Genomic DNA, 461,373 nt, shown 5'->3' with positions numbered 1-461,373 from the left:
GCGCCACACCCCGACGCCATTAAACTAAACATAATAAATGGTGCGTCATCAGGGACTCGAACCCTGGGCACCCTGATTAAGAGTCAGGTGCTCTACCAACTGAGCTAATAACGCACATAAAACAAATATATTTTTAAAAGGTTGGTGCGTTTTAAGGGATTCGAACCCCCGGCCCACGGCTTAGAAGGCCGTTGCTCTATCCAACTGAGCTAAAAACGCACGCTTGGAGCGGGTAGAGGGAATCGAACCCTCGTAACTAGCTTGGAAGGCTAGCACTCTACCATTGAGTTACACCCGCATATGGAGCGGAAGACGAGATTCGAACTCGCGACGTTCACCTTGGCAAGGTGACGCTCTACCACTGAGCCACTCCCGCATATTTTTTTATTGGTGCAGGTAGAGGGAGTCGAACCCACACACCGAAGTACTAGATCCTAAGTCTAGCGCGTCTGCCAATTCCGCCATACCTGCATTGGTGGCTTATCGGGGAATCGAACCCCGGACACCATGATTAAAAGTCATGTGCTCTACCAACTGAGCTAATAAACCTCATTTATTTTTATATGTATTGGCTGGGATGGCAGGATTCGAACCTACGGAATGCAGGAGTCAAAGTCCTGTGCCTTACCACTTGGCTACATCCCAACAATGGGGTGAGTATAGGGACTCGAACCCTAGACATCCAGAACCACAATCTGGCGCTCTACCAACTGAACTATACTCACCGTAATATGGTGCGCCATCAGGGACTCGAACCCTGGGCACCCTGATTAAGAGTCAGGTGCTCTACCAACTGAGCTAATAGCGCATATATGGAGCGGGTAGAGGGAATCGAACCCTCGTAACTAGCTTGGAAGGCTAGCACTCTACCATTGAGTTACACCCGCATTATGGTGCGTTTTAAGGGATTCGAACCCCCGGCCCACGGCTTAGAAGGCCGTTGCTCTATCCAACTGAGCTAAAAACGCACGTTTGGAGCGGAAGACGAGATTCGAACTCGCGACGTTCACCTTGGCAAGGTGACGCTCTACCACTGAGCCACTCCCGCATATTTTTTTATTGGTGCAGGTAGAGGGAGTCGAACCCACACACCGAAGTACTAGATCCTAAGTCTAGCGCGTCTGCCAATTCCGCCATACCTGCATTGGTGGCTTATCGGGGAATCGAACCCCGGACACCATGATTAAAAGTCATGTGCTCTACCAACTGAGCTAATAAACCTTATTTATTTTTATATGTATTGGCTGGGATGGCAGGATTCGAACCTACGGAATGCAGGAGTCAAAGTCCTGTGCCTTACCACTTGGCTACATCCCAACAATGGGGTGAGTATAGGGACTCGAACCCTAGACATCCAGAACCACAATCTGGCGCTCTACCAACTGAACTATACTCACCATATATTTTTTAAAGTGGTGCGTTTTAAGGGATTCGAACCCCCGGCCCACGGCTTAGAAGGCCGTTGCTCTATCCAACTGAGCTAAAAACGCACGCTTGGAGCGGGTAGAGGGAATCGAACCCTCGTAACTAGCTTGGAAGGCTAGCACTCTACCATTGAGTTACACCCGCATATTATTTATTGGTCGGGGTGACAGGGATTGAACCTGCGACCTCATGGTCCCAAACCACGCGCGCTCCCATCTGCGCCACACCCCGATATGTTAAAACTTTTTACCTGCTGTTTGACGACAAAAATTATTCTACACTATACAGCCAGTTTCGTCAACCCTTTTTTTCATTTTTTTATAAATTATTTATTATAGGGTGTATCGTTTCACTATTTATTTCCACATATGCAAAACTATTACTTCCACTTCTGGAGTAAGATACACTACCAGGATTTACGTACCATACACCATCTTCTAGAGAAACATAAGGTACATGTGTATGCCCAAAAAGCACAATATCCGCACCTACTTCTTTAGCTTTATATTCTAATTTAAATGTGTCATATTTCACACCATATTTATGTCCATGAGTTATAAAAAATTTTTTACCACCAAGAATAAAAGTTTTTTCAGATGGTATTTTGCAAAAATCACAATTTCCGCTAATATATATTATTTGCCCGTCATAATATTTTTTAATCTCATCCACATCTTGCACATTATCTCCTAAATGTATAATTGTATCCACATTTTTTAGAGAGTCACATGCTTTTTTTATATTACCTTTAGACATATGTGTATCACTCATAACTGCTATAAGCACTTTAATCCCTCCAATTTAGTTTTTTTATCTCTGCACATAAATTTTTAAGTGCAACTGCTCTATGACTTATTGAGTTTTTTTCATCACTTACTAATTCTGCAAATGTTTTGTTGAATTTAGGAATATAAAAAAGAGGGTCATATCCAAATCCACTATCTCCCTTTTCCTTATCAGTGATATAGCCAGTTACTTCTCCTGATACTTTTATAATATTTTCCCCATTCACTATAAAAACAATAGCGCATACAAACTTTGCAGTTCTTTTCTCAAATGGAATGCCTTTTAGGAGAGAAAGCAATTTTTCATTATTTTTCTCAGAATCTCCATGTACACCTGCAAATCTCGCTGAATATATACCAGGTTTACCATCAAGAACATCTACCATAAGCCCCGAATCATCTGCCATAACCATACAATCTTTTTTTAGTTTATATATTTCATATGCTTTTTTATATGCATTTTCCATAAAAGTACTTCCATTTTCCTCTACTTCAATATCAATTTTTTCTTCTTTAAGAGATACTACTTCCAGTGGAAAATCACTTAATATTTCTTTTATTTCTTTTATTTTATTCTGATTATTACTTGCAATTATAACTTTTTTCATTTTTGAATCACCATTCTTTCCATCTACTCCAAATATTTTCACATTTAATCTATCACAGATTCCAAAGCAATCTCATATTATATAATAGATTAATTATACTAGGACGGTGTAGACCTTGAAATATATAGGACCATTTTTTAGACTTAATTCATTTAATAAAAGTTCTATAAAAAATCAATTATTTTACTTATCAAAAGAATCCCTAAAAGATATAATTTTTAATTCAAAATGTGGAATTAAAATGTCTTCGAAAGATCTAAAATCAAAACAATGTCCTTTAAATGATATTAACACATTTAAGTCGTTTTCTCCACTAATAAGTCTATATAGAAAATCCAGTTGTAAGCTTGAAACTGTAAATAATAAATCAAATTGGAAAAATTCTAACATAAAAAAAGAGATTTTAGTTTCTTCTAATGCTTATATGAATTTAAGCCTTCTAGAATTATCCTCTTATTATGCAAAACTTAAGGATGCTTATCCTAAAAAAAATAATATGGATAACTTATATTTATTTATCGCAAAAAAGCAATTAGATTTTTGCAATTCATACTTAAGAAATTTTGAAGGAGTATTCATTGATAAATCAGATATTTCAAATGAACTACTATCAAAAATAGAGCTTGAAGACAAAAAGAAAAACAAAGGCTTCAAATTTTCAAATCAAGCACTTTTAATGTGCGCTTATTATAAATACTCAACTATTTCACAAGATAAATTTGCTGCAGATTACCAAAAATTCTCTTTTGATATTTTAGATATGTTTATTAGATTTAGAAATGAGCTATATTCTTTGTCTTTTGCTGAATTAAATAAATTATCACTTGCACTTAACATATTCTATAACTACAGTAAGCATGAAAAATCTTATGAATTACTAATTGATATATTTGAATATTTAACTGAAACCTATGAAGATACAGCTTTTAATGACAATATAGAAAATCAATGTTTATTATGCCTAAATGCTTTTCTTCTGTACAAAAATTCTGGAATATTAAAATTTAAAGAAAATGCCATAAAAATATATTCTTTTCTAGCAGATTTATATGATCCATCATTAGGCATCTTTCTTAAAAAAAGCAATAAAAAAGATATAAGTTTTTCCTGCAACGAAATATTACTTTATGTTATGAATTCAATATTAATATCTGATTTTTGTGAAAATGACAATTCCTATGAAAACATACTTATAAACACCTTCAAGCATCAAGTTCTAGACTCTGGCCTAATACCTTCATGGCCTGAAGCTCCAAACATTGATGATCCTGAAAGATACAAAAATTTTTCATTAAAATCAGAAGATTTACTTGAAGAAAATAATTTTAAAATGCCTATTATACCAACTCCCAAAAGTGCTGAAATGGCTTCCATATTCTTTAAAAAAGTAACTTATAACAAACGAAAAAATACTTTTTCAATATCTAAAAAATCATTTTACAGCGACAACAATATGTTTCTATTTTTCCTAATTATTCATCTTTTTAAAAGAAAGTAAAGCCAATAATTTCCTAAGACATAAAAAGAAATAATTTGCCTATGTGCCCCTAAATTCTAAAGGCTAATAAGCTATCAGTTGTACCATTCACTAGATACAATTTAAGTTATACGTGTTCCAAAATGATAGTACAAAAACATTATGGTGCATGTATAACTTAATAGTTAAACAATGTATTTACTATTAGTTCACCATATTTATTTTCTTTTAAATTTTTAAATTTTTCTTTTCTACATACAACGTTATTTTTAAGTGCTATTGGAACGACAGGTAAATCATTTACTAGCTGCTTTTCCATATTTTTTAATGTATTATCATTATCTCCGTTCAAATTGTGAAGGTAATACACATAATCATCATAATTTAAATTTTTATAATTTAAATTTTGAGGTGAATTTGAATCCCACATTTCAAAGAAGCTAACTGCGCTATCATACCATATATTGTAATCACCAAAATAAACATCATACTTTCCTTGCTTTATAATTTCATTTAACTCCTTATAATCATATCCCTCTATATCAAAATTTATTTCAGACTTATTTTGACTTTTTAATTCTTCATTTATGCTGTGTACCATCTCTTCACATACTTCTCTGTTTAAGTTATTTTCTCTATAAACGATTTTAATCTTTTGACTTTCGGAGTATCCACTTTTATCTAAATTGTCCATACTAGATTTTATATCTAAATTTTTAAATAAATTTTCGCAATCTCCCGCTTTAAAAAGCTCATATGGAACAAACGTGTTTTCGCTAGTAACAATATTACCTGGTACGGAATTTACTATCTTATCTCTATCTAAGAGGCATGTTACAGCTTTTCTAAAATTAATATTGCTGCAAATACTAGGCTTATTCAAATTAAAATAAATAGCTAAGGTATCCCATGTCCTAAATATTCCTACCTCACCCTTATCTTTTAATTTAGATATTTCACTTAAAGGAGGATTTAAAAATATATCTACATCTTTTGAATTTTCAAAATCAGTAACAGCATATGCACTTACATTTCTTTCATCATGGTGATATTTCATCTTAAATTCATTTAATTTAATACTATCTTTTAAAAAATAGTTATCATTTTTCTTAAGTAAAACAGTATTACCGGAAATTTTTGAAATTGAATATGGCCCAGAATAACTTATCTTAGAATAATATTTAGTCCAATTTTTTAAATTTGCATCTATTTTACGCACATTGTATATTGGTTGGGCTAACTTTTTTAAAAAATAGCTGCACGGAGAATTAAGCCTTATTCTGATGGTGCTATCATCAATAACATTTATAGCTACTTTATCAAAGGATGTTTTTCCTTTAATGTAATCATCAACACCATATATACAGTTCAAATCATACCCATATAATTTTTTATTTTCGCAAGATAGTATTTGCTTAAAAAAATCATATATATCATGCGCTGTCATATTATCCGAATTACTCCATTTTAAACCGTTCCTAATATGAAAGGTATATTCCATACCATCTTGTGATATAGTCCATTTATCAGCTAGCCCTGGCCTTATTTGCATAGTATTATAGTCTTCATATACAAGTCCTGAAAATAACATATTTAATATCTCATTATTTTTTACATTTTTAGAATCAATCGAGTATAAATCTTGAGAAACTTCTCCAATGTCATAGACTAAGTATTTTTCTTTTTTCCCTGCACTAACACTTTTTTCTTTTTTTTCTACACAGCCTACTAATATAGAACTAATAATTAAAAATACACTTAATACTTTAATAAAATTCTTCATATATATATCTACCTTTATACATAATTTATTACCTACATATAATTATTTCCACTTAAAAGTTAAATAAACATTTTTAATGAATATTATGGTATAATATACGTGTAAAATTGTATTATAAAAGCAATACTAGTTGAGATAATTTATAACTTTGGAGGTACTAAAATGCAACTTGCTTTAGAAATAGCTGGCTTGTCAGCAATACTTATATTTGTTTTTATTGGAATATGGAGCTTTATATTATTTAACAAAACTTTAGGGCAGCTAAAATATCAAAACTATCTATTAGAAAAATTAATACAAAGTTTTATTATTTCTAAAAGCAACGATACAGCAAAAGATGATACTGAGGAAGATTAACTATTGGTTTTATATTCTTAGATGCATTTTAAGTATCAAATTAATTTACATAATTATAAATTGCAAGAAATGCACTTTACTAAAATCCAGTTTTATTTCTTACAAAATCACTAAAAAATACAGCAGATTTAATATGTACAAAATTATTAAATCTGCTGTATTTTATTTATCAATATTCTTTTAAATATAGTCTATTTATTAAGCTCTTGGGTCATAAGTTTATTTACCATTTTAGGATTTGCTTTTCCTCTTGTCTTTTTCATAACAAGACCTATTAGGAATCCTATAACTCTATTTTTTCCATTTTTATAATCCTCAATTGAATTAGGGTTTTCGCTTAAAACTTCTTTTATAACCTTTAAAATATCATCCTCATTACTATTTTGAACAAGACCTTCTTCTTCAATTATAACCTTAGGCGATTTACCAGTTTCAAACATCTTTACAATAACTTTTTTACCTATAGCATTAGATATAGTTCCCTTATTGATAAGAGATATAAGCTCCGCTAATTGATCTGGTGTGAATTTCAAATCTTCAACCCATACATAATTTTCTTTCATTATCTTCGAAATATCACCCATGAGCCAATTTGATGCGCTTTTAGCATCCTTGCTTAACTTAGCTGTCTTTTCAAAAAAGTCAGCCATAGACATAGTAAGTGTTAAAACTGATGCATCATACTTAGGTATATCAAATTCTTTTATAAACCTTTCCTTCTTCTGATGTGGAAGTTCAGGTATAGTCTTTCTTATACTTTCAATCCATTCATCACCTATATTTAAAGTTACAAGATCACCTTCTGGAAAATATCTATAATCATTTGCCTCTTCCTTACTTCTCATTGGGGCAGTTTCATTTTTATCATTATCCCATCTTCTAGTTTCTTGAACTAATTTCTCTCCGCTTTCTATTGCTTTTACATGTCTCTCATATTCATAATTAAGTGCTTTTTCTACTTCTTTAAAGGAGTTTATATTCTTTATTTCAGTTCTGACTCCAAATTTATTTGATCCTTTTTCCATTACTGAAACATTTGTATCACATCTAAGTGATCCTTCCTCCATTTTACAATCAGATACACCTATACATGAAAGTATGCTTTTAAGCTGTTCAAGACATGCAACAGCTTCTTTAGGGCTTCTCATATCTGGCTTTAAAACTATTTCTGCAAGTGGAACTCCACATCGATTAAAATCTACTAAACTTCCTGCATTAGTATGTAAAAGCTTAGCTGCATCCTCTTCTATGTGTATTCTTTCTATACCAATTCTCTTCTTTACTCCATCTTCAAGTTCTATTTCAACATATCCATTTGTGCATAGTGGCAACTCATCCTGAGTTATCTGATAGTTTTTAGAGTTATCTGGATAAAAAATATGTTTTCTATCCATCCTGCTAATGTGTGTTATTGAACAATTTAAAGCCAAACCAGCTTTAATACCATATTCAACTGCCTTTTTATTTATATGAGGAAGCGAACCTGGAAGTCCCATGCATACAGGACAAACGTGCGTATTAGGCTGACCACCAAATTCTGCAGTACATCCACAGTACATTTTTGTCTTTGTAGCAAGTTCAGTATGTATTTCAAGACCTATAACAATTTCATATTCCATTACTTTTCACCATCCTTACCTATATACTAGCTATCTTTTCGTGCCATTTAGTAGATTGCTCATAACTATAAGCTAAATTAAAGAGTGTGTCCTCTCTAAAATAGTTTCCCATTATTTGAAGACCAACAGGAAGACCTGAAACAAATCCACATGGTACAGATATTGATGGAATCCCTGCTATATTTACAGGTACAGTATATATATCAGACATATACATTGAAAGTACATCTTTAGTCTTTTCACCTATCTTAAATGCTGGTGTAGGTGTTGTAGGTGTAATAATAGCATCAAACTCATTAAATACTTTTGTAAAATCCTGTTTTATTAAATTTCTTACCTTTAATGCTTTTTTATAATATGCATCATAATACCCTGCTGAAAGAACATATGTACCAAGCATAATTCTTCTCTTTGCTTCTTTTCCAAACCCCTTGCTTCTAGATTTAACATACAAATCAATTGGATCTTTGGCTTCCATGTCCCTATAGCCATATCTTACTCCATCAAATCTAGCAAGGTTAGAAGAAGCTTCTGCTGATGAAATTATGTAATATGCAGCAAGTGCATAATCAGATAAAGGAAGTGAACATGCTTTAACTTCTGCACCATTTTCTTCAAATACCTTAATTGCCTCTTCAACAGCTTTTCTTACTGAATCATCTAAACCTTTTTCGAAGAATTCCTTAGGAATACCTATCTTTTTGCCTTTAATATCCTTATTAAGATTCTTTGAATAATCTTGAACTGGCGTATCTACCGTTGTAAAATCCATGTTATCAAGACCAGCAATACTTTGAGTTAAAAGGGCACAGTCCTCTACATCTCTTCCAAACATTCCAACTTGATCAAGTGTTGAACCAAAAGCAACAACTCCGTATCTTGATATTCTTCCATAAGTAGGCTTTAATCCAACAAGACCGCAAAAAGAAGCTGGCTGCCTTACAGAACCTCCTGTTTCAGTACCAAGTGCTAAAGGAGCCTCAAGTGAAGCTACAGCAACAGCAGATCCTCCCGAAGAGCCTCCTGGAACTCTCTTAATATCCCATGGGTTTTTAGATATTTTATAAGCACTATTTTCTGTAGAAGATCCCATAGCAAACTCATCCATGTTTGCCTTTCCAATTATAATTCCATTATTTTTTCTTAAATTCTTTGTTACTGTAGCATCATATGGAGACACGTATCCTTCAAGTATCTTAGATGCACACGTATTTTGCATATTTTTTACGCTTATATTATCTTTAATTATAACAGGCACTCCTGAAAGTCCACTTAAGGTTTCACCCTTTTCAATTTTTTCATCAAGTACCTTAGCACTATTAATTGCCTCATCTTTGGCAACATAAAGCAGTGCATCTACCTTTTTATCCACTGCTTCAATTCTATTAATAAAAGCATTAGTAACTTCTTCAGCCTTAACTTCTTTTTTAGAAATCATGTCTTTAAGTTCATGTGCTTTCAATTTATAAAGCTCCATACTTATCCCTCCTTGAAAATTATTCTATTATCTTAGGTACTACTATATATTCCTCAAGATTTTTAGGTGAATTTTTAATGACATCCTGTAAATTCATAGATTCTTCAACTTCATCTTCCCTAAATTTATTTTCAATATAATATGGGTTTACAATTATATCCACATTATCTGTATTAAGTTCATTTAATTTATCCACATACCCAAGTACACTGTTAAGGTCATTTATTAATCCTTTCTTCTCATCTTCATTAAATTCAAGCCTTGCAAGTTCAGCCACGTATTCAACATCTTTTTTAGAAACAGACATAATATACCTCACTTTCTTTATTATCCATAATAAAATATATCAAATTAAATTATACAATTATTATCATATAATCTCAAATTTTTTTAAAATTATTTAAATACAAAATAGCCAAATATAAAAAACCTTAATAAATGACATACTTAAATCGATAAATACTAAATCAAGAACTCCGCACATTCCCCTATTATATTTATCATCTGCCATTCATTAAGATTTTCACGTTAAAAAAATTCATATATGTATAAAACATAATATTCAATTTTACACATTAACTTTTAGAATACTCCAACATACATAAAAAAAGCAGTTCCAAGCGCTATGGCCGTGCAGCATAAAGAATAAATTAAACTCTTTATCTTGTCAGTTTTGTCATAAATCTTCACAGCCCAGATAAGCATTGTAAATATCATAAAACTTTGAAACATTTTGTAATTGTTAAAATATTGTATAGTAAATAACTGATATGTAGTTAAAACAGTAAAGATTAGAGCTAATGTAGTTAAAGAGACAGACAACCATCCTAAACATTCTATTGTTTTTTTAACCATATTATTTCCCCCTAACACAACCTCTTCATATATTATAACAATTTTTATTATTTGTAAACAGTTTATTGTTCAATTTACATATTATTTAAAATTTCTTCAAACTCTTCTTCTGTTAATATTTTAATACCTAGTTTAACAGCTTTATCATATTTAGAGCCAGGATTTTCTCCAGCAATAACATAGTCAGTTTTTTTGCTTACACTTCCCGCAACATTTGCGCCAAGCTTTTCAAGTTTATCTTTTATTTCTGTTCTACTATAATTTTGAAGGCTTCCTGTTGGAACTACCGTTTTACCAGTAAAAGCATTTTCATTAACATCATTCTCTTCATAAAATGGTGTTACACCAAGCTCAAATAATTCATTTATACTCTTTTCTATACTTTCCTGTTTAAAGAACTCAACAATGCTTTGAGCAACAATATCTCCTATATCAGGTATTGAAACAAGCTCTTCCAAGGATGAATTCTTTATATTTTCAAATCTTTTAAAGTGCTTTGCAAGATCTAAAGCTGTTTTTTTGCCAACGTTAGGAATTCCAAGCGCAAACACAAAAGATGCAAGATCACATTTTTTGCTCTTTTCTATTGAATTTATAAGATTATTAGCTTTTTTATCCTTGAATTTATCAAGTCCCATTAAATCTTCTTTTTTTATTCTGTACAAATCAGATATACTTTTTATATTTAATTTTTCAAATAATTGTTCAGCCGTTTTTTCACTAAAACCTTCTATATTCATAGCCTCTCTGCATGCAAAATGAACTATACTCTTAACCATTTGTGGTTTGCAGGATAAGGTATTTTCGCAAAAAAGATGCACACCTTCTTTTACAATCTCGCTACCACAATAAGGACACTTTGTTGGTGCTTCTATTTCCTGTACATTCTCATCAATGGAATCCTCTACTACTCCCATTATTTCAGGTATTACATCATTAGATCTTCTTATAAAAACTCTTGCACCTATTTTAACTTTTTTTCTTTTTATATCATCCATATTGTTAAGAGTAGCCCTTTTGACTATTACTCCAGCTAATTCAACAGGCTCCAAAATAGCTACAGGACTAACTCTTCCACTTCTTCCTACATTCCATTCAACTCCTAAAAGTTTGGTTGTAGCTTCTTCTGCTTCAAATTTATAAGCTATTGCCCATTTAGGAAACTTTATAGTATATCCAAGGTAATCTCTTGTTTTGTAGTCATTAATTACAATTACAACACCATCAATGTCATAATTCAATTCACTTCTTATTTTACCAATATACTGGATTTCATTTTTTATCTCTTCAAGAGTTGTGCACTCTTTCATATAACCATCTTCCGGGAAACCCATTTCATTTATGAAATTCATCATCTCTATATAAGTTTTAAAAGGCTTCCCCTCGTTATATCCCACATCATAAAAAAATGCAGATAAATTCCTTCGTGCAGTTTCACGAACATTAAGGTTTCTTAAAGCTCCAGCAGCACCGTTTCTCAAATTTTTAAGAGGCGTTTCAGCCATTTTGTTGTACTCCTCAAAAGCTTCTTTAGTCATTATTGCTTCACCATGTACTTCAACTACCGAACTATTATTTATCTTAAGAGGCAGTGACTTAATAGTTTTAGCCTGATTTGTTATATCCTCACCAATGACTCCAGTTCCTCTTGTAGCTGCTTTTACCATAACACCGTTTTCGTCATATGTACAATTAATAGTTAATCCATCAAACTTTTTAGTAAGTACATACTTTAATGGAGGAAGTTTGTCCTCATGGTTAAGATTATATTCATCTACCGCTTTTTTATTCCTATTATGCCAGTCAATAATCTCCTCAAAACTCTGTGCCTTGCCAAGGCTCCAGAGTTTATTTTTATGTGTATATTTTTCAAATTGCTTAAGAACAACATCTCCAACCCTAACCGTAGGAGAATATGGATATGTAATTCCAGTATCCTTTTCTAATTTTACAAGTTCATCATACTTTTTATCATATTCTTTATCAGCAACAACAGGATCATCAAGCACATAATAGCTATATGAATATTTGTTTAATTCCTCTATAAGCTGCTTCATTTTTAGAATTTTTTCATCTTTTTCACTCATATTCATTACCTCATTCCAATATTTTATAAATGTGCTATAGAAGCTGCAGCGGTGCCATATCAAGTCTCAAATTCTTTATGCCCATGTTTTCAAAAGCAATAGTCAAATTTATATGTCCATCTATCTTATTTGTAGTTATTATTGTTCCCTTACCGAATTTCAAATGAACAACTTTAGCTCCTTTTACAGCATCCTTCTCACTTAAAGCCTTGGATTTATTATTTTTAGCTTCAATTGACTTTTTAATCATATCATTTTTTGAAGTCTTGTGTTGCTTAAAACCAGAAAATAATAAATTTTTAGGTGGAATATCATGGGTATTAGAAAATAATCCTGTAGTATCTCTCTTAGTATGCTCACCATCGTCTAAATTTACGTATTGTTTTAAATTTTCATCTATTTCATTTACAAAATCTGATTCCTCAAATGCTTGAATTCTACCAAATACTCTTCTTGTTTTTGCTGAAGTCATATATAATTTTTCTTTAGCACGTGTTATTCCAACATACGCAAGTCTTCTTGATTCTTCCATTTCGTATTCATTATTAAATGAGGCCATTCCAGGGAATATTCCATTTTCCATACCTGCCATGAAAACAACAGGGAACTCCAATCCCTTTGCACTGTGAACTGTCATCATAACAACAGTATCAGCATCCTCATTATAATTATCAACATCAGCCACAAGTGCCGTTTTCTCTAAAAATGCTGCTAATGTTTTATCTGCTGAAGTTTCTTCAAAATCAACTGCTGCACTTACTAATTCTTGTAGGTTTTCTATTCTTGCCTTATCCTGAACATCCTCTGATTCTTTAAGTTCTTTTAAATAACCTGTTTGATCAAGTATTTCTCTTATTAGAACCGATACACCTATTTCGTCTTTTCTTCTAATAAAGCTATTTATCATTCCTGCAAATTCTTTAATTGATGAAATTGCCCTTTTGGATATACCAGGTACATTTTCCACATCCAAAAGTGTATCATATAAACATTCATCAACCTCATCTGAAAATTGTTCAAGCTTTGATACTGTAGTCTGTCCTATACTTCTCTTTGGTACATTAATTACTCTCCTAAGACTTACATTATCAAGAGGATTGCATATAAGTTTTAAATACGACATTATATCTCGTATTTCCTTTCTGTCATAAAACTTAAGTCCTCCTATAATTCTATAAGGTATATTTCTTTTTATGAATACATCTTCAAAAATACGCGATTGAGCATTAGTTCTATATAAAATTGCAAAATCCTTATATTTTCTTTTCTCTTCTTTTATACCTTTAGCTATAACAAAAGATACAAAACTTGCCTCATCAATATCGGTTTCTCCCCTATATATCCTTATCTTATCACCATCTTCACTTCTTGTCCTAAGGCTTTTTAAATGCTCATGGGGATTATTTTTAATAACTACATTTGCAGCTTTAAGGATGTTTCCTTTAGATCTATAGTTCTCCTCTAGCTTTATTATAAATGCATTTTTATAATCTTTTTCAAAATTTAATATATTCCTTATATCTGCACCTCTCCAGCCATATATACACTGATCATCATCGCCAACTACACATAAATTTTTGTGTGCTGAGGCCAAAAGCCTTGCAAACTCATATTGAGATTTATTAGTATCTTGATACTCATCTATCATTATGTACTTGAATTTTCTTTGATAAAAAGCTAAAACTTCTGGACACTTATTAAATAATTCTACTGTTTTAAATATCAAATCATCGAAATCCAGAGCATTATTTTCCTTAAGTTTTTTCTGATACATTAAATATACATCAGCTATTTTATTTAGCTTAAAATTATCACTGTTTTGATTTTTATACTGATTTGCAGTTATCAATTTATCCTTTGCAGATCCTATTTTAGATGTTATTTCTTTTGCTGTTATATCCTTTTCATTTATTCCTATTTGTTTAATACATTCCCTAATTAAAATTTTCTGATCATCACTGTCATATATAGTAAAGTTTTTATTGTATCCTATCTTATCAATTTCTCGTCTTAATATTCTTACACATGAAGAATGGAATGTAGATATCCACATATTATCAACTTCATTTCCACCTACAAGTGCTCTAACCCTGTCCTTCATTTCCTTAGCTGCCTTATTAGTAAACGTTATTGCTAAAATTTGAGATGGATAAATTCCAATATCCTCAATCATATGCGCTATTCTATATGTAAGTACTCTCGTTTTTCCACTTCCAGCGCCTGCTAATATGAGAATAGGTCCATCTATATGAGTTGCCGCTTTATATTGTTCATCATTAAGCAGTTTTTTTAAATCCATAAATTACTCCACTCCTTAATATACTATCTTATTTTATATTATAACATTTAAAAAAATATTTAATCACCACAAACAAAAATCAGTATAAGTTAATCTGCTCATACTGATTTTTTACTTATATATCATTTATTTTTTAATCTTTTTAAAACTATATTATATCCATCACTGCCATAATTAATGCACCGATTTACCCTACTTATAGTTGCCGTACTTGCTCCTGTTTTATCTGAAATATCAGAATATGTATGTTTTCCCTTCAGCATCTTAGCTACCTGAAGTCTTTGTTCTATAGTTTTAATTTCATTTATAGTAAAAATATCATCAAAAAATCTATAACATTCTTCTCTGTTTTTTAGAGTTAATATTGCATCACATAAAAAATCTACAGTTTCACTTTGTAATTTTGATTCAAATTGGGACATGGTACACACCTCTTTCAAAACTATAGCATAATTTTATCATTATTTATTTAAAAATTCCACAAAAGTTTTTTACCATTTTCACCTTAAATCTTAATATAATGCAGCTTTATTTAAATAATAATAAGCAAAATAAAAGACAGCCCTTGGGGCTGGGCTGTCATAATAAATAAAAAGGGGGCTATTCATTCTTTTTATTTATCTTACATTCCTATTATAGTAAACAGTTTTAAAAAAATCAATAGTAGATTTAAACTTTATTATAAATAAATTGTTAACGTAAAAATTCAAATCACATTTTGACCTTTTCTCTTATTTTTTTTAATTCGTCTTCTGTAAGTTCTCTGTACTCTCCCTCTTCAAGGTTTTCATCAAGCTTTATACCTCCAAAACTTGTTCTCTTAAGATAAGTAACCTTTTTGCCTAAAGCCTCAAACATTCTTTTAACCTGATGATATTTTCCTTCTTTTATGGTAACCTTAACTTCTGCTTCGTTTTCTAAGTTATTTAAAATTTCAAGTCCAGCACTCATGCACTTATATCCATCGTCAAGAACTATACCATCCTTAAAAGCATCAATGTCACCTTGATCAACAGCGGAATTTATTTTCGCATAATATACTTTGTTAACATGCCACTTAGGTGATATCAATCTATGATTTAAGTTCCCATCATTAGTTAAAAAAAGAAGTCCCACAGTGTCCTTATCTAATCTACCTATGGGAAATGGATTAAAGGATTGATGCTGAACCTCTAGAATGTCTATTACTGTTTCATCATGGTCATCAAAAGTTGCAGAAATTACTCCATCTGGTTTATTCATCATTAAATATATGTATTTCTTATATGCTACTTCTTCACCATTTATTTTTATAATGGAATTTTCAGGATCTATTTGCTCATTATTATTTTTTATAACGATGCCATTTATTTGAACTCTTCCACTCTTTATTATCTTTTTAACATCTTTTCTAGATCCGTACCCCATATTTGATATAACTTTATCCAATCTCTCCATATTTTTTCCTTTCCTTTGATATATTAAAAATCCCATAGAAAACTAATATATTTTTCTATGGGAAATTATTTTACGAATTATAATATCCTAAAACTTTAGAAACATAATTTCTAGTCTCAGACGGAAGTTTACTTATGTTACCACCACTATTTTGAACTGCTCCCGGACCAGCATTATAAGCTGCAACCGCAAGCTTCATATCCGAGAACTTATTTAAAAGTTCTTTAAGATATTTAGTTCCACCATCTACATTTTGACTAACATCATAAGGATTAGATACTCCTAGTTCACTTGCTGTACCAGGCATAAGCTGCATTAATCCCTCTGCTCCCGCACCAGAAGTTGAGTTAGGATCAAAATCAGACTCCTGCCTTATTACAGACATTATAAGTTTCTTATCTACGCCATATTTTTTCGATGCTGCATCTACTGCCTGATCTATAGAAACATTTCCCGAATTAATAGTATTTTTAGCATACTCAATTGATTTATTCGTATTCATATTATAGCCCTTATTATACCCAAGATTACTTAAATCACTATCACCAAATATACTATCCAATTTACTTGAATCAAATGTACCATCAGGTTGCTCTATGGAACTCATAAGACTGCTCATTACCATTTCAAATGGATTAATATTATATCCACCGCTACTACTATCACCTGACATACTGGATGTCGAACTTTGAAACATCTGATACATCATCTGAAGCTCCAATAATCTTTGAGCATTTTGGACATTAGAATCATTGCTTACAGCCACAATATCACCTCTCAAATGAATTTTATACTTTATTAGTTATCGTTTTAATCATATAATTCTTTATATAGATAAACCTGTTAAATTTATTTACATAAAGCATATATCATACGTATAATTCTATTATATCATAATCTTCATAGGAACATTTACTAAATTGACTTTTGCATAAAACTAAAACTCTATATCTTCCACTATTAAATATCATAAAAGAGTAAAAATTTTTTCTACTGTATTTTTGCATAAGTTTCCATTCGCCATTTTCCATAAGATAAAACTCATATAAATTTTCTTTTCCACCATTACATTTAACCCTAAAAGTCACAGTTTCATTAACCTCTGGATTTGACTTATCACATAAAATTTTAGTATCTGTTATAGGAAGAAATTCATGTACAAAAAAGCTTAATGTCTTTTTACTATCGTATTTTTCACTGCTTCTCTTACTCCTTGCAAACACATCAATTGTATATTTTCCAGGACTTTTAGGTATAAACATAAATTGCTTGGAATCTTTATATTTTGTATCTTGAATCATTCTGCCATCTACCTTAAGTACAAATCTTATAAGTGAATTTTTAGTATTTTTTAATATTGTATTAATATCTACTCTATTTCCTACCATATAATAATTACTATTATTAATAAGCACATAATCTATAAATGCCGGCATGTATTCTAGTACCTTTAGATAAATTTCATCGTGCACATCATAATCCTTGTCGGAGTATTTATCCTTTACATATACATCCACTTTATATATACCAGGAGTATTTGACTTGAACTTTATTACATTTGATTCTGCATAATCTAATTTTCCTACTCTTTTACCATCTCTTTCTATAGAGAATCCATACTTTAATTTAAATCCGCCTTCTGCATTAACCTTTATTCTTGCAGTCTTTCCAATTAAAATCTCATTTTCAGTATCAATATCAACTCCATTTATTTTAACAGGTTCACGCTTTATTTTGTCAATTACAAAACTTATTTTTTTAGTATCCTCATAACTATCATTACATGATTCATCCTTTACAAAAAGAGTAAGAGTATATTTTCCTGGTTCACTGCCTTTCCATACATATGTATTATCATATATGTACCCACTATCCTCATTACCTTGCCCTTCAATAACATACCTATAAAGAAGCTTTTTTCCACCAGATACCACTGCCTTCAAATTCACATTGGTTTTTATAAGCTGTGGTGAACTTAAATCAGTAGTAAAACTCTCAATTTTTACTTCTCTATATTTTTTCACATTATAACTTATAAGTGCTCTATCATCAAATTCATTTTGAGAATACATGTCTTTTGCAAAACATAATATCTTAAAATCTCCAAAACCATTTTCGGTATAGGTTAGTATTTTTTTTGTAGAATAATCCTGAAGACATTTTACACTTCCATCCTCATCCATCTTCATGAATTTATATAAAATCATTCTATTATCTTCATGAACTGCCTCAATTTCAAATGTAATTTCACTGCCAGAAAAAAGCTCTTCATTAAGGCACACAAAATTCCTTATCTGAACTTTGTTTGTCCCCTTGACTTCATATTCTACTTCTTTCTCTGAGTCAAATTCCCTAACAGAGTCTGCTTTCTTACACTGAGCTACAAGAGTATATTTTCCCGCTCTAGAAGGTGTCCATGATATGTCATTCTTGCATCCATAATCCCTTAAAATTTTCATGTCTGAATCATGCTTTATAAAATACCTATAAAGTATGTCTTTATCTAATACAGTGTCAATTCTAGCATTTAATTTTTCGCCCAAAATCAAATTCTTTTTATCAACAATAAGAGCCTTAATAATATTTTTATACATATCACCTATTATATAATCCTCTTTCAGCACAAATTCAAATGACTTCCCACCATCCTGTGATATCTGCACCATTATTGTATAAACTCCATCTTCTTCTGGAGTCCATATAATTTCAGTATCTTCTGAAAAATCTTTAAGTATGTTCCACTTACCATGAGAACCCTCAATGAACTTATATAAGAATTGGTTTTCCTCTGTTCCTTTTACAGATATTTTTACCTCTTCATGTTTTTTTTGTGGGCTTTCTTTATCAAATTCAATAAAAAAATTGCTCATAAAATCATCCCCTGAAATTTGAGTATAAGCACGTTAAACCCCAAAACATATATGTAAATTTTTTAGTACTCATTTACACATAATGCACAAGTCAAACTACTTCCTCTTATATTATACTACATTCCCATAATTTGTCATATAATTATTTACTTTTCACACTATTTTTTATATTATATATATATGTAGCTAATTAATCAACAAATAATTTTAATACGGAGGAAATAATGAATATTTATAATGCATTAATCACCAAATTTAATGAAATCCAATTTAAATTTGATGATTTTAACTCATTTCTTTTATCCAAGATTACACTTAAAAGCAATGGTACTTTTGTTAAAATAAATGAATATAAAATATCAGGTAACACAGTATGTCTTTGTGTAGACAATATTAACATAAAAGAGAATTATTATGTATGTTATGATTCTATGACAATAAAATGCAGTTACTTCAAACTATTTAGTACTAAAGAATTTAATGATAAATATGCCTATCACGGAAAACTAGGCGCTATTTACTCAAAGGAGAAAACTACCTTTAGGGTTTGGTCTCCTGGTGCATCTAACATAAATCTCCTACTATATAAAACTGAAGATTCAAAATCAAGTGAAGCACCTACTTCTATAAAACTAAATGAAACTAGAGGTTTATGGGAAATAACTTTAAAAGGTGATTTTAATATGTTTTATTACACCTATGAAGTTACAATCTATAACGAAACTAAAGAAGTAGTAGACCCTTACGCAAAAGCAGTTGGCATAAATGGATTAAAGGGTGCCATAATTGATCTTTCCGTAACAAATCCTCCTAACTGGAATGAAGATACTTCACCACGTAACATTAAATCTTTTACGGATGCCATACTATATGAGATGAATATTTATGACATTTCAATAAATCCGAACAGTGGTATTAGTCATGCTGGAAAATACTTAGGCCTTTGTGAGGAAAATTCAAAAACTGCAAATAATGTTCCAACAGGAATTACTTATTTGAAGGACTTAGGAGTAACTCACGTTCAAATAATGCCTATATTTGATTTTTCCTACAGAAGCGTAGATGAAGAAAATCCATCAACCTATAATTGGGGGTATGATCCGCAAAATTACAATGTTCCAGAGGGAATTTATGCAACAAATCCTTATGATCCTAAATGTAGAATTTTTGAACTTAAAACTTTAATAAAAACGCTCCACAAAAACGGCATATGTGTAAATATGGATGTAGTTTTTAATCACCTATGGAACTCAAAAGAAAATAGCTTTGAAAAATTATTTCCTGAATACTATTTAAGACGAAATGATGATAATGGTTTTTCCAATGGAAGCGGCTGTGGAAATGATACTGCTTCTGAAAATTACATGTTTCAAAAATTCATAATGGATTCCATTAGATATTGGATTAAAGAATACCATATCGATGGATTCAGATTTGATCTTATGGGACTTCATGATACAGATACAATGAATAAAATAAGAGAGGAACTAAGTAAAATAGATAAAACCATAATGCTTTATGGTGAAGGCTGGGACTTAAATACTAGCCTTCCACAAGATAAAAAAGCAATAATATCAAATTCGTCTAAAATGCCTAAAATAGGATATTTCAATGATGTTATACGTGATGCTTTAAAGGGAAGTGTCTTCAATATATCAGATACAGGTTTTATAAGCGGTAAGCCTAATTTAGAAGAAAAAATATTATATACATCTTTAGGTGGTACATTTAATACCTTCTCATTTAGTAAAATGTTTTTATCTCCTAATCAATCTATAAATTATATTTCCTGTCATGATGGCAATACTTTATACGATAAGTTATGCGCGTCGAATCCTCAAGATAATGAAGTCATCCGTACAGATAGAATTAAATTTGCTCTTGGAATAATTTTAACCTCACAGGGCATCCCTTTCCTTCAATGCGGTGTTGAATTTGCAAGAACTAAAAACGGTATTGGCAATAGTTTTAACGCACCAAAAGAAATCAACTGGATAGATTGGGAAAGACGTGATAAATACGAAAGTTTAGTAAATTATGTGAAAGGACTTATAGCTTTTAGAAAATCACACCCCGCACTTAGATTTACTTCTACCTATCAATTAAAAGAACATATACAGGTTTTAAACAATATGCCTCCAAATTCTGTAGGCTATGTACTTAAAAATCATGCTAATAATGACAATCTAAATGATATAATGATAATCTATAATGCAAACATTAACCCCATTGAAATACCACTTAAAAGTAGCTGGGATGTATGTATTAATAAGTATACCGCTGGAAATTCAAATCTTGGAAAAGTATCTGAAAAATATACTGCTGAAGGCTTGAGTGTAAATATTTTATATAGAGATAAAAGTTTTAACCTTAAATCTATATTTTAAATCAAAGTAATATATTAGAAACAGTTAAAATAAAAGTGATGAAATTAACAAGCTTGTTAATTTCATCACTTTTACAATTATATTATTTTATCTTTGCTTTAAGTTCTTCAGTCATATTTTCATATCCAGGTTTTCCAAGTAAAGCAAACATATTTTTCTTATATTTTTCAACACCTGGTTGATTAAATGGATTAACTCCTAAAATATATCCGCTTATGCTGCATGCCTTTTCAAAGAAATAAACCATATATCCAAAGTAATATGGAGTAAGTTCTGGAACATTTACAACCATTACTGGAATTCCGCCATCATGGTGTGCCAAAACAGTTCCCAAAAATGCCTGTTTATTAACAAAATCCATAGTCTTATCTGCTACGAAATTTAATCCATCAAGATTTTCAGCATCTTTCTTTATTGATATTTCTCTTCTAGGCTTTACTACATTTATGAAAGTTTCAATTATATGTCTTCTACCCTGCTGTATGTATTGTCCCATTGAATGTAAATCAGTTGAGAAATCTCCTGCTGCAGGGAATAATCCTTTATTATCTTTTCCTTCACTTTCACCAAATAATTGCTTCCACCATTCTCCAAAATAATGAAGACAAGGTTCAAAATTTACAACCATTTCTATGGCTTTGCCCTTATTATAAAGTGCATTTCTAGCTGCTGCATACTGATATGCTTCATTTTTATCAAGATCAGGTTCTGAATACACTTCTCTAGCTTTAGCAGCACCTTCCATCATTTCATCTATATTTACACCTGCAACTGCTATAGGTAAAAGTCCAACTGCTGTTAAAACAGAATATCTTCCTCCTACATCATCAGGTACTACAAAAGTTTCATAGCCTTCATTATCTGCTAAAGTTTTTAAAGCACCTTTTTTAGCATCTGTTGTAGCAAATATTCTTTTTTTAGCTTCCTCTTTTCCATATTTCTTTTCAAGTAATTCTTTAAATATTCTAAAAGCTATTGCTGGTTCAGTTGTAGTTCCAGACTTAGATATTACATTTACAGATATATCTTTGCCCTCTACTGCATCAAGTAAATCAGCCATATAAGTTGAACTTATATTGTTTCCACAGAAAAATATTTCAGGGCTCTTTCTTTTTTCTTTAGAAACGCTTGCACTAAATGAATGTGAAAACATTTCTATAGCTGCTCTTGCCCCTAAATATGATCCACCTATACCTATTACAACAAATACATCTGAATCATTTCTTATTTTATCAGCTGATTTTTTTATTCTTTGGAATTCCTTTTTATCATAATTTACGGGAAGATCTACCCATCCTAAAAAGTCATTTCCTGCACCAGTTCCTTCATGAACTTTTTTGTGGGCTGCTGCAACCGTAGATTTTAAATTTTCTAGTTCTGAATCCATGAGATAAGGTTTTGTATTTTTTAATTCTAAATTAAAACACTCTGACATATATTTCAACCCTCCATATTTTTTCATATAGTGTCCCCGTCTTACAGCTTAATATACATATATTACAACTTTTCTGCTTCTAATTATTATGTATAAATTAAACTTTAATACAGTTACTCTATATTTACTTTCTAATAGCAATTTTAGACTATATAATAAAATAAATCAAGATATTACTTTAATGCAAAAAATTTATTTGTTAAAAGTTTGACAAGTGGTTTTAACTGTTATATAATAGTTTTATAAAGAAGATAAAATTATTTTAATCTTTGATTGGGGGTCAAAGCCATGGAAAAAGTAATTAATGTAAAGAGTATAATAGGAACTAATTTTTCGTGTCAGGATGCTGTTTTGCTTAAGAAGGACATTTTAGACGGTAGAAATGATAATATAACTTTGGATTTCTCTGGATTAGGAAATGTTCCCACAACATTTTTCTATAATTTGTTTTCCGAACTGTTATATATCAATAATAGAAAATATATATCAGATCACATCAAAGTTAAAAATTTAGCAAATATAAATGATTACTATAGAGTAATAAACGGAACTACCATAGCATCTTAATTTTTTCTGCTGCTGTCTTATTTTAAGACGGCTTTTTTTATTTTGGCTATGTTTTAAATAAGTGTTGTTTTTTACACTTATTTAAAACATAGCTTCCTTTAGTCTTCTTAGCTATTTTTAAAAAAATGTTGATATAATGTGTTGTCATTTATGGACTCTTAGGAGTGTTCATTTATAGTTTGCGTAATTTTGACTAGGACAGTCAAAGCCATTTAGGCATCAGGATGATGCATCTAAATGGGTATCAAATTATAAATAAACAATTCTTAGAGTCCATTAATGGCATAAACCTATATAAGCATTCTTTTAAAACATAGCTTTTATTTTTTGTCTTAACATAATTTATACATAATTTAATTTGTCTATGTTAATAATAATTGTCGTAGGATTATTAAAAAATTAGGAGGATTGTTATTATGTTAAGTACTCAAAACAAACAAATAGAAAGCAACAATCTAAAAATAATAAAAGATAATTTAACTCACGAAGCACTTCTAAATAAGAAGTTCAATCAATTTTCAAGTATGTGTTCAGATTCAAGTTTAAAAACACTTTTTGATGAAGGCTGTCAGGTGCATAAGCAAAATTTTAATTCTTTAAAATCGTATCTTGATTCACATCAATAATAATTAATAATACGGAGGTATTTAGAATGAATAGTACAATGATGTCAACAATGACTGAAAAAGATTTCGCAGAAGATGCATTAACTTCTGAAAAACAACTAATATCATCTTACAGCACAGGAATCACTGAATCTTCATGTATGAATTTAAGAAATGTTTTAGCTAATAATTTTAAAAGCAGCGAAGAAATGCAATATAAAATTTTCGATACTATGAAACAAAAAGGCTGGTATCAAACTAAAGATGCCCCTGACAATGAGGTTCAACAAGTTAAAAATGATGCCTGCAATTTATCAAAGGATATAAGGTAATCATCACCACCAATAAAAGGTCATATTATCTATTAAATTTAAAATTGCTCAAAACACCAATTATAGAGCCATACTATATAAAGTATGGCTCTATTGTATTAAGAAGTTTTTTCTTTCCAGTTAATTTCTAAAATTAATAAAAATATATATTTATTGATAACAAAGTATGTAAACCGGTTAACAAAATATATTGAATTTTATAATCATTTAATATATAATCAAATTGCAGTATAAAGTTTTTACTACATTATTTGCAAAAATGTTTTTTTATAATATTAGAAGGAGTGACTTTAATGGGTAAAATAGTAACTTTGGGAGAAATAATGCTTAGGCTTTCACCAGCAGGTTATGATAGATTTGTCCAAGCTAAACAGTTTAATGCATTTTATGGTGGAAGTGAAGCAAACGTAGCAGTCTCACTTGCCAATTTCGGTAAGGAAGTTAGCTATGTAACTAAGCTTCCAGAAAACGCAATAGCACAGTGTGCAATAAATGAACTAAGAAAATACGGTGTTAATACAAATGATATAGTAAAAGGCGGAAACAGAATTGGCCTTTATTTCTGTGAAAATGGAGAATCACAAAGACCAGCAAAACTTGTTTATGACAGAAAAGATTCTGCAATAGCACAGGCTAAAAGAGAAGATTTTGATTGGGATAAAATATTTGATGGAGCAGATTGGTTCCACTTCTCTGGAATAACTCCAGCACTTTCAGAGGAATGTGCAAAAATAACTTTAGATGCAGTAAAAGCAGCTAAGAAAAAAGGATTAACTATAAGTGTAGATTTAAATTACAGAGAAACTCTATGGGATGCTGCTACTTTCAGCAAAGCAATAAGGGAACTTTTAGAATACTGTGATGTAGCTCTTGGAAGCATAGAAGAAGCTCAAATGGCAATAGGTGAAAATAGTAATGCAAACTGCAATGATTTACTAAAAAAACTTGTAGAAAAATTTAATCTTAAATATGCTACAATTATATTACGAAACCGATTTACAGCAGAAGATGTAGATTGGACAGCTGTACTTTATGATGGAAAAGATTTTTATAATTCAAAGAAATATGATATACATGTTGTTGACAATATAGGAGGCGGCGATGCTTTTGCTGCATCACTTATATATGCAATAACATCAAAACTTTCAAATCAAGAAATAATAGAATTTGCAACAGCAGGATCATGTTTAAAATACAGTATGAATGGTGATGTTAACCTTTCAACAGCAGATGAAGTTATAAATCTTATGAACAGCGATGGCTCAGGAAAAGTAAGTAGATAATAGACACTACCATACAAAACTCTTTAATATATAAAAAACTGTTTCAAAATTAAATTTTTGAAACAGTTTTTTATATTATTATGCCAAATAAACTTTTAAAATAATTTTTTACATTACATGGATAATCAACTTGAATACATACTATACAATATTATATTCAATTATCATATGGTAATACTTTTTAAAGCATGTATATCATATATTTTATCATTAACTAATATTTTCATTTCAGTTTTACTTTCATTATCTATTTTTATTCCATCACTATCTACAGTTACTTTAATTAATGTATCTCTAAACCTGACTTTAAATGAAAAGAGTTTCCATGTGCTTGGTAAAAATGGATTAAGTGAAAGCATATCATTCTTTACTTGGAGTCCTCCAAAACCCTGTACCACAGACATCCAGGTTCCAGCCATACTTGTAATGTGGCAGCCATCATCTGTGTCATTATTATAATTGTCTAAATCCAGCCTAGCAGTTCTTAGATATAGTTCATATGCCTTATCCTTCTTATCAAGTTTAGCCGCCAAAATGGAATGTATACATGGAGAAAGTGAGGATTCATGTACAGTTCTAGGCTCATAGAAATCAAAATTTCTCCTTATCGTATCCTTATCATAAAGGTGCTGAAAGAAATACAAACCTTGAAGTACATCTGCTTGTTTTATAAAACACGATCTTAAAATTCTATCCCATGACCAATGCTGATTAATAGGCAGCTCTTTTGGATCTATATCCTTTACTAACAGCTGTTCTTTATCCATATATCCATCTTGCTGCAAAAATATATTTAATTTTTTATCAAATGGATAATACATATTATTTATAATATCATTCCATTTGTTTATTTCTTTGTCCTCAATTTTTAATCTTTTAACCACTTTTTTATATTCTGAGGTTGCTTCACTTTTCAAAGCTTCTAATACTTTTAAAGTATATTCTAAAGTCCATACTGCAAGCCTATTTGTGTACCAATTATTATTCACATTATTCTCATACTCATTAGGTCCTGTTACTCCTAAAATTACATACTTATTTTTATCCTGAGAAAAGTTAACTCGTTCCTCCCAAAATCTAGATATTTCAACTAATACATCTAATCCATACTCACTTAAATAACTTTTATCTCCTGTATAATTCACATAATTATATATTGCATATGCTATAGCACCATTTCTATGGATTTCTTCAAAAGTGATCTCCCATTCATTGTGGCATTCCTCACCGTTCATTGTTACCATTGGATAAAGAGCACCTTTTTTTAATCCAAGTTTTCTAGCATTTTCCTTGGCCTTTTCAAGATGTTTATACCTATAAATCAAGAGATTTCTTGCAATTTTCTTGTCTGCTGTGGCCAAGTAAAAAGGTAAGCAATATGCCTCTGTATCCCAATAAGTACTTCCACCATATTTTTCACCTGTAAAACCTTTAGGTCCAATATTTAATCTATCATCTTCTCCTGTATACGTTTGATTTAGCTGAAATATATTAAACCTAATGGCCTGCTGAGCAGCTACATCACCTTCTATTATTATGTCACTTTCTCTCCATTTCTCATGCCAGGCTGCAGCTTGCTCATCAGCCATTACTTCAAAACCTTTTGCATAAGCCTCTTCAAGAACCTTTTCTCCTGCACTTATTAAATCATCTACTTTAAAATCTCTCGATGTAACATTAGAAACATATTTCACTAAAGTTACTGTTTCATTTTTCTCTAATTCTAATTTCACTGTACTCCCAATAAACTTTTCTCTTCCAAAATTCTCAGCAGCTACAGTGTCCCTTTTACCCTGCCTCATAATATCATATCTCATAGAAGAACAAAGATAAAAATTTGACTTTTTCGTTTTTATCAAAAGGTATCCTCTATCACTATCTATCTTCTTTGAAACTTCATCCCAAAACTTTTCATCATAATTGGCATCCGTATTTTTTATATCTCCATCAAGATAAGGCTCAAAAATAACTTCACCACTAAAATTAACTGGGGTTATGGAATATTTTAATGCTCCTATTTCTTTATTAACAATACTTACAAACCTCTTAGTTTCAATTTTTATTATCTTACCATTTTGAAATTCAGCAGTTACTATCCTATAAAGATATCCATCATGCATATTAAGCACTCTTTTAAATTCTTTAACTTTACACTTTGAAAGATCAAAATTTTCTCCGTCAATTTTAACTTTTATTCCAATCCAGTTTGTAGAATTTAGTACTTTTGCAAAATATTTAGGATATCCATTTTTCCACCATCCAACTTTCGTCTTATCAGGATAATATATTCCCGCCATATAGCTACCTTGCAGAGTATTTCCACTATAATCTTCTTCAAAGTTCGCTCGCTGACCCATATATCCATTTCCAATACTAAATATACTCTCAGCAATTCTATTATCTTCATCATTAAAATTATCCTGTATAATATTCCATGGATCTAACTTAAAATATTTTTTCAATTTAATTCACCTACTTTCACTAAATTTTATAACCATTATAAGTAGTTAAACGTTTCAAGAGATACATCAAGTAAAGATTTAACAACAATATTAGCTTTACCTAATATCTTTTTATCTCCTATACCAATCGAATACATTCCAGCATTAGTTGCAGCTTCAATTCCAGATTTAGCATCCTCAAAAACAACGCAATTCTTTGGATTAATATTGAGTTCACCTGCCCCAAGCAAAAATACCTCTGGATTGGGTTTGGCATTTTTGACCTTATTACCATCAATTATGGCATCAAAATATTCTGTTAGTTTAAGTCCATTTAGTATTGTCATGGAATTTTTACTAACGGAACCAAGTGCTGTCTTTATTCCATTATTCCTAACAAGCTCTAAAATTTCCTTAGCACCAGGAAGAATTTCATCACTTTTCATATTTGAAATATATTCCCTGTACCAATTATTCTTTTTCTCTGCCAATTTGATTTTTTCATCATCAGTAGCTTTAATTTTGCCAATATCCAAAAGTATATCTAAAGACTTCATTCTACTTATACCTTTTAATCTTTCATTTTGTTCCTTAGTGAACTCAAATCCTAATTCCTTAGCCAGCTTTTTCCATGCCATGTAATGATATTTAGCAGTATCAACAATAACACCATCTAAATCAAATATACACGCTTTTATTTTATCCATCAACCATCCTCCTAATATCATAATTTAAATAGCCATACTTTAATAAACACTAATCTTTACATTTTTCATAGCATAATCTTCAAAGTAAATATAATTAGTATTACAATATTTTATGCTTTTTATTGTGCAACCGATTGCATATTTTGTTCATTATAAAACACTTTTTTAAGCTAGTCAACAATTTCACATATGATTTTTTTCAAATTCAACTATTAATACACATTATGGGAAATATACTGTAATTACTATATATGTAGTATATTATAACCTTAGCTTTACTACACTTTTTAACCTAAAACATTTTATATACCACCTTAATTCTATTATCAAGTTCATTGCACTTAAAAATCAATTGTTATTTTTTATGAAATTTCTTCATATTAAGGATTTATATAGTCATTCTCTTGTAATCCATTACATTATATTAATTTTCCTATTCAAGGATATATTTGACATCAATAAATAAATAAAATATAATATACACAAATGCAAGCGATTGCACTATTTATTATTATTGGAGGGATATCTATGAAAAGAATCAAAAGCCTAATGGCACTTGCGTGTGCATTTACATTAACTACAGGATTACTTACAGGCTGTGGGGGCAGCAGTAGTTCTTCAAGTGATGTAAACTTCACTATATTCCAATTTAAAGTTGAATCTAAAACTGCTCTTGAGAAGGCTGTAAAGGATTACGAATCAACACATAAAAATGTTTCCATAACTGTACAAACTGTTGGAGGCGGTCAGGATTACGGTGCAGCCTTAAAATCAAAGTTTTCTTCTGGTGATGAACCTGCAATATATAATATTGGTGGTCCACAGGACGTAAAAGATTGGAAAAACAAGCTAGAGGATTTATCCAAAGAGCCTTGGGTTTCTAAAGCATATGATGGAACTTTAGATGCAGTTAAATCGGAAAATAAAATTTATGGCTTACCATTTGATATGGAAGGTTACGGATTTATATATAATAAAGCTATCTTTAAAAAGGCTGGTATTGATACTTCCACTATAAAGACATACTCAGATCTTGAAAAAGCAGTTCAGACATTAGATTCCAAGAAAAAGGAATTAGGACTTGATGCCGTATTTGGAACCGCTGGAAAAGAATCTTGGATTGGCGGACTTCACGATTCAAATGTTCCACTTGCATTAGAATTAAAGGATAGTGTTTCAGCTTATAATGCAAAAACAATAAACTTTACTTACGCTAATGGATTCAAAAAAATAGTAGATATACAAAATAAATACGCTTACAAACCAGATGGGACAGATAAATCCATTAATAGTGTTGATTACTCAACTCAAGTTGAAAAATTATTCTCTTTAAATAAAGTTGCCATAATAGAGCAAGGTAACTGGATTTATTCTACAGTTTCAGGAATAGATAAAAATGTAGCTAACAATATGGGATTACTTCCATTGCCAATAGATGGCTCTGATAAACAAGACTGTGTACCTGTTGGTGTTCCTATGTACTGGGCTGTAAACTCTAGCAAAGATGCTGCAACTAAAAAGGCGGCAAAAGACTTCTTAAATTGGCTCTATACTTCTGATAAGGGTAAAAATTTAATAATAAACGATTTTAAATTCATACCTGCATTAAAAGGTTATGATGCTGCAAACTTACAACCCGTTGATCCAATATCTAAAGAAATAAATAACTACTCTAAAGAAGGCAAAACAATACCTTGGGTATTTATGGGATATCCTACTGGTTGGGGTCAAAACAAACTTGGTTCTGACTTACAAAAATACACAGCTGGAGAAATGACTTGGGATAACTTAGTTAAAAACGCAAAAGATACTTGGGCTGCTTCAAGAAAATAATTTTAAAAGTAATAACATTTTGAAACATTAAATAAAAATCATAAGTCTAAGCTCCGAATTATAAAAATACCAAGAAATTTTAATAACTCGCTAAAAAAAAGCTCAAACAAATTAAAATTTCTAAGTCTTTTTATAATTTGGAACAAGACCTATTGAATTTTATTTAAATCGTTTCCAAAATATTATTACTTTCATTGGAATAAGTGCAATGTAAATTTTTCTCCACTTCCCTACGAAAAATACTATAATATGTTTGTATTTGTATATAATTCCATGGATAATTTGATTAATAATAATTAATACATTAGCTTATTTAAATGTCAAACATTATAGATCTAAAAGTAAATCTATGCAATTAATGCCTAAAATTCTGTGGGAGTAGATGAATCTTCCCCTTGTTTGTGTCAAAAATCAATGTTAGTTAGCAATATCTTTAATCTACAAATTGCAACACCACATTTTACAAATAAAAAATCGAGGAGGTTTTTTTATGCTAAGGAAATCAAAAAAGAACTTATCATTTTGGGCATTTCTAGCTCCTATTTTAATTGCCTATGTTATAGTTCAATTAGTACCTCTTGTAACCGGAATATATTATTCTTTTACCGACTGGAATGGAATTGAATCAAAAACAAAATTCGTGGGACTTAAAAATTATTTTGATATTTTCAAAGACTCTACTTTCACTCACTCATTTTTCTTCACTTTAAAATTCACTATACTATCTCTTATTGTACTAAACTGCATTGCTTTTGGTCTTGCTCTTTTAGTTACAAGAAAGTCAAAACTAAATAATTTGCTTAGAACAATATTTTTTATGCCAAATCTTATAGGCGGACTTATATTAGGTTTTATATGGCAATTCATATTTGTACAAGTGTTTGCATCCCTTGGTTCTCTATTTAATCAAAAATGGCTTCTCGGATGGTTGTCAAATAGTACAACAGGTTTAATTGGTCTTGTAATAATAATGGCATGGCAAATGTCTGGATACTTAATGATAATTTATATAACTTCGCTTGAAAATATACCTGCTGAAGTTCTTGAGGCTGCAGAAATTGATGGCGCTAATGGCTGGCAGAAAATCAAAAATATTATAATACCTCTAATAAGGCCAGCATTTACTGTAAGTATTTTCCTCACTCTATCAAATTCGTTTAAATTATACGATCAAAACTTGTCCCTAACAGCAGGTGGACCTGCAAATTCTACAGAAATGCTAGCAATGAATATATATAATACTGCTTTCCAATTTAACCATATGGGAGTAGCCCAGGCAAAAGCAGTAATATTCTTCCTTATAGTAGGATGCATTTCATTAACTCAAGTATATTTCTCAAAGAAAGGTGAGGTGGAAGCATAATGGTTAAACAAAAAAAGTTTCATATATCTAATCTTCCTACAACTATAATTGGAATACTTGCAGCTTTATTATTTTTATCCCCTTTTTATATAATTATAGTAAATGCTTTTAAAACTAAGTCTGAACTCTTTTCAAGTACCTTAGCACTGCCAAAATCATTAATTTTAGACAATTTTAAAGACGCTTATAAAGAACTAGATTTCTTTACTTCTCTGTCACACTCATTATTTATAACTATAGTAAGTGTTGCATTAATAATAATCTTTGGATCTATGGCTGCCTGGATGCTTGAAAGAACAAAAAGCAAGCTTAGCAATTTTATTTTGATGCTTTTTATAGCTTCAATGATTATACCGTTTCAATCTGTAATGCTTCCTCTTATAAGATTTATGGGAAAATTACATCTTCTAAATGTAGGTGGCATAATATTTATGTACCTAGGCTTCGGTGCCGCTTTATCAATTTTTCTATATCATGGTTTCTTGAAAAGCATTCCAAAAGAACTAGACGAAGCTGCTATGCTTGATGGCTGTAGCAAATTTCAAACTTTTTGGTATATAATTTTTCCACTTCTAAAACCTATGTCAGTCACTGTTGCAATACTTAACACTGTGTGGATATGGAACGATTATCTACTTCCATCTCTCGTAATTAATAAACCTAGTACACTTACAATTCCGCTAAAAACATTCTTCTTCTTTGGTGAGTACACTAAGCAGTGGAATTTAGCCTTAGCCGGATTAATACTTGATATAATACCTGTTATAATCTTCTATTTCGTTGCACAAAAACACATTATAAAGTCCGTAACAGCCGGAAGTATAAAATAAATATTGTAGGTTCTTTAAACTAATATAAAGAGGTGCTGCTTATGTTTGGTAAAATACAAAATTACTTGCAAAAAGAAAATAAAATAGAATTAATATTTGAAAATAAAAAAGCTCTAATTGAAATAGTATCGCCATCAATTATTAATTTCTTTGTTCCTTTTAAAACAGACAAACGAGTTTCAAAATCTATTGAAAACCTAAAAACCAAAAAGTCTACCTTTAAAATTGAAAGATATTCTTCAAAAATAACAATATGTACAGGAAATTTAAAAATAAACATATATGATGAATTTAAAGTAGATATATACGATTCACATGGAAATTTACTATGTGAAGATTATAGAGGTAAAAGAGCTCCCTTCGTAAGAAATGGCTTAAATGCCGGAGCCTGTGAGCTTGCTAATAAGGAAGGACATAAAATAAAAGCTGAAGCGAACATATGTAAATTCAATGTTCTAAAAAAACTTGAAGACAACACTTTCTTTTATGGTTTTGGTGAAAAAACAGGCCACTTAAATAAAAAAGGATATCACTATAAAATGTGGAACTCTGACATTGCAAGTCCTCATGTTGAAAGCTTTGAAGCACTTTATGAATCCATACCCTTTTTTATAGCTTTAAAAGATAAAAAAGCTTTTGGTATATTTTTAGATAATACCTTTGAAACTCATTTTGATATGGGAAAAGAAAATAGCAGTTACTATTCATTTGGCGCTGCTGACGGAAATTTAAATTACTATTTTATATATGGTCCTTCCGTAAAGGATGTAGTTAAAAATTATACTTATTTAACAGGAAGAACACCTTTACCTGCCCTTTGGACTTTAGGATATCATCAATGCAGATGGTCTTATGTTCCAGAATCAAAATTAGTTGAACTAGCAGATGCCTTTAGAAATAAGGATATTCCATGCGATGCACTGTATTTGGATATAGATTATATGGATGGATATAGAGTTTTTACCTGGGACAAAAATAAGTTTAAAGATCCTAAAAAAACACTTCATGAATTGAAGCAAAAGGGCTTCAAAGTAGTGACAATTATCGATCCTGGTGTAAAAAAAGATAAAGACTATAAAATATATGATGAAGGTATAAAAGGTAACTACTTTGCAACAGATAAGGACGGCATTCCCTACGTAAATGAGGTATGGCCTGGAAAAGCCTTATACCCTGATTTTTCAAATAGTAAGGTTAGAAACTGGTGGGCAAACAATCAAAAGATCATGCTGGACTGCGGCGTATCTGGAATATGGAACGACATGAATGAACCTGCAAGCTTTAACGGTCCTCTTCCAGATGATGTTATGTTTAATAATGATGGCATAAAAACATCACATAGGGAAATCCACAACGTTTACGGACATTACATGGCTAAAGCAACCTATGAAGGCATTAAAAAATATTCAAATAAAAGACCTTTTGTAATAACGAGAGCTTGTTTTGCTGGCACTCAAAAATACTCCACTGTATGGACAGGAGATAACCAAAGCCTTTGGGAACACTTAAGAATGTCTCTGCCAATGCTTATGAATTTAGGGCTAAGCGGCATGGTTTTCTGCGGCACAGATGTTGGAGGATTTGGCTTTGATTGTACAAGCGAACTTTTATCAAGATGGACACAAGTTGGATGTTTTACTCCCCTATTTAGAAATCATTCATCAATTTTCACAAGAGAACAGGAGCCTTGGGCTTTTGATGAAAAAACAGAGGATATTGTGAGAAAATATATTAAATTGAGATACAAATTAATTCCCTATCTATATGATTTTTTCTTTAAGGAGGAAAATGATGGACTTCCAATAATAAGACCACTACTTTTAAATTATCAAAATGATAAAGAAACTTATGAATTAAATGACGAATTTTTATGTGGTGATAACATATTAGTTGCACCAATTGTAGAACAGGGTAAATCTCATAGAATGGTTTATCTCCCTAATGGTGATAATTGGATTGATTACTGGACACATGAACATTTTTCAGGTGGTCAGTATATAATAAAATATGCACCTATTGATACATGTCCTATATATATAAAATCAGGCAGTATAATACCTAATTATCCTGTTCAAAATTATATAGGAGAAAAAGAAATCACTAATCCTATTTTTAATATTTATTTGCCTTATGAAAATGGAAATTTCAGCTGCACTCATTATCAAGATGATGGTGAAAGCTTTGATTATAGAAATGGCATTTACAATATCTACAAATGTACAGTTACTAAAACTTCAAGTACATGTACAATTAAAATTGATAATACCAAAAATGACTATAGAGAATCATACAAGGGTTTTAACTTTAATCTACTTACTAAATTTAAACCTTTAAAAATTTTAGCAGATGAAAAACCTATTAAATTTGCATATAATGACGAAATATTGAAATTTAGTACTCAAAAAGTTCATGAAATTGTAATATCACAATAATTTACCTTTTAAAATGCCTGTTGATTTTCTTTTTAACATTATATTAGTCTTTCTATATGTGTTATATTATATATGGAAAGACTATATTTATACAGGGAGGTTACTATTATGAATAATTCATGGTATTATAAATCTATTTTTTATCATATATATCCATTGGGATTCTGCGGTGCTCCTTTAAATAATGACTTTAACTCCAAACCAGTTGCGCGCCTTAAAAAAATCGAAGAATGGATACCTTATCTGAAATCTCTTGGAATAAATACCCTATATTTAGGACCTATTTTTGAATCTTCGACACATGGCTACGATACGGCCGACTATTTTTCGATTGATAGGCGACTTGGCACAAATTCCACCCTCAAGCACCTTGTAGACAAACTTCATAAAAATGGCATTAGAATTGTACTTGATGGTGTATTTAATCATGTCGGCAGGAATTTTCCGAATTTTCTCGATTTAATTAAAAATAAAGCCTCCTCACCTTTTGTATCATGGTTTGCAGGAATAAACTTTAATAATAAAAGTCCATACAATGATGATTTTTCGTACGAGACCTGGCATGGATGTTATGATCTTGTAAAACTAAATGTACAAAATCAAGATGTTAAAAACTTTATCTTCAATGTAATAAAGTTTTGGATGGATGAATTTAAGATTGATGGGATACGTTTTGATGCAGCTGACTGCATAGACATAAATTTTCTCAAAGAAATTTCATCCTTTTGTAAAAATATAAATCCAGATTTCTTTTTACTTGGAGAGGTTATCTTTGGCGATTATGCAAGATTTGCAAATAAGGATACCTTAGATTCAGTTACAAACTATGAGTGTTATAAAGGACTTCATTCTAGTCACAATTCTCTTAACTACTTTGAAATAGCTTACTCACTGAACAGACAATTTGGAGACGGCGGTATATACAAAAACTTGCCTCTATATAATTTTGTAGACAACCATGATGTTAACCGTATTGCAAGTACCTTAACGGACAAAGATAATTTATATCCTATATATACTCTTCTGTTTACAATGCCAGGCATTCCGTCAATTTATTACGGAAGTGACTTTGGAGTAACTGGAGTAAAGGAAAATAATTCAGATAAAGCTTTAAGGCCAGAACTTAACTTATCTGAACTTATGTCATCAGGAAACCTTAAACTAAATAATCTCATAAAATCTCTCTCTAAAATACGCAGTAAATCAGAAGCTCTAACCTTAGGCAATTATAAACAGCTCTTTATTTCTAACAAACAATTTGCATTTTTGCGCTATACTGATAATGAAAAAATAGTAACAGCTTTAAATTGTTCCAAAGAATCTGTTGAAATTAATTTTTCTACTGACTTTTCCTCTTCTATAACAGATCTCATAAATGAAGAATATATAAAAGTAACTAATAATAGATTAAATATCCCTCTACCCCCAAATGGTGCAAGAATATTTAAAGTAAACTAGTTTATTTATTTAAATTTTTGTTTATAATTATATTAGGACTGTTGCAAAGTAATAGTATTTTGAAACATTAAATAAAAATCATAAGTCTAAGCTCCAAATTGTAAAAATACTAAGAAATTTTAATAACTCGCTGAAAAAAGTGCTCAGACAAATTAAAATTTCTAAGTCTTTTTATAATTTGGAGCAAGGCTTATTGAATTTTATTTAAATCGTTCCCAAAATACTATTACTTTGCTTGGAATAAAGGCAAGGTTAATTTTTCTCCGCTTCTCTACGAAAAATACTATAATATATTATAGGCAGATAATGTGTTACAGCCTAAAATTCCGTAGGCACGGAAGGATTTTTCCTTGTTTAACCTCAAAATCGAATTAACATTGATTTATAACAATTTAAGGAGCTTTGTATGGATAAAAACATATTTAATATATTAAAAAAATACTTTGGATATTCATCATTTAGAAGTGGTCAGGAAGACATAATAAAAAGCATATTAGATAGTAGAGACACCTTCGCTATAATGCCAACAGGAGGTGGAAAATCCATATGCTATCAAGTACCTGCGTTATATATGGACGGACTTACTTTAGTTGTAACTCCACTAATCTCTCTTATGAAAGATCAAGTTGATACTTTAAAAGAAAATGGAGTTAACGCAGCTTTTATAAACAGTACTCTATCTATTAAAAAGACAAATGAAATCATGATGGCAGCCATTTCTGGGCATTTAAAAATATTATATGTTGCACCAGAAAGACTAGAACAGGACTATTTTAAAAATGTAGTTAAGAGCTTAAATATATCAATGATTGCCATAGATGAAGCTCACTGTGTATCTCAATGGGGACATGACTTTAGAGTAAGTTATAAGCACATTGCACCATTTATTAGTTCCTTAGAAAAAAGACCTATAGTCTCCGCTTTCACGGCAACAGCAACAGATGAAGTTAAAAAGGACATAATGAATCTGCTTGAACTTAGAAACCCTAATTACTTTATCACAGGCTTTGATAGAGATAATCTATTCTATTCTATAGTAAAAAATGAAAACAAATTTGATTTTCTAATAAAATATCTAGCAAAGCACAAAGGTATTTCAGGAATAATATATGCCGCAACCAGGAAAGAGGTAGATTCTCTTCAGGAAAAGCTCTATAATCTTGGCTACTCTGTTGGAAAATATCATGCAGGTATGTCAGACAAAGATAGAAGTGAAAACCAAGAGTCTTTTTTATTTGATGAAACCAAAATAATAGTTGCAACAAATGCCTTTGGAATGGGTATAGATAAATCAAATGTACGTTTTGTAATTCACTATAATATGCCTAAAAATATAGAATCATATTATCAAGAAGCCGGACGTGCAGGAAGAGACGGTGAAAAAAGTGAATGTATACTTTTATTTAGCGGTCAGGATATACAAATTCAAAAATTTTTGATAAAGCTTAGCATTCCGTCTTTTGACAGACAAAGAATAGAAATGAAGAAACTAAATGACATGATAAATTACTGCATGACCACAACCTGTCTTAGAAAATATATTCTAAACTATTTCGGTGAAGATTATGAAGCCGACAACTGTGATAACTGCATAAATTGCACTGGAAATGTTGAGACAATTGATATTACCTTAGATGCTCAAAAAATTATTTCCTGTGTGTACAGAATGAGACAAAATTTTGGAGTAACCTTGATATCAGAAGTACTTAAAGGCTCTAAAAATGCTAAAGTAGAAAGATTTCACTTTGAATCATTATCTACATATGGAATCATGAAAGATTATACTTTAAAGCAAATTACTAATTTAATAAATACTCTTATAGCTGATGGTTACTTATATTTATCTGATGATCAATATCCTGTTGTAAAAATGAGTCAAAAAAGCATTGATGTTTTAAAGGGTAATAAAAAGGTAGTTCAAAAAATCCACATTGTTGAAGAGCACACTATAAATGCCGATAATAGTTTATTTGAAATCTTAAAAGGTATAAGAACGAATTTAGCAAAGAGCGAAAATGTACCTCCGTACATAATTTTTTCAGATGCTGTTTTGATTGAAATGTGCAAGTACTATCCTAAAGATAAAGATTCTATGCTTCAAATTAAAGGTGTAGGTGAGATAAAATATAATAAGTACGGAAAAATCTTTGAAGACAGCATAAAAAAATATGTAGAAGAAACAAATTTAACTGTAGATGACAATAAAACCACTACAATTTCCGCGCCAGAAGTTTTATCGAAAAAAACTCCTACTCACATTGAAACTTATAATCTATATAAAAAAGGTATGTCTATATCCGAAATTGCTAAAACAAGAGATCTAACCATACCAACCATACAGCAGCATATTATAAAATGTGCTAAGGAAGGGCTTAATGTAAATTTAGATTCATATATACCTGAAGAATACAGAGATTTAATATATGAAAAAATCAGAATGTTAGGCACAGCTAAGTTAAGACCAATAAAAGAAGCTCTTCCAGATGACGTTGATTACATGGCAATTAAATCTGCTATATTTAAATATAATTCAAAAAACAAAGCTATATAGTTTTGTTTACAATAATACTTAAATATTTGCAAAGTAAAAGGTTAAATTATTATACATGTACTAAAATACTAGCAGGAAAGCATTTTGGTACATATATAATTTAATTATTAAAATATTTCCTCATGCCTATATTTAAAACTAATGCTAATGAAATAAAATTAGCTAAATTAGAACTTCCTCCATAACTCACAAGTGGAAGAGTTATCCCTGAAATAGGCATAATTCCGATAGTCATCCCTATATTTTGAAATACAGAAAAAATAAAAGAAGCTGCTACACCAATACATATAAATCTTCCTAGAAAATCTTTTGATTCTTTTGCTGACTTTATAATTCTGCATATCAATATTACATATGCTAATAAAAGTACTATAGCACCAATAAGTCCCCATTCTTCTCCAATTACAGAAAATATAAAATCAGTATGTATTTCAGGAATATATCCACCGGATACTTGTAAACCCTTTAAAAATCCTGATCCCATAAGTCCTCCAGAACCTATTCCTATTATAGACTGTGTAAGCTGAAAACTAGTATTTTGCTGGTACATTCCAGGATTTAAGAAAGAAGTTATTCTTTGTTTTTGATACGGTTTTAAAATTCCACTAAACCAAATAATAAGACCTAACGGTATAGAAGACATCAGACCTATTACCATAGCCTTTATATTTAAATCAGCAATAAAAAAAATACAAATAACTATAAATATATATATTAACGCCATACCCAAATTAGGTTGTACTACTATTAATAAAATTGGTATAAATGCATATACACATAGTATCAAGAAGTTCCTTGAATTATTTATATTGCAATCCATTTCTTCTAACTTTTTTGCAATAATTAGTATCAGCCCTATTTTTACAAACTCTGCTGGTTCTAAAGCTCTATCCCCTATTCTTATCCATGAAGATGCACCTTTTATCGCCTTACTAGTTATATCATTAAATAGTAAAACTCCAACACCACTCCAATATATTAAGTCAGCATATTGAATTATGGTTCTATAGTCAATATGTATAATCAAAAAAATTGATACTATTCCTAATACAACCCATAACAACTGCAACCTAGCATAATAATTGCCAAATTGGTTATGTGTAGCACTATAAATATTGATTATACCAAAACACGATATGGCTATTGCCGTTATTAACATACCTATATCTAGATTCCTATACATTTTTCTATTCATTAAAAACTTGTGCATTTTTGCCTCCACTTATAAACTTTTATCATGGATAACAATGGAAGTATATCTTATCCATGTTTTTATTATAATTGAGTTTTTGTGCATGTCAAGAAAGTTTCTTCTCAACTAACTCCTTATGACAAAAATAATTTATATATTTAATATGATTTTCACTACAACTTTTTTCTATTTCGCCCCACTATATTACAAATAAATTTTATACTAAATAAAAAATAGCCGCTGAGCAATCACGTCACAGCTGCTATTTAATATTTTATTTTGCAATTATCTCTATACCGTCTTCAGTTACAAGAATTGTGTGTTCCCATTGAGCTGAAAGAGAACCATCAGCTGTACGAACAATCCAACCATTGCCTTTATCTATAGTTATTTCAGGACCTCCAGCATTTATCATAGGTTCAACAGTAAGCATCATTCCTGGAACCAACAGCATGCCTGTCCCTTTCTCCCCCGTATGAGAAACAAATGGATCTTCATGCATATCTAATCCAACTCCATGTCCTCCAAATTCCCTAACTACCGAATATCCATTACTTTCCGCATATTCTTGAACTGCTGCTCCTATGTCTCCTAAGAATCCCCAAGGTTTAACTGCCTCTACACCTCGCTTTAAACATTCTCTAGTTACTTCAACCAATCTTTTGGCTTCTTCACTTACCTCACCAATCATAAACATCCTTGATGCATCTGAATAATAACCATTAAGTATAGTTGTTGCATCAACATTTACAATATCTCCACTTTTAAGCACTACATTTTCACTTGGTATTCCATGGCATACTTCATTATTTACAGATGTGCAGATACTTTTAGGAAATCCTTCATAATTAAGAGTTGCTGGAATTCCTCCATTATCTACTGTATAGTCGTATGTCATCTTATCTATTTCCTCTGTTGTCATTCCCTCTTTTATATTTTCACCAATTAAATCTAAAAGTCCATTATTAATTTTGGCACTTTTTCTTACTCCTTCAATCTGTCTTTCATTTTTTATAAGTCTTCTTGGCGGAACCATATATCCTTTGCTTTTCATTTCTCTCATTTTTTCATCAAACTCTAAGTGGCACCTCTTATATTTTTTTCCACTATTACACCAACATAAATCATTTCTACCTATTTTCATACTATTATCTCCATTTTTTAATTTAATTTAAATCATACATATTATATTATAAACTTTATTTAAAGTAAATGTTCACTTTACTTTAAATTTAAGCACAAATTATATATATTTCCCACTAATAGAAATGTTATTTTATATGTTGTTAGATTTTCCAGAGCAAAGTAACCGAGAGCCATCCATAACTTTTAACTGCTTTAAATTAATTTATAAGAAAATTTACAGAGTAAGAAAGAATTAAAATAGTTGAATAAGTTTTTAAATGTAGCCAAAATCCAATAGTATCGGAAAAATACACTATAAGCATTTATTTAACTGACTCATTTAAATAATACAGCTTCTGCCAATCCATCTTCATACTATTTTAATTCTGCCAGAACTTGTTATATACTGAATAATTTTTTATCTATAAAACTTAACCCTATCTTCTAGTGGTAGAAAATCCTTATCTTGAGGACCAGAAGTAGGTTTACCAAATGGCATTTCGCCTCTTAATCTCCAATTTCGTGGTATATTCCACTGCTCTCTAACCTTATTATCAATTAAAGGATTATAGTGCTGAAGAGATGCTCCCAATCCCTCTCCTGAAAGAGCATTCCATATATTTATCTGAAGCATTCCAGAAGCTTGTTCCGACCATACAGGAAAGTTATCTTTGTATAGTGCATATTGTTGTTGGAGTGATTTAACAATATTTTCATCTTCAAAAAACAATATAGTGCCATAACCATTTTTAAAAGAATCTATCTTTTTCTCTGTACCTTGAAAATTTTCTGCAGGCACTATTTTCCTAAGCTCCTCTTTAGTAATGTTCCATACCTTATCATGCTCTTTACCAAGTAATACAACAACTCTAGAACTTTGAGAATTAAAGGCCGAAGGAGTATTTTTAACTGCAAATTCAATTATCTCCTTCAATCTCTCATCTGAAATTGTGCTTTCCTTGCTTATACCATATATCGTCCTTCTATTTTCTATTACATCATAAAAATCTTTTGACATTTTACTTCACCTCTATTTAATTTTATAATAACATTTTATACTTTTTAATAATAAATATCAATAGATAATTATTATTAAAATCTAAGAATTAAATTGCACATGAAAATAGTTTATGCAAAATTCATTATATTTATTTTCACGAAATAAATATAAGCTATTTTTTCCTTGCACTGCCGTGGAAGCAAAAGAATAATGCTGAAGGAACAGTTTAAAAAATCTCTAATAAATCTTGGTGAAAAAATCGTAAAATGATTAGAAATTTCAATCTGTCTGAGATTCCAGCGAGTTATTGAAATTCCTTAGCATTTTACGGCTTTTTCACCTTCGATTTATAGAAATTTTTTAATGTGACGAAGCATTGTTCTTTCGCAGCTTCTTAGATAAAATGTGAAATCAAAATTAAGCCTCAAACTATCCCGCAATAATAAGAAAATGGGCGCATAGCATTAACTTCTTTTTTATTAGACCAACGCATCAATATGTTAACACTTATAAGTGCACATATGCCCGCTGCAATTCCACCTTCATTGTCCTCTATACTTTACTTCAAATTTATCAGTACAATATATAAATTAACGATGTTGTATAAAAAATCTATGTACGCTAAAGCTAACAATCAAAATGCTTTAATGTACATAGATTTTAATTTTTCACATAAAACTTTCTATATTAATCTTCTAAAAATTTAACTGCTTCTTTAATTCCATCTTCTGCTTGAGGGAAATCTCCTATTTTATCCATAAAAGCATGAATTGTACCGTTGTATCTTAAATAAGTAATATCACCTTTAGCTTCTTTAACACGTCTAAAAAAAGCTTCACCTTGTAATCGAAGTGGATCAAATTCACCTATCACTAATAATGTAGCTGGCAAACTGCTAAGTATTTTATCATCTGCAAATATAGGTGAAATAAATGGATTTGACATATTAATCTTGCCTGCATACCAGCCGTCAATTAAATTATTTCCTGATCCAAACCCAGAAACATACTTTGAAACTAATTCAACTGCTTCTGAATTTGCACCTAATTTTGAGTAATCCCAATACTCACCTCTACCATTAGTCCCCGCTGCAATTGCTGGATAAAATGCAACAATCTTTTTAATGTAATTTGTCCCCAGAGTTATATCTATCATAGATGTTGTTATAGATAAGTTTCCACCTGCTGAATCTCCTGATATAAATATTTTATCTGCATCAATATTTAACACTTCAGCATTATCATAAGCCCATTTTACAGCACGGTAGCAATCTAATAATCCAGCTGGGAAAGGCTTTTCTGGTGATAAACTGTAATCAACAGAAAAAACAGTATATCCAGATTTGTCTGCATAAGCACGGCAAATATTTTCTACGTTGTCTATTGATCCCCCAAAGTAACCTCCTCCATGAATGTAGAAAAGAGCTGGTGCTTTGGCTGTGACTTTCGCTTGTTTATAAATTCTAACATTAATTGATCCTTCAATTATTTTATTTATTATGGTTAATTTATTATTTGAAATATCAACTGCTGGCCAGCCCATAGCATCTCGCATTTTAACAATGTCTATTTCATTGCTTGGCTCTCCGCTGCCTTGTCCCATGGAAAGAATTTCCTGTCTTGCATTTTTGGCAAGTACTCCATCTTTACTTTCTCCTGGAACATATTTTACAAAATAACCATCTCTTTTTTCTACCTTTGATAATTCCTTTAATTCATCGTTATAATCCATAATTAAAACCTCCAATTTAATTGCTTTTTACTGTTTCATGAACTCTACCTTTTACACTCGTAACTAATATGTTGATAACACCTAACACAAGGATAAAAACGCCAGCAAATTTTACTGAAAAAGTAACACTTGTAGTACCAAATAATTTATTTACAAATGCAAGAATATAAGGATTAAGAAAACATCCTAAATTGATTCCAATAATCATAATTGAAGATGACAATGTCTGCGATACAGCATTACTATAAAGAGTTGCTCTATAAAAGAAATAAGGCGTAACAAAAGCAAAGAACAATCCTAAAATCAATGCTCCAATAACAGTTGTCATCATGCTAGTAGATGTTCCAATTATATAAATACTAATGCCCATAAATATTACTGAAATAGGTAATGTAAACATCTTAAATCTTTCATGAACTTTGCCAAACATTGAACTAGCTATAAAGCCAACAATTGTTATACCAGCAAGAACAGTACTTGCTTCCGCTGCAGTTCCATAATGCATTGAAATCATAATTGTAGCTACTTTATAAATAATTGTCATAAATCCAATATAAATAAGAAATAAATATCCTGTATAAAAAGCAACCATAGGACTTATCTTAGTTTTTTCAGCACTAGCATTTGAATTATCTTTTTTCAATTCAGCTTCATGCTTAGTATCTGGAACAACTATTCCAAATAACACTATTGATACTATAGTAATTGCATATACTCCATAACTTGCATGCCAACCATATTTTACAAGCATACCAACTAATAGTGACATTACAGTACTACCTATTGATGATGTAGCTGCTTGATACCCCATCATCTTAGCTCTTTCGTCTCCTTCAAAATAATAACTAATTAAACTGTAAGCAAATGAATTAAATAAACCTACACCGCATCCAAGTATAAATCTAGAAATTAAAATAGCTGTATAATTATCACTGAACATAGGGAAAATACCAGCAACTAAGGTTAAAATCAAACCTAATAATGTTGTTTTTTTATCACCAATAAGTTTAGCAATAAACGGAGATAAAAAAACAAATATTATGATGCCAAAATTAGGAATTGAAGTTATCATTTCTATAGATGCTAATGAAACATTAGACAGTGTCTTTGCCATTAAAGGAATAGTAGCCGAAACTGAAGCAGCTCCCATACATAATAAAGAAACAGACAATACCGAAATCTTAAATAATAAACTCTTTTTTTCTATCGTTTTTTCCATTATTGACACTCCTTTGTATTTATTGAAATCGATTTCCTTTTATATTTAATATAATAAACCGTTTTCAATAACCCAAAGGGTAAAATTGTGCCTAAAAAAAGGTCTTTTTATGACTTTTTCTATATTGATAAGGTGTTTCTTTGTAAACCTTTTTAAAAGCCGTAGTAAATGCTTTATCATTAGGGAACCCCGTTTGCTCTGAAATATAATGAATTGGTGCAGAACCATTTAGCAGCAACTCGTGTGCATAATTTAATCTAACTAAAGTTATATAATCATATATAGATAAACCTGTATATCTTTTAAAAAATCTAGATAAATAACCAACTGATAAATGAAATTCATTTGCCAAATCTGGAACCGTTAGTTCCTCAGCATGATTATTGTCAATATACTCTGCAATAACTGATAATCTATCAATATATTTGTCACTGTCTATCTTCGCTGATTTTCTCTCTATGGAAAAGTTCCTAATTAAAATGTAAAAAATCTTATAAGTAATAGCTTTTAACTGAATAAAATTAAGATCATTTGCTTTCATAATTGCAATATTAAAAAACTTATTCATAAGACCCTGTAATTCTTTATAGGCATTTTTTTGTTCAGATGTAAATTTTTCTTTTTCATTCAAAGTAAAATATATAGAACCAGCTTGAGTAAATTCACTTTTCATAAAGTCAAATGGGAAAATTAGTGTTAAAGCAAGATTATTATGTGATTCCATTACAGAAACCGAATGAATTTCATTTGAATTAATTACTAATATATCTCTTTCTTCTGTTTTATATGTTTTTCCTGAAATATAAAACAGATCTATACTCCCTTTGATTGTAAAACTAATTTCCATTGCTCTATGCCAATGGCGAAGAATACTTGCCTTAGCATCATCATGAATAACATATTTAATAGGGAATTTTTTTGATGTTGTTATAATCTCATGCCTATACTCCATTTTATTTTCCTCCTACAAATGTTTACACTTGTTTTTATTTAAAGTTTCAAATCACTATTACGAAATATCTCTAAAATATCGTTCTTATTGCATTTTTCACATTGAAATATCATTTTTAAATACTTTTTCATAAATCCAGCTCTTTATTTCTGAAAAATATACAGAAATCCATTTTTAGCCTTAGCAAACCTTGGACCAGTAAACCCATTAATTAAAAGTTCTTTTCTTATGTAATACATAATAGCACCATGACTTACTATTAAAATATTTTCTTGGTGCTTATTTAAAATATCAGAAACAATTTTATGTGCTCTCCTTTTAGTCTCTATATGCTTCTCACTTTGTGATTTGTGCGAAAAGTACCATGCACATCTTCCCATAACAGTCCAAAACATAAATGGCAACTTAACTTTTGTATTAAATGCGGGACCAATTTCTATTTCTCTTAATAAATTTGTCTGTATTATTTGTCCATTATAAACCGTTTTTGCAGTCTTAATAGCCCTTGGTAAAGTACTGCAATAACATACCTTCCAATCCTCACTTTTAATATTGGCAGGCTTTACTTTTACATCAGCCGTATCATAACCATCCTGCCATGCTTTAAACTCAGCTGAAGTCATGCCTCCATTAATCTCAGGCTCAATTACCTCAAAATGCCTAACAAGTCCAATTTTCATTATTTTTCCTTCTTCCCATACATTCATCATAAAAATTTTCAGATACTTATATACTATATTATATTTATATATAATATACTGCCACTCTATAATTTATAGGCTTAATCGCCCAAGCTCATAATAGTGTTTCAATAATGATTTATGCATTTTATTTAACATTTTGAAACACTATTATGAGCTCACTTCTACTTTTTAGCTGAAGTTTTTCAAGTACTTTAGAAACATAATTTTTAACAGTACCTTCTGTAACAAATAAATCCTTTGCAATTTCCCTATTACTTTTACCTTCTAAAATATGCTTTGCAACTTCAAGTTCCCTTGGTGTAAGTGTCTCCAATAACTTTTTCTTTTCACTGTCTTCATTTTTAGTCTCTGAAACAGGTTTTATTGAATTTAAAGCATTTACAACCTTAGCTGTCACCTTAGGATTTAAAAGCATCTCTCCCTGAGTAACACTTTTAATTGCTGTTAATATTTCATTAGAGCCAGAATCCTTAAGAATATAACTATCTGCCCCATTTTTAAGTCCTTCAAATATATATTCATCCTCATTAAAAGTAGTTAATATTATAATTTTTACATTAGGATACTTCTCTTTCATAACTTTCGTAGTTTCAATACCATTCATAACAGGCATCCTTATATCCATCAAAATAACTTCTGGATTTTTAGTTTCCATGAGTTTTAAAAGCTCCTCACCATTTGAAGCTTCCCCGATAATTTCAAGTTCTTCATGAAGGCTAAGTATCATCTTAAGCCCTTCCCTTACAATTTCCTGATCATCAACTATTATAACCTTTATCATAATTCCTTCCCCCCCATAGGTATAATTGCATCAATCATAAATCCAGTTTCATTCTCAGAATAAAATTTAACAGAACCCCCAAGGTCAGTTATTCTCTTCTCTATACCAAGAGTTCCATTAGATTTTTTAATATTGCTGCATCCTAAACCATTATTGCTAACTTTAAGTGCTATGTTACCACAAGACTTCTCTATTTCCACATTAAATTCTTCCGCTTTTCCATGCTTAATTCCATTAGTTATGCCTTCCATTATAGTCTTATAAATGCAGCTTTTTATATTACCTGCTTCCTCTTCAATTCCATTGTACATCCTCAAATTAAACTTATATTTTTCATTACTTTTAAAATTCATAAAAAGTTTATTAATTGCTTCACGTAAGTTACTTACTGAAGAATCCTCCTTCATTACACTTACCACTTCTCTAAGTTTTATTATACAATTCTTTGACATATCATGTGCTTTATTTATAACTTCTTTTGCTTTCTCCGGCTTTATATCTACCACATTTTCGGCATACTCCAAATTCATACTTAAGGCTATAAGAGAATGTCCAATTGAATCATGAAGCTCCTGTGCTATCCTGGTCCTTTCCTTTGAAACAGTAAGTTCCTCTATTTTATCCGAATACTCCTTAAGCTTTAAATTAACACTCGTAAGCTCTTCATTTAATTTAATTGCCTTAACTTTCTCAACAAAAAAGCTTCTCATTATTAAAATGACTATAAATATCCCCATATAATTCAGAAATATTTGTTCTAAGCTAAGATTAATTTGTGGATCAGAATTAATCTTATATGGAATACAATATGCTATGAAATTAACAATCAAAAGAGAAACAGGAATTTTATCGGTACCCATAAGTATATCAATTATCAAAACAATACTATATATTGATGTTCCTTCGCCTGCAATTCTATAAGTAAAATAAGCATTTATTGCACTACTTAAAGCAAATGACAAACAATACCAAACTGACTTATAATCTCTAAAAATTTCCTCTCTTATAAAATCATTAACTGCAACACTTATAATCAAACCACTTACAATTATAGCTAAATGTAAATTTCCATGTACTTGAGTAAAAGCATTATAAAATATCAATAATAATGCTCCAAATCTCATAATTCTCTTTATTAGTGATCTGCCTTTGGGAGATAAATAATCTATCATAAACATTCTCCTCCATTCTATTTCTTAAATTATATCATCATATGCCTGCGTTCTCTATATGACTAAAGTAATACATAAATTGCTATCCAAAGTACTATACAAATTGAGTACTTTGGTGAATATTAAAAATTACCAATAAAACGTACAATTAGACCATAGAAAACAAGGAGGCGCTTAAAATGCTTGAATTAATAAATCTTACAAAAAAATTTGGTGATTACACTGCTGTTGATAATATAAATTTAAAGGTAGAGGATGGTGAAATTTTCGGACTGCTTGGACCAAATGGTGCTGGAAAATCCACAACAGTATCTATGATAAGTACAGTTAAAGCACCTACCAGCGGCGAAATAAAAGTCAATGGTAAATCCCTTAGTAAAAACCCTATTGCTGCAAAAAAGATAATGGGAATAGTTCCACAGGATATAGCATTATATGAGTCATTAAGTGCAAAGGACAACTTAGAATTCTTTGGCAGTCTTTACGGACTTTCAAATAAGGAAATAAAAAAAAGATGTGACGAGGTTCTTGAAATAATTGAATTAAAAGATAAAAAGAATCAAGCCATCGGTGAATTTTCTGGTGGTATGAAAAGAAGAGTAAATATAGGCGTTGCACTAATGAACAATCCTAAACTATTAATACTCGATGAACCTACTGTTGGCATAGATCCACAATCTAGAAACCATATACTTGAAACGGTAAAAAAGTTAAATAAAGAAAGAGGAATAACTGTAATTTATACAAGCCACTATATGGATGAGGTTGAATTTCTCTGCAAGAGAGTTGCAATAGTTGACCATGGAAAGCTAATAGCTCTTGGAACAAAAGAGGAACTTAAAGAAAAAATAGACGCTTGCGACACTCTAACTTTAAACTACAGTGTGGCAAGCGAAAAAGCACTTCAAACTATAAAAACTATAGACGGCATAGAAAAAGTTACTATTGATAAAAATGAAATATATATGCTTGTATCTCATAATAAAACAAATGTCATGGATGTCATTGATAAGGTTAGAGCCCTTGGAATAAAACTTAAAAGCTTCAAATATGAAGAAGTAAACTTAGAAAGTATATTCCTTCAAGTAACAGGCAAATCCTTAAGGGAATAGAGAGGAGGAATTATCGTGATTAGATTATTGAAACTAATTTCACTAGATTTAAAGTTACTTTCAAAAACTAAAGTATTTTATATAAAATTAATACTCTTTCCAATTGCTATAGTCCTAATTTTAGGTACTGCTTTTGGAAGTCAAGATTCCACTAAACCTGTTTCAAAATTTCAGGTCGGCATATGCAGCGAAGATTCTACTGTTACAGAGAACAATCAAAACTTCTCTCTTGGAGAAACTCTTAAAAATGATGTTTTAGACTCCAAGGATGCAAAAACTTATTTTTCTATCATAAAAGTAAATAGCTACAGCGAGGGTGAAAAAATGGTTAAAGATAAAAAAATAGCAGCCTTCGTGTATGTTCCAAAGAACTTTACTAAAGCTTATTTAGACAATACAGAAACCAATATTTCATTAATTGCTGACAATAGCAGCATCATAGACAAAATGATTGTAAAAAATATTTTAAATGAATTCAATCAAAGTATAAACACCATAAGAATTGAAGAAAATGAAGTGCTTTCAAATGCTCCCCTTAAAACTCATAATTTGCAATCTATTATTAGTAAAATTCAAAATACAGATTATTCCTCTGATATTTCTACTACATCAACAAATAAAGATATTAAACCTACTAGCGTAATGACCTACTGTACAATTGGCATCGCTGTAATGTTCTCAATATTAACCGCTCTTGAACTTGCTCACGGCATAGTTGAAGATAAATTAAACAATACACAATTTAGAATAAAAACAACTCCTACTAAGGATATTCAATATGCTCTTGGTAAAATATTTGGAATGATTTTAGCCATTACTGTACAAATGTTTATAATATTAACCGCCTGTCATTTAATATTTGGCGCAAGTTTAGGGAACCCACTGTATCTTTTTATAATAACTATCTGTTACGGTTTTACTGTAGGTTCTATAGTGTTTTGTGCTAGCACAGTCTCCAAAAATCAAACATCTATATCAAGTTATGCTTCTCTTATTCTTTGGGGCTTAAGTGTTTTGGGCGGAAGTATTATTCAAAAAACTGCTCTTCCAGGAGCTATGCAAAAAATTCAGCAAATAGTTCCTAATGGTAAGGCAATAAATTGTTATTTAAGAGTATGTGAAGGCAGTAATTTTAGCTCTAACTATGTAGATCTTATAGAACTTTTAGGTTTAGGCTTAATATTTCTCATAATTGCACTGCACTTTTATAGTGCAAAAAACTCAACAAAATTAATAGAAAAAGGAGATAACGAAAATGTTAAGAATGATAAAAAAACAATTAAAGCTGCTGTTTAATAATAGAATTGCTATGTTCTTCGTTATTTTAGTACCTATTGCATTAACTTACGTTTTTTCAAGTGCCAGTACTAATAATAAAATAAATCTATATTATGCCGATTTAGATAAAACTCCTTATTCTAGTGAACTTATAAGCATGCTAAAAAACAACAATGACCTAAACCTTATTTCAGCCTCAGAAGCCACTGTAAGTGAAAAGGTTGATACCAATAGTGTCCCTGAAGCTTTAATAATAGATAAAAATTTTCAAAATGATCTTTTTAATGATAAAAGACTAAATGTAAAAATGGTTGAAAATTATCCAAGCTCAGAAAGTGCCATAGTTAAAGAAGCCGTGCTCGGTGAAACGAACACACTAAAAAAAGCAGCCATAGATTCTAAAAATATTTCTGGTGCCCTAAATATATCTAAAGATACCGTATCAAAGGATTTACTAAAGAAACTAAAAGTTAATTCGAATATTTCCATAAATGATAAGGGTAATTCCATGAATCAAAACACAGCAACTACAAGTCTAATAGGTTTTCTTGCAATGTTTCTTTGGTTCGTTATAATTCAAGGCTTTAGAACTTTAATTGAAGAAAAAGAAAATGATACCTTTAGCAGAATACTAAGTACCCCTATTAGTTACTCTAAATACCTGATATCAAAAATAGCTTCAACTTATATATTCAGTCTCATCTTACTCATAGTGACTTTAACAATAGGAAAATACGCTTTTAATATAACCTTTGCACAAAATTTAAGCGCAGAAGCTGCTATATTTGCAATTTATCTATTTGCCATAACTGGAATCGTAATGATATTCGTTCCTTTTATAAAAAAGCAGCAAACACTAACAATACTAGGCTCAATACTAATGGCCTTAACCGGAATGCTAGGCGGCTCCTTTTTTCCACTGGATGAAGTTTCCTCTAAGGTTATCCTTACACTTTCAAAATTCACTCCAGAGTCCTGGGTCCTAAATTCAATTTCAGATATTATCTTTAATAACGCAGCACTAAGCTCTGAGATAACTTCAATAATTGTTCTCGCTTCTATAGGAATTGTAGGTCTTTCAATCTCTTATACCTTATTAAATATTAAAATAAAAACAGAAAGAGCATAGGAGGGATTTAAAATGAATTTAACGACTACTTTATATGTAATCATGTTAATCGTAGGAATTCTTTTGAATATTTTTATAGGAAAACTTGCTGTATTAATCTTTAAAAAGGATGGCACTCTTCCAAGAACCCCCATTAGATTTTTAGGCATAGTACTTGTACTAAATGCTGTAGGATATTTGTTTCATATATAATCCTATAGGGGGTTGGGCTGTTAGCCCATGTGATTCTTGAACTAAATACTAGTCCTCTTTATGATACCATATTGTCTTAATTTTAAAAAAGTTATTCACATTTTCTACACTTTGCCTGTTCACTCCTAGTTGAACAGGCTTTATTCTATTTTGTTTTCCACTTTTATATAGCCTTACTGATGCTGTCATTTTAGAATATGTTATTTGTATCACTGCAACTATATGTGCTATTGAAGAGCGTATAATATAAGTAACATCAAAGAAATTATCAAGGGATACTAAAGGATTATTTTTTTAATAATACACTAAAAAGGTTCACGCCAAAATTCCGTAGGTACGGAGGAATTTTTCCCTTGCACTACCGTAGAAAGTTAAGGAACAATGCTGAAGGAACGATTTAAAAAAATCCTATAAATGTTATCATATAAGAGGCTTGGGCAAAGCCCATTTATGATAAGATTTATAGGATTTTTTTAACGCGACGAAGCATTGTTCCTTCACTTCCTTCTACTCCCATCCTTGTTAAAAATTTTATGTAGATATTTTTCATCAATAACAAACATAGCTACAACACCTATTAATAAAAATATCATTTGCCCAACTATGTCATTAACAATTATTGGCTGAATAATTGCCCATACCCCAAAAATACCGTTGGCAATTCCAGTTATTATCATGCTAAATCCACCATACTTTTGTGCCGTATCCCAGGTATCCTGACTTTTCATCGAAAAAGATGTCCTATATCCATATATACCATTTATATCTTTAGGCGGAAACCTCATTAAAATAAAGCCACAAACAATAAAAACCGCTGCTACTATCAAAGAAACCATACGCATTCACCTCTCTAAATTATTACAATAATACCTTGGCAAAACAAACTGCCTCAGGTCTATTAGCATATTTACCATAATTAGATATACGCTTATAGCCTCGCTTCTCATAAAATGCTACTGCCTTTTCATTTATCAATCGAGTTTCAAGACAAAGTCTTGAATAACCTAGTTTTTGTGCTTGCTCCTCTAGGTAACACAAAATTTTAGTTCCAATACCCTTAGTCTTATTCTTGGCATACATCCTTTTAACTTCAGCAGTATTTTCATCAATAGGACGTATAGCTCCGCAGCCAATAGGCTCTTTATCATCGCTATATGCTAGTACAAATATAGCTCGAGGATCAGAAATATCATCGACATTAAAAGAACCTTTTCCACTATTACCTGTTATTTTTTCTAAGGCTTCTGATAATTCCTCCATCATTTTTAACGCATCTTCTGTATGTGGATTAATTTGTACAATCTTCATTTTTTGCCCTCCTTATAAACTTCTGCTCAGGGTATTCAAATTCGACTACAAGCTCAGCTTCCTCAAATCCATATTTCTTGTATAATGCTCTAGGCGCAGTTCCTTTCACATCATTTTCCCTATATGTTATAACAGATATATCTACATCTCTAGGAAATAATTCTAGCATTTTCTCTATCATTGCGGAAGCTACACCTTTTCTTCTATGGTCCGGATGTACCGCCATACAAGAAAGACACCTATAATTATAAGAAAACAGCATAATGCCAACAATTTCATTACTGAACTTCACACAAAGTGCTGTTTTTTTTTCTATATTTTTAATAACAGTTTTTTTATACTCATTCATTTTTTTAGTTGTTTCAAGTCCTGGAAAATTGTCTTTAACAACTTCAATCATCTTAATCCAGTTATCTATATCTTGCATTTCTGCATAACATAATGAATACTCTTTATCTAACATAGTACTTTGCCTCCATTGGTAAATTTTCAAAATATTTATATACTACATTATACCAGAAATAATTTTACTTAATATTCCAAAACACTATTACTGAGCAATTGCAAATTCAACAGCAGAAACCCCGTGTATTGTCGTCGTATCAAAAACAGGAATTGAAACATCCTTTTGCTTTATTAATAATGGTATTTCTGTACATCCAAGCACTACTCCTTCAGCGCCCTTGTCTTTTAATTTATCTATTATTTCTTTATATTTCTCTCTTGAAGTATCCTTTAAAATACCTTTGCAAAGCTCTTCATAAATAATTTTATGAACAACTTTTCTATCATCTTCCTCTGGAATGATTACATCAATATTGAACTTGTCCTTTAGCACCTTCTTATAAAAATCCTGCTCCATAGTAAATTTAGTTCCAAGAAGTCCAACCTTTTTAAGTCCCTTTTCAATTATTTTTTCTCCAGTAACTTCTGCTATATGTAAGACCTTTATTCCGGCTTTCTTTTCTATATCTTCTGCCATTTTATGCATAGTATTAGTACATATTACAATAAAATCAGCCCCTGCGCTTTTAAGTGCTTTAGCCGCAGCAACCATAATACCCGTTAATTCCTTCCACTTTTCCTGATGCTGTAAAAGCTCTATTTCTTCAAAATCCACAGAATACATTATACACTTTGCAGAATGAAGATCTCCTAGTTTTGACTTAACAGTTTCATTTATGATTTTATAATATTCCAGTGATGATTCCCAGCTCATTCCTCCAATTAGTCCAATTGTTTTCAATTAAAACATCCCCCTTGAACTATCTCTTAATCGCTTTATGCCTATAATTATGTCCTCATTTTGTAGAATGGTTTATGTTTATAATATATCAATTTTAAAAACATATTTACCTTTTTAGGCCTAGCATTCTTATCTTTCTGCAAATGCCCATCTTTTCCGTACAAAAGTGAATTTCCTTTATTCTATTTTTTTTCATTTCAGTAGATATATTTTTTATATATTCATCTAGTTTTTCCTCCTTTGGATTCCGTTTCTTTAATGCCTTAATATAATGTAATGCTTCAGCTAATGCACCTTTATCATAAAGCATTCTTGCATAATTAATATGTTCATCTACAGCATGCGGCATTATTCTTAAATATCTCTTAAGCACCCTTAATGCATCAAAATATTTTTCCTTCATAATATAAATTTCCACTAATATAACAAAAGCTTTTGAACTATTTTCATACTTTGAATCTCTTTCAAAAAATCTTTGTTCTAGAAAGTCATAATATTTTTGTGAATCTTTTATGTAGTCATTTACCACATCTATACTTTGTAGTGCTTGTTTATCATTAGGGTTCAATTTAAGAGCTATATGTAAATGCTCTAAACTTTCATTCAGATATCCCAAATATATTAATGCAAGTCCATAATTTAGATGTGCTCTAGAGGAATTAGGATTTATCTGAAGGGCTTTTTCTCCCTCCTCCTTAGCTTTGTGATACTCACCTATATGTACATAAATTCCACATGAATGCAAATGAAACTCCGCATCATCGGGTTCAATTTCTAAAGCTTTATTTATTAATTCGGCAGCCTTACATAAATTTGTTCTTCCACCAACTTTTTTAAAAGCAAAAGACATCATATAGTAAATAAATGCATCATAAGGATCTAATTCTATAGATTTTCTGCAATAACCAATAGATTTTCTATACTCACCCTTATCAAAAAAAACACGGCCACATACTCCATATGCCACTGAACTTTCAGGATAAGCTCTCAAAAGTTCTAATGCTGCACTTTGGGCTCTATCATATTTTTCCATATTGCTATAGCATGAGGCAATATACACCAATGCATTATAATTATCAGGTTCATATTCAAGCAATTTTTCTGATTCCTTTATTGCAAGCTCATATTTTTTAGCCTCAAATAAAAAAGCTATTCTTTTTTTGATATTTTCCATTTGTTTATTATTATCATTTATATTTTTCATACTTTTATTATCCACCACATTTCAAAAATACAACTACATTTCATTAGATATATTTTTTATATATTCATCTAATTTTTCTTCTTTTGGATTTATTTTCTTTAATTCCTTAATATAATCCAGCACTTCAACTAATGCACCTTCATCATAAAGCATTTTTGCATATTTAATATGTTCATCCACAGCATTTGGCTTTATTTTTAGGTATCTCTTAAGCACCTTTAATGCATTAAGATATTTTTTATCTCTAATAAAAATTCCCACTAACAAAGCAAAACATTCGGAACTATTTTCATACTTAGAATCTCTATCAAAAAATATTTTTTCTAAGTAATCATAATATTTTTGCGGTTCTTGTAGAAAGCCTTTTGCCGCATCTATATTTTTTTGTGCTCGTTCATGTTTTTCATCAGGATCCAATTGAAGAGACATATAAGAATGCTCTAAACTTTCATTGAGATATCCGAAATATACTAATAAAGATCCATAATTTAGATGTGCTTTAGCGGAATTTGGATTTATCTGAAGGGCTTTTTCTCCCTCCTCCTTAGCTTTGTGATACTCACCTATATCCATATAAATTCCACATGCAGCCACATGAAATTCTACATTATCCGGTTCAATTTCTAAAGCTTTATCTATTAAATTTGCAGCCTCGCATAAATTTGCTCTTCCGCCAATTTCCGACAAAGCAAAAGACATAGTATAGTAACCAAAGAACGCATCATAAGGATCTAATTCCATGGACTTTTTACAATAATCAATAGTTTTTTTATACTCGCCCTTATTTAAAAAAATATGACCACATATTCCATATGCAAGTGAACTTTCAGGATAAACCCTCAGCAATTCTAGTGCCGCACTTGCTGCTCTATCATATTGTCTCATATATTCATAGCTTATAGCAATAATCATCAATGCCTTATAATTATTAGGTTTATATTCAAGCAATTTTTCTGCTTCCTTTATTGCAAGCTCATCTTTATCAGCATCGTATAAAAAAATCATTCTTTTCTCTATATTTTTCGCTTGTTTATTATTATCATTTATATTTTCCATACTTCTATTATCCACCACATTTCAAAAATACAACTACATTTTATCATTCAAATATTCATTTTATGATTACTTCTCATCTGCTGTTTTTAAATATTCTAATATCTCATCATATATCCCACTTTGATTACTGTAGGTTGCATAATTTTTAGCAGTATTAAGCCATTCTATTGTTGATGGTTTTACTTGATCTGCAGCCTTATTTAAATCTCTTGTTGTAATAGGCACAATTTTTCCTTTCTTCATTGCTACTTTAATTACAGCTTCACTTGCAACATCACAAATAGCTTTTATATCAGCACCAGAATACTTTACTAATTTTTTAGCTACAACCTCATAATTTATATCGTTACATGGCTTGTCCTTTAAATAAAGCTTCAATATTTCAACTCTAGCCTTAAAATCTGGCGGCTGAATAAATATAATTCTATCAAATCTTCCTGGACGCCTTAAAGCAGAATCAACCTGCCATGGTGTATTTGTTGCTCCTATTACAAGCAAATCTTTATTACTACTTTGAGTGCTATCCATTTCAACAAGTAATTGATTTGTAAGTGAGCGGCCAGTATTGCTGCTAGAATATTGACGTTTACCACCTATGGCATCTATTTCATCTATAAAAATAACCGCAGGCTTATTTCTTCTAGCATTTTCAAAAATATTGTGTAAGTTTCTCTCACTTTCTCCAATATACATATCCAATATATCAGTTATTGATATGTTAGTGAAATTAGCATTACACTCCCCTGCTGTAGCTTGCGCCATAAAAGTTTTTCCACATCCCGGAGGACCATATAAAAGTATTCCACCACCCGCAGTTTTTCCATAAGCCTTAAAAAATTCAGGGTTATTTAATGGCAATATTATGTTTATATTTATGCTTTCTTTAGCCTTTTCCATACCACCTACATCTTCAAATGTAACTCTATTCTCATTAGAAATGCTTGTATAATTCTGAAAATCTTCATATATCTCTTGAGATGGTTCTTCTGATAATTTTAATTTTTCTTTAGGCATAAATTCTTTAATTTTATCATAAAATTCATCTTCAGCTAATTCAGAATCAATAGAAATTGCTTTTTCATAACTTTGAGCAGCGTATTTATATTGCTGATCATAAAACAAACATTTTGAAAGCAGCACATATCCATTTGCCCAATCTGGTCTATTCTGCAATTCTTCCTCTACTAGCTCCTTTGCCTCACTAAATCTCTTAAGTTCAACTAAGCATTTAATTTGTCCTTCTATAACTTCACAATCTCTATATGCAGTTTTAATTAGTATGCAAAAATTTTCATATGAATCTTCAAACAAATTATTTTCAAACTGTAACTGTGCTACATGCTTCCTCAAAACAGAATTTTCTGGACTCATTTCCAGAGCACTAATTAATATCTCTATTTCATTCATAACCAAACCACCTCTATAATGTATATATCATATTATCATTAAAATACATTTTTTTACATTTTACATGTTTTATTATCCATTATACTCCAAGAATACAACTATATTTTATCATTTAAATGTTTATCTTACAATATAATGAATATTTTTTAATTTTATAATAAATAAAATAATACATATAATTAAATCATATTGTTGTGATGAATTAAAGGAGTAGAGTTTTATTCGCTCTACCCCTCACAAAAATTATTTTAACTACATGGTGTAGGAATATTTTCACTTGTAGAAACTTTAAATACTCCTAGGATACCTGTTCTTTCTTTTATATCACGCCTAATAGCTACTCCATTACCACTTGCACCTATAATCCAATGCTCATATACAACGCTAACCGACTTATCATTACTGTAAAGTTTACAATATCTATTAACTCCATTTGTCCAGTATAGAAAAACTCCATTTTTAATATCACGTCCCGATCCCTCGTTAAATAAAACTCCTACCGGGGTACCAGTTGAGGCAATAAGTGAACCCGAAGTTGCAGGATGTGAAATACACTTTAACTGATATGGACTTGGTATAGGCTGAGTTCTTCTTATTTCTGCAATCATACCAATTGCAAGGTTTTCAAGGCAAGGTGTGGTTGTTCCCGCTTTAAATCTCCAATGTCTTAAAATCACCTGAACAAGAGTACCATGTGTTGGATTTATGCTTCTACGATAGTGGTATACTCCATCTTTTCTATACAAAGCAGCATAAAAAACTCCATTATGAACACAATAGCACGCACCTTGATTATTTGAATATAAACATCTATCACTTTGGTTACATGCGCTATGACCTAAGTTAGGATTTCTATATAAAACCCCAACAGGATTTCCTCTATGAATTATAGAAGGAACAATTTTAGCCATGGTAAACTACTCCTTTACACTTTTGTAAATAGCAAATTTAAAATTTTATATTAACAATTTCAATCTTTCAGGTAGTTTGTCCCTAAAATTAAAATTATCTCTACACTTTATATATATGACGTTTCACTACTCATTTGTGAATCATATTGTTATCCCAATTCCATAAATTTAGCACATATAAATTTGAAACTTAAGTTATAATTATTATAAAAACATAGCAATTATTATCAAAAAAAGTTTTTTTCAAAAATATATAATTAGGAGGACATGAAATTGTCTTACCATTTTGAAAGTGTTTTAAAAGGAATAAATTTCATTGAAAACAACCTTAATGAAGAAATAAGCACCTCAGATATTGCCAGTAAAACTGGATTTTCTAAATTTCATTTTATACGAATTTTTAAAGTGATAAGCAAAGATACAATTTTTGAATATATTCGTAAAAGAAGACTTACAGATGCAGCTATTGACCTCATTGAAACAGATATGCCAATTATAGATATTGCTTTTAAATATGCATATAACTCACAAGAAGCATTCACAAGAGCATTTGAAAATTATTATAGTATAACTCCAAAAAAATATAAAAAACTTGGAGTGCATCTGTCTAATTTGTATAAAGTAAAACTAACAAAAGAAGATTTAAAATTTAAAAATGAACCTTTGAAATTACAGTATAAAATTGTAGAAAGAAAAGAATTTTATATTGTTGGCATGGAATACACAGGTAAAAACAGTAAAAAAGAAGTCCCAAAGCTTTTCAATGAATTTATTCCAAATATATACAAAATAAAAGGCAATATTGTTTATGACGGCTTATATGGACTTGATACTTGTAATGAAAATTTTGATAAAACAGAAGAATTTACTTATTTAGTAGGAGTCGCGGTATCAAACATTGATGTTATACCAGAAGATATGGTTATGAGAAAAGTAAATAGCAATAAATATGCTGTATTTACTCTTCCGAACACAATTGAAGATATACCATGTACTATAAATAGCATTTACACAAGATTATTTGCAGAAGAAAATCTTATGCCTATAGATAATTATGCCTTTGAGTTTTATGGTAAAGATTTTAGACCAAATAAGGAAGGTGAAAATGCATACTTGTATATTCCCATTAAATAAGGCAGCTTTTAAAATATAAATAAGGAGAAAAACTATGAACATATTAATATTTGGTGCAGGCGTTATTGGAACAACCTATGCCTGGCAATTAAGTGAAGCTGGAAATAATGTTACTCTTTTAGTTCGTGAAAAAAAATTATCATTAATTAAAGAAAAAGGAATACGCATTCGCTGCTCTGATTACAGAAAAGGCAATAAAAATTCAAAAGATATAATATACAAGCCTTCTGCTGTAACTGACTTTTCAAAAGATGATGGCTATGAACTTATCATTGTTTCCGTAAAATCAAATCAATTAGATACAGTGCTTGAGCAAATTAAAAGTAAAGTAGGAACCTCTACTGTTCTAATTTTTGAAAGTTTCTTTGAGGACACAAATAAAATTGAAAAATATTTATCTCCTTCTCAGTACATTTTTGGTTTTCCTCACATTATGGGTGGAGGCATGGACAAGAATGGTATTTACTGTACAATATTCGGAAGCAAAAAAGCACCTACCATGCTTGGGGAAAAAGACGGAAGAATAACAGAGCGTATAAAACATATATCAAGAGTAATGAAAGAAGCTAATTTGAATCCTGAAGTTTCAACTGAAATTTTATCCTGGATATTGACCCATTATGCTGAAGCAGCTGGACTTCTAGGCGGTGTAATGAAAGCAGGCTCTGGAAAAGCTTTTGCAGAAAGCACTGATATAATGAAACATACAGTTCTTTCAATTAGAGAAGGGCTAAACGTTTGTAAAGCTCGGGGGATAGATGTAAGTAAAATAAGTCCTCAAAATAAATATTACTGGCCTCTATTTATTTTAGTTCCATTTTTCAAAAAAATGTATAGTTCTGATGGGGCGCAATTAATGATTAGAGGACATATTTCTCATGCTACTGATGAAATGAAAGCAATGTTTTATGATGTACTTAAGAGTGGAAAAAAGTATGATGTTGATATGCCATACTTCAATGAATTAAAAGAATATGTTGATAAATTTACCATCTTAAAATAAATAAAGTACCTTAAAACTCAAAATTATAAACACCAAATGTACACTGTAAAAATGAGCAAGTAGCTTTACACCAAAACTACTTGCTCGCCTAAATTTTAATCCATATTTTTACAACTGAGTGTCAGTAACATGTTTCTATTTGTGTGGAATCTCCCACCAATTATTTAATATTTAAAAATTCTATTCTTCTTTCAAAACCATCCCTTCTACGTGATGCTTGCTCATAAGCTTATTCTTTTTTCTATATTCTTTACTTTTAAATACAATATCATAATCATAGTCCTCTGGGTATAATTTCTTTTTATCAATATAAAGTGATAGCCTTTTTCTATTTACTTTAATCTTTCTATTCATTACCATAACTCCATACTCACCCCTGCTGTTTTCTTCCTCACAAATTATACCTGTTCGTTTCATAAAAGAAATATATACTGAGTCACCTATTTTAAAATCAGGTTCTTTTTTAGAAAGTTTCCTTCCTTCCTCTTTTTTTATTGATGCTTTAAATTCACGAACCTGCCTTTTATGAGCTTCTTTTTCTTCTACATTGATTCGCTTTTCATGAGTTTTTACATCAACATAACTTTTCTTCTCCTTATAGGTTACAAAATGTGCCCTTTCAATTATTTTTTTATCCATTCCAAGCCTTAAAGCTATAAGAAAAGCATTGCTTTCCCCTGCTCTTCCTATGGTTAATTTATAAAGTGGTTTTAAAGTATTTATATCAAAGCCCATTGAACCATTTATAAACCCTTCATGCTTCTCTGCAAAACCTTTTATTTCGCTATAATGAGTTGTAGCACATATAGTTGCTCCCTTATCATATAGTTCTTCAAGCACTGCAACTGCTATTCCCATACCTTCTCCTGGATCTGTTCCCGAACCAAGCTCATCTATAATAACCAGATCATTTTTGCCTGCACAAGATAAAATTGAAATAATGTTATTTATATGAGAAGAAAAAGTGCTTAAACTTTGCTCTATACTTTGACCATCTCCAATATCAACAAAAACATCTTGAAAGATAGCCATCTCACTACCATCCGCTGTTGGAATATGAAGTCCTGCTTGAACCATCATTGTAAGAAGCCCAATTGTTTTTAAAGTAACAGTTTTTCCACCTGTATTTGGTCCTGTTATAACAAGTCCTCTATAATCTTCACCTATAACAAAATTCAGCGGTACTGCTTTGTCACCCAAAAGAGGATGTCTTCCCTGTTTTAAATTTATATAATTTCTAGTATTAAGCTCTACGCTTCTTCCTGATATGGCTTTGCTGTATTTACCCTTTGCCAATATAAAATCATAATTTGCCATGATTTCAATATTTATTTTAAATTCTTTTATATTATCATAAATAGCAGCAGTAAGCTCTGAAAGTATTCTATACACTTCCTTTTCCTCTTCAATTTTATTTTCATTAAGCTCACTTTGCAATTTTTTGACCTCGGCAGGTTCTATAAATACTGTGAAACCGCTTTGAGATTTGTCATGAATTTCCCCCTCCATAAAGTTTTTATACTGGCTTTTTATCGGTATGGCATATCTCCCATCACGCTCACTTACCACTGCTTCCTGTATATATGATTTATATTTATCACTTCTTAAAATGCTGTCTAATTTACTTTTAATTCTATCCTGTAATATATAAATTTTCTTTCTTAACTTCTGTAATTTATTAGAAGCCTTATCGTCTACCTTTCCATGAACTATGCAGTTTTCAATTTTCTCTCTTATTCCATCTAATTCAAAGATAGAATAAGCATATCTTGATATTGTTGGTGCTACATATTCTTTATCCTTGAAGAATCTTTTAATTTTTGATGTATCCTTAAGTAAATCAGCTATAGCCTTTAGCTCTTCTGGTAATAATACGACATCCTTTTCAACCTTAGATACAATTCTACCCATATCTTTAAGACTGTTAATTGGTACGCTTGAAGATATATCTACAATACTTCTTGCCTCTGTAGTTTCCTTTAATTCAAGTCTTATCATTTCCTCTTGAACTTTAGGTTCAAGCTTTTCAATTCTAGCCTTTGCAATATCCGATAGTGCAAACTTTTTTAATTCACTTGTTATTTTATAAAATTCTAATGCTTCTTTTGACTTATTATTCAATTTATTTCTCCTCCAATTCACTACTTGAAGGATTTTTTAGGATTAACCCAATTAAAAAAGACTATAAGCAAAGAACCCTTCACTTATAGCCTAAATTTACTGTAAATAAATAAACCTATAGATTATATAAGTTTTTATCTGTGAATTTCTTTTAACTAAGTGCATCTTAAAAAATCCAACAAGAAATAAACCTAATTAAATAGGCATTTTTCAAATTTTTTAAGAATTCAATTTTGATTTACTTAGTTAAAAACCACACTCACAAAAATACACTTCCTTTTTCAATATAGCTTTATATTACATTACTTTTTTAAAAAATGCAATGTTATATACACTCAAATTAACTTAATCATATACATTTTCTTACCTGTATCATAGTATATAATGATATTACTTTTAAGGAATTTTATATGTATAATATACCAAACCTTCAAAAACAAAATAGATACTCAAGGAGTTCCGCTGTAAATTATGCACTTACCTATGGTCTAAATCCCAACCCTAATTATAGATATTTTAAACTTATAAACGATAATGGAGGTGATTGTTCAAATTTCATTTCACAGTGTCTTTTAGCGGGTGGTGCAGCTATGGAATTTAACACTTCAAGACCCTGGTGGTATAGACATGGTACAACTATTTTAAAAGATACCTGGTCATTATGCTGGGCAACAGCTCACTCACTTTACTATTATCTAAGGGTAAACGCAGAAAAGAATTCACCATATGCAAAAGGTGTGGAAACTAACAGTGCAGAAAACCTCGAACCAGGCGATCTTATATTTTTTCAAGATGAAAAGGGACGTATGTTCCATTCCTGCATAGTAACAAATCTTTTCATGGGAGAAATTCTTGTAACCCAACATACTTATGATGCAGTAAACATTCCATACCAAAGATCATATCCAGTATTTAAATATCATTATGTAAAAATTGTTATATAAAAAACTGCATAGATTTTGCTTTCAAAACCTATGCAGCCTCTTAAATACTTTCATTTACAAATATTATATACTATATCAATTTAACTGTGGGTATATCTCCAATAAATCCTGGATATGCACCACTTTTTATTTTGTCCGTTCTAGATGGATGTGCAATAAAATATTTATTCTTTTTAGTTAATATCTTATTATCACTTTTTTCTATAGGGGTATTTGTTCCTTTAAGAAGTACTACAAGATTTATAAAACCCTTTTCATCTGAATTGCATGGTGTATAGTGCAGAGTATTTGAATACATTTCAACAATCTGCCCTTTTTCAACATAAAAAGTTTCAACATTGCTTGAATCATAATCATTGCCCTTCATATCTCTAAGTTTACCAACCATTATTATAAGATCAGTTACAGCTATTACAGTTTCACTACCTTGGTGGTATTCAAAGCCAGTAAGAGAATTATTTTTACCAAGACAGCTTCCTATTTGTATTTCAAGTCCACCATAAATTTTACTTTTAAGCTCATCTTTAATAGGAAAATCCTCCAGTTCCTTTACACTGGCAGTGTATTTTGTGCCCTTTTCTAACATTTCTAAATTAGTTTCAGCATATTTAACTATGTCCTTGCAGTCAATTCCCTTTAGAACTCTACCATATTCTAAAAAACTTTCATCTGTCACTTTTTTGATATTTAAGCTCGGATTAATTTTTATAATTTCATCTATATTCATAATCTTCTCCTTTGTAATATTTATTTAAAAGCTATTAGATAGCAATTTTTAATGTCTTTTCAAAATCAATAAATGTTGAGTTTTAATTGTCTTCTGCTGGCATATATGTAAAAATCAAATTTATATTATCAAAATATTTTTTACGCATACGAACATAAATAGTACATTATTAGTTTATATCTATTACATTAATGTGTCAATTTATATTTTAGTTTAGAACAAAATAGTGCATAATTATTAACTTTTCAATCAATAACTATACACTATTAAGAATTAAATTTGATTTTCAACTGATTTACGATTATTTGATTTTTGGCACGTTGAACTCTATCCAGTAATTAACATGTGGCTCTATAATAATACCAAATTCACCATTCCAAAATCTGCATAATTCTTTTATATTATATGCGTTAATAGGATCATTTTTAGCGTTATATTTCTCTGCATTTTTTTCTGTTAAAAATGCTTTTATTGATTCATACTGAGTACCATCCTGTCTTTGTCTTTTAATCGTTACAACACCAAACGTATCACCTGTCTTCATACTTGATGTGGGCATATTACCAAGAATATATACATTTTTATTTGCCATAAGTTCATATGCTTTTTCATTTGTTATCTTATTTCGTACTGCTGCATACATAATGCAAAAACTATCCACGAAGTCTTTAATTGGCATTAAATCTTCCTTCGTTACAGTAAATACCCTATCAGCAAGTCCATGTATAATGAGTGCCTTATAATCCTTCTGAATAACATTGTCTAGCATCATTCCAGCAGGCGCCTCTATCATAGTGAACTTAGCATTTTTATGTTCCTGCCTTAATAATAAAATAGCCTCTTCTAATGATTTTTGTGTAAGACAAATATTTATAGCACCATCAATGTCCACTCCTTCATCCATCATTATAAGTGCTGCATTACGATCCATATTATTTTCAAAATTTAGTTGTCCAACCGCAATATTTGACTTATAATTTTTTTCTTTTTTACGATTAAAAAATATTCCCATTTAAATTTCTCCATTCAAATTATTCTAGCTATATGTAATAATTTATTCGCTTATCTCAAGCATATAGCTGTACTTTATATTTCCAGTTAATTCTGTTTCCTCTCTACTTACATTATAATAAAATTGTCTTCCATAGTAGTTTTCAAATGCCTTTTCAATTTCTTTAATGGTAAGTCCAGCTTCTTCTGTATCAATAGTTAATTCAATAATTCCCCAACATTCTTCAAAATAAAATTCTATTTCATGTCCATGTGAATTCCATTTAATAATAATATGATTATCATCTATAATAATGTCGCCAAACACTTCTCGTGAACAAAATGTAATATTGGAATTAGCATCAAATATCTTCTTATAGTAATCACCTTGTTCACTTGATAAAATCAGAACTGTTTTAAGCCGTTCATTTTCATCTGAAATTATATTGTTAATTTCCTTAAACACATCTCCATGAAAATTAAGTTTTAAAAAACTTTTCCTGTCAATCATATGATATTCCCTTCACTCACACTATTTTTTATAATTCACTAGCTTAGATTGATACTTTGCTATATTTAAACATTTCTGAATAAATCCATAAAAATCAATGCCACAAGCACTTTTATCATCATTTTCTGTATAACCATGAATTACCCTTTCAGTATTTGAAAAAATTGCTTTTGTTCCGTACTTTATCCTAATATCACAAGGTCCCGTACAACCTATGCTTCTAGAATTATCCACAATCATCTTGGTGTCAAGCAACTCATAAAAATGTTCATTCTCAAGGAAATGTATTAAATAATCCTTTTCCCACTTGGCAATCTGCTTTTCATACACATCGCACTCACTATAAATATGAATATCGGCGTTATATTTGAATATAAATTCCATATAAGCCTTTTTCTCGTATATGTCTGGTAATTTATGTGCACTATATATTACACTTAATTTGTATCCTGCATCATTTTTCACGATTCTAACGCACCAACCTTGGTTTTGTGAATAACGATTAAGATATAATTCAAGAAAATCGTTTTTATCACAAAAACCTTTATAATTCTTATATATATGTTCTTCACTTATCTTTAGATTTAATGGAATGCATATACACTTTTTCATTTCTTGAATATTTTGTTTTGCAATTCCTTCATAATATTTTTCTATATTATTTACTAATGCTATATCAGGCTCTTCTTTCTGTTTTAAATCATTATAACGTTCTTTTGATATGTTTCCATTCACCAAAGCCTGCTTCAAATATTCCAAGTACTTTTTATAGTCTATCTCTGTATATGTATTTTTACTATAAGTTACAAAAGAACGCATTATACATTTTGAAAATTCTGTCACATATTTATTTGTAATCATATCAATGCCAACAGAACGTACATATTCATAACTTTTTACATCCACTGTAAATAATTCTGCATAATATTGATTCCCATATTTTCTTGTATCTCTCATATAATATCGCTTCTCCTATCATTTATTTAATTCAATTGGAATATTATTTTCAAGTGCAAACTAACTATTCATATATGTCTAACCTTGAGATATCAAAAAATATATACTCTCCTATTAACCTCTCATCTCTTGAAAGGTATCCTATATCAAATTCTCCAATACCACAGTCAACTATAACTGGATTAACTGACAATACTTGTCCGTAAGCAGAATATGACCATGTACTGCTTGGCTTAATAATTAAATCCTTAATTTTATCTTTATTTTCATTAAACATTGCATCCCATTGAACATCTGCTCCTTCGATAAAGCCAAATTCCACTTTATAAGAGTTCCCTACTTCAAAATCTACAGGACATCCAAATGCTTGGTATACCTTATTGCTAACCTTAAATGATACAATTGCTTCATTTGCTTCCTCCGAAAGCCATTTCATATCTATTATCTTCACTTCAGTATAGTTTCCTATTTTAATCACCTTCTAACATCAATATTGAATTTAATTTTACTTACATATATTCTTTTAAATATTTATTTTCAATATATATTAATGCCTCTTCAACATTTGGTAATAAAATAAAATGAGGATAACTATTATCTATATTTTTAGAATAAGTTAAATGAATGATAACATATCTCTCTTCACTAATTACATACATAACATCATCATTAGAATCACATTTAATTGTTGAGTACATAATTTCTCCATACAATGGATGCCCTTCTTTTATTTCACGCTTTGCTTCTTCTATAAAATACTTATTTGTATAAGGTATGAACGACCAATTAAAGTCTTCACTATATTTTCTCGCTAATTCATCAAACAAATCTTCAAACATTATAAAACAACCTCTTAAAAAAATTTGGGCTAATTAAATAGTAGTTTAATTTCTAAAAATCTGCAATTACAACCTAATCCCATTATATAGTATCTGGTTAATTTTAGGAACAAATAATATTTATTTCAACACTATTCATTTTGATGGCTTGATTAAGCCCTATAAGTGCATAATACTGTCAGCGCTACTCGCTCTCTGAAAAAACCGCCAATCGCAAAACTTTTACAACGAACACCGTATTGGGTGGATGTTCTATTTGCTACCTTTCGTTGGCTCAACCGTAAACAGGTCAATATATTCTTTTATACTTATTTGTTTTGCGATTGTCAGTCGCTTTCATTTTATCATAGTGGTTTTTTCTGTTCAAAGCTAAAGCCATTTTGTACACTTGCATAAGCCAGTGATTTTCAACTCAATAAGAAATGTCCATAAATACTTTTCACTAAAAGTATTCATGGACATTTCTTATATCTAACTTGCTGTATAATTAATTACATCTATTATTTAACACCCATCCATCCTGAAATTACCATCATTTGAACTTCTGATGTTCCTTCATAAATTTCTGTTATTTTTGCATCACGCATCATTCTTTCAATTGGGTAATCACTTGTATATCCATAGCCACCAAATAATTGTAAGCAACGTCTTGTTACATCACTAGCATTTGTAGAAGAAACTAGCTTGGCCATAGCAGCATACTGTGAAAATCTTCCATTATCATCTTCTGCACATGCAGCTTGATATACTAAAAGTTTTGCCGCTTCTGTATTTGCACGCATCTTTGCAAGTTCAAATTGTGTATTTTGAAATTTTGAAATAGGTCTTCCAAATTGAATACGCTCTTTAACATATTTAACAGTTTCATCTATTGCACCTTCTGCAATACCAAGAGCCTGCGCAGCAATACCTACACGACCTCCATCAAGAGTTGCCATTGCAAGATTAAAGCCTCTTCCTTCTTCTCCTAAAAGATTTTCCTTTGGAACTATACAATTATCAAAGAATAACTCACATGTAGATGATGCACGTATTCCCATCTTTAATTCATGATTTCCAACAGAAAAACCGGGGAAATCCTTTTCAACGATAAATGCTGAAATTCCCTTTGTTCCCTTACTCTTATCTGTCATAGCAAAAATAATGTATACATCTGCATATCCTGCATTAGTAATAAATATCTTGCTACCATTTAGTACATAATGATCTCCTTCAAGTACTGCTGTAGTCTTTTGCAGAGAAGCATCAGTTCCAGCAGAAGGTTCTGTAAGTCCAAAAGCACCTAATTTTTCACCTGAAGCAAGTGGTTTTAAGTATTTCTCTTTTTGAGCTTCTGTACCAAATTTATAAATTGGGGTAGCACAAAGACTTGTATGTGCTGACACTATAACACCAGTTGTTGCACAACATTTAGATAATTCTTCTACACATTGTACATAACTTAAAGTATCCATTCCAGCTCCACCGTATTCTTCCGGAAATGGTATTCCAAGCATTCCCATTCCGGCCATTTTTTCTACATTTTCTTTCGGAAAACGCATGCTTTCATCAATTTCCTTTGCAATTTTTTTCACCTCATTTTCTGCGAACTCACGATACATTTCTTGTAATTGTTCATGATTTTCATCTTGTTTAAAATTCATATTAATTTCCACCTTTCTCTTTCTTATATGTGTATATTAATTGCGTTTCATTAAAGATAAACCCTCTGAAAACTTGAAATCTATTTGTACCAAAATGCCATCTTCTGGGCATCTTGGTGCACATAAATTTTAATAGTTAAAGCGGTTTATCTATATTGGGCATTATCTAATGGTAAACATACTTTACCTGGATTCATAATAGAATTTGGATCAAAGACTTTTTTAATGCCTCTCATTAATTCCATATTTATTTCTCCAACGCTATCTGCTAAATGGCTCATCTTTCCACTGCCAATTCCATGTTCTCCTGAAACAAGACCACCACACTCTGTTGCTTCTTTGTAAATAATATTAAAGAATTTATTAACTCTTGCTTTAAATTCTGCTTCTTCTAAATCATTACTACATTCATATATGTGAAGATTTCCATCTCCTGCGTGTCCAAAACTCCTAATAGTTATTCCACACTCTTTACCAGTTTTATTTACAAAAGCAAGATAAGAAGCAATTTTATTTACTGGAACTACCACATCACATTCATCTAATAATTTTGTTTCTGCCATAATTGCATCTAAGAAACTAGAACGTGCAGCCCATGCATCTTTTATTTTTGCAGGCGTATCAGCTACAAGAACATCAATTGCTCCAGCCTCTAATACTATTTCACTGGCTTGTTCAATAAGATCATTTAATTCATCTTCATTATTTGCATCTATGGTAACAAGTAAATATGCATTTGCAGTTACTCCCCCAACTACCTGTGGGAATACACTTTTTCCAATATATCTTTCACTGGCTAAAACAATTTCTCTTTCCATAAATTCCAATGCTTCTGGATTCATGTGTTCCATTTTAAATTTAGGAACAGTAGAAATGCAATCATCTAAATTTTCAAAGGGAATAATTAAACTTGCAACTACCTTTGGTGCTGGCATAGTTTTCAAAGTAAGTTCTGTAATAATTCCAAGAGTACCTTCTGAACCAATCATTAAATTTAGCAAGCTGTAACCTGAACTTGTTTTTGATACTGTAGCTCCAAAGTGAGTAATTTCTCCTGTTGGAAGAACAACTGTCATTGCACGTACATAATCACGTGTTGCACCATATTTAACAGCTCTCATTCCCCCAGCATTTGTTGAAACATTCCCACCTAAACAAGCAGACTTTTCGCCAGGATCTGGAGCATATAATAAGCCTTGTTTGGCACAATCTTCTGCAAGATCTTTTAACAAAACCCCTGCCTGTACATGAACAACAAAATTTTCCATATCATAAGAAAGTATTTTATTCATCTTTGTAATATCAATTAAAACTCCTCCTAAAACTGGAACTGCTCCTCCTACAAGTCCTGTTCCTGCCCCTCTTGGAGTTACTGGTATCTTATTTTCATTACATATTTTTACTACTGCAGCAACTTCCTCTGTAGAATGTGCCATTAATACAACTTGAGGATCTTTTTTCCCATAAATAGGCATTTCGTCATGGCAATAATCTGGATTTATATCATCACCTGTTAAAATATGTCCTGGAGCTGCTTCCTGTAATTTTGATATTATTTCTTCTGTCAACTTATTATACTGAGCCATATTAATACTTCCTTTCTAAATACAACTTTTTTTATTTTATAAATAATGTTCCTAAGAAACATATGATGCCAGCAATAACTACGTAGCATAGGAAATATTTAAATACGCTTCCTAAAATTTTACTTTCCGAACCAGATTTATTAATTGCACTTGCACCAATTGCAATACTTTGAGGACAAATCATCTTCCCTAGACCTCCTCCAAGAACATTTGCTGCTGCCATCCATGCTGAAGAAATTCCAAGATTTTGAGCAGTCTTTGCTTGTAATCCTCCAAATAAAACACAGGTTGATGTACCTGACCCTGTAACAAATCCTCCAACAGCTCCAATTAGTGGAGAAATAAGTGGATATGCTCTTCCTGTAGCTACAACTAAAAAACTTGCAATATCTGCAATCATTCCACTATAACCCATTACTTTTGCTACTGACATAACACAGCAAATTGTAACAATTGTTTTCCAGTTTCCTTTTAACGTAGCAAAAAGTACATCTATCATCGCTGGCACTTTTGCACCTTGAACAAAACCTCCAATAATTGCAGCAACAAAAATTATGATACCAGGTGTATTAACCCAGCTGAAATTAAGTTTGCTTCCACCTTTACCAGCATATACAACTACAGCACTTTTAATTGGTGCAATCAAACGATTAATTGCTGGAAATAAAGTTGATGTAAACAGCAGCATTAAAAATATTAAAATAAACGGACACCATGCTTGTAATGCTTCACCAAATGATATAGTTTCTCCCTTATCCTGATTTACTGATGCTGATGTTTCTTCTTTAGTTACCGATAAATTTGATTCTTCACTCTTATCTAAATTTATAATTGAATATTCAGCTTCTGGTTTTTTATTTAAAAATTTTGCTGCAATAACTGTACATGCCATACAGCAGATAGAACCTACTATATTGGGAAGTTCTGCTCCAACTGCTACTGCTGTAATATACCAAGGTATTATAAATGATAATGCAGCAACCAATGTAATAGTAAATGCTCCCTTTAATGCTTTTATTCCACCACCTACAATGCATACCATAATAAACGGACTGATAAAAGCAAGAAACACTTCAATAATTGCTGTATTTGCTGCTAATACATGAGATGAAACTCCGGTTACGGATGAAAGTGTTACCAGAGGTATTCCAACTGATCCAAACGCAGTTGGTGTACTATTAGCAACCAAGCATGATAAAACTGCTGCAAATGGATTTAATCCAATACCAGCAAGCATAGATGCTGGTATTGCAACAGCTGTGCCGAAACCTGCCATTCCTTCCATGAAACTACCGAATCCCCATCCAATAATTAATGTTAAAACTCTTTTATCAGCAGATACTCCAGCAAGCATCTTTTTTATAGATTCCATTGCCCCTGTACGCAAAGTTAAATTATACGTAAACAAAGCTGCAACAATAACTAAACAAATTGGCCACAAGGCATTGAGTATACCTTCCAATACAGCTGAAGCAGCATAAACTGAATTCAGTTTCCAGAAAACAATACCTAAAAACATTGTAATAACAAGTGCAATAGCAGTGGCTTTATGTGCTGGCATTTTCAAACCACTCAATGCAATTATGAGGCAAATAATAGGTAACATTGCTATTAAAAATTTCAAAAATAACATTTTTATCCCCTCATTTAATTTTTTATGGTACTACTATTTATATTTTTATCATATAACTTTTCCCCTATTTAACTTTAAGATAGCTATTAAAAATTTTGCTTTAATTCCTAACCTAAGTAACTAAAAAACTTTACTCTGCCTTTTCTTTTGCTTTCTTCATTTCTTTAATCATAACTGGAAGAATTTCTGTTACATTCCCAACAATACCCACATTTGCAATTTCAAAAATTGGAGCTTCTTCATCTTTATTAATTGCTACTATATAATCAGAACCTGACATTCCAGATGTATGTTGTGTTGCTCCAGAAATACCGCATGCAATATAAAGTTTTGGTGCTACAATCTTTCCTGATTGTCCAACTTGATGTGCACGAGAAATCCATCCATCCTCAATTGGTGGTCTTGTTGCCCCTACTACACCGCCGAGTACCTCTGCTAATTCTTCAACAAGTTTAAAATTTTCTGCACTTCCCATTCCTCGTCCACCAGAAACAATAACCTGTGCTTCTTCTAAATTAACAGCCTCAGAAATTTCTTTTACTGTATCAACAATTTTTGCCTTAACAGCACTAGCTGAAATTTCTACTTTTTTCTCTGTAACACTTGCTTTTGAAGCAGCTTCTGGTTTTGAAAAACTTCCATTTCTAACTGTAACTATTGATGTCCCTTCTACTTCAATATGTTCTAGAATCGTACCACTATAAGCTGGTCTAGTATATATAACCTTATCATCAGTCTTACTCATTCCTACTACATCACTTACACATCCTAAATCCATACGTCCCGCAACACGTGGTGCAATATCTCTAGAAAGTGCTGTATTCGCTAATAAAACAATATCAGGATTTTGTTCCTTAATAGTTTGTGACAATACTTCTGTTAAAGTATCACAATCTTCAGCAGCATCTGTAAAGATAACTGGGATTCCAAAAGTAGCTACAGTATCTGCTGCAGACCTGTTACCTACTACAACCGCTGTTCCTTCTGCATCTAATGATTTTACTGCACTTATGAGTTCAAGGCTTCCACCTATTGCTTTTTCTCCATCTGTTTCAATAAACAATAATGCTTTCATACTTTCTTCTTCCTCCTTAATTAGATTGCCTTATCTTTTTTCATTTGCTCCATAGCGGCACTTACTGCGAGTAGAGCATCTTTTTCTTGAATTTTTATACCAGCCTCTCTCTTAGGAGGTTCAACATATTCAATGCAGCGTACTTTTGCTTGTTTTACCTCTCCAATTTCTGCTGCTGAATAAGTTGGAATGACTGCTCTACGACTTGCCATCTTAGTTTTAATTGTAGGATAACGTGGATCATAATTTGGTTTACTTACTGTTACTACAGCTGGAGTTTTTAGAGAAACTAAATTATATCCTTCTTCAATTTCTTGATGAACTTCTAAATGATTTTCTTTTAAATCGATTACAACCGCACTGCTAGTAAAACTTGTCCCTAATCTTTCAGAAAGCATTGCTCCTACTTGACCAGTAATTTCATCTGTAGATTCCCTTCCACAAAGAATTAAATCAAATTTTTCACCTTTGTCTTTTTCAATTTTATGAATAGTATCTGCCAAAACATCAGCTGTTCCAATAGCATCTAAATCTGCATATAAATCATCTTTCACAAAAAATGCCTCTTTAGCTCCTACAGCAAGACAATTTTTTAATGTATTTAAAGAATCATCTGCTCCAACAGTTAGCACACTAACATTTCCTCCATTAACCTCCGTAAAACGAACTGCTAGCTCTAATGCATATGTGTCAAACGCATTTGCTACTAAACTAACTCCATTCAAATTAGGCTTTTTCGTCTTATTATCCAAATGAATTTCAATAGAATCATCTGGAACCTGTTTTACACATAACAGAATATTCATACTTTTCCTCTCCTTTACACCTTCGCATTATCAAATTATTGTTTTGATAAAACCATAAATGTATTCAAATTTTTATGATCTACCCTTGTATGAAAATATTTTCATAGATTTGCAAAATATCGTTTAATGGTGCAATGGTCTTACCAATTTAAATAATTCTATCACACTATTTAAAGCAATACAATAACTTATGTTAAAATTATTATTTAATTCATAATTATAACATAATTGTTTAATCATATATGAAGAGCAACGTAAAAAATTCAAATTTATGATACCAAATTTATCCTGCTGAATTAAATATAGTCAAATAAAACATCAAATATTCCTGAAAATTCAAAGTAAAATAAAAAAAATAAGCAAGGAACTTGTATATATACAGTTCCTTGCTCATTTATCCATTCTATTTATAGTTATAACATTGGTTGTAAACTATATAAAATTAAGCCTATTCTACAAGTTATTAATCATAATAAGCACTGTAAAATAGGCTTTTTCATTTCAAATTATATTTATATTTTATTCCCACTCAATAGTACTAGGTGGTTTGCTTGTTACATCATAAACAATTCTATTTACGCCTTCTACTTCATTTACAATTCTTCTTGATACTTTGTCTAAAACTTCATATGGAATCCTTGCCCAATCTGAAGTCATAGCATCAGAAGATGTTACTGCTCTTAATGCTATAGTATGACAATAAGTTCTTTCATCACCCATAACACCAACAGATCTTATGTTTGGTAAGCAAGCAAAGTACTGCCATATTTTTTCAGCAAGTCCTGCTTTAGCAATTTCATCTCTGAATATAGCATCTGCTTCCCTTACAACCTTAAGTTTATCCTCAGTTATTTCTCCTAAAACTCTTATAGCTAATCCTGGTCCAGGGAAAGGCTGTCTCCAAACTAAATCGTGAGGTATCCCAAGTTTTTCTCCTACAGCTCTAACTTCATCCTTAAATAAAGTTCTAAGCGGTTCTATAAGTGAAAAATCCATGTCTTCTGGAAGGCCACCTACATTATGATGACTTTTTATCTTTGCAGAAGTTCCTGTTCCGCTTTCAACAACATCTGGATATATTGTTCCTTGAACTAAAAATCCAGTATTGCCTATTTTTCTAGCTTCTTCTTCAAATACTCTTATGAATTCTTCTCCTATTATTTTCCTCTTTTTTTCTGGATCTGATACGCCTTTAAGTTTTCCAAGGAATCTATCCTTTGCATTTACTCTTATTAAGTTCATATCAAATTGTTTCTTAAATACACTTTCAACTTGATCTCCCTCATCTTTTCTCAAAAGGCCGTGATCAACAAATATACATGTAAGCTGTTTTCCAATTGCTTTATGAACTATAACTGCTGCAACTGAAGAATCAACTCCACCTGAAAGAGCACATATAACTTTTTTATCTCCAACAATTTTTCTTATTTCCTGTATTTTTTCTTCAGCAAAAGAAGACATTGACCAATCTCCGTTTACTTTACAGATTTTGAACAAGAAATTTGAAAGCATATCTTTTCCAAAAGGAGTATGCTGAACTTCTGGATGGAATTGAACCCCGTATATTTTCTTTTCTTCATTATACATTGCTGCTACAGGACACTGCTTTGTATGAGCTGCTACTTTAAATCCCTCTGGAACTTTTTCAACATAATCTGTATGACTCATCCAGCAAGTATTTTTTTTATCTATACCTTCAAATAATACACATTCTTCATCAATACATATTTCAGCTTTTCCATATTCTCTTACATCAGGACTCTTAACTGCTCCGCCTAATGTATAAGATATAAGTTGGTGTCCATAACAGATACCAAGTACAGGAATACCTAACTCAAAAACTTCTTTATCAATCTTAGGTGTATTATCACCATAAACACTGTTAGGTCCTCCAGTGAAAATTATACCCTTAGGATTTTTCTCTTTTATTTTTTCAATAGAACATGTATATGGAACTATTTCGCAATATACATTATGTTCTCTTACTCTTCTCGCAATAAGCTGGTTATATTGTCCGCCAAAGTCAATAACTAAAACTAATTGTTTTTCCATCTTTTCCTCCTAATAAACAGCGCTATTTTTAATACCATAACATTTATATAACTACAATAAAATTTTATAGCAATTACTGATTAACACTGTAGTTAGGTGCTTCTTTAGTTATTGAAATATCATGTGGATGACTTTCTCTTAATCCATTTGATGTTTGAACTACAAAAGTAGCCTTTTCAAATAATTCTGTTAATGTTCTTGAACCTAAATATCCCATTCCAGAACGAATTCCACCCATAATCTGGAATATAGTTTCAACTACTGAACCCTTAAATGGAACTCTTCCTTCAACACCTTCTGGAACAAGCTTTTTGTTTCCTTCCTGGAAATATCTATCTTTACTTCCACACTGCATTGCAGCTAAAGACCCCATTCCTCTGTATACTTTATAGCTTCTACCCTGATATATTTCAGTTTCGCCTGGAGCTTCTTCGCATCCTGCAAACATTGAACCCATCATAACTGTTTTTGCTCCTGCTGCTAATGCTTTTACTATATCACCTGAATATTTAATTCCACCATCAGCTATTATTGGAACTCCATATTTATTTGCTTCTTCTACACAATCCATAACTGCTGTAAGTTGTGGAACACCTATTCCTGCTACAATTCTTGTAGTACATATTGAACCAGGTCCTATACCAACCTTTACACAGTCCGCACCTGCTTCAATTAAATCGTGAACAGCTCCAGCTGTAGCAACATTTCCTGCTATAACCTGAAGATCTGGATAACCTTCTTTTATAGTTCTAACAGCATCTAATACTCCATGTGAATGTCCATGTGCAGTATCTAAAACCACTACATCAACAGATGCCTCTACAAGTGCTTTAACTCTCTGCATCATGTCCTTTGTTACTCCTACACCTGCTCCGCAAAGTAATCTTCCGTGCTCATCCTTTGCTGCATTAGGAAATCTTCTTATTTTTTCTATATCTTTAATTGTTATTAAACCCTTAAGTCTAAAATTATCATCTACTAAAGGAAGTTTTTCTATTTTATGTTTTTTAAGAAGATTCTTAGCTTCTTCTATAGTTGTTCCCTCTGGTGCTGTTACAAGATTTTTTGTTGTCATTAATTCTTCTATTTTCTTAGTATAGTCAGTTTCAAATACAATATCTCTATTGGTAATAATTCCTATTAATTTTTCATTTTTATCTGTTATTGGAACACCTGATATTCTGTACTTTTTCATTAAATCAAGGGCATCTTGAATTGAATTGTCCTTTGATAAGGATATTGGATTAGTTATAACTCCATTTTCCTGTCTTTTTACTCTATCAACTTCACTTGCCTGTTCTTCTATTGTCATATTTTTATGTATAATTCCAATTCCGCCTTCTCTTGCCATAGCTATAGCCATTTTAGACTCAGTAACTGTATCCATTCCTGCACTCATTAAAGGAATATTTAGTTTTATCTTTTTTGTTAAATTTGTTGAAACATTAACCTCTCTTGGTAATACATCTGATTTATTAGGAACAAGTAAAACATCATCAAATGTGTATGCTTGTTTTATGATTTTTGCCATTTACACAACTTCCTTTCAAAAAAATATTTATTTTATATGGTTGTTTACAAAAATGCTAGGTGTGAATCTATGAAATGAAAAGTTTCTAATTGTACTATAAGCATACTAACTTTCAAGAATGAAAATCAGAATGCTTTAGCATACAGATAAATCGCTCATAGTAAGAAATTTTGGGTTCCTTGTAGAAACTCCCTGCCATATTCAGGGAATATATGAGTTAATATGTATAAACGATTATTTTAACTTCTATTTTATTTAAAAAAGTGCATTTTGTCAATCATTTTTAATGTATTTTTGATTAAAAACTTTCTTAATAAAAATTGTAAATGGTTTAAGTTCTAAATAACTTATCTATATTTGTAGCAAAATCAAGCTTAATTTTGCCTATTCTTAACCTATCCTTAACCTTAATTTAATATAGAATATACTGCTTTATCGTACTATTATATTATAATTACCATAAATGGAGATGTTAAATAATGGATGACTTATGTGAACTTGAAAAAATACTTAACACCACTAGCATAACTACCTTATTTCAGCCTATATTTTCCTTAACAGATGGCGCTGTACTAGGCTATGAAGCACTTAGTAGAGGGCCACTAAATTCACCTCTTCATTCACCTGATAAACTTTTTGCTGCTGCAAAAAAGTATAATAGAACCTGGGAGCTTGAACTAGCATGCCGAGTAACTGCATTAAAAAGCTCTAAAAATATTATTCCAGGTAAGCTTCTCTTTTTAAACGTAGATCCAGAAATAATTAAAGATGAAAAATTTCAAAAAGGACTTACTAGAGAATATCTTTCTAAATATAATATATCGCCTAAAAATATTATATTTGAAATAACTGAAAGAACTGCAATATCAGATTATAAAAGCTTCTCAAAAACTCTTGAGCACTATACTGGACAAGGTTATAAAATAGCTATTGACGACACTGGTTCTGGCTATTCAGGCTTAGAAACTATATCTAAAACAAAACCTCATTATATAAAACTTGATATTGAATTAATACGAAATATAGATAAAGACAAATTCAAACAATCCCTTATAAAATATTTTGTTGAATTTGCAAAATCTACAAATCTAAAACTAATAGCAGAGGGTATTGAAACAGAAGGCGAACTTAAAATTCTAATAGATTTAGGCGTTTATGCAGGACAGGGGTTCTTTATTTCTAAACCAGTTCCCTGCTTTCATGAACTTCCCGATTCCAAAAAAAATATAATAGTAAATTACAATAAACTAAAAAAAAGTCACTTTGATATTGACCAAAATATAATAGGTGAAATTGCAGAAAATTATTCATCATTTGACAGAAAAGTTTCATGTGATACTTTAAAAAATTACTTTAATAAAACTTCAATAACTGGAGCTTGCATAGTTGAAAATGAAATTCCAGTAGGACTTGTTATGAAACACACCTTAGATTCTACACTTGCAACGCAATACGGTGTCGCAATATTTTCAAAGCGTCCTGCTTCTCTTGTAATGGACACAAACGCCCTTACAGTTGATTATGGGACAAGTGTACGCAGTACTGCCAAAATCGCCATGGAAAGGACAAATGACAAAATATACGACTATGTAATAGTTACTAAAGAAAATAAGTACTACGGTATCGTTACAATTAAAAATCTTCTTGAATTTACTATTGCAATTGAAAAAAGACAGGCTAAAGAATTAAACCCACTGACAGGCCTTCCTGGAAATATAATAATAGACAGAATTTTATGTGAAGTTCTAAATTCTAATGAAGAGTTCGGCATACTATATTTAGATCTAGATAATTTTAAAGTCTATAATGATGTTTATGGTTTTGAAAATGGTGATAAAATATTAAAATTTACTGCTAACATAATAAAAGAATCTCTATCAGAATTATTTACCTTTGAAAATTTCGTTGGACACATTGGAGGAGATGATTTTATATGTATCATAAAAGCTTCTCTAGATGAATGTTATAAATTAAGCAAACTCATAATAAATAAATTTGATAATGGTGTACTTAACTTTTTTAATGAAATAGATAAACAAAATAACTATATTATTGCACTTGACAGGAAAGGATTCAAAGACACATTTAATTTGACTTCAATTTCTATTGCTGGAATTCACGGAAAAATAAACAGCTTTCATACAAGTACTGACTTAACTTTATATATAAGTAAACTAAAAAAGAAAAGCAAACTTTTAAATCACAGCAGCTATGTAATAGAAGATGTACCTGTTTAAAAATGTTAATAAAAAAACAGCGAATCCTAAGTCTCGCTGTTTTTTTTATATCTATTTTAGTACATTCCGCCCATTCCCATTCCTGGAGCGCCGCCTGGTGTTTCAGGTTTTTCTTTTTCAGGAATATCAGCTACAGCACATTCAGTTGTAAGGAAAGTAGATGCAACTGATGAAGCATTTTGAAGTGCTGATCTTGTAACCTTAGTTGGATCAACAATTCCTACGCTTATCATGTCAACATACTTTTCATGTAATGCATCAAATCCAACACCTTTTTTGCTGTTCATGATTTTTTCTATTATTACTGAACCTTCAAGTCCTGCATTTGTAGCTATTTGTCTTACTGGTTCTTCAAGAGCTTTAACTATTATATTTATACCAACTTGCTCATCTGGTTCATCTGAAGTTAACTTATTTACTTCTGGTAATACATCAATATAAGCAGTACCACCACCAGCGATTATGCCCTCTTCAACAGCTGCCTTTGTAGCTGCAAGAGCATCTTCAATTCTCATTTTTCTTTCTTTTAATTCAGTTTCTGAAGCAGCTCCAACTTTAACAACTGCAACTCCACCAGCAAGTTTTGCTAATCTCTCTTGTAATTTTTCTCTATCAAAATCAGATGTAGTTTCATCTATTTGAGCTCTTATCTGAGCAACTCTGTCATGTATTGCTTTCTTGTCGCCTTTTCCATTTACAACTATAGTATTTTCTTTTGTAATCTTAACACTTTCAGCTGTTCCTAATTCTTCAAGCTTTACATCCTTAAGGTCTTTTCCAAGTTCTTCTGAAATAACTTCTCCACCTGTAAGAATTGCAATATCTCTTAACATATCTTTTCTTCTATCACCAAATCCAGGTGCTTTAACAGCAACACAATTAAATGTTCCTCTTAATTTATTTACAACTAATGTAGCTAAAGCTTCACCTTCAACATCATCAGCAATTATAAGTAATTTCTTACCCTGTTGAACTATTTGCTCAAGAAGTGGAAGAATTTCTTGTATATTTGCTATTTTCTTATCTGTAATTAATATATATGGATCATCAAGTACGGCTTCCATTTTTTCTTGATCTGTTACCATATATGGGCTTAAATATCCTCTGTCAAACTGCATTCCTTCAACAACATCAAGTTCTGTTCCCATTGATTTTGATTCTTCAACAGTTATAACTCCTTCGTTGCCTACTTTTTCCATAGCATCAGCTATTAATTTTCCTATTTCAGGATCTGCTGCTGAAATAGATGCAACTCTCGCTATATCTTCTTTACCATTTACATTCTTTGATATTTTCTTAAGTTCTTCAACAGTCTTATTTACAGCTGATCTTATTCCATTTCTTATAAGCATTGGATTAGCTCCAGCTGTAACATTCTTTAATCCTTCTCTTATTATTGCCTGTGCAAGAAGTGTTGCTGTAGTAGTACCATCTCCTGCTACATCATTTGTCTTAGTAGCAACTTCTTTAACAAGCTGTGCTCCCATATTTTCATATGGATCTTCAAGTTCTATTTCCTTTGCTATACTTACACCATCATTTGTTATAAGTGGTGCACCAAATTTTTTATCTAAAACAACGTTTCTTCCTTTTGGTCCAAGTGTTACTTTAACTGTATTTGCAAGTTTATCTACACCTTTTTGCATAGCTCTTCTTGCATCTTCTCCATATAATATTTGCTTTGCCATTTTCTAATCCCTCCCTGAAATATAAAAATTCTAAGTGTTATTCTTCTACTATTCCTAAGATATCATCTTGTTTTAATATTAACAATTCTTGATTGTTTAATTTTATTTCTGTTCCGCTGTATTTAGAGAAAAATACTTTATCTCCTACTTTCACCTGCATTGTCACTTCTTTACCTTCAACAACTCCACCAGGTCCTACAGCAACAACCTCTGCCATTTGAGGCTTTTCTTTAGCTGAGCTAGGCAAAACTATGCCGCTCTTAGTAGTCTCCTCTGCTTCCAATCTCTTAATAACAACTCTGTCACCAAGTGGTCTAATTTTCATTTTTAAACCCCTCCTTAAAATATTGTTAGATTTTTTTAATATATTAATTTTATTTTTTTATAAATTTAGTTTTCGTCTTATTAGCACTCATTAATATTGAGTGCTAACACAATTATTATAATAAATAATCCTGAATATATTAGCAAATGCTAATTTTACCTCATAGTCACCAATTTTCCAAGTATTCATGAGTTACAGGTAAATATTTTTCATTTTTATGGTTTTTCTCCATTTTTCACTTACATTTATTAATGTATAATATTTATTATATTGGTAATAATCATTAAATACTTTTACTAAGCAAAAACTAGCATAATACTTTGAAGCTAACATAAGTTAACCTTCACTGCAGAAGTCATATAAGCTGCACTAAATTTTATTTTAAGGAATGATTAAATGTTTAAAATATCATATGTACTAGAAATATTATTATCTATATTAGTATCCCTTTTTATATTTTTAATCATAATAAAATTCACTATAAGCTTAAAACCTCTTTATTACTATGACATAAAGGCTTTAAATATAACATCAAACTTTAACAACGATATAGGAAACTATTCTGATAGCACTATCACATTAAATGAAAAACAAGTTAAGGAAGATTATGACTACATGATATCATACATAAACGGCAGTAACCGTAATTATGATTTTAATCTGCCAAATTTACCTTCTTCAAAGCATGGAAAAATTCATTTTAAAGATGTAAAAAATTTAATAACAAAAATTAACAAAGTAATGATTTTTGTATTTTTCCCAACATTAATTGGAATTATACTATGCTCTTTAAAAAAAAGATGGAGGTACTTAAAGATAAGCTCAATTGAACTCATCCTTACCCCCATTCTTATAATAGTTTTATCTTTAAAAAACTTTTCAACAGCATTTGACAAATTCCACGAACTATTTTTTAATAATAATTATTGGGTATTTAATCCTAAATATGATCCTGTAATACTACTCCTTCCAGAAAAGTTCTTCTTTCATTGCTTTGCCTTAATAATATCTCTTTGTCTCTTCTCTGGAGGAATATTACTGCTTATATACAAAAAACGCAAATGATTTATTCTTTGCGTTTTGATTTTATGCTAGAAATTTTCTTTAGCAAATATTTTCCCTTTAATACTCCTATAATAAATAAAATACTAGATATAACTGCAATTATTATTATCATTTTTATATCGCCATTTGTTATCCTATCTCCAAAGTATGCAGAGATAAATATTCCCGGTAGTCTACCAATAGTTGAATAAATAATAAACTCTCTACCACTAACACCTGTAATACCACATACATACGCCAAAATATCCTTCGGCAAACCCGGTATCAAATATATAAGTGTTATAACATATTTTATTTCACCATTTTTAATCATTTTTTCAAAAAAACTTATATTCTGCTTTTTGGCTATTTTCTTTACAAAGGGTCTACCAAGCTTATTTGAAATATAGAAGGCTATAGCACTTCCAACTGTTATTCCTAAAAGTGATATAAGTGTTCCACCGGCTGTTCCAAATATATATCCACCTGCAATCTCAATTATCTCCCCAGGTATAAAAAATGCAACTACCTGTAATATCTGCATAATAAAAAACGCCAAGAAACTAAACTTTCCGTAAGAAATTATGTACTCTTTTACCTTTTGTGGGCTTTTTAATGCATAAAAATACTTTGAATAATATATATACCCTGTGGCTACTAAGAATATAATTATAATTGCAACACCTATCTGAAGCTTATATTTTTTTATCTTATTCCATATGTTCTCTAACAAATTATCCGCCTCCTTCTAGTATTCACAGTTCAATTATTAATATATAAATGTTATGAGCAAGTAATAATTTTCTTCCATAGACACTGCCAAAAGCCTAGAATCTAATAAAAAGCTTTCCGTAGAGAAACGGAGGAAAGCTATCATTTCTTTTATTCTAAGTAGAGTAATAGTATTTTAGAAACAATTTAAATAAAATTCAATAAGTCTTGCTCCAAATTATAAAAAGACTTAGAAATTTTAATTTGTTTGAGCTTTTTTCCAGCGAGTTATTAAAATTTCTTAGTATTTTTATAATTCGGAGCTTAGACTTATGGGTTTTATTTAATGTTTTAAAATACTATTACTCTACCTTTATATTGTTCTCTCTGGCATAGAAAAATAAGTACTGCTGTGCAAAACCTGATAAGTTTCCAAATTTGTCTCTTCCGAAATCTCTTATTTTTTTTAACGATACATCTGGTGCTACATAAAATTTCATCATTGCTTTCTTAACCCATGTATCCACAGGGAAAGCTGAATATTTCTGCATAGAAAAAAGCATTATACAATCTGCTACCTTAGGACCAACTCCCATAAATTTTTTAAGCTCCGTATGACATTCATCATCATTTAAACTTTTTATGTAGCTAAGATTAAATTCTTCATTATATATCTTATCAACAGTATCTTTTAAATATTTAGCCCTAAACCCAGCACCACATTCCTCAAAATCCTCTTCTGTAAACTCATGTAGCTTTTCTACTGTTGGAAAGGTATAATATTCCCTTCCTTTGTATTCTACCTTTTTTCCAGCCTTTTTGCTTATTCTATTTATACACCTTTTTATCATCGGTATTCTATTATTAGCTGAAATTATAAATGACAACAATATTTCAAATGGTTCCTGCTTTAAAAGCCTTATTCCGCTCCCAAAATCAACAGATTTCTTTAAGAGTGTATCTTTACTTAACTCCTCTTTTATTTCGCTGTAATCCCTATATAAATCAAAATATTCCGCCCATACATTTTTAAATTCTTCTTCATTTATATTATATATGATGGCATCTTTTTCTTTTCTTTCTACTTCTATAACTTTTCCAAAGGCAACTCCTATATAATTTCCACTTTCTTCTCTATTCCACCTAAAGCATTGCCCACAATCAAATATGTCCTTAAGCTCAAAGTTACGGACATTCTTTACTACAACACCATTTTCAATTTCTTTAACCATATCAAAATCCATAATATAATCACTCCTCTAAAATTATATTATATATAAAAACTCCCCATTTGATAATGGGGAGTTTTGTAAATTCTATTTTGAATAATCGTAGAAGCCTTTTCCAGTCTTTCTTCCAAGCCATCCAGCTCTTACATATTTCTTTAATAATGTATGTGGTCTATATTTAGAATCTCCTGTTTCTGAATAAAGAACATTCATTATAGCAAGACATATATCAAGACCTATGAAATCTCCAAGCTCTAATGGTCCCATTGGATGATTTGCTCCAAGTTTCATAGCTTTATCTATATCTTCAACTGAAGCTATTCCTTCAGCATATATTCCAACTGCTTCATTGATCATTGGAATTAAAATTCTATTTACAACAAATCCTGGTGCTTCTTTAACTTCTACAGGATCTTTTCCTATTGCAATAGCACATTCTTTTACAGCCTCAAATGTTTCCTGTGAAGTAGCAATTCCTCTTATTACTTCAACAAGTTTCATAACAGGAGCTGGATTAAAGAAATGCATACCTATAACCTTATCAGGTCTTTTAGTTGCTGAAGCCACTTCTGTTATTGAAAGTGATGATGTATTTGATGCAAGAATAGTTTCTGGCTTACATATTTTATCTAAGTCAGCAAATATCTGCTGTTTTATATCCATTCTTTCAACTGCTGCTTCAACTACTAAATCGCAATCAGCTGCCAAATTAAGGTCAACTGTTCCTTTAATTCTTCCTAGTATTTCAGCTTTAGCTGCTTCATCCATTCTACCTTTTTTAACAGATCTTGAAAGATTCTTATCTATTATTCCAAGTCCCCTTTGAACGAACTCATCTTTAATATCTCTTAATACTACTTCAAGTCCTTTAGCTGCAAATGCTTGAGCTATTCCTGAGCCCATAGTACCTGCACCTATAACACATACCTTTTTCATAATACACCCTCCTCTAAAATTTAAAACTTTAAATAATCTTAAAGTACTATCTAATAGCGCAAGAAGCCTTTTGTGCTTTTATTTGTGCTATTAATTCAGGTACAACTTTATTCACGTCACCAACTATAGCCAAATCTGCAACCTTCATTATTGGAGCATCTGCGTCCTTATTTATAGCAATTATGTAATCTGAATCCTGCATTCCTGCTAAATGCTGAATTGCTCCAGATATACCGCATGCAATATAAAGTTCTGGTCTAACTGTTTTACCTGTTTGACCAACTTGAAGATCTTTATCTACCCAATCTTTTTCTATAGCTGCTCTTGATGCTGCTATAGTTCCGCCAAGTACATCAGCAAGCTCTTGAAGCTTTTCGAAGTTTTCTTTACTTCCAACTCCTCTTCCACCTGCTACTAATACTTTAGCTGCTCCTATATCTATAACTTCTTTTGTGCTCTTTACAACTTTCTCTACTTTAACTTTAAGATCATCTGCTTTTATACCTACAGCAACTTTTTCTATTTTATCTTCTGATACAAGAGATTTGTTTTCGCAAGCTCTAGAGAAAACTCCAGGTCTTACAGTAGCCATCTGTGGTCTGTGATCTGCGCAAACTATTGTAGCCATAAGATTTCCACCGAATGCTGGTCTTGTAGCTAATAAATCTCTAGTTTCTGAATCTATATCAAGTGCAGTACAATCAGCTGTTAATCCAGTTGAAAGTCTTGATGATATTCTAGGTCCTAAATCTCTTCCTAAGAAAGTAGCTCCTACAAATAGTATTTCAGGCTTTTTCTCGTTTACTAAGTCACAAATAACTTTTGCATAAGCTTCTGTTGTAAAGTGATCTAAAACTTCGCTATCAGCAGCTAAAACTTTATCTGCTCCATAAGCTAAAAGCTCTTTTGCCATATTATCAACATTATGTCCAAGTAATACTGCTATTAATTCAGTATCTAATTTTTTAGCAATTTCTTTACCTTTGCCAAGTAATTCTAATGATACATCCTGTAATTCTCCGTCTCTCTGCTCAGCAAAGACCCATACGCCTTTATAATCTGATATACTCATACGAATACCTCCTACTTCCTAAATAAAGTGCTTTTCTTGTAATTTTGAAATAGCATATGCTGCTGCTTCTTTGAAAGGTTTATCAATTATTTCACCCTGACCTTTAGTCTGTTTAGTAACTGATTTTTTAACCTTTGTTGGTGAACCTTTAAGTCCTAAAAGTGTCTTATCAATATCTATATCATTTTCGTCCCAAACTTTTATTTCTTTGTCAAATACTCCAAATATATTTCTTACATCCATATATCTTGGTACATTTAATTCTTTTATTGCTGTTAAAAGAACTGGTGTTTCAACTTTGTCAATTTCATAACCATGTTCCCATGCTTTTTTAACTTCTAATTCATTTCCATTAACTTTAACTTCTTCAACATAAGTTACTTGAGGTATTCCAAGGTGTTCAGCTATTTCTGGACCAACCTGTGCAGTATCTCCATCGATTGCTTGTCTTCCAGCAAATACTATATCATAATCTAATTTCTTAATTCCTGCTGCAATTGTATGTGATGTAGCAAGAGTATCTGCTCCTCCGAAAGCTCTACTTGAAAGAAGTATTGCTTCATCAGCTCCCATTGCTAGAGCTTCTACTAAAGCTGCTTTAGCTTGTGGTGGTCCCATTGATATTACAGTTACATGTGCACCATAATTATCTTTTAGTACCAATGCTTCTTCTAAGGCATTCTTATCATCTGGATTTATAATTGATGGAACTCCTTCTCTTATAAGTGTTCCTTTTACTGGATCTATTCTAACTTCAGTTGTATCTGGAACTTGTTTCAAACAAACAACAATATTCATTTAGAAATTCCTCCTTCTATCTAAAAATGTGATTAGCTATAACTAATTTCTGAACTTGTGATGTTCCTTCATAAATTTCTGTTATTTTAGCATCTCTCATCATTCTTTCAACTGGATAATCTTTAGTATAACCATATCCACCGAAAAGTTGAACTGCTTTTGTAGTTACATCCATAGCAACATCAGCAGCACGAAGTTTTGCAAGAGCTGCAGCTTCATTGTATGGAAGCTTATTATCCTTGCACCATGCAGCTTTATATACTAAATATTTAGCTGATTCTATATTTGTTTTCATTTCTGCCATAGCCCATGATAATCCCTGAAATTTATTAAGGCTTCTTCCAAATTGTTTTCTTTCTTTCATGTAATCTCTTGCTTCATTAAAAGCTCCTTCAGCCAATCCAAGAGCCTGTGCAGCTATTCCAATTCTTCCACCATCAAGAGTTGACATTGCTATCTTAAAGCCTTTTCCTTCTTTTCCAATAAGGTTTTCTTTTGGAACTATGCAATCTTCAAAAACAAGCTCAGTAGTTGATGATGCTCTTATACCCATTTTGTTTTCAACTTTTCCTATTGAAAAACCTTTGAAACCTTTTTCAACTATAAAACCTGATATTCCTCTACTACCCTGGCTTTTATCTGTCATTGCAAATACGCAAAATACATCTGCAACTCCACCATTTGTTATAAATATTTTTGAACCATTTAATACATAGTGATCTCCATCAAGAACTGCTGTAGTCTGCTGTCCTGCTGAATCAGTTCCTGCATTTGGTTCAGTTAATCCATAAGCTCCTATTTTTTCACCTTTAGCAAGTGGAACTAAATATTTTTGTTTTTGTTCTTCTGTACCATATTCATTAATTAATGATGCACATAAAGAAGTGTGGGCTGAAAGTATAACACCTGTTGTACCACAAACCTTTGATAATTCTTCAACAGCAAGTATGTAAGATAATACGTCTCCACCTGCTCCACCATATTCCTTTGAAAATGGTATTCCCATCATTCCATATTTAGCCATTTTCTTTACATTTTCCATTGGAAATCTTTCAGTCTCATCGATTTCTGCTGCTATTGGTTTTACTTCATTTTCAGCAAATTCTCTAACCATTTTCCTTGTTAATTCTTGTTCTTTTGTCAAAGCAAAATCCATATAAATTTACCTCCTATCTATTTTTAAAACCATCAATTTTTTTCTTTTCAACAAAAGCAGTCATTGCATCTTTCTGATCTTCTGTTGAAAAACATTCTCCAAATGCTTCTGATTCAAATGACAAAGCAGTGTCAATGTCACATTGAAATCCTCTATTAATAGCCTGCTTGCTTAATTTAACAGCTATAGGTGCCTTACTTGCTATAGTATTTGCAATATCCTTTGCTGTATCCATTAATTCACCAGGTTCTACTACCTTATTTACAAGTCCAATTCTTAAAGCTTCATCAGCCTTTATGTTCTTTGCAGTGAAAATAATTTGTTTTGCCATGCCCATTCCAACTAATCTTGCAAGTCTCTGTGTTCCACCAAAACCAGGTGTAATACCAAGACCAACTTCTGGCTGACCAAATCTTGCATTGCTTGAAGCTATTCTTATATCACAAGACATAGAAAGCTCACAGCCGCCGCCTAAAGCAAAACCATTAACAGCTGCTATTACAGGCTTTTCAAGAAGTTCAATTCTTCTAAATACTCTATTTCCAAGTATTCCAAATTTTCTACCTTCTATAGTATTCATATCCTTCATTTCAGCAATATCTGCTCCTGCTACAAATGATTTTTCTCCTGCTCCAGTTAAAATTACCGCAAATACATTACTATCATTTTCAATTTCGTCTATAACATAATCAAGTTCTTTTAATGTCTCGCTGTTTAATGCATTTAGTGCATTAGGTCTATTAATAGTAACTACAGCAATTTTACCTTCCTTATCAAGGATGACATTCTTTAGTTCCATGACTAATCCTCCTAATTATTATTATTCATTGTTAATATTCTAACAAAGACGGGCAAAAAATTTCGAAGCATTAATGCTTCTACTTTAATTATATAATGATTCACTTCATATTTCAATAATAAAACAACTTTATATTAATTTTTAATAATATTTTATTTTAGTCCTCATTTTTCTTTAAATCTTTTAATAAACAGCTTAAAGTAAGCAAGCTATCACTTAAATGTACGTTTTCTACAATTACATTTTCTGGAGTTATAAGATCTATAGGTGCAAAATTCCATATACCATTAACGTTATTTTTAACAATAATATCACAAACTTTTTGTGCGCTTTTACTTGGAACACAAATTATTCCTATGTCTACTTTATTATTTTGCAAAAATTCTCCTATTAAATCCACATCCTGAACTTCAACATCATGTATTTTAAGTCCTATTAATTTTGGATTCACATCAAATATTGCATCTAAATAAAATCCTAACTTCTCAAAATTTATATAATTAGCAATTGCTTGACCAATATTTCCAGCTCCTACTATTATGGTATTATATTTTTTAGTAAGGCCCAATATATTATCAATTTCTTTATGCAAATCTTTAACATTATAGCCATAACCCTGCTGACCAAAATCGCCAAAACAATTTAAATCCTGACGTATTTGTGAAGCAGTAAAGCCTATTTTTTCGCTTAACTCCTTTGAAGATATTCTATCAACCTCACTTTTCAGCAACTCCTCTAAATATCTATGATATTTGGGAAGACGCTTAATTACTGCCATTGATATATTTTTTTTCTTATCCATTTAGACCACCTCTTATATATATAGGGTTTACAGTTTACCTATTAACTTATACATGTGCTATAATGCCTTTATGTTGGCATTTTTGAACATCATAACTTAAGTTTCACGTTGTAACCCGTTTAATTACACTTATATAAACAATGCTGACATGATATATTTTACCACATAATCATTCAAATATATCATTTTTTTAACTTATTATATATAAGTGCCTTAGTTTAATGTGTTTTTTAACATAATTTCAAAATTATATTAAGTACAAATTTTTTTTATACTATTTAAGTATTATACACGTTTTTTTAACAATTTAACAACACAATTTTTCTGTTTTAATATTTACTTTGTATTTCAAATGGTATAATTGAATAGAAAATATTTATAGGTTGGTGGTATTCATGATAGTTGTTAGCTGCAAAAATGTACATAAAAGCTATGGTATAGATGTAATTTTAGAAGATATAACTTTTAATATAAATGATGGCGAAAAAATAGGAATGATTGGTCCAAATGGTGCTGGTAAATCAACTTTATTTAAAATTCTAACTTCACAGCTAGAATATGATTCTGGTGATTTATTTATAGATAAAAATAAAAGACTTGGATATCTAGCACAGCACCTTGATCTTAATAATGATAATACGATATATGAGGAACTTTCTACAGTTTTTAACGAACTGCTTGAAATAGAAAAGAAATTAAAAAAGCTTGAAACCATAATGAGTGAACCTTATGATCCTTCTAAAGAAGAGTATCACAATAAAGTAATAAAAGATTACACTACATATACAGAACTTTATTCTGTAAAAGGTGGATATACTTATAAAGGGTTAATAAATAAAGTATTAAATGGTCTTGGTTTTTCAAATAATGATTTTGATAAGCCAATAAATGTACTAAGTGGCGGACAGAAAACACGTGTAGCCCTTTGTAAGTTACTGCTTAAAAATCCTGAAATATTACTCCTAGATGAACCCACAAATCATCTTGATTTAGCTGCCATTGAATGGCTCGAAGATTACCTTAAAAGCTACAAAGGCACAGTAATTTTAATTTCACATGACAGATATTTCTTAGATGCTATTACAGATAAAACTATAGAACTTATAAACGGACACGTAAACTGTTTTAATGGAAGTTACACTAAGGCATTAGAACTTAAAAAGAAACAATATGACATTGAACTAAAAACTTATACACTTCAGCAGGAGGAAATTAAAAGGCAAGAAAAAATAATAGAGCGTTTTAAGTCCTTTAACAGAGAAAAAAGCATAAGAGCCGCTGAAAGTAGGCAGAAAGCACTTGACAGAATTGAACGTGTGAAACGCCCTGACCGAGAGACGGGAGTAACACGATTAGAATTTGAAACCCTTATAAAAAGCGGAAATGATGTACTGCATGTAGAAAATATGTCAAAGAGCTTTGGTGATAAAACTCTCTTTAAAAATTTAAATTTAGATATAAAAAGAGGAGAAAAAATTGCATTAATAGGTGACAATGGTCGAGGTAAAACAACATTTTTTAAAATATTACTAGATAAAATCAAAAGTGATTCAGGCCTTAAAGTTCTAGGTAAAAATGTATTTGTGGGTTATTATGATCAGGAGCAATCAGATTTAAACGAAAGTAAAACCATTATAGATGAAGTATGGGATGAATTTCCTGAACTCACAACAACAGAAATTAGAAATGCCCTGGCTGCTTTTTTATTCACAGGTGATGATGTTTTTAAGGTGATTTCGTCTTTAAGTGGTGGAGAAAAGTGTAGAATTAATTTACTTAAATTGATGCTATCTAAAAACAATTTTTTACTTCTTGATGAACCTACAAACCATCTTGATATAGTTTCACGTGAGGCCCTCGAAGATGCTCTATTAAGTTATGATGGAACAGTTCTTGTAATATCACATGATAGATATTTTTTAAACAAAGTTGTCTCAAAAATTTTTGAGCTTGAAGAAGATGGACTTACTGAATATCTTGGTAACTATTCTTATTACATCGAAAAAAAGAATAATCCAACAAGATTTCAAGATGAGGACGAAAACAAAAGCTCAAAAACAAAAACTCAAATTAATGCTGAGAAGAAAAAGAAAAGAGAAAATGAAAAGCAAAAGAGATCTAAGAAAGTTGAACTTAAAAATATTGAAAAAGAAATTGCCGACCTTGAAAGTAAGCTTCAAGATCTTGAAAATCAATTGTGCCTTGAAGAAGTATATTCTAACCCTGAAAAAAGCATAGAAGTTAATAATAAAATTTCACAATTCCAAAATGATTTAAATAAACTTTATGAAAAATGGGATGAAGTTAGTGAACTAATTGAAGAATAAGAAGTAACAGTATTTTGGAACATTAAATAAAACTCATAAGGCTAAGCCTCAAATTATAAAAATACTAAGAAATTTTAATAACTCGCCTCTCGGCTCAAACAGATTAAAATTTCTAAGTCTTTTTATAATTTGGGGCAAGTCTTATTGAGTTTTATTTAAACATTTTCCAAAATACTGTTACTTCTCTTTAAGGGTAAAGGCTCGGAACAAATAAAGAAACTGTTCCTATAAGGCCAAATATTTGCAAATCCAAGTTCACGTACTATGAGAGATGCTTTTTCATTTGCTTTTTTACAAAGTTTATCAATACCTTGAGACGCTCCACGACGTGTTATTCCAAGTACATTAGCTATGTGGCAAAACCCAAACCTCTTTTATGATTATATTCTAAGCTCAACGCCGCTCTTTTTTTCCTGCATCATTAATTCAATTAAATGAACTATTTGTGCTCCTGCTTCAACTGGCGGTGTGCCATTTCTATGAATGTTGGATATAACTGTTCTCTGGGATTCTGGCTTATTTGAACTGGCTTCATATGCCATGTAGCAGCTCATGCTCTCTCCGGTCGCAAGTCCTGGTCTTTCACCTATTAATATTATAGTGACTTTAGCATTTAATGCTTCACTTATCTTATCCATAGTTGCAACTCTTGAATATTTAACAAAAATGGGAGTTCCAACACTGTATCCTTTTGACTTTAATCCATCTGTAACTATAGAATACACATCTTTAAGATTTGCATTAATAGCAGTTGAACTCAAACCATCTCCAGCTATAATCTGAACCTCTGGAGCATTTATGCATTTTTCTTTAATATAATCAGTGGTTTCAAAAGAGAATTTCTTCCCAAGATCCGGCCTAGTTATATATTCTTCTTTATCCTTTACTAATGTCTGTACCTTCAAAAATTTCAGTTCGTCAATCAGATTTTCATCTACACTTGACCAAACTGCATCCATCGCCACGGCATGATCCGCCCTAAACTTAAGAAGCGTATTGGTTTTAAATCTTGTCCCCGCTCTTCCAACACATATTCTAGCTGGAGTTGATTCTTTAAGAATTTTACACATCTCCATATCTTCTGGATTATCTATATTGATTAAATTGTCTTTCATATAAATCACCTCTGCCTAAATATAGAAGGATCTCCAGCCCTTTCAGTAAGCCTTCCGTCTTTCAGTATTTGTAATTCTTCCATTCTCTTTTCAAATTCTCTTATTGTTCTTTTCCCTGTAATCTCCCTTAAAGTAGCTATATCATGATAACTTGAAGACTGATACATCAGCATTACGTCATCACCACATGGTATCCCCATAAAATAATTACAGTTTGCCATTGTAAGCAGCATTTCAAGATTTTCAAGGTCATTCTGATCTGCTTTCATGTGGTTTGTATAACATGTATCAACTCCCATAGATAATCCAGTGAGTTTCCCCATAAAATGATCCTCTAAACCGGCTCTTGAAACCTGCTTTCCATCATATAAATATTCAGGTCCAATAAAACCAACAACAGTATTAACAAGGAAAGGATTATATCTCTTTGCTAAACCATAACATCTTGCTTCCATTACAAGCTGATCTGCACCATTATGTCCTTCTGAAGAAAGTTCCGAGCCCTGTCCTGTTTCAAAGTACATAAAATTAGGTCCTTTAGAACTTTTTTTCTCCTTCATTAATGCATATGCCTCATCTAATAAGCCTACATTTATTCCAAAAGCATTGTTAGAAATCTCTGAACCAGCTAAACTTTGAAACATTAAATCTATAGGAGTACCTTTCTTTAAAGCTTCCATTTGAGTTGTTATATGAGCTAAAACGCAGCTTTGTGTTGGTATTCTCCAATCTGTTATAAATTCATTGAACTTCTTTAATACACTTGAAACACTATCAATCGTATCAGCTACTGGATTTAGTCCTATTACTGCATCACCAACTCCATAACTCATGCCCTCCATTACAGATGCCATAATTCCATCAGGATTATCTGTTGGATGATTAGGCTGAAGTCTTGATGATAAAGTACCTCTTCTCCCAATAGTTGTGTTGCAAGTAGCAGTGTTACAAAGCTTTTGAGCACCATACACTAGATCCATATTTGTCATAAGCTTAGTTACAGCTGCTACCATTTCTGAAGTGAGTCCATCTCTTATTCCTTTTATTTCTTCCTCACTGGCTGAAAGTATAAGTTCTCTAAACTCACCTACAGTTAAGGATTTAATTTTCTTGTATTCACTTTCATCCACCGAATCCTGAATTACTCTTGTAACCTCATCATCTTCATAAGGGACTACAGGATTATTCTTAAGCTCCTCAAGAGTTATGTCTGCCAAAACAATTTTTGCTGCAACTCTTTCAGCTGTACTTTGTGCCGCAATACCAGCAAGAGCATCTCCGGACTTTTCTTCATTAGCTTTTGCAAGTAAATCCTTTATATCTTTAAATTTATGAACCGTACCAAATAATGTTGTCTTTAAATTCATGAAAATCACCTATTTCGATTAATTTAGATTAAACTGCTTTCTTCTCCTCAAGTTCCGTATCCTTTGAAGCTGTTATCTTTGAATATGCAAAATAGTACACAGCTGCAACTGCAAAGGCGAAAATTACCCAGGATAATGTTGAGATATTTGAATATATTGTAGTTACTAAAAATACAAGATTTAATGCAAGTGCTATTACAGGTAATGCTGATGAAACTTTATATGGTCTTTCCATGTTAGGCTCATTCTTTCTTAAAATGAAGAAAGCAACCATACTTATTGCATGCAGGGCAATAGTACCAAAACTTGATATTACAATTATTGTTGCAGTATTATTAGTAAGTACAAATATCATTCCTACAAGGCTTGTAATTATTGTTGCAGGAACTGGTGCGCCCTTTGAGTTAACCTTTGACAAAAACTTAGGTAAATAATTTGCTCTAGACATTGCAAATACCTGTCTTGAATATCCTATAATTAATCCATGAAGGCTTGCCACTAATCCAAATAATCCTATAAAGCTCATAACTTTAGATATGACATTTCCTTTTCCAAATATAACATCTAACGTATCAGGAAGAGGTGAATTTGTAGCTCCTAAAGTTTTATTGTCAAGTACACCTGCCGTACAAACGAATGCAACTAAAGCTAAAATCATAAGTGTACCTATTGCAAAAATGAAAGCTTTTGGTATATCTTTCTTAGGATTTTTACACTCTTCAGCAGACATTGCTCCGCCCTCAGCTCCTAAATAGAACCATATTGCAAATGGGACAGCACTAAATATTCCTTTAAGTCCACCTTTATATACATTTCCTCCAACTATTTTTGTAAAATCAATATGTCCAACTGTTGCTCCTGCAAATACAAAAATTCCAACTATTGCAATCACTGTTACAACAGTTTCAATTATTGCTGCAGTTTTAACTCCAAAACAGTTTATAGCAACAAAAAGTGCATAAGCTACAAGTCCTGCCACTGTTACTGGTATAGAAGGTATTATAAAATTTACATAAGCTCCTATAGATATTGCTATAGCTGGTGTTGCAAATAAAAATTCCATTATACATGAAAATCCAGCAAAGAAGCCACCAAATCTTCCCATTGTCCTCGCTGCAAATTCACTAGAACCATCTGCTTTTGGCATTGCTGTTGCAAGCTCTGCATAACTAAACATAAAAGTTCCATAAAAAACTGTAACTATTAACGTAGCGATTATAAATCCTACAGGGCTTGTAAATGCCATAGCATTGTTCCATCCAAAGTACATTCCTGATATAACCATACCGACTATTATTGCCCAAAGTTGAAAAGGTGATAGTGTTTTTTTAAGTTCATTTGCCATAATTATTCCTCCCGAAAATAAATACTTTAATTATTATAATTGCGATTGCCTGGTAATTACGTTTTTCATTTTAATATTTACAATTTTAAAATGGTAAAGAGCTTAAACGCACTTCGATATATACGTTTAAGCTCCATTGCCTATAACTAAACATTAAATTAAAAACCCAATATAAAAAATACAAAATCAATGCTCCGTTGCATCAACCATGAATATAGTGTATCATATCAATTCGTTAATGTAAACCCTATTTTAATATTATTTTAATATTTTTTTATCTTTTAATTATAAATTTTTAAAATAAAACACCGATTTTGTACCACTTTCATTTGATTCAATATTTATATCACCATTTAATTTATCCTTTACTATACTTTTAACAATGTTGAGTCCAAGGCTCTCATTTCTCAAAAATCTTGTGTCAAATCCATTTCCATTATCACTAATTGATATATTAGAATAAGTTTGACCTTTGTTTATTACTATATCAATAATTCCCCACTTCATATTATTAAAAGCATGTTTAAAAGAGTTTTCTATTAATTCATTTACAACTATTGCAATAGAAGTTGCCTTATCAGAATTAACCTCCAAATTGTCTCCACTGAGATTTATCTTTATATTTTTATTACAGGAATTTCTTGCAGCATTATCCTTAATCTTTGATAATATTATTTTTATATCAGCATCGTCTAATCCATTTTGTGATAATACTTCATGAGTTGTTGCTATGCTTAAAATTCTGTTTATACTTTCGCTGAAGGCTTTTTTAGCATCGACATTATCGATTCTTCTAGATTGTAATCTTAATATACTTGCTATAGTTTGAAGGTTATTCTTTACTCTATGATGTATTTCTCTAATTGCCACAGCTTTTAATATGAGTTCCTTTTCCTTCTGCTTTATATCTGTTAAATCCTTTATAAGCATAATAATACCGTATGTATCTACATCTTTTTTAGTAACAGCATATTTAATCTGCAAATCAAATTTTCCAACTTTAGTTTCAAAAATAAGAGACTTTTTTTCACGAAGTACATCCTTAAATTTAACCTTATTTAAAACTAAATTATCAAAAGACATACCTACTATGCTATCCTTATATCCTATTTTTTTATAAAGTTCTTCTGCTTTATAATTAGCATAAACACATTTGCCAATTTCATTTATCACCAAAATAGCATCATTTATTAAATTGTACGCAACAGTATTGTTGTAATCTAAATCTTTCATATTCATAAGTGTTTCAGAAAGCTGACTAGTTGTCTCTGATAAAATCTCCATATTTTGTGTCTGACTTACATCATCAGTTATATCACGTTCTAAAATTAACACACCTATTATTTTATTGTGCTGATTTTTAATTGGCACTGTGTTTTGTTTTACAACTATATTTTCCTGAGTAACAGCTTTCAAATCCGTGGTTTCAATTCCTATTTCTAAAGTTCTTAAAGCAGCAGGCTCATTTTGTCTTAAGGCAAGCTCTCCAACCACAGAATTTTTATAGAGAGATTTACAATTTACAGGTTTTGCCTCTGAGACTACAATCGCTGCATCGGGATCCCTTGTAATACAATCAATAAATATATCTCCATTAACCAAATTAGCAAACATTGAAATTGATTTTTCAACGTTAATCAATTGTAATATATCTTCTTCTGATAAATCCGTATACAATTCACATAATTTTCTAAGCACAATACCTACTCCCTTTAACCTTGTATTACAAATTAAATCTAAAATTATTTCACCTTGATTTCTTAATTATGCTTTTAGAAGTTTCTATCATCGTCAATTGCTTATCCATACTCATTTTTCTGAGCTTTTTATATGCTTCATTTTCAGTTAGTCTATGCTTTTCCATAAGTATCTCTTTGGCTCTATGTATAATATTACTGCTGTCCATTTTTTCTTTCATAACTCTAATTTCTTTACCTTTAGCAATAGCAATTTCTACTTGTGGTATAAGTCTAACCTCATCTATCGGTTTTACAATATATCCTATGGCCCCTATCTCCTTAACCTTATCAATAAATTCTTTGCCACTATATGCTGTTAACATTACTACGGCATCTACAATATTTTCTTTAATTAAAATTTCTGCTGCCTGGATGCCGTCTAACTTAGGCATCTTTATATCCATAAGAACAAGATCAGGTTTGTACCTTCTGCATAATTCCACAACTTGAAGGCCATTTGATGCATCTCCCGCAACATAATATCCAGCAGATGTTAACATTTCGCATATATCCATTCGTGTAATTGGTTCATCTTCTGCTACTATTATTGTGGCACTCATATTAAACTCACCTCACCTTATAGAAATTATGATATATATTTTTTAGTTAATTAACCCCCTACTCATATTATGATTTAATCATAAATTGTTTACATTTACAACACTAATGTCAAAAAATCATATATTTAATTAATATTTCGTTAACATTATGGGTTTTAAATGGAATTATGGAATTTAATTCTGATTTAAAATAAAAAAGGTTTGAGATTAAAAAATCAATCTCAAACCTTTTTAACTTAAAAAAACTATTTTGCTAATTCATATATTGCATGTGCATATATTTTAGCATTTAAAACCAAATGTTCAACCTTTATATATTCATTTGCTTGATGGTCAATATCAGGTTCTCCCTTAAATATAGGTCCAAAGGCAACTATATTAGGCATATCCTTTGCATATGTTCCGCCACCTATAGAAAGAAGATTAGGTTCATCTCCTGTCTGCTCTTTATATACTTTTTGAAGAATTTTAATAAGCTTATGATCTTCTGGGAAATAAAGTGACTTTTGGTGTAACATATTCTCAACTCTTATTCCAGTATGGGCTATTCTAGCATTTAATTTTTCCATCATATCTTCATAAGTACAAGTTACAGGATACCTTACATTAAGGGTAACACTTCCAGAATTCTTATTTATATCTATTACTCCAAGATTGAAAGAAAGCTTTCCTGAAACTTTATCTTCCATGCCAATTCCAAAAGATTCTCCATTTGTTTCCATACCAACATACTTATTTAAAAAGCTTATAAAATCAGTTAAATCCGACTTTCCAAGATTTAATTCATCTAAAAATGCTAAAAGCTGCATTACTGCATTTTTACCAAGTTCAGGCGTACTTCCATGCGCTGCAAGTCCCTTTGATTTTACTATAACCATGTCATCTTTTTCTTCAGCCTTAATATCATAGCCTGTTCTCTCAGCAAAGCTTTCGCATTTGTCGATAATTTCACCTTTAAGATCAGCTTTTATTCCAGCTTCAGCATATGGAGGAACTACATTTGATCTCTCTCCACCTTTTACATAGGCAATTTTAGTATCTCCTTCATATTGAGTTTTAAAATCTTTTACTAAATTAAAAATAGTTATTCCCTTTTCTCCATTGATTATTGGATATTCAGCATCTGGTGTAAACCCTAAAACTGGTGGCTTTTCATGCTCTAAATAATAGTCTGTATCCTTTCCAGTTCCATTTTCCTCATCTAAGCCAAATATTATTCTAACTCTTTTAGACATGCTAAGTCCTGCATCTACTATAGCTTTAAGTGCATATAGACATGAAATTGTAGGTCCCTTATCATCCATAGAACCTCTTCCATATATCTTTCCATCATGTATTTCAGCTCCATAAGGAGGATACTTCCAGCCATCACCTTCTGGAACTACGTCAAGATGTCCTAAAACAGCTACATAATCTTCGCCATCACCATATTCAGCATAGCCAACATAATTATCTAAGTTAACCGTTTTAAATCCAAGTTTCTTAGCTACTTTAAGTACATGATCAAGTGCTGCTGCTGTATCCTTTCCGAATGGTGCATTTCCATCTGCTGCACTGCTAATACTTTTAATCTTAACAGAATTTTGGACACAAGCCACCATATCATCCTTTAATAAATCTACTTTGTTATTTATTTCATCCATTAAAAAACCTCCATTACTAAAAATTATATATAAAACAAATTTTGTTTTTTACTATCTTTATACTCATCTATTTTATCAAGTTTAGAATTTTCATATTCATCTACTTCTTCTATTATCGATCTTAAAAATTCCTCTTTATACTTAAATTGATTTTCATACTTTATTTCTCTAAAGATAGAGTACTCGATTTCATCTATGTCGTCCCCAACTATAATCTTGGGAAATATATCTTTTATACCGCTGTTCATTATTGCAAACTGATAAATTGAGGCATCTATAATATTACCATGATAAGTATTAAAACAATGTGCATACTGAAGCGTTCTATTTCTAATTTTAACATATAAAACCCCTTCAACTAAAGGTACATCCAAATTTTTAATTCTGCACACCTGACTTATAAGCGCACTTATCATTGGCGCACTGTTTACTACTTGATATTTCACAAAACACATTTTGCATAAATTTTTTAAAAATCTTTTTTCCTCTACATTCACAGTGTACCACCTCAATACATTTTTACTGGCTTATTTATATCTGTTTTATCATCTTCAACATGAATGTTTACCAGAAACTCTCTTACCTTATTTGTGTACTCAACTTTATTTTTAAGATACGCCTCAGCATGACCTGCATTAGGCGCAATATATAAGTACTTAGGTCCTTTTTTATGCACATATAAATCCACTGACATTTCCGGCGGAATAAGGTCGTCATCTGCTCCATGAACAAACATTATAGGTGTTTTCACATCGTCAATTGCTTTTATAGGTGAAATGGCATACACAGAAAATCCAGATTTAAAAAATGCAATTAAACTCGAGTAAAAAACCACTGCTTTAGCAACTAATGCACCATGATTTTTCATTTCATCATTTAGCTTATCTTTAAAAAGTTCTGGCAAATCAGAAAAAGGACAGTCTACAACATAAAATGAAACATCTTTAGTTCCTTCATTCATATTGGATTGCAAAAGAGCTGTAGCAGCACCCATTGATTCACCGTGAACTCCTATAATTCCTCCAGGTGTCTTCTTTTTTACCCATTTTACACAGTTATTTAAATCATACTTTTCAAAATAGCCAAGAGTTATATCACTTCCACCGCTTGTTCCATGATATCTAGAATCATAAATTAAAACATTATACCCTAAATCAAGATATATATCAGCATACTTCATTGACTCCCACCGACTACCGGTTATTCCATGAACTATTATTACAGTTTTTCTTGTATCAACAAAGTTCTTTATATATGTCCCCGAAAGTTTATATCCAAAATCAGATTGTATAAATACATCACTCTTATTTAAGAGATTGTACCTTTCGTAATCAAATGTGGATTTAAAATTATTATAACTGCTTTGACTTCTATCAAATTGCATTACACATACCTTATTATATATAATGTTTCCCACATATAATCCAGCAGAATTCACTAAAATAAATATGATTACAAATAGTATTAGTAATACCTTTTTCAATCTACAATACCTTTTCACTCAGCATCGCCACCATTACGGCAATTAATTATATATATTTACTTTGATATTAATTTCAAACTTTTTTTACTTTGTTAAGCTGTTCTCTAACATTACCTTTAATAATATTAATGTACTGTTTTCTTAAAGTTTTTTGTTCTTCTTTTTCACTTTCACTTAATCCCTGTTCTTGACTCTTTTTATATAGAAAGTTTATCCTAGCTATCAAATCTTTTATTTCCATATTTACGTTCTCCTTAAAGTCCTTTTATATTCCTAATAAAATTGTCCTTGTCACTTTTATCCTCAAATAGATTAAACCAATCACATATTTCCACTGAAAAATCAACAAATGCAGGACCTACAGCTGTTATCACATTCTTATCTCTTATAACTCTCTGTGAAGTAAAGTTTTCCCTTTTAAAAGGATCCTTTCCTCCAAATTTATCTTCATATTCTTCAGTCCACTTAACTATTGGAGTAGTGTATTTAACTTCATCTAAAATACCAGCTTTAGCTAAAAATACTGTTCCAGCTCCGCATATGCCTGCAACAAGTTTTTTATTATTATATACTTTTCTTATTAACTGAAGCATTTCTTCTCTAAAATCACCATACCATCCACCTGGAATTATTAACCCTGCTACCTCATCAATCAGTATATCTTTAACTAACTTTTCAGGCTTATACATAATGCCAGATGAGCCTTTTACTATTTTATTTTCATAAGCTACTGTAATTACTTTTTTTCCAGCATCCCTATGCAGCAGGTGACAAATTAGAGTTATCTCATAATCTGTCATTTCATCGAACATAAATAGAAGTATCTTACCCATAAAATCCTCCGTTTAACAGTACTTCATAACTCTTTTGTTAAAGTATACAGGATTAAGTCCACATGCCTCTGCCATCTCAAGAGCATTATTAAAGTTCATTCCAATGCTATCTTTATCATGTGAATCTGAACCTATAGTTACAAATTTTCCTCCAAGTTCATTGTATCTTTTATATATTGCAAGCATATTGTCACATATATCTTTTTTATTAAGCCTACGTGTATTTATTTCAAGCACTATTCCCTTATCAATTATAGACTTAAAGACTTCATCAATATAATCACTGTATTCACTATAGTGAATCTCAGGATCATCATAGGTTGCATACCTTGATATATAATCTATATGTGCCAGAGAATCTATATAATCATGACATTCAAGACAATTTATCATAGCTTTAAAATAATCCTCAAAAACATCTCTTTTACTGGTATCCTTGTACATAATCTTATCATATAAATCTATATTATTAACAAAATGTATTGACCCCAAAACATAGTCAAATTCATAATTATCATTTAAATCTTTATTGTGACTCTTAAATTCTTCTGTCATGCCTATTTCAACACCAAGCATAACTTTATCATTTCTATATTTTTCATATTTCTTAAAGTACTCATCTACATTGAACACAAATTCACCTTTTACAGGATAATTAAAATCAATATGTTCAGTAACTATCATACCTATATTATCATTTGCTGCTCTATTTACTGCATCTTCTATATTAAGTTTGGAATCAGTTGAAAATAAAGTGTGTATGTGTGTATCATATATCATTCGGCATCACTCCTCACCAATACATTAAATTCGCAATTAACATTAATGAAGTAACATTAAAAAAATTCTATAAGTCTTGTTTTAAATTATAAAAAGACTTAGAAATTTTAATTTGTTTGAGCTTTTTTCAGCGAGTTATTAAAATTCCTTAGTATTTTTATAATTTGGAGCTTAGACTTATGATTTTTATTTAATGTTTCAAAATACTATTGCTTCGCATGGTTTCCCTTTAATTATACAGAATTAATTTTGACTTTACAAACAACAGTGAAAATTTTTACATAGAAACGTAACATTTTTGCTAGTTGATACATATTCTATAATGTATTAATCATAATTTCAAGGAGACTTTTATGTACTATAATTATAATGACTTCGATGAAAATGATTTTGATCCAATGAGATTTGAAGATGACGAGTATGAGGACCAACCCGAATGTCCATATGCTCGTGACTGCCCAATGACAAGAGATCCTGCGCCAATGCCGCCAGGTCCAGGTGGTCCAGGGCAACCTCCTATGCAACCAGGATATGGTCCTCAGGCAAATATGCCACCAGGTCCTCCTCCAGCTTACACGCCACAGTCACAATTTGGCCCAGGAATGCAGCAAGGTCCAAATTTTAATCCTACTCACACAGGTTCAATACGTATGTGTAGGTATAGGTACACTTATATATGGCAAAGAAATGGAATGTCTTATTGGGCATACCTTACTTATGTAGATAGGAACTCTATTGCAGGCTTCAGGTGGATGAGAAGAAGATGGGTTTACTTTACACTTAATATTAGACAAATAAGAAATTTTGTATGTAGATAAAATTTTTTATTTATTAGAGGATAGATTTCCATATTCAAAATATCATGGAAATTTACCCTCTAACTTCATATTGATATCATGATAATATTCCTTGTATAATTATAACGGAAAATGTAACAGTATTCACAAGAATACATGATTACTTTTTATCAAGCTGTCTACATTTCGGTACATTCTATTCAACTTGGTATAAAATACATATAAATGGCATTTAAGGGTATGCCTATACAAATTAACTTACATATCTGGTCAATAAGTAAGTTAGGAAAATAATGAAACTCTATATAGAGTAAACATGAGTGGCACAAGCCACTCATGTTCTAATACGTAATGCTTTATACAATCAACATTAAAGTAGCTAAGCATAGCATTTATCTAAAATTCACATCACCAAGAAATAATTTTCAAATCAGGCCATTTTTTTATCCGCTTATGTACTTTTTCATAATAGATTTCTTCAATTATCTGTTTTTTATTTGCTCTTACAATTTTACTCAATAAATCATCCTCAAAATTGCCATTGAAGCTACTCCTGCTATTACTGTCAAAAGAAGATTATCTTTTTTTATGGCTACTATAATTGCTATTATACCTGATAATATCATATGTGAATCTAATGTTATTTTGTTATTACAGACAAAAATTTCCGCCATAACAAGGGCTGTAAGTATAGACACAGGTATATAATTCAAAAACACAGATGCTCTTTCATTCAACTTGAATTTTGACATAAACATAACCGGAATAACCCTTGGAAGAATGGTTACTAATGCTCCCCCTACGATTATATATAAAACTTTCATGCTCATTTTTTAATCATACCCCCTGCCCCAATGATTGCTGCCACCATAATTGCACTATTTGATGGCATGAAATTAACGCATACTATAAATATAAATGCAGAAATAGAAATAACTAAAATATTTTTTCTTCTATCATTATTTCCTTTTGCACTGGATATCAAAAGTCCTATAAACATAGCTGGAAGAGCAAAATCAAGTCCAAATTTTTTATAATCATATATCATTGTACTAAAATATGCACCTAATACAGTTGCTATAAGCCAATTTAAATACGCAATTATATTAGCTCCCATCATCCATTTATAGCTTATCTCCTTATTTGAAGTACCCTTTACTGCTGCTAAGGCAAAAGTTTCATCCGTCATAAGCGCACCTACTGTGAAATTCTTTAAAACAGAATTCTTCTTAAAATGAGGTGCCAAAGCTGCACTCATGAGTAGATGTCTCAAATTCACAAAAAAAATAGCTATAATAACCCCTGGAACAGAAGCTAAAGACTGTATCATTCCAGCCGCAACTAGCTGAGAAGAACCAGCATAAATAAAAATGCTCATGAGAGCTATTTCCAAAATACTGAGTCCACATGCCTTACTAACAACACCGCAGGCAAAACCTATACTTATGTATCCAAACACTGTTGGAATACAATCTTTCATACCATTTACAAATTCATGCTTTTCCTGTAAAACGATTTTTTCTTGAAGCATTTGTCCTCCTAATTATTAAGCTTTTGTACGTTATAATATTTATTTCGTACGTTATAATATAGTTATACAACTGTACTTTATGTTTGTCAAGGGACAAAATTCAAAATGTAATTTAAAATTCATACTTTTTCATGATGTTATTTGGACCTCAAAATGACTTGCCACAATTGTTTAGGATTTTTCTGTATGTTATAATATAAATGTGACATAATACAATATAGTTGTACAATCGTACGCTATATTTGTCAAGGAGTGAAATTTAATGAATCTCAATAATGTAATTGCCGCCAATCTTAAAAGGCTTAGAAAAGAAAGAAATTTAAGTTTAAGTAAATTATCAGAACTTTGCAGCGTAAGTAAGGTTATGCTGGGACAAATTGAAAGAGAAGAATCAAATCCAACTATAAATACAATTTGGAAGATAGCAAATGGTCTTAAAGTACCATATACATCCCTTATAGATGAACCTTCAAATGAAGTGGTTTTTGTAAAAAAAGAAAATACCATAGAACAGTGTAGTGAAGATGGGCATTATAGGGTTTACTGTTCATTCTCTGCTCAGGGTGATAGAAATTTCGAGATATTCACCGTAGAACTTGATGGAAACAGTTCTTATACTTCAGACTCACATGGAAAAAATGACAAGGAATACATAATTGTATTTGATGGAGATTTAACACTAAACACTAATAATCAAAACTACATTTTAAACCCTGGAGACTCTATCTTCTTTGATGCTTCTAAAACACATACTTACATAAATAAAGGTTCCCAAATGATTAGAATGACCATTATAAATTACTACCCATTATAAAGCTATGGTTGTTATTAAAAGTTTAGCTCTACATAAACTTTTAATTTAGATTTTCGGGAGCGAAGCGGAAGAAAATCCTCTTTGTGTAACAAAGGAAACCACTTGCTAAGCAAGTGGAAGAAAAAAGGCTTATGCCGTTGAGTAGAAAAAAACTCCTATGTTAAAATAAATGCAGGTCTAGCCAACCGCAAATATAAAAGCATAGGAGGATGTCTAATGAAAGACACAAATAGTTTATCTCATACGACATGGAATTGCAAGTATCACATAGTGTTTGCACCTAAATATAGGAGACAAATAATATACGGTAAAATAAAAAACAATATAGGAAAAATAATAAGAAAGTTATGTGAATGGAAGGGCGTGCAAATAATAGAAGCAGAAGCTTGTCCAGATCATATACACATGCTAGTAGAAATACCACCTAAAATAAGTGTATCAAGTTTCATGGGATATTTGAAAGGTAAAAGTAGTTTAATGATATTTGATCAGCATGCAAACTTGAAGTACAAATATGGAAACAGGGAGTTTTGGTGTAGAGGATACTATGTTGATACAGTTGGGAAAAACAAAAAGAAAATACAGGAGTATATAAAAAATCAATTGCAAGAGGATTTGGCATATGAACAGATGAGTATAAAAGAACTTGTTGATCCGTTCACCGGTGAATCAGTAAAGAAGAAAAAATAAGTCGCTTTAGCGACTGCATGGGAAAACATGCGAGTGGCAGACCATTCAGAGGGCTTTTAGCCCAGCCAGTAATATGCCCTTACAGGGCTGAGCAAACCACCGGCTAAGCCGGTGGTTATGATTGCCTTTATTCTAATTTGAAGTAATAGAATTTTGGAACGATTTAAATAAAGCGCATAAGTCTTGCTTCAAATTATAAAAAGACTTAGAAATTTTAATTTGTTTGAGCTTTTTCTCAGCGAGTTATTAAAATTTCTTAGGATTTTCATTATTAAAAGCTTACCCCGTATAAGCTTTTAATTCAGATTTTCGGGAGCGAAGCGGAAGAAAATCTTCCTTGCCCTTACCCTATATGTGCAGTAACAGTATTTTGGAAACTATTTAAATAAAACTCAATAAGACTTTGCCCCAAATAATCAAAAGACTTAGTAATTTTAATTTGTCTGAGCTTCTTTTCAGCGAGTTATTAAAATTTCTTAGTATTTTCATTATTTGGGGCTTAGTCTTATGAGTTTTATTTAATGTTTCAAAATACTGTTACTGCACATATTTTTTTAATGTTCCAAAATACTATTACTTCAAAACAATGTCCTTCAATTTTTCAAGAGCTTCAAAATAATTTGTAGATTTTATATTAGGAAAAGCCTTAATTATTCTCCTGTGAAGTATACTTCTCGGTGCTGTTATTTTAGCATAACTTTCCTTAAGCTTCATAAGCTCGCTTTCATATTTGCTCTTAATTTCAAGTATTTGAGCTTCATGTTTCTTTTTAAATTCTACAGAATCTTCATTATATATCTTCTTTAATTCTATAGTATTCTTAGATATTTCCTCGGCTAAAGCATCTGAGCTACTCCTCATTTTGTTAGATATTTCATCGATCATCTTAAGTCTTCTATTAAACTTCAATACAGTTTGAACAGCTGAACATAAATCTATTAAAAATGATATCACTATTACTGCTAAAATAATGTTGCCAGCTAAACGTGGCAGTAAATTCACTATATCATAAATTACAGGATGAACAACTTTTATTACAAAAACCCCTGCTGCACCCCATATTAGTGAAAATTGAGGACATATGTATCCATTTATATTGAAGGGCACGTTTGAATAATCCCACCATCTATGATGAAATGCCTTTTGAAGTACAAACCCAGTAAGATATTCAAGAGCAGATGTAATAATGGCAGCAAATATAAAAAGCAGCACCAGATTATTTCTTATTGGATCAAGAATAATTATAATCATGACAATTCCAAAACCGTATATAGGACAAACTGGCCCATTTAAAAATCCCCTGTTTACAAAGCCTCCAGTTTTAAAAGCAGCATATGCTACCTCAAGGCACCATCCTAAAAATGCATAGATTGAAAAATAAAATATTGCTTCGTACAATGATATATTAAAAAACATTATGTTCTGCATATACTACTCCTTTGTATTTTAAATCCTTTAACATTAGTTTACTTCTATTTTTACTTTGCTTCCTCCCATACCTGCCTCAGAAGGAGTTACTATAAGTTTTACCGGCATTCTCTCTTTTATTGATTCAAGATGGCTTATTATTCCTATAGAAAGTCTATCACTGTGAATTCTTTCAAGAGAATCCATAACCACTTCAAGAAGATTGTCATCGAGAGTACCAAAGCCCTCATCTAAGAAGAATAATTCAAGTGGTGCATTTCCCTTTAACTGTATCTGATTTGACAGTGAAAGTGCTAATGCTAATGATGTTACAAAAGTTTCTCCACCAGACAAAGTCGAGGCATCCCTTTTAGCTCCTCCATTTTTATAATCCCTTATAATAAACTTTCCATTTTCATCTACCTCAAGACCATAAATTCCACCTGTAATTTCTTTAAGGCGTTTTGATGCTTCAATTGATATATATTTTAACTGATTTAAAGCAACAAATTCAACAAATTTTTTACCTTTAAATAATTTTTCAAGGTCATCTAAAAGACTTAATTTATGCTCTAACTCCTTCTGCTTACTTAATAGCTCATGAAGCTCACTTAGCTTAATTTCCATACCTTTAATTTCTTCTTCAAGTTTTATTTTTGCCTCTTCAATAGCTTTAACTTTAGAGTATTTTTCATTTTTGCTATTTTGAATTTCAATCCATCTTTCTTCTGTTAAATTTCTGCCGTCAATTTTTTTGCTTAAAATTTCAATTGCTCCACTAGTTTTAGAAATTTCCTCTTTATATTTTTCTATTTCAAGCTTCATTTCATTAATTTTGCTCTTATAGGTATAACTTTTCTTAGCCTCATCTACATCCTTAAAATTTTCTTCTCTTAAAGAAGAATTTAATTTTTCAATGTCCTTAATTTTTCTATCCTTAAGGCCCCACAAATTTCCATGACATTCTATTATACTGCCATTACATTTGTTATACTTCTCCTCAATAATGCTTTTTTCTTTATCAAAATAAGCGTATTCTTCCTCAATTTTCTTAATGCTACTTTCTATTGTATTTTTAAGCTTGCAAAGATCTTCCTCATGTCCAACCTTATTTTTTATAGCCTCCAATTTTTCATTTATGCTGTTGTTCTTTTCCGATAACTCCGCTTTATTTTTACCAAATTGCTCTTTTAAATTTGTAACAACTTCAAGCATTTTTTCTTTTTCAGTTTGCTTTCTATTCAAACCATCTCTAAAACACTTTATCTCATTTTCTATTTGAGCTTTAAGCTTTTCCTTTTGGAGTATTTCATTGCTTTTCACACTAAAATCCTCTATCTTTAATTCTTCCTTTAAATTATCAAGAGAAATCTTTACCTCTTTAATTTTGGCATCTGTCTCTTTTAGTTCATTCTTTAAATTTAATACTTGATTTTCCCCTTGAGTTTTTACAGTTTCTTCTTTTTGATATTCCACCTCAAGCTTATTTGAAGTTTTAATTAAAAGCTTTATTTTCTTATCAAGCTCTGATTTTTCTATATTAACTTTATTTGTTTCATCCTTTAAATTTTTAAATTCGTTTTCCAAAACATCTAATGGTACTTCTTTAAATTCTTCTCCAAGCGCCAGTATTTTATCCTTGATTTCATTTTCATTTTTTTCTTCTGCTTTAATTTTAGTTTCAAGTATTACTATATCCTGAGTTGCTCCATCATACTCTTTCTTATATTCATTAAGTTTATCTTTTAAACCATCCAAATCATCGGACTTAACCTCATATTCCATATGACCTTTAATATGATGAACAGAACCACATACTGGACACGGCTCACCATCCTGAAGTTTTTCTCTTAAAATACGAGCCATATTCTGTCTTTCTATTTCACTTATCTTTTTGTCCATGTCATTTATTCTGTCATTAAGTTCATCTTTTTTAGCTTTTTTTATACTTAGCTTATTTCTCAGTTCTTCACAATTATTTATACTATCTTTTAAACTATTATTATATTCTCTGTATTTACTCCATTTATCTCTTGAGACATTAAGTTTTTCCTGAAAACTCAAAAGTAAATTGCTTCCATCCGGAAATTTTTCACTTAAAGTATTTAATCTTTCCGTACACTTCTCTAATTCAATTTTATTTTGCTGAAGCTTTTGGGATAGATCTATACTATTATTCTCAACATTTTTAACCGTTTCATAAATTCTTTTAGCTTCAGCTTCAATTTTAGTCTTCTGCTTAATTTTGTCTCCGTAATCACGTGACAAAAACAATCCTTCATTAACTTCTCTTTTATATTCCTCTGAAAACTTAAGACCTTCTACTTTGTTTTCACCATCTGCTATGTTAATTTTTAAATTTTCTATATCATTTATATTTTGATTTATATTTTTCTCTTTGGTTTGTAACCTTATGGAAAGTTCTTTTATATTTGACTCAAGTCTCCCTTTCTCCTTAAGCATACCATCTACTAATTTCTTTTCTTCTATAGCATCCATAACCTTTTGCTTTTTAAGAAGAATTTCAGGTAATTTATTATCCTTATTATCTTTAGCAAGTTCAAGCTTTTTTGCTATATCATTTTTACTTACCAAAATAAGCTCCATATTCCTTTTAAGCTTTTCAATATCACTATTTAACTTTTCAATCTGCTGAAGAGTATTTTCATAATTGTCAATATACGGCTTAACTTTTAAAGCACTTTCACATAACAGAATCTGCTTTTGTTTATCCTTTATTTCATCTTCTCTTCCCCTAAGTTCCTTATAAATTAAAGCTTTTTCCTGCATTTCAATTTGAAGCTTCCACAGTTCTTTGCTTTCATTGTATTCTTCCTCTGTCTTGCTTAATTCCTCAGAAGCTTTTAAAAGTAAACTTTTGTTTTCATTAAATGCATTCTTTTTTTCCTTAAGAACATCATCATTTACGTTCTCATATCCTTTTAATTGACCCATAAGCACATTTTCTTTTTCTCTTTCTTTTTTTATCCTTCTTCCTAATTTAAAAGAAAGTTCATCCCCATATTCCTGAAGATTAAATAATCTTTCAAGCATGTTTCTTCTTTCCTTGCCTTCAAGCTTTAAAAACTCACTGAATTTTCCCTGAGGAAGTACAACTGTTCGAGTAAAATCCTCCAAACTAAGGCCCAGTATCTCCTCACACTTTTCATTTACGCCCCTAACGCCTTCTTCTAAAACTTCTGCATCATTTTCCGTAATATCAACTATTTTTGCAGATTTACTTTTAATCTTCCCGGTTCTGTTATCCCTTTTAAATTCTCTATCAACTTTGTACCTCTTTATTTCTTTTCCTGACATCTGAAATTCAAAGCTTACATTAAGGCTGTTACAATTGATATTCATGAAGTTTGTGCTTTTCCTTGCTACCTCACCATAAAGTGACAGTGTTATAGCATCAAGTATAGTTGTCTTTCCGCTTCCCGTAGGGCCAAATATTCCAAATAACCCTTTTTCAATAAGCTTATTAAAATCAATTTCCTGCTCTTTTTCAAAACTATTTAATCCTTTAATCTTGACTTTTATCGGTTTCATTTTCCTTCTCACCTTCATTTACAATTGATAATAATAAGTCGACAACCTCTTTATCTGGATCAACATTTCTTTCTTTTTTATAAAACTCCTTAAAAACCTCTTTAAAAGGCTTTTCCTTAAAGCTTGACATATCTATAGTTTCATCATCACTAATATCTACCTTAGGCAAAATTTCAAGTATATCCTTTTTAGCCGTCTTCATGGCTTTCATTTCCTCTTCGCCTATATAACTATCAGTTTTTATCTCTATGTATACCCATGAATCTTTATCTGTATTTTCTTGGCATTTTTCAATAGCCTCTTCCACTCCATTGCATTTCCACACCTCTATAGGTTTATAAACTTTAAATTCCACATCTCGTACACTGCATTCTTCCCCAGCTTTAACATCAACAACAAAGCATTTCTTCTTAAAATTTATTTCTTTTTTGTTGTATTGAAGTGGCGATCCAGAATATCTAGCTTTTCCATGACTTCCAGGTACAATTTGTGGTTTATGTACATGCCCTAATGCAATATATTGAGCCTTCTTAGGAAAACAGTTTCCATCCACAATAAAGCTACCTCCAAGCTCAACATTTCTCTCAGAGCCTCCCTCTTCACTGCCCATTGTGAACAAATGAGAAACTACAATATTTATAGTATCATCTCTAAAATTAACGCTTAACTTACTGAAAAGCTCCTTTATCCTTTCACCATAGGATTTTGCTTTTTCCTCTTCACTGTCCATATCATCATATAAAACTTCATTTAATCTTTTTTCACTAGGATATGGCAGGGTTAAAATTACAGCATTTTCACCCTTTATATTTAGTTCTATAAAACCTTCTCCTGAATTTACGACTTCATGCTTACCATATTTTCCTGCTTGAACTATTGTTTTAGGAGTTCCAACCATTATTATACCGTGCTCTCTTGCAAGAGGTTCTGCTGCCACAAGTCTTTCTGGATTATCATGGTTACCAGCTATAATTAAAGTTACTCTTTCACCATTTCGAGATATTTTCTTTAAAGTATCATAAAACATCGTTTCAGCTCTTGCCGGTGGATTATAATTATCATATATATCACCTGCAATAACAACAAGATCAACATCATTTTCTTCAACTATATTTATAAAATCAGAAAGGAAAGCTTCCTGCTCATCCATTCTGCTGTGTCCTTCTAAGTTTTTTCCTAAATGCCAATCGGAAGTATGTAAAATTCTCATAATTAACCTCCTTATTCTCAAAAATAACACATACATATTATTTATAATTATATCATAAGAAGTACTGGTCAATTCTAAAAATGGGCTGTCAAGCTAAAAATTTATAATTCATAATTTATAAATATTACGAAGCAATCATGAATTACCAATTCTTTAGTATGGCAGCCCTGCATTTATTCCTTTTTAGTTGGCATTTTAGACGGATCCCTAGTCTGTATAAATATTTTACCTGGTCCTTTAAAATAGCAAACTAATCCCTCACCACCTGTAATCGAGCCAACAAGACCATTTAATAGCTCAACACTATAGTCCATGGTGCTTTCCCAGAGTACAAGATGATTAGTATCTATTATATACTCTTCACCACTTTCAAGATTTATTTCATGTATAGCCCCATAAGCACTCAAAAATAAATCTCCTACTCCTTCTGCTTCAATTTGAATAAAGCCTTCTCCTGATAGGAATCCCTTTCCTCCTGCTGACTTTATGTTAAGATTTATATTATCTGTAGCTGCTAAAAAGCTTGCCTTTCCAAGTCTATACTTTACAGAGCCATCCATATTAACAACCTTGATATCACCTAAATATTTAGGTACAATTAATAATTCACCTTCTTCTGTAGCAGTATATTCCTGTAAAAAAGCAGATGCTCCTGCAAAAAGCCTTCCTATAGCTTTCCCCACACTTCCAGCTCTTGATTTAATTTTAAACACAGGCTTCATGGCAGCCATAGCTCCTGCTTCTACAATAAATTTATCCCCAGCTTGTGCTTTAATTTTTAGTAACCTGTTAGTATCTCCATACAATAATTCATAACTTACTGACATAACATTCCCTCCCTTAATTTTCTAACTACATTTAAAACTCAATTTCTTCAGTCTTCTTTAGCGTTACAAATCTTCCACCTAAAGTATTATTGTGATGTTCTATAATTTTTCTAGCTTCAAGTACATTTGTATCAAAAGTTGTATGTGCATCACTAACTAAAATATTATGGTGATATCCTCTGCTGTATGCACTTCTACAGGTAGTATCCAGACAAAATTCAGTTTGCATTCCACAGAACACAATTTTATCAGCATTTATTCTTCTTAATTCCTCTTCAAACTTAGTATTGTAAAAAGCATCCCAGCTTGCCTTTTCTACTATTGCTTCTTCCTTACGTGGAGATAATTTCTCATTAAGCTCCCATGTTTTCATTCCTCTTTTAAGTTTTCCTTCTTTGTCTGTATGCTGAATAAATATTATTGGAGTTTTACTCTCTCTTGCCTTACTTAAAAGCTTTAAAATATTGTTAAGAACATTATCCTCATTATAAACCATGCCCTCTTCTCCAAAAAACATGACATTCTGTACATCTATAGCAACTAATACAGTTTTACCTTTCATATGTATACACCCCTCTTTATTTTTATATATAATTATATTACCATAATAATTAATATAAAATAGTATTTTACGGAGGTATTATATGAACAAAATATGCGTTTACTCAGGATCAAATTTAGGCAAAGATCCTGAATATAAAAAATCAGCAGTTATTTTAGGAAAAGCCTTAGCAGAAAATAAAATAGAATTAGTCTACGGCGGCTCAAATGTAGGCCTTATGGGAGAAGTTTCAAATACAGTACTTAGAAACAATGGACACGTAACTGGAGTAGTACCTAAAAACTTATTTTCAGACACAATGAGAAATAAAAATATAACAAATCTTATAGAAACTCATGACATGGACGACAGGAAAAAAATGATGATGAATATTTCAGATGGCTTTATAGCTCTACCCGGTGGACTTGGAACATATGAAGAACTTTTTGAAACCTTAAGCTGGGCACAGCTCGGACTTCATAAAAAGCCAATAGGGATTTTAAACATATCAAATTATTTTGACCCAATTATTACAATGCTAAAAAACACTTGCAGTGCCGGTTTTATGAGAGAAACAAATCTCAAACTATTATTAGTCTCAACTGACCCATATGATCTCATAGAAAAAATGAAAAATTATAATCCACCTGTACTTGGCAGCAAGAATATTGATGAAACGAAATAAAATTAAGAATTAAGAATTGTAGTTATACGTTTAGAAATTTTTCGTAGTAAAACTGAGAAAAAGTTACCATCATTTTTAATTCTTCATTCTTAATTCTTTTTATCGTCTATAGCGTTCTTATTATTTCAGAAAGTTTTTTTAATCCATTTTCTATTTCTTCCATTGAAGCATATGCATAGGATATTCTTATGCTGTAATTTTTATTAAAATCGTATATATATCCCGGATTTATGAGGACTCCATTTTTACATGATAAGTAAAATAATTTTTTCATGTCAATTTTCTTAAAAAGTGTTAACCATATATAAAAACCACCCTTAGGAACATCAAAAGTTCCTAAACCATGAAAATACTTTTCCATAAATTCTAAGGTTATGTTGCATCTAATTTTAAGTTTTCTTCTTAAGCTCTTCACATATTCCTCATATAACCCACTTTTAAGCCATATATGAAAGGCTTTTTGTGAAAGAGAGCTTGCTCCATAGTCTGTCTGCATTTTAACATCGCCCAGTCTATCAATAACAGCTTCAGGACCTATTAGCCAGCCTATTCTCATTCCTGCTGCCAGTGATTTCGATGCTGTCCCAGAATACAAAACTACACCATTCTTGTCCATGGATTTTAAAGTTTTAGGAGGACTTTTTTCAAGCCATAATTCTCCATAAGCATTATCCTCAATAATTGGAAGTCTATTATTTGAACACAACCTTAAAAGCTCTTTACGTCTATCGTATGACATAACCGTACCCGTAGGATTATGAAAAGTTGGAATAGTATATAATATAGCTGTTTCCTTTCCAATATTCTTTTCTATTTGATTAACCATAATTCCATTTCTGTCAATAGGTATTCCTTTTAAATTCATTCCATTTGCTTCAAAAACGTGAAGCGATTTTATATATGATGGCTTCTCCACTATTACCGTAGAGCCATAATCTAAAAGTCCCATGGATATTAGCTGAAGTCCCTGAAGAGAACCTGAAACTATCAAAATTGATTCTGGAGACGCTTCTATTCCAAATTTTTTAACGTATTTACTTATTTCCTCTCTAAGCTCTAAAGAACCTTTTGTCATTTCATAACCTAAAGACTTTGTTTCTCTGGCTAACGACATAAAAACCTTTTTCATAGCTTCAGTTGGAAACAGCTCTTTTGAAAGCTCCCCTGTACTGAGTCTTATAATATTATCATCCCATTCCAATCTATTTATAACTTGAATGGTATGAAAATTTGGCTTATACACTCCACTCTCTATGTAATTCTTCCAGTTTGGAGTACTTGTTTCAGTCATTAATGACCAGGTGTTATTCGTTATACTAGTTCCACCTTTATTTTTACCATTTATAAGTCCATCTGCCTTAAGTTCATCTAAAGCCTCTACAACTGTACTTCTATTTACTTTAAAAATTTCAGAAAGCTTTCTTTGAGAAGGAAGTTTGTCCCCTACTATCCATTCCCCTTTTTTTATTTTCATTTTTATATAATCTATAATCTGCCTATATAAAGGTGTGCTGCAATTCTTGTCTGGCTGCCAATCAATATTAACCATACATTTCGCCTCCAATCTTTGAAACATTATGGAAAAGGGGATGCACTAATATAAATATTGCAAAGTAAAACGCGGAGAAAAATTTACCTTGCTTTTATTTTTAGAGAAGTAATAGTATTTGGGGAACGGTTTAAATAAAATTCAATAAGTCTTGTTCCAAATTATAAAAAGACTTAGAAATTTTAATTTGTTTGAGCCTTTTTTCAGCTTTTCAGCGAGTTATTAAAACTTCTTAGGATTTTCATTATTAAAAGCTTAACCACATACAAACTTTTAATTTAGATTTCCGGTAGCAAAGCAGAAGAAAATCTTCCTTGCCTTTCCCCCTATGTGCAGTAACAGTATTTTGGAAACAATTTAAATAAAGCTCAATAAGACTTTGCCCAAAATAATGAAAAAACTTAGTAATTTTAATTTGTTTGAGGTTTTTTTCAGCGAGTTATTAAAATTTCTTAGGGTTTTCATTATTTTGGGCTTAGTCTTATAAGCTTTATTTAATGTTCCAAAATACTGTTACTGCGCTTTATTTCAAAAAACTCATTCCTAATTTTAATCCATAATAAATAATTACTATACCGCATACAATATTAATTATTTTAAGTACTTTTTTACTAAGTTTATATTTAAATTTTAACACAAAGGTTGTAATACCTGTGAACCATAAAATAGAAGCTGTACATACCCCTAAAATAAAAATATGTGAAGCCGAATATGACATTGATATTTTAAACCCACCTAAAAGCAAAGAACCATCTATAATTGCCTGAGGATTAAACCATGTGGTTGTAAAACATGTAAGAATACTTTTTACTAAACTTTCATCTTCATGAACCTCTTCATTGATCTCAGGTGTCTCCCTTAAAAGCTTTATTCCTATGAATACAACTACAATGCAGCCTACTAAAAGAACAATTTTTCTTACGACATTAGACTTTTCTAAAATAGAACCTATACCAAAAAAGCACGTAATACATAGTGATATATCAAAAATAATTGTTGCAGCTGCAACCTCATATGCTCTTAACTTTTTATTTCTTATAGCAGAATTAATTACATAAAGGTTCTGCATGCCAATTGGTGCAAGGTATGTAATTCCAAGTATTAAGCCATCAATATAATATTTAATCATAATATTCCTCCAATAAAGAACTTGATTTTCTCCTATCAACCCTTTAGGGAAACCAGCTTAGCTAAAGGTTATGCATGTACCATAATGCTTTGATGCTAGCATTTTGGTAAAAAGAAGGTTAATGTGTAATTTAAGTTTCGCCCCAACCCCCTTTAGGGAAACCAGCTCAACTACAAGGTTATGCATGTACCATAATGCTTTGATGCTAGCATTTTGATAAAAAGAAGGTTAATGCGTAATTCAATTTTCGCCCCAACCCCCTTTAGGGAAACCAGCTCAACTACAAGGTTATGCATGTACCATAATGCTTTGATGCTAGCATTTTGATAAAAAGAAGGTTAATGCGTAATTCAATTTTCGCCCCAACCCCCTTTAGGGAAACCAGCTCAACTACAAGGTTATGCATGTACCATAATGCTTTGATGCTAGCATTTTGATACATGTATAACCTTAAGTTTCGCATGGTTTCCCTTTAATCATATCTAGACTTTTATATCTTGTCTGCAACCATATCTTAAAAATCCATACCAACCATATCTTAATCACCTTGACATAGTTATACAGATGCAGTATTATATCTTTGGAAACTATAAATACTTTTTTAGTTTCCTGAGTTTATAATGGAGGATACTAAAATGAAACAAAAAACTTTAAGTAAAAAAGAACTTTCTTTTATAATAATGATAAGTCTTGCTCTAGGAATAAGACAGATGTCTATGACTCTAGTAATGCCTTTTATTTCTACTTACAGCAAAACTCTTGCGTATAATACATCCTTTCTTGCTGGAGTATCTTTAGGTGCTTTTGGTATTGCTCAGGCAATATTTCAAATACCTTATGGAAGATTAAGTGATAAAATTGGAAACAAGCCTGTTGTACTAATGGGTTTGATGCAGGTTGTCATAGGACTTCTGGTGGCTTACTTTGCTAGAAATATATATGTTTTAATATTTGCAAGATTTCTTCAAGGAAGTGGTGCCATAATAGGTTCTGCTTATTCCTGGGTTTTTAGCTCAACAACAGAAAATAACAGAATAAATGCTATAGGAATACTTGGCTCATTCATAGCAGTTTTTGCGGCCATATCTTTTGCAATAGGACCCGTGGCAAATAGCTTTGTAAGTGTGGATAAAATGTTTTTAATATGTTCGATTATATTATTTGTAAATTGTCTTTATATACTATTTTTCTTAAAAGAGGACAAATCAATTAAAGAAAATAAAAAGATATCATCATTAAGTCATGACTTTAAAATTTTATTCAAAAGTAAAAGTTTCATATGTTCAAATTTATGTGCATTCATAAATAACTTTATTATGGTATCAGTATTTTATTTTCTTCCATTCCTGCTTCACAAAGTAACTGGCGAATATGGAATGTGGAAAGTATTTTTCCCATCAATAATTTTAGCTATACTTTTCATGAAAATTTCTATAAAGATATGTAAAAACAGAAAAACATCATCGATTATAGTGATTTCATTTTTAATTATACTAATAGGAAATCTTTTGTACTTTAAAAGTAACAATTTTATTTATCTTTTAACTGGCACCATACTTTTTATGTGCGGATATGTATGTCTAGCAACCTTGACAGCAAATAATGCCAATGATGTTATAGATGAAAACTGCCGTGGAACTGGAAATGGTGTTTTTAATTCATTTCAATATATAGGTTCATTTTTAGGTGGAATACTTGCAGGTGCTATATGGACAATTTCTGAAACTGGTGTTATTATTTCTGTTATAATAGCTTCAATTCTAGGAATTTTAATTGCCCTAAAGGGTTCTCAGTTCAATTATTAAGTTTTAACCTTGTGAGCCCTATAATATGGAGGAAAATATGAAAGATAAGATATTAGACTTAGCGGCAGAAAAAATAAAGTTATATGGTCTTAAAGGTTTCACTTTAGATGAAATTGCAAAAGAACTTAAAATAAGTAAAAAAACCATATATAAATACTTTAAAAGTAAAGACGAAATTGTAGAAGAATATTTTAATTCTATAATTGAATCTGATAAGAAAAGTGTCGTAACCGCACTAAATAAAAATACAAGTTTTTTAGAAAAAGTTCACGACATAGTGTACTCAGACCATAAATACAAGTTACCAATTAAAATTTTAAATGATACTGAATTACTTTATCCCGAAGCTTGGAAAAAACTTAAAACTTTAAAAGATTTTAAAGTAAATGAATTGAACAGTTTATTAAAAAATGAAATTAAAAACGGCACTATAAAAGAAGATGTAAATATACCTATACTCTGCAAAATGTTTGAGGAGGTAAGTAACACCTTTCTAGACTATGATTTTTTAATATCAAATAAACTAACCAGCCATGAAGCAATCGAAGAAGTAATTAAAATAATATTTAATGGAATACAAAGGAAATGACTAGAAGTAACACAGAATTAACATCAATATAATATAGAATTAGCCAGATAATAAGTTGACTTATTATCTGGCATTCTTATGTAAAAATTAAAATTTTAATGGATTATAAAGGTAACGTTATCATATGTTACCAAGGAAGTACAGGTTCTGTAGCAATTGTATTTCCAGTTGTAGTTATTGCTACAGCTGCTACAACTGCTATTACTACTAAAAATGCTATTTTGTGTCTTTTAATAAACATAGATTACACCTCTTTATTAAATTTTTTACAAAAATTAATTACCTCTTGTTGAGATCTTGTATCTTCTACTTTTAGATAAGCTTCTATTAATTTTAGTAAAATACTGTTGTCTATTTTATTGTGTATTGATGTTAATATAAAGAACTCATTTTTTATATTAGATAGTTTTTCTGTATCTTTCTTTTGTAAGTATATATCAATTAATTCGCTTATACTATTCTTTAATACATAGAAGTATATTTGCTTTTTAGCTAAAGTTAACGATTTTAAAAGGTACTCTTCAGCACTATTTAAATCATTTAAACTTTTGTATATTTTACCTATTTCACAATGAATACCAGGATAATGTTTGCAACTACTATTCAGATTAACTATCATTGATACTATTGAATTTAAATGCTTTTTCACAATATCAGGTTTGTTAAGATCAATATATATCTGTGTCATATCAATGAGTGCCAAAACATAATTTTCAATATTTTTACTTGAAAATATTTTTAGTATATAGTTATATATTTCTAAACTTTTATCATACTCTTTTTTGTGCTGCAAACAAATAGCTTCTTGTAGAAGTACATCATAATATTTATCAACATTAACATCTTTAATTATTGGTTCAAGAATATTAAGATTTCTCAATGCTTTATCATATTCTTTTAATTCATCATAGCATAAAGTACTGTTAAATAAAAATATACAGCGATACTCTTCATTCATATCTTTAAACCAGTCAAGTGCAAATTCACAGCATTTTATATTCTGTTCGTAGTTACCAACGTAGAAATATACCATGGATAATTTTCTTAAAATACTTAAAGAATTGTTACTATACATGTCCAATAATGCTCTAGCTTTTTCATAATATAGAGAGCTTTTATAGTAATCTTCTATACTAGCAAAGTAATCTCCTGCTAGTTCAAAAATACTTGTTTTTTTATCTGTAAAATTCCATTTCATTAAAAATTTTTCTGCATCATTTAACTTATTAATAAAACTTGTATCCTTATATATAAAAAGATCCTTAAGTTCTTTTATGTATTTATCAAGTATCCTATTAGCCTGTGATTTTTCATCTTCCATTAAATATTCTATGTTCTCATCAATTGTTATATGATTTTTATCGCAAATTCTCTTTAAGTTTTTTAATATAATTTCAGCAGCATTTTTAGTGAGATTTGCTTTACCATGTTCTATTTGACTTATCAGATTTCTAGTTATCTCCTTACCTGATATATCTTCCTGCTTTACATTATATTTTTCTCTTAAGTTTTTAAGTTTTGTTCCAATAGACAGTATCTCATAACTTCCCATACTTAAAACTCCTAACCGTAAAAAATTTAACTTACGCCTATTGTACCACTAATTGGTTAATATGTTAATAGACCGAAAAACTTAAAATTAAGTTCAGATTTATTAATTTTCACTATTATGTGAACTATATATACATCATTCTATATTGATTAGATTTTCCATCTTGTAAATATGTTATATTTGATTTTGGGTATATTCCTTTTGAATAATGTATTTACAGCATATATTAATTGCTAAAAAATAATGAACCAGCCTACTTAATTTGAACTGATTCATTTCATCTTTTAGCTGCATTATTTAAATTAATTTACCTGAAGTCTATTATTATTAATTTTTATGCATTGACATATACTATAATTTTGCATCTTATTTAAGATAAAATGCCTAACGTTATTTCTCCATCATGGTAGAATTCAATTATTGTATTATAATCTGAAGAAACTATCCATGTGTCAAAACTAACAGCCGTAACATCATCAATAAATTTAATAATATTTTCTAATTCAGATTTTAAACATGGTAAATTTACCTCATCCCACATTACATAAAACTCTGTAGAGTTTTTAATTAATTCACTAATACTAGCTATTGTATTTATATTATTTTTAGACTTAAATTTAGAAAAATCTACTCTCCCATCTAATCTAAATGGAATTTTTACCTGTATCTTTTCTAATATCTTATTACCTTCATCATAATTTAAAAGTTTTCCCCCCGTAGATTCTAAACACTCTTGTAATAAGACATTATTTTCCCATGCCTTTTGAATTGAAGTTATTCTGTTTTTCTTTTTCAACTCATCATATTTTTTTTTTATTTTTTCATTCATATTTTATTACCTCTACTTATTCCATAAATTTATAATTTCCTTATACTCTTTTTCTAATATATCAATTGGAATTATCTTTTTTACTGCATTTACTCCTTTTCCTTTGCTAAAGTCTTCAATGTTATAGTGTATTCCAATTTTCTCATCAAAATCTAATCTCCATCTAACTTTTCCATCTAAAGATTGTCTTCCTATTTGCTTTTTGTACCCATAACTTGATTTTAATCTTCCTTGGTATGAATTTGAACCATTCTTAAAATTACCTGTTAAATCAAGTTCATCTATTAATATTTTTCTAGCTGAGTCATGAGAAGATGCAGTATCTAAAAGTATTTCTTTTGAATTAACTTCACCTTCTCCCTTACCACCAAAAATTATACCATATGATACTTTAGGTTCATCAGAATAAACGCGCTCATAATTATACTCACCATTAAACGCAAGTTTACATCCTAAAAAAGTTTCAATATGCTTACGTAATTTATATACATAAGTATGTCCTTTATCCTTATAAGTTAAAGTTTTAGGTAGTTTTGATATTTTAATATTTTTATCATAGCTACTATACAATCCTGAGCCCAAAATACCACCTTCAAGATACTTCTCTGCCTCATCCTTTGTTAATACTTTTGAAGATGATTTTATTGATGTTACCTTATGATCTGCCTTCGTAAAATCAGCTTGTACTTTAAATGCCTTGTTTGCAAGCTCTTTTAATTCATCAGCTCTCTTTGAACCCATTGCACTTACTTCTTCTATCATATCATAAATTCTACCTAACCTAGCAAATGCACAGTTGACTGTTAGCTCAGCAGCATAATCCCCTATTTTATCATTTCTTTTACTAAAAACCTCACTTTCATTTGTCATTTGTTTGGCTAAAGTATTAAGTTCATCTGTCTCTAATTTTATTTCTGTCATATTCTCACTCCACTATTATGCGATAAAGCATTACACATCTTAAATAACATTATGTATGTTTATAAATTACTATTTTTATATTTATATGGATATTATATATTTAAAAGTTATTAAAATCAATATTTTTTGAATTTAATTAAAGTTTACATTAAATTATTATGATAAGAATAAAATTTTCTAAATTTAAATCATTTTTCAAAAGCAAAAGCCTTACAGCTCATTAAACTGTAAGGCTTATCGCCGGTAGACCATATATGCATTTTATTTCTTAACTATACTGAATGTAACTTTTTCTATTTTCACTTCACAATATTTATATTTAGTGCATTATCACAATCCACAACTTATAATAAAATTCCGTAGGCACGGAGGAATTTCTTCCTTGCTTTACCCTCTAAGCTAAGTAGCATTAATTATGGAACGATTTAAAAAAATTCTAATAAATCTTGGATAAAAAATCATACAATACTTAGTGTTTTGAATATTATCATACACGAGGTTTGGACAATTTAGGAAATGCTTATATGGAGTTGTTGGTGATAATGTAAAAAGTGCCTATTGATAATTAAGAAGGATAATGAGTCCTTGACCCAAACCCCGCATATGATCGTTATCCTTCTTTACTTCAAATAGGCACTCTCTCTTTATAAGAAGTTTAAATAAGTTTTTATATCAAAATTATCAGCCGTAAATATTAAAATTCCGTAGGCACGGAGGAATTTCTTCCTTGCTTTACTCCTAAGCTAAGTAGCATTGATTATGGAACGATTTAAAAAAATGCTATAAATCTTGACTTAAAAATCGTAAAATACTTAGATATTTCAATTTGTCTGAGCATCTTTTCAGCGAGTTATTGAAATATCTTAGGATTTTACGATTTTTAAGTCTTAGATTTATAACATTTTTTTAATGTTCCAAATCAATGCTACTTAGCTTTAATTTCTTCTGTTCTCCAGTAACCATATCTTTTATGTCAAATTCACCGTTATTTACTTCATCCTCACCAACTAAAATTACATACTTTATATTGAGTTTATTTGCATATGTAAGTTTCTTCTTAAGTTTTCCCTCTTCAAAATACATTTCTGCATTTTTACCTTTTTCAAGTAATTTCTTTAGTATGTGAGAACAGTATTCAAAAGTATCTCCAATAGGTATTATTAAATATTTATCATTTAAACCATTCTCGTATTTATCTATAAATCCTATTTCTTTAAGCACAAAGAACAATCTTGTCATACCAATAGACATTCCAACACCTGGAAGCACACTAGCAGTATAATTCTGTGCTAAATTATCATATCTTCCTCCTGAACATATAGAACCATAAGATTCATTTCCAGTTAGTAAAGTCTCAAATACAGTACCTGTATAATAATCAAGACCTCTTATTATCTTAAGATTTATTGCATATTCATTGTCCTCTACTCCGAATAACTTTAAGTACTTTATGACTTCTTCTACTTCTTCTATTCCCTTATCAAGCATTTCATTTTTTACATCTATATTTTTAAGACCTTCAACTACTTCACTGCTTGAACCGCTTATCTTTATTACCTTATCTATGATTTTAGCATTATCTTCTCCGACAAGCTCATTTAAATCAGAAAGAAATTGCTCTTCAGTTATCTTGTCATATTTATCTATGAGAATCATAACTTCCTGCATGTTTTGAACCTTAAGTCCTTCTAATATTCCAGTTAATATTTTTCTATTGCTTATCTGGAATTTATAGGTTTTAAGTCCTATCTTCTTTAAAGCCTTTGAAGCCATACTTATTACAAAAGCATCATTTTTTATACTTAAGCTTCCATTTCCAACAATATCTACGTCACACTGATAAAATTCTCTATAACGTCCCTTCTGGTTTCTCTCTCCTCTATATACCTTGCCAAGCTGATATCTTTTAAATGGAAATGTAAGTTCACCCATATACTGTGCAGCAAATCTTGAAAATGGCACAGTTAAATCAAATCTTAAAACTTGTTTTCTATCTTTATTATCAATACGATATACTTGTTTCTCAGTTTCCCCTGCCGATTTAGCCAAAAGTATTTCTTCTTTTTCAATTACAGGAGTATCCATAGGAAGAAATCCATTTTGCTCATAAACACCAGTTACTTTAGAAGCAATATCATTGAATATAAGCTGCTCATTTGGCAAAAGCTCCATAAATCCTGGTAAAATCGAAGGCTTAATCTTGTTACTCATTATAATTAATCTTCCTTTCCATATATAAAATCACTTAATTTTACAAATAACATTAAAATAGCAATAATATAATAATACAATATTTAATTGATATATAAAATAGCATTCACCATATATTATAAATAATTTTAACCAATTTGACCAATAATAAAGCGAAGTAATAGTATTTTAGAACATTAAATAAAATTCATAAGTCTAAACTTCAAATTATAAAAAGGCTAAGAAATTTTAATAACTCGCTGAGAAAAAGCTCAAACAAATTAAAATTTCTAAGTTTTTTTATAATTTGAAATAAGACTTATTGAGTTTTATTTAAATTGTTCCCAAAATACTATTACTTCGCTTGAAATAAAAACGATGAAAACCACCCAACTTGCTTCGCAATATTTTTAAGAGAAGAAAAGGAGTAATATTTATGAAAAAATTAGTTTTAATACGGCATGGACAAAGTGAATGGAATAGAGAAAATAAATTCACTGGATGGACTGATGTTGACTTATCAGTTGATGGAGTTACTGAAGCCGGTTACGCTGGTATGATATTAAAAAAGAACGGTTATACCTTTGATATTGCTTACACCTCCGTGCTTAAAAGAGCAATAAGAACCATTCAAATAATTCTCTATGACATGGATCTTTTATGGATACCTGTTTATAAATCATGGAAATTAAATGAAAGACATTATGGTGCTCTTCAAGGACTAAATAAGGATGAAACAATATCAAAATATGGGGAAAAGCAGGTTTTACTCTGGAGAAGATCCACCAACGTAAAACCACCTGCACTAGAAAAATCTGATAAAAGATATCCCGGTAATGAAAAAAAATACATTTCTTTAAGTGAATCAGAACTCCCACTTACTGAAAATCTTGAAGATACTGAAAAAAGAGTACTTGAATACTGGGATGAGGCCATAGCTCCTTCAATAAAACAAAATAAAAACGTCATAATTGCAGCCCATGGAAACACACTAAGAGCTCTTGTAAAATATCTTGATGATATCCCAAGTGATGGCATTGCAAATTTAAATATACCTACAGGAATTCCGCTAGTTTATGAACTTAATGAGGATTTAAAACCAATTTCAAGATACTACTTAGGTATAGATGGTAAAGTTGAAGCTATCAAATTTCCTTCACTATCATCATTTTGAGCATCTTTAACATTAATAAGTATTATTCCTCCAACAACAAATAAAATTAAAATACTAAACACCCCATTGGTAGATTTGCCTGTAATTTGGGTAACTACGCCAACAATAAGTGGTCCTAAAATTGAAGCAAATCTTCCAAATATATTAAAAAATCCAAAAAATTCATTATTTTTTTCTTTTGGTACAAGCTTCCCAAAATACGATCTGCTGAGTGCCTGTATTCCACCCTGAGAAGTACCTACCATCATTGCTAATATCCAGAAACCAGCAGCATTATGAATAAAATTCGCATATACACAAATTATTGAATAAATTATTATTCCAACATAAAGCATTGTTTTACCTTTAAACTTTTCTGAAAGCTTACCAAATATAATTGCACATGGAAAAGCAACAAATTGAGTACATAGAAGTATAATTAAAAGAGTTGTTGAATTTATACCAAGATCTGAACCAAAAGATGTTGCCATCGTTATGATAGTATTTACACCATCTATAAAAAAGAAATATGCTGCTAAAAAAATCATTAAATTTTTATACTCACTTATATTTTTAAATGTTGATATTAATCTTTTTATACTACTTTTTAATACCTTAGGCTCTTTTTCTATTCCATAAACCTGTTTTACATTTTTAATTATAGGAAACGAAAATATTGCACACCACACAGCAGTTATCACAAAAGTTATTTTACAAGCTGTCATAATTGATATTGGAATTACATGAAGCTGTGCCAATATAACTATACTCATGCATATTGCAAAAGCCATTATATTTCCAAGATATCCTGCTGCATATCCAATTGATGAAACCATATCCATTTTATTTTTAGGCGTTACATCAACTAAAAACGCATCATAAAAAACATTGCTTCCCGCATTTCCAATAGTACTTATTATAAATACTGCAATAAGAAGTACTATTGCCGAATCTGGAACTATTGAAAGAAGCGCAGTAAAAACTATTCCTATAATACAGAACACTTTAAAAAACTTCATTTTATATCCCATATAATCCGCTATAGTACCAAGTACTGGTGCTGCAAGAGCTATTAAAAGTCTTCCTACAGAATTTGAATAACCCCAATAGGCTGTTGACATGGCCTCTGTTCCCCCTGCATTTTTTAATACCATTCTAAAATATATAGGCAGTATAGTTGTTATAATTATCATGCTGTAGGTTGAAATAGTACAATCGTACATTATCCAGCTCTTTTCTATTTTATTATATTTATTCATAGGATACCTCACCCCATTAATTTAAAAATTTTAGCAGCGCTATATTATAGCCCCACTGTTATTTAAATATATTTCTTAATGTTATTAATTATATCCTCTGTGTATTATGATTACGTTAAGCTTATGTAAAATATTGAAACCAATAATTTCCCAAAAAAGATTTAGATGCATAATATAATATTGCAATACTTTTTTTATAGCTGTGAATATTTTTAAACAATGTAGGCAAACTAATTTTATGAAAATTTTAAGATTTATATTATACGGTATTGCAGGCTGGTGTGTAGAAATCATATGGACGGGATTAGGTTCTATGCTAAACGGAGATGTCACTTTACGTGCATGGACAAATATATGGATGTTTTTAATATATGGGTTAGCCATTTTTTTGGAACCAGTTCATGATAATATAAGACATTTACCTATTCTAGTGAGAGGAGGAATTTATTCAACCTTAATTATTATTGGAGAATATATAACCGGATCTATTTTACGTTTTATATTAGGAACATGTCCATGGTGCTACAGTGCTGGTCCATTTACAATTCAAGGAATAACGAGATTAGATTATTTTCCTTACTGGATGATAGCAGGTTTACTTTTTGAAAAGCTTCATGATGCTCTTATAAAAATTTCTACCTTTGCAGAACAATCAAGTTCGTAATTAATATTCAATTACGATAAAATACTAAATCATATAATGTGCTATAAAACCTTATGTGATTTAGTATTTTAACAAGAGAGGTGAACAATTCATTATTTAATCTAAAATAGTGAATTGAAAATATGGATAAAAAAGTTGACTACAATTTTAGAAATGTCGATTCAGTTAATTTTATTGTTGTATCATTATTTTTATTGGCATATGTTATATGTGCATTTATTTGTGGAGATTCAAAGATTGGCGTAAAGGCTTTATATGAGTCTATTCCAGTTGAAATTATATCACTTTTAATATACAAGCTTAACGTTAAAGCTGAAATTAAAGCCATAAGTTACGGAATTTTATTACTTTCAGCAGCATCTATAGTAACTTATTTAGATAGAACTTTAAATTTATCTATTTTTTCTTGCTTCTTTATAAGCATCGTAATTGTTTCTATGTATTTTAAAGAAAAGCCTATATTAATTCATGGAATACTATTTAACATTGCATGGATAATTTTATATATTATTTCTCCTGGAAAGCTTCTAGGAAGTAATTCAAATTTACTGATATTTTTAAACACACTAATAATTATTAATTCTATTGTGATTATGCTGTACTTTTTAACAAAGTGGGCAAACTCCTTAATTGTTTCCTTAAATGCAGAAAAGCAAGGAAGTCATAAATTGTTAAATGGCTTAGATAGCTCAATGAATGTAATTTTAAAGACCTCAAATGTTCTTGATGAAAATTTAATTGTCTTTGATTCGCATCTAGATGAATTGAAAAAATCGAGTGAAGAAATAACCCAAGCTATAAGTGAAACTGCAACCGGGATAACTGAAGAAGCTAAAAGCATTTACAATGTAACCTCTCATATGCAAAATATTTGCGATGGAACAGTCAAAATTAAAAGTTTTTCAGATAATATTAAGAAACTAGAAATAGAAATGAGTAAGGATGTTGATGCTGGTACAAATGATATAAATAATCTTAATAATAAAATAAAAGCTTTAAAAACCGCTGTAAATTCATCACTCACTACTGCAACAAAGCTTCAAAAAAACATTGATAAAATAAATGTTTTCCTTTCTACTATAAGAAGTATAGCTGATGAAACAAATTTACTTGCGCTAAATGCTAATATAGAAGCTGCAAGAGCAGGTGAAAGTGGTAAAGGCTTTAGAGTTGTAGCAAATGAAATAGGAAAACTAGCCAATAACAGTACAGCTATGATATCTAATATAGAAAAAATTATAAAAGAAATAAATTTAACTACTAAAGAAAATTTGGACAAGGTAAAAGAAGGCAATGCTGATTCTTCAGAATGTTTTGATATCATTTATGAAATTGTAAATAAATTTAATTCTATTAATTATTCTTTTAAGCAAAATAAAGGATATATAGTTGATCAGAATAAAATGATATCGAATATATCTAATCTCTTTAAAAATATTGATAATGAGATAAACTTTCTATCCAGTGTTTCCGAAGAGCACGCTTCTGCTTCAGAAGAAATTCTTGCAAATACAGAACAACAAGATGAAAATATAAAAGAAATTATTAATTCCATGAATAAAATATATGACATTAATCAAAAGCTTATAGCTATATCTAAAAAATAACAGAGTATATTTTTAAAGTGTAAGGAATTAGCCATTTAGAGCTAGTTCCTTTTTATCTATGCATATCCCTCATCTCCTCATATGTATAAAATAAGCACCAGTATTTCTACCAGTGCCCATCTTAATATTTATTTTGTATTATTCTACTTCAAAATTCTCTATTTTCATAAACCATACATATGATTTCTTAGTTGATGATTTTCCTGGTACAGATACATTAAATACATAATATGGCTGTACAGTTACATCACCTGCGCTCTTTGAATTATACCAATCTATAAAAGCATCAATTTCATCTTGTGTTAAGTAAAATTCTCTTATAGTTTTATCATTCATATATAATGTTAATTTAGATTTGCTTGGTTCCTGATCTTTTACAGTAACTGTACATGAAACTTTTTTTCCATCTGCTGTAGCTACCGTTATCACAGCAGTACCTGCGCTTATTCCTTTAACATTTCCATTTGCATCAACAGTTGCAATAGAACTATCACTTGAACTCCATGTTACTCCTATGTTAGCTGGATTAACAGTTGCTGTTAGGGTATCATTTCCCCCTATATCTATTAAGTCAGATGTTTTATTCAAGGATATAGTAGTAGCCCCTGCAACTGTCACTGTGCATGATGAACTTAAATTACTTCCATCCTGTGTAGTTGCTGTAATTGTTGCTGTTCCTTCTTTTACTGCTGTTATCTTTCCGTTTTCATCTACTGTTGCTATACTTTTATCACTACTTGTCCATTTTACAGCTTTATTAGTTGTATCATCAGGTGTTACTTTTGCTGTTAACTGGTCTGTATTTCCTGTTTGCCCTAATGTTAGTGAATCCGTAGTTTTGTTTAATGTTATTCCTGTTGCTAATACATTATTATATGAATTAGTTGGAGGAGTAAAATTAGAAGTCCATCTCGCTATATTACTTATTCTAAATTCATCTATATTTCCAGTCAAATGAGATGAAAACCAAGGTGCATAACCAATTGTTATTTTTGAATTAGGATTTAGAATATTTACAGTTCCAATATTTAAAGTCTTTATATTAGTACCATCCAAATATATTGAAAGTGATGAGTCTTTTCTTACAAGAGCAAAATGATGCCATGTATTAAAAGAAACACTATTTTCTCCAGTTTCCATACCATATGTCCATGACGAACCATTACCAATACCCACCCATAATCCATTACTTACTATATTTGATGTTGCTATTGCAAATGACAAATCTGAATTAAAAGATACGAAATATTTATTTCCAGAAAATGATGGTAAGGAAAACCAAAAATCAATTGTAAAATCTTTATTACCAAAATTAAATTCGGAAGATGTGCATGGAATATCTAATCCAGAATTACCATTAAAATAAGCACTACTATTGCCAAATTTCTTATTACTTGTATCTACTGTAACACCATTATTAATAATCGTATGACCACATTCATCTTTAAATTTGCCATCATCCATATGCATTAATAATTTTGTATATTGATCAACTTCTTCATTTTGTGTATTACTACCAGCACCTATTGAAGTATTATCAAGCAATTTTGCATTTTTATTACTTTCAGCAAATACCTGTGAAAAGCATCCCAAAACAACAACTAAAAATACTACTAATGTAGCTTTAAACTTTTTTCTCATTCATATTCCCTCCTAAATTTATGTATTAATTTGGTTTAATACCTATATTATTATCGTTATGTAATAATATATAATTAGTGGAAATATAAAAAAAAGCATCTGAACCTAATCAGGTGCTCATACAATATACAATTGATTATAAGTTCAAAGCACAAAACTTGAACCAGACTCAAATAGATAACTCAAAAATTTAGTTGCTTTCATAAATAGTACACATTTATAGTTTTTTTATATTAAACATATTATTTAAGACTCTAAAATTTTGAACAAAAGATCTCGCTAAGACCCAGTAACTTACTCCTCTAAGACCATATCTAACAACAAGTTTATACTTCTCCTCCACACTTCTAGCATCTTCAAACCAAACAACATGCTGCCTTCTATCTGCATCTATATAATTGTAATAAGGTGACTGTGACTTCTCATCATATTTTATTTGTGCTCCATATTTTCCTGCTCTTTGTATTGCTTCATCATTTCCTATGGTTTCTGCAAACTCCCCTTTAGGCACATACGGAAGTGTCCAATCATATCCATAAAGAGGCATTCCCATCATTATCTTTGAAGGTGGTATAACGCTTACTGCATATCTTATTACTTTTTCGACTTCATTTATTGGAGCGACGGCCATTGGTGGCCCGCCAGACCAAAATAAATAATAGCATATAAAACGTAACGGAATTAGCCATCTAGGGCTAGTTCCTTTTTATCTATGCATGTCCTCACATTCTCATATGTATAAAATAAGCACCAGTATTTCTACCAGTGCCTATCTTAATAATTATTTTGTATACTCTTGAACTTTGAAATCATCTATTTTATTAAATGGTATATAATCTTTATTTGTTACATATGATCCAACTACTGGAACATTAAATACATAGCATTGAGCAGATAGTGGATTTGTCATTCCGTTATACCAATTTAAGAAGTTGTTTAATTCATCTTTTGATAAATCATACTGCTTTGTACTTCCATTAACCATATATAATGTTAATGTTGCTCTATTTCCAGTGACAACTGGCGGAGTATATGGCTGTGTTACTGTAACTACACATGACTTACTTAAATTACTTCCATCCGTAGTTGTTGCTGTTATCGTAGCAGTTCCTGCTTTTACTGCTGTTACCTTTCCATTTTCATCTACTGTTGCTACACTTTCATCACTACTTGTCCATTTTACAGCTTTATTAGTTGTATCATCAGGTGTTACTGTTGCTGTTAAAATATCAGTTTGTCCAACATTTAAAGAATCTGTTGTCTTGCCTAATGATATAGATTCTTTATTTAGATTGCCTGTAGAATCTATATCAATAGCATCAATTTCAGCATTTGCAGTTGCTGTATCAAATTGTAAAACAACACTATGGTTTGCCATAGGCTTATTAGACTCATAGTTATATAATAAAACCTGTCTTTGTGTTGAGGAAGCATATGGATTATAGGTATCAACCTTTACTCCATCTATAGTAACGCTAACAGTCGAATTGTAAGTTGGATGCTTATTGCCTATAATCCTAAATTTAGTTCCACGAAATGAAAATGATACTTTTTTAACTATATTCGGAGTATCAGTATAAGTTTCCGTCCCATCATAGCATTCCTGCCAATCATGGTTTTTCCATCCGCTAGTATATGTAATTTGGGAATTAGTATCATCAAATCTTTTCCAACCTATTTCAGGATTATTGAAATTAATATCTCCAACTTTAGCACTATTTTCAGCAGTACCATTAAAATTAGCTGTTCCAATTTGAAAGTTATCATCAGCAAATACCTTATTACTATCACCACTAAACATAACTGAAGCTGCTACAAAAAATGCACATAAAAATAATCCAATAAATTTAAATTTTTTCCTCATTTTATTATTCACCCCAAAATATATATTATTTTATTCGTAAACAATATTATTATCGTTATGTAATAATATAGGTTTAGTGGAAATAATAAAAAAAAAGCATCTGAACCTAATCAGGTGCCCATACAATATACAATTTGATTATCAGTGCAAAGCACAAAACTTGAACCAGACTCAAATAAATAGCTCAAAAATTTAGTTGCTTTCATGAATAGTACACATTTATAGTTTTTTTATATTAAACATATTATTTAGAACTCTAAAATTTTGAACAAAAGATCTTGCTAATACCCAGTAACTTACTCCCCTAAGACCATATCTAACAACAAGTTTATACTTCTCCTCTACACTTCTAGCATCTTCGAACCAAACAACATGCTGCCTTCTATCTGCATCTATATAATTATAATAAGGTGACTGTGACTTCTCATCATATTTTATTTGTGCTCCATATTTTCCTGCTCTCTGTATGGCTTCATCATTTCCTATGGTTTCTGCAAACTCCCCTTTAGGCACATATGGAAGCGTCCAATCATAACCATAAAGAGGCATTCCCATCATTATCTTTGAAGGTGGTATAACGCTTACTGCATATCTTATTACTTTTTCGACTTCATTTATTGGAGCGACGGCCATTGGTGGCCCGCCAGACCAACCCCACTCATAAGTCATTATTATTACAAAATCCACAATTTCGCCATGTGCCTTATAATCATGAGCTCCGTGCCATGAACCTGTAGTAATGTCATATGTCTTTGGTGCAAGTGCCGTCGCCACAAGATAGTTAGGATGAAGTGCTGCTACAAGCTTCCTCAAAAAATCATTGTATTTCTGCCTATCTACCGGTGGGATTCTCTCAAAATCAACTACGACGCCGTAATATCCTTTACTTTTTATCATATTCAATATATTGTTTATTAAAGTATTTTGAAGTGAGCTGCTGTTTAATATGCTGCTTATTAAGTCACTATCAAAATTTGAACCCGTAGTTCCTGTTATATTTGTAACTGAAAGCATAGGCTTCACACCATTTTTTTCAGCTTGATTTATTAAATTTTCATCATCAAGAGGAGTAAGACCTCCATCCGCAGTTACATGATGGCTAAATGGTGTAAGATAAGTAAGATATCCTATAGTGCCACTTAACACTTCGTTTTCCTTTTCAGGGTTTGATGGCTGAATAAAAGCATTTACTTCTATGGTTCCATAGTTCTTTGCATTTTCTGGTATTCTTATAATAAGCCCTGGATAAACCTGTGATGGATTCTGAATACCATTTAGCTCCACAATGCTATTCACAGAAACCTTGAATTTTTGTGCAATAGACCACAAGTTCTCTCCAGGTTTTACTCTATATGATATTTCTGTACTTGGAATTACAAGAGTTTGCCCTACAACCAGCTGAGCATTTTGAAGATTATTAGCTTCTATTATACTTTGGGGAGTAACGCCAAATCTTCTAGCTATGCTGTAAACATTGTCTGAAGGCTTAACTACATATATTCTCAACTATTTTACCTCTTAAAAATATTACCATTAATCATTATATTCAGCTTTACCTATTTTTGTGCTTTCTCTACCCTTACTTTTTTGCCTTTAATAGTTTTATTTTTAAGTCCATCAAAAACTATATTTCCCTTATTGGACAGTATCTCTACATAAGAAAAATTATCATGTATATCAATTATACCTACATCTTCTGGATTTACATTTTCTATACTTGATATAGTTCCTGCTATGTCTCCCGGCCTTATCTTCTTTTTCTTTCCAACACTCAAATACAATTTTGTAACAGCTTCATTAAGCTTTTCACCTTTGTCATGCTTTTCACTTGCTGAATTCTTAAAACTATTATTGAATGTTTTCTTTCCCTGCTCTAATTCCTCTTTTGTAGGAACTTCTCCTTCTTCAATACTCAAAGAAAATTCCTCTTCAATTTCTGTTAAAAATCTTTTTTCCTTTGAAGTAACAAAAGTTATAGCCTTGCCTTTATTTCCTATACGTCCTGTTCTGCCTATTCTATGAATGTAACTCTCTTTTTCCATAGGTATATCATAATTTATAACATGCGTAACCTTTTCCACATCAATACCCCTAGCTGCCACATCTGTAGCTACCAAAAATGTGAATTTTCCTCTTTTAAACTCATTCATAACTTCAATTCTATCTGCCTGCAGCATTCCACCGTGTATTGCCTTACATGAATACCCTCTATCTTTCATTTTTAGAGTAACATCCTCTACATTTTGCTTTGTTCTGCAAAAGATTATTGCACTTTCTGGCAGCTCCTTATATATTATTTTTTGTAGCAAACTAAATTTATCTTTGCTTTCTATTTCATAATAAGTTTGATTTATTCTATCCTGAACTGAACTCTTAGACTTAATTTCTATATTAATAATATCTTTCATATACTTCTTTGATAGTCTTATTATTTCTTCGGGCAAAGTTGCTGAAAAAAGAAAGGTATTTTTATTCTCTGGAAGCTTACTAAATACACTTTCTACCTGTTCTATAAACCCCATATTAAGCATTTCATCTGCTTCATCGATTACAAGATACTTTATTTTTTCTGTGTTTAAAGTTCCCCTTTCAAGATGGTCAAGCACTCTTCCTGGAGTTCCAACCACAATATGAACTCTCTGCTTGAGTTCCCTTATTTGACCCGATATAGGTTCTTTACCAAATATGCTTACACATCTGAGCCTTTTAAACTTTCCAATGTACGAAAAATCCTGTTCTATTTGATATGCAAGTTCTCTTGTCGGTGCTAGAACAAGTACCTGCGGCAGTTTTTCTTCAAGCTCTATTTTCTCACATATAGGTATAGCAAATGCAGCTGTCTTGCCGCTTCCAGTCTGTGCTTTTGTAATTATATCTTTATTTTTAAGAATTAATGGAATAACTTTTCTTTGAACTTCAGATGGCCTCTTATATCCTAATTTTTCTATAGCCTCTAAAATTTCTTCACTTAATCCTAAATCTTTAAAACTTAATTCACTCATTATATTTACCTCGTGTTTCTCAATTATGTTTTCTATTTTGTACATAAAGTAGTATATCACTTAATAAACAAATTTAATATTCTTATTATTGACACAAAATTTCAAAATAAATAGAATATATAATTAAGAGGGTTCTATATTATAAGGAGCGTGATTAGCAATGAAAATATTTTTTATGTCTGATATACACGGTTCATTTTATTATCTTGAGAAGGCTATAAATAGATTTAAAGCTGAAAAAGCCAGTTACATAGTTATTTTAGGAGATGAACTTTATCACGGTGCTAGAAATGATCTTCCAGAAGGCTATAATCCTAAAAAAGTGACTAACCTTTTAAATGAATATAGTGATAAAATAATTGCCATAAGAGGAAACTGTGACAGTGAAGTTGATGAAATGGTTTTTGACTTTCCTATAATGTCAACTTACTCAACAATACTATATAAGGATAGAAGATTGTTCTTAACCCATGGACATATATATGGAGAAGAAAATATGCCAAAACTCAGTAAAGGTGACGTTTTATTATATGGCCATACTCATATTCCTGTTGCCAAGGAAAAGGATGGTATATTTATAATAAATCCAGGATCTATATCTATTCCTAAAGGAAATAGTCCACATTCTTATGCTGTACTTGAGGATAACTTATTTCAAATTAAGGATTTAGATGGGAATGTATTTATGACACTGGAAATATAAAAACTCATATGGCATCTTATTAAATTGCAAATTTTTTCTACAAGGTGATACAAATGAAATTGAATAATCTATTACAGGAATCAAAAATTAATTGGTCAAACTTTTTTGTTTCGTCTGACTCTAGATCATATGATGATGAAGATAAATTCGACATTTCTCCAACAGAGTTTTTAGATTTTGCTAAAAAAGATTACTATTGCACAAATAAACAAGGAATGATTAATGCTTTAAGCAATGCTAAAAGAGCAATAGATTGCCAAGTTGATTGGATACTAGAATATTTAGGATACAAATATTCCGAATTTAATTCAAAAGTTTATCCTAATATCGATATTATAATTAATGAATATGAGTTAGAAAATGAATTTCTTTATGATACACCCTTTAAATTAAAATTTGTACAAGCTATGGATATAGCGCCATCATTTTTAGTATCAAAAATTAGATTATTAAGAAATAAACTTGAACATGAATATACAATACCTAAAAAAAACGAAGTAAAAGAAGCTTTGGAGGTTGCTGAATTATTTATAAATGCAACTAAAAATATAGTATATTCAGAAATATGCCACGAATTTTACTTTAGCAACAACGAATCTATTTATGATTCATTACAATCTGCTAAAGAGTATTATTACGTAAATTTCGATGTTTGTGATAAAAAAGATATAACTATCATGTTATTTACTTCCCAAAAGCGGTTGTCTGAAATCATTACCCCAACTGATGAAGAATATGCATTTTTAATAAAAGTAATGACTTCACATAATTTTTGCTACCTACCAAAAGCATTTGGTAAGGAAATCAATAAAAAGTACATTAAGTATTCTGCTTCACTAATGGCAAAACGTATAACATTTCCTTAATTCTAAACTTATTAAACTATTTGTATAGTATAATAAGCTAATTCTTTATTGAATAGAACTGCGAAAAGCTTACTTCTATTCAATAAAGAATTAGCTTTTCACAGTTTAATCTTTTTAAGCGTTGTTAATATATTATATACCGTTTCATTTCTTTGATATGTCTAAAATATTGACATTGATCTATAATGCCGTGCCTACGGAATTTTTAATGCAAACTGTTTTAACCATTAAATAAAGTATCATCCGTTACCGCAGGTAAATCCCCTGACGAGCGAAGCAATGTCAACACACCCTTTACAATATAGAAGTGCAACTTCCCAGATTTTCCGCAGCGGAGCGGAAGAAAATCCTCCTTGCCTTCCCCCATGGAAAGTAACCGTGTTTTCGAAACAATTTAAATAAAACTCAATAAGACTTTGCCCCAAATAATGAAAAGACTTAGAAATTTTAATTTGTCTGAGCTTTTTTTCAGCGAGTTATTGAAACTTCTTAGGCTTTTCATTATTAAAATCTTAACTATGTATAAACTTTTAATTTAGATTTTCCGCAGCGAAGCGGAAGAAAATCCTCCTTTCCTTTACCCCATGGGAAGTAACAGTATTTTGGAAACTGTTTAAATAAAGCTCAATAAGACTTTGCCCCAAATTGTAAAAAGCCTTAGAAATTTCAATTTGTCTGAGCTTCTTTTCAGCGAGTTATTGAAACTTCTTAGGCTTTTTTATAATTTGGGGCTTAGTCTTATGAACTTTATTTAATGTTTCAAAATACTGTTACTTCCCAAGATTTTCGAACATCTTTATGTCATCATCTACATTAGTTATTCCACCAATACCAAAGTTATCAACAAGAACTTTAGCTACATTTGGTGATAAAAATGCTGGAAGTGTTGGTCCAAGGTGAATGTTTTTAACACCAAGATATAATAATGCAAGTAATACTATTACAGCTTTTTGCTCATACCATGCTATGTTGTATGCTATAGGAAGTTCATTTATATCTGAAAGTCCAAATACTTCTTTAAGTTTAAGCGCTATTACAACTAATGAATATGAATCATTACATTGTCCTGCATCAAGTACTCTTGGAATTCCACCTATATCTCCAAGGTTCAACTTATTATACTTATACTTAGCACAACCTGCTGTAAGTATAACTGCATCCTTTGGAAGTTTTTCTGCAAATTCTGTGTAGTAGTTTCTGCTCTTTGCTCTTCCATCACAGCCTGCCATTACATAAAATCTCTTAATAGCTCCTGATTTAACGGCTTCTACAATTTTATCAGCTAAAGCTATAACCTGATTATGTGCAAAACCTCCTACTATTTCTCCTCTTTCTATTTCAGTTGGTGGCGCACATTTTTTAGCCTGCTCAATTATTGCTGAAAAATCTTTTGGCTCGCCATCTTCAATATGCTTTACTCCTGGATAACCCGTTACCCCTGTTGTGTATATTCTATCTATATAAGAAGCTTTTGGAGGAACGATACAGTTTGTAGTCATAAGTATTGGTCCATTGAAGCTTTCAAATTCCTCATTCTGTTTCCACCATGCATTTCCGTAGTTTCCAACAAAGTGACTGTACTTTTTAAATGCTGGATAGTAATTTGCAGGAAGCATTTCGCCGTGAGTATAAACGTCTACTCCTGTTCCTTCTGTCTGTTTCAAAAGCTCTTCTATATCCTTTAAGTCATGTCCACTTATTAAAATTCCAGGATTATTTCTAGTTCCTATATTAACCTTTGTTATTTCTGGATTTCCAAAAGTCTCTGTATTAGCCTTATCTAAAAGTGCCATTGCATCTACGCCATATTTACCACACTCTAAAGCTAATGCAACTAATTCGTCTGCTCCTAATGTATCATCCAAAGTTGCTGCTAAAGCTTTTGACATGAAGCCTTTTATATTATCATCTTCGTAATTTAAATTACGTGCATGTTTTAAGTATGCAGCTATACCTTTAACTCCATAAGTTAATAATTCCCTTAAAGATCTTATGTCTTCATTTTCAGTTGAAAGTACTCCAACTGCCTCAGGTTTTTCATTAAGCTCTGCATTTGCACCTTCTACTGTTAATTGTTTCTTTAATTCTTCTTTGTACTGAATTCCCTTTTCAATTCTTTCAGTAAACACACCTTCATCAAAATTTGCATTAGTTATTGTTGCAAAAAGACCATCAATTATAAAATTGTCTATCTCTTTATTTACTAAACCTAATTTTCTTGCTTCTACATTATATAAAGATACAACCTTTAAAGTATATATTAATAAATCCTGCTTTTTAGCTAAATCTTCAGTTTTTCCGCAAACTCCTCTTACGGTACATCCCTTACAACCTGCTGTTTCCTGACATTGATAACAAAACATGCTCATTTAATCTACCTCCACAAAATAATTTTTTTCTTTGCTATGGTTAGATTATATTATTGTTATAAACTTAATTCGGTAACAATTGTTACTGTGTGAAAATAAATTAAAAATTTGCTGCTAATAAATACTTTTTTATACATATTTAAAACAAAACTTTTTCAAAAGCCATCCTCTCACTTTTGTCCTTCAAATGAATTATTCCGCAGTACTTAAAACCATTTTTACTTAACAGCTTTTGCATAGACAAATTATCCTTATGTGTATCTACCTTTATGCTATGTACCCCTTTATTCAAGCACATTTTTTCTACATTTTTTATAATTATGGAGGCTAGCCCTTCTCCCTTACAATTTACATCAACACTTATTCTATGAATTACTGCAAATTTCTCATTAGTAAGCCACTTGCCATCATAAATAATATCATAAGTTTTTTCTCCTTCAAAAGAAATCATTGCAGTACCAACTACAATATTATTTCTCAGTAAAACAAATGAATTTTCATTTTCAATGTCATTTTTTATAGTTTCAAAATTAGGATAGTTATTTTGCCATTGATCAATTTCCTTTTCTTTAAAATAAGCCTGTGCCTCTCCTATAATTTTCATTATTTTATCAATATCCGAATAAGTTGCTTTTATAAATTCCATTTAAATCTCCTTTAATATTCATTTACTTTTTGTATCCCAATCTAAATTAAACTGTCCCCTAGTTTTCCTTGCAGTAATTTGTAATGAGTACTTTCCTTCCCTTTTAGCTGTATATTTAAAAGCTCCACTATTATCCACCAATAAATTTTTTATAACCTTCCCAGATGGATCTAGAAACAAAATTTTTAGCTTCCCTGCTTTTACTATTGATGAATACTCAATATTTATTTGTTCATTTGTCTTCAATTTAATAACTTTACTTCTATTTCCATTAAGATAAAAATATTTTAAGTCATACTTATGCATTCCCGAACTCTCAATTGCTCCAACCTGAAAGAAAGCATTTTTACTATTATTATCTATATTACAAACAAAAACCGTTAGCAAAAATACAACTATAATAAAACATACCCACACAAACTTATGCTTTTTAAATATATTCATTTCTTACACCTCTTTATCAAATTTTTTTCCGCAATAAGGACAATATACCCAGCTCTCTTTCACACTCTTTCCGCAATTGTGGCATAAGCTGTTTGGACAAGTACTCCTTGACATAATAATATAAATTATAAAAGTAACGGGAAAACTAAATAATGCCATTAATGCCCACAATGCAGAAAATTCGCTTTTTCTATCTCTTGCATCAAGATATATCCATAATGATTGTCCTAGTAATACAAATATAACTAAAAATATAATTAAAAATCCCATTATGTCCATTTACAGCACATCCCCTTTCACATTATTTTTTAATTTAATCAGCAGTAAAAATGGTAGTATAGATGACAATATAAAATTTATAAATAAACATATAAATATTCCAAATCTACTTGCTATGAAAAACTCTAATATAATTACAGTCATTGCAAAAAAACAATATATAAAATCCTGCACTCTAAGTTTTTTTCTATTCTGAACATCCTTAGCATCTTTTATTATATTTAAAGTATCAATTTCCTTTATAGCCCCTATCTTCTCTAAATAATCATCTTCAATGAATTTATATTTGTCCATTTATAAATCACCTCCTAAAATACTCCTAAGTGCCTTTGCTGTATTATGAAGTCTTGATTTTATAGTTCCTCCCCTACAATTAATTATCCTACCTATCTCCTCTATACTGTAGCCATAGTAATATTTAAGTATAAAAGTTACTCTCTTTTCATATCCCATTTTCTGAAGTTCCTTAAGAGCTTTTTCTATTTCCATTTTATTTTCTATTGTTTCTTCAAGTTTAACTTTACTCATTAAATTCAGATTATCATGTAAACATTCCGTTTTTAATTTACTTTGTCTTTTCAATTGATTTTTGTACAAATTTAGTGCTATAGCTATCAGCCAACTTGAAAATTTACTTTGGAATTTAAATCTATTTATGTTTAGCACAGCTTTCATCAAAGTTTCCTGAACTAAATCCTCTGACAAACTAATATCTCCTGTAGTTTTAATTAGAAATCCAAAAAGCATTTTATAATGCATTTGAAATAACACGTTTAATGCAGGGCTGTTTCCCTGTTGAGCCTTTTTTATAAGTTCATTTTCTTCCAAATGCATTTCACCTCCCGGTATAAATTAATTTTAATATTACACTTTATAAGACAACTTAACCTAGAAAAAGTTCATTATTTTATAAAAAACTATGTTTTAAAATAATGTAAAAGTTAGCACCTATTTAAAACATAGCATAAAAAAACTAGAAATTCATCAAAAGATAAAATTTCTAGTTTCTATTTAAAATGTTATTAGTTATTTACGTATTTTTTTAACCACCATTATTATTGGAACCGAAATAACAAGTGCCATTGCAGCAGATAAAAAACCATTTGCAACTAATGCTAAAAGTGTCTTTACTGCTGTACTATAACTTATATGAAGTGCATTTGCATACGCATTTATATACAAAATATAAACCATTGCAAGAACACCAATTGTATTAGTAAAAGAACCCGCAACAATACCAATTACAATACCAAATTTCTCAGATTTTCTTTTAAAAAGTTTATAAACATAGTACGAAACAATTCCTATTAAAATCCTTGGAATCACAGCAACCACAGGATTCATAAATATAAATGATACCGGAGATGGTGTATTTATAGCTTGTATAATACTAAAAATACCAAATAGAAGTCCAGTAAAAGCTCCTACAATTGGTCCACCTACTATGCCACCTATTATAACTGGTATATGCATTATCGTAGTCTTAAACGGTGGTACCGGCAAAAATCCAAGTCCAGTTGCACCTAACACTATAGTTACTGCAAATAGTAACCCTACCATAGTAATTTCTCTAGTCTCAAGTTTACGTCTACAAATTTTTTTAATCATTAAAAATTACCTCGCTCTCATTCCTTTAATTATGGATACAAGTCGAATTTCAATTTTATATAATTAAATTTTATACAAAATATTTATTCGTTAAAATTTTATCATTCTCTCTTTCTATTCTCAATATGCAAATATAGCTACATATTGCTTGTTTAACGTTTACATTGTGCTTTTTAACTTATTTTAATTGTTATTCTCTATCAAAATACTTCAGTAGTGTTTTATGTAATTTACTATATAATATTAAAAATATGTGCTATTATTATATTATTGTTATTATTTACAAAATAGGGATATAACTTATTGTTTCACATATAGATATGCTTATATTTAACAGCATTTAGGTAATTATTAAAAAATTTCAAATAATTTATATTAATTTAAACTGAATCATTTTCATACACTTTATGCACTAATATATAAAATTGAAAACGTATTTAGCTGACATTTGCTTTAAAAACAATTTAATATGACATATACATTTTGTGACCATAAAAAGCAAATAAATCATTATCATTTCAAGCATACAACGATAATATTTTATCTTTGAATAAATAGAATGGAGTGATTAACTTGTTAAGCATATTTTCAAAAAAAAGCAAAACAAACACACTAGATAGTAATTCAATATCAAGAGAAAATGCTGCTGTACCCAAAAATGTTACTAAAAACAATACTAATGATTACAAATCTATAAACTACAATGCAAATTATATACAAGAAAAAATATCCAATCTTATGGACAGTGAACTTTCAGTCTCTTCATCTACTCAAGATGTGTCAAAAGCATTTGATGAAGTTTCTAATAGCATTTTTAATATAACGGATATATTAAACAATTTCAGTGATAATTTCAACTTTTTTGCAGATAGTTCTGACAACATAAAAAATACCATAGATTCCTCAATAAAGTCTATAGATAATGCTAAAGATACAACTTTTAACTTGAAAGAAAAAATGAATAGTATAGAACAGAGTATAAATGAATTTTTAACTATATTCTTAGCCTTAAAAAAGTCTTTTGATGCTGTAAATGAACTTTCCAAAAATATTGCCGAAATAGCTGATCAGACAAATTTACTTTCTCTAAATGCCTCCATAGAAGCAGCTAGAGCTGGAGAAAGTGGACGAGGCTTCGCTGTTGTAGCCGAAGAAGTTAAAAAGCTTGCAGATTCTACAAAACAATTGGTAGATGGCATAAACAATAAAATGTCCGAAATGCATAATAATGTTGACAATTTAAGTTCTTCAATAACTACTTCAAGAGAAGTATTAAAAGATGGAATTGATTTTGCAGAAAAAACTCAACAATCTTTTAATGAAATATTAGATCAATCAACAAATGTTAAAAGCTTAACAAATAAAATGAATTCATCTATGAAAGGCGCCCAGAATGGTTTTACCACTCTCTCTACCAGCATGACTAATATACTAACATCTTGTGATACAGTAAGCGATGCGATAAATAAATTAAATTCTCAATCTTCTCAAAAATCAACGTTATATTCTGATATCACTAACTCTGTAAAGCAAATTACCAATATTTCAAAAAAAAATTAAGAATTAAAAATTAGGAATTAAGAATTAATAAAACTTTTTCTCCGTTCCACTACGAAAAACTTATAAACTTATAACTACTTTCATTTTCACCAGTGGAAATGTTCTTTTCTAAAATCTACATTAATTCTTAATTCTTAATTTTTCTAAAGTTAATTCACAATATTTAATGCGACAGCCTCATACTTTTAATGTAAATGTATATATTATAAATTTAATTACTTGCCGCCATCTGAAAATACTGAAGTACAAGCATAAGTGCTCCACCTATAAGTGCTAAAACAAAAATAGCCATCCAAACAGTATTTATGCCATAAATATCTATGTATTTACCTGCCGCAAAAGTTCCTAATGCTGCTCCAGCCGATGATACAATTTCACCAACTGCTCCAAACCTTGCCCTGCAATTTCTAGGACTGTTATTTGCCACATAAACACCAAAGTTAGTTGAAGCTATTATTTCTCCTATACTCCAAACAACAGTTGAAATTATAAAGAATAGATAGTTCTTTCCTATAATGCATATCATTCCAAAGCCCAAAGCATAAAATACTCCCACAATTGCCATATTAGTAAGAGTTCTTAATTTTCTTATAACTTGCATTATAAACACAGTTAAAGTTACTACAGTTATGGCATTAACACTCATTAAAAAACCATACTTAGAAGAACCACTATATCCAAATACCTTTGTCATCATAATTGGCAGAGAAAAAAGACTTTGCCTATAAATTACACTATATATTATATCAATAGCAAAAAAGCATACTATAAATGGTCTTTTTAAAAGTATCTCAAAAATATTTCCCTCTTCTTCTTTTTCTTCAATTCTAGCTTCGCCAATAATTTTTAATGGTTCTGTATCTTCTACAAATATGCATACTATAGAAACTGCTATAAATGAAGTTAACGCATCACCTATAAATAGTAACGAAAGATAATTATTAAACAAAAATCCTGCTATTATAGGTCCCAATGCAACTCCAAAATTTATACCTAAATACAAAAGTGAAGACCCAATCTGCCTTTTTTCTGCTGGAAGTAAATCCGCAACCATGGCTGACATACTAGGTCTTACAAAGCCATTAAAAAAAGCTGATGATATTAGTAGCACAACTGTAACTGTTGGTATTTTGATAAACCCACAAATTAAAATTGATATTGCCGCTAATCCCTGTCCAATTATATAAGTTTTCTTTCTACTAACCTTATCTGCAAATTTTCCTCCTATAAACGAAGCAGGAATACCTACAATCGAAGCAATCATTACTATACTTCCCGCTTTAGCTGTGGAAAATTGAAGCTTTTGTGTCAAAAGCAGTGATAAAAATGGAAAAACAAAATCTCCTAATCTATTTACTACTTGTACTATAAATAAAAAATATATACTTCTAGGAAGTCCTTTGTAATTATTTAACATGTTCACTTTTAGCCCCCCATACTTTTGTAAGTTTATTAAAATTCAATAATCCTGTAAAATAGCATCTTAATTCAAGCATAAAATACTAACATTATACCACAAATCATAATATATTAAGTGCTGCACTAAGTAAAACCCAAACATAAAAACGCCATAGGTTCTTATCTAAAGACCATGACGTTCTAAGACTATTGTATATCTGCTACTTAACAACTAAAAAAGCTAAAATCAAATAAATGATTGAATATATTATACTTCCATTTCTAAATACTTTTCTTTCAAAACCTTCATCACTTTCAGGCACATAAAAACTTGCTTCATCAGATTTTTTTGATACTTTCCTTGCTAAAATTATTTCACAAATTATATAAGCGATTAATGGCAACATAAAGCCAGCAAAGCCTAAGCCGAATTTAGCATTATCTTTATGTGTTAAACTTGCAATTCCAAATCCTACAAAGAAGTTGCATACAATAAATATCATCATTTTCTTGAAATATTTATAAATTCTCTTCCAGCTAGCATCGCTGTATTTACTGGTCTTATAAAACTTAAACATTCTATGATTATTGTACAAATCTTGTTTATTGAGTTCATTTAATTTTTCTCTTAATTCAGTTATTAAATCACCTATATTTTCTAAAACAACTGTTAATTTAATATTCTTTTTCCCATATATAATTTTAACCCAACCACCAATATACCTTATTGATGGAAATCTAACATTAGTTATATCCGAATATGGAATAATCGTAGTTCCCTTTAAATTATTATATATAATTGAATCATCAGTTAATTCCACACTTATACGTTTAAATCTCCTAAACAGGGCAAAATACAATATTAAATTCTCTAAAGAAATTACTATAAGCATGAACACTCCAATTGAAATAAAAATAATTACAGCAGTTTTATCAAACTTATTTTCTAAAGATGATAGCACTGCAAATGCTAAACATGAATAAACTAGTATAAAAAACCCCATAACACTCCCTATTATTATGGACGGTTTTCTTAAGTGCTTCCTGTATACGTATTTTTTTCCCATTCTTTCTCCTTAGTACATTTTAAATTTTATTAAATAAAGCATTAAATATTATTTAATAAATTTAATTATAATTTAGTATTATTTTCATTTCAACCCTTTTTATATACTTTTTAGTCAAATTCGTGTATTATTTATTGCTAAAGCAACAAATGATACCAAAATATTGTAATAAAAAAATTATAGCTCCTAAGAAATTAGGAACTATAATTTTTTATTATATTTATAAACCACTAAAGAAATTCTTAATTGAAGTCCATACTTTACTAAAAAATCCCTTTGCCTGGTCACTTTCAAGGGTACCCTTTAACTTATCTTCAACACCATTAAGTTGTCCTTTTATCTTACTATAATTTAAATTAAGCTTGCTTATTTTATACATTGCATCAGTTATTTTATTTATATCATCATCACTCAATTTATAATTATAATTGTTTACTACATTGTTTACTATTTGTTTAGTAGCATCCTTACTATCAGGATTCTTTTTAACTACATCCTGCTTTATTTCATTCATAAGTCCTGCTGCTTTGTCTTTTCCAATTTTCTGCCCCAAATCACCTGTTGTTACTAACTCTTGATTAGCTGCTTGCTTACTTGCCTCACTAATTTTATTTCCACCCTTACTAGTTTCAAACCCCTTCAATATTCCAGTAAGTGCTGCTGTACCTGATACATTAAAAGGTGCTGCAGCCTTAACCTTTGCATTACTTATTCCAGCTGTAATAAGAGCATTTTTTATCATATCTGAAGTAACCCAATATATGTTATTAGTAGTTACATCTATTCCTCCACTTGATGTAGGCTCAACATAAGAACATGATATTGATTTAGTTCCTATTTGTGCACTAGTTGCTGTACTTCCAAGATACTTTTTCTCTTCATCTATATTTACTTCTATTACATTCACTTGATCTTTTGTTACACCAAAGTATTTAAGCATGTCCGCTTTTTGCTGCTCATTTAAATCACCACCAAGTGTAACACTTATGAACGCATCAGCCTTGGCATTAAGCGGTGCCACAGCTGTTAATGTAACTATAAGAAATAGGACTAATAATTTACTTGCTATACTTTTAAGTTTCATATTATAAATCTCCCTCACTTTAAACTTATTTATAGACTTATTATATATATTACCTAATAAATCTATAAATTACAATCCAAAGCGAGTTAACATTGATTTGTAACATTAAAAAAATTCTATAAAGCTAAGGTAAAAAAATCATAAAATACTAAGAGTTTTAATAACTCGCAAAGCTCAAACAAATTAAAACTCTAAGTATTTTATGATTTTTTTACCAAGATTTATTAGAGTTTTTTTAAATCGTTACGTATCAATGTTAATTCGCTTTTGGAGTAAAACAAGGAAAAAATTCCTCCGTACCTACGGAATTTTAGGTGTTAATTACATAGATTTACTTTGATATCTATATTATTCGATTTTCAAATAAGTTAATATATTATTTTTCGCAGTGAAGCGGAGAAAAATTTACCTTGCTTTTATTTTTAGAGAAGTAATAGTATTTTGGAAACAATTTAAATAAAATTCAATAAGACTTGCTTCAAATTATAAAAAGACTTAGAAATTTTAATTTGTCTGAGCTTCTTTTCAGCGAGTTATTAAAATTTCTTAGTATTTTTATAATTTGAAGCTTAGCCTTATGATTTTTATTTAATGTTTCAAAATACTATTACTTCTCAACATTTATATTTTACTAATTGAAGATACATAACTTAATAGTTGAGCTAAAAACCTTACATATAGTATACTATAAATAAATTAATTTTAAAGGAGGATAACAATGTCTTCACTAAATAGAAACAATATAAACATCTTAGTCGTAGATGACGAAGAAAGTATAGTTGAATTCTTAAAAATGGGTTTAGAGGGTGAAGGTTACACCGTATCCACTGCTTTCAGTGGAACAGAAGCAATGGTTAGTGCAGAGAAATTAAAGCCTGATTTAATAATTCTCGATGTAATGCTTCCAGGTATAAATGGATATGAAGTATGTTCTCAGATAAAAAAGACATCAAGTGTGCCAATTATAATGCTTACAGCCAAAGATGGAATTGAAGATAAAGTTATCGGGCTTGATTTAGGCGCAGACGATTATATGATAAAACCATTCAGCTTTAAGGAGCTCTTAGCCAGAATCAATGCTAGGCTTAGAAATTCATTGCCAAAATCTGATTCTAAAAGTTACATCGGAGCTTTTTCAATAGATAATGATGCACATCAAATAACTTATAATAAAAACATTTTAGTCTTATCTCCTACAGAATATAATTTACTCAAATATTTTCTTTTAAATAATGGAATCGCCTTAAGTAAAGATTTAATACTTGAAAAAGTATGGGGATATGATTTTTGTGGAGAAAAAAATATAGTTGAAGTTTATGTTAGATATCTTAGAGACAAAATAAATGATACAGATCATAATATAATTTGCACCGTTAGAGGTGTTGGTTACAGGATGGTAGCAAAATGAATTCATTAAAATTATTTAAAGAAAAAAGCTTAAAATGGCAGCTCTTAAGGCGACTATTTTTACTCCTAATAATATTTTTAATACTTTTAGAAGTTTTTCAGTTCTTTTTTTTAAAGCAATATTTATGTAAAAGTCAAGAAATGCTTATGGAATCGCGAATCAACATTGTATCACATACTTTGCAAAATATAAAATCAGAAGATTCACTAAAAAAGAATGCAGCTTATATTGTAAAAAACACATTGTATATGAAACTTACCACTACTATCATAGATAAGAATGGCAAAGTAATTCTATCGGGTAATAGAGCTAAAGCCAATGTTTCTAATCCTGAACTAAGTCCTGCTGAATACAGAGCAATTATGCATCGAAAAGGTAACCTTGAAGGATATACCATTATCAAAGATAAAAATGATTTTTGCAATTTAACAATTTGGCGCAAAATTGGAGGAATAAATTCTAATTCTCCCAGTGGTTTAATTCAATTAAGTACCCCTTTTCATTCAACTAAAGAAATTGTTTATAGACAACTTTACATATATATAGTTGCTTCAATTATGATATTAATTTTAGCAATACTTATTGGTGGAATGGTCATTAATCATACTTTAAATCCTCTATTTACTATAACAAGTATTGTTAAAAACATTACTGCTGGGGATTTAAACAAACGTCTTCCTACTAATAATAATCAAGTTGAAATAGATCAATTATCAACTGCATTTAATGAAATGCTTTCAAGCATAGAAACTTCTTTTAAAAATGAAAAAGCACTTAAGAAGAAAATGCAGCAGTTTATTTCAGATGCATCTCATGAACTAAGAACTCCACTTACTTCCATACGTGGTTTTGTAGAAGTTTTACTTTTAGGTTCATACAAGGATGAAAAGAAATTAAAAATAGCCTTAAATAGTATTTTATCAGAAAGCGAACGACTTTCAGAACTTGTAAATAATCTTCTTACATTAACAAGACTTGATAGAGATGTTCATGTTGAATTTTCAAAACAAAATATGAAAGATATTATAGAAGAAATTTATCCCGGACTTAAAATTCTAGCAGCAAAAAGAAAGGTAAATATCAATCTAAATGGGGATTCATATTTTCTGGGAAACAAAAATCAAATTAAACAGGTTATATTCAATATAGTACAAAATTCTATAAATCACACTGATAATGAAAATGGTGTAATAACTCTATCCCTATCTTCCGAAAAAAATTCTATCATACTTAAGCTTCAAGATAACGGAAGTGGAATACCAAAAGAAGATCTAGATCACATATTTGATAGATTTTTTAGAAGTGAACATCACCGCTCACGAAAATCCGGTGGTTATGGACTTGGTCTTTCTATAGTAAAATCAATAATTGAAAATCATAATGGTAAAATATCAGCTGAAAGTGAGGTTAATCACGGGACTTCGTTTTACATATACCTAAATAAAATTTAGTTTTTATTATTTTTACACTTTTCTAAGCAAATTCTAAGGAAATTCTAATATTATTTTAAGCTCCCTACTGTATTATTAAAATAACAGAAGGGAGCTTTTAATATGTTTATTCAATTTAACAATGATCCATCCTACGATATTCCTCATACAAAAAACTTTTACTCTTTTGGTACAACAATAAGTTTAACAGCCTACTGTAAAAACTCAGATGCTGCAATAGATGAATCAATAAAGAAATTAAATACTTTAAATGACAAACTCTCTGCCTTTAACAAATACAGTGAAATTTCATCAATAACTGAAGCTGCTGGTAAAAACTTTGTTAAAGTAAGCGCTGAAACTTATTTTCTAATAAAAAAATCAGTGTATTATAGCAATCTTACCCATGGAACCTTTGATCCTACTATAAGACCCATAGTAAGCTTATGGAATATAGGAAAGGAAAACTTTAAAATTCCTACTGAAACTGAAGTAATATCATCACTCAAGTTAGTAAATTACAAAGACATACTTTTTGATGATAAAGGAACTTCAATAATGCTCAGAAATAAAAATCAGAGTATAGATGTTGGCGGAATTGCAAAAGGTTATGCTGCAGATGAAATAAAAAGTATATTTAAAAAACACAAAATAAAGAAAGGCATAATAGATTTAGGTGGTAATTTAATGCTTGTTGGTAAAAAAGGCTTTAGAGAAAATTGGAATATAGGAATACAAAATCCACTAGCCTATACAGGAAATTATGTTGGAATATTAAGCTTAAAAGACAAGTCAGTAGTTACTTCTGGTAATTATGAAAGATATTCCATAGTAGGCAGCAGATTTTTTCATCATATAATAGATCCATTAACAGGTTACCCATCAGATAATGAAGTTATAAGCATAACCATAATATCAGATAAATCCCTGGACGGCGATGGTCTATCCACAGGTATTTACATTATGGGAGTGAACGCAGGTGGAAATTTAATAAACTCTCTTAAAGGATTAGATGCTATTTTCATAACAAAGGGAAAAGAAATTTACTTAACAAAAGGTATTAAAGATAATTTTCAAATTACAAACCAAGAATTTAAATTGTCAGGAGTGATATAATGAAGAACAAAATAAAGAAATTACAAATAGCAAGATTCATTTCTCAATTAATATTTTTATTCTTACTTCCAGGATTATTTGCATTAAGCTTTAGTCAGATAGGTAAATTTTATTCGAGCATAATAAAAGGAAATTTTAATTTAATAAGTCTTATAGCTTCTCTTACTGCGGCGATTACAACACTACTTGCAAGCATAATATTCGGAAGATTTTTCTGCGGATGGATGTGTTCCTTCGGATTCATGAATGATTTATTGTATAAAATATCTAGTAAAGTATTCAAATTTAAATTCAAGGTAGACGAAAGAACTGATAAGCTTCTTAAATATGTAAAATACCTAATTCTAGTTCTCATAGCAATTTTAATTTGGACACTTAGTACTTCTAGTTTAAATATCTTAAATCCCTGGAATGCATTTGCTCAAATTACAAACTTTAAAACCGCCATTTTCCAGTATACTTTAGGATTTATAATTTTATTCATCATAATCATTGCATGTATGTTTATAGAGCGATTTTTCTGTAGATACTTATGTCCACTTGGAGCTATATTCTCTTTGATATCAAGATTCAGACTTTTTAATATAAGTAAACCAAATGATAAATGCGGTAAATGTAGATTATGTACTAATAAATGCTCTATGGGAATACCTCTTTATAAAACCAGCAAAGTTACAAGTGGAGAATGTATTATATGCTTAAAATGCGCAGAAACTTGTCCAAGGAAAAATACTCAATTAAATGTAGCTGGCGAAAATGTAAACCCAGCTCTAGCAAGTTCTGCTGCTTTAGCGGCTATTATTGGAGTATACGGGATTACTAATGTTTCAAATAATATAGTTAATAAAAATGGAAGTTCAATAAGCTCAAGCGTAAGCACTAGCAGTTCTAAGGGACAATATAAAGATGGAACTTATACTGGTACTGGCACAGGCTTTAACCCTGGCATGAAGGTTTCTGTAACTGTTAAAAATGGAAATATATCAAGTATTGAAATATTATCAAATAATGATACACCTGATTATTTCAATCAAGCTGCAAACACTATACCTAACGAAATTATAAAAGCTCAATCAACAAGTGTTGATGCTGTATCTGGTGCTACCAGAAGCAGTAATGGAATTATGGCGGCCGTTAGTGATGCTTTAAAGAATGCTAAATCAGGTTCTTCTTCAAAGAGCAGCAGTACAACAAATAATTCTACAGTTTCAAACAATGAAAATTCTTTAAGTAATGAGAATTCCTCTAATGAAGCTTCTGAAACTAACAATAATTCTTCTACAACTACTAATGGGACAACTTATAAGGATGGTACTTACACAGGTACTGGTAATGGATTTAGACCTGGATTACAAGTTTCTGTAACTGTTAAAAGTGGTAAAATATCAAATATTGAAATAGTATCAAGCAACGATACTCCTCGTTTCTTTGATGAAGCTTCAAGTGTTATACCTGATGAAATTATAAAAGCTCAATCTACAAACGTTGACGCTGTATCCGGAGCTACTAGAAGTAGTAATGGTATTATGGAAGCTGCTAGTAATGCATTAAATAAATCGAATTAACATTGATTTGTAACATTAAAAAAATTCTATAACTCTAAGATGAAAAAATCGTAAAATCCTAAGAGTTTTAATAACTCGCAAAGCTCAAACAAATTAAAACTCTAAGTATTTTACGATTTTTTCATCAAGATTTATTAGAATTTTTTTAAATCGTTACTTCATCAATGTTAATTCGATTTAGAGTAAAATAAGGAAAAAATTCCTCCGTACCTACGGAATTTTGAGTATAAATAGCTTGTTTACTTTGATATCTATATTATTTGATCTTTAAATAGGTTAATATATTAGCCATTATTAATAATAATCATGCACAAAGTCCGTTATCCCTCTATAATAATATGTTAAGGTATTTTTCGTAGAGAAGTGGAGAAAAATTTATCTTGATTTTATTTTAAGTGAAGTAATAGTATTTAGTGCAACAGCACCTTCAATTATAATCAAATCCACTTTCTTCTACCAAAACAAAATCTTCTATAATATTATCAGTAACTTTAACCTTTTTGTCCTTTGTAATAAATATGGCACTAACCTCTTCAAACTCATGTGTCAAAAGATTAATGCCTTTTTCATATCCAAGTACAAAAACCGCTGTAGATAATGCATCACATAACATGGAATTCTTAGAAATAATAGTTACACTTAATAAATCAGAATCAGCTGGATAACCAGTTCTCGGATCAATTATATGATGATATCTTATGTTGTCTTTTTCAAAATATCTGACATAACTTCCTGAAGTAACTACTGATTTATTTTTGACCTTAACTGCACCTAATATTTCTCCTCTTCCTTTTAAAGGATTTTGAATACCTATATTCCATTCATCTTCCTTATCTTTTTTCCCAAATACAATTACATTACCACCAAGATTTATGAATGCACCTTTAACTTCATTTCTACTGTATATTTGAACTGCTTTGTCAGCTGCATATCCTTTAGCTATACCACCTAAATCGATTTTCATATTTTCCTTAATAAATCTAACAGTTCTTTTATTATCATCTAATATTAAATTGCTATACCCCACACATTCAAGTGTTTTTAATATTCCCTCATTAGAAGGTACTCTAGGACTTTCTGTAAAAACACCCCACATTTTTATAACTGGTGCTAATGTTACATCAAAAGCCCCATGAGTTTTCTCTGAAAAATATTTTGCACTTCTAATGACATCAAAAACCTCTTTAGATAATTTAATTTCTTTCTCAAATCCATATTTATTGAGTATTGAAATTTCACTAGAAGCCTTATAAAAATTCATTAGTTTCTCAAGTTTTCTCATTTCTCTCTGAACTTCAAGAGAAACTTCTTCTCCATTTTCACCATATACTCTTTGTGTTATATTAGTTCCCATACAAAACATTTCACTGTCAAAATACTTCATGCTCATGCTTTTTCTCCACTTTCTAGTGCTTTTTCAATAGCTTTAAGAATAACCTTGCTGCTATTTGTTGCACCAGTTATGGTATCAACCTTTAAACTTTGTGCTTTAACAACTCTACCTGGTATAACTTCCGCTTTCTTACCCCTTTCAGTTTTATGCTTTAATAGCTTAATTGAAGTAATTCTGTGATTTTTAACATTAACTTGCACCTTTGCAGCTACAAAATTCACATCATATGCACCTATATACTCTCCGTCAGCTACCTTATTTAAATTAACATCCTTTATTATTATTGCAGCCACTTCTTTTTTGTAATTATTTAATGATACTAAATATCTTACTCCTAATGCTATGCCTACAGCTATTACAATTCCAAGTCCTAAAACCAATACCTTTTTTATCATGTACCTCTACCTCCTTATACTATACATTTAATAGATCCTACAACAATTTCAAATGCTGTTTTAAGTACCTCAGCTGATGTTCTATTATGCGCTTTTTCTATGTAATTTTCTTTATTTTCAATAATGCTAGAAAATCCCAAAATACATGACCACAGAGTAAGACAAATATCTATAGGATCATATTTATCCGTAATTTGGCCTTTATGAATTCCACGTACAATACAATCTTTAAGTAACTCAAGTGAATATTCTCCCTCTTTATAACATTCCATAAACAACTTTTCATTTACACTTTTGCCTTTAAAATCATCATTATTTTTATAATCTAATATTGCTTTAAAATACCCATTATATTTGGTGCTAAATTCAATATACGTCTCCCCCATCATTTTTATATTGTAGATTTCATCATCACATCTTTTTTCCTTAAGTATTTCATCATTCATAGAGTTAAGTATTTTATATCCCCTAAGCATTATTTCATAATATATTTCTTCTTTGCTATTAAAATATGAATAGATAGTTTTCTTAGTAAATTCAGCATTCTTTGCTATATCATCCATAGTAGAATTATAAAAACCCTTATTAAAAAAAACTTCCTCTGCACCATCTATTATTGCATTTTTTCTATTTAATTTTTCTTTTACTTTACGACTAATCTCTTTCATGAGCCTCTCCTTTGTTTACTATACCGTCAGTATACTTTATAAACTAATAGTATAGCAAGTTTATACTTAAGTCAATGACATTTTTAATTTTTTATATCTTTAAGTAAAGTTACTACTATATTTTTAATATGTAATTAAACTTTTGTAAAAAATATATAAATAAAAACTACGAATTTTTTTGACAAATTATTAATTATAAATTATAATATTACTAATTTAATAATTAATTTATGTAAAATATATTAAATCAATAATATATAGAGGTAAAACTTATGGAAAAAATTTTAAGTGTAGGAATTGATATAGGTACTAGTACAACACAGGTTATCTTCAGTAAAATAACACTAAAAAATACAGCTGGATCTTTTTCAATACCTAGAGTAGAAATAACAGAAAAGAAAATAATTTATCGCAGTAAAATTTATTTTACACCGCTATTATCAAACCAAATAATAAATTTAGAAAAATTAAAAAACATTATTTCATCAGAATACAAAAATGCAAATATAAAAAAGGAAGATATAACGACAGGCGCAATCATAATTACTGGAGAAAGTTCCTGCAAAGATAATTCTAAGCCTGTACTAGAAACTTTATCTGATTACGCAGGTGATTTTGTAGTAGCTACAGCTGGCGCGGATCTTGAATCAATACTTGCCGGTAACGGTTCTGGTGCTGCTGCCTTATCAGAAGAAGAAAAGATCTGCACAGTTAACTTTGATATTGGTGGAGGAACCACAAATGCAGCAGTATTTAAATTTGGAAAATGTATAGATGCTTATGGCCTAAATATCGGAGGCAGACTTATTAAATTCGATGCTTACGGTAAAGTATCTTATATTTCAGATAAATTAGAAAAAATAATTGCTAAAAATAATATAAACATAGTCCTAGGTGAAATTCCAAATTTCTATGAACTAAAAAAATTAACTGATTTTCTAGCAGAAGTTCTTTACAAATTATCATGTGATATTTCACTTTCAACCTTAGAAAGCGACTTGTTTATCGAACATATCTCAAAGAAAATTCACATAAATCAAATTACTTTTTCAGGTGGCATAGCAGAATGTGTCTATAACAATGAAATAATAGACTCAATTGATAAATGCAGAAAATTTGGTGATATAGGTCCCCTATTAGGTCAATCCCTAAGACTTTTATTTGAGGAAAAAGGTCTTGACCTTAGAGAACCTAAAGAAAAAATTCGTGCTACTGTAATTGGCGCTGGGAGTCACTCTGTAAAATTAAGCGGAAGTACAATAATTTTTGACGATTCTGTACTCCCTAAAAAAAACATACCTATTGTAAGGCTTTTTGAAACTGAAGATGAAGATTACAGCATTATAAAAAAACTTATGATAGAAAAGCAAAGAATTTATGGCAATGATGAAGTAGCATTTTTCTTAAAGGGTCCTAAAACTCCTTCTTATAGTTTAATAAAAGAAATAGCAAAGCAAATAGTAGAATTTTATGAAGGAAAAAATAGACCTGTTTTATTTCTTGTAGAAAATGACTTTGCCAAAGCATTAGGTCAAACTATCGAGATGTTTAGAGGCAAGACCGGAAATACCATTTGCATAGACAGCGTTAAGGTTGAAACTGGTGATTATATAGATATAGGAAATTCTATAGGTGATATTGTTCCCGTAGCTGTAAAAACTCTCATATTTAAAATTTAGAGCCAAATGCGAAAGGAAGTAAATAGTTTATGATATTAAAAACCAAACTTTTAGGAAAAATATATAGTTTTAAAGATGTAAAAGACGTTCTTTCTAAGGCCAATGAAGAGAAGTCAGGAGATATATTAGCTGGAATCGCCGCAGAAACTGCAGCAGAAAGAGTAGCCGCTAAGGTTGTTTTATCTGAATTAACCATAAACGATTTAAGAAATAATCCTGTAATTTCATGGGAAAATGATGAAATAAGTAGAATGGGTGAAGAGGCAATCGATGAGGTTTCTTACAATAAAATAAAAAGTTTAACTATAGGTGAATTTCGTGAACTGCTTTTAAAATCATCAGGTCAAGAAATAGCAGCAATGCGTAATGGTTTAACTGCTGAAATGATTGCAGGCGTAACTAAACTCATGAGCAACATGGATCTAGTAACTACTGCTAAAAAGATAATTAATCCAGTTACTTGCAACACAACAATAGGTAAAGAGGGCACTTTTTCAGGTAGACTTCAACCTAATAATGCTAAAGATGATATAGACGGAATCATGGCATCTGTAATGGATGGATTAAGTTACGGCGTAGGTGATGCTGTTATTGGATTAAACCCTGTAGGAAACAATGTCGAATTAGTAAAAACTGCTCTTGCAAAATTCAAGGACTTCACTAATACCTGGAATATTCCAACTCAAAACTGTGTACTTGCTCATATAGAAACTCAAATGGAAGCTTTAAGACAAGGATGCCCTAACATGGATCTAATGTTTCAAAGCGTAGCAGGAACTGAAGCTGCTAACAAAGGTTTTGGCATAAATAAAACCTTAATTGATGAAGCTTATCATCTTATGGAGGAAAAGAGAAGCAGTAAAGGCCCTAACTTCATGTATTTTGAAACCGGACAAGGTTCGGAATTATCCCTAGAAGCCCACAATGGTGCTGATCAGGTGACCTTAGAAGCTCGCTGTTATACCTTTGCTAAAAGATATAAACCATTTCTTGTAAATACTGTAGTTGGTTTCATTGGACCAGAATATTTGTATGATGGTAAGCAGACTATACGTGCTGGACTGGAAGATCACTTTATGGGAAAACTTACAGGTCTACCTATGGGCGTAGACTGCTGCCACACTAATCACATGAAATCCGATCAAAATGATACTGATAATTTATCAATTCTTTTAGGGGCAGCTGGATGTACTTATATAATGGGAATTCCAATAGCCGATGATGTTATGCTAATGAATCAAACGACAAGTTATCATGATATTGCATCTATTAGGGAGCTCTATAATAAAAGACCTTCTAGAGAATTTGAAAAAGCCATGGAAAGATTAGGCATAATGGAGAATGGTCGTCTAACTAAAATAGCAGGTGATCCATCAATTTTTGTTAAATAGTAAGAGGTGATAATAGTGAAAGATATGATAAAAGATATATCCGCAATTGACTATACTTCTAGAATAACTGTAGAAAATCCCAAAAATTACGAGGCTTGCGTTAAGATAAAAGAAGCAACAAATGCCCGAATATGTGTTGGCTGTGCAGGTACCGGGCTTAGAACAGAGACCTATTTAAGATTTCTATGTGATCACGCTGCAGCTAATGATGCCGTATGGGCTAATGTTGATGAACAAGTTGTAGATCAATTCAATTTTTTCAAGGTTAAAACCACTGCAAAAAGCAAAGAGGAATTTCTTAAAAACCCGAATTTAGGAAGACAATTTTCTAATGAAGTTATGAATGAAATTGATATAAAATGCAAACACAACATAGATGTCCAAATTATTGTAGGCGATGGCTTAAGTGCTTATGCTATCGAAAGAAATGTTGGTGACATGTATCCCGTATTAACTGACGGATTAAAATTAAAAGGTTATACCGTTGGAACTCCTATCTATATAAAATATTCCAGAGTAGCTACCATGGATAAAATAAGCGAAACTTTAAATGCTAAAGTTACAATTTTACTTATTGGCGAAAGACCCGGGCTTATTACAAATCAAAGTTTAAGCTGTTATATGGCTTATGAATCAAGTACTCAAAAACCGGAATCTCAAAGGACTGTTATATCAAATATTTATAATAATGGAACCCCTCCTGTTGAAGCTGCTGCTCAAATAGTTCATTTTGCTGAAATTCTTATGAGAGAGAAAAAAAGCGGTGCAGAGTTAAAGATGTAATATTGCTAATAAAAAATCCAAATAAATAAAGCTAAGTAACAAATCAGTATACTTACTGTTTTTAATAAAAAATTCAAATATAATGAGAGAAGGTGTTTATTTTGAAAAATGAAAAGATTACTATGAATGAAGACAACGCACTATTAAACGAATTTAATTACAAGCAGGAGCTCAAAAGAAACTTAAAATTCTTTAGTTCCTTTGCAGTAGCGTTTTCTTTTATTTCCATTACTACAGGTATATTCAGCAGTTATCAATTTGTACTTACAACTGCAGGTCCTGCTGGAATTTGGTCCTGGATTATTACCGCTGTAGGACAATTACTTGTATCTCTTATATTCGCAGAACTAGCATCAGCTATGCCCATTTCCGGTTACTCCTATCAGTGGGTTAAAAGACTTTCAACTCCAAGACTCGGTTGGGTAACAGGGTGGATTTGTGTATGTTTTTTAATATTAGTTGTACCATCTATAGATGGAGGCTTAGCCCCAGTTGTCGCATCCCTAATTGGCATTAAAGCAACAACCTTTAACATTTCTATGATAATTATTATTACATTAATAATTCAAGCAACTTTAAACATCGTCGGAGTAAAATTAGCATCACTTATAAATAATGCAGCTGTTTTTACCGAAAGTGTAGGTATCATTCTCCTTACAGTTGTACTTTTAATAGCTGCTCTCAAAAATGGCAACAGCCCAAGTATATTATTTGATACTGCAAAAACAGGCTCAGGTCTTTCTTATATTAAGCCTTTCATGATGAGTATGCTTCTAGGAGCCTTTACAATAGTTGGTTTTGAAACAGCGGCCAATTTAAGCGAAGAAACAGTTAATGCAAACAAAACTGTACCAAGAGCTATAATTGGATCTGTTGCAATTGCAGGTATCTTTGGAACTATGTTTTTAATTGCTGTAACCTTTGCAATCAAAAATTTATCAAAAGTTGTTGCATCTAACAATGCTCTCCCTTATATTATTCAGACAAACCTTGGATCTGTTGTAGGTAATATATTTTTAGTTGTTGTTGTTATATCCATTTTCGCCTGTGGAACTGTTTCAATGACCTCAGGTTCAAGACTTATATATGCTATGGCTAGAGATAATGCTTTCTTCTTCAGCTCCACCTTTAAAAAGGTATCTCCAAAAACATCTTCTCCTGTAGCTGCTACAATATTAATATTAGTATTTGCAATAGCCGCAACAATTTTTTCAGGTTCTATAACCTTACTCGTAGGTGTTTGCTCAATTCTCCCTGCTGTAATTTATTTAATAACTACAGTCTGCTACGGATTAGAAAGACATAAAATAGAGTTTGAAGAAGAAACCTTCAATTTAGGTAAAGCCGCAAAGCCTGTAATTATTGCTGCTTCTGTATGGTTAATAGTTGAACTAGGCATACTCACTTTACCTACTGAATTCCACGCAACAGCTATTTTGTCTATAGTACTAATCGCCATTGGTTTTGTAGTGTATTCACTAGTATTTAAGAAAAGGCTTGAAAGTTCAGAAGATTATTCAGCAGATGAAAAAGAAGAAGCTGTTTAACACGGAATTTAGAGTTGAATTTTATTGCCACTAATATTTAATATATTAGTGCAAATATGAAAATATATAGTATATTGAAAATTAAGAATGAAAAATTAAGAATTAAGAATGAATGTAACTTTTTCTCCGTTCCACTACGAAAAACTTTTAAACTTACAAATGCTTCTTCTATAAAATATAGGTTTTCCAGAGCAGCGCGGCGGAAAATCCTCCTTCATTCTTAATTCTTCAATCTTAATTCTTAATTAATTTTTCCATGTTACATCTCCACTACTCTTTCCCTTCCAGCACATCAACTGCATCCATTTTGCTTATGGATTTTAAAGATGATACTCCAGAAAAAATCCAGATTACAGCTGGTATAACAGCACTTAAAATAATATACCAATAATTATAGACTCCGACAGGAACACCCTTGGGCTCACAATAAACCAAATTAAATATATTTCCACCGAGGACTCCGCAGGTAATTCCCAATATAAAACCGCTCACTATTATAACAAGCATTTCTTTAAATATCTTATAAAATATACTTACTTTTCTGTAACCAACAGCCTCAAGTATTGAAAATTCGCTTATTCTATCTTCAAAATGTATATGATTCATATTTCCTATAGTAAAAGTTAATACCACAATTAAAATAACTAAAATTAGCACTGCAAAAACCTTAAACATTGAAAAAAATGCACCTACATCATCAAATAGTTCCTTATAATCGGTAATTGATATATTGCTGTCCTTAAAAGAGTGAATAAAATTATTTACTTCATTAAGTTTACCTTGCTTTGGAATTACTACTATGGCATTAGTATTGAGTTCACTGGGCACCCCCTTAATATATCCAAAAGTCATAATATTTTCTCCTATATAAATTCCTGATACTTTGTATTGTGATTTAAGCCCATAATCTTCCTTAACGGTATCACTGATTTTTTCCCCAACTTTTACATTCATAGCTTTTGCATGGTTGCTATTAAGCAAAATTTCATTGTCATTTTGAGGTAATTTCCCGTCTGTAAGCCTAAAATCTAATTTCTTCATGACATACTTTGTATTTTCCGGCGACATAAAGAGCATAGTGGAGCCCGTATTACTTATCAACATATCTGCACGTACAGTACTCATGTTTGCCATAATTATTTTTTCCACATTTTTATTTTTCCTGAGTTTATCAATATATTTCTCTTTATTAACATTAATAGAATTTATACGTACACATGAAAGTTTTTCATATGCCATTAAAACATTATTCTTCATCTGATTCTCTATACCACCTCCAAGAACACACATGAAGTACATTAAAGCTGTACCAAGTGCTACTACCATAATTTGTGGAATACACTTTTTAAAATTTGATTTCAGATATAAAAGTATGCTTAAGGATTTCAATCTCATCAGCTTTCCACCTTCTTATCCTCTATACTTTTAATTTGTCCATCCCATACGTTTATTATTTCATCTGCATCCTTCAATATAGTTTTATCGTGAGTTACAACCAAAATAGTTGCTTTATTTTTATACTCCCCTAAAATATTCATCACATGATAAGCATTTTTATGATCAAGTGAAGCTGTAATCTCATCTGCAAAAATTATTTCAGGATCATTTATAAGTGCTCTTGCCACAGCAACCCTCTGCCTCTGCCCTCCTGACATTTTTCCAGGTCTTTTATTGATTTCTTTTTCAAGTCCAAGTTTTATTAAAAGCTCTTTTGCTCTATCTATATCATCTTTTTTATTTGAATTTAAAGGTACAAGCACATTTTGAAGAGCAGTTAAATAATCAATTAAAAAATGCCTTTGAAATATAAATCCAAATTTATTGTTCCTTATAATTGACATATCCCTATCTTTAACTTCACTATAAGATTTTCCACCATATATAACCTTGCCCGTACTTGGCTTTTTTAATCCACTTAAAAGATATAGCAGAGAACTTTTTCCGCTGCCAGATGGACCAAGTATTCCGTAAAAGCCCTTTTCCTTTATATCTAAATTTATATTTTTTAGGGCATATGTTTCTTCATCATGTCCAACATCATATATTAAATTTACATCCTTCATCTGCAAAATCATCTTACTCAATCCTTTCTATTATTGATATAGGTTCAATTTTATCAAGTAATCTAGATACAGGTATCACAGAAAAAATCGTTATAAATAGCGGTATAGATAAAAGCTTAGGGAACAAACTCCAGGTTATATGAAAAAATGTAAGTCCTTTGGGATATAAATAAAATTTATTATTAACTTCTGCAAATACATAAAGCAGTAAATATCCTAATGAAAAGCCTGCTAGTGAAGATATACCTATTTCTTCAATCATCTTAATAATAATACTTCCTCTTGTATGTCCAATTGCTTTTAATATTCCTATTTCTCTTCTTCTATTAAAGTAATTTATATATGAGGAATTTCCCAAAACCACAGACATTACTATAATAATTAAAATTATGACAAGATTAAATACTGTATTAAAACCCTCTAACTCCTGCTTTTCTTCCTTCATATCATCATCATATGTCTCAACTTTAACTTCATCACTTTTAAACTTTTTTAAAAATTTATTTAGCTCTGACATCTTGCCTTTTTTAGGGAACACCAGATATTGATATTCAGTACTATTACATTCTAATTTATCAGGATTTTCCGCTATAAAAGATGTAGTATTGTCTCCTTTAAGTATTCCACTTATCTTATATTTTCCCGGGAAATAATCATCTTTGCTAACATCCTTCCCTGCAAAATCTCCAACCTTAACATTTTTAAATCTTGCTGTATTTTCATTTAATAAAATCTTTTTGTCTCCATTTTTTAAGCCTGTACCTTCTTTAAATTGAAAATTCATTTTGCCAAGGATATATCTTATGTCCTTCTCATCAGCATAAAATCCATCAACAGATGTATCCGTACCAAACACACTTCTAACTCTATGCTGAAAATATCCGGTTTTTATAACCTTATCAACTGAACCATTATTTTTGATTTTATTCACAGTATCCTTACTTAAATCGCCTTTTTGACTTCGAATAGATGAAGCATACTCATACTTTGTAAAATTCCTCTCATAGCTTTCATACATATTAAGCGTATAAAATTGAATTGCACCTATTAAAAGTATTGAAATGCCAATAGACACAGCAGCCCCCAGCACAGTTTTTTTATGATTCCTGAAATACATCATATAACTCAAAGGTTTTTGCATTATAATCACTCCCTTATCCTATATATAAAATATACATGAATATTTTTGTATAGAAAAGTAACCACAGTCATAATTTATATATTACCGTGGTTACTTTTAATACAGTGACATATTTAACAAATTAATCATTTCAAATTTTTCTTTAAATATATAGCAAGCTTCGTCCTGTCCTTAATTCCAGTTTTGCTGTAAATATTACTAACATAATTTTTTACCGTTCCGTCACTTATATACAGTGCTGAAGCAATTTGCTTATTTGTAAAACCATCTGCAATCATTGAAGCTACTTCAACTTCACGTTCAGTAAAATCAAATTTTATACTCTGCTTATTATCATTAATTTGAGTAGCCTTCTTTACAATAACCTCGGCAACCTTTGACGGCATTATGAACGTACCATGCACACAGTCGATTATTGCCTGTCTTAATTTTTCCTTTTCAATATCCTTAAATATATAACCAGATACCCCGAAACTCATAGCATTTAATATATATTCTTCATCATCAAAAGTTGTTAATAATAAAACTTTTACATTAGGGAACTTTTCTCTTATAATTTTAGATGCAGTAACACCATCCATAACTGGCATTCTTATATCCATGAGTATGAGTTCAGGTTTCAATTTTTCCACTAATTCTATAGCTTCTTCCCCGTTTTTACCACATGCCTCAACTTCAATTTCAGGAAATGAATTTATTATAACTTCAAGTCCATCTCTCATTAAACTTTGATCATCAACTACTATAACCTTTATCACTCAAAATTCCCCCCCTATGTTAAAATCTATATATATATTAAAACCTTCACCAATATCAGTCATAATATTTAAAATCCCATTTGCCTCTTTGACTCGTTCCTCCATAGCCTTAAGCCCAAATCCCTTTTGAAAATGGCTTATGCCTTTACCATTGTTCTCTAATGAAAATTTAAGCATATTTCCCTTGTACTTAAGCTTAAACAAAAACGCTGTTGCCTCTCCATGCCTTATTCCATTGCTTATTCCCTCTTGAAGTGCTCTAAAAATACACCTCTTCACAAGTTCATCTTCTCCTTTAAAGTCATCTATATCATATCTAATGGCAACTTCCGTATGTAAAATTGTATTATTTATTAATTCAATAACTTCATTATAATAATCTATATCCTGCTTATCAAAATTTCTCACAGAAGTTCTGACCTGCCTAAGACCTTTTCTAACCTGATTTATTGAAGAATCTAATTTATCGTATGCACCAATTTTATTTTCATTCATAAGAACCTTACTGGCTTCCATTTCCACCAAAGCCGTTGTAAGCGTATGACCAACTGTATCATGAATTTCTCTCGCAAAACTATTTCTAGTATTTAGTACAATATAATCTTCATTTTTTTCATAAGCTTTCTTAATATTCTCAAATGAGTCCTCAAGCTGTATATTTTTTATACTCAATTTGCTGCTTGTATCTTCAAGCTTACCATTAATACTGCATATATATTTCAATAGATAAGTAATTATAATTACAAAAGAAAACAAAATGAAATTATTAAATTCCAAAGTATAAAAACTAACTATACTCCTACCATTAAATTTAATATAGTTTATGTAAGAAGTTAATAAGTAAAAGCCTATAGAAAAGGGAAGAAAATAAAAACCTTGAAGCTCAAATATTACATCATAGATAATTACAAAATAAAAAACAACAAAACTTGTGCCATCATTGTACTTTCCTAATATAAAAATAAGAAGTGTTTCAATAAGTACATACACAAAATATAATTTGCTAAACTCTTTACCAATTAATGCAATCTGGCGAACAGTAAACAGCCCAATAATTGCCATACACAAGAACATTGCCTGCCATGGATTCTGTATGTTTTGGACAAAGCATGTCACTAACTCAATTGTTAATATCACATATGCAATTGTAACAAGATATCCTTTTATCTTATTATTCATAAATTTCCTCTCCTGAAAAATCACAATTTAATTGATGCTAATTTTTCTAATACTATATTCAAAATTATCACCATCAAATGTCAAAATACCATAGGAAGCTTTTGTTTCATCCTTAGGTAAGCCAACACTCCCTACATTCATGATGAGTTTGCCATTAGAAAATGCTGTATATGGCAAATGTGTATGCCCACACAAAAGAATATCGCATTCTAATCTATGTATAAGTTCATTCATATCTTTTGGAGGAGTTGCAATTCCTATGGATTCATCTATTTTTCTGTCTGAGCCATGAACACATAGAATTCTTTTTCCTCCAATTTGAATTTCTTCTTTCGCTTTTAGTTTCCTAATTGTTTTGCTTACATCAGTTAAAATTATTTTATTTACTTTTATAAACTTCCTATAAATTTTATCTTCTATTTCATTTTTCGGTCTAAAATTTTCATCAATTTCATTAAACCAATTATCCGTATTTCCTTTAATCCAAGCGAGAGGCTTTAGCTTTTTAATTGTATCAAAACATTTTTGTGGTTCTTCTCCAGAAAATATTATATCTCCAAGAACTATTACTGAATTAATTTTTTTCTTTTTTATATCATCAATAACGCGTTTAAGAGCGTTATAGTTGCCATGAACATCACTAATAACTGCTATATTCATCATATCATCCCCTCTCTTATTATTTTACAAGTAATAAACTTATATGTCCACTTAGGTAGAAACAGAAAAAAATTAAGAATGAATGATTATTTTCCGCTGCTTTACTCTGGAAAATCTACATTCATTCTTAATTCTTAATTTTTTTAATATACTAACCTTAAATATTATACTAAATTATAAAGGCTTGTCCCTATTTTCCAAAGCTTGCACTTAATTTTGCAACATTTGGTATGCCGAGTCCGGTTGCTTGATTATAAATTGCTCCCTTTGTACCTGTATAAAAAATATTGTCATTTCCTACACCTGTATCATTAAGTGGTGTTATAGGAGAATCCTTACTTTGTGCAAATCTATATATTTGAGGATTCCAAAAGCCAACCTGAGTCTTATTATTATCATTTATTAAGGCACTTAAACCTGCTAACTGTGGAGCAACTATACTTGTACCACCAATATTAATCATTTTACCATTATAATACAAATTGTAACCTGTGTATGGATCTGCATTCATTGAAATATCAGGTACATTCCTTCCAGTACCTTTACCTGTAACAATCTGTGGAGTACTTTCTCTAGTTACATTTAAAAGACGTACACCATCTGGATTTGAGGCTTTCCACTGCTGAACTCCTGTAAAAGTGTTTACACCAGAAACACCTTTTTGATAATATGGAGTATCAAAGATCTTGCTAAAGCCTCCGCCTCCGCCACCAAAGTATTTCTTTAATTTTCCACTAGCATATAATCCCTCAGCATCAAATGCAGGATATAAATAATCCCATCCCCAAGCACGTTCATTATCTACTTTTACTTGTACACCTTTTACAGTTCCCTTCCAAGCTAATGTAGTACCTCCTGCTGATATAATGTATGGACTATCACCTGGATTATCTGCATCAAGCTCATATGAAGGTGGTGTATTTTCGGTTGAATCATATGCTCCATTGTCTCCTGCTGTTGCAAACATTGAAATTCCTTGTGCTGCCGCTTGCATATATAATTGATTAAATGTTTCTGCATATTCGCGAGTTTCTTGACCTTGTTCTACTGAATATTCAATATAATCATCGCTTTCTCCCCAACTTGTAGATATTTGATGACATTTATTTTCATTAATTACCTTAGCAAAAGCATCTACAAAACCAGGGTCTGTATTCGGTCCAACATATACATTAACTTTAGCTTTTGGAGCTATTGCACCCGACTGCTCTACATCAAGTGTACTTTCATCTGCTCCATCAGTTCCAGAACCACCATCGACATCATTAACTTTTATACGATTTGGATCAGTTTTTATTCCTTCTTGCTGCCAGAAAGAATATGCATCATTCGTATTAAATTCTGCTAATGTAACAATACCTATACTTTGATTTTTACCACTAGCCCCATTGTCATACAAAGGTTGTACATTATAATGCTTAATAAAATCTGAAGGATTGAGAGAAGCTGGTTCACTGTCACCTGATGGCTTTAAATCATTTGGAATCATTTCAGTTCTTGCTTTATAGCCAGAATAATTACTTAACCCTAAAACACATAGTATATCATCTGCAATATTCTTTGGAAGTTTAGGTTGCTTTTTAGTTGCGCGGAATGTTTTTCCTTTATAAGTTGCATGTTGTAATTTAACATCAAAAGCTTTATTTATCTGCCCTACCGTTCCTGTAGCAGTAACAATCAAATTATCTTGATACACTTCGCTCGTAATACCAAAAGCTTTTAAATATTCAGTCAATTTCTTAATTTGTTTCAATTTTGGGGCAAATGATTTTTTAAATTCAGCTACACTTAAATATTTTCTATAATTAGAGCTTTTAGGTGTAACTGTACCCCTAATGTAATTTTCAAGTTCAGATTTGTTTTGAATTTTCATTACAATATCAATTGTAACCTTAGTATTCGGGTCAACATCACCAAAAAATGAAGCCTTACCCGTAATTGTGTCCGCTGCTCCCTCTGCAACTTCAACATTTCCTTGAGTTTCTGCATGAATTACACTTGGAAAGCTGCCTATAGTTAAAAATATTGCTGTACTTATTGACAGCATTGTCTTTGTACACTTTTTCATAAAATACTCCCCCTTTTTTTATTAATTTTACAAAAATAATGTATTTTTTTTATTATATACCATACCAATAGTAAAATGCAATAGTAATCCATTATTTATTTCATTTTTTTAACTTATATGTTAAATATTTAATTACATTATAATTAAACAAATAATTTCATCCATAATATAAATGGTACTGAGTGGCATTTTAAGTACTAAATGCGCATAAAAAAATCCTGCTAAAATTAATTTAGCAGGATTTCACGTATTTTATTCTTCTATTATTTCAGGCTCTGGATAATCTTCTCCAAAAGTTTCAACTTTCATAGTCTTAATTTTTTGATCTTCTAAAGGTCTATCGGAATAGTCTCTTTTTACTGAAACTATTCTCTGGGCTTCTTCTATTCCCTCTATTACTTTTCCAAAAGCAGCATAGTCTCCATCAAGATGAGGTGCATCCTGTACCATTATGAAAAACTGTGAACCTGCTGAATCAGGGAATCCAGTTCTAGCCATGGAAATTACTCCTTTTTCATGCTTTAAGTTATTAGGAAAACCATTGGATGAAAATTCTCCTTTTATAGCATAACCAGGACCACCCATTCCATTTCCATCAGGATCTCCACCTTGAATCATAAAACCAGGTATTACTCTGTGAAATATTACTCCATCATAAAAATTATGATTTATAAGTGAAATAAAATTATTCACAGTATTAGGAGCTATTTTAGGATATAACTCTATCTTTATCTTGTTTTCATTTTCCATTTCAATTGTAACTATTGGGTTTTTCATATTTTATTCCTCCACGTAATATATTTAACATTACACTATTATACCAAAAGGATAAAATTATATCCATAATATAGCTATAATTTAAACTTATTAACTATATTTCGAAGTTCTACTGCAATATTTTCAAGTTCACCCATGTTGCCAGATATATTTTCAACCACACTGTTCTGTTCAGCAACGGATGACGAAAGTTCCTCAGTTCCTGCAGCAGCCTCTTCCGATATAGCAGATATATTTTCAATAAATTTCATAACATCCTCTTTATGATCATTAACGCTAGATATCTTCAATATAAGATCTTCTATATTGCTTATGGTATTATTCATAGATTTAGCAATATTATTAAATGCTTCGCTCGCTTTACCCATGCTAGAATTTGCCTCTATATTTGTTTTCTCAGAATCCTTAACACTAGCTTTAACGTTATTCACTTCATTCTGCATTTCAGCTATAAAACTAGAAATCTTTTTTGTAGCCTCTGATGTCCCTTCTGAAAGCACTCTAACTTCATCTGCAACAACAGAAAATCCCTTTCCAGCTTCCCCTGCCCTTGCAGCTTCAATTGCTGCATTTAAAGCAAGTAAATTAGTCTGCTCGGCTAAACCTTCTATTGTTTCTATTATGGAACCTATACTCTTTGATTTTTGAGCTAACTCATCAATACTACTGTATACCTTACCTGCTGCCTCATTATTGTGATTTAATTTATCATTAAGTATTGTTATTGCATTAAGTCCCTCATTATTTTCTTGTTTTGTGCTATTAGAATATTTTCTAACTTCATTAGCACTATTGACTACATCATTTATCTCTATAGAAAGTTCATTTAATCTCTTAAATCCATTTCCTGCTTCTGATGCTTGATTTACTGAGCCTTTAGCTAATTCTTCTGATGTTTTTGACACTTCCTCTATAGATTTAACTGTTTCCTTCAAAGCTACAGATACACTTTCTGAATGCTCTGCTATTTTGTCAGAATTATTCTTTATACTCTTAACCATGTTATTTAATGTTTCTCCTAAATTAACAACTGCCTTTGCTATTCTTCCGGTTTCATCCTTATTTTCAATCACCCCATTTAATTTTTCATCGTATGAAAATTCTAGATTTTTCATCCTATTTATTGATTTTGTTACTATTACTATTGGATCAGATATTTTTTTAGCTAGGTACATTGAAATCAAAACTGCAATACCTATATACAGAGCAAATATTATTATTGAAAGTATTATAAAAGACTGAAGTCCTTTAGTAAACTCACTCTCTGGTATAGCAAAACCAACTGTCCAATTAGAGATTTTAACCTTCGAACTTATAAAATATCTATCGACTCCATCATAATCACTTAGTTTAATAAGTTGTCCCTTATTTGAAGACACAATGTCTTTATACTTTCCGCTTTGAAAGGTATCTAAATTTTGCAATTTATCCTTTATAGGTTTAAATCCTTTATAAGGATGAACTAACACATTATTTTCATTATCAACTAAATATCCATAACTATTTTTTACTGTTTTAGCGTTATTAATATTATTAACAATTGAATCCATTTTTATATCTTCACTTATAACTCCCTTTTTCCCATTCACTTCTACAGGCATAGCTACCGAAACAACAATTTTCTTTGTAACTAAATCAAAATAAGGGGTATATGTAATTTTATTTTTTGTGATTGCATCTTTATACCAATCTCTTTGTCTCGCATCATATCCTGCTGGTGGTACCCATCCAGCTCCATCAATGAACTTGCCATCTTCAAAAGCTGCGTAAATATCACTTACATTTGAATTACTTTTTATCTTCCTTGAAAAATATTTTAGAATATCATCATCATTTTTAATCATATTGTTATTTTCTGTATTTTCGGCAACTTCATTAAATACCTTAGTTTGGGTATCAAGCCAGCCATTAATCATTTCAGAATATTTTTCAGAGCTAACTATCATTTTATCTGTATACTGGCTAAATAAAGCTTTTTTTAATATAAAATAACTTGAAAGGAAAGAACATATTAATAGAAACGAACATAATGCAGAAACCAAAACAATTATTTTTGATTTAATACTTTTCATAGACTGTCACCTCATTTTTTTCAGTATAGTCGTGCTAAATTTAATAAAATATCAACTATTTTTATATAATTATTAACTTATCACAATTTGTGATTATTTTCAACATTTCTATACTAAAAAAAGGTATGTCAAAACTTACCTTTTGACATACCTTATAAAATTTCTTTAAACACACAAACTTAAAATAAACATTTAATTATCTTTTTTTTCATTTTCATTAAGTGAGCTGTGTTTCATTCCATAAAAGAAATAAAATGCTATTCCTATAAAAAGCCATACAATAAACGCTTCCCATGTTATTTTTTTCAATGTAGTCATAAGTGCTATACAACTTAATACAGTTATTATTGGCGTAAAAGGAACTCCTGGACATTTAAATTTTCTTTCCATATTGGGCATAGTCTTTCTAAGCACAATAACAGCTACAGAAACCATGGAAAAACTTATAAGTGTTCCTATACTTAAAAAATTAGTGATAATATCCAGTGGTAAAAGCCCAGCTATTATAGATGCTGTAATTCCAGTAAGTGCTGTAGCTACATAAGGTGTTTTATGCACTGGATGAATTTTACACATTATTTTAGGTAACAATCCATCTCTTGACATAGCCATAAATATTCTTATTTGACCATAAAGAACAGCTATTAAAGTTGATATCATGCCTAATATAGCACCAACTCCAACTAACGCAGATCCCCATCTTATTCCGATACTTGCAAGTGCTCCTGGAACTGCATTTTCAGGAATTATTTTACTATAAGGAACAATACCTGTTAAAACAAAAGCAACCGACACATACAAAAAACTCACAACTGCAAGACAAATTATTAATCCTCTAGAAACATCCCTGCCTGGATTTTCAGCTTCCTCAGCCGTAGTGGAAATAGCATCAAATCCTATATAGGAAAAGAATATTGTAGATGCTCCCGCAAACATTCCTTTAATTCCAAAAGGCGCAAAAGGCTTGTAGTTTGAAAAATTTATATGCGATACACCAAGTATTAAAAAAAGTAATATAACAGATATTTTAACAACAACAATTATATTATTAATATGAGAACTTTCCTTCATGCCATAATACAACATATATGTTAATAACAAAGTTATAAGAACAGCCGGCAAATCAACAATACCACCCTTACTTGGTGATGCTGTAATAGCCTTTGGAAGAGCTATTCCTATATTTTTTAATATTCCAATAAACGTTCCAGACCATCCTGAAGCAACAGCACTACAAGCAACAAGATATTCAGATGTAAGACACCAACCTATTATCATTGCTATAAACTCGCCAAAGGTTATGTATGCATATGAATATGTGCTTCCAGACACAGGAAACATGGTGGCCAGTTCAGAATAACACAAACCACAAAGACATGCCACTACAGCTGCTAAAAAAAATGAAACGATAATACTAGGTCCTGCCATATTGGCACCCGTACCTGTAGCAACAAATATTCCTACTCCAACAACTGCCCCTATTCCTAGCGCTGCTATGTCTTTAGTTTTAAGTGTTTTCTCAAGATTTGTTTTTTTCGCACTAATTAGCATATTTTCTAGCGATTTTCTTCTAAATATTTTCATCAATGTTCTCCTTAATTGTATAATAACAAGCCTTTCTATTATACGATTAATTAGTTATATATAAAAATTCAATTATAGCTTAATTTTCTACAAAATAATTTCATTATGCTCAAAAATATTCTATTTCTTTGTTATTTTATCAATTTTTTAGACTATAATTTAAAATTATCAAAATAATTTTATAGCCCGCTTTTTTTTGTAATTATCTAATATACTTGTTTTATATTCACTTTTTCCCAAAAATCAAGTCTTATTTTTGTGTATTTGCTAATTACATATAATGGATTATAGCTATCTTTTTACAATTATTCTCATAAATAATTAACTAACTACCTTTTTCATAAAATAAAAAAAGGATTATCCAGTAATTTTAGTTACTGAATAATCCTTAAATTTTTTACTTAATTAATATAATACTTTAAATTAAATAGCGAACATTAAAATAAATAATAAAGATATTACATATAGTGATTTTGGAATTTCTTTTGCTTTTCCATTAAATATCTTTATTACAACATATGATAAAAATCCAAGAGCAAGACCATCAGTAATAGAATATGTCAAAAGTATTAATACTAATGTTATAAATACAGGAAATGTTTCTGAGAAATCGGAAAAATCGACCTTATTTATAGGTTCCATCATTACAGCACCTAAAACTACAAGAACAGGACCTGTTGCAAAAGAAGGTATTGCTGTAAATACTGGTGATAAAAATATTGATACTAAAAACAATATTGCAACTGTAAGACCTGTAAGTCCTGTTTTTCCGCCTTCTGCTATACCTGAAGCAGATTCAACATATACAACTGGAGTTGAAGTACCGAGACAAGCTCCTATAGTTGATCCAACGGCATCAGCTGTTAAAACTCTATCGGCATTCTTAACATTTCCTTTTTCATCAAGGAAACCAGCCTTTGATGCTAAACCTATTAAAGTTCCTATACTATCAAAAATATCTATGAATAACATTGAAAGTATTACTGGAATTGTTCCAATAACCATAGCACTCTTAAAATCAAACTTTAAAAATACTGGTGCAACTGATTGCGGCATGTAATCTTTTAAATTTGCACTAGGTGCTTTAGCAAGTCCAAGTACTATACCTATAATATATATAGCAAACATTCCTATAACAAAAGATCCTTTTACATTTTTACTATAAAGAACTGCTATAAGCAAAACACCTAATACTGCAAGTAGTACTGTTGGAGTTTTAAGACTTGCAAGTGCAACTAAAGTTGACTTTGAAGCAACTATTATTCCTGCATCTTGAAGTCCTATAAATGTTATAAAGAAACCAACTCCTATACTAATAGCATATTTTAAGGTCTGTGGTACACTGTCAATAATAAGTTGTCTAACTTTGAATAAATTTAATGCTAAAAATATGATACCTTCAATAAATGATGCTGCTAGAGCTGTCTGCCAAGAGAATTTCATTGTAATACATATTGTATAAGTAAATAGTGCGTTAAGCCCCATACCTGGTGCCATTCCGAATGGATAATTGGCAGCAAATGCCATTATTATTGTTCCTATGAAGGATGCTAAAACTGTAGCTGTAAATACTGCTTTAATTGGCATTCCAGTTTGACTTAAAATTTGTGGGTTTACAACAAGTATATATGCCATAGTCATAAAAGTAGTGAATCCAGCTAAAATTTCTGTTCTAACGTTTGTGTGGTTTTCTGATAAGTGAAAAATCTTGTCTAACATAATTACCTCCTGAAAATTTCTTTAATATTTATAATAAGTAAAAATTATAAACTTTGCCGTTAAAAACTATATGTTATTCAAACTATGCAAATATATATAAGCATATAATACGTATGGCAAATAGAAGCATTACTTTGATAATATTACTAATATGTCCATTTATGGTAAACACAAATTGGGCATATCAGCAACATAAACAAAAGCTTACCTAAAGGTATTAATAGTAATAAAAATAAGCTCCATAATATTATGGAGCTTATAAATATAATAAAATACCTATAAACACCCATAGTCAGACAATTTACGGCAGTCTGGTAGAAACGCTTAGACCATATTTCCAAGTATATACGGGTAATCTGTTATTAAATTTCACTATAAATTTAGTACAAACTTATATTACACTAGTTTTTTATTAAAATCAACATATCTTTTAACTTTTTATTAACTTTTTTAATTTTTTTCATTAAACACTATAAATTTTTTTATATTTCATACGTAAATTAAATAACGTTATTATTAATTTTAACCAATATATGTAATATGCTATAATATTTTTATGGCTAGCATTTATTTACACATGCATCAAAGGGTTAATTTTGAAAACATTATGATACGTGTATAAATAAAATATTACAATTAACAGGAGTGAGCTATGTTGAAAAAAAGTAGAAATTACTATGCCTCAGCTGCACTATGCATAGCCGGCATATTTTTTTTATTTGCAAAAATAATATCTAAAAAAAATTTTTTAATTACAAATAAATTATACATTATTTCAGTAGTTTTTTTTATTATTGCAGCTTTATTTAGTTATCCAAAACCAAGTAAAAAATAATAATTTTATTTAAGAAGGGATGTTAACATGGAAAAGCTTAAATATCATCATGGTAATTTAAGAAATGATATGATACAAAACGGACTAAAACTTTTAACAAACAAAGGCTATGAGGAATTTTCACTAAGAAAAGTTGCTAAAATGTGTGGGGTAAGTCATACTACACCATATAAACATTTTAAAAATAAAGATGACTTAATTTGTGCAATAATATCCGAGGGAACAGAAAAATTCAAAAAATCACTTGAAAAAATATCATTAGAGCACACAACAGATTTTAAAGCTCAAGTCTTAGAATTAGGTAAAAAATATATAAAATTTATGGTTGAAAACCCTGACTACTTTAAATTACTTCTTATGGACAACCTATCCAATAAAGTTTTCATATGCAATCATAACCTTTTATGCATTAAAGGTGATTCCTTTGATTCTTTCAGAAAAAGTGCTTTAAATTATTTAAATTCTGTGAAAGGCTGCCGCAGTAATGAAGAATTAAACTTAAGTATTATATCTTTATGGAGCACTATACATGGACTAGCTATAATGCTGACAAATAAGACTCTTGTATATTCTGGAGATTACCTAGATTTAGTTGATAAAATTCTCAGTAGAAATTTATCTATAGAAGCTTAAACTATAATCTGCCTATACTCTAAAATAAAACTATAGCTTATATTTCATTTTTTAATGAATATACTGTTTTGCACTTATGAGCTGTAAAAATATTAAATTACTTTAGTTATGATTTCTAAATTGGCTTTTAACTTTATTTATTACTATACTTACATTTTTGAAAAATATTAACTTTAATTGTATAATAGTATTATTATTCAAATATAATGATTTTATTATATGTTTTATTTACTTAAAATGTTGTTATTTATTTTGTACCGTTTTAAGTAAACGTTACCACAAGCGAGAGGATGATTATTATGGCAAAAACAAAAAAAACATTAGGTATTAAATCAACTCTAGTTATATCTTTTGTAATTATTATGTTTATTACTATGTCTATTTTAAGTTTTATTATTTACGCAAAATCAAAAAAGGCACTCACAAATTTGGGTGAAGATGCACTGCGAAATCGAATAAACATGGCACTTACTGAAATGCAAGTACTTCAAAATCAAGTTGATAATAAAAAATTATCTCTTAAAAATGCTCAGGAGATCTTTCGCAATAAAATGCTCGGTTCTAAAAATTCAGACAATAAGACACGCCCTTTTAATAAAAAATTAGAGTTAAATATTAATGCTTATATGTACGCTATTGACAGTCATGGAGTAGAAACAATGCACCCTAAAAAAGAGGGAGAAAATATTTCTAACATGATTGATCCAAAAGGCAATAATATAGTAAAACTCATAATTGATGAAGGCAATAATCCCAAAAACAATGGAATGATTCATTTTTACTGGAAAAACCCAGGTGAAACTTCTATGAAACCTAAAACAAATGCAGTTGGATACTTTAAACCATGGAATTGGTATATTAATGTAGGTGCATATGACAGTGATTTCTATAAACCAGCTAATAGTATACTTAATATTATACTTATTACTGCCATATTTAACCTTATTATAGGTTCTATACTAATATATATAATTATATCAAAAAGAATAAATCCACTTAAAGACATGAAAAATGCTATAGAAAAAGCTTCTTCTGGCAACCTTAAAGAGAGAGCTTCTATAAAATACAATGATGAAATAGGTGATATAGCTAGTGCTTTTAACCTTATGCTTGATAAAGTTGAACATATGATTCTAGAAATAAAAGAATCTTCAAAAGAAATTCAAACTAAGTCTGAAAATTTAACCTCAACATCTGAAGAATTATCATCTTCAACTGAGGAAGTTGATCAAGCTATATCATTAGTTTCAAAGGGAGCATGTTCTCAAGTAACTAATTTAAGTGAGGTTTCTGAACTTTTAAATAAATTGAATCAAAATATGCAAATAATATATTCAAAACTAGGAAATGTAAAAAGTGAAGGCGACAATGCAAATTCTAAGGTTGTTCTTGGTAATAAAGAAATGAATAATTTATTTACTTCAATTGATAATACAAAAAATTCATTTAAATCAGTAGTAGAAAAAATTAATACTCTCAGCACTTCTATTAATGAAATAATTAATATAACAACGTTTATAAATGAAATTTCAGAAAACACAAACCTTTTAGCCCTAAATGCAGCGATAGAAGCTGCAAGAGCTGGAGAAGCTGGAAAAGGGTTCTCCGTTGTTTCTGAAAAAATACGTAATCTTGCAGAACAAACTCAAGGTTTAATAAGTAAAATAAACTCTTTGACTGATAACATAAGTACCAATGCAAATGAAGTTCTATCCACAACAAAAAACATGGAATCTTACTTTGAAAATCAATCATCTTCAGTAAAAAATGCAGCTGAATCTTTTACAAATATTTTGGAATCAATTGATAACATATTACCGCTAATTAAAAATTCATATGATTCCATGAATGAAATATCTTCTTCAAAGGATTTACTGGTTTCAAGGGTAAGCACATTAAATTCTCTAGCTTCTAAAAATTCAAAAACCTCTGAAGATGTTACACTTTCATCAAATAATCTTTCTAGTGCATCTCATATTGTTGCAGTAGATGCTCAAAACCTTAATATTATAGCAAATAATCTTCTTAAAACCGTAGACAACTTCAAAATTTCATAGTGCGAAGTAACAATATTTTGAAACATTAAATAAAATTAATAAATCTAAGGGTGATATTTAAAAAATTCTAAGAAATTTCAATAACTCACTAATGTTCAAACAAATTGAAATTTCTAAGCTTTTTTAAAATATCACCCTAAGATTTATACAATTTTTTTTAAACAGTTTTCAAAACACTGTTACTTCGCATAGAGGTAAAAACAATGAAAAAATCCCTCCGTACCTACGGAATTTTAAACATAAATATTTACCCAGACAAAGCCCTCACCTATTAAAAAGCAGAGCAAAGTTAATACCAAAAACTTGATGCTAGTATAATATTGTATACACGGAAGACCAACAGTTTTAATTAATTCTTTGGCATTATTTTCAAATACAAATTATCTATTCTTTAGCTTAATAACTGAAATTTCAGGTCTATTTAGAAATCTGAATCCAAAATCGCCTCTCCCAAGTCCCCTGCTTATAATCATCTTTTTACCATAAAGGTCATATTTACCGCTGCAGTACTTCGGGAAAAAATTATGCTCAGGTGAAAATACTCCTCCAATAAACGGAATTTTCACCATCCCTCCATGCATATGTCCACATAAAACAAGATCCGCTCCCCATGCAGCATATACCTTAAAAAACACTGGATTATGTATCAGTAGAATATTGTACTCATCATCTTCACATTTTCCCAGTCTATTTTCTACATCTTCCAGTTTAAGTTTTACCTTTCGAGAATCACTTTTTAATACATTTCTATAATATTTTAAATCAAACTTCATTCCATATAAATTTATTTTTTTTTCATTATATACTATTTCTTTTTTTCCATTTTCAATTATATTGACGTTGAATTTATTCAGCATACGAATCATATCATTATACATCTTCTCATTTGACCCTTGTAATTTTTGTTCATGATTTCCAACTATAAAATATATTTTATACTTATCATAAATTTCCTTAATCAACTCAAAAAATACACTATAGTCACCATCATCTTTTATCATATCACCTGTAATAACAATTATATTGGGGTTTATATCTTCAATTTTTCTTACTAATTTAATATTATGTTTTCCAAATTTTTTGCTATGAAGATCAGTTAACTGCAAAATTTTAAAATTATCAAATTCATGAGGAATCTTTTTAGACTTCATTTCATAATTAACAACTTCAAAAAAATTATTATCTATAAACAAGATTATACTTAAAATACACAAAATTATTATCCATACAATCATTAGTTTTCCTCCGCTTGCTCTTTACATTATTTTTAATAATTTTTCACTTTTACACTTATTTAGGAAATATCTCTATTTAATATCCTTAAATAATTGTTTTTTAGTATATCACATTAATACTTCTTTAATCAAACATAAAATACTGTATAAACTGAAGGTAAACACTAAAATTATTTTAATACATGTTTATCTTTTATACATACATTTTAGTAGAATTGTACATAATAATTTTATCATATGTTTATCCATTAAAATTCTAAATTGTGGAGGAAATTATAATGCAATCTTCAAATTTAACATCTTTTGAAACCCTCGAACTCAGAAAAATATTAGGTGATGAAATAAATACATATAAAAAAATAGGATCCATGGTAAAAATGACTACAGATGAAGACTTAAAGTCATTTCTAAAAAAAATGAAGGATACAGAAAAAAGCAATATTCAATCCATACAAAATTTCATGGGAAATCAATAACATTACTTGGAGGCACATTTATGAAAATATTAGAGAACTTAACCGGAACAGAAGGAGAAACATTTACTAATAAAGATATAGCTCAAGATTTTGCTAAAAACTTAGAAAATTCTACAATTTCTTTATCCATTGCTGCCTGTGAAACTACAAACCCTCAGTTAAGGCAAATATTGGATGCTCAACTTATTTCAGCTATAAATGAGCACCATGAACTTTCGGATATGATGATTAAAAAATCATGGTACAATGCGTATGATGAACCTATTGAACAACTAAAAAACAGTTTAATGGAATCAAAACGTTTGCTTCAATTTCAATCCAAATAAAAACACCAGTAAAAATGCTGGTGTTTTTGAGGAGGACAATATCTATATATCTTTATATAAATATTACCCAATAAATATGTACTGTATATTTACTTTATTAAAACAATTTGTTAATATTAATTTTTATTTTGTTTTATCTAACTGAAAATTGCTATTTAAAATTACATAATTTCACAAAATTGTAATGTTGCTTTTATAAATTTCATACTATATATAAAGCTAATTTTATGGAGGATTTTATGTATTACTATAATGAAAGTATATATACATGTGCAGACATAGATAAGGAAAACTGCAATTACTGTAAAAGTACCCAAATTCACAATAATTGCAATAACTGTAGCAGTGAGGATTTAATACATTTTTATTCTTGTCCTTTTATGAATTTTTTACCCATTATGTGCAATTGTTCTTCTAATAAATGTCAAAAAAGTTTTTATGATAATTTAATATCCCAACCAGAATTAAATGAAGATGAGACTAATTGCAGCACTTATAATGACTATAATTCTCAAGATTACAATACTACTGCTCGTTATTATAATGATACTTATGACAGAAATTATACACATAATAAATATAGGCATAAAAAAATGCAATGCCCATACTACTATGAATAATATATAAAGTATTATATGCAATTTATATATCTCAAGATAATAATCATTTTCTTGGGATATTCTTGTATTTAGAATTAACTATTTAAAATAGACTTTTCTCTATACACAAGAACTATACCTAAACATACTAAAATAAGAGCTATTAGATTTTTAATTTGAAGTATGTTCTCCTTTAAAAATATACCTGATAAAAGCACTCCAAATATTGGCACTAAGAAATTAAATACAGATATTATTCCAACTTTATTGTATTTAATAAGGGCTGTCCATAATGAAAATGCAATTGCTGAAAGAAGAGCAAGATATATTAAAAGCGAAACTGATTGTACATAAAATCCTGTTAAGCTTCCTCCTTTGATAAAACCTAAAGCTGCAAGAAAAGCACCTCCTAAAAAAAGCTGATATCCTGTTACAATCATAGAATCCAATTTTTGAGTTATTCTTTTTCCATATATACTGGAGGCAGATAGTACAAATGCAGCTACCATAATAAATCCTTCGCCAACAAAGGAAAATGAAAACTTTAGCATATCAGAATTAAAGTTTGCCACTATAACTCCTATAAAGCCTACCAAACAGCCTATAACCTTATTTAAGTTAAGTCTATCATTTTTGTATATAAAATGTGCAAGTATTATACTAAAAAAAGTCCCTGTACTATTCATTATAGAACCCTTCGTTCCTGTTGTATTTCCTAATCCAATATAAAAAAATACATATTGAAGTGAAGTTTGTGTAATTCCTAATATAATAATTTGAATTACATTCCTTTTATTAAAAATTTTCATATCTTTATGAAACATTATTGATATAATAATTACCATAATTCCTGCTAATGCAAATCTATATCCTGCAAATACAAATTCACTTGGCACATCATTTGATTTTATATTAAATAACTTATACCCTATTTTTACTGCTGGATAAGCACTTCCCCATAGAAAACAACATATAGTTGCAAATAGAACTACAAGTTTTTTGTTAGTAAAAAATTTTTTTGAATCCATTTATTAAACATCCCTTCACTATTATTAAGTTCTCCTGAAAAATTATAATTTTATAAAACAATTAAGTCAACAATTCTAATTTATTGAGATACATTTGTGCTGTAATATTATATTTTTATATGTTTAATCAATTTCACTAATATCTGCTTTATCATGGAAAACGTTTAAAACCTGTTACAATAAAACCTAACAGGTTTCATAATGCCTTAAAAGTATTTCATTTTAACAAAACATCTGTTAAATTAATGTTGTACAAAATAAATAAATTTCAACAGCAGCTGCAGAAAAATATTTTTTAAAAAATGTACAAAGCAACTTACAAAGTATAAATCATTTTAAGGGATATTAGAAGGGGGATAAAATATGAAAGAAAAAATATTAAATGGTATGCAAGTATTTGCAAGAGCAATCATTGTTCCCGTACTATTTTTACCAATAGTCGGTATAATAATTGCCTTATCTTCAATATTAACTAATCCTACAATTGTTGGACATAATGCTGTGCTTACAAACATTGGTGGATTTATTTCAAGCGGATTATGGCCCATAATGAATAATTTAGGCATTGTTCTCTGCGTAGGTATAGCAATGGGAATGGCAAAAGAAAAAAAAGCGGAAGCAGCATTAATATCACTACTTTCCTTTTTAACATTTCTTGGAGCAAATAATCAATGGTTAAAACTTACAGGAAAGCTTGTAAAATATAAAGTAACTTCAGAATTATACGGAACTGGTCAAACCGTTATACTTGGTTTCCAAGTAATAGACATGGGTGTATTTTTAGGAATAATTCTAGGAATTATTATAGCTCTTATCCACAATAAATTTTGTAACACTGAATTTCCTGGTGCATTTTCATTTTATGGAAACACTCGATTCGTATTTATAGTACTTGTACCAATACTTCTATCTCTTTCAATAATCTTAAGTTATGTTTGGCCTATTGTTGCACTTGGCATTAATAGTCTTACACACTTTATAAATATTTCAGGATATGTTGGAGTATTTATTTATGGATTCCTCAACAGAGTCCTCATTCCAACGGGACTCCATCATTTAATATGGACACCATTTTCTTACTCAAATATAGGTGGTTCCTTAACAATTGGTAGTAAAACATATTACGGTGCCTATAATATATTTTTAGCAGAATTGAGTAATCCATCTATAAAGCTGTTTGACCCATCCGCAAAGTATCTTCAATATGGAATGGTTAAGATGTTTGGATTAATAGGTGCCTCACTAGCTTTCTATAAAACTTCCAAACCAGAAAACAAGCAAAAAGTAAAAGCATTACTTATACCCGCTGCCGCTACTTCTTTTCTCGTTGGAATTACTGAACCACTTGAATTCACATTTTTATTTGTAGCTCCTGTTTTGTGGGTAATCTACTCTGTTTTTGATGGATTATTCCAGGCACTAGCCGTACTACTAGGGGCAAGATGTTATGCTGCTGGTGGAATGATAGATTTTCTAGCTTACAATCTTCCTGCAGGAATATCAAAAACAAGATACCCTATATTCATATTAGTAGGAATCATAGAAATTATTGCGTTCTATTTCCTCTTTACTTTCTTAATAAAAAAGATGAATTTAAAAACTCCAGGAAGAGAAGACAATACAGAAGAAGTAAAACTGCATACTAAAGCTGATTATAAAGCAAAAGCAGATAAATATACTAAAAATGATGATAATTTAGCTTCTACAATTGTTGATGCTTTAGGTGGTAAAAATAATATCGAAACTGTAAACAACTGTTTTTCAAGGCTTAGAGTAGATGTTAAAAATGTAAATATAATTGATGAAGAAACTTTAAAAAGTACTGGTGCTTCAGGTGTAATAAAAAATGGTAACAACATTCAAGTAATATATGGTCCTAAAGTAAGTAATATAAGAAACAAAGTAGATAAATATCTTAATAATTATAATTGCTAATACTCAGTTTTAAATAATATTTTTAAAACTTTTATAAAAAATATAAATGAAAGAAGGAATTATTATGAAAAAATTCTCAGTAACAATAGCTGGTGGAGGAAGCACATACACTGCTGGAATAGTACTAATGCTTCTTGATAACTTAGATAGATTTCCAATAAGAAAATTAAAACTTTATGATAATGATAAAGAAAGACAGGATATTGTGGCTAATGCATGCAAAGTAATCGTAAAAGAAAAAGCTCCAGAAATTAAATTTGAAGCAACAACTAATCCTAAAGAAGCTTTTACAGATATAGATTTTGTAATGGCTCACATTAGAGTTGGAAGACTTCCAATGCGTGAATTTGATGAAAAAATTCCACTAAAATATAATGTAGTAGGTCAAGAAACTTGCGGTCCTGGAGGAATAGCTTATGGTATGAGATCAATTAAAGGAGTTATTGAAATATTAGACTACATGGAAAAATATTCTCCAAATGCATGGATGCTTAACTACTCAAATCCAGCTGCAATAGTCGCTGAAGCAACTAGAAGATTACGACCTAATTCAAAGATATTGAATATATGTGATATGCCCGTTGGATTAGAAAATCGTATGGCTAAAATAATTGGTTTAAAGTCATTAAAAGACTTAGATGTAAGATATTACGGATTAAATCATTTTGGATGGTGGACTTCCGTAAAGGACAAAAATGGAAATGACTTAATGCCAAAATTAAAAAAACACATTGCAAAATACGGATATGTAGTAAATGAAGAAGAGCGTAAGAGCGATGAAGCTAGCTGGCTTGAAACCTTTGAAAAAGCTAAAGATGTATATGCACTTGATCCAGATACATTACCAAGCACTTACCTAAAATATTATTTATATCCTGATTTTGTAGTAGAACATTCAGATAAGAATTACACAAGAGCAAATGAGGTAATGGATGGCAGAGAAAAATTTGTATTTAGTGAATGTACAAAAATAGCAAAAGAAAATACAATGAAAAACACAAAACTTGAGGTTGATGAACATGCTTCATTTATAGTTGATTTAGCAAGAGCTATAGCATTTAACACAAAAGAAAGAATGCTTTTAATAGTTGAAAACAATGGTGCAATTGAAAATTTTGATAGTACTGCAATGGTAGAAATTCCATGCTTAGTAGGTAACAATGGACCTGAACCATTATCCATAGGAAAAATACCTCAATTTCAAAAAGGTTTAATGGAAGAACAAGTTTCAGTTGAAAAATTAGTTGTTGATGCTTGGGTAGAAAATTCATACTTAAAATTATGGCAAGCATTAACACTCTGTAAGATAGTGCCTAATGCAACTGTTGCAAAAAAAATTTTAGATGATTTAATTGAAGTTAACAAAGATTATTGGCCAGAATTAAAATAGCAATATAATACAAATAATGGACTGATTCTAAGCCAGTCCATTATTTGTGTTACTCTTGTATAGAAAAAATTTATTTAGTATACTTTATATAAGAGGTGAACTACATTATGGCTAAAACCGACATAAGTAAAATAGTATCTAAAAATCATCTTACTAAGTTAGAAGAGAAAATATTAATATATATTATAGATAACATAGAAATTGTTAAAAAAATAGGAGTAAGAGGTATCGCTAAAAAGCATTATACAAGCACTTCTACTATAATGAATTTATCTAAGAAATTAGGTTATTCTGGATTTTTAGATATGTACTATAATTTATTCTTTACGCTAAAAGAAAAAAATACTACAGATCTTAATTCTAAAAGCAGCAAATATTTTGGCGTTAATGTAGATGAATTACTATCTCTTATAAACTATAATGATATTACTAAATTTATCGATTTACTCACAGAAAATAAACATGAAATTATTTATACCTGTGGTCAAGGTTTTTCTATACCAATAATAGAGTATATAACGAAAAAATTAATTGTATCAGGTTTTAAGTGCATTTTATCAGATGCATATGAAAACTATGATGTAAATTCTCTCAATGCTAAAATAATAATTGCAGTTTCAAAATCTGGAGAAACCGATTTTGTTGTAAATGCTGGAAAACTTGCACAAAAAAACAAAATTAAGATAGTTTCTTTTACTGGTCAGACAAATAATACCTTGGCAAGTTTATCATACATTAATTTCAAAATACACGATATGCATGTTATGGATGATAGAAATAAACTTGCAAATTCATTTTATCCAAATGTACTTATGCTATTCGAACTATTTCTTAGTCAATATTTAAAAATAGAAACAACAAATACTCAAGAAGAATAGAACAAGTTAAATAATCAAGGAGGATTTTGAATGTTTGATAAACTTAAAAATATAATGTCAAATAATAAAAAGAAAAATAGTACTGAATTTCTAGTACCAGTGTCGGGTGAAATAATAAATTTAGACCACGTAGAGGATGAAGTTTTCTCTCAACGTATGATGGGCGATGGCTTTGCAATAGTGCCCTCAGATGGAAACGTATTCTCGCCCTTTGATGGTACTATAACAAGTATATTTCCAACTAAACATGCAATTTCAATAAAAAATAATGAAGGTATAGAAATTTTAATACATTTTGGGCTTGATACTGTTAATTTAAAAGGAGAGGGTTTTACTTCATACGTCTCAAATAACGACAAAGTTAAAGCTGGAGATATCTTATTAAGCGTTGACATAAAGTCAATAAAAGATAAAGTAAAATCCTTAGTTGTACCAATAATATTTTTAGATTTAAAAGAAAGAAAATTTACTTACGATAAAAAACAAGTAAATGCTAAAGATGCAAATATAGTATTTATAATATAATTTTTAATAGTGAGGAACCATTTATAGATTTTTATAAAAAAATGCATTGAGCAAAATGCGATTAAACTAATCTATCTCATTCACATAATAGGCTATTGATATAGTCACTAATTTAAAAAATCCCCAACTTTATATACACAAAAAAAGAACATACTAGGTTTGTTTACACAATCTAGTATGTTCTCAAAATATTATTAAACTAACAATTCATTAATTATCTAGTTTAAAATTACTATTAATACTATAATTATTTTTATGCCTGTTCAAGCGCTTGATTTAAATCCCAGATCAAGTCATCAACATCTTCAACACCAATTGAAAGTCTTATTAAATCTGGAGTTACACCAGCTGCTTTTTGCTCCTCTTCATTAAGCTCTGCATGTGTTGTACTTGAAGGATGTATTACAAGTGACTTTGCATCTGCAACATTAGCAAGAAGTGAGAATATTTTAACACTGTTTATAAACTTCTTACCTGCTTCAAGTCCTCCTTTTATTCCAAAAGTAAATATTGATCCTGCACCCTTAGGAAGATACTTTTTAGCTAAATCATGATATGGGCTATCTTTAAGTTCAGGATAATTTATCCATGCAACCTTTGGATGATTGCTTAAGAATTCAACTATTTTTCTCGTATTTTCTACATGTCTTTCTACTCTAAGTGAAAGTGATTCTAACCCCTGTAAGAAATAAAATGCGCTTTGTGGACTTAAAGTTGCTCCTGTATTTCTTAAAAGCTGTACCCTAGCTTTTGTAGCAAATGCAGTAGGTCCTAAATCCGCATAAACAAGTCCATTATAGCTCTTATCAGGTGTTGTAAAGTCAGGGAATTTTCCGCTTGCTCTCCAATCAAACTTACCACCATCAACTATAACTCCACCTAAAGTAGTTCCATGTCCACCAATAAACTTAGTTGCTGAATGTACAACTACATCTGCTCCGAAATCTATTGGTCTTATAAGATATGGTGTTCCGAAGGTATTATCTATAATTAATGGTATCTTATTTTCATGTGCTATTTTACTAACAGCCTCTATATCCAAAACATTTATTCTTGGGTTTCCTATAGTTTCTCCATAAATTGCTTTTGTTTTATCTGTTATCGCATTTTTTACAGCTTTAAGATCATCAGGATCTACAAACTTAACATTTATGCCTAATTTTCTTAGTGTAACATTAAATAATTCATAAGTTCCACCATATAATGTACTTGCTGCCACTACTTCATCTCCAGCACTTGCTACATTTAAAATTGCATATAATATTGCTGCAAGTCCAGATGCTGTTGCAAGTCCAGCTGTACCTCCCTCAAGAGCTGCTATTCTTTTTTCAAATACATCTGTTGTTGGATTCATTATTCTTGAATATACATTTCCAGGTTTCTTTAATTGAAATAAATCAGCCGCATCCTGTGCATCTTTAAATACATAAGATGTTGTTTGATAAATAGGAACTGCTCTTGCCCCAGTTGCTGGATCAGGTACCTGACCTGCATGTACTTGTAATGTGTTAAAACCAAATTTTCTTTCTTCACTCATTTTTAAAGTCCCCTTTTCAATAAAATAATTTTTTATTTCGAGTATTGTAATAAAAATATGTAAAAATAAATCCCCTTCTTGATAGAAGAGGATTTCAACTTTCCAAACTAATCCTCTTATCTCTCAAATAACTTTGCAGGAATTAACACCATGCATTCAAATGAAAAATGCTGGTTGTTGGGTTTCATAGGGCCAGTCCCTCCGCCTCTCTTGATAAGATTTCATAATAACTATATTTTGTTTTCATACTAATCATATATGAATTGTTTAATTTACTTATTGATTAAATTATATCATTTTATTTCCATGTGTCAATATCTTTTATTACAATAAATTAAATTTATTATAAAAATTCAAAATATTTTGTCCAAATAATATTGTTATAATTGATGACGCTGTAATAAATGGTACAAAAGGCATATAATCTATTTTATCCTTTATCTTAAATACTATCAATACTATTCCTACAATTCCGCCTGAAACAACTGCCATAAATAGCATTAGTAAGCCAAATTTACTTCCCATAAACAGTCCACATATTACAAACACCTCAGCATCGCCCATACCTACAGCAGGAAGTCTAATAAACATTTCAGTTATAATATTTATTAATATAATTAATCCTGTACTTATAATTACTGCAAACAAATATCCCATAACATCATTATTACCAACCGCATCTATTAAAACAAAAATAAATCCTGAAATTATCCCAGGTAATGTTGTGCATAAATACACATCAGTTGTATCAATATCTATAATTGAAATTACAATTAAGAGTGAAATAAATATTATAAATTTTAATGTTAATAATTGATATCCATACTTTAAATATATCGTAAAAAACATAAGTCCACTCAAAATTTCCATAAAAAAATACTGCGACGATATTTTTTCTCCACAGTATCTACATTTTCCTCTCAAAATGATATAACTGATTAAAGGTATCATATCATACCATTTAATTTTGTTTTTACAGTAATCACAATGAGATGATGGATATATAATAGACTCATCTTTAGGTATTCTAAGTATACATACATTAAAAAAACTTCCAAATAATGTGCCGACCAAAAACATCAATATAAGCATTATGCTATTTATTCTTATTCCTATACACCAACTCATAATATTTATTAATTTCTTTATTTAATATACAACTACTCAATATAACTGTTTGGTCAGTTAGCACACCATGTTTTTTTTCTATTTTATCATATAAATTATCTCTTAATTTATCTATATTATTTGATAAATATTGTAATTTTTTCATAATAAACACCTCTAATGTTATTATTTACATTTTGGCGTTTATTATTCATTATCATTGAGGTAATTAGTATTTTAAAACATTAAATAAATCTTATAAGTCTGAGTCCAAAATTATAAAATTTCTAAGTCTCTTTATAATGTTAGGCAATACTTATTGAATTTTATTTAAAACTTTTTCAGAATTGCATATGTTACTCAAGCATTTCTCTAACTACTCTACTTACTATTGTTCTAGGCAAAATGACTGGCTTTCCTGTTATTTCTCTAATCAAATTCTTCATTTTTAAATTGTACCCTATACAATCAAGCACTATCACATCTACATCTTTTTCTTTAAGTTCAATTGAAGCTTTTGTAAGCTTTTCTATATTGTCATAAGGTGAACCTGATACAACCTCTATCTTCTTGCCACTTTCAGACCACTTATCATAAGATTGTCTTTTTTGCTTTTCAAGAGGTACGAATACCCCTATCTTTTCATTAACTGCAAGTTCTGGAACTAAGGAATACAAAAGTCTTTGAGGATACAGTAATAATTTATTTGACTTAAATGCATTAGGAAACGCACCTGTACATATAAACACTATAATTTCTGCTCCTGCCTCTTCAAGATACTCAATACAATTTTGAAGCCTCGGTATTATGTGTTTTTCAGCAAATGAAGCTGAGGTTCCATCATTTAATCTTGAAACTAACACATAGTCACCTTCTTCAGGTTTAAATTCATTAATTTCTTCCTTGCTTAAACCATCTAAAGCTCCTATCTCTATTACTTCTATTTCTTCTCCAAGTACCATTTTCATTTCAGGTATAACATCAATTCTAGGAGATTGCCCTACTGTTATAGCACCAACTTTTTTCATTACTTATCACCACCATATAGATGACAGGCTGTGCAGTGACCATTTTCCACTTCAACATACTCTGGTATCTCTCTTCTGCAAATATCCATTGCCTTATTACATCTAGTATTAAAAACACACCCTGTAGGTGGATTCAGAGGACTCGGTAAATCCCCTTCAAGTAGATCCTTCTTTTTAATAATCCTTGGGCTTGAAGCAGGTATTGCAGATAACAGTGCTTTTGTATACGGATGATGTGGATTATTATATACTTGATTATAATCTCCTATCTCCATAATTTTTCCAAGGTACATTACAATTATCCTATCGCTTATATGCTTTACAACACTTAAATCATGAGCTATAAATATATAAGTTAATCCCAAATCCTTCTGAAGTTTTTTAAGCAAATTTATTATCTGTGCCTGTATAGACACATCAAGAGCAGATACTGGTTCATCACACACAACAATATCTGGACTTAATACAAGGGCTCTAGCTATATTTATTCTCTGCCTTTGACCTCCACTAAATTCATGTGGATACCTAAGTCCATGATATTCTTGAAGTCCAACCTGCTTTAAAAGATCACTTACTCTTTTCTTTCTCTCTTCTTTATCTGTTATGCCATAAACAATCATTGGTTCCTCAATTATTTTATAGATTATTTGTCTTGGATCTAATGATGCATATGGATCTTGGAAGACCATCTGTATATTTTTTCTCATTTCTTTTATTTCATTTTTAGAAACCTTTTTCCCCTTAAAAATAACATCGCCACTTGTTGGATTTATAAGATGCATTATAAGTTTTCCTGTTGTAGATTTTCCACATCCACTTTCTCCAACTATTCCTAATGTTTCACCCTTATACACCTCAAAACTAACGCCATCCACCGCTTTAATGTATTTCCTTTCCTTAGAAAAAAGCGATTTATTTTTAACTGGAAAATACTTTTTAAGATTTTCAATTTTTAATACTATCTCTTTTTCAGCCATTATACATCACTTCTTTCAAGAAAATTTTCTTTATTTTGAAAATGACAGGCCACAAAATGATCCTCTTCAATTTCAACAAAATCTGGTTTTTTATTAAAACAAATATCCTTTGCATACTTACATCTAGGTGCAAAATTGCACATATGTTTAGGATTTGTTAAATCTGGAGGCATTCCTTCGATTGGCACTAACTCATCTTTATCATCCTCTAAATTAGGTTGCGATGACATAAGTCCCCAAGTATATGGATGCTTTGAATTCTCGAAAAGTGTAAATATATCTGCATATTCCACACAATTTCCCGCATACATAACCATAACGTTTTTACATGTTTCTGCTACAACTCCAAGGTCATGAGTTATCATCATAATAGACATGCCATACTCTTTCTGTAAACCTTTCATAAGTTCTAATATTTGAGCTTGAACAGTTACATCAAGAGCTGTAGTAGGCTCGTCCGCTATTAGTAAAGTCGGATTACATGCCAGAGCCATAGCTATCATAACTCTCTGTCTCATTCCACCACTAAATTCATGTGGGTACTGCTTTGCCCTTTTTTCCGGTTCAGGAATACGAACTTTTCTTAGCATTTCTACAGCCTTATTAAAAGCTTCTTTTTTATTAAGTTTTTTATGAAATCTTATTCCTTCTGCAATTTGATCCCCAACAGTAAAACATGGATTTAAAGCTGTCATAGGATCTTGAAATATCATCGAAATTTGATTTCCACGTATCTTACTCATTTCTTTTTGAGATAATTTTAATATATCAATATCATTAAACTGTACACTGCCCTCTTCTATTTTACCAGGTGGCATTATAAGCCTCATTATTGACATAGAAGTTATACTCTTCCCTGAGCCAGACTCACCTACTATTCCCAGTGTTTCTCCCTTTTTTATATTAAAGCTAACTCCATCTACAGCTTTTACTTTTCCAGCAGAAGTATAAAAACTCGTATGTAGATTTTCTACACTCAGAACAATATTTTGCTTCATGATATCACCCCTGAAATTTATTCTGCTTTTCCCGCAGTTTGAAGGTGCTTCATACTTCCATACAATTTTTCTAATCTTTTAAATTCTTCTTCACTATAAAATTCACATTTTCCGCAGCCATAATATTTTGCAACCTCCACTGCAAAATCAGCAGCACCTGAGATATCTTCTATATGACTTGCTCCAGAAGCACAACCTGCTACCAAAGTTTGTGTTGTTATTGCAACTCCAACTACAGGAGCATCTGTTGCAACAGCAGGTTGTAATATACTATTCACATGTGTAACATCATTACCATACGGTGTTATGTCCTGCACCGCAAGAGGAAGTACCACTGCACTTTTTCCACTTGTTTTTTCAAGAGTATCTATTAAATCATATGAAACTTTTAAAATATATCCTGATTTAACTGTTGGGGTTATTGTAATCCCCTTATAATTAACAAGTCTATTTCCCTTAGTGGTATCTATTGATAAAATAGCATCACAAGTTTTATCAACCTCATATTCATTCATAGTTGCTATATCCACAGGCGAATCCATAAAAGGAACAGGATCATGTGGAAGAGTTGGTGCATTAGGACAAACATGAGTTGTTACAATAACATCGCCTAAAAGCACATCTCCCTTTATGTTCATAGTACCTATTTTTAGTGCTGTTGTAAGCGCTGAAGCCGCTCCATCACCATCTGATACAAATCCTATAACCTCAGGTCTTGCTCCTATTCCTCCAAGCCTTCCTATAACTCCTAAAGTAGGAGCCTTTCCTCCATTTATCTTACCGTTTTTGCCGGGTATTATTACTTTTACAAAATCCGTATATCCTCTTTTTCCATGTACTCTTTTTACTTCAACATTTTCAATGCCAACTTCTTTAAAAAACTCAGCAACTTTTTCTCCATTAATTCCTGGATCATCCAATAATTCATATATATCAATAGCTTGTTTAAATGCCATTATTATCACTCCTTAAACATCAAATTGTTCTTTTGCTGTCTTTAAACTTTTTTCATCATAAAACAAATCTACACCTGTCATAGCCATTACTTTAGCTGCTATGCCAATTGCACTATCACCTTTTTTAGAGCTTGCAGCATTAGCAAATTCTACTGTATGTGTTGCAAGGCCTTCTCCTATCCCAATATAAGATTGTATTGCAGGTATTTTATGCGTTACATTCCCAACATCTGTTGAACCTAAACCCTGATCTAAAGTTCTAGGAATCGTATATTCACCAACCTTGTCAAAATTGTTCTGTACCAAATTAACTATAACTTTACTATTCTTTACTTCTTTACATGACATCCCTTGTTTCTTTTTCTCAAATGTGGTACCCGTTGCAATTGCTGCTCCCTGAGCACATTTATTAACTCTATCTATAAGCTCTTCTAAATATTCACTGTTTAAAGCTCTTATACTAAAAACTGCCTTTGAAATCTCTGGAATTATATTGGGAGCCACACCACCATCTGTAATTATTCCATGTATCCTAGCATAATCTTTTACATGAAGTCTTAGTGCATTTATAGAATTAAAAAACTCTATAATACCACTTAAAGCACTTACTCCAACTTCCGGAAATGCTGCTGCATGAGCAGATTTGCCATAAAAAGTATACTCAATTTCCTGGCATGCATAAGATATATCGTCAGCCATAGAATAGTCAGATGGATGCATAAGCATAGCTGCATCTACCGCATCAAATGCTCCTCTTTCTACAAGAAGCACTTTACCTCCCCCACCTTCTTCCGCTGGAGTCCCTATTACTTTAATAGTACCTTTTCCCTCATCTAACACTTTACTTAATCCAATTGCTGCTCCAATGGCTGAAGTACATATTATATTATGTCCACATCCATGTCCAATTCCTGGGAGTGCATCAAATTCAGCCATAAATGCAATTACAGGCTTTCCACTTCCATAGGTTGCAGTAAATGCTGTATCTATATCACATATTCCTTTTTCAATTTCAAAACCATTTTCCTTAAGCTTTGAAGTTAATTTTTCTACAGCTTTAAATTCACAAAATCCTAGTTCTGGATTCTCAAATATGTAATGAGAAATGTCTATCAATTCATCATTTATATCATCAATCTTCTTTATAACTTCTTCTTTAATTAAATCTATATTCATAAAACTTCCTCCTCTAATTATTGGTCTTAGGATCAAGTACATCTCGAAGACCATCTCCAAATAAATTAAAGCCTAGTACAGTTATTAAAATTGCAATTCCAGAATAAACAGCCATTTCTGGATTGGATGTTATATATTCCTGACCACCCTTTAATATATTGCCCCACGTTGCCGTTGGAGGTTGTATTCCAAGCCCAAGATAACTTAACGAAGCCTCCGATAAAATAGCTCCTGCTATGCTCATTGTGGAATACACTGTCATTGATGCTACACTATTAGGAAAAACATGCCTGAAAATTATTCTAAAATCACTTGCTCCTATAGATTTTGTTGCCTCAATAAATTCGCTCCTTTTTATAACCATAGCTTCCCCTCTAACTATTCTAGCGAAACCAGGTATATTAGTTATACTTATAGCTATTATTAAATTTACAAGTCCCTGTCCTAAAACAGTCATAAGTATAATAGCAAGAAGTACAAAAGGAAAAGCAAATAATGCATCCATGATTCTCATTATAACGGCATCAATTCTTCCTCCATAATATCCAGCAAGAAGTCCCAAAATACTTCCTATAATACCACCTATAAATATAGAAGATACTGCTACTATTAGAGATATTCTTGAACCATATATTATTCTGCTTAAAATATCTCTTCCATAGTTATCTGTTCCAAGCAAATGTCCTGAACTACCCGATGGCAATAAAGTATTACTTAAGTCCATTTTATTAGGATTATATGGTGCTAAAACAGGAGCCAAAATTGCAGACACAGCAATCAAAATTATAATTATAAAGCCTATAAAGGCGAGCTTGTTTTTTAACAATTTGTCAATAAAACTTTTCATCTATTTTCCGCTCCCCTCTTCACTAAAACTCAATTTAGGATTTACAATCACATATAATATATCCACAATTAAATTAACAATTACAAAAATAACAACTACAAAAAGTACAGTTCCCTGAACCATTTGATAATCTCGTTTTTCAATGCTATCCACAATAAGTCTGCCTATTCCTGGCCATGCAAAAATAGTCTCTGTTAAAACTGCACCACCTAATAATGAAGATATCTGCATTCCAACAACAGTTAAAAGTGGTATAAGTGCATTTCTAAGTGCATGTTTCCAAATTACCAATTTTTCGCTTAACCCCTTTGCCCTTGCTGTTCTTATATAATCTTCACCTATTACCTCAAGCATACTGGATCTAGTTATTCTGGCAAAGGTGCCCATAGAAACAGTTGATAGTGCTACACTTGGAAGGATTAAATGACTTATAAAATCCCAAACTCCGTTACTTAAAGAACCCATCCCCGTCGCTGGTAAAATCCCCAGCTTTACAGAAAATAAAAGCACAAGCATAAGACCTAACCAAAAGACTGGCATAGAAACTCCTATAAGTGAAAAAAGCATACTCACATAATCAAAAATAGAATTTTTCCTTGTTGCAGAGATTATTCCAACTGGAATTGAAACTACTAAAGCTATTAATAAACTTGCACTGGCAAGTAAGACGGTATTGGGGAATCTCTCTAGTATTAATGACAATACTGCTTCATGGTAATATATAGAATCTCCTAAATCACCATGTAAAATTCCAAGTAGGAACTTACCATACTGCATAATGAGAGGTTTATTTAATCCAAGACTTTCTCTCATTTTTACCACAGCATCTTTAGGTGCTTGAGGGCCAAGCATTACAGCTGCCGGATCACCTGGTATAACACGCGTTACAATAAAAACTATTATAGATACTATAAAAAGCACTGCAATTAGTTGTCCCAAACGTTTTAGTATAAATCTAGCCAAATATATCACCTACCAATTCAATTTTGGTAAATAAACTTATAAAAATTTTAATTATGGAGCAGCACCTGGAATAATATACTGCTCCACAATTAATTATTTTATTGCTTATCTACCCATACATTTTCTCCTGGTGAAACTACTCTTATGAGTCCATCAGGATATACATAATAACCATGTACTTTATTTCTTACAGCATTAACTTCATCTTGATTCCATCCTTCAATTCTAGGATAATCTTTAGCTATAATTTCCTGTATCTTTTTATAAGTCTCAGCTCTTTCACTTTGATTAACTGTCTTTTGAGTTGCCTCATCTAGAAGTTTATCAACTTCATCATTTTTATATCCTTGACCATTTCCAAGAGCTCCTATCTGCTTTGATGAAAACATTTGATACAGGAAGAAGTCTGGATCTGGATACCATGACCATGCTAATGTATAGAAATCTGCCTTTCCCTTTGATACCGTATCGCTGAAAGATCCCCATTCCATTGAACTTATTTGAAGGTCAATGCCTATTTCTTTGAGTTGTGTTTGAAGTATAGTTGCCATCTTAATTCTGTTTGGATCTTGAGGTGTAACTATAGTAGCTTTAAAGCCATTTTCATAACCTGCTTCTTTCATAAGTTCTTTAGCTTTCTTTAAGTCATGTTTTACAGCAAGATTTTTCATATCACTATTGTAACCCCATGATTTAGGTGGAACTGGTGAATATGCTCTTGTTGCTCCTCCCCATTTGAAAATAGATTTAACGATTTGATCTACATCCACCGCATAAGAAATTGCTTCCCTAACTCTTATATCTTTTGTAGGACCATTTTGCATGTTCATTGCCGTAAAATATACATCAAGACCAGGTGTGCTTACAAGACTTAAATTTTTATCGTTCTTAATACTATTTCTTTGAGCACCTGGAACTGTTGTAGCTATATCAATTTCACCTGTTTTAATAGCATTAACCATCATGCTATCATCAGGTATAAATTTCCAAACTAAAGTATCAACATTAGCCTTAGTTCCAAAATGTTTATCATTTTTCTTTAGAGTTATATTGTCATCCTTTGCCCAACTTGAAAAACTGAATGCTCCTGTTCCAACTGGATGAAGTCCAAACTGATCTCCCCATCCTTCAACTTCTTCTTTTGGGACAATTGCATTTCCTTCATCTGTAAGTTGAACTAAAAAAGTTGCATTAGGTTTATCAAGTTTAACTTTTACTTGGTCGTCACCTGTTACAGTAACACTTTGAACGCCTCTTAATCTTTTCATTGCAGATTGTTTTGCTGAACGTTCGATGCTATATTTGACATCTTCTGCTGTCATTTTTCTTCCATTTTGATATTTTCCTTTTTGGAAATATACATCTTTTCTTAAATCGAAGGTATATTCAGTCATATCACTTGAAACAGTCCATTTAGTAGCTATTGACGGTACAATATTCTTTAAATTCTTATCATATGTAACAAGAGTATCAAATATCGCAGCCATTACATCTGATTCATAAGTACCTGTATATTTTATTGGATCAAGATTTTTAGGAACCTGATTCAATCCAATCGTAAGTTTTCCACCTTTAGTAGGTGTAGAACTAGAAGATGATGTACTGCTCTTTCCACATCCAGCTAAAAGCCCCAACATCATAATAATAGATAGAATACTACAGAAAATTCTTTTTGTCTTTTTCACATTATTTCCCCCTCTTTTTTTTAAATTTATAATCAAATTCATAGTGTAGTTGTAAATTTATTATTTTTATAGATAAATTATAATAAATTTTAATAAAGTTAAAAATACTGAATAATCATAAAAAAAAAGCCACATATTTATGATTGTACATAAATATACAGCTTTTTTTGCATTTAGCTTAAAAACTTATCTATTATTTTATATCTGTTGAATTAATATTCATTATTCTTTGCAATTTTATGCCCATCTCTAATGCGAAAATTCCTTCTGTAGTATTAACAGAATATCCTGTTAATTCATAAATCTTTTTTAATCTATATCTCAATGTTTCAGGATGTATGTGTAATTTTTGAGAAATTAACTTTTTATTCATATCGTATTTAAAAAATGCGGTAAGAGTTTTCATAAGTTCACTCTTATTTTCATTATCATACTTTTCAATATTACCAACGGTCTTTTTGCAATACTCAACAGTTTGCGCATTACCTCCCAAGGAATAAAGAATCTTTATAGTATCTAGCGTATCATAATAAATAATTTCATTTTTATTAAATAATGATGCTATATAACATTCTTTATACATTTTAGGTATGTCCTTTATGTCTTTATAAGTTCTCGAAATAGAAAATGCTGTCTTTACATTACTATCATACTTATTTACAAAAACAGTTATTTTACTAATAATATTATCTAAACTCAATTCTTCATCTATAGAAAAAAATAATGTAAGTTTATTAATATCTTCTGTAAGAAAAAATCCTTTCTCGTTAAATATTCTACTTATAAGACTGCATACTCTTTCACTTAACTTAGTTCTTTTTTCGTTAGACAAGCCATGCGATTTAAATTCAACACAAAGTCCTACAAACTCCTCTCTCCCATTCCATCTATAATTATTTTTAATATTCATATAAAATTCTTCAGGTAACTTCTTACTATTCAAAATTATATTAGTTATGATTTTATTTATATTTACTATATTTAAAGGCTCTTCCCTTTCCTTCTCAAGTTTAAAAGCTAAAATATTCCTAACCTTAGTAACTGCCTCTAAATTAAGTCCAACTATATGAGAATCACTTATTACATACATATAGCCTATTATTTCACTTTTAAATATTATTTTATACTCGTTTATTATATAGTTTTTATATTCAACAGAACACGAAATATCAGATATATTGCTTATCTTACTGAGTACCATATTATCTTCTTTAATATCTTTTGAAAAATCATTATGTCCATTAATTACATTTTTAGCTATTATATTAAACACATTATCAACTATAATAATACTAAAATTTGTGAGATTAGAAAGTGCTTTTACCGTACCTTCAACATTTTTATTTTCAAGCATTATTGTAAGCAGCTTTTCATGCATCTCTTTAGCTTCATATATATATCTATTTTTTTTATATAAAAGAGAATTATAAAAATTGGTTATGGTGCTTGTATAAACTAAATCATGCGGAAGTTTTATAAGTGGGATACCATATTTGTTAGCCTGAATTATCATTTCTTTTGGAATAGACTCTATATATCTCTTTTCTTTAATTGCAATTGCCGCTGCTTTTCTCTTGAATGCCCTATAAACAACATTCTTAAGTGCCCCTTCATCATCTTTGAATGCGTATCCTGTACTTAAAATAAATTCTCCACCTTCAAGCCATTCCAGTCCTTCTGGAGTTTCTAATATAGTTATATTTTTGCATTTATTATTGAGATTTTGACTTCCAGCTATAACTATGCTTCTTTTAAACATTGGCATTTCAAGTATCTCTGTTACTGATAAGCTGTCTAACTCTTTTTCCATAGAGTATATCACCCCTTCCGCTTAGATAGTGTTATTATATCATTAAATTTGTACATTTTTTTATGTAATAATTTCATTTTTACTACCATTATACTCAAATCTTTAACAATTTTTATTGTTGTACCAAAACTTGTATGATAATATAATATTCGTGGAGTTTTAACATGTAACTTCAAACTTAATAATATTATACATGCATATACTTAAAGGGGGCAATCAATATGCATTTTTCTACTTTTTTAGCTATAGGACTATATTTACTTATCTTACTTTTTATTGGATATAGTTCCTATAAAAAAACCACAGGTATTTCAGATTATATAATAGGGGGAAGAAGCTTAGGTCCTATGGTAACAGCTTTATCAGCTGGTGCTAGCGATATGAGCGGCTGGATGCTAATGGGGCTTCCAGGAGCTGTTTACAGCACAGGAATATCGAGTTTATGGATAGGTGTTGGATTAACTATTGGGGCATATTTCAATTATCTGCTTTTGGCACCACGTTTCAGAATTTATACTGAAGTAGCAAATGATTCTTTAACGGTGCCCGATTATCTTGAAAATAGATTTAATGATAATTCAAATATTCTACGACTTGTATCTGGAATAATTATTTTAGTCTTTTTCACTTTATATGTAGCTTCTGGTGTTGTGTCTGGCGGAAAACTTTTCAAAAATTTATTTAATTCTACATACACTGCTGGCGTAGTAGTGACTCTTGTTATAGTTGTCATTTACACTTACTTTGGCGGATTTTTAGCCGTAACACTTACTGATTTTTTTCAAGGTTCACTCATGTTTGTAGTTTTAATAATGGTTCCAGTTGTAGCCTATATGAATATAGGAGTTGCTCCAGGTACATTTGTACATAAGGTAACAGCTATAGACCCAAAACTATTTGATTTATTTAGAGGTACGAGCGTTGCAGCAATAATCGGATATTTTGCCTGGGGACTTGGATATTTTGGTCAACCTCATATAATAGTACGTTTTATGGCAATTAAATCTGCAAAGGAATTAAAATCAGCTAGAAGAATAGGTATAAGCTGGATGGCAATAGGACTTCTAGGAGCTATCGCAAGTGGACTTATAGGACTTGTATACTTTACAGATAAGCATATGCCTCTAAAAGATCCTGAAACGGTTTTTCTTAAACTAGGAGATGTATTATTCCATCCATTCATACTTGGGATTATACTATCAGCAGTTTTAGCTGCCATTATGAGTACTTTATCCTCGCAGCTTCTAGTATGTGCTAGTTCGGTCACAAAGGATTTCTATCTTACCTTCTTCAATAAAGAAGCTCCTGAAAAAAAGCAAATGCTGATAAGTAAAATTTCCATACTTGTTATAGGTGCTATTGCTACTTTCATTGCTTATATGCCAAATAAAACCATCTTAACTATCGTAGGTCAAGCTTGGGCAGGTTTTGGATCAGCTTTTGGACCTGTTCTTTTACTAAGTCTTTATTGGAAGCGAATGACTAAATACGGTGCTCTATCAGGAATGATTGTTGGAGGATTAACTGTAATTATATGGATTACTTCTGGATTATCAAAATATTTATATGAAATGATTCCAGGCTTTTCACTTTCACTTATATCAATAATAGTTGTAAGCTTATTAACAACACAGAATGATAAATCAGTTGATAAAACCTTTGATGTTATGATGAAGAAACTAAATGAATAAAAATAAATTACATTTGTTATACAAAATATTTTAAAGCAAAACAAAAAAATTAAGAATTAAGAATGAATGTGAATTTTTCTCCGTTCCACTATGAAAAATTTCAAAACTTATAACTACTTTCATTCCCACAAGTGGAAATGTTCTTTTATAAAATGTAGATTTTCCAGAGCAAAGCGGCAAAAAATCATCCTTCATTCTTAATTCTTCATTCTTCATTCTTAATTCTTAATTTTAAATTTTGCACATTAAGCTTCAACGTAGTATTCTTTGTAATCATCTAGTCTTAAAGCTGCAAGTTTTCCTCCTGCTTCTTCACCATAAACACATCCGCAGTCTATATAAAAAGTACTGTTTCGCTTCAGTATTTTAACATCTTCTTTGGTTTCAAAACTTTGTATAGCCTGAACAGGGGTATGTCCACAAATAATATTGTATTCTCCAAGTTTTTTCTCTTTTCCTATGTTATGTCTTCCCCATAATACTGCCTCTTCAACTTGTATGCTTAGTATATCATGAACACTTAATTGCTCATAATTATCAGGAAAAAACACCTCTGAGTGAACTAAAATATTATTGCCTACAATTTTATAAATAGGAAGGTGTTTTACATATTCATATAACTTATCATTAAAAGAAGCTCCACGCCCCATTATTTCATCGTAAGTAACCTTACCACCATTTAAAAACCAGAGATCAGGAGAACCAGTTTCATAAAATCCTTGATACATATATTCATGATTGCCCTTCATAAGATGTATATTTTCGTTCTCCATAATGTAATCAAAAATTTTTAAAGGTTCCGGTCCTCTATCAAATATATCTCCAATAATATAAAGTTCATCTTCTCTAGAAAAATTTATTAGTTTTAAAATTTTAGTAAATGTATCATAACAGCCATGCAAATCACTCATAACATATTTACTCATAACCATTATCTCCCTAAAACTATTTTATTATCTTAATGTCCCTAGATACCTCATTCAAGACCTCGCAGCCGTCTTCAGTTACAACAACTAAATCTTCTATTCTAACACCGTATTTTCCTCCAATATATATACCAGGCTCAATCGAAAATACCATGCCCTTTTTAGCTACTAAATCTGAATTTCCTCCTACAGATGGTTCCTCATGATCGTCTATTCCTATATTATGACCTGTCCTATGTGTATAATATTTGCCGTAACCTTCTTTTTCAATTACATCTCTAGCAGCTTTATCTATATCACTTAATTTAACACCAGGTTTTACAGCTTTTTTACCTGCTGCATTAGCTCTTTTAACTATTTCATAAATTTTCTTTGCTTCTTCTGGTGGTTCCTTGTAGAAAAATGTTCTTGTCATATCTGAGCAATAATAATTATAAACTCCACCCATGTCTATAACTATTGAATCGCCATCATTTAATTTTGTATTATCTGGAAAATGATGAGGATCTGCCCCATTTTTTCCGTAACTACAGATAGTTTCAAAAGACTGTTTTTCTATTCCATTCTTCTTAAAGATACCCTCTATTGTCTCTGCCATTTCTTTTTCAGTTTTATCTTTAGAAATATACTGAACTAATTCTTCCATTACCTTGTCATTTATTTTTGAAGATTCTCTTAAAAGTTTTATTTCTTCTTCATCCTTTATCATTCTAACTTCATCTACAATAAGTGAAGAATTTGCAAACTTCATATTAGGCTTTTGCTCCATAATTTCTATCAAATAATGCGCTGGCCAATTTTTATCAATTCCAAGTGTACTATTTTCATCAATGACTTTGAGAAGCATAGGTATAGGATCTTCACTGTCATCATAGGTCATAGTCTTAATTTCCCCTAAACCAGGATTATTTTTAAATAAACTATTAAGCATTAATACTACATTCTCATCATCGTCTATATACATTGCCATAAGTCTTTCGCCTGGATCAATCCATACACCAGAAAGATAAAAAACACTTGAAGGCGATGTTACTAAAATTTGATTCAAGTTGTGTTTTTTCATATTGTCTACTATTCTTTTTATTCTACTATTATTCATTACAATTCACTCCTCACAACTTATAATTTACTATTCTTATTTATATAGTCAAGTGCTTGCACAAAAATATTGTGAATTAATAGTATTTTGAAACATTAAATAAAAATCATAAGACTAAGCTCCAAATTATAAAAATACTAAGGAATTTTAATAACTCGCTGAAAAAAGCTCAAACAAATTAAAATTTCTAAGTCTTTTTATAATTTGAAGCAAGTCTTATTGACTTTTATTTAAATTGTTTCGAAAATACTATTAATTCGCTTAAAATAAGAGCAAGGTAAATTTTTCAAAATAAAAACTTAGAACCCTAACAATTATCCATACTAAAGGATGTATATTAAAGATTCTAAGCTCTTTTTTATTTATTTTCTTACGCTGCATACTTTCAATTTTTTTATATAATTTTCATCATCACTAATCCTTATTAAGTTTTCTATAAAATACGGATTTTTAGGTATTTCTTTAAATATTGCGAGATCTATCAGCATTTTTGCCGTATTAATTTTCTTGACGTGTGTATGCCCTTTTTTAAATATTTTATTGGTATTTATGACTAAATAATCGCTGCATACAGGTACTATTATATATTTGTTTCTTCTATAGATTTGATTCATATTTATCACCCTCATTTTTTAAAATGAACACCGGATATACCAGCTTTAAGGTAAAATAGAAAAATCTCAAATTAACTAATATATTTCTTATAATTATTATATATTTATAGAAAAAATTTATCTACATTTAATTTTTAAAATTGTGAATTAATTTTAATTTTAGTAGCACAATAATTAATGATTAATTACAAAAATTAATTTATTATAAACTTGCCTACAGTATTATATTATTCTGCTGTATGCACAAATTATTACTCATATAAGGAGGGTAAAAATGAATAAGTGTAAAAAAACAGCTGAAAACAACCAATGGACTTCATTACCTACAGATTCCTTTAATAAATCCGACTCGCATGGCAAAAAAGAAAAAACAGCAGAAAACAATCAATGGACTTCAACTATAAAGAATTCTGCTCCTAATAAATAGTAATAAATATCTTTCAATGTATTCAGATAAAATAAAGGATTTCTCATATAATAGTTACTTAACTTTTATATGAGAAATCCAATTAAATTTTATCCCCTAGAAAATTCTTCATTACCTTTTTCATTAAAAAATTCTTTCCATGTCTTATCAGCATATGGTTTAAATTCCTCTGCTGTCTTTGTTATTTTTTTATGGAACACATCATCGTGAAGCATTTTTTCTGCTCCAGAATCATCTGGTTTTGCTCCTACTTCATTACATACATCTATTATAACATTTGTATTATCTATCATCATACATGGCCTTAACATGTTTTTATTATAAGGTTGTATAGATCTTAGTTTTTTGAAAAATGGATCTCTAAATGCATCAATTAAATGCTTGCCTTTTAAATTAACTGTGGAAAAATGAGAAAATATACATGGCTCAACATCCTCTTTTGAATTAACATGGAAATAATATTTTCCTGCAATACATCCACCTACATATGGCGCATCATTAAAAAAATCTATTGTGAAATATGGCTTATTAGCTCTTATTTCTCTAGATCTTCTTCCAAGATAATCCCTCTGCTTTGCGGTAAGCATCATATTAAAGTCTTCATCCTCACCATTAACTGGCATGAAGAGAAAGTACCAGCTCATTTTAGAACCTTTTTCAATTAGCATATCTGTAAACTCATCACTGAGTACTGTATTTATATTAGTTCTTGTAACCGCAGAAGATACTCCAAATAATATGCCTCTTTCATGGAGCATATCCATAGCTTTTAAAACTTTTTTATAAGTTCCTTTTCCTCTACGTGAATCAGTATCTTCTTCAAACCCTTCAATAGAAAGCATTGGTATAACATTTCCACATTTTTTAAGTCTATCAGCAATTTTTTCATTAAGTAAAAGTCCACTGGTGAACGGTGTAAACATTATGTCATCATACTTTTCATAAATGTCAAGAAGATAGTCATTAAAGAACGGTTCACCGCCTAAAATAATAATGTAATAAATCCCTAAATCTCTTGCTTCTCCAATAATTCTATCAACTTCTTCTGGTGGAATGTCATCCTTTTTACTGAAGCTTGATGCATAACATCCCTTACAATGAAGTGGGCATCTCATAGATGGACTCAAAAGCATAACAAATGGTATTTTAGTATCTTCTTTGTCCAAATATTTTTGTCTTTTAGGACCAGCATACCAATTTGCATTTGCAAAAAAGTTGGTAAAAAATTTTTTTAAACATTTAGTATCAGTATTTTTTAAAATATCCTGAATAAATTCATGCTTGTACTTATCGTTGTTGTAATAATTCTCAACAAACTCAATCTGAGATAACGCGGATTCATCCTTTGTTAGCTTTTTAATAGCTGCAAATATTTTACTTATGTTTTTTTCCGGATCCTTGTCAAGATAACCAACAACTTTGTTTACAATAGCCTCTTTGGCAGCTTTCTCCAAAGTATTTTTTATCTCCATACAAATTCCTCCTAGTAAATTATAGCTTTATAAACTAATATAAATGCCTGCAATTTAAAAATGCTAAATAGTAATTCTACAATATACATTATAGTATAAAAGATGATTTTTTACCACTTTTATACTATATGATGTTTAGGCAAAGCCTATTACCCATTTCTACTCTATATTATCCAAAATTTGTTTAAATTTAAAATTTACAAAGTAAGAAGTTTGAATTTTATAACAAAAATTCAAACTCCGTACACATATTCAAGCTTTAATCATGGTTTTCAGTCTCTGCCATGAAAGTTCCTTTTTGAGATTCAAGAAGGATAATGGGTCCTTGACTCGAGCCCCGTATATGATTATATCCTAAACTTCTTTACTGTGGTGTGTAATCTTGAGGCAAGCTCTGCTTGAACTTTAGCAGTTTCTGCTACATTTGATATTGCCTCTGTATTTTCATATATGCTATTTTTTATAGTTTCAGTGCTCTCAGAAGATTTTTGAGCTATTTGTGTTAAATTCTCTACAGCCTCACTAACCTGGCTTACTGCGGCAGAAAGTTTATTTGACATCTCTGCAATTTCTTCTGACATTTTACTCATAAAATAAGAATCATTATGATACTGGTTAACTATACTGATAAAACTTTCAAATTGAGAATTAACATCAACATTTACATATTGGAGAACTGCATTGCTATCCTCTGCTATGTTTTTAAAAGCATTTTGTATTTTTTCTATAACATCACGAACAGAATTTATTTCATTTTGAGATTGCTCAGCAAGTTTTCCAACCTCATCTGCTACAACTGCAAAACCCTTACCATTCTCTCCCGCTCTTGCTGCCTCTATGGAAGCATTTAAAGCTAAAAGATTCGTTTGATTTGATATTCCCGAAATCGTATCGGCAACTACACCTATTTTATTAACTACCTTTCCGTCTTCAATTGATTTTACTATTTTCTCTTTTTGCTTAATTCCAATCTCTTTTGATTGCTCTATAGATGCTTTCATTTCATTTTGAATTTCATCAACTTTGTTTATAGCTTCGACTGCATTACTACTTCCTGCCATTGCTTTTTGAGAAAGATTACCTATGCTTGAATCAACCTCTTGCATAGATGCTGTTACCTCTTCTGAAAAAGCGCTGGTTTCCTGTATACCACAAGCAATATTCTCTATTTCACTATTTATATTTTCAGATTTTGTTCTAAGTTCATTGCTAATTGAAGATAAGTTTTCACTTGCACTATTCATTTCTTCTGAATTATTCTTTATTGTACCAATTAAACTTTTCACATTTTCTCTTGCTTTATTTAAAGCTTGTGCCGTTTGTCCAAATTCGTCCGATGCTTTAACTTCAATAGGTCTAGAAAAATCATATTCTGCTAATTGTTCTGCAAAATTCTTTATTTTTGATAATGGTTCGGAAATAAGCCTTGAAATAAAAGCTCCCATACCTAATGCAAATATTACCCCGGCTATTAATAAAGCCAGCATTATTTTATAATCAGTTTCATACGTAGTTGTATTACCTTTACTTACAGTTTTAGTTCTAGAAATGTTAGTACTAACTGATTTGTCAAGCTGTGTATTTATTTTTTCAACTGATACAGACAAGATTTTATACTCTTCGGCTGCAGCATCAAAATTATTTTCATCCACAAGTTTAATTATTTTATCTCTTTGTGAAACATATTGACTAATTTGTTTTTCTAACCCTTTCCATGATGAATCATTTTGAATCTTATCATAAGCGGTAATAAGAGTTTTATTTTTACTATATATAGTTTTTATTTTATTTTCAATTTCAGCTTTCTTAGAAGCATCCCTTACGAAAACGAGAGATTGTAATTCCTTATCACTTTGTGTTAAATTTTTTTCTATGGATGATGAATAAAAAACGCTTTGCATTCCAACGGTATACATAGCGTTAGATGTATTGTTCATTGAACTTAGAGATCCTATTCCGACAACGCAAACTGCTGCGATAAATAAAGTAATAACTGCAAACGATATAATTAATTTTGTTTTAACTTTAAGTCTTGATAATTTTTTCATATACTACACCTTCTTTTTTATTATGTAATTTCTATTAACACCACATTTTATAAAATTATAACTAATATTTATCGTTTAAATATCAAAAATTTATGTGAAAATTATGTTATTTAAAATATTATTAAAATTACAAGAATATTTTAAAGACAAATTTCTTATTTTATTTGCTTAATTTATAATAAAAAAAAGCAATTGCTATTTATTTGCAATCGCTTTTCATATTTACTTATTAAATATATTTATAGAAAACTATTTGAGCCTAAATCATTAGTATTCTGGCCAAAATTACTTAGAGAACTATCTCCACTACTATCAGAACTTTGTGATAAACCATTCATTATTTGATAAGCATAATTATTCGCGTTCAAACCATTACTTGAATCTGAATTATTATCACCATTAGCAATACTATCAATACTGCTGTAACTTGATGACATGCTTTGAAGTGCCTGAAGCTGCATCATAAGTACTAATTCTTTCGCCACAGAGTTAGTACTATTTGTATTACTCGTATTTGCATTTGTATTTGTAGCTGAAACGGCATTTGATGTAGTAGTTTTTTCATTAGATTGATTTTCAAGTATTTGTTCTAACAAATTATTAAAAATTGAATTTTCATTGCCTGTCCCTGAATTACTACTTGAATTTGATGTACCTTGTAATGCTTGAAGTTGCATTAATTGTGATAATTGATCTATTTGCATTTAACTCTCCCCACCTCTCTATATAATCTAATACCATTGTTATTTTAATTTTACTATTTTTATATAAAAATTTCTATAAAATAATCCATTATTAACAATTAAGTTAATAAACTATTTCCACCAACTGTTCTGGCTTGTCTATAATATAATTAGCACCTTCATCATTTAAAATTTGTCTATTTCTAAATCCCCATGTTACTCCTACACATGGAAGTCCAGAATTTTTAGCTGTTTTAACGTCTACTTCTGAATCACCTACATATACTGCTCTATCAGGGGTAGACCTTAATTCTTTAAGAGCTTTAAATACAGTATCAGGAGCTGGCTTTTTAGCAACCCCCTCACTTTCCATTTCCCCGATTGCCACTTTTATATACTTGTTAAAATAAAGTTCATTAAGTCCTTTTACAGCCGAATCAAATTTATTTGAAACAATAGCAATTTTATATCCTTTTTCTGATAGTTGTCCTAAAAGTTCCATAATACCAGTATAAGGAGTAGTTTTATTCTGCATATTTTTAGAATAATGTTTACGAAAATCCGCAAGACACTTTTCATAATATTCATTTTGACGTCCATTAGGTATGCATCGTTCAATTAACTTTGCTACACCATTGCCAAGAAATCTTCTAACTTCATCTGTTGTTCTATTTGGTAAATCATATAATGACAATGCAAAATTAGCACTATCAGCGAGATCATCGAGTGTATTAAGTAGTGTTCCATCCAAATCAAATATAACAGTATCGTATTTTTTCATATAGTAATATCTCCTTGTCTAAAAATGTTCAATGTCATTATACAATTATTTTTATGCTTTGTTCAACTATATTGAATTAACATTGATTTTTTTTAAATAGTTACAAATCAATGTTAATTCACTTTTGGGGTAAAGCAAAGAAAAAATTCCTCCGTACCTACGGAATCTTGAAATGAAATCATTTTATCTTTAAATAGGTTAATATATTATTTTTTGCGGTGAAGCGGAGAAAAATTTACCTTGCTTTTATTTTAAGCGAAGTAATAATATTTTTATAATTTGGAGATTAGCCTTATGATTTTTATTTAATGTTTCAAAACACTATTACTTCGCATTTGAAAATTTTACGTGATATAATAAAATTTTAAGATAATAATCAATAACATATGCATTTCTCACAAATCGCTTAAATAAAATCAGAGGTGTATTTATGATAATAGATAAAATGGAAAGTTCAAATAATTTTACGTTTCAGGAAAAAGCCGCTATAGATTATATATTAAAGCATCCTAAAGCCTTAATTGAAATGAGTGTAACAGAATTAGCAGCAGCAAGCTACACTAGTGCCTCCACAATTATTAGACTATGCAAAAAATTAGGTGTAAAAGGATATGCGGACTTAAAATTCATTTATGCTTCAGAATATCCAGAGATGATGAAACTTAAAGAAGCTTTAAAAATAGAGCCTTATAATAAAAATACAGAAATTAATGATATTATACATACTATGCCGCTAATTTACTCTAAAGCCATTGATTATACAAGAAGTATGCTGGATTACAACGTAATTGATAGAATAATTAGTTTCCTAAAAAAGGCCAAAATAATTGATGTTTATGGTGAAGGTATAAATTATGAAGTAGCTAAAATGTTTTGCTATAAACTCGAAGAAATAGGAGTTACAGCTGGAGCCTATAGCAGCATCAATTGGAATCATGCCAAAAGACTTCAATTAGAAAAAACTCCTTCTTATTCAATTTTAATTTCACATACTGGCAAAAATCCAAGTATGTACGATACTGCTAAAAAACTAAAAGAATTAAAAATTTCAACCTTAGCAATCACCGGTAACATTGATGAAGGGTTGTCCAAACTAACTGATGACCATATAAACATAATGACTTCGGAAAACACTTTGGAATTGTCAACTGTTATTTTTACAACTTCCACTCAATATGTTCTAGACATACTTGCAGCAGCATTATTAGTACACAATTATGACAGTGTCAAAAAAAACGTAGCTGCATTAAATTGTGAAAGATATAGATGGTTAAAAAGCACTTAAATCTGGTACTTTTTTTCAGAATTAAGCACATAGACATAATTTTTCTGGATATTTAAACCTTATAGTCTTCATGCTATATTTTTGTTTATAAATTCAATTTATAATATATGATATAAAATATAACGGGAGTGATAATATGAGCACAAGAAAATTTCCAGAAGGATTTTTATGGGGTGGAGCTACTGCTGCCAATCAAGTTGAAGGCGGTTTTAAAGATGGTGGAAAAGGCATTAGTGTTTCTGATTGTGCCCGCCACCATTTAGATGTAGACGTTAAAGATTACAAGAAACAAAATGAAGTTACAACTAGAGATATTGAAGAAGCATTAAAATCAGATGATACATCATTATACCCAAAACGTCACGGTTCAGATTTTTATCATCACTATAAAGAAGATATTAAAATGTTTGCAGAAATGGGCTTTAAAGTATATAGACTGTCTATCGCATGGACTAGAATATTTCCAAATGGTGACGATAAAGAGCCTAATGAAGAAGGTTTAAAATTCTATGATAACGTTTTTGATGAATGTTTAAAATACGGCATTGAACCATTGGTTACAATGTCTCATTATGAACCTCCTATTAATTTAGTATTAAATTATAACGGCTGGTACTCAAGAGAAGTAGTTGATTTGTTTGTGAAATATGTAAAAACTATATGCACACGTTATAAGGATAAAGTTAAATATTGGCTCACTTTCAATGAAGTTGATTCAATGATAAGGCACCCTTATACAACTGGCGGATTAATTGAAGATAGGTTCCCTGGCATTAAGTGGGAGCAGGTAATATTTCAAGCAATGCACCATCAATTTGTCGCTAGTGCATTGGCTACAAAAATATGCCACGAAATAATTCCAGGTTCGATGGTTGGATGCATGCTTACAAAATTAACATATTATCCATATACATGTAAACCGGAAGACGTTCTAAAAGCTCAGCAGGACATGCGCAGTACTTACTGCTACAGTGATACTCAAGTATTTGGTGAATATCCTTCTTACCTATTATCTAGATTTAAAAATCATGGTATAGTAATAAAAAAAGGTCCTAATGACGATGAAATAATGAAAAAATATCCTGTAGATTTTGTCTCATTTTCATATTATGCCTCCTCCTGTACAGCAGCAGAAACAGAAGGTCTAATAACTACACCAGGAAATACAATGATTGCAATAAAAAACCCTTATATACCAACAAGCGACTGGGGATGGCAGATAGATCCTGTAGGTCTTAGAATATCAATGGTAGATTTATATGATCGCTACCGCAAACCCCTATTTATTGTTGAAAATGGTCTTGGAGCTAAAGATGAAATTAAAGAAGATGGAACAATAGATGATCAGTACCGTATTGACTACTTTGATGCACACTTTAAAGCAATGCTTGATGCTATAGAATATGATGGAGTTAAGTGTCTTGGTTATACCTCCTGGGGCTGCATTGATTTAGTATCAGAATCAACTAAACAAATGTCTAAACGTTACGGATTTATCTACGTTGACTGTGATGACTACGGAAATGGCACCTACAAACGCATTCCCAAAAAATCTTTCTACTGGTATAAGAAAGTTATCGAGACAAATGGTGAATGCTTATTTGATTAATACAGCGCACTTTTTAATATAGAATTAATATACCTGTATTTCCATCAAAACTCATCTATTCACAATTAAAATTCTCTGTTAGTATATAATACATGAATCGATTACACCACTTAATACTTATAAAAATGTATAAAATTAATGGAGGATAATCAAATGAAAAAGAAAATATTAACTTTAGTATTATCTGCAGTAATTGGAACAGGACTATTTATTCCATCTACAATTCATGCTCAAACTTTAAGTAATACTTATACTGTTGCAGCAGGAGATAGTCTTTGGCGTATATCTACCAAATATAATGTTACTATAGATAATTTAAAGAAATGGAATGTATTAACTTCTGATGTTATAAATGTTGGACAAGTATTAAAATTGAATCTTGTTCACACAGTAGTTTCAGGGGATACCCTCTGGCTCATATCAAAAAAATATGGAACAACTGTGGATAGCATAATGCAAAAAAATAATTTAACAACAACAACTTTAAATATAGGACAAGAATTGCTAATTGAAGGTATAGTATATGGGACACAGACACCACCAGTTACACCAGTAGTTCCATCAGTTACAACAGTTAATTATAAAGTAGTGGCTGGAGACAATCTTTGGACTATAGCACAAAAATATAAAACAACAGAAGATGCAATAATGAAATCAAACATGCTTCTATCAGATGCTATAGTACCTACTCAAACTTTAACTATTCCTGTAAATTCAACTGAGATAGTTAAACCCGTAGGAATTACCATGATGAAAGCTAGAGTAAATGACAATTTCGGTGATATATATACGTGGGAAAATGCAATGAGATTATGGACTGTTGGTACAGAGGGAACTTTAAGAGACTTAGCTACTAACAAAACTTTTAAAATAAAATACATGGAAGGATCAAATCATAGTGATGTAGAGCCATTAACACTTGCTGATACTGATGTTATGAAATCACTTTATGGCTCCTGGTCATGGGCTAACGATCATAAAAGACCTATGGTTTTATACTTTACAAAAAACGGCGTGAATTACCAAATGGCAGTTAGCTTAACAGGAATGCCTCACGGTGTTGAAACTATCACTGATAATGGTTTTGATGGACATACTGATATGTACTTTTATAATTCCTTAGGACACTCTAATCCTGTAATAGATCCAGTACATCAGGCAAATGTTTTAAAAGCAAACGGACAATAATTTGTGCATAAAATACCTATGATATAAAAACAAATTTTAAAATAAAAGGCGGCGAACTCTACATAATTCGCCGCTTTTTCATTTAGAGAAAATCCTAAATTTTATATTTACTTATGTGTTCCTGAAGTTCAACGACTATCTTTGTTAGTCCCTCAGCTGCCTCCGAAATCTGCTTCATTAATGCGGATTGTTCCTCTGATGCAGCAGCAACATTTTGTATATTATCTGAAGTTTTATTTGCCGAACTTGAAATATTCATAACATTATTAGTCATACCATTAGAGCTTCCATAAATTGCATCAACTTCATTTACCATTTCACTAATTTTAGATGAAACATCATTTACTGAATTTACTATCTCATAAAATGATTTTCCAGCACTTTCAACTAACTCATTACCCTTCTTAACCGCAGCAGTTTCCTTACCCATAAAGTCTACTGTATTAGTTATTTTAACTTGAATCTCATGTATTAACTTGCCTATTTCCTCAGCTGACTTACTTGATTCATTTGCTAGTTTTGCAACTTCATCAGCAACAACAGCAAATCCTTTTCCAGCCTCTCCTGCTCTAGCAGCTTCAATTGAAGCATTTAATGCAAGTAAATTAGTCTGCTCCGATATATCATTTATAATTGAAATTATGTCGTTAATTTTCTTTGACTTATCATCCAATTCATTGACAATCCCAGTTGTTTCATTAACTGAAGTTGTTATTTCTTTTATTTGCTCAATAGCATTCTTTATTATCTGATCTCCGTTCTTAGCTGATGTCGATGCCGATGCCGAAAGCGATGAAGTTTCAGACATATTATCTTTTATATTTTTAATTGACCTATTTATTTCTTCTACCTCGCTGGATATTTGTTTCGTATTATCCGCTTGAGAATTTACCTGGTTTGAAATATCCTGCATTGATACCGCTACCTGACCTGCAGCCGATTCAGTTTGTCCAGCACTTGCTGTTAATTCCTCGGACGTACCAACAATATTATCAAGACTATTCAAAAATGACTTAAACACATTTCTCAAATTTTGAGACATAACATTCAAATTTTCTGTCATTTGACCCAATTCATCCTCTGATTTAACCTCTATACTTTGTGTTAAATCTCCTCCTGAAATAGTTTCAGAAAGTTTATTTACTTCAGATACACTCTTAGTTATATAATTACTATACACAATTATAGCGGCTGAAATCAAAGCTAACATTATTAAACCCAATATAATTAAAGTAGTAAGTAGACTTCTAAGTGGTGCATATATTTCAGATTGTGACATAGTTATAGCGAGTACCCAATTTGTTTCTCCAATAGGGATATAATAAATAACCCTTTTGTCATTTCCATCATAATAATATCCATTACCGCTTTTTCCACTTAATAAACTTTTTGATATACCTGAAAACTTGCTATCATTTTTAACATTCTTTTTCATTATGTCAGACTTGTCCACCCCAGCTATATAATAACCATCTTTAGTCAATAAAAATGCTTTTCCGGATTCTCCTATTTTTAAACCGCCCATTATACTTTGAAGATCATTCAAATTTATATCAGCAGTGGTTTCACCTATAAAATTGTTGTTTCCATCATAAAATGGAACAGTTGTCGTTAGCATAGTCATATTAGTTGATTTGTCGTAGTACGGAGTCGTCCATGACACTTTGCCATTACTGTTTTTTCCGTCCTTATACCAGTCTTGATTAGGATATGAATAGTCTTCTGACATATACTGATCTGTATATTCAGTTTTATTACCTTGCTTGTACACATATGGTCCAAAATACTTTATATCACCTTTATATTTTGAAGGTTCATACCAAACTCCTGCACCCATAGTATCATGATTTAATAAAATATATTTTGATAATAAGTTCTTATAGTCATCCTGTGACATATTACTTCCACTTGTCTCTACTGTTTTAGCAAGAGTTTTTGCCACCATAGCGTGAGATTGAAGTTTAGAATCAACAGATACCTTAAGTTCATTTGCATTATTTTTTATTTTAGAGTCAATTTGCTTACTTAGCATGTTTTTTGAAACATAATAGCTGGAAGCAACCAATATAATTAGTAATATTATTGTTACCGGTAATACTGATAATAAAGTCCTTGCTTTAATACTTTTAATTTTTGGCATATTTATATCCTCCTTAAAGTTTATCTGCAAATAATGTAAACATATACATAAATAATATATATTTATACATTATTATCGTTTATTTTCTTTCTTTATTTATATTTAAACATTTTTTATCAACGCTATATTTGTACAACTTAAAGTAAAGATATAAAATATTTTTTTAGTTCATTTATCAGTGTATACATTACTTTCTAAAAATAACCTTATTCACAATATATAATGCCACGCATGTAATTAATATCATTACAATAACTGGTTTTTTTAGCTTAATCACAGACTCTTCCTTTTTCCTCTTTCTTTCTAGTGCTAATGCTTCATAGTCTTCAAATTTAATATTTAAATCTTTCCATGAGATAATATCCTCTTTTTCTTTGATTAATTCTTTAAATTTTTCATCGTTTCTAACTTTATCATAAATTTCATCTTGTATATCATCTTCTCTTACAGCAATACCTTTCTTGCTAACAAATTGTTTAAATTCCTTATAAAATTCATCATAATTTTCTTCAGCTAAAGCTATTTCAGCTAAAATCTTATATGGCAATTCATTATATTTATTAATTGCAATTGACTTTAAAGCATACTTTCTAGCCCCAGCATTGTCTCCTTTAATTCTCAATAAATTAGCATAAATTATGTATGCTTTTGAGTTCTTTTTTTTACCTTTTAGTACATTTTTAACACTATCAATTGCCTTATCGTATTCGTGAAGTTCTGTATAAACTCTAGCAAAATTCAAATATGCATCATTTAAAGCATAAAATTCTCCAGTATTTTTAAGTTCTATGGATTTATTTAATGCTTGTAATGCTTTATTATAATCCTTAGTTTTATAGTAAAACCATCCTAGATAGGAATATGCTATTGGAGACTTAGGTTTAATCTTAGTAGCCTTCAAAAAATATGTTTTAGCTATTTCATATTGTCCTAATTCACAATATATATATCCAACATAAAAAAAGTTTAATATATTAGTATACTTTTTAGATGCCTCCCATAAATCCAAAAGTGCCTTATTATAATTCTTTATTGTTATATATGCATCAGCTCTATATGTATAAAAAAGATAATCCATTGAATTTGTTTTACTTATTTTCCTTGATAACATATCAATCGCTCTATGTGCCTGTCCCTTATTAATTAATTTTTTTGATTTAATTACAATAAAAACACTTTTGGCAAAAAGTATAACAACTGAAATTGCAATACAAATAAATATAAAAGCCATATCAAACATTATTTTATAAATCATTATATTTAACCTCCTAGAACTTTATATATTTTTCTCTTTCCTTACTTATCTTACCTTAAATAAAAACAATTTTAATAAAATTAATTATAAATTATATAATACTACAAACTTTTTATTATATTAACTTATTATAGAAATTTCATCTAAATTTATTAAAGTAAAAAGTATTCTATCATGTTATAATTAATATTAATATACTTTAACAACGTTATTGTATTCAGGGCGGAATATTAGAACCAGATGAAAAGAGATGTAATTACGATTATGATTATTAGCAATTTTAGTTTATTTTTTAAAGATGCATTAAAAGGTATTAAAAGAAACATCACTGTTAACATTGCTTCTATTACAGCAGTAACAGCAACATTATTTGTTTTAGGTCTGTTTTTACTACTTCTGATAAATGTTAAAATTGGAATTAATGATTTTTATTCCGAACCTAAAGTACAGGTCTTTTTAAGTAATGACATAACAGCAGAAGAACAGCAAAAAATATACAGTACAATAAAAGAAGCTGATGATGTAAATGATGTTACTTTTCAAAGTAAATCAAAAGCTTTAGCCTATCTAGAAAAGAAGACAGGCATAAAAGCTAAGGATCTATTAGCTAATTCTGAGAATAACAATGAAATAGCAAATTCATATATAATTAAAGTAGACAAACCAGATGACATTTCTAATATAGTTTTTAAAATTGACCCCTTAAAAGGTGTAACTGAAATTACTCACAGTGAAAATAACGTAGAAAAATTATTATCAATTACTAAATTGGCTAAATGGATAGAAGCAGCTCTTTTTCTAATATTTTCAGTAGTATCTCTTATCTTAATTAATAACACAATGAAACTTTCCATATATTCAAGACGTGAAGAAATAAGTATAATAAAATCTCTTGGTGCAACAGATTGGTTTATTAGGTGGCCGTTCATTTTCGAAGGAATGATAATTGGTTTTTTAGGAGGGGTTGCAGCAGTAGCAGCAATTTATTTTGTATACAATTTTGCATACATAAAAGTAGTCTCTTATACTGCATCAATATTCATGAATTTTATAGCTCCATCTTTTATACTTATAATTATGTCATGGAGTATCATAATCATTAGCACAATTGTGTGCGGTGTAATAAGTATGTTTGGTGTAAAAAAACTTTAATTACAAAATCCTACATTTAAATATTATCAACCATAGTTAAAATATAATTTAAAATTCACATTTCAATATTATTTGTTTTTCCTATTCATAGTATAATATTTCCATAATTGTATCTAATGTTATTATTTGACATTTTCTTGTTTTTGTATATAATGTAAATGTAATGTATATAAAAAAAGAAAAGAGGTCAAAGAAGCAATGAAAAAGACAAAAAAAATTATTAGTTTACTATTCTTTTTAATAGCTTTTGCGTTTATCGCACCATCCATGAGTTCTAAAGCCGATAGCTTAATTCCTAGAACATATCTGGAAATTTCTAATGGACAAGCATTCCCCACTAACTCTGAAATAAGATTGAGAGGTTGGGGATTAAATGCTTCTGGTATAAAAGCAATTGACATATATGTTGATGGCAAATGGAAAAAAACTTTAGTTAATGGAGACCACTTTGGACTTCCAAGGCCTGATGTTAAACAAGAGTATCCAGAATACCCAGGTGCTGATTATTCTGGATATGATTATTCTATGTATCTCCCTGATGGGGATCATACTTTGAGGGTTTGGGCTATCGGAAACGATAATTCTAAAACATACTCTGAAGTTACTATTACCGTGGGAACTCCGACTTCGTTAGGAGAACAGCTAGTAAGATATGCAGAACAATTCATAGGTGTTCCATACGTATATGGAGGAATTACTCCTAGTGGTTTTGATTGCTCTGGATTAGTACTATACTGTTATGCACACTTTGGAATAAGTCTCCCACATTATACAGGAGATCAAGTTAAATGTGGTCGTGTTGTTACAGATTTACAACCAGGTGATCTATTATTCTTTGGTTCTACGTCTGTTCCTTCCCATGTAGCTATATTTGCAGGGAATGGACAAATGATAGAATCCCCTCATACTGGAGCATATGTAAGGCTTGTTCCTATAAGAGGGTATTCTATAGCTAAAAGAATATTCTAATTACAAAATCATATAAAGTTATAGTAATAGACTGCCAATGTCTTTCAAAATAATACTTGACGACAGTCTATTACTATAATTTTGCTTTTACCTTAGGTATTGGACCATACAACAACGTTTTTTGAGTTAACAGCAATCTATATTTTTTTTATCTTGAAAAGTACTTGTCCATATTCGACTATTTCATTATTTTTAGCGAGTACTTCTGTTACTATACCATCAATCGGTGACACTACATTTATTGGTATTTTTAAAAACATAATACTACCTAATATTTGACCTTTTTTAACTTTACTTCCTGCCTTTATATATTCATCACTTGTCTCACCCTTAAAAATATTTATCACACCAACATATAACGATTTTATCTGTATAATACTAGACTTTTCTTTAGTACAACAAATTTCATCACCTATTTTTAGATTACTATAAAATTTCTTATTACAATCTTCCTTTAATGCTTTTATATGCAAACTGTCTGTTTTTAATTCAATATATGAAATGTTTGAATTCGTTATCAGTTCAACAACCTTAAAGAAATCATATTTATTCATTTTATATTAACTCCAATTTTATTCTTCTAATACACATGCAGACATATAATAATCATTTTCTACTCGCTGAACAGATAATTGGCATTTCTCATTTTTATCACTATGTAATACAGGTTTATTATTTAACATTTTTATAGTAAATGAATCTAATGGCATATATAATCCCATCCCCTTTGCTTTTATAAATGCTTCTTTAAGAGTCCATAATTTAAAAAAAGCATCTTTTTGCTCATCTGAAGGTAAGGATAAAATATATTCATTCTCATCTTTAGAAAAACAACTTTTCGCTATTGATAAATCAATTTTATCAATTTTTTGTATATCAACCCCTATAGGCTTCGCTGCAATTCCAACAATTACCCACTCACTAGAATGTGAAATATTAAAATGTATTCTACTATTATTCATAAGCTCAGGTTTTCCCCATTTATTATACTTCAATTGAATTTTATCTAAATTTAAAATATCCTTAAGCATTAACTTTCCATATAATGATCTTAAAGAATCTTCATATCTTCTATATTTTAATATTTTATCTTTTTCTTCCTTGCTCATGAACGTAAGAAAATAATTAAACCTCTCCTTACTTAAATTAAAATCAACTTTCTTTCTTTTAATTTTCATTTATATAATTTTCTCCTCATAATCAATAAATAACAATTTTATTACCTTATAATAGGGTAGTTTCAATTAAATTTATAATTTTTTTCATATTATTATTAATGAAAAAATGATTCCCTTCGAATGTAAGTATTCTTGTATTTTTTAACGAATGCATCTTCCATCCATTTAATTCCTCAAAGGTTAATGTATCTTTACTTCCATTTAAAACAGTTATATCGCATTCTATTGGATTACTTCTATTCTTATATTCATATAATTCTAATATTCTAAAATCATTTTTTAATATAGGAGTTACTAATTTACACAGTTCATCGTTTTGAACCACTTCAATTGGTGTCCCTCCAAGTTTTATAACTTCATCCATAAATTCATCATCAGGTAAATTATGTATTGGTTTTTTTATTCTAGCACAGTGTGGTGCTGCATATCCTGAAAAAAATATATGTTCTGGTATTTTCCCACCACTATCAACAATTTTATAATAAAGCTCAAAAGCTAATAAACTTCCCATACTATGTCCAAAGATTGCATATTCATCATCTATAATTTCATCCTTTATTTTTGAATATATGTCATTAACCGCCTCTTCAAAATCAGTATAAAAACCTTCACCATATCTAACTCCTCTACCTTTTAATTCTATCGGTTTCAGTTTTATATTGTGATCAACTTGATTTTTCCATTTATAATATATAGACTTAGATCCACCAGCGTACGGTAAACAAAATAATTTCATATTAACCTCCATCTCGCCACTGCCGCCGCAACACAAATAGTAATAGAAATAAATGTTTAGGGAATTGTGTACGGCATATGTAAAGTTAATCAAGAATAACATTAATAGACCAACCTTACCTAGCTGCATAATATTTTATTCTAATCATTACAATAAAAACTCTATATAATGTAGTTGATTCAAAATTTATTTAATAAGATATTTAAACATTAAGTACTAAACATTGCATTAATGATAACTTTGAATCATACTAAAAATTCCAAATATATATAATAAAAATTTTATTAACTTTATATTGTATAAGTTCCTCTTTATTACATGTTAACCTTTTTACATTGTAAAATCAATATTATTTTAAATATGTATCTTTTCTGTTTTTTCTATCATAAAAAGTTTTTTCCCTATATTCATTCATTTCTTTTTAATTCATTTTCACTTTTCAACTTAATTTATATATCCTTTATAAAATTCTGAAAAATAAAAAGTGCCTCAAACATTTGAGACACCTAAACTTTAATTGGATAGTGATAATAGGATTTGAACCTACCAAACTTACAACCTGTAGCATACATAAATTTTTAATTAGCTGACTTTAAATAATCTATTATGTCATCATATATTCCACTTTGATTACTATATGTAGCATAATTTTCAGCAGTACTGAGCCACTCTAGTGTAGAAGGCTTAACTTGTTTTATAGCCTCATTTATGTCTTTTGTTGTAATAGGAATTATTTTCCCCTTAGCCATAGCTATCTTTATTACATTTTCACTTGCCACATCACATATTGCCTTTATATCCGCACCAGAGTACTTTACAAGTTTTTTAGCTATACGTTTATATTCTATTCCTTCACATGGCTTGTCTTTCAAGTAAAGTTTTAATATTTCTACTCTAGCCTTAAAATCTGGAGGTTGAATAAACAATATTCTATCAAATCTACCCGGACGTCTTAAAGCTTAATCGACCTGCCAAGGTGTATTAGTAGCTCCAATTACAAGCAAGTTTTCATTATCGCTTTGTGTACTATCCATTTCTACATTCCCTTCATACTTATGGTGTTTTTCATAAAAAAAGCATTTTGTTATATATTTTATCATTATAATATATTTATGCAAAAATTGCAGCGGGAATTAAGTCAGCTGCAACTTTTAATATTATATAATTCCATTGTAAAATCTAATTAAGATTTACCAACCCAAATCATCTTTAATTTGTTCAGTAAGCTGGCTAGCCATTAATGCATGAGTTTTTAAACTAGGATGGTGCTCCTCACCATAACCATTGTGTGGATTTTGAATAGGGAACTCAATAAAATGAATTCTGTTGTCACCAGCTGATTTTCTTGATCTAACCATATCTCTAACGTACTCTCGTTGAATTTTAAGCTTGTCGCCTGATAGCATAGGTCCAATTGCACAATAAATGTATGCCTTAGGATACTGACTTCTTATATGATCTAAAAAAGCTGAGTATGCTGATGTAAAGGCTGTTTTATCTGGAATTGGTGAACTTACTTTTGGGTCAACACTAAAGTCATTTGTACCAAGATTAATAACTATTACCTTAGGAGTCCACTTGTTAGAGTCCCAAAGTTTATTTGAGGTATAAGGTACTATTGTGTCATAGCGCTTAGGCATTACATTTGAAGAGTGTCCATCACAATCACGAAGTATTCCTATTCCTGACCAACCGATAATCATAGAATCTGCACCTAGATTTTTAGCAGTTAAAGCTCCATAAGCTAAATTAGAGTTTTCATGTTCCTCTTGGGCTTTTTGTTTTGGATCAGTGCCTTCATCTCCATATCCACAAGTAATTGAATCACCAATAAACATTATGCGCCTAGAGGACGGAGTTGGTGGATCAAGCAATTTTCCATCTGTAACAGTAAGCCCTAAAAATTGTACTTCACCCCAAAAGGCCTCAGTTCTTTTAACTAACTCCAAGGTATGTTTTTCATTTTTTAGTCCCGAGGCTAAGGTCATAGGAAATGCTGTAGTTTCACTTACATAAATTGGTGTTTTTAACTGGCCATCAATTATTACATCAAACCAGTTATCACCTATTATCTTAAAATTCACGCTTATTCCAGTTCCTTTAAACTTAGCTTTAATTGTAGTATTACTCCATGCAAACTTTGGACCTGCAGGATCACTTGTATCAAATCGTCCAATTAAAAGAGCCTTGTCATAAATATCATCATTCTCCTTTGAGTTTGGCATGGTAACATCAGCAGTTTTAGAAGTAGCATTGTAATTGTTAAGCTTAACGTTTTGAAGTTCATCTGCTAAAACATCTGATGTCCCTTGTATAGTTAAAAACATTATAAAAATCATTAATAGGCAGCTTAATTTTTTTCTCATTATAGCTCCTCCTTTTTTACTAAATTATATCATATAATATATTATATATATAAAAAGTAAATATTTTATATATACTTTTCAAGAAGCAGTGTTATTAATTTGATGAGTTCTGTTTGAAGCATAATAAAAAAGACCACAAGTTTTTAATTTTTCAACTCGTGATCTTTCTGCTATATATTTTTTTAACTTGTTATCCTCTATAAGATTATGTTCTTGTTTGTTTATTATAGTTCAAATATTTTGTTTATATCCTTTACGCACTATTGATCTATTCCTCCTTAATTATCGAAATAGTCAATTACTATTTTATCTAATTTTTCATTTCCTTTTTCATTTTCAGATAGATATTCAATAAAAAAATCATTTACACAATCATTCTTAAAATTACTCAAATACAAAAATGATGTTTCCAAGCTTTTATCCATTTTCCATTCATTCAATTGTTTATGACACAACCTAATAACATCTTCAGCAAAGCAATCATTCCTTACTTCTATTGCTAACTCTAGTATGAAATCTCTTTCATCTTCATTATCTCCTTTTATTATTTCATGCATTTCTTCTTTGCTCATTTCTAGTTTATATATATCTTTTTTAGCCTCCGAAAAATCATCTAAAGAAGTACCTACTCCATCATATAACATTGACCCAAAAAAATCATATGAAATAAATTTATGCGTAAACTTATATTTGTTCTCTGCTATTTTAGTTTCAACATAATTAGTATTTTTATCAGAAATAATTTTAAAATATCCTGCATCATATGGAATTACACTTCCATAATCATCTTCAATTTTAAGCATAACATAATGTTTTTCTTTACTGATTGTTATAAATTCACCTTCATACACTGTATATATTTTACTTACAGTTATATTAGGTAATTTATTGCTATTTTCTATGCACTTTACTCTCATTACATCACCTCATTTTAGTAGGCACAAAATTTTCATCTACATGTATAATCAAAAATGCTAAAAAATCAACTCCTATTCTAATGTTAAGATGAGCAATCCTATCATAGAATTGAATTTATGTATTAAGCTTAATTTATTCATTATTTAAATTAATTTATTTTGCTAAGATTCAAATGTTGTCCTATTAGGAAATTTTCCTCCTTCTTTAATGAAGCATCTAGCCAATCGTTGGGCTGCCCTATCAAAATAAAATTGTGATGAATGACCAGAATCCGGAACAGATTCCAACTCATTAAACATCTTAGTCTTTTTATTTAATTCTATTTTACCCATACTCTCCTCATTAGGTCCAAACTTATATACTACTATATTTTCATCCTCATATTCTTTCAATAATAACACAAACGCTGCCATTTTATTCCTCCTTATTATTTATTAGGATACTAATAACCTTATGAGGCAAAATCATGTATTATTTAGACTTTCTCACCTTTGCCTACTTCAAAGCATGCTATATCATCCAAAATTCCAAAAAATAAAAAGTGCCTCAAACACCATTGAGACACCTAAACTTTAATTTGGCAGGGGTAGTAGGACTTGAACCCACAGCAAACGGTTTTGGAGACCGCTACTCTACCAATTGAGCTATACCCCTATATTTAATTTTACCGTGATTTCTATATTCTGTCGCTGCCGACAAGAAACATTATATTACATAATGCCCCTCTGTGTCAAGCTAATAAAATCATTATTTTCTTAGTATTTGTGAATATTTTACTTTATACTGCAATTAATACTCGTTTTCTCATTTTTATATCTTATTACCAGTTAAAACATGAGTACATGTATTTAAAGTTATTTTTTTAGATTATATACTCTTTTGCAAATTCTCTAGGTGACTTATTGAACATTTTTTTAAAGGCGCGAAAAAAACAAGAATAATCATTAAAACCGCATTGTTCATAAGCTGCTGTAATAGTTTCGCCGCTCTTTATAATATCCTTTGACATTAGGAGCCTTTTTTGCATTACATAGTTATGCAGGGTATAACCCGTTTCTTCCTTAAACTTGTGCATAAGATAATACTTACTCATATAAAATCTTTGAGCCAAATTTTCTATAGAAAGCTCCTCTCCTAAATTTGAATTTATGTACTTTAATATTTTTTCAATTTGTCTGTCATATTCAAGAGCTTCCTTACCTCCCAGATACTTATGACTTAAATGAACCCTATTTAAATATATTATAAGCTGAATAAAAAGTGAATTGCTTAAAAGCTTACTGCCAAACTCCTCTGAACTTAAGGAATTTTCAAGGGAGTTTATTATAAATTTTATGTTTTCCTGAAGCTTACTTTCAAGCCTCACTAAATTAAAGCTTTTTTCTCTTGCTAGCTTAAAGCATGTGGAAAGATTGCAATTTTCATAGTTGTGCTCTTCTATAAAATCCGAATTCGCCCATATTATTATCCTCTCATAGGTTTCAGATGGATCAATAATTGGCTTATGTACATCATGATTATTTACAAGAAGAATATCCCAGGGCTTAAGATAATATGCCTTTCCTTCAATAAGATATGTAACTTTTCCTGATATAAATATTATTATTTTATTGAAATCATGGTAGTGAAATTCAAAGCTTTGACTTTTTTTATCCTTTAAGTGAAAAAGCTGAAAATCACGGTTAAGATATCCTTTCTTATTGTTCATATAAAACACCTCATAAAAATCATAAAGCATTTTTTACAATATATCAAGCAATATATACAATATTTATTGTTAAAATTACGTATATAATAAATATTGTAAATAAAAAGAGGGTTAATTTGATATTAGCTTATACTTGTGGCATAATACTTAAAAACAGCATTTTGCAACAAGTGTAAGCTGAATTTCAAAATAAAATCAATAAGCTGGAGGAATACAAATGTTATTAAAAGCATTGTTAAAGGATATAGATTATAAAATTTTAAGTGGAAATTCTGATATAGATATTAAGGGCATAAGTTATAATTCTAAAAAAGTAAAAAAAGATTACATATTTGTTTCCATAAAAGGCACACGAGTTGACGGACACAGTTTTATAAAGGAAGCTGTTAAAAATGGCGCAGCAGCAGTTATAGTTGACGAGGATATTTGTCCTGAGCTTCAGAATGCCACTGTAATAAAAACTGAAAATTCTAAAGTGGCTTTAGCTAGTATATGTAACTTATTTTATGGAGAACCCTCTAAAAAATTAAAGGTTGTTGGAGTTACAGGCACTAACGGCAAAACTTCAGTTATACATTACATATGCGATATACTGGAAGCTTACGGTGAAAGTACTGGAACCATAGGCACCCTAGGATATGAACTTAAGAATAAAGAAATAAACGTAGAAAAAATCAATCCTACTACACCAGAAGCTTTAGAGCTTGAACAGATTCTAAGCACTTTTCTGAAAAAGGATGCTAAAAATGCCATAATGGAGGTTACTTCTTCTGCACTACATAAAAATAGAGTTGACTTCTGTGATTTTAATGTTGGTGTATTTACAAATCTATCTCAGGATCATTTAGATGAACACGGAACTATGGAAAATTACAAGCATGAAAAGCTTAAATTATTCTACAAATGCCCTATTGGTGTAATCAATCTAGATGACAATTTTGGAAGAGAAATTATAGGAAAGGCTCCATGCAAATTTTTCACTTATGGAATACTTACTAAGGCAGACCTTATGGCAAACGATATAGTATACAATCCAAACTCAGTAAGTTTTAAAGTTACTTTTAAGAATTTTAGCTCAAGAGTAACAGTAAACATTCCAGGTGAATTCACTGTGTATAATGTTCTAGCATCTATTGGTGCATGCCTATGTCTAGGACTTGAAATAGAAGATATATTAAAAGCTGTTCCCCAAATAAAACCGGTTCGTGGAAGACTTGAGATGATAAAAAATCCTTCAAATAAAAATATAATAATAGACTATGCACACACACCGGATTCCCTAGAAAAGCTATTAATAATGGCAAGAGAAATGACCGATGGAAGGATTATAACTGTATTTGGCTGCGGCGGCGATAGAGATCAAAGTAAGCGCGGGCTTATGGGAATGGCAGTTGGAATTCTGTCGGATTACTGCATAATAACTTCAGATAACCCAAGAAGCGAAAATCCGGATAAAATAATAAGAGACATAGAACGAGGCATGGAAACTATAAATTCATCCTATGAAAAAATAACTAATAGAAAAAAAGCAATTGAACGAGGCATTAATATTCTAAAGGATGATGACATACTAATAATAGCCGGAAAAGGTCATGAAGACTATCAGATTATAGGCGACAAGAAAATACATTTTGACGATAGAGAAATAGTTCATGAAATTTTACAGTACAGCTAGTTTAAATACTGGCTGTTTTTTTATAAGTATATTGATTATTACTATAGAAACGGTTAGAATATTATAATAAGCTTTACCTAATTAACTATATTTATCATAATATCTTACTCAGAAAGGGAAATATGAATTTATTTTTCTTTATTCTAGTACTAACTTAGACATCTAAAAAAATAACGATGTCTTAATAACTTTCACTATAAATTAGTTCATAGAATATACAACTAAGAGGAGATATAGTATGAAAATTAAATGCGAAAATAAAAAAGGTTTAATCGAAGCAGCTTTAGGGGAAAAAAAATCTGATCTTGTAATTGAGAACGTAAATTTAGTAAATGTATTCACAGGTGAGATTTACAAAGCCAACGTTGGTATTTATAAAGGCTTTATCTCACACATAGACTGTAACCCTGATGGTCTAAATACAAATGTCAAGAAAATAGAAGCAGAAAATCATTATGACGGACATGGACAGTACCTAGTACCTGGTTTCATTGATGCACATATACACATTGAAAGCACAATGATGACACCTAAACATTTTGGAGAAGCAGTTTTACCTTTTGGAACTACAACTGTAATTACTGATCCTCATGAAATAGGAAATGTATGCGGAATTGAGGGTGTAAAATACATGCAGGAATGTGGAAAAGAAGCTCCACTTAGAGAGTATTTATTAGCTCCTTCATGCGTGCCATCCCTTGTAGGCAAAGAAAATTCAGGCGCAGTTTTTACATATAAAGAAATAGAAGAACTGCTAAAAATGGATATGGTCATAGGGCTTGCAGAAGTAATGGACTTTGTTGGAGTAATAAATAATGATGATAGAATTTCAGACATACTTCAAGTAGTTGAAGACAAGGGTATGTTTATACAAGGTCATGCCCCTTTTGTAACTGGCAGAGAATTATCTGCTTATTTATGCGGCGGACCAACAACCGACCACGAATCTAGGGTTAATTCAGAAGCTCGTGAAAAAATGCGTTCAGGTATGTACGTAGATGCCAGAGAAAGCTCTATCTCAAAGGACGTTGCTGAAGTAGTAAAAAATATTAACGACTTTAGATATTTAACAAATTTAACTTTCTGTACAGATGACAAGGAACCTGCTGAAATACTTGAGACTGGACATATGAATGCAACTGTTATGAAAGCTATAAAGTGCGGTATGAATCCAATAGATGCCATAAGAAGTGCAACTTTAAATGTAGCTCGTGAAGCTGGCATAACAAATTTAGGAGCGATTGCCCCTGGTTATGCTGCTGATATGTTCCTCACAGAATCTTTACAAAAAATAGTACCCAGTGCTGTATTCTTCGGAGGAAAATTAGCTGCCGAAAATGGCAAATTAAAAGTAGCACCAAAAGAAAACAAGAACTTTAAAATAGAAAACACAAATACAATGTATGTAAATAATTTATCCGTAGAAGATTTCAAAATAAAAGCTCCAATTAAAGATGGAAAAATCAAAACAAACATCATTAAATACAGCAGTTTAATATCTGCTCAAACTGATTTAGATGTGATGGAACTTCCAGTTAAGGACGGATATATAAATATTTCTGACAACCCTGATTTGAAGTTCATAGCAGTAATAAATAGACATAAGGGCTTTAATACAAAAGGGTTCGGTATAGTTAGCGGGTTTGGAACTAAAACTGGAACTGTTGCAAGTACAGTAGCCCATGACTGTCACAATTTAATGATTGTTTATGATACTCCAGAAAATGCATATTTAGCTGCTGAGGATTTAATTAAAATAGGCGGCGGCATGTGCTGTGGCAAGGATAATAAAATTCTGGCACACCTAGCTTTACCTATAGCAGGATTAATGTCACCAAAACCTTGCAGTGAATTAGCTGTAGAAGTACAAAACGTAAAAAATGCTTTAATAGATTTAGGAATTAATGCTTCAGATGATCCACTTTTGCGTATAGCAACACTTGCTTTACCTGTAGTTCCAGATGTTAAGATGTCTGATTTAGGTATGATAAATGTATTTACACGTGAAATAATTCCTATGTTTTTGAAGTAACAGTGTTGAAACGATTTAGATTCTAATATTTATAAAATTCCGTAGGTACGGAGGAATTTCTTCCTTGCTTTACCCCTAAAATAAAGTAACAGTGTTGAAGGAACGATTTAAAAAAATTCTAATAAATCTTGATAAAAAAATAGTAAAATCCTTAGATATTTCAATTGTCTGAGCAGCTTTTCGGTGAGTTATTGAAATATCTTAGGATTTTACTATTTTTTTATCTTAGATTTATAGAACTTTTTTAACGTTCCAAAACACCGTTACTTTATATTCTGAACTTTTGTACTAGTTCGTTTAGCTTCAATGCAAGCTCAGCCTGATTTTGAGAAGTTTCTGCAACTTGATTTAATCCCTCACTAGCTTCTTCAATTCCACCGCTTATGCTGTATGTGTTTTCAGATACACTCTGAGCACCAGCTGATACATCCTGAACAGCATTACTTAAATCATTCATTGTATTATTAATTGCCTGTGCCATAGATGATATCTTGTCTGATGTTGAACTTATAAAATTACTATCTTCATAGTATCTGTCCCCTACTTTCTCTAAATCCTGAAGTTCAGGTTTTATATCCTCATTCACAAATGTCATAACATCACGGGCATTACTTGAAAGATTTTTAAATGCCATTTGTACTTTTTCAATTGTATTTTTTATGCTATCTACAGATTCTCCTACTTCCTCTGAAAGCTTCCTAACTTCCTCTGCTACAACAGAAAATCCTTTTCCAGCTTCTCCTGCCCTAGCAGCTTCAATTGCAGCATTTAATGCGAGTAAATTAGTTTGTTCTGCTATACTAGCAATAGATTCTGCCATTTGCCTTATTTCACTTACAACTTTTCCATCTTCTATAGATTTTAGTATCTCTCTTTCTTTATTCTTATAAATGTCATCCACACGCTGCACAGATTTTTTTCCACTGTTTTTAACTTCTACAGCTTTTTCTTTAGATGCATTTGAGTTATTGCTTTGATCCAATGTTTTATTTGATAATTCATCTATATTCGAATTAACTTCTTCTATAGATGCTGTCAATTCTTCAGATGATGAACTTGTTTTTTCAACTTGCTCTGCTATGTTTTTAGTTGATTCAGTTATATTCTCAAATTTTGAACTAAGCTCCTCAACTGTAGCTGAAAGTTCTTCACTTGAGGCACTTAAATCCTGAGAATTCTCCATAATAGTCCTTATAATATGTTGAACATTTTCCTGAGCTTTCATAAGGAAATTACTTGTATCTCCAAATTCATCTTTTCTATCAACTTTAAGTACAAAAGAAAAATCATAATTAGCCATTTTTTTAGCAGAATCATTTATTCTTTTTAAACACCCTTTAATATCCCTCGTTAAAGTAGTAGAAATTAAAACTGATATTATTAGTCCTAATACTATCACAATAATTAATAGCTTAATAAAATTTGAACATGTAGCTAAATTATCACGATTGTCCTGTTTAGCTTCATTTGAATTATCATTTATAAGCTTGTTTATTTGATTAAATAAAGCCTGTCTACTTTGACTATTTCCCTTGTTCAATTTTTCTGCTTTATCAAAATCATTTTGAGCCACAGCTTCTACAGTTTTGTTAGATACATCTAAATATTTTTCATTAATTTCTTTTACATTTTCCCAAATATTCTTACTAGCATCATTTTGAGGCAAAGCATCATATTTTTTAACAAATGTACTAATTTCCTTCTCATCCTTTTCTATCTGGCTCTTAGCTTCAGGCATCATTGAAGGATCTTTCTGATATACTAACTTTAATAAATCTGCCCTTACTTCTGTCAGATCCTGCTCTGTTTTAGTTAAGTAATACACTTTTTTCAAGTTTGAATTATACATTTTATTAGATCTAGCACTTACTTTTTCTAAGTTTATAATTGCCATTACACCAACTACCGCAATTAATGCCATCATAATCAAAAATGAAATATACAATTTAATGCCAACTTTTAAGTCTTTTATAATTTTCATGTTCTTCTCCCCTTATTATACCTTTTTAAAATACGTATATATTATCGTTCTCCTAAATAGGTTACTTTATCTCACAATTTTAACCATTGTTAATGAGGTTTGACATAAAAATTGCATTAGTGTTATATTTTGTATTAAGGCTTTCTTCCAATAAAAGAAAAACTTTCTCAGTGCCTACAGAATTTTATAAATCATAAGGACTAAATCTTAAATTTTTGTACTAATTCATTTAATTTCAATGCAAGTTCAGCCTGACTTTGAGAAGTTTCTGCAACTTGATTTAATCCCTCACTAGCTTCTTCAATTCCACCGCTTATGCTGTATGTGTTTTCAGATACACTCTGAGCACCAGCTGATACATCCTGAACAGCATTACTTAAATCGTTCATTGTATTATCAATTGCCTGTGCCATAGATGATATCTTGTCTGAAGTTGAACTTACAAAATTACTGTCCTCATAGTATCTGTCCCCTACTTTCTCCAAGTTCTGAAGTTCAGGTTTTATATCATCATTCACAAATGTCATAACATCACGGGCATTACTTGAAAGATTTTTAAATGCCATCTGTACCTTTTCAATTGTATTCTTTATGCTATCTACAGATTCTCCTACTTCTTCTGAAAGCTTTCTAACTTCCTCTGCTACAACAGAAAATCCTTTTCCAGCTTCTCCTGCCCTAGCAGCTTCAATTGCAGCATTTAATGCAAGTAAATTAGTTTGTTCTGATATACTAGCAATAGATTCTGCCATTTGTTTTACTTCATCTACAACTTTTCCATCTTCTATAGATTTTAGTATCTCTCTTTCTTTATTCTTATAAATGTCATCCACACGCTGCACAGATTTTCTTCCACTATTTTTTATTTCTACAGCTTTTTCTTTAGATGCATTTGAGTTATTGCTTTGATCTAATGTTTTATTTGATAATTCATCTATATTAGAATTAACTTCTTCTATAGATGCTGTCACCTCTTCAGATGATGAACTTGTTTTTTCAACTTGCTCTGCTATGTTTTTAGTTGATTCCGTTATATTCTCAAATTTTGAACTAAGCTCCTCAACTGTAGCTGAAAGTTCTTCACTTGAGGCACTTAAATCCTGAGAATTTTCCATAATTGTCCTTATAATATGCTGAACATTTTCCTGAGCTTTCATAAGGAAATTACTTGTATCTCCAAATTCATCTTTTCTATCAACTTTGAGTACAAAAGAGAAATCATAATTAGCCATTTTTTTAGCAGATTCGTTTATCTTTTTTAAGCATCCTTTAATATCCCTCGTTAAATTAATAGAAATTAAAACTGATATTATTAATCCTAATACTATCACAATAATTAATAGTTTAACAAAGTTTGAATATGCAGCCAAATTATCCTTATTGTCCTGTTTGGCTTCATTAAAATTACTATTTATAAGCCTATTTATCTGATTAAATAAATCCTCCCTAAGGTCATTATTTCCCTTATTCAATTTTACTGCTTTATCAAAATCATTTTGAGACACAGCCTCTACAGTTTTTTCAGATATGTCCATATAATTATCCTTAGTTTCTTTTGCTTTTTCCCAAGCGTTCTTACTAGAATCCTTCTGAGACAGGGCATCATATTTTTTAGCAAATGTACTAATTTCCTTCTCATCCTTTTGCATCTGACTCTTAGCCTCAGGTACCATTGATGCATCATTTTGATATACTAGCTTCAATAAGTCTGCCCTTACTTCTGTTAAATCCTGTTCCGTTTTAGTTAAATAATAAACTTTTTTCAAGTTTGAATTATACATTTTATTAGATCTAGCACTTATCTTTTCTAAGTTTATAATTGCCATCACACCAACTACCACAATTAGTGCCATCATGATCAAAAATGAAATGCATAACTTATTCCCAACTTTTAGATTTTTTACAATTTTCATGTGTTTCACCCCTTATTATACATTTTCAAGCATACCTATTATCGTTTTATTTTGCAGTTACTTTAATTTACACCTTAGCCCATTCTCAATACAACTTGACATAAAAATTGTATTAGTGTTATATTTTGTATTGAGACTTTCTTCTAATAAAGGTCTGAAAATTTAAAATATTAAAAGCTCAAATAAGTAAAGGTGTGATTAAAATGGCATTAAGGCAAATTAGACTTTTAGGTGATGATATCTTAAGAAAAAAAAGTAGAGATGTTGAAGTAGTAGATGATAAGATAAGACAAATTCTACAAGATATGTTAGATACTCTTCATAATACAGATAATGGAGCAGCAATAGCAGCACCTCAGATAGGAATACTTAAAAAACTTGTGGTAATAGATGCACATGATACTGTTTTAAAATTAGTAAATCCAAAGATTGTAAAAAAAGAAGGATCTCAAGAAGTGGTTGAAGGATGCCTCAGCATTCCAAATAAGTTTGGAAAATTAACGCGTCCTGAAAAAGTAACAGTAGAAGCATTAAATGAAAATGGTAAAAAAATAACCATAACTGGTACGGGCTTTCTTGCAAAATGTCTCTGCCACGAAATAGACCACTTGTATGGAATTTTGTTTATTGATTTCGTCACAGAATACGTAAAGTAAAAAAATATTAATAAATTTATGTCATTAAAATGAAGCCAAAGTATAACTTAATAGTTTAACTAGTTTTTCCATAACAGTATGATAAGACATTAAACAGTATGTTTTATCATACTGTTTTTTTATGGTTATCTAAAGTTATCTGTCATAATTATGTACTTAAAATGATAAGTTATCCCATAAAATTCTCCTCTATAATCATAATTAAAGGAGGATATCTTTGGTTTAAACCTGTAAATGAAAAATTTACTTGTGTAAAAACTAATTAACAACTGAAATTTTATCAGCTTGTCTTTGCAGAATTTCTGCAACTAATGAAGTTAAACATTAAATCAATTGAAAAACGTGCGCATAAATTGTAAAATATAATTATTAAAGAATAATATGTAAAAGGTGGAGTAAAAATGAAAAGAAAATTTATAGCTGGGCTAATAGCTGTTGCTTTAACAACAACATGTATTGGAATTAATAATAGTGTAAAAGCAAGTGCACCATCTAATATGGTCGGCGTAAGTTACTCAGGACATGTACAAAACATAGGTTGGCAAACTCCTGTAAGTGATGGACAAGAAGTAGGTACAGATGGTAAAGGTCTTAGGGTTGAGGCATTAAAATTAAATTTGACCAATGCACCTAAAGGAGCTTCTATAGAATATCAAGCACATGTTCAAAATATAGGCTGGCAGGACTGGAAACAAGATGGACAGGAAGCTGGCACAGATGGTAAAAGTTACAGAGTTGAAGCTTTAAAAATAAAACTTAAAAATATGCCAGGATACAGTGTAGAATATAAGGCTCATGTACAGAATGTCGGCTGGCAGGACTGGGTATCAGATGGACAAGAAGCCGGTACAGATGGTAAAAGTCTTAGAGTTGAAGCTTTGGAAATTAGGATTGTTAAAACATCCAATACAACTGTGGGCGTAAATTATTCAGGACACGTACAAAATATTGGATGGCAGAATGCGGTAGAGAATGGACAGATTGCTGGAACAGAAGGACAAGGCTTAAGGGTTGAAGCTTTGAAGCTTAATCTTGAAAATGCACCAGCAGATGCACATATAAAATATCAAACTCATGTTCAGAACATAGGTTGGCAGACTCCTGTAAGTGATGGACAAGAAGGTGGTACAGATGGCAAAGGTTACAGAGTTGAAGCTATAAAAATTGCACTTGAAGGTAAAGGTATGTCAGGATATTCAGTGCAGTATAGAGCACATGTACAAAATATAGGCTGGCAGAAATGGGTACGTGATGGTCAAGAAGCTGGTACAGACGGTAAAGGTCTTAGAGTTGAAGCTATTGAAGTAAGAATTGTCTGGACTGGACATGATGCTACCCCAGTTGATTTTATACCAGTAAATAATACTCCAGAACCAACACCAACAGATAATGGTGACCATGCAGTATTACCAACAGGTATTAACGGAGCCGGCTATGAATATAAGGGTACTCCTCTTAATAATTATACATTATCAAATGAAGTAAATGATGCTATTGGAAAAACTAAAAATCCTAGTACTACCTATGTAGATAGTGATGGAAAAACATATCCTAATTCAGAAGGTAAAACTGGAACGATATATGATATTGCAGCTTTATATAGTGACGGATACTCTACAGGTGAAATTACAGAGGAGAAAATGAAAAATAGTATAGTCGGTGATTATATAGATAACGGAAAAGGATTATATAAGATTAATGGATCTTATTATAAATTAGCAGGAATTTATAAAGAAAGTACTAAACTTGATAGTAATAATGTAGATAAACTTTCAACTGCAGCTAAAACCTTAAATACAAAATTTATAAGTAATGCAGATCCAGAACAAACATATGATAGAATATATGTTAATTATGAAGGAAACACAAATGAAATTGTTAGGGTTGTAGTATATTTTACACCAGCTAATTAGAGATAAAAATATATTTAAGAATCTAAAACTCATGGATATTAATTATCCGTGAGTTTTTTTATGACAGGAGGCACTAAAATGAAATTCAATAAGAAATTTAAAAAAATTACTGTTTCTATAATTAGTTTCTTAATACTAGTTGGAATAGTTACAACTAAAACTTATGCTAGTAATCCATTCATGCCATCACCAGAAATAGATGGATGGCAAAATAAGAATGCTCCTAATGTAAATGGTTCTGCTGTAGAACATAACGGACTTAGAATAAGAAATACTGTTTGGTGCAAGCCCGGAGATGTACTTGGAGTCACCGCATGGGGAAAAGTAAGATGGAAACAATCAGGTGATTGGGATAATACAATAAGCAATTCATATTTAACTTTAGATGGTACTGATAATTTTAGTAAATGGTATATCTATGGTAAAGAGCCGAGAAATCTAGATTCAAATAGAGCGGAATTGGTTGCTGATAACTCAACAGATGATGTGATCCCTGTAGATGCTGAAATAGGACATAGTTCAGCTAATGCATCAGATGGATGTTGGCACTGCGGCAATTTATTTTGGCTAAAATTTAATGATAATAATAATGATAGAACGTATTACCCGAGATGCAACTTTGTTACATTCAATGGTAATTGGCTAGCTGATGAACATAATGTATCTTCTTGGCCGCAGTCCATAGAAACTATCAAAACAGATGGAAAAGCTCCTATTGTTACTATTGATCCAATATGCCATAGCTGGACAAACCAAAGTATAAATATAGGTGTTAATATACTTGACAGCGGCTGTGGTGTACAGAAATACAGATATTCAATATGTAAAAATGGTATATGGCAGGATTATGACTGGATATATGCTAAGGATCACTCAGATTTAAGTAATGCTAAATTTGTTAAAAGTGCTAGTAATGCACCAGAACAAATATCTAGTTCAGAAAATAATATAAATAACAGCATTACCTTATCAGGACAGGGAATATATCAAGTTAAAGTTCAAGCTGTGGACAACTTAGGAAATACTTCTGATTGGCAAACAAGTCAAAACTATTGCATTGACACCACTCCACCTACAGGAATCTATACACATAAAAGTATATCAAGTAATTCCGCAACATTAAACTTTAAACCTTATGACGAAGGCGGTTCAGGTGTTTTGCTCTGGAGATATAGATTGTCTCAAGATAATGGTACAACCTGGGGAGACTGGAGTAATACCATAGATGGAGATGCTGCAAAAGATATATCATTAGAAAACAGTGGAAAATATAAAATCCAGTCCGAGATAACTGACAAAGCAGGTAATATGAGTGACATTTACAGTGAAACCTATAACCTTGAAGATTCTATCACAGTTAAAGCTTCTGTAGCTCCAAATCCAGCAAAACAGGGTCAGCAGATAACCTTTAACATAAACACTACTGGTAATGCAAAATATCTCACAATTTATATGCCAGTAGAAATAACTTCTGTGGATACTTCTGGCACTATCTTCCCTATAAACAAAACTATAAAAGAAGAACAAAATCACAGCGAAAAAATTCAATACGTAATTCCGCTGAAAGCTCAACAAAGCATGCGAAAAAATGACGGTAGAATAAGAGAACCTTATAAAGTAATTATAATTGCAAAAAAGCAGGATGGAAAAACTGCAAAAACCTCAGTGGATTTAGACATAAGCGGTAATGTACTAGATAGAATAAAAACAGAAATCATAGGTACCGGATATGATAAAGGGAAATAACATTGATTTGTAACATTAAAAAAATTCTATAAATCTAGGGTAAAAAAATCTTAAAATCCTAAGAGTTTTCAATAACTCACTAACGTTCAGACAAATTGAAAACTCTAAGTATTTTAAGATTTTTTTACCAAGATTTATAGGATTTTTTTAAATCGTTACTTCATCAATGTTATTTCCCTTTTGAAGAAAAGCAAGGAAAAAATTCCTCTGTTACTACGGAATTTTGGGCATAAAATTATTTAATCTTTAATTACAATTAATAACTTTAGTTTCTTAATTAAAAATCTTAAAATTCTATTACCTCACATTATTTATTAAATCTGTATATACATTATTAAACTAAACAAAATTAAACTTATAATATTATATATATGAAATTTTTTTATATACTCACCGCTCCTATCACAATTTTCATTACTGTATATTTTATATGAGATAAGACTTGCAAGTGATGCAATTATAGTTCCCATTCCACCAACATTCACCCCTAGAAGTACTTCCTTCCAGTTATTAGTGAAGCATGAAACAAGTATAGAACAAGGAACATTACTAATAACCTGACTGAGAACTATAGAAGATATATATGGCATATGCGGTATTTTCAGAAAGATTCTAAGTTGTGCCTGTACAAATTCAATATTTGATATATTCCCAATGAACACAAAAAATCCTACAAAAGTAGCTAATAAAAAATAATCTACTTCCTTTATAAGATGCCTGTCCAAAATAAAAACAAAAACTATCACTGTTGCAAAAGTATATACATAATTTATTAGGTTAAATACTGAAGCTGTTATGATTAAAAATAAAATCAAGTAAATACACGTTCTTTTTTTATCTTCAATATGCACTTTTTGAGTAGAAATTTTTATTCTCTTTCTTGGAGTCCTTCTATTCAAAATTAAAAGCCATAAAAATCCTAAAAGAACAAATGGCGTGGTTACAGAAAAAAACTCTATACCACTAAGCTTATAATGGGTAAATAAAAATAAATTTTGAGGATTGCCCATAGGCGTAAGGCTACTTCCTATATTAGCCGCAAGAGTTTGGATTATAATTGTCTTCATTGGATCTATTCTAGCACTTTTTAGTGTGAGAATCGCCAGAGGAACAAAGGTTAAAAGGGCCACATCATTAGTCACAACCATTGATGAAAAAAATGTTACAACTATAAAAACCAAAGAGACCACTCTTGTATTTTTGCACCTAGTTAAAATCTCCACTGCTATTTTGTCCATAACTCTTAGTTTTTCAAATGCTGCAACTATTATCATTAAATTAAATAGCAAAACAAGCACTTTGAAATTTATATAATCAAGCTTAGGTCTTACTACTAAAGAAGATGCAGCCGCTAAAATAACCGCAGCTGTAAATACCTTTTCCTTTGCCAATTTTTCTTTAATTGCATTTAAATAATTAGTTTTTATCATTGCTTAATTACCTTTATCATATTTAAATTTTTTTGCTTATAGTCATTATTACTATCTTTATTATAATAGATGACCTAATCAAAAACATACTGTTAACATTTTATTCTTAACATAAGGATATTTCAACCAAAATAATTCTTTTATAGAAAAAACTTTATGTTAGTTTATTAATCACCCTTTTATACTTTAAATTATATAGAGTATCACCTTATCTCTAAATATGTTTTCTATTTGATCTGTAAAAAACTCCTTCATATCTTGTAATTCCTCTTTACTATAAACAAACTTTCCGTACCCAAACTGTCCATATTTATATTTTCTCTCTTCATCTACCATTGGCAAAGTTGTTTCTGGAAATACCTCTAATATTATATTTTTTGCCCTGGTAGTGTACCTATGAGATATGATTTCAAAAGTTATAGGATATTCTAAATCCTCTGGAAGCTTGGAATTTAAATCTAAAAGCATTTCCTTGTAATCTTTCTTCCACCCTTCATACAAAAATACTGGTGCTATTATATACCCTATTCTGTACCCTGCTTTTGCTACCTTTACACTAGCTTCTATCCTCTTATTAATAGGAGCAGTTTTATTTTCGTATTCAGTTATAACTCTGTCAGTGTTTACGGTAAATCTTATTTCTGTATTGCCGTTATGCTTTGCACCTAGCAGTGTATCTACATCATTAAATTTTGTAACAAATCTAAATCTTCCTCTGTCACTATTTCCAAAAAACTCTATACTTTTCTTTAAAATATTAGTATATGGCTCAATAGGTACAGGATCTGAAGTAGCTGCACCTTCAAATATAGTCGTTTCTGGCAATCTCTCATCTATATATTTTTGAGCCGCATTTAGTATATCATCTATATTCACATTAACTTTTATATATGGCTTATCACCTAAATTGGTGTTTAAATAGCAATATTCACACTGTCCAATACATCCCGATACAAGTGGCAGCTGATAATGAGCTGAAGGCTTACAGGATTGAAATTTCAAACCCTTTTTCACTCCAACCACTAAAGTATTTTTGCCTTCTCTATAAAAGTCATATAAATTTTCACCTGGAATATGCTGCTTTACTTTATTTGATGATAAATTTACTATCTCAATATTTGGCTTACCATTAAACCTATTATATATATTTTGACCTATCTCATAATCTAGAGAATTTTTTTCAAATATTATTCTTTTAGGAATAAACATATTTTTTATTTTAGAGAGCTAACTTCTCTATTCCTCCTTAATTTTTACTTTTTCTAACTGGATTATATTTAGACTTATCCTTTTCAGATGGATCTATATATTCATAATCCCCTTTATCGTTTTTCTTTAAACCAAGTGATGCCATCTGTTTTTTAGTAACTTTTAATTTACTGCTCATAATTTACTCCTCCCTTCATAATCTCTATACTCCGCTATTTAATAGATGCTTCATAAATTTCCTTAATTGAACTTAGCAGCACTTCATTAAATTCTTCATCAGTTTGCTTTACGCTTAATCCCTGCAGTAGTGCTCTCGAAAAGCTGGCAATTAGTCCATGATTAAATGCTAACTTTTCATTTGCTTCACTCTGGCTGTACCCACCAGATAAGGCTACAACCCTTACAACATGTGAATCCTTCATTAAATCGCTATAAAAATTATCCTCCGACGGTATTGACAGTTTAAGCATAACTTTTGTTTTTTCATCAAGCTTTGATAACTGTTTTAAGATTTCAAGCTTCAAAAGCTTTTCTGATTCTTCTTTATCAATGCTGTGGATATCGACTTCAGGTTCAATAATTGGAATTAGTCCAGCCTGAAAAATCTGTCTTGCAACTTCAAATTGCTGCTCCACAACCATTTTAATTCCTTGAGAGCTAGCCTCTTTAATAACAGAACGCATTTTAGTTCCAAAAATATTTTTTTCTACAGCTTCCTTTAAAATATCTTTTAGATTAGTTATTGGCTTCATAAGCTGTACACCATTTTTAAGATCAGCTAATCCTTTATCAACTTTTAAAAATGGTACAATATTTTTCTTATTCCACAGATAATCAGCAGTGTATTCACCATCAATAGTACGATTCATTGTACCTTCAAACAGTATGGCACCCAAAATATACTTTGAACTAAAAGCAGTACTTTTTATAATACGTTTTCTCATTTCGTGTACTAAATAAAACATCTCTTTATCATTAGAATAACTACTCTGTGAAATTCCATACTGCATTAATGCCTTAGGTGTACTTCCTCCGCTTTGATCCAGCGCCGCAATAAATCCCTTGTCATTATGCATTCTTTGCATTTGCTTTTCATTCATTATGTCTAGCCTCCTCTTTATTCAAAACTCCAATTTAAATCATTCTAAATTATAATTTTCATTAATTAGTATGTATAAAAAAAACTACAGATATGCCTGTAGTTTTTTTTATATTTTTAAAATCTTAGCCCAATATAACTTTAACAGCATCCCTTTTAGCTTTATAATAATCCTTACCAGCTTGAGACATTTTATTATAGCTTCTTTCAAGTTTATTTTTCACAAATTCAGTACCATCGTCAATATTTAATTTTTTCTGAACAAATACTAAATAAAATAATGACGGCAAAGCATCATAATGAGAAATGGCATCAGCATCAGCAATACACCTTTCTTCTACAGTTTTCTTTTCTCTTAACACACTTCCACGATGATTTAATATGCATAACTTAACAAGCTCAATTTTATCTTCCGGATAGTCATATTTTTTCAGTATAGTTTCTGCCATAGCTGCTCCATGAATGTGATGTTTTTCATAAAGCTTATAATCCGTAATCGATGCTATATCATGAAGCCAGCCTGCTATTTCACAAACCTCAACATCCGCATTATATACCTTTGCAAGTTCAACAGCATTTTTTGCCACACTTTTAATATGTTCATAAATTCCATACCCGAAAGAATTATTGGGACTTTCACAGCGCCTCTTTATATCTTCTTTTATTTCATCAATCATACCCATTTATCTTACCTCATTTCAAATCAATAAATATCTATATAATTAAATATATCAAACATGTGTTCGTATATCAATAGTCATTTGAACATTTGTTCTGTTTTGGAGCTTTAAAAAAACCTACAACTGTCATATCAATCAGTTGTAGGCTTAAATAAAAAAACAATATGCCAATCTCTATTTGCAATTTTCAAATCCTTGATCTTTTAAAACAGGGCAAACCTTTGGATAATAATTATACTGATAAACACTCATTGTCTGTCTGCTCCAGTTTACTTCCTGAGTTCTTCCAATATCTTTAAGATAAGCAGCCATTTCTTTATCATACTCAATTATAGTATCTTTAATATTTTCATTGTTATATTTTTCATTATGTCTGTATGCGGCCTTTGGCATTCTAGGCTTTAGTTTAGAATTATCTGAAGGATATCCAGCTGCCACCCCTAAAATTGGGAATGTATATTTAGGTAATCCAAGAAGCTTTATAACTTCATCAGGATTTCTTCTAATTCCACCAATTGGAACAATTCCAAGTCCAAGTGATTCTGCTGCCGTCATAAGGTTTTGTGCGGATAGTCCTGCATCAACTGAAGCCACCATTATTGACTCAACACTTTCAGTTATCTTCATTGGCAGTCCAGTTATTTCTGAAGCAATTTTTATTTTATTGAAATCCGCTATAAATACAAAAAATACAGGAGCCGCAGCAACCCATGTTTGTCCTCCAGTAAGCTCTGCAAGTTTTTCTTTTGTCGCCTTATCTTTAATAACTATTAGACTTGTCTGCTGTCCGTTAATTGAGTTTGGTGCTGCCTGAGCTACATTAACAAGCTCATTTATTATTTCTTCGGATACCTCTTCGTTTGTATAATTTCTTATAGATCTATGATTTTTCATTGTATCAATTACTTTATTCATATATATCACTCCAATATAATATTATTTTTTAGTCAATTGCAAATGCTGCAACAATTAATATAACTAACATTTTGCTAATTATGTATATAACCCAAATGTATCATTGTATTTAAAATTAATTAATAATTGTTATCTGTCAATAATTATTATAATACAAAGCATATTTAAATTCAACATTTGATTTAAATAAACTCTTCAAATAAAAATCACAATATACTAAAATCGTATCTTCCTGTTATTTTCATTAAATATTGTTTCCAGCTAAAGAGGATTCATTCACACTTTATTCCGTTTTTTATCATATACTTAAATAAAAAAATAGCCGCAACTTATTTCTTATAATTAAAGTTGCAACTATATATTAATTATTTTATGTAATTTTAGTGCAGTTGCAATCACAAGCTTATTCATATACTTTCTCTAGTACAATTCCTTCCTTAAAACCTCCACGATCTTCTCTTTTCTGAGTTCTCTTTTTCATCAAATCCTCTTCGCTGTACCCCATGTTTTCTGCTAGTCCAAATAATACTTCCATAACATCTGCTAATTCCTCTAGATTCTTATCTTTTAGAAATTCATTTACTTCTTCTTTTAGTTTTGTCTCTAGTAACTTATAATGTTCGTCTTTATTGGCTTTTCTTATATCAAACTTCTTCCCTGAAGCCTCTATTATTTCCGGTATTTTATCACGAACCAATTTGTTGTAAACCTTCATTATTATCTCCCTCTTCTACGTATCTCTTCTAACAAGGTTATTAATCTGCTTGTTTCTATATATCAAGTCGTCCCTTTTAGTAAATCCGCATTTTTCCCAAAAGTGATTTCCAGTCTTATTGCGCGAAAACACCACAAGTGCAGCTTTATTAATGCCTTCTTCTTCTAACGCTGTAAAAGCGGCATTCATGAGAGCACTGCCTATACCTTGTTTTTGTTCAGATACTGCAACTGCTGTGTGATAAATATATCCTCTTCTCCCATCATGTCCACTAATTATAACGCCAACAATTCTGTTTTCCTTCACCGCTACGAAACATGTTTTAGGATTCCTTTTTAAGTATTTCTCCATGCCATCTCTTGAATCGTCAAGATCATTTAGTCCCATCCCTGGTGTGTTTATCCAGAGTTCATAAACTTTATCATAGTCATCAACAGTCATTGTTCTTATTTGCATTTTAACACCTTCCTTCAGGGTTTATGCTATAGCTTCAAAATACATTTATTCATATAAAATTCCCATACAAATTTAATTTTTATATTTCATAATTTCTTTTACAAATTTTCTTGGAGATTTTCTAAATATATTTAGTTCCAATTTTCTTTTAAGTATTCCTGAAGAATATACTTTTAGCAAGCCATCCGAAAAATATATATCCATATCAGCAAATGAAAAAACATTAATCTTGTTCTCTTTATCACTGCTTTCAGCAAAACATTTAACTTCTTTATTTAAATTCACAAGTTCAACCCAAAGTCTGAATTCATCAAAAGATTTTATGCAAAGTTCAGAAAGTGTCCTTGCATTTTTAAGTAAATATTCTGTGGTATACATATTTTTTCTAAATGGGAATCCTCCATTTTCAATTTTTCTTTCAAGCTTTTTTATAGGTTTAAGATTAAATTTAATATATAATTCATCATCATTCCCACTTTTAACAGGAATTTCTGTTATTTCTTTTCTCTTCATTATCTTATAACTTAACACATCTCCATAATATAAGATTCCAGAATCACCTTTAAACTTAGCTTTTGATTGATATATAGCAACTTGTTTAATTAAGTGTTTATCCAAATCTACATTTTTAAGAGGTATATGATAAAATTTATGTTCTATGATTTTTTTAAGTTGCTCCTTTGAACTTAAATTTCCAACAAGAATATTTCTATCTTTAAAATAATTATCCTTAATATAATATTCTCTTCCATATTGATCTAAATTTCTTTCGAAAGAAGAAAAATGAGATTCTTTTATGAGTTCATCTAAAAACATTTCCATAAGTTTTGTAGCACTTGGTAAAAATGGTATACCGCCTATATTAACCTTTTCAATGCTTTTATAAAAAGGATGCTTCATATATTCATCTTCATTACTATATGGAAATAAAACAAAAGCTCCTATTATACTTCTTTTAGGTTGTAATGAACTTCCTTCTTCATAAATAATTGCATCCCTATATTTATGCATTGTATTTATATCCTCTTCTTTAGGTCCATGTTTATACCTATCAAGCTTGTATTTTGCATCAAATATGTACTTGTATTGAGCTTTACTTCCGTTTTTATTTACAGAAAGAACATTATCAGGTTTTTGTCCAACTGTTTCAGATTTCATCTTAGAATTATAGAAAAGATCAAATTTTTCACCAGTATCTACATTTTCATATGTTACTTTTGATTCCTTACCTTTTTTAATCGAAACAAAAATTCCATTGTTATTTATTTTAATGGTATCATTAGAAATTAGCTTATACTTTTTTCTTAAGATTCCATTTAATTTTATAAAGCACCAATACTCGTATAGAAGTGGCAAATCCTTTATTTCTATTTTAAACAAATCACTTTTTAAAGTTAATCCTTTTTGGAGCATTAAATAATATTTATAAACTTCTCTATAACCTAAAGCCATTTTAAAAACCATAGAGGAAATTTCCGAATATCTGTATTCTCCAACGTTCTTTAAAAATGAAGAATTTAAAATATTTACTAATCCATTTATATATGTACTAAGCTCTTCTATGAAAATCTCATCCGTCTTTCTGCCAATTTGCATATACCTTTTTCTTAAAAACTTTAATTTAAAAATAATTTTTTCTATTATAAATTTTAAAAATCTATTTTCAATGGTATCCTCAGTAACTTTCTTATTTACGACAAGCGCCCTTATTGGAACTAATTTTTTATTCTTCTTTATAAAACTATCTGGTCTTTTCTCAAGCCATTTAGTAGTTTCTATTGTTTGATTTTTTATCTTATGAAAAGGAACCACGGAAGTTTCCTTTGTTAAATTATGATATGGATTTCTTATTATTATGTTAATCGCTTTTATTAATTTTCCATATATATATTGCAGTATACTGTAATATTCAGTTAATGTTGTATTTTTCTCATTATTTAATGTTCCTAATGAATAAGTTTTCTTAAGGAAATCAAAAGCTAAATTATAAATTTCTTCATTTATATCATTTAATATGTTTATATAGTCTTTTCTATAGTCAATTTTTGAAGGGAATATTTCTAATCTTACACATAAATTTTTTATACCATTCACTTTTACTTCTAAATTAGAATAACCTATTTCACCGCCGAAATTTATAATTCCACTTAAACTTCCACTTCTATTTTTAGTTATCTTATCTCTTATATATTGGCTTTCATTATAAAATTCTAAATTTTTGTTGTTACCTTTACTTTCTATAATTACTTCATAGTTTTCATATTCAAAAAAATATACCTTTTCATCACTATAATTTGATACCTTACCGGAACACGTAACTTCATATCCATTCCTATCAATATCACAATTATTCATTTCAAAATTTCTATTCTTACCCTTTATAGTAAAGTAAAGTTCATCTGTCTCTAATGAAATAAGATCCTCTTTATCAGTTCCAGAAGGTTGTGAAGCCATCATTATGAAACCTCCTGATCATTTGTAAAAGTTTTTCTAATGTTTTTTTATATTTAACTTCGCTCTTTATATAATTTTCCGCAGCTTTTATGCTTTCTTCATCCACATAATCACCTTTTAAAATATCGTCATTTTCATCAGTAAAATACTTAAAAAGTTCAACAAGTGTATTTTCAACTTCATTACTACTGCCTTGAATTCTAGGCAGTATCTTTTGCTTAACAGCATAATCGAAAGCTTTTTCCTCACCCATAATATCATCCTTAACAGCATTTACAACATAAAAACATATTTCATCTCTAATTCTATAGGCAATCTGCATATTAGATTTTTTAAGTATTTCATTTATTTTCTTAAGTTTATCAATAACATCTTTAACCTCTTTTTTATAATCTACACATTGCACTAACTTTAAAAAATTTGCCTTTAAAAATTTGTTGCTATAACATCTATCTTTTATTTTTACATTATAATCTTCAAAATTAAAGTCCAATTTAATGTTATCAAACTCTATAGTATTGGCTCTATCCAGAACCTTTTTACTGAACGGAAAAGTCGTCTCGTCCATATTAACAGTACCAACTATGTATAAATTTTCTGGAATGTATAAGTCACCATAAGTTTTTAAAGTTTCAGCATTTGATCCCAATAATTCTTTCCTAATAATTTTATCAGTTTTTATTTCTCCATCAATTAATTTTCTTGATTCAATTATTGAAAGCATATCACTAAAATAGTATTCCACTCTGGCAAGATTCATTTCGTCTAAGCATACAAAATAAGGTCTTTCTTTATTTTCTGAAGCCTCTTTTATTATATTTGTAAGTATTCCCGGCTGAAACTCACCTTCTATATTTCTATATCCTATTAATTCAGAAGAATCCGACCAATCTGGCTTTACAGGTACAAGAGTATATCCTTCATTTTCTTTATTTGCTCCAATAGAATTAGCGAAGCATTCAACGAAATTACTTTTTCCTGTGCCAGATATTCCATATAAAATTACAAATGGCTTTGATTTTAAACTAAGGTACATATCTTCAATTAACTCTCCGTCATAATAATAGCTTTTTGATGTTATATTTTCTTTTATGTATTCAAGCACATCCTTAGGTTTAAAATTATCCTCTAATTTCATAATTTCTCCTAACTGTTTTTCATCATAATATTTTTTTAACTTGTACTGAAGTATATCAAGCATCATATTCTTATCTTTTTCATCAAGTGTATTCCATAGTTCACTGTTAAAACTTAAGAATTCCTTATCTTTTTCTTTCGTTATATACATAAAATTTTTCCCATTGATTTTTTCGTATGGAGTTCCCCTCATAACCTTCTTAACAACTTCCAATGATAAAGTTTTTATTTGCTTTTGGATATCAGAATCTTCTGTTTCAGCCTTTACTCCTTTCTTATACCTATTAATATACATACTCATTATGTCAGTGCAAACATCATCAAATATGGCCTTTCCACCTTCATTAGCCACCTTTAAAAGTGAAATAAGAAGAACTAACTTGTATGATTTTTGATATTTAGGAACAAGATTTTCTTCCTTTGTTCCTATGTATTTAAAAAAATCTCTTTTAATATCTATTACCCTTCCTACACCTGATGCATTTTCCTCAACTGATTTTTGGTATTCTAATTCATCTTGAAATACATAATTTTCATCCTGTATTAATTTTACTCTTATAATATTAGGTTTGTCCGTTTTATAAAATTCAATATACTCCTGCGGCTTTGGTATATCTGGATTTTCATTATAGGTAAAAATGTATTTATGACTTTTAGGAAGAACTTTTGACAAGTAATCTTTCATTTCTTTTCTGAAATTTATTTGATATACGTTATCTCTTTTTACTTGATTAACCCTCCTAATTACAGCCTTAAAAGTATCATTTTTTATAATAATACTTATATTTTCACTTTGTCCTTTTTCAAATTCTTTAGCTTGAGTTATTGACATAAACTTTTCTACTAATCCATTGGGTATAGTCGTCCCATCTTTAAATATTGATTTGTCAATTGATTTTTTCCCTAGTATATTTTCTTCATTTGTATCTATCCAACTTCCAACTTTACTTTCCATATTATCACCTGATTAATAAATTAATTAAGTTTAACTTCTAATTTTTGAGTTTATTATATTTCTCCATTCATTAATAGCAATCCTGCTAAAACCTTGTCTTCTATAATTCCTATTGGCCATCCCATTTTATCTTTAATTTTTTTTATATAATTCATCAAACTTTCAGAACACCTTTTCGCAGTAACAAAAACCACAACACAATTACTGAATTCAGCATATGGTTTTATTATTTGATATGCAACATTTATCGGCACAGAATTTTGTAGTATCTCAACACCTGATTTGAATGGCATACATAAATATATTTTTTTACCATGATAAATAATTGGTACTTCCATATCTGAAATTTCAAAAACACCATGAGGTTTTGACGCTTCCCTGTCAAGAATCCTTTTGCTTACACCTTTAATTGTATGTGAAAATCTTGCACGAAGCTCACAGTCTTTTAACAATTTTAATTTATCAATATCACTTTGTTTGACACTATTAACATTGATTTTTTCAATATTAAAAACATGATTTAAAAAATCTTCTATATCTATCTTGTCATATATTTCAATCATACCAAGTTCAAACTTATAATTATCATTTTCTTCAAAATGATAATTATAATCAGACAACGATCTTAAAAATAATATCTTATCTAAAATATTCATATTCTCTAATTCATCAACCAATCTACTGTATTGGATCTTAAAATATTCCTTAAAGTACTGTTTATTTATTTTGAATAAACTTGTCAATATTCTAAGTACCGAACGTATTCTTTCGAACCTTACTTCTTCTAAATTAATAACAACATCATACGTTTTTCCTTTAATATTGAAACAATACTTTAACTGATTTTCAATAAAATAGCTTAATTGATTATTATTATGTATGATTTTTTTTACTTTATCATTATTTAAAAATTTGTTGAGTATCTTATTTAAACTATCTATTAATGGTAATATTTGATCTCTAAATTTGCTTTTTCCCGCTTTATAATAAAGTATTAATGTCTGAATCATATTACCAATACAATAAAGTGAAGGTATATAATATTCTTCTATTTCCTTATTAATAACATATGTAAATGCCCAAGTACAATTTTCTATTGTCGAAAAAAATGAACTATCAATAGAAGATCCAAGATCACTATTCCCTTTCATTATTGATTTTATATTAATTAACATTGCCATAATATCTAAATTTATCTTTTTAAACTGGTTTTGTATTTCTTTAATATCTCCACCCTTTACAACGGAATAAGCATAACTAAAACTGGAACAATAAAAAAGTGATTCTTCTTTATAAACAGCATTATAAATTTTAGCTAAATCTCTTTTTAATATTACTATCTCATGTGGTACAATGAATTCATTTTTCAATAAAGAATCTATTGCTAAATAACATTCAGCCAACATGGATCTAATATACATATTTAAATTTTCTTCATTGGCATATTTATTTACATAATTATGAACTGAATTTGATAATAATTTGAATATATATTTATTTTCTTCTCTCATACAATATTTCTCCCCTTTCCATAACATTACTAAAATATTTACTTCTTATATCAATTAATTCATTAAATTCTTTTATTGTTAAACATATTAAATCAAGTTTTTTCTTTGATCTAATGTATTTTTTAACAACATTTAATCTCTTATAATCATACATACTTTCGAAATCATCTGAAACTACTACTAAATCAATATCATTTGAATTCATAGTCTTTCTTCCATAATAAATAATCTTGTTAATTTCCATAATATTAATTAAATCAGTAAATTCTATTTTCACTTACTCTTCATCCTTTAAATCTCTTGTAAATATTATAATTTAAATTATCAAAACCTAATTTTAAGATTTTTAACATTATAATATAATGTATATTTCACACATAGCATTACTTATAATTGTATCATTGAAAAATCAAAGCAATTATTCTATAAATACTGTATTACACTTTATCCCTTAATCATTACCTCAACAACACCAATTACCTTCTCTTCATTATTTTTAGAATTCATATGCATTGAAAGTACTGTTACTATATTATTATAAAACAATAAAACGCAGTCCATTTTCTAAGTAAAAGTATCAATATTGCTTTCATTTATCTTTATTTCTCAATGAAAATCAGAATTGTCTTTTAATCTTTATTTTAATTTATTTTCATTTAAATAATTTTCCATTATCTCTATTTTATATTTTACTACAAAACCATACCAATATCCCATATTTTTCGCCTATTTACCCATAAAATCTCAATAAGTAGAAATTATACCTAGATCCGTTTATTTTTTGCACCCTACAAAAACAAAATCGCCAACACATATCCACAGTACCAGCGATTTTATCAACACTTATTTAATTTTCTTGTGCATAATTTTTCTTATTTTCTTCCCGTAAGAACAAATAGGGAATAATCCACTTTCCTGTCTTCTACCATTTTCTTTCCGTAAAAAAATGTTTCAGACTGTACGTCCTTAAAACCCGCATTTTCTAAAAGCTTTTTAAATTCCTCCTGATTAAAACCATTGTGACCGTCAAAATCGGGATCACTTCCGTGAAAGCTTCCATCTTCTTCATTCAAATCCACTATGCATACTAAACCTTTATCATTAAGAAGTTTATAAAAAATATCTATTATTGCAGTCGTATCCTTAATGTAGTGAAGTACCATGGAAGTATAAATCACATCAAACTTTTCCTGTGGGAGATTTTTAAATATATCAAGCTGCTCCGGAAACATGTTCTTCACACCGTACTTATCTATTTTGGATTTAAGAACATCTATCATGCCTCTAGATGTGTCTATAAGAGTAACCTTTTTAAGCTTATTGTATAAATTAAAACTTATAAGTCCTGTACCTCATCCAAATTCCATGGCTGAATAATTTTTATTTGGATTAATCTTTTCCGCTATTTTATCTGATATTACAGCAGCTCTCTTAATTCTTTTAGGGTTATCCCAGCTACTTGCAACCTTATCAAAACTCATTTTCATTTTTAGTGAGAATTTTTCTGTAAGCTCCCACTAAAGCTCACCTCTTTCTTTATTCTCCACGCTCGCTTTTTTAATAAGCTTCCTGAAGCTCCCCTCAAACCTTTCATCATCTTCAAGAGTTCTCTTTTTAGGTCCTTTTAAATGATTCTTTGAAGCTGATCTTCTGGCTTTCTTTGCAAGATGTCTTTCCATAAGCATCTGGTCAATATTATCATTTGTATACCACTTTCCAGATTGATGAATTGCATACGCGCTTTTCCCAAGTGCCATTGCAGCCACACCGTAATCCTGAGTAACAACTATGTCACCTTTTCTGCATAGATTAACAAGAGCAAAATCCACAGCATCGGCGCCAGCTCCTATTATTTTAATTTCGCTGTAATTAGACGTTAAAACGTGGTTCGTGTCACACAAAAGAGTTACTGGAATGTTATTTTCTTTAGCCGTATGCTCTACAATATGAACAACCGGGCAGGCATCTGCATCAACATAAATAGTCATTGCTTCACATCCATTCTAATATATTACGTTTGAATTTCCTTATTTATATTTTACTATAAATTAAATGCTTTTAATATTATACTTTTCTTAAATTTTCCTAATCACTCTCCAGACTCCTTAATAATCCTATCCAGCATTTCAATTAACTTTTCCTTTTCTCCACTTTCATTAGTAGCGACCCTTAGAATATGCAAATCTATCTCTCTTAATATTTTATTCTTAACAGTATCTCTTCTTCTCTGCTCACTGCTATTCATATGGTATTCGTATCCATCAACTTCTACAACGAGTACTGGCTCTTTGTCTAACTTATTAAATATTAGGAAGTCTACATGTGTCCACGGATTTTGAATAAATGCTTTCTCTTCATTATTTAATTTTGTAAGATCTTTTACTATAGAATTTAACGGTATGTGAAGAACACACCTAAATGAAGCATACTGAGGATAATTTAACACTTCTTCTATTACACTGTACATTAAATTTTCAGATTTATACTCAGAAACATTTTTTGCTAAACTCATTATTTTTAAAAGTTTATTAGAATATTTGCTGTATAGTAAATCAAATACTGAAATCTTTTGACTTTCAACTACAGCATTTTCTAAAGAATTGTACTGTATATATCTAATTAAATCCCCAATATTACTCCCGTGGCGTTTAAAGAGTTTACTTGATGTTACTATTATAAATTCTTTTACAGCACGAGATACTGCCACATTTATTAAGTTTTCATCATCCACGAATGAATTTATATCATTTACTACTGTTGAAAATATTACTGTATCCTTTTCTCTCCCTTGAAACTTATGTACAGTATCAATTTCTATATTTGAATTTTGAAAGTATCTTTTTGCATCCACGGCTTGCTTTTTATATGGACATATAATTCCAACACTGCTGCAATCTCCATACCTGGCTTTATTTGTATTAATAATCTCATCTCGTATAACTTCTATCTGCCTTAAGTTATTTAAGCTACCACTGAGTTTATCTTTACGTGCATGATTACCAGGCGCTGTCTTATAAATTTTTAGAGGAACATCCTCGTCTTTTTCCTTAGTCATAATTACAAGCTTATTATCATAAAACTTTTCATTGCAAAATCCTATTATCTTAGGATGGCATCTATAATGCTCGCATAGTAAGGTTCTTGGCAGCTTATCTTTATAGAGCTTAATTAAAGATGATATAATGCTGTATTCACTGTAATTATAGGCTTCATTAATATTAGCCTCATAAAAAAGTTTATCACTGTTTTTCTTTATATCGGAAGGGACAATTTGAGGCAGCTGCTTTACATCTCCAACTATAACAACATTTTTGCAGCAAGCAAGTGCAAGTGCTGCAGTTACCAAATCCACCTGGGAAGCTTCATCAATAATTAAATAATCAAACAAATAATTTTCTGGTATGCATGTCATTATTGAGTTTGTGGTGCTTAATATTATTGGATAATCCTTTATAAAATTTTTAAAATTGTACTTAAAGCTTTTTATTGTATATCTCTTTCTACTTTCTTTGGTATATCTTTTTTCAATATAATCTCTAAATAACTTTGAAGATCCATCTCTAAACTCCTTCATTAGACCGTCATAACTTTTACCTTCTAAATCATTTTGTAAATCTGCTATTTCATTTTCTAAATCCTCAATAACTCTATTGTAATAATCTCTCTTAAGTGAATTTACTACTATATTTTGGTTTTCACTTATGTATTTAAATTTATAAATTCCATAATCAACAAATAGTATTGCTTTAATTATCAAATTCATTTTTTTGTTTCTTAACATAATTCTCTCAAAGTAAAGCAAAAAATTTAATATTAAATTACTCGTCCACTTTCTGCCGATTGAATAACTTGATGTAGTTACGTATTCCCATTTAAAATTAGCTTCAAAGTACTTTTGTTCAAGTTTAAATTTCGAAAGCTTTTCCTGTAATTTAACCATTCTATTTTGTTTTTGAAGTAACCCTTCTAAAGTACTATCCATATTTTTCAAGCTGTCACACAAACTTTTTTCTTCTTCAGTTTCTAATTTCCAGCTTTTTAGATTCGGCAAATCAGCTTGCTTATTCTCAAAAAAATCAACTTTTTTATCCTTTCTTCCGAGCAGTGCATTAATAAAACCATATCCATCTTTCTCTAGCTTCTCATAAACATTAGCTGTTGCAGAATTATTTCCAGAAACAACCCCAACATTTTTACCACTGTAAACAAGATTAGCAATAATGTTTAATATAGTTTGAGTCTTCCCTGTTCCAGGAGGTCCTTCAATAATACTTATGGAATTTTGGAGTGCTGTATTTACAGCTTTCTTCTGACTTATATTAAACCCAAATGGAAATATTACAACTTTTTTATTTTTATGGATTTTAATATTCTTTCCTTCTAAATATGTATAAAGTACACTATCAGCGCTAAGCTTAGATATTTTTTTATATTGATCAAATAATAAAGTTTTCCCATCTTCCATTACACTTACATACATTGATAATTTTTTTAAATAATCAAAAACAGCTTTAGTTTTATTTGATTTTAGACATGAACTTTCATATCTTACTTCCGATTTATGATGAATTTCTGTCTTTCCATCATCTTCAATTACTCTAATGTATTCTCCGAAATCAAGCACTTCTGCTGTTTCTCTTACTGGAATATTAGAAATATATACAATACAATCTTTAGAACTAACTTTTTTAGGTGCTTTAAATACTTGTACATTAGAAGCGTTATACATATAAGACTTTTTTCCATTTAAATAAGCTATTTCTACTTTATCCCTAAAAGGCTTTAAATAATCTATTTCTTGGGTTTTATCCTCAAGCTCTTTTGTTTTATTATTTTTAATTAAAATTAAATTTGTATATATATCCATTTAGTTCTCCTTATACTATTGATACATTAAACTTCTGCATCAATTTTGCTTATTAAACAAGATATCATTTTTAGCATAGGCATACATCTGATATAAATTATTTTGAGATATACCATAATTAGAATAACTTTATTTTATCACTTTGCTTGGCAATATTCCATTTTATACCTATAAATAAAAAGTATACTCGTCTATCGCAAAATGCTAATTAATCTATTTTTTATAAGTAACTATCATATGCTTAGACAGCTTCCTTCCAATAAAATAAAACATATTTCCAAAAAGCCTTTTAAATATCGGCAGTGGCACACCAGCTGCATAAGCCCTATTAAGCCTATTTTCCTCCTGCCAGAAGACTCCATCTTGAGTTTCATATTCCGAGCCTTTTAAATAATCAAAACTCATTGCTCTAAATAAATTATATGGTATCATGATTGAAAATGACGGAGAATGCAGTCTCCTGCTTGCAATGTCCTCATAAAATTTTCTGGCAACAGCTTTTGCTTTTCTTTTATGCTTTTCTGTAGGTAAATAATTGTTCCAGCTAATTGTATTTATTGGCAGCTTATAGCAGCGATTAAAGCCCCACCCCTTCATAGTTCCAGCCATATATTCTGTTGAGTTTCCTGCTCCAACGCCACCTGTAGTTGAAATCACAAGTGCTTTTTTACTAAAATATCTAGGTCGGTGAAGCATAAAACACAAGTGGTCAATGAAATTTTTAGTAAGGGCTGGCATCTGCATATTATAGGTTGGAGCCCCAAAAATAACGCCATCACTTTCCTCAATCTCATCCATTATTTTTTGAATAATATTATTGTGAGGGCAGTAAATATGTCCTTTTCTAAAACATAAACTGCACCCTGTACAAAATGGCAAATTTAAATTTTTCAAATGAATTTCTGTAAACTCTATATTGCTGGACATTAATAATAGATATTTTTTTACAAGCATGGTTAATTTCCACGTGTTTCCACATCTTGATCCTCCATTAATTATGAGTATTTTCATATTACTATTTACCTCCAAATAATTTATCTATCATAAAATCAATAAAGCTTTCTCTTTCTTCCTTATTATTAAAATCAAATCCAAAGCTTTCTTTTGTAATATTTTTTCTTAAAAATACTGCCTGCAAAATAGAAGTTAAGGCAAAGCTCAGCAGCATTTTTTCTTCTTTAGGAAAATTGTAATCTTCCATAGAAATTAGAAAACCTTTTACTGTTTGCATAGTATTATCCACTGTACTTGGGGTGTTCATATCTCCCAATATTGAAATTTTAGAAACAGAAGGATTTTGAATTAAAAAATCAGCTACCATTTTTGTAACTTTCTTAATTCGGTCAATTGAATCCAATTCATTATTAATCTTAGGTTTAAAAGACCTAATTACATCACTAATAATTCTCTGAACACAAATTTCAATAAGCTTATTTTTAGATTCAAAGTGATAGTTCACTAAACCTACTCCAATGCCTGCTTGTTTTGCAATTGCACGTGTTGTTATTTTATGAATTTCGCCATTTGCATTTTGTATTAAATCTATTGTAACTTCAATTATTTTTTCCTTTGCCAATTCTGATTTTTTCATATTTGCCTCCGTTTTTGAACAATGTTCAGTTTCATTATATGACTGATATATGTACTTTGTCAAAAAACATTATGAAGTAACAGTATTTTGAATTTTACTTTCACAAAATACTGTTACTTCGCTTATAGTACATACAATACTCTCTAATAATATTTTATCTTAAATTTTTTCTCATCAGCAACAACATCAATTTTTTTAGTGACCATTTCTTCTACCTTAGTAAACTTATTATTGCCTTCTCTTATTTTCTGAAAATATTTATTCAGAGCTTTTTCTTCTCCCTGTGCTTCTATTCTAACTGTGCCGTCATCACAATTTTTTACTGAACCAGTTACCTTACAAAGTTCTGCCGTGTATTGTGCAAAATATCTAAAGCCAACTCCCTGAACTCTTCCACGTACCTTTACTAAATATCTTTCCATAAAATACACCCCAAACTATATTAATATTTGACTTTACCAAAAAGCAGTGTAAATTTTAAGTAAATTATATCATAAAAGTTGCTTTATTTTCTTCAAAAAAAACAAAGTATTCACTATTAATTTTCTTCTATTTTAAATTCAATATGTATAAGTATAATTTTTATTAATATTTTTTTAATTAGATATTAACAGTCATTAAATTTTTTTTGCCATATGCAAATGATTATGATAAAATAATATAAAACTAAAAATTAAGTTACTGGAGGTTACTTATGGAAAACTTAAATTCAACCAACGAGAGCAAAGCACATCAAGGCTTAATGCTTCAAATTTATGTATGGATGGCACTCGCACTTTTACTTACAGCTATAGTATCCTTTGCTATAGGCGTTACTCCAGCTTTAAGCTATAGACTTTTTGAAAATAGATCACTTTTTTACGTTTTAGCTATAGCTGAAGTTTTAATGGTTATTGTTTTATCAAGAACAATTGATAAGCTTTCTTCACAAGCTGCACTTTTATTATTTGCTGTATACTCAGTAGTAAATGGCATCACGCTTTCATGGATATTCATTGCATATGATTTAATGTCAATTGCAAGTGTATTCGTTGTAACTGCTGGAACTTTTGGAATCATGTGTGCTTATGGATATGTTACAAAAAAAGATCTTTCAAGCATAGGCAATATATGCTTTATGGCACTAATAGGACTCATACTTGCTTCAATTGTTAATATTTTTATTTTAAACGACATGTTTTCTATGATTATATCCTGCATCGGTGTTATCGTCTTTGTAGCACTTACTGCATATGATACTCAAAAGATTAAAAGAATGGCTATATCATTTAACTATACTGATGATATAGAGATTAGAGATAAAGTAAGCATTCTTGGTGCACTTACACTATATCTTGACTTTATAAATCTCTTTGTTTACATTTTAAGAATCTTTGGAAAGAAAAGATAAACATAATATCTGATTTTCATCTTCTAAAATTTAAACTATAAGACTTCAAAAAAAACTATTAAATTATGTATGTTATATAATTTAATAGTTTTTTTCTTTTCCACCGATTAATAATGACTAATCCATCAATCTACCTAAAGTTAAAACAATATGATATCAAATAAATAGTGATTTACTATAGTCACTCTTTAAATTACATTAAAAGTTTAGACAATCGTTATCCTTCTTAATCTTATATAAGCCTTAACTTCAGATTTTCGGGAGTGTAACGTAGGAAAATATTCCCTGATTTACCTCAAAACAGAAATAACATTATTTTAAAAACTGTTTAAAAAAACTCTAATAAAACTTGGTTAAAAAATCATAAAATACTTAGATATTTCAATATTATCATATACGAGGCTTGGGCTTTGCCCATTATCCTTATTTACTTAATATAGGCAATCTCTATATTATAAAAGATTTAGATAAGCCTCTAAATCAAAGTTATTAGTCGTAAACATTAATATAGTCTGTATTTTATAAAGAAGGATAATGTGTCTTTGACCCAACCCACATATATGATTGTTATCCTTCTTAACCATATATAATCACTTTTATTATTAGCGCGTTATTGAAATATCTTAGGATTTTCATTATTCGACACTTAACCTTATATAAACCTTAACTTCAGATTTTCGGTAGCGCTAGCGGAAGAAAATCTTCCTTGCCTTTCTCCAAAATAGAAATAACATTATTTTAAGAACAATTTAAGAAAACTCTAATAAATCTTGGTGAAAAAATCGTAAAATACTTAGATATTTCAATTTGTCTGAGCATCTTTTTAGCGAGTTATTGAAATATCTTAGTATTTTACGATTTTTCACCTTAGATTTATAGAGTTTTTTTAATGTTCTAAAATAATGTTATTTCTATTTATATTCTTCAGCTAGTTTCTCAAAAGCAGAAAGTGATTTTTCAATCTGCTCTGTTGTAACGCAGTATGAAATACGTACATGTCCTGGACAGCCAAAATCATCTCCTGGAACTAACAATAAATTATATTTCTTTGCTCTTTCACAGAAAGCATATGCATCTTTTTCAAGTGACTGTGGGAATAAGTAAAATGCTCCTTCAGGTTTTACGCATTTATATCCTAATTTAGTTAAACCATTGTAAAGCAAATCTCTATTTTTTCTGTAGATTCCAATATCAGAAGTTTTATCAGCACATTTTGCAACTACCTTCTGGAATAAGCTTGGAGCGCATACATATCCTAAGGCTCTTCCTGCTCCGCAAACAGCTGCATACACTTTTTTAGAATCTTCCATTTCATCTGGTACAACTATATAACCTACTCTTTCACCCGGAAGAGAAAGAGATTTACTATAAGAATAACATACAAAGGTGTTATCATAGTATTTTGTTAAATATGGTACCTCTACATCATAAGCAATTTCACGGTAAGGCTCGTCCGATATAAGGTAAATTGTGTGTCCATACTCTTTAGATTTGCTCTTAAGCATTTCAGCAAGCTTTTTAATTGTATCCTCTGTATAAACTACTCCTGAAGGATTGTTTGGAGAATCTACAATAACGGCTTTTGTATGTTCATTTATTCTCTTTTCAAATTCACTAAAATTTATCTGGAAGTTTTCTATTTGTGCAGGAACTTCTACAAGCTTAGCACCAGCAGCTTCTACAAAACATCTGTATTCAGGGAAATATGGAGCAAAAGTTATAAATTCATCGCCGGGATTTGTTAAGGCTGAAAAACATATATGTATTGATGCTGCTGCTCCAACTGTCATGTATATATTGTCACCATTAAAAGCTGTACCAAATCTTTTATTTATTGATTTAGCTATAGTATCCCTTACAACTGGATCTCCCTGTGCACTTGTATATCCGTGAATAGACACTGGATCTTCTGTATCTAATATTTCAATTATTGCTTTTTTTACTGCTTCTGGAGCTGGCACATTTGGGTTTCCAATACTAAAATCATACACGTTTTCTGCTCCTACTTCTGCTGCTCTCTTTTTTCCAAACTCAAAAATTTCTCTTATAACAGAGCGTTTACTTCCTAGTTCATACATTTTTTGTGATATCATATCAATAACTCCTCCCAAAACTTTATATTAATTTATAATAATTGATTTTTTATAATTTCAGCTTTAAGCTTACAAAATTAATTCAATATTATCTAAAAAACTATCACTTCACTATTTTATTATAACATCAATTTTCATATTTAAAAAAATAAAATATATTATTCTTCCCACATTTTTATATATTTAAATTTATTAACCTCATTATATTTTCGGAAGCTTTTTCAACATTTTCTTTTCCACCCTTAAGAGCTTCCTCCAGCGATGTGCTTCCTCGCATTATTCCAAAAATAGAATCTATGCCGCCTTCATATAAATCATCTATGTTATCTCCAACTTTTCCTGCAAGTGCAATAACAGGCTTACCATACTTCTTAGCAACACCTGCAACTCCAATTGGTGTCTTTCCAAATTTAGTTTGAAAATCTATGCTTCCTTCCCCTGTAAACACAAAGTCGCAATTTTTTACCTTTTCCTCTAATCCGGAATACTTTATAACCAGTTCAATTCCTTTTTTAAGTTTTCCATCTAAAAAAGCTACAAGTCCTGCACCGAGTCCTCCTGCCGCCCCAGCTCCAGGCATATTTACAACATCTTTATGACACTGCTCTTTTATTACATCCGCATAGTGCTTTAAATTTTGGTCTAAAACTTCAATCATCTCTTTTGTAGCACCCTTTTGCGGTCCAAATACATTTGAGGCTCCATTTTCTCCGCAGAGAGGATTGTTGACATCCGAGGCAATTTCAATTTCTACATCACTTAATCTCGTATCAAATCCAGATAAATCTATTTTTTTTAGTTTGTTGAGGCTTCCCCCGCCAAAACCTATATCTTTTCCAGCTTCGTCTAAAAATTTTGCTCCAAGTGCCTTTACAGCACCAAATCCACCATCATTAGTTGAACTTCCACCTATGCCTATGAGTATTTTCTTTACTCCCTTATCAAGACATGCTTTAATAAGCTCTCCTGTTCCATAAGTTGTTGTAACTAATGGATTTCTTTTTTCCTTTGGTACTAGCTGAATTCCACTGGCACTTGCCATTTCAATTACTCCAACCTTTCCATCTCCTAAAATGCCATACTGTGCTTCAACTTTATTTAAAAGTGGTCCTGTTACCTTTAATGAATATATTTCTCCATTTGTAGCGTCAATAAGAGACTGCATCGTACCTTCTCCGCCATCTGCCATTGGAACATGTATACAATTAATCTTACTATTAACCCTTTTTATTCCCTTTTCCATTGCTATACAAACTTCTTTTGCAGTCATGCTTTCTTTAAAAGAATCAGGTGCTAAAACAATTGTAAAATTCTTCATAAGACATTCTCCTAACAAATTTCTTTATAATAATCTATAAATATCATTACTATTCATAGTATAAATTCAGTAACTTAATTAGCATTCCACATTACAATTAAACCTATTATATGTAATATGAACATAGCATCTATTTTAAGTTCTGTCAAAAGTTATTACTCATCCCATTATACTATGCGTACTGGAAATCATAACATCAACTGTCCATGGTAAACCTGTTCTCTCAATAAAGAATAAAAAAAGATACCAGCGTTTTCACTGATATCCTAAAAACTAACTATTTACATTTACTCTCAAATACACACACAACATTATCATGAAGCCATAACATAGATGCAGGTAAACTGCTTCTTATTTTTTTCTCTAAAAAAGCATTAAATGCCTCTTTTTTCTCATCGCCTGACACCATAAACAAAATTTTATTTGATGATAATATATCCTTTATTCCAAGTGTTATGCCATAGTTTACAACAGCATCTGTTTTCTTAAGCATATCATGAGTCTTACTCTTCTCTGTAAGCTTAGTAACATGAGAATATGGTAATAGATATTCACCAGGCTCATTTAAACCAAGATGGCCGTTCTTTCCCAATCCTAATATACACAAGTCAATAGGACCGCACTTTTTCAAAATATTATTTATTCTACTGCTTTCTGCTTCACCATCTTCTACGCTGGCGTTAAAACCAATATAATTTTCCTCTTTAATCATTAATGGTTTAATTATATTTTTTCTTATATAGAATTCACTTGTAGCAGGATCTTCATTTTTTACTCCAAGCCATTCATCAAGTTTTATTATTCTAAGCTTACTAAGGTCAATATGTTCTTCATAAGCCATTTTGTGAAACAATTCATATGCAAGCTTAGGTGAAGCCCCAGTAGCTATGCAAATTAATGCATTAGGTTTTTCTTTCACGCATTCTATCATCTGTTTTGCACTTATTTCGCTTAATTTTTTATAATCTTCTGCTTCGATAAAATTTAATCCATTTACTATTTTTTTCATTTGATTTTTCCACCTTATTATAAGACTTAAGTTAAACTTAAAATTCCAAAAGCATATCCAACTATACCGATTATCATAAGTCCGAACATACAAATAAGCGGCGAAACTTTTTTCTTCAAAAGCCAGCATATAATAAAAATTATTAAAAGTGGCAAAATATTAGGCATTATAGCATCCAATTGCTGCTGAAAAGTCACATACTGAAGCTTCCCTTTACTTACAAAGCTATATAATACAACTCCTATGTTAACTTTAGTAAGCCTAGCTATTAATCCTCCTATTATTGTATAAGATAATACCGCCATTATATTTTTTAATCTAGGCATAAAATCTTTTATGTGCGATATTACACTTACGCCCTTTTTATATGAAAACATCAACGTATTATACCTCATAAAAAGCCTAACTGCATTTATACCTACAAAAAATAATATTACACCTGATATATTTCCTTTAATAGCTATACCTGCTCCAATGGCAGCCAGCATAGGTCTTATCGTACCCCAAAATACAGGATCACCAACACCTGCAAGAGGCCCCATAAAAGCAATTTTCACCTGGGTAATATCCCTTTCATCAATTTTTTCACCATTAGCTTTCGCTTCTTCCATGGCTGTATTTATTCCCAGTATAATTGATACAAAAAAAGGATGTGAGTTGTAATATTCGAGATTAGCCTTAACTGCCACTATTAAATCTTCTTTATTCTTATATAATTTTTTTAATATAGGCATTATAGAATAGCAGTAACATAAATTTTGAAGTCTTTCATAATTCCAGGATATCTGAAAAAACTGAGTTCTCCAAAATACCTTCATTAAATCAAATTTTGAAATTCTAATTTTGCTTCTATTTTCCCCTTCTTTATCTTTTACTTCGCTTCTTCTAAATCTTTTATCTCTATTTTGCTGTGACTTTAATATAAGAGATGTTATGTGATAATAAATAACTGCAAAGCTAATCCCTAAAAGTGTAAGAGCAAATATAGTTATATCCGAAAAAGTCATAACTAAAAAACCTATTATAAGAAACGGCAGCAGTTCCTTTGAATTTATTAAATTAAGTATCATAGCATATCCAACCATAACTAAAAGTCCCGATGAAATTTGAAGTCCTGTAGTGATTTCTTTTGGAATTGAATTTAACATACTTTGCACTAGAGTTGCATTTGCAAAATATGCCATAAGAAGAGATGGTACTGCTACTCTTAACGCACTTGGAATTGCAGTTAAAAAATGTGCTATAGTAACTCTTGAAAGCTTACCCTTTTCTACTCCAGCTTCAGCAAAGTGCATAAGTATAATGTCAATTGTTCCTTTTTGAGCTATCTGAAGCAGCTGTCCTGCCACTGCTATAGGTATTGCTATGCTTACTGCCACACCTACATTTTGTTTTCCGAGTATTTCAAGTATTGCAACAGTTATACCTGCAAGTGCTGGATCTGGCGGTACTGCAGCACCTATAGTCATCCAGCCAAGCGCCACAAATTCCATAGTTGCTCCCGCAATAATTCCAGTTTTTATATCGCCAAGTGCAATTCCAGCCAAAGTTCCTGCAATTAAGGGTCTATGTGTCTGAAATTCTTCAGCTGAAGAATCGATTCCAGAAATAGAGGAAAATATAAATAAAAGAATTGCTTGCCCAATAGACATAACATCCTCTCCTACGTTTAAATGTACTTTAACAAATCTACACTTATATCAGTTGGTAATATTCTTACTTCAAGTAAAATTTTTTTATCTGCTATTTTCTTTAAAGCTTCTACTTCTTCTTTGGTTGCATAAACTGAAGTACTTAAACGCTTTCTTCCCTCTTTAAAAGTCATTCCTCCAATATTTATACTTTTTAAAACTCCACCTTTATCTAAAAATTCAAGTAATTCAAATGGATTTCCAAAGATCATCATTAAATTCTCATATTCTGCTTCTTCTTTATAAATATTAGCTGCCTCTTCAGCAGTACAAAACATCACATTTATATCCTCTGGTGCTGACATATGAATAACCGCTTTTCGCATTTCATTGCCGCATGCTTCTTTGTCAACCACCATTATTTCCGTTATATTCTCATTTGTACACCAATTATTTATTATGAGACCATGCACAAGTCTGTCATCTAACCTAGCTATTTTAAGCAAAAAATCATCTCCTCATAATTCTGAAATCAAGCCTTTATATTTTTATTTAACATTCTAAGCTTTTCACTTACATTTACAATACCATCTTTACCGCTTTCTATTGCAATATTCGATATTTCTTCTAAAGTTTTATTTCTGTTTGGCAAAATTTTCAGAATCATAGGCATATTTAAACCTGTAATTACATTTACATTTGGATCTTCCAGCTTGATTGACGTTGCATTATATGGTGTACCACCCAGCAGATCTACAATTATCAATATTTTTTTTAAATCAAGTTTCTTTATAGTATCTTTTATTCTTTCCTGTAAACTTTCTATACTTTCATCTTTTCCAAGACAAATGGCTTCAAGCTTTTCCTGTTTACCATAAACCATTTCCACCGATTCTATTAATGATTTTGCATATGGACCATGCGATATTGCAATTATTCCAACCATATTAATTATACACTCCTATTATTAAGCTCTATCTAAATCAAAATATTATTTTCTCTTTATATATTAATTCTAATATGAATAATTGTAAATGATTTTAATCATCATGCTAAACCATTAATAACTCCCTTATAATTTACTTGCAGCTTCTTTATCTACTACAAAAGTAACATCTTTGTGAATTTGAAGAATTGAAGCTGGAACCTCTGGTGTAACTTTACCTTTAACTGCCTTATATATTGCATCAGCCTTTGAACTTCCACTTGCAAGCAATATGATTTTTTTAGAATTCATTATAGTTTTAATCCCCATACTTATAGCTTTTTTAGGGACTTTATTTTCATCCTCAAAGAACCTTGCATTAGCCTTTATAGTTTTACTGGCTAATTCAACTAAATGAGTTTTAGTTTCAAAATTTATGTTAGGCTCATTAAACCCAATATGTCCATTAGTACCTATTCCTAAAACCTGTATATCTATCCCACCACTTTGCTGAATTTTTCTTTCGTAATTCAAACATTCTTCTTCCATATTTTTTGCATTTCCATTGGGAATATTAATATTTTCCATAGGTATATTTATATGCTTAAATAAATTTTCCATCATAAAATAGTGATAACTTTGTTCATTAGTTTCATCTAATCCATAATACTCATCTAAATTAAAACTTTTAATATTTCTAAAGTCAATCTCTTTTTTATTATATAAATTAATTAACTCCTTATACATTCCAATAGGACTGCTTCCTGTTGCAAGACCTAAAACACTGTTAGGTTTTAAAATAATTTGACTTGCCATTATTCTTGCTGCTTTAATACTCATTTCATTATAATCTTTAACTACCATTACTTTCATTTATTTGTCCACCCCTTTATTAAATTGCAAGGAACCGCAGTTCCTTGCAATTTATTTATATTCCCTCACTATTGTCAGTACGAACTTCCTTTTTCATTACAAACTTACCCGTAGAATTTTTGCTAGATTCTATTATAAAATCAGCAAGTTCAGATATACTCATGCTATTTTTTTGAAATATAGATTCTATTATTGAACTAACATTACATCCTGCAGTAACCTCTATACTATCTTTTCCAATTGAAAGTTCTACTGCACATTTAAAAGGTGTTCCTCCTAAAATATCACATACAAATAAAACATTATCATTCTCATATTTTACAAGTACCTTTTTCATTTTTTCTTTTAAAGTTATATCTGTATCTTTATCCGTAAAATCGATATACTCTATTTCATCACTGCCACCAGCTAAAAATTCAATAGAACTCTTTATCATAGTGGCATACTTACCATGTCCCGATATTATTAAAATATTTTTCATATTATAGCACTCCTAAAGCTGATAATAAAATTGCACATACGAAAGTAAAAAATATCAATATTGTTGGCTTAACATTCTTTTTCTTTAAGAAGAAATACATTAAAAGCGTATATGCCATTGGTAATAAGTTAGGGAATATTTTATCAAGAAAATCCTTTTGCACCGAAATTGAATGCCCTGAACTTATTGCTATTTTAGTTACTACACTTATTTGAACATATGATGCTATTAAAGCTCCAATTACTGTTATACCAAGGATTGTTGCACATTTTGAAATTATCTTGGAATTTTGCTGCAACTTATCTATTGCCTTAACTCCTAAACCATAACCAAGACGTGTGTATAATATACGTGATGCAAAAATGCATACATATGTTGTAAAGAATATTATTGGTCCAAGTACATTTCCCTGACTTGCAAAAGAAGCTGAAATACCTGCAACTATAGGTAATATTGTAAACCAGAATATTGCATCGCCAATACCTGCTAAAGGTCCAAATAATGCTACTCTTAAACCTTTTATAATGCTTCTATCCTCATTATTTTCTTCAAGGGAAATTATAAGTCCCATCAAAAATCCAACAGTAGTAGGTGTAGTATTGATAAACTCAAGATTATCCTTCATTGATTCTGATAATGCTTTTTTGTCATCTCCATGAATCTTTTTAAGTGCTGGAAGAAGTGCATATGTCCATCCACCTGACTGCATTCTTTCATAGTTGAAACTTGCTTGAAGTAAAACAGTTCTTAATCCAAGTTTTGTAATATCTTTTTTAGTTAATTTCTTACCAGTTTCATTAGTCTTATTAGTTTCATTAGATTCCTTCACTGTAATCATCACCTACTTTCTCATTATTAACAACAACAGGTTGTCTACTATTTATATTTTTTTGATTAAAGAATTCGTACATAGCTAATGCCACTCCAATTAATGCAACTGGAAGTAGATTTGAAAAATTTGAGAATGATGCTGCTACAAATCCAATTATTAAGCATGGAACAAATTCTATCTTTAACATAACCTTGAGTAGAAGACCAAATCCAACAGCTGGTAGTATACTTCCTGCAATTTGAAAACCATGTGACAACCATAATGGCATGCTTGCTACTAATTCTTTCATTGGTGCCTGTGCAACATAAGCACATAAGAATACTAAAACTCCATATGTTACTCCAACTATTAATGTAGTTATTATATTAAGTCTTGCAAAAGATTTAGTGTCAGCTTCATCTGCATACTTCTCCAATTTTGTATTAATAACTGAAAAAGCTGAATAGTAAAATAATATGATATACTGCATAAGGAAACTAAATGGTAGCGCTAAACCAATCGCAGTTTTAGCATCAATTTTAGATGTATATGCTATAACCGTAGTCATAACACCTGCTAAAATTGGGTTTGGTGGTTGAGTTCCTCCTACTGGTGTTAAACCTGCAAATGCAAGCTCTGTAAGTGCTCCGGCTACAAGTCCTGTATGAAGATCTCCTAAAATAAGTCCTGATAATGTACAAACTATTATTGGTCTAAATATATATAGTCCTTCAAGCCAGAAGTCAAATCCACATATCATTGCCATAATTGCTAATAAAATACCTTGAATCAGTGTTATACTATGCATTATTTTTCCCCCTTTTTTTATTATTCAATATCATGTTTTATATCTCCAGGTGTATCCTGTATAAATACATCTACTCCTTTTGATTTTATGTACCTTAAATCTTCCAGGTCCTTATCGTCTACGTAAACCTTTTTGGTGATAGCTCTTTTCCCCTCTGAAAAATGCATATTTCCAACATTAACTTTTTCTAATTGTACTCCACCTTCTACAAGTTTTCTTACTGTATCAGGAGTTTTACAAACCATAAATATTTTTTGAGAAGGTGCTGCTTTACTTATGATTCTTATAGTTTTTTCTACAGTAAAAAATCTAATGCCAACTCCTGAGCTTTCTGCTGTCATAGTCATAAGCTGCTGCTGAACTTGATTATTTGCTGCCTCGTCATTAACTACTACAAGTAAGTTTGCTCCTAATGATGATGTCCAGGTTACACCTACCTGACCATGAACTAATCTGTTATCAATACGTACTAACAAAATGTTTGGTTTCATAATCTTGTTACCTCCTTATTTATTTTATAATTATATAAAGCAAAAACCATGCCAAATAGTGTACATCACTATTTGGCATGGTCTAAAGATTGAAATCACTGGCTTTATTTTTAATACTGTCATAAATAAACCCTATTTCCGATATTGGTATCTTAACTTTATAAAACTGTTCTATTACACTAAAGGACTTTTTCACTAATTTTATAAAGTGTATATGATACTTTTCAAATTCCTTTGATTTATTATAATTCATAATTGGATCTTTTATTACAAGTCTTTCTATCATACATGATATATGAATATATAAACTTATTCTCAAATCATTTGTAAACTTAAATCCTAATCCTATTTCAAGGTTATAAATTGAATTCTCAACTTGATCTATTATTTTATTTGGATTCAATATAGTTAAATAATTTATTACATTTTCTAAAGTAAATAATTTTACTACTTCTCTATTTATTTTATCAATTATTTTAATATCAACTACATCCCTTAGAGCATTAGTTAAAACCAAATCTCCCTTTTTCATTATAAAGTCTTCTATTGATATATAAGGTATCCCATCTATTTCAGGATTGCTCGTTCCAATTATAAGTCTTACATTGTATTGTTTGAATATATTACCCTCCTTACCATTTCCCCTAAGCCTTTCATAATCATACGCAATTACCTCTACTTCATTATCCTTTAAACATTTATCCATCAAATCTTTAATCTTACGCGCCGCCCCTATGCCAGTTAAACAAGTTGTTATTATTGCATTTTTTCGACTTTTACCCAAACAAAGATAATTATATTTAGAAACATTGCGGTTAGCTGCTTCTTTTGCAATTTGTTCAATTGGTTCAGAATTTAATATTCTATTTCCAACATCAAGTGCTAACTGAGTTGATACATTGTTTATTATAGCTAAATCACCGTAAAACTCTTTGTCTATTCCTTTATATATACTTTCAAGTGATCCCATGTCTACTAATATTATTAAACCATTAGAAATTTCAGTTTCTCTTATATATAAATTAAGCTTAGCTATAATCTCAGCTGTAGATAATTCAAGAGGCATATCAATAGCTTCAAAGATATATTCAGAAAGCATTCTATTAGCAACACTTGCAATACTGCTTGCTGTAGAATATCCATGAGCTATAATAACAGCATTAGACTTATCGCCTTTAGCATCTCTATTAAATGATGCTACATATATTAACATATATACATTAATCATCCTGCTTAAAGATATATCTAAATTTGACTCAAGAATCTCAACTATTTTTAGTACTACCTTATAATCTTTTGAATTTTTTACTTTTAAATAATCTATTAATTCATCTATATTCTCTTCACTATCATCATAATATTCCATAAAATAAACTATTATATATGTTAATATTTCTGCACTATTTGCAAAGCATCTTATTCCATATTCAACTTGTATATAACTAAGGATATTCTCTACTATTTTTTTAATAGAACTAATTATAACAGCATTTCTTTTTTTATCAATTTCATTAAATATAATGTCATCTACCAGATTATTAAAAACCTTAAGCATATTTCTTAGATAATCCTCATACTGTATTTCGCTGTTCTTAAATTTCTTTATTATCTCTATTGTCTCCGATATTAAACTAGCTATATCATTGGAACTTTTGTTAAAATACTCATCATCACTACTTTGTGAACATGATATCATCATATCCGAAAATTTTGAATTATTTACTATTAAACCGTCAAAATTCTCCATAACATTTTGAGGCAGATTATTTATCTTTACATTCAAAGTCTTAATTTTTCTTTGCTTAGAATTTTCAAAAGCACTGGCACAACTTAATTTTATTGCATTAATTATGCCACCTATATTGCCCTTACTTCCGCTTTTTAGCAATACGTTTAATACTTTGTTACTTACAAGTATATCTTTCTCTATATTAATAGCTTCCTTCTTATATGCACTTTGAACTATTTGAAGTTTCTCTTTAATAGGTCTATCTTTAAATGTAGGGATATTGACAATTAGAGGAATTCTTCTTAAAAAAGTTTGAAGGAAATTATCTTTTAAACTTTCAGTAGTAGCAAATATCATCCTTACTTCTGCATTTCTCCACTTTCCTGTTTCACCAAGTCTTCTAAAAACTCCTTTATCTAAAAACAGAAATAACTTTTCTTGTCCTTCAGGTGGTAACCTGTGAATCTCATCTAAGAAAAGCATACCACCATCTGCTTCTTCTATAAGTCCAACTTTATCCTTTTCTGCACCTGTATATGCTCCCTTTACCGCTCCAAAAAGTGTTGCTGAAAGAAGCTCTGGATTATTTGCATATTCTGCACAATTAAATATTATAAAATTAGAGTTTTTTCGTATACACTCAGATTCTACTGCAAATTCATATATAATTTGAGCTAAAAAACTTTTTCCAACCCCTGAATCCCCTATAAGAAGGATTGGAAGACCTTTAGGTGGATATAAAACCGCTGATTTACATTGATTGACTATATGCTTTAAGCTTCCACTGCAACCTATTAACTTCTTAAATGCATCGCATCTATTATCGTCTTTTACATCCTTACTTTTATTGCTTAAATATTTTCCTAAAAGTGTAAGTTCTGATTTTCTTTTTTTATACACATCTATATCAATAAAATAAACAGGCCTTGTATTAATCTTTATAGCCTTTCCTTCTTTATTTAGTACATTGAGCAAGTGGCTAACAATATTTCGCTGAATGCCTAATATATCAGCTATATTTTTTGCAGTCACGCCATATTCCTTTTCACCATCAATTGCAAGAGAAATTTCCTTTAACTGTTTTAAAATACTCTCTTTATTAGTCATTGTTTTCTCAACCTTCTAACTCTTCATTTGCTTATTTCAGATTTTTAATATAATGGCATATTATTTCATTTTTTCTACTTTTATTTACTATTTGTTATAGTTGTTTTTTGTTAATCGTTTGTAATTTATCAGTTTTTCATTATTAGTACCGTAATATTATTAATATTATAATACATATAAAAATTAAATGCTAGCAGTACTTTTACCGCTAGCATTTAAAACAATACTATTTTATGAGCTCATTCATAGCTTCTATATTTTTTTTCATGGTTCCTACATAATCTGAATATTCATCGTAAGTTATAAATTTAAGTGTTTTCATTTTATACTTCTGTATTACTGCATTATTCGTCTGGAGCTTACTATCATCATTATATATGTACACAAGCTTATCCTTATCCTTTAACTTGTTGTCAAGGTCTTTATCATCTGGTTTAGACATTTGATCCTCTGTAAGACTAATACTATCTACCCCAGCATATTTCAAGAAATAATCGAACTGATAATCATCTGTTACAAAAGTATAATCTTTTAGTTTATCATTTACTAATTTAAAATCCTTTTCTACATCATTTACCTTCTTTATATTTTGGGAAAACTTCTTTTCATAAAAATCTCTACTCTTAGGATCCTTTTCCTCTAAGGAATTTTTTACATTTACAAGCATTGTCTTATAACTGCCTAAATCCGTCCAATAATAAGGATTTTTATCTATGGTTACATCTCCATACTTAATTTTATTATTCAAATCTAAAATCTTAGTTCCCCTTGACATATCCACGGTTGAAATGCTACTTTTGTTAAGTTTACCTATAAAATCTGATGCCCATGGTTCAAAATCAGCTCCTAAGTACATGAATATATCATATTTTGATACATTGTTTACACTATCTGAAGTATATTTAAAATCTGTTATGGTTTTATCATCCTTAAACATAAATTGAACATTATGCCTATCACCTGACATATCTTTTACCACATTATAAAGCATTCTATTACTAACCATTATATCTAAACTCACATTAGAACTCTTACCATCTGTAGTTTTAGAAGGAACCTTTACATTTGTCCTTTCTCCATTTCCACATCCAACAAGAGTTACTATTAAAATCACATTTATAAAAAAACAAAAAAACTTTTTCATATTTTCACCTCAATTACTACTTGAAAAGTGCAGTTTCTCTATACATTATACATATAAAGGATTCACAGTTCAACTATTAAGCTATACATGCACTATAATGCTTTGATGCTAATACTTTGTAGCACGTATAACTTAAGTTTCATCCTGTAAAATCTATAATAGAGCTTAATCTCAACTTTATAAATTTTTTATTTAACATAAAATTTTAATAAAATTGCGCTTGAACATTTTATATTTCTTTCCAATATGATAAGATAGTAGTATATAATTTTATTGGGAGGATAACTATGGACATAAGTTTTGAAAAAACAATACGAGCTATATCTTTAGCGTTAGACCTAGCGGAAATTAGTTCTTCTGAAAACCTGTCTTTAGGCGATAGCATTTCCAGCATAAATCTTTCCAATCATGAGTTTTATAATCACTCAAAACGCACTACTTACATAGCCTTAAAACTTGGGAAATTTCTAAAATTAAATGAAAATTCTATGAAATTACTATATATATCATCCCTACTTCACGACATAGGTGCAACTAATTCATTAAGTAAAAGCCATACCTCAAGTGAATTTATAAAGGAACATTGTATTTGTGGGGCATCAATAACTCATGATTTACCTGTATTTAACAGTATATCTTCCATAATACGCTATCATCACGAAAATTCTAATGGGACAGGACCTTTTCATTTAACTAGCGATAAAATACCTTTGGAAAGTAAGATAATTCACTTATCCGACACAATTGAATTAATGTATAGAGAAAATATCCCTGCTTATAAGCAACGCAAAAATATAATTACATCCATAAAGGCTAATTCAGGTACCATATTCGATAAAGAAATAGGAGATGCTTTTCTAGATATATCATCAAAAGAAATTTTTTGGTTTGATATGGAGAATATATCATTTTTAGATTTCATACTTGATAATATATCTCCTGATATTGATACCGAACTTAACCTAAAACAATTTGAAAAATTTGCTTTAATGATTGCAAAAATAATTGATAGTAAAAGTAGTTTTACAGCTGAACATTCAAGAGGGATATCACATCTTGCTTACGAGGTTTCAAAATACTTAGGATACTCTGATGAAAAATGCCTTAAAATGAAAATAGCTGGTCTTCTTCATGATATAGGAAAACTTGCTATTCCATCAGCAATACTTGATAAAAACGGTTCATTAACTGATGATGAATTTTCTATCATAAAATCTCATGTGTATTACACAAAGATAATTTTGGATAGAATAGAGGATATAAAAGATATAAGTTACTGGGCTTCTTCCCATCACGAAAAATTGAATGGCAAAGGATATCCAATGCATTTAACTGCAAGTGAGTTATCTCCTGAATGCAGAATAATGGGTGTTTGTGATATATATCAAGCTCTAACGGAAGACAGACCCTATCGTAAGGGTTTGAGTAAAGAACGTGCTTTTAAAATACTAGATGGTATGACTGACGATGGATTCATATGTCCAAAAGCTGTTTCTCAATTAAAAAGTGCTTTAGAAAAAATAGAGCGAATTAATATTGATTTGTAACATTAAAAAGAATCTATAACTCTTATCATAACTGAGGTTTGGGCTTTGCCCATTATCCTTCTGTATAAAATATAGGCTATTTTAATGTTTACGATTAGTAAATTAGATTTCTTAATAAAAAAATCCAATTAAAAATCATAAAATACTAAGAGCTTTCAATAACTCACTAGCGTTCAGACAAATTAAAAACTCTAAGTATTTTATAATTTTTTTACCAAGATTTATTAGATTTTTTTTTAAATCGTTACTTCATCAATATTAATTCGCTCTTGTAGTAAAACAATGAAAAAATTCCTACGTACCTACAGAATTTTGGGAGTAAAATTATTTAAGCCCTTAAATTTCACAAAGATTTAATTTTATTAGTTATCTTTCCATAATAATATGTTATGGTATTTTTTGCGCATTTGATGTAAGATTTTATAGGAGAGATTCACAAATTAGAGGTGATTTTATGGAATTTATTTTAAACAGTGTTGATGAAACCTTCAATTTAGGAAAAAAATTAGGTTCTTTAACCAAACCTGGCGATGTAATTTGTCTCACAGGTGACCTTGCTGCGGGCAAAACGCATTTCACAAAAGGAATTGCTAAGGGTCTTGATATTGATGAATACATAACTAGTCCGACTTTTAACATAGTAAATGAATATACTGGAAGACTCAAGTTATATCATTTTGATGTTTATAGAGTAAATGATCCGGACGAAATTTATTCTATAGGTTTTGATGACTACATATTCAGTGATGCTGTAAGTGTTATAGAATGGTCTAATTATATAGAAAGTATAATACCTGCTGAACATATCAGCGTTGATATAAAAAAGATGCCCGATATGGGTGATACCGTAAGAAAAATAAGCATAACTTTCACCGGGAAAAGATACGATTATGTAAAGGAGATTAAAATATGAAAGTTTTAGCAATTGATTCAGCTACTCAAGCTGCTACATGTGCTGTAATGGAAGATGATAAGCTTTTAGGTGAAATAACCTTTAATTATAAAAAACAACATTCAGTAATACTCATGAATATGATTGATACTATGTTATCTACTACAAATGTTACAGTTAAAGATCTTGATGGCTTTGTTGTATCAAAAGGTCCAGGTTCTTTCACAGGCTTAAGAATAGGAATGTCAATAGTAAAAGGCTTAAGTGAAGGCTCTAAAAAGCCTTTTGTAAGTATATCCTCACTTGATGCCTTAGCTTACAATCTAGCATATACATCTGGAATTATATGTCCAATAATGGATGCTCTTAGAGACAATGTATATACTGCTATTTATACCTTTGAAGGCGATCAGTTAAAAAGGCTTACAGAGTACGATGCTCTACATATTACAAAACTTTTAGAAATTTTAAAGGGCTATAATTCCGAAGTCACATTTATAGGTGATGGAACATTTAAATTCAAGGGATTTTTTAAAGAAAATCTTGAAAATGCTCATTTTGCTCCAGCACATCTTAACTTAGTTAAGGCTTCAAGTTTGTGCGAAATTGGGCTTAATCTTTTAAAGAATGGGACACATGATGACTTAATAACCTCAGCCCCTATTTACATTAGAAAATCACAGGCTGAAAGAGAATATGAAAAGAGAACAGGAATGAGCATAGATGACTGATTTAACCATCTGTCCCCTAGAAGAAAAATATATAGATGCAATAATTTCTATAGAAAATCTCTGCTTTCCTACTCCATGGACACGGAAATCTATGGAGAGCGAGCTGCAAAACAAATTTGCAAAATATGTAGTGGTAAAGAAAGGTAATACTGTTATAGGTTACGGAGGAATATGGCTCATAGTTGACGAAGGACACATAACAAATATAGCTGTTCACCCTGAATTTAGAGGAATAGGTGTTGGAAATATAATTGTTGAATCCTTAATTAATTTATGCCATGAAAAAAACGTTTTTTCAATGACCTTAGAGGTTAGAGCTTCAAACTTCATAGCTCAAAATCTCTATAAAAAATTTGGCTTTAAAGAAAATGGCATAAGGAAAAAATATTACAGCGATAATGATGAAGATGCCATTATCATGTGGAGACGAGAAGTAACAGTATTTTAGAACATAAAAAAAGCTCTATAAATCTAAGGTAAGAAAATCTCAAAATCCTAAGATATTCAATAACTCGCTGAAAAGATGCTCAGACAAATTAAATATCTAAGTATTTTGAGATTTTCTTACCAAGATTTATTAGAGTTTTTTTTAACAGTTCTTAAAATACTGTTACTTCTCGTAGCGGCAAAAACAAGGAGGATAATGGGTCCTTGACCCAAGCCCCGGTTATGATAAGATTTATAGAATTTTTTTAATGTTCCAAATCACTGTTACTTGCCTTTATTTAACTGCATTTTCGGCTTTTTTGTTTACTACGCCTTCTGCTTCTCTATGAAGTACTGGTGAAAGACTTTTATAAACTGCCATTGTTAATACTGAAACCAAAACTCCTTTAAGTATATTAAACGGTAAAATTGAGTATACAACGAAACTATTTAAGTTATTTATTGAAGAATTTAATGCATGACCCATTTTTACAATTTCCTTTATAGGGAAGTGAAGAAGTGTTTCATATAAAGGCAAAAATACAAAGTAATTTAGGGAACTTTCAAGTACTGACATCAATATAATTCCAGATAAAAGAGAAACCACTGCATTTTTCTTTGTTTTTTTATGCTTGTACATAGCTCCCGAAACAAAAACAAAAATTGCTCCACCAAGAAAATTTGATAATTCTCCAATGCCTGCTGTTTGAGTCCTTAAAAGATGTAAAATATTTTTTATAAGTTCTATTATAACTCCTGCTACAGGTCCTAGTGCAAATGCTCCTAAAAGTGCTGGTAAATCACTTATGTCCATTTTTAAAAATGATGGAAATACGGGAATTGAAACTTCAACAAACATTAGTATAAATGCTATTACTCCTAAAAGTGAGATTTTGATTAAGTTACTGATTTTTGAATTTTTCATTTTATACCCTCCTATTAATCTTCAAGAGCATTAAAATTAAAAAGCCCTGACACAAACACGCGTCAGGGCATACACATCAAAGTAATGCTTCTATCTTCTTTCATCCAGACTTTACTGTCGGCCCCGGAATCTAACCGGATCATGCCTAAAAAGGCTCGCGGGCTTTACCGCCGGTAGGGAATTACACCCTGCCCTGAAGATCACAATTTATTTTTCTATATTATACAACATAATCTTTATAAATACAAGCTCTTAATTTCTACTTCTTCATTGTTAATGAAATTCTATTTCTCTTTTCATCAACCTCAAGAACTCTAACATCAACTATGTCTCCTACTTTAACTATATCAAGTGGATGCCTTACAAATCTATCTGAAAGCTGACTTATATGAACAAGACCATCCTGATGCACTCCTATATCCACAAAGGCTCCAAAATCAGCAACATTTCTGACTGTACCTTTTAAAGTCATGCCAGGCTTAAGCTGCTTTATATCCATAATACCTGTCTTTAATATTGGCTTTGGCATTTCTTCTCTAGGATCTCTACCAGGTTTCTTTATAGCACTTATTATATCTGTAAGAGTTGGCACTCCAATATCAAGGCTCTCTGCTATCTTCTCAATTCCCAAAAGTTTTACCATGGAATCTATATTTTGCAGTTTCCCCTGCTTTACGTCTTCTTCTTCATATCCTAGCTTCTTTAAAAATTCCTTTGCTTTTTCATAAGATTCAGGGTGAACTGAGGTATTATCAAGTACTTCATCTCCATCCATTATTCTCAAAAATCCTGCACACTGCTCAAAAGCTTTTGGTCCAAGCCTTTTTACCTTTAAAAGCTCTTTTCTATTTTTAAAAGCTCCATTTTCTTCTCTATAATCCACTATGTTTTTTGCAATATTTGCATTTATTCCAGATACATATGCTAAAAGAGACGGAGTTGCTATATTTAAATCTACACCAACATTATTAACACAGTCCTCAACTATACCTTTAAGTGATTCATCAAGTTTTTTAGGTGCAACATCATGCTGATACTGACCTACCCCTATAGATTTAGGATCAATTTTTACAAGTTCACTTAAAGGATCTTGAAGTCTTCTACCTATAGAAATAGCACCTCTTAAAGAAACATTTATATCTGGATATTCCTTCGCTGCAAGCTCTGAAGCAGAGTAAACAGACGCTCCTGCCTCTGAAACTATTACATAATAAACATCAATGCCTTTTTCCTCTTTTACCTCTTTTAAAAGCCTTGCTACAACCTCTTCAGATTCTCTGCTTGCCGTTCCGTTACCAAGTGATATAACTCCTACATTATACTTGTATATCAATTCCTTTAATGTCTTTATTGAACCTTCTATATCGTTTTGAGGCGCTGTTGCATAAATTGTAGCAGTATCAAGAAGCTTACCAGTTTCATCTAGAACTGCAATCTTACATCCTGTTCTAAATCCAGGATCATATCCAAGTACAGCATTTCCCTTTATAGGTGGCTGCATCAAAAGAGCCTTTAAATTAGCTTTAAATATTTCAATAGCTGAATTCTCACCTTTTTCGGTAAGCTCTGCTCTTATTTCTCTTTCAATTGATGGATATATTAATCTCTTAAAAGAATCCTTAACACTTTCCTCTACATATTTATCCGTTACTTTATTTCCAACCAAGCAGTTTAAAACAAGGTAATTTATTATCTTTTCCTCATCACAGGTTATCTTTACAGATAATATTTTTTCCTTTTCTCCTCTATTTATAGCAAGTATTCTATGACCTGGTATTTTAGCTACAGCTTCTTTAAAATCATAATACATTTCATACGGAGTAGGTTCTTTGCTGCTTCCTTCAGTTTCTATAATCCCACTCTTGTATGTATATTTTCTTATCCATTTTCTGAACTCTGCGTTATCAGATATTACTTCACTTATAATATCCTCAGCACCTTTAAGTGCATCCTCTACTGATTTAACGCCTTTTTCTTCATTTATAAAGGTTGCAGCAAACTCTTCTATATCCCCTTTAAACTTACCACTTAAAATTTCATCTGCAAGAGGTTTTAGCCCTTTTCCAAGTGCTATAGTTGCTCTCGTCCTCTTCTTTGGCTTATATGGTCTGTATAAATCTTCAACCTCTGTCATTGTTTCTGCTTTTAATATTTTATCTTTTAATTCAGGAGTGAGCTTTTCTTGCTCATCAATTGAATTTATTACCGTTTCTTTTCTATCATCAAGATTTCTTAAATATACAAGATCTTCATGTAAATTTCTTAATGTAACATCATCTAATCCACCTGTTCTTTCCTTTCTATATCTTGCTATAAAAGGAACTGTGGCACCTTCATCAAGCATTTCTATTACATTTTTCACCTGAGTAACTTTTATATTTAATTTCTCAGCTAATCTAGTACTTATATCTTTCATAAATAATTTTACCTCCAAAATGTTACGTCTAACAATTTTCATACTTTAATATTATAAAACAAAAACTTTAAGTATTTCAACTTTTAAGTAATATACTTTTTTTATTGCACATACAAATTATAATAAACAAGTTTATTTGTATAGCGCATAAATTTTAATACGTTATATATGGATTGGAGACTTTATGAAAAAAAAACTTCTGTTTATTCCCCTTATTCTATTTGCACTTTTATTTGGTATAAGCTTTTACAAATACAAGAACATACATAGATTTGATTACAATGCTGTAAAAAAGAATATCTCCCTTCTATCCAGCAGTTATTTTAAGGGAAGAATGGGCGGAACCCTTGAAAATGAGGAAACTGCACGATATATAGAATCACAATTTAAAAGTGAAAATCTAGAAAAATTTAATAGTAATTATTATTACCAGGTGTTTAAAACCTCATATCCTAAAAAAGTAGCTGGTACACCTTACTTAAAAGTAATAAACAGCAGTAATAACAGCTTAGTAAAAGAATATTTGTATGGCAAAGACTTTAAAGAAGACATGCTCAGTTTTAAACAAAACCATGCTATTTTGTATAGAAATTTTAAATTTGCTGTGGCACCATCTTACCTCAAAATCAAATGCAAAGACAACACATATGTTTTTTATGCAACTGAGAATAATGATGTATCTTTCAGAAGCTCCTTTGACGGTGACAATCCTTATTCTATGTTTATAATCACAACTAAGCAAACACTAAATGAGCTGAAAAATTATCTCATTAACGGCTATATTGTGGATTGCTTTATACCTTATACAAACGATTCGACTAATCTAAAAAACATTGTAGGATATATAAAAGGTAAAAGTTCTAAAAATCCTATAGTAATATCAGCCCATTTTGATCATATGGGAACTGATTTAAATGGTACTGTATATGGAGGTGCTCTCGACAATGCTTCTGGTACAAGTTTTGTAATTGAAATGAGTAAATTTTTAAAATCCCTTGGAACACCTGACAGAGATATAATATTTGCTGCTTTTAATGGCGAAGAATTTGGACTTAAAGGTTCATCAGCTTTCGTCGATAAATACTTACCAAAATTAAAAGATGCAGATGTATTCAATTTTGACATGGTTGGATCACCAAAGTCTGCTCCCTTATGCCTTATGGGCTCAAAAAAAGATTCTTCCAAAACACCTTTAATAGAAGATACGGCAGCTATATGTAAAAAAGATCACATATATTTTAATTACTTATTTGAAGACGCCAGTGATCATTCTCCATTTAGGAAAGATAAAGTATCTGCTATTACCTTCTGTGATAATGATACTTCAAGAATACACACTCCATCTGACACTTATAAATATATCTCTGCAGACTCTATAAATAGGTGTTTTGATGTATCTTCAAAAGAAATAATGCGAAAAGCTTATGGCTTAAACCCACTTGTACTATATAATAGGCAAATAATGATATTTTCCCTATGCGGATTTATTGCATCGTTTATGATAATTATAGTAGTAAATTTGAAAAATAAAGCAAATTAACATTGATTCGTAACGTAAAAAAAAATTCTATAAATCTAAGATAAAAAATCATAAAATTCTAAGAGTTTTCAATAACTCACTAACGTTCAAACAAATTTAAAACTCTAAGTATTTTATGATTTTTTATCCAAGATTTATTAGAGTTTTTTTTAATCGTTACTTCATCAATGTTAATTTGCTTTTGGAGTAAAACAAGGAAAAAATTCCTCCGTACCTACGAAATTTTGGGAGTAAATGGGGTAATGTATTAATCATCATTAATATGTTGTGAATAAGATTATGCACAAACTTAAGTTTTAACTCATTATCCTTCTTAAACATATAAAAGCACTCTTATCCTATGCGAGTTATTAATCGTAAACATTAAGATAGCCTATATTTTATACAGAAGGATAATGGGTCTATGATCCAAACCCCAATTATGATAAGACTTATGAGCTTTATTTAATGTTCTAAAATTCTATTACTTCACCCTTCATTTCTAAGAGTTTCAGCTGCTACTTCGGGTTCTACTGTGTTTATCATAATACCTGTGCCAAGTTCAAATCCGCCTAATGGATTTAATCTTGGTATTATATCAATATAAAAATGATAAAATACATTGTCATCTTTTATAAAATGAAAACATAAGTTATAGCTGCAATTTTTCTTAACATTATTCAACTTTTTTAAACTAACTAAAATTACATTACCTAAATCCATCATTTCATCATCATCAAACTCAAAATTACTTTGATGATGATTTTTTATTATAGTCATTTTATACTGGTATAAAGATTCATTTGGACAAAATGCTGTAAAATACTTACCCTCATAAACAATTCTCTTTCGATTTTTGAGCTCACTTTTTAAGATATTACAGTAAATACACGTTTTATTAGTTTTATAAAAATCCTCCGCTCTTTGGATTTCATCTGCAATATCTTTTGGAACTAAATTAATACCAACAACTTGAGAATGTGGATGTTTAATCGAAGCTCCTGCATCTTTTCCACAATTTTTAAATATTTGAACGTATTTTATATCTTTATCCACATACAACTTGTGTACAACATGTTTATAGGCTTTTATAATTTCTTTCATTTTTTCTTTTGTAAATTCATGCATATTAACATCATGCTCTTCACCTTCTATTACCACATAATGTTCTCCAAAAATTCCTTCATTATCTTGATTTTTTTCTTTTACTATGGGATATTTATTCTTTGAAATTCTTATATTATAAGGTGCTTTTGAATCATAAATAATTACAGGGGTCCTGTGCTCATTTCCAGGGCAGAATGGACATTCATAAACTTCCTTTTTCTCCATAGTTAGTTCATTTGGTCGTTCTCCCCTCTTTTTATTTACAATGACCACTGCGTTTTTTATGAGATTTTTTCTTATACCCAAAATAACGCATCTCCTCTACATTGTACTTTTCTAAAATGACTTTCATAAAATTTTAAAAGAGTAGCCCATTAACATTAGGTTACAGGCTGCTCTCCTTTTTAAGATATCCAATTATAAAATCGTCAATTTCACCATCCATAACAGCATTTACATTTGAAGTTTCTACTGCCGTTCTATGATCTTTAACCATTGTATAGGGTTGAAATACGTAAGACCTTATTTGATTTCCCCATCCCATATCTTTTAGCTCACCTGCTAAATCTTCAATTTTTTCCTTATGCATTCTTTCTTTTAATTCAACAAGTTTTGACTTTAACATATTCATAGCAGTTTCTTTATTTGAATGCTGACTTCTTTCATTTTGACATTGGACTACTATACCTGTTGCTAAATGGGTTATTCTAACTGCAGATTCAGTCTTATTTACATGCTGACCACCTGCTCCACTTGAACGATAAGTATCTACTCTAATTTGTTCTGGCCTTATTTCAATATCTTGACTCTTAGTTAACTGTGGAAGCACTTCAACTGATGCAAATGATGTCTGCCTTTTTCCATTAGCGTTGAAAGGAGATATTCTGACAAGCCTGTGTATTCCCTTTTCTGCCTTTAAATAGCCATATGCAAATTCTCCATCTACATTTAGTGTAACACTCTTTATACCAGCTTCATCACCTGGAAGCATGTCAACTATAGTAACCTTAAAGCCTTTTGATTCTGCCCATCTAGTGTACATCCTCAAAAGCATTTGTGTCCAATCCTGTGCATCATTTCCGCCAACACCTGTATGGAGAGTTAAAATAGCATTATTTCTATCATATTCTCCTGAAAGAAGTATTTCTATTCTAAATTTTTCTATCTCATTATTTAAATCCTTAACCTCATTTAACAGTTCATCTGCTTCTTCTTCATTTTCTTCTTCCCTGCACATTTCTATAAGTACTTTACTATCTTCAAGTCTTCCCTCAATAGATTTAAATCTATCGGCTCTGCTCTTAAGAAATTTAACTTCCATACTTATTTCCTGTGCTCTTTTTATATCATTCCAAAAATCAGGTTCTTCCATATCCCTTTCGAGTTCATCTATTCTACTTCTACTTTTATCAAGGTCAAAGAGAAGCCCTCATTTCTTTTGTACTATTTTCTATTTCTTTTACTAAAGCAGCTGCTTCTTCAACTTTTATTAGCACTAAAATCACCCTTTCATTTCAAACAATTTATATATAAAACTATACCTGCACCAAAATCTTTTATCAAGATTTTAGAACAGGTATAAATTAATTTCATTAAAACTTACGCTCTTCTTCCACAACAGTCTTTATATTTCTTACCTGACCCACAAGGACATGGATCATTTCTTCCTATCTTTTTAGTTTTTCTTCTTACTGGTTGTTTCTTAGTATCTGCTCCATCATCTGAACCTTGGTAACTTACTTGTTCAACATTTACTACTCTTTCTCTCTCAGGAGCTTTTTCAACCTGAACATGGTACAAGTATTTAACAGTTTCAACCTTTATAGCTTCTACCATTTCCTCGAACATTTCGCTACCTTCCATTTGATATGCCTGTGTAGGATCCTGCTGTTTGTATGCTCTAAGTCCTATACCCTGTTTTAAATGTTCCATACTATCAATATGATCCATCCACTTTGTATCAACAACTCTTAAAAGTATTACCCTTTCAAGCTCTCTCATTTGTTCGCTGCCAAATTGTTCTTCTTTTTTATCATACATGTCTTTAGCTATAGAATAAAGTTTATCCTTCATTTCCTCATCAGACATAGATGCAAGTTCCTCAACTGTAACTGCACCCTTTGGAAGATATATATCTTGAAGATAATCTAAAATTTTTGTAATATCACCTTCAAGTTCTTCATCAATACCACTGATATGTGAAGCTACAGCATTATTAATCAAATCTTTAGCCATTAAATCTATCTGATCTCTTAAGTTTTCACCCTCAAGAACTTCACTTCTCTGTTTATAGATAATCTCTCTTTGCTTATTCATTACATCATCATACTGGATAAGAGTTTTTCTTATATCAAAGTTGTTACCTTCAACTTTCTTTTGCGCATTTTCTATAGCTGAACTTACCATTTTACTTTCTATTGCATCGTCATCACTTAAACCAAGCTTTTCTACCATGCCCTTTAGTTTATCAGATCCAAATATTCTCATAAGATCATCTTCTAATGATACATAAAATCTTGAATATCCTGGATCTCCCTGACGACCAGAACGACCTCTAAGCTGATTATCAATACGCCTTGATTCATGTCTCTGAGTACCTATTATCTTAAGTCCTCCGAGTTCTACTACTCCTTCTCCAAGTTTTATATCAGTACCACGGCCCGCCATATTAGTTGCTATAGTTACCATGCCTTTTTCGCCTGCATGTGATATTATCTCGGCTTCCTGCTCATGATACTTTGCATTTAAAACTTGATGCTTTACTCCCTTTTTCTTTAGTAAAGAAGAAACTAGTTCTGACTTTTCTATACTTACAGTACCAACAAGTACTGGCTGACCTTTTTTATGTGTCTCAACTATATCTTCAACTACGGCCTTAAATTTTCCCATTTCAGTTTTATATACAATATCTGGTGCATCAACTCTTGCTATTGGTTTATGAGTTGGAATTACAACTACATCGAGTCCATATATCTCTCTAAATTCTAACTCCTCTGTAAGTGCGGTACCAGTCATACCTGAAAGTTTATTATACATTCTAAAATAGTTCTGGAATGTTATTGTAGCAAGTGTCTTTGATTCTTTTTGAACCTTAACACCTTCCTTTGCTTCTATTGCCTGGTGAAGACCATCACTGTATCTTCTACCTTCCATAAGTCTTCCAGTGAATTCATCTACGATTATTACTTCATCGCCTTTTACCATATAATCTTTATCACGCTTCATCAAATAATTTGCTCTTAATGCTTGAGAAGTATGATGCTGAATTTCCATGTTCTCTGGATCAGCATAGTTATCAACGTGGAAATATTTTTCTGCCTTTGCAACTCCGTCATCTGTCAATATAGCAGAATTTGTCTTCTCATCTAAAGTAAAGTCTTTTTCCTCTTTAAGCATTTTAGCAAAGTTATCTGCCACTTTATAAAACTCAGTAGACTTCTCACCTTCACCTGATATTATAAGAGGTGTTCTAGCTTCATCAATTAAAATTGAGTCAACCTCATCGACTATACAGAAGTTAAAAGGTCTTTGAACTCTCTCTTCTTTATATATAACCATGTTATCTCTTAAATAATCAAATCCAAATTCATTATTTGTACCATAAGTTATATCAGCAGCATAAGCTTCCTTCCTTTGCTGTTGGTCAAGATCATGAACAATTACTCCTGTGGTTAATCCAAGGAAATTATATAATTTACCCATCCATTCCATATCTCTTTGTGCAAGGTAATCATTTACTGTAACTACATGAACACCTTTTCCTGAAATGGCATTTAAATATGAAGGAAGAGTTGCCACCAAAGTTTTTCCTTCACCGGTTTTCATTTCTGAAATTCTACCCTGATGAAGTACAATACCACCTATAATTTGTTCTCTAAAAGGCTTCATTCCAAGCACTCTTGATGAAGCTTCTCTAGCTACAGCAAAAGCCTCTACAAGCAAATCATCAAGTGTTTCTCCGTTCTCATATCTTTGCTTAAATTCAGCAGTTTTGGCTTTTAAGTCATCATCACTTAAAGCTTGCATAGACTCATCCAGTGCATCTACTTTATTAACGATTGGGATGATTCTTTTAACTTCCCTATCGCTGTATGTACCAAATATCTTTTCTAACAGTCCCATAACAATTCATCCTCACTATAAATTTTATAAAATTACGTAAAATGCCCTTTTTAATATTAGCATCATTTTTTACATTTATTTAAATAAATCAATATCTAATAGATTATATCATTTATTTGGTAATCATTCAACTTTATATAAGATTAAAACATTAATTTCTACAAAAAATTAACATTTGCAAAATAAAAGAGTAAGGAAAATTCCTTACTCTTTTTTAAAATTCTGGTTCAATTAATCCATAATTTCCGTCTTTTCGTTTATATACTACATTTACTTCATTAGAATTTGCATTTTCAAATACGAAAAAATTATGTGCTAAGAGTTCCATTTCAAGTACAGCTTCTTCTTCTGACATTGGCTTTATAGCAAATTTCTTAGTTTTTACTATTTTAGCCTCATCATTTTCTTTGTTGTGATAATCTGGTATGTTCTGGAATCTTAATGAATCCGAATATTTTCTTCTTTCTAGCTTTGTTTTTTGTTTTCTAACTTGTCTTTCAAGTTTATCACTAACAATATCTATTGAAGCATACATATCATTGTTGGACTCTTCTCCTCTTAAAATGACACCATTAAATGGTATTGTCACTTCTACAATTTGTCTATTCTTTTCTACATTTAATGTTACATGTGCTTCTACTTCAGGTTTAAAGTATCTTTCAAGTTTTGATAGCTTCTTCTCGACTGCTTCCTTAAGTCCTTGAGTAACCTCAATATTTCTTCCACTAACTACTATTTTCATAATTCCAGCCCCTCTCTAAACCCAATATGGATATATAATTAATTATTTAATTACATATCATATTTATATTACTTTTATGACTACATTTTAACTTTTTTAAATTTACAAAACAAGTAGAATAAAACAATTAAACTATATATTAAATTGATTTATATCGCTATTACTTGAAATTACTTCTAGTTTTAAACCTTTTCTGTTAGAATTGCTTTTATTTTCAGTTTATTCTGCTATATTTTTGTTTATTTCTAGTATGTGCAATTTTATTATATCTTATAATTAAAATTTTTCACAAAATTAAGTAAGACTATTGCACTAAATATAACTATTGCGAATTAACATTGATTTGTAACATTAAAAAATTATATAAATCTCATCATAACTGAGCTTGGGTCATATTGGGTTACCGATAATATTTAATATATTATTATAAATACAAAGATATATTATCTTTGGTAAAGAAGGATAATAGGCAAAGTCCAAACCTCGTATATGGTATATTTTATGATTTTTTAATCAAGATTTATTAGAATTTTTTTAAATAGTTACTTCATCAATGTTAATTTGCTTTTGTGGTAAAACAAGGTAAAAATTCCTCCGTAAATACAAAATTTGAGAAATCAAATTATTTGATCTTTAAATAGTTTAATATATTATTTTTCGTAGAGAAACGGAGAAAAATTCACCTTGCTTTTATTTTTAGAGAAGTAATAGTATTTTGGGAACGGTTTAAATAAAATTCAATAAGTCTTGTTACAAATTATAAAAAGACTTAGAAATTTTAATTTGTTTGAGCATTTTTTCAGCGAGTTATTAAAATGTCTTAGTATTTTTATAATTCGTAACTTAGACTTATGAATTTTATTTAATGTTTCAAAATACTATTACTTCTCTACATTCTTAGTAGCAATAATATTAACGCCAGTTCCAAGTACATTTTTAATTATAACATCGCCAATTTTAATAGGCGTATTTACACTAACTTTATTAATTTCATCCATGCATTTCATAGTAAGACCTTTTGGTATTGCATTTTGAGTCTTTACTGGAACTACTGCTGCACTCTCACCATTTACTTTTACAGTTGAAGTTATTATTCTTACTGGATTTGTTACTTCATTAACTCCATACTCCGCTCCCCTAGGGCAATTATTTCCACTTACAATTAAATTTTTATCATCAACTTTTAAATGACATCCCCTAGGACAACATATGCATATTAACTCCCTTTCCATACTACTCACCATCCTCTAATGATATTGTTACATCATCTTTTATTTTATCAAGCAGCACTTTACTCAAAACTATTTTCTCCATTTCTGATGGTGCTAAATTAGCTCTCTTAAATTTGGCTATAATTGTATCACCGCTTCTAACTACTAATACTTTATTATGATATATATTGTTTACTCTCATAAATATAGTTAGCTTATCTTGAACATCATCCGTATTAAGCTTCTGAGGCACTGTGTAATTCACATTTTTACCATTCACTACATTTACATATTTATCTTTTTTAAGTTCATGCTTAATATAACGTGCAGCTGAAGCACCTGTGCGTTTTGATTCTTCTGTTACAAAATCAACTAAATCATGAACATGTACCACATTACCACAAGCAAATATTCCATCCACAGATGTTTCCATACTTTCTGTAACTCTTAAGCCATTTGTCCTTCTGTCGAGTTCTATTCCAGCATTAGATGATAATTCATTTTCAGGAATTAATCCAACTGATAATAATAATGTATCTACCTTAAACTCTTTTTCAGTTCCTTTAATAGGTCTTTTATTTTCATCAACTTTAGCTATTATTACTTTTTCAACTCTTTCTTTACCAATAATATCTACTACCGTATGTGATAAATATAGCGGTATATCGTAATCATTTAAGCACTGCACTATATTTCTATTTAATCCGTTAGAATATGGACACAATTCAACAACTGCTTTAACTTTTGCACCTTCAAGTGTCATTCTTCTTGCCATTATAAGTCCTATATCGCCTGATCCTAATATAAGAACCTCTTTACCTGGCATATACCCTTCTACATTAATGTATCTCTGTGCTGAACCAGCAGTAAATACTCCTGAAGGTCTATCTCCTGGTATATTAATTGCACCTCTAGTTCTCTCCCTACAGCCCATTGAAAGAATTATGGCTTCAGCTTGAAGTTCCATATATCCTTCTTCTGAATTTATTGCATAAACCCTTTTGTCTTTTGTTATTTCTAATACCATAGTATTAAGCTTAACTTCTATACCTGTATCTTTAACCATTTCAATAAATCTATTTGCATACTCAGGTCCTGTAAGCTCCTCTTTAAAGGTATGAAGACCAAAACCATTATGAATACACTGATTTAGTATTCCACCTAATTCTTTATCTCTTTCCAAAATCAAAATATTTTTTATTCCATTATTATATGCTTCATAAGCAGCTGCAAGTCCTGCTGGTCCCCCTCCAACTACTATCAATTGATAATTCATAACTATCCACCGCCTTCTACTTAGTTTTTCCCACTAAAATGTAAGAACCATCTTTTTCTAAATCAACATTTTCTAGTGGAATATTATATTCTCTTGCAATTATTTCCTGAACTCTTGGTCCACAGAATCCACCCTGACATCTTCCCATTCCTGGTCTGCATCTTCTTTTAATACCATCTATTGAAAGTACTCCAAAGCTTCTCCTTATTGCATCTACAATTTCACCCTCCGTTATACTTTCACATCTGCATATTATTCTGCCATACTTAGGATTTTTCTTTATCAATTTTGATTTTTCCTTAGGAGACAAATCTTTAAAATAAATCTGTTCTCTTTTAGCTTCAAAATTTTCTTTTTTATCCAGCTTACATCCTGCCTTTTCTAATATATTTACCACATCTAAAGCAATAGCTGGTGCCGAAGATAACCCTGGCGATTTCATTCCTGCTGCATCAATAAAGCCTTTAACCTCATTATTTTCCTCTACTATAAAATCATCTGTATCAGGATTTGCTCTAAGTCCAGCAAAATTTCTTATAGATTCTCTAAAATTAACCTTTTCAGTTGAAAGTTTAGAAGCCTCTCTTATAGCTGCTAGTCCCTCTGCTTCAGTTCCCATATCTTCCTTATCATCTATATCCCTAGCATCAGGGCCAATTAATAGATTTCCATGAACAGTTGGTGTTACTAAAACTCCTTTTCCTAACTTTGATGGACATTGAAATATTGTATGACTTACTACACTTCCCTGGCTTTTGTCCATTACAAAATATTCACCGCTTCTTGGAGTTATCTTAAAGCTTTCACTGCAAATTAAATTATGAATCTTATCCGCATAAAGTCCTGCCGCATTTATTATAAATTTTGCTTCTATAATTTCTCCATCTTTAGCTGTAATTTTAAAAGTGTCATTTTTTTCTATTGAAACTACTTCTTTTTTTAATTTAATTTCTCCACCATTTTGAGCAGCATTCTCCGCTAGTGCAATTGTGTATTCAAAAGGTCCTACTATTCCCCCAGTAGGTGCATATAATGCTCCCTGTACTTTTTCGCTGAGATTTGGTTCCATTTTAAGTACTTCATCCTTAGTTAAAACTTTTAAATTCTTTACACCTATTTTTGTCCCATTTTCATATAAATGCTTTATTGTCTTAATATCCTCTTCATTAAAAGCTAAAACTAATGATCCATTTCTCTTAAATGGTACACTCAATTCTTTGCATAAACCTTCAAACATTTCGTTACCTTTTACATTATATTTTGCCATTAATGTTCCTTCTTCAGGATCATAACCCGCGTGAACTATTGCCGAATTTGCCTTACTAGTCCCCATTGAAACATCTTTCTCTTTTTCTAAAATAACCACTTTTAATTTATACTTAGTTAGTTCTCTAAATATAGAGCAACCTATAACACCTGCCCCAATTATCGCAACATCGTACATATTACACCCTCCTTATTATGCTAAATAAAAAAAGCCAGACCAAAAACAAGTGAAAACTTCACTCATTTTTTTGCCTGACTCTAAATTCTCTAAGCAATTTATATTAACTTGTAATTACATTATATACTTTAATAACTTATTTGTATAGTATTTATTCTTCTTCCCAATTCTGAACTCTCTTAACTGCCTTTTTCCATCCTCTATACAATTTTTCTTTCTTATCCTCATCTAGATTTGGAGTATACACCTGACTCACAGCCCATTTTTCCGCAATTTCTTCTTTTGACTTCCAGAAACCTACAGCAAGTCCTGCAAGGTACGCTGCACCAAGTGCTGTTGTTTCAGTTATTATAGGTCTTACAACCTCTGCTCCCGTTATATCCGCCTGAAATTGAAGTAATAAATTATTAGTACTTGCCCCACCATCAACTTTAATTCTTGTAAGTTTACAGCCCGAATCCTCCTGCATAGCATCTATAAGATCTCTTGACTGATATGCAATAGACTCTAGAGCAGCTCTAATTATATGGTTTCTGTTAGCACCTCTTGTCAAACCAAGAATAGCACCCCTAGCATACATATCCCAATAAGGTGCACCAAGTCCAGTAAATGCCGGAACAACATACACGCCACCGTTATCTTCTACTTTTTTAGCAAAATATTCTGTATCCGCAGCATCATTAACTAATTTAAGTTCATCCCTAATCCATTGAATTACAGCTCCACCTACAAATACTGATCCTTCGAGAGCATACTGTACCTTACCATTTAATCCAATTGCAATAGTAGTTACTAACCCATTTTTACTTTGAATCATTTTTTCCCCTGTATTCATAAGTAAGAAGCATCCTGTTCCGTAAGTATTTTTAACACTGCCTGCCTCAAAGCAAGTTTGGCCAAATAAAGCACACTGCTGGTCACCAGCCACACCTGCTATTGGCACTCTAATACCACCTGTACCTCCAAGATTAGTATATCCGTATATTTCAGATGAATTTTTAACCTCCGGAAGCATTGATTCAGGAATATTAAGCTTCTTTAAAATTTTCTCATCCCATTTTAATTCTTTTATATTATAAAGCATTGTTCTAGATGCATTTGTGTAGTCGGTTACATGTGCTCTACCATTTGTAAGTTTCCACACAAGCCAGGTATCAACTGTACCAAAAAGTAGCTCTCCATTTTCTGCTTTCTGCCTTACACCTTCTACATTATCTAATATCCATTTTATTTTAGTAGCCGAAAAATATGCATCTAATAATAAGCCTGTATTCTCTTTTACATAACTGGCAAATTCCTCATCATGCTTAAGTTCGTCAACTATAGCTGCTGTTCTTCTGCACTGCCATACAATAGCATTGTATATAGGCTCTCCAGTATTCTTATCCCATACAATTGTTGTTTCACGTTGATTTGTAATTCCTATTGCAGCTACATCTTCCTGAGTTATATTTGTTTTTGCCATTACTTCCTGCAAAACACCATATTGACTTGCCCATATTTCTAATGGATCGTGTTCAACCCATCCTTCATTAGGATAAATTTGCGTAAATTCTTTTTGACTAATCCCCAAAATATTTTGTTCATTATCAAATATTATTGCTCTTGAACTTGTAGTACCCTGATCTAATGCAATTATGTATTTTTTCATATAACACACCTTCCATCATCTAAATTCTATAGTTAAACGATTGCCCTAAGTTTACTTTACATACTCCAAATTTCTTTTTTAGTTGTAGATACACATGCTGCTCCTGAACTTAAAGCTTGCATTACTTCTTCTTTAGTCTCAATTAGTCCACCAGCAACCACTGGCTTATTAGAACATTTTGCGATTATTTTAAATACCTTTGGAATTATTCCTGGAAGCACTTCAACTGCATCACATTCGGAAATAATATGATTTTTAACATTATTCAGTGAAAGAGTATCAAATATAAATACTCTCTGAACGCATATCAGATTATACCTTTTAGCGTATTTTAAAACTTGCGACTTCGTACTGATTATTCCCCTAAATTTTGTTTTTTCTTTAATATACCTTAAAACAACTTCTTTATTAGTCATTAATCCCTCAACTAAATCAATATGAATTATTCCTATCTTGTTTTTTGATGCTATAACGTCACTTATTTTCTGAACATTCATTATATCACCAAACAAAACAAATATAATCTTAATCTCAGAATTTAGTGCTAATTCTAATTGCTTTTCATTTTTCACAGCTGCTATAACCGGATTCTCTTCTAATAAATCTTTAATATTCATAACACTCCTACACTTACATTTTATATTTCATCATATAAAATACTTTTTAATAAAAGCTAAATTTACTGCTTAAAAATTTATTCCTATAATATTAATATTATCATTAAAACAGTTTCATATCTACTAGTCTAATCCGAAGTAATAATATCATTATTTTTATTAAACTATATAAATACTATATTCATAAAAAACTTTTCTTACCCCTTCTTTCTAAAGAATTTTAAAATAACGTTTTCATTTTCTCCCAATTGCTTCTATTTCTCCACTTCAAAATTATATATAAATTTTGTTTTTTATTGCACGCTGTTGTCCTTGTATACTAGTATAATTAAATTATATCACTTTATTAGATAAACTCAATACATTCCATAAAAAAATAAAGTAATAGCATTTAACCTCTTAAATACTATTACTTCACAAGAATTAAAAACCTTAAACAGCTTCCTCTTCCTCATTTTCTTCATTAGCCTTTGCTCTTCTACTATTTGCAATAAATGTTATACATGAACTTGCAATTATTAGAACAATTCCTGCAATTGTATTTAATGCTATAGATTCATGTAATATTATTAGTGCAAGAATAGGAGCAAGTGCTGGTTTAATATAAAATACAAGCGATGCTGTAGCCGCAGATGTTTCTTCCATAGCTAAAAAGTAAAATGTATATCCAAGACCAGTTATAAATATACCGATATAAATAAGGTTAGGCAATGTAGCTAGTCTAATTCCTTGAAACACACTTATATTAGCAAAAGTTTTTAAGCCTGCACCTGTAAGGGCGTTTGCTACAAAACTTATTTTTGATATTAAAATAAGTACTAACATTTCAAGACTTCCAAAAAGGAAACAAAAAGAACTTGATACTATTCCGCCATATCTTGCACTTCTCTTTTTACCAACTACACCATACAGTGCAAAAGTTACTGCGGATATTAATGTAAATATAATTCCACTTACACTGCTTGTCATATTAGCAGGATTCATTATTACAATCATTCCTATTATACTTATAATTAAAGAAACAATAGTTGCCTTATATACTTTTTCATCAAGCATAAAATAAGCAAAAGGAATTACAAATATAGGATTACAACTAAAAAGTATAGCAACAATTGAAGCTTTACAATTTAAAACCCCCAATTGAAAAAATGTCATACTTATTACAACACATATAAAGCCTTCAATAAGAAAAAATTTATAATCACTTTTATTTAATTTTAGATTCTTTTTTTTCATAATCTTTAGTGCAAATGGCATTAAAATTAATGCACCAATTAAGAATCTTAAAAATGTAAGTTGAATTGGATTAAATATACTTGCAACAAGTTTTAAAGCAATTTCCATACTTGAAAATAGTATGGTGGACAACAAAATATATAGGTACCCCTTTTTCATGTGTAAAGACACTTCCTTTGTAATATTAGTAATTAATTATCATTTTTAAGGATTTCTCATATAAAGTTACCTACCTTTATATGATAAACCCAATTAAACCTTATCCTCTAGAAAAATTATCGTTACCCTTCTCATTAAAAAATTCTTTCCATGTCTTATCAGCATAGGGCTTAAATTCCTCTGCTGATTTTGTTATTTTTTTATGGAACACATCATCGTGAAGCATTTTTTCTGCTCCAGAATCATCTGGTTTTGCTCCTACTTCATTACATACATCTATTATAACATTTGTATTATCTATCATCATACATGGCCTTAACATGTTTTTATTGTAAGGTTGTATAGATCTTAGTTTTTTGAAAAATGGATCTCTAAATGCATCAATCAAATGCTTGCCCTTTAAATTAACTGTGGAAAAATGAGAAAATATACATGGCTCAACATCCTCTTTTGAATTAACATGGAAATAATATTTTCCTGCAATACATCCACCTACATATGGCGCATCATTAAAGAAATCTATTGTAAAATACGGCTTATTAGCTCTTATTTCTCGGGATCTTCTTCCAAGATAATCTCTCTGCTTTGCCGTAAGCATCATGTTAAAATCTTCATACTCACCATTAACAGGCATGAACAGAAAATACCAGCTCATTTTAGAGCCCTTTTCAATTAACATGTCTGTAAACTCATCACTGAGTACTGTATCTATATTAGTTCTTGTAACTGCAGACGATACTCCAAATAGTATACCTCTTTCATGAAGCATATCCATAGCTTTTAAAACTTTTTTATAAGTTCCTTTTCCCCTACGTGAATCAGTGTCCTCTTCAAATCCTTCAATAGAAAGCATTGGTATAACATTTCCACATTTTTTAAGTCTATCAGCAATTTTTTCATTAAGTAAAAGTCCACTGGTGAACGGTGTAAATATTATGTCGTCATACTTTTCATAGATATCAAGAAGATAATCATTAAAAAACGGCTCACCGCCCAAAATAATAATATAATAAATTCCTAGATCTCTTGCTTCTCTAACAATTCTATCAACTTCCTCTGGTGGAATATCATCCTTTTTACTAAAACTTGATGCGTAACATCCCTTACAATGAAGTGGGCATCTCATAGATGGACTCAAAAGCATAACAAATGGTATTTTAGTATCCTCTTTGTCCAAATATTTTTGTCTCCTAGGACCAGCATACCAATTTGCATTTGCAAAGAAGTTGGTAAAAAATTTTTTTAGGCATTTAGTGTCTGTATTTTTTAAAATATCCTGAATAAATTCATGCTTGTACTTATCGTTGTTATAATAATTCTCAACAAACTCAATCTGAGATAATGCAGATTCATCTTTTGTTAGCTTTTTAATGGCTGCAAATATTTTATTTACATTTTTCTCCGGATCTTTGTCAAGATAACCAACAACTTTGTTTATAATCGCCTCTTTAGCAGCTTTCTCCAAAGTATCTTTTATCTCCATACAAATTCCTCCTAGTAAATTATAGCTTTATAAACTAATATAAATGCTTGCAATTTAAAATGCTAAATATTAAATCTTATTTATTATCATTTGACTTTAATTTTGACTTCATGTATCATTATATCAAAAAGTTATATATACAAAAAATATGTATTTGTTATTATATTTATACAAATATATGTATGAATTAATTGTTCGGAGTGATTAATTTTATGGATATAAAACAGATTACCTACTTTCACGCAATTGTTGAAGAAGGAAATATAACTAAAGCAGCTAAAAAGCTTCATATAGCTCAACCTCATCTCAGTCAACAATTGAAATTAATAGAAAATGAATTAGACGTAAAGTTAATAGAAAGAAGTACTAGAAAATTTCAGCTTACTGATGCAGGAAGAAAACTATATCATAATTCTAATCAAATAATGAAATTAATAGAATCCACAGTTAAAGAATTAAAGGACTTTAATGAGGGAATTCAAGGAACACTATCTATAGGAAGCATATCATCTTCAGGAGATATACTATTGCCGCAGCGAATATATGATTTTCACAAAAAATATCCAAAAATAAACTTTGAAATACAGGAATGCGGTACAGATGAAATACTAGAATTGTTAAAAAATGGTGTAATAGATATTGGGATTATACGAACCCCAATAAATTCAGAAATTTATGAATCAATAAATTTACCCTCTGTGCCAATGGCGGCTGTATCCAATAAAGATATGTGCTGGAAGACAAGTAATAAAACTATATCTCTAAGTGACCTTGATGGAAAACCTCTTTTAGTACAGCGTAGATATGAAAAATTGATAGTAGAATTATGCAAAAAAGCCGGATTTCAGCCAAGAATACTGTGCAAAATTGAAGATACACACTCAATATTACTCCTGGCAAATACAGGAATAGGCGTTGCCATCATTCCCAAAGATTCAGTTGGACTTATTTCTGGTGTGGACTTAAATTACAAAGAAATTAATGAGCCATCTTTAAACACAAGCACAACTGTGGTATGGCTGAAAGATCAGTACCTATCTTATGCTGCCAAACACTTTTTGCAGACATTCAAAATATAAATTTTTATTATTCTATAATGCTTTTATTGAAACAATTTTTAATAATTAGGAGCTTCGCTTAATCTTATAGTACAAAAATATCATAAGTTTGCAAAACTCCTATTTTTAATATTTATATATCTTTGTAATTTAAACAAAAATCTTTTAGATAACTCCTCTGATGAATTTTTCTACAATATCTAAAACAGAATCTGTCCAAAAACTTGGACCTCCATGATCTCCTCCTATAATTTTATAAAAAGTTATATCTTTACCTGCATTTTTTAAAGTTTCATACAGTAAAATACTCTGTGTAATTGGAACAACTCTATCCTTGTCGCCATGGAAAGTTAAAACTGGTGGAATATCTTTGGTTTTAGATATATAATTTGTAACTACTGTTGGCTCAACAAGCTCCATATTTTGGAGTACACTTTTATGACCAAGCCAAAATCCTTCTGGACTATCTGCACCTCTGTGATCTAAAATAGAAAGTTCCTCATTCATTTTAGAAATATCCACAGCACCATAATAATTTATAACACCCCTTACACTACAATCATAATTAAATTTACAATCCTCTCTATCAATTAATTGTTCCTCTCCTGTAAAAGCTGTCATTAAAGCTGTATGCCCACCTGAAGAATCTCCCCAAATTACTATTTCATTAGGATCCGCAGAATAATAATCTGCATGTTCTTTCATAAATTTAACAGCTGCCTTTGCATCTAATATTTGTGCTGGAAAAATTCCGCCATCTTCTGACGGTCTGTATTGAACTAATGCAACCACAAAACCTCTTTCTGCAATTTTAGAAAGCCTTATAACAGCTTCATTGATATTTTGTTTATGCCATCCAGAACCCGGTATATAAATAATTATTGGCCATGGCTTAGCTGACTTTATAGGTGTAGGTGATACAAATACATGATCATCAACTGTATTTGGAACTAAAACTTGTAAATAAAGCTTCTTATCTCCCCTGCCCTTATACTCAACGTTTTCAAACCATTTAATATTAAGCTTTTCAATATCTCCTTCTATTACTTTCATTCCTTCAATTGATGCTTCATTAGTAGGAAAATCTGCATATGAATACATTTTAGGTTCCACCATAATTTAATATTCTCCTCCCCTATCCTTAATTAATCAATAATGTATTTAACAAACTCTATGATTCCGTCCTCAATTTCATCTCTAATATCAAGATAATTAAGTATTTCATGACGATATCCAGGATAAATCTTTGTTCTCACCATATGCCCTGTTTCTGCAAGCCAATTTGACACAGCATATGCACCTTCTCCATAATTTCCAACAGGATCTTTATCTCCTGCAATATTATAAACCGGAATTGATGTTGGCACCTTTTCTGCCCACTTTGTCCCTACATTTGCATCCATCATCGTTGCAAAATAGTATAGAGAACGTATATTAGGTGACGTTACTAAATCACTATATATGTCTCTTCCATGATCTGCAATTACATCTGGGTCACTACAAACCCATTCACTTCTTGAAGTTATAGGCTTTTCTTCGTAACGTTTTGATGTCCACATCCATCCCATAAGTTTCCCTTCATACTCTGCTGCACTTTCTTCTCCTCTACCTTCATCTATTAACTTTTTTAAACTATAAGCAACTGAAGCTGCTGTTTTAAATACTCCTGGTGTTCCACATAGCATCAATCCATCAAGTCCATCACCATAAACAGTAGCATAAGATCTTGCAATCATTGAACCCATACTATGTCCAAACATAAAGTAAGGCAAATTAGGATATTCCTTCTGTACAATTTTACGCAGAGTGTGCTCATCTTCTGCCATTGTCATATATCCTTTATCACCCCAGTCTGTCCAGTTACCTGACAAATAAGCAGTTTTTCCATGCCCTACATGATCATCTGCTGCAACTATAAATCCTGCATCATTTAGCTTAAGTATTGTATGTAAATACCTACGTGAATGCTCATGATAACCATGTACAAGTTGTACAATTCCTTTTGGCTTACGTACTGGAGTATAAATCCAAGCTTGTACCATGTCTCTTTCATTAAATGATTTAAAGCTTCTTTCCTGAAATGCCATATTTATTCCCCCTAATTTTATTTCATTGAATTTAAATATATGCTGCACTAAAATATTTCTATTCTAGTACAGCATATATAGCAAATTACATAGCAATTAAATCTTTCATGTCACAATCAACATGCAAAATATAATCTCCATCAACATTATTATATTTTACTCTTACTGTCTTTTGTTCAATATCATAGTGCCATCCAAATTCACTACTCTCCCATTCTTTTTCATCTAAGAACATAGGAAGTACTTTATCTTTCAGTTTAACCTGCTTTGGAGCCATATCCTTACAGATTACATCCACTAGCATTTTCTTGACTTCTGTTTTGTAATTTCCAGTTTTATTAAAGCTTATTTTTATTCCACTCTTATTGTCTATTGCTATTGTTGTTTTTAAATAATCTCCATTTTTATAATCATTTGTAGTTCCATCATCTTCATACAATACAAAACTTGATTCCTGCGATGGCTCTATCATTAAATTAAGTTTTTCCATTGAATCTTTATGAAGGTTCGTTAATTCTCCACATACAGGAACAATCGCACCACTTCTAATAAACATCGGAATTGAATCTAAAGAAACATCAAATTCAATGGTCTGTCCTCCTTGATATACATGTTTAGTGTTCCATTCAAACCAAAGAGCCCCTTTTGGTAAATATACTTTTCTAGTTTTTGCACCCTTTTCAAGAACATTTGCAACAAGAATAGACTTTCCAAGCATAAAATCGAAACTTTCTTCAAGCAACTTCTTATCCTCAGGAAATTCATAGACTAAAGGTCTCATAATTGGATTTCCTTCTGTAGATGCTTCATATAACAAAGAATACATATATGGTACTAATTTATATCTAAGTTTTATGGCATCACGTATATATTTAGTATATGATGGGTACATCCATGGTTCTGTAACAGTGTTATCAGTATTGCAAGAATGTATTGAAAATCTTGGCTGGAATATTCCGTTTTGAACCCATCTTACAAATAATTCTGGTTCAGGTGCTTCTCCGTAAAATCCACCTATATCACAGCCTTGATTTGCTACTCCTGAAAGACCTAATCCAAGTATTACAGGAATATTAAATTTAAGGCTCTTCCAACTTGTGCCATTGTCTCCTGCCCATGTCTGCGCATAACGCTGAATTCCTGCAAATCCAGATCTACTAATTACATATTGTCTAGCATTTGGATAAACTTCTTCCACTGCCTCATTTGCTACAAAGGACATTAAATTTGTCATAATCGGTCTTAAACCGCCTATTCCCCTTTTCAGTCCTTCAACGCAGCAAACAGCATCATCATTTTTCATGTCATATTCATTATTATCATTCCATATTGATGTAATTCCAAGGGAAACCAATGAATCCTTTAAATGCTTTTTCCACTCTTCTCTTCCTTTAGGACTTGTAAAATCCACAAAAGAAGCATGACCTCCCCAGTATCTTTCCTGTTCAGACTTTTTACCTGTTTCATCTTTTATATAAGCATCACTTTCATCAAATTCCTTATATAATGGATGAGATTTCAACATACCCGGTTTTATATTCGGTACTAAAGACGCACCCTTTTCTTTCATTTGTTCAACAAAATCTTTAGGATCACTGAACCTATCATAATTCCAATTAAATACATATCTCTTATTGTCCTTTGAGGAAGTATACCCTGATGATAAGAAGAACCCATCACAAGGAATTTCTGCTTCCTTACATTTATCTAAGAACTTCAAAATAGTTTTATCTGAATCTTTATCAAGTTCTGTATAATACATTGTTGAACCCATATAACCAAGTGAATATCTTGGAGGCAACTTAGTTTTTCCAGTTAAATCAGTGTAATTTTTTACTACATTTTTTATTGTAGGTCCGTATATAAAGAATACATCTAATTCACCGCCATCAGCACAGAAATAACTGTAATCCTTCCAGTAGCCTACTCTTTCGCATCCAACATCAAAAATTGAATCATAAGAATTGTTATAAAATAATCCACTAGCTATATTGTTTTTACTATTGAACTTAACATAAAAAGGTATATGCTTGTATAGTGGATCTGTACATTCTGAATCATATCCATAAGTATCATAGTTATGCATTCTCATTCTTCTTCTTCTCTTATTTAAATATCCAGATTTTTCACCAAACCCATAGAAATAATCATTATCTTCCATACAAGAGTAATGATATAATCTTCCTTTAGAATCCTCTACATAAGCTTTTTCCATTAAATCGGAGTGTAATACATTACCCTTCTTATCTAAAATTTCTATTCCAAATGGTTCTTTATAAATATTTATATTTAATTTTGCAGTAGATAACAGAATATGATCTCCTAAGTCTTCATATTTACTGCTAAGTGCCTCAACCTTTACTCTTTCTTTGGCCAATAAATTATCTGTTTCATCATTCCATGCAGTCATAACTAAGGCATAAGATGCTTCCTTTTGAAATTCCTTATCAAAAGTACAGCGTATTCTTACTATATCATCATTTAAAAGTATGATTCTATACTTAGCTGCATTTGTAATAATCTCTAAATAGTTTTCAACATTTTTAAGGCTTATAATTTTGTTACTTACTTTCATAAATAATATCCTCCCGTCATGTGTATTCCTATAATACCTAACTATAATATTTTAAAATACTCCTTTGCATTGTTGTAGGATATTCCTTTAACAATACTTCCTAGTTCTTCTATATCATTTGGTATTTCACCCTTTTCAGCCCATTCTCCAATTAGATTGCAAAGTATTCTTCTAAAATACTCATGTCTTGGATAAGATAAGAAGCTTCTGGAATCTGTAAGCATACCTATAAATCGTCCCAGGAGACTTAAATTTGCAAGAGTTGTTAATTGATCAAGCATTCCTTTTTTATTATCAAGGAACCACCAAGCTGGTCCAAATTGTATTTTACCAGGAACTTCACTTCCCTGAAAATTACCAAGCATACTACCAAGTACATGATTATCTTTTGGATTTAAATTATAAACTACAACCTTAGGAAGACAGTTTTCTACTTCAAGTGAATCTAAAAATCTAGAAATTGGATATGCTATTTGCTCATCATTAATTGAATCAAAGCCAGTATCTGCTCCCAAACCTTTAAATCTTTTAGTATTGTTATTTCTCATTGCTCCAATATGAAGCTGCATAGCCCATCCTAATTTACAATAAAGCTTTCCCAGAAATTGCATTGTATGTGTTCTATACTTACTTTCTTCATCGATATTTAAGGTTTCACCCTTTAATGCTTTGATAAATATACTATCTATTTCTTCTTTAGAAGCTTCTTTATAAGTTACACTGCTTAAACTGTGATCTGATATTCTGCATCCAACCTCATTAAAAAATCTCACTCTCATTTCTAAAGCTTCTAAAAATTCATCATAACTATTGATTATTTTTCCTGTTACCTTTTGCAGTTTTTCAAGCCATGATTTAAATGTAGGCTTGTTTATATCAAGACCCTTATCTGGTCTAAAGGTAGGCAAAACCTTTACATTAAAAGTAGAGTCTTCTTTTAATTTAATGTGATATTCTAGTGAATCTACTGGATCATCAGTTGTACACACTGCCTTAACATTTGACTTTATTATTAAATCTCTTGCTCCAAAACCATCTCCACTAATTAGTTTATTTGCTTTCTCCCAAATAGCTGGAGCATTTTTTTCATTTAATGGCTCATATATATTGAAAAATCTCTGAAGTTCTAAATGTGTCCAATGATAAAGTGGATTTCCTAAAGCCATTGGCATTGTTTTTGCCCATGCAACAAATTTTTCATAATCGCTAGCATTCCCTGTAATAAATTTTTCTTCTATACCGTTACTTCTCATTGCCCTCCACTTATAATGGTCACCATAAAGCCATGCTTCAGTTATATTCTTAAACTTCTTATTTTCATATATTTCTTTAGGATCTAAATGGCAATGATAATCAATTATAGGCATATCTTTTGCATAATCATTATACAACTTTACTGCCGTATTATTATATAATAGAAAGTTTTCATCCATAAATTTTCTCAATATAATCACCTAATTCCTTAAATTATTTTATATGAATTCTATTTTGCAGCATTAGCACTTCTTCTTATTTTTAATTCTGATAAAATATTTTTGTATTTTTCATCTGTTAATTTATAGAAAAATATGAATATCAAAAGAGCTGCTCCAACTCCAACTGCTGGAACTATAAGCATTAATGATTTTAATTCACCTAATATTGCTGCTGTCTGATGAGCATTAGGAACATATCCTATAAGAGTTAAAACCATACCTGGGATAAAGCCAGCTAAAGCTTGAGCGAGCTTTCTACAGAAACTATAAGTTGAATAAATAATACCTTCAGTTCTTTCTCCAGTTTTCCACTCTCCATATTCAATAGCATCTGATATAAATGCCCAGTTTAGTCCATTCATAAAAGAAGTTCCGAAGTAGGCAATAGCAGTAAATGTCATAAATATAGCTGTGCTTGAAGGAAGTATATAATTTATCAAATCAGCGCCTATCCATATTGCTAAACCAACTATATAAGTAGCCTTTTTCCCAATTTTCTTAACAACAAATGGCATTATTGCAACACCTATTAAAGAACATCCTATGCTTACAAAATTTAATATTGATGTTAATTTTACATTACCAAGATTGTATTGAGCGTAGTATACCATCATTGCAAGTTTTAACTGGTAGCAAGTTATTGTTATTAAACCTACCACATTTAAAAGCATTAATGGTTTATTTGAAAAAATAGTTTTAAGTATTCTACCTAATGTTACTTTTTCCTTTTTAGGAGAATTAACTATTATATTTTCTTTTGTATTTTTATAACAAAACAAATGAAACATTACACCTATAATTGCCATAATAGCCATAGTTGCAGGATAACCTACTTTAGAATTTGAAAACATTAAAGTTATAGGTATTACAACTACTCCTGTTATTAACGCACCTATTGTTGAACCAGCTTGTCTAAATGATGCCAATTCTGTTCTTTCAACTGGATCTTGCGTCATTGCAGCAGCTAATGAGCCATATGGAATGTTTACAAAAGAATATGCCAATCCAAATATCATATATGTTATATATGCGTATGCTATTTTTGCTCCCATTGAAAGATTAGGTGCCAGGAATGATAAAACTGTAGCAATTGCAAGTGGTACGGTACCAAATAAAATGAATGGTCTAAATTTTCCCCTCTTACCAACGTTTTTTCTAGTATCAACAAGAGTTCCTACTGTTGTATCTGCAAAAGCATCAAATATTTTTGATACTAAAAAAACACTTCCACCAATAGCTCCTGAAACCCCTAAAACATCAGTATAGAACTTTAAGAGATATCCTTGACCTAAGTCAAACATAAAGCCATTTCCTAAATCTCCAGCTCCGTAACCAATTTTCTCTTTTAAAGTTAATTTCTTGTCTGGTTTATTTTCCATAATATTTCTTCCTCCCTTTTGTAATGTTGTTAGTAGTAAACTAATTTAGTATTTGATAATTTTTCTAAAGAACTTAACTTTTATTATATAAACGTTTACTTTATGTATTTACATACACTAAATATTGCTGCTATACTACATCATTTAATTTAAGTAATATTATGACTAATATATTTATAAAACAGTGACAAGTAACAAGTTAAAATAATATTCATTTTACTTTAAAATTTTGAACCTCAATTATTTCTATATAATGAGATACGAGCACAAAATACAATTTTTATAGTAAATAAGTAATACGAACTAGTAAAGAAAATATCTTTCTCTTGTTACTTCCCACTGATTTTTGTATAATTTAATAATTGAACAATTATATTTTTCTATACACCTGAATAAGCTGAGAATCCTCCATCAACCGGTACAACTACTCCATTTACAAATCCTGAAGCCTTATTACTTAAAAGCCAAAGAAGAGTTCCTGTTAATTCTCTGACTTCACCATAACGTCCCATTGGAGTAGCATTTATTATCTTTTTAGCTCTTTCTGTATAGCTTCCATCTTCATTTACAAGTAATCCTCTATTTTGATTCGTCAATAAGAAGCCTGGTGCTATAGCATTTACCCTTATGCCAACTTTTGAAAGATGTACTGCAAGCCATTGAGTAAAGTTTGAAACAGCTGCCTTAGCTCCACTATAAGCTGGAATTCTTGTAAGTGGTGTGAATGCATTCATAGAAGAAATATTTATTACAGCAGCTCCCTCCTTACCTATCATGTCTTTTACAAAAGTTTGAGTAGGAATCAATGTTCCTAAAAAGTTTAGATTAAAAACAAATTCAATTCCTTTAGGGTCTAAATCAAAAAAAGTTTTTATACTTTCATCTTTATTTTCTAAGTCTTCTTTAAATAAATAATCCTTAGAAGTAGTTCCTTTCGGATTATTACCACCTGCACCATTTATTAAAATATCACAAGTTCCGAGTTTTTCAGTTACTTCATTTCTTGCTCTTTTAACAGCATCTACATCAAGTACATTCGCCTCAACTCCAATTGCAGTTCCACCATTAGCATTTATTTCATCTGCAACTTTATCTGCAGCATCCTTATGCAAATCTAGTATTGCAACTTTAGCGCCACATTCTGCTACCGCTTTTGCAAAACCACTACAAATTACTCCGCCGCCTCCTGTAACTACTACAACTTTATTTTTTAAATCAATTTCAAATGGTAAACTCATAATCAGAACCTCCTAAAAAATTTATTTATTTTTTTCTAAAGCTTCCCATATTCCGTTTATATAAGTAGCACCTAATGCCCTATCGTAAAGTCCATATCCTGGTCTTCCAGTTTCTCCCCAAATCATTCTTCCATGATCTGGTCTCATAGGACCATCGAAGCCTATATCATGATAAGCTTTAATGATTTCAAACATATCTAAAGAACCATCTTCGCTCCTATGTGCTGCTTCTTCAAAACATTTCTTTCCTGTGATTTTAACATTTCTACAGTGACCAAAATGTATTCTCCCTTTTGCTCCGAAATAACGAATCATTTCCGGTATATCATTATTAGGATCAGCACCAAGTGATCCAGAACATAAAGTTATGCCATTATTGGGGCTGTCAACTAAATTCACAAGTCTATCAAGATTTTCTTTATTTGTTATTATTCTTGGAAGTCCAAAAATTGACCAAGGTGGATCATCCGGATGTATTGCCATTTTAATTGAAACCTCATCAGCTACAGCAATAATGTGATCAAGAAAATACTTCAAATTATTCCATAAATCTTCTTCTGAAACCTTTTTGTATTTTTCAAGTAATCCCTTCATTTCTTCTTTCGTATAGCTTGAATCCCAACCAGGAAGTGATAACTCACCATTTAATGGGTCCATTTTTAATACAGTTTCATGTTTATAAATCAGTGCATTTGAACCATCTTTAAGTTCATGTGCTAACTCAGATCTTGTCCAATCAAACACAGGCATGAAATTATAACAAACTACTTTTATACCTGCTTTCCCTAAGTTTCTGAGAGTCTCACAATAGTTAGCTATATATTTATCCCTTGATGGAAGTCCCATTTTTATATCTTCATGAACAGGAACACTTTCAATTGTTTCAAGTTTTAATCCTTTAGCTTCAATTTTTTTCTTTAAAGCTAAAATTTTTTCCATTGGCCACACTTCACCTACAGGCACATCATAAATAGCTGACACAATTCCAGTTACTCCTGGTATCTGACGTATATGATCTAAGGTAACTTTGTCATCATCACCATACCACCTAAAAGTCATCTGCATGGTATCATTTCTCCTTTCATTTCTCCTATATAAATTATTAATAATTCTTAACGATTACATTAGCATTAAAAAAAATTATAACCTATAGTGTAATCATTTACTTAATGTATATTTAAATTTGCATCCTAATATACTTGTATACTATCATACTTGTATACAAGTGTCAATGCTTTATGAAAAAATATCTAACATTTGTACATTAAAATAATAGAATACTATATACTGTATAAATAATAATTAATCAACTCATTTGTACAACATATAGTATTTCATAAATCCATACACTCTTTATTTCTTTTCTCTAAAATAATCTTTATATTGAGAATTACTATCAAAAAGCATATTCCAATATTTTTTAGGCTCTTTAAAATGTTTAAATAGCAATGGTTCAATTGCATCTATATCTTTACTTCTTATAACATTAATAAACTCTTCATGCTGCTTAACTAAAGATTCACTAAAATGTTTTAGTTCTGATAATAATCTCATCCTGTTATAATGAGTGCTTATCCTCAATATTCCTTTCCACACTTCTTGAAGATTAACACCAGAAAATATTATTCCATGGAATTCAATATCTAAACGATGAAATTCAAGTATTTTATTTTGCTTTCCAAGAATAAAATTTTGCTGCATTAAACTTTTTTCTAATTCTTCTAATTTATCTTCGGGAAATTTATTGCATGCAAGCTTTAATACTTCTTTCTCCAAATGATATCTCATAAAAAACGCTTCTTCAATAAGATCCTCTTCTAACAAAGAAACATATGTACCTATCTGTGGTTTTACCTCTATAAGATGTTCCTCTTTTAATTTCATCAATATCTCTCTTATTGGTGTTCTCGAAATATTTAATTGTTCTGCCAGTTCCGATTCATTAATATTTTGACCTGGCTTAAGTTCTAATGACATAATATTATCTTTTAAAACTCTATATGCGTATTCTTTAGCATTTTCTCCACTCAATCTTTCTAGAAAATTCATATTAGTACCTCACTTTTAGTATTATTAAAACCCATATTCATCCTAATACATAAATCAAGCCATGCATTAAAATATAACAAGAATTAACTTATAGCAAACAAAAATTAAAATCCTCATATACTAGTATACTCAAAAAATCATTTTAGTTAAATACTTTTTATATAAACTATACGCAAATATAGTAAATCCACCTTGCTTAATGAAATTGTACATAAATAAAAAGCAGTCAGTACTGATACACAAACTGACTACTTTTTATTTATAATCTTTATTATTTTACTTTTGTTAGAATAAAATCTGCCGCCAATGCGATCACTTCACTTAAAACATCCGTACACCAGTGATCTTGACCCTCAATTAAATGTAATTCACTATCAGCATATACTTCATGGTATTTTTTTGAGGCATTACAACTAACAATATTATCACCTGTACCGTGAATAAGGCATACAGGTCCTTTATATCTAGCTGACATCTCATAAATTGGCAAATATTGAGCAGTACTAAAATATAAACTACTTAAGCGTTTGTCCCAAAAGCTAATATATTCAGGTATATTATTAGGATCATATTGCATACCCATTATTGTACCAATTATAGCATCATCCTTTAAAGTTGCAGCTGGAGACATCTGCACAATACAGCTAATATCATTCTGATAACAACCTGCAATCATGCCTGCAACTACCCCTCCCTGTGAATGTCCAAATATACTAATGCTTTCTGCAAAATCAAGGCTTTTAGCATAACGTAATATTTCTCTAGCATCCTCCAGTTCATTCATTACAGTCATATCTTCAAAACTTCCTTCACTTTCTCCATGTCCATTAAAATCAAATCGCACTGATGCAATGCTATGTTTAAGAAGTTCCTCTGCCATACTTAAAGGAATGGGTTTTTGACGTTCTTCAGTAATACCATGCATAATAATAACAAGAGGGCATTTTTCTCCTTCTTTAAGCTCAGGCTTTTCAAGTGTTCCTACTAAGTTTAAACCTGCCCGTTTGATTTTTACAATTTCCATACTCCATCTACTCCTTAATATAAATTCTTCTTACTAAATTTATAATCATCGACTGTTAGTATTTTAATTATTGAAATAAATAGGTTATATTCTAGGCAAAAATATTTTCTGAGCTTATACATAACATAGGTTTATTAAACACAACTTTTACAGTGCGCTTGATAAAATATTCACTTTTAAGATTATTCCATTTATTATGTTCTCACATCTCCCCTCCCTTTACTTTTCACTAAAATGGCTTTATTTTCTTAATAAATTATTTTTATTTTATTATACTGCATATATACGTAAAAGCTCAATGGTAACGTTTACCTAATAATAAAAAAACATTAATTATTCTTATAAATTTTCTCTAACTTAAATAAATGCACAAAAATTATTTTTCAGTAAAATTCATTTCTATTAAAACTTTGTATGATATCTACTTTAATGATATAATTGTTTACTGTCACTAAATCATTATTAAATAAAAAATATAAAGTGAGGATATTAAAATGCGAAATGAACAATTAGAGAAATCAATAGTTAAACTGGATACTGATATTGCTGCTCTTAATATCGCTAAAAAGTATTTATCAAATGTAGAAGAAATAAATACTGTACGGGATACTTTAAATAACAAAAGACAATTATTAGCCAATGAAATATATTCAGAAGATTATAAATGTTATTCAGAATGTCGTGAAGTTATAGAAAAAATGCTAAATAAAGAATTAGGAAAAGAAGAACAAGTAGAATTGCTTGAATCCATAAGAGAAATTTTCGGAAGAAAATCACCAAATGTAAGTAAAAAGAGCAGTGGTCTTAATGCCTGGTTAAAAGAACTTAATATTGAATATAATTGGACTTCCAGCGAAGAAACTGATTGGAATACACTTATTATAACTGGCTTTGGAATATATAAAGAAAATTAAATAGAACTTATTAAAACTCTTTAGGATTGACTATTTTAAAGCAACTACTTATTACAGTGGTGAATCTTTTTCATGACTTTTATCCCTGTATTAGTAGTTCTTGTATTTTGATTTAAATAGTACGAATCCTAAATTATTTTTTTATATCTTGTCTAAGTTTAAACTATGTTATTTTTCTAAATTTATATTAAAGTCTACAATATCATCAAAAACATTACTGTGAGATATTAATATTATTATTTTATTTTCTTTTTCTTTTTCCAATATTAAATTTAATTGATATGTACTATCATAATCTAAAGCAGAATTTGCTTCGTCTAAAATAATCACATCAGGATTTTTTAATAAAGTTCTTATTATACTTATTTTCTGCTTTTCACCACCAGAAATATTACAACTTCTTTCAGATATATTAGTATTTAAACCATCATCTAGCTTTGAAACAAATTTATTCAATTTGATCTTATTAACTAGTGTTTTTAGTAACTTAGGGTCATAATTGTCTAAATTATAAGTTATATTATTTACAATACTATCTTTTAATAAAGTTGGTTCTTGTTCAACAATTCCAATTAAATCTTTTCTAACTTCATACATATTAAGATCTAATATGTTTATTCCATTATATTTAATATCACCATCATAAGTCCCATTATATAAACCCGTTATAATATTAATTAAAGAACTTTTTCCAGTACCATTTTCACCTACTATTCTATAAATAAAACCTTTCTTTAATTCACAATTTAAATTTGACACAACACTCTTTCCATCTTGATATTTAAAGAACAAATTTTCAACTGAAATACTTTCTATATTTTTTATTGTCTTTATTCCATTTTTTTCACTTTGTAAGTTTAATAATTCTTCTATTCTATTGTAAGATACCAAAGTGTTTTGATAATTTTCCATGAATGACAAACAATAATTTATTCCACCTATAATTGTATTAAAATATGTACTAATTATAGTAAATTGTCCTATAGTTAGCTTACCTTTTATTATCTGTTGTACTCCAATTAGTAATATTAGAACATTTGCCAGCACTGTAATCAACATTCCTGAATTAGAAAACATGTTATTTGCTCTTGTTAACTGTACAATAGCATTAAAAACCATACCAAACTTATTTTTCAAATTTTTATTAAGTATAGAATATAATGAATTGAATTTGACAAATTTTATATTTTCTAGTTGTGAATTAATTTCGCCAAAATATAAGTTCTGACATTCTTTATATTTATAACTTAATTTATATAACCTTTTTTTAAAAAAGAAATATAGCGCTAAATATATTGGTATTAAAATTATTAATACTGAGGCTATTTTTAAATTTATCCTCATTAATATAATTGAACTTATAATTAGTGATAAAATATTAACAATTAAGTTTTTTATTTCATCTAGAACAAACTGTGACACTGCTGTTGTATCTGTATTTACCCTTTGATTTAAATATGCCGCATTTTGATTGTAGAAAAAAAATATTGGCAGTTTCTTTATATGATCTAATATGTAATAACTCATTTTAAAGGATGTTTTTGATGATAACTTAACATATGAAACATTTATAAAATATGTTAACACTATATTTAATCCACTCAATATTGATATAATTAACAAAATAACATATATACTATACAAACCATATGAACTTGATTTTAAATGCTTTCCAGTTAATAAATCTATGAGAGTTCCATTTACCAAAGGTAAGTACATTGATATGCTCCAAGCTACCAAAGACATAAGTAAATACATAATTAATTTAGGTTTATTTATATATTTATTTGAAAATTTTAGTATATTCATTGTAAATTCCCCTATCCCATATTATTAATTATCTTTTTAAAACTATAGATAGAATAAATACAAACCATTAAAATTAAAAAAACTGAATTTAAAAACTCTGTCAATTCAATATGAAATAACCTATAAAATAAAATAGCATATATAATTGGTAACATAGTAAGTATAAAGTACGGCTTTACAACTTTAAAAATGACACCAATCTGAAATAAATCTTTAATATCAATCCATTTTAATTCTATACTATTTATATCTCTTTCAATTTGAATTATTGTTATTCCTATCATATATACAATTATGACTGCTTCAAACAAAATAAACTGGACAAAGCCTAATGAAATTAAGACTATTAATACATTTGTGCTTATAAACGTAAAAATATTAGTTAAAATACCTACACAAATCTTTGAAAATAGAATTTTCTTATTTCCTACTGGATACACTTTAAATTGATTTAAAGCTCTTCCTTCACGTGAAAATGATGTTGCAGCCGTAAAATTAAGAAGTTCAAAACTTAAAAGCCACAAAACTAATAAAAAACTTTTTCCACCAGCTCCCATGGCATTTGCAAAACCAACAACCTGCTTTCTAAATAGTATTAAGATAATTACAGAAATGGCTGATATTACAGCATTCCCCATAATACAATTAGTACGCAGCACTGGTATTCTCATTATTAGCTTAACATCACGTATAATATTCGAAACAATGGGATTTCTTAATTTGAAATCATATCCCGTTAAATGTAATTCTATTTTCTTAGAATCTTTTGACCTAAACGCCCCACTTTTCATAATTGTTAAATATACATTCCCGCCAACTAGATAAAATCCAATACAACCAATCACAATTATGAATAGTGCTAATATAAATTTCACAAATATTTCTGATCTTTGATTTCCACTAAAGAAAATATTAAATAACAGGGTACTAACTTTAATATGATTATTCAATGTAAATTTAAAAAGTATGCATGTTAAAATTATTACTACTAAATCAACTACGATTAACCACTTATTCTTTTTATCTTTACTTTCTGAGCTTTTTATTACTGATATAATCCATAATACTGTTAAGGATGTTAATACAATATATACAGTTGGAACAGCAGTTATAATAATTTCATACAATATCAACTGCAAATAGTAAATGATATCCTCATTAGCTAAAATTCCATAACTAAATAAAAATATCAGTGCAAATATTGAAATTAGCATACTGGAAAAATAACAAAGAACACATTTAGATAGCAATAAATTTCCCGATTTGATTGGATAAACCATCATTTGTTTCCAGTCACTAGCTAAATAAAATGTATTTATTATACTTATAAACATAAAAAGAGTTGTAGCAATTAATTGTATGTTTATAATTGAATTAAAAATCATTATTTCATTATTGCTTAAATGTAAAACATTAAATATTCTTACCAATGATACTTCCGTTAACGCAATAAAAATAATGAATAAGCTTACTATATCTATTATCCTGCTTGTACGCTTTTCTTCACCTAAAATTATATTGCTTCTACTTATTAATTTAATTTTCACCAGAGAGACTAACTCTTTTAGATTCGCTAGTTTTTCCATCCTCAAACACCTTCATATAAATTTTTTCTAGACTATACATGTTGTTGAATTTTTCTTTTAGCTCCTTCAAGCCTCCAAAATATAATGTTTTACCCTTTTTAATCAAAATAACTTCGTCACATAGATTTTCTACAATCTCAAGTATGTGAGACGATAAAAGTATTATATTCCCCCTGCCTGCATATTCTTTCATAAATTCTTTTAATTCATATGAAGTTTTTGGATCTAATCCTGTAAAAGGTTCATCTAAAATCCAAACTTTAGGGCTGTGAATCAAAGATGCTATTATCATTATTTTCTGCTTCATTCCCTTTGAAAACTTGTCCATTCTAGTGTTTAAATCATTCTGTATGTCAAATCTCTTACTTAAACTTAATATTTGCTTTTTTCTTTCAGCTTCAGGCACTCTGTACATATCTGCTGCAAAATTCAAATACTCTATAGCTTTTAAACTTAGTAGTTGATTTTCATCATCTGATACATACCCAATCTGTTTCTTTATTTCCATAGGCTTATCTTTTATAGAGTTGCCATTTATTATAATATCCCCTTCTGACATATCGAGAATACCAATTATCATACTTATTGTCGTAGTTTTTCCTGCACCGTTAGGTCCTATTAACCCTACAATACTACCATCTTTAATTTCAATATTAAGATTATTAACTGCAACAAAATCATTATATTTTTTCGTAACATTTTTTAGAGAAACCATATTTTTTAGTTTACCTTTCATAATTTTTTATAACTTTGATTTAAGCAAATATTCTTGGTAACTTTCACAATCTTTTAATCCACTATTTTGCCAATATAAATATTCTGCATTATCTTTGTCATATAACGATATAATATTTTTTAAATTTCTAAATTCTTTTTCTTGAAGTTCTGTTGAAATATAAGTGGAACTATTTAATTCATTACAAATTAAGTCAACATAACTTGTAACTTCATTTTGCATAAATTCATCATCATGAAATAAATTTGGAGACATAGTCGTAACTTCTATATCTAATATATCTACAGCACCCATAAAACTTAATACTTTTTTTAAATAATCATTTACATATATATTCCCATTAGATGATGAAGTTGTAATTGTAACGAATTTTTTATTAGATAACTTAAAAATATGTAACCAATAAGAAAGCCTATCTATAAAAATTTTCATATCCCCGCTTACATTATGAGCATAAACAGGACTTCCTAAAATAATTAAATTAGCATTCAACATTTTTTCTTTGATTACATTCATATCGTCTTTATCATCCTGAGTACAATATCCTTTAAAAAAGCAATTATTACAACCTCTACACGGTTTTATATTATATTTATCCGGAGAAACTATTTCATATTTTATATCTTTATCTTTAATTATTAATTTATCTAATATTAACTTAGTAAATTTATATGTATAAGAATTTTCTCCCTTTCTACTTCCTATAACTGCTAATATTTTTTTCATACTTACCTCCTACTTAACACTTTTTAATTACATAAAAATTAACTAGAACAAATTTAGTACATCTGGTATTTTATTGTTTCGATATCGTAATATTTCATATCCAATTCCACTTATTCCATTTCCAATAGATAAATTTTTAAAATAATTCATCTCATCAACTGGATAATTATTAGTAATAGTATAATATTGGACTAATTGTTTGAATTTTTTATCAAGTAAACTTTTTATTTCTTTATCTTCACTCTTAGTGTAACAACTTATTAAAATATCTAGTATACATATAATATTTTCATCAATTTCATTTTCATTTACTACTTTAAATACACATTGTTTTAAATTATAACGTTCTATATAGGTATTGTTTAAATTTATACTTAGACTCCTTATAATATTTCTATATTCTTCATTACTATACATTTTTAGTGATTCTAAATTATATATTTGTTCAAAATATTCACTATTAATCTTATTTATATAATCTAAATTAAAGCTAAACTGTTCATTAGGATATATATCTTTTATTAAATCAATACATTCCAGCAAATCGATTGTACTAATATGGCTATTATACTTTAGAGTAATTAATCCCTCTTGCAATAACTTAATTTCCAAATTATTTTTTAGTTTTAATATGGTTTTTTTCAATTCATAAGATTTATTAGTTTTATATAATTCTCCAATAATCTTAATAAACTTTATTGTATCTAGAAGATTTACTTTATTGTTAATTAATTCTTCATTTAAAATTTTTATAATATTGGATCTTAATGTTAAAACATCTTCATTATAGTTATTATCAAACGTTCTCTCTATAATATTTAAAAGATCTAATAAATCTTGTAGCTTGTTATTACTTATTGATAAACTAATAATTTTTTCATTAGAAAATACATTTCTTATTTTTTGAATATTTACGTCTAAACTATTATTCATATATAAATAATAATATATTCCTATTAGTCCCTTTTTAAATCCAAAGTCTAATTTTACATCACCATTTATTAAATTAGGACATATACATTCATCCTTATATTTTATAAAAAAGCTTTCTATTATACTATTTATATCATTCAACATAATATTTGAATTTATATAGCCATCATCTTTTAACAACGTCTTATTGAATTCATATAGGTTATTTTTCATCCTTGATTTTCTATTAATAACATTGCTACTATTGTTAAGTGATATATTAAGATAATCCAATTGCTTATTTAATTCATTTTTATTAAAATTAATAATCTTTTCTTTAACACGATTAAAAGCTGATTTCTCAAAATAATTTTTTATTATTTTTCCTTTTGAATCTATTAAGTCTTTACTTGTAGTAATCGTTCTAAATAAAGGTATATCATCCCTTATTAAATCTTCTATTTCAGAAGTTATACATCTTTTATCATCTAAATTGTATTCCCACATAAAATACAACATTTTTTCTAAACTAGCCATATCCATTGTATATTTAGGATGACTAGCATATTCTAATATTTTAAAATAATCATTTGTATTGCGAATTAATTGCCTTACACTTATACCTTGAAACATGTTTAATTGTTTCAAAAATTCAAATTTGTTTTCAATAATAAATTTACTTATCTCTGTAAAACCTTCTTCTATACAACTTTTATAATTTTCATAATTTACTTTTTCGCCATTTAATAAAGGTATATTATTTTTCGTTCCTACTTCAAAATCAATATATTCAAATTTGGGGTTATCTATATCTCCCACTAAACTTAAAATCTTATAAGGTAATTTTTGCTTTTTATTAGATAATGCACTTATATCAATACCTTTACCTTTTTCATCAGCAAGTCCTGTATTTGATGGTAAAAAACATGTATTAATAATTGAATCTTGATTTTTAATTATACTATAATAATCAAATATATCTCTTTTATTTAAAGGTATTGGCTGTGTAAAAATAGTTTCTAAATCTATTAAATATGGGAATTCTCCATTTGCTATAACATTCTCATAATGAAAATCATTTCCATTTAACTGATATACTATTCCTAAAAATTGACCTAATCGTTTATAATATCTTTTAATTTCTTGTTCTGTTTCACAAGTCTTTGATTCAATGTATTCTTCTATTGTATATTCTTCATTATAATAATTTTTAGGGATTTTAAATTTTTCACAATCACTTTTCTTATTTATCCATGCAACAATTTTATAAAAAGCTTTTGCCATAGCAAGTTTTTTAGGCTTATACACAAATTTTGTTTTGTTATTAAATTCGTATTGAATTACAAATTTTCCCTTTTCATGAGTATCTCCCATATTACCTTCTATATTGGTTATTATATTTCCTATTTCTATACCTAGAGTTGACTCTATAATTTCAAAATCTCTATCTATTCTATTAAAAGAACTTAAATAGTTTTCTAACAAATATTTTACCTTTGTAACTAATCGTTTTGCTATTACTGGATATTTACTAAAAAAATTTTCTATACCTTTTATATTTTTAAAATTACTTAAATTATAGTCCCTAAAATTTTTTTCTTCTTGATTATAGTATTCATAAATTACAGTTTTACTAGCAACATTGAATAAATTTGTTCCGATACTATTTAGCACTATATTAACTATATCTTGATGGATCTTAATATTATTATACTTAGATATTTGCTGCATCATTTGAACTTTACACCAATATATCATAATATTCAAAAAATACATTATAGATTCTTCATTATAGAAATTAAAATTATCACTTTTAGAATATTGTTGAATTATATTTTTATATAGTTCATACCATTTAGTAGAACTTATTTTTTTATAATCTATACTTATATTATTTTTATTTAACACGCTTGCAAATTCTTGTAAATTAATACCTTCTATTGATAATTTTTTTAACAAGTTATTATAACTTAATAAATTATCATTTTTAATCCAATCATTTATTACTTCATTTACTTGTTTTTCTTTTAATAAATTCCCTTTATAGATGTCTATTTTTTGCTCATTTGTTAATGTTTTAGCTAAGTTTAATTCCATTTTATTCCTCCTCCCATTGTTTATATTTAAAAATCACCTATAATTTTATTATAGGTGGTTTTTTAAATAGATAACTATTATTTATGTCTATGTGTAGTAGCATATACCGATGCTACTACTACTGGTGAATATGCTAGTGATAAACTTAAGCTAACTGCAACAGCAGAATTTGGAGTTACAGCTCCTTTATTTTTACCTCCTACTTCTTCAAAAGTTGGTCCTACCATTTTTAAAGCATCTTCATTTAACATAATAATTCCTCCTAATTTTTATTTTTGTAATTCTAGAATTTTTAAACTATATAGTCTATATATTATCCTCAAAATAAATTTAAGGTAATATTTCAATTTTTTTAATCTTAGTCTTAGCTTGTCCTTTAATGTGAACTGTATGTTAAAAACATTAATAACTTAAATTCATTTTTATTATAACATAATATTACATAAATTCAATATTAATAAATTTATGTAATTAAAGTTAATATTAGTATCTTTATGGTAATTTATTTGTAAAATATTGTGAGCATTATGAAATTGCATATTAAAGGATTGATTTTGTTACTATATTATCAAAAATAACTATTAATAATAACATTTCTATTGCAAGAACATCACTAATTTTATTTAGCCAGTGCATTATAAGCATTAATTACTCCATGTCCAAAATATTCTCTAGAATTTTGGGTATTAATTGACACAGCAGATTTATATATTATTTTTGCTACTTCTTTAGGTTTAATATTTCCATACTTACTTATAATAAGAGCAGCAACGGCAGACACTTTAGGTGCCGCTAAAGATGTTCCCTCTGTAAAAAAATATGAATTATTTAAATATGAACTAAGGCATAAGTTATAAATATTTTGAGGATTATTAATATTATTAATGTCAACTAATTCACCACCTGGAGCGGCTATATCTATAACATTTTGTCCATAATTAGAGTAACTTGCAATAGTATCATCTCTTTTAGATGCTGATACTGTAATTACATTTTTTGCTTCCCCTGGAAGCTCAATGCCTTCTCCTGCATATTTTAATCCTTGATCTTTAAATTCATTGTTTACATAGTTCACTATGTTTTGCGACTTTGAACAATCAATACCTTCATTCCCTACACTGGCAACTACAGTAACACCATGTTTTTCAGCATATCTTATAGCTTTTTTATATAACAAACATGATGCATTATTACCTTTGAAGTTGTATATTTTTTGTGTCTTGGGATCCTTAAATATGCACTTACCCTTTATAAAGAATCCGCCAAAACTTAAATTAAGAACCTTAACATTATCATTTACTGCATTAACTATAGCAGAAGCTGCTATTGAATCCGTAGTATCATTATCTTTATTAAAAATACGATAAGATTTAAAACCTGTATTAGGTGCTACACCCTTAATTCTTCCATTGCCAGCTATTGTACCTGCAACAAGTGTACCATGACCAACTCTATCTTCTATATCATTAGTATCTCCTGTTTCAGTTGAATCATTTTCAAAATTTTTAGGTACGAAGTTTTTACCACCCAAAAAATTTTTTTTCAAATCTGGATGAGTTGTATTTACTCCTGTATCTAGTATTCCAACAACTACATTATGATTTCCTGACTCTTCTAAAAAACTTTTGCCATTATCAGTCACTTCTTTAATATCCCATTGATAATAATTAAATAAGTCTGCTTCATCAGTATTATCAATTTTACCTGATTCATTAAAAGGTATGACTTTTAATTCATGAATCTTTATTACAGGATTGGGAGATATACTTTCTACAGTTGCATAACTTTTAATTTTTTCTATACATTCAGGAGAACACTTAACTTCTGAAGTACCTAACTCTGGAATTTTAGAAGTAACTTGCCCCCCTAGGTCTGTTATTAGTTTTTCCACATTAGGATCAATAGTATTATTGTTATATGTTATTATTAAATTTATATTGCCTGTAGAAATCTTTTGTGCAAAAGCGCGTATGTTAGTAGGTAAAAATACTAACAATATAAGATTGATAAATAAAAATATATGCCTTTTCTTCATTTAATTGCTTTTTCCCCCTTTTTTAATATTTTTGTTTTACTTTTTATGATATAATTTTCATTATTTTAAATTATATCATAAATATACAATAAATGTAATAGTGCTTTAAAATTATTGGATACTTATAAAGTTTTATAACTTCAACCTTCACATTTAATTTTTTGTATAAAAAAACTGCATATAAGCATAATTTGCCTATACACAGTTTGCTAGTATATTAACCTAAATAATTGTTGCCAAATAAAAAAATAGCAAAGACTAAAAATGTCTCTACTATCCTTATACACCAATTCTTTATGTAATGCTTTTTTAATAAATCATATTAAGTTAGTTGACCTGGTCTTTGACCCCACACTCGCCTGCTGGAAGTTTCGCTACCCGGAATTATCCTCTCACTACTAATACTCTCGCTTAAAAGCGGCAGGACTTACTTCTAAACCGCACCATGCTCATTAAAACTTTGTTTAACTTACGTGGATCGCTTTGCCTGCGACTGGCATCGACTTTCAACCACAAACCTAACTCAATATATATTAATATTATATACTACTTTTTGCAGCAGTCAAGACTATAACTTTTTTTGCCCCATTATTTATAAGTTCCCTTGAGCAAAAAAAGCTTGTAGCTCCTGTAGTAAAAACATCATCTATAAGTAGTATAATTTTATTTTCTATTTTATTTTTTCCCGCAAAGGCAAATGTTTTCTGCAAATTATTCCATCTCATTTCATCTGTAAGTCCTATTTGATCCTTAGTTTTAACACACTTTTTTATATAATCACTCAATGGTTTATTGCATTTTTCACAGATTTTCATAGCTAAAAATTTGCTTTGGTTAAATCCTCTTCTAGCTAAATCCTCTTTAATCATGGGCACAAAACTAATTTCATCAAATTGTATGGCATTTCTTTGAATCACATCATACATTAATCCTGCCAGAACCTCGCCACACATAAAATCCTTTCTGTACTTAAGTCTTATTATCATTTCTCTTATAACACTAGAATAATATGCAAGGCAATATACCTCAAATGAGATTTTACTTTTCTCAATAAAAGAACTATCATAGCAAAATTTTATTTTATTAAAACAATCTATACAAAGATTTTTATCATCGTATGTTTCAGTTTTACATACCGCACATTTACCATCATTAAAATATATTACACTTATTACAGCATTAAATATATATTTTAAATAGTTAATAATCCTTTCTCCCATGCCATCTTATTAAAATTTCTCGTTATACTTTTAGCCTTTTCCATAATTTCAGTCTCCTTATTGGCTATAAATATAACTTCTCCTCTCCTAGAAATTTCATTGTTACCAGTTCTTCCACAAAAATATACAAGAGATTTAAAACTAAATCTATTATCCTCATTAAAATATACCATTATGTTTACATCACTTTCAGGCTTACATACTTCATCAAATCTATCTGTTATAATTATTGACTCTTTTATATCTTTTAATACAATTTTATCACCACTTAAATGCTGGAGCACCTCTCCTTTAAATCCTAGTTTATAATTAGTTAAATATTGAAAAAAACTGTTCATTCTCTCTTCATCCTTAACAGGGATTATAGTGCTTCTCCTTGTACTCAAAGACCACTTTAAATAATCATAAACAACAAATGGCATATCATTATTTATATCAATTCTTGTAAGTATAATTCTAGGCTCAACAATTGGCATTCCATCATAATTTATAGGTATATTTATTTCTCTTCCCCTATCAAATATTGAGTCAACCGAATACGCTACAAACTTGCAAGAATGCAATTCAAACCTTCTAAGTAGCTCCCTTATCTCTAACCTATTATGTGTCGGAAAACTTCTTATATCATCATAAATTACGAGATTAAAATCATTTTCTATTTCAAAAGCATTATTATAATTGCATACTATAAAACTAGAATTAGAATACAGCTTTTTACCCCTATAATATACATAATGCTTAAATCCACTTTTCTTTATAAGTTTTATTATTTGAACTTCGCTTTCTTCTTCATCAGTTATGTATAGTACACTTCTACCTGTATTAATATAATCAATTATAGCGTCAACAAAAATTTCTGCTGTATTATATGGGGGCGAATTCACACTTATATACTTTTCTTTTCCATTAAGTAATTTTAAAAGAGTTTGAGATATTTTTCCGTATTCTTCTCTAATCTTCATATTTACTTTTTCCATTATATGCTACTCACCACTCTCTTCTTTTATTATATCCTCTATTCTCCATTTAAGTCCTGAATATCTCTCAAAACTTTTATCATTATCTATCATAAATTTAATTGCTTTAGGGAATCCAACTAAAACTACAAGTTGTTTTGCCCTTGTAATACCAGTATACAAAAGATTTCTATTCATTAAAAGTGGTGGACCCATAGTTAATGGAATTATAACAACTGGAAACTCACTTCCCTGACTTTTGTGAATAGTTATTGCGTACGCTAGTTCCAGCTCATCTAAATTAATTCTCTCGTATACAACTTCTTTCTCATTATCAAAAACAACTACTACATTATTATCCTCGTCTATATCACTTATAAAACCTATATCACCATTAAATACGCCTTCTCCAGCATTATCTCCCTCTCCAGCAATTCTGTTCCACTTGAGCATATAGTTATTCTTAATTTGCATAACTTTATCCCCAACTCTAAAAATATTTTCTCTAAACTTTATTTCGTTTTTACTTTTGCTATGTGGATTGAGAATATTTTGAAGATTAACATTTAAATTCATAACTCCAGCTATCCCCTTTTTCATTGGAGAAAGCACTTGTATGTCTCTTTTTGCTTCCCATTTACTGTTGAAGTGTGGAAGCCTTGTATGTACCAAACCTATAATAGTATTAGTTATTGCTTCTGCATTATCTTCTTTTATAAAATAAAAATCTTTTCCCTTTTTATTTATAAAAGGCATTTCACCGCTATTTATTCTATGAGCATTTACTATAATCATGCTTTCCTTTGCTTGCCTGAAAATTTCTTTTAGTCTAACAACCTTTACACACTTACTTTCAATTATATCCCTTAAAACATTTCCAGGTCCAACTGACGGAAGCTGATCTACATCTCCAACGATAATAAGTCTAGTTCCCATACCTATTGCTTTTAACAGGTTGTTCATCAAAGCTATATCAATCATTGATGCCTCATCAATTATTATAACATCACATTGAAGTGTACTCTCATTTGCACTATCAAAAAATACATCATCATCAAATCCAATGTCAAGCATTCTATGAATCGTTCTAGCTTCACGCCCAGTAGATTCTGACATTCTTTTTGCAGCTCTTCCTGTTGGTGCCGCCATAAATACCTTCATATTTAGTTCTTCGAATATATTTGTTATACATCTTATTATAGTAGTTTTACCTGTACCTGGACCACCGGTTATTACTTCTATGCCACTACAAAAAGCACCTTCAATAGCTTCTCTTTGTGATGGTGCAAACTTTATTTCATTTTCATTTTCAAATTTAGTAATTTTCTCATCTACATCATCACTTAAATCCTCATAATTGTCATATGCAAGACTTATTATTTTTCTAGTAACCCCTATTTCGCAATAATAATATTCCATTGTAAATGCGCAATTTTTGCCATCTATAATTTCAACCTTTATTTTTTGAGAAAGTGTACATTCATATATTGCCTTTTCAACATCTTCCTTTTTTACATTAAGAATATTTACTGAACTTTTTATTAGTTTATCCATTGGCATATATGTATTGCCTGAAGCACAGAATTCATTTATAACATAGCATACTCCACTTTCAATTCTAAATGGCGAATCTCCCTTTATTCCAAGGCTTCTAGCTATTTTATCTGCTGTTTTAAAGCCTATTCCAGATATCTCTTCTACTAATATATATGGATTTTCACGTACAACCTCTATAGCTTTAGCTTTATAATGATTATATATTTTTACACACTGCTTTGGCGTAACACCGTAATTCTGTAAAAAAATCATTATATTTCTAACTTCTCTTTGTGCTGTATATGATTCATATATTTTATCTATTTTCTTTTTACCTATTCCCTCTATTTCACTTAGTCTATATATATCGCTATCTAATATTTCAAGAGTTTGCTCTCCAAATTTTTCAACTATTTTTTTTGCTGTTACAGGTCCTATTCCATAAATAATTCCCGATGCTAAATATTTTTCTATTCCCAGTAATGAATTTGGTAAAACCTCTTCACAGTGATTAATTTTAAATTGTTTTCCAAATTGAGGATGAACACTCCATTCTCCAAAAACTTTTAATGATTGCCCTTCCATAACATAAGGTATACATCCCACAATGGTTATTTTATTTGCATCCTCGGATTTAGCATTTGCAACTACATATCCATTTTCTTCATTTTTAAATACAATGGATTCAATTACACAACGAAGCTCTGCCATACAAAATTTCTCCTCACTAATTTATTCACTAGGCCTTGTTTCTATAAGTTTTTTACACTCATTTAAAGCAAAGCTTCCTTAATCATCTTTAAACATAGTCTCTCAATACAATTATATATTAAAACCAACAAAAAAAAAGAGATACATTTTAATTATGTATCCCATTTTTGATTTTTAATTCTTGTAAAACACTTCCTGCAAGTGATTCCAATAAATAAAAAAAGAACATACATAGACTCAATTTACTCAGCTCTATGTATGTATATAAATATTTAATTTATATAATTAAATATTATTAGCAACTTCATATGCATCCCATATTGCATACATAATATTTGCTACACGTCTTGCATCTCCTACTATATATATATTATCAATTTCAAATTTCAGTTTCTCAAACAAAGATTTTTCTTCTTTATATCCAACTGCAAGAATAATATTGTCACACGAAACTTCCCTTACACCCTCTGCTAATTCAATAGTTAATTTACCATTTATATATCCTTTTGCTTTAGCATTTGTAATAACTTCTATATTATTGAATGGAATAAGCTTCTCAAGCATTTCACTGTTTGCATGGCAAAGTGGTCCATTTACAGCAAGTAACTTGTGAAGTGCTTCTACAATTATTACTTTCTTTCCCTTCTGCGCTAACCATAATGCTGTTTCGCAGCCAACAAGACCACCCCCAATAATAACATTTGTGTTGCCACATTCTTTAACTCCCGTAAGAACATCTGCAGCTGTATATACTTTACTATCGTCTCCCATTTTAAATATCTTTGGTGTAGAACCTGTAGCAATTACTACTACATCCGCCTTAATACTTTTAATCATTTCATCATCAATCCTAGTATTCAAATGAACCGGAACCTTTAAAAGCTCCAACTGATGTGTATACCAGTCTGCTAATGCAATATCATCCTCTTTAAAGTCTGGTGCACCACCTGGAATCAAATTTCCCCCAAGACAATTCCCTGCTTCATAAATTTCTGGTCTGTGTCCACGGAGTGATAATACTCGCGCTGCTTCACATCCTGCAACTCCTCCTCCAACAATCACAACCCTTTTACTCTTAATAATTGGTGTTAATGCTGTATATCTTTCACGACAAGCTTGAGGATTTACAGCACAATTTAAAGCAGAGTATTCCTGAATACGTCCCATGCACCCTTCTTGGCATGAAATGCATGGTCTAATTTCTTCTACTTTACCACAACGCAGCTTATTAACATAATCAGGATCAGCAAGCAGTGGTCTTCCAAGCGAAACCATATCACAAGCACCGTCTTCTAAAGCAGAAAGTGCTGTATCCGGATTATCCATACGGCCTGCACAAATAATAGGTACATCAACAGTCTTTTTCATTAATTTAGCATATGGTATATAAAGACCTTTTTTCTGATACATTGGCGGATGGCTCCAGAACCATGCATCATAAGATCCAACATCCACATCAAGGGCATCGTAGCCATAATTTACAAGTAATTTAGCTGCTTCAATACCTTCCTCAATATCACGTCCTTTTTCTTCAAATTCCTCTCCTGGAAGTGCACCATCTCGTAATTCTTTAATAAAGCTTTTAGGACTATAACGCAATGTTACTGGAAACTCATTCCCACAACGTCTCTTAATTTCTTCTACAATTTCTTTAGCAAAACGCAAACGATTTTCAAGGCTACCACCATATTCATCTGTACGATTATTAAACAATGCAATTGCGAATTGATCAATTAAATATCCCTCGTGAACTGCATGAATCTGAACACCGTCAAATCCTGCACGTTTTGCATTAAACGCACCATCTCCAAATGCTTTCACAATTTTCTGAATTTCATTAATTGTAAGCTCACGACAGGTCTTGTCTAACCAACGATGCTGAATTGGTGACGGAGCAACCGGTGGAAATTCACCAAGATTGGTAGGTATAGTAACACGTCCAAATCCACCTGACATTTGTAAAAACACCTTAGCATCATAAGCATGTATACGTTCCGTCATTTCACGGGCTGTACGTATAAATTGTACAGGATTATGCGTAGAGCATGGACAGTTTGGCATACCATGTTCTTCTATTGTATTTTCTACAAAAGTAACACCTGTTATAATTAAACCAGTTCCACCTTTTGCACGAGCGGTGTAATAATCAATTCCTCTTTGATTAAAGCCGCCTTCCGCATCTGCTAGCCCAAGTGGTCCCATAGGTGCCAATGCAAAACGATTCTTTATAGTAACAGATCCAATTTTAATTGGAGTAAATAGGTTTTTATATTTCATGTGGTTTCCTCCATATTCTATAACTATGAATTTTTTAAAATTATATATATTACGCAAAATCTTTATATTTATTTTACTTTTGATAAGATAAATTCCTTTGCTAATACTAGCGTTTCATCTAAAGCAGTTGTAAACCAGTGATCTTGACCTTCAATTAAATGTAATTGGCTATTATCATATACTTCATGATATTTTTTAGAAGCATTATAACTAACAATATTATCACCTGTACCATGAATAAGACATACAGGACCTTTGTATTTAGATGACATTTCATAAATCGGTAAACACTGCGCAATGCTAAAATATAAACTACTTAAGTGCTTGTCCCAAAAGTTAACATATTCAGGTATATTGTCAGGATCATATTGTGTACCCATTAATGTACCAATTATAGCATCATCCTTTAAAGTTGCAGCTGGTGCCATCTGTACGATACAATTAATCTCATTTGGATAACAACCAGCAATCATACCTGCAATCACGCCTCCCTGTGAATGTCCAAATATACTAATGTTTTCTACAAAATCAAGACTCTTTGTATAACGTAAAATTTCCCTAGCATCTTCAAGCTCATTCATTACAGTCATATCTTCAAATCTTCCTTCACTTTCACCATGTCCATTAAAATCAAATCTCACTGATGCAATACCATACTTAAGTAATTCTTGTGCCATATTAAAAACAACAGGTTTTTGACGATCATCAGTAAAACCATGCATGATAATAACAAGAGGACATTTCTCTCCTTCTTTAAGCTCGGGTTTTTCAAGTGTTCCTATTAAGTTTAAGCCTGCTCGTTTAATTTTTACAATTTCCATAATTCATCTACTCCTTAATATAAATTATTTACTAAACTACATTCTTACAATGTGTCCGATAGAAAGCTGGCGTCACACCTGTATTATTTTTGAATATTTTTATAAAATAACCTGGTTCATTAAATCCTAACCTTTCACTGATTTCCGTTACTGTCATATTAGTTTCTTCTAATAATTCTTTTGACCATGATATTTTTAATCTTGTAACAAATGAAGAATAGCTTTCACCAACTTCTTTTGTAAAAAGTCTGCTTAAATATGCCGAACTAACGTGACAATATTCTGCCATTTTAGTAAGTGATATGAACTCTCCTTTATTTGAATTGATATAATTGAGTGCGTTTGCAACAATACTATTTGATGTAATCTCCTTCTCTTTTTTTACGTTTATAAATTCTGAATTAGGAATATCTTTCAATTCAAATTTTTTATCAATATTATTTATACTATAGTCATTAATTTTCATCTGCAATAAGTTATCTTTACTATAATCATAATCTTTGTATATAGTTTCTTTGATGATATATTCGAAGAAATTATATAGCATTTTTACAACTCTTTCTAATTCTTTAAAGGAGATAATTGGAATTAATTCATAATATGCAGCTAAATCCTTTTTTTTATTTTCGGCTTCAATCTTATTTCTATGGGTGTAAATATGTTCTAATTTATTAACGATATAACTATCTGAATCTGAAAGTCTGATTTGTCCTACCATTACTGCGCCTAAATAGTTATCGTTTACAATTAACGGAATTGCAATATCAATAATAGAAAAGTGACATCTATAAATATACGGCTGATTGCTTCTAAATCCTTCTAGGCCACCCCTTGCATCACATTTTTGACAGAACTCCCCCATCACAGCATCGCTTCGTATCTTTTTACAGAACTCACAGCAGCCACTATGTGTAGTTACAGGTTTTCCACAATGATCAACGGTTACAATAGCCATTCCAGTTGCTCCAGCTATAGATTGCTGAAGCCTTTCCCAATGCTCCATATTCAAAATACTATTCATCGCATTCACTTTTTTCATTATCTGCACCTTCTTAAACATCTTTTTTGTTTTTCATAGGCACTAAAATAATTGGTTCTTTCCCTTTCAAATCCATCTTGCTATTTAAAGAACCAACCATTCTCGAGAACATTTCAATAAATTCAATTGGTACATCCTTACCAATTTCGAACATTCCCGAAAACAGTTCCATCGCAATTTGCTCAGAATATTCTTTATAAATATGTCTACCTTTATCAGTAACCTTTAAAATAACATCTTTACGATTCCCTTGAATATGAAATTTATCCAAGAGTCCTTTATCTACTAGCTTTTTCACTAATTTAGTAAATGTGCTAGCTGTGAGACCCAATTGTACGGCAATCTCAGCCATCTTTTCATTTAAGTCTTCATTTTCAAGCAAATGTTCTATGATCTGAATTTGCAGAAAAGAATACTTAATATCCATACCCAAAATCTCTTTGTTATATAGTTGCGAATATCCGTTAGCAAACCAAATTATCTCTTTTACTAGTTTTCTATACTCTCCCAGCCATTCCAGTTTCATAAGATCCCTCCATTTGCTTTCCACTAGAAACAATTTTGTTTCTAGTGGAAACTATATTTTATCTTATTATGTATGTGCAAGGAAAATTTCAATGGTAATACTTGCCTGAAAATTTTGAAAAATACTATTTATTGTATATTACTATTTCATCCTATCTGCAACTTCTGTAAAAATGACACCTAATGCATAAGCACCTGCATCTGGATATCCTAAACTTCTCTCCCCAACTGTACCAGCTCTTCCCATATGAGCTACAATCATCTCAGTTGCTTTTGCTCCGTCTACTGCTTCTTTTGCCGCTTCTTTCAATATTCTATGAACTTCTTCTGAACTTTTAGAAAGCTCACTCAATGCATTTGCACATGGCACTAATGCATCAATGAGTGTTTTATCTCCTACTACTGCTCCTCTCCCAAAAGATCTTTTTCCTGTTGCCTGAATACCTTCTACTGCTGCCTGTATCATACCAGCAAATTCATTGATATTTAATTTTGTCTTATTTCCTACACATTTGCTGGCCATACGAAATGCTGATCCCCAAATAGGACCTGAAGCACCACCACAGTACTCCATAATCACCATAGAACATGCATTTAAAAAATCTCCAATGTTCTCTGTATTTTGATTTATAATTTCCTTCCATTCAACTTTTAATTGGCGGAATCCTTTAGCGACACTCATTCCAAAATCTCCATCGCCAGCATGAGAATCCAATTCACAAAATGGCACTTCGTTACGAATAATACATTCACTCATACAATCTACCATATAAATAATATTTTCTAATGTAATTTTTTTATCTTTTATTACAGAATATGCATTATCTGTTTCAACTTCATAGGTAACCTTCTGTGAAGTACAAGTTTCTTGTATTATTTCTTCATCCAAAGTTTCATTCCATGTATTAATCTTAAGGGCAGGTGTATCACAAGAATCCGATAATAACTCTTTCAATTCCTCATCAAGTTTTATAATTGACACAGAGGCTCCTTCCATATCAATACTTGTCATAAAATTTCCCACCAAAATTCTAGGTGCTTTGATTTTATTCTTTTGTAATTCTTTATAAACTGCATTATTTAGAATATAAAGTTCTTGCAGCGGTGTAGAACCAAATCCGTTAACTAATATTGCTGCCTCATCTTCTTTATTCAACTTCAATTCCTTAACTAAAGCTCCTGTTATTCTTTTGGCCAGTTCATCTGCCGTAAGAACCTTTTCCCTCTTTATTCCGGGTTCCCCATGAATGCCAACTCCATATTCCATGTCACTTTCAGCCAATTCAAAAGTTGGAGTTCCCTTTGCTGGAACGGTGCATGAACTAAATGCAAATCCAAGACTTTTTACATTATTCACTGCTTTTCTTGCAATCCTTTTTACTTCTGTAAGTTCCATACCACGTTCTGCTGCTGCACCAACTATTTTGTGTACAAAAACAGTACCTGCAACTCCTCTTCTTCCCACAGTATAAAGGCTATCTTGAACGGCAATATCATCATCTACTTTAATATAATCTACTGTAATTCCATCTTCCTCTGCTAAATATGCTGCATTTCTAAAATTCATCATATCTCCACTGTAATTCTTAATAATCAAAAGAGTTCCTTTATTACTTGCAGTTTCTGTAATAGCCTTATATACTTGCATTTGTGAGGGAGAAGCAAATACATCACCGCATACAGCCGCATCAAGCATTCCTTTTCCTACAAAGCCAACATGTGCGGGCTCATGACCACTTCCTCCTCCACTAATAAGACTAACTTTATTTACATTTAGCTGCCTACGTTTAAATATTTTATATTTTGTATTAAGCTTAAGTTCTGGATGTGCTAAAGCAATTCCCTTACACATTTCAATTACTACATTTTGTGGATTATTTATAATTTTCTTCATCTCAACATTGCTCCTTATTTTATTTATTTTATTAGTGTCGTTATACCGTCATGATTAATGATGTATTGTTGAAAAGCATTAATTTTTTAATTATCAGTATGTTCTTCATAACCAGCTGTGAGAAATAAAGCAATTCTTAAAACTATCGGTAAAGCAATAAAAATTGCAGCTGTTCCAAAACCTAAAAGATAAGGCATGCACTTTAACCATATTGGCATCATTTTAGTTCCAAAACTTATAAATTGACATAAAAAACTGATAATAGTAACCATCAATAAGCTTATTACAATAGTACTTATTAAATGGCGCATAAATTTACCCTTACAACCAAGTGCATCTGCTAGTTTCTCTCCCAAGGCTGGTGCTGGAATTAAATCCCCAACAAAAAAACCTATTGCAAGACTAAGAATAAAATTCTGAATAAATACTAATGGTATTAAAGCATTTAACAATGTTAATGCTACTGAAGTGAGAACTACCCCAAGTATGGCATTCATACCTAAATTCATAATTGTTCCAAAACGTTCTTTCCTTATCATATTTAGCATATCCCCCTTAAAATCATTTTTCTATCTTATTTGCTTTTATATTTTCTTCCAATACTGTCTGCTGTTAAAATTGCTGCTATAACCATATCTGGCGTCACCGGAAATGGCATTGAATGCATTGATTCTTCTGGAATACACGCTTTTTCTGCTACCTCTATTAATTCTTCGTCAGTAATTTTATCTACTCCTATATCTTCTAGGCAAACAGGAAGACCTATTGATACACAAAAATCTAATACTTCTTCAATTTCTTCTGTAGTTGAATTTTCAAGCACTAACTGAACAAGAGTTCCAAAAGCAACTTTTTCGCCATGAAAATATTTATGTGTTCCTTCTAAAATTGTTAATCCATCATGAATTGCATGTGCCCCAGCTAAACCACCACTTTCAAAACCAAGTCCTGATAATAAAATATTTGTTTCAATAATATTTTCTAATGCTTGTGTTACCTTATTACAATCAGATGCCTCTTTTGCTTTAACCCCATCTTCAAGCAATATCTTATAACACAAAGTTGCAAGTGCTAATGCAGCGTTAGTACCCTTTGCCGGTTCGCAAACGTTTTCTCTTGCGCCGCATGGAAGTCCTGCATTTACATTTGAACGTGATGCCGATGTTGATCTTGCTTCAAAATAAGTTGAAAGCGCATCCCCCATACCTGATACAAGGAATCTCGTAGGTGCCTTAGCAATTACTTCAGTGTCTATTAAAATAACGCTAGGACTTTGTTTGAAATATGCATAATCATCAAATGCTCCTTCATCTGTATACATTACCGCTGAATGACTAGTAGGTGCATCTGTCGCTGCAATCGTCGGTACAATAATAAGTGCTTCACCTTTAGCAACACATTTTGCTGTATCAATTGCTTTACCACCACCAAGACCAATAGTACAGCTGCAACCCTTTTCTTTAGCCAATTTCTGAAGTCTTGCAATTTCATTTCTAGAACACTCTCCACGGAATGTACTTTCTACAAATGTAATATTAAACTTTTCAGCTGTTTTCTGAAGTTTTGTTTTTACACGTTCTACATCATCTGGATGTGCAATTAATAGTGCCGATTTTCCATAACCCTGTACAAAATATCCTAGATTAAGGATTTCATTTTCTCCTTGTACATATTTTGTTGGACAAATAAAAGCTTTTCTCAAAATAAATACCTCCTTTTTTATTCTGTTTATGCATTTATAATAACAAGAAATAAGTATTTTGACATTGGAGAAACATGACATGAAATTGTAATAATATGACGTAATAATTTGTTATAAAACAAGATATTTATTATTTTAAACAGAAAAACATAGTCATACATCAAAAATATAAGATGAATCACCAAAAACAATCTTATACTAAAGATCTGACTATGTTAACTATATAGTATATGTCTATCCTAAATTTAATTTTTATGAATACTTTGTACTTATTTAAAACAAAACTTCCTTAATGCCTTTTAAACCTAATTATATATTAAAACTTACAAACAAAAAGAGATACACCACAATTATGTATCCCCACATTTTTGTTTACTTCTTTTTTAGTAAATGTTTCTTGCAAATGATTTCAAAAAATTTCAAAATTAAAACAACACCTACATAGATTAAAAGCCATAAAATTTCAATACTTACTTTATTTCCTGAAAAGATATATAAATAATTCAATATATGAAGTAAAGTTGAAACTGATGAAAGTGCTAAACCTACTGCTATTACAACTACAATAATTAAAATCTTTATAAGAACATTTTTCACATTCCAAATCATATGCAAAAATCCTTGTCCATACGGATTTTTCATAAATCAACCTTCTTTAACTTATGTTACCTAATAGTATTATAATAGCACAATATATACAAATTTAAAATATAACAAAGAAATTTTAGATATACTTAATAAAAAAGATACTGCAATTAATACAGTATCCTTCCCACTATAAATATTTCTTTATCTCTTCAACTTTATCAAGCTTTTCCCATGGTAAATCTAAATCTATTCTTCCAAAATGTCCATATGCTGCTACCTGCTTATAAATAGGTCTTCTAAGATTAAGATCTCTTATTATAGCACCTGGTCTTAAATCAAATACTTTTTCTACAATTTCTACAATCTTACTTTCTGATATTTTACCTGTACCAAAAGTATCAACTGAAATCGACACTGGCTTTGCAACTCCTATAGCATACGCAAGCTGTATTTCAATTTTATCTGAAGCACCTGCTGCTACAAGATTCTTAGCTACCCATCTAGCTGCATAAGCTGCTGATCTATCAACCTTAGTTGGATCTTTTCCAGAAAACGCACCACCGCCATGTCTTCCATATCCACCGTAAGTATCAACTATTATCTTTCTTCCTGTAAGACCAGAATCACCTTGAGGTCCTCCTACAACAAATCTTCCAGTAGGATTTATATAATATTTAGTTTTGTCATCTAAAAATTCTGATGGTATAACAGCCTTTATTACCTCATTTATCATATCTTTTTCAATTTGATCATGTTGTACCTTAGGACTATGCTGCGTTGATATTACAATAGCATCTACCCTTACTGGCTTATCATCATCGTATTCTACTGTTACCTGAGTTTTACCATCTGGTCTTAAATAATCTAGAGTACCATTCTTTCTAACTTCAGCTAATTTTCTAGATAATCTATGTGCAAGTGCAATTGGCATAGGCATATATTCTGGAGTTTCATTTGTTGCAAATCCAAACATCATTCCTTGATCTCCAGCACCTATTGCATCAATTTTATCCATTTCACCTTTTTTAGATTCTAGTGCTTCATCTACACCCATAGCAATATCTTGTGATTGTTCATCTATAGATGTTACTACTGCACATGTATCACAATCAAATCCATACTTAGCTCTAGTATATCCAATTTCTCTTATAGTATTTCTTACAACTTTAGGAATATCAACATAACAATTTGTAGATATTTCTCCCATAACATTAACTATACCTGTTGTTACAGTTGTTTCACAAGCTACTCTTCCATTAGGATCTTTTTCTAAAATAGCATCCAAAATGGCATCTGATATTTGATCACAAATTTTATCTGGATGACCTTCTGTTACTGATTCTGAAGTAAATAACTTTCTCACTTTTTTCCAACTCCTTTACTATTACTAATACAAAAAATAAAAAGCCCCTTCAAATAAGAAGAGACCTGACATTTACAATCTATCTTTCTTATCTCGCAGAATAGCTTCTGCAGGAATTGGCACCTTAATGCATCAACACACCGGTTGCCGGGCTTCATTGGGCCATTTCCCTCCACCTCTCTTGATAAGATTTTTTATAACAATTACATACTTATAATATACTTATTTTCTAACATAGTCAATATTAAAATTAAAAAGGCAAATAAGTACCTTTTTAAAATGGTGGAGGAACATGGATTCGAACCATGGAAAGCTGAGCTAACAGATTTACAGTCTGCCCCCTTTGGCCACTCGGGAATTCCTCCACATCTGGTGCTGGCAGAAGGAATTGAACCCTCAACCTACTGATTACAAGTCAGTTGCTCTACCAATTGAGCTATGCCAGCTTATATATAATTTTAATGGTGGGCACTACAGGGTTCGAACCTGTGACCCCCTGCTTGTAAGGCAGATGCTCTCCCAGCTGAGCTAAGCGCCCACATAATACTTTTAAAATGGTGGAGGAACATGGATTCGAACCATGGAAAGCTGAGCTAACAGATTTACAGTCTGCCCCCTTTGGCCACTCGGGAATTCCTCCACAAAACTTTATTTACATGACCTTTATCGCGTCAACAAGTAATAGTATACATTGATACATTTAAAAAATCAATGATTATTATAGACCGTTATGTATAAATATCTTTACATTATTACTTAAATCTCTATATTTCTCTATATTAAGCACGCAAATCATAAATTACAAAAGTACTTAGCTTCTACAATATATTATTGTATTTTTCGTAGGAAAGCGGAGAAAAATTCACATTGCTTTTATTCTAAGCAAAATACTATTACCTCACATTTAAAGTTTATATAGTGATATTAATAAAGTTTACTTCATATAAATTATAAGAAAGCTATTACAAAGCTTATATATATGTACTAAATTAGCTTTTTACAACTAGGAGGTGAATTTTATTGAACAAAATAAGAGCTTTTTACAATACCCCTATGGCTTACTACAAACTTTCAAACTTTTTAAAACACTATATAAATGATAATACAATACTAATATGTATAGGAACAGATCGCTGTATAGGTGACTGTCTTGGTCCCTTAGTTGGCACAATGCTTAAAGAAAAGTATTTTCCTCTAACCATTTACGGAACAATTTCAGAACCCATACATGCTTTAAATATAGACAAAAAATTAGTCAAAATAAAAAAAGAGCATCCAACTTCAACAATAATAGGCATAGATGCCTGTCTTGGTGATACTGAAAATATAGGTGAAATTCAAGTAAGAGATTACGCTATTCATCCGGGAAAAGGGGTTGGTAAGTCACTTCCTGATGTCGGTGAAACCTCAATAGTAGGAATAGTCGATTCGTGTGAAAGCAGCGAATTATTTACTAATAGAAACATACGATTAAATTTAATTTTCCAAATGGCAACAATTATAGTACAAACAATTATGCACTCATATTACCTTTATACAAACTTCAATAACAATATATTTCATGATAGTATGCCTAATATTTAAAACATACAAAAAACGAGAAAATTCAAAGAGATATTTTTATAATCTCCAATCATATATTTTCTCGTTCTTTATAAAGCACAAAACTTTTTTATAGAATTTCTCTGAATTTTCCTTAAAAATATTATTTAATAAGACTTATTTCATCAGCATCAAAGTCTAATTTATCTATATATTCAAGTGATTTACCAGTTCCCAAGGCAACACATGATACGGGATCTTCAGCAACATATACAGGCACTTGAGTAATATCCTGTATATATTTATCAAGACCATTTAACAAAGAACCTCCACCTGTCATCATTATACCTTTATCAGATATATCAGCAGCAAGTTCTGGAGGAGTTTTTTCAAGAACTGCATGTGCACATTCTGCAATTGCACTTACGGCTTCTCTAAGAGCCTCACGCATTTCTGCAGAAGAGACTTCAACATTTTTAGGAAGCCCTGTTACTAAATCTCTTCCTCTTATCTCCATAGTTTCCTCTATATCTTTTTTATATGCTGATCCAATATTGATTTTTAGTTCTTCAGCAGTTCTCTCACCGATCATTAATTTATGTTTTTTTCTTATATATTTAATTATCGCTTCATCAAATGTGTCTCCTGCTACTTTTATAGAACTTCTTACAACCATACCACCTAATGAAATTACAGCAATGTCTGTAGTTCCTCCACCAATATCTATAACCATATTTCCACTTGCTTTAGTAATATCAAGTCCTGCTCCAATAGCTGCTGCCAAAGGTTCTTCAATTAAACGAACTTTTTTAGCCCCTGCATTTTTAGCCGCATCCTTTACCGCCCTTTGTTCAACTCCAGTAGCTTCACATGGGACACATATTATAATTTTTGGGGCAGAAACTCTTCTTTTACCACAAGCTTTTTTAATAAAATGCTTAAGCATTTTTTCAGTTACATCATAATCAGAAATTACACCATTTCTTAACGGACGTATTGCTACAATGTTACCTGGTGTCCTACCTATCATCTGTCTGGCTTCTTCTCCAACAGCTAAAACGTCATTAGTAGTACGATTAATTGCTACAACTGATGGCTCTTTTAAAATTACTCCTTTGCCTTTTAAATAGACCAAAACTGTAGCAGTTCCTAGATCTATTCCCATATCATTTCCTATACCAAAAAACATTCCTTTATTCACTCCATCTCATACGTTTATTTCTACGTTTTAAATATAGATACATAAAGCTATATAATCTCTCTTAGAGTTGTAATTTTAAAGAAATTAAACTTAAGTATTATATCTATCGTAACCTGTAGTGTAACAATATTAGAAATATAATTATATATCTCTTATATCATTATAATCGGAATGCTTTTAACCTTCAATAGCTTTATACTTCATTTTTGTTGCCTTTCCTCCTCTTATATGCCTTTCTGCTTTATTTAACTCAAGTACACCCTTAGCAAGCTCAGCAATTTGAGGATTTATTTGTGGCAATCTTTCCGTCATATCTTTGTGTATTGTGCTTTTACTAACACCAAAAACTTTAGCCGTCTTTCTAATCGTAGCTTTAGATTCAATTATATATTTCGCAACTTCCATAACTCTTTCTTCAATGTAATCTTTCAAAGTTGCTACCTCCTTAATACTTCTAATTAATAAATATGCACTGATATCTTCATAAATTACTTTGTATTTTTGACAAAATAACTCATAATCTTAATGGATTAAAATTTTTTCAGGATCTACAGCTAAGTATGTTCCATCCTTTTGTTTTTGATCAATTTCAAAATATAAACAACTAGAATCTGTTATCAACTTATTGCTGTAATTACTATCACCTATTTTTCCTAGCACTTGACCTTGTTTAACATTGTCATTTACCTTAAGTGAAATACTTTTTTCATCTAAGTTGTCATAAACTGTAGTATATCCGTTTTGAGCATTTAAAATTGTGACTTTACCACCATCAATACCTTTTACTACTCCATCACAAGTTGCAACTACATTTGAATTTTTACTAGGTGATATATATTCTCCTGGTATATTTGTATACTTCCCATCTTTTGAATGCCAAGTATCAAATTTAACCACTATTTTCCCATTTTCAACTGGTTCTACAAAACTCTTTTTAGCAATATTTGCTGTTGAGGTTTGTGCAGCTTGAGAATCCTTTTTTATTAAATTTTGATTTTGATTAACCTGTTTTGCATTCTCCATTTTCTCTTTAGCTGCATTTCCGTTATTGCTTACTTGCGATGTTTTACATTTACTTTGTACTTTGCTTTTAACTTTTGATTGATTTCCTACAGAAACGCTCTTAGTGTTACTTCTAATGTTCATATACACACTAACTCCGCCTATAATACATAAACAAAGAAATAATACTATGTAGAATACATTTCGTTTCAAAAAATCTGTAACCTTATTTTGTTTATTATCTTTCCAATCATTGTTCATTGCTAACACCTCCTTTTACTATTGTGTCCATAACATAGAAAAAAATACATTTTATATGAACTTTTTTCTAAAAATAGATTTATAACCATAACAATGTAAAAAAAAGAATTAGCTTTAATTTTAATGTGATTTTTTTAGCACATATTTTAATTTAGTACAAGAATATAGCAAATTTGTAATTTTTATGCATATTAAAAATTAGGATGCATAAATCTTTTATTTATAACATCCTATTAAAACATGTAAAATAACTCTTTTCTATTTAGTTGATAATTTTTTCACATCCACACCAGTATAATAATGTTTAATTATATCAATATAGTTACTTCCTTTGTCTGCCATCGCCTTTGCTCCCCACTGACTCATCCCAATACCATGACCATATCCAGTACAGTCAAATTCAATGTTTGAAATATTACGCTTTATAGTAAAATTTGTAGAATTAATACCCGTTATGCTTCTAAATTCTGATCCTGAAATAATACTATTTCCAACTTTAATTTTCCTAACACTTCCAGTATCATTTCTTTCAACTACATCAGTATTAAATCTCGCTTGAAAAGTATTTATATGCCTATTTGATGATGAATTCACCCTATTTACAAATTCGCTATATGACATTTTTAAACTTGTCTTATATTTAGGCGCAGCTTCTTCTCCCGGGCTTGATACACTTTTCAAATACGGCTTGTCTTCATCCATTACATCTTTTATATTTTCTGTTTTTCCACTGCTAATAGAAAAGTAATATGGTTCAGTTATTATTTTATCTTTATATGTAATTACCTCACCCTCAGTACTATCCACAGCATTACTTATTTTATTCCAATATTCTTGAGCCTTATCCTTAGGCCATGTCTTTAGTCTTTCTTCTTTTCTTGTATAAACCTGACATTGAACTGTGTTAACAACATCTGCTCCGTTTGCATTTTTATATTTTCGCCCTCCAAATTCCTCCATATGGCACACTGCAAAAGTTCTCGCCGCAACTGCTTGAGCTTTAAGTGCTTCAATATTGAATTCAACTGGCATTTCCGAAGAAACAACCCCTTTTATATATTCCTCAAGGTTTATTTTCTCAGTTCTTCTTTCATTACTCATATATACACTTATGTCACAATCTTTAGTATCCTTTTTAACAACATCAATTTCATCATTATTTATTCTATAATTTTGCCTTTTGCTTGTAGTTTTTGTGGTATTATTAGTTACGTTACCATTTACTTTATTATTAACTTTATTATTTACACCACCAACAAATATAGAGACTGAAAAAATAAAAGCCACAACAATAACTAACCCCATAAACAACTTTTTCACCACTTATTCATCCCCCTGTTCTATTTATAAAAACTAACCCACATATTATTTATTTAAAACCGTTAATATATAAATGTTGCGAACTAACTAAAAACAGTGACAAGTGATAGGCTATAATTGACAAGTTTGGGGTGATTTTCTTACATTCGCTTGCATACTCACTACCGAAAATCATACAACTTATTATTCATTTTCCCTAGGGAAAATGAAGCTAAAATTAAGTTTTAAAGTTTTTAATAATAAAATGGGAAAAAACTCACCTTAACTTGTCCTTTGTCACTTGTAACTGGATTTTGTTTCGCAATTTTTATGTATTATGAATTGAAGTTAATTTATACATACACTAGCCTATAAATTTAACTATAAAAATACTTTATTTATATTATTGTACTTATGTGTTTTTTAATTTATTACAGTAAATTTTAATCACAAAAAATAAAATTGCAGCTGACTTCAAATCAACTGCGATCTAAATAAAATTATTATAATGCCATTGTTATTTTACAAAAATTACTTTAGACTCTTTCAATTTTTGCTCCTAACTTCTTAAGTTTTTTTTCAATACTTACATATCCCCTATCTATATGATATATATCATTTACTTCAGTCTCACCCTCTGCTGCAAGCCCTGCTAATATAAGTGCAGCTCCTGCTCTAAGATCCGTTGCTTTAACGCTGCAACCTGTAAGTTCTTTTACGCCAACTATAACGGCACTTCTTCCATCTATTTTTATATTTGCACCAAACCTTTTAAGTTCAGGTACATGCATAAATCTATTTTCAAAAATAGTTTCTGTTATTACGCTAGTACCTTCAATGCAACATAAAAGTGCCATAATTTGTGATTGCATATCTGTAGGGAAACCAGGATATGGCATAGTCTTTATATCAACAGGTTTTAACTTATTTCTTCCATCTATTATCAAACTTTCATCGTTTATCTCCATTCCAATTCCCATTTCACAAAATTTTGCTACCATAGGCTTTATGTGTCTTTCATCTACACCATTTATTTTTATCTTACTCTTGGTTATAGCCGCTGCTATTATAAACGTTCCTATCTCAATTCTATCATGTATAGGTCTATATTTTACTCCTCTTAATTCCTTAACTCCTCTTATAACAATTGCACCTGTTTCAACTTTTCTTATATTTGATCCCATTTTATTTAGAAAATTAATTAAATCATCTATTTCTGGTTCTTGTGCCGCATTCTCAATTATAGTTTCTCCCTCCGCAAATACTGAAGCCATAATTATATTTTCGGTAGCCCCAACTGAAGGAAAATCAAGATATATTTTGTCTCCCAAAAGTTTTGCTGCACTAGCTTCTACATAACCATGACCAATTTTTATGTCTACACCAAGTGCTTTTAATCCCTTAAGATGAAGATCAATTGGCCTCGTTCCAATATTACATCCACCAGGAAGTGATATTTTAAATTTTCCGTATCTGGAAATCATAGGTCCCATAATTAAAAAAGATCCTCGCATTTTTCTAACAAGCTCCGCATCTGGTTCAATAGATTTTACATTCGAAGTATCAATCTCCATATCCCCACTTTTGAAATTTATATTTATTTTTGCTCCTAATGATTTCAAAAGATCTCTAATAACAAAAACGTCTAAAAGCATAGGACAATTTTGTATTGTACATTTCTCGCCGCATAATATAGTAGCTGCAATTATAGGCAAAACTGAATTTTTGGCTGAACTTATATCAACTTCTCCATTTAGAGTTTCCCCACCCTTTATAATAAATTTATTCATTTTAATCCTCCAATCATAAACTGCATACCAAGTATAATTTAGTTATATATTTTTAATAAGTAATTGGTATGATTGGTGTGCCAATTATTATAGAACTTTCATCACCATCTTTACATATAGAATAATTCAAATCAATTTTTCTATCTCCATCTTGTATATAATTAAATCTTTTTGTATATGCAGTAGTGCTCAAATTTTTATTTAATACAACCGTTTTTATATTTTGTGTCCCAATACTACTTAAAATTTTCTTTACTTTTACATCTATGTTTTTCAGATTTTTCATTTTACTTTTAGCTTTTAAATATTTATAACATTGCAAATATGAACATGTAGAACTACTTCTCATTAATTTTTTTTCAATGTCTTTTAAATCATTGTCACGTGTATTTTCTTTTACTACAATATTTACCCTAGCTCTGTTATTTTCCAATTTATTGCTTTCTACATATCCAGACATTTTTAAGGTTTTGAATTTCACACAATAATTACGTCCGTCATCTAAAACAACTTTACTATATACTTTTTTCTCTTTTAAACTATTTTTATTTTGTACATTTTGTACTATATTATTACATACATTTTTGTAATTCTTATTGTCTTCAAATGAAATATTTGCACCAGTTTCAATAACTTCACTATTTGTATTTCTTAGTATATCACTAAAAATATCATAATCAGTTTTAGCTTCTATACTATGTCCACATATAAAAATCAGCAGTATAAATATTAATAATGCCAAACAGAAAATTGATTTATTATGCTTCATATTTCTCCGCCTCCTATACTATAATTGTTGACAGAAAACATGCTTTGTATTCCCTTATTATTCCATTTTCTGTTTGATTTTAATTTAGTAATTCAATAAAATGTACATCTATAGGGTTTTAATTCAATGCCTTTTAAAAAAATCACTAGATAAAATATAATTACCAATACAGTATTAATATATAAATTTATATAAAAAAGTGTGAAAAAAAAAACTGTGGAATAATTCCACAGTTTTTTACGCAGTTAACCACGTTTTGTTTTAATTCTAGCAAGCGCTCTTGAAAGTGAAAGCTCTGCCCTTTTAACATCTATGTTATTACTGCTAGTTTTTAACCTTTTTTCAGCTCTTTCTTTCGCTGTCTCAGCTCTTTTAACGTCAATCTCTTCAGGCCATTCACTTGCATCACACATAAATGTTACTTCAGACGCACCTACATTTAAAACACCAGTAGATGTAAAAACTTTCTTTTCTGAACCATCTGCTTGAACAAAATTAGTTTCAGCTGGATTTAGAAAAGCAACCATATCGGAGTGATTTGGAAGTATTCCAATTGCACCTTCAACTGTTTCAGTTACTATTTCTTTTACTTCTCCAACATAAAACGTCTTTTGAGGAGTTAGTATGCTCAATTTAATATTAGTTGCCATACAAAATCACTCCTTAGTTTTCCATCATTTTTTTAGCTTTTTCTTTTACATCTTCTATAGTTCCTGCAAATAAGAATGCAGCTTCTGGAAGATCATCACAATTACCATCCAATATTTCCTTAAAGCTTCTTATAGTATCTTTTACAGGTACAAATTTACCTGTCATTCCTGTAAACTGCTCAGCAACACTGAAAGGTTGAGATAAAAATCTCTGTACTCTTCTTGCTCTTCCAACTAATAATCTATCTTCATCTGAAAGTTCATCAACACCAAGTATTGCTATTATATCTTGAAGTTCTGCATATCTTTCAAGTATATGTTTAACCTGGTTAGCAATTTCATAGTGTTCTTCTCCTACAACTCTTGGATCAAGTATTCTTGATGATGATTCAAGAGGATCAACTGCAGGATATATTCCAAGGTTTGATATAGCTCTTGAAAGAACTGTTGTTGCATCAAGATGCGAAAATGTTGTTGCTGGTGCTGGATCTGTAAGATCATCAGCTGGAACATATACAGCCTGAACGGATGTAATTGAACCATTTTTAGTTGATGTTATTCTCTCTTGAAGAGCACCCATTTCATTTGCAAGTGTTGGCTGATAACCAACGGCACTAGGTATTCTTCCAAGTAACGCTGAAACTTCTGAACCAGCTTGAGTAAATCTAAATATATTATCTATAAATAGAAGCACATCCTGACCTTGATCTCTGAAATACTCAGCCATTGTAAGTCCTGTTAAAGCAACTCTCATTCTTGAACCAGGTGGTTCATTCATCTGACCAAATACAAGAGCTGTTTTATTTATAACTCCTGAATCTTTCATTTCATAATAAAGGTCATTACCTTCTCTTGTTCTTTCTCCAACACCTGTGAATACTGATAATCCACCGTGTTCTTTTGCTATATTATTTATAAGTTCCTGAATAAGAACTGTTTTACCAACGCCGGCACCACCGAACAATCCTATCTTTCCACCTCTTTGATATGGAGCAAGTAAATCTATAACTTTTATACCTGTTTCAAACATCTCTGGTTGAACTGATTGTTCTTCGAATGTTGGAGCTGGTCTGTGAATTGGATAATATTCGTCAGCTTTGACATCTCCTGCTTCATCTATTGTCTCACCTAAAACATTAAAAAGACGACCTAAAACGCATTGTCCAACTGGAACAGATATTGGCTTACCAGTATTAATTGCTTCCATTCCTCTTTTTAATCCATCAGTGCCTTCCATTGCTATTGTTCTTACTATGTCGTCTCCAACATGCTGTTCAACTTCCGCAATAAGCTTCTTGTCTCCCATTTTTATTTCAATAGCATTATAGATATCAGGAAGGTTCTCTGCATCAAATCTAATATCCACAACAGGTCCTATTACCTGAACAATTTTACCTACATGTTCTGGCATCAGTTTCCCTCCTTATTTAAGAGCTTCCGCTCCTCCAACTATTTCTGTTATTTCCTGAGTAATAGCACTTTGTCTTATTCTATTATACTGAAGATTTAGAGAATCAAGTAAGTCATTGGCATTTTTAGTAGCACTGTCCATAGAAGACATTCTAGATGCTTGCTCACTCGCTTTAGAATTTAATAATAAATTAAATACCTGTTGCTCTAAATGAAGCTTTACAGCTCTTTCAAGTATAATTTCTGCACTTGGCTCGAACTCAGCTATACTCATAGTATCCATTTTCTTAGGTTCAAGGGGAAGTATCTTCTTTACCTCAACTTTTTGAGTTACTGTTGAAATAAATTTAGTATAAACTACATAAACTTCGCCTACTTCACCTTTTGCATAAAGACCTAAAGCACGGTCCGCTATTTCTTTAGCTTCCTTTAACCCAGGTTCATTTGGAATATCAACATACTCTGATAAAGTATCATATTTAAGTCTTTTAAAATAAGATATTCCTTTTTGACCAACTGTTATAAGTAATGATTTTTCTTTATCTTTACTCATAACTCCGTCTGCAGCAGCTACAACAGCTCCGTTAAAACCTCCACAAAGACCAGAATCAGAAGACAAAGCTATATAAAGCTTTTTGTCACTTTTATTTCCTGATACATATAAATTCTTTTTATCACAAGAATTTACTATCTTATTCATGACATCATTAAAAGCCTCATAATATGCTTTATTAGCCTCAAGATTGTTCCTTGATTTTCTCAAATTAGAGGTGGCTATAAGTCCCATGGCGTTTGTTATTTTTTTAGTATTAGTAACAGACTTAATTCTTCTTTTAATAGCTATAAGTCCTGCTCCTGCCATTACTTCACCTCCTGCATAGGAAATTTATAACTTACTATTCCTGTGCTAAAAATATCTTTTTATATTCTTTGATAGCTTTATCAAGTGTACTATTTATTTCATCAGTTAATGTCTTCTTCTCAAGTATTTCTTTTCCTAAATCACTGTAATGAGTATCTATATAATCGAACAATCCCTTTTCAAATGCTTTAAGCTTTGAAACTTCAATATCCATTACATACTCATTAACAACCGCATATAGAATTATTACCTGTTTTTCAACTGGCATTGGACTATATTGAGGTTGCTTCATTATCTCAGTAAGTCTCTTACCTTTTTCAAGTCTCTTCTTAGATTCTTTATCAAGGTCAGAACCAAATTGAGCAAAAGCAGCAAGTTCAGTATACTGTGCAAGCTCAAGTCTTAAAGTACCTGAAAGTTTTTTCATTGCTTTAATCTGAGCACTACCACCAACTCTAGATACTGATATACCTGAGTTAACAGCTGGTCTTTGTCCTGAATAGAATAATTCAGATTCAAGGAATATCTGACCATCTGTTATTGATATAACATTTGTAGGTATATAACCTGCAACATCTCCTGCTTGAGTTTCTATTATAGGAAGTGCTGTTATAGAACCCCCTCCAAGTTTATCTGAAAGCTTTGCAGCTCTTTCAAGAAGTCTTGAATGCAAATAGAATACATCTCCAGGATATGCTTCTCTCCCTGGTGGTCTACGAAGAAGTAATGACATTGTTCTATAAGCAACAGCGTGCTTAGACAAATCATCATATACAATAAGTACGTCTTTTCCTTTAAACATGAAACTTTCTGCAATAGTTACACCTGAATATGGTGCTAAATATTGAAGTGGTGCTGAATCTGAAGCAGTTGCTGACACAACTATGCTATAATCCATAGCTCCCATTTCTTCAAATGTATTAACTATATTTGCCACTGTAGATTGTTTTTGACCTATAGCAACATAAATGCAGATTACATCTTTTCCTTTTTGATTTAATATAGTATCGATAGCAATTGCAGTCTTACCTGTCTGTCTATCTCCTATAATAAGTTCTCTTTGTCCTTTTCCAATAGGTATCATTGAGTCTATGGCCTTTAAGCCTGTTTGAAGTGGTTCATTAACTGATTGTCTATCAATAACTCCTGTAGCTTTTATATCTACTGGTTTTGATTCCTCAGCTTTAATTGGTCCTTTACCATCTATTGGCTGTCCAAGAGCATTTATAACTCTTCCAAGCATTTCTTTGCCAACAGGCACTTCAACAACCTTTCCTGTACTTTTAACAATGTCGCCTTCCTTGATTCCTTCTTCTGAACCAAGCAAAACACAACCAACATTGTCTTGTTCAAGATTTAGAGCCATACCATACACATTGTTTGGAAACTCAAGAAGTTCACCAGCCATACAGTTATCTAATCCGTATATTCTGGCAATACCATCACCTATTTCTATTACAGTACCTGAATCTACTGTCTCTATTTTACTTTCATAACCTTCAATTTGACTTTTTATTATTGAAGTTATCTCTTCAGGTTTTATGTTCATAGGCTCACCTCTATTTCTCTTCAAGCATTACTTTTTTCATGCTTTCTAATTTAAACTTAATAGTTCCATCAATTACATCATCGCCAACTCTTACATAAACTCCACCTATAATTGACTTGTCAATACTTTCTTTTAAAATAACAGTCTTATTATATTTTTTTGAAAGCTTATCTGTAAGAGCTGTTTGTTCCTCTTTAGTAAGTGGTATTACAGTTTTAACGTCTGCAATTACCTTATTGTGCTTTTCTAAAGAAATTATATTTAACTGATTTAAAATTTCATCTACATCGTCAATTCTTTTCTTTTCAACAAGAAGTAACAAAAAGTTTAACAGCTTTTCATCAATTTTACCCTTAAAGATTTCCATAAATATTTTCTTTTTTCCAGAAGTACTTATTTGCGGGTGTTTAGTTACTTGCATTATGCTCTCATTAGTTTTAATAAGTTTAGCTATTTGAGTAAAATCACTTATATACTCATCTAACTTTTGATTTTCTTCACCTACTTCATATAAAGCAAGTGCATATCTTCTATCTAAGAACTCATACATAATTAAATCCCTACCTTAGATACAAAATCTTCTATAAGTCTTCTATGCTCTTCTTCATTTATGGATTTTTCAAGAGCCTTAGATGATAATAATACAGCCAAATCAACAACCTGACTTTTAATTTCATCTTCAGCCTTTTCTTTTTCTCTTTGGGTTTCTCTTTTAGCTCTTTCTAAGATCGTCTGAGCTTCATTCTTAGCTCCTGTTGTTATCTCTTCTGAAACTTTTTCAGCCTTAACTTTATAATCTTCTACTATGGATTTTCCTTCTTCTCTTGCACCAGCTAACTTCTTTTCAGTTTCCACTTTTAAAGCTTCTGCTTTCTTTTTATCCTCATTAGCATTGTCAATAGTCTGTTTAATTTCTTCTGTTCTTGAATCAAGACTCCCATTGACACGGTCGTAAAAGAAATGTTTAATTACTAGGAAAAAAAGCAAAAAATTTATCAGAGTAAATACAAATCTAACTCCACTGGCTCCCATATATGCAAAAGCCTCCCTTCTGCTTATCTTTTAGCAAATCACCTGCTTATTACCATTTTAAGAATATTAATAGTAATGATACAAGTAATGCATATATAGCTGTAACTTCTGAGAAAGCTATACCTAATATCATTGTACTAGTTATTTTACCACTAGCTTCTGGTTGTCTTCCAACAGCTTCAACTGCTTTACCAGCAGCATTACCTGTTCCAATACCTCCACCAAGACATCCTATTGCAGCTAAACCTGCACCTAAAGCTACCATTCCATCTACAAAGTATTTAGAATTCATAATTCTTTTCCTCCTTATTATGTTATAAATAATAAATTTTATAGTTATCTGTATGTTTTAAAATACAAATTACTCTCATTAAAATTACTCTTCTGCAACTATCTTTATGTTAACCATTGTTAGCATAACAAATACTATCATTTGCACAACACCATCAAATGCATCAAAGAATCCATGTAATGGTATAGGAACTACAAGTGCAAAATGTCCCATAGCACCATAAACAAGTGCCATTATAACTGAACCTGCTACCATATTACCAAAAAGTCTGAGACAAAGCGAAAGCGGCAATGTCAACCTTTCTAGAATATTTATAGGAAGCAGCGGCAAAAATGGTTTAGTATAGCCTAGAAAATACTTTTTAACTCCATTTCTTTTTATTGCATTTCCCTGAACTATAAAAAATGTCAAGGCTGCTAATGCTGCTGGAACATTTATATCTTTCGTTGGTGGCTCAAATCCTATAAGCCCCATACAATTCATAAAGAGCAAATATAAAGCCAGTGCGCATATATATGGAGCAAACTTAACATATTTTTCTCCCATATTTTCTTTTACAACATTGTTAACTCCTTGAACAAGGATTTCGGCTACATTCTGTCTTCTATCTGGAATCTTTTTCATGTTCCTAGTCAGCACGATAGATACTATTGCAACGATGATCAATACTGCAAATTGAAGCACCATACTATCAGTAATATTTATTCCAAATAACTTAAACCATGATTCAGCTTGAATGCTAATATCCACTTAATCACTCCCTTCCACTATTATTTTTTAACAATAGTCCATAAATTATAAGTGCTATAAAGTGAGCACTATACCCACCTATATAGGCAATTAAATAATATTTATATATTTTATATAGAATAATACTTATAGCACAAACAAGTACCACCCTAAATATTGAACTAAATACTATAAGTGATTTATTACTTGATTTATTTATTAAAACAAAATTTGCTGTAACAGTGCTTAAATAAAAATTTAAAACTGCTGTGAAAATTCCTAGCACAGCAATTAATGAAATCACATAATTATTTATATTAATAAAAAGTACCGCAAATACCAAAATAGCAACCAGTATATCACAAATAGTTACAATTTTTAACATTTTTTTAATATCTTGATTCAAAACACTTCCTCCAGTAATTAAAACGATATTTCAATTATATATCTTAACCTTTTATAAATAAACCTCTATTTTAAGGATTTTTTTCACTCATTTAAGCTTTTTTGCATATATGATAACGATTAAAAATCATTTCTTGCCAACTTAATCAATTTAAATAAAAAATTCACTCATTACTGCATTACGCTAGTAATCATTCAAATAACTGAATATTTTAAACTCAATTATGATTTTTAATGACCTATTTTTTATCGTACACTTTTTTAATAAATTTAGCAATTAATTAAAATAATATGTATTGCGTATTAAATCTCCTTCACCATCATTTGACTTTAATTTTAACTTCATGCATCATTATATCAAAAAGTTATATATACAAAAAATATGTATTTGTTATTATATTTATACAAATATATGTATGAATTAATTATTCAGAGTGATTAATTTTATGGATATAAAACAGATTATCTACTTTCACGCAATTTATAATTTTAAATATTTAAACTTTATTTAAGCATATACTAAATTACTAATTGCACATGCATAAATAAAATATTTAACATAAAATTTATATATAGAATACCCCTGTAGAATTATTCCATTAATTCTACAGGGGTACTTTTAAAGCCACATATTAGCACTTTTCAACTAAAATTGCAGTTCCTTGTCCTCCACCTATACATAAAGTTGCCAAACCTTTTTTAGCATCTCTTTTTTGCATAGCATGTAAAAGAGTAACGAGTATTCTTGCACCTGATGCTCCAATTGGATGACCAAGCGCAATAGCTCCTCCATTAACATTTACTTTATTCATATCAAATTTTAAATCTTTTGCTACTGCTAAACTTTGAGAAGCAAAAGCTTCATTTGCCTCTATTAAATCTAAATCATCAACTGTCCAACCAGCCTTTTTAAGTGCTCCTTTTGTTGCATAGAAAGGTCCATATCCCATTATAGCTGGATCTAATCCTGCTGAACCATATGAAACAATCTTTGCAAGAGGTTTTATTCCAAGTTCTTTTGCTTTATCTGCGCTCATAACTACAAGTGCTGCTGCACAATCATTTAATCCAGATGCATTACCAGCTGTAACCGTTCCATCTTTCTTAAATGCTGGTCTCAACTTAGCAAGTCCTTCTATAGTACTTCCAAATCTAGGATGTTCATCTGTATCAAATACAACTTCACCTTTTCTAGTCTTAATAACTACAGGAACTATTTCATCCTTAAATTGACCTGTTTTTATAGCTTTTTCAGCTTTCTGCTGTGAAGCAAGAGCAAACTCATCCTGCTCTTCTCTTGTAAGATTCCATCTCTCAGCTATGTTTTCTGCAGTCATTCCCATATGATAGTCATTGAATGCATCCCATAATCCATCAGTTATCATTTCATCGATGAATTTTGAGTTTCCCATTCTATATCCCCATCTAGCATTATTAACTAAGTAAGGAGCCCTTGACATGTTTTCCATACCGCCAGCTATTACTACATCAGCATCTCCTGCTTTTATAATCTGAGCTGCCAAACTAACTGTTCTAAGACCTGAACCACAAACTTTGTTAACAGTAAGTGCTGGAATTTCAACTGGTAATCCTGCTCTAAATGATGCCTGTCTTGCTGGGTTCTGTCCTAATCCTGCTGAAAGAACATTTCCGAAAATAACCTCATTAACATCATCTGGTTTTATTCCCGCTTTCTTAACTGCCTCTTTTATAACTAAAGCTCCTAAATCAACTGCTGGTACATCTTTAAGACCTTTACCGTAAGATCCAATTGCTGTTCTTACTGCACTAGCTATTACAATTTCTTTCATTACAATAACCTCCTAAATTTTAATCTCATGTTCTAGTAGAATAACACACCACAAAACTTAAACTATTTATTCTCAAAAATCTTAACTTTAAATAGATTTTAGTTAAGTTGGTTTCACTAAATAAACTAAATTTTATAGCTTATTCTAAATATTTTCCATAATTGATTCCTAATTAAATTAATTCCTTACATCAATTTAATTATACCCACTATACCTATTTTTATCAATAGATTTTGTTAAAAAAAACACAAACTTTTTTTCAATTATAATAAAAAAACAACTTATATACGTATATAAATACATAAAACAAAGTATAATACACGTATATAAGTTCCCATTTAACCTTTATGTACTATTTATTAATAATAAAATCACAAGGTCTATCTTTAATATATCCAAAATGATATAATATAGCATCCACTATCCTGTCAGCTGCATTGCCATCACCATATGGATTTATAGCTTTACTCATTTTTTGGTACTCTTTTTCATCTCTAAGTATTTTGTAAGCCTCTTCTACAATTTTCTTTACATCAGTTCCAACCAATTTTACAGTTCCGGCATCAACTGCTTCTGGCCTTTCTGTAACATCTCTTAAAACAAGTACAGGCTTTCCAAGATGAGGTGCTTCTTCTTGAAGTCCACCAGAATCCGTCATTACCATAAAACATCTATTCATTAGATTGTGAGTTTCCTTAGTATCTAGTGGCGGAAGAAGATGTACTCCACGCATACCATTTAAATTTTTATATACTACTTCCCTAACTACTGGATTTAAATGTACAAGATATACTAACTCAACATCTTCATTTTCCTCCACAATTCTTCTTAAAGCAGTACATATATTTTCTATTCCTTTACCCCAATTTTCACGTCTATGTGCTGTTACCATTATTACCTTTTTGTTTTTATAATCCAGCTTATTTAATTCATCATTTTCAAAAACATAATTGTCCTCTACAGTATGGTTCATAGCATCTATTACAGTGTTTCCTGTAACAAATATATTTTTTTCATTTATGCCTTCATTTAAAAGATTTTGCTTAGAACCTGTAGTTGGCGCAAAATGTAAATCGGCAATAGTTCCTGTAAGCTTCCTATTCATCTCCTCAGGAAATGGAAAATATTTATTATATGTTCTGAGACCTGCTTCTACATGTCCAACTGCTATTTTTTTATAAAATGCTGCAAGTGCTGCCGTAAAAGTAGTAGTTGTATCACCATGAACAAGTACAATATCAGGTTTTACCTCATAAAAAATTTTATCCAATCCCTCTAGAACTCTAGCAGTTATTCCTGTAAGAGACTGCTTACTTTTCATTATATTTAGATCGAAATCAGGTTTTATGTCAAACAAATCAAGCACTTGATCGAGCATTTGTCTATGTTGTGCCGTAACACATACCTTAGATTCTATATTCTCATTTTTATCTAATTTTCTGACCAAAGGTGCCATCTTTATAGCCTCAGGTCTTGTTCCGAATATGCTGATTACTTTTATAGGTTTCATAATCCTGCCTCCTCAATTAATATTAGTATATCAAAAGTTATTTATGCTTAAATAATCCAAACTTCCACGCTAGAAAAGCTATGAATACTAAAACTCCAGCAAAAACAGCATATGCTTTGGTATTTGTAAGTTGCATGGCTATTACTGCTATAAGTCCTAATATAGCACTTATAAAATACATTATTAAAACTGCTTGTTTCTGACTTAATCCCATATCAAGAAGCCTATGATGTAAATGTCCTCTATCCGCTTGCATTATGGGTTTGCCATTTATTTTTCTCCTTATTATGGCAAAAATTGTATCATATATTGGAAGGCCAAGTACAAGAATTGGCACAGCCAAAACAACTGCAGAGGCAGATTTTATAGCTCCCTGAATAGATATTGCCGCAAGTGCAAAGCCTAAAAATTGTGCTCCTGTATCTCCCATAAAAATAGATGCCGGGTTAAAATTATATGGCAAAAATCCAAGTATAGCTCCACCTAAAATAATAGATAATATTTCTGCTTCCATTCTACTAGGACCATTTAGAAACGCAACTATAGCTATTGTCATACTTGAAATAAATGCTACCCCCGCCGACAATCCATCAAGCCCATCTATTAAGTTAAAGGCATTAGTAACTCCTAGTACCCATATAATAGTTATTGCTATTCCAACAAAATTATTTATATGTATAAACGAAAATGAATTACTTATTGGATTGGTTATCATTGAAATCCTAATTCTAAAAACAATTAAAACAAATGAACCTAAAAGCTGAAATATTATTTTCTGAAATGGCCTTAAATTTTTCAAATCATCGATAAATCCACCAAGAACTATTATTCCTCCACCTAATATTATGCCCATTTCTGGCTTTTGTATTGGACCTGGCTTTAATATCAAAACCAATACAAATGAAAAATATATTGCAAGTCCCCCTATTTTAGGTGTAGGCTTTTTATGAACTCTTCTTTTATCTTTAGGTACATCTATAGCATTTATACGCTTTGCAAATTTCCTAACAAGCGGTGTAGTTAAAAATGAAATTAACATTGCTGCAATAAATATAATGAACTTACTTCCCATATTTACCTTCCTTTTTATGTAGCTGAATACATTTCAGCAATCAATTGTTAAAATGTTGTAAAATGTCTGTCTCAAATTCCTTAGCTTAAATATTCTCCCTAATATCCCATCTCCCCACCAAGTGAGTCATCATTTTTAATCCAATCTTCCACTTCTATTTCTCTATAATCATTTTTCGTATCACGTATTACCACTTTACTTATTCCTGCATTTATTATAAGCCTTTTACACATAGAACATGGAAAAGCATTCTTAACAAACTCATGTGTTTCCGCATCTTTCCCAACAAGATAAAGTGTACTACCTATCATTTCATTCCTTGCAGCACTTATTATAGCATTTGCCTCAGCATGAACTGATCTACAAAGTTCATAATGGGTTCCACGTGGTACATTCAATTTTTTCCTTATACATGTTCCTAGATCACTGCAATTTTTCCTTCCCCGCGGTGCTCCTGTATATCCTGTGGATATTATTTCATCATTTTTTACTATTATAGCTCCATAATCTCTCCTTAAACATGTTCCCCTCTCAAGAACTGTTTCAGCTATATCTAAATAGTAATTACATTTGTCTCTTCTATCCATAAATAATTCTCCTTAATTAACTAGATAACTTTTCTCTAACTTAATCGTATTTCAACCATTTTTAATTATAGAGTAAAATGCAAAAAAATGCACACATTAATTACATGTTTTAATTAAATTTATACTCATTTTTAACTCCCCCCTGTGTATATTATTAATCATATCTCATTTTCGCACATATTTTGAGTGCTGCAACATAATAAACAAAGACAGAAAAAAATTAATAATAGAAGTTTGAGAACGATTTAAATAAAACTCAATAAGTCTTGCTCCAAATTATAAAAAGACTTAGAAATTTTAATTCAATAGGCTAATCATCAAAATTTCTTAGGTTCCCCATTGTTTGAAGCTTAGCATTATATAGTCTTTTAATTCAGATTTTCCGCAGCACTAGCAGAAGAAAATCCTCCTTGCATTTACTCTAAAGCGAAGTAACAGTATTTTAAGAACTGTTTAAATAAAACTCAATAAGACTAAGCTCCAAATAATGAAAAGACTTAGAAATTTTAATCTGTTTGAGATGAACATCGAGTTATTAAAATTTCTTAGGATTTTCATTATTTGGAGCTTAGTCTTATGAGTTTTATTTAATGTTCTAAAATACTGTTACTTCGCAGCTACTTGCAAATGATTTGCATTGTGATTATAATATAATAATGTAAATAAACAAACTCAATAATTTTTTATGCCATTTCAACAATGTAAATCATAGGAGTGATTTTTTAATGATATCCATCGAAAATTTGTGTTTTTCTTACAATAGAAATTCAGATTACATACTAGATAATTTAAATTTGAACATAGAAAATGGTTCTTACACATCCATAATAGGTGAAAATGGTGCGGGTAAAAGTACTTTATTAAAACTTATTTTAAATATATTAACACCACTTAAAGGTACCATTAAAATTAATAGTAATAGAATAGGTTATGTGCCTCAAGGTACAGAAAATTTCAATTTTGCATTTCCTATAACTATCTATGAAATGCTCATGTGTCACGCAAAATCTTTAAAATTGAAAAATCCTGATTCCTTAATTGATAAATCTCTTAAAAATATCGGTATGGAAAATTACAAGAATAGTCTTCTCGGTTCACTATCTGGAGGTCAAAAGCAAAAAATATTCCTTGCACGTTCTTTAATAGGTAATCCTGAGCTTCTAATTTTAGATGAGCCTTCAACTGGTGTAGATGTAAAGAGTCAAAAAGAAATTTACAGCTTTCTAAAAGAATTAAATTCAAAAAATGGCATGACAATAGTATGCGTTGAACATAATTTAAATGCAGCTTATAAAAATTCGACTCATATCTTTAAATTAAACAAAAATAATGGAACTTTATTTAATATAAAAGATTTCTTAAAAATTAATAAGGAGGTCTTAAATAATGATTGAACTCCTTCATTTAAGCTTTATGCAAAACGCTTTACTTGCTTCAATAATGATCGCAATTTTATGCCCACTAATAGGTATTTTTTTAGTACTTAAGCGCTACTCAATGGTTGGAGATACTCTCTCTCATGCTTCATTTGCTGGAGTAGCCATAGGGATATTTATAGGTGTAAATCCTATGATAACAACATTTATATTTGTTTCTATCTGTGCTGTTTTAATAGAATTTCTTAGAGATTCCTTTAAACAATATTCTGATTTAATACTTCCAATTGTATTAACATTTTCAGTTGGAATTGCTATAACTTTAACAACCAGTGGACGTGCTAGTGGGAACATAGAATCTTTTTTATTTGGAAGCATTTTAACTGTCGAAAAAAGTGATTTAATATCTATTTTTATTATAAGTGTTGCTTCTTTAGTTATTATAACTCTATTTTACAACAAGTTTTTATATACAACCTTTGATGAAATAGGTGCACGGGTTTCTGGAATAAACACAAAGTTTTTAAATTATCTATTTTCTCTTCTTGTAGGCTTTGCTATATCAATTTCCATAAGAATAATAGGAATACTCGTTGTATCATCACTTCTAGCTGTCCCTGTAGCAGCTGCTATGCAGTTTAAGAAAGGCTTTAAAAAGACATTGATATTATCTATAATATTTAGTTTTATAGATATACTAGTTGGTTTATTTAGCTCCTATTACTTAAATTGTGCTCCAGGTGGAACAGTTGCACTTACATCAGTTTTCACATTAATAATTGCTATTGCAGCACAAAAAATTTATCAATATAATTAATTATAAACAATACATTAAAATTAAGAATTAAGAATTAAAAAATTAAGAATGATAGTAACTTTTTTTCCGTTCCACTACAAAAAACTTGTAATATAAAAGAACATTCCCACTGGTGGAAATGTTCTTTTATATATTATAGATTTTCTAGAGCAAATCGGCGAAAAATCGTCCTTTACTCTTAATTTTTAACTTTTAATTCTTAATTTTTTCTATTTTGTACCAAATAGTCTATCTCCAGCATCTCCAAGACCTGGAACTATATATCCATTTTCATTTAATTTTTCATCTATGGCTGCAAGATAAATATCAACATCAGGATGTGCTTCCTGTATTGCTGCTATTCCTTCAGGTGCGCCGATAAGACACATTAATCTTATGTATTTTGCTCCTCTTTTCTTAAGAAGTGTTATTGCATCTATTGCTGAACCACCAGTTGCAAGCATTGGATCAGTAATTATTATATCTCTTTCTTCTATATCCTGAGGAAGTTTACAGAAATATTCTACAGGCTTTAATGTCTTTTCATCCCTATATAAACCTATATGCCCAACTTTAGCTGCTGGTATTAATCTTAATACTCCATCTACCATTCCAAGACCAGCTCTTAAAATAGGTACTATTGCAACTTTCTTTCCTGCAAGCATTTTACATTTAGTCTTGCATACTGGAGTCTCAATTTCAACAGTTTCAAGCTGCATATCTCTTGTTACTTCATATGCCATAAGCATTGATATTTCCTCTACCATCTCTCTAAAATCTTTAGATCCTGTATGTTTATCTCTTATAAATGACAACTTATGTAATATAAGCGGATGTGATATTTGTGTTACTTTACTCATTATTTATTCCTCCCACTATACTTTTTTTCTATATCTATAATTTTATTTATTCTTCTTTGGTGTCTATCACCTTGAAACTTTGCACTTAAAAAAGTATCAACTATATCCATAGCTAATCCTGGACCTACAACTCTTCCTCCCATTGCAAGTATGTTTGCATTATTATGCTCCCTACATGCATGGGCACAAAATGTATCAGTACATACAGCAGCTCTTATTCCTGGAACTTTATTTGCCGATATGCTTATTCCTATACCTGTTCCACAAACAAGTATTCCAAAATCAAAATTCTTTTGAGCAACCTCTTCTGCAACCTTTAATGCATAATCTGGATAATCACATGAATCCTCAGTATAAGTACCAAAATCCTTGAATTCAATATTTTTTTCTTCTAGATGTCTCATAACTTCTTTCTTTAAAGAAAATCCTGCATGATCACTACCTATTGCTATTTTCATAAAGCACCTCCACTAATACATAATTGCAAAAAAAGAAGATAAGAGTATGTCATTAAATACTTCTATCTTCATTTAATTTTTTAATAAACACTTTTAGTCTTTTTTCAATGTCTTCATAAGTCTGCCTATAAACTTCAATATCTCTACCATAGGGATCAGTTATATCCCCTCTTACTTCTGTATATTCACTTAAAGAATAAATTTTATTGGCATTTTTCTCCATATAGTCTCTAAGCATATCACTTAATAATGATGTCATTGTTAAAACTAAATCGCAATCATCAACTAAAAAAGGAGTCAATTGCACAGCCTGTCTATTTGATATATCTTTATTAAGTCTTTCTTTAACAACTAATGCTGAATTTAAGGATGTTTTACTTCCAGGAATAACAGAAGTACCCGCTGAAAAAGCTTCTATACCTTGTATATTGCACATACTATTAAAAATAGCTTCTGCCATACAGCTTCTACAAGTATTGCCAGTACATACAAAAAGTATTTTCATAAAATCCTCCTTAAAATCGCAAATTTAAATTATAATAAGCCTCAAGCTGCCTACAACTTGAATACATTTCCTTAAAAATAACCTATCTTAAACATTCAATATATCAAATCCAGCTGACTTGTTTAATCGATTCATAATGGCAATCCCAAAACCTTTTTCATCAAAAGCTTCTGATAGTATTATATCCACTTCATGGTCATCAAAAGTTCTTAAGGTTTCAAACAAATTTTTACCTATAGAGTACATATCCTTTCTACTTCCAAGGGATATTACAGTACCCTGTTTATAGCTACCTTTTGTTTCATCAGTTGCCATTATTCCAACCTTTTTATTGTCATCTATATAATTTTGCACCATTTCATTGATTTTTTCAATAGTTTTTTTCAAATCTCCCTTTATTATTTTTACCGGTGCCTTGGGAGCATAATGTTTATACTTCATTCCTGGTGCCTTTGGACGAATTTTATCATTAGTCTTCATATTCACTGCAGGATCAATATAAGCATCTTTATCTATTGTTCTTACCATTTCAATGGTAATTGCACCTGGTCTAAGAATGCATACAGGATTAGTTGTACAATCTATTACAGTAGATTCCAAGCCAAATTTACAGTGGCTTCCTCCGATTATGTAATCAACCTTTCCATTTAAATCCTCTATACATCTTTCAATATCTGTTGGACTAGGTCTACCAGAAATATTGGCTGATGGTGCCGCTACCGGCACACCAGAACTTTTTATCAAAGCCCTTGCTACTTTATCTGATGGCATTCTTATACCAATACTTGAAAGACCAGCACTAGTAACATCAGATATTATAGACTTTTTTTTCATAATTAAGGTCATAGGACCTGGCCAAAATTTTTTTGCAAGCTCCTTTGCAGTACGGGATACTTCTTCAGCAATTTTGTCTATATCATTAAATTCAGATATGTGAGCTATAAGTGGATTATCCTGAGGCCTTCCCTTAGCTTCAAATATTTTCCTTACAGCCTCACCATCCTCAGCATTTGCTCCAAGTCCGTAAACAGTCTCTGTTGGAAAAGCAACCAACTTGCCATTTCTTATAGCATTTCCTGCTTCTTCGATAACACTGCTATCTAAATTATCCTCATTTAGTTTTATTATTTTAGTATACAAACTTAAACACCTCAGGTTTCTTTAATCTTTTTAAGCTGCTCTATACATTCATCACTAAATTTAGCCTGCAAGCATACTTTAAAAAGAGTATTCAAAAGTATATATTTTTTATATCCTCCATTTCTTATAATTACATAGTAATAATCAGATTCAGGATATACTTTTTTCATTTTCACATAATATTCAGCTGCAATAGGATATCGCTTTAGAAAATTTTTGCCAACATGTTTTAAATATTTATTTCTAAATCTAAATCTCGTTATTAAAATTATTCTTAAATCTTTTCCATCACTTTCAGTATGAACAAGATTTACCTTTTCACAAACCACATTATTATTTTTCTTGAACAATCCATCTGTTATCCTAAGCATAAAGCCATCATATTCATGCTTTAAGTAACTATTGCTTATTCTCACCATTATAGATAAAGATATGAGAAATTCTATCATAACTAAATAGATTATAAAAAATATATTGGCAACATGTGATGTCATAAGGATTATTGGCAATATAACAAAAACAAAGCACATAAAAAGAACAAATAAATTGTCATAGCTATTTTGTTTTTTTATGGCTTTACTTAAATTCACAATAATCACCCTCTAAAATCAATCGTTAGTATTTCCCATTTCTTTCATCTTTTCTGCTTGGTCAGCAGTTATAAGACCATCTATAACTTCATCAATATCACCATCAAGAAATTGGTCAAGCTTATAAATTGTAAGACCTATTCTATGATCTGTTATTCTTCCTTGAGGAAAATTATAAGTTCTTATTCTTTCACTTCTATCGCCGCTGCCTATTTGATTCTTTCTATTTTCTGCAATTTTTGCACTTCTCTCTGCCTCTGCTCTTTCATAAAGTCTTGCTCTAAGTACCTTCATTGCTTTTTCTTTATTTTTTAACTGTCTTTTTTCATCTTGGCATGAAACAACTATACCTGATGGAATATGTGTTATCCTTACTGCCGAATCAGTAGTATTTACACACTGACCACCATGTCCTGTAGCCCTAAACACATCTACTCTTATATCATTAGGATTTATTTTAATATCAACATCATCAACTTCTGGAAGTACAGCAACTGTAGCAGCAGATGTGTGTATTCTTCCACTAGATTCTGTATCTGGAACCCTCTGAACTCTATGTGTTCCACTTTCATACTTAAGTCTACTGTAAGCTCCATTTCCCTTTATCATAAATACAATTTCCTTAAAACCGCCTAAATCAGTTTCATTTGCACTCATAACTTCAACATGCCAGCCCTGTCTCTCTGAATATCTTGTGTACATTCTGAATAGGTCACTGGCAAAAAGAGCAGCTTCTTCTCCTCCTGTACCACCTCTTATTTCTACAAACACATTTCTGCTGTCATTTGGATCTTTAGGAAGAAGCATTACTTTAAGTTCATCTTCATAATTTACTATATTTTTTTCAAGTTCTTTTATCTCTTCCTCTACCATTTCTTTAAGTTCAGGGTCCAATTTATCTCTAAGCATTTCCTTATCTGCTTCAAGATCTTCTCTTGCTTTTTTATATTCTCTATATTTTAAAACTATAGTTTCAACTTCTGCATGTTCTTTGCATAACTTTTGCCATTCATGTTGGTTGGCCATAATAGATGGATCACTTATTTTTACTGATAATTCATCATACTTACTTTCTAAAAAATCAAGTCTTTCTAACATTATTTATCACTCCGTATTTATATTTTCACAATTTTTAATTATAACATATTAAGCCTCTTATAATCAATAAATTCAGCCTCGCTACAATCCACCTCTTACGGCTAAAACTACTCTATCCATTCTTGCAAGATCCTTTATAGTTTCCACGTGAACAAAACCTTCTTCTTTTAATATACTTTCCACGTCATTTGCCTCATCGCTTCCAATTTCATACGCAATAAGACCATTGTCATTTAAAATTTTCTTACTCATTGACGTTATTTTTCTGTAAAATTCAAGTCCATCTTCTCCACCTGAAAGTGCCAGTTTAGGCTCATAATCCTTAACATCTTTCATTAATTCAGGGATTTCATTTTCCCTTATATATGGTGGATTAGACACTACAACATCAAATTTTTCTCCTCTTTCTATTGAATTTCTTATAAGGTTTCCCTTTTCTATTCTTACCCTGTCCTGAAGTTTTAAACTACTACAATTTAATGAAGCAACCTCAACAGCCTTAGGTGATATATCCGTACAAAGTACTGTAACTTCATGTACATATTCTGCTATAGAGAGTCCTATTGCACCACTTCCAGTGCAAACATCACATACTGTCTTGTAGTTTTTATTCTTTATGCGCTTTATAACTTCCTCAACTAAAATTTCAGTATCAGACCTTGGTATTAATACTCCACTTTTTATGGTAAAATTAAGCCCCATAAACTCGCACTTTTGAGTTATATATGCAATGGGCATTTTTTTCTTCCTCATATCAACACATTCAAAATATTTATCCACTAATTTATCGTCTATTTCATAGTCCCTGTTAGTAAGTATGAATAATTTATCCCTTTTAATAACATGACACAGTAGAATCTGGCTATCTTCCCTATAGAACTCATTATTCTTCTCTTTTAAAAGATTATATGCCTTAAAAAGAGCCTCTTTTATTTTCATTCTTTATACTTCTCCTCATCTATATCAGTTTCTATGTCATCTTCTTCTATTTCATCATCTATACCTTCAGCAACCTTTAAAGCTTTTATTGCAACTTCAAGCTGATCCTCTGACGGTTCCCTAGTTGTAAGCCTTTGAAGCATTAATCCTGGACAGGCTAATATTTTTGAAATTTTGCTTTCACTCTTTCCCATCCACTTTATAATTTCGTAAGTAATCCCCGAAACAATAGGCAAAAGTACAATTCTCCATATCACTCTTTCAGGAAGCGAATTCCACTTTGTAAAAGAAAAAACAATTATACTTACTATCATTACTAAAAATAAAAAATTCGTTCCACATCTAGGATGAAATCTTGAATATTTTAATGCTTTATCTGGTTTCAATTCATCTTCATTTTCATAGCAAAAAACTGTCTTATGCTCTGCTCCATGGTACTGAAAAACCCTTTCAATATCACTCATCTTGCCTATAAGATATATGTACATTATAAATATAGCTACTCTTATTATACCTTCAAAAAAATTTAACGCTATAGAATTCGAACTGAATTTTGAAAATAAATTTGCTAAGAAAGTAGGTAATATAAAGAAAATACCAACTGCAAATACAAGCGATATTATAAGTGAAAAACCCATTATAAGATCATTAGCTTTGTCACCTAAAACTCTTTCAAGCCATTTTTCAAACTTTGAAGGTCTTTCCTCATCTTCTTCATCTTCAAAAAATGAAGCTGAATAATTTAAAGTTTTAATACCTATAATAAGTGATTCAATAAGTGATACAAATCCTCTTATAAATGGCAAACCAAAAAATTTATTTTTTTTGGTATATGGGATAATATCTTTAAAATCAACTACTATATTTCCATCAGAAGTTCTAACTGCTGTCGCTACTCCCTTCTGTCCTCTCATCATAACTCCCTCAATTACTGCCTGACCACCAACTGAACCTTTTCTACTCAATTTTTATTCCACCTCTTTTTTAGGGACAACATGGCATTTCCTGCATCTTGCTTCATAGGATTCTTTTGCACCCACCAAAACTGTTGGTTCATCATAATTTGCCGGTCTTCCATTTATAAGTCTTTGAGTTCTAGTGGCTGGATTTCCGCAAACCATACAAATTGCCTGAAATTTATCTACAAATTCTGCAATTGCAATAAGATCCGGCATAGCTCCAAACGGCTCTCCTCTAAAATCCATATCAAGTCCTGCACAGATAACTCTTTTATTTTTATCCGCAAGATCATTTACAACTTTTACTATACCTTCATCCAAAAATTGTACTTCATCAATTGCAATCACCTGTGTATCATCCTTAAGAAATTTTAATATATCCTTACTGGTTTTTATTGGAACTGCTTCTTCCTTTTCTCCTATATGCGATACCACATCTTCTTTACTATATCTATCATCAATTTCTGGCTTAAAAACCTGAATCCTCTGTTTTGCAATTTTTACTCTTCTTACACGTCTTATAAGTTCCTCTGATTTTCCACTGTACATCGGTCCTACAATTACTTCAATCCATCCGTGATTTTTTGGTCCATACATAAAATATTATCTCCCTCATGAAAATTTTCCAAGTATCTATATTCTATCAAATATAGAGAAGTAATTAAAGTACTTAATTTAGACAATATACAATTTTATTGACTAAGGCCTTTCTAAATGATATAATATCATAGTTGATAATGTAAGATACTTAGAGATGTGAATGTAATGCAAAAGGATATACAACCTGAATATTACCATGATGCAGTTGTTAAATGTGCGTGCGGAAATACTTTTACAACAGGCTCAACTAAAAAAGAATTAAAAGTTGATATTTGTTCAAAATGTCATCCATTCTTTACAGGACAACAAAAAATAGTTGATGTTGGTGGAAGAGTTGAGAAGTTCAGAAAGAAATACAATCTATCAGCAAACAAATAAATTAATTATTTAGAGGAAGCGGAGTAAGTTTTAAATTTATCTTCGTTTCTTTGTTTTTTGCGTAAAAAAATGAAGCTTTGACCTTCAAGCTGCAAAGCTTCATTTTATAAAATAATCTATTCTAATTTTCTATCGTTCCTACCATTTTCCTTTATTTATTATATTTACAACTTCGTTATTGTTCTTAGTTTCATTTAACATTTTAATAAGCTTTTCAGTTACATCCTGAGTACTGTTGTTATTATTATATAATACTCTTCTTATCTTAAATGCAGCTTCAAGCTCATCATGTGAAAGCAATTCATTTTCTTTTCTTGTTCCTGATTTATATATATCCACAGCAGGAAAAATTCTTCTCTCCTGAAGCTTCCTATCAAGATGTACTTCCATATTTCCAGTTCCTTTAAATTCTTCGAATATCATATCGTCCATTCTACTACCTGTGTCAATTAAGGCTGTTGCAAGTATAGTAAGACTTCCGCCTTCTTCTATATTTCTAGCTGCTCCAAAGAATTTTTTAGGCATAATTAATGCTCCAGGATCTAATCCTCCAGAAAGTGTTCTCCCTGTAGGGGTTATTGTAAGGTTATACGCCCTTGCAAGCCTTGTTAAACTATCTAGAAGTATTACAACGTCCTGACCTTGTTCTACCATTCTCTTAGCTCTTTCAAGAACCATATAAGCAACTTTAGTATGATGTTCTGGCTCTTCATCAAAAGTAGAATATATTACTTCACCCTTTATACTTCTCTGCATATCAGTAACTTCCTCAGGTCTTTCATCAATTAAAACCACTATAAGTTTAACTTCCGGATGATTAGACGCTAAACTTTGAGCAACATTTTTAAGCAAAGTTGTTTTTCCAGCTTTAGGTGGTGCTACTATAAGTCCTCTTTGACCTTTTCCTATTGGGCTTATGAGATCCATAAGTCTTGTAGCAAGTTCATTACTGTTTTTTTCAAGTTTTAACCTTTGATTAGGATATATTGGAGTTAGATTTTCAAATGGTGCTCTTCTCACAGATCTCTCTGGGTTTTCACCATTAACTTTTTGAACATATAGGAGAGCCTTAAACTTTTCACCCTCTTTAGGAATCCTAACCTTACCTTGAACTTCATCACCCGTTTTCAAGTTAAATCTTCTTATTTGAGATGGAGAAACGTATATATCTTCTGGACTTGTTAAATAATTCTTACCTCTTAAAAATCCAAAATTATTATTCTCAACTAGCTCAAGAACTCCTTTAGCAGAATCTGATTCATCAACCATTTCCTTAAACTTTTCATTTTTAATTTCTTTTTCTTTTGACGAATTTTTGAAATTATTATTACTATGTGTTTTCTCAGCTAACTTATTATTATTATTTTCACCTGTAAAATGAGCTACTTTAGGACTTATTTTCTCCTTAAGTATAACCCCATTCTTTTTCACAGTGTTAGCTTTAGAAGACAACTTATTTATCTCATCAATTAAGTCTTTTTTTCTGTACTTCGATAAATTTTTCAATCCAAACTTTTTTGCTACTTCCTTAAGTTCTGTAACAGTCATGCTTTCTATGTCATTTAAGTCATTATTAATCAAAAAGTAAGCACCTCCAATAATTTATATTGTCAATAAATATTTTCAAATAACGCAAAACACATTTATATTTATATAGGAATTTTCGTCATAACGATAGAAATGAATAAGAAAAGATAATATTATTTTCAAAATAGAATAATTTTAGTTAAGCATTAGAAATCATAACCATTGTTTAGAATAGTTTACTCTTAAACAAAATAAAAATCAAGTAATTAAGTTTATTTACATAAGCATGTATGCCTTTTTATTAATTGCAACATATTTTTCTAGCCTATATTTTACTTTGTCAGCTCTTCCTAATAGTATAACAGGCACTCCTAAAGTCTCACATCCTCCAATTAATATCTCTCTTCTGTAAACATCACGAATATTGTAACTAAAATTATGATATTTATCACATATAGGACATTTAAATTTAATGTTTATCTTTTTATTTTTAAATTTTAATTCAAGGCTATCGAATATAATATTCTCCTTCTCTAATTCAAAAATAGCAATTTCTTTTATATTATATCCACCATATTTACTTTTCATTGCAATAATTATAGAAGTGCTAAGTGCCATAATTTTCACCTCCATATTTTAATTTAAAACAAAAAGTACCTAAAAATTTAATATCTTCAATAATTAATACTTCTATAAAACACTTTAAAATCCTTTAAAATAAGAAAATTTTGCTGAGTGAACAGCAAAATTTTCTATTAACTACTTTAAGTTTTGATTACAAGCTGACTTAATAAAATCTCTAAAAAGCGGATGAGGTCTATTAGGTCTTGATTTAAATTCTGGATGGAATTGTACTCCAACGAACCATGGATGATCCTTAACTTCAACAATTTCAACTAATCTATCATCAGGACTTGTTCCTGCTAGAATTAATCCTGCATCAGTTAATTGCTTTCTATATTCATTATTAAACTCGTATCTATGTCTATGTCTTTCATATATAACTTCTTCATTATAAGCATCATATGCATTTGTATCTTTAGATAATTTACAAGCATATAATCCAAGTCTCATAGTGCCACCCTTATCATCTATATCCTTTTGTTCTGGCATAAGATCTATAACAGGATATTTAGTTTCAGGATTAAACTCAGAACTATGTGCACCATCAAGTTTTAAAATATCCCTTGCATATTCAATTACTGCACACTGCATTCCAAGACAAATTCCGAAGAAAGGAACTTTATTTTCTCTAGCCCATCTTGCAGCTTCAATTTTTCCTTCAATACCTCTATCTCCAAAACCGCCTGGAACTAATATTCCATTTACATCTTTTAATATTTCATCTGCATTATCCCTTGTAACATTTTCTGAATTAATCCATTTTACATTTACAGAAACGTTATTTGCAAAGCCACCGTGATTTAAAGCTTCTACAACAGAAATATATGCATCATGAAGTTCAACATATTTTCCTACAAGACCTATTGTAACCTCTCCTGAAAGATTCTTTATATTTTGAACCATGCTTTCCCATTCAGTGTTGTCCACTTCTTTACACTTAAGCTGTAATTTATCGCAAACAAGAGAATCTAAGCCTTCGTTGTGAAGCATCAATGGAACTTCATATAAATTTTCAGCATCTAAATTAGGAATAACTGAATCACCATCAATGTTACAGAATAAACCAATCTTATTTCTAATATCCTTTGTAATAGCCTTCTCTGTTCTACAAACTATAATATCTGGTTGAATACCTATTCCTCTTAATTCTTTAACTGAATGTTGTGTTGGTTTTGTTTTGATTTCCCCAGCTTTTCTTAAATATGGTAAAAGTGTTACATGTATAAAGCATGAGTTCTTATCTCCAACTTCATACTTTATCTGTCTTATGGCTTCTAGAAATGGAAGAGATTCTATATCTCCAACAGTTCCTCCTATTTCAGTTATAACTACATCAACATCTTTTTCCTTAGCTACTCTATAAACTCTTTCTTTAAGCTCATTTGTTATATGTGGTATTACCTGAACTGTACCTCCAAGGTAATCTCCTCTTCTCTCTTTGTTTATAACAGACCAATAAACTTTTCCTGTAGTTACATTACTGTTTTTGCTTAAATTTTCATCAATAAATCTTTCATAGTGACCTAAGTCTAAATCTGTTTCTGCACCATCATCTGTTACAAATACTTCACCATGCTGATATGGGCTCATTGTTCCAGGGTCTACATTTATATAAGGATCAAATTTCTGTATTGATACCTTAAGTCCTCTATTTTTAAGAAGTCTCCCTAAAGAAGCTGCTGTTATTCCTTTTCCTAGTGACGAAACAACTCCACCTGTTACAAATATGTATTTAGTTTTCATCAAACTACCTCCTGAAAAATTTATTATATACATCAAAAAATAAAACATAATTTAAAAATTAAAAGTCAATACATTAAATTCAGCATTGACAACGTACATAAATAAGTATATAATAAAAAATACACTCACTTATGTATATATTCTTGTATGTAATACTTTTTTTTATTTTTAACACATGTATTTTATTGTACCATATATGTGTTTTTTTTTCTACTTTTATTTGAAATAATATTTAACTATTATTTGATGTTTTTCACCTCATTATCAATCCTAAAGTACATTTCCCTAAAATTCTTATTAATAAGAAATTTTTTTTGCGCTTTTTTATAATTATAAATTATTTTTCTTTTGCTGAATTGTTTTAAATTCTTATTAGCAAATTCAAAAGTCATGCCATACTTTTTCATCAAAAGCAAAAACATATACTTGCAATCTTTATCTCTTAAAATTTCGCAAAGTTCTCCTGATGAAATACCCTTATATTCACATATACTCTCAATTATCTTTTCATAATTTTCTTTAAACATAAAAACGCCCCTCTTCACATATTTAATCACTATTTACATTATTTACATAAAGCTTGTAATTAAACATATTTTTGCGAAAAGGGGATAATATTTTAGCAAACCCTTATATCTATATTTACTTTAGTTCTTTGGGATAATTGATTTATTAATTTAAGATCATATTTAATTTTTACGGTTCCGCCTTCCTCACCAACATCTATCTTCATTTCCTTGGTGTTTATTTCAAGCTCCATAGTTCCATAAGGCGTATTATACATTGAATAATGTTTCTTATCTTTTTCAAACTCCATTTTAGTTGAAGTTGTTCCCATTCTTATAATAGAAAGCTTATCACTTTTAATTTTTAATGTAGTAGTTGTCCCTTCCATACCTGATATTTCCGTTTCCTTATAAACTGCATAATAACAGTTGTTTCTTTCATAAAAATTTCCCGGAGTAACCACTGATATAGGTTTATCCTCTCCAATTTCTTCACTTGAAATACTTATAATCGCCCTTTTGCCCATTTTAAACTTCTCCTATTTAAAGATTGTTTCTATCTATAGCAAACTCTATTAAATCATCTATAAGTTTGCTGTATTCTTTTCCTGATTTTTCCCATAATTTAGGGTACATACTTATACTTGTAAATCCTGGTATAGTATTTACTTCATTTAAATACATTTCAGTAGTATCCTTATCTACTAAGAAATCCACCCTTGCCATTCCAGCACAATCAAGAGCTTTATACACTTTAATCCCAATATTTTTTATTTTTTGAGTATCTTTATCACTTAATTTTGCAGGTATTAAAAGTTTTGATTCTTCATCTTGATATTTAGCTTCATAATCATAAAATTCCTTTGCAGGAAGTATTTCTCCTGGAACAGCAGCTTTAGGTTCATCATTTCCAAGAACTGCGACTTCAATTTCTCTAGCATTAATAGCCTCTTCAACTAAAATCTTTCTATCATATTTCATAGCTTCATCCAAACCATTTTCAAGTTCTTTTCTATTATGAGCTTTAGTTATTCCAACTGACGAACCGCTATTAGATGGCTTTATAAAAACTGCATAACCAAGTTTGCTCTCTATTTCATTTATTATGTCTTCTTTACACTTTTTATATTCATATGAATTTACAATAACATAATCAGCCTGTTTTATATTAAAATGTTCAAGAATATATTTTGTATATACTTTGTCCATACAAACTGAAGATGATAATACTGAAGGTCCAACACACGGTATGCCCACAAGTTTACAAAGTCCCTGTATAGTTCCATCTTCGCCGTATAATCCATGCATTACAGGAAATACAACATCTACCTCTCTATTAAATAAAACTTCCTGTCCCTTAGGACTCTTATAAAATTCATCTTTCTCCCATTCTCCATTTTCTATTTTATCTGTGCTTCCAGTATATTCAAACCATTCACCTTTTTTAGTTATTCCTATAGGAAATACTTCATACTTTGATGTATCTATATTCTTTAAAACAGATGCTGCTGACACTCTTGATACTTCATGTTCTGTTGATTGTCCTCCAAATAATACAGCCACTTTCTTTTTCATAATATCTCTCCTTCAAAATTCATTATAAAATCGTAACACAAAAACCTATAACTATTATAATATATAAAATCAGAATAAAAAACTACCGCAGAACAATTTTTAAAACTATTCTGCGGTACCATTCTACATTGTTAATTTTCCATTTGGAGTATTTCTTATTTGAAGCACTTTAACCTCATATCCAGTATTAGCATCTATATACTCAACAAATTCATCGCCATTGTATCTTCCAACAAATTCATAAGTCAAAACCTCTTTATTAGTTTCCGTTGGAACTACAGCAAGTTTTACACTTGAGATATTAAGCCTCTTTCCAACTCTTTGCTTTGCTGTATCTTGACTTATTTTAGGTGTACCTATAACTCTATTATCATCATGTGCCTTAAGATATTTGTCTGCTTCAACTCCAACTATATTTCCATCATTTAATGCTATTTTAAGCTTTATCATGTCAGGATAAATTGATACATTATTTTTTGTAGATATATAACTTATCGTACCTATATTATCATAATCCAAAAAATATGTTGGCATCATATCCTTATATCCCAAACTACTTAAATAACTTTTACCAATATCTAAAGCCATTTTCATATTAACACTGCTTTTAGTTACTTTTTTATTATCAAGCAAAGACAGTACTCTACCACCATGTTTTGTAACCTGGCAATTAATTTTACTTCCTTTATCAGTTCTTCCTTTCAAAGAAACATTAAATTCATATACAGGAATGTCAATTCTTCCATCACTAGCTCTCTCTATGCTGCTTATTCTATCTGCGCCAATTGCTTTTTTTACTTCATCTTCAGCTTGCTGTACACTTACTTCCTTCATAGAGTTAACTTTAGGTGTAATTTCAAGATTATTATCCGAAAAAGGTCCGTCATATATAAGTGCTGGATATTGTACTGCCTGTTTTTGAATATCTACAAATTTATCTGATGCATTATCACCTTTGTTAGAAGCTAAAACTCCACTAACTTTTTTCCTTATTTCACCCCACTTAACCTTTCCTTGTGATATATCACTCTGAACGGCTTTTAGTTGATTTTCCAAACTCAAGGATTCATTTTTGAGCTTTTCAATCTGACCTATATCAGAATCACTTAACTGTTCTCCTTTAGTTACCTTATTTCCAAGGACATAACAAAAATCTCCAACCTGTGTTACAAACTTACTTGTACCTTCAAGTTGCTGTTGTGCTACTGGTAAAGAATGAAGCTTATCATTAGCTACCGTAGAATATCTGTATATCTGTCCCAAGGCTAAAATATTTTGTTCACGTGAGCCAAGTACCGGAACCTTTGAAAGATTTGATCCTATATTCTCTACCGCATCTATAAGTTGATACATACTTTTATCATATTCTCCTTGAAGATAGTTTCTGTAATCTGTTCTTTCCAAAGTCATTAATATGGCAAAAGTAGTGGAAAAGACCACTATAAGCGATACTACTAATGTATATATAATTCTTTTAGTACTGCTTTTCATTATTAATCCACTCCTATTATTTTTAATATATTATAGCTATAGTTTTCTTTTTTTCGAAAATAATATACTTAATAAATACTAATTTTCAATAAATAATGTTAAAAAGTATTTATAATTCATGCTATATTATATATAATTAAAGGTGCGTTAATTATTTCTGCAATAATCACTTGTAGATTTTATATAACAAAAATTATATTTTTATATATTTAGCATTTATTTTAAGACTAATTACAGGATTGCCTCCTTTTAAGTTATACATATATCATAATGCCATGAAGATTAGCATTTTGAAAAATGAATAACTTAAGCTCTAGTACGGTAACCCTTTATTGAAAGGTGAAATAATAATGAAATTTTTAATTCTTTCGGTTTCAGCCGGCGGTGGACATATTCATGCTGCTTTCGCACTAAAAAAATACATAACAAAGTATGAAGAAAATTCCGAAGTTAAAGTGCTGGATACTATTAAATATCTAAATCCTTTTCTGGATAAGGTAATTATAGGTGGATATTTGAAAACTTTAAAGATTTCTCCTTCATTATTCGGCAAACTTTATAATTTTACTGAAAAAGACGATAATCTTGCTACTTTAAGCAACAAACTAAATGAACTTGTAGCATATAAACTTATACCATTAATTGAAGAATTCAATCCAGATATAATTGTATGCACACATCCCTTTCCAATAGAGATGATTTCTATATTAAAAACAAAAGAATCTTTAAAAGTACCTATGACTTGTATACTTACAGATTATTCACCCCACAGCTTTTGGATAAGACCTCAAGTTGATTCATACATAGTATCAAATTCTGATATGGTTGATGAGATGGTTAATAGAGGTGTTAATAGAGATTCTATTTATGATTTTGGAATACCAGTTGATCCGGATTTTATGAAGAAGTTTGATAAAAGAAAAACTTTAAGTCAACTTGATTTATCTTTAAATAAGAAAACAATATTAATAATGGGTGGAAGTCTTGGAATAGGAAAAATAGAAAATATTTATGAGGAAATTTCAAAATCCACTGCAAATATTCAAATTATAATAATAACAGGAAATAACAAAAAATTATACTCAAAATTACTTGAAATGCAAGAAACCTCAAATGTGGAAACAAGAATACTAGGGTATACTAAAGATGTCAATAAATATATGCAAGCATCCGATCTACTTCTTACTAAACCAGGTGGGCTTACAATTACTGAAGCCCTAATTTGCCAAATACCGCTAGTACTGTTTTCACCTATACCTGGTCAAGAGGAAAAAAATGAAGATTTCTTATTAAAGCATAATCTTGCAATAAGCTTAACAAGCAGTAAGAATTATCTCGAATCCATAGAAAATTTAATTTCTAACCCAGTTTTACTTGAAAATATGAAAAATAACTGTAGAAAATTTTCAAAACCTTCAAGTGGAAAAGATATATGTGATTTATTAGTATCAATAATTAATAATTCAAAATCACAGAAAAACAATGCAGACTACCAAAGCTAACCTGCATTGTTTTCAATTTCAATCATCTAATTTTTTAACTAACTTTTTTATTTCCTCTACAATTTTAAATTTCACTTGAATTTTTGAATTTTTATTTGAATTGTAAACTACCTTATATTCTTCAGGTGTCAGCACCTTTCGCATTTCTGAATCAGTCTTCTTCTCTTCAATTTCTCCCCTCGTTATATCCGTAAAACATAAAGGCGGAAACATCACACACCACCAATTATGCCCTTTAGCTTGTCCTATAAGTACTCTATACGCTTCATATTTCCCCTCTGGTAAAACTATATTTCCATAACTTTTTACTGGAAAATTAACTTCTGAAAGTTCAGTATTGACATTGTAACTATATCCATTTTGTTTCACAACGCCATTAGCTAACTTTTTTATATTATAATTATTGTCCATTAAAATTTTTCTGGATTCATTTATATTTTTGCAATTTTCAAGCTTAGGTCTCATATAATTTATAACTGCATCTCTTACTTTTAATTTTAAACTTTGATCACTATCAGAATCACTATTTGCAAGAACATGAAACCTTATAACCTTTTTAGCTATATTTTTTTGAATAACATCCTCATTTGAATTTGTGTATGCTAAAACATAATTTGCTCCCATAAAAACTACATAAAAAATTATAAGTACAATTACCATTAAAAATTTTTTCTTCATAATATCACTCCGTTCAGTTATATAAATTCAATTAGTAAACAGCTGATTTACTTTAATATCTATTTAAATTTATTTCCAATTTTAATTTTTATATTCAACGTTATTACCATTTTTTTACTCATACAAATTTTATTTATGTCAATAATAAATAATGCAAACTAACATTAATTCGTAACATAAAAAAAATTCCTCCGTAACGAAGGAATTTTAGGTGTAAACTATACAGATTTACTTTGACATCTATATTATTTGATTTTTAAATAGGTTAATGTATTTTTCGTAGAGAAGCGTAGAAAAACTTACCTTGCCTTTATTCTAAGAAAAGTAATAGTATTTTGGAAACAATTTAAAATCAGGTGGTAATACAATGAATAAATTCAGTTTAACTTTAATAAAAAAACTGTACAACAAAAAAACGCCTGAAGAAATACATACTATTAACACGGCGCTTTTTTCAATATTTTTACTTGAGAGTGGTATTATTTGTGATTGCTTCAAAAGCAAATATCATCATTACTTAACATATATATTTTTATTTATGCTAACAATAGCAATTTCAATTATCCTGATATTGCTGCCAATAATTTATGAATGCATATTATTAAAAAAATCAGAATTAATAACATACATAGTAAGAGAAGGTGATTCTTTATTAACTATAGCTACTCTTTGTATGCCAGGTTGCAATCCCTGGAGAACAGCAAGGCTAATTAGAAAAATAAACAATATAAACAGTTTTATATACATAGGTGAAAAAATACTTGTACCTTCAAAGTACTAAAATATTTTATCATCATTTACATATTTTTTAACAAGTTCAGAAACATACTGCTTCATTTTATTTGAATTTTCATAAACATAATAATCATTTACCTTTAAAAATTTATATCCAAAAATTGTTTCATAAGGATTCAGTTTTCTCATTCGCTTTAAATGCTCTCTTTTTACTCTAAAAGTATCGATGTTTATATCTCTTATTCTATTTGGATCTATAACACTAAAGATTTTATCTACAAATTGTTTATATATTTCCTCAAAATTATTTATATTCATTATGGGCTCAATCGATATTCTAACCTGAGCTCCCTTTAAAATCGCTTCATTTATACTACTTAATCTGCTATTCAAACTTGGTACTTTTAGTTCATACTTCTGAATTACTTCATCAGGTAATAACGACCAAGCAAATATAACATTAGATGGTATATCAAGATGTTTAATACTTTTAAAATTAGTACTCTTAGTCCTTATTTCTATCAATATGTTTTTATTTTCTCTCGCAGCTTCTATCCATTTACCAGCAAAACCTGTTAGGTTTTCAAAAGCCAAAATATCCGAATCATAAGATATACAGACATATATATTTTTTCCTTCACTTTTAGATATAGCCGCACTTATAAAATCTTCTACATTTACAAATATAACAATATTACTCGATGGATATAATCCTTTTAAATAACAATATTTACAATCGTATATGCAATTTAGGATACTCGATGAATAATAAAAATTTCTTTGTCCAAAATCCTCACACATTTCAGATCCTTCATATATAAAATTATCATAAGCCTTCGCAAGTATAAGTTTTTGAGAATTTTTTTGAACATTAAAATTTTGCTTTGCCCTATCAAATATATCTTTATAATTATTTATATAAATAATCTTACTTTCAGAAAACTTATCAAGTATTCTTTTGGTAAAATATAAATCCCTAATCTCATTTTCAACATATATATGTGAAAATTTTTTCTGTAACAAACCTAATTTATCATCTTTCCCACATGGTATCCATGAGTTTTGAGAAATGTTTTTTTCCTTCACTTTTTACTTTCACCTCTGTATTTAAAAAGCCACTGAAATCAAACTCTTTATTATTTCTAATTTTATATGCTGTAACAGCTCTTTTAAGCTGTATATCTTGACTTTCTGTACATCTCAAATTATTGATAATCTTTTCCATGTTTTTTTCACATAAATCACTTAAAAATTTTTGTCCACAAAAAACTTTTTTATATTCCTCTACATACGAATTTATTTTATCAATATTATTTTTTATTAAATTCTTTACATATTCTGAATTCATATCAATCTCATCAAGATTATCTGAAACTATTTTTATCAGTGCTATTTGATGCTTTTCTAAAAATCTAGAAGCACTTTCAAAAAAAGCACTTCCTTCCATATCACATATATCAATAACGCTATCATCCCATACAGGAGAAGAAAATGTTTCAAGACTTCCTTCTTCAAAATTATGTTTCAGTATAATATCAGGATAAGACTCTCTTAAAGTATCCTCGTCAGATATCTTATTTACTAAAACCGCTTCCCCTATATTTCTATTTTTACTTCCACATATACCTACATTTATAAAAATATTATTTTGACATTTTCCCATAGAATCTGCAATATAACCAACTGCGCATGCTGCATTTATCTTTCCAACACCGCTGACTATTAATTTAATATCATCCTTTGAAAAAATTTGAAAGCTTGAAGGTGAAAATTTCTTTTTTAAATTATAGTAAGAAATTATCTCTTCAGCTTCAGCATAAAAACTGCATAAAAAACAAATCATATTTCTATACCGTCCTCACTATAAAAACTTGTTTATATTTCTTTTTCATTTCATTAAAATATTCCTGTGCTAGAGTATTGTCCTTAAAGAACGAAAAAACAGTTGGCCCACTTCCGCTCATCATACTCCCCAAAGCTTTATACTCCATTGCCTTACATTTTATCTTATTTATATCTTCATATTCACTTGAAGTAACATTCTCCAAAACATTAACCATATTGTTAACCACAAAATTAAAATTTCCATCGTTCACAGCTCTTATTAATGCCGTACTATCAGGATGTTTTACATTTTTGCACCCATCATATTTCATATAAACTTCCTTCGTAGAAACTCCAAATTCAGGTTTTACAAGTACAAGTATTTTATTACCTAACTTTTTGAGTACAGTTATTTTTTCTCCTATACCCTCACATAATGCTGTACCACCTACTATACAAAAAGGTATATCAGCACCTATTTTTACCCCCAAATTTATAAGTTCATTATCTGTAAGCTCCGGTTTAAAAAGCTTTCTAAGAAGTTTTAATACTGCCGCTCCATCAGTACTTCCACCTGCAAGCCCAGCAGCTACAGGTATATTCTTTTTTATATGTATACTGACTCCACTCTTAATTTTATATGTATCTAAAAAAAGTTTTGCTGCCCTATAAGCTATATTTCTACTGTCATTAGGTATCTTTTTACTGTCTGAAGCTATACGTATACCTTTATCTACAGCTTTTATATCAATTACATCGTATAAGTCAATACTTTGCATTATCATTTTAAGTAAATGATACCCATCTTCCCTTTTACCTACAACATCTAATGAAATATTTATTTTAGCATAAGCTTTAATCTCCATATTTTATATAGTGAAAGAGCAATTGCAAACTCTCACTAAATCTATCCTCCATTCATTTTTAAGGCTGTACTCTTTTATTTTTACACCACTATTATATAATTCCTATTATATCACACCCAAAACATTCTAGATTATATGATATTTTCTTTGCACAAAAAGTCTTGCAAAAAAATAATGACCATATGAAAAACTTCAAAAACATTCTCAATATGGTCATTATTTTAATAATAGAATATGTTTTAAATAAATAATCTTTTTATACGTATTTAAAACATGACTTTTTATAAACTTTATTAGCGTCCTCTTCTTTATAAAACAATTCTTCCAGGTATTATAAGTTTCTGCCCCGGCATTATTGCTTTTTCATCTTCAACATTATTAGCTTTTACTATATTTTCTACTGTAGTAGCATATTGCTTTGCTATTTTCCACAATGAATCTCCAGTTTGAACACAATATATAGTAATACTAGCTCTCTTTTCTGGAATGCCATCTTCTGATGGTTCCACATTTACTATAAAGCTCTTTTGCTCATCATAATTAACCTGTATATCAAGAGATACAAGGGCCTTAATTGCTATAGTATTAGCCTCTAATTTGCCTTCTATATTTTCAATATTTCCTCTAACATTACAAGACATATCTATTTTACAGCCATCTACTTCTGAAGAAGAATTAAAAGGTATCTCTTCGTTTAAAGCATACACCATTCTATCCTTGTCTGCAGTTTTGCAAAGCACTGTAACATTTAATATACCATCTGTTGAAACTTTATTTTCAAACATCTTCTTCTCGGTAATAATTACATCACCAAAACTTGCAACTATAGCCGTTGGTGCCGGATAATCAGAAGGGATTTCTATATTTTCTTTAACTATGCATTCAGAAAGCGCATGCTCCTTAAGCATATTTACCATGTAATCTTTTTTTTCAACATTTAAAACAACTTCAGGTGAATATACATCATCTATTGAATTTACTTCTGTCCTATTAATAACTTTAACATCACATTTTACAATTGCATCTGTAGCTATTATCCTCTTTTCCCCTAAATCATTTTCCTTGACAACAAATTCATAGGCATCAACATTGAAAGAAGAATCATTATCCATAGTAGGATCTGCCCCTTCAATATCCTCTTCTCCACTTATTGGCACATCATCTTCAAGGTAATTAATTTCTCCTGATTCTTTACTTTTATATAATATACCTACATGTGCAAAAGCACTTGCCTCTATTTTTCCATCTAAAATTTTAACATTCCTTTTATGAGTATTAACATCACACTTTAATATATCCCCTATTTCTTCTTTATCCTCAGGTATCTGTATATTTGATTTTGCAATTAGATCTATCGATTTTCTTCCAACTATGTTGTCTATTTTAATTTTATTTCTTAAAAACTGTACTTCACCAATTCCAACTACATCCTTCACCATATCAGCTTTAGATGGTTCATTAACTTTAGCTTTAATTTCAATTATCCCTTCAACACATATTTTTCTTTCATTTACAATATTACAGTCCATATGCTCTACATATGGGTTTACATTGCAAACCATATCCCGTTCACAATTAGATATATCTATATAGTTAGAAAATTTAGATGTATAATTTACTCCATACACATCATTTTTTGAATCTTCAATACCCGAGTATATTACACTAAATTCCATTTGGCCTTCCACATATATTTTATCCTGCATTATTTCCGTATTTAAAATTTTAGGCTTTGCATCTACCATAAGTATTTGTTTAACATCCGGCCTAGTATCAGGTATAACATATTCCTCTTTAATAACAGTATCAACAACATTTTGTCCAATTGTTTTTTCATAATCTATATTTTCCATTACCAATTCAGCTGCCATAGTGCATCCTCCTATAAATATATTTTAATAAACATCAATACACAATTTATTTGCATATTATAATTTATATAAGAATTATAAAAAATATGATACTTTTTAATTATTTTTATCAACATAAATTAAAATATTATTCTTTCAAACTAATGTGTTATATTTACATAAATATAACTTTTATACTTATCGACTTTTATCGACTTTTTTCTACTTCTTTCGCAGTAAAATATATATATTATCTATATAATTACAAAAAATAGGCTTGACAATTTTAAAAATATATAGTAACATAGAAAATGGTTATTGACCATATAACCTCTCATAAATTCTCAATACCCTTTTATACCATAGTTGAAAGATGGACTTAAAGCCATCTTTCTTTTTTATTGCTAACTATTATTAATTGCAATAATTATATTTTTTACAGAATTGTTTAAATAAACTACACTCAGAAAATTCAACAGAGCTTTATTTATAAAAAAACTCTCAATTAATTTCTAACAAATCAAAAATTAAAACCCTGATTTTATAAATCCAAAAAAAAAAAAAAACAAACTAAAGAATAAAGTTTTTCCCTTAGTTTGCATGCTAATTTTAAATAAATTACCAAATAATATTAACTTAATGTTCAGCCAAAAAAGAAGTACTATAACAATTGAAAAACCGTTAATCCAGCACTCCCTTTATTTTAAATCATGCACCAAAAACAATCTGTACTGATTTAGTTAACACATCTGAATAACTATATGTCACAGTCCTTTGGGTGTCGCTATCTAATCTAACAACAAAAATACTCGGATAAGTCTTTTCTATGACTCCATTATTAACAACAATCTTTTTTCTTCCGCCATTTGATTTAAGTGTAACTTTCTCGCCAACATGATTCTCTATATTAGCTTTAATCGAGGCCAAACCATTCTGCCCTATCACAAATAACACCCTCTTTCAACACTAATTATTATATAATAATTTTGCGGTTTTGTCAAGCAAAACTATTATTTTACCAGTAAAATATATGTATTGTCAAGGTTAATTTTTTATTAACATTTATATCTTAAGTAATCCTATACCCCATAGCTTGTATTTTCTTATGTATTAATCCATTTTACATACTATTAGCCTTAATATCTTCAATTTATAAGTTTTAAGTAAAAACTTATAAGTGTTTGGACTGCAATTTATATAATAAAATAGGTCAAGTTTTTAGCTCAGCCTATTCTTACTTTCAAATATTCTAATTAACCAATATAAAAAATACCTGTATATAGCTAAGAGACTAATGGGCTTAAGCCCAAGCCCCTATATGATTCTATACGATGATTTAGGATAGCCTTCTCTGCATTTTCCTCTTGTTTGTAATCCACCTATACCTTTAACACCTGTTACAGTTCCTTTAACCACATCTTTAATATTAACTATATCACTTACACTTGTATATGCTACTTTTTCACATACAAAAACTGGATCTAAACAATGAATAAGTACTCTCCCTGGGGAACTTGCATAGTTAGCACCACAATCTAAAATTCCTTCATAGCAAGACTGACATGCACCAGCAAATATAACTAAATCATCATAGCTTGGTTCGTAATCTCTTAGGTTAGAAACAGCTTTCATAAAATACGCAGAATTTCTATAATTTTTTATATCCATGTAATCTGTAGCATTTTTAACCATACCATCATGCCCTGTTATTACAACTATATCCGGTTTTACTTCTTTTACAATATCAACTATTTTATCTGGTTGTTCTTTTTCTGGTATAACCTTACCTACAGTATCTATTGAAAGCTGCTTATATACCTTAAGACAAACTTCAAGATATTCCGAATCACCGTCAACATGGAGTACTCTACCAGGTCTTGCAAAAGTCAATTCTACACTACTATCATGCTTACTTGAATTTTGTATTCTCATTTTTTTTTTCTTATATATTTTCTTTCTTTCTATAGTGTTCACCATTGCTGCAGGTCCACTATTCCTGCGCAAAATTATATTTCTAATAGAATTATTTATAAATTCATTAAAAACACTTTCAACTTTGCCCTCATTATTTGATTGTACAAGTTTTAAGTCACCCTCAGGGGAATCAGCTACTATTCTTAAATTAACACCTTTAAGAATACAGTAAGTACCTTTTTTACTTGATACTATATCTATTATTTTAAAAGTTATATCTCCGCCATAAGATTTTCTTACAACAAAATCACCGATAACCAAAAATCTCACCCCACAGTAATTACACATAATATACTATGAAAGTGAGACTTACCTTGTTACATTTACTAATGGGGATTATAAACTTCTTTAAATTCATCGATGAACTTAATGTATTTTTCTCTCTCCTCAATAAGTTCCTCCATTTTATTATTAAAAGTGTTTTGCCCCCAATTTACCTCATTGTAATAATATCTATTAGCAAGTCGCCAAAATCTTTGTGGAAATACTAAAAATGCATATATAACACCGTATTCATCTTCACTTAATTTCGATACACTATTATAAGAATCCAAAATAAGTTCAGCTGTTTTAATATTCCAATTAGAGCGTTTAAGTACTTTTATCATAAAATTTGAAATATCATAAGCTCTTACTTCTCTTTTACAATAATCAAAATCTATAACATATACATTATCAGAATTATCTATTATTATATTATGATAAGTATAATCGTGATGGCAGAATCCCTTTTCTTCATCTGCTATTGCACATAAATTCTCATACTTTGAATTTTTAAGTATATTCATAGATTTTATGCCTTGCTCTTTAAAAAAATCTTCATTTTTAATATAATTTACATCAAAATCCTTCTTATTCCCTCTCTTTCTTGCCATATCTCTCATCTTATCTAAAGCTTTAATTCTCTTTTCCATAAGATGCGGCCATCTTCCAAGGTCACTTTTTAATTTACTATTTTCTGGCGGCTCATATCCTTTTGAACATTCATGCATTTCTGCAAGCGTTTTTGATGCTTTAACCAGATCACCTGTATCATAAAAACTGCATTCTCTCCCATCTATCCATTCAGATAATGTATAAATATCTTCATTTACTAATGCATAGGGATTCTCTTCTGTATTAAGACAATACTTATCTACATATTTGAAACCATTATTTATAAGGTGTTCTTTTGCAGCATAAACAAATAATAATTTTTGCACACCATAATTTATTTTTTTGAGGCATTTGTTACCTTGGTTTGTCTTAACAAAATACACGCCCTTATTAGGCTTAATATGTTCAATTTTAATATTGAACTGCCTCTCAATTTCAAATTCCCTCATCATTTAAAATCACCTCCAATACATTAAATTTATATGTGCTATAATATGCTTTTAGAAGAGAAAATTTCATATGACTTACGCATTAATTAATAATTTGGTTTACCCTTTACCCTATATATGTTTCTTTGCAACAAAAATATCCACATGAATATAATAAATAGTGTAATACTTTGTATGGAGATATTTTATGAAAATAGGAATTGACGGCAGGGCAGCCAAATGGTATCGAGGCACAGGTATAGGGACATATACTTATCAACTTATTAATCATATAAACAAGCTTGATCAAATAAACGATTATACTATTTTTTTACCAGGTTCCCTAAATCTAAATTTAAATTTTAAAAATAATTTTAAATTAAAAAATATAAATTGCACAACAAGAAATGACTTTTGGGATGAAGTTAATACTAGAGCAAATACAATAAACGCTGATGAAGCTGAATTGTATCATGTTCCTCAAAATGGCATCGGCCTTCCCAGTTATAAAAGCTGCCGTTTTACTATAACGCTTCATGACATCATCCCATATAAAATGCCTGAAACTGTTAGTAAAAAATATCTTCAAATTTTTCAAACTGAACTTCCTAAAATAATTCCTCTTTGTGATGGAATTATAACAGTATCTAATTTTTCCAAAAGTGATATATCAACATTTTTTAATTATCCTAAAAACAATATATTTGTAACTTATTTATCTGCTGAAAATATATACAAACCCATTGATAAAAATCTTTCAAAAAATATAATAAAAAAAGCATATGGAGTAGACTGTGATTATATATTATACGTGGGAGGTTTTAGCCCTAGAAAAAATATTTCAGGTATAATACAAGCTTTTAGCAAAATGAAAAGAAGCTCTACTTCAAAATTAAAACTCATAGTAGCAGGTAAAAAAGGTCCCTCATATGAAAATTATATTGATATCGCAAAAAAATTAAATATATCGTCAGATATTATATTTCCTGGTTTTGTGCCACTAAAATATATGCCATTTTTATATAATGCTGCAGAATTTTTAGTCTATCCATCTTTCTATGAAGGTTTTGGACTACCTCCCCTTGAAGCTATGGCTTGTAAGCTTCCTGTAATTACTTCTAATATAACATCACTTTATGAATTATTTTGTAATTCTGCACTTATGGTAAACCCATATGATATAAATAGGCTTAGTGATTGCATGGAACTTATGTATAATGATAAATGTATAAGAGAAGCTTTTTCTAAAAAGGGATTTGAACTTTCAAAAAAACTTACCTGGAATAATACAGCCCTTTCAACTGTTAATGCCTATAAAAATATACTTAGACTAAAATAAGTGAAGAAAATAGTATAATCTTCACTTATTTTAATTTATATTCAATTTTTACAAGCATCTTTCAATAGCGGAATCAAATCTTAAAATTCTTTTTAAAATCTGTAAGAAACTCTATCCTATTCTCTTCATTACAAATCTTTTTATTCATCCTACTTATAAATGTTTCATCAGACCATTCTTTTCTTTTAGTATAATATACCTTTGCCATATTATAAAAATCTTCAGGAAAACTAAGCATTCCAAACAGTACTTCAAATTCATTAGCATTAAGACTATTGGATTTTAAGTAATTTGAAATTATAATTTTTGAATTGTTAATGCTGTAATCAAATACTTTTACTGCTTTTGATATCATATTGCAAAGATCATGCACTTTAAGATCTATTATTGCATAATCAAAATCTATAAAATATGCCTTTTCATCTTTTATAATTATATTTCGATGAGCTAAATCATGATGACACAGTACTATTTTATCCTCCTCGCTGCACAACTTATAATATTGGCTTTTCTCTAGAATATCAATGCTTTTCTCCATTTGTTTTATATAATAATCTACATTTTCAAGGAAAATATTATCAAACTCATTTAAATTCTCATATAGTTTCACCATATTCTTCAAGAAAGCTATTTCTTCCTTTTTTCTTATAAAACTCTTTATCATTTTACCCCATATATTTTTACACTCAAGTTCGCTGTACCTAAATCCCTCAGAAGCACTATGAAGTTTTCCTAAACCAAATGCACTTACACTTAAATCAATTGGGTTACTATATTCACATTCTTTACCCTCTATCATATCCATAACACAATATAAATCACCATTGTCTATATAGTATTCTTTTCCATCTATCGTCTTATTAAAATTCATAATTTCGTTAAATCCATTTTCATTTTTTATATAATTCACTGCAGCTAAAATAAATTGAAATTCCTCAAGAGTATAATCTACTTTTTTTAGTATTTTATCACCCTTATCCGTAGAAATTAAAAATGTTTTTCTAAGAGGCATTACACTATATACAGAAAGATTAAATTGATTAAATAACTCTACATCCAAATTATAACTCGCCAACTCTTTTTCCCTATATGATCTTAAACTCGGCATATGTTTACCTCCTAAATAATACTCTCTCCATCTTTCTTTATTGCTTTAGCAAGTCTTTTAGCAAATCTCTCCTCTGTTTCATAACTTCCATTTCGTCTGTATCTTTCAATACATTTTATATATTCGTTAGGATACGATATAAGTGCCATCATGAAATTCTTACTTGCACTACTAATATCTTCTGCATAAATGTATTCATCTATAATATCTTTAAAATTCAAATTACAGTTACTACATTTTAATTTATTTATAAAACTTATTCCATCTATCTCAACCATATTAAAAGATATATCACTGTAGTCTCTTATAAATATGCTTTTTTCTTTCCATATATTGTCGAAATAACAGTTTCCTAAACATATTTCACTATCTTTCATACTTCTCTTTATAATATTAAAATATTCATCGTCATTAATATACTCTAAACATTGTTCACATCTTTTGACAACATCCTTATACGTGTTTAAAAAATATTTTTCAAAAGTATTAAGGCTAGAACTTTTTTCTTTTATTGCTGCATATTTTTTTAAATTTTTCACTTGAATTTTATATCTTCCAATAAGTTTTCCAGTCTTATTTTTTATCGTTTTCGCATCAAGACCATTATAATTTTTAACTACAGAATGAAACTCTGCTATTATATTAATTTGTTCTGTGATTTTTTTTGCACTTATATTTTTTTTATCCACAGATGGAAAGCTTTTTGAAAGTTTTATTCCCTTATTTTGTATATAATCTGTAAACGAAACATTCCTTACGGTATCCATAATATCACCTCTATTTATAAATACTTGAGTAACATAAATTTATCTAAGAATTCCTGTCTTTCACCCTTATCCTTATAAATTTTATACAATTTACTCATAAAAAACTCCTCTGTCCATGGCTGCTTTTCTATATAGTATTGAAGTCCAACCTGCCAGTAACCCTGTGGAAATTCCATAAACGCAGCCATGATAGGCAAATCACTATTTTCAATGGCATAAATAGAATTATAAGCATTTAATATAAATAATGCCGTACGCATATCCCAAAAACCATTTTTCATTCTTCTTATGAGAAGACTTGATAAGTCATGAAGATGTGTATCTAGAATACAGTAATCAAAATCAATAATATTTGCCTCTCCCTCTTTATCTATTAGTATATTGTGATGTGCATAATCATGATGGCAAAATCCTTTTAAACGGTATTCCTTCTGCATTTTATCCACATACTGTGATTTTTTTATATCATTTATTGATTTATCAGCTTTTAAAGTTTCTTCCTTCATTAACTTCATATATAAATTATCAAATTCCGTTTTATTCTCTTTGCTACAAATTATTTTTTGAAAATTTAGTATTTCGTCTTTTCTTCTCTTGAATGTTTCTAGCCACTTAAACCATCCAATCCTAGGATTCATATCATTTGTAACAATAAAATTCCTGCTACTTTTATGAAGACTAGCAAGGGCAACTGCTGCCATTTTTAAATCAACTGGATTATCAAAATTGCATACTCTTGAATCAATCCAGTTTGTAAGATAAGCATATCCATTTTGAAATTTTATAATTTCTTTTCTACTAATTGTAGGAATAATTTTGGGTATCTTAGTGAATCCATTTTTTCTAAGATGATCAATAGCATTAACTATAAACAAGACATGACCATAATCATAATGTGTACACTTAAGGCAATAAATTTCAGAACCGCTTTCTATTTTGTAAACGTTTTTTATTTTCTTTGCTTCGTTTACGTTAATATCATAATTTTCTTTTAATATTTTATTAATTTCTACATCACTCACAGTATTTTCACCACTTAACCTAATCTCACACATTTATTATATGAGAATGCCTTAAACTATGTGATATAACGATAATTTTAAAAATCTGACAATAATCTATCACACATTTATTTATTATTTCTATACTATATTATAGGGATAAAGCGTAATGGGAGATGTGCAAATGAACATAGCAATTGATGCCAGAGGAATAAATTTATACGGAGGAACTGGAATTGGGACATATACTTCAAATTTAGTAAAAGAACTTTTAAATATTGATGATAAAAATTCATATACACTATATTGGTATGGGCGTAATTATAAGAATTTCATAAGAACAAATTCTAAGATAAATATCGTTTCAAAGGGTTATCACAATTTTTTTGAAAACTGTTACTTCCCTGAAAATATATTAAAAAATAACATTGATATATACCACGTTCCTCAAAACGGCATAGGTCTTAATGAAAATATACCCTGCATAAAAGTCTCTACTGTTCATGACCTTATTCCATATATTATGCCTGAAACGGTGGGTAGAAGTTATCTTTTAAAATTTTTAAAAAATATGCCATTTATAATAGAAAATTCTGATGCAATTATAACTGTATCAGAATATTCTAAAAAAGATATTCTAAAATACTTTCCAATTAATTCAGACAAAGTATATGTAGCACCACTAGCCGCAAATTATAACTATAAACCACTAAACAAAGAAAATTGTAAAAAAATCATTTCAAAAAAATATGATATTAAAAAACCTTTTATTCTTTATCTAGGCGGTTTCAGTAATAGAAAAAATGTCAAAACACTTATACATGCCTTTTCTAAAGCAAATAAAAAATTAACTTTAAAGCACAACCTTGTAATAATTGGTTCCTGTCGTGATGAACTTAATAATTTAAAGGATTTATGTCATAAACTTGAGATATCAAATGATGTTATTTTTACAGGCTATATTTCAGAAAAACTTCTGCCTGTTTTCTATAATGCATGTGAAATATTTGTTTATCCTTCATTATACGAAGGTTTCGGTCTTCCTGTACTTGAGGCAATGAGCTGCAAAGTACCTGTAATAACATCAAATATTTCCTCGATGCCAGAAATTGCAGGAGATGCTGCTATCCTTATAGATCCATTTAATACTAATGAACTAAAAAACTCAATTATAAATATACTTGAAGATAGTAATTTAAAAGAAAATTTAAGCATAAAAGGACTTACTCAAGCCAAAAAGTTTTCTTGGAAAAATACTGCTAAACTTACATTAGAAGCATACAAAAAAATCTATGAAAAATTTTCTTAAATAATTACTTAAATAAAAGTGAGGTTAAATAAAAATTTAATGATTTTTATTTAACCTCACTTTTATTACTTCAATTTTCCCTATGTAAAATAGAGCAAATAAAATAAATATATAATTTATTTTCGGCATTTTTTATTGTATCACATTTTAGTATTTTAGTAAACGTTTAACAGGATATTTTTATATGATTATAATTCATTTTGCTGACTTAATGAGACTTGTTACAATAACTAAAAAAATTTGAAACTTAGTTTGGGTTTTTATCCGCAAAAATACGATGCTGAAAGGTTTGGGTTCAGCTAATGAAAGCCAAGCGAAACTTAAACTATGCATGTTCAAAAATATTAGCATCAAAATATTATGGTATATTTATAATCGGTTATCTAATCTGTTTTACATCAGCTGAAGTGAGTAGTGCTTGACATTGCTCCGCTCGTCAACAAATTATGGAATTCCCTTTTAGGAAAACCAGTTCAACTAATAATTTAGGCGTGTACCATAATGCCTTGGAGATTGGCATTTTTTATGTCTATAATTTTTTGCTATGCCTTTACCCCCTTTTAGGGAAACCAGTTCAACTATCAATTTAGGCGTGTACCATAATGCCTTGGAGATTGGCATTTTGGTACACGCCTAAATTAAGTTTCACATGGTTTCCCTTTACTTATACTTATCACTTAAGACTTTTTGCATGTTGCTTATTATTTCATCGATGCCTTTGTTTTGTGCTGCTTCATCTCCTATTTCTTTAATTACATAATTTCTTATATCTGAGTAATCTTTATAATATTTTATATCTGAAAATAGCTTAGCTGAATTCATGTACATTTTATATATATCCTTTCCGCCAACATAATCATTTTTTTTATGTATTTTATCATAATTATAAACGGAGGAATTACTAGAACAAAGCGCATAAATAGAAAATTGATTATATACAGCTTCTTCATTACCTGTAACAAACTTAGCAAATTGCTCAGCATATGATTTGGTTTTTTCATTGCTGGACAATATTAAATTAGCTCCATCTTTATAAGCTGTATTGTTTCCGCCCTCTTCAAAAGCTGGTAAATTCTCTACACAAATCTTTCCCTTAAGCCCAGGATAATCATTTTGAAGATATAGCATTTCTTCAGGAGATACGATCATAGATACAACCTCTCCTGTACTGAAAGCTTTAGGAATATCCTTACCTGGTGTAATACTTATATTAGTATTATTCTTTATAATATCAAAGATAAAATTAGCTGATTCCTTAAATTTTTCATCCTTAACATCTACTTTATCGTTGTCATCTAAGAAATTTACTCCTAGTTCACTGTTACAAACATCATAAATATTTCCTAAATCAGAACTATACATTAAGTTTTTACCATTTTGCTTAACTGTATTTCCGACTTCATTATAATCCTTCCATGTCTTTATATCATCAGGATCTATCTTTAACTGCTTTAGTATATCTGACCTGTAAATCATAAATTCTGGTTCTGTATACCACGGATATCCATATACCTTGCTGTTTTGAGTTAAATTATGTATTTTATTTGATAAAAACATATCATTTTTTATATCACTGTCTGATGATACATTAACAAGCTTTTGCTTATATTTATTAACAAATTCAGCTGCATTTAAATCACTGATTTCCACAACATCAGGAAGCTTACCATTATTCTTATAATTATTTTCATAATTTTTTATTATATCTTCCTCACTCATAAAAACCGCATTTACTGCTATGTAATTATACTTTTTATTAAACATATTTATCTGATCTTTTATTATGTTTTCATTTTTGCTATTTATCCATATAGTTATATTTCCAGGTTTATTGTTAACTTTCTTAACTTTCTGCTCTGACGTTTTGTTCTTTATAGTACCACATGCGGAAGCATAAAAAACAACACCAACACACATAATTAAAGCTAACATTCTTATAAAAAACTTTTTCATATGCATTTCCCTTCATTTCTATAAACATGTGAAATCATTTTAGGGAAACCAGCTAAACAATTAATTTATACAAGTAATATAACACTCTAGAAGACAATTTTGCGGAGCATATATAAATTAAGTTTCGTCTTGGTTTCTCTATTATTGTTACCTAAACAATATAATAACATTTTATTTCATTACAGTCTACAGCATACCTTATACATATATTTCAAAATTAACTAGCTACCCTTTAGACATCATATCATTCCCTTTCCCATTAAATACATTCTTCCATTCTTCATCAGCTTTAATCTTAAAATCGCTGGCTAGTTTATCAAGATCCGCCATAAACTTTTTATCCGTTATCATCTTTTCTCCACTAGCTTCTGTGGGATGCGCCTTAACCTTAGAAACCACTTCACGTACTACATTTGTATTATCTATCATCATGCAAGGTCTAAGCATATTTTCGTTATATGGTTGTCGCCTTCTAAGCTCCTTAAAAAAATCAGTCCTAAATGCCTCAATTAACGGTTTTCCCTTTAAGTTAAAGGTAGAAAAGTGTGAAAATATGCATGGCTCAACATCTTCCTTTGAATTAATATGGCAATAATATTTTCCAGCTATGCATCCTCCAACATAAGGCGCATCATTAAAGAAGTCTATAGCAAAATAAGGTTTCGTAGTTCGTATTTTCCTTACTCTTCTACCTAAAAGCAACCTTTCATCTGGCTTTAACATAAAATTCACATCTGCTCCTGCTCCAACTGGCATATATATAAAATACCAGCTCATTTTAGCACCCTTATCTATGAGCATATCTATAAACTCATCGGAAGTTACCGTATTTAAATTTTTCCCCGAAACAGCTGAAGACACTCCAAATAACATACCACGTTTTTTTAGCATATCCATAGATTCCATAACTCTTTTAAAAACACCTTTTCCACGTCTAGCATCTGTCTCCTTCGCAAACCCTTCAAGCGAAAACATTGGTATTACATTTCCACACTTTTTAAGCCTATCTGCAATTTCTTCAGTTATAAGCTGACCATTTGTAAAAGGAGTAAAAATCATATCATTAAACTTTTCATATATGTCCAGCATATAATCATTAATAAATGGTTCTCCCCCTAGAACTATTACATAATATATTCCAAGATCTCTAGCCTCTTTTACAATTCTTTCGATTTCCTCTTTTGTTATGTCATCCTTTTTACTGTATTTTGATGCATAGCATCCCTTACATCTAAGTGTACATCTCATCGATGGACTTATAAGCAAAACAAATGGTACCTTTGTATCTTCTTTATCTAAAAATTTCTGTCTTCTTGACATACCATACCATATAGCATTTCCAAAAAAATTTGCAAAAAATTTTTTAAGACAATTTTTATCCGTCGTGGTCAATATATTTTGTATAAATTCATGAATAGTTTCATTTGTTTTATAATAATTATAAATTGATTCAATAGCAGGCTTACTATATGGATCCTTAATAGTTTTATCTAATATTGCAAAAATTTTATCTATATTTTTTTCAGGATTTTTATCTATAATCTTTGCTACAGCCTTTACTAGAGAATCCTTAATGCCTTTTTCTAGAAAATTCATCATACTTAATTCGTCACCTTCCTTAAAACTATATTTTTGGATTTAATTGTATTCATATTTAATATTATGCATAATAAAACACATATATTTTAAAAAACAATTTTTCCTTGTAAATATTTTAAATTTATGTTATTTTAATACTTGTGATGGGGAGTATCTATTTAACTAGAACTTCACCTATGTTTTTTTTATTATATATACAGAAAAGTTGCCCATATCAACAAGAATGGGACAATAATTACTATCATACTTTTCAATTTAAAATTTCCTTTCTAATAAAAAGACAAGGGTGTTTTTTTGTGATACTCAATTCATCCGTTTCTTCATTTTTTAATGAGGAAGACTATAGAAAATAGTTATAAGGAGAGTTGTAATGAAAAATACCATCGAAACTTTCAAAAATTCCAAAGTAAAAAAAGAAAAATTAGTAATGCTAACAGCTTATGATTATTCCACAGCAAAAATAATTGATTCCTGCAATATAAATGGAATTCTCGTAGGCGATTCTCTTGGTATGGTGTGTCTTGGATATGAAAATACCTTAAGTGTAACAATGGATGACATGATTCATCATACAAAAGCTGTAACAAAAGGTGCAAAAAATGCTCTAATAGTTGCGGACATGCCCTTCATGTCTTATCAAACTTCAACCTATGATGCAGTATACAATGCTGGAAGATTAATTAAAGAAACTAACGCAAACGCCGTAAAGCTTGAAGGTGGAGCTATAGTAGCAGACAAAATTAAAGAAATCGTAAAGGCACAGATTCCAGTAATGGGCCACATAGGATTAACCCCTCAGTCAGTAAATGCCTTTGGAGGTTTTAAAGTTCAAGGTAAAAGTGAACTTGCTGCACAAACAGTAATTGAAGATGCTAAAAAAATAGAGGAGGCTGGTGCATTTGCAGTAACCTTGGAGGGCATCCCTTGGAAACTTTCAAAATTAATAACTGAAAATATAACAATACCTACTATAGGCATTGGAGCTGGTAAGTACTGTGATGGTCAAATTTTAGTTTATCAGGATATGCTGGGAATGTATGATGACATAACGCCAAAGTTTGTAAAAAAATATGCAGATGTTAAAAAAGTTATGAAAATTGCTTTTAACAGCTATTCATATGAAGTAAAAGAAGGTCTTTTTCCTGACCAAGATCATTCTTTTAAAATCAATCCTACAATTATAGAAAGTTTAGAAGGGAAGTAAATCAAATGGAAACTTTGCATTCAATAAATGAAGTTAAAAAATATATAAAGCAGTGGAAGAAAGAAGGTCTAAGCATAGGACTTGTTCCAACCATGGGATACTTACATGAAGGCCATAAAAGCTTAATTGAAAGAGCTTCAAAGGAAAATGACAGGGTTGTTGTAAGTGATTTTGTAAACCCAATTCAATTTGGTCCTAAAGAAGACCTTGCAGTTTATCCTAGAGATTTAAAAAGGGACGAAAAAGTTTGCATGGAGGCTAACGCTTCAATTTTATTTAACCCTAAAGCTTCTGAAATGTACTTTGATGATGCTGTAACCTTTGTTAATTCTTCAAAAATCACGGATGTACTTTGTGGTGCTAGACGTCCAGGTCACTTCAGAGGAGTATGCACCGTTGTCTCTAAATTATTTAACATAGTTTCTCCAGACAGGGCTTATTTCGGTCAAAAGGATGCTCAACAAGTGGCTGTAATAAGAAGAATGGTACGGGATTTAAACTTTGATATTAAAATAATTGCATGTCCTATAGTGCGTGAAAAGGACGGTCTTGCCAAAAGTTCTAGAAACACTTATCTTTCAGAAAAAGAAAGGACTGCAGCAGTCATATTATATAAAAGTCTTAAAAAAGCTAAAAATGCTATCGAAGCCGGTGAAAGAAATTGCACTGAAATAAAAAAAATCATATCATCTACACTTAAAAGTGAACCTCTTGCTAAAATAGATTATGTAGAAATAGTGAATATCCTTTCTCTCCAAAGTATACCCGAAATTGAAAAATCCGCTTTAGTGGCTATTGCCGTTTATATAGGAAAGATAAGACTTATAGACAACTTTATCTTTAAAAATTTGGAGGAATAAAAATGTACTTAAATATGTTAAAATCAAAAATACACAGAGCAGTAGTTACGCAGGCTGACTTAAACTATGTGGGAAGCATTACTATAGATAAAACTCTCATGGATGCAGCTAGAATACTTGAATATGAAAAAGTTGAAATTGCAAACATTAATAATGGTGAGAGATTTGCAACTTACGTAATAGCAGGTGAACCCAGAAGCGGAATAATATGCTTAAATGGTGCCGCTGCAAGATGTGCAGAAGTAGGTGACAAAATTATCATTATGTGCTACTGCACTATAACCTCTGATGAGGCCTCTGAATTAAAGCCTAAAGTTGTATTTGTAGATGATGATAATGTCATAACCAAAGTGTGAAGTAATAGTATTTTGAAACATTAAATAAAGCTCATAAGTCTAAGCTCCAAATTATAAAAGGACTAAGAAATTTTAGTAACTCGCTAAAAAGCTGCTCAAACAAATTAAAATTTCTAAGTCTTTTTATAATTTGGAATAAGACTTATTGAATTTTATTTAAATCGTTTCCAAAATACTATTACTTCACTTAGAATAAAAAAGCAAGGTAAGTTTTTCTCCGCTTCCCTGCGAAAAATAACATATTAACTTATTTAAAGATTAAATAATTTTATTTTCAAAATTCTATAGATACAAAAATTTTTTCATTGCTTTACTCCCAAAGTAACTATTTAAATATGTTTTCAAGCCATTCAACGCTAAGCTTAAACCAAGAAGCTGCATGAAGATTTAGACGCCCACCATTATCTGTTTCCTTAGTACATAAAGCCATGCCGTGCCTGCCCTCTGGATATATATGCAGCTCAAAGGAAACATTATATTTTCTAAGTGCTTCTGCGTACATAATCGAATTTTGGACAGGAACAGTTGAATCAGAAAAAGTATGCCATATAAAAGATTTGGGTGTCTTTTCAGATACATGTTTTTCAACTGACATATAATGGAGTAACTTCTCATCTGCATTTTCCCCAAGCAAACATTCAAAAGAACCTCTGTGTGCAAACTCACCTGAAGTTATTACGGGATATCCTAGTATCAATGCGTTAGGTCTTATAAATTCTTTGTTTATTCCCTTAACATTAAGTAAGACTTCTTTATCAAAATATACTCCGAGAAGCGCCGCTAAGTGTCCTCCTGCTGAAAATCCACAAACTGCAATTTTTCCTTTGTCAATATTCCACTCATCAGCATTTTGTCTTATTATTGAAATGGCCCTTGCTGCATCTAAAAGTGGCTGTGGATATCTATTAGGATAAACACTATAATTAAGTACAAAACTACTAAATCCTGCAGCATTATAATTTACAGCTATAGGTTCACCCTCTCTAAGTGAAGTATGATTATATCCTCCGCCAGGAAAAATTAGAACTGCCGGCCTTTTTTTATCTCCATCAAGAATGTATGTTTTTAATTTAGGCCTGAAACCTGAATTTCCAGAATCCTCATAAGTTAATCCTTCCCATATATCAATACTCTTGCTTATCATTGAAAACCTCCTATAAAAATCAAAATAACAAGCTAATTAAGAAAACTGTACCTTAATTAACTTGTTATTTTTTTGTATATACTCTAATATGCTATTTCGTTTATTATTTCTTTTTCTACTTTATCTACATCAGGCACATAACTTTTTACAAGCTTAACTTTTCCTTTCACTGTATACTGTCCAAGTGATGCAGGAATAAGAACACTTTCTCCAAACTCTATCTTTTCAGTTCCCCCATCATACAGTATTTCTCCAGTTCCATCAACGCAGGTGAATATATAAAATCTTTCTTCATCGCTTTTTTCAGTAAATTCACTACAAACATCATAAAGTTCAAGTGAAAAATCTTTTCCAAGGCAAAGATGCGTTTTCTCATAGCCTTCATAAGTAAGTTTTATTCCCTTGCTCTTTTTAGCTTTTAGATTTAAATCTATAACATCGAGAGCTTTTTTCACATGAAGTTCTCTTCCCCTATTATAATCATAAACTCTATAAGTTGTGTCACTATTTTGCTGTATTTCTGTTACTAAAACTCCACCACATATAGCGTGAATCATGCCGCTTCTTACCAAGCAAACATCCCCTGCTTTAACAGGTATTTTATTCATATACTTATCAAGTTTTCCTGTCTCTATGGCTTCTTTAAGCTCATCTTTAGTACATTTACCTTTAGTTCCTACTACTAATGCTGCACCTTCATCCGCCTGAATTACATACCAAACTTCTGTTTTACCCATTTCATTTTCTACTTCTTTTGCATACTTATCATTTGGATGTACTTGAACGGAAAGATCTGACTTTGCATCTATAATTTTTATAAGTAGTGGAAACCAGTCTTTACCTATTTTACTACCTATTACTTCACTGCCTTTTTCTTTTACTAAATCATCAAGTCTTTTTCCTTTAAACTCCCCATTTGAAACTATACTTGTTCCATTTTTATGACAAGCCACATCCCAGCTTTCGCCTATATTTCCATCTGGAACATCATCTCTAAATTTCTCTAGCTTTCTTCCACCCCAAATTTTTTCATAATATAAATGTTGAAATTTTAATGGATACATAATATTCTTCGCTGTACAAATATCACTGTAAACTTATTTCTCACAGTAATTTGTCAGCTCCTCCTTCCCTTTTTCTATTGTGAAAACGGTTTAAATAGCAAGCTCTCTTCTTCAAAACTCAACTTAAACCAATTTCAAAATGATACCTTTAAAGTATCATGAAAAAAGCTTAAGTTAAATCTAAAATAAAAAAACTCATCATTCGAATCTATTTTAACACAAAAGCACATAAACTTTAAATCATATATTATTACAATAAGGATCGTAAGTTTCGCCAAAATGTTATTTATGATAAAATTCCGTAGGCACGTAGGAATTCCTTCCTTATTTTAGCATAGCTTTAGTTTTAAATTCAAATAATTTGCTATCAGTTTTTTCCACTTCATATATTGGACACTTTATATTTGTAAGAACCGTATCTTTTATTTTTTGCCTGTTTTTTTCGGTGCAGTTGAGTCCTAAATATATTCCTTCAGGTTTTATAGGACAAACTATTCCACCATTTTTATTTCCTTTAGCTTTTAAAATAATTCTCCATTCCTTTTCATAACTCCAGCTCAAATGCTTTATCTGCATCAGAAAAAATAGCAAATACATTCTCTCCTCAGCATTTTCCTCAAATACTTTTCTCAAAAATTCTGTTATATCATATTTTTCTCTCCTATACCTTATAGGAAAAATGTATTTTGAAAACTTATCATCATAATTTAGCTTAGAAAAATCATATTCTATACAAATACCTGTATGATTGTCAGCATAATGTGCCCACATTGGCATACTGTTAAGTTCTTCTGAAAAGCAGCACACTTTTATATTATCTCTAAGTCCCTCAATATAACCTTCTATATCTTTTTTATCTGCTGCATTTTTATCAAAGCATACACCATAAGAATCAAAAGGATCATTTAATTTATCTGGATTTGAAAACCATATTTCATTATTTTTAAGTGCCTCTAATCTTTTATCATCTATAATCTCATATTTATAAAGCTTTTTAGGAAAATTATCATATTTTAATTTATATGCTTCCTTCTTTCTACCATAAAAAAGAAGTTTAATAAATTTATCTATCCATTCCATTTTATCTTCTCCTTAAGAACGTCATATGCTTTTATTCTTGCCAGATTCTAAAAACAAATGTATAAATCTTATATACTCAAAATTATATATATAATAAAAATTCGCGAACAAAAATATTTTTGCTGGCGAATTTTTATTTTTTACTTATTATCTAATTTATTCATTAACTTTTTAACCACAATAGGATCTTCCATAGCGGATGACATTACAGCAGCTCCGCTTGCCCCAGCTTTCATGACATCATCTATATTTTCCTCTCCTATACCCCCAATGGCAATTTCAGGTATAGAAATATAGCTTGCTATGGAACTTACAAATTCTAGCCCTCTCCCCTTTAATCCAGGCTTACAATTTGTTTCATATACATTTCCACAAAGTAAGTAATCCGCTCCCATTTTTTCAGCTTCCGCTGCCTCACCAAGGCTGTGAACAGATACTCCATTTTTTATCTTTTTACTGCCGCCATTCTCTATAAAATTTCTAAAACTTGTATGATAAGCATATGCATTAACCTCTTCAGCTGCTCTTAAGCTTCCATTGACAATTAAATTTGCATCATACTCGTCTGCAATAAGTTTCATTTCTCCGGCGACTTCATACAATTCGTTATACTCAAGATCCTTCTCTCTAAGTATTACGTTCTTAACCCCATATTCAAGTATCTTACAAACTGTACTATACAAATCCCCATTTTTTATAAGCTTTCTATTGGTAACTACATATATCATAATGTACTTTGAAAATCCTTAAATACAGGATTGTAACCCAATTCTTTTATCTTATCATAAACTTCTTTGACACTTCTCTTATCGTTGGTATCAAATTGTCCTTCACCTTTGTCCTTTGAGCTGTGTCCACCAACCTCTGTGGAAACACCAGCAGACATTTTAGTAACCCCTATTGCTATGAGTTTATCTCTAAATTCTCTTGGTTCACGAGTAGTTACATTAGTCCCAGCCCTTGGAAGAAATAATTTGTATGCAAGTATAACCTGTACAATATTTTTATCATTAACATCATATATATCATTAAAACTTCCTGCATGAGGTCTTATTCTTGGAGCTGACATAGACATTTCAACACTCGGGAATTTTTCTTGAATGTAAGCAGCATGAAGTCCTGTGAAAAATGCCTCACTTCTCCATTTGTAAAGACCTAAAAGAGCACCTGTACCTATGGAATGAATTCCTGCTTTGCAAACTCTTTCTGGTGCATTAAGCCTAAATTTAAAGTTTCTCTTAGGTCCGCTTAAATGAACCTTTGAATATTTTTCTTCATTATAAGTTTCTTGATAAATAGTAAGACTATCTGCCCCTGCATCTACAAGTTCTTTGTATTCGTTAACCTCAAGAGGATATATTTCAATACATATTGAGCTGAAATATTTCTTTAAAAGTCTTATTGCATCTGCTATATATGAAACAGGTGTTTTAACTTTAGACTCTCCTGTTAAAACTATAATATTTCTCATACCTGAAGCATGTATTGCTTTTGCTTCCTCTTCTATCTCTTCCATAGTAAGTTGCTTTCTCTTTATTTTATTTCTAACATTATATCCACAATAAGCACAGCCATTAACACAGTAATTTGCAATATACATAGGAGTATACAAAACTACTGTTTTTCCAAAATTCTCAAGGGACAACTGCCTTGCCTTTTGAGCCATTGGTTCTAAATATTTTTCAGCTGTTGGAGACAAAAGTTTTAAGAAATCAAGCTCATGAAGCCTGTCCTTACATAATATATTTTCTATATCCTTGTCTGTCACCTTCGAGAAAAAATCGTCAAAATCAAAATCCTTATATTCCTGTAATTTTTCATAAAAACTCATTTTAACACTTCCTATCGTAAAAATCCTGTAAGAGGAGATGATGCTGCGGCATATTTCTTTTGAGCTCCAAGCTTCGCAGTGTATGCAAGCCTTCCTGCCTTAACTGCAAAAGAAAATGCTTCTGCCATAAGAACGGGATCATCTGCTGAAGCTATAGCCGTATTTACAAGAACTGCATCTGCTCCCATTTCCATAGCCTCTGCTGCATCTGATGGCTTTCCTATTCCTGCATCTACAACTACTGGGACTTCATTAATTTCCTCTATTAATATGTTAAGCATTTCTTTAGTTCTAAGTCCCCTATTAGTTCCAATTGGTGCTCCAAGAGGCATAACAGCTGCTGCCCCAACATTAACAAGTCTTCTTGCATCCATAAGGTCAGGATTTATGTAAGGAAGTACTGTAAATCCTTCTTTCACTAAAGCTTCTGTTGCTTTTATAGTTTCATAGTTATCTGGAAGCAAATATTTATTATCTGAAATAACTTCTATCTTAACCCAATTTCCACAGCCAGCTGCCTTTGCAATTTTAGCAAGTCTTATAGCTTCTTCTGCATTTCTGGCTCCTGAAGTATTTGGAAGAAGTATTAAATCCTTATTTACAAAATTAAGTATATTGTCCTGCTCTGAAGTTATGTCTACTCTTCTAAGTGCAACAGTTATAACCTTAGCTTGTGATTTCTCCATAATCTTAGGAATAATTTCATTTGAACCTAATTTTCCTGTTCCCACAAAAAGTCTATTATCTAACTTGACTCCTCCTATTTTTAATTCATCCATATCTATCTCTCCTCCATTATCATTCTTAATACTGCATTTGCCTCATGATTCGCCGCTATGGTAACTCTAGGTGCCATGAGACCAGAACCCGGCGCAGCTTCATTTTCTCCATCACCTACAAGATAGAAATTGCCATTAACTTTTCTTGTAACTATGGTATTACTTGAAAAATATCCCGCCATACCTGATGCTCCAATAATTTTCTTATCCTTCATTTTAGTTAGTACTGTGTTTATAAGTACCGCTTTTGAAACCGGATTATCAAAAGCCTCAACAATTATATCCACATCTTTAAAGATATGCTGTACATTATTTTCATCTATAAATGTATCCAAAGTATCGATCTTAACAAAAGGATTTACTTCACCTATTATTTCTTTTAATGCATTGGTTTTTTTCATGCCAACATTTTTCACAAAATAATATTGCCGATTTAGATTACTTGGCTCAACCACATCGAAATCCACAAGCAAAAGTCTTCCTATGCCAATTCTTGCAAGTGAAACAGCTGCATTTGAACCAAGCCCTCCAAGTCCGGCTATTCCAACAGATACTTTTTTAACTCTGTTATGAACCTCTGGTGTATGTCTAGAAACAAGCTGTGCTTCCATTTCCTCTTTTTTGGGGATTTCACCCTTTTTTATAAAGACAATGCTATCATGCTCTTTAAGCTTTATATCTTTCTTTACTATGAAACCATTATAGACAATAACATCTGCATTCTTTTTAATTTCGCTTTTAAGCTGCATAAGTGTAGTGTTATCTTCAATATATTTAAGCTTTTCATTTACATACACTTTCACTTTTTAGCCACCACCAACAAATCTTATTATTTCTACTTTTGATGAACTTGAAAGCTTTTTATTTTTGTATTCATTTTTGTCTATTATATCCATATCTACTTCTACAACTACATGGCTACTTTCAATTTTCATTTTATTTAAGAGGTCATAAACAGTTATTCCAGCTTGAAAATTCATTTCTTTACCATTTACTATCATAAAATCACCTCTTTAGCCACTAAGTGGACTTATTATTTTTTAATACATCTTAAATTTTGACTTTGAGATAAAAAAAAGAGAAGCAAAATCGCTTCCCTCATAACTTTCTTATTCATATTAAAAACATATAAACTTCTGCGCAGAATTACATGTCAAATATGCTGTAATTAACTCCCTACGTTGGCATTATCCAAATCAGGTTATGAGGGTCTGGAATCACATTCCACTCTCAGCCTGTCCACAGGCTCCCCGTGACGCTATTTAATTTTTACACTCTTAATTTAGCACAACGAAACAAAAAATGCAAATATTATTTTAATTTTGCTTCAGTTTGTTCGTTATTTTTTGCACTATTTCTTCTATTGAAAGTTCATCAGTATCTATTTTTTCAGTATCCATATTGTCATACATTTTTAATCGTTTCATACTTCTTTCAAGGCATGTCTCATCCCTTAAACCATCCTTAATATCCTTTTGTATTCTCTTTTTTAAAGTTTCCTCTGAACAAGTAAGTGTTATTTTAATTAAATTAAATTCAATATCTTTTAAGGGTTCAAGTATACTGTCAAAAATACTTTCTTCATGAATTACCCAATTGAATATAACATATTTTAATGAAGAATTATTCAAAAAACTTTTAAGCATATAAGTTATATTATTCATAACCATATTCTTGTTTTCTTCATTAACTGTAAATGGATTAATCATCCAGCACCAATCTCCATCAAGCCAGACAGAATCCTTTAAAGTTTTATTTAGCTGCTTACATACTGCCGTTTTACCTATTCCCATAGTTCCGTTTATTATTATTAATTTTTTCTTCACTGTAATCACATCCCAATAATAAATTATACATTATTTTAAAGCTAACTGCTCAACTTTTACAATTTAAAAATGTTACGTTAATTTACATATAGAAAATTTAAGTTAATTACTAAAAGCATAAAAATTTACTTCATGGTTATAATTACATAATGTTCCTTGATTGTAACTTTTATTTGAAGATTTAATTATTCTATTCTTAATATTAATTTTTAATGATATAATGTTGATAAATATTTTACCTTAGGAGCTTTATATGGAAGAAAACAACAGAATAAATTTAATATTAAACCACAATAGTTTCAAAAAATATTTATCTAAAAATTCCGAGTACGAAAAGCAAAGAAAATTTTGTGTACATAACCTAGAACATTCTTTAGATGTGGCAAGAATTGCATACATAATTGTTCTTGAAAGAAAACTTGATATAAAAAAAGATATAATTTACGCTTCTGCACTTCTCCATGATATAGGAAGATGGCAGCAATATGAATTAGGAATTTCTCACAGTGAGGCAAGTTTTAAACTATCAATTGATATTTTAAAAGACTGCAACTTTAGACCAAATGAGATTGTCATAATAACCGAAGCTATAAAAAATCATAGAGAATCAAACAATGCATCAAGCCTAAGTTATATACTTTATAAAAGCGACAAACTTTCAAGAAATTGCTTTAATTGCAAAGCCCACGATGAATGCAATTGGAATCACCATAAAAAAAATTTAAACATAGTATATTAGGAGTAGTAATATGAAAATAGGAAACAAACATTTTATAATTGGAAAAAGAACTTACATAATGGGAATTTTAAATGTTACCCCTGATTCCTTCTCTGACGGAAATAAATTTAATACTATACAAAAATCAATGGAACATGTCCTTGAAATGGTAAATGACGGTGTAGATATAATCGACGTAGGTGGAGAATCCACAAGACCCAATAGCACTCCTGTATCAGAGGAAGAGGAAATTAAAAGAGTTATCCCTATAATCGAAACTTTATCAAGAAATTTTGACATTCCAATTTCCATTGATACATATAAGGGAAAGGTTGCAGAACTTGCCATAAAATCCGGTGCACATCTAATAAACGATGTTTGGGGTTTTAAGAAAGATCCATACATAGCTAAAGTTGCTGCAAAATATAATGTTCCATGCTGTTTAATGCACAATAGAACTAATACTAAATATAATAACTTTATAAAAGATGTGTTAAATGATTTAAAAGAAAGCATTGATATAGCTTTAAATGCAGGAGTAAAAGCAGAAAATATAATTATAGATCCGGGTATAGGCTTTGCAAAAACTTTTGATCAAAATCTTCTTTTGATGAACAATCTAGAAAAATTAAAAAGTTTAAACTATCCTATTCTTTTAGGAACTTCAAGAAAATCAATGATAGGTAATATTTTAGATCTACCTTCAGATAAACGAGTTGAAGGTACAATTGCAACTTCAGTACTAGGTATAACTAAAGGCTGTGACTTCGTAAGAGTTCATGATGTTTTGGAAAACAAAAGAGCTTGCATGATTGCTGACGCAGTAGTAAGGAGATGATCTAATGGATAAAATAACTATAGAAGACCTTGAAATATTTGCAAATCATGGTGTATTAGGTGAGGAAAAAGAATTAGGACAAAAATTTTTACTTTCTGTCTATCTTTATTTAGATTTAAGAAAACCAGCATTATCAAGAAATTTAAATGAAACTGTAAATTACGCTGAACTTTCAGAAAAAATCGAAAAAGAATTTACGAAAGAAAAATTTGATCTTATAGAAACTGCCGCAGAAAAAATAGCAGAATTTGTTTTATTAAACTACAATGCTGTAAAAACCGTAAAAGTAATCTTAAAAAAGCCTTGGGCTCCACTAAAAAAGCATTTAAAATATGTTTCTGTTGAAATAGAAAGAACCTGGCACACAGCATATATAGGACTTGGTTCTAACATGGGAGATAAAACTCAAAATTTGAGTACTGCATTAAAATTAATAAATGAAAATTCTAACTGCCGCATAAATAAAGTTTCAAATTTTTATCACACAAGACCTGTTGGTTACTTAGAACAGGATAATTTTTTAAACTGTGCTGCTAAAATAGAAACCTTTATGTCTCCAGATGAACTGATGAATTTTTTCCTTGAGACAGAAAAAAAACTAAAACGTGAAAGAAAAATACACTGGGGTCCACGCACTATTGATATAGATATATTACTTTATGATAATTTAGTTACAAGTAACAAAGACTATATTATTCCACATCCAAGAATGACTGAAAGACTTTTTGTCTTAACACCTTTATGTGAAATAAATCCTTATTTAATTCATCCTTTACTAAATAAAAGAATCATCGATATAAAGAACAATTTATCTAAAATTCAAACTTTATAAATCATATATAGTACAAAGAATGGCAAGTAATTTTTTCACACAGCTTGCCATTCTTTGTACTATATATTATAATAATTTATGAGAAATTATAGATTGTATATAACTTACTACAATTTAGTATATTTCTTACAAAATAACTTAGATAAAAACAAATATGTGTGCTAGGGGTGCCTTTGGGCTGAGAAACAATACTGTTTTGTTAGTGTTAACCCTTAACCTGATCTGGATAATACCAGCGTAGGGAAGCAATATGAATTTTAGAGCATTAGCTGTAATCCATGTTGATTACAGTTTTTTTATGAGTATTAAACCCCATAAGCACACAAAAATTATGGAGGTTTTTTTATGAGTAAATTTTCTTTTTCAAAAAGCATGTCAGAAATATTAAAGCACCCATCTGCCATAGCCGCCCTAGTAGGAATTTTAATTATTATAATTGTTATTCTAAAAATCAACAAGATAAAGTTCACCACAAAATTAGTTGCACAAATAGGAATAGTCCTTGCACTATCAACTGTCCTTAGCTTTTTTAAAATATACAGACTGCCTCAAGGTGGAAGTGTAACTTTAGGAAGTATGGTACCGATCCTTTTAATTGCATTCTTCTATGGACCAGAGGTTGGATTTTTAACTGGATTCTTGTTTGGTATAATTGATCTTATTTTAGAACCATATATACTTCATCCAGTTCAAGTACTCTTTGACTATCCTCTCCCATACATGGCACTTGGAGCAGCCGGATACTTTAAAAACAAAAAAATACTAGGAACAATAATTGCAGTTTTCATGCGATTTATATTTCACGTCATTTCTGGAGTAGTTTTCTTTGCAAGTGATGTTCCAAAGGGTCAAACTCCTCTTATGTATTCCATAATATACAATGGTTCATTTTTATCAATCGACTGTATTATCTGTCTTATAATAATAGGCATAATCCCATTAAAAAGGCTTTATCGTATTGTTAATTCTGGCAACTAAAAATTTGCTCAAAATTTGTAAAACATTTATTAACAATGTTGTTAAATTACTTTAGCAAACCCATTATGTAATATAATTGTTACATAAGGTTATTTAATGGGGAGGCTTTAAAAGTGAAACTCAAAAAAATCAGTATATTAATACTTGCTGCAAGTTTATCTCTAAGTTTACTTGCTGGATGCAGCAGCACAACTACTGGTGGTACACCCACTAAAAAAAATGTGTCTGCTAAGGCAAAGAAACCAAATATTAGTCAAATGAAAGCTAAAATTCAAGCACAACTTAAAGAATTTGTTAATAAAGGTCTTATAAATCAAACTCAATCAGATAAAATTTTAACTGCTTTTATAAAAAATGCTCAAAGCACTAAACAAAGTACTAATCCTTTAAGTAATTTAGTTAAAGATGGAACAATAACTCAAAATCAGGAAACTAGTATATCCGAAGCTTTACGTCAATTTTTTCCAAAAGGTCAAGAAACAGACTCTGGTAAAAAAGAATTGTTAAATAAATAATTATAAAAAATAGTCTAAATTGTTTGCTCAAATAAATTTAGACCATTTTTTTATAATTAAATTAAGAAATTATATTAGCTTGTTATTTTTTAAACAATATATTATATACGTTTACGTAAGCGGTTTCAATAGTTTTCTTGTTGTATTTACAATTTGTTTACATCTTATTAACTGTTCATTAACAAAATAAAACGATTTCTATTTTGCATTATAGGTTAAATTGATATATTATAAGCATGTAAGGAAATTGAATAATATTTAATTTATATGGAGGTGTTAAAATGACGGATTTTATAAAAAAATTATTTAGTAAGGATCATCTAATGATACTCGGATTTGCTCTTAGTCCAAATCTTTTAAGAGAATATGAACTAAGCTTAAAAGATGAGAAAAGTTTAACTGACAAAAAGGCTGCATAGATTTATGAAAATAAACTCTATGTAGTCTTTTTTATAATTTCTTTATATACATCGCAAATATAATGTATGATGTTTTTTTTCAGTTTAAAGACTTATTTAGATTTTATAGATTCACTATTCTGTAATCTACTTTATTCCATCCCATTCATTAAAAAATTCCATTAAAAAACTTTCCATATATTTATGCCTAGCTTCAGCCATATTTTTTGCAGTTTCAGTATTCATTAAATCCTTTAATTTTAAAAGCTTCTCATAAAAATGATTTATAGTAGTTCCTTTATATTTTGAATACTGCTCAAAGTTCATATTATAATGCGGCTTTTCATTAGGTATGTGCATAATTCTACTTTTATTACCACCATACGCAAATGCCCTGGCAATACCTATTGCACCAATTGCATCTAATCTATCAGCATCCTGTACTATTTTTCCTTCTTTACTTTTAGGAACTTTAGTATCTGTACCTTTAAAAGATATTGATGAAATTATATCACATATAGCCTTTATTTCGGTTTCTGATATTTTATTATTTCTCAAAAAAATTTTTGCATTTGAGTAATCACCAACATTTCCGCCAAATAATTTATAATCATCAACATCATGTAATAAAGCTGATAGCTGGACTATTTCTAAATCTGCCCTTTCATTTTTACAAATACAAGTTGCTAAATTATATACCCTTATACTATGATAATAATCATGTCCACTATAATCATTCTCAAACTTTTCTTTAATATACTCTAATGCCTTTTTAAATAATTCTTCATCCATAATCATATCTCCCATCCACAAATAATAATAAAATTTCATTACCATTATTTTAAGCGTATAGATGTATATATATTGTACTAATCAATAATTACCTCTACTTTTTATAAATATAGATATCAATATTAGATTTAATATTTTACAAACTCATCAATTAATTTTCGCGCAAGACTAAATTTTTTAGGTATATTAGGCAATTCATCTTTTGTAAACCAATCCGCATCTACTATTTCACTTCCATCAACCTTAAGTTTCCCCGAATCATATTCTGCAAAGAAACCAAGCATTAAGGAATTAGGAAATGGCCATGGTGAACTAGAATAATATCTTATGTTATTAACTTTTATATTAACTTCTTCAAATATTTCTCTTTTCACTGCATGTTCAAGACTTTCACCAGCTTCCACAAAACCAGCAATTAAACCGTACATATTATTTTTAAAACTGCTGTTATGAGCAAGTAATATCTTGTCCCCTTTTGTAATTGCAACTATTATAGCCGGACATATTACGGGATACATTATATTACCACAATTTGGGCAAATTTTAGCCATTTCATCTTTTTTGTTTTCCATTTCACTTCCACATCTGCCGCAATATTTATTATTCCTATTCCAATTTAATATTTCACTTGCTCTTCCTGCTATTAAAAACATCTCTTTTTCCATTAATACGCCAACTTCACGTAATGTCAATAGCTTAAATTCTTCTGCGATTTCAATATTAGGAGACATTTCAACTACAAAGCAGTTTTCTGATTCATATTCCCCCAAAAAGAACTCATTTTCATATTTGATATTCATTTTTTTAATTTCACTAAATCTGGGAACACTTAAATTCTCTCCTGCTTTTTTAACAATTAAGTTTCCTCTAACAAATGCAAAACACAAATCTCTATCTTCACTATTTTTAAATACTCCTGGCAATATTTTAAAATCACTCATATTAAAATCCTTTCGAAATTATTGACACACTTTCTCTCTCAACTAATTTTACTGGAATAATTGTGTCATGTTCCACATCATTTCCGGTTATCAAATCTACAATCTTCTCTGCTAAAAGCTTTCCACAGGATTTATATGGATAATGAATTGTTGTCAAAGATGGAGTTACCATCCTCGCTACCTCATAATCTCCTATTCCAATAACTGAAATATCCTTAGGAATCGATATTCCTCTCTTTATTAATCCTTTAATAATTCCAATTGCAATATTATCCGTAGCACATGCAATAATTGTTGGTTTTTGAGTAGTTAATATTTTTTTTTCTATTTTAATGGCACCTTCTATAGTTGAATCACTTTCAAAAAATGAAACGCTATCTATATTATTATCTCTCATACATTTTTGAAATCCTAATTTTCTTCTTGACCATGCCGAAACATCCTTTTTATCTACATCAACATAACATATATTTCTATGGCCCTTATCTATTATGTATGAACCCATTTGATATCCTGCATCTTCATCATTATGCATAACACAATAAAAATCGTCATTTTTCTGTCCTAATAGTATGACTGGTATATCACTTTCTCCTAAAGCCTTCTTATGCTTATCTGATATTTTCCCTGAAATTAAAATAATTCCTGAAATTCTTTGATTTATAAGATTTTCTATACTCTCAATTTCTCTTTTAACCTTTTGTCCTGTACATGATATTATTAATTGGTATCCTAGCTCTCTTAATCTTTCATCTATTCCAGCTAATGTCCTTGAATTTGCATACGAATCTAACCTTGGGACAATTATACCTATAAGATTATTCTTTTTTGCTTTTAAACTTTGGGCAAAATTATTAGGAACATAGTTTGTGTCTCTTATTGCCTTACAAATTTTTTTTCCAGTCTGTTCACTAACATAGCCACCATTTAAATATCTAGATACAGTACTTTTAGCTACACCTGCAATGGAAGCTATATCTGCTATTGTAGTTTTTATTTTAACTCACCCCTAATTCTTAATAAACCTTAACACAGGTACAATTTTCTTAAAATCTATTATAACTATAAATACATAAAATATCAAACATATATTTACAATATTACCTACTGTTAAGGTGAATCTGAAGGCAAGCTTAACGATATATCTTTTGGAATTAACCATAGTGAATTATTGTGTGAATTAATTTGAAATATATGAGATAACCATAAAAATAGGTTATTTTCAGAATAGCTTACACGAAATGCAATAAAATATGCAAATTTCAAATTTTCAGAAATCAAAATACTTTAAGAATACAATACATTGCCTATAAGTATATTATTATATGTATATCACATAACTTTAGCATAGAAAGTAAAATAAGATTTACCTTCTACACTATTTTATATTTGTTTAATTCATACAGATCTAAAATCATCTGAGAATCTACTTGTAACGAGGTATCATTTTCATCATCATATACCCTTGTAGTCAAAGCCTTTTGCCCATTATTAATAAATATTTCTAGTGATGATGTATCGCTAAATATATTTATTTGCTCTATTTTATTTATTTCTACATGTCTTTCATTTCTGCCATAACCGCTTTCCTTTAACGATAATGTCAATATGTGATTATAATAATTTAAAGTAACATCTTTTCTTAATCTGATTTTAAAATTATCATTGAGCGGCATAAGCTGTGCTTCATAAACCTTACTTAAAGTAGAAATAACTTCATCTATAGCTAATATTCTATGAACATGATTTTTTCTTAATTTTTTTGTTTCTTCAATTGGATACTGATACAAACTATCATCTTTTAAAAATAATACTCTAGGTAAAGTCAAGGCATGCTGCCAGCCTTTACTAACAGTTGGATTTTTATATGGAATATCCGGTAAACCCATCCAACTAATCATTATTCTTCTGCCGCTTTTATCTACAAACGTTTGAGGTGCATAAAAATCAAATCCATAATCTAACTCCGTAAAATTATATACCATCAAATTATCTTTTATATTACCTTTAATAAAAAAGTAACCACTCTGATAAATATTTTCATATTGGTAACCTCGCTTCTTAAGACCTTGAGGGCATACCATTAAAATCTTTTTTGTACCAATTTCAAACAAATCGGGGCATTCCCACATATAACCAAATGGTTGTTTTGTTTCAATTCTACTTTTATAGTTCCACTCTTTTAAATCTAAGGATTCATAAATCAAAGCACAGCCTACACTATTTTTCGTGCGAGCTCCTAAAACCATGTAAAAAACACCGTCTTCTTCATAAATTTTAGGATCACGAACATGACAGCTCAGGTCATCAGGATAGCTTTCATTCTTTAAAATATTATATTTTTTGCCGAAGTGTATACCATCCTTTGAAGTAAATCCATTTAAATAGTGACCTCTTCCTTCATTTATGTAATCAAAATTTCCTTTAAACTTAATATTTCCTGTGTAAAAAAAATATATTTGATTATCCCTTATATACGCACTTCCCGAATATGCTCCATCTTTATCAATATCGCTATCCGGGAAAAGTGCATTTTCTTCCCTTTTGAAAGTTAAAAAGTCCTTTGTTGTAAAGTGTCCCCATCCCTTTTCTTTACCTTCCGCACTTGTAGGTGAATATTGATAAAAAATATGATAAGTTCCATTAAACTCACATAGCCCATTGGGATCATTTAACCATCCAACTAGTGGCATTAAATGGTATTGCAATCTCCATTCATCAAGATTAACTTCATCTTTCGTTCTTTCCTCAGCCTGCTTAAAAATCCTTTCCATAATCAAACCCTCTTTACTGCTATCAATATTTTATTTAACAGTATATTTTTCCATAAAATCAATAAGTACATTCATTGTTTCCTCACAATAAAATACATTACCTCCATGATCAGCATCATCAACACAATAGAAGTCTACATTTTTATGATGCTTAATACATTTCTCATATAATTCTATACTTTGCTGAAATGGGACAACACGATCTTTATTACCATGCATAATTAATAATGGGTCGTCATTTGAATCATTATCAATATAGTAAACAGGTGAAGCTTTTAATGCTAAGTCTAAATTTCCTAGAAGACTGTGGGCACCAATTATCATAGTTGCTGGAGAAGCTTTTTCATGGTCAAAAGCAGAACAATATTTATAAATAGTAGATAAATTACTTATTCCATATAAATCAATAAATCCTCTTACATTACAAAGTGGTTCATCTGTATAATCTAATTTAGAATTTTTCCATGTAGCCCAACATAAAGAAGATGTGTGCCCTCCACTTGATTCACCAGATATAAATACATTTTTCATATCAATACGAAGTTCATCACTATGATTTCTAATATATCTCATTGCACATTTTGCATCTAATACTTGTGCTGGAAATATTGCAACATCGCTAGGTCGATACTCTACAACTGCTAAAATATATCCATGTGTAACAACATCCTTAAAGTCCAAAATATGACTATTTAGATTTTGTTTCATCCAGGCTGAACCTTGAACATGAAAAAATAGAGGGTATTTTCTATTCTCATTAAACTCATCTGGATAAACAAGTCTTAATTTTAATTCAATCCCGTCCTCTTTATTGTATATAACATCTTTACCAATAAACCCTCTTATATTATTTTTATCTCCTTTTATTACCTTTGTTCCTTCAGGATAGTTAACTACTTTAGGCATTTCTTCGTATGTGTATTTCATTTTAAGTTCCATTGCTCTTCCTCCATTTCTCACTGCTTACGAGAAAAAACATCAAGCAAGAATTGCCCCATCATTCTCCATGCTCTATCAGCTTCTTTTTCATTATATTCCTTAAGGCATTTATGAGTAAAACCATGTTGACAATTCTTAAATATTTCAAATGTCACATCAACTCCCGCAGCCTTAGCTTTCTTTGCAAAATCTTGTTCATCTTTTGACAGTACATCATATTCAGCAGCTAAAACAAGCATTTTAGGAAGATCATGCAAATCTGCTAATATTGGAGATGCTAAAGGATCATTTAAATCATTAAGATCATCAAAATACCAGTTAATATATTGAAGAATTCTTTTAGAACTCATTGCTTTCTTTGGATCAAGTGCTTTTCTATCTTCTTCATTTAAAGATTGTTTTAACGGCGCATAATCTATAATCTGGCCACTTATACCAATTTTTTTCTCTTTACGATCTAATAAACATAGTACTACAGCCATGTAACCTCCGGCACTGTGTCCACCAACAACAATTTTGTTAGCATCAATTTTATACAATTTACTATTTTGCTTTATTTTAACTATGGCCTCATATGTTGATAAAATTGGTTTAGGAAATTTAAATTCTGGAGCCAAACAATAATCAACATTAATTACAGCACAGTGAGCAATGTCCGCTAGTCTTTGGCAATATATTCCATCAGTTTCCGGATACCCTAAAACATTGCCACCACCGTGAAAATTAAACATTACAGGTAACACTTCTATACCATCATAATTTTCTGGTCTATATATATATCCATCCACATATCCTGAAATACTTGTTCTTACTGAAATTTTTTCAAATTTTCCATTTAATCTTTCATTATATACAACTTCATAATTTTGTATTTCTTTTTTCATTCGATATTCATAAATTGAATAGTCTTCTTTTTTCATTTGAACACTCCTATAAATTTATTTTTTGTTTATTACTAACTTGTCCATAATCAATAAAATGAATATCTTTTCCATTACTATTTGTAATAATAAGCATTGTAGACAAATCAACATTCTTTTGCTTTAATAAATCTAAATCGAGCTTAATAACTGGTTCACCATGTTTAATCTTTTTACCTTGGCTTGATAAAATTGTAAATCCTTCTCCTTTAAGATTAACTGTATCAATTCCTATATGAACCAAAATTTCAACACCATCACTTCTTGTAATTCCAAAAGCATGGCCAGTGGGAAATATTGTTGTAATTTCACCATCACATGGAGACGAAATGGTATTATCTAATAATTTAAAAGCAACACCATCGCCCATTAACTTTTGAGAAAAAACCTGATCTTTAACTTCTTCAATAGGAAACATAATTGCATTAGAAACCGCAACTATATCACTACTACTCTTTTTTAATAACCCTAACATTTTTAACCTCCATTATAGCTATAAATACCATAAACATTACTAAAGGGGAAGTATCGACCTAGTCCTACCTAACTTTAAATCACTATACTTTTTAAAAATTTGATATACTATAATTATACACTTTAACTAATTATCGCTACTTCCCAAAATTTTATTTATTATAAGTCATTGTATGTTACTAGTTTAATATCCTTACGATTCAAACATTGTTTTGCCGTCTCACTGCATAGCATTTCCACTTCATAAACTCTCGGAATATTTACTGATGAATTTTCTAATATATATGCATCAATATATCCAGGATGTGTAATAACCATGTCACAATCACCATCATGTCCCTGCTCAATTGCTTCAATTAAGGGCTCAATTGATTTTTGGTCAATAGAATGAGCTATATGAATATAAACATTTGTTTTACCTACAAGCATAGGCTTATTATTAAGAGTAAATCCCGAATACTTTAAGTTGAATTTTTTAGCTACTATTTCTAATCCTTTAAAAAAGTTCTTACTATTAATAGCATGGCCATCTAAATATTTAGGTTCATACCCAGTCAATTGTACAAATCGTTTGTACTGCGCTTCAATCTCCATAATAACTTCTTCTAAAACAACAACCTCTTGCTTTGAATTACGATAGTAACTTGATGATTTAAATTCGCCGTTCTCATCAACTAGACTTGGAACTAATTTGGGATCACAAACTGGTTTGCCTATACAAATATTTGTATGCTGACCTAAACAAATATCATAATTTTTTATTAAATTGAATCCATGACTTGCAGCATACATGTTTGGCATCATACCAACTGATTTAATGAGTCCATCCTTTATAGATTTTTCTATTCCATAATTTACAGCTTCACTATATCCAAGATCATCTGCTCTAATTAAAATTTTTTTCATAGTGCGATCCTTTCTTAATTCTTCTTTACTATTGGATCATTTTTATCAAAGCCAAAGAAGTAAGTAACAGCAGCAGCAACAATTAATGAAATCAAGCAACCTATAATACCATTTACTAGATTAGAAGTTCCATTACCAGTAAAGGCTAATAATCCAACTACATTTGTAGCAGGTACAAGTGTATAATGTCCTATATTCAAAATTCCCATATATAATCCACCTGCAAAACCACCAGCAACTAGACCTAACAATGGTTTTTTATACCTAATGCCTACTCCATATATACCAGGTTCAGTAACTCCACCTAATAGTAAAGATATAAGGAAACCAAATGACAAAGATTTTTGCTCAGGGTCTTTAATTCTCAAAGCTGCTCCTAAACATATTCCTGCTACTGCATATGTTGCTGCAATCATACCTACAGCTATAAAGTTTTCATGTCCTGCAGTGGCAAAAATCTGAAATAAGAAAGTAATTAAAATCATGTGCATTCCACTCATTACTAAAAATTCAAATGTTGCACCAATTATTGCTACTCCTAAGAACCCAACAACTCCGTGTAATGATATAATACCGTTACAAATATAACTTCCTAAGAATGAACCTGCAGGTCCTAAAACACATAGACTAATTGGTAACATAACTGCAATTGTGAAAGCTGGTGCAAAAACACTTCTTAATGCAGAAGGCAACCACTTATTAAAGAATCTTTCAACATATGACATCACATAAACAGACATAATTATTGGCAAAATTGTACTTCCATACTTTTGTACTGAACAAGGAATACCATAAACACTAAAACTTTTACCAGCAAGACCTACAAAGGTAGGATGTAACATAATTGCACCCAGTAAAATTCCCATAACTGGTGATACTTTAAATTTTTTAGCTGAAGTATATCCGATTATAACTGGAAAGAAATAAAAACCCGCATCTCCAACAAACGTTGCTAACACATAGAAATCACTTTTGGGTCCAATTACATTAAGCATTGATGGTCCCAATATAGCAACAAGCATCTTAAAAAACGCTGCCGCTGTAATAACTGGTATAGCTGGCACTAAACTTCCCGATAGTGCATCTAATATTCCATTTAAAACTGACTTAACTGTTACTTTTTTCTTTGGTTTATCAGCTTCATCTATATTAGAATTATCTTGAAATCCAATCATTTTGCAAACTTCATCGTAAACTTTAGATACATCTTGACCGATAATTACCTGCAATTGTCCACCTGATCTAATAACTCCAAGTACACCTTTAATTTCCTTAATCTTTTCATCACTTGGAATACTTTCATTTTTCAAGTTAAAACGCAGTCTTGTAGCACAATGGGTAAAATTTAAAATGTTTTCTTTCTCACCCACTTCATTTAAAATCTCCTCTGCTAGTTTCTTAAACTTCTCACTTTGATTCATTTTCTTCCTCCTTTTTAAATAGAAAAGTTCTTCAAATGTATCCTAAATTCCACGCATTATATTTACAACGTTTTTTATCACATAACAAGCAGATTTCAAGTACATCATATCGAAGTTTTTGTTACAATAAATTCTTTTATATCACTCAGTCAATTAAATTTCGCCCTGGGGAACCGGTTCCATATTCATATTATAATATCGTTTTCATAGCTTGTCAACATCTTCTTTTTCTTATATAGAAAAATATATCCAAGCACAAAATCGTGATTGGATATATAAAAAGCGATTCAATTTTTCTCCAAAAGACCATTAAAAATTACATCAAAATGTTGATTTATAAGCCTATCCTTTTGTTCTTTAGAAATATTTCCTTCGAGTATTAATCTTGATACAAGCCCATATGTAGCACTCCATATTATTTGTGCAGCAAGCTCCTTATCCATTTTTCTAAACTTACCTTTTTCAATGCACAATCCTATTAACTTGCTCAATCTTCCAATACTCTCTCTATCTTTTGAAATGCCCTTTTCTAGTATATTTACTTTATACTGAACTTCACTTATATTATTCATTAATATAGCCCTAAACTGTTCTGGATTCTCTAACATATATTCAATGTAAATCTTAAGTCCTTGGACAAGTGTTTTCTCTGGATTTTCTGCATCAACAGTAACTTCACTTAACTTACTTAACATATTATTGTATCCTCTTGTAACAATTTTATCCATTATTTCACCTTTGTCTTTAAAATAATGATAAATAATTCCCGGCGAATACTCAATTTTACTGGCTATTTTTCTTATAGATAAATTTTCATAGCCATCACTAATTAAAAGCTCCTCAGCAGCATCTATTATCCTTTTCTTTAGGTTTTCTATTTCCAATTTTCGTCTTTCTGCAATTCCCATTTTTTCCTCCATGAAAATTTTATCTTTCTTTAACTTTTACAGCCGTAAAGCACCCTATAGTTATAAATACAATATCTAAAACTGTTGTTAAAATCAAGTTCAAAACATTTACCTTAACTATAACTAACATAAAAAAATTAAAGAATATTAAATTCACTCCAAATATGACTGTTCCAAATATTATAGACATCATTATTTTACTTTTATTTGCTAAAGCTGGTTTTAAGCACTCAAAAATAAATCCTATACTACTTCCAGCTGCAACATTCCAAACAAATGTACTAGTTTGTGAATAGTTCACATTGAAAACTTTGTACTCAATTATCCTGCCAATTGTAAATACAAGTGTAATAATCATGATTCTTAATATAGATATTTTATTTGAACTATTTTTCGTATAGCTTGTTTCTTGCACCACAAATTTTCCTAAAAATGTACCCAATATTACTAAAGTTACACCATCAATGACTGGATAATATATCATATCCATAACTGAATTACTTGGCATTGGTTCCAAAAGATAAACTATCCACATAAGGGCAAAAAGTGATCCAAACTTAATGCCTCTTATTAGCTTTTTTCCACTCATTCCTTTTTGGGCAAATACAAATGTATAGGAAATAGCCATATATACAACTGTACCATAAATAATAAGTACAGGCAGTACGATCCCTTTTTTAGCAAGCATACTAGGCTCAAAATAACTTTTTTCTGTAGGTATTATTCCCTGTAAAATTCCACGCAGCATTATAGCAACAAAACTAATTAGCAGTATTTTAAAAAATTGTTTTTTTCTCATATTACTTTTCTATTAAATTAAATTTTTGTGCAAATTTATCAATATTTTCTTCTTCGTTCTTCATCATATCATCACTGCTTTTAGTTATCCTCTTAACAATAAATTTTTCAAAGAAATTCATTTTCTTAAATATAAACGCTCCACCAAAACACTCCTTTACAATGGATTTATTTAAAAGTGCTTCTGGAAACGCATTAAAGAATTCTTGCATTTTTTTCTCTTCACTCATACCACATAGAAATAATCCTATATTTTTGTCCTTTAATTTGTCTAGATTTTCCATGCAAAATTTCTGTATTTCCTTAAGTATTTGCCCCATATAAATTGGACTTCCTATAATAACATTATCATATTGATCTAATTTCACATCATTATTTTCTTTTAAATTAAATAACTCAACGTCTCCATTTAATTTTTGAGACAATTTTATAGAACAATCCTTAGTAAATTCATGTTTAGTAGAATAGATAATTACTGTCTTCATTTTATCACCCCATATAATTTTATTAAACTACCATACTTTATTGAACACTGTTTAATAAAATTATAGCAATAACCAATATTTATGTCAAAGTAGATTTTAGTATGAAAAATGCATTTGCCTTAAAAGTTTAAGCAACTTTCACATATTTTAATTTTCAATATGAACTCTTTTAATCCAATCAGTAACAAGTGTATTAAAAATCTTTTCCTGTTCAATTTGAAGATTGTGTCCAGCCATATCAATCACCGCAAAAGTTGCCCTTGGAAAATTCTCTAGTATACTCCACGCATCCTTATATCCAACAACCGAATCCTGTCTTCCAAGCAGCATAAGCGTTGGCCCATAAAATTTTTCACTTAAATTATCCACATTAAACGAAAAACTATACCCTGTTTCTTGAAGTCTCCTTAAAAATTTCTCATCTCCTAATTTAACACCTGACATTATTTCTTCATCATATCTTTTATATATATTTTCATTCTGTACTACTGATATTGAATTAAAATCATCATAAGCTTCTTCACTTATCTTAGACTTTAATTCATTGTCTTTAACTAATACTGTATGTTCTGGAACCGTCCTCTTTTTAAAATCTGCTATTATAGCTGGACAAACTAATAAAAGTCCACTAACCTTTTTAGGTATTTTATATAATACTCCTCTCACAAGATATCCACCATAAGATTCACCTGCAAGTAAAAACTTTTCACCAGATGTAACTTTATTTATAAATTCAACTAGAATATCAAGCATATCATCAGAACTTTTAATCCAGTCTGCACTCGTAGATTCACCCATTCCAGGTAAATCCACATATATCCTCTTATAACAGCTTTCTTTGGTAAATAGATTTTCCATAGATTTAAACATAACTCTATAATCAACAGAATAACCATGCACTATAACAATAGGCTTGCCTTCTCCAAACACCTTATAATTCAATAGTATATCCTTTATCTTAAGTTTCATTTTTATAACTCCTTTTACCTACAAATTTTCTAAAGCCCAATTAACGATATATTCAATAGCATTTTCATCATTTGAAACACTTACGTTATCACACATTTCTATAAGCTTTTTATTGCCATTTGCCACACAGAATCCATGTCCAGCTTTTGTTATAAGCTCACAATCATTCATGTTGTCACCAACAGAAATAACTTTACTAATATCTATATTCTCTTTTTTACAAAGCCTTTCTAGCGCAGCTCCCTTTGATAAGCCCGGAGCAATTATTTCAAGATAATTTTCTCCACTTCTAACCAAATTAACCTTTCCAAACAATTTTTCAAAGTTTTTCTCAAGATAGTCTTCCTTATCCTTTTCTCCTATTATAAGAACCTTTGACCAACTTTCCTTTAATACTTCTTCTGGAACACCATAAAAAACTTCGTATCCCCTTTTCTTAAATCTTTCAGTAAATCTACATGAACTATAAACATAAGTATTTTCGTTGCAGTAAACTTCTATTCCATATGAAGAATCATATTTATTAACTTCTTTTATGATATCCTTAACTCTATCTTCAAGAAACTTTTCAAATATTGTTTTATTATTATTAAAATCATATATTTTTGTGCCATTATAAAGTATCACAGGCAAATCCACTGGAAGATCTTTTATATATCTATAAGCTGACTCCATAGTTCTTCCAGTAGCTATAGTGAATTTTCCACCTAAACTTTGAAACTTTTTTATAGCTTCAATATTATTTTTTGAAATTTCTCTATTGCTATTAATTAAAGTATCATCCATATCTGATATTAAGGTCCATCCATCAAATCTCTTTTTCAAGTATTATCACCCTTTAGTAATTTTTTAGAATACTCTAATTATAACAGTTTGTACATAAACTAAACAATTCATGTTATTTTAGTACACGGCTAAAATCCAGTGATGAAAACGTACCAATAATTAAAATTCCCCAAACTATTGTAAGAAGTATTATTTCTATAGCAAATCTAATTTTATCCTTAGTACTTCCATAAGCATCTATTAATTTATTAAGTGCATACATATCTTTTTCCAGTATGCCATCAACTATCTTTTCATCATTTTCATTCATTTATTTCACCTCTTTATAAAACATGACCTTGTTAAATTTTAATTATATAGTAATAAAATTCTCTACTTTTTACAAAAACTACTCTCAATAGGTAATATTAAGCCTAATAAAATTATTAAAACCAAAATAATTGTCCATATAAACATGTTGATTTTTTCCTTTCTACCATACCTCCTTACACGTATATCCAACTTAATGTTATTTTTCTTAATACAATCTAAAAACTTTATATAATTGTCACTACCGCATATTTCTAACTTAATTTCCTCTCCCCTAACTGGTTTTATAGTAAATATAACTGTAATCTTATCCAGATTTCTACTTTCTATATAATCTACTTCATTAAAGCTAAAATGTTTTATTTTTAAAGCTTCATACGCATCATTTACTTCTATTCCAAAGATACCTTTATTAGTTAAAATAACTCCCGTTTTAGTAGGCCAGGAAGTCCACATAGCTCCTGCTGTAGCAGCCCATCCACCGCACATAGCCTGATACTCTCTAATCATATAGGTAGGTTCCCAGAATACGTATTTTACTTTTTCACCATCTTCAAACTGCTCTTCAACCTTTTCAAATGACTCCTCCATATTAACCCTTTTATACAGCATTTTTGTCTTCTTCTTCATTTTAGAAAGCACATCATCACTAAGCTTTGTAGTTTCATATTTTTTTATCTCTTCTTCACTAACTATCACATCATTGTAAGCTCTTAATATAGCTCTGTCTTCCATGAGCTACACCCCCCTACCTGAACTTAAGATTTTTTTTAATTTTTTCCTACCCCGGCTGAGCCTATTGTAAATAGAGATTGAAGTTAAATTCATTTCTTCAGCTATCTCTTCAATATCCTCGCCTTTTATATATCGCTTCACAAAAATTTCCTTGTCCCTTATTTTTAAATTATTTAAAAGCTTTTGTACTGACTCCTTATTTTCTTCTTTTAAATACTCCTCTTCAACATTTACTGACGAATCTATTTTAACTTTATCTAAATCAATATTTCTTTTAAGCTTTTTTAATTTCTTTTTATAAGTTAATGCTTTATTCTTAGAAATTACAATTATCCAGCACTTTAAATTTCCTCTCTCCTTAGAAAAACAATCCATATTTCTCCAAAGACACATTAATATATCATCGGTGCATTCCTCTATGCTTTCACTTTCATGACTTTCATTTAATACAGAAGCTGCCACATTGTGGATTATACCTCCATAAGCATCTATTAAATTATTAAGTGCATACATATCCTTTTTCAGTATGCCCTCAACTATCTTTTCATCATTTTGCTCCATCTCTTTCACCCCTTTATTAATCCCGATCTATAAAATGCACTGAAAATAATAAGTATCAAAAACATCAGAACAAATATTGTAATTATAATTCCTTGAATTTTTTCTTTTCTACTGGTACTTATCATCCTTATATCCAATTTAATATTGCTATTCTTAATAAAATCAATAAACTTTATGTGATTATCTTCATCATATAGCTCTATTTGAATTTTCTCTCCTTTTGTTGGTAGTATAGTAAGCACAGTAAAATCCTTGTGAAACTTCTTACTTTGTATATACTCTACTTCATTAAACTTAAAGTGCTTTATTTTTAGAGCCACATAAGCGTCATTTGCTTCTACTCCAAAAATACCTTTATTAGTTAAAATAATTCCAGTTTTAGTAGGCCAAGAAGTCCATGCCGCTCCTGACATTGAATAATATCCGCCGCATCCCATTTGACATTTCCTAACACCATAGGTTTCCGCCCAAAATACATATTTTACTTTTTCGCCATCTTCAAACTGCTTCTCAACCTTCCTAAATGATTCCTCCATACTAATTCTTTTATACAGCATTTTTGTCTTCTTCTTCATTTTAGAGAGCACATCATCACTAAGCTTTGTAGTTTCATATTTTTTTATCTCTTCTTCACTAACTACTACATCGTTAAAAGATTTAAGCTCTTCCCTATAATCCATTTATCTCGCCTCCTACCTTATGTTCAGTAAAATCACAATAATACATAATGTGGTGCTTTCACTATATATACTCATTGAAGTATTATTTTTTATCATAATTATAATTATAATTATTTTTTATATTTTTTGATAGAAAATCCATATTGAAGAAGTATATATAAATGAAACCAAACGTGAAACTTAATTTGTACTTGTACTAAAATGCTAGCTTCAAAGCATTTTGGTGCATGTATAAATTAATAGTTGAACTGGCTTTCATAGAAACCAAATGTGAAACTTAATTTACATCATCTTAAATTAAAATATATTATATTGGGGGAATTCAAAATGAAAAAGCAGAAAAATTCAATTATAATTTTAATATTAATCTTAATTCCAGTAACCTTAGCTGTGGTATACAATGTAAAGAAGTATACTAAGCCTGCTTCAAAGTGTATATTTTATAAAGTTGAAAAGAACGGAAAATATCTATATTTAGGTGGGACAATACATTTGGGAAAAGACGGTGAATCCATTAACTTTTCAAAATCGGTTGAAAATGCCTATAAAGAATCCTCTGCACTTGGTGTAGAAGTTAACCTTACAGATGCCAAAGCAATGACTAAGTATGGAAAAGCTTCAACTTATCCGAAAGGAGATAATTTATATAAACACATAAGCCCTGCAGCTAAAAATCACATAGAACCAATTATGAATAGACTTGGCTTAAAGCTTGATACTTACAAAAATGATAATCTTATATATGTTGCTTCCTTAATTACTGCTGAAGAGTTATCATATTCCCATATATCTGCTTCCAAAGGGATAGATTCTATTTTTATGTCAAGAGCAAAAGTAAGCAATAAAAAAATAATTCCCTTGGAAAGCATGTCTACTCAGCTTAAAATCGCAGCTATAGGCGGCGATACTTATCAAAATTGCACGCTTGAAACTATACCTTATGAAGATGATGTAAAAAAGCAATTTGATACTAGGTATAATGCAGTTATAAATGGTAATACATCATACTTTGACAAAATTGATTTGGGCAAAAATTCAAAAGATAAATTTAAAAGTGAATTGTACAACTTATCTATTTTACAAGTAAACAATGATATGTGTACCAAAATAGAAAACTATATAAAATCAGGTAAAAAGTACTTCATAGTAGTTGGCACGGAACATGTACTTGGTCCTGATGGTCTTATTAAAATGCTAAAAAGTAAAGGTTATAAAGTTACTAGATTATAACTAAAAAAGTTGTCCACAAGGTCATAAAGACTTTTGTGGACAACTTTTCTTTTTAATCATTTCAAGTACCTATACTTAATATTCTCATAAATTCTAATCAATTATTTTTCTTCTCTAAGTATCCTTTTTAGTTTATCTGGATAGTTTGTTATAATACCATCTACATTAAGCTTTATAAGCTCTCTCATGTATTTCTCTTCATTTACCGTATAAGTATTTATCATTAGCTTTTGGCTTCTAATTTCTTCTACTTTTTTATAATCCATGACTGATGGGAAAAATGGGTGAAGTGCATCAGCACCAACCCCTTTTACATATTTACCTGCATTATAAATAGTTGCAGCACACAATAATCCAGTTTTCATATTAGAATCAAGTTCTTTTACCTTCACCATGGAATAATGATTAAAAGAAGAGATTATAACATTTTTCTCTAGCCCATATTCATAAATTTTATCTATAGTTCCCTTCTCCAATCCTTCATAAGGTATTATGCTGTTTTTGAGTTCTAAATTTATAAGAATATTTTTATCTTTCACATAATCAAGAAACTCATCAAGGGTAGGTATCCTCTCCCCTGCATAATCCTCTCCAAATTTAATTCCAGCATCCAATTTAGAAAGTTCATCATATCTATATTTTGATATAAACCCCTTTTTATCAGTAGTTCTATCTACCTTTTCATCATGGCAAATAACAAGCACCCCATCAACCGTCATCTGTACATCTGTTTCAATTCCATCTGCACCTTCCTCTACAGCTTTTCTAAAGGCAAGCATTGTGTTCTCTGGATAAATTCCACTAAATCCCCTGTGTGCAATATTCAAAGTTTTTCCCATATTAAATATTCATCTCTTTCTTCTATTTATTTGAGTCATTATAATTTTTTATAGCTTCATTTATACTGCTTGCTGCATTTTTAATTGCTGCTTCTGGTGTTTCATTATTCTGAAGCATTTTTTCTATTTCCCCTTCTATGCTCTGTCTAGCTTCAGGGAATACAGCAAGTAAAGCTCCTTTTGCAGTTTTAGGCGATGCATGAAGTTGATCTATAGCTGTCTGGAATTGTGGATGAGTTTTTAGGTTATCCTTAAAAGTTTGAGTATCATATGCTTTTTTAGTTACAGGGAAATATCCTGTTTGAGTATTCCAGTAAGCCTGCTCATTAGTTGATACCATATACTTTATAAATTCCCATGCTGCTTTTTGTTTTGCTTTATCCTTGTTATCAAGTACCCATAATGATGCTCCACCTATAGACACTCCTCCATTTTTAACTCCATCAAGAGAAGGAAGTGGTGCAGTTCCGAGTTCAAATTTATTGCCAATAGACTTTAAATCAGAACCTAAATCAGCTGTTGATTCAATGTACATTGCAGTTTTTCCAGCTATAAACGCATTTTCAGTATCATCTTCATTTCTACCAAAATTCGCAGCATAACCACTGTCAACTAACTTCTTCCATTCATTTAAGAATTTAAGTCCAGCACCATTCTTATCAAATGCAACTGCTGTTGCTGCTTTTGTTCTACCATTTCCATTGTTAGCATAATCCTTGCCCTGCTTAACCATATACTGCTCAAAAAGCCAGCCGTATATAGCCATAGCATATCCATACTGAGTTACTTTACCAGAACCATCCTTTTTAGTTAAAGCTTTTGCATCTGCTTCTACCTCAGAGAATGTCTTTGGAGGATTATTAGGATCTAAGCCGGCTGCTTTAAATGCATCTTTATTATAATACAAAATTGGTGTAGATGAGTTAAAAGGCATAGAATAAAGTTTCTTATTAATTGTATAGTATCCAAGCAAATTAGGCTCAAGACTTGATGTATCATACTTATCTTCATCTATAAAATTCTGCACTGGAACAGCCCATTTGCTGTCAATCATAAATCTTGTACCTATATCATACACCTGCATAACATCCGGCGCACCGCTGCCTTTTTCTGCACTTTTAAGCTTATTAATTGCATCGTCATATTTTCCCTGAAATTGAGCGGTAACTTTAATATTTTTATGTGAAGCATTAAAATCATTAACCATTTTTGTTATAGCTTCTCCATTTTTTCCACCCATAGAATGCCAGAATGTAAGTTGTACAGTTTTGTTTGATGAAGCCTTGTCATCATTTTTACTGCTGCTACTTGCACATCCCGATAATAATGTTGCTACTACTGCACCTACTAATACTAAACTTATTAATTTTTTTCTCATGTTTTTCCCCCTTGAATAGAATTACAATTTTAGATTATTTTTAACCTTTTACTGAGCCCGCAGTCATACCTTCTATTAACTGCTTTTGTCCTATTATAAATATTAATATGGATGGCAATAAAACCATTATGATACCAGCCATTACTAAACCAAAAGATTGATTTTCAGAAAACTCAAGCATACTTATACCAATTTGAACAGTTCTCGAAGCTGGTTTACTTGTTACCAGTAGAGGCCACATATACTGATTCCACGTGGTAAGAAATATATAAACACCAAGTGAACCCACAGCAGGTTTTGAAATTGGCATAAGAATTCTCGTTAGGAACTTAAAATTGCTGCATCCATCTATTTTAGCAGCCTCATAAAGTTCCTTAGGCAGTGTTAAATAGTACTGTCTCATCATAAATATTCCCATAGCAGAAGTTAAATATGGTACTATCAAAGCTTTATAACTATCAAGCCATTTAAAAGAACTAATAGTTAAATAGTTTGATATCATTATGGTTTCACCGGGAATCATCATCGTAGCCAGAATAACAATAAATAGCACCTTTTTTCCCTTAAATTCTAAAAAGGAAAAAGCAAAGCCTGCCATGGAAGCTATTATGATTTGCATTACAGTTACAATAGAAGATACAATAAAACTATTCAATATGAATCTAAGTATAGGTGCCGTTTTTAATGCATTAATATAATTACCTAGATACAAACCTTTTGGTACAAGCTTTGGTGGATACGTAAATATCTCACTTGGTGACATGAAGCTCACTGAAAGTGCATATATAAGTGGAGCTATCATAAGTAAACCAAATATAATGTTTATAACGTAAAGCGCTGTCTTTTTCATTTTCTTATTCATATTCACTACATCTCCATATTCCTTATGAGTAAAAAACTTTCTTCTTTTCATATCTAAACTGAATCAAAGTTATAACAAGCATTATAAAAAATAGTATAATTGATTGTGCTGAAGCTAAACTAAATCTATTATTAAAAAAGGCGTTTCTATATATTGAATAAACTAAAACATTTGTAGTTTCTCCTGGTCCCCCCAGTGTCATTATGTTTATTTGTCCAAAGGTTTGAAATGCATCTATAACATCAATAACCAATACAAAAAACAATGTAGGTGATAAGCATGGCAATATAACATTTTTTAAAGTTTCAAAATAATTAGCCCCATCTATACATGCACTTTCGCATAATTCCTTAGGCACACTTTTAAGTCCTGCAGATATAAATATAAAATTCACACACATATTCATCCATACGGTGACAATTGCTACTGCAATCAAAGCAAAGTGTGGATCTGCAAGCCACTTTATTCTTAAATTGAATATATAATTTATAAATCCTATACTTGGATTAAAGAGCAGAAGCCAGATTATAGCAGCCGAAGCAGAAGATACTGCCATTGGAATTGCATACATAGTGCTGAAAACATTTCTGAATTTTAATTTGTTATTAACTAGTAGTGCTGTTATAAGTCCCAAAATTATTGATGGAATAGTTGTTAATGCCACAAACTTAAACGTTACAACTATGCTGTTTATAAAAGATGGTGATTTTAATAGCTCAATATAATTTGAAAGCCCTATAAAAGACCTTATTCTTCCCACAGCATCTGTGTTAAATAAACTTATATATATTGTTTTAATAAACGGGAAATAAGTAAATCCGATAAAAATAAACAGACATGGGAAAAGATAAATATACGGCTCTATTTTAGTTTTAAAATTTACTTTTGCATGTGATTTTCGAGCTTTAACATTTGTTTTTTCTATTGTTTTTACCATGTACATCCTCCATTTTCATATTTTTAATATGTCGCTTTTCATATACATGATATAACTGCAATATTAAGTAAACATTACCTGCTTGTTAAAAAAACTTTACCTTAGAATTTATTCTTACTTTATATATAATGTTCATATTTGATTTATGGGATTTAAATTTAACTCAAAGTGTAGTATCATATTCATTAAGATATACTTTATATAGGATTGTGTTAGTTTTCTAATATTATAGGAGGTAATTATATGGAAAAAATCGCAAGTTTTACAGTTAATCATTTGAAATTAAAGCCTGGAGTTTATGTTTCAAGAAAAGATAAATTTGGAGATGTAGTGTTAACTACTTTTGATATACGAATGACAAGCCCTAACGATGAACCCGTTATGAACACAGCTGAGGTTCACACTATTGAGCATTTAGGTGCAACCTTTTTGAGAAATCACAAAGCTTATGCTTCAAAAACAGTATACTTTGGACCAATGGGCTGCAGAACAGGCTTTTATTTGATTTTGCAGGGAAATTATGAATCAAAAGACATTGTTGATTTATTAAAAGAAATGTATCAATTCATAGCTAATTTTAAAGGTGATGTACCCGGCGCTGCTGCACGTGACTGCGGAAATTACTTAGATATGAATTTACCTATGGCTAACTACTGGGGCAAAAAATATTTAAATGAAGTACTTAATAATATTGGCGAAGATAGATTGATTTATCCGCAATAAAAAATTAAGAATGAACAGTATTTTGAAACATTAAATAAAACTCATAAGTCTAAGCCCCAAATTATAAAATTTCTAAGTCTTTTTATAATTTTGGGCAAGACTTATTGAATTTTATTTAAACCGTTTCCAAAATACTGTTCATTCTCATAAAATAAAAGCAATGTAAATTTTTCTCCGCTTCTCTACGAAAAATACCATAATATATTAAATAACTGATTAATGATTACCAATACATTAATCTACTTAAAGATGAAATAATATATATACCAAAATAACTTTACACAGTTCACACCTAAATTCCGTAGGCACGGAGGAATTTTTTCCTTGCTTTACCTTTTAAGCTAAGTAACAATGCTGAAGGAACGATTTAAAAAAAGTCCTAATAAATCTTGGTTCAAAATCTTAAAATACTTAGATATTTCAATTTGTCTGAGCTTCTTTTCAGCGAGTTATTGAAATATCTTAGTATTTTCATTATTTTTGATTTAGCATTATATAATCTTTTAATTCAGATTTTCGGGAGCGTCAGCGGAAGAAAATCCTCCTTGCATTTATTCTAAAGAGAAGTAACAGTATTTTAAGAACGATTTAAAAAAATTCTAATAAATCTTGATAAAAAATCTTAAAATACTTAGATATTTCAATTTGTCTGAGCATCTTCCCAACGAGTTATTGAAATATCTTAGTATTTTAAGATTTTTTATCTTAGATTTATAGAATTTTTTTAATGTTCTAAAATACTGTTACTTCTCTTCTTTCTTGAATTTTGATTTCACCGCTCGCTTTACAACATCAAAAAAACTTAATGAACGAACCATATGATCTGGATCAACGTATTCTCTAATAGCTCGAAGTACTTTTTTTGATTCTTTAGAGGCAAAAGAATATGTGCCATTTTTCTTAGTTTTTATGGCATATCGTGGAATCCATTTTCCTTTTAGCATTATGGACACAATGACATAGTCAACCTCTTCCCATGGAATTTGAATATACTTGCGGGCATCACGAGAACTATAAAACTCAAAACCTTTGTCTCCAATCATAATTTTACCGTAAGCTGTAATACCGGTAAAGGATGTTGCATCCATTACTAAATCCACTTTTGTATTAAGTGATTGAATCATACATTTTACCTCTTTCCTACTTATATGTATATTTATTTTCATTATATGGTTTTTATTCATTTATATCAAGCAGATGATGTTTGCACCTTTAAAATTAATGTTCTTTAATATTTGTAGTTTCTCATTATTAAAAAAAGCCAAGGCTAAGTAAAAATATTATATTAGCCTTGACTTAGTTAACAATATTACATTAAACCGATCACGTGGAAAACAACACCGATTATAAATAATCCAAGGATAATTACAATTGGAGATATTTTCTTCTTAAGTAACCACATACAAATAAATGTAATTACTAATCCAGCAAGTCCGGGAATCAATGAATCTAAATTACCTTGAAGCGTTGTAACTTTATTATCAGTTAATGACAAACCAGCTGCTTGCTGCAACAAAGCCTGTTTAATACCATTTGGTCCTGCAGGAAGTTTGCTCCAATCAATGTATGCACCCTTAGCGTACTTAACAGATGATACTACAGGTGTAAATTTAACAGATACCCACCTATTAACTAATGATCCTAAAATGAACATACCAAGGATGGATGCTCCTTTTGTAACTTCTTGTAATAAACCACCTGATAAATCATCAGTAATACGAGATCCTGCTTTATAACCAAACTCTTGTGTATACCACATAAATGACATACGAATAGCATTCCAAACAACGAAATATATAATTGGTCCGAGAATGTTACCAGTCAAAGCAAGTGAAGCAGCTAATGCTCCTAAAATTGGCTTAACGGTAAACCAGAATACTGGATCCCCAATACCTGCTAAAGGTCCCATCATACCAACTTTAACACCTTGAATGGTTACATCATCAATTGGTGCACCGTTCGCACGTTCCTCTTCCAATGCTAATGTTACACCAATGACTGGCGAAGCTAAGTATGGATGAGTATTAAAAAACTCCAAGTGACGTTTCAATGCAGCTACTCTATCTTCTTTAGTCTTATATAACTTTTTAATTGCTGGGATCAATGCAAAAGTCCAACCACCATTTTGCATTCTTTCGTAGTTCCATGAACCTTGAATGAAAGTTGAACGCCAACAAACAGAAATACGATCTTTTTTTGTTAATTTTACTTTCTTTTCCATAGTCTTATTCTCTCCTTTCTTAGTAGCGATCAATAATGTCGCCTATTGGATCACCAGTATTTGAGCCTCCACCATTACCAGAGCCGCCTTTTTTAGAAAGTGCTAAGTAAAGAAGAGCTATAGATACACCGATTACACCTAATCCAATAAGTGTAATTTGTGAAACAGTTGCTAAAACAAAACCAATTGCGAAGAATGGCCATACTTCTTTTGTAGCCATCATATTGATTACCATTGCATAACCAACAGCTACAACCATTCCACCACCTATTGCTAAACCATCTGATAACCAAGCCGGCATAGCTGCAAGCAATGAACGAATAGGACCAGCACCAATTGCTAAGATCAATACTGCTGGAATTACACAACGTAGAGCATGCATACAAATAGCAGTAATATGCCACATTTCAATTTTTCTCATATTTCCTTCTTCAGCAGCAGCATCCATAAGATGTATAATGAATACACCGATTGTACGGCAAATAGTTTGTAATAATAGCCCTGCAACTGCTAGTGGAACAGCAATTGCAACAGCTGAAGCAACACCTGCTTTACCTTGTCCTCCAAGAACTAAAATAATTGCGGATGCAACAGACGCTATTGCTGCATCTGGTGCTACAGCAGCACCAATATTTGCCCAACCTAAGGCAATCATTTCAAGACTACCACCTAAAATTAGGCATGGTATTAAATTACCTGTGACTAAGCCAATTAACGTGCAAGCAATTATTGGTTGGTGAAAATGGAATTCATCCAAAACGCCTTCAACACCGGCTAGAAACGCCACCAAAACGACTAATATCATTTGGATAATATTTAGACTCATGATTATTAATCCTCCATTTCTTTTAAATATTTAAATTATTTTAATTTATTTAATTCAGCTTGCGCTTTTTTTAGAATTTCGTCCATATTTTCTTTTGAATCATTTGGAACTTTACGAACATCAAAATTAAGTCCTGCCGCTTTAAGCTCATTGAATGTATCAATATCTTCTTGATTAAATGCAAGCACTTTGTTTGGCTGAACTTTACCTACAGAATGAGCCATAGAACCAACATTTATTGTCTTCAAAGGTACTCCACCTTTTACTGCTCTAAGTACATCTTCTGGATTTTCAAAAAGAAGTAATGCACGTTCTCCACCAAAATGTTTATCATCTTTTGCAAGTTTAATCATTTGATTAATTGGAACAACATGAGCTTTAACCCCTGGAGGAGCAGCCTGTTGAATTAATTTTTTACGAAGCTCATCCTTTGATACTGCATCTGACACGACAATAATTCGTGTAGGATTCGTAGTCTTTGACCAAGCAGTAGCTACTTGCCCATGAAGTAAACGTGAGTCTATACGAGCTAAAACATATTCAAATGATCCAGGTTTGCCCATACTATACTGTTGAGTAGAAGTTTTGCCTGTATCTTCTGGTTCTAACTCTTCAGGTCTAACTTTAACTCCTTCTTTAGCTGTTTTTAATATACTAGCTGCAATTTTCTGTGCGGATTCCATTGAAAGACGTGAAGCATAAGCTTCAATTACCATTGGTAGATTCATACCAGCTACAATTGCCCATTTATCTTTATGTTCTTCAAATAGACTGTTTACTTGGTTGAATGGTGTACCGCCCCAAAGATCAACTAAGAATAAAACTTCATCTTGGTTGTCAAAGGATTCAATTGCATTTTTTATCTTTGTTTTAATATCATCAGGACCTTCACTAGGCATCAATGTAACAGCTTGCACGTTTTCCTGTTTTCCAAAAATCATCGTACTAGATTGTAAGATGCCTTTAGCAAATTCTCCATGACTAGCAAGAATAATTCCTACCATTTTTATACCTCCTATTTTTTATTTGTTACAGAAAAATTTATATATAAGTTCTGAAGAACCTGTAACCACAAATAATAACTATAACAATATTAATTTTTATGTTACCTTTAAAAAAATAATTACTTTAAATCTTTTAACTTTGACATTAAGTCTACTTTTGAATCTGAAGCAACCTTTCTTATCTCTAATTCAATGCCCTTTTTATTTAATTTCTTGAAAGCTTCAATATCTGTATCATTTACTGATACTGTATTAGTTATTTGTTTTTTGCCTTCCTTAAAGGACATACCACCAATGTTTACACTTTTTATGTCTACTCCTCCCTCAATCATTCTCACAACATCAGTCGGATTAGTAAATAGCAGTAATATTTTGTCATCTATATATTTTAGATCATTATAAACTCTTATCGCTTTATCAATTCCTAAAACATTTGTTCTAATTCCAGGAGGTGCAACTTGTTCTAAAAGTATTTTTCTAATTGGATCCTTTTCTACATCATCATTACATACAATTATCCTTTGGCATTTTGTAGCTCTTGACCAAATTGTTGCTACCTGACCATGTATCAATCTGTCATCAATTCTTGCCAATACTATATTCATTATAAATTATCCTCCTCATCAATTACTGCTATTATCTAGTACTTATTTTAATGAGTAACCTCACAACTATATTAATGTTTTCGTTTTCATCTATGATTTCTACTAATAACATAAAAAAGGCTTATTTCAAGATTCATCTTTAGTATTCTACTTTTGTCATTCCAACCGCACTATTATATACAGCAACTATCATGCCAAAATAGTGTATTACTTTTTATTTTTTTGTTAAATCTTTTAAAACAGCCATTTCTTATTTTATAATTTTTTTTTTCTATTTTTTTAATGATACACTTCTATTGTAATTTCAATACTAATTTTTAATTTTCAGCAATAAAAAAGTGTATTGATGTGCAAGTGTATCAGTGTATTATTTTTTATTCCATTATTTCTGCTAAAAATAGTATTTCGTCTTCAGATAAAGTTATATTTATAGCTTTCTTAAATATTTTATTCGCTTCTTTTATGACCTTGACTTTGTGTTTATTTACCTTATCCTTTTCTCCTTTATATTCTAAGCCGTCCTTTATTACCATTCTCTCTAAAGCACAGCCAACATGAACCATTATTCTTATTTTGGTTGCATTGTTAAAGCTCACCTTTTCATTTTTTTCTAAAAAGCTTACAAACTGATATAATACACTTATTATTTTAGAAGGATTTAAATAAGTTAAAAATTGATTTAGGCTGTCTTCACATAAGTCCTTAACTACTGTATTTTCATTATTTTGTTTGATTTTAAAACTCTTTCGCTGTATTATACTCATTAAAATATTTTCACCATCACCACTAATTAATTCTTCAAGAGATATAAATGGTGCTTCAATTTTAGGATTTAAAACGCCCACGGAAGCTATTATATTATAGCTATTTTTTATTTTTACTATTTCTTTTTTCATACCATTTATACTTATTGGCAAAATATCAATTTCCTTTTCGCCAGTACTTTTAACAATTTTCTCCACAAGTTCTTTTAATTTTATTGCAGTTCCTTCCACTGTTGAGCATATCGTTATTATTGCCTTTTTCTTCTTTACATTTATAACTTTTTCTTCTTTCTCAACCTTTGAATATCCTTTAAATTGCTTAAGTGAATTGTACAAGGCATCCAAATCCATATCCAGAATATTAGCCTTTCTTACAGCTTCAAGTACTAGTGATGTAGTCACCATATCTATTGTCTTAACTTTAATATCCGTCTTTTCCATTATTATTGAATCAAAATTTGCAAGAGATCCCATATCAACTAGCAAAAGTATTCCTTTTCCCATATCAATTTCTCTAGCTTTTTCAATTATTTCATCAAGTATTTGCGTTGGATTTATTTCAAGCGGCATGTCAATTGCTTCTACTACTCCTTCTCCTAATAATTGCTTTGCAACATTTACCATACTGCTAGCCGTACTACTGCCATGAGCTGCAACTATTATTGCCACATGTGTATTGTTTTGTTCTTCTGTAATTGAACTAATTAAAATTGTCAAATATATCACTTCAATTTTAGGCACAACTACATTATATCTTTTTTCAAGCATTCCTTTAATTTCAACCGCAATGTTAAATTCTGTTCGCTTATCCTCTATTATTCCTTCTATATTAGTGTATTTCAAATCTCGATGATTACTTAATCTATTTAAAAAAGAACTTATATGGAGACTTAAAGCATATAAAAACCTATCACTTAGCTTCTTACCTGTTTTCTTTTCAATCATTATAACTACATCTTCTGAGAATTCTAATATATCTTCATTTACAATTTTCAATATTTTATTTCTATCATCATCATCATTTTTAACCTTATTATAGAAGGATTTAATATGAACATTGATATCTGTAGTTATAAAATTGTTTATATACTCATCGTCGGCGCCGCCCTCTTTTAATATTGCAGCTTTATCCTCTATTATTTTATAAAGATTAAAAGGTGGGTCATAAGGATCCTCATCAATTAGTACATTATGCCCCTCCGGTGTTATTACTAGCTGAGAATCAAGATAATCAGATATCTTTTCCATTTCTTTTCTCTTTCCACTTAAATAAAAAAGTCCATTTTTAATATCTGATGGTAACGATTTAAATGTAATATCAATATAATCCTTATTATTGATACTCTTTAAAAATGCTGTAGCACAAACTAACTGTATATTAGACTTCATCTGCCCAATATTTCCATAGGAAGTGCTTCCAATTATTGCTTTAACGGCCTCATCTTCTATTTTGATTACTTTATTTACTCTATGTGCTTCATTTGAAAATAAATATTTAATTAAGTCAACCTTATCTTGTACCGATCTTTTTTCAAAACTAGGGATAGTTATTACTATTGGTATTCTTCTAATAAATGTTTTCAATAATGATGAATTAGGATCTTCTGTAGTAGCTCCAATTATAAGTACAGATGATTTTCTATTTCTTTCAGTTTCTCCTAATCTGTTAAATTTACTTGTATCCATAAAGTAAAATAACATTTCTTGACCTTCTGGAGGAAGCCTGTGTATTTCATCTAGAAATAATATTCCACCATCAGCCTTCTCTACTATTCCAGCCTTATCACTGTCTGCCCCTGTATAGGCTCCTTTTATATGTCCAAATAAATGTGATATTAAAAGTTGTGGATTATTATAGTAATCTGCACAATTAAATACTACAAAAGGTGAACCTTCCCTTAATCTATTTACGTATTTTGCCTCATTGTACATCATATTTGCAAAAAGCGTCTTACCAACACCTGTTTGACCTACAATAAGAGTATGCAGTCCATTAGGTGGATATAATATTGCTGCTTTTGCCTGTTCAACTTGATTTCTAAGACTTCCCTTAGCTCCAATTAATCTGTCAAATGGAGATTTTTTTTCTGCTTTTTCTACCTTTTCTTCAGGAATCAAAATTTCATCTAAGGATTTTATTTCAATAGGTCCTTCTGGTAACTTTTTATTGATAAGCTTTTCAATACATACCTTATCAATATATAGTACGGGTCGGACTTTTATTTTTATTATCTTCCCTTGCCTTAACAGTTTATTAAGTTCCATACTTACATTGTTTCTTAATATGTCTAAATTCTTTGAAATTTCTTCGGAACTAAACCCACATTTCTGTCTCAGTGTATCAATGTCAAATTTATTGGTTTTTTCTAGAATATAATTATATATTTTTTCTATCCTTTTCAAAATTCCTACCCCCATATAATAATATTGATACACTTCTTTTTTCTGTATCAATGTTATTATAGGATTTATATTCCTACTTTTCAAGAATATCTTTTATAAATAAACTACATTAAAATCTTTATCCTTTATTTCCTTCTCCGTAATATGTTCATCAAGATGCATACAATAAACCTTATTTCTAAATTCAAGTGGTACTATTTTGCAAAGCTTGCTTAATGATAAGTGATTATTCCCTTCATAGTCCAATCCACATGTATCTTGATAAATTCTATAAATCTCTCCATTCATAATCATGTTAATAATATCGCCACTTATATTATTTGCATCTCCACTATAGTAGAATGACTTCTCATATAATTTCATTATAAATCCATATGCTGGTATTGTATTAACATGAGAAACAGGCAAAAATTCTATATTAAACTTTCCTAGTGATATATCATTAATACCTACTATTTTAGAGCTATTAAGTTTATACATTTCAGTACTTACACCTATACTAGCTAAAAATCCTTCAATAAGTTCTTTGTCAGGAAAGAAAATAGTTGGTATATGCTTCAAAATATAGTATGAATAAAATATTAATTCTCCAAGGCTTCCAACATGATCAGGATGTGTATGAGTTATAATAATATATAAATTTTCAACGCAATCAAGTAAATTTAATTCTTGCAATCTATGAAACACAGTACCTCCACAATCAATAACAAGTAAGCTATTATTATTCTTTACAAAAGCACTTGTATTACCAAGTTTTGTATTAAAAGCACTGCCTATTCCCGTAAATTTAATCATTTTTGTCCTCCAATTGTTAAATATTAAGCTACTACTTATTTAGCATCAACTATCCATATTTTAATTTTTTGTATCTTTTTAACTAAAACATGCAAGTTATTCAAATGTAATTACCATATATGAATCTTTTGTTTTACTAACCACCTCTCTGATTAGTTTTTCCTTTGTTTCTTCATCTATTACTTCTTTAGCAGGCTTCTCCCATTCTTTTATAGCTTTCTTAACTGCAACGAAACCTCCTATAATCATTTCACCTGGAATTTTTACTGTTTTCCCATTCATCTCCACTTTAATATATGAACGTGTTCCTGTTATTTTTACCATAATACACCTACCTTCTAAAAATTACTTATGCAGTAGGAATTCTAATATCCAATGGAAAAATTTTTATTAAAGACCGTTTTCAACCCTACCTTTTAATATTTTGCATACTATAATATCAGCTCTTTTCCTTAGACTATGTTTTACTTTTTAAAGTCTAATTAACAATCTCCTATCTTTTTATATAAAGGCATACAAAAAGCCATACCTTCCATAAATCATAGGAGTGTATGACTTTTAATTTATATAGTATACTATTTATTTACAACATTAATTGGAGTTCCATTAACAAACTGCTTTAAATTATTAACAGCTATATCCATGAGCCTCTGCCTTGCTTCACTAGTCGCCCATGAAATATGAGGAGTTATTATGCAGTTTTCAGCCTTCAAAAGTGGGCTATTTGCACTTATAGGTTCAGAAGTAACAACATCAACTGCTGCTGCATAAACTTTTTTACTTTGAAGTGCTTCATATAAATCCTGCTCGTTTATGAGCCCTCCCCTTGCTGTGTTTATTATAATTACGCCGTCCTTCATTTTCTTAATGTTATCTTTATTTATCATTTCCTTGTTTTCTGCTTTTAATGGACAGTGAAGTGAAATAACATCTGCTTCACGTAAAAGAGTATCTAAATCTGCAAATTTCATATTTTCCGTTTCAAACTTCTTGTCCGGATGAGGTGTATTTACAAGTACCTTCATTCCAAGAGCTTCACAAGCTTTATGCATAGCCTTCCCTATACTTCCGTAACCAACAAGTCCTATAGTTTTATTTGCTACTTCAATTACTGGATAATTCCAATATGAAAAGTCCGCACAATTTTGCCAGTCACCTTTTTTTACAGACATATTATGATCTCCCATGTGACCACATACTTCAAGTAAAAGTCCTATAGACATTTGAACTACAGATGCCGTACTGTAAGCAGGAATATTTGTTACTAATATTCCTTTTTCTTTTGCAGCCTCTAAATCAACAACATTATATCCTGTAGCCAAAACACCTATATACTTTAATTTAGGAAGATTTTCAATTACATTTCTTGATATAATGGTTTTATTAGTTAGAATAGCATCGGCATCTTTAGATCTTTCTATAATTTTTGCTTCTTCTTTTCCTGTATAATCTGTTCTTTCATATACAGTTAAATCCCCAAGTTTTTCAAAACCTTCCCAAGACATATCTCCTGGATTTAATACATATCCATCCAAAACTACTGTTTTCATTACAACTCCTCCTTAAACTCTAGCCCATGCATTATTGAGTACTTTCTTTGCATTTGCTATCACAAGATCAGGGTCTTCATCACCATAAGGTTTAATCTCAAAACTTATTATAGGTGGATTTTCCTTATTTATAAATCCTATGAACTTCAAAACTTTAAGATATTCTGTAAGCTCCTCAACATCACACTCACTATTGGGAAAGCCAAATCTAGGATGCTGATCTCCATATGCAGGAAATTTAGGGTCCTTTATTACACAGTTTCCCATATGGGCATGAAGTATATACTCTCTTACTGGAAGTATTGATTCCTCTATAGTTTCATGAAGCTGAGGTATATGACTCAAATCAACAATAAGTCCAAAATTATCATACTGTTTAGTCATCTCTTTTGCGAACCTTTTTGCTAAAGCAGCAGGTCCTATCAAAGATTTCTTGTCCACATCATAATCAAAAACCTCAAGAAGTACTTTCATATCGCCTTTTTCCTTTGCATAACTGCACAGCTCTTTTGTAGATTTAACAAGAGCTTCAAATGCCTCTTCCTTTTTATCTTCTTTATATTGTCCACTTAAAAAAGCGAAACTTTTAGAATTCATTTCATATGCTTCGTCAATTCCATCTTTAAGTGTTTTAAGTGCTTCAAATCTTTTTTCTTCATCAATATCATTTATGTTTAATCCAGTTGTCAAAAGCCTTGGCTGTGCACCATATGCAACTGAAAGATTGGAGGTTTCTAACATTTTCTTTGCTTCTTTTCTTACATTATCATCCTTTATCCATGAGATTTCAACAGCATCAAAATAATCATCCATGGCTATTTTCTTAAGTGTCTCAAGTATAGGTCCTTCTCCCTTACCGCATTCAGGATATGCCATGAAATGAATTAAGCCAACCTTCATATACTTGTGTATTGATTCATTCATAATAAGCCCCTCTTTTCATTAACACTTTTGAAATTATTATAACACATAAAATTAAATCCTTGTGCACTTTAAAAGTTTAAATAACTTCACTTCTGAAATTCCGTAGGTACGAAGAAATTTTTTCCTTGCCTTACCCCTAAAGGAAAGTAACAGTGCTGAAGGAACGATTTAAAAAAATTCTAATAAATCTTGAAGAAAAAATCATAAAATTATCCTTCTTCACTTTAAATAAGCACTCTCTATATTATTAGAGTGCTTATATTTAGGTAACCCTTAATATTAATAAATTAGAATTGTTAGTCGTAAACATTAAGATAGCCTATATTTTATAAAGAAGGATAATTATCATTCTTGGGGTTTGGGTGAAATTCCATTATCCTTCTTTACAAGATATAATATATCTTTATATTTACAGTAATATATTAACTATTATCGGTAATACAATACGACCCAAACCCCACGTATGATAAGATTCATAGAATTTTTTTAATGTTACATAGAACTGTTACTTCACAACTATCTTGTCATTTTTAATTATTTCCCTGTTGTCTTTTCCTTGCGGTACAGTTCTTACAATATTGAATTCCGCTGGAGCATCCGTATTATTTTGGAGAGTATGAACTGCTCTTCCCATTCTAACTACCATGCCTTTAGTAATAATTCTGCTGCATTCTTTTCCATCCTCTATCCACTTTAAACATATCTCACCGCTTGTCATTATGAGAGCTTCATCTATTTTCTGATGCCTATGCCACTCTTGAATGGAGTGAGGAGGTATTTTATTTAAATGTATTTCATACTCGTCAAAAATAAAGTAATCAACCTCTGTACCGTTTGGTTTCTTTACTGATATAGAATCTTCATTTGTATATATTTTTAGACTAGACATAAAACATACCCTCTTTTTAAACCAATTATTTCAATTTAAGCTTAGCCAGTGCCTCTGCAAGCTCCGAGTTCAAAGGTTTTTCTGCTTCCCTTTTCATCTTCTTCATGTAATTTGAAACTTCTCGCTTGTTAACCTTACTATTTTCTCCCTTAAATCTTTTCTGGAAAGTTGAGTATTTTTCTCTAAAGCTACAAGTAGTGCAGACATATATTCTGCCCTCTCCTTCTCCTCTAAGCTCTAGCTTTTTATGACATTCAGGGCATCTAACATTTGTAAATAATGCTGTGTTTTCTCTGTAACCGCATTCTCTATCTTGGCAGACAAGCATTCTTCCTCTTTTTCCATTTACCTGAAGCATGTATTTTCCGCATCTAGGACATTTAGTTCCTGTTAAATTGTCATATTTAAATTTATCTGTACTTCCCTTTACATCATCAACAAGCTTTGAAGCATAACCCTTTATTTCATTTACAAAGCTTTCACCCTTTAACCTGCCCTTGCTTATATCTTCAAGTTGAGATTCCCATTTAGCAGTCAAAAGCGGTGATTTTAAGTCGGAAGGAACCAAGTTAACAAGCTGTTTTCCCTTTGAAGTAGGAACTATTTCCTTTCCTTTTTTCTCTACATAAAAGGTCTTATAAAGCTTTTCTATTATATCTGCTCTTGTTGCAACAGTTCCAAGTCCACCTGTCTCTCCCAGAGTTTTAGCCGAGTTTTTATCCATACTTACATACTTTTGAGGATTTTCCATAGCAGATAGCAGTGTTGCTTCCGTAAATCTTGCAGGTGGTTTAGTTTGACCTTTGTGTATATTAACAGAAGAAAAGCTTATATCCTCTCCCTTAACTATTTGTGGAAGAGTCTGGTCTTTTATTTCAGCTTTTTCTTCAAAATCTTCGCTCTTGTCATATACTTCTTTCCAGCCCTTTGACTTAACAACCTTACCCCTTGCTGTAAAAATTTCTCCACTTACTTCTGCTTTTACCGTTGTTTGAATGTATTCAAAAGGTGGCAGCATTATGCTTAAAAATCTTTTTACAACTAAATCATATATCTTAAACTCCTCATTGCTTAGAGCACCTAATGCTGGTCTTTCCTCTGTTGGAATTATTGCATAGTGATCAGTTACCTTACTATCATCCACAAATCCTTTGTGTGCATTTATTTTATTTTTTAGTATCTGTGCTGCAAATCTAGAATATTTACCTATAGATATAGCTCTAAGTCTATCTGGAAGTGTTGCCACAACATCACGAGGTATATATCTTGAATCCGTTCTAGGATAAGTTAAAAGTTTATGATTTTCATAAAGTCTCTGCATTATAGACAAAGTTTCCTTTGCTGAAAATCCAAAAAATCTATTGGCATCTCTTTGAAGCTCTGTTAAATCATAAAGTGCAGGGGAATACTTTTTCTTTTTACTTTCTGTAACTTCTATTATTTTTCCCTTTGCTCCTTTAACCTTTGCTTCAATTTTTTCAGCTCTATCCTTATTAAATATCTTAAAGTCCCCTGTTTTATCGTGCCAGTTCATAGCAAAGTTTTTTGTCTTTCCTTCAATAGTATAATAATCCTTTGGTTTAAACTTTCTAATTTCCTCTTCCCTTGAAACAATCATATATAATGTAGGAGTTTGAACTCTTCCTGCTGAAAGCTGTGCATTATATTTGCATGTTAAAGCACGTGTAACATTAAGTCCAACAAACCAATCAGCCTCCGAGCGGCATTTTGCAGACTTATACAAATTCTCGTACTCACGTCCTGGTCTTAAGTGTGCAAAGCCATCTTTTACTGCCCTATCAGTTTGAGATGATATCCAGAGACGTTTTATTGGCTTTTTCCACTTTGCCATTTCAATTATCCATCTAGCTACAAGCTCTCCTTCACGTCCTGCATCGGTAGCTATTACAAGTTCATCTAAATCTTTTCTCTCCATTACTTTTTTAATATCATAAAAATGCTTAGAAGTCTTTTTTAAAACAGCAAGCTTCATGTTTTTAGGAAGCATAGGTAATGTGTCCATGCTCCATTTTTTATATTTTTCACCGTAGCTTTCAGGGTCAGCTAAAGATACCAAATGTCCAAGTGCCCAGATTACTACATATTTATTTCCTTCTAAATAACTTTTTTTATTAATATTAGCTTTTAAAACCTTGGCAATATCCCTTGCAACACTAGGTTTTTCTGCTAAAACAAGTGTCTTACCCATAATATCATCCTTTCATATACATCTACATCATATCATATATCATCATAAACTCATAATTGATAATTTATATACATATTGTTAACAAAATTTCCATTATAACTTAAAAAATCGCATATACAATATAAATATCTATAAAGTTCTTGGTAAAGGAGGAATTAACATTGAAAAGTAAATTAAATTTATCAAAAGACCGTATATATTTATGCTTAATTTTACTGCTATCATTTATATTAAATTTTGCTAATCTAGGCATTGAGGGCTATGGCAACACCTATTATGCCGCTGGTGTAAAAAGTATGATTATGAATTTTAAAAATTTCTTTTTTGTTTCCTTTGATCCATCAGGTTTCGTAACAATTGATAAACCACCAGTTGGATTTTGGCTTCAAGCTATATGTGCAAAAATTTTTGGTTTCACCGGCTTCAGCATAATTTTGCCTCAAGCTCTCTCGGGTGTCATTTCTGTCTTTTTGATATATTATATCGTAAAAAAATCATTTGGAACGTCAAAAGGCTTACTGGCTGCACTTTGCCTTTCTATAACTCCAATCTTTGTAGCAGCAAGTAGAAACAATACAATAGACAATGATCTAGTTTTATGTTTACTTCTTTCAGTTCTATTTCTAATAAAATCCTTCAAAGGCAGCAGCTTAAAATTTCTCATACTAAGCTTCATATGCATAGGCATAGGTTTTAACGTAAAAATGTCAGAAGCTTACCTCATACTCCCTGCACTATATATAAGCTATTTTCTTTCCTGTAATTTAAATATGAAAAAGAAAATAACCAATCTATGTTGTGCCACGCTTGTACTGGTAATTGTATCTCTATCCTGGGCTTTAACAGTAGATTCCGTTGCTGCTAAAAATAGACCTTTTGTGGGAAGCAGTACAAACAACACCGTTACAGAACTTATATTAGGTCATAACGGTTTTGATAGAGTAAAGTTTAATAAGTTAGTATCATCTTCAAATAAGCATAAAATAAAAATTCATTCAAATAAATTAGCAAATCAACCTCATTCAAATAAAAGAGCTTCATCTGGTTTAAGCAATGAATCAACTCCTGGCTTAACAAGACTTATAGGAAACAATAATATTTCAGATCAAATTGGTTTTCTTATCCCAATAGCAGTGCTGGGCTTCTTAGCTTCAGCTCTAAAAGAAAAATTAACGTTTTCTGTTGATAATGAAAGAAAGATGAGTTTAACACTATTTTTTATCTGGTTTTTTACCGAATTTATATTTTTTAGTTTGTCAAAGGGTTCTTTTCATACCTACTATTTAACTACCATGGCACCACCAATTGCTGCTCTAACTGGAATAGGCATAATTGATATGTGGAATTTTTATAAAAATAAAGACAGGAAAGCTTTCCTATTGCCAGCATCAATCATGATAACAGCTGTAACCCAAATATCGATTTTATACTATAATCACACAAGATCAAAGGGATACATGCCAATAATTGTTCTTACAGGTTTAATATGTTTTATTTTTTCCATACTGCTTATATTCAATCTTTCTAATAGAAAAAGCGAGAAATCTTTTGCAGTATTAGCTTTTATGGGACTTTTAATTGCACCATTTATTTGGTCTTGTTCACCAATATTTTTAAATATGAATTCTTCTAGTCCTTCTGCTGGACTTGAACTCTCATACAACCCTCATCCATTTAAAAGTAAATCTTCAGCCAATGCTAATTCAAAACTAGCAAGATTTTTAGAAACTAATCAATCAGATGAAAAATATCTTGTAGCGGCACCTTCTGCTAATACCTATGCTTCAACTCTAATACTTGAAACAGGAAAACCTGTAATGACCATTGGCGGATTTAGTGGAAATGATAAAATTATCTCTTTAAAAAATTTTGAAAGGGAAGTTTTATCTGGGAAAATTAAATATGCTATATTAGCAAAACAGAATAACAAATTTATATCAAGAAATAATAAAAATGCAGCTATAACAAATTGGATTAAGAAAAATGGAAAAGTTGTTCCCTCATATGAATGGGAAAATACAAAAAATAATTCAAAGACTCCATATAAACTCTATTATTTAGGAATGAACTCCTGAAATAATGCCTAATGCTAGAAAAAATTTTAAGATGTATTTCTGAAATTTTTATGATATAATTTTATCTAACTATAAATTTTTATTAATTTAAATAAAATGCAATGCAGAAAGGAAGTAGTCCGTGTTAACTGTAAATAATGTAAGTTTAAGATATGGCGGAAGAAAATTATTTGAAGACGTAAATTTAAAATTCACTCCTGGCAACTGTTATGGAATAATTGGTGCAAATGGCGCTGGAAAAAGTACTTTTCTCAAAATTTTATCTGGAGAAATAGAGCCAAATACTGGTGATGTTTCTATTGATGCTCAAACTAGAATTTCTGTTTTAAAGCAGGATCACTTTCAATATGATGCCTATGAAGTTTTAGAAACTGTAATAATGGGAAATGACCGACTTTATTCCATTATGAAAGAAAAAGATGCTCTTTATGCTAAATCTGATTTTAATGAAGAAGACGGAATTAAAGCCTCAACTCTTGAAGGGGAATTTGCTGAGCTAAACGGCTGGGAAGCAGAATCAGATGCAGCTATGCTTCTTCAAGGTCTTGGAATTGGAACAGAACTTCACACTAAAAAAATGTCAGAACTAACAGGATCAGAAAAGGTAAAAGTCCTTCTTGCGCAGGCACTTTTCGGAAATCCTGGAATACTACTTTTAGATGAACCTACAAACCACCTTGACATAAAATCAATTGCCTGGCTTGAAGAATTTTTAATAAATTTTGAGGGAACCGTTATCGTTGTATCCCATGACAGGCATTTCTTAAATAAAGTTTGTACTATGATTGCCGATGTAGACTACGGCAAAATAACCTTATATGTTGGTAACTATGACTTCTGGTATAAATCAAGTACACTAGCCCTTGAAATGGCAAAGGATCAAAACAAGAAAAAAGAAGAAAAGATAAAAGACCTAAAGGACTTCATAGCACGTTTCAGTGCAAATGCTTCAAAGTCCAAACAGGCAACTTCACGTAAAAAGATGCTTGATAAATTAACTCTAGAAGATATAAAGCCATCAAATAGAAAGTATCCATTTGTACACTTTAAACCTGAAAGAGAACCTGGAAATGATATTTTAACAGTAGAAAATCTATCTAAAACCATAGATGGCGAAAAAGTTTTAAATAATGTAAGTTTCATAGTATCCAAGGATGATAAAATTGCTTTAGTTGGAGACAACGAAATAGCTAAAACTACACTATTTAAAATACTTTCAGGAGAAATGCAGCCAGACAGTGGAAGCTTTAAATGGGGAATAACTATAACAAATGCTTATTTTCCAAAAGACAACTCAGAATACTTTAATGACTGTGATTTAGATTTAGTTGACTGGCTCCGTCAATACTCAGACGAAAAATCAGAAACATATATAAGGGGCTTTTTAGGTAGAATGTTATTTTCAGGTGAAGAAGCTCTAAAAAAAGCAAGCGTACTTTCCGGAGGCGAAAAGGTAAGATGTATGCTATCAAAAATGATGCTCTCCAGCGCAAACTTTTTGATGTTTGATGAACCAACAAACCATCTTGACCTTGAATCCATAACAGCTTTAAATAATGGTTTAACTAGCTACAAAGGCAATTTAATCTTTACATCGCATGATCATGAATTCGTTCAAACTATAGCAAACAGAATAATTGAAATAACAGCTGACGGAATCATCGATAAAAAATGCACATATGATGAATACCTGCAAATCGGCTAATTAATAGAAGTAATAGTATTTTGAAACATTAAATAAGTTCATAAGACTAAGCCCCCAATAATTGAAATTTCTTAGATTTTAATTATTGGGGGCTTAACTTTATATAGTCTTTTAATTGAAATTTTCCGTAGCGTAACAAAAGAAAATCCTCCTTGCCTTTACCTTTTATGTGAAGTAACAGTATTTTCAAAACGATTTAAATAAAACTCAATAAGACTTTGCCTCAAATAATGAGAAGACTTAGTAATTTTAATTTGTTTGAGCTTTTTTTCAGCGAGTTATTAAAATTTCTTAGTCTTTTCATTATTAAAAGCTTAACCACATATAAGTCTTTAATTCAGATTTCCGGTAGCGAAGCGGAAGAAAATCTTCCTTGCCTTTACCCTTTATGTGAATTAAGAGTATTTTAAGAACGATTTAAATAAAACTCAATAAGACTTTGCCTCAAATAATGAAAAGACTTAGTAATTTTAATTTGTTTGAGCTTTTTTTCAGCGAGTTATTAAAATTTCTTAGTATTTTCATTATTTGAGGCTTAGTCTTATGAGTTTTATTTAATGTTCTAAAATACTCTTAATTCACACCATCTATGATTTCTACTGCTCTGCCGTATTTGTCTTTAAGTTTCTCATCTATATTTTGGTCTGTAATAATTCCTGTTATATCTCTTAATCTATAAAAACTAAAAAAGTCACCCTTTTCGATTTTAGTGCTGTCACATAATACATATTTTTTTTCTGCATTATCAAGAATAATCTTCTGGCATACTCCCTCTTCTTCATTAGATGTTGTTATGTTGTCATTAAAAATACCATTAGTGCCAACAAATGCTATTTTAATTCTCATACTTTTTAACATTTCATTTGTAAAGCTGCCAACAAAAACATCTGTACGTGAACGGTATCTACCTCCCACTAATATTAATTCAAATCTTTTGTCATCTTTAAATCTTAAAAAAACTGGCATTGAATTTGTTATAACCTTGGCATATGGAACATTTAAATAATCATATATAAATTCTGTCGTAGTTCCAGGTCCTATGTATATTATATCGTTCTCCTGTACCATATTTGCCGCTAGCTTTGCAATGTACCTTTTTTCCTCAATATTTATCTTTCTTTTTTCATTGCTTGAAAGTTCTTTAAAATTATTTTCACTTTTCTTTTCTACCTTTTTTGCTCCACCATAAATTCTTTTAAGAAGCCCTCTTTCTTCAAGAACTTTTAAATCTCGTCTTATAGTTATTTCTGTTACCCCAAGTTTTTTATTTATATCCGTTATCTTTATTATGTTATTATCGTTCAGCATATCCAATATCTTTTGAAATCTTTCTTCTTTTAACATACACATAATCCTCCAAAAATATAATACATCTTATTATATATTATCACTTATAATAAAAAATTTTAAGCAAATTTTATTTAGATAATTAACCTTTTAACAAATAAATTTCTTTTTAATATTACAATTCTCAATATATGCCTTTACTTTTGCGTAGTAATCGCTTACTATATTTATAGAGGGGGAATAATGATGGATACTATAAATATGTTAAAAGCAGAATTCAAAAACGTTTTTGGAAAGGTCAATGAAAATGTTTTCTTTGCACCAGGAAGAGTTAATTTAATTGGTGAACATACAGATTATAATGGTGGTAACGTTTTTCCATGTGCACTTGATATTGGTACTTACGGATTAGTTGCTAAAAGATCTGATAAGAAAGTACTGGCCTATTCTCTTAACTTCAAAAATTTAGGTGTCACAGAATTTAATTTAGACAATTTAAAAAACACCACGAAAAATAGATGGGTTAACTACCCAAAAGGTGTTATAGATATCTTTAAAAAACACAACTACAAAATAGATAATGGTTTCGAAATCCTTTTCTATGGGAATATACCAAACGGTGCTGGACTATCATCTTCGGCTTCTATAGAGGTTTTAACAGGAACTATATTAAATGATCTTTTTAAATTAAATATAAATATGATTGACATAGTAAAGATGTGCCAGGAAGCAGAGAACTCATTCATCGGTGTAAACTGCGGCATCATGGACCAATTTGCTGTAGGCATGGGTAAAAAGGATTGCGCTGTATTACTTGATTGCAATACTCTAAAATATTCTTACAGTAAAATAAATATGAATGGCTATAAAATAGTTATAGCTAACACAAATAAGCACCGAGGTTTAGCTGATTCAAAATACAATGAAAGACGCAGCCAGTGTGAAGCTGCATTAAAAGAAATACAGAAAGTAAAAAAAATAAATGCACTTGGTGAACTTACAGAAAAAGATTTTGAAGCAGTTAAGAATTGCATTTTAGATCCTATAATATTAAAAAGAGCTAAGCATGCTGTTTATGAAAATGAAAGAACTTTAAAAGCAGTTAAAGCCCTTCAGCGTAATGATTTAATTACTTTTGGAAAACTAATGAACGCTTCTCATGTTTCTTTGAGAGATGATTATGAAGTTACTGGCATAGAACTAGATACCCTTGCTTCGCTGGCATGGCAGTGTGAAGGTGTTATAGGAGCCCGCATGACAGGTGCTGGTTTTGGCGGCTGTACCGTTAATATCGTTAAGGAAGATTGCATAGATAATTTTACAGAAACTATAAAAGCAAAATATAAAAAAGAAATCGGTTATGATCCAAGTTTCTATATTGTATCTATTGCTGATGGTGCTAGAAAAATAGTTTAAACATTAAGGAAATGGTTTTTAATACTAGGGGGCATAAAAATGGTTAATCATGAAATAAATAGGCTCTTAAACTTTGCCTTAAAAAAAGGTCTTATATCTGAAGATGATAAAATTTATTCTTCTAATATGCTTATAGGTTTATTAGGGCTTGAAAACTTTGAGACTGAAAAAATAGATGAAAATTTAGATACGCCTACATCTATTTTACAAAATCTATTAAATTATGCAGTAGAAAAAAAATTTATAGAAGATACTGTAGCCGAAAAAGATTTATTTGATACAAAAATAATGAATTGCGTTATGCCAAGACCATCTGAGATCATAAAAAAGTTTAATAACCTTCTTCTAGATTCTCCACAAAAGGCTACTGATTACTATTATAATTTAAGTATAGCTTCAAACTATATAAGAAAGAATAGAATTGATAAAAATATAATATGGAAGACGAATACTGAATATGGAGATCTAGATATAACTATAAATTTATCTAAACCAGAAAAGGATCCAAGAGATATTGCAAAAGCGAAATCATTTAAGTCTACATCATATCCAAAATGTCTTTTGTGCAAAGAAAATGAGGGTTTCTACGGAAATATTAATCATCCTGCAAGACAAACACTTAGGCTAATTCCTCTTACACTTAATAATAACAAATGGTTTTTGCAATACTCTCCCTATACTTATTATAATGAGCATTGTATAATATTAAATAGTAAACATATACCAATGAAAATTAGCAGGAAAACTTTCGAAAACTTGCTGGCTTTTACAGATATATTGCCACACTACTTTGCCGGTTCTAATGCAGATCTCCCAATAGTAGGCGGATCAATATTATCTCATGATCACTATCAAGGTGGCAGATATACCTTTGCAATGGAAAAAGCTCCTGTAGAAAAAAATTATTCTATAAAGGGATATGAGGATGTAAACGTTGGAAGAGTTAAATGGCCTATGTCTGCCATTAGAATTTCATCTGATAATAAAATTAAACTTATAGATTTGGCTGAACATATATTATCTTCATGGCGAAATTACTCAGATGAATCACAAAACATATTAAGTCATACAAATGGTGAACTTCACAACACAATAACTCCTATTGCTAGAAAAAGAAATGACAAATACGAATTTGATTTAGTTTTGAGGAATAATAGGACAAGTGATGAATACCCACTTGGAATATTTCATCCACATAGCGAAGTCCATCATATAAAGAAGGAAAATATAGGTCTCATTGAGGTAATGGGATTAGCCGTTCTTCCTGCAAGACTTAAATCTGAACTTAATTTGTTAAAAACTTGTTTAATTCAAAGACAAGATGATATTTCAAAAAATGAAAGCATATCAAAACACAGTGCCTGGTATAAATACCTTCTAAATAGATACAATAATATAACAGAAAAAAATGCCGATGATATTTTACAAAAAGAAGTAGGCATCACATTTTTACAGGTACTAACACATGCTGGTGTATTTAAGCGAAATCCAAGTGGCCTATCCGCTTTTGATAAATTTATTAATATATTATAAGGTGATGAAAATTATGAAAACAACTATACTTGAAGTAGCAAAAAAAGCAAACGTGTCTGTTGCAACTGTTTCTAGGGTAATGAACGAAAACTATCCTGTAAAAGCAGAAACACGTGAAAAAGTTCTTGATGCAATAAAAGAATTACATTATATACCTAATATGCAGGCACGTGAGCTAACTCAAAAGAAATCTGCTACTATAGGTATAGTTTCTCCAAGCATTAATAATATGTTTTTCACAGAAGTTATTAATGGTATAGATAACTGTTTAAAAGATAAGTCTTTATCTATGTTACTAACCTGCTCAAACGATAATGCTGCAGAAGAAAAAAAGTGTTTAACTAATTTAATATCAAGAAATGTAGCCGGAATAATCATAATTACTCCTAATACTTCTAATATAAAACACGGTTTTTATGACAATATAGCAAATGAAATACCAATTGTATTTATAAACGGCTATAATGTAGATTCTAACATATCCTGTGTTTCAAACGATGAGGCAATGGGTGCAAAACTTGCCCTAAAGTATCTCCTGAATAAGAATCATAAAGAAATCTTATTTGTAAGAGGTAAAAACAGTTACTCTTATGATATTAAGGAGAAGATTTACAAAGACACCATGGAAAAATTGCAGCTTTTTAATCCTGACAATATTATTAGCATAGGAGATGGAAACAGCAATGATACTGTTGATAATACCGCTAATATTTTTTCAAAACTCTTAAAAAAGTGCCATGCAACAGCAGCTTTAGCCTGCAATGATCTAATGGGTGTTGGTATATTAAATGCTTGTAAGAAGTTAAACATAGGAGTACCAGATGATTTTTCTATAATAGGTTATGATAATATATCTTTAAGTAAATTCGTAGAACCAAAATTAACAACTGTAGATCAAAATATGTTCCTTCTTGGAACTAATGCTGCAGATTTATTAATAGAAAAAATTAATTGTAACAACAAATATAGCAAGAGAATTATATTAAATAATTATATAGTTGAAAGAAATACTGTAAGTCATATATAACTTACAGTATTTTTACTTTTTTTAATAAATAATATAACCATACTACAATATTTAAATTTTCAACTTTATAGTTAACTTTATATAAATCAATAAAAAAGCATCTTCAAATGTTAATTACAAAAAACATTTGAAGATGCTTTTTTTATGAGTGAAAATATATTTAAATTTAATGTGTGTGTGGACATATTAAATTTTAATACTCTATTTGACTAGCATCTACTATACTCTTACTTTCAGATACTTTTTTAAACCAATAAGCGCTTTTCTTAGGATATCTTTTTTGATCCTTAAAGTCTATATAAAAGAATCCATAACGCTTATTGTATCCATTACTCCAAGATAGTACATCCATAAGCGACCATGCAAAGTATCCTTTTACAACTACTCCTTCGCTCTTAGCCTTTAAAATAGCCTCAAGATGCTGCTTAATATAATCTATACGTGGAGTATCATCTATCTTACCATTCTCAAAATCATCTTTATATCCCATACCATTTTCAGTAATATATACTTTTTTATAATTTGGATAATCATTTTTAATTCTTACAAGCATATCATGAAGTCCCTTTGGATAAATTGGCCAATCCCAATCTGTTGTTGGAACTTTAGGATTATTAACACGCTCTCCTATTCCCTTAAGTGCAAATATATTTGTTCCTTTTTCTCCTGTTCCATTATGGTGTATTTTACTTTCTCCATCATATGCTTTTAGAAAATGACTGGAATAATAATTCATTCCAAGGAAATCAATTTTTTTAGCTGCTGACTTAAGCACATCCAAATCACCATCATAAATTTTAAGTTTTCCATTATTTTTAGTCATAATCTCATTAATTGTTTCAATGGTTTCCTTTGGATATTCACCTTTAAAACATGCATCAAGCATAAATTTATTTGACAGCGTATAATCTAAATAAGCTGCTCTCTTATCTTCCTCTGAATCACTTATAGGACATTTTCCTTCAAGTGTATGAACAATTCCAATCTCACCATTAAGTTTCATACTTTTATATAATTCAACTACCTTAGCATGTGCTACCATCATATTATGCATGGTTTGAACAGCTTTTGGTATATTGTATTTTTCGTTTGGTGGAAAATCTCCCTGTATATAACCGTTTTGTGCAACAGCCCAAGCTTCATTAAAGGTAGCCCACTTCTTAACTCTATCTCCAAAATTCTCAAAACAAATCTTTGCATACCTAACAAAATGACCTATGTTATCTCTATTTAGCCAATCTCCACTTTTAAATATCTTAAGAGGACTATCAAAATGATGCAGAGTAACAAAAGGTTCAACACCATTTTTTATACATTCATCAATAAGATTATTGTAAAATTTAATTCCCTTAGGATTTACTTCACCCGTACCATCTGGAATTATACGTGACCATGCAATAGAAATTCTTATTCCATTTATTCCAAATTCTCTTGATAATTTTAAATCTTCCTTGTATTTGTGGTAAAAGTCACTTGCCGCATCCCCTGTAAATTTGCTCTCAGGCCTATTAAGATATTCATCCCATATACAAGGTCCTTTCCCATCTTCTTTTGTTGCCCCTTCTGCCTGATAAGCTGCTGTTGCTCCACCAAATATGAAATCATCTTCAAATTTTTCCATAAGTTTTACCTCTTTCTTATCCATTTATTATATCTAAAGCAAATTTCAATGCCCCTGCAGGATTTCTTGTTAAATTAACATATTCTTTACCAGAAGTTGTTGCTGACTTTGTTCCCTTTGAAGAACAATCGGCTTTTAACTCTTCATACATAGATGCCATTTGAGGTGCTAATATTATTAAATCATAATCTGATATTACATCTTTATGCTGGCCATAAGCCATAGCTATAGACTCAACATTTGATCCTGCTTCTTTTGCTCCTTTTGTTATAGCATTTGCAAGCATACTACTTGTAGCTCCACTTGCGCAAAGTACTAAAACTAACTTCTTCTTATCATCTTTATTTCCTTCATTAATCTTAGGAACTTCTTCTACTACTGGTACTGGTTTTACTTCTACTTTTTTAGCTGTTTTTTCTTCTGTTTCAACTTCTTCATGTCTTTCAGCTTCTGCAACCACTAATTCTCTATCATATACCTTAAAGAATGGATAGTACATTACAAAATCAACTACTAATAACAAAGGTGCTAGTACAAATGCTAGTTTGGCAAATCCTGTTCCTAATATTAATCCTAAAGGTGCTGGAGTTGTCCATGGTATTATATATATAAATCCGTTCATTCCTAAATTATCTATAAAGAATTTAAATATCCATACATTAAATATTGGAGTAAGTATAAATGGTACAAAGAACACAGGGTTCAAAACAATTGGTGCTCCGAATAATACCGGCTCATTTACTGCAAATGATACTGGAATTATAGAAGCTCTACCTACCGCTTTTAATTGCTTTGATTTAGCTAAGAAAGCAAACATAACTGTAAGCATTAATGTAGCACCAGTACCACCAATTGTTGCTACGAAATATGAAGTTCCATGTGTTAATGCAAATGAAGCATGGTGTCCCGCTTGATACAATTTTAAGTTAGCTTCAACATTTGCAATATATATAGCCGTTACTGCTGGCTCTACTATAGACGGTCCGTGAATACCAACAAACCAGAACATTGCCATTGCACCATATATTACAGCTAGTCCTATATATCCGTCTGCTGCTGTAAATAAAGGTTTTAACACATCTAATATCCATTGACTGAAAACTTCTCCAGCTACATATCTAAATGCTAAATCAACTAGCCAGAAAAATAAAATAGATGCTGCTAGTGGAATTAAATCTGCAAAAGTTTGTGCTACATTATGTGGTACTTCATCCGGTAATTTAATAGTTACATTATTTTTTACAAATACCTTATATATATTAGGAACTATAAATGCAACAACAAATGCTGATAACAATCCTTTGGTTCCCATATAATCACTTGAAAATCCACCCTTAACTGAATCTACAGCTATTAATAAAAAACAGCATATAGATACAATCATTACTGATACATTATTTATTTGTCTAAGCTTAGGAAGTTTACCATTAATGCTATCAGTTAAACTCTTGGCAATAGTTGCTACCATTAATACTGCTAAAATTCCCATGGAATAATTATATGCCTTCATAAGAGTATTACTAACATTATTAGGCCAATAAAATCCCCATATATTAGGAACATCTGCTATAAGTAGAAAAATACTAGAAAATAAGATAATAGGCATACAACTTAAGAATCCATCTCTTATAGCTCGTAAGTAGGGATTATTGGAAACCTTCTCAAAAAACGGTTTCATTTTTTCAATTAGTGCAATTAATTTTTTCATTTTGTAATTCCCCCCTTAGTTTGTTATTTATTAACCTTTTTATATAAATTAATTAAATTCTTTACAAGATCTCTTAAAAGCATAACTGTCATCAAATGATCTTGGGCATGTACTATTAAGAAACTTACATCTATTTTTTCTCCTGCTGCTTCCATTTGTATCATTTTTGTTTGAACATTGTGTGCGTCAGTTATAAGTTCATTTCCTTCTTTAATTAAAGCTTCTGCCTTATCATAGTCTGAATCATTAGCAGCATTTAAAGCCTCTATATATTTTGACCTTGCATCGCCAGCATAAGCAACTATCTCCATTGTAGTCATCTCTAAATCTTCATTACTCATAATATCATTCCTCCACTTTAATAATTTTCAATTTAATATTGTTATTTTAGTTTGTGCACTACATTTTATCCTATTTGATATGTTACAGTATCTAGATGTCAATGTTCTACTTTAATAACTGTCATTAGTATACCTACAAACAAAACTCAACTTAAACTTAATCATTTAAGTTTTATACATGACCTTCATATCATAATGCTTAATACACATTTTAATTTTTATAAACGCTTAATTTTAGCCTTAGATATCGTTTTCTATAAGCTTAAATTTTATGTGTTGTTTTCGTTTACATTTATATAATATATCTTTCTGACATCTTTGTCAATTACATTAATGTAATATTTTTATTTTATTTTTGTTCTGTTTTTGTTCTATAAAATACTGTTTCTTATTATAAATCATCATTATTATTAAAAAGTCACCACTTTTCATGTAAAAAATCGTTTACATGGAAATTATTCCATGTTATAATTTTGTTAAAAAGTATTATAGCCTAAGTTTATACTTTTTTTGCTAAATAGCCTTTTATAAATAGAAATACTTATTTATTACTATCTATAGAAAGCGATTTCTACTAAATCTATTAAGTGGAGGGATTATATTATGTTAAAAAAATTTATCAAACTAACTTTATCTACATTGTTATGTACTTCTTTATGTATTGGTACATCTCTATCTTTTTCAAATACAGTTTCTGCTGCATCTGTTTTTGCAAAAGGAGCTGATGTTGGATTATTAAGCCAGCTAGAAAGTAGAGGAATAAAGTGGGAAGATACCAATGGGAAGCAGCGCGATGCTTTAGAAATATTAAAAAAACACGGTATAAATTCTGTAAGACTAAGAGTTTTTGTAAATCCACCTTCTAATTTTCAATGGACAAAAAGAGATGGGACAACCTGCCTTTTAGGTTATTGTGATACAAAAGGTGTAGTTTACATGGCAAAACGTGCAAAAAAATTAGGTATGAGGATAATGATTGATTTTCATTATAGTGATCATTTTGCAGATCCCTCTTATCAAGATAAACCAGCAGCATGGGCAAATGATGACTTTAATCAATTACAGAATGATGTTTACAGCCACACACATTATGTAATGTCAGCTCTTAAGAATGAAGGCATAACCCCTGATTGGGTACAAGTAGGTAATGAAATTAATAGTGGATTACTTTGGCCTGATGGAAATTACAAGAACTTTTCAAACTGGGCTGCATTAACAAATGAGGGCTATAATGCTGTAAAAGATGTAAGTCCATCTTCAAAAGTAATTATTCATTTATCAAGCGGTGCTAATAACTCTCTTTATAGATGGGCTTTTGACAATCTCACAAAAGCTGGCGCTAAATTTGATGTAATAGGCATGTCATATTATCCATATTGGGACAATGTTGATTATACTCAAAATATTAATGCTTTAAAATTCAATTTGAATGATATGGTATCACGTTATGGGAAACAAGTTATGATTACCGAAATAGGCGGCCCTGAAAGCAATCCTACTAACACTTGCAATATGATAAAAGCCGTTAACAAATTAGTAAAAGATGTTCCTAAGAAAAATGGCCTTGGTGTATTTTATTGGGAGCCTGAAGCTAATTCAAGTGTTTTACCTGATTCATATCCACTAGGTCTATGTACTAAAGTTTCTAATAATGTTTTACAATTTACATCAGCTATAAAAGCCTTTAAGTAAATAGAAGGAACAATGCTTTGGAACGTTAAAAAAATTCTATAAATCTAAGATAAAAAAACAGAAAATGCTAAGAGTTTTGAATAACTCACTAGCGTTCAAACAAATTCAAAACTCTTAGCATTTTCTGTTTTTTTATCAAGATTTATTAGAATTTTTTTAAATCGTTCCTTCAGTATTGTTCCTTCTATTTAAGAGTAAATCAAGGTAAAAATTCCTCCGTGCCTACGGAATTTTGAACATAGATAATGTGTACTAGCCATCATTAATCTGTGTGGTAATGACATCACTTGGCCTGTCATTAGGTGGAAGCTTGCTTTTGGCATTAGAATTCTATGTTAAAACAGTGCTTGTATTTGTTTAAGAAAGATATTTTGTAAAACCTAAAACAATAAAAAAAACTTATTGTTCTAGCAATTTTTAAACCACCAGTACAATAAGCTCTTTTAGACCATTTTAAATTCTCTGTATTTTAACTTTTTCCATTATATCTTTAACAGTATTAGCTTCAACCCAACCTGTTTCTTTTATCATAGCATTTGCTGTACCACAGGCTGTACCAAGTGCTATGATTTTCTCAATATTATAACCTCTTTCTATTCCAACTGCAAAACCACCAACTAATGAATCTCCTGAACCTACTGGATTTACTGCATTTACTTTTGGTATTGTTACTCTAAATAGTTTTCTATCAAAACATACCAAAGATCCGCCTGCTCCTAATGATACTATAACACATTTTATTCCGCTGTTATTTAAAGTTTTTACATGACTTATAATATCTTTTTCATCTATTACTGCTTTTCCTGTAAGCATTTCAAGTTCATCCTTATTAGGTTTTATGAGAAATGGTTTTGCTTTTATACCCTCTTTTAATAGTTCTCCGCTCGTATCTAAGAGAAATTTTTTATTCTTTTTATTTGCTTTTTCTATAAGCTCTGCATATATATTTTTAGGCACATTCTTAGGTGCACTTCCTGAGGCAGCTATTACATTGGAGTTGTCCAAAAGCTCATCATAAAGCTTTGCAAATTTATTCTGCTCGTCTAAGGTAACTGCAGGGCCTGGCTCTAAAATTTCTGTCTGAACCAGATCATCTGTTATAAATGCCAGACATTCTCTAGTATCAGCTTTTATTTTAACAAAATTACTTTTTATTCCTATTTGCTTTAACTTATCTTCTATAAATTCGCCTGTTTTGCCGCCAACATAACCTGTTGCGACAATGTCTTCACCAAGAATATGAGCTACATTGGCAACATGAAGGCCTTTGCCCCCTGCTGTATTTTCAACAGCTCTTGCTCTCATTACCTTTCCTTTAACTATATCTTCTATCTCATACCTTTTATCAACAGATGCATTTAAATTAACAATGGTAATCAAGCTTTTCCCTCGCTACCGCACATTTTAATCTTATTAATAACTATTTGTTTCATAGCTTCTTTTCCAGGAGTCATATAATGTCTTGGGTCATTTGCATCTGGATTTTCTTTGAAATATTTTTTAACTGCATTTGCAAAAGGTATTTTTAAATCTGTTGCAATATTTACTTTGCATATTCCAAGTTCAATTGCCTTTTTAACTAAATCTTCAGGTACATCTGAAGCTCCATGAAGTACTAAAGGA

The 461,373-nt window shown here is 30.3% G+C and carries 414 protein-coding genes, 25 tRNA genes and 7 riboswitches (2 of these 446 cut by a window edge); of the genes, 97 read left to right on the top strand and 342 right to left on the bottom strand.

The annotated features are described in order from the left end of the window. The 22 genes from BEE63_RS15850 to BEE63_RS15745 form a co-directional block, all read right to left on the bottom strand. Positions 1-13, bottom strand: a tRNA-Pro gene (locus tag BEE63_RS15850) (it extends 63 nt beyond the left edge of the window). A 25-nt stretch (positions 14-38) separates the two neighbouring features. Then, a tRNA-Lys gene (locus BEE63_RS15845) sits at positions 39-114 on the bottom strand. A gap of 28 nt (positions 115-142) precedes the next feature. Further along, a tRNA-Arg gene (locus BEE63_RS15840) sits at positions 143-219 on the bottom strand. A 5-nt stretch (positions 220-224) separates the two neighbouring features. Next, positions 225-298: transfer RNA gene (locus tag BEE63_RS15835), tRNA-Gly, on the bottom strand. A 3-nt stretch (positions 299-301) separates the two neighbouring features. Beyond that, positions 302-376 (bottom strand) — tRNA-Gly (locus BEE63_RS15830). Positions 377-388: 12 nt separating this feature from the next. Continuing rightward, a tRNA-Leu gene (locus tag BEE63_RS15825) sits at positions 389-471 on the bottom strand. A 2-nt stretch (positions 472-473) separates the two neighbouring features. Continuing rightward, positions 474-549 (bottom strand) — tRNA-Lys (locus tag BEE63_RS15820). A gap of 20 nt (positions 550-569) precedes the next feature. After that, positions 570-645, bottom strand: a tRNA-Gln gene (locus BEE63_RS15815). A gap of 4 nt (positions 646-649) precedes the next feature. Next, positions 650-725: transfer RNA gene (locus tag BEE63_RS15810), tRNA-His, on the bottom strand. 7 nt (positions 726-732) lie between these two features. Beyond that, positions 733-808 (bottom strand) — tRNA-Lys (locus BEE63_RS15805). Between the two features lie 5 nt (positions 809-813). Next, a tRNA-Gly gene (locus tag BEE63_RS15800) sits at positions 814-887 on the bottom strand. Between the two features lie 4 nt (positions 888-891). Next, a tRNA-Arg gene (locus BEE63_RS15795) sits at positions 892-968 on the bottom strand. Between the two features lie 5 nt (positions 969-973). Beyond that, positions 974-1,048 (bottom strand) — tRNA-Gly (locus tag BEE63_RS15790). Between the two features lie 12 nt (positions 1,049-1,060). After that, positions 1,061-1,143 (bottom strand) — tRNA-Leu (locus BEE63_RS15785). Positions 1,144-1,145: 2 nt separating this feature from the next. After that, a tRNA-Lys gene (locus BEE63_RS15780) sits at positions 1,146-1,221 on the bottom strand. A 20-nt stretch (positions 1,222-1,241) separates the two neighbouring features. After that, positions 1,242-1,317: transfer RNA gene (locus BEE63_RS15775), tRNA-Gln, on the bottom strand. Positions 1,318-1,321: 4 nt separating this feature from the next. Beyond that, a tRNA-His gene (locus BEE63_RS15770) sits at positions 1,322-1,397 on the bottom strand. Positions 1,398-1,413: 16 nt separating this feature from the next. Further along, a tRNA-Arg gene (locus tag BEE63_RS15765) sits at positions 1,414-1,490 on the bottom strand. Between the two features lie 5 nt (positions 1,491-1,495). Beyond that, positions 1,496-1,569 (bottom strand) — tRNA-Gly (locus tag BEE63_RS15760). Between the two features lie 11 nt (positions 1,570-1,580). Beyond that, positions 1,581-1,656: transfer RNA gene (locus BEE63_RS15755), tRNA-Pro, on the bottom strand. Positions 1,657-1,743: 87 nt separating this feature from the next. Then, positions 1,744-2,211: a metallophosphoesterase gene (locus BEE63_RS15750; RefSeq protein ID WP_066022299.1), complete on the bottom strand. Its 468-nt coding sequence runs from the start codon at positions 2,209-2,211 to the stop codon at positions 1,744-1,746. A gap of 1 nt (position 2,212) precedes the next feature. Then, positions 2,213-2,818 (bottom strand): XTP/dITP diphosphatase, encoded by a 606-nt coding sequence (locus BEE63_RS15745; RefSeq protein WP_066023261.1) that lies wholly within the window; start codon positions 2,816-2,818, stop codon positions 2,213-2,215. 115 nt (positions 2,819-2,933) lie between these two features. On the opposite strand from BEE63_RS15745, the gene BEE63_RS15740 reads away from it, so the two are divergent. Beyond that, positions 2,934-4,316 carry a hypothetical protein gene (locus tag BEE63_RS15740; RefSeq protein WP_066022298.1) on the top strand — a complete coding sequence of 461 codons (1,383 nt, stop codon included), beginning with the start codon at positions 2,934-2,936 and terminating at the stop codon, positions 4,314-4,316. Between the two features lie 157 nt (positions 4,317-4,473). Here BEE63_RS15740 and BEE63_RS15735 read toward each other — a convergent pair whose 3' ends face one another. After that, the gene (locus tag BEE63_RS15735; RefSeq protein WP_066022297.1) at positions 4,474-6,078 is read right to left on the bottom strand and encodes a peptide ABC transporter substrate-binding protein; all 1,605 of its coding nucleotides are present in this window, start codon (positions 6,076-6,078) and stop codon (positions 4,474-4,476) included. A 162-nt stretch (positions 6,079-6,240) separates the two neighbouring features. Here BEE63_RS15735 and BEE63_RS15730 point away from each other — a divergent pair, with 162 nt between their 5' ends. Further along, positions 6,241-6,435: a hypothetical protein gene (locus BEE63_RS15730; RefSeq protein ID WP_066022296.1), complete on the top strand. Its 195-nt coding sequence runs from the start codon at positions 6,241-6,243 to the stop codon at positions 6,433-6,435. 191 nt (positions 6,436-6,626) lie between these two features. On the opposite strand, the gene gatB is transcribed toward BEE63_RS15730, so the two are convergent. The 10 genes from gatB to BEE63_RS15680 all read right to left on the bottom strand — a co-directional run bounded on the left by gatB (position 6,627) and on the right by BEE63_RS15680 (position 19,079). Continuing rightward, positions 6,627-8,054: an Asp-tRNA(Asn)/Glu-tRNA(Gln) amidotransferase subunit GatB gene (gene gatB, locus BEE63_RS15725; protein WP_066022295.1), complete on the bottom strand. Its 1,428-nt coding sequence runs from the start codon at positions 8,052-8,054 to the stop codon at positions 6,627-6,629. A gap of 19 nt (positions 8,055-8,073) precedes the next feature. Continuing rightward, entirely contained in the window at positions 8,074-9,531 is a 1,458-nt protein-coding gene (gene gatA, locus BEE63_RS15720; RefSeq protein WP_066022294.1) for an Asp-tRNA(Asn)/Glu-tRNA(Gln) amidotransferase subunit GatA, read from the bottom strand. Between the two features lie 19 nt (positions 9,532-9,550). Then, on the bottom strand, positions 9,551-9,838 hold the full coding sequence (gatC, locus tag BEE63_RS15715) for an Asp-tRNA(Asn)/Glu-tRNA(Gln) amidotransferase subunit GatC (protein WP_066022293.1): 288 nt from the start codon (positions 9,836-9,838) through the stop codon (positions 9,551-9,553). Positions 9,839-10,113: 275 nt separating this feature from the next. Next, positions 10,114-10,386 carry a hypothetical protein gene (locus BEE63_RS15710; RefSeq protein WP_066022292.1) on the bottom strand — a complete coding sequence of 91 codons (273 nt, stop codon included), beginning with the start codon at positions 10,384-10,386 and terminating at the stop codon, positions 10,114-10,116. Positions 10,387-10,460: 74 nt separating this feature from the next. Then, positions 10,461-12,473: an NAD-dependent DNA ligase LigA gene (gene ligA / locus BEE63_RS15705; RefSeq protein ID WP_066022291.1), complete on the bottom strand. Its 2,013-nt coding sequence runs from the start codon at positions 12,471-12,473 to the stop codon at positions 10,461-10,463. A 34-nt stretch (positions 12,474-12,507) separates the two neighbouring features. Continuing rightward, a complete protein-coding gene (locus BEE63_RS15700; protein ID WP_066022290.1) occupies positions 12,508-14,772 on the bottom strand; it encodes an ATP-dependent helicase in 2,265 nt (754 codons plus the stop codon). 122 nt (positions 14,773-14,894) lie between these two features. Then, complete coding sequence (locus tag BEE63_RS15695; RefSeq protein ID WP_066022289.1) at positions 14,895-15,194, bottom strand: YerC/YecD family TrpR-related protein; 300 nt, start codon at positions 15,192-15,194, stop codon at positions 14,895-14,897. Between the two features lie 289 nt (positions 15,195-15,483). Next, positions 15,484-16,209: a pseudouridine synthase gene (locus BEE63_RS15690; protein WP_066022288.1), complete on the bottom strand. Its 726-nt coding sequence runs from the start codon at positions 16,207-16,209 to the stop codon at positions 15,484-15,486. Between the two features lie 70 nt (positions 16,210-16,279). Further along, positions 16,280-16,975 (bottom strand): lytic transglycosylase domain-containing protein, encoded by a 696-nt coding sequence (locus BEE63_RS15685; RefSeq protein ID WP_066022287.1) that lies wholly within the window; start codon positions 16,973-16,975, stop codon positions 16,280-16,282. A 103-nt stretch (positions 16,976-17,078) separates the two neighbouring features. Next, positions 17,079-19,079: a triple tyrosine motif-containing protein gene (locus BEE63_RS15680; RefSeq protein ID WP_066022286.1), complete on the bottom strand. Its 2,001-nt coding sequence runs from the start codon at positions 19,077-19,079 to the stop codon at positions 17,079-17,081. A gap of 224 nt (positions 19,080-19,303) precedes the next feature. Here BEE63_RS15680 and pulA point away from each other — a divergent pair, with 224 nt between their 5' ends. Beyond that, positions 19,304-21,466 (top strand): type I pullulanase, encoded by a 2,163-nt coding sequence (gene pulA, locus BEE63_RS15675; protein WP_066022285.1) that lies wholly within the window; start codon positions 19,304-19,306, stop codon positions 21,464-21,466. An 82-nt stretch (positions 21,467-21,548) separates the two neighbouring features. On the opposite strand, the gene BEE63_RS15670 is transcribed toward pulA, so the two are convergent. Then, a complete protein-coding gene (locus BEE63_RS15670) occupies positions 21,549-22,901 on the bottom strand; it encodes a glucose-6-phosphate isomerase (RefSeq protein WP_066022284.1) in 1,353 nt (450 codons plus the stop codon). A 288-nt stretch (positions 22,902-23,189) separates the two neighbouring features. Between BEE63_RS15670 and BEE63_RS15665 the strand changes: the two genes are divergently transcribed. The 4 genes from BEE63_RS15665 (at position 23,190) to BEE63_RS15650 (ending at position 25,688) form a co-directional block, all read left to right on the top strand. After that, positions 23,190-23,468: an STAS-like domain-containing protein gene (locus BEE63_RS15665; protein WP_066022283.1), complete on the top strand. Its 279-nt coding sequence runs from the start codon at positions 23,190-23,192 to the stop codon at positions 23,466-23,468. A 416-nt stretch (positions 23,469-23,884) separates the two neighbouring features. Beyond that, positions 23,885-24,094 (top strand): hypothetical protein, encoded by a 210-nt coding sequence (locus BEE63_RS15660; RefSeq protein ID WP_066022282.1) that lies wholly within the window; start codon positions 23,885-23,887, stop codon positions 24,092-24,094. 26 nt (positions 24,095-24,120) lie between these two features. Next, positions 24,121-24,405, top strand: a complete 285-nt coding sequence (locus BEE63_RS15655) for a spore coat protein (protein WP_081312577.1) — start codon at positions 24,121-24,123, stop codon at positions 24,403-24,405. Positions 24,406-24,698: 293 nt separating this feature from the next. Next, the gene (locus BEE63_RS15650; protein WP_066022281.1) at positions 24,699-25,688 is read left to right on the top strand and encodes a sugar kinase; all 990 of its coding nucleotides are present in this window, start codon (positions 24,699-24,701) and stop codon (positions 25,686-25,688) included. A 164-nt stretch (positions 25,689-25,852) separates the two neighbouring features. Here BEE63_RS15650 and BEE63_RS15645 read toward each other — a convergent pair whose 3' ends face one another. Both BEE63_RS15645 and pgmB read right to left on the bottom strand, forming a co-directional pair. Continuing rightward, positions 25,853-28,150: a glycoside hydrolase family 65 protein gene (locus tag BEE63_RS15645; RefSeq protein ID WP_066022280.1), complete on the bottom strand. Its 2,298-nt coding sequence runs from the start codon at positions 28,148-28,150 to the stop codon at positions 25,853-25,855. Positions 28,151-28,185: 35 nt separating this feature from the next. Next, positions 28,186-28,836 carry a beta-phosphoglucomutase gene (gene pgmB / locus BEE63_RS15640; protein WP_066022279.1) on the bottom strand — a complete coding sequence of 217 codons (651 nt, stop codon included), beginning with the start codon at positions 28,834-28,836 and terminating at the stop codon, positions 28,186-28,188. A 528-nt stretch (positions 28,837-29,364) separates the two neighbouring features. Between pgmB and BEE63_RS15635 the strand changes: the two genes are divergently transcribed. The 6 genes from BEE63_RS15635 (at position 29,365) to recQ (ending at position 39,303) form a co-directional block, all read left to right on the top strand. Beyond that, positions 29,365-30,669 (top strand): ABC transporter substrate-binding protein, encoded by a 1,305-nt coding sequence (locus tag BEE63_RS15635; protein WP_066022278.1) that lies wholly within the window; start codon positions 29,365-29,367, stop codon positions 30,667-30,669. 490 nt (positions 30,670-31,159) lie between these two features. Beyond that, positions 31,160-32,032: a carbohydrate ABC transporter permease gene (locus BEE63_RS15630; RefSeq protein ID WP_066022277.1), complete on the top strand. Its 873-nt coding sequence runs from the start codon at positions 31,160-31,162 to the stop codon at positions 32,030-32,032. Next, positions 32,032-32,862, top strand: a complete 831-nt coding sequence (locus tag BEE63_RS15625) for a carbohydrate ABC transporter permease (protein WP_066022276.1) — start codon at positions 32,032-32,034, stop codon at positions 32,860-32,862. Before BEE63_RS15630 ends, BEE63_RS15625 begins: the two co-directional genes overlap by 1 nt. A 41-nt stretch (positions 32,863-32,903) precedes the next feature. Continuing rightward, on the top strand, positions 32,904-35,294 hold the full coding sequence (locus BEE63_RS15620; RefSeq protein ID WP_066022275.1) for a glycoside hydrolase family 31 protein: 2,391 nt from the start codon (positions 32,904-32,906) through the stop codon (positions 35,292-35,294). 108 nt (positions 35,295-35,402) lie between these two features. After that, complete coding sequence (locus BEE63_RS15615) at positions 35,403-36,752, top strand: alpha-amylase family glycosyl hydrolase (RefSeq protein ID WP_066022274.1); 1,350 nt, start codon at positions 35,403-35,405, stop codon at positions 36,750-36,752. 406 nt (positions 36,753-37,158) lie between these two features. Continuing rightward, on the top strand, positions 37,159-39,303 hold the full coding sequence (gene recQ / locus BEE63_RS15610; protein ID WP_066022273.1) for a DNA helicase RecQ: 2,145 nt from the start codon (positions 37,159-37,161) through the stop codon (positions 39,301-39,303). Between the two features lie 100 nt (positions 39,304-39,403). Here the strand turns inward: recQ and rodA are convergent, their stop codons facing one another. The 9 genes from rodA to BEE63_RS15565 all read right to left on the bottom strand — a co-directional run bounded on the left by rodA (position 39,404) and on the right by BEE63_RS15565 (position 49,179). Next, positions 39,404-40,513, bottom strand: coding sequence for a rod shape-determining protein RodA (gene rodA / locus BEE63_RS15605; RefSeq protein ID WP_066022272.1), 1,110 nt, complete (start codon positions 40,511-40,513; stop codon positions 39,404-39,406). Positions 40,514-40,769: 256 nt separating this feature from the next. Next, a complete protein-coding gene (locus BEE63_RS15600; protein WP_066022271.1) occupies positions 40,770-41,639 on the bottom strand; it encodes a methionyl aminopeptidase in 870 nt (289 codons plus the stop codon). 399 nt (positions 41,640-42,038) lie between these two features. Beyond that, on the bottom strand, positions 42,039-42,638 hold the full coding sequence (locus BEE63_RS15595) for a nitroreductase family protein (protein WP_066022270.1): 600 nt from the start codon (positions 42,636-42,638) through the stop codon (positions 42,039-42,041). A 669-nt stretch (positions 42,639-43,307) separates the two neighbouring features. Then, positions 43,308-44,351 (bottom strand): alpha/beta hydrolase, encoded by a 1,044-nt coding sequence (locus BEE63_RS15590; protein ID WP_066022269.1) that lies wholly within the window; start codon positions 44,349-44,351, stop codon positions 43,308-43,310. Between the two features lie 16 nt (positions 44,352-44,367). Further along, positions 44,368-45,570: an MFS transporter gene (locus BEE63_RS15585; RefSeq protein ID WP_066022268.1), complete on the bottom strand. Its 1,203-nt coding sequence runs from the start codon at positions 45,568-45,570 to the stop codon at positions 44,368-44,370. Between the two features lie 91 nt (positions 45,571-45,661). Further along, positions 45,662-46,522 (bottom strand): AraC family transcriptional regulator, encoded by an 861-nt coding sequence (locus BEE63_RS15580; protein ID WP_066022267.1) that lies wholly within the window; start codon positions 46,520-46,522, stop codon positions 45,662-45,664. A 143-nt stretch (positions 46,523-46,665) separates the two neighbouring features. Next, positions 46,666-47,232 (bottom strand): histidine phosphatase family protein, encoded by a 567-nt coding sequence (locus tag BEE63_RS15575; RefSeq protein ID WP_081312576.1) that lies wholly within the window; start codon positions 47,230-47,232, stop codon positions 46,666-46,668. Between the two features lie 118 nt (positions 47,233-47,350). Beyond that, a complete protein-coding gene (locus BEE63_RS15570) occupies positions 47,351-48,007 on the bottom strand; it encodes a response regulator (RefSeq protein WP_066022265.1) in 657 nt (218 codons plus the stop codon). Then, complete coding sequence (locus BEE63_RS15565; RefSeq protein WP_066022264.1) at positions 48,004-49,179, bottom strand: sensor histidine kinase; 1,176 nt, start codon at positions 49,177-49,179, stop codon at positions 48,004-48,006. Before BEE63_RS15565 ends, BEE63_RS15570 begins: the two co-directional genes overlap by 4 nt. 179 nt (positions 49,180-49,358) lie before the next feature. On the opposite strand from BEE63_RS15565, the gene BEE63_RS15560 reads away from it, so the two are divergent. Genes BEE63_RS15560 through BEE63_RS15545 form a run of 4 tightly spaced genes read left to right on the top strand, consistent with a single transcriptional unit; the run spans position 49,359 to position 52,890 of the window. Further along, on the top strand, positions 49,359-50,291 hold the full coding sequence (locus tag BEE63_RS15560) for an ABC transporter ATP-binding protein (RefSeq protein WP_066022263.1): 933 nt from the start codon (positions 49,359-49,361) through the stop codon (positions 50,289-50,291). 15 nt (positions 50,292-50,306) lie between these two features. After that, the gene (locus BEE63_RS15555; protein ID WP_066022262.1) at positions 50,307-51,587 is read left to right on the top strand and encodes an ABC transporter permease; all 1,281 of its coding nucleotides are present in this window, start codon (positions 50,307-50,309) and stop codon (positions 51,585-51,587) included. Continuing rightward, positions 51,547-52,698 carry an ABC transporter permease gene (locus BEE63_RS15550; protein ID WP_066022261.1) on the top strand — a complete coding sequence of 384 codons (1,152 nt, stop codon included), beginning with the start codon at positions 51,547-51,549 and terminating at the stop codon, positions 52,696-52,698. The genes BEE63_RS15555 and BEE63_RS15550 overlap by 41 nt, the downstream gene beginning before the upstream one ends. A gap of 12 nt (positions 52,699-52,710) precedes the next feature. Next, the gene (locus BEE63_RS15545) at positions 52,711-52,890 is read left to right on the top strand and encodes a hypothetical protein (protein ID WP_066022260.1); all 180 of its coding nucleotides are present in this window, start codon (positions 52,711-52,713) and stop codon (positions 52,888-52,890) included. 48 nt (positions 52,891-52,938) lie between these two features. Here BEE63_RS15545 and BEE63_RS21770 read toward each other — a convergent pair whose 3' ends face one another. From BEE63_RS21770 to BEE63_RS15505, 9 genes are all read right to left on the bottom strand, one after another. Then, the gene (locus BEE63_RS21770; protein WP_175400856.1) at positions 52,939-53,103 is read right to left on the bottom strand and encodes a hypothetical protein; all 165 of its coding nucleotides are present in this window, start codon (positions 53,101-53,103) and stop codon (positions 52,939-52,941) included. A 284-nt stretch (positions 53,104-53,387) separates the two neighbouring features. Next, the gene (locus BEE63_RS15540) at positions 53,388-53,726 is read right to left on the bottom strand and encodes an SdpI family protein (protein WP_066022259.1); all 339 of its coding nucleotides are present in this window, start codon (positions 53,724-53,726) and stop codon (positions 53,388-53,390) included. A 22-nt stretch (positions 53,727-53,748) separates the two neighbouring features. Next, positions 53,749-54,198: a GNAT family N-acetyltransferase gene (locus tag BEE63_RS15535; RefSeq protein WP_066022258.1), complete on the bottom strand. Its 450-nt coding sequence runs from the start codon at positions 54,196-54,198 to the stop codon at positions 53,749-53,751. Beyond that, on the bottom strand, positions 54,179-54,661 hold the full coding sequence (locus BEE63_RS15530; RefSeq protein WP_066022257.1) for a GNAT family N-acetyltransferase: 483 nt from the start codon (positions 54,659-54,661) through the stop codon (positions 54,179-54,181). Before BEE63_RS15530 ends, BEE63_RS15535 begins: the two co-directional genes overlap by 20 nt. 87 nt (positions 54,662-54,748) lie before the next feature. Then, the gene (locus tag BEE63_RS15525; protein WP_066022256.1) at positions 54,749-55,444 is read right to left on the bottom strand and encodes an aspartate/glutamate racemase family protein; all 696 of its coding nucleotides are present in this window, start codon (positions 55,442-55,444) and stop codon (positions 54,749-54,751) included. A 106-nt stretch (positions 55,445-55,550) separates the two neighbouring features. After that, the gene (locus BEE63_RS15520; protein ID WP_066022255.1) at positions 55,551-56,648 is read right to left on the bottom strand and encodes a tetratricopeptide repeat protein; all 1,098 of its coding nucleotides are present in this window, start codon (positions 56,646-56,648) and stop codon (positions 55,551-55,553) included. A 33-nt stretch (positions 56,649-56,681) separates the two neighbouring features. Beyond that, the gene (locus tag BEE63_RS15515; protein WP_066022254.1) at positions 56,682-57,704 is read right to left on the bottom strand and encodes a tetratricopeptide repeat protein; all 1,023 of its coding nucleotides are present in this window, start codon (positions 57,702-57,704) and stop codon (positions 56,682-56,684) included. A gap of 66 nt (positions 57,705-57,770) precedes the next feature. After that, positions 57,771-59,111 (bottom strand): ATP-binding protein, encoded by a 1,341-nt coding sequence (locus BEE63_RS15510; protein ID WP_066022253.1) that lies wholly within the window; start codon positions 59,109-59,111, stop codon positions 57,771-57,773. 248 nt (positions 59,112-59,359) lie between these two features. Then, positions 59,360-60,022, bottom strand: a complete 663-nt coding sequence (locus BEE63_RS15505) for a hypothetical protein (RefSeq protein ID WP_066022252.1) — start codon at positions 60,020-60,022, stop codon at positions 59,360-59,362. A 273-nt stretch (positions 60,023-60,295) separates the two neighbouring features. Here BEE63_RS15505 and BEE63_RS15500 point away from each other — a divergent pair, with 273 nt between their 5' ends. Continuing rightward, positions 60,296-61,156, top strand: a complete 861-nt coding sequence (locus tag BEE63_RS15500; protein ID WP_066022251.1) for an effector binding domain-containing protein — start codon at positions 60,296-60,298, stop codon at positions 61,154-61,156. A gap of 34 nt (positions 61,157-61,190) precedes the next feature. Next, complete coding sequence (locus tag BEE63_RS15495) at positions 61,191-62,159, top strand: ketopantoate reductase family protein (protein WP_066022250.1); 969 nt, start codon at positions 61,191-61,193, stop codon at positions 62,157-62,159. A gap of 180 nt (positions 62,160-62,339) precedes the next feature. Here BEE63_RS15495 and BEE63_RS15490 read toward each other — a convergent pair whose 3' ends face one another. Beyond that, positions 62,340-64,280 carry an endonuclease MutS2 gene (locus tag BEE63_RS15490; RefSeq protein WP_066022249.1) on the bottom strand — a complete coding sequence of 647 codons (1,941 nt, stop codon included), beginning with the start codon at positions 64,278-64,280 and terminating at the stop codon, positions 62,340-62,342. 410 nt (positions 64,281-64,690) lie between these two features. Between BEE63_RS15490 and BEE63_RS15485 the strand changes: the two genes are divergently transcribed. Further along, positions 64,691-65,224 (top strand): amidase domain-containing protein, encoded by a 534-nt coding sequence (locus BEE63_RS15485; protein WP_066022248.1) that lies wholly within the window; start codon positions 64,691-64,693, stop codon positions 65,222-65,224. A 70-nt stretch (positions 65,225-65,294) separates the two neighbouring features. Here the strand turns inward: BEE63_RS15485 and BEE63_RS15480 are convergent, their stop codons facing one another. The 13 genes from BEE63_RS15480 to guaB all read right to left on the bottom strand — a co-directional run bounded on the left by BEE63_RS15480 (position 65,295) and on the right by guaB (position 79,574). Then, on the bottom strand, positions 65,295-65,951 hold the full coding sequence (locus BEE63_RS15480) for a DUF4867 family protein (RefSeq protein WP_066022247.1): 657 nt from the start codon (positions 65,949-65,951) through the stop codon (positions 65,295-65,297). Between the two features lie 301 nt (positions 65,952-66,252). After that, positions 66,253-66,963: a hypothetical protein gene (locus BEE63_RS15475; RefSeq protein WP_081312571.1), complete on the bottom strand. Its 711-nt coding sequence runs from the start codon at positions 66,961-66,963 to the stop codon at positions 66,253-66,255. Positions 66,964-67,005: 42 nt separating this feature from the next. Next, positions 67,006-67,452: a hypothetical protein gene (locus BEE63_RS15470; RefSeq protein ID WP_066022246.1), complete on the bottom strand. Its 447-nt coding sequence runs from the start codon at positions 67,450-67,452 to the stop codon at positions 67,006-67,008. A 21-nt stretch (positions 67,453-67,473) separates the two neighbouring features. Next, positions 67,474-68,409, bottom strand: a complete 936-nt coding sequence (locus BEE63_RS15465) for a hypothetical protein (protein ID WP_066022245.1) — start codon at positions 68,407-68,409, stop codon at positions 67,474-67,476. A gap of 64 nt (positions 68,410-68,473) precedes the next feature. Then, on the bottom strand, positions 68,474-68,887 hold the full coding sequence (locus tag BEE63_RS15460; RefSeq protein ID WP_066022244.1) for a hypothetical protein: 414 nt from the start codon (positions 68,885-68,887) through the stop codon (positions 68,474-68,476). A 31-nt stretch (positions 68,888-68,918) separates the two neighbouring features. Continuing rightward, positions 68,919-69,248, bottom strand: coding sequence for a hypothetical protein (locus tag BEE63_RS15455; RefSeq protein ID WP_066022243.1), 330 nt, complete (start codon positions 69,246-69,248; stop codon positions 68,919-68,921). A gap of 500 nt (positions 69,249-69,748) precedes the next feature. Continuing rightward, complete coding sequence (locus BEE63_RS15450; protein ID WP_066022242.1) at positions 69,749-70,891, bottom strand: acyl-CoA dehydrogenase; 1,143 nt, start codon at positions 70,889-70,891, stop codon at positions 69,749-69,751. A gap of 146 nt (positions 70,892-71,037) precedes the next feature. Continuing rightward, positions 71,038-72,477, bottom strand: a complete 1,440-nt coding sequence (locus tag BEE63_RS15445; protein ID WP_066022241.1) for an FAD-binding oxidoreductase — start codon at positions 72,475-72,477, stop codon at positions 71,038-71,040. 31 nt (positions 72,478-72,508) lie between these two features. After that, a complete protein-coding gene (locus BEE63_RS15440; RefSeq protein ID WP_066022240.1) occupies positions 72,509-74,110 on the bottom strand; it encodes an L-lactate permease in 1,602 nt (533 codons plus the stop codon). A gap of 130 nt (positions 74,111-74,240) precedes the next feature. Continuing rightward, positions 74,241-75,185: an electron transfer flavoprotein subunit alpha/FixB family protein gene (locus BEE63_RS15435; protein WP_066022239.1), complete on the bottom strand. Its 945-nt coding sequence runs from the start codon at positions 75,183-75,185 to the stop codon at positions 74,241-74,243. A gap of 20 nt (positions 75,186-75,205) precedes the next feature. Beyond that, positions 75,206-75,991: an electron transfer flavoprotein subunit beta/FixA family protein gene (locus BEE63_RS15430; RefSeq protein WP_066022238.1), complete on the bottom strand. Its 786-nt coding sequence runs from the start codon at positions 75,989-75,991 to the stop codon at positions 75,206-75,208. A gap of 519 nt (positions 75,992-76,510) precedes the next feature. Next, on the bottom strand, positions 76,511-78,043 hold the full coding sequence (guaA, locus tag BEE63_RS15425) for a glutamine-hydrolyzing GMP synthase (RefSeq protein ID WP_066022237.1): 1,533 nt from the start codon (positions 78,041-78,043) through the stop codon (positions 76,511-76,513). 73 nt (positions 78,044-78,116) lie between these two features. Further along, positions 78,117-79,574, bottom strand: coding sequence for an IMP dehydrogenase (gene guaB / locus BEE63_RS15420; RefSeq protein ID WP_066022236.1), 1,458 nt, complete (start codon positions 79,572-79,574; stop codon positions 78,117-78,119). Positions 79,575-79,712: 138 nt separating this feature from the next. Continuing rightward, positions 79,713-79,810: riboswitch (purine riboswitch) on the bottom strand. A gap of 243 nt (positions 79,811-80,053) precedes the next feature. Between guaB and BEE63_RS15415 the strand changes: the two genes are divergently transcribed. After that, a complete protein-coding gene (locus BEE63_RS15415) occupies positions 80,054-81,811 on the top strand; it encodes an EAL domain-containing protein (RefSeq protein WP_066022235.1) in 1,758 nt (585 codons plus the stop codon). Positions 81,812-81,867: 56 nt separating this feature from the next. On the opposite strand, the gene groL is transcribed toward BEE63_RS15415, so the two are convergent. Together groL and groES are read right to left on the bottom strand one after the other, a co-directional pair. After that, a complete protein-coding gene (gene groL, locus BEE63_RS15410) occupies positions 81,868-83,499 on the bottom strand; it encodes a chaperonin GroEL (RefSeq protein ID WP_066022234.1) in 1,632 nt (543 codons plus the stop codon). 37 nt (positions 83,500-83,536) lie between these two features. Then, the gene (gene groES / locus BEE63_RS15405) at positions 83,537-83,824 is read right to left on the bottom strand and encodes a co-chaperone GroES (RefSeq protein ID WP_066022233.1); all 288 of its coding nucleotides are present in this window, start codon (positions 83,822-83,824) and stop codon (positions 83,537-83,539) included. A gap of 396 nt (positions 83,825-84,220) precedes the next feature. On the opposite strand from groES, the gene BEE63_RS15400 reads away from it, so the two are divergent. Continuing rightward, a complete protein-coding gene (locus BEE63_RS15400) occupies positions 84,221-84,889 on the top strand; it encodes a TIGR01906 family membrane protein (protein WP_066022232.1) in 669 nt (222 codons plus the stop codon). A 1-nt stretch (position 84,890) separates the two neighbouring features. On the opposite strand, the gene BEE63_RS15395 is transcribed toward BEE63_RS15400, so the two are convergent. The 8 genes from BEE63_RS15395 to BEE63_RS15360 form a co-directional block, all read right to left on the bottom strand. Continuing rightward, the gene (locus tag BEE63_RS15395) at positions 84,891-85,601 is read right to left on the bottom strand and encodes a TVP38/TMEM64 family protein (protein ID WP_066022231.1); all 711 of its coding nucleotides are present in this window, start codon (positions 85,599-85,601) and stop codon (positions 84,891-84,893) included. Between the two features lie 340 nt (positions 85,602-85,941). Continuing rightward, positions 85,942-86,823: a DNA-3-methyladenine glycosylase family protein gene (locus BEE63_RS15390; protein WP_066022230.1), complete on the bottom strand. Its 882-nt coding sequence runs from the start codon at positions 86,821-86,823 to the stop codon at positions 85,942-85,944. Between the two features lie 72 nt (positions 86,824-86,895). After that, on the bottom strand, positions 86,896-87,744 hold the full coding sequence (locus tag BEE63_RS15385) for a 3-hydroxybutyryl-CoA dehydrogenase (RefSeq protein WP_066022229.1): 849 nt from the start codon (positions 87,742-87,744) through the stop codon (positions 86,896-86,898). A gap of 46 nt (positions 87,745-87,790) precedes the next feature. Then, positions 87,791-88,816, bottom strand: a complete 1,026-nt coding sequence (locus BEE63_RS15380; RefSeq protein ID WP_066022228.1) for an electron transfer flavoprotein subunit alpha/FixB family protein — start codon at positions 88,814-88,816, stop codon at positions 87,791-87,793. An 18-nt stretch (positions 88,817-88,834) separates the two neighbouring features. Further along, positions 88,835-89,614 (bottom strand): electron transfer flavoprotein subunit beta/FixA family protein, encoded by a 780-nt coding sequence (locus BEE63_RS15375; protein ID WP_066022227.1) that lies wholly within the window; start codon positions 89,612-89,614, stop codon positions 88,835-88,837. Positions 89,615-89,630: 16 nt separating this feature from the next. Beyond that, positions 89,631-90,770, bottom strand: coding sequence for an acyl-CoA dehydrogenase (locus BEE63_RS15370; RefSeq protein WP_066022226.1), 1,140 nt, complete (start codon positions 90,768-90,770; stop codon positions 89,631-89,633). 13 nt (positions 90,771-90,783) lie between these two features. Beyond that, positions 90,784-91,569, bottom strand: coding sequence for a short-chain-enoyl-CoA hydratase (locus tag BEE63_RS15365; protein WP_066022225.1), 786 nt, complete (start codon positions 91,567-91,569; stop codon positions 90,784-90,786). A gap of 157 nt (positions 91,570-91,726) precedes the next feature. Continuing rightward, positions 91,727-92,371 carry a redox-sensing transcriptional repressor Rex gene (locus BEE63_RS15360; RefSeq protein ID WP_066022224.1) on the bottom strand — a complete coding sequence of 215 codons (645 nt, stop codon included), beginning with the start codon at positions 92,369-92,371 and terminating at the stop codon, positions 91,727-91,729. A gap of 395 nt (positions 92,372-92,766) precedes the next feature. Between BEE63_RS15360 and abc-f the strand changes: the two genes are divergently transcribed. Beyond that, the gene (gene abc-f, locus BEE63_RS15355) at positions 92,767-94,698 is read left to right on the top strand and encodes a ribosomal protection-like ABC-F family protein (RefSeq protein WP_066022223.1); all 1,932 of its coding nucleotides are present in this window, start codon (positions 92,767-92,769) and stop codon (positions 94,696-94,698) included. A gap of 380 nt (positions 94,699-95,078) precedes the next feature. Here abc-f and eutC (BEE63_RS15350) read toward each other — a convergent pair whose 3' ends face one another. From eutC (BEE63_RS15350) to BEE63_RS15305, 11 genes are all read right to left on the bottom strand, one after another. Beyond that, complete coding sequence (gene eutC / locus BEE63_RS15350; RefSeq protein WP_066022222.1) at positions 95,079-95,813, bottom strand: ethanolamine ammonia-lyase subunit EutC; 735 nt, start codon at positions 95,811-95,813, stop codon at positions 95,079-95,081. A 5-nt stretch (positions 95,814-95,818) separates the two neighbouring features. Then, on the bottom strand, positions 95,819-97,180 hold the full coding sequence (locus BEE63_RS15345) for an ethanolamine ammonia-lyase subunit EutB (RefSeq protein WP_066022221.1): 1,362 nt from the start codon (positions 97,178-97,180) through the stop codon (positions 95,819-95,821). A 28-nt stretch (positions 97,181-97,208) separates the two neighbouring features. After that, a complete protein-coding gene (gene eat / locus BEE63_RS15340) occupies positions 97,209-98,525 on the bottom strand; it encodes an ethanolamine permease (RefSeq protein ID WP_066022220.1) in 1,317 nt (438 codons plus the stop codon). 285 nt (positions 98,526-98,810) lie between these two features. After that, positions 98,811-100,223 (bottom strand): histidine kinase N-terminal domain-containing protein, encoded by a 1,413-nt coding sequence (locus BEE63_RS15335; RefSeq protein WP_066022219.1) that lies wholly within the window; start codon positions 100,221-100,223, stop codon positions 98,811-98,813. 49 nt (positions 100,224-100,272) lie between these two features. Beyond that, positions 100,273-100,824: an ANTAR domain-containing response regulator gene (locus tag BEE63_RS15330; protein ID WP_066022218.1), complete on the bottom strand. Its 552-nt coding sequence runs from the start codon at positions 100,822-100,824 to the stop codon at positions 100,273-100,275. A 245-nt stretch (positions 100,825-101,069) separates the two neighbouring features. Beyond that, the gene (gene pepV, locus BEE63_RS15325) at positions 101,070-102,467 is read right to left on the bottom strand and encodes a dipeptidase PepV (protein ID WP_066022217.1); all 1,398 of its coding nucleotides are present in this window, start codon (positions 102,465-102,467) and stop codon (positions 101,070-101,072) included. Between the two features lie 23 nt (positions 102,468-102,490). After that, positions 102,491-102,964, bottom strand: a complete 474-nt coding sequence (locus BEE63_RS15320) for a hypothetical protein (protein ID WP_100369888.1) — start codon at positions 102,962-102,964, stop codon at positions 102,491-102,493. A gap of 11 nt (positions 102,965-102,975) precedes the next feature. Then, on the bottom strand, positions 102,976-103,968 hold the full coding sequence (locus tag BEE63_RS15315) for an alpha/beta hydrolase (RefSeq protein ID WP_066022216.1): 993 nt from the start codon (positions 103,966-103,968) through the stop codon (positions 102,976-102,978). A gap of 55 nt (positions 103,969-104,023) precedes the next feature. Further along, the gene (locus BEE63_RS21265) at positions 104,024-104,191 is read right to left on the bottom strand and encodes a DUF896 domain-containing protein (RefSeq protein WP_081312570.1); all 168 of its coding nucleotides are present in this window, start codon (positions 104,189-104,191) and stop codon (positions 104,024-104,026) included. A 13-nt stretch (positions 104,192-104,204) separates the two neighbouring features. Beyond that, entirely contained in the window at positions 104,205-104,783 is a 579-nt protein-coding gene (locus BEE63_RS15310) for a DJ-1/PfpI family protein (RefSeq protein WP_066022215.1), read from the bottom strand. Positions 104,784-104,795: 12 nt separating this feature from the next. Then, on the bottom strand, positions 104,796-105,563 hold the full coding sequence (locus tag BEE63_RS15305; protein WP_081312569.1) for a histidinol phosphate phosphatase: 768 nt from the start codon (positions 105,561-105,563) through the stop codon (positions 104,796-104,798). A 353-nt stretch (positions 105,564-105,916) separates the two neighbouring features. Between BEE63_RS15305 and BEE63_RS15300 the strand changes: the two genes are divergently transcribed. After that, positions 105,917-106,381 carry a hypothetical protein gene (locus BEE63_RS15300; RefSeq protein WP_100369887.1) on the top strand — a complete coding sequence of 155 codons (465 nt, stop codon included), beginning with the start codon at positions 105,917-105,919 and terminating at the stop codon, positions 106,379-106,381. A 494-nt stretch (positions 106,382-106,875) separates the two neighbouring features. On the opposite strand, the gene BEE63_RS15295 is transcribed toward BEE63_RS15300, so the two are convergent. Together BEE63_RS15295 and BEE63_RS15290 are read right to left on the bottom strand one after the other, a co-directional pair. Further along, positions 106,876-107,190 carry an AzlD domain-containing protein gene (locus BEE63_RS15295; protein ID WP_066022214.1) on the bottom strand — a complete coding sequence of 105 codons (315 nt, stop codon included), beginning with the start codon at positions 107,188-107,190 and terminating at the stop codon, positions 106,876-106,878. After that, entirely contained in the window at positions 107,187-107,891 is a 705-nt protein-coding gene (locus BEE63_RS15290) for an AzlC family ABC transporter permease (protein WP_066022213.1), read from the bottom strand. Before BEE63_RS15290 ends, BEE63_RS15295 begins: the two co-directional genes overlap by 4 nt. A 262-nt stretch (positions 107,892-108,153) precedes the next feature. Between BEE63_RS15290 and BEE63_RS15285 the strand changes: the two genes are divergently transcribed. After that, positions 108,154-108,705, top strand: a complete 552-nt coding sequence (locus BEE63_RS15285; protein ID WP_066022212.1) for a helix-turn-helix domain-containing protein — start codon at positions 108,154-108,156, stop codon at positions 108,703-108,705. 216 nt (positions 108,706-108,921) lie between these two features. Beyond that, complete coding sequence (tnpA, locus tag BEE63_RS15280; protein WP_066021292.1) at positions 108,922-109,395, top strand: IS200/IS605 family transposase; 474 nt, start codon at positions 108,922-108,924, stop codon at positions 109,393-109,395. Positions 109,396-109,968: 573 nt separating this feature from the next. On the opposite strand, the gene BEE63_RS15275 is transcribed toward tnpA, so the two are convergent. The 5 genes from BEE63_RS15275 to BEE63_RS15255 form a co-directional block, all read right to left on the bottom strand. Next, positions 109,969-110,823 (bottom strand): putative ABC transporter permease, encoded by an 855-nt coding sequence (locus tag BEE63_RS15275; RefSeq protein ID WP_066022211.1) that lies wholly within the window; start codon positions 110,821-110,823, stop codon positions 109,969-109,971. A gap of 33 nt (positions 110,824-110,856) precedes the next feature. Beyond that, positions 110,857-114,354 carry an SbcC/MukB-like Walker B domain-containing protein gene (locus BEE63_RS15270; protein ID WP_066022210.1) on the bottom strand — a complete coding sequence of 1,166 codons (3,498 nt, stop codon included), beginning with the start codon at positions 114,352-114,354 and terminating at the stop codon, positions 110,857-110,859. After that, positions 114,329-115,564: an exonuclease SbcCD subunit D gene (locus BEE63_RS15265; RefSeq protein WP_066022209.1), complete on the bottom strand. Its 1,236-nt coding sequence runs from the start codon at positions 115,562-115,564 to the stop codon at positions 114,329-114,331. Before BEE63_RS15265 ends, BEE63_RS15270 begins: the two co-directional genes overlap by 26 nt. Positions 115,565-115,737: 173 nt before the next feature. Next, entirely contained in the window at positions 115,738-116,391 is a 654-nt protein-coding gene (locus tag BEE63_RS15260; protein WP_066022208.1) for a TIGR00266 family protein, read from the bottom strand. A gap of 31 nt (positions 116,392-116,422) precedes the next feature. Beyond that, entirely contained in the window at positions 116,423-116,953 is a 531-nt protein-coding gene (locus BEE63_RS15255; RefSeq protein ID WP_066022207.1) for a cysteine hydrolase family protein, read from the bottom strand. A gap of 82 nt (positions 116,954-117,035) precedes the next feature. On the opposite strand from BEE63_RS15255, the gene BEE63_RS15250 reads away from it, so the two are divergent. After that, entirely contained in the window at positions 117,036-117,617 is a 582-nt protein-coding gene (locus BEE63_RS15250; protein ID WP_066022206.1) for a TIGR00730 family Rossman fold protein, read from the top strand. A 106-nt stretch (positions 117,618-117,723) separates the two neighbouring features. On the opposite strand, the gene BEE63_RS15245 is transcribed toward BEE63_RS15250, so the two are convergent. Together BEE63_RS15245 and BEE63_RS15240 are read right to left on the bottom strand one after the other, a co-directional pair. Then, a complete protein-coding gene (locus BEE63_RS15245) occupies positions 117,724-119,166 on the bottom strand; it encodes a PLP-dependent aminotransferase family protein (protein WP_066022205.1) in 1,443 nt (480 codons plus the stop codon). 523 nt (positions 119,167-119,689) lie between these two features. After that, a complete protein-coding gene (locus BEE63_RS15240; RefSeq protein ID WP_066022204.1) occupies positions 119,690-120,295 on the bottom strand; it encodes a LysE/ArgO family amino acid transporter in 606 nt (201 codons plus the stop codon). Positions 120,296-120,930: 635 nt separating this feature from the next. Between BEE63_RS15240 and BEE63_RS15235 the strand changes: the two genes are divergently transcribed. Continuing rightward, complete coding sequence (locus BEE63_RS15235) at positions 120,931-122,100, top strand: MFS transporter (protein ID WP_066022203.1); 1,170 nt, start codon at positions 120,931-120,933, stop codon at positions 122,098-122,100. 37 nt (positions 122,101-122,137) lie between these two features. After that, positions 122,138-122,689 (top strand): TetR/AcrR family transcriptional regulator, encoded by a 552-nt coding sequence (locus BEE63_RS15230; protein ID WP_066022202.1) that lies wholly within the window; start codon positions 122,138-122,140, stop codon positions 122,687-122,689. A 244-nt stretch (positions 122,690-122,933) separates the two neighbouring features. On the opposite strand, the gene BEE63_RS15225 is transcribed toward BEE63_RS15230, so the two are convergent. The 4 genes from BEE63_RS15225 to hisS all read right to left on the bottom strand — a co-directional run bounded on the left by BEE63_RS15225 (position 122,934) and on the right by hisS (position 128,202). Further along, positions 122,934-124,241 (bottom strand): helix-turn-helix domain-containing protein, encoded by a 1,308-nt coding sequence (locus BEE63_RS15225; RefSeq protein WP_066022201.1) that lies wholly within the window; start codon positions 124,239-124,241, stop codon positions 122,934-122,936. Positions 124,242-124,611: 370 nt separating this feature from the next. Beyond that, positions 124,612-125,070, bottom strand: coding sequence for a hypothetical protein (locus tag BEE63_RS15220; RefSeq protein WP_066022200.1), 459 nt, complete (start codon positions 125,068-125,070; stop codon positions 124,612-124,614). A gap of 12 nt (positions 125,071-125,082) precedes the next feature. Then, positions 125,083-125,991: a hypothetical protein gene (locus BEE63_RS15215; protein ID WP_066022199.1), complete on the bottom strand. Its 909-nt coding sequence runs from the start codon at positions 125,989-125,991 to the stop codon at positions 125,083-125,085. Positions 125,992-126,897: 906 nt separating this feature from the next. Continuing rightward, positions 126,898-128,202, bottom strand: coding sequence for a histidine--tRNA ligase (gene hisS, locus BEE63_RS15210; protein WP_066022198.1), 1,305 nt, complete (start codon positions 128,200-128,202; stop codon positions 126,898-126,900). A 415-nt stretch (positions 128,203-128,617) separates the two neighbouring features. Between hisS and gpmA the strand changes: the two genes are divergently transcribed. Next, on the top strand, positions 128,618-129,355 hold the full coding sequence (gene gpmA / locus BEE63_RS15205; RefSeq protein ID WP_066022197.1) for a 2,3-diphosphoglycerate-dependent phosphoglycerate mutase: 738 nt from the start codon (positions 128,618-128,620) through the stop codon (positions 129,353-129,355). Here the strand turns inward: gpmA and BEE63_RS15200 are convergent. Beyond that, on the bottom strand, positions 129,295-130,593 hold the full coding sequence (locus BEE63_RS15200; protein ID WP_066022196.1) for an MFS transporter: 1,299 nt from the start codon (positions 130,591-130,593) through the stop codon (positions 129,295-129,297). The genes gpmA and BEE63_RS15200 overlap by 61 nt on opposite strands. Positions 130,594-130,831: 238 nt before the next feature. Here BEE63_RS15200 and BEE63_RS15195 point away from each other — a divergent pair, with 238 nt between their 5' ends. Both BEE63_RS15195 and BEE63_RS15190 read left to right on the top strand, forming a co-directional pair. Continuing rightward, complete coding sequence (locus tag BEE63_RS15195; protein WP_081312568.1) at positions 130,832-131,257, top strand: putative ABC transporter permease; 426 nt, start codon at positions 130,832-130,834, stop codon at positions 131,255-131,257. 122 nt (positions 131,258-131,379) lie between these two features. After that, on the top strand, positions 131,380-132,864 hold the full coding sequence (locus tag BEE63_RS15190; protein WP_066022195.1) for a methyl-accepting chemotaxis protein: 1,485 nt from the start codon (positions 131,380-131,382) through the stop codon (positions 132,862-132,864). Positions 132,865-133,002: 138 nt separating this feature from the next. Here the strand turns inward: BEE63_RS15190 and BEE63_RS15185 are convergent, their stop codons facing one another. The 5 genes from BEE63_RS15185 to BEE63_RS15165 form a co-directional block, all read right to left on the bottom strand. Further along, positions 133,003-134,505 carry an Ig-like domain-containing protein gene (locus BEE63_RS15185; protein ID WP_066022194.1) on the bottom strand — a complete coding sequence of 501 codons (1,503 nt, stop codon included), beginning with the start codon at positions 134,503-134,505 and terminating at the stop codon, positions 133,003-133,005. Positions 134,506-134,722: 217 nt separating this feature from the next. Then, positions 134,723-135,136, bottom strand: a complete 414-nt coding sequence (locus BEE63_RS15180) for a glycosyl hydrolase family 18 protein (RefSeq protein WP_066022193.1) — start codon at positions 135,134-135,136, stop codon at positions 134,723-134,725. 150 nt (positions 135,137-135,286) lie between these two features. Then, complete coding sequence (locus BEE63_RS15175; RefSeq protein ID WP_066022192.1) at positions 135,287-136,369, bottom strand: Ig-like domain-containing protein; 1,083 nt, start codon at positions 136,367-136,369, stop codon at positions 135,287-135,289. 219 nt (positions 136,370-136,588) lie between these two features. Continuing rightward, a complete protein-coding gene (locus BEE63_RS15170; protein WP_066022191.1) occupies positions 136,589-137,875 on the bottom strand; it encodes a glycosyl hydrolase family 18 protein in 1,287 nt (428 codons plus the stop codon). 50 nt (positions 137,876-137,925) lie between these two features. Further along, the gene (locus BEE63_RS15165; protein WP_066022190.1) at positions 137,926-139,371 is read right to left on the bottom strand and encodes a DEAD/DEAH box helicase; all 1,446 of its coding nucleotides are present in this window, start codon (positions 139,369-139,371) and stop codon (positions 137,926-137,928) included. 160 nt (positions 139,372-139,531) lie between these two features. Here BEE63_RS15165 and yfcE point away from each other — a divergent pair, with 160 nt between their 5' ends. Next, the gene (yfcE, locus tag BEE63_RS15160; protein ID WP_066022189.1) at positions 139,532-140,074 is read left to right on the top strand and encodes a phosphodiesterase; all 543 of its coding nucleotides are present in this window, start codon (positions 139,532-139,534) and stop codon (positions 140,072-140,074) included. Positions 140,075-140,127: 53 nt separating this feature from the next. Further along, positions 140,128-140,940, top strand: coding sequence for a hypothetical protein (locus BEE63_RS15155; protein ID WP_066022188.1), 813 nt, complete (start codon positions 140,128-140,130; stop codon positions 140,938-140,940). 770 nt (positions 140,941-141,710) lie between these two features. Here the strand turns inward: BEE63_RS15155 and hcp are convergent. The 7 genes from hcp to BEE63_RS15120 all read right to left on the bottom strand — a co-directional run bounded on the left by hcp (position 141,711) and on the right by BEE63_RS15120 (position 146,286). Then, positions 141,711-143,309 (bottom strand): hydroxylamine reductase, encoded by a 1,599-nt coding sequence (hcp, locus tag BEE63_RS15150; RefSeq protein ID WP_066022187.1) that lies wholly within the window; start codon positions 143,307-143,309, stop codon positions 141,711-141,713. A gap of 139 nt (positions 143,310-143,448) precedes the next feature. Beyond that, the gene (locus tag BEE63_RS15145) at positions 143,449-143,955 is read right to left on the bottom strand and encodes a GNAT family N-acetyltransferase (RefSeq protein WP_066022186.1); all 507 of its coding nucleotides are present in this window, start codon (positions 143,953-143,955) and stop codon (positions 143,449-143,451) included. An 18-nt stretch (positions 143,956-143,973) separates the two neighbouring features. Continuing rightward, entirely contained in the window at positions 143,974-144,399 is a 426-nt protein-coding gene (locus BEE63_RS15140) for a hypothetical protein (protein ID WP_066022185.1), read from the bottom strand. 3 nt (positions 144,400-144,402) lie between these two features. Continuing rightward, a complete protein-coding gene (locus tag BEE63_RS15135; protein WP_066022184.1) occupies positions 144,403-144,678 on the bottom strand; it encodes a zinc ribbon domain-containing protein in 276 nt (91 codons plus the stop codon). Beyond that, positions 144,679-144,972 carry a hypothetical protein gene (locus BEE63_RS15130; RefSeq protein ID WP_066022183.1) on the bottom strand — a complete coding sequence of 98 codons (294 nt, stop codon included), beginning with the start codon at positions 144,970-144,972 and terminating at the stop codon, positions 144,679-144,681. Beyond that, a complete protein-coding gene (locus BEE63_RS15125; protein WP_066023254.1) occupies positions 144,973-145,506 on the bottom strand; it encodes a sigma-70 family RNA polymerase sigma factor in 534 nt (177 codons plus the stop codon). 198 nt (positions 145,507-145,704) lie between these two features. Next, a complete protein-coding gene (locus BEE63_RS15120; RefSeq protein WP_066022182.1) occupies positions 145,705-146,286 on the bottom strand; it encodes an ECF transporter S component in 582 nt (193 codons plus the stop codon). 573 nt (positions 146,287-146,859) lie between these two features. On the opposite strand from BEE63_RS15120, the gene BEE63_RS15115 reads away from it, so the two are divergent. Beyond that, positions 146,860-147,846: a methyl-accepting chemotaxis protein gene (locus BEE63_RS15115; RefSeq protein ID WP_066022181.1), complete on the top strand. Its 987-nt coding sequence runs from the start codon at positions 146,860-146,862 to the stop codon at positions 147,844-147,846. 211 nt (positions 147,847-148,057) lie between these two features. On the opposite strand, the gene BEE63_RS15110 is transcribed toward BEE63_RS15115, so the two are convergent. The 3 genes from BEE63_RS15110 to BEE63_RS15100 all read right to left on the bottom strand — a co-directional run bounded on the left by BEE63_RS15110 (position 148,058) and on the right by BEE63_RS15100 (position 151,395). After that, on the bottom strand, positions 148,058-149,263 hold the full coding sequence (locus tag BEE63_RS15110) for an MDR family MFS transporter (RefSeq protein WP_242874932.1): 1,206 nt from the start codon (positions 149,261-149,263) through the stop codon (positions 148,058-148,060). Between the two features lie 202 nt (positions 149,264-149,465). Next, the gene (locus BEE63_RS15105) at positions 149,466-150,311 is read right to left on the bottom strand and encodes a PH domain-containing protein (protein WP_066022179.1); all 846 of its coding nucleotides are present in this window, start codon (positions 150,309-150,311) and stop codon (positions 149,466-149,468) included. A gap of 220 nt (positions 150,312-150,531) precedes the next feature. Then, positions 150,532-151,395: a DUF1002 domain-containing protein gene (locus BEE63_RS15100; RefSeq protein WP_066022178.1), complete on the bottom strand. Its 864-nt coding sequence runs from the start codon at positions 151,393-151,395 to the stop codon at positions 150,532-150,534. Positions 151,396-152,113: 718 nt separating this feature from the next. Between BEE63_RS15100 and BEE63_RS15095 the strand changes: the two genes are divergently transcribed. The 4 genes from BEE63_RS15095 (at position 152,114) to BEE63_RS15080 (ending at position 156,914) form a co-directional block, all read left to right on the top strand. Then, entirely contained in the window at positions 152,114-152,803 is a 690-nt protein-coding gene (locus BEE63_RS15095) for a response regulator transcription factor (protein ID WP_066022177.1), read from the top strand. Next, the gene (locus tag BEE63_RS15090) at positions 152,800-154,254 is read left to right on the top strand and encodes a sensor histidine kinase (RefSeq protein ID WP_066022176.1); all 1,455 of its coding nucleotides are present in this window, start codon (positions 152,800-152,802) and stop codon (positions 154,252-154,254) included. Before BEE63_RS15095 ends, BEE63_RS15090 begins: the two co-directional genes overlap by 4 nt. A 102-nt stretch (positions 154,255-154,356) precedes the next feature. Further along, on the top strand, positions 154,357-155,349 hold the full coding sequence (locus tag BEE63_RS15085) for an FAD:protein FMN transferase (RefSeq protein WP_081312566.1): 993 nt from the start codon (positions 154,357-154,359) through the stop codon (positions 155,347-155,349). Continuing rightward, positions 155,349-156,914: an FMN-binding protein gene (locus BEE63_RS15080; protein ID WP_066022175.1), complete on the top strand. Its 1,566-nt coding sequence runs from the start codon at positions 155,349-155,351 to the stop codon at positions 156,912-156,914. The genes BEE63_RS15085 and BEE63_RS15080 overlap by 1 nt, the downstream gene beginning before the upstream one ends. 427 nt (positions 156,915-157,341) lie before the next feature. Here BEE63_RS15080 and BEE63_RS15075 read toward each other — a convergent pair whose 3' ends face one another. The 3 genes from BEE63_RS15075 to BEE63_RS15065 are packed head-to-tail and all read right to left on the bottom strand — an operon-like array spanning position 157,342 to position 159,370. Then, on the bottom strand, positions 157,342-158,304 hold the full coding sequence (locus tag BEE63_RS15075; RefSeq protein ID WP_066022174.1) for an FAD:protein FMN transferase: 963 nt from the start codon (positions 158,302-158,304) through the stop codon (positions 157,342-157,344). Then, a complete protein-coding gene (locus tag BEE63_RS15070) occupies positions 158,301-158,702 on the bottom strand; it encodes an FMN-binding protein (RefSeq protein ID WP_066022173.1) in 402 nt (133 codons plus the stop codon). The genes BEE63_RS15075 and BEE63_RS15070 overlap by 4 nt, the downstream gene beginning before the upstream one ends. A 14-nt stretch (positions 158,703-158,716) precedes the next feature. Next, positions 158,717-159,370 carry a TetR/AcrR family transcriptional regulator gene (locus BEE63_RS15065; protein ID WP_066022172.1) on the bottom strand — a complete coding sequence of 218 codons (654 nt, stop codon included), beginning with the start codon at positions 159,368-159,370 and terminating at the stop codon, positions 158,717-158,719. 272 nt (positions 159,371-159,642) lie between these two features. On the opposite strand from BEE63_RS15065, the gene BEE63_RS15060 reads away from it, so the two are divergent. The 4 genes from BEE63_RS15060 to BEE63_RS15045 all read left to right on the top strand — a co-directional run bounded on the left by BEE63_RS15060 (position 159,643) and on the right by BEE63_RS15045 (position 164,770). After that, positions 159,643-161,049, top strand: a complete 1,407-nt coding sequence (locus BEE63_RS15060) for an ethanolamine ammonia-lyase reactivating factor EutA (RefSeq protein WP_066022171.1) — start codon at positions 159,643-159,645, stop codon at positions 161,047-161,049. 29 nt (positions 161,050-161,078) lie between these two features. Beyond that, positions 161,079-162,440 (top strand): ethanolamine ammonia-lyase subunit EutB, encoded by a 1,362-nt coding sequence (locus BEE63_RS15055; RefSeq protein ID WP_066022170.1) that lies wholly within the window; start codon positions 161,079-161,081, stop codon positions 162,438-162,440. Positions 162,441-162,464: 24 nt separating this feature from the next. Beyond that, on the top strand, positions 162,465-163,223 hold the full coding sequence (gene eutC, locus BEE63_RS15050; protein ID WP_081312657.1) for an ethanolamine ammonia-lyase subunit EutC: 759 nt from the start codon (positions 162,465-162,467) through the stop codon (positions 163,221-163,223). A 101-nt stretch (positions 163,224-163,324) separates the two neighbouring features. Further along, positions 163,325-164,770: an APC family permease gene (locus BEE63_RS15045; RefSeq protein ID WP_198507942.1), complete on the top strand. Its 1,446-nt coding sequence runs from the start codon at positions 163,325-163,327 to the stop codon at positions 164,768-164,770. Between the two features lie 270 nt (positions 164,771-165,040). Here the strand turns inward: BEE63_RS15045 and BEE63_RS15040 are convergent, their stop codons facing one another. The 11 genes from BEE63_RS15040 to BEE63_RS14990 form a co-directional block, all read right to left on the bottom strand. Beyond that, complete coding sequence (locus BEE63_RS15040; protein ID WP_066022169.1) at positions 165,041-166,165, bottom strand: ABC transporter permease; 1,125 nt, start codon at positions 166,163-166,165, stop codon at positions 165,041-165,043. After that, the gene (locus BEE63_RS15035; protein WP_081312565.1) at positions 166,165-166,845 is read right to left on the bottom strand and encodes an ABC transporter ATP-binding protein; all 681 of its coding nucleotides are present in this window, start codon (positions 166,843-166,845) and stop codon (positions 166,165-166,167) included. Before BEE63_RS15035 ends, BEE63_RS15040 begins: the two co-directional genes overlap by 1 nt. Position 166,846: 1 nt before the next feature. Then, positions 166,847-167,974: an ABC transporter permease gene (locus BEE63_RS15030; RefSeq protein ID WP_066022168.1), complete on the bottom strand. Its 1,128-nt coding sequence runs from the start codon at positions 167,972-167,974 to the stop codon at positions 166,847-166,849. A 125-nt stretch (positions 167,975-168,099) separates the two neighbouring features. After that, the gene (locus BEE63_RS15025) at positions 168,100-168,732 is read right to left on the bottom strand and encodes a response regulator (protein WP_066022167.1); all 633 of its coding nucleotides are present in this window, start codon (positions 168,730-168,732) and stop codon (positions 168,100-168,102) included. Next, positions 168,733-169,911 (bottom strand): sensor histidine kinase, encoded by a 1,179-nt coding sequence (locus tag BEE63_RS15020; RefSeq protein WP_066022166.1) that lies wholly within the window; start codon positions 169,909-169,911, stop codon positions 168,733-168,735. 27 nt (positions 169,912-169,938) lie between these two features. Next, on the bottom strand, positions 169,939-170,574 hold the full coding sequence (locus BEE63_RS15015; protein ID WP_081312564.1) for a metallophosphoesterase family protein: 636 nt from the start codon (positions 170,572-170,574) through the stop codon (positions 169,939-169,941). 187 nt (positions 170,575-170,761) lie between these two features. Continuing rightward, a complete protein-coding gene (locus BEE63_RS15010) occupies positions 170,762-172,639 on the bottom strand; it encodes a S53 family peptidase (RefSeq protein WP_066022164.1) in 1,878 nt (625 codons plus the stop codon). Between the two features lie 252 nt (positions 172,640-172,891). After that, on the bottom strand, positions 172,892-173,416 hold the full coding sequence (locus BEE63_RS15005; protein ID WP_066022163.1) for a peptidylprolyl isomerase: 525 nt from the start codon (positions 173,414-173,416) through the stop codon (positions 172,892-172,894). A gap of 74 nt (positions 173,417-173,490) precedes the next feature. Beyond that, the gene (locus BEE63_RS15000; protein ID WP_066022162.1) at positions 173,491-175,488 is read right to left on the bottom strand and encodes a methyl-accepting chemotaxis protein; all 1,998 of its coding nucleotides are present in this window, start codon (positions 175,486-175,488) and stop codon (positions 173,491-173,493) included. Positions 175,489-175,680: 192 nt separating this feature from the next. Then, positions 175,681-177,072 carry an amino acid permease gene (locus BEE63_RS14995; RefSeq protein WP_066022161.1) on the bottom strand — a complete coding sequence of 464 codons (1,392 nt, stop codon included), beginning with the start codon at positions 177,070-177,072 and terminating at the stop codon, positions 175,681-175,683. Between the two features lie 423 nt (positions 177,073-177,495). Further along, entirely contained in the window at positions 177,496-178,791 is a 1,296-nt protein-coding gene (locus tag BEE63_RS14990) for an NCS2 family permease (RefSeq protein ID WP_066022160.1), read from the bottom strand. 269 nt (positions 178,792-179,060) lie between these two features. Beyond that, positions 179,061-179,162: riboswitch (purine riboswitch) on the bottom strand. Between the two features lie 491 nt (positions 179,163-179,653). Here BEE63_RS14990 and BEE63_RS14980 point away from each other — a divergent pair. Next, entirely contained in the window at positions 179,654-180,259 is a 606-nt protein-coding gene (locus tag BEE63_RS14980) for a TetR/AcrR family transcriptional regulator (protein WP_066022159.1), read from the top strand. A gap of 299 nt (positions 180,260-180,558) precedes the next feature. Beyond that, the gene (locus tag BEE63_RS14975) at positions 180,559-182,316 is read left to right on the top strand and encodes a methyl-accepting chemotaxis protein (protein WP_242874806.1); all 1,758 of its coding nucleotides are present in this window, start codon (positions 180,559-180,561) and stop codon (positions 182,314-182,316) included. A 380-nt stretch (positions 182,317-182,696) separates the two neighbouring features. Here BEE63_RS14975 and BEE63_RS14970 read toward each other — a convergent pair whose 3' ends face one another. Further along, a complete protein-coding gene (locus BEE63_RS14970) occupies positions 182,697-183,551 on the bottom strand; it encodes a metallophosphoesterase (protein ID WP_066022157.1) in 855 nt (284 codons plus the stop codon). A gap of 278 nt (positions 183,552-183,829) precedes the next feature. On the opposite strand from BEE63_RS14970, the gene BEE63_RS14965 reads away from it, so the two are divergent. From BEE63_RS14965 to BEE63_RS14955, 3 genes are all read left to right on the top strand, one after another. Then, positions 183,830-184,027: a hypothetical protein gene (locus BEE63_RS14965; protein ID WP_066022156.1), complete on the top strand. Its 198-nt coding sequence runs from the start codon at positions 183,830-183,832 to the stop codon at positions 184,025-184,027. A 20-nt stretch (positions 184,028-184,047) separates the two neighbouring features. Then, complete coding sequence (locus BEE63_RS14960) at positions 184,048-184,353, top strand: spore coat protein (protein WP_066022155.1); 306 nt, start codon at positions 184,048-184,050, stop codon at positions 184,351-184,353. Positions 184,354-184,592: 239 nt separating this feature from the next. After that, complete coding sequence (locus BEE63_RS14955) at positions 184,593-184,973, top strand: hypothetical protein (protein WP_066022154.1); 381 nt, start codon at positions 184,593-184,595, stop codon at positions 184,971-184,973. Positions 184,974-185,047: 74 nt separating this feature from the next. Here the strand turns inward: BEE63_RS14955 and BEE63_RS14950 are convergent, their stop codons facing one another. Then, positions 185,048-185,980, bottom strand: a complete 933-nt coding sequence (locus tag BEE63_RS14950) for a DMT family transporter (protein WP_066022153.1) — start codon at positions 185,978-185,980, stop codon at positions 185,048-185,050. Positions 185,981-186,343: 363 nt separating this feature from the next. Between BEE63_RS14950 and BEE63_RS14945 the strand changes: the two genes are divergently transcribed. The 4 genes from BEE63_RS14945 to BEE63_RS14930 all read left to right on the top strand — a co-directional run bounded on the left by BEE63_RS14945 (position 186,344) and on the right by BEE63_RS14930 (position 190,708). Continuing rightward, on the top strand, positions 186,344-187,915 hold the full coding sequence (locus tag BEE63_RS14945) for a PTS transporter subunit EIIC (RefSeq protein WP_066022152.1): 1,572 nt from the start codon (positions 186,344-186,346) through the stop codon (positions 187,913-187,915). Between the two features lie 64 nt (positions 187,916-187,979). Beyond that, positions 187,980-189,305 carry a 6-phospho-alpha-glucosidase gene (locus BEE63_RS14940; protein WP_066022151.1) on the top strand — a complete coding sequence of 442 codons (1,326 nt, stop codon included), beginning with the start codon at positions 187,980-187,982 and terminating at the stop codon, positions 189,303-189,305. A 107-nt stretch (positions 189,306-189,412) separates the two neighbouring features. Continuing rightward, complete coding sequence (locus BEE63_RS14935; protein WP_066022150.1) at positions 189,413-190,183, top strand: MurR/RpiR family transcriptional regulator; 771 nt, start codon at positions 189,413-189,415, stop codon at positions 190,181-190,183. Positions 190,184-190,213: 30 nt separating this feature from the next. Continuing rightward, positions 190,214-190,708 (top strand): PTS sugar transporter subunit IIA, encoded by a 495-nt coding sequence (locus tag BEE63_RS14930; RefSeq protein WP_066022149.1) that lies wholly within the window; start codon positions 190,214-190,216, stop codon positions 190,706-190,708. A gap of 253 nt (positions 190,709-190,961) precedes the next feature. Here BEE63_RS14930 and BEE63_RS14925 read toward each other — a convergent pair whose 3' ends face one another. The 12 genes from BEE63_RS14925 to BEE63_RS14875 form a co-directional block, all read right to left on the bottom strand. Continuing rightward, complete coding sequence (locus BEE63_RS14925; RefSeq protein WP_066022148.1) at positions 190,962-192,245, bottom strand: O-acetylhomoserine aminocarboxypropyltransferase/cysteine synthase family protein; 1,284 nt, start codon at positions 192,243-192,245, stop codon at positions 190,962-190,964. 113 nt (positions 192,246-192,358) lie between these two features. Next, positions 192,359-192,465, bottom strand: a riboswitch (SAM riboswitch). Between the two features lie 104 nt (positions 192,466-192,569). Continuing rightward, positions 192,570-193,373 (bottom strand): prepilin peptidase, encoded by an 804-nt coding sequence (locus BEE63_RS14920; protein WP_242874804.1) that lies wholly within the window; start codon positions 193,371-193,373, stop codon positions 192,570-192,572. Next, positions 193,342-193,518 (bottom strand): Spo0E family sporulation regulatory protein-aspartic acid phosphatase, encoded by a 177-nt coding sequence (locus BEE63_RS21260; RefSeq protein ID WP_081312563.1) that lies wholly within the window; start codon positions 193,516-193,518, stop codon positions 193,342-193,344. The genes BEE63_RS14920 and BEE63_RS21260 overlap by 32 nt, the downstream gene beginning before the upstream one ends. 190 nt (positions 193,519-193,708) lie before the next feature. Next, a complete protein-coding gene (locus BEE63_RS14915) occupies positions 193,709-194,380 on the bottom strand; it encodes an AroM family protein (protein WP_066022147.1) in 672 nt (223 codons plus the stop codon). Further along, the gene (locus tag BEE63_RS14910; protein ID WP_066022146.1) at positions 194,380-195,357 is read right to left on the bottom strand and encodes an ABC transporter ATP-binding protein; all 978 of its coding nucleotides are present in this window, start codon (positions 195,355-195,357) and stop codon (positions 194,380-194,382) included. Before BEE63_RS14910 ends, BEE63_RS14915 begins: the two co-directional genes overlap by 1 nt. Continuing rightward, positions 195,357-196,355 (bottom strand): ABC transporter ATP-binding protein, encoded by a 999-nt coding sequence (locus BEE63_RS14905; protein ID WP_066022145.1) that lies wholly within the window; start codon positions 196,353-196,355, stop codon positions 195,357-195,359. Before BEE63_RS14905 ends, BEE63_RS14910 begins: the two co-directional genes overlap by 1 nt. A 17-nt stretch (positions 196,356-196,372) precedes the next feature. Next, positions 196,373-197,311 carry a DUF1177 domain-containing protein gene (locus tag BEE63_RS14900; RefSeq protein ID WP_066022144.1) on the bottom strand — a complete coding sequence of 313 codons (939 nt, stop codon included), beginning with the start codon at positions 197,309-197,311 and terminating at the stop codon, positions 196,373-196,375. A 12-nt stretch (positions 197,312-197,323) separates the two neighbouring features. Then, entirely contained in the window at positions 197,324-198,487 is a 1,164-nt protein-coding gene (locus tag BEE63_RS14895) for a M20 family metallopeptidase (RefSeq protein WP_081312562.1), read from the bottom strand. Positions 198,488-198,500: 13 nt separating this feature from the next. Further along, the gene (locus tag BEE63_RS14890; RefSeq protein ID WP_066022143.1) at positions 198,501-199,334 is read right to left on the bottom strand and encodes an ABC transporter permease; all 834 of its coding nucleotides are present in this window, start codon (positions 199,332-199,334) and stop codon (positions 198,501-198,503) included. Next, entirely contained in the window at positions 199,335-200,297 is a 963-nt protein-coding gene (nikB, locus tag BEE63_RS14885; RefSeq protein WP_066022142.1) for a nickel ABC transporter permease, read from the bottom strand. 98 nt (positions 200,298-200,395) lie between these two features. Next, entirely contained in the window at positions 200,396-201,982 is a 1,587-nt protein-coding gene (locus BEE63_RS14880) for an ABC transporter substrate-binding protein (protein ID WP_198507941.1), read from the bottom strand. 193 nt (positions 201,983-202,175) lie between these two features. Continuing rightward, positions 202,176-203,792 carry a PucR family transcriptional regulator gene (locus BEE63_RS14875; protein WP_066022140.1) on the bottom strand — a complete coding sequence of 539 codons (1,617 nt, stop codon included), beginning with the start codon at positions 203,790-203,792 and terminating at the stop codon, positions 202,176-202,178. Between the two features lie 221 nt (positions 203,793-204,013). Here BEE63_RS14875 and putP point away from each other — a divergent pair, with 221 nt between their 5' ends. Further along, positions 204,014-205,483 carry a sodium/proline symporter PutP gene (gene putP / locus BEE63_RS14870; protein ID WP_066022139.1) on the top strand — a complete coding sequence of 490 codons (1,470 nt, stop codon included), beginning with the start codon at positions 204,014-204,016 and terminating at the stop codon, positions 205,481-205,483. A gap of 30 nt (positions 205,484-205,513) precedes the next feature. On the opposite strand, the gene BEE63_RS14865 is transcribed toward putP, so the two are convergent. The 4 genes from BEE63_RS14865 to BEE63_RS14850 all read right to left on the bottom strand — a co-directional run bounded on the left by BEE63_RS14865 (position 205,514) and on the right by BEE63_RS14850 (position 208,122). Further along, positions 205,514-205,699 (bottom strand): hypothetical protein, encoded by a 186-nt coding sequence (locus tag BEE63_RS14865; RefSeq protein ID WP_066022138.1) that lies wholly within the window; start codon positions 205,697-205,699, stop codon positions 205,514-205,516. Between the two features lie 29 nt (positions 205,700-205,728). Beyond that, positions 205,729-206,409 carry a metallophosphoesterase family protein gene (locus tag BEE63_RS14860; protein WP_066022137.1) on the bottom strand — a complete coding sequence of 227 codons (681 nt, stop codon included), beginning with the start codon at positions 206,407-206,409 and terminating at the stop codon, positions 205,729-205,731. Between the two features lie 19 nt (positions 206,410-206,428). Then, positions 206,429-207,508, bottom strand: a complete 1,080-nt coding sequence (locus BEE63_RS14855) for a M24 family metallopeptidase (protein WP_066022136.1) — start codon at positions 207,506-207,508, stop codon at positions 206,429-206,431. Positions 207,509-207,870: 362 nt separating this feature from the next. Next, positions 207,871-208,122: a hypothetical protein gene (locus BEE63_RS14850; protein WP_066022135.1), complete on the bottom strand. Its 252-nt coding sequence runs from the start codon at positions 208,120-208,122 to the stop codon at positions 207,871-207,873. 274 nt (positions 208,123-208,396) lie between these two features. Between BEE63_RS14850 and BEE63_RS21765 the strand changes: the two genes are divergently transcribed. Next, entirely contained in the window at positions 208,397-208,549 is a 153-nt protein-coding gene (locus BEE63_RS21765) for a hypothetical protein (protein WP_175400855.1), read from the top strand. A gap of 89 nt (positions 208,550-208,638) precedes the next feature. On the opposite strand, the gene BEE63_RS14845 is transcribed toward BEE63_RS21765, so the two are convergent. The 4 genes from BEE63_RS14845 to BEE63_RS14830 form a co-directional block, all read right to left on the bottom strand. Continuing rightward, complete coding sequence (locus tag BEE63_RS14845; protein ID WP_066022134.1) at positions 208,639-210,021, bottom strand: radical SAM protein; 1,383 nt, start codon at positions 210,019-210,021, stop codon at positions 208,639-208,641. A gap of 347 nt (positions 210,022-210,368) precedes the next feature. Then, on the bottom strand, positions 210,369-212,069 hold the full coding sequence (locus tag BEE63_RS14840) for a methyl-accepting chemotaxis protein (RefSeq protein WP_066022133.1): 1,701 nt from the start codon (positions 212,067-212,069) through the stop codon (positions 210,369-210,371). Between the two features lie 239 nt (positions 212,070-212,308). Beyond that, positions 212,309-212,773, bottom strand: a complete 465-nt coding sequence (locus BEE63_RS14835) for a hypothetical protein (RefSeq protein WP_066022132.1) — start codon at positions 212,771-212,773, stop codon at positions 212,309-212,311. 103 nt (positions 212,774-212,876) lie between these two features. Then, complete coding sequence (locus BEE63_RS14830; protein ID WP_066022131.1) at positions 212,877-213,533, bottom strand: HAD family hydrolase; 657 nt, start codon at positions 213,531-213,533, stop codon at positions 212,877-212,879. A gap of 430 nt (positions 213,534-213,963) precedes the next feature. On the opposite strand from BEE63_RS14830, the gene BEE63_RS14825 reads away from it, so the two are divergent. The 3 genes from BEE63_RS14825 (at position 213,964) to BEE63_RS14815 (ending at position 217,615) form a co-directional block, all read left to right on the top strand. Continuing rightward, positions 213,964-214,818, top strand: coding sequence for a MurR/RpiR family transcriptional regulator (locus BEE63_RS14825; protein WP_066022130.1), 855 nt, complete (start codon positions 213,964-213,966; stop codon positions 214,816-214,818). A 136-nt stretch (positions 214,819-214,954) separates the two neighbouring features. Next, positions 214,955-216,427, top strand: coding sequence for a glycoside hydrolase family 1 protein (locus BEE63_RS14820; protein ID WP_066022129.1), 1,473 nt, complete (start codon positions 214,955-214,957; stop codon positions 216,425-216,427). 153 nt (positions 216,428-216,580) lie between these two features. Next, entirely contained in the window at positions 216,581-217,615 is a 1,035-nt protein-coding gene (locus BEE63_RS14815; protein ID WP_066022128.1) for a LysM peptidoglycan-binding domain-containing protein, read from the top strand. Between the two features lie 94 nt (positions 217,616-217,709). Here the strand turns inward: BEE63_RS14815 and BEE63_RS14810 are convergent, their stop codons facing one another. Together BEE63_RS14810 and BEE63_RS14805 are read right to left on the bottom strand one after the other, a co-directional pair. Beyond that, complete coding sequence (locus BEE63_RS14810) at positions 217,710-219,755, bottom strand: methyl-accepting chemotaxis protein (RefSeq protein ID WP_066022127.1); 2,046 nt, start codon at positions 219,753-219,755, stop codon at positions 217,710-217,712. Positions 219,756-219,942: 187 nt separating this feature from the next. Continuing rightward, a complete protein-coding gene (locus BEE63_RS14805) occupies positions 219,943-221,010 on the bottom strand; it encodes a tetratricopeptide repeat protein (RefSeq protein ID WP_066022126.1) in 1,068 nt (355 codons plus the stop codon). A 240-nt stretch (positions 221,011-221,250) separates the two neighbouring features. Between BEE63_RS14805 and ftsX the strand changes: the two genes are divergently transcribed. Further along, entirely contained in the window at positions 221,251-222,162 is a 912-nt protein-coding gene (gene ftsX, locus BEE63_RS14800; RefSeq protein ID WP_081312561.1) for a permease-like cell division protein FtsX, read from the top strand. A gap of 198 nt (positions 222,163-222,360) precedes the next feature. Further along, positions 222,361-223,131: a C40 family peptidase gene (locus tag BEE63_RS14795; RefSeq protein WP_066022125.1), complete on the top strand. Its 771-nt coding sequence runs from the start codon at positions 222,361-222,363 to the stop codon at positions 223,129-223,131. Positions 223,132-223,268: 137 nt separating this feature from the next. Here the strand turns inward: BEE63_RS14795 and BEE63_RS14790 are convergent, their stop codons facing one another. The 10 genes from BEE63_RS14790 to BEE63_RS14750 form a co-directional block, all read right to left on the bottom strand. After that, positions 223,269-223,685 (bottom strand): acetyl-CoA carboxylase biotin carboxyl carrier protein, encoded by a 417-nt coding sequence (locus BEE63_RS14790; protein WP_066022124.1) that lies wholly within the window; start codon positions 223,683-223,685, stop codon positions 223,269-223,271. An 18-nt stretch (positions 223,686-223,703) separates the two neighbouring features. After that, positions 223,704-224,309, bottom strand: coding sequence for a 4'-phosphopantetheinyl transferase family protein (locus tag BEE63_RS14785; RefSeq protein WP_066022123.1), 606 nt, complete (start codon positions 224,307-224,309; stop codon positions 223,704-223,706). 46 nt (positions 224,310-224,355) lie between these two features. After that, a complete protein-coding gene (locus BEE63_RS14780; RefSeq protein ID WP_175400854.1) occupies positions 224,356-225,045 on the bottom strand; it encodes a thioesterase II family protein in 690 nt (229 codons plus the stop codon). A gap of 578 nt (positions 225,046-225,623) precedes the next feature. Continuing rightward, entirely contained in the window at positions 225,624-225,971 is a 348-nt protein-coding gene (locus BEE63_RS14775) for an ATP-binding protein (protein ID WP_066022121.1), read from the bottom strand. 33 nt (positions 225,972-226,004) lie between these two features. Continuing rightward, entirely contained in the window at positions 226,005-226,145 is a 141-nt protein-coding gene (locus BEE63_RS21760; RefSeq protein ID WP_175400853.1) for a hypothetical protein, read from the bottom strand. A 90-nt stretch (positions 226,146-226,235) separates the two neighbouring features. Next, positions 226,236-227,411: an SGNH/GDSL hydrolase family protein gene (locus tag BEE63_RS14770; RefSeq protein WP_066022120.1), complete on the bottom strand. Its 1,176-nt coding sequence runs from the start codon at positions 227,409-227,411 to the stop codon at positions 226,236-226,238. A gap of 278 nt (positions 227,412-227,689) precedes the next feature. After that, entirely contained in the window at positions 227,690-228,328 is a 639-nt protein-coding gene (locus BEE63_RS14765; RefSeq protein ID WP_066022119.1) for a hypothetical protein, read from the bottom strand. A gap of 162 nt (positions 228,329-228,490) precedes the next feature. Next, a complete protein-coding gene (locus BEE63_RS14760; RefSeq protein WP_066022118.1) occupies positions 228,491-228,742 on the bottom strand; it encodes a hypothetical protein in 252 nt (83 codons plus the stop codon). Between the two features lie 165 nt (positions 228,743-228,907). Then, positions 228,908-228,983, bottom strand: a tRNA-Trp gene (locus BEE63_RS14755). Positions 228,984-229,191: 208 nt separating this feature from the next. Further along, positions 229,192-230,037, bottom strand: coding sequence for an AraC family transcriptional regulator (locus BEE63_RS14750; protein ID WP_066022117.1), 846 nt, complete (start codon positions 230,035-230,037; stop codon positions 229,192-229,194). Positions 230,038-230,254: 217 nt separating this feature from the next. On the opposite strand from BEE63_RS14750, the gene BEE63_RS14745 reads away from it, so the two are divergent. Together BEE63_RS14745 and ade are read left to right on the top strand one after the other, a co-directional pair. Beyond that, a complete protein-coding gene (locus tag BEE63_RS14745; RefSeq protein WP_066022116.1) occupies positions 230,255-231,712 on the top strand; it encodes a UDP-N-acetylmuramoyl-L-alanyl-D-glutamate--2,6-diaminopimelate ligase in 1,458 nt (485 codons plus the stop codon). 238 nt (positions 231,713-231,950) lie between these two features. Further along, the gene (ade, locus tag BEE63_RS14740) at positions 231,951-233,744 is read left to right on the top strand and encodes an adenine deaminase (RefSeq protein ID WP_066022115.1); all 1,794 of its coding nucleotides are present in this window, start codon (positions 231,951-231,953) and stop codon (positions 233,742-233,744) included. A gap of 268 nt (positions 233,745-234,012) precedes the next feature. Here the strand turns inward: ade and BEE63_RS14735 are convergent, their stop codons facing one another. Continuing rightward, complete coding sequence (locus tag BEE63_RS14735) at positions 234,013-235,725, bottom strand: methyl-accepting chemotaxis protein (protein WP_066022114.1); 1,713 nt, start codon at positions 235,723-235,725, stop codon at positions 234,013-234,015. A 200-nt stretch (positions 235,726-235,925) separates the two neighbouring features. Continuing rightward, a complete protein-coding gene (locus BEE63_RS14730) occupies positions 235,926-237,638 on the bottom strand; it encodes a methyl-accepting chemotaxis protein (protein ID WP_066022113.1) in 1,713 nt (570 codons plus the stop codon). 203 nt (positions 237,639-237,841) lie between these two features. Between BEE63_RS14730 and def the strand changes: the two genes are divergently transcribed. The 3 genes from def (at position 237,842) to BEE63_RS14715 (ending at position 241,953) form a co-directional block, all read left to right on the top strand. Then, the gene (gene def, locus BEE63_RS14725; RefSeq protein WP_066022112.1) at positions 237,842-238,294 is read left to right on the top strand and encodes a peptide deformylase; all 453 of its coding nucleotides are present in this window, start codon (positions 237,842-237,844) and stop codon (positions 238,292-238,294) included. 401 nt (positions 238,295-238,695) lie between these two features. Then, entirely contained in the window at positions 238,696-240,207 is a 1,512-nt protein-coding gene (locus tag BEE63_RS22460; RefSeq protein ID WP_066022111.1) for an Ig domain-containing protein, read from the top strand. A gap of 78 nt (positions 240,208-240,285) precedes the next feature. After that, positions 240,286-241,953, top strand: coding sequence for a hypothetical protein (locus tag BEE63_RS14715; protein WP_066022110.1), 1,668 nt, complete (start codon positions 240,286-240,288; stop codon positions 241,951-241,953). 314 nt (positions 241,954-242,267) lie between these two features. Here BEE63_RS14715 and BEE63_RS14710 read toward each other — a convergent pair whose 3' ends face one another. The 19 genes from BEE63_RS14710 to BEE63_RS14630 all read right to left on the bottom strand — a co-directional run bounded on the left by BEE63_RS14710 (position 242,268) and on the right by BEE63_RS14630 (position 261,394). After that, a complete protein-coding gene (locus BEE63_RS14710; protein WP_066022109.1) occupies positions 242,268-243,383 on the bottom strand; it encodes an SLC13 family permease in 1,116 nt (371 codons plus the stop codon). Positions 243,384-243,569: 186 nt separating this feature from the next. Next, positions 243,570-244,592, bottom strand: a complete 1,023-nt coding sequence (gene splB, locus BEE63_RS14705) for a spore photoproduct lyase (protein ID WP_066022108.1) — start codon at positions 244,590-244,592, stop codon at positions 243,570-243,572. A gap of 37 nt (positions 244,593-244,629) precedes the next feature. Further along, the gene (locus BEE63_RS21755; RefSeq protein ID WP_175400852.1) at positions 244,630-244,770 is read right to left on the bottom strand and encodes a hypothetical protein; all 141 of its coding nucleotides are present in this window, start codon (positions 244,768-244,770) and stop codon (positions 244,630-244,632) included. Positions 244,771-244,804: 34 nt separating this feature from the next. Continuing rightward, complete coding sequence (locus BEE63_RS14700) at positions 244,805-245,692, bottom strand: fructose bisphosphate aldolase (RefSeq protein WP_066022107.1); 888 nt, start codon at positions 245,690-245,692, stop codon at positions 244,805-244,807. A 124-nt stretch (positions 245,693-245,816) separates the two neighbouring features. After that, positions 245,817-246,374 (bottom strand): HD domain-containing protein, encoded by a 558-nt coding sequence (locus BEE63_RS14695; protein ID WP_175400851.1) that lies wholly within the window; start codon positions 246,372-246,374, stop codon positions 245,817-245,819. A gap of 171 nt (positions 246,375-246,545) precedes the next feature. Continuing rightward, positions 246,546-247,286 carry an NADPH-dependent oxidoreductase gene (locus BEE63_RS14690; protein WP_066022106.1) on the bottom strand — a complete coding sequence of 247 codons (741 nt, stop codon included), beginning with the start codon at positions 247,284-247,286 and terminating at the stop codon, positions 246,546-246,548. A 403-nt stretch (positions 247,287-247,689) separates the two neighbouring features. Beyond that, a complete protein-coding gene (locus BEE63_RS14685) occupies positions 247,690-248,001 on the bottom strand; it encodes a nucleoside triphosphate pyrophosphohydrolase (RefSeq protein ID WP_066022105.1) in 312 nt (103 codons plus the stop codon). A gap of 15 nt (positions 248,002-248,016) precedes the next feature. After that, the gene (locus BEE63_RS14680; RefSeq protein WP_066022104.1) at positions 248,017-248,457 is read right to left on the bottom strand and encodes a GNAT family N-acetyltransferase; all 441 of its coding nucleotides are present in this window, start codon (positions 248,455-248,457) and stop codon (positions 248,017-248,019) included. A gap of 72 nt (positions 248,458-248,529) precedes the next feature. Continuing rightward, positions 248,530-250,914: a DUF2357 domain-containing protein gene (locus BEE63_RS14675; RefSeq protein ID WP_081312560.1), complete on the bottom strand. Its 2,385-nt coding sequence runs from the start codon at positions 250,912-250,914 to the stop codon at positions 248,530-248,532. After that, positions 250,886-253,003, bottom strand: a complete 2,118-nt coding sequence (locus BEE63_RS14670; RefSeq protein WP_066022103.1) for an McrB family protein — start codon at positions 253,001-253,003, stop codon at positions 250,886-250,888. Before BEE63_RS14670 ends, BEE63_RS14675 begins: the two co-directional genes overlap by 29 nt. A 53-nt stretch (positions 253,004-253,056) precedes the next feature. After that, positions 253,057-254,514, bottom strand: a complete 1,458-nt coding sequence (locus tag BEE63_RS14665) for a hypothetical protein (RefSeq protein ID WP_066022102.1) — start codon at positions 254,512-254,514, stop codon at positions 253,057-253,059. Next, positions 254,498-254,791 carry a hypothetical protein gene (locus BEE63_RS14660; RefSeq protein ID WP_066022101.1) on the bottom strand — a complete coding sequence of 98 codons (294 nt, stop codon included), beginning with the start codon at positions 254,789-254,791 and terminating at the stop codon, positions 254,498-254,500. Before BEE63_RS14660 ends, BEE63_RS14665 begins: the two co-directional genes overlap by 17 nt. A gap of 595 nt (positions 254,792-255,386) precedes the next feature. Further along, positions 255,387-255,854, bottom strand: a complete 468-nt coding sequence (locus BEE63_RS14655; RefSeq protein WP_347464735.1) for a class I SAM-dependent methyltransferase — start codon at positions 255,852-255,854, stop codon at positions 255,387-255,389. Between the two features lie 12 nt (positions 255,855-255,866). Further along, positions 255,867-256,001, bottom strand: coding sequence for a hypothetical protein (locus BEE63_RS22455; protein ID WP_347464507.1), 135 nt, complete (start codon positions 255,999-256,001; stop codon positions 255,867-255,869). Positions 256,002-256,031: 30 nt separating this feature from the next. After that, entirely contained in the window at positions 256,032-256,502 is a 471-nt protein-coding gene (locus tag BEE63_RS14650; protein ID WP_066022100.1) for a YaiI/YqxD family protein, read from the bottom strand. Positions 256,503-256,603: 101 nt separating this feature from the next. Next, positions 256,604-259,381 (bottom strand): AAA domain-containing protein, encoded by a 2,778-nt coding sequence (locus BEE63_RS14645; protein ID WP_066022099.1) that lies wholly within the window; start codon positions 259,379-259,381, stop codon positions 256,604-256,606. A 213-nt stretch (positions 259,382-259,594) separates the two neighbouring features. Then, complete coding sequence (locus tag BEE63_RS14640) at positions 259,595-260,392, bottom strand: flavodoxin family protein (protein ID WP_066022098.1); 798 nt, start codon at positions 260,390-260,392, stop codon at positions 259,595-259,597. A 4-nt stretch (positions 260,393-260,396) separates the two neighbouring features. Beyond that, entirely contained in the window at positions 260,397-260,972 is a 576-nt protein-coding gene (locus tag BEE63_RS14635; RefSeq protein ID WP_066022097.1) for a TetR/AcrR family transcriptional regulator, read from the bottom strand. 143 nt (positions 260,973-261,115) lie between these two features. Then, positions 261,116-261,394, bottom strand: a complete 279-nt coding sequence (locus BEE63_RS14630) for an acylphosphatase (RefSeq protein ID WP_066022096.1) — start codon at positions 261,392-261,394, stop codon at positions 261,116-261,118. Positions 261,395-261,666: 272 nt separating this feature from the next. Here BEE63_RS14630 and BEE63_RS14625 point away from each other — a divergent pair, with 272 nt between their 5' ends. Next, a complete protein-coding gene (locus BEE63_RS14625) occupies positions 261,667-262,362 on the top strand; it encodes a Bax inhibitor-1/YccA family protein (protein WP_066022095.1) in 696 nt (231 codons plus the stop codon). 911 nt (positions 262,363-263,273) lie between these two features. Here the strand turns inward: BEE63_RS14625 and BEE63_RS14620 are convergent. From BEE63_RS14620 to BEE63_RS14560, 13 genes are all read right to left on the bottom strand, one after another. Then, a complete protein-coding gene (locus BEE63_RS14620; protein WP_066022094.1) occupies positions 263,274-264,455 on the bottom strand; it encodes a pyridoxal phosphate-dependent aminotransferase in 1,182 nt (393 codons plus the stop codon). A gap of 175 nt (positions 264,456-264,630) precedes the next feature. After that, positions 264,631-265,773, bottom strand: coding sequence for a glycerate kinase family protein (locus BEE63_RS14615; RefSeq protein ID WP_066022093.1), 1,143 nt, complete (start codon positions 265,771-265,773; stop codon positions 264,631-264,633). 277 nt (positions 265,774-266,050) lie between these two features. Further along, positions 266,051-266,782, bottom strand: coding sequence for a galactosamine-6-phosphate isomerase (locus BEE63_RS14610; protein WP_066022092.1), 732 nt, complete (start codon positions 266,780-266,782; stop codon positions 266,051-266,053). 26 nt (positions 266,783-266,808) lie between these two features. Continuing rightward, the gene (locus BEE63_RS21255; RefSeq protein WP_081312558.1) at positions 266,809-268,434 is read right to left on the bottom strand and encodes a PTS system mannose/fructose/sorbose family transporter subunit IID; all 1,626 of its coding nucleotides are present in this window, start codon (positions 268,432-268,434) and stop codon (positions 266,809-266,811) included. 17 nt (positions 268,435-268,451) lie between these two features. Then, positions 268,452-268,919, bottom strand: a complete 468-nt coding sequence (locus BEE63_RS14600; RefSeq protein WP_066022091.1) for a PTS system mannose/fructose/N-acetylgalactosamine-transporter subunit IIB — start codon at positions 268,917-268,919, stop codon at positions 268,452-268,454. 26 nt (positions 268,920-268,945) lie between these two features. After that, positions 268,946-269,359: a PTS sugar transporter subunit IIA gene (locus tag BEE63_RS14595; RefSeq protein WP_066022090.1), complete on the bottom strand. Its 414-nt coding sequence runs from the start codon at positions 269,357-269,359 to the stop codon at positions 268,946-268,948. Between the two features lie 126 nt (positions 269,360-269,485). After that, the gene (nagB, locus tag BEE63_RS14590) at positions 269,486-270,211 is read right to left on the bottom strand and encodes a glucosamine-6-phosphate deaminase (protein WP_066022089.1); all 726 of its coding nucleotides are present in this window, start codon (positions 270,209-270,211) and stop codon (positions 269,486-269,488) included. 55 nt (positions 270,212-270,266) lie between these two features. Next, positions 270,267-270,692, bottom strand: coding sequence for a hypothetical protein (locus BEE63_RS14585; RefSeq protein ID WP_066022088.1), 426 nt, complete (start codon positions 270,690-270,692; stop codon positions 270,267-270,269). A gap of 1 nt (position 270,693) precedes the next feature. Continuing rightward, on the bottom strand, positions 270,694-271,521 hold the full coding sequence (gene agaD / locus BEE63_RS14580; protein ID WP_242874802.1) for a PTS galactosamine transporter subunit IID: 828 nt from the start codon (positions 271,519-271,521) through the stop codon (positions 270,694-270,696). After that, the gene (gene agaC, locus BEE63_RS14575) at positions 271,508-272,311 is read right to left on the bottom strand and encodes a PTS galactosamine transporter subunit IIC (RefSeq protein WP_066022086.1); all 804 of its coding nucleotides are present in this window, start codon (positions 272,309-272,311) and stop codon (positions 271,508-271,510) included. Before agaC ends, agaD begins: the two co-directional genes overlap by 14 nt. 20 nt (positions 272,312-272,331) lie before the next feature. Then, positions 272,332-272,802: a PTS galactosamine transporter subunit IIB gene (gene agaB, locus BEE63_RS14570; RefSeq protein ID WP_066022085.1), complete on the bottom strand. Its 471-nt coding sequence runs from the start codon at positions 272,800-272,802 to the stop codon at positions 272,332-272,334. 82 nt (positions 272,803-272,884) lie between these two features. Further along, positions 272,885-275,638, bottom strand: coding sequence for a sigma 54-interacting transcriptional regulator (locus BEE63_RS14565; RefSeq protein WP_066022084.1), 2,754 nt, complete (start codon positions 275,636-275,638; stop codon positions 272,885-272,887). A 226-nt stretch (positions 275,639-275,864) separates the two neighbouring features. After that, complete coding sequence (locus BEE63_RS14560; protein WP_066022083.1) at positions 275,865-276,782, bottom strand: metal ABC transporter substrate-binding protein; 918 nt, start codon at positions 276,780-276,782, stop codon at positions 275,865-275,867. A 287-nt stretch (positions 276,783-277,069) separates the two neighbouring features. Here BEE63_RS14560 and BEE63_RS14555 point away from each other — a divergent pair, with 287 nt between their 5' ends. The 4 genes from BEE63_RS14555 to rimI all read left to right on the top strand — a co-directional run bounded on the left by BEE63_RS14555 (position 277,070) and on the right by rimI (position 280,400). Next, on the top strand, positions 277,070-278,329 hold the full coding sequence (locus BEE63_RS14555) for an HD-GYP domain-containing protein (protein WP_066022082.1): 1,260 nt from the start codon (positions 277,070-277,072) through the stop codon (positions 278,327-278,329). Between the two features lie 454 nt (positions 278,330-278,783). After that, the gene (tsaE, locus tag BEE63_RS14550; RefSeq protein ID WP_066022081.1) at positions 278,784-279,242 is read left to right on the top strand and encodes a tRNA (adenosine(37)-N6)-threonylcarbamoyltransferase complex ATPase subunit type 1 TsaE; all 459 of its coding nucleotides are present in this window, start codon (positions 278,784-278,786) and stop codon (positions 279,240-279,242) included. Then, a complete protein-coding gene (gene tsaB, locus BEE63_RS14545) occupies positions 279,239-279,952 on the top strand; it encodes a tRNA (adenosine(37)-N6)-threonylcarbamoyltransferase complex dimerization subunit type 1 TsaB (RefSeq protein ID WP_066022080.1) in 714 nt (237 codons plus the stop codon). Before tsaE ends, tsaB begins: the two co-directional genes overlap by 4 nt. Then, positions 279,945-280,400 (top strand): ribosomal protein S18-alanine N-acetyltransferase, encoded by a 456-nt coding sequence (gene rimI, locus BEE63_RS14540; protein ID WP_066022079.1) that lies wholly within the window; start codon positions 279,945-279,947, stop codon positions 280,398-280,400. The genes tsaB and rimI overlap by 8 nt, the downstream gene beginning before the upstream one ends. A 273-nt stretch (positions 280,401-280,673) precedes the next feature. On the opposite strand, the gene BEE63_RS14535 is transcribed toward rimI, so the two are convergent. Continuing rightward, positions 280,674-281,303, bottom strand: a complete 630-nt coding sequence (locus tag BEE63_RS14535) for an ECF transporter S component (RefSeq protein ID WP_066022078.1) — start codon at positions 281,301-281,303, stop codon at positions 280,674-280,676. An 88-nt stretch (positions 281,304-281,391) separates the two neighbouring features. Next, a riboswitch (FMN riboswitch) is annotated at positions 281,392-281,508 on the bottom strand. Positions 281,509-281,562: 54 nt separating this feature from the next. After that, the gene (locus tag BEE63_RS14530; protein ID WP_066022077.1) at positions 281,563-283,719 is read right to left on the bottom strand and encodes a Tex family protein; all 2,157 of its coding nucleotides are present in this window, start codon (positions 283,717-283,719) and stop codon (positions 281,563-281,565) included. 184 nt (positions 283,720-283,903) lie between these two features. Between BEE63_RS14530 and BEE63_RS14525 the strand changes: the two genes are divergently transcribed. Next, complete coding sequence (locus BEE63_RS14525) at positions 283,904-285,259, top strand: M28 family metallopeptidase (RefSeq protein ID WP_066022076.1); 1,356 nt, start codon at positions 283,904-283,906, stop codon at positions 285,257-285,259. Positions 285,260-285,727: 468 nt separating this feature from the next. On the opposite strand, the gene BEE63_RS14520 is transcribed toward BEE63_RS14525, so the two are convergent. From BEE63_RS14520 to BEE63_RS14470, 11 genes are all read right to left on the bottom strand, one after another. Continuing rightward, positions 285,728-286,651, bottom strand: coding sequence for a galactose-1-phosphate uridylyltransferase (locus BEE63_RS14520; RefSeq protein ID WP_066022075.1), 924 nt, complete (start codon positions 286,649-286,651; stop codon positions 285,728-285,730). A gap of 79 nt (positions 286,652-286,730) precedes the next feature. Further along, a protein-coding gene (gene prfB, locus BEE63_RS14515; RefSeq protein ID WP_198507940.1) for a peptide chain release factor 2 occupies positions 286,731-287,841 on the bottom strand; the annotation gives its coding sequence in 2 pieces (ribosomal slippage) (positions 286,731-287,762 and positions 287,764-287,841; 1,110 coding nt in all). Positions 287,842-287,944: 103 nt separating this feature from the next. Continuing rightward, on the bottom strand, positions 287,945-290,467 hold the full coding sequence (gene secA / locus BEE63_RS14510; protein ID WP_066022073.1) for a preprotein translocase subunit SecA: 2,523 nt from the start codon (positions 290,465-290,467) through the stop codon (positions 287,945-287,947). A gap of 214 nt (positions 290,468-290,681) precedes the next feature. After that, positions 290,682-291,209, bottom strand: a complete 528-nt coding sequence (gene hpf / locus BEE63_RS14505; RefSeq protein WP_066022072.1) for a ribosome hibernation-promoting factor, HPF/YfiA family — start codon at positions 291,207-291,209, stop codon at positions 290,682-290,684. An 881-nt stretch (positions 291,210-292,090) separates the two neighbouring features. Further along, positions 292,091-292,441: a DUF1667 domain-containing protein gene (locus BEE63_RS14500; protein ID WP_066022071.1), complete on the bottom strand. Its 351-nt coding sequence runs from the start codon at positions 292,439-292,441 to the stop codon at positions 292,091-292,093. A 1-nt stretch (position 292,442) separates the two neighbouring features. Then, positions 292,443-293,696 carry an NAD(P)/FAD-dependent oxidoreductase gene (locus BEE63_RS14495; RefSeq protein ID WP_066022070.1) on the bottom strand — a complete coding sequence of 418 codons (1,254 nt, stop codon included), beginning with the start codon at positions 293,694-293,696 and terminating at the stop codon, positions 292,443-292,445. 16 nt (positions 293,697-293,712) lie between these two features. After that, positions 293,713-295,140 carry an NAD(P)/FAD-dependent oxidoreductase gene (locus tag BEE63_RS14490; protein WP_066022069.1) on the bottom strand — a complete coding sequence of 476 codons (1,428 nt, stop codon included), beginning with the start codon at positions 295,138-295,140 and terminating at the stop codon, positions 293,713-293,715. A gap of 151 nt (positions 295,141-295,291) precedes the next feature. Next, positions 295,292-296,791 (bottom strand): glycerol kinase GlpK, encoded by a 1,500-nt coding sequence (glpK, locus tag BEE63_RS14485; protein ID WP_066022068.1) that lies wholly within the window; start codon positions 296,789-296,791, stop codon positions 295,292-295,294. A 56-nt stretch (positions 296,792-296,847) separates the two neighbouring features. Beyond that, positions 296,848-297,408 (bottom strand): glycerol-3-phosphate responsive antiterminator, encoded by a 561-nt coding sequence (locus tag BEE63_RS14480; protein WP_066022067.1) that lies wholly within the window; start codon positions 297,406-297,408, stop codon positions 296,848-296,850. 432 nt (positions 297,409-297,840) lie between these two features. Beyond that, complete coding sequence (locus tag BEE63_RS14475) at positions 297,841-298,803, bottom strand: DMT family transporter (protein ID WP_066022066.1); 963 nt, start codon at positions 298,801-298,803, stop codon at positions 297,841-297,843. 100 nt (positions 298,804-298,903) lie between these two features. After that, positions 298,904-300,286, bottom strand: a complete 1,383-nt coding sequence (locus tag BEE63_RS14470; RefSeq protein ID WP_066022065.1) for a radical SAM protein — start codon at positions 300,284-300,286, stop codon at positions 298,904-298,906. 212 nt (positions 300,287-300,498) lie between these two features. Here BEE63_RS14470 and BEE63_RS14465 point away from each other — a divergent pair, with 212 nt between their 5' ends. Continuing rightward, a complete protein-coding gene (locus BEE63_RS14465) occupies positions 300,499-301,365 on the top strand; it encodes a LysR family transcriptional regulator (RefSeq protein ID WP_066022064.1) in 867 nt (288 codons plus the stop codon). Between the two features lie 144 nt (positions 301,366-301,509). Here the strand turns inward: BEE63_RS14465 and BEE63_RS14460 are convergent, their stop codons facing one another. The 9 genes from BEE63_RS14460 to BEE63_RS14420 all read right to left on the bottom strand — a co-directional run bounded on the left by BEE63_RS14460 (position 301,510) and on the right by BEE63_RS14420 (position 313,171). Further along, the gene (locus BEE63_RS14460; protein ID WP_066022063.1) at positions 301,510-302,460 is read right to left on the bottom strand and encodes an alpha/beta hydrolase; all 951 of its coding nucleotides are present in this window, start codon (positions 302,458-302,460) and stop codon (positions 301,510-301,512) included. Positions 302,461-302,489: 29 nt separating this feature from the next. After that, positions 302,490-303,431 (bottom strand): alpha/beta fold hydrolase, encoded by a 942-nt coding sequence (locus tag BEE63_RS14455; RefSeq protein WP_066022062.1) that lies wholly within the window; start codon positions 303,429-303,431, stop codon positions 302,490-302,492. 85 nt (positions 303,432-303,516) lie between these two features. Next, complete coding sequence (locus BEE63_RS14450) at positions 303,517-306,006, bottom strand: TIM-barrel domain-containing protein (protein ID WP_066022061.1); 2,490 nt, start codon at positions 306,004-306,006, stop codon at positions 303,517-303,519. A 41-nt stretch (positions 306,007-306,047) separates the two neighbouring features. Beyond that, a complete protein-coding gene (gene uxaC, locus BEE63_RS14445) occupies positions 306,048-307,451 on the bottom strand; it encodes a glucuronate isomerase (RefSeq protein ID WP_066022060.1) in 1,404 nt (467 codons plus the stop codon). Between the two features lie 38 nt (positions 307,452-307,489). Continuing rightward, positions 307,490-308,860, bottom strand: coding sequence for a glycoside-pentoside-hexuronide (GPH):cation symporter (locus BEE63_RS14440; RefSeq protein WP_066022059.1), 1,371 nt, complete (start codon positions 308,858-308,860; stop codon positions 307,490-307,492). A 380-nt stretch (positions 308,861-309,240) separates the two neighbouring features. After that, positions 309,241-310,098 (bottom strand): SDR family oxidoreductase, encoded by an 858-nt coding sequence (locus BEE63_RS14435; RefSeq protein WP_066022058.1) that lies wholly within the window; start codon positions 310,096-310,098, stop codon positions 309,241-309,243. Between the two features lie 21 nt (positions 310,099-310,119). Then, complete coding sequence (gene uxuA, locus BEE63_RS14430; RefSeq protein ID WP_066022057.1) at positions 310,120-311,163, bottom strand: mannonate dehydratase; 1,044 nt, start codon at positions 311,161-311,163, stop codon at positions 310,120-310,122. 288 nt (positions 311,164-311,451) lie between these two features. Next, positions 311,452-312,147, bottom strand: a complete 696-nt coding sequence (locus BEE63_RS14425) for a GntR family transcriptional regulator (protein WP_066022056.1) — start codon at positions 312,145-312,147, stop codon at positions 311,452-311,454. 271 nt (positions 312,148-312,418) lie between these two features. Further along, positions 312,419-313,171, bottom strand: coding sequence for an alpha/beta hydrolase family protein (locus BEE63_RS14420; RefSeq protein ID WP_066022055.1), 753 nt, complete (start codon positions 313,169-313,171; stop codon positions 312,419-312,421). 494 nt (positions 313,172-313,665) lie between these two features. Here BEE63_RS14420 and BEE63_RS14415 point away from each other — a divergent pair, with 494 nt between their 5' ends. After that, positions 313,666-314,085 (top strand): hypothetical protein, encoded by a 420-nt coding sequence (locus BEE63_RS14415; RefSeq protein WP_066022054.1) that lies wholly within the window; start codon positions 313,666-313,668, stop codon positions 314,083-314,085. A 168-nt stretch (positions 314,086-314,253) separates the two neighbouring features. Here the strand turns inward: BEE63_RS14415 and BEE63_RS14410 are convergent, their stop codons facing one another. The 23 genes from BEE63_RS14410 to BEE63_RS14305 form a co-directional block, all read right to left on the bottom strand. Beyond that, the gene (locus BEE63_RS14410) at positions 314,254-315,894 is read right to left on the bottom strand and encodes an ABC transporter ATP-binding protein (RefSeq protein WP_066022053.1); all 1,641 of its coding nucleotides are present in this window, start codon (positions 315,892-315,894) and stop codon (positions 314,254-314,256) included. A gap of 11 nt (positions 315,895-315,905) precedes the next feature. Then, on the bottom strand, positions 315,906-317,480 hold the full coding sequence (locus tag BEE63_RS14405; RefSeq protein ID WP_139111565.1) for a hypothetical protein: 1,575 nt from the start codon (positions 317,478-317,480) through the stop codon (positions 315,906-315,908). After that, positions 317,431-318,195 carry an ABC transporter ATP-binding protein gene (locus tag BEE63_RS14400; RefSeq protein WP_066022051.1) on the bottom strand — a complete coding sequence of 255 codons (765 nt, stop codon included), beginning with the start codon at positions 318,193-318,195 and terminating at the stop codon, positions 317,431-317,433. The genes BEE63_RS14405 and BEE63_RS14400 overlap by 50 nt, the downstream gene beginning before the upstream one ends. Before the next feature lie 27 nt (positions 318,196-318,222). Then, entirely contained in the window at positions 318,223-318,942 is a 720-nt protein-coding gene (locus tag BEE63_RS14395) for a flavodoxin family protein (RefSeq protein ID WP_066022050.1), read from the bottom strand. Positions 318,943-318,984: 42 nt separating this feature from the next. After that, positions 318,985-321,951 carry a type 2 lanthipeptide synthetase LanM family protein gene (locus BEE63_RS14390; protein ID WP_066022049.1) on the bottom strand — a complete coding sequence of 989 codons (2,967 nt, stop codon included), beginning with the start codon at positions 321,949-321,951 and terminating at the stop codon, positions 318,985-318,987. Positions 321,952-322,028: 77 nt separating this feature from the next. Further along, a complete protein-coding gene (locus BEE63_RS21750; protein WP_157797115.1) occupies positions 322,029-322,202 on the bottom strand; it encodes a hypothetical protein in 174 nt (57 codons plus the stop codon). A gap of 368 nt (positions 322,203-322,570) precedes the next feature. Continuing rightward, positions 322,571-323,986 (bottom strand): S8 family serine peptidase, encoded by a 1,416-nt coding sequence (locus tag BEE63_RS14385; RefSeq protein WP_066022048.1) that lies wholly within the window; start codon positions 323,984-323,986, stop codon positions 322,571-322,573. A gap of 539 nt (positions 323,987-324,525) precedes the next feature. Beyond that, entirely contained in the window at positions 324,526-325,206 is a 681-nt protein-coding gene (locus BEE63_RS14380) for a ComF family protein (RefSeq protein WP_066022047.1), read from the bottom strand. Then, on the bottom strand, positions 325,179-326,183 hold the full coding sequence (locus tag BEE63_RS14375) for a hypothetical protein (protein WP_066022046.1): 1,005 nt from the start codon (positions 326,181-326,183) through the stop codon (positions 325,179-325,181). Before BEE63_RS14375 ends, BEE63_RS14380 begins: the two co-directional genes overlap by 28 nt. A 6-nt stretch (positions 326,184-326,189) precedes the next feature. Then, positions 326,190-328,409 (bottom strand): SF1B family DNA helicase RecD2, encoded by a 2,220-nt coding sequence (recD2, locus tag BEE63_RS14370; protein WP_066022045.1) that lies wholly within the window; start codon positions 328,407-328,409, stop codon positions 326,190-326,192. Positions 328,410-328,694: 285 nt separating this feature from the next. Continuing rightward, the gene (locus BEE63_RS14365; protein ID WP_066022044.1) at positions 328,695-330,686 is read right to left on the bottom strand and encodes an FAD-dependent oxidoreductase; all 1,992 of its coding nucleotides are present in this window, start codon (positions 330,684-330,686) and stop codon (positions 328,695-328,697) included. Between the two features lie 68 nt (positions 330,687-330,754). Beyond that, the gene (locus BEE63_RS14360) at positions 330,755-331,507 is read right to left on the bottom strand and encodes an alpha/beta hydrolase family protein (protein ID WP_066022043.1); all 753 of its coding nucleotides are present in this window, start codon (positions 331,505-331,507) and stop codon (positions 330,755-330,757) included. Between the two features lie 31 nt (positions 331,508-331,538). After that, the gene (locus tag BEE63_RS14355) at positions 331,539-332,546 is read right to left on the bottom strand and encodes a PocR ligand-binding domain-containing protein (RefSeq protein WP_175400850.1); all 1,008 of its coding nucleotides are present in this window, start codon (positions 332,544-332,546) and stop codon (positions 331,539-331,541) included. A 13-nt stretch (positions 332,547-332,559) separates the two neighbouring features. Beyond that, positions 332,560-333,072, bottom strand: coding sequence for a MarR family winged helix-turn-helix transcriptional regulator (locus tag BEE63_RS14350; RefSeq protein WP_066022042.1), 513 nt, complete (start codon positions 333,070-333,072; stop codon positions 332,560-332,562). A 141-nt stretch (positions 333,073-333,213) separates the two neighbouring features. After that, positions 333,214-334,965 (bottom strand): dihydroxyacetone kinase subunit DhaK, encoded by a 1,752-nt coding sequence (gene dhaK, locus BEE63_RS14345; RefSeq protein WP_066022041.1) that lies wholly within the window; start codon positions 334,963-334,965, stop codon positions 333,214-333,216. Between the two features lie 86 nt (positions 334,966-335,051). After that, positions 335,052-335,504 (bottom strand): hypothetical protein, encoded by a 453-nt coding sequence (locus tag BEE63_RS14340; RefSeq protein ID WP_066022040.1) that lies wholly within the window; start codon positions 335,502-335,504, stop codon positions 335,052-335,054. Between the two features lie 35 nt (positions 335,505-335,539). Further along, positions 335,540-336,667 (bottom strand): glycerol dehydrogenase, encoded by a 1,128-nt coding sequence (locus BEE63_RS14335; protein WP_066022039.1) that lies wholly within the window; start codon positions 336,665-336,667, stop codon positions 335,540-335,542. A 372-nt stretch (positions 336,668-337,039) separates the two neighbouring features. Further along, a complete protein-coding gene (locus BEE63_RS14330) occupies positions 337,040-337,309 on the bottom strand; it encodes a hypothetical protein (RefSeq protein WP_066022038.1) in 270 nt (89 codons plus the stop codon). 133 nt (positions 337,310-337,442) lie between these two features. Beyond that, positions 337,443-338,618, bottom strand: a complete 1,176-nt coding sequence (metK, locus tag BEE63_RS14325; protein ID WP_066022037.1) for a methionine adenosyltransferase — start codon at positions 338,616-338,618, stop codon at positions 337,443-337,445. An 85-nt stretch (positions 338,619-338,703) separates the two neighbouring features. Continuing rightward, a riboswitch (SAM riboswitch) is annotated at positions 338,704-338,809 on the bottom strand. An 89-nt stretch (positions 338,810-338,898) separates the two neighbouring features. Further along, positions 338,899-338,983 (bottom strand) — tRNA-Tyr (locus BEE63_RS14320). Positions 338,984-338,988: 5 nt separating this feature from the next. Then, positions 338,989-339,064 (bottom strand) — tRNA-Thr (locus tag BEE63_RS14315). 16 nt (positions 339,065-339,080) lie between these two features. After that, positions 339,081-339,156, bottom strand: a tRNA-Val gene (locus BEE63_RS14310). A gap of 17 nt (positions 339,157-339,173) precedes the next feature. After that, positions 339,174-339,258, bottom strand: a tRNA-Tyr gene (locus tag BEE63_RS14305). Between the two features lie 380 nt (positions 339,259-339,638). Between BEE63_RS14305 and yyaC the strand changes: the two genes are divergently transcribed. Then, complete coding sequence (gene yyaC, locus BEE63_RS14300) at positions 339,639-340,202, top strand: spore protease YyaC (RefSeq protein WP_066022036.1); 564 nt, start codon at positions 339,639-339,641, stop codon at positions 340,200-340,202. A gap of 121 nt (positions 340,203-340,323) precedes the next feature. On the opposite strand, the gene BEE63_RS14295 is transcribed toward yyaC, so the two are convergent. From BEE63_RS14295 to BEE63_RS14205, 19 genes are all read right to left on the bottom strand, one after another. Next, positions 340,324-341,349, bottom strand: a complete 1,026-nt coding sequence (locus BEE63_RS14295) for a rod shape-determining protein (protein ID WP_066022035.1) — start codon at positions 341,347-341,349, stop codon at positions 340,324-340,326. Between the two features lie 189 nt (positions 341,350-341,538). Then, on the bottom strand, positions 341,539-341,793 hold the full coding sequence (gene spoIIID / locus BEE63_RS14290; RefSeq protein WP_010966143.1) for a sporulation transcriptional regulator SpoIIID: 255 nt from the start codon (positions 341,791-341,793) through the stop codon (positions 341,539-341,541). A 90-nt stretch (positions 341,794-341,883) separates the two neighbouring features. After that, the gene (locus BEE63_RS14285) at positions 341,884-342,624 is read right to left on the bottom strand and encodes a M23 family metallopeptidase (protein WP_066022034.1); all 741 of its coding nucleotides are present in this window, start codon (positions 342,622-342,624) and stop codon (positions 341,884-341,886) included. 258 nt (positions 342,625-342,882) lie between these two features. Further along, on the bottom strand, positions 342,883-343,947 hold the full coding sequence (gene spoIID, locus BEE63_RS14280) for a stage II sporulation protein D (protein WP_066022033.1): 1,065 nt from the start codon (positions 343,945-343,947) through the stop codon (positions 342,883-342,885). Between the two features lie 512 nt (positions 343,948-344,459). Continuing rightward, positions 344,460-345,713: a UDP-N-acetylglucosamine 1-carboxyvinyltransferase gene (murA, locus tag BEE63_RS14275; protein ID WP_066022032.1), complete on the bottom strand. Its 1,254-nt coding sequence runs from the start codon at positions 345,711-345,713 to the stop codon at positions 344,460-344,462. 52 nt (positions 345,714-345,765) lie between these two features. Continuing rightward, positions 345,766-346,482: a YwmB family TATA-box binding protein gene (locus BEE63_RS14270; protein WP_066022031.1), complete on the bottom strand. Its 717-nt coding sequence runs from the start codon at positions 346,480-346,482 to the stop codon at positions 345,766-345,768. Between the two features lie 245 nt (positions 346,483-346,727). Beyond that, positions 346,728-347,132: a F0F1 ATP synthase subunit epsilon gene (locus BEE63_RS14265; protein WP_066022030.1), complete on the bottom strand. Its 405-nt coding sequence runs from the start codon at positions 347,130-347,132 to the stop codon at positions 346,728-346,730. Positions 347,133-347,145: 13 nt separating this feature from the next. Beyond that, entirely contained in the window at positions 347,146-348,543 is a 1,398-nt protein-coding gene (gene atpD, locus BEE63_RS14260; RefSeq protein ID WP_066022029.1) for a F0F1 ATP synthase subunit beta, read from the bottom strand. A gap of 12 nt (positions 348,544-348,555) precedes the next feature. Then, entirely contained in the window at positions 348,556-349,404 is an 849-nt protein-coding gene (gene atpG / locus BEE63_RS14255; RefSeq protein ID WP_066022028.1) for an ATP synthase F1 subunit gamma, read from the bottom strand. A gap of 34 nt (positions 349,405-349,438) precedes the next feature. Beyond that, complete coding sequence (gene atpA / locus BEE63_RS14250; RefSeq protein WP_066022027.1) at positions 349,439-350,953, bottom strand: F0F1 ATP synthase subunit alpha; 1,515 nt, start codon at positions 350,951-350,953, stop codon at positions 349,439-349,441. Positions 350,954-350,963: 10 nt separating this feature from the next. Then, positions 350,964-351,503, bottom strand: coding sequence for a F0F1 ATP synthase subunit delta (locus BEE63_RS14245; RefSeq protein WP_066022026.1), 540 nt, complete (start codon positions 351,501-351,503; stop codon positions 350,964-350,966). A 2-nt stretch (positions 351,504-351,505) separates the two neighbouring features. Then, positions 351,506-351,985, bottom strand: a complete 480-nt coding sequence (locus BEE63_RS14240; RefSeq protein WP_066022025.1) for a F0F1 ATP synthase subunit B — start codon at positions 351,983-351,985, stop codon at positions 351,506-351,508. Positions 351,986-352,034: 49 nt separating this feature from the next. Continuing rightward, positions 352,035-352,277: an ATP synthase F0 subunit C gene (atpE, locus tag BEE63_RS14235; RefSeq protein ID WP_066022024.1), complete on the bottom strand. Its 243-nt coding sequence runs from the start codon at positions 352,275-352,277 to the stop codon at positions 352,035-352,037. Positions 352,278-352,361: 84 nt separating this feature from the next. After that, positions 352,362-353,027 carry a F0F1 ATP synthase subunit A gene (locus BEE63_RS14230; RefSeq protein ID WP_066022023.1) on the bottom strand — a complete coding sequence of 222 codons (666 nt, stop codon included), beginning with the start codon at positions 353,025-353,027 and terminating at the stop codon, positions 352,362-352,364. A 4-nt stretch (positions 353,028-353,031) separates the two neighbouring features. Further along, positions 353,032-353,412, bottom strand: a complete 381-nt coding sequence (locus BEE63_RS14225) for an ATP synthase subunit I (RefSeq protein WP_066022022.1) — start codon at positions 353,410-353,412, stop codon at positions 353,032-353,034. Positions 353,413-354,043: 631 nt separating this feature from the next. After that, positions 354,044-355,222: an acetyl-CoA C-acetyltransferase gene (locus BEE63_RS14220; RefSeq protein ID WP_066022021.1), complete on the bottom strand. Its 1,179-nt coding sequence runs from the start codon at positions 355,220-355,222 to the stop codon at positions 354,044-354,046. 352 nt (positions 355,223-355,574) lie between these two features. Next, positions 355,575-356,732: a non-hydrolyzing UDP-N-acetylglucosamine 2-epimerase gene (gene wecB, locus BEE63_RS14215; RefSeq protein WP_066022020.1), complete on the bottom strand. Its 1,158-nt coding sequence runs from the start codon at positions 356,730-356,732 to the stop codon at positions 355,575-355,577. A gap of 37 nt (positions 356,733-356,769) precedes the next feature. After that, positions 356,770-357,804: a glycosyltransferase family 4 protein gene (locus BEE63_RS14210; RefSeq protein ID WP_066022019.1), complete on the bottom strand. Its 1,035-nt coding sequence runs from the start codon at positions 357,802-357,804 to the stop codon at positions 356,770-356,772. A 98-nt stretch (positions 357,805-357,902) separates the two neighbouring features. Then, positions 357,903-358,391: a dCMP deaminase family protein gene (locus tag BEE63_RS14205; protein ID WP_066022018.1), complete on the bottom strand. Its 489-nt coding sequence runs from the start codon at positions 358,389-358,391 to the stop codon at positions 357,903-357,905. Between the two features lie 725 nt (positions 358,392-359,116). On the opposite strand from BEE63_RS14205, the gene BEE63_RS14200 reads away from it, so the two are divergent. After that, complete coding sequence (locus tag BEE63_RS14200) at positions 359,117-359,785, top strand: metal ABC transporter ATP-binding protein (RefSeq protein WP_066022017.1); 669 nt, start codon at positions 359,117-359,119, stop codon at positions 359,783-359,785. After that, the gene (locus tag BEE63_RS14195) at positions 359,778-360,584 is read left to right on the top strand and encodes a metal ABC transporter permease (protein ID WP_066022016.1); all 807 of its coding nucleotides are present in this window, start codon (positions 359,778-359,780) and stop codon (positions 360,582-360,584) included. Before BEE63_RS14200 ends, BEE63_RS14195 begins: the two co-directional genes overlap by 8 nt. Positions 360,585-360,793: 209 nt before the next feature. Here BEE63_RS14195 and upp read toward each other — a convergent pair whose 3' ends face one another. The 9 genes from upp to BEE63_RS14150 form a co-directional block, all read right to left on the bottom strand. Then, positions 360,794-361,423 (bottom strand): uracil phosphoribosyltransferase, encoded by a 630-nt coding sequence (gene upp / locus BEE63_RS14190; RefSeq protein WP_066022015.1) that lies wholly within the window; start codon positions 361,421-361,423, stop codon positions 360,794-360,796. After that, positions 361,423-361,881, bottom strand: coding sequence for a ribose 5-phosphate isomerase B (gene rpiB / locus BEE63_RS14185; protein ID WP_066022014.1), 459 nt, complete (start codon positions 361,879-361,881; stop codon positions 361,423-361,425). Before rpiB ends, upp begins: the two co-directional genes overlap by 1 nt. A gap of 52 nt (positions 361,882-361,933) precedes the next feature. After that, positions 361,934-362,386, bottom strand: a complete 453-nt coding sequence (locus BEE63_RS14180; protein ID WP_066022013.1) for a low molecular weight protein arginine phosphatase — start codon at positions 362,384-362,386, stop codon at positions 361,934-361,936. Positions 362,387-362,473: 87 nt separating this feature from the next. After that, positions 362,474-363,526, bottom strand: coding sequence for an L-threonylcarbamoyladenylate synthase (locus BEE63_RS14175; RefSeq protein WP_066022012.1), 1,053 nt, complete (start codon positions 363,524-363,526; stop codon positions 362,474-362,476). An 11-nt stretch (positions 363,527-363,537) separates the two neighbouring features. Further along, complete coding sequence (locus tag BEE63_RS14170) at positions 363,538-364,116, bottom strand: hypothetical protein (RefSeq protein ID WP_066022011.1); 579 nt, start codon at positions 364,114-364,116, stop codon at positions 363,538-363,540. An 18-nt stretch (positions 364,117-364,134) separates the two neighbouring features. Then, the gene (prfA, locus tag BEE63_RS14165) at positions 364,135-365,214 is read right to left on the bottom strand and encodes a peptide chain release factor 1 (protein ID WP_066022010.1); all 1,080 of its coding nucleotides are present in this window, start codon (positions 365,212-365,214) and stop codon (positions 364,135-364,137) included. A gap of 81 nt (positions 365,215-365,295) precedes the next feature. Continuing rightward, entirely contained in the window at positions 365,296-366,153 is an 858-nt protein-coding gene (prmC, locus tag BEE63_RS14160; protein WP_066022009.1) for a peptide chain release factor N(5)-glutamine methyltransferase, read from the bottom strand. Further along, positions 366,150-367,118 carry a DUF1385 domain-containing protein gene (locus BEE63_RS14155; RefSeq protein WP_066022008.1) on the bottom strand — a complete coding sequence of 323 codons (969 nt, stop codon included), beginning with the start codon at positions 367,116-367,118 and terminating at the stop codon, positions 366,150-366,152. The genes prmC and BEE63_RS14155 overlap by 4 nt, the downstream gene beginning before the upstream one ends. A gap of 3 nt (positions 367,119-367,121) precedes the next feature. Further along, positions 367,122-367,709: a thymidine kinase gene (locus tag BEE63_RS14150; RefSeq protein ID WP_066022007.1), complete on the bottom strand. Its 588-nt coding sequence runs from the start codon at positions 367,707-367,709 to the stop codon at positions 367,122-367,124. Positions 367,710-367,877: 168 nt separating this feature from the next. Between BEE63_RS14150 and rpmE the strand changes: the two genes are divergently transcribed. Next, a complete protein-coding gene (rpmE, locus tag BEE63_RS14145) occupies positions 367,878-368,090 on the top strand; it encodes a 50S ribosomal protein L31 (RefSeq protein WP_066022006.1) in 213 nt (70 codons plus the stop codon). Positions 368,091-368,228: 138 nt separating this feature from the next. Here rpmE and rho read toward each other — a convergent pair whose 3' ends face one another. From rho to ypeB, 7 genes are all read right to left on the bottom strand, one after another. Further along, positions 368,229-369,671 (bottom strand): transcription termination factor Rho, encoded by a 1,443-nt coding sequence (rho, locus tag BEE63_RS14140; protein WP_066022005.1) that lies wholly within the window; start codon positions 369,669-369,671, stop codon positions 368,229-368,231. Between the two features lie 222 nt (positions 369,672-369,893). Then, positions 369,894-370,235 (bottom strand): hypothetical protein, encoded by a 342-nt coding sequence (locus BEE63_RS14135; RefSeq protein ID WP_066022004.1) that lies wholly within the window; start codon positions 370,233-370,235, stop codon positions 369,894-369,896. Between the two features lie 141 nt (positions 370,236-370,376). Continuing rightward, positions 370,377-371,984, bottom strand: a complete 1,608-nt coding sequence (locus BEE63_RS14130) for a CTP synthase (RefSeq protein WP_066022003.1) — start codon at positions 371,982-371,984, stop codon at positions 370,377-370,379. A gap of 239 nt (positions 371,985-372,223) precedes the next feature. Beyond that, positions 372,224-372,511: a ribose-5-phosphate isomerase gene (locus tag BEE63_RS14125; protein WP_066022002.1), complete on the bottom strand. Its 288-nt coding sequence runs from the start codon at positions 372,509-372,511 to the stop codon at positions 372,224-372,226. Positions 372,512-372,603: 92 nt separating this feature from the next. After that, the gene (locus BEE63_RS14120; RefSeq protein WP_066022001.1) at positions 372,604-373,017 is read right to left on the bottom strand and encodes a DUF1934 domain-containing protein; all 414 of its coding nucleotides are present in this window, start codon (positions 373,015-373,017) and stop codon (positions 372,604-372,606) included. Between the two features lie 16 nt (positions 373,018-373,033). Then, positions 373,034-374,065, bottom strand: coding sequence for a D-alanine--D-alanine ligase family protein (locus tag BEE63_RS14115; protein WP_066022000.1), 1,032 nt, complete (start codon positions 374,063-374,065; stop codon positions 373,034-373,036). Positions 374,066-374,188: 123 nt separating this feature from the next. Then, complete coding sequence (ypeB, locus tag BEE63_RS14110; RefSeq protein WP_066021999.1) at positions 374,189-375,556, bottom strand: germination protein YpeB; 1,368 nt, start codon at positions 375,554-375,556, stop codon at positions 374,189-374,191. Positions 375,557-375,906: 350 nt separating this feature from the next. Between ypeB and BEE63_RS14105 the strand changes: the two genes are divergently transcribed. Beyond that, a complete protein-coding gene (locus BEE63_RS14105; protein ID WP_066021998.1) occupies positions 375,907-377,058 on the top strand; it encodes an MGDG synthase family glycosyltransferase in 1,152 nt (383 codons plus the stop codon). Between the two features lie 18 nt (positions 377,059-377,076). On the opposite strand, the gene spoIIR is transcribed toward BEE63_RS14105, so the two are convergent. Next, positions 377,077-377,736, bottom strand: a complete 660-nt coding sequence (gene spoIIR / locus BEE63_RS14100; RefSeq protein WP_066021997.1) for a stage II sporulation protein R — start codon at positions 377,734-377,736, stop codon at positions 377,077-377,079. 367 nt (positions 377,737-378,103) lie between these two features. Here spoIIR and BEE63_RS14095 point away from each other — a divergent pair, with 367 nt between their 5' ends. Continuing rightward, positions 378,104-378,517, top strand: a complete 414-nt coding sequence (locus BEE63_RS14095) for a LysM peptidoglycan-binding domain-containing protein (protein ID WP_066021996.1) — start codon at positions 378,104-378,106, stop codon at positions 378,515-378,517. Here BEE63_RS14095 and BEE63_RS14090 read toward each other — a convergent pair. The 7 genes from BEE63_RS14090 to BEE63_RS14060 all read right to left on the bottom strand — a co-directional run bounded on the left by BEE63_RS14090 (position 378,514) and on the right by BEE63_RS14060 (position 386,313). Continuing rightward, positions 378,514-379,557: an SPL family radical SAM protein gene (locus tag BEE63_RS14090; protein ID WP_081312554.1), complete on the bottom strand. Its 1,044-nt coding sequence runs from the start codon at positions 379,555-379,557 to the stop codon at positions 378,514-378,516. The genes BEE63_RS14095 and BEE63_RS14090 overlap by 4 nt on opposite strands. Then, positions 379,505-380,314, bottom strand: coding sequence for a hypothetical protein (locus tag BEE63_RS14085; RefSeq protein ID WP_066021995.1), 810 nt, complete (start codon positions 380,312-380,314; stop codon positions 379,505-379,507). The genes BEE63_RS14090 and BEE63_RS14085 overlap by 53 nt, the downstream gene beginning before the upstream one ends. Positions 380,315-380,318: 4 nt before the next feature. Beyond that, the gene (gene ispE, locus BEE63_RS14080; RefSeq protein ID WP_066021994.1) at positions 380,319-381,161 is read right to left on the bottom strand and encodes a 4-(cytidine 5'-diphospho)-2-C-methyl-D-erythritol kinase; all 843 of its coding nucleotides are present in this window, start codon (positions 381,159-381,161) and stop codon (positions 380,319-380,321) included. A gap of 308 nt (positions 381,162-381,469) precedes the next feature. Beyond that, a complete protein-coding gene (locus BEE63_RS14075) occupies positions 381,470-383,032 on the bottom strand; it encodes a DUF3794 and LysM peptidoglycan-binding domain-containing protein (protein ID WP_066021993.1) in 1,563 nt (520 codons plus the stop codon). A 687-nt stretch (positions 383,033-383,719) separates the two neighbouring features. Next, a complete protein-coding gene (locus tag BEE63_RS14070) occupies positions 383,720-383,956 on the bottom strand; it encodes a Veg family protein (protein WP_066021992.1) in 237 nt (78 codons plus the stop codon). Positions 383,957-384,325: 369 nt separating this feature from the next. Then, the gene (yabG, locus tag BEE63_RS14065; protein WP_066021991.1) at positions 384,326-385,246 is read right to left on the bottom strand and encodes a sporulation peptidase YabG; all 921 of its coding nucleotides are present in this window, start codon (positions 385,244-385,246) and stop codon (positions 384,326-384,328) included. A 65-nt stretch (positions 385,247-385,311) separates the two neighbouring features. Then, entirely contained in the window at positions 385,312-386,313 is a 1,002-nt protein-coding gene (locus BEE63_RS14060; protein ID WP_066021990.1) for a CotS family spore coat protein, read from the bottom strand. A gap of 184 nt (positions 386,314-386,497) precedes the next feature. Between BEE63_RS14060 and BEE63_RS14055 the strand changes: the two genes are divergently transcribed. Further along, positions 386,498-387,628 carry a glycosyltransferase family 4 protein gene (locus BEE63_RS14055; RefSeq protein WP_066021989.1) on the top strand — a complete coding sequence of 377 codons (1,131 nt, stop codon included), beginning with the start codon at positions 386,498-386,500 and terminating at the stop codon, positions 387,626-387,628. A gap of 73 nt (positions 387,629-387,701) precedes the next feature. Here the strand turns inward: BEE63_RS14055 and BEE63_RS14050 are convergent, their stop codons facing one another. Genes BEE63_RS14050 through BEE63_RS14040 form a run of 3 tightly spaced genes read right to left on the bottom strand, consistent with a single transcriptional unit; the run spans position 387,702 to position 390,525 of the window. Then, positions 387,702-388,736, bottom strand: coding sequence for a CotS family spore coat protein (locus BEE63_RS14050; protein ID WP_066021988.1), 1,035 nt, complete (start codon positions 388,734-388,736; stop codon positions 387,702-387,704). 11 nt (positions 388,737-388,747) lie between these two features. Further along, positions 388,748-389,503 carry a spore coat protein gene (locus tag BEE63_RS14045; protein WP_066021987.1) on the bottom strand — a complete coding sequence of 252 codons (756 nt, stop codon included), beginning with the start codon at positions 389,501-389,503 and terminating at the stop codon, positions 388,748-388,750. Between the two features lie 14 nt (positions 389,504-389,517). After that, a complete protein-coding gene (locus BEE63_RS14040) occupies positions 389,518-390,525 on the bottom strand; it encodes a CotS family spore coat protein (RefSeq protein WP_066021986.1) in 1,008 nt (335 codons plus the stop codon). A gap of 163 nt (positions 390,526-390,688) precedes the next feature. Between BEE63_RS14040 and BEE63_RS14035 the strand changes: the two genes are divergently transcribed. Continuing rightward, positions 390,689-391,813 (top strand): glycosyltransferase family 4 protein, encoded by a 1,125-nt coding sequence (locus BEE63_RS14035; RefSeq protein WP_066021985.1) that lies wholly within the window; start codon positions 390,689-390,691, stop codon positions 391,811-391,813. Between the two features lie 660 nt (positions 391,814-392,473). Here the strand turns inward: BEE63_RS14035 and BEE63_RS14030 are convergent. Further along, positions 392,474-393,766, bottom strand: coding sequence for an ABC transporter substrate-binding protein (locus BEE63_RS14030; RefSeq protein WP_066021984.1), 1,293 nt, complete (start codon positions 393,764-393,766; stop codon positions 392,474-392,476). Positions 393,767-393,991: 225 nt separating this feature from the next. Beyond that, entirely contained in the window at positions 393,992-395,365 is a 1,374-nt protein-coding gene (locus BEE63_RS14025; protein ID WP_066021983.1) for a radical SAM protein, read from the bottom strand. A gap of 370 nt (positions 395,366-395,735) precedes the next feature. Here BEE63_RS14025 and panB point away from each other — a divergent pair, with 370 nt between their 5' ends. The 3 genes from panB to panD are packed head-to-tail and all read left to right on the top strand — an operon-like array spanning position 395,736 to position 397,785. Then, complete coding sequence (panB, locus tag BEE63_RS14020) at positions 395,736-396,569, top strand: 3-methyl-2-oxobutanoate hydroxymethyltransferase (RefSeq protein WP_066021982.1); 834 nt, start codon at positions 395,736-395,738, stop codon at positions 396,567-396,569. A gap of 5 nt (positions 396,570-396,574) precedes the next feature. Beyond that, positions 396,575-397,429, top strand: a complete 855-nt coding sequence (gene panC, locus BEE63_RS14015; protein ID WP_066021981.1) for a pantoate--beta-alanine ligase — start codon at positions 396,575-396,577, stop codon at positions 397,427-397,429. Between the two features lie 2 nt (positions 397,430-397,431). After that, positions 397,432-397,785, top strand: coding sequence for an aspartate 1-decarboxylase (gene panD / locus BEE63_RS14010; RefSeq protein WP_066021980.1), 354 nt, complete (start codon positions 397,432-397,434; stop codon positions 397,783-397,785). Positions 397,786-398,110: 325 nt separating this feature from the next. On the opposite strand, the gene BEE63_RS14005 is transcribed toward panD, so the two are convergent. From BEE63_RS14005 to BEE63_RS13965, 9 genes are all read right to left on the bottom strand, one after another. After that, positions 398,111-398,929, bottom strand: a complete 819-nt coding sequence (locus BEE63_RS14005) for an alpha/beta hydrolase (RefSeq protein ID WP_066021979.1) — start codon at positions 398,927-398,929, stop codon at positions 398,111-398,113. An 83-nt stretch (positions 398,930-399,012) separates the two neighbouring features. Continuing rightward, entirely contained in the window at positions 399,013-399,993 is a 981-nt protein-coding gene (locus BEE63_RS14000) for a type I phosphomannose isomerase catalytic subunit (protein WP_066021978.1), read from the bottom strand. 324 nt (positions 399,994-400,317) lie between these two features. Then, the gene (locus BEE63_RS13995; RefSeq protein WP_066021977.1) at positions 400,318-401,073 is read right to left on the bottom strand and encodes a DUF2971 domain-containing protein; all 756 of its coding nucleotides are present in this window, start codon (positions 401,071-401,073) and stop codon (positions 400,318-400,320) included. A gap of 140 nt (positions 401,074-401,213) precedes the next feature. Next, positions 401,214-401,801, bottom strand: a complete 588-nt coding sequence (locus tag BEE63_RS13990; RefSeq protein ID WP_066021976.1) for a thiamine phosphate synthase — start codon at positions 401,799-401,801, stop codon at positions 401,214-401,216. After that, positions 401,798-402,904, bottom strand: a complete 1,107-nt coding sequence (gene thiH, locus BEE63_RS13985; RefSeq protein WP_066021975.1) for a 2-iminoacetate synthase ThiH — start codon at positions 402,902-402,904, stop codon at positions 401,798-401,800. The genes BEE63_RS13990 and thiH overlap by 4 nt, the downstream gene beginning before the upstream one ends. Before the next feature lie 11 nt (positions 402,905-402,915). Continuing rightward, complete coding sequence (locus tag BEE63_RS13980) at positions 402,916-403,683, bottom strand: thiazole synthase (protein WP_066021974.1); 768 nt, start codon at positions 403,681-403,683, stop codon at positions 402,916-402,918. Positions 403,684-403,685: 2 nt separating this feature from the next. After that, positions 403,686-404,486 carry a sulfur carrier protein ThiS adenylyltransferase ThiF gene (thiF, locus tag BEE63_RS13975; protein WP_066021973.1) on the bottom strand — a complete coding sequence of 267 codons (801 nt, stop codon included), beginning with the start codon at positions 404,484-404,486 and terminating at the stop codon, positions 403,686-403,688. A gap of 3 nt (positions 404,487-404,489) precedes the next feature. Further along, positions 404,490-404,684 carry a sulfur carrier protein ThiS gene (gene thiS / locus BEE63_RS13970; protein ID WP_066021972.1) on the bottom strand — a complete coding sequence of 65 codons (195 nt, stop codon included), beginning with the start codon at positions 404,682-404,684 and terminating at the stop codon, positions 404,490-404,492. Between the two features lie 155 nt (positions 404,685-404,839). Then, a riboswitch (TPP riboswitch) is annotated at positions 404,840-404,945 on the bottom strand. Between the two features lie 54 nt (positions 404,946-404,999). Next, positions 405,000-405,509 carry an AAA family ATPase gene (locus BEE63_RS13965; protein ID WP_066021971.1) on the bottom strand — a complete coding sequence of 170 codons (510 nt, stop codon included), beginning with the start codon at positions 405,507-405,509 and terminating at the stop codon, positions 405,000-405,002. Between the two features lie 253 nt (positions 405,510-405,762). On the opposite strand from BEE63_RS13965, the gene BEE63_RS13960 reads away from it, so the two are divergent. The 6 genes from BEE63_RS13960 (at position 405,763) to BEE63_RS21745 (ending at position 409,809) form a co-directional block, all read left to right on the top strand. After that, positions 405,763-406,248, top strand: coding sequence for an HD domain-containing protein (locus tag BEE63_RS13960; protein WP_066021970.1), 486 nt, complete (start codon positions 405,763-405,765; stop codon positions 406,246-406,248). 10 nt (positions 406,249-406,258) lie between these two features. Next, a complete protein-coding gene (gene folP, locus BEE63_RS13955; RefSeq protein ID WP_066021969.1) occupies positions 406,259-407,065 on the top strand; it encodes a dihydropteroate synthase in 807 nt (268 codons plus the stop codon). A 4-nt stretch (positions 407,066-407,069) separates the two neighbouring features. Beyond that, positions 407,070-407,897 (top strand): 2-amino-4-hydroxy-6-hydroxymethyldihydropteridine diphosphokinase, encoded by an 828-nt coding sequence (folK, locus tag BEE63_RS13950; RefSeq protein WP_066021968.1) that lies wholly within the window; start codon positions 407,070-407,072, stop codon positions 407,895-407,897. Between the two features lie 153 nt (positions 407,898-408,050). Beyond that, positions 408,051-408,158, top strand: a riboswitch (TPP riboswitch). A gap of 84 nt (positions 408,159-408,242) precedes the next feature. Next, positions 408,243-408,875 (top strand): energy-coupled thiamine transporter ThiT, encoded by a 633-nt coding sequence (gene thiT / locus BEE63_RS13945; RefSeq protein ID WP_066021967.1) that lies wholly within the window; start codon positions 408,243-408,245, stop codon positions 408,873-408,875. Between the two features lie 113 nt (positions 408,876-408,988). After that, entirely contained in the window at positions 408,989-409,390 is a 402-nt protein-coding gene (locus BEE63_RS13940) for a hypothetical protein (RefSeq protein WP_066021966.1), read from the top strand. A gap of 281 nt (positions 409,391-409,671) precedes the next feature. Next, complete coding sequence (locus tag BEE63_RS21745; RefSeq protein WP_157797114.1) at positions 409,672-409,809, top strand: hypothetical protein; 138 nt, start codon at positions 409,672-409,674, stop codon at positions 409,807-409,809. A 126-nt stretch (positions 409,810-409,935) separates the two neighbouring features. Here the strand turns inward: BEE63_RS21745 and BEE63_RS13935 are convergent, their stop codons facing one another. The 18 genes from BEE63_RS13935 to BEE63_RS13850 form a co-directional block, all read right to left on the bottom strand. Beyond that, positions 409,936-410,580, bottom strand: coding sequence for an HD domain-containing protein (locus BEE63_RS13935; protein WP_066021965.1), 645 nt, complete (start codon positions 410,578-410,580; stop codon positions 409,936-409,938). 128 nt (positions 410,581-410,708) lie between these two features. Next, the gene (nudC, locus tag BEE63_RS13930; RefSeq protein ID WP_066021964.1) at positions 410,709-411,521 is read right to left on the bottom strand and encodes an NAD(+) diphosphatase; all 813 of its coding nucleotides are present in this window, start codon (positions 411,519-411,521) and stop codon (positions 410,709-410,711) included. Position 411,522: 1 nt separating this feature from the next. Beyond that, complete coding sequence (locus tag BEE63_RS21980; protein WP_431732487.1) at positions 411,523-412,497, bottom strand: LacI family DNA-binding transcriptional regulator; 975 nt, start codon at positions 412,495-412,497, stop codon at positions 411,523-411,525. A gap of 397 nt (positions 412,498-412,894) precedes the next feature. Further along, positions 412,895-414,295 carry a glycoside hydrolase family 32 protein gene (locus BEE63_RS13920; protein ID WP_066021962.1) on the bottom strand — a complete coding sequence of 467 codons (1,401 nt, stop codon included), beginning with the start codon at positions 414,293-414,295 and terminating at the stop codon, positions 412,895-412,897. A 30-nt stretch (positions 414,296-414,325) separates the two neighbouring features. Next, positions 414,326-415,234: an alpha/beta hydrolase gene (locus BEE63_RS13915; protein ID WP_066021961.1), complete on the bottom strand. Its 909-nt coding sequence runs from the start codon at positions 415,232-415,234 to the stop codon at positions 414,326-414,328. Positions 415,235-415,251: 17 nt separating this feature from the next. Beyond that, positions 415,252-416,154, bottom strand: a complete 903-nt coding sequence (locus tag BEE63_RS13910; RefSeq protein ID WP_066021960.1) for an alpha/beta hydrolase — start codon at positions 416,152-416,154, stop codon at positions 415,252-415,254. 10 nt (positions 416,155-416,164) lie between these two features. Continuing rightward, positions 416,165-416,629: a PTS sugar transporter subunit IIA gene (locus BEE63_RS13905; RefSeq protein ID WP_066021959.1), complete on the bottom strand. Its 465-nt coding sequence runs from the start codon at positions 416,627-416,629 to the stop codon at positions 416,165-416,167. 158 nt (positions 416,630-416,787) lie between these two features. Beyond that, positions 416,788-417,534 carry a ChbG/HpnK family deacetylase gene (locus BEE63_RS13900; protein WP_066021958.1) on the bottom strand — a complete coding sequence of 249 codons (747 nt, stop codon included), beginning with the start codon at positions 417,532-417,534 and terminating at the stop codon, positions 416,788-416,790. Between the two features lie 14 nt (positions 417,535-417,548). Continuing rightward, entirely contained in the window at positions 417,549-418,955 is a 1,407-nt protein-coding gene (locus BEE63_RS13895; RefSeq protein WP_066021957.1) for a PTS transporter subunit EIIC, read from the bottom strand. 287 nt (positions 418,956-419,242) lie between these two features. Beyond that, on the bottom strand, positions 419,243-419,863 hold the full coding sequence (locus BEE63_RS13890; protein WP_066021956.1) for a TetR/AcrR family transcriptional regulator: 621 nt from the start codon (positions 419,861-419,863) through the stop codon (positions 419,243-419,245). Positions 419,864-419,882: 19 nt separating this feature from the next. Then, positions 419,883-420,662 (bottom strand): hypothetical protein, encoded by a 780-nt coding sequence (locus BEE63_RS13885; RefSeq protein WP_066021955.1) that lies wholly within the window; start codon positions 420,660-420,662, stop codon positions 419,883-419,885. Between the two features lies 1 nt (position 420,663). Then, complete coding sequence (locus tag BEE63_RS13880) at positions 420,664-421,146, bottom strand: flavodoxin domain-containing protein (protein WP_066021954.1); 483 nt, start codon at positions 421,144-421,146, stop codon at positions 420,664-420,666. A 147-nt stretch (positions 421,147-421,293) separates the two neighbouring features. Continuing rightward, positions 421,294-422,115 (bottom strand): alpha/beta fold hydrolase, encoded by an 822-nt coding sequence (locus BEE63_RS13875; protein ID WP_066021953.1) that lies wholly within the window; start codon positions 422,113-422,115, stop codon positions 421,294-421,296. A gap of 18 nt (positions 422,116-422,133) precedes the next feature. After that, complete coding sequence (locus BEE63_RS13870; protein WP_066021952.1) at positions 422,134-422,940, bottom strand: Cof-type HAD-IIB family hydrolase; 807 nt, start codon at positions 422,938-422,940, stop codon at positions 422,134-422,136. Between the two features lie 73 nt (positions 422,941-423,013). After that, complete coding sequence (locus tag BEE63_RS13865; RefSeq protein ID WP_066021951.1) at positions 423,014-423,211, bottom strand: hypothetical protein; 198 nt, start codon at positions 423,209-423,211, stop codon at positions 423,014-423,016. A 62-nt stretch (positions 423,212-423,273) separates the two neighbouring features. Continuing rightward, the gene (locus BEE63_RS13860) at positions 423,274-423,945 is read right to left on the bottom strand and encodes a hypothetical protein (RefSeq protein ID WP_066021950.1); all 672 of its coding nucleotides are present in this window, start codon (positions 423,943-423,945) and stop codon (positions 423,274-423,276) included. Between the two features lie 3 nt (positions 423,946-423,948). After that, positions 423,949-424,506, bottom strand: a complete 558-nt coding sequence (locus tag BEE63_RS13855) for a sigma-70 family RNA polymerase sigma factor (protein WP_066021949.1) — start codon at positions 424,504-424,506, stop codon at positions 423,949-423,951. Between the two features lie 5 nt (positions 424,507-424,511). Then, positions 424,512-425,186 (bottom strand): hypothetical protein, encoded by a 675-nt coding sequence (locus BEE63_RS13850; RefSeq protein WP_066021948.1) that lies wholly within the window; start codon positions 425,184-425,186, stop codon positions 424,512-424,514. Between the two features lie 327 nt (positions 425,187-425,513). Here BEE63_RS13850 and BEE63_RS13845 point away from each other — a divergent pair, with 327 nt between their 5' ends. Then, positions 425,514-426,416 (top strand): TraB/GumN family protein, encoded by a 903-nt coding sequence (locus tag BEE63_RS13845; protein ID WP_066021947.1) that lies wholly within the window; start codon positions 425,514-425,516, stop codon positions 426,414-426,416. Between the two features lie 101 nt (positions 426,417-426,517). On the opposite strand, the gene BEE63_RS13840 is transcribed toward BEE63_RS13845, so the two are convergent. From BEE63_RS13840 to BEE63_RS13825, 4 genes are read right to left on the bottom strand one after another with little or no spacing between them, the layout of a single operon-like run. Beyond that, a complete protein-coding gene (locus BEE63_RS13840; protein WP_066021946.1) occupies positions 426,518-427,255 on the bottom strand; it encodes a glycerophosphodiester phosphodiesterase in 738 nt (245 codons plus the stop codon). Positions 427,256-427,277: 22 nt separating this feature from the next. Continuing rightward, a complete protein-coding gene (locus BEE63_RS13835) occupies positions 427,278-428,633 on the bottom strand; it encodes an ABC transporter substrate-binding protein (RefSeq protein ID WP_066021945.1) in 1,356 nt (451 codons plus the stop codon). Between the two features lie 40 nt (positions 428,634-428,673). Beyond that, a complete protein-coding gene (locus BEE63_RS13830) occupies positions 428,674-429,495 on the bottom strand; it encodes a carbohydrate ABC transporter permease (protein WP_066023240.1) in 822 nt (273 codons plus the stop codon). A gap of 22 nt (positions 429,496-429,517) precedes the next feature. Beyond that, on the bottom strand, positions 429,518-430,432 hold the full coding sequence (locus BEE63_RS13825) for a carbohydrate ABC transporter permease (RefSeq protein WP_066021944.1): 915 nt from the start codon (positions 430,430-430,432) through the stop codon (positions 429,518-429,520). Positions 430,433-430,675: 243 nt separating this feature from the next. On the opposite strand from BEE63_RS13825, the gene BEE63_RS13820 reads away from it, so the two are divergent. Next, complete coding sequence (locus BEE63_RS13820; protein ID WP_066021943.1) at positions 430,676-431,155, top strand: S-ribosylhomocysteine lyase; 480 nt, start codon at positions 430,676-430,678, stop codon at positions 431,153-431,155. 743 nt (positions 431,156-431,898) lie between these two features. On the opposite strand, the gene BEE63_RS13815 is transcribed toward BEE63_RS13820, so the two are convergent. The 12 genes from BEE63_RS13815 to BEE63_RS13760 all read right to left on the bottom strand — a co-directional run bounded on the left by BEE63_RS13815 (position 431,899) and on the right by BEE63_RS13760 (position 445,345). After that, positions 431,899-432,279: a DUF956 family protein gene (locus tag BEE63_RS13815; RefSeq protein ID WP_066021942.1), complete on the bottom strand. Its 381-nt coding sequence runs from the start codon at positions 432,277-432,279 to the stop codon at positions 431,899-431,901. A gap of 185 nt (positions 432,280-432,464) precedes the next feature. Continuing rightward, on the bottom strand, positions 432,465-433,376 hold the full coding sequence (locus tag BEE63_RS13810) for a PTS system mannose/fructose/sorbose family transporter subunit IID (protein WP_066021941.1): 912 nt from the start codon (positions 433,374-433,376) through the stop codon (positions 432,465-432,467). 19 nt (positions 433,377-433,395) lie between these two features. Next, on the bottom strand, positions 433,396-434,202 hold the full coding sequence (locus tag BEE63_RS13805) for a PTS mannose/fructose/sorbose transporter subunit IIC (protein WP_066021940.1): 807 nt from the start codon (positions 434,200-434,202) through the stop codon (positions 433,396-433,398). A gap of 35 nt (positions 434,203-434,237) precedes the next feature. Further along, positions 434,238-435,206 carry a mannose/fructose/sorbose PTS transporter subunit IIA gene (locus BEE63_RS13800; protein ID WP_066021939.1) on the bottom strand — a complete coding sequence of 323 codons (969 nt, stop codon included), beginning with the start codon at positions 435,204-435,206 and terminating at the stop codon, positions 434,238-434,240. Positions 435,207-435,325: 119 nt separating this feature from the next. Beyond that, positions 435,326-435,811: a mannose/fructose/sorbose PTS transporter subunit IIB gene (locus BEE63_RS13795; protein ID WP_066021938.1), complete on the bottom strand. Its 486-nt coding sequence runs from the start codon at positions 435,809-435,811 to the stop codon at positions 435,326-435,328. Between the two features lie 374 nt (positions 435,812-436,185). Then, complete coding sequence (locus BEE63_RS13790; protein WP_066021937.1) at positions 436,186-438,978, bottom strand: sigma 54-interacting transcriptional regulator; 2,793 nt, start codon at positions 438,976-438,978, stop codon at positions 436,186-436,188. A gap of 93 nt (positions 438,979-439,071) precedes the next feature. Next, positions 439,072-439,773, bottom strand: a complete 702-nt coding sequence (locus BEE63_RS13785) for an MBL fold metallo-hydrolase (protein ID WP_066021936.1) — start codon at positions 439,771-439,773, stop codon at positions 439,072-439,074. Between the two features lie 96 nt (positions 439,774-439,869). After that, positions 439,870-440,097, bottom strand: a complete 228-nt coding sequence (locus BEE63_RS13780; protein ID WP_066021935.1) for an Imm74 family immunity protein — start codon at positions 440,095-440,097, stop codon at positions 439,870-439,872. Positions 440,098-440,348: 251 nt separating this feature from the next. Then, complete coding sequence (locus BEE63_RS13775) at positions 440,349-441,323, bottom strand: D-2-hydroxyacid dehydrogenase (protein ID WP_066021934.1); 975 nt, start codon at positions 441,321-441,323, stop codon at positions 440,349-440,351. A gap of 12 nt (positions 441,324-441,335) precedes the next feature. After that, positions 441,336-442,247, bottom strand: a complete 912-nt coding sequence (locus tag BEE63_RS13770) for a sugar phosphate isomerase/epimerase family protein (RefSeq protein WP_066021933.1) — start codon at positions 442,245-442,247, stop codon at positions 441,336-441,338. Positions 442,248-442,752: 505 nt separating this feature from the next. Further along, positions 442,753-443,136 carry a cupin domain-containing protein gene (locus BEE63_RS13765; protein ID WP_066021932.1) on the bottom strand — a complete coding sequence of 128 codons (384 nt, stop codon included), beginning with the start codon at positions 443,134-443,136 and terminating at the stop codon, positions 442,753-442,755. A gap of 25 nt (positions 443,137-443,161) precedes the next feature. Then, a complete protein-coding gene (locus BEE63_RS13760; protein WP_066021931.1) occupies positions 443,162-445,345 on the bottom strand; it encodes a DNA topoisomerase III in 2,184 nt (727 codons plus the stop codon). 161 nt (positions 445,346-445,506) lie between these two features. Between BEE63_RS13760 and BEE63_RS13755 the strand changes: the two genes are divergently transcribed. Continuing rightward, positions 445,507-447,420 (top strand): ArnT family glycosyltransferase, encoded by a 1,914-nt coding sequence (locus tag BEE63_RS13755; RefSeq protein WP_066021930.1) that lies wholly within the window; start codon positions 445,507-445,509, stop codon positions 447,418-447,420. Between the two features lie 121 nt (positions 447,421-447,541). Further along, complete coding sequence (locus BEE63_RS13750; RefSeq protein ID WP_066021929.1) at positions 447,542-449,125, top strand: ABC-F family ATP-binding cassette domain-containing protein; 1,584 nt, start codon at positions 447,542-447,544, stop codon at positions 449,123-449,125. 573 nt (positions 449,126-449,698) lie between these two features. Here the strand turns inward: BEE63_RS13750 and BEE63_RS13745 are convergent. Beyond that, positions 449,699-450,469: a DeoR/GlpR family DNA-binding transcription regulator gene (locus BEE63_RS13745; protein WP_066021928.1), complete on the bottom strand. Its 771-nt coding sequence runs from the start codon at positions 450,467-450,469 to the stop codon at positions 449,699-449,701. 189 nt (positions 450,470-450,658) lie between these two features. Here BEE63_RS13745 and BEE63_RS13740 point away from each other — a divergent pair, with 189 nt between their 5' ends. Genes BEE63_RS13740 through BEE63_RS13730 form a run of 3 tightly spaced genes read left to right on the top strand, consistent with a single transcriptional unit; the run spans position 450,659 to position 454,388 of the window. After that, positions 450,659-451,828, top strand: a complete 1,170-nt coding sequence (locus tag BEE63_RS13740) for a galactokinase (RefSeq protein ID WP_066021927.1) — start codon at positions 450,659-450,661, stop codon at positions 451,826-451,828. A 39-nt stretch (positions 451,829-451,867) separates the two neighbouring features. Further along, entirely contained in the window at positions 451,868-453,361 is a 1,494-nt protein-coding gene (gene galT / locus BEE63_RS13735) for a UDP-glucose--hexose-1-phosphate uridylyltransferase (protein ID WP_066021926.1), read from the top strand. A gap of 13 nt (positions 453,362-453,374) precedes the next feature. Next, positions 453,375-454,388: a LacI family DNA-binding transcriptional regulator gene (locus BEE63_RS13730; protein ID WP_066023239.1), complete on the top strand. Its 1,014-nt coding sequence runs from the start codon at positions 453,375-453,377 to the stop codon at positions 454,386-454,388. Between the two features lie 193 nt (positions 454,389-454,581). Here the strand turns inward: BEE63_RS13730 and lacG are convergent, their stop codons facing one another. The 3 genes from lacG to BEE63_RS13715 are packed head-to-tail and all read right to left on the bottom strand — an operon-like array spanning position 454,582 to position 458,058. Further along, positions 454,582-456,009, bottom strand: coding sequence for a 6-phospho-beta-galactosidase (lacG, locus tag BEE63_RS13725; protein WP_066023238.1), 1,428 nt, complete (start codon positions 456,007-456,009; stop codon positions 454,582-454,584). Positions 456,010-456,025: 16 nt separating this feature from the next. Next, a complete protein-coding gene (locus BEE63_RS13720; protein WP_066021925.1) occupies positions 456,026-457,717 on the bottom strand; it encodes a PTS lactose transporter subunit IIBC in 1,692 nt (563 codons plus the stop codon). Positions 457,718-457,740: 23 nt separating this feature from the next. After that, a complete protein-coding gene (locus tag BEE63_RS13715) occupies positions 457,741-458,058 on the bottom strand; it encodes a PTS lactose/cellobiose transporter subunit IIA (protein WP_066021924.1) in 318 nt (105 codons plus the stop codon). A 603-nt stretch (positions 458,059-458,661) separates the two neighbouring features. On the opposite strand from BEE63_RS13715, the gene BEE63_RS13710 reads away from it, so the two are divergent. Continuing rightward, positions 458,662-459,750: a glycoside hydrolase family 53 protein gene (locus BEE63_RS13710; protein WP_066021923.1), complete on the top strand. Its 1,089-nt coding sequence runs from the start codon at positions 458,662-458,664 to the stop codon at positions 459,748-459,750. 453 nt (positions 459,751-460,203) lie between these two features. Here BEE63_RS13710 and BEE63_RS13705 read toward each other — a convergent pair whose 3' ends face one another. Both BEE63_RS13705 and BEE63_RS13700 read right to left on the bottom strand, forming a co-directional pair. Beyond that, positions 460,204-461,130 carry a 1-phosphofructokinase gene (locus BEE63_RS13705; RefSeq protein ID WP_066021922.1) on the bottom strand — a complete coding sequence of 309 codons (927 nt, stop codon included), beginning with the start codon at positions 461,128-461,130 and terminating at the stop codon, positions 460,204-460,206. Next, positions 461,127-461,373 carry the end of a tagatose bisphosphate family class II aldolase gene (locus BEE63_RS13700; RefSeq protein ID WP_066021921.1) on the bottom strand. The gene runs 608 nt beyond the window's last position, so only the last 247 of its 855 coding nucleotides appear in the window; its start codon lies off the right edge, out of view; the stop codon is at positions 461,127-461,129. Before BEE63_RS13700 ends, BEE63_RS13705 begins: the two co-directional genes overlap by 4 nt.

Origin of the sequence: Clostridium pasteurianum, assembly GCF_001705235.1 — a bacterium.
In the GTDB taxonomy this organism is placed as follows: domain Bacteria; phylum Bacillota; class Clostridia; order Clostridiales; family Clostridiaceae; genus Clostridium_S; species Clostridium_S pasteurianum_A.
Note: the sequence above shows the minus strand (reverse complement) of the source record. Positions and strands in the feature narration are given on the sequence as shown.

Bases quoted from the DNA above. Each gene is read 5' to 3' on its own strand.
- BEE63_RS14265 (WP_066022030.1), bottom strand. From the start codon at position 347,132: ATGGCAACTAATATTAAATTGAGCATACTAACTCCTCAAAAGACGTTT.
- BEE63_RS14465 (WP_066022064.1), top strand. From the start codon at position 300,499: ATGGATATAAAACAGATTACCTACTTTCACGCAATTGTTGAAGAAGGA.
- BEE63_RS15085 (WP_081312566.1), top strand. From the start codon at position 154,357: ATGTTTATTCAATTTAACAATGATCCATCCTACGATATTCCTCATACA.
- rimI (WP_066022079.1), top strand. From the start codon at position 279,945: ATGACTGATTTAACCATCTGTCCCCTAGAAGAAAAATATATAGATGCA.
- BEE63_RS15330 (WP_066022218.1), bottom strand. From the start codon at position 100,824: ATGAGTGCCACAATAATAGTAGCAGAAGATGAACCAATTACACGAATG.
- BEE63_RS13935 (WP_066021965.1), bottom strand. From the start codon at position 410,580: ATGGATGAAGAATTATTTAAAAAGGCATTAGAGTATATTAAAGAAAAG.
- BEE63_RS14030 (WP_066021984.1), bottom strand. From the start codon at position 393,766: ATGAAAAAGTTTTTTATAAGAATGTTAGCTTTAATTATGTGTGTTGGT.
- BEE63_RS15435 (WP_066022239.1), bottom strand. From the start codon at position 75,185: ATGAAAGCATTATTGTTTATTGAAACAGATGGAGAAAAAGCAATAGGT.
- BEE63_RS14245 (WP_066022026.1), bottom strand. From the start codon at position 351,503: ATGTATGAGTTCTTAGATAGAAGATATGCACTTGCTTTATATGAAGTA.
- BEE63_RS13815 (WP_066021942.1), bottom strand. From the start codon at position 432,279: ATGATTCAATCACTTAATACAAAAGTGGATTTAGTAATGGATGCAACA.
- BEE63_RS14075 (WP_066021993.1), bottom strand. From the start codon at position 383,032: ATGGCAGCTGAATTGGTAATGGAAAATATAGATTATGAAAAAACAATT.
- BEE63_RS15000 (WP_066022162.1), bottom strand. From the start codon at position 175,488: ATGAAAAGTATTAAATCAAAAATAATTGTTTTGGTTTCTGCATTATGT.
- BEE63_RS15275 (WP_066022211.1), bottom strand. From the start codon at position 110,823: ATGCAGAACATAATGTTTTTTAATATATCATTGTACGAAGCAATATTT.
- BEE63_RS15595 (WP_066022270.1), bottom strand. From the start codon at position 42,638: ATGTCAAAAGATTTTTATGATGTAATAGAAAATAGAAGGACGATATAT.
- BEE63_RS14820 (WP_066022129.1), top strand. From the start codon at position 214,955: ATGAGCACAAGAAAATTTCCAGAAGGATTTTTATGGGGTGGAGCTACT.
- BEE63_RS15470 (WP_066022246.1), bottom strand. From the start codon at position 67,452: ATGATTGACAGGAAAAGTTTTTTAAAACTTAATTTTCATGGAGATGTG.
- BEE63_RS15445 (WP_066022241.1), bottom strand. From the start codon at position 72,477: ATGGCTCAGTATAATAAGTTGACAGAAGAAATAATATCAAAATTACAG.
- groL (WP_066022234.1), bottom strand. From the start codon at position 83,499: ATGGCAAAGCAAATATTATATGGAGAAGATGCAAGAAGAGCTATGCAA.
- BEE63_RS14630 (WP_066022096.1), bottom strand. From the start codon at position 261,394: ATGGAAAGATATTTAGTAAAGGTACGTGGAAGAGTTCAGGGAGTTGGC.
- BEE63_RS13960 (WP_066021970.1), top strand. From the start codon at position 405,763: ATGGAAGAAAACAACAGAATAAATTTAATATTAAACCACAATAGTTTC.
- BEE63_RS14555 (WP_066022082.1), top strand. From the start codon at position 277,070: ATGGACATAAGTTTTGAAAAAACAATACGAGCTATATCTTTAGCGTTA.
- BEE63_RS15475 (WP_081312571.1), bottom strand. From the start codon at position 66,963: ATGGGAATATTTTTTAATCGTAAAAAAGAAAAAAATTATAAGTCAAAT.
- BEE63_RS15380 (WP_066022228.1), bottom strand. From the start codon at position 88,816: ATGAGTATATCAGATTATAAAGGCGTATGGGTCTTTGCTGAGCAGAGA.
- atpE (WP_066022024.1), bottom strand. From the start codon at position 352,277: ATGAATTCTAAATACTTTGTAGATGGAATGGTAGCTTTAGGTGCAGGT.
- BEE63_RS14930 (WP_066022149.1), top strand. From the start codon at position 190,214: ATGTTTGATAAACTTAAAAATATAATGTCAAATAATAAAAAGAAAAAT.
- BEE63_RS15245 (WP_066022205.1), bottom strand. From the start codon at position 119,166: ATGGTTAATATTGATTGGCAGCCAGACAAGAATTGCAGCACACCTTTA.
- BEE63_RS15130 (WP_066022183.1), bottom strand. From the start codon at position 144,972: ATGGACAAATATAAATTCATTGAAGATGATTATTTAGAGAAGATAGGG.
- BEE63_RS14375 (WP_066022046.1), bottom strand. From the start codon at position 326,183: ATGGAAAAAGTAAATATGAAGATTAGAGAAGAATACGGAAAAATATCT.
- recD2 (WP_066022045.1), bottom strand. From the start codon at position 328,409: ATGGCAGAGCTTCGTTGTGTAATTGAATCCATTGTATTTAAAAATGAA.
- BEE63_RS14690 (WP_066022106.1), bottom strand. From the start codon at position 247,286: ATGAATAAAGTAATTGATACAATGAAAAATCATAGATCTATAAGAAAT.
- BEE63_RS15680 (WP_066022286.1), bottom strand. From the start codon at position 19,079: ATGAGCAATTTTTTTATTGAATTTGATAAAGAAAGCCCACAAAAAAAA.
- BEE63_RS15655 (WP_081312577.1), top strand. From the start codon at position 24,121: ATGAATAGTACAATGATGTCAACAATGACTGAAAAAGATTTCGCAGAA.
- BEE63_RS15010 (WP_066022164.1), bottom strand. From the start codon at position 172,639: ATGAAAAAGTGTACAAAGACAATGCTGTCAATAAGTACAGCAATATTT.
- BEE63_RS15665 (WP_066022283.1), top strand. From the start codon at position 23,190: ATGGAAAAAGTAATTAATGTAAAGAGTATAATAGGAACTAATTTTTCG.
- BEE63_RS14905 (WP_066022145.1), bottom strand. From the start codon at position 196,355: ATGAAGCAAAATATTGTTCTGAGTGTAGAAAATCTACATACGAGTTTT.
- BEE63_RS14355 (WP_175400850.1), bottom strand. From the start codon at position 332,546: ATGAAAAAAGTGAATGCGATGAATAGTATTTTGAATATGGAGCATTGG.
- abc-f (WP_066022223.1), top strand. From the start codon at position 92,767: ATGATAGTTGTTAGCTGCAAAAATGTACATAAAAGCTATGGTATAGAT.
- BEE63_RS13825 (WP_066021944.1), bottom strand. From the start codon at position 430,432: ATGGTAAAAACAATAGAAAAAACAAATGTTAAAGCTCGAAAATCACAT.
- BEE63_RS13910 (WP_066021960.1), bottom strand. From the start codon at position 416,154: ATGAAAAAAGAAGACTATTCAATTTATGAATATCGAATGAAAAAAGAA.
- BEE63_RS14695 (WP_175400851.1), bottom strand. From the start codon at position 246,374: ATGGGTATGATTGATGAAATAAAAGAAGATATAAAGAGGCGCTGTGAA.
- BEE63_RS15100 (WP_066022178.1), bottom strand. From the start codon at position 151,395: ATGAAACTTAAAAGTATAGCAAGTAAATTATTAGTCCTATTTCTTATA.
- ftsX (WP_081312561.1), top strand. From the start codon at position 221,251: ATGAAAAGAGATGTAATTACGATTATGATTATTAGCAATTTTAGTTTA.
- BEE63_RS15550 (WP_066022261.1), top strand. From the start codon at position 51,547: ATGTTAAGAATGATAAAAAAACAATTAAAGCTGCTGTTTAATAATAGA.
- BEE63_RS14585 (WP_066022088.1), bottom strand. From the start codon at position 270,692: ATGAAAAATATTTTAATAATATCGGGACATGGTAAGTATGCCACTATG.
- BEE63_RS14285 (WP_066022034.1), bottom strand. From the start codon at position 342,624: ATGAACAATGATTGGAAAGATAATAAACAAAATAAGGTTACAGATTTT.
- BEE63_RS21760 (WP_175400853.1), bottom strand. From the start codon at position 226,145: ATGATAAAATATATAACAAAATGCTTTTTTTATGAAAAACACCATAAG.
- BEE63_RS13745 (WP_066021928.1), bottom strand. From the start codon at position 450,469: ATGTTAAAAGAAGAAAGATTTCAAAAGATATTGGATATGCTGAACGAT.
- BEE63_RS13830 (WP_066023240.1), bottom strand. From the start codon at position 429,495: ATGAATAAGAAAATGAAAAAGACAGCGCTTTACGTTATAAACATTATA.
- BEE63_RS14785 (WP_066022123.1), bottom strand. From the start codon at position 224,309: ATGAAAATTAAAAGAAAGAAAGTTGATTTTAATTTAAGTAAGGAGAGG.
- BEE63_RS14475 (WP_066022066.1), bottom strand. From the start codon at position 298,803: ATGAAAAAGGGGTACCTATATATTTTGTTGTCCACCATACTATTTTCA.
- BEE63_RS15615 (WP_066022274.1), top strand. From the start codon at position 35,403: ATGAATAATTCATGGTATTATAAATCTATTTTTTATCATATATATCCA.
- BEE63_RS22460 (WP_066022111.1), top strand. From the start codon at position 238,696: ATGAAAAGAAAATTTATAGCTGGGCTAATAGCTGTTGCTTTAACAACA.
- ispE (WP_066021994.1), bottom strand. From the start codon at position 381,161: ATGGAGATTAAAGCTTATGCTAAAATAAATATTTCATTAGATGTTGTA.
- BEE63_RS13920 (WP_066021962.1), bottom strand. From the start codon at position 414,295: ATGGAAAGGATTTTTAAGCAGGCTGAGGAAAGAACGAAAGATGAAGTT.
- BEE63_RS14675 (WP_081312560.1), bottom strand. From the start codon at position 250,914: ATGATGGCTTCACAACCTTCTGGAACTGATAAAGAGGATCTTATTTCA.
- BEE63_RS14610 (WP_066022092.1), bottom strand. From the start codon at position 266,782: ATGAAAAAAATAGTAAATGGATTAAATTTTATCGAAGCAGAAGATTAT.
- BEE63_RS13915 (WP_066021961.1), bottom strand. From the start codon at position 415,234: ATGGAACTTAAAATGAAATACACATACGAAGAAATGCCTAAAGTAGTT.
- rpmE (WP_066022006.1), top strand. From the start codon at position 367,878: ATGCAAAAGGATATACAACCTGAATATTACCATGATGCAGTTGTTAAA.
- BEE63_RS13780 (WP_066021935.1), bottom strand. From the start codon at position 440,097: ATGGTAAAAATAACAGGAACACGTTCATATATTAAAGTGGAGATGAAT.
- BEE63_RS14825 (WP_066022130.1), top strand. From the start codon at position 213,964: ATGATAATAGATAAAATGGAAAGTTCAAATAATTTTACGTTTCAGGAA.
- BEE63_RS15055 (WP_066022170.1), top strand. From the start codon at position 161,079: ATGATATTAAAAACCAAACTTTTAGGAAAAATATATAGTTTTAAAGAT.
- BEE63_RS14400 (WP_066022051.1), bottom strand. From the start codon at position 318,195: ATGGTTTCTCTAAAAAATGTTACGAAAAAATATAATGATTTTGTTGCA.
- folP (WP_066021969.1), top strand. From the start codon at position 406,259: ATGAAAATAGGAAACAAACATTTTATAATTGGAAAAAGAACTTACATA.
- BEE63_RS14780 (WP_175400854.1), bottom strand. From the start codon at position 225,045: ATGAAATTATTTTGTTTACCGTACGCTGGTGGATCTAAGTCTATATAT.
- BEE63_RS13730 (WP_066023239.1), top strand. From the start codon at position 453,375: ATGAAAACAACTATACTTGAAGTAGCAAAAAAAGCAAACGTGTCTGTT.
- BEE63_RS15390 (WP_066022230.1), bottom strand. From the start codon at position 86,823: ATGGATTTTGATATGGTTAAAGAAATTGAAAATGGTGTTGTAGTAAAG.
- BEE63_RS14050 (WP_066021988.1), bottom strand. From the start codon at position 388,736: ATGCCGAGTTTAAGATCATATAGGGAAAAAGAGTTGGCGAGTTATAAT.
- BEE63_RS13805 (WP_066021940.1), bottom strand. From the start codon at position 434,202: ATGAGTCTAAATATTATCCAAATGATATTAGTCGTTTTGGTGGCGTTT.
- BEE63_RS13980 (WP_066021974.1), bottom strand. From the start codon at position 403,683: ATGGATGAATTAAAAATAGGAGGAGTCAAGTTAGATAATAGACTTTTT.
- tsaE (WP_066022081.1), top strand. From the start codon at position 278,784: ATGGAATTTATTTTAAACAGTGTTGATGAAACCTTCAATTTAGGAAAA.
- yfcE (WP_066022189.1), top strand. From the start codon at position 139,532: ATGAAAATATTTTTTATGTCTGATATACACGGTTCATTTTATTATCTT.
- BEE63_RS14665 (WP_066022102.1), bottom strand. From the start codon at position 254,514: ATGAGAGAAGAAAATAAATATATATTCAAATTATTATCAAATTCAGTT.
- lacG (WP_066023238.1), bottom strand. From the start codon at position 456,009: ATGGAAAAATTTGAAGATGATTTCATATTTGGTGGAGCAACAGCAGCT.
- BEE63_RS15730 (WP_066022296.1), top strand. From the start codon at position 6,241: ATGCAACTTGCTTTAGAAATAGCTGGCTTGTCAGCAATACTTATATTT.
- BEE63_RS21755 (WP_175400852.1), bottom strand. From the start codon at position 244,770: ATGAGCAGTAAATTAAAAGTTACTAAAAAACAGATGGCATCACTTGGT.
- tsaB (WP_066022080.1), top strand. From the start codon at position 279,239: ATGAAAGTTTTAGCAATTGATTCAGCTACTCAAGCTGCTACATGTGCT.
- BEE63_RS21255 (WP_081312558.1), bottom strand. From the start codon at position 268,434: ATGTCTATTGGGCAAGCAATTCTTTTATTTATATTTTCCTCTATTTCT.
- BEE63_RS15375 (WP_066022227.1), bottom strand. From the start codon at position 89,614: ATGAATATTGTTGTTTGTTTGAAACAAGTTCCAGATACAACTGAAGTT.
- BEE63_RS14180 (WP_066022013.1), bottom strand. From the start codon at position 362,386: ATGAAAATACTTTTTGTATGTACTGGCAATACTTGTAGAAGCTGTATG.
- BEE63_RS14420 (WP_066022055.1), bottom strand. From the start codon at position 313,171: ATGGAAATTGTAAAAATCAAACGGGCAGGTTTAAACTTAGTAGGAACA.
- BEE63_RS14125 (WP_066022002.1), bottom strand. From the start codon at position 372,511: ATGTTTAAAGAAAATTATGAAAAGATAATTGAGAGTATATGTGAATAT.
- BEE63_RS13995 (WP_066021977.1), bottom strand. From the start codon at position 401,073: ATGGAATGGATAGATAAATTTATTAAACTTCTTTTTTATGGTAGAAAG.
- BEE63_RS15015 (WP_081312564.1), bottom strand. From the start codon at position 170,574: ATGATGAATATAGCAGTTATTAGTGATGTTCATGGCAACTATAACGCT.
- BEE63_RS14790 (WP_066022124.1), bottom strand. From the start codon at position 223,685: ATGAATAAATATGATTTCTTTAAGGTTGTTGAACTGATAACGAATTCA.
- guaA (WP_066022237.1), bottom strand. From the start codon at position 78,043: ATGGAAAAACAATTAGTTTTAGTTATTGACTTTGGCGGACAATATAAC.
- murA (WP_066022032.1), bottom strand. From the start codon at position 345,713: ATGAATAAATTTATTATAAAGGGTGGGGAAACTCTAAATGGAGAAGTT.
- BEE63_RS15220 (WP_066022200.1), bottom strand. From the start codon at position 125,070: ATGAATGAAAAAATAAAAAAAAAATATGATGAGTTGAAAAAGAAAAAC.
- eutC (WP_066022222.1), bottom strand. From the start codon at position 95,813: ATGAAAGACAATTTAATCAATATAGATAATCCAGAAGATATGGAGATG.
- BEE63_RS14385 (WP_066022048.1), bottom strand. From the start codon at position 323,986: ATGAAGAAAAGGCATATATTTTTATTTATCAATCTTATATTGTTAGTA.
- panD (WP_066021980.1), top strand. From the start codon at position 397,432: ATGTACTTAAATATGTTAAAATCAAAAATACACAGAGCAGTAGTTACG.
- BEE63_RS14925 (WP_066022148.1), bottom strand. From the start codon at position 192,245: ATGAGTGAAGAAAGAAAATTTGGTTTTAACACATTACAAGTACATGCA.
- BEE63_RS14525 (WP_066022076.1), top strand. From the start codon at position 283,904: ATGAAAAAAAAACTTCTGTTTATTCCCCTTATTCTATTTGCACTTTTA.
- BEE63_RS15385 (WP_066022229.1), bottom strand. From the start codon at position 87,744: ATGAAAAAGGTATGTGTTATAGGTGCAGGTACTATGGGCTCAGGAATA.
- BEE63_RS15495 (WP_066022250.1), top strand. From the start codon at position 61,191: ATGAACATATTAATATTTGGTGCAGGCGTTATTGGAACAACCTATGCC.
- ypeB (WP_066021999.1), bottom strand. From the start codon at position 375,556: ATGAAAAGCAGTACTAAAAGAATTATATATACATTAGTAGTATCGCTT.
- uxuA (WP_066022057.1), bottom strand. From the start codon at position 311,163: ATGCAGATGACTTTTAGGTGGTATGGTGATGATGACAAAGTTACCTTA.
- BEE63_RS14700 (WP_066022107.1), bottom strand. From the start codon at position 245,692: ATGAATGAAAAGCAAATGCAAAGAATGCATAATGACAAGGGATTTATT.
- BEE63_RS14210 (WP_066022019.1), bottom strand. From the start codon at position 357,804: ATGGGAAGTAAGTTCATTATATTTATTGCAGCAATGTTAATTTCATTT.
- panC (WP_066021981.1), top strand. From the start codon at position 396,575: ATGGAAACTTTGCATTCAATAAATGAAGTTAAAAAATATATAAAGCAG.
- BEE63_RS13990 (WP_066021976.1), bottom strand. From the start codon at position 401,801: ATGATATATGTAGTTACCAATAGAAAGCTTATAAAAAATGGGGATTTG.
- BEE63_RS14415 (WP_066022054.1), top strand. From the start codon at position 313,666: ATGCGAAATGAACAATTAGAGAAATCAATAGTTAAACTGGATACTGAT.
- BEE63_RS14960 (WP_066022155.1), top strand. From the start codon at position 184,048: ATGAAAATATTAGAGAACTTAACCGGAACAGAAGGAGAAACATTTACT.
- BEE63_RS15060 (WP_066022171.1), top strand. From the start codon at position 159,643: ATGGAAAAAATTTTAAGTGTAGGAATTGATATAGGTACTAGTACAACA.
- BEE63_RS14730 (WP_066022113.1), bottom strand. From the start codon at position 237,638: ATGAAAATTGTAAAAAATCTAAAAGTTGGGAATAAGTTATGCATTTCA.
- BEE63_RS14710 (WP_066022109.1), bottom strand. From the start codon at position 243,383: ATGATAAAAACTAATTATTTAAATGCAATTAAAGAAAAATTGGCAAAG.
- BEE63_RS15195 (WP_081312568.1), top strand. From the start codon at position 130,832: ATGAAAATTTTAAGATTTATATTATACGGTATTGCAGGCTGGTGTGTA.
- BEE63_RS15080 (WP_066022175.1), top strand. From the start codon at position 155,349: ATGAAGAACAAAATAAAGAAATTACAAATAGCAAGATTCATTTCTCAA.
- BEE63_RS13835 (WP_066021945.1), bottom strand. From the start codon at position 428,633: ATGAGAAAAAAATTAATAAGTTTAGTATTAGTAGGTGCAGTAGTAGCA.
- hcp (WP_066022187.1), bottom strand. From the start codon at position 143,309: ATGAGCATGTTTTGTTATCAATGTCAGGAAACAGCAGGTTGTAAGGGA.
- prfA (WP_066022010.1), bottom strand. From the start codon at position 365,214: ATGTTAGAAAGACTTGATTTTTTAGAAAGTAAGTATGATGAATTATCA.
- BEE63_RS14150 (WP_066022007.1), bottom strand. From the start codon at position 367,709: ATGTATGGACCAAAAAATCACGGATGGATTGAAGTAATTGTAGGACCG.
- BEE63_RS15635 (WP_066022278.1), top strand. From the start codon at position 29,365: ATGAAAAGAATCAAAAGCCTAATGGCACTTGCGTGTGCATTTACATTA.
- BEE63_RS14130 (WP_066022003.1), bottom strand. From the start codon at position 371,984: ATGAAAACTAAATACATATTTGTAACAGGTGGAGTTGTTTCGTCACTA.
- BEE63_RS15455 (WP_066022243.1), bottom strand. From the start codon at position 69,248: ATGTTTGAAGATTTGTTTGATGAATTAGCGAGAAAATATAGTGAAGAC.
- BEE63_RS15200 (WP_066022196.1), bottom strand. From the start codon at position 130,593: ATGAATAAATATAATAAAATAGAAAAGAGCTGGATAATGTACGATTGT.
- BEE63_RS15120 (WP_066022182.1), bottom strand. From the start codon at position 146,286: ATGATTAAAAAAATTTGTAGACGTAAACTTGAGACTAGAGAAATTACT.
- BEE63_RS13710 (WP_066021923.1), top strand. From the start codon at position 458,662: ATGTTAAAAAAATTTATCAAACTAACTTTATCTACATTGTTATGTACT.
- BEE63_RS13895 (WP_066021957.1), bottom strand. From the start codon at position 418,955: ATGAATCAAAGTGAGAAGTTTAAGAAACTAGCAGAGGAGATTTTAAAT.
- BEE63_RS15530 (WP_066022257.1), bottom strand. From the start codon at position 54,661: ATGTTAGATAAAGAGTATTCATTATGTTATGCAGAAATGCAAGATATA.
- BEE63_RS14860 (WP_066022137.1), bottom strand. From the start codon at position 206,409: ATGAGTAAATATGTTATGAGTGATTTGCATGGCTGTTATGATACATTT.
- BEE63_RS15735 (WP_066022297.1), bottom strand. From the start codon at position 6,078: ATGAAGAATTTTATTAAAGTATTAAGTGTATTTTTAATTATTAGTTCT.
- BEE63_RS14120 (WP_066022001.1), bottom strand. From the start codon at position 373,017: ATGGGCAAAAGGGCGATTATAAGTATTTCAAGTGAAGAAATTGGAGAG.
- BEE63_RS21265 (WP_081312570.1), bottom strand. From the start codon at position 104,191: ATGGAAATAAAAGATTTGATAGCTAGGATAAACTTTCTATATAAAAAG.
- BEE63_RS15310 (WP_066022215.1), bottom strand. From the start codon at position 104,783: ATGGGTAAGATACTTCTATTTATGTTCGATGAAATGACAGATTATGAG.
- BEE63_RS15070 (WP_066022173.1), bottom strand. From the start codon at position 158,702: ATGATAAAAAAGGTATTGGTTTTAGGACTTGGAATTGTAATAGCTGTA.
- BEE63_RS14850 (WP_066022135.1), bottom strand. From the start codon at position 208,122: ATGAATCAAATCTATAGAAGAAACAAATATATAATAGTACCTGTATGC.
- BEE63_RS14765 (WP_066022119.1), bottom strand. From the start codon at position 228,328: ATGAGAGTAAAGTGCATAGAAAATAGCAATAAATTACCTAATATAACT.
- BEE63_RS14980 (WP_066022159.1), top strand. From the start codon at position 179,654: ATGGAAAAGCTTAAATATCATCATGGTAATTTAAGAAATGATATGATA.
- BEE63_RS14405 (WP_139111565.1), bottom strand. From the start codon at position 317,480: ATGGAAAAACTAGCGAATCTAAAAGAGTTAGTCTCTCTGGTGAAAATT.
- BEE63_RS14875 (WP_066022140.1), bottom strand. From the start codon at position 203,792: ATGGAAAAAGAGTTAGACAGCTTATCAGTAACAGAGATACTTGAAATG.
- BEE63_RS14715 (WP_066022110.1), top strand. From the start codon at position 240,286: ATGAAATTCAATAAGAAATTTAAAAAAATTACTGTTTCTATAATTAGT.
- BEE63_RS15180 (WP_066022193.1), bottom strand. From the start codon at position 135,136: ATGGCCGTCGCTCCAATAAATGAAGTCGAAAAAGTAATAAGATATGCA.
- BEE63_RS15370 (WP_066022226.1), bottom strand. From the start codon at position 90,770: ATGGATTTTGCTTTGACAAAAGAACAAGAATTAACAAGGAAAATGGTT.
- BEE63_RS15625 (WP_066022276.1), top strand. From the start codon at position 32,032: ATGGTTAAACAAAAAAAGTTTCATATATCTAATCTTCCTACAACTATA.
- BEE63_RS14205 (WP_066022018.1), bottom strand. From the start codon at position 358,391: ATGGATAGAAGAGACAAATGTAATTACTATTTAGATATAGCTGAAACA.
- glpK (WP_066022068.1), bottom strand. From the start codon at position 296,791: ATGAAAAAATACATAATTGCATTAGATCAGGGTACTACAAGTTCAAGA.
- BEE63_RS14645 (WP_066022099.1), bottom strand. From the start codon at position 259,381: ATGGATATATATACAAATTTAATTTTAATTAAAAATAATAAAACAAAA.
- BEE63_RS15140 (WP_066022185.1), bottom strand. From the start codon at position 144,399: ATGAATATATTTAAAAAGCATAAGTTTGTGTGGGTATGTTTTATTATA.
- BEE63_RS14745 (WP_066022116.1), top strand. From the start codon at position 230,255: ATGTTATTAAAAGCATTGTTAAAGGATATAGATTATAAAATTTTAAGT.
- BEE63_RS14195 (WP_066022016.1), top strand. From the start codon at position 359,778: ATGATTGAACTCCTTCATTTAAGCTTTATGCAAAACGCTTTACTTGCT.
- BEE63_RS14425 (WP_066022056.1), bottom strand. From the start codon at position 312,147: ATGAATTTTCTAGAAAGATTGAGTGGAGAAAATGCTAAAGAATACGCA.
- BEE63_RS14940 (WP_066022151.1), top strand. From the start codon at position 187,980: ATGAAAAAATTCTCAGTAACAATAGCTGGTGGAGGAAGCACATACACT.
- rpiB (WP_066022014.1), bottom strand. From the start codon at position 361,881: ATGAAAATAGCAATAGGTAGTGATCATGCAGGATTTTCTTTAAAGAAA.
- BEE63_RS14395 (WP_066022050.1), bottom strand. From the start codon at position 318,942: ATGAAAAAAATATTAGCAGTTATAGGAAGTAGAAAGGGAGAAAATTCT.
- nagB (WP_066022089.1), bottom strand. From the start codon at position 270,211: ATGAAAGTAATGGTAGTTAAAGATTATAATGAAATGAGTATTAAAGCA.
- BEE63_RS14805 (WP_066022126.1), bottom strand. From the start codon at position 221,010: ATGATTTATAAAATAATGTTTGATATGGCTTTTATATTTATTTGTATT.
- BEE63_RS13845 (WP_066021947.1), top strand. From the start codon at position 425,514: ATGAAAAAGCAGAAAAATTCAATTATAATTTTAATATTAATCTTAATT.
- atpG (WP_066022028.1), bottom strand. From the start codon at position 349,404: ATGGCAGGAGCAGGACTTATAGCTATTAAAAGAAGAATTAAGTCTGTT.
- hisS (WP_066022198.1), bottom strand. From the start codon at position 128,202: ATGAGTAACAAGATTAAGCCTTCGATTTTACCAGGATTTATGGAGCTT.
- thiT (WP_066021967.1), top strand. From the start codon at position 408,243: ATGAGTAAATTTTCTTTTTCAAAAAGCATGTCAGAAATATTAAAGCAC.
- BEE63_RS13880 (WP_066021954.1), bottom strand. From the start codon at position 421,146: ATGAAGACAGTAATTATCTATTCTACTAAACATGAATTTACTAAGGAT.
- BEE63_RS15030 (WP_066022168.1), bottom strand. From the start codon at position 167,974: ATGCAAAAACCTTTGAGTTATATGATGTATTTCAGGAATCATAAAAAA.
- BEE63_RS14615 (WP_066022093.1), bottom strand. From the start codon at position 265,773: ATGAAGAATTTTACAATTGTTTTAGCACCTGATTCTTTTAAAGAAAGC.
- BEE63_RS15040 (WP_066022169.1), bottom strand. From the start codon at position 166,165: ATGAGATTGAAATCCTTAAGCATACTTTTATATCTGAAATCAAATTTT.
- gpmA (WP_066022197.1), top strand. From the start codon at position 128,618: ATGAAAAAATTAGTTTTAATACGGCATGGACAAAGTGAATGGAATAGA.
- BEE63_RS14530 (WP_066022077.1), bottom strand. From the start codon at position 283,719: ATGAAAGATATAAGTACTAGATTAGCTGAGAAATTAAATATAAAAGTT.
- BEE63_RS14900 (WP_066022144.1), bottom strand. From the start codon at position 197,311: ATGGCATTTAAACAAGCTATTGATATATATGAATTATTGGATGATCCA.
- agaB (WP_066022085.1), bottom strand. From the start codon at position 272,802: ATGAAACCAAACATTTTGTTAGTACGTATTGATAACAGATTAGTTCAT.
- BEE63_RS14830 (WP_066022131.1), bottom strand. From the start codon at position 213,533: ATGAAAAAATACGATACTGTTATATTTGATTTGGATGGAACACTACTT.
- BEE63_RS14945 (WP_066022152.1), top strand. From the start codon at position 186,344: ATGAAAGAAAAAATATTAAATGGTATGCAAGTATTTGCAAGAGCAATC.
- BEE63_RS15570 (WP_066022265.1), bottom strand. From the start codon at position 48,007: ATGATAAAGGTTATAATAGTTGATGATCAGGAAATTGTAAGGGAAGGG.
- BEE63_RS15155 (WP_066022188.1), top strand. From the start codon at position 140,128: ATGAAATTGAATAATCTATTACAGGAATCAAAAATTAATTGGTCAAAC.
- BEE63_RS15250 (WP_066022206.1), top strand. From the start codon at position 117,036: ATGAACAAAATATGCGTTTACTCAGGATCAAATTTAGGCAAAGATCCT.
- BEE63_RS15095 (WP_066022177.1), top strand. From the start codon at position 152,114: ATGTCTTCACTAAATAGAAACAATATAAACATCTTAGTCGTAGATGAC.
- BEE63_RS13740 (WP_066021927.1), top strand. From the start codon at position 450,659: ATGGATACTATAAATATGTTAAAAGCAGAATTCAAAAACGTTTTTGGA.
- pulA (WP_066022285.1), top strand. From the start codon at position 19,304: ATGAATATTTATAATGCATTAATCACCAAATTTAATGAAATCCAATTT.
- BEE63_RS13885 (WP_066021955.1), bottom strand. From the start codon at position 420,662: ATGAGAAAAAAACAATTTTTTAAAATACTGCTAATTAGTTTTGTTGCT.
- BEE63_RS15105 (WP_066022179.1), bottom strand. From the start codon at position 150,311: ATGGGAAAAAAATACGTATACAGGAAGCACTTAAGAAAACCGTCCATA.
- BEE63_RS13865 (WP_066021951.1), bottom strand. From the start codon at position 423,211: ATGAATGAAAATGATGAAAAGATAGTTGATGGCATACTGGAAAAAGAT.
- BEE63_RS14685 (WP_066022105.1), bottom strand. From the start codon at position 248,001: ATGAAGGTTTACAACAAATTGGTTCGTGATAAAATACCGGAAATAATA.
- BEE63_RS15710 (WP_066022292.1), bottom strand. From the start codon at position 10,386: ATGGTTAAAAAAACAATAGAATGTTTAGGATGGTTGTCTGTCTCTTTA.
- BEE63_RS14435 (WP_066022058.1), bottom strand. From the start codon at position 310,098: ATGAGTTTACCATTTGAAATTGATTTAAAAAATAAAGTTGTAGTAGTT.
- BEE63_RS14910 (WP_066022146.1), bottom strand. From the start codon at position 195,357: ATGGCTGAAAAAGAGATAGTATTAAAAATTGAAAATCTTAAAAAGTAT.
- groES (WP_066022233.1), bottom strand. From the start codon at position 83,824: ATGAAAATTAGACCACTTGGTGACAGAGTTGTTATTAAGAGATTGGAA.
- BEE63_RS14035 (WP_066021985.1), top strand. From the start codon at position 390,689: ATGAACATAGCAATTGATGCCAGAGGAATAAATTTATACGGAGGAACT.
- BEE63_RS14410 (WP_066022053.1), bottom strand. From the start codon at position 315,894: ATGAATATACTAAAATTTTCAAATAAATATATAAATAAACCTAAATTA.
- BEE63_RS15700 (WP_066022290.1), bottom strand. From the start codon at position 14,772: ATGGATTTAAAAAAACTGCTTAATGATGAACAATATAAAGCGGCAACT.
- BEE63_RS14650 (WP_066022100.1), bottom strand. From the start codon at position 256,502: ATGACTATTTATGTTGATGCAGATGCCTGCCCGGTTGTTCATATTGTA.
- eat (WP_066022220.1), bottom strand. From the start codon at position 98,525: ATGGCAAATGAACTTAAAAAAACACTATCACCTTTTCAACTTTGGGCA.
- putP (WP_066022139.1), top strand. From the start codon at position 204,014: ATGCATTTTTCTACTTTTTTAGCTATAGGACTATATTTACTTATCTTA.
- BEE63_RS14270 (WP_066022031.1), bottom strand. From the start codon at position 346,482: ATGAAGCATAATAAATCAATTTTCTGTTTGGCATTATTAATATTTATA.
- BEE63_RS15465 (WP_066022245.1), bottom strand. From the start codon at position 68,409: ATGAGAGATACAAGAAAATATGGGAATCAATATTATGCAGAATTATTT.
- BEE63_RS14955 (WP_066022154.1), top strand. From the start codon at position 184,593: ATGTATTACTATAATGAAAGTATATATACATGTGCAGACATAGATAAG.
- BEE63_RS14770 (WP_066022120.1), bottom strand. From the start codon at position 227,411: ATGAGAAAAAAATTAAGCTGCCTATTAATGATTTTTATAATGTTTTTA.
- BEE63_RS14390 (WP_066022049.1), bottom strand. From the start codon at position 321,951: ATGGAATTAAACTTAGCTAAAACATTAACAAATGAGCAAAAAATAGAC.
- BEE63_RS15110 (WP_242874932.1), bottom strand. From the start codon at position 149,263: ATGTTAAATAATTACAAAGGACTTCCTAGAAGTATATATTTTTTATTT.
- BEE63_RS14895 (WP_081312562.1), bottom strand. From the start codon at position 198,487: ATGAATATAGATTTAATTAAAGAAGAAGTTATAAAGAAGATTGATGAT.
- BEE63_RS14115 (WP_066022000.1), bottom strand. From the start codon at position 374,065: ATGAAAAAGAAAGTGGCTGTATTATTTGGAGGACAATCAACAGAACAT.
- BEE63_RS14890 (WP_066022143.1), bottom strand. From the start codon at position 199,334: ATGAAAAGTTTTATTGACAAATTGTTAAAAAACAAGCTCGCCTTTATA.
- BEE63_RS14085 (WP_066021995.1), bottom strand. From the start codon at position 380,314: ATGATTTGTTTTTTATGCAGTTTTTATGCTGAAGCTGAAGAGATAATT.
- BEE63_RS15630 (WP_066022277.1), top strand. From the start codon at position 31,160: ATGCTAAGGAAATCAAAAAAGAACTTATCATTTTGGGCATTTCTAGCT.
- BEE63_RS14350 (WP_066022042.1), bottom strand. From the start codon at position 333,072: ATGAAACTGGAATGGCTGGGAGAGTATAGAAAACTAGTAAAAGAGATA.
- pgmB (WP_066022279.1), bottom strand. From the start codon at position 28,836: ATGGATAAAATAAAAGCGTGTATATTTGATTTAGATGGTGTTATTGTT.
- BEE63_RS15020 (WP_066022166.1), bottom strand. From the start codon at position 169,911: ATGAATAATAAGATAAAAGGATATCTTGTTACAATTGCATATGTGATA.
- BEE63_RS15240 (WP_066022204.1), bottom strand. From the start codon at position 120,295: ATGATTAAATATTATATTGATGGCTTAATACTTGGAATTACATACCTT.
- BEE63_RS14560 (WP_066022083.1), bottom strand. From the start codon at position 276,782: ATGAAAAAGTTTTTTTGTTTTTTTATAAATGTGATTTTAATAGTAACT.
- BEE63_RS15600 (WP_066022271.1), bottom strand. From the start codon at position 41,639: ATGAAAATAGGTAGAAATGATTTATGTTGGTGTAATAGTGGAAAAAAA.
- secA (WP_066022073.1), bottom strand. From the start codon at position 290,467: ATGGGACTGTTAGAAAAGATATTTGGTACATACAGCGATAGGGAAGTT.
- BEE63_RS15300 (WP_100369887.1), top strand. From the start codon at position 105,917: ATGTACTATAATTATAATGACTTCGATGAAAATGATTTTGATCCAATG.
- BEE63_RS14795 (WP_066022125.1), top strand. From the start codon at position 222,361: ATGAAAAAGACAAAAAAAATTATTAGTTTACTATTCTTTTTAATAGCT.
- BEE63_RS13800 (WP_066021939.1), bottom strand. From the start codon at position 435,206: ATGGTAGGAATTATTCTTGCTAGTCATGGAGAATTTGCTAAAGGCATC.
- BEE63_RS15035 (WP_081312565.1), bottom strand. From the start codon at position 166,845: ATGATTTTGCAGATGAAGGATGTAAATTTAATATATGATGTTGGACAT.
- BEE63_RS15505 (WP_066022252.1), bottom strand. From the start codon at position 60,022: ATGGCTAAAATTGTTCCTTCTATAATTCATAGAGGAAATCCTGTTGGG.
- hpf (WP_066022072.1), bottom strand. From the start codon at position 291,209: ATGAAAATAGTAGTTAGTGGAAGAAATATTGAGGTTACTCAAGGACTT.
- BEE63_RS14865 (WP_066022138.1), bottom strand. From the start codon at position 205,699: ATGAAGAATGAAGAATTAAGAATGAAGGATGATTTTTTGCCGCTTTGC.
- wecB (WP_066022020.1), bottom strand. From the start codon at position 356,732: ATGAAACCTATAAAAGTAATCAGCATATTCGGAACAAGACCTGAGGCT.
- BEE63_RS13900 (WP_066021958.1), bottom strand. From the start codon at position 417,534: ATGAAAAAAATTTTAATTAGAGCAGATGATCTTGGATATAGTGAAGCT.
- BEE63_RS21260 (WP_081312563.1), bottom strand. From the start codon at position 193,518: ATGAAAAAATTACAATATTTATCAAATAATATAGATAAATTAAGAGAT.
- BEE63_RS15480 (WP_066022247.1), bottom strand. From the start codon at position 65,951: ATGAATATAGATGAAATTATAAAAATTAATCCGAGCTTAAATATCAAA.
- BEE63_RS14220 (WP_066022021.1), bottom strand. From the start codon at position 355,222: ATGAAAGAAATTGTAATAGCTAGTGCAGTAAGAACAGCAATTGGATCT.
- eutC (WP_081312657.1), top strand. From the start codon at position 162,465: ATGATAAAAGATATATCCGCAATTGACTATACTTCTAGAATAACTGTA.
- folK (WP_066021968.1), top strand. From the start codon at position 407,070: ATGGATAAAATAACTATAGAAGACCTTGAAATATTTGCAAATCATGGT.
- BEE63_RS15345 (WP_066022221.1), bottom strand. From the start codon at position 97,180: ATGAATTTAAAGACAACATTATTTGGTACGGTTCATAAATTTAAAGAT.
- BEE63_RS15290 (WP_066022213.1), bottom strand. From the start codon at position 107,891: ATGCTTCAAGAAAAAATCGTTTTACAGGAAAAGCATGAATTTGTAAAT.
- tnpA (WP_066021292.1), top strand. From the start codon at position 108,922: ATGAAAGACACAAATAGTTTATCTCATACGACATGGAATTGCAAGTAT.
- BEE63_RS14810 (WP_066022127.1), bottom strand. From the start codon at position 219,755: ATGCCAAAAATTAAAAGTATTAAAGCAAGGACTTTATTATCAGTATTA.
- gatC (WP_066022293.1), bottom strand. From the start codon at position 9,838: ATGTCTGTTTCTAAAAAAGATGTTGAATACGTGGCTGAACTTGCAAGG.
- BEE63_RS13785 (WP_066021936.1), bottom strand. From the start codon at position 439,773: ATGATTAAATTTACGGGAATAGGCAGTGCTTTTAATACAAAACTTGGT.
- BEE63_RS15415 (WP_066022235.1), top strand. From the start codon at position 80,054: ATGGATGACTTATGTGAACTTGAAAAAATACTTAACACCACTAGCATA.
- BEE63_RS14045 (WP_066021987.1), bottom strand. From the start codon at position 389,503: ATGGATACCGTAAGGAATGTTTCGTTTACAGATTATATACAAAATAAG.
- BEE63_RS15660 (WP_066022282.1), top strand. From the start codon at position 23,885: ATGTTAAGTACTCAAAACAAACAAATAGAAAGCAACAATCTAAAAATA.
- BEE63_RS15230 (WP_066022202.1), top strand. From the start codon at position 122,138: ATGAAAGATAAGATATTAGACTTAGCGGCAGAAAAAATAAAGTTATAT.
- BEE63_RS13850 (WP_066021948.1), bottom strand. From the start codon at position 425,186: ATGGATTATAGGGAAGAGCTTAAATCTTTTAACGATGTAGTAGTTAGT.
- BEE63_RS15695 (WP_066022289.1), bottom strand. From the start codon at position 15,194: ATGTCCCAATTTGAATCAAAATTACAAAGTGAAACTGTAGATTTTTTA.
- thiH (WP_066021975.1), bottom strand. From the start codon at position 402,904: ATGAGTTTTTATGAAAAATTACAGGAATATAAGGATTTTGATTTTGAC.
- BEE63_RS14200 (WP_066022017.1), top strand. From the start codon at position 359,117: ATGATATCCATCGAAAATTTGTGTTTTTCTTACAATAGAAATTCAGAT.
- BEE63_RS14625 (WP_066022095.1), top strand. From the start codon at position 261,667: ATGGAAAACTTAAATTCAACCAACGAGAGCAAAGCACATCAAGGCTTA.
- BEE63_RS13775 (WP_066021934.1), bottom strand. From the start codon at position 441,323: ATGAAAACAGTAGTTTTGGATGGATATGTATTAAATCCAGGAGATATG.
- BEE63_RS13715 (WP_066021924.1), bottom strand. From the start codon at position 458,058: ATGAGTAATGAAGATTTAGAGATGACTACAATGGAGATAGTTGCTTAT.
- BEE63_RS14735 (WP_066022114.1), bottom strand. From the start codon at position 235,725: ATGAAAATTATAAAAGACTTAAAAGTTGGCATTAAATTGTATATTTCA.
- BEE63_RS14995 (WP_066022161.1), bottom strand. From the start codon at position 177,072: ATGAAAATATTTAGAAGAAAATCGCTAGAAAATATGCTAATTAGTGCG.
- BEE63_RS15215 (WP_066022199.1), bottom strand. From the start codon at position 125,991: ATGACAGAAATAAAATTAGAGACAGATGAACTTAATACTTTAGCCAAA.
- BEE63_RS14455 (WP_066022062.1), bottom strand. From the start codon at position 303,431: ATGGCATTTCAGGAAAGAAGCTTTAAATCATTTAATGAAAGAGACATG.
- BEE63_RS15305 (WP_081312569.1), bottom strand. From the start codon at position 105,563: ATGATATATGATACACACATACACACTTTATTTTCAACTGATTCCAAA.
- BEE63_RS15540 (WP_066022259.1), bottom strand. From the start codon at position 53,726: ATGGTTTCTTTGATAGTAGCAGCGGTTTTTATTGTTTGTGGCTTTATT.
- BEE63_RS15255 (WP_066022207.1), bottom strand. From the start codon at position 116,953: ATGAAAGGTAAAACTGTATTAGTTGCTATAGATGTACAGAATGTCATG.
- BEE63_RS15535 (WP_066022258.1), bottom strand. From the start codon at position 54,198: ATGAAGATTGTACAAATTAATCCACATACAGAAGATGCGTTAAAAATG.
- panB (WP_066021982.1), top strand. From the start codon at position 395,736: ATGAAAAATACCATCGAAACTTTCAAAAATTCCAAAGTAAAAAAAGAA.
- pepV (WP_066022217.1), bottom strand. From the start codon at position 102,467: ATGGATGAAATAAATAACAAAGTAGATTTATTAAAGGATGATATGGTG.
- BEE63_RS14240 (WP_066022025.1), bottom strand. From the start codon at position 351,985: ATGGGAGCCAGTGGAGTTAGATTTGTATTTACTCTGATAAATTTTTTG.
- ade (WP_066022115.1), top strand. From the start codon at position 231,951: ATGAAAATTAAATGCGAAAATAAAAAAGGTTTAATCGAAGCAGCTTTA.
- prmC (WP_066022009.1), bottom strand. From the start codon at position 366,153: ATGAAAATAAAAGAGGCTCTTTTTAAGGCATATAATCTTTTAAAAGAG.
- BEE63_RS14480 (WP_066022067.1), bottom strand. From the start codon at position 297,408: ATGAATATTAAAGATTTATTAGAAGAGAATCCGGTTATAGCAGCTGTG.
- BEE63_RS13875 (WP_066021953.1), bottom strand. From the start codon at position 422,115: ATGAAACTTAAGATAAAGGATATACTATTGAATTATAAGGTGTTTGGA.
- BEE63_RS14840 (WP_066022133.1), bottom strand. From the start codon at position 212,069: ATGAAAAAATTATCAAGACTTAAAGTTAAAACAAAATTAATTATATCG.
- BEE63_RS14565 (WP_066022084.1), bottom strand. From the start codon at position 275,638: ATGACTAATAAAGAGAGTATTTTAAAACAGTTAAAGGAAATTTCTCTT.
- BEE63_RS13890 (WP_066021956.1), bottom strand. From the start codon at position 419,863: ATGGGAATTGCAGAAAGACGAAAATTGGAAATAGAAAACCTAAAGAAA.
- BEE63_RS14535 (WP_066022078.1), bottom strand. From the start codon at position 281,303: ATGAAAAATTCAAAAATCAGTAACTTAATCAAAATCTCACTTTTAGGA.
- BEE63_RS14970 (WP_066022157.1), bottom strand. From the start codon at position 183,551: ATGATTGTATGGATAATAATTTTGTGTATTTTAAGTATAATCTTGTTT.
- BEE63_RS15235 (WP_066022203.1), top strand. From the start codon at position 120,931: ATGAAACAAAAAACTTTAAGTAAAAAAGAACTTTCTTTTATAATAATG.
- BEE63_RS14000 (WP_066021978.1), bottom strand. From the start codon at position 399,993: ATGTATCCATTAAAATTTCAACATTTATATTATGAAAAAATTTGGGGT.
- BEE63_RS14060 (WP_066021990.1), bottom strand. From the start codon at position 386,313: ATGATGAGGGAATTTGAAATTGAGAGGCAGTTCAATATTAAAATTGAA.
- BEE63_RS21765 (WP_175400855.1), top strand. From the start codon at position 208,397: ATGAATAAGTGTAAAAAAACAGCTGAAAACAACCAATGGACTTCATTA.
- atpD (WP_066022029.1), bottom strand. From the start codon at position 348,543: ATGCCAGAACATGTAGGTAAAATTGTTCAGGTAATAGGACCTGTTGTG.
- BEE63_RS14450 (WP_066022061.1), bottom strand. From the start codon at position 306,006: ATGAAAGTAAGTAACAAAATTATAAGCCTTAAAAATGTTGAAAACTAT.
- BEE63_RS14835 (WP_066022132.1), bottom strand. From the start codon at position 212,773: ATGCAAATAGATCAATTATCACAATTAATGCAACTTCAAGCATTACAA.
- BEE63_RS15430 (WP_066022238.1), bottom strand. From the start codon at position 75,991: ATGAATATTCTGTTATGTGTAAAACAGGTTCCAGATGATTCTATTGAA.
- BEE63_RS13760 (WP_066021931.1), bottom strand. From the start codon at position 445,345: ATGGGTAAGACACTTGTTTTAGCAGAAAAACCTAGTGTTGCAAGGGAT.
- BEE63_RS14470 (WP_066022065.1), bottom strand. From the start codon at position 300,286: ATGGAGATAAAAGATACTTTGGAGAAAGCTGCTAAAGAGGCGATTATA.
- BEE63_RS14025 (WP_066021983.1), bottom strand. From the start codon at position 395,365: ATGATGAATTTTCTAGAAAAAGGCATTAAGGATTCTCTAGTAAAGGCT.
- BEE63_RS13810 (WP_066021941.1), bottom strand. From the start codon at position 433,376: ATGGAAAAGAAAGTAAAATTAACAAAAAAAGATCGTATTTCTGTTTGT.
- BEE63_RS14965 (WP_066022156.1), top strand. From the start codon at position 183,830: ATGCAATCTTCAAATTTAACATCTTTTGAAACCCTCGAACTCAGAAAA.
- BEE63_RS14845 (WP_066022134.1), bottom strand. From the start codon at position 210,021: ATGGAGATAAAAAATACTTTGGAGAAAGCTGCCAAAGAGGCTATTGTA.
- dhaK (WP_066022041.1), bottom strand. From the start codon at position 334,965: ATGAAGAAAATTATAAATAATCCACAAAATGTAGTAATTGAAATGTGT.
- BEE63_RS15520 (WP_066022255.1), bottom strand. From the start codon at position 56,648: ATGAAAAATATAAATGATAATAATAAACAAATGGAAAATATCAAAAAA.
- BEE63_RS14360 (WP_066022043.1), bottom strand. From the start codon at position 331,507: ATGGAAATTGTAAAAATTAAACGAGCAGGCTTAAACTTAATAGGAACA.
- BEE63_RS14340 (WP_066022040.1), bottom strand. From the start codon at position 335,504: ATGATAAGGAAAGAACGTTTTGGAACAATTATGAATTTAGGTATGAAT.
- BEE63_RS15360 (WP_066022224.1), bottom strand. From the start codon at position 92,371: ATGGATAAGAAAAAAAATATATCAATGGCAGTAATTAAGCGTCTTCCC.
- BEE63_RS15295 (WP_066022214.1), bottom strand. From the start codon at position 107,190: ATGAGCATGAAAGTTTTATATATAATCGTAGGGGGAGCATTAGTAACC.
- BEE63_RS15185 (WP_066022194.1), bottom strand. From the start codon at position 134,505: ATGAGAAAAAAGTTTAAAGCTACATTAGTAGTATTTTTAGTTGTTGTT.
- BEE63_RS14635 (WP_066022097.1), bottom strand. From the start codon at position 260,972: ATGAAAAAATCAGAATTGGCAAAGGAAAAAATAATTGAAGTTACAATA.
- atpA (WP_066022027.1), bottom strand. From the start codon at position 350,953: ATGAACATAAAACCTGAAGAGATAACTTCAATAATAAAAAGTCAAATT.
- recQ (WP_066022273.1), top strand. From the start codon at position 37,159: ATGGATAAAAACATATTTAATATATTAAAAAAATACTTTGGATATTCA.
- BEE63_RS14095 (WP_066021996.1), top strand. From the start codon at position 378,104: ATGAATAAATTCAGTTTAACTTTAATAAAAAAACTGTACAACAAAAAA.
- BEE63_RS14135 (WP_066022004.1), bottom strand. From the start codon at position 370,235: ATGGCACTTAGCACTTCTATAATTATTGCAATGAAAAGTAAATATGGT.
- BEE63_RS13840 (WP_066021946.1), bottom strand. From the start codon at position 427,255: ATGGGAAAAACTTTGAATATTGCACACAGGGGATTTAGTGGAATTTAT.
- BEE63_RS13905 (WP_066021959.1), bottom strand. From the start codon at position 416,629: ATGTTAGGGTTATTAAAAAAGAGTAGTAGTGATATAGTTGCGGTTTCT.
- BEE63_RS15575 (WP_081312576.1), bottom strand. From the start codon at position 47,232: ATGATGAATGTATGGGAAGAAGGAAAAATAATGAAAATTGGACTTGTT.
- BEE63_RS13860 (WP_066021950.1), bottom strand. From the start codon at position 423,945: ATGGAAGACAGAGCTATATTAAGAGCTTACAATGATGTGATAGTTAGT.
- BEE63_RS15065 (WP_066022172.1), bottom strand. From the start codon at position 159,370: ATGAAAGAGATTAGTCGTAAAGTAAAAGAAAAATTAAATAGAAAAAAT.
- BEE63_RS14855 (WP_066022136.1), bottom strand. From the start codon at position 207,508: ATGAATAATAGTAGAATAAAAAGAATAGTAGACAATATGAAAAAACAC.
- BEE63_RS15260 (WP_066022208.1), bottom strand. From the start codon at position 116,391: ATGTCAGTAAGTTATGAATTATTGTATGGAGATACTAACAGGTTACTA.
- spoIIR (WP_066021997.1), bottom strand. From the start codon at position 377,736: ATGAAGAAAAAATTTTTAATGGTAATTGTACTTATAATTTTTTATGTA.
- BEE63_RS15190 (WP_066022195.1), top strand. From the start codon at position 131,380: ATGGATAAAAAAGTTGACTACAATTTTAGAAATGTCGATTCAGTTAAT.
- guaB (WP_066022236.1), bottom strand. From the start codon at position 79,574: ATGGCAAAAATCATAAAACAAGCATACACATTTGATGATGTTTTACTT.
- BEE63_RS14490 (WP_066022069.1), bottom strand. From the start codon at position 295,140: ATGTACGATGTTGCGATAATTGGGGCAGGTGTTATAGGTTGCTCTATA.
- BEE63_RS15175 (WP_066022192.1), bottom strand. From the start codon at position 136,369: ATGAGGAAAAAATTTAAATTTATTGGATTATTTTTATGTGCATTTTTT.
- BEE63_RS14620 (WP_066022094.1), bottom strand. From the start codon at position 264,455: ATGATATCACAAAAAATGTATGAACTAGGAAGTAAACGCTCTGTTATA.
- gatB (WP_066022295.1), bottom strand. From the start codon at position 8,054: ATGGAATATGAAATTGTTATAGGTCTTGAAATACATACTGAACTTGCT.
- BEE63_RS14815 (WP_066022128.1), top strand. From the start codon at position 216,581: ATGAAAAAGAAAATATTAACTTTAGTATTATCTGCAGTAATTGGAACA.
- galT (WP_066021926.1), top strand. From the start codon at position 451,868: ATGGTTAATCATGAAATAAATAGGCTCTTAAACTTTGCCTTAAAAAAA.
- BEE63_RS13820 (WP_066021943.1), top strand. From the start codon at position 430,676: ATGGAAAAAATCGCAAGTTTTACAGTTAATCATTTGAAATTAAAGCCT.
- BEE63_RS15285 (WP_066022212.1), top strand. From the start codon at position 108,154: ATGAATCTCAATAATGTAATTGCCGCCAATCTTAAAAGGCTTAGAAAA.
- BEE63_RS14920 (WP_242874804.1), bottom strand. From the start codon at position 193,373: ATGAGTTGGTGTATAGGAATAAGAATAAATAGCATAATGCTTATATTG.
- BEE63_RS14595 (WP_066022090.1), bottom strand. From the start codon at position 269,359: ATGGTTGGAATAATTGCAATATCGCATGGTCCATATGCAAAATCATTA.
- BEE63_RS14680 (WP_066022104.1), bottom strand. From the start codon at position 248,457: ATGCAAATAAGAACAATGACTGTTGATGACTATGATAAAGTTTATGAA.
- def (WP_066022112.1), top strand. From the start codon at position 237,842: ATGGCATTAAGGCAAATTAGACTTTTAGGTGATGATATCTTAAGAAAA.
- BEE63_RS14975 (WP_242874806.1), top strand. From the start codon at position 180,559: ATGGCAAAAACAAAAAAAACATTAGGTATTAAATCAACTCTAGTTATA.
- BEE63_RS13855 (WP_066021949.1), bottom strand. From the start codon at position 424,506: ATGGAGCAAAATGATGAAAAGATAGTTGAGGGCATACTGAAAAAGGAT.
- ligA (WP_066022291.1), bottom strand. From the start codon at position 12,473: ATGAGTGAAAAAGATGAAAAAATTCTAAAAATGAAGCAGCTTATAGAG.
- BEE63_RS15585 (WP_066022268.1), bottom strand. From the start codon at position 45,570: ATGGAAAAAACGATAGAAAAAAAGAGTTTATTATTTAAGATTTCGGTA.
- BEE63_RS15745 (WP_066023261.1), bottom strand. From the start codon at position 2,818: ATGAAAAAAGTTATAATTGCAAGTAATAATCAGAATAAAATAAAAGAA.
- BEE63_RS14670 (WP_066022103.1), bottom strand. From the start codon at position 253,003: ATGGAAAGTAAAGTTGGAAGTTGGATAGATACAAATGAAGAAAATATA.
- BEE63_RS15365 (WP_066022225.1), bottom strand. From the start codon at position 91,569: ATGGAACTAAAGAATGTCATCCTTGATAAGGAAGGTAAAATTGCTGTA.
- splB (WP_066022108.1), bottom strand. From the start codon at position 244,592: ATGTTTATTCCTAAAAGAATAATATTTGAAAAAAATTCTCTAGATTAT.
- BEE63_RS15440 (WP_066022240.1), bottom strand. From the start codon at position 74,110: ATGTTATTTTTGAAATTTTTAATAGCAATGTTACCTATTATTTGCCTC.
- BEE63_RS15580 (WP_066022267.1), bottom strand. From the start codon at position 46,522: ATGGAGTATAGGCATGAGATTATAACAACATCAAAAAAATTCCCTATT.
- agaC (WP_066022086.1), bottom strand. From the start codon at position 272,311: ATGCATAGTATAACACTGATTCAAGGTATTTTATTAGCAATTATGGCA.
- BEE63_RS15400 (WP_066022232.1), top strand. From the start codon at position 84,221: ATGTTTAAAATATCATATGTACTAGAAATATTATTATCTATATTAGTA.
- BEE63_RS14640 (WP_066022098.1), bottom strand. From the start codon at position 260,392: ATGAAAATACTCATAATTAATGGAGGATCAAGATGTGGAAACACGTGG.
- BEE63_RS14760 (WP_066022118.1), bottom strand. From the start codon at position 228,742: ATGGCAGCGTTTGTGTTATTATTGAAAGAATATGAGGATGAAAATATA.
- BEE63_RS15545 (WP_066022260.1), top strand. From the start codon at position 52,711: ATGAATTTAACGACTACTTTATATGTAATCATGTTAATCGTAGGAATT.
- BEE63_RS14500 (WP_066022071.1), bottom strand. From the start codon at position 292,441: ATGGAAAGGGAGTTAATATGCATATGTTGTCCTAGGGGATGTCATTTA.
- BEE63_RS15225 (WP_066022201.1), bottom strand. From the start codon at position 124,241: ATGGGAAGTTATGAGATACTGTCTATTGGAACAAAACTTAAAAACTTA.
- BEE63_RS21745 (WP_157797114.1), top strand. From the start codon at position 409,672: ATGACGGATTTTATAAAAAAATTATTTAGTAAGGATCATCTAATGATA.
- BEE63_RS15510 (WP_066022253.1), bottom strand. From the start codon at position 59,111: ATGAATGAAATAGAGATATTAATTAGTGCTCTGGAAATGAGTCCAGAA.
- BEE63_RS15450 (WP_066022242.1), bottom strand. From the start codon at position 70,891: ATGAATTTTAAACAAGATGAAAATCATGAACAATTACAAGAAATGTAT.
- BEE63_RS14950 (WP_066022153.1), bottom strand. From the start codon at position 185,980: ATGGATTCAAAAAAATTTTTTACTAACAAAAAACTTGTAGTTCTATTT.
- BEE63_RS22455 (WP_347464507.1), bottom strand. From the start codon at position 256,001: ATGAAAATGAGTTTTGATAAGGTTGCAAGTAGCTGGGATAACCCTAAA.
- BEE63_RS15620 (WP_066022275.1), top strand. From the start codon at position 32,904: ATGTTTGGTAAAATACAAAATTACTTGCAAAAAGAAAATAAAATAGAA.
- BEE63_RS14055 (WP_066021989.1), top strand. From the start codon at position 386,498: ATGAAAATAGGAATTGACGGCAGGGCAGCCAAATGGTATCGAGGCACA.
- rodA (WP_066022272.1), bottom strand. From the start codon at position 40,513: ATGCACAAGTTTTTAATGAATAGAAAAATGTATAGGAATCTAGATATA.
- BEE63_RS15165 (WP_066022190.1), bottom strand. From the start codon at position 139,371: ATGAGTGAATTAAGTTTTAAAGATTTAGGATTAAGTGAAGAAATTTTA.
- BEE63_RS15090 (WP_066022176.1), top strand. From the start codon at position 152,800: ATGAATTCATTAAAATTATTTAAAGAAAAAAGCTTAAAATGGCAGCTC.
- BEE63_RS15075 (WP_066022174.1), bottom strand. From the start codon at position 158,304: ATGAGCATGAAGTATTTTGACAGTGAAATGTTTTGTATGGGAACTAAT.
- BEE63_RS14495 (WP_066022070.1), bottom strand. From the start codon at position 293,696: ATGAATTATCAATTGATAGTAGTTGGAGGGGGACCAGCAGGACTTGCA.
- BEE63_RS15485 (WP_066022248.1), top strand. From the start codon at position 64,691: ATGTATAATATACCAAACCTTCAAAAACAAAATAGATACTCAAGGAGT.
- BEE63_RS14750 (WP_066022117.1), bottom strand. From the start codon at position 230,037: ATGAACAATAAGAAAGGATATCTTAACCGTGATTTTCAGCTTTTTCAC.
- upp (WP_066022015.1), bottom strand. From the start codon at position 361,423: ATGAGTAAAGTAACACAAATATCACATCCGCTTATATTACATAAGTTG.
- BEE63_RS14330 (WP_066022038.1), bottom strand. From the start codon at position 337,309: ATGAAAAATCCGTATGGACAAGGATTTTTGCATATGATTTGGAATGTG.
- BEE63_RS15270 (WP_066022210.1), bottom strand. From the start codon at position 114,354: ATGAAACCGATAAAAGTCAAGATTAAAGGATTAAATAGTTTTGAAAAA.
- BEE63_RS15565 (WP_066022264.1), bottom strand. From the start codon at position 49,179: ATGATAGATTATTTATCTCCCAAAGGCAGATCACTAATAAAGAGAATT.
- BEE63_RS13795 (WP_066021938.1), bottom strand. From the start codon at position 435,811: ATGAATATAGTATTGGCAAGAATTGATGACAGATTGATACATGGTCAG.
- BEE63_RS15515 (WP_066022254.1), bottom strand. From the start codon at position 57,704: ATGGAAAATATAAATGATAATAATAAACAAGCGAAAAATATAGAGAAA.
- BEE63_RS14440 (WP_066022059.1), bottom strand. From the start codon at position 308,860: ATGGAAAATAAACCAGACAAGAAATTAACTTTAAAAGAGAAAATTGGT.
- BEE63_RS21750 (WP_157797115.1), bottom strand. From the start codon at position 322,202: ATGTTAAATGAAGATGCTTTAAAAATGGTAGGACCAACTTTTGAAGAA.
- BEE63_RS13770 (WP_066021933.1), bottom strand. From the start codon at position 442,247: ATGAATGAATCAATACACAAGTATATGAAGGTTGGCTTAATTCATTTC.
- BEE63_RS15670 (WP_066022284.1), bottom strand. From the start codon at position 22,901: ATGTCAGAGTGTTTTAATTTAGAATTAAAAAATACAAAACCTTATCTC.
- BEE63_RS15690 (WP_066022288.1), bottom strand. From the start codon at position 16,209: ATGGAGAGATTGGATAAAGTTATATCAAATATGGGGTACGGATCTAGA.
- BEE63_RS15265 (WP_066022209.1), bottom strand. From the start codon at position 115,564: ATGAGAATTTTACATACTTCCGATTGGCATTTAGGAAAAAACTTAGAA.
- BEE63_RS14365 (WP_066022044.1), bottom strand. From the start codon at position 330,686: ATGAAATATAAAAACCTATTTACTCCAATTAAAATTGGATCTGTTACT.
- BEE63_RS14105 (WP_066021998.1), top strand. From the start codon at position 375,907: ATGAAATTTTTAATTCTTTCGGTTTCAGCCGGCGGTGGACATATTCAT.
- gatA (WP_066022294.1), bottom strand. From the start codon at position 9,531: ATGGAGCTTTATAAATTGAAAGCACATGAACTTAAAGACATGATTTCT.
- BEE63_RS13720 (WP_066021925.1), bottom strand. From the start codon at position 457,717: ATGAAAAAATTAATTGCACTAATTGAAAAAATGAAACCGTTTTTTGAG.
- BEE63_RS14460 (WP_066022063.1), bottom strand. From the start codon at position 302,460: ATGGTGGAACCTAAAATGTATTCATATGCAGATTTTCCTACTAATGAA.
- BEE63_RS15145 (WP_066022186.1), bottom strand. From the start codon at position 143,955: ATGGAATTTATAAAAGCAACTTATTCGGATATTGATAAAATAATGAAA.
- BEE63_RS14005 (WP_066021979.1), bottom strand. From the start codon at position 398,929: ATGATAAGCAAGAGTATTGATATATGGGAAGGATTAACTTATGAGGAT.
- BEE63_RS15560 (WP_066022263.1), top strand. From the start codon at position 49,359: ATGCTTGAATTAATAAATCTTACAAAAAAATTTGGTGATTACACTGCT.
- BEE63_RS14915 (WP_066022147.1), bottom strand. From the start codon at position 194,380: ATGAAAAAAGTTGGTGCTATAACAGTAGGGCAATCTCCTAGAATTGAT.
- BEE63_RS14295 (WP_066022035.1), bottom strand. From the start codon at position 341,349: ATGTTTTTTGGTATAGGAAATGATATGGGAATAGATCTAGGAACTGCT.
- BEE63_RS14935 (WP_066022150.1), top strand. From the start codon at position 189,413: ATGGCTAAAACCGACATAAGTAAAATAGTATCTAAAAATCATCTTACT.
- BEE63_RS15590 (WP_066022269.1), bottom strand. From the start codon at position 44,351: ATGGATTATAACGATGAATTAAAGGAATTATCAAAGGTAGAAAAAAGA.
- BEE63_RS14380 (WP_066022047.1), bottom strand. From the start codon at position 325,206: ATGGGAGAAAGGATTATTAACTATTTAAAATATATATTTAATGCTGTA.
- BEE63_RS14990 (WP_066022160.1), bottom strand. From the start codon at position 178,791: ATGTTAGACAAGATTTTTCACTTATCAGAAAACCACACAAACGTTAGA.
- BEE63_RS15135 (WP_066022184.1), bottom strand. From the start codon at position 144,678: ATGGACATAATGGGATTTTTAATTATATTTTTAGTTATATTTGTATTA.
- BEE63_RS15650 (WP_066022281.1), top strand. From the start codon at position 24,699: ATGGGTAAAATAGTAACTTTGGGAGAAATAATGCTTAGGCTTTCACCA.
- thiS (WP_066021972.1), bottom strand. From the start codon at position 404,684: ATGATAGTAAATGGTAAAGAAATGAATTTTCAAGCTGGAATAACTGTT.
- BEE63_RS15005 (WP_066022163.1), bottom strand. From the start codon at position 173,416: ATGAAAAACCCAATAGTTACAATTGAAATGGAAAATGAAAACAAGATA.
- BEE63_RS13765 (WP_066021932.1), bottom strand. From the start codon at position 443,136: ATGTCTAGTCTAAAAATATATACAAATGAAGATTCTATATCAGTAAAG.
- nudC (WP_066021964.1), bottom strand. From the start codon at position 411,521: ATGAGTGATTTTAAAATATTGCCAGGAGTATTTAAAAATAGTGAAGAT.